Origin of the sequence: Actinoplanes philippinensis (assembly GCF_900113015.1) — a bacterium.
Lineage (GTDB): Bacteria > Actinomycetota > Actinomycetes > Mycobacteriales > Micromonosporaceae > Actinoplanes > Actinoplanes philippinensis.
In genome coordinates this window covers 115,343-497,204 of record NZ_FONV01000010.1, presented here as the reverse complement: position 1 = coordinate 497,204, position 381,862 = coordinate 115,343, and the positions used below count along the sequence as shown (strand labels likewise).

General features: G+C 70.2%; 369 protein-coding genes, 6 tRNA genes, 3 pseudogenes and 5 riboswitches (1 of these 383 only partly in view). Of the genes and pseudogenes, 261 read left to right on the top strand and 117 right to left on the bottom strand.

Translation table 11 applies throughout. The features are described 5' to 3' along the window. The first annotated feature begins 117 nt into the window (after nt 1-117). Both BM290_RS28265 and BM290_RS28260 read left to right on the top strand, forming a co-directional pair. A complete protein-coding gene (locus BM290_RS28265) occupies nt 118-642 on the top strand; it encodes an STM3941 family protein (RefSeq protein ID WP_143133991.1) in 525 nt (174 codons plus the stop codon). Nucleotides 643-690: 48 nt separating this feature from the next. Further along, nucleotides 691-780: riboswitch (ZMP/ZTP riboswitch) on the top strand. A gap of 20 nt (nt 781-800) precedes the next feature. After that, the gene (locus tag BM290_RS28260; RefSeq protein WP_093618889.1) at nt 801-2,225 is read left to right on the top strand and encodes a glycine hydroxymethyltransferase; all 1,425 of its coding nucleotides are present in this window, start codon (nt 801-803) and stop codon (nt 2,223-2,225) included. A gap of 38 nt (nt 2,226-2,263) precedes the next feature. Here BM290_RS28260 and BM290_RS28255 read toward each other — a convergent pair whose 3' ends face one another. Further along, entirely contained in the window at nt 2,264-3,139 is an 876-nt protein-coding gene (locus BM290_RS28255; RefSeq protein ID WP_093618888.1) for a hypothetical protein, read from the bottom strand. Between the two features lie 183 nt (nt 3,140-3,322). On the opposite strand from BM290_RS28255, the gene BM290_RS28250 reads away from it, so the two are divergent. From BM290_RS28250 to BM290_RS28215, 8 genes are all read left to right on the top strand, one after another. Next, nucleotides 3,323-4,345: a substrate-binding domain-containing protein gene (locus tag BM290_RS28250; protein ID WP_093618887.1), complete on the top strand. Its 1,023-nt coding sequence runs from the start codon at nt 3,323-3,325 to the stop codon at nt 4,343-4,345. A gap of 1 nt (nt 4,346) precedes the next feature. Further along, a complete protein-coding gene (locus BM290_RS28245) occupies nt 4,347-5,357 on the top strand; it encodes an ABC transporter permease (protein WP_093618886.1) in 1,011 nt (336 codons plus the stop codon). Next, on the top strand, nt 5,354-6,121 hold the full coding sequence (locus BM290_RS28240) for an ATP-binding cassette domain-containing protein (protein ID WP_093618952.1): 768 nt from the start codon (nt 5,354-5,356) through the stop codon (nt 6,119-6,121). Before BM290_RS28245 ends, BM290_RS28240 begins: the two co-directional genes overlap by 4 nt. Before the next feature lie 68 nt (nt 6,122-6,189). Continuing rightward, entirely contained in the window at nt 6,190-8,169 is a 1,980-nt protein-coding gene (locus BM290_RS28235) for a putative bifunctional diguanylate cyclase/phosphodiesterase (RefSeq protein ID WP_239143685.1), read from the top strand. Further along, on the top strand, nt 8,166-9,068 hold the full coding sequence (locus BM290_RS28230) for an ABC transporter substrate-binding protein (protein ID WP_093618884.1): 903 nt from the start codon (nt 8,166-8,168) through the stop codon (nt 9,066-9,068). Before BM290_RS28235 ends, BM290_RS28230 begins: the two co-directional genes overlap by 4 nt. 42 nt (nt 9,069-9,110) lie before the next feature. Beyond that, nucleotides 9,111-9,761, top strand: a complete 651-nt coding sequence (locus BM290_RS28225) for a TetR/AcrR family transcriptional regulator (RefSeq protein ID WP_093618883.1) — start codon at nt 9,111-9,113, stop codon at nt 9,759-9,761. After that, complete coding sequence (locus BM290_RS28220) at nt 9,731-10,633, top strand: ABC transporter ATP-binding protein (RefSeq protein WP_093618882.1); 903 nt, start codon at nt 9,731-9,733, stop codon at nt 10,631-10,633. The genes BM290_RS28225 and BM290_RS28220 overlap by 31 nt, the downstream gene beginning before the upstream one ends. Further along, nucleotides 10,630-12,201, top strand: a complete 1,572-nt coding sequence (locus BM290_RS28215) for an ABC transporter permease (RefSeq protein ID WP_093618881.1) — start codon at nt 10,630-10,632, stop codon at nt 12,199-12,201. Before BM290_RS28220 ends, BM290_RS28215 begins: the two co-directional genes overlap by 4 nt. A 62-nt stretch (nt 12,202-12,263) precedes the next feature. On the opposite strand, the gene BM290_RS28210 is transcribed toward BM290_RS28215, so the two are convergent. From BM290_RS28210 to BM290_RS28190, 5 genes are all read right to left on the bottom strand, one after another. Next, nucleotides 12,264-13,238 carry an ABC transporter substrate-binding protein gene (locus BM290_RS28210; protein ID WP_093618880.1) on the bottom strand — a complete coding sequence of 325 codons (975 nt, stop codon included), beginning with the start codon at nt 13,236-13,238 and terminating at the stop codon, nt 12,264-12,266. A gap of 23 nt (nt 13,239-13,261) precedes the next feature. Then, nucleotides 13,262-14,908 carry a cation:proton antiporter gene (locus BM290_RS28205; protein WP_093618879.1) on the bottom strand — a complete coding sequence of 549 codons (1,647 nt, stop codon included), beginning with the start codon at nt 14,906-14,908 and terminating at the stop codon, nt 13,262-13,264. 16 nt (nt 14,909-14,924) lie between these two features. Beyond that, nucleotides 14,925-15,461 (bottom strand): DUF4142 domain-containing protein, encoded by a 537-nt coding sequence (locus tag BM290_RS28200; protein WP_177319932.1) that lies wholly within the window; start codon nt 15,459-15,461, stop codon nt 14,925-14,927. A gap of 103 nt (nt 15,462-15,564) precedes the next feature. Next, nucleotides 15,565-17,025, bottom strand: coding sequence for an adenosylhomocysteinase (ahcY, locus tag BM290_RS28195; RefSeq protein WP_093618877.1), 1,461 nt, complete (start codon nt 17,023-17,025; stop codon nt 15,565-15,567). Nucleotides 17,026-17,043: 18 nt separating this feature from the next. After that, a riboswitch (S-adenosyl-L-homocysteine riboswitch) is annotated at nt 17,044-17,125 on the bottom strand. Nucleotides 17,126-17,158: 33 nt separating this feature from the next. Then, on the bottom strand, nt 17,159-18,067 hold the full coding sequence (locus BM290_RS28190; protein ID WP_093618876.1) for a hypothetical protein: 909 nt from the start codon (nt 18,065-18,067) through the stop codon (nt 17,159-17,161). Nucleotides 18,068-18,213: 146 nt separating this feature from the next. On the opposite strand from BM290_RS28190, the gene BM290_RS28185 reads away from it, so the two are divergent. From BM290_RS28185 to BM290_RS28175, 3 genes are all read left to right on the top strand, one after another. Next, nucleotides 18,214-20,169: a glycosyl hydrolase family 28-related protein gene (locus BM290_RS28185; protein ID WP_239143686.1), complete on the top strand. Its 1,956-nt coding sequence runs from the start codon at nt 18,214-18,216 to the stop codon at nt 20,167-20,169. Between the two features lie 134 nt (nt 20,170-20,303). Beyond that, complete coding sequence (locus tag BM290_RS28180; RefSeq protein ID WP_239143687.1) at nt 20,304-21,191, top strand: NAD-dependent epimerase/dehydratase family protein; 888 nt, start codon at nt 20,304-20,306, stop codon at nt 21,189-21,191. An 83-nt stretch (nt 21,192-21,274) separates the two neighbouring features. Next, nucleotides 21,275-21,874: a LuxR C-terminal-related transcriptional regulator gene (locus BM290_RS28175; RefSeq protein WP_239143688.1), complete on the top strand. Its 600-nt coding sequence runs from the start codon at nt 21,275-21,277 to the stop codon at nt 21,872-21,874. An 8-nt stretch (nt 21,875-21,882) separates the two neighbouring features. On the opposite strand, the gene BM290_RS28170 is transcribed toward BM290_RS28175, so the two are convergent. Next, nucleotides 21,883-23,367: an MFS transporter gene (locus BM290_RS28170; protein WP_093618872.1), complete on the bottom strand. Its 1,485-nt coding sequence runs from the start codon at nt 23,365-23,367 to the stop codon at nt 21,883-21,885. Between the two features lie 258 nt (nt 23,368-23,625). On the opposite strand from BM290_RS28170, the gene BM290_RS28165 reads away from it, so the two are divergent. Further along, the gene (locus tag BM290_RS28165) at nt 23,626-23,841 is read left to right on the top strand and encodes a DUF397 domain-containing protein (RefSeq protein WP_239143689.1); all 216 of its coding nucleotides are present in this window, start codon (nt 23,626-23,628) and stop codon (nt 23,839-23,841) included. Nucleotides 23,842-23,856: 15 nt separating this feature from the next. On the opposite strand, the gene BM290_RS28160 is transcribed toward BM290_RS28165, so the two are convergent. The 4 genes from BM290_RS28160 to BM290_RS28145 form a co-directional block, all read right to left on the bottom strand. Next, on the bottom strand, nt 23,857-25,335 hold the full coding sequence (locus BM290_RS28160) for a glycosyltransferase family 39 protein (RefSeq protein ID WP_143133990.1): 1,479 nt from the start codon (nt 25,333-25,335) through the stop codon (nt 23,857-23,859). A gap of 90 nt (nt 25,336-25,425) precedes the next feature. Then, nucleotides 25,426-26,922, bottom strand: coding sequence for a calcium-binding protein (locus BM290_RS50795; RefSeq protein WP_143133989.1), 1,497 nt, complete (start codon nt 26,920-26,922; stop codon nt 25,426-25,428). After that, nucleotides 26,919-28,514, bottom strand: coding sequence for an FG-GAP repeat protein (locus BM290_RS28150; protein ID WP_093618868.1), 1,596 nt, complete (start codon nt 28,512-28,514; stop codon nt 26,919-26,921). Before BM290_RS28150 ends, BM290_RS50795 begins: the two co-directional genes overlap by 4 nt. Before the next feature lie 294 nt (nt 28,515-28,808). Further along, on the bottom strand, nt 28,809-30,449 hold the full coding sequence (locus BM290_RS28145) for a rhamnogalacturonan lyase B N-terminal domain-containing protein (RefSeq protein ID WP_093618867.1): 1,641 nt from the start codon (nt 30,447-30,449) through the stop codon (nt 28,809-28,811). A gap of 323 nt (nt 30,450-30,772) precedes the next feature. Between BM290_RS28145 and BM290_RS28140 the strand changes: the two genes are divergently transcribed. Next, a complete protein-coding gene (locus BM290_RS28140; RefSeq protein ID WP_203779496.1) occupies nt 30,773-32,290 on the top strand; it encodes a DUF3500 domain-containing protein in 1,518 nt (505 codons plus the stop codon). Between the two features lie 55 nt (nt 32,291-32,345). Here BM290_RS28140 and BM290_RS28135 read toward each other — a convergent pair whose 3' ends face one another. The 3 genes from BM290_RS28135 to BM290_RS28125 are packed head-to-tail and all read right to left on the bottom strand — an operon-like array spanning nt 32,346 to nt 34,929. Continuing rightward, nucleotides 32,346-33,212: an aspartate/glutamate racemase family protein gene (locus tag BM290_RS28135; protein ID WP_093618865.1), complete on the bottom strand. Its 867-nt coding sequence runs from the start codon at nt 33,210-33,212 to the stop codon at nt 32,346-32,348. Next, a complete protein-coding gene (locus BM290_RS28130; RefSeq protein ID WP_093618864.1) occupies nt 33,209-34,306 on the bottom strand; it encodes a DNA glycosylase AlkZ-like family protein in 1,098 nt (365 codons plus the stop codon). The genes BM290_RS28135 and BM290_RS28130 overlap by 4 nt, the downstream gene beginning before the upstream one ends. A gap of 17 nt (nt 34,307-34,323) precedes the next feature. Beyond that, on the bottom strand, nt 34,324-34,929 hold the full coding sequence (locus BM290_RS28125; RefSeq protein ID WP_093618863.1) for a GNAT family N-acetyltransferase: 606 nt from the start codon (nt 34,927-34,929) through the stop codon (nt 34,324-34,326). 123 nt (nt 34,930-35,052) lie between these two features. Here BM290_RS28125 and BM290_RS50790 point away from each other — a divergent pair, with 123 nt between their 5' ends. Further along, nucleotides 35,053-35,178, top strand: coding sequence for a hypothetical protein (locus BM290_RS50790; protein ID WP_275413297.1), 126 nt, complete (start codon nt 35,053-35,055; stop codon nt 35,176-35,178). A gap of 78 nt (nt 35,179-35,256) precedes the next feature. Here the strand turns inward: BM290_RS50790 and BM290_RS28120 are convergent, their stop codons facing one another. Further along, nucleotides 35,257-36,471, bottom strand: a complete 1,215-nt coding sequence (locus BM290_RS28120; protein WP_093618862.1) for a saccharopine dehydrogenase family protein — start codon at nt 36,469-36,471, stop codon at nt 35,257-35,259. A 209-nt stretch (nt 36,472-36,680) separates the two neighbouring features. Next, a riboswitch (cyclic di-AMP (ydaO/yuaA leader) is annotated at nt 36,681-36,827 on the top strand. Between BM290_RS28120 and BM290_RS28115 the strand changes: the two genes are divergently transcribed. After that, nucleotides 36,827-37,363, top strand: a complete 537-nt coding sequence (locus tag BM290_RS28115) for a LysM peptidoglycan-binding domain-containing protein (RefSeq protein ID WP_093618951.1) — start codon at nt 36,827-36,829, stop codon at nt 37,361-37,363. It overlaps the preceding riboswitch by 1 nt. Before the next feature lie 3 nt (nt 37,364-37,366). Here the strand turns inward: BM290_RS28115 and BM290_RS28110 are convergent. Then, a tRNA-Arg gene (locus BM290_RS28110) sits at nt 37,367-37,439 on the bottom strand. Nucleotides 37,440-37,515: 76 nt separating this feature from the next. After that, nucleotides 37,516-39,735: a catalase/peroxidase HPI gene (gene katG, locus BM290_RS28105; protein ID WP_093618950.1), complete on the bottom strand. Its 2,220-nt coding sequence runs from the start codon at nt 39,733-39,735 to the stop codon at nt 37,516-37,518. A gap of 141 nt (nt 39,736-39,876) precedes the next feature. Between katG and BM290_RS28100 the strand changes: the two genes are divergently transcribed. Both BM290_RS28100 and BM290_RS28095 read left to right on the top strand, forming a co-directional pair. Next, nucleotides 39,877-40,536 (top strand): response regulator transcription factor, encoded by a 660-nt coding sequence (locus BM290_RS28100; RefSeq protein WP_093618861.1) that lies wholly within the window; start codon nt 39,877-39,879, stop codon nt 40,534-40,536. Nucleotides 40,537-40,539: 3 nt separating this feature from the next. Next, complete coding sequence (locus tag BM290_RS28095) at nt 40,540-41,604, top strand: sensor histidine kinase (protein WP_093618860.1); 1,065 nt, start codon at nt 40,540-40,542, stop codon at nt 41,602-41,604. Here the strand turns inward: BM290_RS28095 and alr (BM290_RS28090) are convergent. Further along, on the bottom strand, nt 41,523-42,698 hold the full coding sequence (gene alr, locus BM290_RS28090) for an alanine racemase (RefSeq protein WP_093618949.1): 1,176 nt from the start codon (nt 42,696-42,698) through the stop codon (nt 41,523-41,525). The genes BM290_RS28095 and alr (BM290_RS28090) overlap by 82 nt on opposite strands. An 11-nt stretch (nt 42,699-42,709) precedes the next feature. Continuing rightward, nucleotides 42,710-43,780 carry a D-alanine--D-alanine ligase family protein gene (locus tag BM290_RS28085; RefSeq protein ID WP_093618859.1) on the bottom strand — a complete coding sequence of 357 codons (1,071 nt, stop codon included), beginning with the start codon at nt 43,778-43,780 and terminating at the stop codon, nt 42,710-42,712. A gap of 577 nt (nt 43,781-44,357) precedes the next feature. Between BM290_RS28085 and BM290_RS28080 the strand changes: the two genes are divergently transcribed. From BM290_RS28080 to BM290_RS28070, 3 genes are all read left to right on the top strand, one after another. Next, nucleotides 44,358-49,121: an ExeM/NucH family extracellular endonuclease gene (locus tag BM290_RS28080; RefSeq protein ID WP_239143691.1), complete on the top strand. Its 4,764-nt coding sequence runs from the start codon at nt 44,358-44,360 to the stop codon at nt 49,119-49,121. Between the two features lie 147 nt (nt 49,122-49,268). After that, nucleotides 49,269-50,483 carry a vanadium-dependent haloperoxidase gene (locus tag BM290_RS28075; protein WP_093618857.1) on the top strand — a complete coding sequence of 405 codons (1,215 nt, stop codon included), beginning with the start codon at nt 49,269-49,271 and terminating at the stop codon, nt 50,481-50,483. A gap of 92 nt (nt 50,484-50,575) precedes the next feature. Then, nucleotides 50,576-51,295: a hypothetical protein gene (locus BM290_RS28070; RefSeq protein ID WP_143133988.1), complete on the top strand. Its 720-nt coding sequence runs from the start codon at nt 50,576-50,578 to the stop codon at nt 51,293-51,295. A 7-nt stretch (nt 51,296-51,302) separates the two neighbouring features. Here BM290_RS28070 and BM290_RS28065 read toward each other — a convergent pair whose 3' ends face one another. The 5 genes from BM290_RS28065 to BM290_RS28045 form a co-directional block, all read right to left on the bottom strand. Then, the gene (locus tag BM290_RS28065) at nt 51,303-51,599 is read right to left on the bottom strand and encodes a DUF3040 domain-containing protein (protein WP_093618855.1); all 297 of its coding nucleotides are present in this window, start codon (nt 51,597-51,599) and stop codon (nt 51,303-51,305) included. Between the two features lie 358 nt (nt 51,600-51,957). Beyond that, a complete protein-coding gene (locus BM290_RS28060) occupies nt 51,958-54,045 on the bottom strand; it encodes an ArnT family glycosyltransferase (RefSeq protein WP_093618854.1) in 2,088 nt (695 codons plus the stop codon). A 152-nt stretch (nt 54,046-54,197) separates the two neighbouring features. Beyond that, complete coding sequence (locus BM290_RS28055) at nt 54,198-55,262, bottom strand: 3-deoxy-7-phosphoheptulonate synthase (RefSeq protein ID WP_093618853.1); 1,065 nt, start codon at nt 55,260-55,262, stop codon at nt 54,198-54,200. A 200-nt stretch (nt 55,263-55,462) separates the two neighbouring features. Next, nucleotides 55,463-57,103 carry a sensor histidine kinase gene (locus BM290_RS28050; protein ID WP_093618852.1) on the bottom strand — a complete coding sequence of 547 codons (1,641 nt, stop codon included), beginning with the start codon at nt 57,101-57,103 and terminating at the stop codon, nt 55,463-55,465. Nucleotides 57,104-57,105: 2 nt separating this feature from the next. Then, on the bottom strand, nt 57,106-57,843 hold the full coding sequence (locus BM290_RS28045) for a response regulator transcription factor (protein WP_093618851.1): 738 nt from the start codon (nt 57,841-57,843) through the stop codon (nt 57,106-57,108). 247 nt (nt 57,844-58,090) lie between these two features. Here BM290_RS28045 and BM290_RS28040 point away from each other — a divergent pair, with 247 nt between their 5' ends. After that, nucleotides 58,091-58,462, top strand: coding sequence for a tetratricopeptide repeat protein (locus BM290_RS28040; protein WP_093618850.1), 372 nt, complete (start codon nt 58,091-58,093; stop codon nt 58,460-58,462). Between the two features lie 11 nt (nt 58,463-58,473). Next, on the top strand, nt 58,474-58,761 hold the full coding sequence (locus BM290_RS28035; protein ID WP_093618849.1) for a Smr/MutS family protein: 288 nt from the start codon (nt 58,474-58,476) through the stop codon (nt 58,759-58,761). A 57-nt stretch (nt 58,762-58,818) separates the two neighbouring features. On the opposite strand, the gene BM290_RS28030 is transcribed toward BM290_RS28035, so the two are convergent. Further along, nucleotides 58,819-61,131 (bottom strand): M28 family peptidase, encoded by a 2,313-nt coding sequence (locus BM290_RS28030; RefSeq protein WP_093618848.1) that lies wholly within the window; start codon nt 61,129-61,131, stop codon nt 58,819-58,821. Between the two features lie 75 nt (nt 61,132-61,206). Here BM290_RS28030 and BM290_RS28025 point away from each other — a divergent pair, with 75 nt between their 5' ends. The 10 genes from BM290_RS28025 to BM290_RS27980 all read left to right on the top strand — a co-directional run bounded on the left by BM290_RS28025 (nt 61,207) and on the right by BM290_RS27980 (nt 72,063). Continuing rightward, the gene (locus BM290_RS28025) at nt 61,207-61,548 is read left to right on the top strand and encodes a hypothetical protein (RefSeq protein WP_093618847.1); all 342 of its coding nucleotides are present in this window, start codon (nt 61,207-61,209) and stop codon (nt 61,546-61,548) included. Nucleotides 61,549-61,621: 73 nt separating this feature from the next. After that, nucleotides 61,622-62,821, top strand: coding sequence for a PP2C family protein-serine/threonine phosphatase (locus BM290_RS28020; RefSeq protein WP_093618846.1), 1,200 nt, complete (start codon nt 61,622-61,624; stop codon nt 62,819-62,821). Beyond that, nucleotides 62,818-64,614: a sensor histidine kinase gene (locus BM290_RS28015; protein ID WP_373871075.1), complete on the top strand. Its 1,797-nt coding sequence runs from the start codon at nt 62,818-62,820 to the stop codon at nt 64,612-64,614. The genes BM290_RS28020 and BM290_RS28015 overlap by 4 nt, the downstream gene beginning before the upstream one ends. After that, nucleotides 64,611-65,063 (top strand): response regulator, encoded by a 453-nt coding sequence (locus tag BM290_RS28010; protein WP_093618844.1) that lies wholly within the window; start codon nt 64,611-64,613, stop codon nt 65,061-65,063. Before BM290_RS28015 ends, BM290_RS28010 begins: the two co-directional genes overlap by 4 nt. Beyond that, nucleotides 65,056-65,871 (top strand): inositol monophosphatase family protein, encoded by an 816-nt coding sequence (locus BM290_RS28005; protein WP_093618843.1) that lies wholly within the window; start codon nt 65,056-65,058, stop codon nt 65,869-65,871. The genes BM290_RS28010 and BM290_RS28005 overlap by 8 nt, the downstream gene beginning before the upstream one ends. A gap of 84 nt (nt 65,872-65,955) precedes the next feature. Further along, on the top strand, nt 65,956-66,729 hold the full coding sequence (locus BM290_RS28000) for an SDR family NAD(P)-dependent oxidoreductase (protein ID WP_093618842.1): 774 nt from the start codon (nt 65,956-65,958) through the stop codon (nt 66,727-66,729). 63 nt (nt 66,730-66,792) lie between these two features. Continuing rightward, nucleotides 66,793-67,803, top strand: a complete 1,011-nt coding sequence (locus BM290_RS27995; protein ID WP_093618841.1) for a coiled-coil domain-containing protein — start codon at nt 66,793-66,795, stop codon at nt 67,801-67,803. Between the two features lie 105 nt (nt 67,804-67,908). Further along, nucleotides 67,909-69,402, top strand: a complete 1,494-nt coding sequence (locus BM290_RS27990) for a fused MFS/spermidine synthase (RefSeq protein WP_093618948.1) — start codon at nt 67,909-67,911, stop codon at nt 69,400-69,402. Between the two features lie 75 nt (nt 69,403-69,477). Further along, entirely contained in the window at nt 69,478-71,280 is a 1,803-nt protein-coding gene (locus tag BM290_RS27985; RefSeq protein WP_093618840.1) for a protein kinase domain-containing protein, read from the top strand. A gap of 57 nt (nt 71,281-71,337) precedes the next feature. Beyond that, nucleotides 71,338-72,063 (top strand): SDR family NAD(P)-dependent oxidoreductase, encoded by a 726-nt coding sequence (locus BM290_RS27980; RefSeq protein WP_093618839.1) that lies wholly within the window; start codon nt 71,338-71,340, stop codon nt 72,061-72,063. A 4-nt stretch (nt 72,064-72,067) separates the two neighbouring features. Here the strand turns inward: BM290_RS27980 and BM290_RS27975 are convergent, their stop codons facing one another. Next, the gene (locus tag BM290_RS27975) at nt 72,068-72,466 is read right to left on the bottom strand and encodes a hypothetical protein (RefSeq protein WP_093618838.1); all 399 of its coding nucleotides are present in this window, start codon (nt 72,464-72,466) and stop codon (nt 72,068-72,070) included. Between the two features lie 883 nt (nt 72,467-73,349). Here BM290_RS27975 and BM290_RS27970 point away from each other — a divergent pair. After that, nucleotides 73,350-75,521, top strand: a complete 2,172-nt coding sequence (locus tag BM290_RS27970) for a DEAD/DEAH box helicase (RefSeq protein ID WP_093618837.1) — start codon at nt 73,350-73,352, stop codon at nt 75,519-75,521. A 96-nt stretch (nt 75,522-75,617) separates the two neighbouring features. Here BM290_RS27970 and BM290_RS27965 read toward each other — a convergent pair whose 3' ends face one another. From BM290_RS27965 to BM290_RS27955, 3 genes are all read right to left on the bottom strand, one after another. Beyond that, a complete protein-coding gene (locus BM290_RS27965; RefSeq protein WP_093618947.1) occupies nt 75,618-76,079 on the bottom strand; it encodes a GNAT family N-acetyltransferase in 462 nt (153 codons plus the stop codon). A 111-nt stretch (nt 76,080-76,190) separates the two neighbouring features. Continuing rightward, nucleotides 76,191-77,357, bottom strand: coding sequence for a nucleotidyl transferase AbiEii/AbiGii toxin family protein (locus tag BM290_RS27960; RefSeq protein WP_093618836.1), 1,167 nt, complete (start codon nt 77,355-77,357; stop codon nt 76,191-76,193). Beyond that, a complete protein-coding gene (locus BM290_RS27955) occupies nt 77,354-77,800 on the bottom strand; it encodes a hypothetical protein (RefSeq protein WP_093618835.1) in 447 nt (148 codons plus the stop codon). Before BM290_RS27955 ends, BM290_RS27960 begins: the two co-directional genes overlap by 4 nt. A 423-nt stretch (nt 77,801-78,223) precedes the next feature. Between BM290_RS27955 and BM290_RS27950 the strand changes: the two genes are divergently transcribed. Both BM290_RS27950 and BM290_RS27945 read left to right on the top strand, forming a co-directional pair. After that, the gene (locus BM290_RS27950; protein ID WP_239143710.1) at nt 78,224-78,403 is read left to right on the top strand and encodes a heavy-metal-associated domain-containing protein; all 180 of its coding nucleotides are present in this window, start codon (nt 78,224-78,226) and stop codon (nt 78,401-78,403) included. After that, nucleotides 78,396-79,373: a FixH family protein gene (locus BM290_RS27945; RefSeq protein ID WP_239143692.1), complete on the top strand. Its 978-nt coding sequence runs from the start codon at nt 78,396-78,398 to the stop codon at nt 79,371-79,373. Before BM290_RS27950 ends, BM290_RS27945 begins: the two co-directional genes overlap by 8 nt. Here the strand turns inward: BM290_RS27945 and BM290_RS27940 are convergent. The 4 genes from BM290_RS27940 to BM290_RS27925 form a co-directional block, all read right to left on the bottom strand. Next, complete coding sequence (locus BM290_RS27940; protein ID WP_093618833.1) at nt 79,366-80,502, bottom strand: class I SAM-dependent methyltransferase; 1,137 nt, start codon at nt 80,500-80,502, stop codon at nt 79,366-79,368. The genes BM290_RS27945 and BM290_RS27940 overlap by 8 nt on opposite strands. A gap of 76 nt (nt 80,503-80,578) precedes the next feature. Continuing rightward, on the bottom strand, nt 80,579-82,390 hold the full coding sequence (locus tag BM290_RS27935; protein WP_093618832.1) for a DEAD/DEAH box helicase: 1,812 nt from the start codon (nt 82,388-82,390) through the stop codon (nt 80,579-80,581). Between the two features lie 224 nt (nt 82,391-82,614). Beyond that, nucleotides 82,615-82,839, bottom strand: coding sequence for a DUF3107 domain-containing protein (locus BM290_RS27930; RefSeq protein ID WP_093618831.1), 225 nt, complete (start codon nt 82,837-82,839; stop codon nt 82,615-82,617). A 40-nt stretch (nt 82,840-82,879) separates the two neighbouring features. Then, on the bottom strand, nt 82,880-83,539 hold the full coding sequence (locus tag BM290_RS27925; protein ID WP_043531207.1) for a TetR/AcrR family transcriptional regulator: 660 nt from the start codon (nt 83,537-83,539) through the stop codon (nt 82,880-82,882). Between the two features lie 300 nt (nt 83,540-83,839). On the opposite strand from BM290_RS27925, the gene BM290_RS27920 reads away from it, so the two are divergent. The 9 genes from BM290_RS27920 (at nt 83,840) to BM290_RS27880 (ending at nt 93,822) form a co-directional block, all read left to right on the top strand. Continuing rightward, complete coding sequence (locus BM290_RS27920; RefSeq protein WP_239143693.1) at nt 83,840-85,438, top strand: Daple; 1,599 nt, start codon at nt 83,840-83,842, stop codon at nt 85,436-85,438. Further along, entirely contained in the window at nt 85,438-86,403 is a 966-nt protein-coding gene (locus BM290_RS27915; RefSeq protein ID WP_093618829.1) for an alpha/beta hydrolase, read from the top strand. Before BM290_RS27920 ends, BM290_RS27915 begins: the two co-directional genes overlap by 1 nt. Before the next feature lie 99 nt (nt 86,404-86,502). Further along, nucleotides 86,503-87,393 (top strand): DUF3152 domain-containing protein, encoded by an 891-nt coding sequence (locus BM290_RS27910; RefSeq protein ID WP_093618945.1) that lies wholly within the window; start codon nt 86,503-86,505, stop codon nt 87,391-87,393. Between the two features lie 316 nt (nt 87,394-87,709). After that, nucleotides 87,710-89,713 (top strand): DUF3152 domain-containing protein, encoded by a 2,004-nt coding sequence (locus tag BM290_RS50785; RefSeq protein WP_280522849.1) that lies wholly within the window; start codon nt 87,710-87,712, stop codon nt 89,711-89,713. Nucleotides 89,714-89,823: 110 nt separating this feature from the next. Then, nucleotides 89,824-91,005, top strand: a complete 1,182-nt coding sequence (gene moeZ / locus BM290_RS27900) for an adenylyltransferase/sulfurtransferase MoeZ (protein ID WP_093618828.1) — start codon at nt 89,824-89,826, stop codon at nt 91,003-91,005. A gap of 88 nt (nt 91,006-91,093) precedes the next feature. Next, nucleotides 91,094-91,900 (top strand): prenyltransferase/squalene oxidase repeat-containing protein, encoded by an 807-nt coding sequence (locus tag BM290_RS27895; RefSeq protein ID WP_093618827.1) that lies wholly within the window; start codon nt 91,094-91,096, stop codon nt 91,898-91,900. A gap of 171 nt (nt 91,901-92,071) precedes the next feature. Beyond that, on the top strand, nt 92,072-92,536 hold the full coding sequence (locus BM290_RS27890; RefSeq protein ID WP_093618826.1) for a hypothetical protein: 465 nt from the start codon (nt 92,072-92,074) through the stop codon (nt 92,534-92,536). Between the two features lie 66 nt (nt 92,537-92,602). Continuing rightward, a complete protein-coding gene (locus tag BM290_RS27885; protein ID WP_093618825.1) occupies nt 92,603-93,064 on the top strand; it encodes a hypothetical protein in 462 nt (153 codons plus the stop codon). Further along, nucleotides 93,064-93,822: a hypothetical protein gene (locus tag BM290_RS27880; protein WP_093618824.1), complete on the top strand. Its 759-nt coding sequence runs from the start codon at nt 93,064-93,066 to the stop codon at nt 93,820-93,822. The genes BM290_RS27885 and BM290_RS27880 overlap by 1 nt, the downstream gene beginning before the upstream one ends. Nucleotides 93,823-93,828: 6 nt before the next feature. On the opposite strand, the gene BM290_RS27875 is transcribed toward BM290_RS27880, so the two are convergent. Then, nucleotides 93,829-95,070: a glutamate-5-semialdehyde dehydrogenase gene (locus BM290_RS27875; protein ID WP_093618823.1), complete on the bottom strand. Its 1,242-nt coding sequence runs from the start codon at nt 95,068-95,070 to the stop codon at nt 93,829-93,831. A 36-nt stretch (nt 95,071-95,106) separates the two neighbouring features. After that, complete coding sequence (gene proB / locus BM290_RS27870; RefSeq protein WP_177319931.1) at nt 95,107-96,219, bottom strand: glutamate 5-kinase; 1,113 nt, start codon at nt 96,217-96,219, stop codon at nt 95,107-95,109. A gap of 62 nt (nt 96,220-96,281) precedes the next feature. Here proB and BM290_RS27865 point away from each other — a divergent pair, with 62 nt between their 5' ends. Beyond that, entirely contained in the window at nt 96,282-96,593 is a 312-nt protein-coding gene (locus BM290_RS27865; RefSeq protein ID WP_093618821.1) for an MGMT family protein, read from the top strand. Here the strand turns inward: BM290_RS27865 and BM290_RS27860 are convergent. Next, nucleotides 96,583-97,266 (bottom strand): TetR/AcrR family transcriptional regulator, encoded by a 684-nt coding sequence (locus BM290_RS27860; RefSeq protein ID WP_093618943.1) that lies wholly within the window; start codon nt 97,264-97,266, stop codon nt 96,583-96,585. The genes BM290_RS27865 and BM290_RS27860 overlap by 11 nt on opposite strands. A gap of 122 nt (nt 97,267-97,388) precedes the next feature. Between BM290_RS27860 and BM290_RS27855 the strand changes: the two genes are divergently transcribed. Then, nucleotides 97,389-98,312 carry an NAD-dependent epimerase/dehydratase family protein gene (locus tag BM290_RS27855; protein WP_373871076.1) on the top strand — a complete coding sequence of 308 codons (924 nt, stop codon included), beginning with the start codon at nt 97,389-97,391 and terminating at the stop codon, nt 98,310-98,312. A 12-nt stretch (nt 98,313-98,324) separates the two neighbouring features. Here the strand turns inward: BM290_RS27855 and BM290_RS27850 are convergent, their stop codons facing one another. Further along, nucleotides 98,325-99,716, bottom strand: coding sequence for a gamma-glutamyltransferase (locus tag BM290_RS27850; RefSeq protein ID WP_093618820.1), 1,392 nt, complete (start codon nt 99,714-99,716; stop codon nt 98,325-98,327). Here BM290_RS27850 and BM290_RS27845 point away from each other — a divergent pair. Genes BM290_RS27845 through BM290_RS27830 form a run of 4 tightly spaced genes read left to right on the top strand, consistent with a single transcriptional unit; the run spans nt 99,715 to nt 104,302 of the window. Continuing rightward, nucleotides 99,715-101,160, top strand: coding sequence for an MFS transporter (locus BM290_RS27845; protein WP_373871077.1), 1,446 nt, complete (start codon nt 99,715-99,717; stop codon nt 101,158-101,160). The two genes, BM290_RS27850 and BM290_RS27845, sit on opposite strands and share 2 nt — an antisense overlap. Nucleotides 101,161-101,169: 9 nt before the next feature. Then, nucleotides 101,170-102,600, top strand: coding sequence for a pyridoxal phosphate-dependent decarboxylase family protein (locus BM290_RS27840; protein ID WP_093618818.1), 1,431 nt, complete (start codon nt 101,170-101,172; stop codon nt 102,598-102,600). Between the two features lie 24 nt (nt 102,601-102,624). Continuing rightward, on the top strand, nt 102,625-103,770 hold the full coding sequence (locus BM290_RS27835) for a Fic family protein (protein WP_093618817.1): 1,146 nt from the start codon (nt 102,625-102,627) through the stop codon (nt 103,768-103,770). A 4-nt stretch (nt 103,771-103,774) separates the two neighbouring features. Next, on the top strand, nt 103,775-104,302 hold the full coding sequence (locus BM290_RS27830; RefSeq protein ID WP_093618816.1) for an NADH-quinone oxidoreductase subunit B: 528 nt from the start codon (nt 103,775-103,777) through the stop codon (nt 104,300-104,302). 161 nt (nt 104,303-104,463) lie between these two features. Here BM290_RS27830 and hemC read toward each other — a convergent pair whose 3' ends face one another. Further along, entirely contained in the window at nt 104,464-105,381 is a 918-nt protein-coding gene (gene hemC / locus BM290_RS27825; RefSeq protein WP_093618815.1) for a hydroxymethylbilane synthase, read from the bottom strand. Between the two features lie 49 nt (nt 105,382-105,430). Between hemC and BM290_RS27820 the strand changes: the two genes are divergently transcribed. Then, on the top strand, nt 105,431-106,720 hold the full coding sequence (locus BM290_RS27820; RefSeq protein WP_093618941.1) for a DUF2252 domain-containing protein: 1,290 nt from the start codon (nt 105,431-105,433) through the stop codon (nt 106,718-106,720). A gap of 1 nt (nt 106,721) precedes the next feature. Here BM290_RS27820 and BM290_RS27815 read toward each other — a convergent pair whose 3' ends face one another. Together BM290_RS27815 and BM290_RS27810 are read right to left on the bottom strand one after the other, a co-directional pair. Continuing rightward, the gene (locus BM290_RS27815) at nt 106,722-107,645 is read right to left on the bottom strand and encodes a hypothetical protein (protein ID WP_093618814.1); all 924 of its coding nucleotides are present in this window, start codon (nt 107,643-107,645) and stop codon (nt 106,722-106,724) included. Further along, a complete protein-coding gene (locus BM290_RS27810) occupies nt 107,645-108,133 on the bottom strand; it encodes an RNA polymerase sigma factor (RefSeq protein ID WP_307837946.1) in 489 nt (162 codons plus the stop codon). Before BM290_RS27810 ends, BM290_RS27815 begins: the two co-directional genes overlap by 1 nt. Nucleotides 108,134-108,239: 106 nt before the next feature. Here BM290_RS27810 and BM290_RS27805 point away from each other — a divergent pair, with 106 nt between their 5' ends. Continuing rightward, complete coding sequence (locus BM290_RS27805) at nt 108,240-108,851, top strand: NADH-quinone oxidoreductase subunit C (protein ID WP_093618812.1); 612 nt, start codon at nt 108,240-108,242, stop codon at nt 108,849-108,851. Continuing rightward, nucleotides 108,848-109,795, top strand: coding sequence for an NADH-quinone oxidoreductase subunit NuoH (gene nuoH / locus BM290_RS27800; RefSeq protein ID WP_093618811.1), 948 nt, complete (start codon nt 108,848-108,850; stop codon nt 109,793-109,795). The genes BM290_RS27805 and nuoH overlap by 4 nt, the downstream gene beginning before the upstream one ends. Here the strand turns inward: nuoH and BM290_RS27795 are convergent. Then, nucleotides 109,792-110,358, bottom strand: coding sequence for a Uma2 family endonuclease (locus BM290_RS27795; RefSeq protein ID WP_244903950.1), 567 nt, complete (start codon nt 110,356-110,358; stop codon nt 109,792-109,794). The two genes, nuoH and BM290_RS27795, sit on opposite strands and share 4 nt — an antisense overlap. Before the next feature lie 113 nt (nt 110,359-110,471). Here BM290_RS27795 and BM290_RS27790 point away from each other — a divergent pair, with 113 nt between their 5' ends. The 6 genes from BM290_RS27790 (at nt 110,472) to BM290_RS27765 (ending at nt 117,146) form a co-directional block, all read left to right on the top strand. After that, nucleotides 110,472-111,212 (top strand): NuoI/complex I 23 kDa subunit family protein, encoded by a 741-nt coding sequence (locus tag BM290_RS27790; RefSeq protein ID WP_093618809.1) that lies wholly within the window; start codon nt 110,472-110,474, stop codon nt 111,210-111,212. Then, nucleotides 111,209-111,745: an NADH-quinone oxidoreductase subunit J family protein gene (locus BM290_RS27785; protein ID WP_093618808.1), complete on the top strand. Its 537-nt coding sequence runs from the start codon at nt 111,209-111,211 to the stop codon at nt 111,743-111,745. The genes BM290_RS27790 and BM290_RS27785 overlap by 4 nt, the downstream gene beginning before the upstream one ends. Then, complete coding sequence (locus tag BM290_RS27780; RefSeq protein WP_093618807.1) at nt 111,745-112,128, top strand: NADH-quinone oxidoreductase subunit NuoK; 384 nt, start codon at nt 111,745-111,747, stop codon at nt 112,126-112,128. The genes BM290_RS27785 and BM290_RS27780 overlap by 1 nt, the downstream gene beginning before the upstream one ends. Beyond that, nucleotides 112,125-114,038, top strand: a complete 1,914-nt coding sequence (locus tag BM290_RS27775; RefSeq protein WP_093618806.1) for an NADH-quinone oxidoreductase subunit 5 family protein — start codon at nt 112,125-112,127, stop codon at nt 114,036-114,038. The genes BM290_RS27780 and BM290_RS27775 overlap by 4 nt, the downstream gene beginning before the upstream one ends. After that, nucleotides 114,038-115,555: a complex I subunit 4 family protein gene (locus BM290_RS27770; protein WP_093618940.1), complete on the top strand. Its 1,518-nt coding sequence runs from the start codon at nt 114,038-114,040 to the stop codon at nt 115,553-115,555. The genes BM290_RS27775 and BM290_RS27770 overlap by 1 nt, the downstream gene beginning before the upstream one ends. Nucleotides 115,556-115,658: 103 nt before the next feature. Then, nucleotides 115,659-117,146 carry an NADH-quinone oxidoreductase subunit N gene (locus BM290_RS27765; RefSeq protein ID WP_093618805.1) on the top strand — a complete coding sequence of 496 codons (1,488 nt, stop codon included), beginning with the start codon at nt 115,659-115,661 and terminating at the stop codon, nt 117,144-117,146. A 162-nt stretch (nt 117,147-117,308) separates the two neighbouring features. Here BM290_RS27765 and BM290_RS27760 read toward each other — a convergent pair whose 3' ends face one another. The 7 genes from BM290_RS27760 to BM290_RS27730 form a co-directional block, all read right to left on the bottom strand. After that, nucleotides 117,309-117,974 (bottom strand): MOSC domain-containing protein, encoded by a 666-nt coding sequence (locus BM290_RS27760; RefSeq protein WP_093618939.1) that lies wholly within the window; start codon nt 117,972-117,974, stop codon nt 117,309-117,311. Between the two features lie 14 nt (nt 117,975-117,988). After that, on the bottom strand, nt 117,989-118,831 hold the full coding sequence (locus BM290_RS27755; protein WP_093618938.1) for a GNAT family N-acetyltransferase: 843 nt from the start codon (nt 118,829-118,831) through the stop codon (nt 117,989-117,991). Further along, a complete protein-coding gene (locus BM290_RS27750; RefSeq protein WP_093618804.1) occupies nt 118,828-119,838 on the bottom strand; it encodes an LLM class flavin-dependent oxidoreductase in 1,011 nt (336 codons plus the stop codon). The genes BM290_RS27755 and BM290_RS27750 overlap by 4 nt, the downstream gene beginning before the upstream one ends. A gap of 7 nt (nt 119,839-119,845) precedes the next feature. After that, on the bottom strand, nt 119,846-120,238 hold the full coding sequence (locus tag BM290_RS27745) for a DUF1707 SHOCT-like domain-containing protein (protein WP_093618803.1): 393 nt from the start codon (nt 120,236-120,238) through the stop codon (nt 119,846-119,848). A 70-nt stretch (nt 120,239-120,308) separates the two neighbouring features. Beyond that, nucleotides 120,309-121,565, bottom strand: coding sequence for an MFS transporter (locus BM290_RS27740; RefSeq protein ID WP_093618802.1), 1,257 nt, complete (start codon nt 121,563-121,565; stop codon nt 120,309-120,311). 93 nt (nt 121,566-121,658) lie between these two features. Continuing rightward, entirely contained in the window at nt 121,659-122,525 is an 867-nt protein-coding gene (gene htpX / locus BM290_RS27735) for a zinc metalloprotease HtpX (protein WP_093618801.1), read from the bottom strand. 303 nt (nt 122,526-122,828) lie between these two features. Further along, the gene (locus BM290_RS27730; RefSeq protein ID WP_239143694.1) at nt 122,829-123,212 is read right to left on the bottom strand and encodes a barstar family protein; all 384 of its coding nucleotides are present in this window, start codon (nt 123,210-123,212) and stop codon (nt 122,829-122,831) included. A 105-nt stretch (nt 123,213-123,317) separates the two neighbouring features. Between BM290_RS27730 and BM290_RS27725 the strand changes: the two genes are divergently transcribed. The 4 genes from BM290_RS27725 (at nt 123,318) to BM290_RS27710 (ending at nt 127,352) form a co-directional block, all read left to right on the top strand. Next, nucleotides 123,318-123,752 (top strand): DUF6228 family protein, encoded by a 435-nt coding sequence (locus tag BM290_RS27725; protein ID WP_093618799.1) that lies wholly within the window; start codon nt 123,318-123,320, stop codon nt 123,750-123,752. 674 nt (nt 123,753-124,426) lie between these two features. Next, nucleotides 124,427-125,509, top strand: a complete 1,083-nt coding sequence (locus BM290_RS27720) for a DUF262 domain-containing protein (protein ID WP_093618798.1) — start codon at nt 124,427-124,429, stop codon at nt 125,507-125,509. After that, nucleotides 125,506-126,258 carry an MAE_28990/MAE_18760 family HEPN-like nuclease gene (locus BM290_RS27715; RefSeq protein WP_093618797.1) on the top strand — a complete coding sequence of 251 codons (753 nt, stop codon included), beginning with the start codon at nt 125,506-125,508 and terminating at the stop codon, nt 126,256-126,258. Before BM290_RS27720 ends, BM290_RS27715 begins: the two co-directional genes overlap by 4 nt. After that, nucleotides 126,255-127,352 (top strand): DNA cytosine methyltransferase, encoded by a 1,098-nt coding sequence (locus BM290_RS27710; protein ID WP_093618796.1) that lies wholly within the window; start codon nt 126,255-126,257, stop codon nt 127,350-127,352. Before BM290_RS27715 ends, BM290_RS27710 begins: the two co-directional genes overlap by 4 nt. 160 nt (nt 127,353-127,512) lie before the next feature. On the opposite strand, the gene BM290_RS27705 is transcribed toward BM290_RS27710, so the two are convergent. Together BM290_RS27705 and BM290_RS27700 are read right to left on the bottom strand one after the other, a co-directional pair. Next, nucleotides 127,513-128,190 carry an HAD family hydrolase gene (locus BM290_RS27705; RefSeq protein ID WP_093618795.1) on the bottom strand — a complete coding sequence of 226 codons (678 nt, stop codon included), beginning with the start codon at nt 128,188-128,190 and terminating at the stop codon, nt 127,513-127,515. Beyond that, nucleotides 128,187-129,053, bottom strand: coding sequence for a GntR family transcriptional regulator (locus tag BM290_RS27700; RefSeq protein WP_093618794.1), 867 nt, complete (start codon nt 129,051-129,053; stop codon nt 128,187-128,189). The genes BM290_RS27705 and BM290_RS27700 overlap by 4 nt, the downstream gene beginning before the upstream one ends. A 492-nt stretch (nt 129,054-129,545) precedes the next feature. Here BM290_RS27700 and BM290_RS27695 point away from each other — a divergent pair, with 492 nt between their 5' ends. The 16 genes from BM290_RS27695 (at nt 129,546) to BM290_RS27630 (ending at nt 140,883) form a co-directional block, all read left to right on the top strand. Further along, the gene (locus tag BM290_RS27695) at nt 129,546-129,797 is read left to right on the top strand and encodes a DUF6284 family protein (RefSeq protein ID WP_093618793.1); all 252 of its coding nucleotides are present in this window, start codon (nt 129,546-129,548) and stop codon (nt 129,795-129,797) included. Further along, nucleotides 129,797-130,150: an RRQRL motif-containing zinc-binding protein gene (locus BM290_RS50095; RefSeq protein ID WP_093618792.1), complete on the top strand. Its 354-nt coding sequence runs from the start codon at nt 129,797-129,799 to the stop codon at nt 130,148-130,150. Before BM290_RS27695 ends, BM290_RS50095 begins: the two co-directional genes overlap by 1 nt. 34 nt (nt 130,151-130,184) lie before the next feature. Continuing rightward, entirely contained in the window at nt 130,185-131,138 is a 954-nt protein-coding gene (locus BM290_RS27685; protein ID WP_093618937.1) for a hypothetical protein, read from the top strand. 92 nt (nt 131,139-131,230) lie between these two features. After that, a complete protein-coding gene (locus BM290_RS48635; protein WP_177319929.1) occupies nt 131,231-131,398 on the top strand; it encodes a hypothetical protein in 168 nt (55 codons plus the stop codon). Further along, nucleotides 131,398-131,523: a hypothetical protein gene (locus BM290_RS50780; RefSeq protein WP_275413299.1), complete on the top strand. Its 126-nt coding sequence runs from the start codon at nt 131,398-131,400 to the stop codon at nt 131,521-131,523. Before BM290_RS48635 ends, BM290_RS50780 begins: the two co-directional genes overlap by 1 nt. A gap of 6 nt (nt 131,524-131,529) precedes the next feature. Continuing rightward, nucleotides 131,530-131,730: a hypothetical protein gene (locus BM290_RS27680; RefSeq protein WP_093618791.1), complete on the top strand. Its 201-nt coding sequence runs from the start codon at nt 131,530-131,532 to the stop codon at nt 131,728-131,730. After that, the gene (locus BM290_RS27675) at nt 131,727-132,167 is read left to right on the top strand and encodes a DUF3307 domain-containing protein (RefSeq protein WP_239143695.1); all 441 of its coding nucleotides are present in this window, start codon (nt 131,727-131,729) and stop codon (nt 132,165-132,167) included. The genes BM290_RS27680 and BM290_RS27675 overlap by 4 nt, the downstream gene beginning before the upstream one ends. Nucleotides 132,168-132,184: 17 nt before the next feature. Then, complete coding sequence (locus tag BM290_RS47580) at nt 132,185-132,463, top strand: hypothetical protein (protein ID WP_143133987.1); 279 nt, start codon at nt 132,185-132,187, stop codon at nt 132,461-132,463. Beyond that, a complete protein-coding gene (locus tag BM290_RS27665) occupies nt 132,463-133,221 on the top strand; it encodes a hypothetical protein (RefSeq protein WP_093618789.1) in 759 nt (252 codons plus the stop codon). Before BM290_RS47580 ends, BM290_RS27665 begins: the two co-directional genes overlap by 1 nt. A gap of 101 nt (nt 133,222-133,322) precedes the next feature. Continuing rightward, complete coding sequence (locus BM290_RS27660; protein ID WP_239143696.1) at nt 133,323-134,102, top strand: hypothetical protein; 780 nt, start codon at nt 133,323-133,325, stop codon at nt 134,100-134,102. Then, nucleotides 134,102-135,466: a DUF853 family protein gene (locus tag BM290_RS27655; RefSeq protein WP_093618788.1), complete on the top strand. Its 1,365-nt coding sequence runs from the start codon at nt 134,102-134,104 to the stop codon at nt 135,464-135,466. Before BM290_RS27660 ends, BM290_RS27655 begins: the two co-directional genes overlap by 1 nt. Before the next feature lie 362 nt (nt 135,467-135,828). After that, entirely contained in the window at nt 135,829-136,713 is an 885-nt protein-coding gene (locus BM290_RS27650; RefSeq protein WP_093618935.1) for a bifunctional DNA primase/polymerase, read from the top strand. After that, entirely contained in the window at nt 136,710-137,657 is a 948-nt protein-coding gene (locus BM290_RS50090) for a DNA cytosine methyltransferase (RefSeq protein ID WP_239143697.1), read from the top strand. The genes BM290_RS27650 and BM290_RS50090 overlap by 4 nt, the downstream gene beginning before the upstream one ends. 31 nt (nt 137,658-137,688) lie before the next feature. Further along, on the top strand, nt 137,689-138,954 hold the full coding sequence (locus tag BM290_RS27640) for a DUF3631 domain-containing protein (protein ID WP_143133986.1): 1,266 nt from the start codon (nt 137,689-137,691) through the stop codon (nt 138,952-138,954). A 328-nt stretch (nt 138,955-139,282) separates the two neighbouring features. Next, complete coding sequence (locus BM290_RS27635) at nt 139,283-139,471, top strand: helix-turn-helix transcriptional regulator (protein WP_093618787.1); 189 nt, start codon at nt 139,283-139,285, stop codon at nt 139,469-139,471. Further along, a complete protein-coding gene (locus tag BM290_RS27630; protein ID WP_177319928.1) occupies nt 139,468-140,883 on the top strand; it encodes a tyrosine-type recombinase/integrase in 1,416 nt (471 codons plus the stop codon). Before BM290_RS27635 ends, BM290_RS27630 begins: the two co-directional genes overlap by 4 nt. Nucleotides 140,884-141,005: 122 nt before the next feature. On the opposite strand, the gene BM290_RS27625 is transcribed toward BM290_RS27630, so the two are convergent. After that, nucleotides 141,006-141,086: transfer RNA gene (locus BM290_RS27625), tRNA-Tyr, on the bottom strand. Nucleotides 141,087-141,233: 147 nt separating this feature from the next. On the opposite strand from BM290_RS27625, the gene BM290_RS27620 reads away from it, so the two are divergent. Continuing rightward, a complete protein-coding gene (locus BM290_RS27620) occupies nt 141,234-141,725 on the top strand; it encodes a YajQ family cyclic di-GMP-binding protein (protein ID WP_093618786.1) in 492 nt (163 codons plus the stop codon). Nucleotides 141,726-141,806: 81 nt separating this feature from the next. Here BM290_RS27620 and BM290_RS27615 read toward each other — a convergent pair whose 3' ends face one another. Both BM290_RS27615 and BM290_RS27610 read right to left on the bottom strand, forming a co-directional pair. After that, complete coding sequence (locus BM290_RS27615; protein WP_093618785.1) at nt 141,807-143,024, bottom strand: tyrosine-type recombinase/integrase; 1,218 nt, start codon at nt 143,022-143,024, stop codon at nt 141,807-141,809. After that, on the bottom strand, nt 143,011-143,493 hold the full coding sequence (locus tag BM290_RS27610) for a helix-turn-helix domain-containing protein (RefSeq protein ID WP_177319927.1): 483 nt from the start codon (nt 143,491-143,493) through the stop codon (nt 143,011-143,013). The genes BM290_RS27615 and BM290_RS27610 overlap by 14 nt, the downstream gene beginning before the upstream one ends. A gap of 103 nt (nt 143,494-143,596) precedes the next feature. Between BM290_RS27610 and BM290_RS27605 the strand changes: the two genes are divergently transcribed. The 9 genes from BM290_RS27605 to BM290_RS27565 all read left to right on the top strand — a co-directional run bounded on the left by BM290_RS27605 (nt 143,597) and on the right by BM290_RS27565 (nt 148,413). Further along, on the top strand, nt 143,597-143,785 hold the full coding sequence (locus BM290_RS27605) for a helix-turn-helix transcriptional regulator (protein ID WP_093618784.1): 189 nt from the start codon (nt 143,597-143,599) through the stop codon (nt 143,783-143,785). Then, nucleotides 143,782-144,000 carry a hypothetical protein gene (locus tag BM290_RS27600; protein WP_093618783.1) on the top strand — a complete coding sequence of 73 codons (219 nt, stop codon included), beginning with the start codon at nt 143,782-143,784 and terminating at the stop codon, nt 143,998-144,000. The genes BM290_RS27605 and BM290_RS27600 overlap by 4 nt, the downstream gene beginning before the upstream one ends. Next, nucleotides 143,997-144,338, top strand: a complete 342-nt coding sequence (locus tag BM290_RS27595; RefSeq protein WP_093618782.1) for a hypothetical protein — start codon at nt 143,997-143,999, stop codon at nt 144,336-144,338. The genes BM290_RS27600 and BM290_RS27595 overlap by 4 nt, the downstream gene beginning before the upstream one ends. Beyond that, complete coding sequence (locus tag BM290_RS27590; RefSeq protein ID WP_093618781.1) at nt 144,335-145,552, top strand: AAA family ATPase; 1,218 nt, start codon at nt 144,335-144,337, stop codon at nt 145,550-145,552. Before BM290_RS27595 ends, BM290_RS27590 begins: the two co-directional genes overlap by 4 nt. Beyond that, complete coding sequence (locus BM290_RS27585) at nt 145,549-145,743, top strand: hypothetical protein (RefSeq protein ID WP_093618780.1); 195 nt, start codon at nt 145,549-145,551, stop codon at nt 145,741-145,743. Before BM290_RS27590 ends, BM290_RS27585 begins: the two co-directional genes overlap by 4 nt. Then, nucleotides 145,740-146,027 (top strand): hypothetical protein, encoded by a 288-nt coding sequence (locus BM290_RS27580; RefSeq protein ID WP_093618779.1) that lies wholly within the window; start codon nt 145,740-145,742, stop codon nt 146,025-146,027. Before BM290_RS27585 ends, BM290_RS27580 begins: the two co-directional genes overlap by 4 nt. A 118-nt stretch (nt 146,028-146,145) precedes the next feature. Then, nucleotides 146,146-146,475 carry an HNH endonuclease gene (locus BM290_RS27575; protein ID WP_143133985.1) on the top strand — a complete coding sequence of 110 codons (330 nt, stop codon included), beginning with the start codon at nt 146,146-146,148 and terminating at the stop codon, nt 146,473-146,475. 27 nt (nt 146,476-146,502) lie between these two features. Beyond that, nucleotides 146,503-146,769, top strand: coding sequence for a hypothetical protein (locus tag BM290_RS27570; RefSeq protein ID WP_143133984.1), 267 nt, complete (start codon nt 146,503-146,505; stop codon nt 146,767-146,769). Between the two features lie 180 nt (nt 146,770-146,949). Then, complete coding sequence (locus BM290_RS27565) at nt 146,950-148,413, top strand: phage major capsid protein (protein ID WP_093618776.1); 1,464 nt, start codon at nt 146,950-146,952, stop codon at nt 148,411-148,413. A 340-nt stretch (nt 148,414-148,753) separates the two neighbouring features. On the opposite strand, the gene BM290_RS48630 is transcribed toward BM290_RS27565, so the two are convergent. Further along, nucleotides 148,754-148,924 carry a hypothetical protein gene (locus BM290_RS48630; protein WP_177319926.1) on the bottom strand — a complete coding sequence of 57 codons (171 nt, stop codon included), beginning with the start codon at nt 148,922-148,924 and terminating at the stop codon, nt 148,754-148,756. A 361-nt stretch (nt 148,925-149,285) separates the two neighbouring features. On the opposite strand from BM290_RS48630, the gene BM290_RS27560 reads away from it, so the two are divergent. Next, nucleotides 149,286-149,471, top strand: coding sequence for a helix-turn-helix transcriptional regulator (locus BM290_RS27560; RefSeq protein ID WP_093618933.1), 186 nt, complete (start codon nt 149,286-149,288; stop codon nt 149,469-149,471). Nucleotides 149,472-149,908: 437 nt separating this feature from the next. Here the strand turns inward: BM290_RS27560 and BM290_RS27555 are convergent, their stop codons facing one another. Together BM290_RS27555 and BM290_RS27550 are read right to left on the bottom strand one after the other, a co-directional pair. After that, nucleotides 149,909-150,430 (bottom strand): DUF6907 domain-containing protein, encoded by a 522-nt coding sequence (locus BM290_RS27555; RefSeq protein WP_093618775.1) that lies wholly within the window; start codon nt 150,428-150,430, stop codon nt 149,909-149,911. Beyond that, nucleotides 150,427-150,666: a hypothetical protein gene (locus tag BM290_RS27550; protein WP_093618774.1), complete on the bottom strand. Its 240-nt coding sequence runs from the start codon at nt 150,664-150,666 to the stop codon at nt 150,427-150,429. Before BM290_RS27550 ends, BM290_RS27555 begins: the two co-directional genes overlap by 4 nt. 383 nt (nt 150,667-151,049) lie before the next feature. Between BM290_RS27550 and BM290_RS27545 the strand changes: the two genes are divergently transcribed. Then, a complete protein-coding gene (locus BM290_RS27545) occupies nt 151,050-151,334 on the top strand; it encodes a hypothetical protein (RefSeq protein ID WP_093618773.1) in 285 nt (94 codons plus the stop codon). A gap of 18 nt (nt 151,335-151,352) precedes the next feature. Further along, on the top strand, nt 151,353-152,171 hold the full coding sequence (locus BM290_RS27540) for a sulfurtransferase (protein WP_239143698.1): 819 nt from the start codon (nt 151,353-151,355) through the stop codon (nt 152,169-152,171). 1 nt (nt 152,172) lies between these two features. Here the strand turns inward: BM290_RS27540 and BM290_RS27535 are convergent, their stop codons facing one another. Beyond that, nucleotides 152,173-152,496, bottom strand: a complete 324-nt coding sequence (locus tag BM290_RS27535) for a hypothetical protein (RefSeq protein ID WP_093618931.1) — start codon at nt 152,494-152,496, stop codon at nt 152,173-152,175. Nucleotides 152,497-152,954: 458 nt separating this feature from the next. Here BM290_RS27535 and BM290_RS27530 point away from each other — a divergent pair. From BM290_RS27530 to truA, 55 genes and pseudogenes are all read left to right on the top strand, one after another. Then, nucleotides 152,955-155,484, top strand: a pseudogene (locus tag BM290_RS27530) (putative bifunctional diguanylate cyclase/phosphodiesterase). Nucleotides 155,485-155,597: 113 nt separating this feature from the next. Beyond that, nucleotides 155,598-155,670, top strand: a tRNA-Thr gene (locus tag BM290_RS27525). A 50-nt stretch (nt 155,671-155,720) separates the two neighbouring features. Continuing rightward, a tRNA-Met gene (locus tag BM290_RS27520) sits at nt 155,721-155,793 on the top strand. Between the two features lie 106 nt (nt 155,794-155,899). Further along, nucleotides 155,900-156,067 carry a 50S ribosomal protein L33 gene (gene rpmG / locus BM290_RS27515; RefSeq protein WP_014687739.1) on the top strand — a complete coding sequence of 56 codons (168 nt, stop codon included), beginning with the start codon at nt 155,900-155,902 and terminating at the stop codon, nt 156,065-156,067. 134 nt (nt 156,068-156,201) lie between these two features. Continuing rightward, complete coding sequence (locus BM290_RS27510) at nt 156,202-156,648, top strand: MaoC family dehydratase N-terminal domain-containing protein (protein ID WP_093618930.1); 447 nt, start codon at nt 156,202-156,204, stop codon at nt 156,646-156,648. After that, on the top strand, nt 156,648-157,043 hold the full coding sequence (locus tag BM290_RS27505) for a MaoC/PaaZ C-terminal domain-containing protein (RefSeq protein WP_093618772.1): 396 nt from the start codon (nt 156,648-156,650) through the stop codon (nt 157,041-157,043). Before BM290_RS27510 ends, BM290_RS27505 begins: the two co-directional genes overlap by 1 nt. Nucleotides 157,044-157,124: 81 nt before the next feature. Then, nucleotides 157,125-157,197 (top strand) — tRNA-Trp (locus tag BM290_RS27500). A 109-nt stretch (nt 157,198-157,306) separates the two neighbouring features. Then, entirely contained in the window at nt 157,307-157,669 is a 363-nt protein-coding gene (gene secE, locus BM290_RS27495) for a preprotein translocase subunit SecE (protein ID WP_093618771.1), read from the top strand. Between the two features lie 57 nt (nt 157,670-157,726). Beyond that, a complete protein-coding gene (gene nusG, locus BM290_RS27490) occupies nt 157,727-158,431 on the top strand; it encodes a transcription termination/antitermination protein NusG (protein WP_093618770.1) in 705 nt (234 codons plus the stop codon). A 77-nt stretch (nt 158,432-158,508) separates the two neighbouring features. Then, a complete protein-coding gene (gene rplA, locus BM290_RS27485; protein WP_093618769.1) occupies nt 158,509-159,225 on the top strand; it encodes a 50S ribosomal protein L1 in 717 nt (238 codons plus the stop codon). Between the two features lie 96 nt (nt 159,226-159,321). After that, nucleotides 159,322-160,104: an ABC transporter ATP-binding protein gene (locus tag BM290_RS27480; RefSeq protein WP_093618929.1), complete on the top strand. Its 783-nt coding sequence runs from the start codon at nt 159,322-159,324 to the stop codon at nt 160,102-160,104. Then, nucleotides 160,101-160,799: a hypothetical protein gene (locus tag BM290_RS27475; protein ID WP_093618768.1), complete on the top strand. Its 699-nt coding sequence runs from the start codon at nt 160,101-160,103 to the stop codon at nt 160,797-160,799. Before BM290_RS27480 ends, BM290_RS27475 begins: the two co-directional genes overlap by 4 nt. Before the next feature lie 513 nt (nt 160,800-161,312). Next, nucleotides 161,313-161,861, top strand: coding sequence for a 50S ribosomal protein L10 (gene rplJ / locus BM290_RS27470; RefSeq protein WP_093618767.1), 549 nt, complete (start codon nt 161,313-161,315; stop codon nt 161,859-161,861). 54 nt (nt 161,862-161,915) lie between these two features. After that, nucleotides 161,916-162,299 (top strand): 50S ribosomal protein L7/L12, encoded by a 384-nt coding sequence (gene rplL, locus BM290_RS27465; RefSeq protein ID WP_093618766.1) that lies wholly within the window; start codon nt 161,916-161,918, stop codon nt 162,297-162,299. A 601-nt stretch (nt 162,300-162,900) separates the two neighbouring features. Continuing rightward, on the top strand, nt 162,901-166,341 hold the full coding sequence (gene rpoB, locus BM290_RS27460; RefSeq protein WP_093618765.1) for a DNA-directed RNA polymerase subunit beta: 3,441 nt from the start codon (nt 162,901-162,903) through the stop codon (nt 166,339-166,341). An 89-nt stretch (nt 166,342-166,430) separates the two neighbouring features. Beyond that, a complete protein-coding gene (locus BM290_RS27455) occupies nt 166,431-170,321 on the top strand; it encodes a DNA-directed RNA polymerase subunit beta' (RefSeq protein ID WP_093618764.1) in 3,891 nt (1,296 codons plus the stop codon). A gap of 99 nt (nt 170,322-170,420) precedes the next feature. Then, nucleotides 170,421-170,735: a hypothetical protein gene (locus tag BM290_RS27450; protein ID WP_093618763.1), complete on the top strand. Its 315-nt coding sequence runs from the start codon at nt 170,421-170,423 to the stop codon at nt 170,733-170,735. A gap of 64 nt (nt 170,736-170,799) precedes the next feature. Next, complete coding sequence (locus BM290_RS27445; protein WP_177319924.1) at nt 170,800-171,324, top strand: hypothetical protein; 525 nt, start codon at nt 170,800-170,802, stop codon at nt 171,322-171,324. Nucleotides 171,325-171,765: 441 nt separating this feature from the next. Continuing rightward, nucleotides 171,766-172,140, top strand: a complete 375-nt coding sequence (rpsL, locus tag BM290_RS27440) for a 30S ribosomal protein S12 (protein WP_014440718.1) — start codon at nt 171,766-171,768, stop codon at nt 172,138-172,140. Nucleotide 172,141: 1 nt separating this feature from the next. Beyond that, on the top strand, nt 172,142-172,612 hold the full coding sequence (rpsG, locus tag BM290_RS27435; RefSeq protein ID WP_043531103.1) for a 30S ribosomal protein S7: 471 nt from the start codon (nt 172,142-172,144) through the stop codon (nt 172,610-172,612). An 84-nt stretch (nt 172,613-172,696) separates the two neighbouring features. Then, nucleotides 172,697-174,793 (top strand): elongation factor G, encoded by a 2,097-nt coding sequence (gene fusA / locus BM290_RS27430; RefSeq protein WP_093618927.1) that lies wholly within the window; start codon nt 172,697-172,699, stop codon nt 174,791-174,793. Between the two features lie 118 nt (nt 174,794-174,911). After that, a complete protein-coding gene (gene tuf, locus BM290_RS27425; protein WP_093618762.1) occupies nt 174,912-176,105 on the top strand; it encodes an elongation factor Tu in 1,194 nt (397 codons plus the stop codon). Between the two features lie 340 nt (nt 176,106-176,445). Beyond that, nucleotides 176,446-176,754, top strand: a complete 309-nt coding sequence (gene rpsJ, locus BM290_RS27420) for a 30S ribosomal protein S10 (protein ID WP_007073037.1) — start codon at nt 176,446-176,448, stop codon at nt 176,752-176,754. A gap of 10 nt (nt 176,755-176,764) precedes the next feature. Then, complete coding sequence (gene rplC, locus BM290_RS27415) at nt 176,765-177,424, top strand: 50S ribosomal protein L3 (protein WP_093618761.1); 660 nt, start codon at nt 176,765-176,767, stop codon at nt 177,422-177,424. Further along, nucleotides 177,421-178,068, top strand: a complete 648-nt coding sequence (gene rplD, locus BM290_RS27410; protein ID WP_093618760.1) for a 50S ribosomal protein L4 — start codon at nt 177,421-177,423, stop codon at nt 178,066-178,068. The genes rplC and rplD overlap by 4 nt, the downstream gene beginning before the upstream one ends. Continuing rightward, nucleotides 178,065-178,367, top strand: coding sequence for a 50S ribosomal protein L23 (gene rplW, locus BM290_RS27405; RefSeq protein ID WP_092548809.1), 303 nt, complete (start codon nt 178,065-178,067; stop codon nt 178,365-178,367). Before rplD ends, rplW begins: the two co-directional genes overlap by 4 nt. Nucleotides 178,368-178,381: 14 nt before the next feature. Then, nucleotides 178,382-179,221, top strand: a complete 840-nt coding sequence (gene rplB, locus BM290_RS27400) for a 50S ribosomal protein L2 (RefSeq protein WP_093618759.1) — start codon at nt 178,382-178,384, stop codon at nt 179,219-179,221. 13 nt (nt 179,222-179,234) lie between these two features. Beyond that, nucleotides 179,235-179,516: a 30S ribosomal protein S19 gene (gene rpsS, locus BM290_RS27395; RefSeq protein WP_014687760.1), complete on the top strand. Its 282-nt coding sequence runs from the start codon at nt 179,235-179,237 to the stop codon at nt 179,514-179,516. A 37-nt stretch (nt 179,517-179,553) separates the two neighbouring features. After that, complete coding sequence (gene rplV / locus BM290_RS27390) at nt 179,554-179,997, top strand: 50S ribosomal protein L22 (RefSeq protein ID WP_093618758.1); 444 nt, start codon at nt 179,554-179,556, stop codon at nt 179,995-179,997. Further along, nucleotides 179,997-180,848, top strand: a complete 852-nt coding sequence (rpsC, locus tag BM290_RS27385; RefSeq protein WP_014687762.1) for a 30S ribosomal protein S3 — start codon at nt 179,997-179,999, stop codon at nt 180,846-180,848. The genes rplV and rpsC overlap by 1 nt, the downstream gene beginning before the upstream one ends. A 3-nt stretch (nt 180,849-180,851) precedes the next feature. After that, complete coding sequence (gene rplP / locus BM290_RS27380) at nt 180,852-181,277, top strand: 50S ribosomal protein L16 (RefSeq protein ID WP_014440729.1); 426 nt, start codon at nt 180,852-180,854, stop codon at nt 181,275-181,277. Next, nucleotides 181,277-181,510: a 50S ribosomal protein L29 gene (gene rpmC, locus BM290_RS27375; RefSeq protein ID WP_093618757.1), complete on the top strand. Its 234-nt coding sequence runs from the start codon at nt 181,277-181,279 to the stop codon at nt 181,508-181,510. Before rplP ends, rpmC begins: the two co-directional genes overlap by 1 nt. Then, complete coding sequence (gene rpsQ / locus BM290_RS27370; protein ID WP_093618756.1) at nt 181,507-181,782, top strand: 30S ribosomal protein S17; 276 nt, start codon at nt 181,507-181,509, stop codon at nt 181,780-181,782. The genes rpmC and rpsQ overlap by 4 nt, the downstream gene beginning before the upstream one ends. Nucleotides 181,783-181,874: 92 nt before the next feature. Further along, nucleotides 181,875-182,243, top strand: a complete 369-nt coding sequence (rplN, locus tag BM290_RS27365; RefSeq protein ID WP_093618755.1) for a 50S ribosomal protein L14 — start codon at nt 181,875-181,877, stop codon at nt 182,241-182,243. Continuing rightward, the gene (gene rplX, locus BM290_RS27360; RefSeq protein ID WP_093618754.1) at nt 182,240-182,560 is read left to right on the top strand and encodes a 50S ribosomal protein L24; all 321 of its coding nucleotides are present in this window, start codon (nt 182,240-182,242) and stop codon (nt 182,558-182,560) included. The genes rplN and rplX overlap by 4 nt, the downstream gene beginning before the upstream one ends. Then, the gene (gene rplE / locus BM290_RS27355) at nt 182,560-183,129 is read left to right on the top strand and encodes a 50S ribosomal protein L5 (RefSeq protein WP_093618753.1); all 570 of its coding nucleotides are present in this window, start codon (nt 182,560-182,562) and stop codon (nt 183,127-183,129) included. The genes rplX and rplE overlap by 1 nt, the downstream gene beginning before the upstream one ends. A gap of 2 nt (nt 183,130-183,131) precedes the next feature. After that, complete coding sequence (locus BM290_RS27350) at nt 183,132-183,317, top strand: type Z 30S ribosomal protein S14 (protein ID WP_020513598.1); 186 nt, start codon at nt 183,132-183,134, stop codon at nt 183,315-183,317. A 117-nt stretch (nt 183,318-183,434) separates the two neighbouring features. After that, nucleotides 183,435-183,842, top strand: a complete 408-nt coding sequence (rpsH, locus tag BM290_RS27345; protein WP_093618752.1) for a 30S ribosomal protein S8 — start codon at nt 183,435-183,437, stop codon at nt 183,840-183,842. 14 nt (nt 183,843-183,856) lie between these two features. After that, complete coding sequence (gene rplF / locus BM290_RS27340; protein WP_093618751.1) at nt 183,857-184,396, top strand: 50S ribosomal protein L6; 540 nt, start codon at nt 183,857-183,859, stop codon at nt 184,394-184,396. Further along, entirely contained in the window at nt 184,393-184,788 is a 396-nt protein-coding gene (gene rplR / locus BM290_RS27335; RefSeq protein WP_093618750.1) for a 50S ribosomal protein L18, read from the top strand. The genes rplF and rplR overlap by 4 nt, the downstream gene beginning before the upstream one ends. Nucleotides 184,789-184,801: 13 nt before the next feature. Next, nucleotides 184,802-185,425: a 30S ribosomal protein S5 gene (gene rpsE, locus BM290_RS27330; RefSeq protein ID WP_093618749.1), complete on the top strand. Its 624-nt coding sequence runs from the start codon at nt 184,802-184,804 to the stop codon at nt 185,423-185,425. After that, nucleotides 185,425-185,607, top strand: a complete 183-nt coding sequence (gene rpmD, locus BM290_RS27325; protein ID WP_043531070.1) for a 50S ribosomal protein L30 — start codon at nt 185,425-185,427, stop codon at nt 185,605-185,607. The genes rpsE and rpmD overlap by 1 nt, the downstream gene beginning before the upstream one ends. Then, nucleotides 185,607-186,056: a 50S ribosomal protein L15 gene (gene rplO / locus BM290_RS27320; RefSeq protein ID WP_093618748.1), complete on the top strand. Its 450-nt coding sequence runs from the start codon at nt 185,607-185,609 to the stop codon at nt 186,054-186,056. The genes rpmD and rplO overlap by 1 nt, the downstream gene beginning before the upstream one ends. Before the next feature lie 464 nt (nt 186,057-186,520). Beyond that, nucleotides 186,521-187,861: a preprotein translocase subunit SecY gene (gene secY, locus BM290_RS27315; protein ID WP_093618926.1), complete on the top strand. Its 1,341-nt coding sequence runs from the start codon at nt 186,521-186,523 to the stop codon at nt 187,859-187,861. A gap of 74 nt (nt 187,862-187,935) precedes the next feature. Further along, entirely contained in the window at nt 187,936-188,589 is a 654-nt protein-coding gene (locus BM290_RS27310; RefSeq protein WP_093618747.1) for an adenylate kinase, read from the top strand. 87 nt (nt 188,590-188,676) lie between these two features. After that, entirely contained in the window at nt 188,677-189,510 is an 834-nt protein-coding gene (gene map / locus BM290_RS27305) for a type I methionyl aminopeptidase (RefSeq protein WP_093618746.1), read from the top strand. 34 nt (nt 189,511-189,544) lie between these two features. Continuing rightward, nucleotides 189,545-189,979: a DUF1707 SHOCT-like domain-containing protein gene (locus BM290_RS27300; RefSeq protein ID WP_239143699.1), complete on the top strand. Its 435-nt coding sequence runs from the start codon at nt 189,545-189,547 to the stop codon at nt 189,977-189,979. A 240-nt stretch (nt 189,980-190,219) separates the two neighbouring features. Next, nucleotides 190,220-190,441 (top strand): translation initiation factor IF-1, encoded by a 222-nt coding sequence (infA, locus tag BM290_RS27295; RefSeq protein WP_018347787.1) that lies wholly within the window; start codon nt 190,220-190,222, stop codon nt 190,439-190,441. Between the two features lie 109 nt (nt 190,442-190,550). Further along, entirely contained in the window at nt 190,551-190,667 is a 117-nt protein-coding gene (rpmJ, locus tag BM290_RS27290) for a 50S ribosomal protein L36 (RefSeq protein WP_014440745.1), read from the top strand. 150 nt (nt 190,668-190,817) lie between these two features. Then, nucleotides 190,818-191,198 (top strand): 30S ribosomal protein S13, encoded by a 381-nt coding sequence (rpsM, locus tag BM290_RS27285; RefSeq protein WP_093618745.1) that lies wholly within the window; start codon nt 190,818-190,820, stop codon nt 191,196-191,198. 17 nt (nt 191,199-191,215) lie between these two features. Next, entirely contained in the window at nt 191,216-191,623 is a 408-nt protein-coding gene (gene rpsK, locus BM290_RS27280) for a 30S ribosomal protein S11 (protein ID WP_014440747.1), read from the top strand. 13 nt (nt 191,624-191,636) lie between these two features. After that, nucleotides 191,637-192,263: a 30S ribosomal protein S4 gene (gene rpsD, locus BM290_RS27275; protein WP_093618744.1), complete on the top strand. Its 627-nt coding sequence runs from the start codon at nt 191,637-191,639 to the stop codon at nt 192,261-192,263. Nucleotides 192,264-192,356: 93 nt separating this feature from the next. Continuing rightward, complete coding sequence (locus tag BM290_RS27270; protein WP_093618743.1) at nt 192,357-193,379, top strand: DNA-directed RNA polymerase subunit alpha; 1,023 nt, start codon at nt 192,357-192,359, stop codon at nt 193,377-193,379. A 36-nt stretch (nt 193,380-193,415) separates the two neighbouring features. Beyond that, nucleotides 193,416-193,985: a 50S ribosomal protein L17 gene (gene rplQ, locus BM290_RS27265; protein WP_093618742.1), complete on the top strand. Its 570-nt coding sequence runs from the start codon at nt 193,416-193,418 to the stop codon at nt 193,983-193,985. Nucleotides 193,986-194,063: 78 nt separating this feature from the next. Beyond that, nucleotides 194,064-194,876: a tRNA pseudouridine(38-40) synthase TruA gene (gene truA / locus BM290_RS27260; RefSeq protein WP_093618741.1), complete on the top strand. Its 813-nt coding sequence runs from the start codon at nt 194,064-194,066 to the stop codon at nt 194,874-194,876. 17 nt (nt 194,877-194,893) lie between these two features. Here the strand turns inward: truA and BM290_RS27255 are convergent, their stop codons facing one another. Then, entirely contained in the window at nt 194,894-195,655 is a 762-nt protein-coding gene (locus tag BM290_RS27255; protein ID WP_093618740.1) for a hypothetical protein, read from the bottom strand. A gap of 95 nt (nt 195,656-195,750) precedes the next feature. On the opposite strand from BM290_RS27255, the gene BM290_RS27250 reads away from it, so the two are divergent. The 9 genes from BM290_RS27250 to thiC all read left to right on the top strand — a co-directional run bounded on the left by BM290_RS27250 (nt 195,751) and on the right by thiC (nt 203,725). After that, nucleotides 195,751-196,368: a class I SAM-dependent methyltransferase gene (locus BM290_RS27250; RefSeq protein WP_093618739.1), complete on the top strand. Its 618-nt coding sequence runs from the start codon at nt 195,751-195,753 to the stop codon at nt 196,366-196,368. 27 nt (nt 196,369-196,395) lie between these two features. After that, nucleotides 196,396-198,042 (top strand): ABC-F family ATP-binding cassette domain-containing protein, encoded by a 1,647-nt coding sequence (locus tag BM290_RS27245; protein ID WP_093618738.1) that lies wholly within the window; start codon nt 196,396-196,398, stop codon nt 198,040-198,042. Between the two features lie 32 nt (nt 198,043-198,074). Further along, nucleotides 198,075-198,185: riboswitch (TPP riboswitch) on the top strand. Further along, nucleotides 198,179-198,763, top strand: coding sequence for a thiamine phosphate synthase (locus BM290_RS27240; RefSeq protein ID WP_093618737.1), 585 nt, complete (start codon nt 198,179-198,181; stop codon nt 198,761-198,763). (Overlaps the previous riboswitch by 7 nt.) Next, nucleotides 198,760-199,782: a glycine oxidase ThiO gene (gene thiO, locus BM290_RS27235; RefSeq protein WP_093618736.1), complete on the top strand. Its 1,023-nt coding sequence runs from the start codon at nt 198,760-198,762 to the stop codon at nt 199,780-199,782. Before BM290_RS27240 ends, thiO begins: the two co-directional genes overlap by 4 nt. Beyond that, nucleotides 199,779-199,979, top strand: coding sequence for a sulfur carrier protein ThiS (thiS, locus tag BM290_RS27230; RefSeq protein WP_093618735.1), 201 nt, complete (start codon nt 199,779-199,781; stop codon nt 199,977-199,979). Before thiO ends, thiS begins: the two co-directional genes overlap by 4 nt. A gap of 1 nt (nt 199,980) precedes the next feature. Continuing rightward, on the top strand, nt 199,981-200,727 hold the full coding sequence (locus BM290_RS27225; RefSeq protein ID WP_093618734.1) for a thiazole synthase: 747 nt from the start codon (nt 199,981-199,983) through the stop codon (nt 200,725-200,727). Continuing rightward, nucleotides 200,721-201,362: a thiamine phosphate synthase gene (locus BM290_RS27220; RefSeq protein ID WP_093618733.1), complete on the top strand. Its 642-nt coding sequence runs from the start codon at nt 200,721-200,723 to the stop codon at nt 201,360-201,362. The genes BM290_RS27225 and BM290_RS27220 overlap by 7 nt, the downstream gene beginning before the upstream one ends. Continuing rightward, complete coding sequence (gene thiD / locus BM290_RS27215; protein WP_093618924.1) at nt 201,359-202,126, top strand: bifunctional hydroxymethylpyrimidine kinase/phosphomethylpyrimidine kinase; 768 nt, start codon at nt 201,359-201,361, stop codon at nt 202,124-202,126. Before BM290_RS27220 ends, thiD begins: the two co-directional genes overlap by 4 nt. A gap of 75 nt (nt 202,127-202,201) precedes the next feature. After that, complete coding sequence (thiC, locus tag BM290_RS27210; protein ID WP_093618732.1) at nt 202,202-203,725, top strand: phosphomethylpyrimidine synthase ThiC; 1,524 nt, start codon at nt 202,202-202,204, stop codon at nt 203,723-203,725. Here thiC and BM290_RS27205 read toward each other — a convergent pair. From BM290_RS27205 to BM290_RS27190, 4 genes are all read right to left on the bottom strand, one after another. Beyond that, on the bottom strand, nt 203,722-206,319 hold the full coding sequence (locus BM290_RS27205) for a DUF5305 family protein (protein ID WP_177319923.1): 2,598 nt from the start codon (nt 206,317-206,319) through the stop codon (nt 203,722-203,724). The genes thiC and BM290_RS27205 overlap by 4 nt on opposite strands. A 103-nt stretch (nt 206,320-206,422) precedes the next feature. Next, nucleotides 206,423-206,848, bottom strand: a complete 426-nt coding sequence (locus BM290_RS27200) for a hypothetical protein (RefSeq protein ID WP_093618730.1) — start codon at nt 206,846-206,848, stop codon at nt 206,423-206,425. A 16-nt stretch (nt 206,849-206,864) separates the two neighbouring features. Continuing rightward, nucleotides 206,865-206,939: riboswitch (cyclic di-GMP riboswitch) on the bottom strand. Between the two features lie 228 nt (nt 206,940-207,167). Continuing rightward, the gene (locus tag BM290_RS27195; RefSeq protein WP_093618729.1) at nt 207,168-207,587 is read right to left on the bottom strand and encodes a ribonuclease domain-containing protein; all 420 of its coding nucleotides are present in this window, start codon (nt 207,585-207,587) and stop codon (nt 207,168-207,170) included. A 315-nt stretch (nt 207,588-207,902) separates the two neighbouring features. After that, complete coding sequence (locus BM290_RS27190) at nt 207,903-209,657, bottom strand: hypothetical protein (RefSeq protein WP_093618728.1); 1,755 nt, start codon at nt 209,655-209,657, stop codon at nt 207,903-207,905. 645 nt (nt 209,658-210,302) lie between these two features. Here BM290_RS27190 and BM290_RS27185 point away from each other — a divergent pair. Genes BM290_RS27185 through BM290_RS27170 form a run of 4 tightly spaced genes read left to right on the top strand, consistent with a single transcriptional unit; the run spans nt 210,303 to nt 214,266 of the window. Then, nucleotides 210,303-212,858: a sensor histidine kinase gene (locus BM290_RS27185; RefSeq protein ID WP_239143701.1), complete on the top strand. Its 2,556-nt coding sequence runs from the start codon at nt 210,303-210,305 to the stop codon at nt 212,856-212,858. Beyond that, nucleotides 212,855-213,262 (top strand): roadblock/LC7 domain-containing protein, encoded by a 408-nt coding sequence (locus BM290_RS27180; RefSeq protein WP_093618726.1) that lies wholly within the window; start codon nt 212,855-212,857, stop codon nt 213,260-213,262. Before BM290_RS27185 ends, BM290_RS27180 begins: the two co-directional genes overlap by 4 nt. A 43-nt stretch (nt 213,263-213,305) precedes the next feature. Next, complete coding sequence (locus tag BM290_RS27175) at nt 213,306-213,668, top strand: DUF742 domain-containing protein (RefSeq protein WP_093618725.1); 363 nt, start codon at nt 213,306-213,308, stop codon at nt 213,666-213,668. Next, nucleotides 213,649-214,266 (top strand): GTP-binding protein, encoded by a 618-nt coding sequence (locus BM290_RS27170; protein ID WP_093618724.1) that lies wholly within the window; start codon nt 213,649-213,651, stop codon nt 214,264-214,266. The genes BM290_RS27175 and BM290_RS27170 overlap by 20 nt, the downstream gene beginning before the upstream one ends. Nucleotides 214,267-214,289: 23 nt before the next feature. On the opposite strand, the gene BM290_RS27165 is transcribed toward BM290_RS27170, so the two are convergent. Next, nucleotides 214,290-215,435 (bottom strand): uroporphyrinogen-III synthase, encoded by a 1,146-nt coding sequence (locus BM290_RS27165; RefSeq protein ID WP_093618723.1) that lies wholly within the window; start codon nt 215,433-215,435, stop codon nt 214,290-214,292. Between the two features lie 631 nt (nt 215,436-216,066). On the opposite strand from BM290_RS27165, the gene rplM reads away from it, so the two are divergent. The 3 genes from rplM to glmM all read left to right on the top strand — a co-directional run bounded on the left by rplM (nt 216,067) and on the right by glmM (nt 218,552). Beyond that, the gene (gene rplM / locus BM290_RS27155; RefSeq protein ID WP_014440773.1) at nt 216,067-216,510 is read left to right on the top strand and encodes a 50S ribosomal protein L13; all 444 of its coding nucleotides are present in this window, start codon (nt 216,067-216,069) and stop codon (nt 216,508-216,510) included. Nucleotides 216,511-216,530: 20 nt separating this feature from the next. Then, a complete protein-coding gene (gene rpsI / locus BM290_RS27150) occupies nt 216,531-217,028 on the top strand; it encodes a 30S ribosomal protein S9 (protein WP_093618721.1) in 498 nt (165 codons plus the stop codon). 171 nt (nt 217,029-217,199) lie between these two features. After that, entirely contained in the window at nt 217,200-218,552 is a 1,353-nt protein-coding gene (gene glmM / locus BM290_RS27145) for a phosphoglucosamine mutase (RefSeq protein WP_093618720.1), read from the top strand. A 4-nt stretch (nt 218,553-218,556) separates the two neighbouring features. On the opposite strand, the gene BM290_RS27140 is transcribed toward glmM, so the two are convergent. Next, complete coding sequence (locus tag BM290_RS27140; RefSeq protein WP_093618719.1) at nt 218,557-219,738, bottom strand: pyridoxal phosphate-dependent aminotransferase; 1,182 nt, start codon at nt 219,736-219,738, stop codon at nt 218,557-218,559. Between the two features lie 21 nt (nt 219,739-219,759). After that, entirely contained in the window at nt 219,760-220,548 is a 789-nt protein-coding gene (locus tag BM290_RS50775) for an MmpS family transport accessory protein (RefSeq protein WP_093618718.1), read from the bottom strand. Between the two features lie 181 nt (nt 220,549-220,729). On the opposite strand from BM290_RS50775, the gene glmS reads away from it, so the two are divergent. After that, nucleotides 220,730-222,613 carry a glutamine--fructose-6-phosphate transaminase (isomerizing) gene (gene glmS, locus BM290_RS27130; protein ID WP_093618717.1) on the top strand — a complete coding sequence of 628 codons (1,884 nt, stop codon included), beginning with the start codon at nt 220,730-220,732 and terminating at the stop codon, nt 222,611-222,613. 17 nt (nt 222,614-222,630) lie between these two features. Here glmS and BM290_RS27125 read toward each other — a convergent pair whose 3' ends face one another. Both BM290_RS27125 and BM290_RS27120 read right to left on the bottom strand, forming a co-directional pair. Next, entirely contained in the window at nt 222,631-224,133 is a 1,503-nt protein-coding gene (locus tag BM290_RS27125) for an alpha/beta hydrolase (RefSeq protein WP_093618716.1), read from the bottom strand. Next, complete coding sequence (locus BM290_RS27120) at nt 224,130-224,459, bottom strand: type VII secretion target (protein WP_093618715.1); 330 nt, start codon at nt 224,457-224,459, stop codon at nt 224,130-224,132. The genes BM290_RS27125 and BM290_RS27120 overlap by 4 nt, the downstream gene beginning before the upstream one ends. Nucleotides 224,460-224,625: 166 nt before the next feature. Here BM290_RS27120 and BM290_RS27115 point away from each other — a divergent pair, with 166 nt between their 5' ends. Genes BM290_RS27115 through BM290_RS27060 form a run of 12 tightly spaced genes read left to right on the top strand, consistent with a single transcriptional unit; the run spans nt 224,626 to nt 235,988 of the window. Further along, the gene (locus BM290_RS27115) at nt 224,626-225,003 is read left to right on the top strand and encodes a holo-ACP synthase (RefSeq protein ID WP_093618714.1); all 378 of its coding nucleotides are present in this window, start codon (nt 224,626-224,628) and stop codon (nt 225,001-225,003) included. 41 nt (nt 225,004-225,044) lie between these two features. Then, a complete protein-coding gene (locus tag BM290_RS27110) occupies nt 225,045-226,496 on the top strand; it encodes an NAD(P)H-hydrate dehydratase (protein ID WP_093618713.1) in 1,452 nt (483 codons plus the stop codon). A gap of 52 nt (nt 226,497-226,548) precedes the next feature. Next, on the top strand, nt 226,549-227,673 hold the full coding sequence (gene alr, locus BM290_RS27105) for an alanine racemase (protein ID WP_093618712.1): 1,125 nt from the start codon (nt 226,549-226,551) through the stop codon (nt 227,671-227,673). After that, the gene (locus tag BM290_RS27100) at nt 227,670-228,737 is read left to right on the top strand and encodes an alpha/beta fold hydrolase (RefSeq protein WP_093618923.1); all 1,068 of its coding nucleotides are present in this window, start codon (nt 227,670-227,672) and stop codon (nt 228,735-228,737) included. Before alr (BM290_RS27105) ends, BM290_RS27100 begins: the two co-directional genes overlap by 4 nt. Next, complete coding sequence (gene tsaE, locus BM290_RS27095; protein WP_093618711.1) at nt 228,734-229,183, top strand: tRNA (adenosine(37)-N6)-threonylcarbamoyltransferase complex ATPase subunit type 1 TsaE; 450 nt, start codon at nt 228,734-228,736, stop codon at nt 229,181-229,183. Before BM290_RS27100 ends, tsaE begins: the two co-directional genes overlap by 4 nt. Beyond that, nucleotides 229,180-229,863: a uracil-DNA glycosylase gene (ung, locus tag BM290_RS27090; RefSeq protein WP_093618710.1), complete on the top strand. Its 684-nt coding sequence runs from the start codon at nt 229,180-229,182 to the stop codon at nt 229,861-229,863. The genes tsaE and ung overlap by 4 nt, the downstream gene beginning before the upstream one ends. 9 nt (nt 229,864-229,872) lie before the next feature. After that, complete coding sequence (tsaB, locus tag BM290_RS27085) at nt 229,873-230,697, top strand: tRNA (adenosine(37)-N6)-threonylcarbamoyltransferase complex dimerization subunit type 1 TsaB (protein WP_093618709.1); 825 nt, start codon at nt 229,873-229,875, stop codon at nt 230,695-230,697. Next, a complete protein-coding gene (gene rimI / locus BM290_RS27080) occupies nt 230,697-231,134 on the top strand; it encodes a ribosomal protein S18-alanine N-acetyltransferase (protein ID WP_093618708.1) in 438 nt (145 codons plus the stop codon). The genes tsaB and rimI overlap by 1 nt, the downstream gene beginning before the upstream one ends. Then, nucleotides 231,127-232,179: a tRNA (adenosine(37)-N6)-threonylcarbamoyltransferase complex transferase subunit TsaD gene (gene tsaD / locus BM290_RS27075; protein WP_093618707.1), complete on the top strand. Its 1,053-nt coding sequence runs from the start codon at nt 231,127-231,129 to the stop codon at nt 232,177-232,179. Before rimI ends, tsaD begins: the two co-directional genes overlap by 8 nt. Before the next feature lie 9 nt (nt 232,180-232,188). Next, nucleotides 232,189-232,443, top strand: a complete 255-nt coding sequence (locus tag BM290_RS27070) for a hypothetical protein (RefSeq protein WP_093618706.1) — start codon at nt 232,189-232,191, stop codon at nt 232,441-232,443. Between the two features lie 42 nt (nt 232,444-232,485). Beyond that, complete coding sequence (locus BM290_RS27065; protein ID WP_093618705.1) at nt 232,486-234,213, top strand: ABC transporter transmembrane domain-containing protein; 1,728 nt, start codon at nt 232,486-232,488, stop codon at nt 234,211-234,213. Further along, on the top strand, nt 234,210-235,988 hold the full coding sequence (locus BM290_RS27060) for an ABC transporter ATP-binding protein (protein ID WP_093618704.1): 1,779 nt from the start codon (nt 234,210-234,212) through the stop codon (nt 235,986-235,988). Before BM290_RS27065 ends, BM290_RS27060 begins: the two co-directional genes overlap by 4 nt. A gap of 8 nt (nt 235,989-235,996) precedes the next feature. Here the strand turns inward: BM290_RS27060 and groL are convergent, their stop codons facing one another. After that, complete coding sequence (gene groL, locus BM290_RS27055) at nt 235,997-237,649, bottom strand: chaperonin GroEL (protein WP_093618703.1); 1,653 nt, start codon at nt 237,647-237,649, stop codon at nt 235,997-235,999. Between the two features lie 72 nt (nt 237,650-237,721). Then, nucleotides 237,722-238,036 carry a co-chaperone GroES gene (gene groES / locus BM290_RS27050; RefSeq protein WP_014440794.1) on the bottom strand — a complete coding sequence of 105 codons (315 nt, stop codon included), beginning with the start codon at nt 238,034-238,036 and terminating at the stop codon, nt 237,722-237,724. Between the two features lie 216 nt (nt 238,037-238,252). On the opposite strand from groES, the gene BM290_RS27045 reads away from it, so the two are divergent. The 12 genes from BM290_RS27045 (at nt 238,253) to BM290_RS26990 (ending at nt 251,814) form a co-directional block, all read left to right on the top strand. Beyond that, nucleotides 238,253-239,437 carry a class I SAM-dependent methyltransferase gene (locus BM290_RS27045; protein WP_093618702.1) on the top strand — a complete coding sequence of 395 codons (1,185 nt, stop codon included), beginning with the start codon at nt 238,253-238,255 and terminating at the stop codon, nt 239,435-239,437. A 9-nt stretch (nt 239,438-239,446) separates the two neighbouring features. After that, nucleotides 239,447-239,938 (top strand): Cys-tRNA(Pro) deacylase, encoded by a 492-nt coding sequence (gene ybaK / locus BM290_RS27040; RefSeq protein ID WP_093618701.1) that lies wholly within the window; start codon nt 239,447-239,449, stop codon nt 239,936-239,938. 140 nt (nt 239,939-240,078) lie between these two features. Beyond that, entirely contained in the window at nt 240,079-241,167 is a 1,089-nt protein-coding gene (locus BM290_RS27035; RefSeq protein ID WP_093618700.1) for a sugar ABC transporter substrate-binding protein, read from the top strand. A gap of 64 nt (nt 241,168-241,231) precedes the next feature. Beyond that, complete coding sequence (locus tag BM290_RS27030) at nt 241,232-242,035, top strand: ATP-binding cassette domain-containing protein (protein ID WP_093618699.1); 804 nt, start codon at nt 241,232-241,234, stop codon at nt 242,033-242,035. Between the two features lie 2 nt (nt 242,036-242,037). Further along, a complete protein-coding gene (locus BM290_RS27025; protein WP_093618698.1) occupies nt 242,038-243,288 on the top strand; it encodes a sugar ABC transporter permease in 1,251 nt (416 codons plus the stop codon). 46 nt (nt 243,289-243,334) lie between these two features. Next, nucleotides 243,335-244,513, top strand: coding sequence for an ROK family transcriptional regulator (locus BM290_RS27020; RefSeq protein ID WP_093618922.1), 1,179 nt, complete (start codon nt 243,335-243,337; stop codon nt 244,511-244,513). Nucleotides 244,514-244,575: 62 nt separating this feature from the next. Next, nucleotides 244,576-245,454 carry a tetratricopeptide repeat protein gene (locus BM290_RS27015; RefSeq protein WP_239143702.1) on the top strand — a complete coding sequence of 293 codons (879 nt, stop codon included), beginning with the start codon at nt 244,576-244,578 and terminating at the stop codon, nt 245,452-245,454. Further along, nucleotides 245,451-247,097, top strand: coding sequence for a peptidase M16 family protein (locus BM290_RS27010; protein WP_177319921.1), 1,647 nt, complete (start codon nt 245,451-245,453; stop codon nt 247,095-247,097). The genes BM290_RS27015 and BM290_RS27010 overlap by 4 nt, the downstream gene beginning before the upstream one ends. Nucleotides 247,098-247,118: 21 nt before the next feature. Continuing rightward, nucleotides 247,119-248,060: a hypothetical protein gene (locus tag BM290_RS27005; protein ID WP_239143703.1), complete on the top strand. Its 942-nt coding sequence runs from the start codon at nt 247,119-247,121 to the stop codon at nt 248,058-248,060. Further along, complete coding sequence (locus tag BM290_RS27000) at nt 248,057-249,574, top strand: M16 family metallopeptidase (RefSeq protein WP_093618695.1); 1,518 nt, start codon at nt 248,057-248,059, stop codon at nt 249,572-249,574. Before BM290_RS27005 ends, BM290_RS27000 begins: the two co-directional genes overlap by 4 nt. Nucleotides 249,575-249,650: 76 nt before the next feature. Then, entirely contained in the window at nt 249,651-250,061 is a 411-nt protein-coding gene (locus tag BM290_RS26995) for a hypothetical protein (protein WP_093618694.1), read from the top strand. Between the two features lie 136 nt (nt 250,062-250,197). Further along, entirely contained in the window at nt 250,198-251,814 is a 1,617-nt protein-coding gene (locus BM290_RS26990; RefSeq protein WP_373871079.1) for a molybdopterin-dependent oxidoreductase, read from the top strand. Between the two features lie 159 nt (nt 251,815-251,973). Here BM290_RS26990 and BM290_RS26985 read toward each other — a convergent pair whose 3' ends face one another. After that, entirely contained in the window at nt 251,974-252,360 is a 387-nt protein-coding gene (locus BM290_RS26985; protein WP_093618920.1) for a WhiB family transcriptional regulator, read from the bottom strand. 231 nt (nt 252,361-252,591) lie between these two features. Between BM290_RS26985 and BM290_RS26980 the strand changes: the two genes are divergently transcribed. Further along, complete coding sequence (locus BM290_RS26980; protein ID WP_093618693.1) at nt 252,592-253,440, top strand: response regulator transcription factor; 849 nt, start codon at nt 252,592-252,594, stop codon at nt 253,438-253,440. A 119-nt stretch (nt 253,441-253,559) separates the two neighbouring features. Here the strand turns inward: BM290_RS26980 and BM290_RS26975 are convergent, their stop codons facing one another. Then, nucleotides 253,560-253,961 carry a DUF5319 domain-containing protein gene (locus tag BM290_RS26975; RefSeq protein WP_093618919.1) on the bottom strand — a complete coding sequence of 134 codons (402 nt, stop codon included), beginning with the start codon at nt 253,959-253,961 and terminating at the stop codon, nt 253,560-253,562. Nucleotides 253,962-254,081: 120 nt separating this feature from the next. On the opposite strand from BM290_RS26975, the gene guaB reads away from it, so the two are divergent. Both guaB and BM290_RS26965 read left to right on the top strand, forming a co-directional pair. Beyond that, nucleotides 254,082-255,569 carry an IMP dehydrogenase gene (gene guaB, locus BM290_RS26970; protein WP_093618692.1) on the top strand — a complete coding sequence of 496 codons (1,488 nt, stop codon included), beginning with the start codon at nt 254,082-254,084 and terminating at the stop codon, nt 255,567-255,569. Between the two features lie 20 nt (nt 255,570-255,589). After that, a complete protein-coding gene (locus BM290_RS26965; protein WP_093618691.1) occupies nt 255,590-256,708 on the top strand; it encodes a GuaB3 family IMP dehydrogenase-related protein in 1,119 nt (372 codons plus the stop codon). Here the strand turns inward: BM290_RS26965 and BM290_RS26960 are convergent. The 3 genes from BM290_RS26960 to BM290_RS26950 all read right to left on the bottom strand — a co-directional run bounded on the left by BM290_RS26960 (nt 256,668) and on the right by BM290_RS26950 (nt 259,960). Continuing rightward, nucleotides 256,668-257,339, bottom strand: coding sequence for a suppressor of fused domain protein (locus BM290_RS26960; protein ID WP_093618690.1), 672 nt, complete (start codon nt 257,337-257,339; stop codon nt 256,668-256,670). The two genes, BM290_RS26965 and BM290_RS26960, sit on opposite strands and share 41 nt — an antisense overlap. Before the next feature lie 115 nt (nt 257,340-257,454). Continuing rightward, nucleotides 257,455-258,846, bottom strand: a complete 1,392-nt coding sequence (locus BM290_RS26955; protein ID WP_093618689.1) for a M1 family metallopeptidase — start codon at nt 258,844-258,846, stop codon at nt 257,455-257,457. A gap of 19 nt (nt 258,847-258,865) precedes the next feature. Continuing rightward, a complete protein-coding gene (locus BM290_RS26950) occupies nt 258,866-259,960 on the bottom strand; it encodes an LCP family protein (protein ID WP_093618918.1) in 1,095 nt (364 codons plus the stop codon). A gap of 130 nt (nt 259,961-260,090) precedes the next feature. Here BM290_RS26950 and BM290_RS26945 point away from each other — a divergent pair, with 130 nt between their 5' ends. The 5 genes from BM290_RS26945 to BM290_RS26925 all read left to right on the top strand — a co-directional run bounded on the left by BM290_RS26945 (nt 260,091) and on the right by BM290_RS26925 (nt 266,639). Then, on the top strand, nt 260,091-261,920 hold the full coding sequence (locus BM290_RS26945) for a S8 family serine peptidase (RefSeq protein ID WP_177319920.1): 1,830 nt from the start codon (nt 260,091-260,093) through the stop codon (nt 261,918-261,920). Nucleotides 261,921-261,957: 37 nt separating this feature from the next. Then, complete coding sequence (gene guaA, locus BM290_RS26940) at nt 261,958-263,505, top strand: glutamine-hydrolyzing GMP synthase (protein ID WP_093618687.1); 1,548 nt, start codon at nt 261,958-261,960, stop codon at nt 263,503-263,505. Between the two features lie 131 nt (nt 263,506-263,636). Continuing rightward, the gene (locus tag BM290_RS26935; protein WP_093618686.1) at nt 263,637-264,584 is read left to right on the top strand and encodes an NUDIX hydrolase; all 948 of its coding nucleotides are present in this window, start codon (nt 263,637-263,639) and stop codon (nt 264,582-264,584) included. A 5-nt stretch (nt 264,585-264,589) separates the two neighbouring features. Continuing rightward, nucleotides 264,590-265,483, top strand: coding sequence for an NUDIX domain-containing protein (locus tag BM290_RS26930; protein ID WP_093618685.1), 894 nt, complete (start codon nt 264,590-264,592; stop codon nt 265,481-265,483). Nucleotides 265,484-265,673: 190 nt separating this feature from the next. Then, nucleotides 265,674-266,639 carry a CDP-alcohol phosphatidyltransferase family protein gene (locus BM290_RS26925; RefSeq protein WP_373871078.1) on the top strand — a complete coding sequence of 322 codons (966 nt, stop codon included), beginning with the start codon at nt 265,674-265,676 and terminating at the stop codon, nt 266,637-266,639. A 549-nt stretch (nt 266,640-267,188) separates the two neighbouring features. On the opposite strand, the gene BM290_RS26920 is transcribed toward BM290_RS26925, so the two are convergent. From BM290_RS26920 to BM290_RS26910, 3 genes are all read right to left on the bottom strand, one after another. Then, nucleotides 267,189-268,436, bottom strand: coding sequence for a phosphatidylserine decarboxylase (locus BM290_RS26920; protein ID WP_093618684.1), 1,248 nt, complete (start codon nt 268,434-268,436; stop codon nt 267,189-267,191). Nucleotides 268,437-268,564: 128 nt separating this feature from the next. Beyond that, nucleotides 268,565-268,909 carry a hypothetical protein gene (locus BM290_RS26915; RefSeq protein WP_093618683.1) on the bottom strand — a complete coding sequence of 115 codons (345 nt, stop codon included), beginning with the start codon at nt 268,907-268,909 and terminating at the stop codon, nt 268,565-268,567. Continuing rightward, nucleotides 268,906-270,261 carry a PspC domain-containing protein gene (locus tag BM290_RS26910; RefSeq protein WP_093618682.1) on the bottom strand — a complete coding sequence of 452 codons (1,356 nt, stop codon included), beginning with the start codon at nt 270,259-270,261 and terminating at the stop codon, nt 268,906-268,908. The genes BM290_RS26915 and BM290_RS26910 overlap by 4 nt, the downstream gene beginning before the upstream one ends. Nucleotides 270,262-270,426: 165 nt before the next feature. Between BM290_RS26910 and BM290_RS26905 the strand changes: the two genes are divergently transcribed. The 8 genes from BM290_RS26905 (at nt 270,427) to BM290_RS48625 (ending at nt 279,065) form a co-directional block, all read left to right on the top strand. Continuing rightward, nucleotides 270,427-271,653 (top strand): ATP-binding protein, encoded by a 1,227-nt coding sequence (locus BM290_RS26905; RefSeq protein ID WP_373871080.1) that lies wholly within the window; start codon nt 270,427-270,429, stop codon nt 271,651-271,653. After that, complete coding sequence (locus BM290_RS26900; protein WP_093618680.1) at nt 271,650-272,318, top strand: response regulator; 669 nt, start codon at nt 271,650-271,652, stop codon at nt 272,316-272,318. Before BM290_RS26905 ends, BM290_RS26900 begins: the two co-directional genes overlap by 4 nt. A gap of 243 nt (nt 272,319-272,561) precedes the next feature. Continuing rightward, the gene (locus BM290_RS26895; protein WP_093618679.1) at nt 272,562-274,196 is read left to right on the top strand and encodes a peptide ABC transporter substrate-binding protein; all 1,635 of its coding nucleotides are present in this window, start codon (nt 272,562-272,564) and stop codon (nt 274,194-274,196) included. A gap of 129 nt (nt 274,197-274,325) precedes the next feature. After that, a complete protein-coding gene (locus BM290_RS26890; RefSeq protein ID WP_093618678.1) occupies nt 274,326-275,252 on the top strand; it encodes an ABC transporter permease in 927 nt (308 codons plus the stop codon). Beyond that, nucleotides 275,245-276,135, top strand: a complete 891-nt coding sequence (locus BM290_RS26885) for an ABC transporter permease (protein WP_093618677.1) — start codon at nt 275,245-275,247, stop codon at nt 276,133-276,135. The genes BM290_RS26890 and BM290_RS26885 overlap by 8 nt, the downstream gene beginning before the upstream one ends. Before the next feature lie 13 nt (nt 276,136-276,148). Continuing rightward, nucleotides 276,149-277,180 (top strand): ABC transporter ATP-binding protein, encoded by a 1,032-nt coding sequence (locus BM290_RS26880; protein ID WP_239143706.1) that lies wholly within the window; start codon nt 276,149-276,151, stop codon nt 277,178-277,180. Beyond that, nucleotides 277,173-278,147: an ABC transporter ATP-binding protein gene (locus BM290_RS26875; RefSeq protein WP_093618676.1), complete on the top strand. Its 975-nt coding sequence runs from the start codon at nt 277,173-277,175 to the stop codon at nt 278,145-278,147. Before BM290_RS26880 ends, BM290_RS26875 begins: the two co-directional genes overlap by 8 nt. Before the next feature lie 213 nt (nt 278,148-278,360). Then, complete coding sequence (locus BM290_RS48625) at nt 278,361-279,065, top strand: hypothetical protein (protein WP_177319918.1); 705 nt, start codon at nt 278,361-278,363, stop codon at nt 279,063-279,065. 134 nt (nt 279,066-279,199) lie between these two features. Here BM290_RS48625 and BM290_RS26865 read toward each other — a convergent pair whose 3' ends face one another. Further along, nucleotides 279,200-279,490 (bottom strand): chorismate mutase, encoded by a 291-nt coding sequence (locus BM290_RS26865; RefSeq protein ID WP_093618915.1) that lies wholly within the window; start codon nt 279,488-279,490, stop codon nt 279,200-279,202. Between the two features lie 235 nt (nt 279,491-279,725). Then, nucleotides 279,726-281,567 carry a bifunctional metallophosphatase/5'-nucleotidase gene (locus BM290_RS26860; RefSeq protein ID WP_093618675.1) on the bottom strand — a complete coding sequence of 614 codons (1,842 nt, stop codon included), beginning with the start codon at nt 281,565-281,567 and terminating at the stop codon, nt 279,726-279,728. Between the two features lie 136 nt (nt 281,568-281,703). On the opposite strand from BM290_RS26860, the gene pcrA reads away from it, so the two are divergent. Next, nucleotides 281,704-284,130 (top strand): DNA helicase PcrA, encoded by a 2,427-nt coding sequence (gene pcrA, locus BM290_RS26855; RefSeq protein ID WP_239143707.1) that lies wholly within the window; start codon nt 281,704-281,706, stop codon nt 284,128-284,130. On the opposite strand, the gene BM290_RS50770 is transcribed toward pcrA, so the two are convergent. Beyond that, a complete protein-coding gene (locus BM290_RS50770) occupies nt 284,127-284,789 on the bottom strand; it encodes a M23 family metallopeptidase (RefSeq protein ID WP_275413301.1) in 663 nt (220 codons plus the stop codon). The genes pcrA and BM290_RS50770 overlap by 4 nt on opposite strands. Before the next feature lie 241 nt (nt 284,790-285,030). Next, nucleotides 285,031-285,768, bottom strand: coding sequence for a M23 family metallopeptidase (locus BM290_RS26845; protein WP_093618672.1), 738 nt, complete (start codon nt 285,766-285,768; stop codon nt 285,031-285,033). Between the two features lie 433 nt (nt 285,769-286,201). Here BM290_RS26845 and icmB point away from each other — a divergent pair, with 433 nt between their 5' ends. From icmB to purH, 6 genes are all read left to right on the top strand, one after another. After that, nucleotides 286,202-286,606 carry a coenzyme B12-dependent isobutyryl CoA mutase small subunit gene (icmB, locus tag BM290_RS26840; RefSeq protein ID WP_093618914.1) on the top strand — a complete coding sequence of 135 codons (405 nt, stop codon included), beginning with the start codon at nt 286,202-286,204 and terminating at the stop codon, nt 286,604-286,606. A gap of 565 nt (nt 286,607-287,171) precedes the next feature. Beyond that, nucleotides 287,172-288,350 carry an ADP-forming succinate--CoA ligase subunit beta gene (gene sucC, locus BM290_RS26835; protein ID WP_093618671.1) on the top strand — a complete coding sequence of 393 codons (1,179 nt, stop codon included), beginning with the start codon at nt 287,172-287,174 and terminating at the stop codon, nt 288,348-288,350. 4 nt (nt 288,351-288,354) lie between these two features. Then, nucleotides 288,355-289,236, top strand: coding sequence for a succinate--CoA ligase subunit alpha (sucD, locus tag BM290_RS26830; protein WP_093618670.1), 882 nt, complete (start codon nt 288,355-288,357; stop codon nt 289,234-289,236). Between the two features lie 107 nt (nt 289,237-289,343). Beyond that, nucleotides 289,344-290,807 carry a cell division protein PerM gene (locus BM290_RS26825; protein ID WP_093618669.1) on the top strand — a complete coding sequence of 488 codons (1,464 nt, stop codon included), beginning with the start codon at nt 289,344-289,346 and terminating at the stop codon, nt 290,805-290,807. Nucleotides 290,808-290,905: 98 nt separating this feature from the next. Then, a complete protein-coding gene (gene purN, locus BM290_RS26820; RefSeq protein ID WP_093618668.1) occupies nt 290,906-291,523 on the top strand; it encodes a phosphoribosylglycinamide formyltransferase in 618 nt (205 codons plus the stop codon). After that, nucleotides 291,520-293,091, top strand: a complete 1,572-nt coding sequence (gene purH, locus BM290_RS26815) for a bifunctional phosphoribosylaminoimidazolecarboxamide formyltransferase/IMP cyclohydrolase (protein WP_093618667.1) — start codon at nt 291,520-291,522, stop codon at nt 293,089-293,091. Before purN ends, purH begins: the two co-directional genes overlap by 4 nt. A gap of 12 nt (nt 293,092-293,103) precedes the next feature. Here the strand turns inward: purH and BM290_RS26810 are convergent, their stop codons facing one another. After that, nucleotides 293,104-294,042: a DUF559 domain-containing protein gene (locus BM290_RS26810; protein WP_093618666.1), complete on the bottom strand. Its 939-nt coding sequence runs from the start codon at nt 294,040-294,042 to the stop codon at nt 293,104-293,106. A 530-nt stretch (nt 294,043-294,572) separates the two neighbouring features. Between BM290_RS26810 and mdh the strand changes: the two genes are divergently transcribed. Beyond that, on the top strand, nt 294,573-295,523 hold the full coding sequence (gene mdh / locus BM290_RS26805; RefSeq protein ID WP_093618665.1) for a malate dehydrogenase: 951 nt from the start codon (nt 294,573-294,575) through the stop codon (nt 295,521-295,523). A 143-nt stretch (nt 295,524-295,666) separates the two neighbouring features. Here mdh and BM290_RS26800 read toward each other — a convergent pair whose 3' ends face one another. Next, complete coding sequence (locus BM290_RS26800) at nt 295,667-296,257, bottom strand: hypothetical protein (RefSeq protein ID WP_093618664.1); 591 nt, start codon at nt 296,255-296,257, stop codon at nt 295,667-295,669. After that, nucleotides 296,254-296,781 (bottom strand): hypothetical protein, encoded by a 528-nt coding sequence (locus BM290_RS26795; RefSeq protein ID WP_093618663.1) that lies wholly within the window; start codon nt 296,779-296,781, stop codon nt 296,254-296,256. The genes BM290_RS26800 and BM290_RS26795 overlap by 4 nt, the downstream gene beginning before the upstream one ends. Before the next feature lie 209 nt (nt 296,782-296,990). On the opposite strand from BM290_RS26795, the gene BM290_RS26790 reads away from it, so the two are divergent. Next, nucleotides 296,991-298,208 (top strand): NADP-dependent isocitrate dehydrogenase, encoded by a 1,218-nt coding sequence (locus tag BM290_RS26790; protein ID WP_093618662.1) that lies wholly within the window; start codon nt 296,991-296,993, stop codon nt 298,206-298,208. Nucleotides 298,209-298,358: 150 nt separating this feature from the next. Continuing rightward, nucleotides 298,359-300,956, top strand: coding sequence for a bifunctional acetaldehyde-CoA/alcohol dehydrogenase (gene adhE, locus BM290_RS26785; RefSeq protein WP_275413303.1), 2,598 nt, complete (start codon nt 298,359-298,361; stop codon nt 300,954-300,956). A gap of 66 nt (nt 300,957-301,022) precedes the next feature. On the opposite strand, the gene galT is transcribed toward adhE, so the two are convergent. The 4 genes from galT to BM290_RS26765 form a co-directional block, all read right to left on the bottom strand. Continuing rightward, nucleotides 301,023-302,108, bottom strand: coding sequence for a galactose-1-phosphate uridylyltransferase (galT, locus tag BM290_RS26780; protein ID WP_093618660.1), 1,086 nt, complete (start codon nt 302,106-302,108; stop codon nt 301,023-301,025). Further along, on the bottom strand, nt 302,105-302,881 hold the full coding sequence (locus BM290_RS26775; protein ID WP_093618659.1) for a DeoR/GlpR family DNA-binding transcription regulator: 777 nt from the start codon (nt 302,879-302,881) through the stop codon (nt 302,105-302,107). Before BM290_RS26775 ends, galT begins: the two co-directional genes overlap by 4 nt. A gap of 70 nt (nt 302,882-302,951) precedes the next feature. Then, on the bottom strand, nt 302,952-303,866 hold the full coding sequence (locus BM290_RS26770; RefSeq protein ID WP_093618658.1) for a glycosyltransferase family 2 protein: 915 nt from the start codon (nt 303,864-303,866) through the stop codon (nt 302,952-302,954). After that, nucleotides 303,866-304,798, bottom strand: a complete 933-nt coding sequence (locus tag BM290_RS26765; protein ID WP_093618657.1) for a sulfotransferase — start codon at nt 304,796-304,798, stop codon at nt 303,866-303,868. The genes BM290_RS26770 and BM290_RS26765 overlap by 1 nt, the downstream gene beginning before the upstream one ends. A 62-nt stretch (nt 304,799-304,860) precedes the next feature. On the opposite strand from BM290_RS26765, the gene BM290_RS26760 reads away from it, so the two are divergent. After that, nucleotides 304,861-305,805: a WecB/TagA/CpsF family glycosyltransferase gene (locus BM290_RS26760; protein WP_093618656.1), complete on the top strand. Its 945-nt coding sequence runs from the start codon at nt 304,861-304,863 to the stop codon at nt 305,803-305,805. A 276-nt stretch (nt 305,806-306,081) separates the two neighbouring features. Here BM290_RS26760 and BM290_RS26755 read toward each other — a convergent pair whose 3' ends face one another. Both BM290_RS26755 and BM290_RS26750 read right to left on the bottom strand, forming a co-directional pair. Continuing rightward, nucleotides 306,082-306,354, bottom strand: coding sequence for a hypothetical protein (locus BM290_RS26755; RefSeq protein ID WP_143133981.1), 273 nt, complete (start codon nt 306,352-306,354; stop codon nt 306,082-306,084). Next, on the bottom strand, nt 306,344-306,958 hold the full coding sequence (locus BM290_RS26750; protein WP_093618913.1) for a DUF4262 domain-containing protein: 615 nt from the start codon (nt 306,956-306,958) through the stop codon (nt 306,344-306,346). The genes BM290_RS26755 and BM290_RS26750 overlap by 11 nt, the downstream gene beginning before the upstream one ends. A gap of 111 nt (nt 306,959-307,069) precedes the next feature. Between BM290_RS26750 and BM290_RS26745 the strand changes: the two genes are divergently transcribed. Then, on the top strand, nt 307,070-307,444 hold the full coding sequence (locus BM290_RS26745; RefSeq protein WP_093618654.1) for a VOC family protein: 375 nt from the start codon (nt 307,070-307,072) through the stop codon (nt 307,442-307,444). Here BM290_RS26745 and BM290_RS26740 read toward each other — a convergent pair. The 8 genes from BM290_RS26740 to cysC all read right to left on the bottom strand — a co-directional run bounded on the left by BM290_RS26740 (nt 307,434) and on the right by cysC (nt 317,436). Beyond that, nucleotides 307,434-308,420, bottom strand: a complete 987-nt coding sequence (locus tag BM290_RS26740; RefSeq protein WP_093618653.1) for a glycoside hydrolase family 26 protein — start codon at nt 308,418-308,420, stop codon at nt 307,434-307,436. The two genes, BM290_RS26745 and BM290_RS26740, sit on opposite strands and share 11 nt — an antisense overlap. Further along, on the bottom strand, nt 308,413-309,147 hold the full coding sequence (locus tag BM290_RS26735) for a class I SAM-dependent methyltransferase (protein WP_093618652.1): 735 nt from the start codon (nt 309,145-309,147) through the stop codon (nt 308,413-308,415). Before BM290_RS26735 ends, BM290_RS26740 begins: the two co-directional genes overlap by 8 nt. Further along, the gene (locus tag BM290_RS26730) at nt 309,144-310,646 is read right to left on the bottom strand and encodes a lipopolysaccharide biosynthesis protein (protein WP_239143714.1); all 1,503 of its coding nucleotides are present in this window, start codon (nt 310,644-310,646) and stop codon (nt 309,144-309,146) included. The genes BM290_RS26735 and BM290_RS26730 overlap by 4 nt, the downstream gene beginning before the upstream one ends. After that, nucleotides 310,643-311,521 carry a sulfotransferase domain-containing protein gene (locus tag BM290_RS26725; RefSeq protein ID WP_093618651.1) on the bottom strand — a complete coding sequence of 293 codons (879 nt, stop codon included), beginning with the start codon at nt 311,519-311,521 and terminating at the stop codon, nt 310,643-310,645. Before BM290_RS26725 ends, BM290_RS26730 begins: the two co-directional genes overlap by 4 nt. A 2-nt stretch (nt 311,522-311,523) precedes the next feature. After that, nucleotides 311,524-312,753, bottom strand: coding sequence for a phosphotransferase (locus BM290_RS26720; protein WP_093618650.1), 1,230 nt, complete (start codon nt 312,751-312,753; stop codon nt 311,524-311,526). After that, nucleotides 312,754-314,115, bottom strand: coding sequence for a hypothetical protein (locus BM290_RS26715; RefSeq protein ID WP_093618649.1), 1,362 nt, complete (start codon nt 314,113-314,115; stop codon nt 312,754-312,756). After that, entirely contained in the window at nt 314,112-315,824 is a 1,713-nt protein-coding gene (locus tag BM290_RS26710) for a Wzz/FepE/Etk N-terminal domain-containing protein (RefSeq protein ID WP_093618648.1), read from the bottom strand. Before BM290_RS26710 ends, BM290_RS26715 begins: the two co-directional genes overlap by 4 nt. Nucleotides 315,825-315,915: 91 nt before the next feature. Further along, a complete protein-coding gene (cysC, locus tag BM290_RS26705) occupies nt 315,916-317,436 on the bottom strand; it encodes an adenylyl-sulfate kinase (RefSeq protein ID WP_093618647.1) in 1,521 nt (506 codons plus the stop codon). A gap of 232 nt (nt 317,437-317,668) precedes the next feature. Between cysC and BM290_RS26700 the strand changes: the two genes are divergently transcribed. The 5 genes from BM290_RS26700 to BM290_RS26680 all read left to right on the top strand — a co-directional run bounded on the left by BM290_RS26700 (nt 317,669) and on the right by BM290_RS26680 (nt 322,204). Beyond that, nucleotides 317,669-318,703 carry a glycosyl hydrolase gene (locus BM290_RS26700; RefSeq protein ID WP_143133980.1) on the top strand — a complete coding sequence of 345 codons (1,035 nt, stop codon included), beginning with the start codon at nt 317,669-317,671 and terminating at the stop codon, nt 318,701-318,703. Nucleotides 318,704-318,782: 79 nt separating this feature from the next. Further along, the gene (locus BM290_RS26695) at nt 318,783-319,697 is read left to right on the top strand and encodes an ABC transporter ATP-binding protein (protein ID WP_093618645.1); all 915 of its coding nucleotides are present in this window, start codon (nt 318,783-318,785) and stop codon (nt 319,695-319,697) included. Next, the gene (locus BM290_RS26690; protein WP_093618644.1) at nt 319,690-320,547 is read left to right on the top strand and encodes an ABC transporter permease; all 858 of its coding nucleotides are present in this window, start codon (nt 319,690-319,692) and stop codon (nt 320,545-320,547) included. Before BM290_RS26695 ends, BM290_RS26690 begins: the two co-directional genes overlap by 8 nt. Next, nucleotides 320,544-321,494 (top strand): ABC transporter ATP-binding protein, encoded by a 951-nt coding sequence (locus tag BM290_RS26685; protein ID WP_093618643.1) that lies wholly within the window; start codon nt 320,544-320,546, stop codon nt 321,492-321,494. Before BM290_RS26690 ends, BM290_RS26685 begins: the two co-directional genes overlap by 4 nt. Then, entirely contained in the window at nt 321,494-322,204 is a 711-nt protein-coding gene (locus tag BM290_RS26680; protein WP_093618642.1) for an ABC transporter permease, read from the top strand. The genes BM290_RS26685 and BM290_RS26680 overlap by 1 nt, the downstream gene beginning before the upstream one ends. Nucleotides 322,205-322,269: 65 nt before the next feature. Here BM290_RS26680 and BM290_RS26675 read toward each other — a convergent pair whose 3' ends face one another. Continuing rightward, on the bottom strand, nt 322,270-323,787 hold the full coding sequence (locus BM290_RS26675; protein WP_143133979.1) for a S1 family peptidase: 1,518 nt from the start codon (nt 323,785-323,787) through the stop codon (nt 322,270-322,272). A gap of 314 nt (nt 323,788-324,101) precedes the next feature. On the opposite strand from BM290_RS26675, the gene BM290_RS26670 reads away from it, so the two are divergent. The 5 genes from BM290_RS26670 (at nt 324,102) to BM290_RS26650 (ending at nt 332,770) form a co-directional block, all read left to right on the top strand. Continuing rightward, nucleotides 324,102-324,539, top strand: coding sequence for a hypothetical protein (locus tag BM290_RS26670; protein WP_143133978.1), 438 nt, complete (start codon nt 324,102-324,104; stop codon nt 324,537-324,539). A 279-nt stretch (nt 324,540-324,818) separates the two neighbouring features. After that, the gene (locus tag BM290_RS26665) at nt 324,819-326,348 is read left to right on the top strand and encodes an FG-GAP-like repeat-containing protein (protein ID WP_093618639.1); all 1,530 of its coding nucleotides are present in this window, start codon (nt 324,819-324,821) and stop codon (nt 326,346-326,348) included. Nucleotides 326,349-326,468: 120 nt separating this feature from the next. Beyond that, on the top strand, nt 326,469-328,241 hold the full coding sequence (locus BM290_RS26660; protein ID WP_143133977.1) for a trypsin-like serine protease: 1,773 nt from the start codon (nt 326,469-326,471) through the stop codon (nt 328,239-328,241). Between the two features lie 208 nt (nt 328,242-328,449). Further along, the gene (locus BM290_RS26655; RefSeq protein ID WP_093618637.1) at nt 328,450-330,759 is read left to right on the top strand and encodes a S1 family peptidase; all 2,310 of its coding nucleotides are present in this window, start codon (nt 328,450-328,452) and stop codon (nt 330,757-330,759) included. A 202-nt stretch (nt 330,760-330,961) separates the two neighbouring features. Next, nucleotides 330,962-332,770: an FG-GAP-like repeat-containing protein gene (locus BM290_RS26650; protein WP_239143715.1), complete on the top strand. Its 1,809-nt coding sequence runs from the start codon at nt 330,962-330,964 to the stop codon at nt 332,768-332,770. A 67-nt stretch (nt 332,771-332,837) separates the two neighbouring features. Here BM290_RS26650 and ppc read toward each other — a convergent pair whose 3' ends face one another. Beyond that, nucleotides 332,838-335,633 carry a phosphoenolpyruvate carboxylase gene (gene ppc, locus BM290_RS26645; protein WP_093618636.1) on the bottom strand — a complete coding sequence of 932 codons (2,796 nt, stop codon included), beginning with the start codon at nt 335,631-335,633 and terminating at the stop codon, nt 332,838-332,840. 347 nt (nt 335,634-335,980) lie between these two features. Here ppc and mfd point away from each other — a divergent pair, with 347 nt between their 5' ends. Genes mfd through BM290_RS26625 form a run of 4 tightly spaced genes read left to right on the top strand, consistent with a single transcriptional unit; the run spans nt 335,981 to nt 343,049 of the window. Continuing rightward, nucleotides 335,981-339,595 (top strand): transcription-repair coupling factor, encoded by a 3,615-nt coding sequence (gene mfd / locus BM290_RS26640; RefSeq protein ID WP_093618635.1) that lies wholly within the window; start codon nt 335,981-335,983, stop codon nt 339,593-339,595. A 29-nt stretch (nt 339,596-339,624) separates the two neighbouring features. After that, nucleotides 339,625-340,437, top strand: a complete 813-nt coding sequence (locus BM290_RS26635; RefSeq protein WP_143133976.1) for a hypothetical protein — start codon at nt 339,625-339,627, stop codon at nt 340,435-340,437. Continuing rightward, on the top strand, nt 340,434-341,378 hold the full coding sequence (locus tag BM290_RS26630) for a nucleoside triphosphate pyrophosphohydrolase (RefSeq protein WP_093618633.1): 945 nt from the start codon (nt 340,434-340,436) through the stop codon (nt 341,376-341,378). The genes BM290_RS26635 and BM290_RS26630 overlap by 4 nt, the downstream gene beginning before the upstream one ends. 54 nt (nt 341,379-341,432) lie before the next feature. Beyond that, entirely contained in the window at nt 341,433-343,049 is a 1,617-nt protein-coding gene (locus BM290_RS26625) for a DUF885 domain-containing protein (RefSeq protein ID WP_093618632.1), read from the top strand. Between the two features lie 413 nt (nt 343,050-343,462). Here the strand turns inward: BM290_RS26625 and BM290_RS26620 are convergent, their stop codons facing one another. Beyond that, the gene (locus BM290_RS26620) at nt 343,463-344,176 is read right to left on the bottom strand and encodes a hypothetical protein (protein ID WP_143133975.1); all 714 of its coding nucleotides are present in this window, start codon (nt 344,174-344,176) and stop codon (nt 343,463-343,465) included. 152 nt (nt 344,177-344,328) lie between these two features. Then, nucleotides 344,329-345,000 (bottom strand): hypothetical protein, encoded by a 672-nt coding sequence (locus BM290_RS26615; protein ID WP_093618630.1) that lies wholly within the window; start codon nt 344,998-345,000, stop codon nt 344,329-344,331. A 171-nt stretch (nt 345,001-345,171) separates the two neighbouring features. Between BM290_RS26615 and eno the strand changes: the two genes are divergently transcribed. The 18 genes from eno (at nt 345,172) to BM290_RS26525 (ending at nt 359,764) form a co-directional block, all read left to right on the top strand. Further along, nucleotides 345,172-346,455, top strand: a complete 1,284-nt coding sequence (eno, locus tag BM290_RS26610; protein ID WP_093618629.1) for a phosphopyruvate hydratase — start codon at nt 345,172-345,174, stop codon at nt 346,453-346,455. 163 nt (nt 346,456-346,618) lie between these two features. Further along, the gene (locus tag BM290_RS26605) at nt 346,619-347,170 is read left to right on the top strand and encodes an FtsB family cell division protein (RefSeq protein ID WP_093618628.1); all 552 of its coding nucleotides are present in this window, start codon (nt 346,619-346,621) and stop codon (nt 347,168-347,170) included. Between the two features lie 24 nt (nt 347,171-347,194). Then, nucleotides 347,195-347,698, top strand: a complete 504-nt coding sequence (locus BM290_RS26600; RefSeq protein ID WP_239143716.1) for a DUF501 domain-containing protein — start codon at nt 347,195-347,197, stop codon at nt 347,696-347,698. Then, nucleotides 347,671-348,189, top strand: a complete 519-nt coding sequence (locus BM290_RS26595) for an amino-acid N-acetyltransferase (RefSeq protein ID WP_239143717.1) — start codon at nt 347,671-347,673, stop codon at nt 348,187-348,189. The genes BM290_RS26600 and BM290_RS26595 overlap by 28 nt, the downstream gene beginning before the upstream one ends. Before the next feature lie 8 nt (nt 348,190-348,197). Continuing rightward, complete coding sequence (locus tag BM290_RS26590; protein ID WP_093618910.1) at nt 348,198-349,097, top strand: Ppx/GppA phosphatase family protein; 900 nt, start codon at nt 348,198-348,200, stop codon at nt 349,095-349,097. A gap of 70 nt (nt 349,098-349,167) precedes the next feature. After that, complete coding sequence (locus BM290_RS26585; protein WP_093618626.1) at nt 349,168-349,497, top strand: PadR family transcriptional regulator; 330 nt, start codon at nt 349,168-349,170, stop codon at nt 349,495-349,497. Then, nucleotides 349,494-350,471 (top strand): HAAS signaling domain-containing protein, encoded by a 978-nt coding sequence (locus BM290_RS26580; protein WP_093618625.1) that lies wholly within the window; start codon nt 349,494-349,496, stop codon nt 350,469-350,471. The genes BM290_RS26585 and BM290_RS26580 overlap by 4 nt, the downstream gene beginning before the upstream one ends. Nucleotides 350,472-350,602: 131 nt before the next feature. Continuing rightward, complete coding sequence (locus BM290_RS47570; protein ID WP_143133974.1) at nt 350,603-351,163, top strand: LppU/SCO3897 family protein; 561 nt, start codon at nt 350,603-350,605, stop codon at nt 351,161-351,163. A 140-nt stretch (nt 351,164-351,303) separates the two neighbouring features. After that, nucleotides 351,304-352,020 (top strand): uracil-DNA glycosylase, encoded by a 717-nt coding sequence (locus BM290_RS26570; RefSeq protein ID WP_093618623.1) that lies wholly within the window; start codon nt 351,304-351,306, stop codon nt 352,018-352,020. A gap of 41 nt (nt 352,021-352,061) precedes the next feature. Continuing rightward, nucleotides 352,062-352,772: a DUF4129 domain-containing protein gene (locus tag BM290_RS26565; protein WP_093618622.1), complete on the top strand. Its 711-nt coding sequence runs from the start codon at nt 352,062-352,064 to the stop codon at nt 352,770-352,772. 49 nt (nt 352,773-352,821) lie between these two features. Then, nucleotides 352,822-353,400, top strand: a complete 579-nt coding sequence (locus tag BM290_RS26560) for a hypothetical protein (RefSeq protein WP_093618621.1) — start codon at nt 352,822-352,824, stop codon at nt 353,398-353,400. A 13-nt stretch (nt 353,401-353,413) separates the two neighbouring features. After that, entirely contained in the window at nt 353,414-354,403 is a 990-nt protein-coding gene (locus BM290_RS26555; RefSeq protein WP_093618620.1) for an AAA family ATPase, read from the top strand. Continuing rightward, a complete protein-coding gene (locus BM290_RS26550) occupies nt 354,396-355,751 on the top strand; it encodes a DUF58 domain-containing protein (protein ID WP_093618619.1) in 1,356 nt (451 codons plus the stop codon). The genes BM290_RS26555 and BM290_RS26550 overlap by 8 nt, the downstream gene beginning before the upstream one ends. A gap of 1 nt (nt 355,752) precedes the next feature. Then, nucleotides 355,753-356,319: a hypothetical protein gene (locus tag BM290_RS26545; RefSeq protein ID WP_093618618.1), complete on the top strand. Its 567-nt coding sequence runs from the start codon at nt 355,753-355,755 to the stop codon at nt 356,317-356,319. An 86-nt stretch (nt 356,320-356,405) separates the two neighbouring features. Next, a complete protein-coding gene (locus BM290_RS26540; protein ID WP_093618617.1) occupies nt 356,406-357,764 on the top strand; it encodes an NAD(P)/FAD-dependent oxidoreductase in 1,359 nt (452 codons plus the stop codon). A 56-nt stretch (nt 357,765-357,820) separates the two neighbouring features. Then, nucleotides 357,821-357,905, top strand: a tRNA-Leu gene (locus tag BM290_RS26535). A 175-nt stretch (nt 357,906-358,080) separates the two neighbouring features. Beyond that, nucleotides 358,081-358,917 (top strand): Bax inhibitor-1/YccA family protein, encoded by an 837-nt coding sequence (locus BM290_RS26530; protein WP_093618616.1) that lies wholly within the window; start codon nt 358,081-358,083, stop codon nt 358,915-358,917. Nucleotides 358,918-359,443: 526 nt separating this feature from the next. Further along, entirely contained in the window at nt 359,444-359,764 is a 321-nt protein-coding gene (locus BM290_RS26525) for a hypothetical protein (RefSeq protein ID WP_093618615.1), read from the top strand. Between the two features lie 980 nt (nt 359,765-360,744). Here BM290_RS26525 and BM290_RS26520 read toward each other — a convergent pair. The 3 genes from BM290_RS26520 to BM290_RS26510 all read right to left on the bottom strand — a co-directional run bounded on the left by BM290_RS26520 (nt 360,745) and on the right by BM290_RS26510 (nt 363,925). After that, on the bottom strand, nt 360,745-361,989 hold the full coding sequence (locus BM290_RS26520) for an acetyl-CoA C-acetyltransferase (protein ID WP_093618614.1): 1,245 nt from the start codon (nt 361,987-361,989) through the stop codon (nt 360,745-360,747). A 108-nt stretch (nt 361,990-362,097) separates the two neighbouring features. Beyond that, nucleotides 362,098-362,886, bottom strand: coding sequence for an SGNH/GDSL hydrolase family protein (locus BM290_RS26515; RefSeq protein ID WP_093618613.1), 789 nt, complete (start codon nt 362,884-362,886; stop codon nt 362,098-362,100). Between the two features lie 16 nt (nt 362,887-362,902). Then, nucleotides 362,903-363,925, bottom strand: a complete 1,023-nt coding sequence (locus BM290_RS26510; protein ID WP_093618612.1) for an SGNH/GDSL hydrolase family protein — start codon at nt 363,923-363,925, stop codon at nt 362,903-362,905. A 175-nt stretch (nt 363,926-364,100) separates the two neighbouring features. On the opposite strand from BM290_RS26510, the gene BM290_RS26505 reads away from it, so the two are divergent. Together BM290_RS26505 and BM290_RS26500 are read left to right on the top strand one after the other, a co-directional pair. Further along, nucleotides 364,101-364,445 (top strand): YkvA family protein, encoded by a 345-nt coding sequence (locus tag BM290_RS26505; RefSeq protein ID WP_093618611.1) that lies wholly within the window; start codon nt 364,101-364,103, stop codon nt 364,443-364,445. Between the two features lie 3 nt (nt 364,446-364,448). Beyond that, nucleotides 364,449-365,807, top strand: a complete 1,359-nt coding sequence (locus tag BM290_RS26500) for a cystathionine beta-synthase (protein WP_093618610.1) — start codon at nt 364,449-364,451, stop codon at nt 365,805-365,807. 139 nt (nt 365,808-365,946) lie between these two features. On the opposite strand, the gene BM290_RS26495 is transcribed toward BM290_RS26500, so the two are convergent. Continuing rightward, nucleotides 365,947-366,966, bottom strand: coding sequence for a DUF695 domain-containing protein (locus tag BM290_RS26495; RefSeq protein WP_093618609.1), 1,020 nt, complete (start codon nt 366,964-366,966; stop codon nt 365,947-365,949). A gap of 179 nt (nt 366,967-367,145) precedes the next feature. On the opposite strand from BM290_RS26495, the gene BM290_RS26490 reads away from it, so the two are divergent. Next, on the top strand, nt 367,146-367,475 hold the full coding sequence (locus tag BM290_RS26490; protein WP_239143718.1) for a hypothetical protein: 330 nt from the start codon (nt 367,146-367,148) through the stop codon (nt 367,473-367,475). Between the two features lie 288 nt (nt 367,476-367,763). Here the strand turns inward: BM290_RS26490 and BM290_RS26485 are convergent, their stop codons facing one another. The 4 genes from BM290_RS26485 to BM290_RS26470 form a co-directional block, all read right to left on the bottom strand. Further along, nucleotides 367,764-368,267 (bottom strand): GNAT family N-acetyltransferase, encoded by a 504-nt coding sequence (locus BM290_RS26485; RefSeq protein WP_093618909.1) that lies wholly within the window; start codon nt 368,265-368,267, stop codon nt 367,764-367,766. Nucleotides 368,268-368,316: 49 nt separating this feature from the next. Further along, complete coding sequence (locus BM290_RS26480) at nt 368,317-369,213, bottom strand: ribonuclease Z (protein WP_239143719.1); 897 nt, start codon at nt 369,211-369,213, stop codon at nt 368,317-368,319. 286 nt (nt 369,214-369,499) lie between these two features. Continuing rightward, nucleotides 369,500-370,441 (bottom strand): polyphosphate kinase 2, encoded by a 942-nt coding sequence (ppk2, locus tag BM290_RS26475; RefSeq protein ID WP_093618608.1) that lies wholly within the window; start codon nt 370,439-370,441, stop codon nt 369,500-369,502. Nucleotides 370,442-370,486: 45 nt separating this feature from the next. Continuing rightward, nucleotides 370,487-371,905, bottom strand: coding sequence for a CYTH and CHAD domain-containing protein (locus BM290_RS26470; protein ID WP_093618607.1), 1,419 nt, complete (start codon nt 371,903-371,905; stop codon nt 370,487-370,489). Nucleotides 371,906-371,995: 90 nt separating this feature from the next. Between BM290_RS26470 and BM290_RS26465 the strand changes: the two genes are divergently transcribed. After that, nucleotides 371,996-372,175: a hypothetical protein gene (locus tag BM290_RS26465; RefSeq protein WP_093618606.1), complete on the top strand. Its 180-nt coding sequence runs from the start codon at nt 371,996-371,998 to the stop codon at nt 372,173-372,175. A 144-nt stretch (nt 372,176-372,319) separates the two neighbouring features. Here BM290_RS26465 and BM290_RS26460 read toward each other — a convergent pair whose 3' ends face one another. Continuing rightward, nucleotides 372,320-372,649 (bottom strand): hypothetical protein, encoded by a 330-nt coding sequence (locus BM290_RS26460; protein WP_093618605.1) that lies wholly within the window; start codon nt 372,647-372,649, stop codon nt 372,320-372,322. Nucleotides 372,650-373,224: 575 nt separating this feature from the next. Between BM290_RS26460 and BM290_RS26455 the strand changes: the two genes are divergently transcribed. The 4 genes from BM290_RS26455 (at nt 373,225) to BM290_RS26440 (ending at nt 375,449) form a co-directional block, all read left to right on the top strand. After that, the gene (locus tag BM290_RS26455) at nt 373,225-373,815 is read left to right on the top strand and encodes a hypothetical protein (protein WP_143133973.1); all 591 of its coding nucleotides are present in this window, start codon (nt 373,225-373,227) and stop codon (nt 373,813-373,815) included. Nucleotides 373,816-373,918: 103 nt separating this feature from the next. Next, nucleotides 373,919-374,383 (top strand): hypothetical protein, encoded by a 465-nt coding sequence (locus BM290_RS26450; protein ID WP_093618603.1) that lies wholly within the window; start codon nt 373,919-373,921, stop codon nt 374,381-374,383. A 246-nt stretch (nt 374,384-374,629) separates the two neighbouring features. Next, nucleotides 374,630-375,106: a hypothetical protein gene (locus BM290_RS26445; protein ID WP_093618602.1), complete on the top strand. Its 477-nt coding sequence runs from the start codon at nt 374,630-374,632 to the stop codon at nt 375,104-375,106. Beyond that, nucleotides 375,084-375,449, top strand: a complete 366-nt coding sequence (locus BM290_RS26440; protein WP_239143720.1) for a hypothetical protein — start codon at nt 375,084-375,086, stop codon at nt 375,447-375,449. The genes BM290_RS26445 and BM290_RS26440 overlap by 23 nt, the downstream gene beginning before the upstream one ends. Here BM290_RS26440 and BM290_RS50075 read toward each other — a convergent pair. From BM290_RS50075 to BM290_RS26420, 5 genes and pseudogenes are all read right to left on the bottom strand, one after another. Next, a pseudogene (locus BM290_RS50075) lies at nt 375,450-375,530 on the bottom strand (peptide-methionine (S)-S-oxide reductase MsrA); the annotation flags it as partial. It abuts the gene before it with no gap. Between the two features lie 50 nt (nt 375,531-375,580). Continuing rightward, a pseudogene (locus tag BM290_RS26435) lies at nt 375,581-376,211 on the bottom strand (nucleotidyl transferase AbiEii/AbiGii toxin family protein). 10 nt (nt 376,212-376,221) lie between these two features. Next, the gene (locus tag BM290_RS26430) at nt 376,222-376,545 is read right to left on the bottom strand and encodes a hypothetical protein (protein WP_239143722.1); all 324 of its coding nucleotides are present in this window, start codon (nt 376,543-376,545) and stop codon (nt 376,222-376,224) included. 49 nt (nt 376,546-376,594) lie between these two features. Beyond that, nucleotides 376,595-377,254: a peptide-methionine (S)-S-oxide reductase MsrA gene (gene msrA / locus BM290_RS26425; RefSeq protein WP_093618905.1), complete on the bottom strand. Its 660-nt coding sequence runs from the start codon at nt 377,252-377,254 to the stop codon at nt 376,595-376,597. Nucleotides 377,255-377,256: 2 nt separating this feature from the next. Further along, on the bottom strand, nt 377,257-377,703 hold the full coding sequence (locus BM290_RS26420; protein WP_093618601.1) for an HIT family protein: 447 nt from the start codon (nt 377,701-377,703) through the stop codon (nt 377,257-377,259). A 24-nt stretch (nt 377,704-377,727) separates the two neighbouring features. Between BM290_RS26420 and BM290_RS26415 the strand changes: the two genes are divergently transcribed. From BM290_RS26415 to ilvA, 3 genes are all read left to right on the top strand, one after another. Then, on the top strand, nt 377,728-378,879 hold the full coding sequence (locus BM290_RS26415; RefSeq protein ID WP_093618600.1) for a cystathionine gamma-synthase: 1,152 nt from the start codon (nt 377,728-377,730) through the stop codon (nt 378,877-378,879). Between the two features lie 26 nt (nt 378,880-378,905). Next, nucleotides 378,906-380,264 carry an amidase gene (locus tag BM290_RS26410; RefSeq protein WP_093618599.1) on the top strand — a complete coding sequence of 453 codons (1,359 nt, stop codon included), beginning with the start codon at nt 378,906-378,908 and terminating at the stop codon, nt 380,262-380,264. Between the two features lie 113 nt (nt 380,265-380,377). Further along, complete coding sequence (ilvA, locus tag BM290_RS26405; protein ID WP_093618598.1) at nt 380,378-381,625, top strand: threonine ammonia-lyase; 1,248 nt, start codon at nt 380,378-380,380, stop codon at nt 381,623-381,625. 56 nt (nt 381,626-381,681) lie between these two features. Here the strand turns inward: ilvA and greA are convergent, their stop codons facing one another. Continuing rightward, a protein-coding gene (greA, locus tag BM290_RS26400) for a transcription elongation factor GreA (protein ID WP_177319915.1) crosses the window boundary here: on the bottom strand, nt 381,682-381,862 show its 3' portion. 341 nt of this gene lie beyond the right edge of the window; the window shows 181 of its 522 coding nt (coding positions 342-522); the start codon falls outside the window, past its right edge; its stop codon occupies nt 381,682-381,684.

Below are 381,862 nucleotides of genomic sequence, written 5' to 3'. Positions count from 1 at the left end.
ACTGCACTCGGGAGGGTGTGGGAGAGTAGGACGCCGCCGGACTCAACGTATGGAAAGGCCCACCCGGGTGACTGGGTGGGCCTTTTCTTTTTGCCTTTGTCCACTACGGTGAAGGCCGTGCTCGTATACCGGTCGTTGCCGAAGTCGCTCGGCCTTCTGGTGGCCGCGTTCGCCCTGATCGCCGCAAGTGCCTTCATGGCCTGGGTGAGCCGGCCCGGTCCGTCCTTCGACGTCGTGCGCTTCGTGATCGGCGTCTTCGGGGTGCTGTTCTTCGGCTTCGGGGCGGTCCGGGTCGGGCAGCAGGTGTTCCGCCGCGGGCCGGTGGTCGAGGTATTCACCGGCGGGGTGCGTGACATCCGGCTGTCGTCGCAGGTCATCCCGTGGCATGTGGTTCGTGGGGTGGAGCAGCTCGTCGTACAGCGGCAGGTTTTTGTCGTGGTCGTTGTCGAGGAGGGCTTCGAGAAGCGCTACCTGTCCGGCACGAAGGGCATGCTCCAGCAGGTCAACCGGAAGATCGGGTTCCTCGGGGTGAACATCGCCGTGACCGGGCTGCAGGTGTCGGCCGACGAGCTGCAGGAGGCGATCGTCCGGTACTGGCGGGAGGCGCTGCCCGGCCCGGTGCGGCACGACGACCGGCGGTGAGCAGCATCGCAATGGGGTGCGGGCATCCGGCGATCCGCCGGTATGCTGGGCGTGGGCCGTGACTGGCGCGTTCGGATGGTTGACCATCGTGGAGCGGCTCCGTCGAGATGACGTATGCCGTGCGCCTGGGCCTCTTCGCTACGTGATAGGGAGGTCCCATGCCTGAGTTGAACGCCGAGTCCATCGCTTTCCGCTCCGCCCTCGATGTGGTCCGTTCCGTCGAGCCGCGTATCGCCGACGCGATCGCGCAGGAGCTGACCGACCAGCGTGAGTCGCTGAAGCTGATCGCGAGTGAGAATTACGCTTCCCCGGCGGTCCTGCTCGCCATGGGTAACTGGCTCTCCGACAAGTATGCGGAGGGCACCGTCGGCCGCCGGTTCTACGCCGGCTGCCAGAACGTCGACATCGTCGAGTCCGTGGCGGCCGAGCACGCCAAGGCTCTGTTCGGCGCGCCGTACGCGTATGTCCAGCCGCACTCCGGCATCGACGCCAACCTCGTCGCCTACTGGGCCATCCTGGCCGACCGGGTCGAGGTGCCGTATCTGAAGAAGTTCGAGAAGCGGCAGATCAACGACCTGACCGACGCCGAGTGGGCCGAGCTGCGGCAGGCGTTCGGCAACCAGCGGCTGCTCGGCATGTCGCTGGACGCCGGTGGCCACCTGACCCACGGCTTCCGTCCGAACATCTCCGGCAAGATGTTCGACCAGCGCAGCTACGGGGTGGACCCGGCGACCGGTCAGATCGACTACGCGGCCCTGCTGGAGAGTGCCAAGGAGTTCAAGCCCGCGGTGATCGTGGGCGGCTATTCGGCGTACCCTCGCAAGGTCAATTTCGCGAAGATGCGGGAGATCGCCGACGAGGTGGGCGCGACCTTCATGGTCGACATGGCGCACTTCGCCGGTCTGGTCGCGGGTGGCGTGTTCACCGGCGACTTCAACCCGATCGAGCACGCGCACATCGTCACCACCACCACCCACAAGAGCCTGCGTGGCCCGCGGGGTGGCGCTGTCTTCTGCCAGCCGGAGCTCGCGCCGCAGGTGGACCGCGGCTGCCCGATGGTGCTCGGCGGCCCGCTGCCGCACGTGATGGCGGCGAAGGCGATCGCTTTCGCCGAGGCGCGCCGGCCTGAGTTCGCGACCTACGCCCAGCAGATCGTCACCAACAGCCAGGCGCTGGCCGAGGGCCTGCTGAAGCGGGGTGTGCAGCTGGTGTCCGGCGGCACCGACAACCACCTGGTGCTGCTCGACGTGCACCCGTTCGGCATCACCGGCCGGCAGGCCGAGCAGGCCCTGCTGGACAGCGGCATCGTGACGAACCGTAACGCGATCCCGAACGACCCGAACGGTGCGTGGTACACGTCCGGCATCCGGGTCGGGACGCCGGCGCTGACCAGCCGTGGCCTGGGTGTCGCCGAGATGGACCAGATCGCCGACCTGATCCACACGGTGCTCGCGGCCACCACCCCGGCCGAGGGTTCGAAGGCGAAGTTCACCCTGGACCCGGCTCTCGCCGACCGGATCAGCAAGCAGGCCACCGAGCTGCTCGCCCCGTTCCCGCTCTACCCGTCCGTGGACCTGGGCTGACGAATCAGCCGGGTTTGACCTGGACCCGCCGTCGGCCGTCAGTCGGTCGCGGCGGGTTCGTGTTTTCCGGTCAGCGCGAGCACGATGAAATGCAGCAGGCCGCAGCCGTATCCGCGGCGCAGGCCGGGGCGGGACAGCTCCAGGTGCCAGCTGTTCACCTCCTCGACCGGGTCGCTCTCCCACGGCCGGGTCGAGTCCATGATCCACGAGAGTGTGCCGTCGTCGCCGCAGGTGGCCATGGCCAGGCGCTCGGGAAACAGGTCGGGGCCGGACCGGGGTGCGGGGAGCCGGCCGGGGGCGGTCAGGTCGAGGACGCCGCCCAGCGGGCCCGGCCCGTAGGTGTCGATGAGCCAGCGGTAGTCGGCGGGCAACGGCCGGGCGATCGTGGCCCAGTCGACCACGGGCGGCCGGGCGGGTGGCGGGACCAGGGCGGTGAGCCGGTCCTGGAGGTTCGCGCCCCAGGCGAAGTGCGCTTCGACGATCAGGGGCAGGTCGGCGTCATATTGGACATCGGCGACGCCGGCTGCCCAGTGCCCGGCCCGGAACCGGTGCGGGGCGAGATGCACGCCTTCAAGCGGGTCGATGTCGAACGGGCCGGCCGGGTCGAGGCGGAGTTCCGCGGCGATGTCGGCGGCGAGTGTTTCGGCCTCCTGATAGAGCTGGGCGCTCTCCTCCCCGTCCAGTTCCTGCGGGTCGCCGAAGTCGTGGATGCCGATGACGAGATGCGCGCTGCAGGGCTCCGGGAGGGTGTAGGCCAGCATCTCGCCGAGCTGGAGGACGGCAGCGGTGTGGTGCCGCGACGGTTGCCAGCCCGCGGCGAACAGCACGTCGCGGAGCTCCTTCTCGCTCGGGACGTCGAGGATGCCGGACAGGCGGTGGGCGAGGTCGGTGAGACGGTCGCTGATCGAGGTCACCGAGGGATCATGGCGTACGCGGCGGCAACCGGTGGAGGACGACGTCGTGCAGGGCGCCGGTGATGTACGAGCCGCATGTGATCCATCCTAATTGTCCGTTACCGATCTGGTCTCCGGTTGACAGCCCGATGGCCTGGGCGTCTACTCCAAGGCAATGGTCTTCCTCGATGTCTTGGAGGGGGCATGCGCAGGTTCGTCGTGGCCGCGAGCGGTCTGTTACTGGTTCTCACCGGCGCCGCGTGCAATCGGGGCACCGGGGAGCCCGTCGTCGGGCTGATCACCAAGACCGACACCAATCCCTTCTTCGTGACCATGAAGAAGGGCGCGCAGGGCTCGGCCGCCACCGCCGGGGTCGACCTGCAGACCTTCTCCGGAAAGGTGGACGGCGACAACGAGGCCCAGGTGCTGGCGATCGAGAATCTGATCTCCTTCGGCGCCAAGGGCTTCCTGATCACCCCGAACGACTCGAAGGCGATCGTGCCCGCCATCGACCGGGCCCACGACGCCGGAATGCTGGTCATCGCCCTGGACACCCCGGTCGAGCCGGCCGATGCCGCGGACGCCACCTTCGCCACCGACAACTACCAGGCCGGGCTTCTGATCGGGCAGTGGGCGAAGGCCAAGTTCGCCACCGAGGGTAAGGACGCTCGGATCGCGATGCTCGACCTCAACGCCAATCAGGTGTCCGTGGACGTACAACGTGATCAGGGTTTTCTTGAAGGATTTGGCATCGACGTCGCCGACAAGGGACGCATCGGTGACGAGAGCGACCCGCGCATCGCCGGGCACGACGTCACCGACGGCAATGAAGAGGGCGGCCGGACCGCCATGGAGAACCTGCTCCAGAAGGATCCCTCGATCAATCTGGTCTACACCATCAACGAGCCCGCGGCGGCCGGCGCCTATGAGGCGCTGAAGGCGGCCGGCCGGGAGCGCGAGGTCACCATCGTCTCGGTCGACGGCGGCTGCCCGGGCGTCGACAACGTCACCGCCGGGGTGATCGGCGCGACCTCGATGCAGTTCCCGATCAAGATGGCCGAGCTGGGCGTCGCCGCGATCGCGGAGTACGCGAAGACCGGCGCGAAACCGCAGAACACCGCCGGCAAGAGCTTCGTCGACACCGGCGTGCAACTGATCACCGACCAACCGCAGGCCGGCGTGGAGGCGAAGGACTCCGCGTGGGGCAAGCAGAACTGCTGGGGGTGAGATGACCGCCACCGCTGATTTCGAGGTACGGCGGCACGACTCGTTCGGGCTGCGACTGCAACACCTGCTGCACGGCAATCCGGTGCTCGGCCCGCTCGCCGTGCTGATCGTGGCGATCGTTGCGTTCTCGATCGTCAACGCCCGGTTCTTCTCGGCGGCCAACCTGTCCCTGGTGCTGCTGCAGGTCACCGTGATCGCGACGCTGGCGCTCGGGCAGACCCTGATCATCCTGACCGCCGGCATCGACCTGTCGGCCGGGGCGATCGCGGTGTTCTCGTCGATCCTGATGGCGATCTTCGCGACCGACGCGGGAGTGCCGGCGCCGCTCGCGCTGCTGCTCGGCTTCGCGTGCGGCACGGCGATGGGCGCGGTGAACGGGCTGTTGGTGACCCGGATCAAGCTGCCGCCGTTCATCGTCACACTGGGCACGCTGACGATCTTCTTCTCGCTGAACGCTGTGGTCAGCAACAGTGAGACGATCCGTGGCGCGGACATGCCGGCCCTGATGACGTGGACCGGGCAGGCGATCCCGATCGGGAGCTTCCGGCTCAGCTACGGGTCGATCATCATGCTGCTGCTGTTCGGGTTCTTCGCCTACGCGCTGAGCTCGACGGCGTGGGGCAAGCACGTCTACGCGACCGGGGACGACGTCGAGGCGGCCCGGCTGGCGGGCATCCGGACCGGCCGGGTGCTGTTCTCGGTCTACACCACGGCCGGGCTGCTCTACGCGGTCGCCGGGTGGATCCTGATCGGGCGGCTCGCGTCGGCCAGCCCGAACGTCGGCACCGAGTACAACCTGGACTCGATCACCGCGGTCGTGCTCGGCGGGACCAGTCTCTTCGGCGGTCGCGGCGGGGTGATCGGCACGCTGATCGGGGCGCTGATCGTCGGGGTCTTCCGCAACGGCCTGCAACTGGCCGGCGTCGAGGTGGTCTGGCAGGGCTTCGCGATCGGCCTGCTGGTGCTGATCGCGGTCTCGCTGGACCAGTGGATCAGGAAGGTGCGCTCGTGACGACTCCGGTTCTTCAAGCCAAAGGCCTGACCAAGAGGTACGGGCGAGTGGTCGCGATCGACGGCAGTGACCTCGAGTTGCTCCCGGGCGAGATCCTCGCGGTGATCGGTGACAACGGGGCCGGCAAGTCGAGCCTGATCAAGGCGCTGTCCGGGGCGCTGGTCCCGGACAGTGGCGAGATCCTGCTGGACGGGCAGCCGGTGCACTTCCGCAACCCGATGGAGGCCCGCGCCGCCGGGATCGAGACCGTCTACCAGACCCTTGCGGTGGCGCCGGGGCTGGACATCGCGGACAACCTGTTCCTCGGCCGGGAGCAGCGCCGGCCCGGCCCGCTGGGGTCGATCTTCCGGATGCTGGACCGCAAACGGATGCGGGAGGAGGCGGCCCGGCACATGAGCGAGCTCGGTGTCGCCACCCTGCAGAACATCGGCCAGCCGGTGGAGTCGCTCTCCGGCGGCCAGCGGCAGGCGGTGGCGGTGGCCCGGTCGGCGGCCTTCGGCAGCAAGGTGGTGATCCTCGACGAGCCGACCGCGGCGCTCGGCGTGAAGGAGGGCAACCGGGTCCTGCAGCTGATCCGCGACGTCCGGGACCGGGGTCTGCCGGTGATCCTGATCAGCCACAACATGCCGCACGTCTTCGAGATCGCGGACCGTATCCACATCCAGCGCCTGGGCCGCCGGATCGCGGTGATCACGCCGGGATCCCACTCGATGTCCGACGCGGTCGCGATCATGACGGGAGCCGCCGCTCCGCCGGACGCCTGACTTTCCTCAACCGTTCCGGGACGGCGTCGATCAGGTTTGACATGTGGTTACGCCCGGCCCGTCCGCGAGTGCGGAGCACCTCACGGCTGTTCGCGACCTTCGCTGCGGCCAGTCTCGTCCCGGTGGTCGCCCTGGGTGCGCTCGTGGTGCAGGACTACCGCCGGGACGCGGCCGAGCAGGGACGTGCCCAGGGGCTGGCACAGGCCGACGTCATCGCGCAGATGGTGGTCGCGCCCGCACTGAACAGTGGCGAGGCGCACATTCTGGGCGGAGACCTGAGCCGCCGTGGACTCACCGCCGAGCAGTACGAGCGGATGCGCGAGTCCACCGGGCTCGCCGTCTACCGCGGCTCGGTGCAGCACCTGCGGCTGCGGGGCTTCACCGGCCGGGTGATCTTCTCCGACGACGGCTCGTCCAGCAACGGGGTGCCGGTGTCCGATCCGGACTTCCAGGCCGCCGCGGCGGGTGCGGCCCGAGCCAAGGTCATCATCGGGCGGACCCAGACGATCCGGGTGATGCAGCCGCTGTTCGCCGGGGCGACCGGGCAGTCCGTCGGTGTGCTCGAGGTCTATCTGCCGTACCAGTCGATCGCCGACCGCCTGGACCATCAGGTGACCCAGACCGTCCGGCGCATCGGTGGCGGTCTCGCCGCCCTCTATCTGGTCCTGGCGCTGCTGGCCTGGTGGATCACCCGGTCGCTGCGCCGCTACGCCGCCGACCAGCGGCACAACGCCCTGCACGACGCGCTGACCGGACTGCCGAACCGGGTCGCCTTCCGCGCCGAGGCGGACGCCGTCCTGAACCAGGCCCGCCGGGACGGGGAGACGGGCGCCGTGGTGCTCGTCGACCTCAACCGGTTCAAGGAGGTCAACGACACCCTCGGTCATCACGCCGGTGACGAGCTGCTGCGGGTGGTCTCCGAGCGGTTCCGGGCCGGTCTGGACTCGCGGGACCTGCTGGCGCGGCTGGGCGGGGACGAGTTCGCCCTCCTGCTGCCGGGCCGGACCGGGCCGGAGGCGGTCGCGCTGCTGGAGGGTGTGCGGGATCGGCTGGCCGAGGAGATGGTGCTCGACGGCGTGCCGCTGAGCATCGAGGCGAGCTTCGGCATCGCCCTCTACCCGGAGCACGGCGACCACCTCCAGGAGCTGACACAGCACGCGGACGTGGCGATGTACCAGGGCAAACGCGGTACGGCGGACATCGTCATCTACTCCGGCACCGGGGTCGCCCACTCGCATCAGTGGCTCGTGGTGCAGGCCGAGCTGCGGCACGCGCTGGAGCGCGACGAACTGGTCCTGCACTACCAGCCCAAGGTCAACCTGCCGGACGGCGCGGTGATCGCTCTGGAGGCGCTGGTCCGCTGGGAGCATCCGGAGCGCGGGTTGCTGCCGCCGGGTGTCTTCCTGCCGGCCGCCGAGCACTCCGGGTTGATCGTGCCGCTCACCGAGTGGGTGCTGCGCCGGGCCCTGACCGACCAGCTGGGCTGGACCGCGGCCGGCCAGTCGTGGGCGGTGTCGGTGAACGTGTCGGTGCGCAACCTCGAGGTGGCCGGATTCCCGGACCTGGTGGCCGCGCTGCTCGCCGAGACCGGCACCCCGCCGGAGCGGCTGGTGCTCGAGGTGACCGAGACCGCGCTGGCCGGCGACGTGGAGAGGGTGGAACGGGTGCTCGCCCAGGTGGCCGCGCTCGGTGTCGGCCTCTCCGTCGACGACTTCGGCGCCGGCTTCACCAGCCTGTCGCATCTGCGCGGGCAGCCGGTCGCGGAGATCAAGATCGACCGGAAGTTCGTGGCCGACGTGACGCACGACCCGCAGAGCCGGGCCATCGTCCGGTCGGTGATCGAGCTGGCGCACGGCCTGGGCAGCCGGGTCACCGCCGAGGGTGTCGAGACGGCCGAGGTCTACCGATGGCTGATCGACGCGGGCTGTGACGAGGCGCAGGGTTACCTGATCGGCCGTCCGGTTCCGTGGCCGCAGGTGGACGCCGGGATTTTCGGGCTGCCGGGTGAGATGTCAGAAGCGACGATGATCGAAGGAATGTCCCGATGAGTCTCCTCAGTCGTGCCGCGGCCGCCGCCGGGATCGCGCTCGTTCTCGCGTCGGGTGGCTGCACCGGGGCCCCGGGCGTCGCCGTCCAGGCCGGGGCGGTGGACGAGGTCGGCACCGTGGCCATGGACGAGGCGCTGCACGCCAAGCTGCCGGAGACGATCCGGATGCGCGGGTTCGTGCGCCTGGTGACCGATGCCAGCTACGCGCCGATGGAGTACTTCGCCGCCGACGGGCGCACCATCATCGGCTTCGAACCGGATCTGGCCGCCGCGCTGGGTGAGGTGCTCGGCGTACGGGTCGAGATGGTGGTCGGCGTCTTCAACACGGCGCTCGACGAGGTGTCGGCCGGCACGTACGACGGGGTGCTGTCCTCGATGACCGACACCGAGGACCGGCGTGACCGGGCGGACTTCGTCAACTACTTCTCCACCGGCACGTCGATCCTGGTGCAGCGGGGCAACCCGAAGGGCGTCCGGAGCCTCGACGACCTGTGCGGTCATTCGGCGGCGGCCGAGACGGGCACCTTCCAGGAGGAGATGCTCCGGCAGACGGCGAAGAAGTGCGGATCCCGCCCGGTACGGATCGTCAGCCTGCCGACGAACGCGGACGCCCTGGTGGAGCTGCGCCTGGGCCGGGTGGTGGCGGCGCTGCAGGACTACCCGCCGGCCTCCTACCTGACCACCGATGAGCGGACCAGCGCCTTCTTCGAGCTGGCCTCGGACGAGCAGTACGAGCCGGGCCTCTTCGGTATCGCGGTGGACAAGCACAACGTGGCGCTGCGGGACTGCCTGCGCGACGCCCTGCAGCGGCTCATCGACTCCGGCACCTACGGCGACCTGCTGGCCCGCTGGGAGCTGAGCGCGAGCGGAGTCAGCAAGGCGACAGTCAACGGCGCATAGACACTCATGGAGAACTACACGCTCGTGTAGTACGCTACACGCGTGAGTAGTGACAGCGACCTGACCGCCCGAGCCCGGATCCGGGACGCCGCGATCGCCCTCTTCACCGAGCGGGGCATCGCCGGCGCCACGATCCGCGACATCGCCCAGGCCGCCGGCGTCTCCTCGGGCCTGCTACGGCACCACTTCGGGTCCAAGGAGGGGCTCCGCGACGCCTGCGACGAGTGGGCCATGGCGCGGATAGCGCAGCTGCAGATGGCGTTCACCGAGTCCGGCACGATCGGCGGCGCCATCGCCCCCGACGCCATGGCCCTCCAGCAATATCTGGTGCGGTCCCTGATGGACGGATCGCCCCGGGGCGCGGCCATGTTCGAGCAGACCGTGCAGCGCGGCGAGCAGTGGCTGGCCACCACCGGGCTGGAGACGTCCGACCCGCGCGCCTACGTGGCGGTCCTCGGCGCCATGAAGATGGGCATGTTCCTGATGCGTGACCAGTTGACGGCCGCGCTCGGCGAGGACGTCGGCGCCATGCCCGGCTACCTGCGCCTCATCCGGGCCTCCCTGGAGATCTTCTCGCAGCCACTCCTCACCCCTGAGCAGGCCGACGACGCGCTGAAGGCGCTGGATCGGCTCGGAGATTCTCTGATCGGAGAGAAGGGGTCATGGCGGATGCCATCGATGTCGAAGGACTGATCAAACGGTTCGGGGCGGTCACCGCTCTGGACGGGCTCGACCTGCGCGTCGCGACCGGCGAGGTGCACGGCTTCCTCGGGCCGAACGGTGCGGGCAAGACCACCACCATCCGCGTGCTGCTCGGGCTGATGCGGGCCGACGGCGGCTCGGCGCGGCTGCTCGGCGGCGACCCGTGGGCCGAGGCCACGGCGCTGCACCGCCGGCTCGCCTACGTCCCCGGTGACGTGACGTTCTGGCCCAACCTGACCGGTGGCGAGGTGATCGACCTGCTCGGCCGGCTGCGGGGCGGCCTCGACCGGCAGCGCCGCGACCACCTGATCGAGCGGTTCGAGCTCGACCCGCGCAAGAAGGGCCGGACCTACTCCAAGGGCAACCGGCAGAAGGTGGCGCTGGTCGCGGCGCTCGCCTCCGACGTGGAGCTGCTTCTGCTCGACGAGCCGACCTCCGGGCTGGACCCGCTGATGGAGGAGGCCTTCCGGGAGGTGATCCTCGAGGAGAAAAGACGCGGTGACCGTACGGTCCTGCTGTCCAGCCACATCCTCTCCGAGGTCGAGGCGCTCTGTGACCGGGTGACCATCATCCGGGCCGGCCGAGCCGTGGAGACCGGCACCCTGGCCGACCTGCGCCACCTGACCCGCACCACCATCCGCGCCGAGCTGACCGGCCCGGTCAACGGGCTCGCCACCATCGCCGGGGTGCACGACCTCACCACCGAGAACGGTCGGGTGGCCTTCGACGTGGACGCCGACGCCCTCGAGCCGGCGCTGAAGTCGCTGGTCGAGGCCGGGGTGCGCAGTCTGGTCAGCCAGCCGCCGTCGCTGGAGGAGCTTTTCCTGCGGCACTACACGCGGGACGCGGAGAGCGTCCGATGACCGGGACGCTCGGCCTGATCCGGCTGGCGCTGCGCCTCGACCGGGTCGTCATGCCGCTCTGGGTGTTCGTGCTCGGCCTGCTGCCCGTCGTGTATGTCTCCGGCTTCGACACGCTGTTCGCCACGGCGCAGGAGCGGATCCACTACGCGCAGATCAGCGCGGCCAACGCCGGGTTCGTCGGCCTCTACGGCCCGCTGCACGGCGACAGCCTCGGCGAGCTGACCGTCTGGCGGGGCGGCTTCCTGCCGGTGATGATCGGTCTCGCCGCCCTGCTCACCGTCATCCGCCACACGCGGGCCGACGAGGAGGCCGGCCGCACTGAGCTGCTCCGTGCCGGGGTGACCGGCCGGTTCGCGCCGCTGGCCGCCGCCGTGCTGGTCACGGCCGGGGCGTGCCTGGTGATGGGCGTGCTCGTCGCGGTCACCCTGATCGGCCACGGGCTGCCCGCCGCCGGCTCGGTGGCGCTCGCCGTGTCGTACACGGTCAGTGGCTGGCTCTTCGCCGGTGTCGGCGCGGTCGCGGCGCAGATCGCCGACACCGGGCGCGCGGCGCGGGCGATCGCCGTGCTGGTCCTCGGCGTGTCCTATGTGCTGCGGATGGGCGGGGACATCTCGGCACTCGGCGGCGGCCGGCTCGACTGGATGTCGTGGCTGTCGCCGATCGGCTGGGCGCACCGGGTCTTCCCGTTCGGGGCGGACGACTGGTGGCCGGTGGTTCCGGCGGTCGTCACCACACTGGCCACGGTGGCCGCCTCGGCGTACCTTCTGACTCGCCGTGACCTCGGCGGTGGCCTGCTCGCCGGACGGCTCGGACCGGCCTCGGCGGCCGCGTCCCTCGGCTCGCCGATCGCGCTGGCCTGGCGGCTGCACCGCGGGCTGCTGGCCGGCTGGACCGCCGGGTTCGCGGCGCTGGGCCTGGTCTTCGGCGGGGTGAGCACCAGCGTGGCGCAGCTCGCCGAGGACTCCGCCTCGATGGGCCGGATCTTCAGCCAGCTCGGCGGCAGCGACTCCATCATGGACGCCTACTTCGCCTCCATCGCGCAGACCTGTGCGCTGATCATCGCCTGCTACGCGGTTCAGGCCGCGCTGCGGATCCGTGACGAGGAGCAGACCGGTCACGCCGAGGCGATGCTGAGCACCGACGTGAGCCGGTGGGCGTGGGGCGCCAGTCACCTGATCTTCGCCCTGCTCGGCCCGGCCGCGGCCCTGCTCGCCGAAGGGCTGGTCGCCGGTCTGGTGCACGGCGATCCCGGTCGGGTCGTGGCGTCCGCGCTGGCCCAGCTCCCGGCCGTCTGGGTGCTGGCCGGGGTGGCCACGCTGCTGATCGGGGTGGCGCCGAAACTGGCCGCGGCCGCCTGGGCGGTGCTCGCCGGGGCGCTGCTGATCCTGATCGTGGGGCCGCTGGTGCAGATCGACCAGTGGGTGCTCGACCTGTCCCCGTTCACCCATGTCCCGCACCTTCCCGGTGCGAGCTTCACGGCCGTACCCCTGCTGATCCTGACCTTGATCGCAGCCGCACTCGGTGGCGCCGGCCTGCTGGCCCTGCGCCGCCGCGATCTCCCCGCGTAGCAGACCTCCCCGCGAGCAAAACGGTGCGGCCCGGCCGAAAGGCCGGGTCGTTGCCGGCCGGGTCAGTATTGACGGTTGGGCAGCACGGCCTTCGCGGCCTCGCGGTCGAACGTGGTCTCGTCCACGACCACCCGGCGCGGGATGCTCTGTCCGGTCTTCACCTTGCCGACCAGCTCCATCAGCTGCGGCCCGAGCAGGGGATTGCACTCGATGACGTAGTTGAGCCGGCCCTCGGCCAGGGCGCTCAACCCGTCCCGGCTGGCGTCCACGGTGATGATCTTGATGTCTTCGCCGGGGCGTTTGCCGACCGCCTCGATCGCCTTGACCGCGCCCAGGCCCGCGTCGTCGTTGTGCGCGAAGAGCACGTCGATGTCGCTGTGCTCCTGCAGGAAGCCGCTCATCACCTGCTCGCCGCCGGCCCGGGTGAAGTTGCCGTCCCGCGAGTCGATCACCTTCAGGTCGGTGTCGGCCTTGATCGCGTCGGCGAAGCCGGTCCGGCGCTGGTTGGCCGGCGCCGACCCGGTGGTGCCCTCGATCTCGACGATCTGGACCGGGCCCTTGTGGTCACGGAAGTGCTCGACCAGCCACTCGCCGGCCTTGCGGCCCTCGGCGGTGAAGTCGGAGCCCAGCACCGTGGCGAACAGCGACGTGTCGGTGGTGTCCACCGTCCGGTCGGTCACGATCACCGGGATGCCGGCGTCCTTGGCCTCCTGCAGCACCTTGTCCCAGCCCGACTCGACGACCGGGGAGAAGGCGATGACGTCGACCTTCGCGGCGATGAACTCCCGGATGGCGGCGATCTGGTTGTCCTGTTTCCCGTCGGCGACCCGCAGGTCCAGCTGCACCGAGGCGTTCGTGGCGGCGTGCTCGATCGACGCCGTGTTCGCGAGCCGCCACGCGCTCTCCGCGCCGACCTGGGAGAACCCGAGACGGATGCCGCCCTGGGCCGCCGAGCGGGGGGCGGTGTCCTCACCGCCCCCGCACGCCGTCAGCAGACCGGCGAGAACCAAGACCAGGAACGTCGACGGTCTGCGCATGTTTTCACCGTATTACGGATGTATCAGTCCTTTGGCCGTTTCGGCAGGACCAGCTCCTCATGATCGAGTTCCCGGTTGAGCACCCGCAGACTCTCGTCGGCCAGGCGGCCCGCGTCACGCCAGCGCAGCAGTTCCTCGCGCTCGGCGTCGATGACCGCCTGCCGGACCATCAGCGCCGCCTCGTACTGCGGAGACTTCGGCACCTCGTGAGACTCCACCTGCTCCAGCAGGTCCAGCCGGCGACGGTAGCGGTCCAGGCGGAACTGGAGCTGCCGGCGCATCGTCTCGATCGCCTCGTCCTCCACGTGATCGTGCTGCTCCTCCTGGATGTCGTCGAGCCGGTTCAGGGCGGCCTGGACGGCGGCCGAGCGGGCCTCGTTGCGCAGGCGGGCCTTGTCCTTCTGGTTGGCGCGCAGACCCAGCAGGCGGACCAGCGGCGCGAAGGTGAGGCCCTGTCCGACCAGGGTGACGAGCACGACCACCAGGGCGCAGAAGACCATCAGGTCATGGTTGGGGAAGTCGTCGGGAATGGTGAAGACCGCCGCCAGGGTGATGACGCCACGGGTGCCGGCCCAGGTCAGAGCGGTGACCTCCCGGCCGGACAGCGGCTGCTCCTTGGCCCGGCCCTCTGGGACGTCCATGTCGTCGTCCTGCTGGCCACCCAGGCGCAGGTGCAACTCGCGGGGGAGCAGCTGGGTGATCGCCAGCCAGAGCGGGCGCACCAGGAGCACCACACCCAGCGTGATGGCCAGCGCGATGCTGATCGCCTGCCACGTGTAGGACCGGAGCCCTTCGAGGATGTCCTTGACCTGCATGCCGATCAGCAGGAAGACCGCACCCTCCAGCAGGAAGTCGATCAGCCGCCAGACGGCGGCGCTCTGCAGGCGGCTGGCGCCGGTGGTGTAGCGCGGGGTGTCGTGTCCGACGATCAACCCGGCCACCACGACGGCGAGCACACCGGAGAGGTGGTAATGCTCGGCCAGGGTGAAAGCGCCGAGCGGAGTGATGATCGACAGGGCGTTCGCGCTGAGCGGGTCCTGCCGGAACGGCCTGAGGAACCGCACGACGTACGCGATGACGATGCCGATGACCACGCCGCCGGTGGCCGAGGTGAAGAAGTGCTGGACCGTGCCGCCGAACGAGATCTCCTCGCCGTCCTGTTGCGCGGCGATCGCCACGGTGAGAAGGGTCAGTGCGGTGGCGTCGTTCAGCAGACCCTCACCCTGGATCAGGGTGATCAGCTTGCCCGGCAGCCCCGCCTTGCGGCCTACGGCGAGCGCCGCGACCGGATCGGGCGGGGCGACCGCCGCCCCCAGGGCGACACCGGCGGCGAGAGTGGCCCCGGCGACCCACAGCGAGAAACCGAGGCCGACCAGCAGAGCGGTGATCAGCACCAGGACCACCGACAGACTGATCACCGTCCGGATGTTGCGCCGGATGTCCAGCAGGGAGGAGTCCAGGGCCGCGTTGTAGAGCAGGGGCGGGAGAACGAACATCAGAATCACATGTTCGTTCACCCCCAGGTTCTTCCCGGGAAGGTAGGAGTAGGCGACGCCGACCAATGTCAGCAGAACCGCGGCGGGGAGGCCGGTCTTCTCCGTGACCCAATGGACCACGATGATCACCGCGATCGCTCCCAGCGCGTACAGCAGGATCTGCTCGTAGATCATTTGATCATTGTCGCGGTTACCTCCTGGCCAGCGCTTCGCGGGCCGCGGCCAGAGCGGCCCGGTTCTTCTCGATCACCGGGCGGGCGGCAGCGACGATCTTCGCGATCGACGGGTCCTTGCTGACGGCCAGAACGAGCCGCGCCAGCTTCTCCGCCCGCTCGTAATTGGACAGCTGGGTGTCGATGAACAGCGTGTCGAAACCGGCCGCGGTGGCGGTCCGATACTGCTCGGCGAGGGTCAGCTGCTCCGAGTTCGGCTCCGCCGGCAGGCGCACATCCAGAGCCTCGGCAACCTGCCTGACCTGGGCGTCCAGCTTCAGGTGGTACGCCGCGAACCGCTTGCCGAGCTTGCGTACGGTCCGGTTCTCGCTCTTCTTGGCGGCCAGCCGGCCGACCTCGATCTGGGACAGGTTGCCCTGGTGCACGGCGATCAGGAACTCGGCCTCCGGGCTGACCGGGCGGCCCGCCGTGACGCTGGAGCCGGCGGTCTCCGGCCGGGCCGGGGCGGCCGCCGCGGACACCGGGGAAAGGCCGATCAGGGCTGTGGCACCCAACGTAAAAATCATGTGACGGAAAGACATAATCGCAGCATAAACGGCTTAAAAGGGACGCGCCCGGACATCATCGATGGCCGGGCGCGTCGTGCTGCGAGGTGAATCAGTACCGGTAGTGCTCCGGCTTGTACGGCCCCTCGACGTCCACGCCCAGGTACTCCGCCTGCTTCTTGGTGAGGGTGGTCAGCCGGACGCCGAGCGCGTCCAGGTGCAGCCGGGCCACCTTCTCGTCCAGGTGCTTCGGCAGCACGTAGACCTGCTTCTCGTACGCCTCCGGCTTGGTCCAGAGCTCGATCTGGGCCATCACCTGGTTGGTGAACGAGTTGGACATCACGAAGCTCGGGTGACCGGTCGCGTTGCCCAGGTTCATCAGGCGGCCCTCGGAGAGGACGATCACCGAGTGGCCGTCCGGGAAGCGCCACTCGTGCACCTGCGGCTTGATCTCGACCTTCTCGATGCCCTCGACCTTGGCCAGGCCGGCCATGTCGATCTCGTCGTCGAAGTGGCCGACGTTGCCGACGATCGCGTTGTGCTTCATCGCCGACAGGTGCTCGACGGTGATGATGTCGGTGCCGCCGGTGGTGGTGATGAAGATGTCGGCCTCACCGACCACGTCCTCGATCCGGACGACCTGCATGCCGTCCATCGCGGCCTGCAGCGCGCAGATCGGGTCGACCTCGGTGACCACGACGCGGGCGCCCTGGCCACGCAGCGTCTCCGCGGAGCCCTTGCCGACGTCGCCGTAACCGCAGACCACGGCCAGCTTGCCGCCGAGCATCACGTCGGTCGCCCGGTTGAGGCCGTCGACGAGCGAGTGGCGGATGCCGTACTTGTTGTCGAACTTGCTCTTGGTGACCGCGTCGTTGACGTTGATCGCCGGGAAGAGCAGGGTGCCCTCCTTGGCCAGCTTGTAGAGCCGGGCCACACCGGTGGTGGTCTCCTCGGTCACGCCCTTGATCTCGGCCGCGATCTTCGTGAACCGCTGGTTGTCGGCGGCGAGGCTGCCGCGCAGCGTCTCCAGGATGATCGAGTACTCGTGGTTGTCCTCGGCCGTGGTGGCCGGAACAGCGCCCGCGCCCTCGAACTCGACACCCTTGTGCACGAGCAGGGTGGCGTCACCGCCGTCGTCGAGGATCATGTTCGGCCCGCGGCCGTCGCCGAAGTCGAACAGGCGCATGGTCGCCCACCAGTACTCCTCCAGCGTCTCGCCCTTCCAGGCGAAGACCGGCACACCGGCCGGGGCGTCGACGGTCCCGGTCGGGCCGACGACGACCGCGGCGGCCGCCTCGTCCTGGGTGGAGAAGATGTTGCAGGACACCCAGCGGACCTCGGCGCCGAGCGCGACCAGGGTCTCGATCAGGACGGCGGTCTGCACGGTCATGTGCAGCGAGCCGGCGATCCGGGCGCCGCTCAGCGGCTTGCTGTCACCGAACTCGGTGCGCAGCGACATCAGGCCGGGCATCTCGTGCTCGGCGAGACGGAGCTGGTGGCGGCCGGCCTCGGCCAGCGACAGGTCGGCGACCGCGAAGTCGAGACCGTTGACGGATCGAAGTTTGTCGCTCATGAAAAGAGGGCTCCTCCCTCTCAGGAGGCGCCCTTGCGTCAAGAAACCCGGCCGAGCGTGGCGGGTCTCGACAGAGCCCGTTGCAGCGCCTCTCGGCAGAGCCGGGAACTACTCTAACGCCCGCCCGGCAAGATCACATCCGCCGGAGTGTTCCGTCAGTGTCCGTAATCACGTACGTTCCGTCACCGAGGACATCCAGATCGTATTGGTCGATGGTGGTGATCTCGAGTTCGCCGAGGACCTCGCCGGTGTGCGCATCGACCCGGAAGTGCCGCCACCAGTCGGTGTCCTCCTCCTCGTCGACCCCGAAGACGACAGCGATCACGGTGTCGTCGTCCAGGAAGCCGGGGCTCCACTCCAGGAAGATGTCGTCCTCGTCGTCGGGGAAGCCGAAATCCGGCAGGGTCACCGTGAACAGCGGTTCCCCGCCGGGGAAGGCGTGCACGATCAGGTCGTCGCTGTCGTGGCCGACGGTCACGAAGCGGGTCTCGTCCGGCGAGACGCCGTGCAGTGAGCGATCACCCCAGCCGTAGTCGTGCGGCGCCGTGTCCGGCCCGGCCAGGTAGATCTGGATGCCGTCCTGGCCCTCGCCGACCTCCAGCAGCATCCGGCCGTCACGCAGCGCGACGTGATCGCCGCCGTGCCCGGCCGTCGGCAGCTCGTAGCGGGCCCGCAGCTCCCCGGTGGCGGCGTCCAGAGCGATCCACTCGTCGTCGCGGCCGCGGTCGGCCATCGCGTTCGGCGCATAGACCCAGAGCACGGCGTCGTCGGCGGAGAGCGCCACGTCGGTGTAGGAGACGCCGCACTTCGGGCCGCGGGCGCCGAGCTCGAAACGCCACTCCTCGCGCCCCTCGGGATCGACCTTCAGCACCGCCGTGTCGGTGGCGTAGAACAGCCGGTCACGCGAGGCCGGGACGGCGTGGCCCTCGCTGCCCGGCTCCCGGAAGGTGCTGCGCGGCGGGACGGCGAAGGTCCGGACCAGCTCCAGGTCGGTGTCGTAGACCTCGACACCGCGATCGTTCTTACGGGAGATCACGCGCACGTCGGCAGCCTAGCGCGAGTCATCTTCTTGCAATCACTTGCAATAACGAGGCGAAAAATCGAAATACTGCGACAGGTCATTGTGAGGTAGATCTCCATGGCTCTATGGTCGGCTCACCGTCCTCAAGGCAAAGGAAAGAGCCTTCGATGTCCTGGCCCGTCCTTCTGATCGGGGCGCTGCTCGGCGCCACCGGCATTCCGCATCCCGCCGACGCCGCTCCCCGGTCCGCCACGGTCACCCGGGCCGCCCTCGACCCCGCCCTGGCCGCCGGGCGCGGCGCCGCGGTGGCCTTCCTGGAGCAGGAGGCCGAGCGCGCCGCCACCAACGGGACCGTGATCGGGCCGGACCGCACCGCCTACACGCTGCCCGCCGAGGCGTCCGGCCGCTCCGCTGTCACCCTCGACCCCGGCGAGTGGGTGGAGTTCACACTGCCCCGGCCGGCGAACGCGATCACCGTGCGCTACAGCATCCCGGACGCGCCCGGCGGTGGCGGGATCACCGCGCCGCTGTCGGTCACCACCCGGCACGAGTCCCGCACCATGACGCTGACCTCGCAGTACTCGTGGCTCTACAACCAGTACCCGTTCAGCGACGACCCGCGGGCGGACCTCCTGCACCCGGACTGGTGGATCACCGAGTGCCAGTGTGTGCCGGCCGCCACCACCCCGGCCCCGGTGATCACCAAGCCGTTCCGGCCGGCCCACTTCTACGACGAGCAGCGGCTGCTCCTCGGGCGTACGTACCGGGCCGGTGACCGGGTCCGGCTCACCGCCCGCTCGGTGCCGACCACGATCGACCTGCTCGACTCGGAGCTGGCCGGGCCGCCCGAGGTGGTGAGCGGCGTCAACCCGGTGCTGTTCGGCGCCGACCCGAGCGGGCGGCGGGACTCCGCCGCGGCCATCGAGCGCGCGGTGGCGTACGCCCGGAAGGTCCATCGAAAGGTCTATCTGCCACCGGGCGTCTTCCAGGTGAACCGGCACATCGTCGTCGACGACGTGACCATCACCGGGGCCGGCAACTGGCACACCGTCGTCAAGGGCCGCGAGGTCGCGCTGACCGAACCCGCCCCGGACGGCTCGGTGCACACCGGCGTCGGCTTCTACGGCCGCGCCGCCGCCGAGGGTGGCAGCCGCAACGTGCACCTGTCCGATTTCGCGATCCAGGGCGACGTGCGCGAGCGGATCGACACCGACCAGGTCAACGGGGTCGGCGGGGCGATGAGCGACTCGACCGTCGACGGCCTCTACATCCAGCACACCAAGGTGGGGCTCTGGTTCGACGGCCCGATGTCGAACATGCGGGTCACCGACAACATCATCGTCGACCAGATCGCCGACGGCCTCAACTTCCACACCGGGGTCACCGGCTCGCTGGCCCGTGGCAACTTCGTCCGCAACACCGGTGACGACGCGCTGGCCATGTGGGCGGAGAAGACCACCAACGCCGGCAACACCTTCGACCGCAACACCGTCCAGTCGCCGACGCTGGCCAACGGCATCGCCGTCTACGGCGGCCGGGACACCACGGTCTCGAACAACCTGGTCGCCGACCCGGTCCGGGAGGGCAGCGCGCTGCACGCCGGCACCCGGTTCGGCGCCGAGCCGTTCACCGGCGCCCTGCGGTTCACCAACAACACCACGGTCCGGGCCGGCACCTTCGAGCTGAACTGGCGGATCGGGCTCGGCGCGATCTGGCTCTACAGCCTGGAGGGCGGTTTCGGCGCGGACGTGCGGGTGACCGGCGACCACTACCTGGACAGCACCTACAACGCGATCATGCTGGTCGCCGAGTGGGGCGTGAAGAACCTCTATTCGATCGACAATCTTAAATTCAAAGACATTCGGGTCGACGGTACGGGCACCAGCGTTCTGAGCGCACGCGCGGCCGGTTCCGCGTCCTTCGAGAACGTCGACGCCCGCAACGTCGGCGCGGTCGGCGTGAACAACTGCGGCCGGTTCGGGTTCCCCGCGACCGGATCCGAGTTCGGGCTCACCGATCTCGGCGGCAACGACGGTGCCTGGCTCACGCCGTACCTGCCGAACACCATCACGTGTGACGACCGTCCCCCGGTCGTGGCGCCACCCGGTCCCTCGAAGTGGTGAACTGAGCCCGGCCATGGCGACCACAGAGTGTCGTCATGGCCGCTCCGGGTAATACCGGCGCGAGCGGTTGGTTTCCGGGCACCTACCACAGGTAGCCTGGTCGGCGCTGCACGGACCGGAAGATGGGAAGTACGTTGAGCCGAACCCTGTTGGTCACCGGTGGTGCCGGATTCGTCGGTGGCGCCTTGATCAGGTCGCTGCTGAACGACTTCCCGGACGCGACGATCGTCTCGCTGGACAACTACTTCACCGGCACCCCGGAGAACCACGTCCACGACCCGCGCGTCACCTACATCGACGGGTCGACCACCGACATCGCCAAGATCTGGGCCGACCGCGGCCTGCCCGGCCCGGAGCTCGTCTTCCACCTCGGTGAGTATTCGCGCATTCCGCAGTCGTTCGAGGACCACGACCTCACCTGGGATTTCAACCTCCTCGGCACCAAAGAGGTGGTCAAGTTCACGGCCGGGCACGGGGCGAAACTGATCTACGCCGGGTCCAGCTCGAAATTCGGCAACGACGGCGAGGACGAGAACCTCAACCCGTATGCGTGGACCAAGGCCAAGAACATCGAGTACATCAAGAACTACTCGAACTGGTATGGGCTGGACTACGCGATCGCGTACTTCTACAACGTCTACGGCCCCGGCCAGATCAGCGACGGCAAGTACGCGACGGTGATCGGCATCTTCGAGCGCCAGTTCCTGGCCGGCGAGCCGCTGACCGTGGTGTCCCCGGGCACCCAGACCCGCGACTTCACCCACATCGACGACATCGTCCGCGGCCTGGTCCTCGTCGCCCGCGGCGGCTCCGGAGACGGCTACCTGCTCGGCACCGGCTGTGAGTGGCCGCTGGCCAAGGTCGCCGAGCTGTTCGGCGGCGAGTTCACGCTCATCCCCGAGCGGCGCGGCGAGCGGGTCCGTGGCCAGGCCGACACCACCAAGGCCAACAGCCTCGGCTGGCGCCCGGAGAAGCGGCTCGACGAGTACATCGCCGACTTCGTGGCGGCCCACCCGCGCTGACCCGGGACTTCCGGACGGGGAGGAATGAATCTCCGGAGGTTGGGCATCCGGGGGCCATGCGTAACGGGATCAGGATCGTAGTCGTGTCCGGTCACGCGCCACTGGTGCGTGACCTCGAGCAGTCAATCCCCGCGGCCACCGGGGGCCGGGCCGCCGTCGCCGGTGCGGGCGACGGCTCGGACGTGGCAGGGCTGGTGCGGGAGCCCGTACCGGATCTGATCCTCGTCGACCTGCTGCCACCCGGCGGTGTCGCGGCGATCGCGGCGGCCCGGGCCGCCGCGCCGAAGACCCGGGTCCTGGCCCTGGCCGGCGACGGTGATCCGGCGGCCGAGCTGGAAGCCCTGCGTGCCGGGGCGTCCGGCATCCTCCCGCGCGGCGACGAGGCGCTGCCGCCGCTGCTCGCCGCGCTGGAAGGGTGGGCGGTGGTGCCGGCCGCACTGCTCGCGTCGCTCGTGGAACGGCCCGTCCGCCCGGCCGCCCAGTCCGCGACCGCCCAGCTCGACGAGAGCGACCAGCGGCTGCTGCGCCTCATCGCGGGCGGCTCGTCGACCAGCGAGATCGCCGGGGTGCTGCACGTCTCGGACCGTACGGTCAAACGCCTGACCGCCGCCCTGCTGCGGAAGATGCACGTCTCCAGCCGCACCGAGGCCGCCGCTGTCGCGGGCAGCGCCGGCCTCGTGTGAGCGGCTGATCAGCCGGTGGCGCGTGGCCGCGTCGTGACCGCCGACAGCGGCGTGGCCACCTCCTCCAGCGACTTGCCCTCGGCGTCGATGCCGATGATCGCCTCGACGATCCCGCCGACCGCCATCACCGCGGCGCCGATCAGGAAGCCGATGAACAGCTTGTTCGGGTCCTCGCCCTCGCCGATCAGCCAGCCGTAGAAGACCGGCCCGATGGCTCCGAAGCACTGCGCGATGGCGAAGAACACCGCGATCGCCTGCGCGCGGATCTCCAGCGGGAAGATCTCGCTGACCGTGAGGTACGCCGAACTGGCCCCCGCCGAGGCGAAGAAGAAGATCACGCTCCACGCGATGGTCTGGGTGATCGCGTTCAGGGCCCCCTGCTGGAACAGCACCGCGGTGATCGCCAGCAGCGCCCCGGACAGCAGGTAGGTGCCGGAGATCATCTTTCGCCGCCCGATCGTGTCGAACAGCCGCCCGATGGTGAGCGGGCCGATCAGGTTGCCGATCGCGAACGCCACCAGATAGAGCGGCGCGGCCGTCTCGCTCACCCCGAAGAACTTGGTGAGCACCAGCGTGTAGGTGAAGAAGATCGCGTTGTAGAGGAACGACTGCGTGATCATCAGGGTCGCACCCAGCGTCGACCGGGCCGGGTAGATCTGGAACAGCACCTTCAGCAGCGACAGGTATCCGTGCGGTTTGGTGGGCCGGATGTCGATCGCCCGCGACTCGTCCAGCGGCTCCAGCGTCTGACCGGACGCCTCGGCGGCCCGCTCGATCTGGGCGATGTTCTCCTCGGCCTCGGCCTCCCGCCCGTGCATGATCAGCCAGCGCGGGCTCTCCGGCAGGTGCCGGCGCAGACCCCAGATGGCCAGGCCGATGACCGGGCCGATCAGGAAGCCGATCCGCCACGCCCAGTTCAGGTCCATGTTGTTCAGCAGGATGTAGGTGCCGAGCGTGCCGATGATCGCGCCGCCCCAGTACGTGCCGTTCACGCCGATGTCGACCCGGCCGCGGTACTTGGCCGGCATCATCTCGTCGATGGCCGAGTTGATCGCGGCGTACTCACCGCCGATGCCTGCGCCGGCGATGAACCGGGTGAGATACAGGAAGACCAGTGCGACAGGGCCGTTACCCCAGGTCAGCGCAGTGAGGGCGTTGCCGGCCAGATAGACGCCTAGGGTGACGATGAACAGGTTCTTCCGGCCGAGCGCGTCGGAGAGCCGTCCGAAGAACAGCGCGCCGAACACCTCGCCCAGCAGATAGACGGTGGCGATCAGGCCCACCTGCGCCGAACTCAGGGCCAGGGTCTCCTGCTCGGCCAGGACCGGGCCGACCGCGCTGGCCACCGTGATCTCGAGCCCGTCGAGAACCCAGGCGGTGCCGAGCGCCAGGATGACGCGGGTGTGGAACGGCGACCAGCTGAGCCGGTCGATCCGTGCCGGGATCAGGCTGCGGATGGTCTCCGATCCGGAGGCCGGGACGGTTTGCGCCATGGACGCACCTCCACTTGCGTGATGTGTTCCACCGCATACCCAGCAATCTCCCAGCTACAACTCCATATTCAAGATCTTCGGGGTACGGGCCGCCGGGATCGGGTCTCCTCCGGGGGAACCGAGTATCCGGAACACGTCAGCGCGCTCGCCCGCCACGAACCGCCTCGATAGCGTTGGCGGCACACCATCGGCCCGCGGCCCCCCTCGGCGAGGGAGGGCCGCGGTCTGCTGATGGCGCCCATTACCGAAGGGGGCACAGTGAGCGAGAAGACCTATGCCGCGTCGTTCGATGCCGGTGCTGCCGAGTGGCTCCGGTCGGGAGAGCCCGGCGGGGAGTACGTGGAGATCGCCCGCCTGCCCGACGGCGGCGCGGCGATGCGCAACTCGACCGACCCCACCACCATCCTGTTCTTCACCAAGGCGGAGTGGGACGCGTTCACCGGCGGCGTGCACGACGGGGAGTTCGACCTCTGATCGGATCGGGCGCGGCTATCGGCGTACGAAAAGGTGAATCTGGAAACCGGAGACCCGCCACGTGCGGGAGAGCGTGAAGTCGCGCTGCAGCGCGGTCAGCGCCGGCTGCGGCAGGGTGTTGGGCGCGCCGGTCGTCACGTTGTCGGGGACGACCGCCCACACCCGGGTGTCACCGGCCAGGGCGGCCGCCGCGTCGGTGCGCTCCGGGGTCCAGTAGCCTCCCGCCGTGTTCCGGCTCTGCGCGGCCAGCGCGTCGCGGGGCACGGCCGGGCCCAGGTAGTACTCGATGGCGATGTCGGCGAACTGCCAGCCGTCCCGCTTGTAGACGATCGCGTCACCGGCCTGCCGCTCGTGGGCGATGATCCGGGCCGCGCCGCGGTAGTCGACGAGCTCGGCGGTCCGCTTCTCGTGCGAACCGCGGAAGAACCGCTGGTCGGGCAGGCCGAGCAGGCCGACGACCAGGACCAGGGCGAGCCCGATCGGCCACGGCGTCCGGGCCGCCGCCACGCCGGCCAGCAGGCAGATCAGCGGCAGGAGGAAGAACAGGTAACGCGGGTGCCAGATGGGGCTCACGGTGGAGATCGTGACCATGGCGGCGAGCGGGAGCACGATCGTCAGGGCGCCCGTCCGGGCCCGCCGGTCGGCCACGCCCAGCAGGCAGAGGCCGAGCAGCAGGCCGCCGATCGAGGTGGAGAGGCTGATCTGCTCGAGCAGGTGCAGGACACCCTCCGGGGTCGGCGGGTGCGGTTTCGCGCCGAGCTGGGTGGTCAGCTGGGCTCGGCCGTTCAGCGCCAGCGGGACCAGCGCCGCGCAAGCGACCGTGACGGCGAGCGCGGCGGGCGGGAAGGGCCGCCACGAGCGGGTGCGGACCGCCTGGTGGACGACGACCGCCGCATGTCCGGTCAGCAGCGTCAGGGCGACCAGGTGCAGACCGCCGAGGGCCAGAACGGCGAGGGCGTACAGCACCCAGCGCCACCGGCCACCGTGCCGCAGCGCCTCGACCAGCATCAGCGTCGCTGCGGTCGCGGCCAGAGCGGCGAGGGCGTACGGGCGGGCCTCCTGCCCGTACCGGGTGACGGCCGGCAGCACCGCGAAGAGCAGCCCGGCGAACACTCCGGCCCGGACCGTGAAGAGCCGCGACCCGAGCACCGTCAGCAGTGCTGCCGTCGCCACCACGGCCAGCACGGACGGCAACCGCAGAGCGCGCGGCGAGTCGCCCGCCACGGCCATCCAGAAGTGCAGCACCCAGTAGTAGGGGACCAGCACCGCGTCGATGCTCTCGGCCAGCCGGGACAGGTCGGCGGCGGACCGGCCGGCGGCGCTCAGGGTGGCCAGCTCGTCCCGCCACAACTGCGGTTTCTGCAGCTGGTAACCGGTGACCGCGGCGGCCAGCAGAGCGGGACCCAGCCAGTGGAGCCGGTCCGTCCGGAGGCGACGGTGCGGGCGCGCGGCGGGCGGCGCCACTGAGGACGGCAGATCGACGGTGGCGGTCACCGGCCGTTTATAGGTGACCACATTGAACCGTTGATGAACCCCGGTGGACAGGAGCCGGTCGGATGCCCGGATCCTGTCCACCGTCCCCGGTCACTCGGTGCCGGTGCTCTCGCAGTCGATGCGCTCGCCGGTGCCGTAGGAGTACTCGTGCAGGCAGGCGTCGGTGCCGTCACCGCCGTCGAGGGCGTAGCGGTTGAACTCCTCGAATCCGCCGCCGTAGAGCGTGTCGTCGCCGGCCTCACCGAAGAGCCGGTCGACACCCGCGCGGGAGCCGTCGTCGGCATACAGGGTGTCGTCACCGCCACCACCGCGGATCACGTCCGCGCCGGACGATCCGTGGATCAGGTTGGCGGACCCGTTGCCGGTGAGCACGTCGTCGGCCCAGCCGCCCCACAGGTTCTCCACGTCGGCGCCGATGGTGTCCTGCTCGCTGCCGGAACCGTCGTCACCGGTCTGGCCGTCCAGGTCGGCCTTCACCGGGACCACGCGGTACACGTAGCTGACGGTGTCGACGCCGGACCCGCCGTACAGCAGGTCATTGCCGTAGTCGGCGTTCAGCTCGTCGTTGCCGAGACCGCCGTACAGCTTGTCGTTGCCGTTGCCCTCGCCGCCGGACAGCTGGTCGTCACCGCCCAGCCCGTACAGTGTGTCGTTGCCCTCGCCGCCGTCGAGCGTGTTGTTCCCGGCGTTGCCGGCCAGCCAGTCGTTGCCCCGGCCGCCGCGCAGCATCTCCACGTCGGCGCCGATCGAGTCGCCCTCACCGGACTGGCCGTCGTCGCCGGTCCTGCCGTCCGGGTCGGCTGACACCGGCCGGCTGCGGGCCATGTACTCGACGGCGTCCCAACCGGCTCCACCGTGGATGGTGTCGCGGGCCACGCCGTTCCAGCCGCCCTGGTAGAAGCTGTCGCTGCCGTCGTCGCCGAACAGGGTGTCCCGCCCGGTCGCCTCGTCGAAGATGTCGTCGCCGGGACCGCCGCGCACCCAGTCGTTGCCGGCGCCCGGGTCGATCCGGTCGTTGCCGGCCTCGCCGTAGATGAGGTCGGCGTCGCCACCACCGCGGATGTCGTCGTCACCGGCGCCGCCGTACACCACGTTGCTGCCGTAACCGGGGTAGATGTAGTCGTTGCCGCCGTTGCCGTAGATGGTGTCCCGGTCGTCGCCGCCGTACAGATCCTCCCGCCGCGGCCCACCGACGATCTTGTTGGTCCCGCTGCCGGCCCGGATCGACAGTCCCAGGTCGGCTTTGTTGACGATCGTGTCGTTCAGGTCGTAGGTCTGGATGCTGCCCCACGTCGGCGCGCCGGAGGTGGTGCAGCGGACCCGGGTCTTGTCGCCGGAGACCTGCTTGCAGCCCTTGCCCGGCTTCAGCGTCACCCGGTCGTCGATGGTCACCGTGTTGCCGGAGCGGGTGATCGTCACGTAGTTGACCCGCTTGCCGGCGGCCTTGAACAGGATCTGGGTCCGGTTCACCACCTGCGCGGTCCCGACGGCGGCCGCTTGGGCCGGGCCGCTGATCACCAGTCCGGTCAGGACGGTGGCCGTGACCAGACCGGCACGCAGTGGGTTCGTGATCACGAGGCTCCTCATGACGCGATGGTCGTTCCGTAGGAGATGCCGTTGGTGCTGAGGAACCGTCCGTCGGTCAAGGTCGGGCTGCCGAGCCCGGCGGAACCGCCGAGGAAGCGGGTGATCGTGCCGGTGGCGTACCCCGCCTGGTCGCCGGGCACCTCCTCGTCCGGGCTGCTCACCAGCGCGTCGAGACCACCGGAACCGTTGAGGTTGAGTAGCGCCACCTCAGCGCCGAACCGGTCGCCACGCTCGGCGCCACCCGGTACCCCGGCCGTCGACTGGCTGATCGTGCGGGAACCGGCACCGGTCAGGCCCTTGGCCGAGCCGCGCAGCAGCACCACCGTGCCGGCCTCGGCGTTCTCCCCGGGGACACCGACCAGCACATCGGCGCGGCCGTCGAGGGTCACGTCCCCGACCGCGATGTTGTCACCGAACCGGTCGTAGGCCTCGGTGCCGCCGGCCACTCCGGCACTCTCCTGGGTGATCAGGACGGCACCGCTGGTGGAGAGCCCGGTGGCCCGGCCCGCGATGGTCACGACGGCGCCACCGTAGATGTTGCCGTTGTAACCCGACTGTGCTCCGCCCGCGCCACAGATGATCTCCCCGTACCCGTCGCCGTTGGTGTCGCCGACCGCCAGTTCGGCGCCCAGCTCCCAGAGGTACACGTTCGGCCGGTTGAGCTTGTAGGCGAGCTGGCCACCGGTGATCGCGGTGACCTTGGCGAGCGACACCCCGCCGGCGCCGCCCCAGAACTGTGTGACGGTGCCGCTGCCCGACGAATGGGTGTCCGGACGCTCACCGGGGGCGCCCACGATCAGCTCCTGGTAGCGGTTCTTGTCGACCCGGCCGATCGCCACGTCCAGGCCGAACTTGTCGTTGGTCGAGGCCGCGCCGGGCACCCCGGTGGTGGCCTGGCTGAGCCAGCGGGTGTTGGCGCTGGAGACACCGTTCGCCGTGCCCTTCAGCACGATCACGGCACCGGCGTCCTCCCTGCCGTTGATCTCCTTGAGCGGGAGGCCGACGGCCAGTTCGTCACGGCCGTCTCCGGTGATGTCACCGGCCGCCAGCGAGAACCCGAACCAGTCGCCCTGTGCCGAGGCGCCCGGCACCCCGGCGGTGCTCTGATTGAAGTGCTGAGCCCGCTCGACCTGAAGACCTCCGGGGCCACCTGGGATGATCCAGACCGCGCCGGCCTCGTATCCCATGGCCCGCAGGTCGGGTTCGCGGTAGTCGCCGAGGGCGAGGTCGTCATACCGGTCGCCGTTGAAGTTGCCGACCGTCATGGCCATGCCGAATCCGCCGGTGTCGCCGCCGGTGACGGCGGTCCGCAGCGCGTCCCGGTGGGCCGCGGAGGAGTAGGTGACGGAGACGCCGCCCCAGCTGAAGACGGCGACGTCGTCACGGTTGTCGCCGTCGAAGTCGGCCCGGGTCGCGCCCTTGCCGGTGGCCGGGCGTGCGGTGACCGGCGTGCGGTCCAGCCGCAGAGTGATCCCGTGCCGGACGACTTCGGTCGACGAGACGGCCTGGAGAGCGGCCTCGGCGGCGGGGGTGGACGCCAACACGGTGGTGGTGGCGATCGCCGCGACGAGCACGCTACGCGTGTACCTCATGGGTGCTCCTCATTCTCAGGAACAGGAGATTACGCATCCATGAATCGACAGGCGTACCCGTTTGACGCGCTGGTAGATCACGGTTGAGCGACGATCCGTCAGCGTTGCGACGTTACGGAACCGGATTGTCCGTTCGGCTGATCCGGACCAGCCTTCCGGCGGCTCCGGGACGTGGCTCCGGCCGTACCGGACCGGAGTGCGGAAAGGCGGACCGGTCACGGTGACCGGCCCGCCCTTCTCATGGACCGGATCGGCCGTGTCGCCTGGCGGGACGCCGCGGCCGATCCGGAGGCTTCACGCCGGGTCGAGGGCCAGCGCGTCGAAGATGACGTTCGGGCTGAGGAACGTCTCTCCGCTGCTGCCGCTCACCACCGAGATCGACAGAGTGTTGCTGCCGGTCTTCAGGGCGCTCGCCGGGATCGTGAAGGTGTAGGTGGTGTTGATGCCGCGCCACGTGCCACGGGTGACGTTGCGCGAGTTCAGGTTCGCCGGAGCCGGTGAGGCCGACGCCGGGGAGGTGTAACCGCCGATCGCGACGGCCGGGCGCCCGCCGGCGAAGCTCGACGTGGTGGCGATGCGCAGCTTGACGCCGTTCGCCGGCACCGACGCGAGGGTGAAGTTCAGCGCCGCCGGTGAGTTGACCGACTTGAACTCGGCCATCGGGAACTTCGCCGCGCCGCCGCCGGTCGTGTAGCCGCTCGACTTCCACGCCGACATCCGCGAGTCCGACGGGTGCATCGTCTCGATCCGGTCGGCGTTCAGGAAGCCGGCCGGGGTGCCGTCGAACGTGCCCAGCTGGAAGAGTGTGCCGGCCGCCGGAACACTGCCGGTCATCGCCAGGGTGGTCGTCGCGCCGGCCGTCACGGTGATCGACTTGGTGGCGCCGACGGCCAGCTCACCGGCGTACAGGGTGGCGGTGTAGGTGCCCGGCTTCACGTGGCCGATCACGAACTTGCCCGACTTGACCTGGCCCCAGTACTGGCCGTTCGGCCCGGCCAGCGCGACCGTGGCGGTCAGCCCGTTCCAGGTGCCCGACGCGGTGCCGCTGACCCCGCCCCGCTGCGCGTTGGAGAGCATGCCGGGGATGAAGGACGCCAGGAAGTCCATGCTGCGGGCGGCGGGCGCCTCGCCGCCGGTGAGAGCGAGGGCGTACGGGCCGTGCAGGCCCAGCCGCAGCGCCTCGGTCTGCTGGTGTCCGCTGAACATGTAATGCGTGATGTTGACCGCGCTGCCGGTGTCGTTGACCTCGATGTCGCGGAAGAACGGGCCGCCCGAGGACATGTCGGTGTATGCGGGAAGGATGAACGCGCCGTGCCCGGACCCGCTCGCGCCGAACGGCTTCTGCGCGACGAGCCGCTGCGAGCTGTAGAACTTCGACGCGGTCTGCCCGGAGCCGTTGGCGAAGACGTCCGAACCCTCGACGGTGGTGCCGAAGCCACCCGTCTTCGCCGCGACCGGTGACGTGGTCAGCAGCGACGGCTTGAGCCGGGCGATGAAACGGGCCTCACCCGGGTTCAGCGCCTTGCTGATGTTGGTCGCCATGTAGACGGTGTTGTCGTTCTTGCGGGCGAAGTAGTACTGGGTCACGCCGATCGACGTGTTCGCCACACTCACCAGGATCGAGCTGCCGCCGTTGAAGGTCTTGCCGGTCACGGTCGCGGAGGACCACCCGGACTCGAACTGGCCGGCGGCTTGGCCGGACGCGGCGAGCTCGGTGCCGTCGTGCTTGAGCGAGATCATGTTGCCGTTGGTGCCGTTGATCGTGAACGCCAGCCCGGTGCCGGTGTCGAAACTGACGTTCGCCGCCGCGTTCGCCCAGGGCTGGCCGACACCCAGCAGGCCGGCGCCGAGCAGGACCGCTACGGAGGCGAGGCCCGCCGCCAGAGCCTTACGGCGCTTCCGCGAAGCGGGGCGACGGTGTGCGGGGTTGGACATGCGACCACCTATGCGAGTCGGGGGGACATGGCATAGGTGATCTCCGGACGGCAGAAGGTTGCTCGTCGTCGCGAAAAAATTTCTCGGGCCTGTTTGACACCCGATGGGAGCGCTCCCTAAATTGACGGCGCTCGCTACAGACCTTATCCGGGGGGTTAAAGAAGAAGGGCCGCGGTGGCCATGCCGCGGCCCTTCTTTGTGCGCCAGGACTGAGGAACCTGTCGATCTCCTTTGACCTCGGCCGGATGCCTTGTGCACCGTCACTCCAGTTGTCAACAATTCTGTTGCGAATCGGCGGGGGCCTCATCGCAAGGGAGAAGTGCGTGAAACTCAAGACTCGGTGGCGCGGGGTCGCCACCGTCGCCACGGCCGTCGCGCTGGTCGGCGCCGGGATCGCCACGGCCGACGCCGGAACGACCGGCAAGGACACCGGACCGGCCCGGACCACCGCGATCAAGGACCCGACCGGGGGCCGGACCGGACTACCCGGTCTCGTCAACGCGGCAAACGCATTTCTGGCTACGCTCAGTGACGATCAGAAGACGGAGGTGCTGCTGGAGTTCACCGAGGAGAACGCCACCGCCTGGTCCAACCTGCCCTGCGCCGGAACCTGCCGGCCCGGCATCGAACTCGGCAGCCTCACCGAGACGCAGCTCGCCGCGGCCGACGCCGTGCTCAAGGCCGCGGCCGGCACCGGCCGGGGCACCGGGTTCGACCAGATCGAGGACATCGTCGCGGCGGACGACATCCTGGCCGCCGACGCCGGCGGCAGCGTTCCCGGCGGAACACCGCCCTCCTCCGGCGCCTCCGCGGCGCCCGCACCGTCCGGGTCGGCCGGTGGCCCACCGCCCGGTGGCGGCATGGGGCTCACCTACGGCAGCGGCTACTACTACCTGGCATTCCTCGGCACGCCGTCGGTCGACGGCACCTGGCAGCTCGACTTCGGCGGGCACCACCTGGCCACCCACCTCACCTACATGAAGGGAAAGGCGGTCAGCGCCAGCCCGTTCTTCATCGGCGTGGAGCCGATCTCCTACACCGACGACTCCGGCGCCACCGTCGAGTCGATGAAGGCGCAGAAGACCGCGATGGCCGCGCTGACCGCGAGCCTCACCACGAAACAGCTGGCCACGGCCACGCTGGACCAGTCATTCGGGGACGTTCTCGTCGGGCCCGGCGAGGACGGGCAGTTCCCGGAGACGAAGGTCGGCATCGCGGTGAAGAGCCTCACGCCGAAGCAGAAGAAGCTGGTGCTGGCCGCGATCAAGCCGTGGGTGGCGAACGCCGACGACGCCACCACCCAGCAGCTGCTGAAGATCTACGAGAGGGAGCTGGACCAGACCTTCGTGGCCCTCTCCGGTGGGACCGCCCTCGACACTCACGGTGACTACGTTCGCATCGACGGGCCGAGCGTCTGGGTCGAGTTCATTGCCAGACAGGGGTCGTCTACTCCGACCAGATCCACTACCACACCGTCTACCGCGACCACACCCGCGACTACGGTGGCGAGTTCGACTTCTGACAGAGACGCGACCCGTCCCCGGCAGCCGGGGACGCCGGAGACCTGGAACCGGCCGGTGACGCTCATGCCGGAGCGTCCCCGGCCTTCTCGTGCCGGATTGTCACCGATCTTCTCAGGTGGCCGGCGCGCCGACCGGTCGAGAGCAGGCCGCCGGGCCGAGGTGTCGAGTGCGGGCCAACCGGTCGAGTGCGGGCCGCCGGGCCGAGGTGTCGAGTGCGGGCGGGCGGGCCGAGGTGTCGAGTGCGGGCCGCCGGCCGAGGTGTCGAGTGTGGGAGGGCGGGCCGACGTGTCGAGTGCGGCCGGTGGGCAGACGTCTTGAGAGCGGGCTGGCGACCCGAGGTGTCGAGTGCAGGCCGACGGGCCGACCCGGGCCGTCAGACCGACGTCTTGAGAGCGGCGGCGTGGCGTACTGCCGCCTCCACGGCGGCGCGTGGGCTGGTGAGCACCGGAAGGTCCGGCAGAAGGGCCGCCGCGCCCGCCATGCTGGCCTGGGCCAGCACGAACACGTCGGCGTCGGCCGCGATCGCCCGGATGTGCGCGGCGATCTCCGCGTCGTAGGCGGCCAGGTCACCGGCCTCGAAATGGCGCCAGGCCGTCAGGCAGGGGGAAGGAATCAGCGTCAGCGCCCGCCCAGCCGTTGCCGGAATGAGCGTCACCGCCCGCCCAGCAGCTGCCGGTATTTGCGTCGCTGGCTGCTCGGCGGTCGCCGGGATCGGCGTCGCTGGCTGCTCGGTGGTTGCTGGGGTTGGCGTCACCGCTTGCTCGGCCGTTGCCGGGATCGGCGTCACCGCTTGCTCGGCCGTTGCCGGGATCGGCGTCACCGCTTGCTCGGCCGTTGCCGGGATCGGCGTCGCCAGCCGTTCGGCGGTCGCCCGGATCAGCGCCATCGTCGGCTCCACCGTGGACTCGACGGTGGCGACGACCGCGATCCGGTCGCCCATGGCCACCGCGGCCTCGGCCATCGGCCGGTCCAGGCGCACCACCGGCACACCCGCGGGGGTCGCCTCCGCGTCGGCGCCGATCGTCGAGCACGTGCAGACGATCAGGTCTGCCCCGGCGGCGGCCAGCTCCCGGAGCCGCCCGGCCAGCCCGGGCGCCGAACCGGTGCGGCGGGCGTCGGCGAGCAGCGCCTCGTCGACCAGGTGCAGATCGGCGAGCCCCGGCGGGGCCAGCTCGGCGAAGAGCCCCCGGAACGTCGCGACGTGCACCTCGGCCGTGTGCAGGAAGCCGACCGTGGTCACTCGTGGATCACCCGTGCCTCTGCCACGCCGCGTGCCCGTGCCACCTGCGCCGCCTCCTCCTCGACCCGCGCGACCTGATCGCCGGTCAGCCCTTCGAACGTGGTGACGGTGAGGTCGACCCGCTTGCGCCCGGCCATCCGGGCTCGCCACACCCCGGTGATCTCGCCGTCGACGAGCAGCGCCCCCGGGTTGCCGAGGATGCGCCACACCTCCTTCTGCCGCTCCCGGCCGGGAACCAGCAGGTCACGGTCACGGGCCTGGAGCAGCGGGTCCATCGGGGGCAGCCAGCGCACCCCGCGTCGAGCCTCCGCCGACTCCAGCAGCGCGGTCGCCGACGACGGCAGCCAGGCCCGTCGACCCTCCACCCGGACCTCGGTGAGGCCCGCGGACGGCCACACCGCCTTGATCGCCGTGGGGCTGCTGCCCAGATATCGCGCCACCTCGGACGGCCCCGCCGGGCCGAGGAACCGCAGGTAGGTCTCGATCAGCCGGTCGACACCACGGTTGGCGCCGGGGATCGGTGGCGCGTCGGCGAGAGGGCCCAGCATCGCGTCACGGCCGCGGGAGAGCACCTCGACACCCCCGGCCAGGCCGGCGTGCTGCCAGACGTTGCCGGCGATGTGGCGGGCGGCGCAGCTCTTGCAGTCGTAGGTCAGCTCGGCCGGGACGCGGCGGCTGACCTCCGTGCTGGCCTCGCCGCGCGGCATGGGCGCGGCGAGCACCGCCTTGAACGCCTCCGCCGTCACGGTGAACGCCCGCACCCCGAGACCGCCGGCACCGGGGATCTGGCCGCTCTTGATCCGGGCCGCGGCGTCGTCGTCACCGACCGGCCACAGCTGTCCGGCGAGGTCGGGCAGGTCGGCGCGGCGATGCAGGTGCGGGGCGCCGCGGGCGGCCCACACGGTGGTCAGCCGGTCGTCGTCGAGGCCGGCGCCGGTCCGTGCGGCGAGGGCGACCCGGGTCGAGTCAGGTGTGTACTCCTGGACGCCGAGGTCGAGCACCGGCAGGTCGGCGGGCCGGTCACCGGAGCGGTCGGCCAGACCCTGGGCCACGATCCGGTACGCCATGACGCGCTCACGATCCACGTCGATCATCAGCCCCTCCTCAGCCCTCAGCGCCGACCGTACCGCCGGGCTGCGACATTTTTCCGGCGATCGTCCTGTGGACCGGAGCGGTTCTCCACGTACTCCCAGGTGTCCAGGGTGGCCGGCCCGTACGGCCCGCTCTGGTGCATGGGCGGCTCGGCCGCCGGACGGTATCCGCAGCGGCGTGCCACCGACGTGCTCGCGGTGTTGCCGCGGTCGATGCGCAGCAGCAGCCGCCGGAGCCCGATGGTGTCGAAGGCATAGGTGGTGAGCAGTGACAACGCCGCCGAGGCGAGACCCCGCCGCCGGTACGGCAACCCGATCAGATAGCCCAGCTCGGCCTCGTGCGCCTCCGGTGCGACGTTGAAGAGCAGCACCTCGCCGAGTGGCCGGCCGCCGTCGGTGGTGATCGCGAGCTGGATCCGGCTGCCCCCGATGCGGCCCTGCTGGGCCCGGCGCAGATAGGCGAGCCCGGCCTCGACGTCGAACGGTGACGGCATCAGCGTCCAGCGGGCGATGCCCGGCTCGTCGAGGAGGGCGACCAGGTCGTCGAGGTCCTCCCACCGCCATTCCCGCAGGACCACGCCGGTCCCCGTCAACCTCAGCGGGTAGGGCAGCGGGCTGACGGTCACCTGTCCAATCGTGCCGGTAAGACCAGCTTTGGTGCTAGTGGCGATCGACATGAAAGGCGTGCACGATTCCTTACCGTCCACCGGTCGGATCACGGACACCCTTTCGGGGTGCAAAATCGCATCATGTCCGCACCCATGCGTCCCGCCGTCGATCCGGGCCGCGACGCCGGCCGCGAGACCAGGGAGTTCCTCGGTTCCGGCCGGCAGCGGACGGCGAGCCGGAGGATGTCGATCTTCTGTGGACACTGATCCGGGCGTCGTCGCGTGCCTGTGGCCGGGCTCGGCCGTCAGCGGGCCGAAGCACCGGCACGTCCTCCACGCGATCGCTCAGAGGCGCTGAACGGTGATCTCCATCCCGGCCGCGCGCAGCCGCGTGACCAGGGCGTCCCCGATGGCTGTCGCCGGTGTGAGCACCCCACCCTCGACCTGCGGCAGCGCGTCGCCGTCGAAGGCGAGCGCGAGAGCGGACTCGCCGAGCATGACGGCCGTCGCGGCGTACCCCGGATCGCCCTTGGCCTTGACCCTCGCGCGATAGCGCGCCCCGGACGTGGTGGTGGTGAAGAGATCCATGGTGAAGTGCCCGTTGCGCTGGCGGTCCTCACTCGGGCCGGCGCCGGGCGCGGGCAGGAACCGGTCGAGCACGAACCGCAGCGGCGGCACGGCGAAGCCGATGACCAGGGCGTTCATCCCGGACTTGACGATCGTGGCGGCGAGTTTGCTCTTCACCCGCAGCACCTCGCGATAGCGGAAGCCGCGACCGTACGCCCAGCCGCGCAGCGCGTTGCTCCGGCGCACCACGCGGGTGTTGTAGGACGCCATCACGAACGGCGCGAGGTGCCCGCGGACGCTGGGGTCCACCTCGGACGCGGGGAGGGTGAGCATGTCGGGCTGGCGGCCGAGGTCCGGCTCGGCGCCGCGGTCCGGGCTCAGCGAGTACGGGCTGGCGCCGATCTTGCGCAGCCGGGTGTCCTTCCGCATCAGGTCGACCTGATGACGCATCGAGTCGATGGTGCCGCCGCTGATCCCGCCTCGCATGCTGCTCACCACCAGCGTGGTGTCGGTGAGCTCGCCGGCGCCGTCCCGGCTCACCTCTTCATGCAGGACGTGCACGCCGATATCGGACGGAATCGAATCGAAGCCGCAGGAGTGCACGATCCGTGCGCCGGTACGCCGGGCGGTCTCGTGGTTCTCGTCGATGCTGTCACGGGCGAAGAGCACCTCACCGGTGAGGTCCACGTAGTCGGTGCCGGTTTCGGCGCAGGCGTGGGCAAGTGCCTTGCCGTACTTCGCATACGGGCCGACGGTGGTCACCACGACACGCGTGCGAGCGGCCATCGTGGTCAGCGCCGCCGCGTCGTTGGCGTCGGCGATCACGACGGGCAGGCCCAGACCGAGACCCTCCAGTCTCGCCGCGGAGCGGCCGCCCAGCGCAAGGCGTGCGCCCTCCGGGGCGTGCTCGGCCAGATACCGCGCCACCAGCACGCCGACGAATCCGGAAGCGCCGTAGACGATCACGTCGAAGTCGCGCGGTGACTCGGTCATGGCTGCCGATTGTGCACCCTCGGTGGAGTGTCCGCACCTGTTGCGCCACGCCGAGATGCGCACGTTAGCCACACAAAGGAAGATCAAAGCGGCTAATTTGTGACGTACAACTCCATTGCCGCGTCTCGCATAACCAATCAGCAACGCGGCGAATCGACAGCCCGCAAGAGGCCGGGCACCGTTGGTCGGAAACGCCGAGTCCAGCCGCCGACCACGGTTCGACGAAACCCAAGGCATGGAGCGGGGGACCCAAGAGTTCCTCGGCGCTACGGCGCCTCGGGGTGAAGCCGCCACCGCGGCCGGGCACCTCTGCCCGAACCCGACAGCTGACCTCGTAGGCGTGGAGGACAAGCTCATGGCTCAGATCGGAAAACAACTCCATCGCGCGGTCGGCCTGATGGCCGCCGGTCTCGCCGGAACCGTGGCCCTGGCCGGGCCCGCGAAGGCGGACATCAACTGGGATGCGATCGCGCACTGCGAATCCGGGGGCAACTGGAGCATCAACACCGGAAACGGCTACTACGGGGGACTCCAGTTCAGCCGGAGCACCTGGCGGGCCTACGGCGGCACGAAGTACGCGTCGACCGCCAACCGGGCCACCAGGTCGGAGCAGATCCGCATCGCCGAGCGGGTGGTGCGCGGACAGGGGATCGGCGCGTGGCCCACGTGCGGGCGGCGGCACGCCTACTCGGCGGCGTCCCGCGGCGGTGTCCGCAAGGCGCACCGGGCGCACCGGTCCGGCAAGAGCTACGTGGTACGGCGAGGCGACACCCTGGCGCGGATCGCGGCGCGCCACGACGTACGGGGTGGGTGGCGAGCGCTTTACCGCATGAACTCGGATGTCCTGCGCAGCCCGCACCACCTGCGGGTGGGGCAGCGATTGAAGCTGTGAGAGTGGGCCCGGCGCGATTTGAACGCGCGACCTACCGCTTAGGAGGCGGTTGCTCTATCCACTGAGCTACGAGCCCGACGATGCTGAGGGTACCAGCCGGTGTTGCCCGGGTCGGTGCGGCCGACCCGGGCTCCGGTCAAAACTGTGGCTGATCAGGCCAGGTCGAACCGGTCCAGGTTCGCGACCTTGACCCACGCCGCGACGAAGTCGGTGACCAGCTTCTCCTTGGCGTCGTCGCTGGCGTAGACCTCGGCCTGCGCGCGCAGGATCGAGTTCGACCCGAAGATCAGGTCGGCGCGGGTGGCGGTCCACCTGACCGCGCCGGTCCGGCGGTCGCGGCCCTCGAAGGTCTCGCCGTCGGAGTCGGTGGCCGACCAGGTGGTGCCGAAGTCGAGCAGGTTGACGAAGAAGTCGTTCGTCAGCACGCCCGGGGTCTCGGTGAAGACGCCGTGCTGCGAGCCGGCGGTGTTCGCGCCCAGCACGCGCAGGCCGCCGACCAGCACGGTCAGCTCCGGCGCGGTCAGGGTGAGCAGCTGCGCCCGGTCCACCAGCAGCGCCTCGGTGGGGCGGTTGTGCCCCTTCGCGAGGTAGTTGCGGAAGCCGTCGTGGGTGGGCTCCAGCACCGCGAACGACTCGGCGTCGGTCTGCTCCTCGGTCGCGTCGGTACGACCCGGGGTGAACGGCACCTCGACGTCGAAACCGGCGTCCTTCGCGGCCTTCTCCACGGCGGCCGAGCCGGCCAGCACGATCAGGTCGGCGAGGGAGATCTTCGCGCCGCCGGCCGCGTCGAACTCGGCCTTGACGCCCTCCAGCACCCCGAGCACCCTGGCGAGCTGGGCCGGGTCGTTGGCCTCCCACTGGTTCTGCGGGGCCAGCCGGATCCGGGCGCCGTTCGCGCCACCGCGCTTGTCGGTGCCACGGAACGTCGAGGCCGACGCCCATGCGGTCGCGACCAGCTCGGCGACGGTCAGGCCGGAGGCCAGCACGGCGGCCTTGAGAGCGGCGACGTCCGCCGGGCCGACCAGCTCGTGGTCGACGGCGGGCAGCGGGTCCTGCCAGATCAGCGGCTCGGACGGCACCTCGGGGCCGAGGTAGCGGGCGATCGGGCCCATGTCACGGTGGGTCAGCTTGAACCAGGCCTTGGCGAAGGCCTTGCCGAACTCCTCCGGGTTGTCGTGGAACCGCTTCGAGATCGGGCCGTAGATCGGGTCGAACCGCAGCGCCAGGTCGGAGGTGAGCATCCGTGGCTCCTGCCGCTTCCCGGCGTCGAACGCGTGCGGCACCAGGTCGGAGCCGGCGCCGTTCTTCGGACGCCACTGGTGCGCGCCGGCCGGCGACCGGGTGAGCTCCCAGTCGTACGCGAAGAGGATGTGGAAGAACTCGTTGTCCCAGCGGGTCGGGTGGTAGGTCCAGGTGACCTCCAGGCCGCTGGTGATCGCGTCCGCGCCCACGCCGGTGCCGAAGCTGCTCTTCCAGCCGAGGCCCTGCTGCTCGATCGGGGCGGCCTCGGGCTCGGCGCCCACGTGCTCGGCCGGGCCGGCGCCGTGGGTCTTGCCGAAGGTGTGGCCGCCGGCGATCAGCGCCACGGTCTCCTCGTCGTTCATGCCCATCCGGCCGAACGTGTCCCGGATGTCCCGGGCCGAGGCCAGCGGGTCCGGGTTCCCGTTCGGGCCCTCCGGGTTGACGTAGATGAGGCCCATCTGCACGGCGCCGAGCGGCTTGGCCAGGTCACGGTCGCCGCTGTAGCGGTTGTCGCCCAGCCAGGTGTCCTCGGTGCCCCAGTTGACGTCCTCCGGCTCCCAGACGTCGGCGCGGCCGCCCCCGAAGCCGTACGTCTCGAAGCCCATGCTCTCCAGGGCCACGTTGCCGGCCAGGATCATCAGGTCGGCCCACGAGATGTTCTTGCCGTACTTCTTCTTGACCGGCCAGAGCAGCAGGCGGGCCTTGTCCAGGTTGCCGTTGTCCGGCCAGCTGTTCAGCGGCGCGAACCGCTGCTCGCCGCCGCCCGCGCCACCGCGGCCGTCGAAGGTCCGGTAGGTGCCGGCACTGTGCCACGCCATCCGGATCATGAGCGGGCCGTAGTGGCCGAAGTCGGCGGGCCACCAGTCCTGCGAGTCGGTCAGCAGCGCGGCGATGTCCGCCTTCACGGCCGCCAGGTCGAGGCTCCGGAAGGCCGCGGCGTAGTCGAAGTCGCCACCCAGCGGGTTGTGCGCCGGCGGGTTGTGGTGCAGCACACTCAGATCGAGCTGGTTGGGCCACCAGTCCCGGTTCGTCCGGCCCCCGTGGGATCCGGAGCCGCCGTGCGCGACGGGGCACTTTCCTTGTGCGGCCTGGTGCTCCAGTCGTTCCTGAGCGGCGAGTTCGTCTGCCACGAAGTCCTCCGGGTAGCGAGCGATCAGTTCGGGCAGCAGTCTCACCGCTTTTCTGGAATGAGTCAAGAAAAGGCCATCTTTCCCACGGGTGGCTATCGTGACTGCCGGGTCGGCGACGATGGGCGAAGGAGGTAACAGAGCGTGCGCGTACTGGTGGCTGACGACGAACGGATACTCGCGGACACGGTGGCGGACGGCTTGCGCCAGTTCGCCATGGCCGTCGACGTGGTCTACGACGGTGACAGCGCGTTGGAGAAGATCAGCGTGCATCGGTACGACGTGGCGATCCTCGATCGCGACATGCCGGGCATCACCGGCGACGAGGTGTGCACCCGGGTCGTGGACTCGGGGCTGGACACGCGACTGCTCCTGCTCACCGCGGCGGCCGGGATCCGGGACCGGGTCGAGGGCCTCGGCCTGGGCGCCGACGACTACATGACCAAGCCGTTCGCCTTCGCCGAGCTGGTGGCACGGGTGCAGGCGCTGGCCCGGCGCTCCACGACCCGGCTGAAACCGGTGCTGGAGCAGGACGGTGTGGTGCTCGACACGGTCCGGCACTTCGCGTCGCGTGACGGCCTGACGCTCAACCTCACGCCGAAGGAGTTCGCCGTCCTGCGTGTGCTGCTCCGTGCCGGCGGGCAGGTGGTCAGCGCCGAGGAGCTGCTCGAACAGGCCTGGGACGAAAACGCCGATCCGTTCACCAACTCGGTACGGGTGACGATCATGACGCTGCGCAAGAAGCTCGGCGAGCCGCCCGTCATCCACACCGTGCCGCGGGTGGGCTACCGGCTGGGGCGGTGACGGGTGCTCGCGCCGAGCCGGCGTGTGCTGCTGATCGGCGGGCTGGCCTTCCTGGCCGGGGTCGCCGCGCCCACTCTGCTGCGGCTGCTCTACTCCTGGCTGCGTCTGCTCGGCCTGGTGATCTGCGGCCCGGCCGAGGAGCGCGGCGACATCTGCCGGGCCATCGCCGGCAACCAGAGCTGGCAGGTGCTGCTGGCGCTCCTGGTCACCCTGGCCGGGCTGCTGCTGATCGCGCGGGTCGGCGTCCGCTGGGCCCTCGACCCGTTCCGCCGCCTGGTTCCGGCCATCGCCAGCGTCGGCCCGCAGAACCTCGGCTACCGCATCAACGCCGGTGCGGGCCGGGAGGAGATCACCGAGCTGTCCCGGGCGATCGACGCGATGATGGACCGCATCGTCACCGGCTACGAGGCGCAGCGGCACTTCGCGGCCAACGCGGCGCACGAGTTGCGTACCCCGCTCGCCGTGCAGCGCACCCTGATCGAGGTCGGGCTCGGCCGGGCCACCACACCGGACAAACTGGAGCTGCTGACGGCGCAGCTACTGGCCACCAACGAGCGCAACGAGCGCCTCATCGAGGGGCTGCTGGTGCTCAGCGAGTGCGACCGGGGCCTGGCCGCGCGCGTGCCGGTGCGTCTCGACACGGTGGTCGGCACGGTCCTCGACGACTACGAGGCGCGGGCCGCCGAGGCCGGGGTGACGATCACCCGCCGGCTCGCCGAGCGGACCGTCCGGGGTGAGCGCGTGCTGCTCGAACGCCTGGTCAACAACCTCGTGCAGAACGCCATCAAGTACAACCGGGCGGGCGGCACGATCACCGTCGAGGTCGGCGCGCGACCGGCCCTGGCCATAGCCAACACCGGTGACGACGTGCCACCGGACGCGGTGGTCGGCCTCTTCGAGCCGTTCCGCCGGTTGTCCGGCACCCGGATCGACCACAGCGGCGGCGCGGGTCTCGGCCTGGCCATCGTGCGGGCGATCACCCGGGCTCACGACGGGGTGATCTCGGCACACTCCACCGGCAAGGACGGGCTGCGGGTGGAGGTCTCGTTCGGCGACTCGACCGAGTAGTGGACCCGGGGCACCCGCGTGCCGATGCCGGTCAGGATCTCGTGCGCGTTGGTGTCCACCCACTCGGCCCACTCGCCGACCGTCGGCTCGCCGCCCGCGCCGCTACCGAAGATCACCACCCGATCGCCGGGCACCACCGGGCTGTCGCCGACGTCGACCACCACCTGGTCCATCGCCACCCGGCCGACGATCGGGCAGCGGACCCCGCCGATCGACACCGAGGCCCGGCCGCCGATGCCGCGCGGCACCCCGTCGGCGTAGCCGGCCGGCACCAGAGCCAGGGTCGTCTCGCGGTCGGTGTAGAAGTCGGGGCCGTAGGAAACCCCGGTGCCCGGGCCGACCCGTTTGGTCAGGATGACCGTGGACTCCAGCGTCATGGCGGGACGCAGGCCGAACACCCGGCCCGGCACCGGCTCGGCGCCGTAGAGGGCGATTCCGGGGCGTACCAGATCGAAATGGGTCTCCGGAAGCTGCAGCACCGCCGCCGAGTTGGCCAGATGGATCAACGGTGACTCGACGCCCGCCTCGCGGGCCGCGGCCCGCGCCAGGCCGAAGGCCTCCAGCTGCCGCCCCAGCCCCGGGTCGGAGGGGTCCTCGGCATGGGCCAGATGCGACCAGACCGCGCGGATCTCCAGCAGCCCGGCGTCGCGCAGCTTGACCGCGGCGGCCAGCAGATCCGGCCACTCCGCGGCGGTCGCGCCGCCGCGGGACAGACCGGTGTCGGCCTTCAGGTGCACCGCCGCGGTCCGGCCGGTGCGCTGCGCCGCCCCGGCCAGGGTCTCCAGCGCGGTGGTGGACGACGCCGACACGTCGATGCCGCCCAGCACCGCGTCGTCCAGCTCCTCGAACGGGGCGTACAGCCACATCAGGATCGGCGCGGTGATGCCCGCCGACCGCAGCTCCAGCGCCTCCCGCAGGGACGTGACGCCCAGCCAGGAGGCGCCGGAGGCCAGCGCCGTCCGGGCCACCGGGACGGCGCCGTGGCCGAATCCGTCGGCCTTGACCACGGCCATCACGCCCGATCCGTTCGCGGCACGGGCCAGAAGCCGGGTGTTGTGCGCGATCGCGTCCAGGTCGATCAGCGCCCGGGTCATGGCCGCCGCGGTCACGATCGGCGCGCGCCGGCTGCGAGCGCGGTGGTGAACAGGCGGTCGAGCAACTCCGGGTACTCGATGCCGGCGGCCCGCCACATCTGCGGGAACTGCGACAGCTCGGTGAACCCGGGCAGCGTGTTGACCTCGTTGAGCACCGGCACGGCCCGGCCGTCGATCTCGGCCAGGAAGAAGTCGGCGCGCAGCAGGCCGGCACAGCCCAGCGCCCGGAAGGCCCGGCGGGCGGCGTCGGAGAGCAGCTCCAGGTGGGCGGGGTCGAGCTCGGCCGGGATGCGGAACTCCACCATGCCGGACGTGTACTTGGCGTCGAAGTCGAAGAAGCCCTCCTCGGACTTCAGGTTGATCTCCAGCGCCGGGCCGACCTCGATCGAGCCGTCCGGGTTCTGCAGCACCGAGAGGTCCACCTCGCGGCCCACCACCGCCACCTCGATCAGCACCTTCGTGTCGTGCTCGCGGGCGTGCCGGACGGCGCGCGGCAGATCCGCCCAGTCGTCGACGCGGGAGACACCGACGCTGGAGCCGCTGCACGACGGCTTCACGAAGACCGGCAGGCCGAGGCGCGCCTTGTCCTCGGGGCTGATGTCCTCGTCGTCACCCTCGCGGAGCACCACACCGTCGGCCACCGCGATGCCCTCGGCCGCGACGATCTTCTTGGTGAACTCCTTGTCCATCGACGCGGCGCTGGCCAGGACGCCGCTGCCGACGTACGGCACCCCGGCCAGGTCGAGCAGTGCCTGGATGGTGCCGTCCTCGCCGTACGGGCCGTGCATGACCGGGAACGCGGCGTCGACGGACTTCAGGGCTTCCAGGGCTTCGGTGAGACTGCCGATCGGTGACCTGTCGTCGGCCGGACGGCCCGCGCCGGAGACGATGGCGTCGGCGGTGTCCGGGCCGGTGTCGACGCCGACCTGCCAGCGGCCGTCCCGGGCGATCCGGATCGGGGTGACCACGTAGCGTGACCGGTCCAGGAAGCGGAACACCGATGCGGCCGAGCGGCAGGAGACCTCGTGCTCCGCGCTCTGACCTCCGAAGATCACCGCGACCCGTACCTTGGAACTCTGCATCCGGACATCTTCTGATCTAGGGCGTCCGGTGATCGTCAGCGATGTCCTTATGGTTTCTTTATATCGGGCATATTTCCCTCACTCTCCGTAAGGTGTCGACCTCGCCGTGATGCCGGCGAACCGCCCGCCTGCCGTTATCCGCGTAATCTCCCCGTAACACGGCGACGACGGCGGAATGAGGGCGGCAATTCCGGCCATCCGCCGTTTCCGTAGTTCGCGGAACAAGGCGGACCTATCCCGGCGGCGGCGGGCTGGTTGCGCTGGTGGCTGTGGTTCGCCGGGTTCTCCGAGGCCACTCAGGACGAGCTTTCCGTACCGTGAAGTAGGGTCTACGATTCGGCGACTGTACAAACGCGAACAATGAACGCCCGGAAAAACCTTGATCAACAGGGTTGTCCATTGCCCTTCCGTTACCTGATCGAGCTTTTTTCGTCACCATCGATACCTACGCTCCGGCGGATCTACTTCGTTCGGAGGGTCAACCTCGATGCGTTCCTATATACGCAGCGTGGGTGCCGCCGGACGGTCTCTCCCGGTACCGAGTCCTGCGGGGCTTCGTGCGCTGGGTGCTGCCGTCATGGCGACCGCGCTTGGTCTCAGCCTCACCGGTCCGGTGGCCGCAGCCACCGACGCGCCGTTCATCAGCGAGATCCACTACGACAACACGGGCACCGACAGCGGTGAGGCCGTCGAGATCGAAGCCCCGGTCGGCTACGACCTGAGCGACTGGCAGCTGTACCTCTACAACGGCAGCAACAACAAGGTCTACACCCCGACCTACACGCTCAGCGGGGTCGTTCCGGCGTCCGGTGTGGTCGTGCAGAACTACGCCGCGAACGGCGTCCAGAACGGCGCGCCGGACGCGATCGCGCTGGTGAAGCCGGACGGCACGGTCGCCGAATTCCTCAGCTACGAGGGTGTGATCACCGCCGCCGACGGCCCGGCTCTCGGCCGGACCAGCGTCGACATCGAAGTGTCCGAGCCGGACACCACCCCGGTCGGCCAGTCGCTGCAGAAGATCGACGGCGTCTGGAAGGCCCCGGCCGCCAATACCTTCGGGACGCTCAACACCGCGGTGACGCCGGAGGACCCGGACCCCGAGGACCCGGGCGCCGGCTGCGACACCACTGTCACCCACACCATCGCGCAGGTTCAGGGCACCGGCGCCGCGACCGGCCTGGCCGGCTCCGTGGTGACCGTCGAGGGCGTGGTGACCGCCGACCACCGCACCGGTGGCTACAACGGCATCTACATCCAGACCGCGGGCACCGGTGGCGACCGTCCGGTCGTCGCGGGCGCCGCCTCGGACGGCATCTTCGTCTACCTGACCGCCACCGCCGCCAACCACCCGACGGTGGCGATCGGCGACGTGGTCCGGGTGACCGGCACGGTCAGCGAGTACAACGCGCTGACCCAGATCACCATCGGCGCCAAGTCCGACGTGCAGGTCTGCTCGACCGGCGCCGCCCTGCCCGCGCCGGTTCCGCTGGCCCTGCCGCTGAGCGACGAGGCCCGGGAGTCCGCCGAGGGCATGCTGGTCGCCCCGGTCGGCGCGTACACCGTCTCGGACGTCTACAACACCAACCGGTACGGCGAGGTCATCCTGGCCGCCGGCAGTGTCCCGGCCCGGATCCCGACCGACATCGCCCGCCCCGGCAGCGACGCCGCGAACGCGCAGAAGGCCGCCAACAAGGCCGGCCGCATCCTGCTCGACGACGCCAGGACGACGAACCTGGCATCGGCCGGCCTGCCCCCGACCTACATCACCAAGGACGAGCCGCTGCGTGTCGGCGACACCGTCGAGAAGTTCGGCGCCGGCGTCCTGAGCTACGGCTTCAGCGAGTGGCGGCTCCAGCCGGCCACCCCGGTCGACGCGAACACCCCGGCGGTCTCCCGGACCACCTTCAAGGCGTCCAACCCGCGGACCGCCGCTCCGGCCGAGGTCGGCGGCGACATCCGGGTCGCCAGCTTCAACGTGCTGAACTACTTCGTCCACTTCGGTGGCGACGCGCGCGGCGCTGCCGACGAGGCGGCCAAGGAGAAGCAGGAAGCGAAGATCGTCTCGGCGATCAGCGCCCTGGACGCCGACGTGGTCGCGCTCATGGAGATCGAGAACTCGGTCCGCTTCGAGAACGTCGAGACGCAGCTGGCGCTCAAGACGCTGGTCGGCGAACTCAACGCGGTCGACGGCGCGGGCACCTGGGACTACGTCCGGTCGCCGGCCGAGCTGCCGACGCCGGCCGAGCAGGACGTCATCACCAGCGCGATCATCTACAAGCCGGCGAAGGCCACGCCGAAGGGCGCGTCGAAGTCGATCAACGACGAGACGGTCTGGGGCAACGCCCGCGAGCCGATCGCGCAGACCTTCCACTCCGGCGCCATCGACTTCACCGTGGTGGCCAACCACTTCAAGTCGAAGAGCACCTCGGTCACGCCGACCGGCGACAACGTCGACACCGGTGACGGGCAGGGCGCGTACAACGGCGACCGGAAGCGCCAGGCGGCGTCGCTGGCCACCTTCGTCGAGGGTCTCGGCACCGACAAGGTGATCCTGCTCGGCGACTTCAACTCGTACGGCCAGGAGGACCCGCTCCAGGTCCTGTACGACAAGGGCTACACCGACGCGCACGCCACGCACGCGCCGGACAAGTCCTCGTACGTCTTCGGCGGCGAGTCCGGCTCGCTGGACCACGCGCTGGTCACCGGCGAGTTCGCGAAGCGGATCACCGGCGTCGACATCTGGAACATCAACTCGGTCGAGTCGTTCGCCTTCGAGTACGACGGCTACGCGCCGTTCTACGAGAGTGGGCCGTTCCGGTCCAGCGATCACGACCCGGTGGTCGTCGGACTGGAGACCGGCCTGACCGCGCCGGTCAACCTGCAGTTGCTGAACATCAACGACTTCCACGGCCGGCTCGAGCCGCCCAACAGCAACGCACCGTTGGTGGGTGGCGCCGCACAGCTCGTCGGCCTGGTCGACCAGCTGCGGGCGGAGAACCCGAACACCGCGTGGATCTCGGCCGGTGACAACATCGGCGCGTCCACGTTCATCTCCGCGATCGACAAGGACAACCCGACGATCGATGCGCTGAACGCCGGTGGCCTGGCCGTCTCGGCGGTCGGCAACCACGAGTTCGACCAGGGCTTCGCCGATCTGGCCGGACGGGTGAGCGACCGGGCGGACTTCCCGCTGCTGGGCGCGAACGTCTACACCAAGGCGGACGGCAAGCGTGCGCTGCCCGCCTACCACGTGCAGAACCTCGGTGGGGTCCGGGTCGGTTACATCGGCGTCGTCACCGCGCAGACCACGACCCTGGTCAACCCGGACGGCATCCGCGACCTCGAGTTCCGCGACCCGGCCGCCGAGGCGAACCTCCTGGCCGCGCAGCTCTCCGACGGCAACGAGGCCAACGGCGAGGCCGACGTCCTGGTGCTCCTCGCCCACGAGGGTGCCGACAGCAACAGCATCACCTCGGCCGAGGCACTGCAGGCCGACCCGGCTTTCGGGCCGTTGACCAAGGTGAGCGCCGAGATCGACGCCATCGTCAGTGGCCACACCCACCAGCCGTACGCCTTCCAGGTGCCGGTTCCGGGCGTGCCCGGCAAGACCCGTCCGGTCGTCCAGGCCGAGGATTACGGCGAAAAGCTGGGCAAGATCGGCCTGACCTACGACCCCGCGTCCGGTGAGGTCACCTCGTCCACCGTCGAACTGCTCACGGTGACCGGCTACCCGTCGAACACCACGGTCGCCGGCATCGTCGCGGCGGCCAAGACGAACGCTGCCGAACTCGGCAAGGCGGAGCTGGGCAAGATCACCGGGGACATCCTCCGGGCGTACGACGGCACCGTGGAGAACCGGGGCGCCGAGTCGGTCCTCGGCAACTTCATCGCCGACGTGCAGCTGGACCAGACCAAGGACGCCGGTCGTGGCGGCGCACAGATCGCCTTCATGAACGCGGGTGGTCTGCGGGCCGACCTGAAGTACGGCACCGACGGCACGGTCACCTACTCGCAGGCGTTCGCGGTGCAGCCGTTCTCCAACGACGTGGTGACCCGTACCCTCAAGGGCTCGGCGATCAAGGCGGCGCTGGAGGAGCAGTGGCAGCCGGATGGTGCGAACCGTAAATACCTGCACCTGGGCGTCTCGAAGGGCTTCACCTACTCCTTCGACGCGAGCCAGCCCCGGGGTAAGCGGATCATCGCCTCGTCGATCAAGCTGAACGGGGTCACCATCGACCCGGACGGCGACTACCGGGTGACGACCAACTCGTTCCTCGCGGCCGGCGGCGACAACTTCCCGTCCCTGGTCAGCAAGGTCGGCGTGGTCACCACCGGGGACAACGACCTGACCATGCTGGTGAACTACTTTGCCAAGAACACCCCGATCACCGCGGACACCAAGTTCCGGACCAGCCCGGGTGTGCTGGACGGCACCGCCCCGACCGGCGCCTACGCCCTGAACGCCACGGCGATCTGGGCCGGCCAGGCGGTGACGCTGACCGAGACCGCGCTCGACGACGACGTCAGCGACAACGCGAAGATCACCCGGGTGGTCGACTGGGGCGACGGCAGCACGGCCGAGACCCTGGCCGCGGGCAGCACCACCGCGGCGCACACCTACGCGGCCGCGGGCAGTTACCAGGTCACCGTCAAGCTGACCGACGAGGCCGGCAACAGCGGCCCGGCCACCCTGTCGGCGTCCACCGTCGTGGTGACGGCGCAGACCGGCTCGTTCAGCCTCGACAAGAAGTCGATCTGGGTCTCGCAGTCGGCCATCCTGAGGGGCAGCGGGGTTCCCGGCGCCACCCAGCTCACGATCAGCTGGGGCGACGGGGCCACGACCCGGACCTCCGCGAACAACGTCCAGGTGCAGCACGCCTACACCAAGGCGGGCCGGTTCACCGTGACGGTCACCCCGGCGAACGCCGCCGGTGCGGGCAAGCCGATCCAGGTCGGTGTCGTCGACGTCGCCAAGGACGTCTACAAGCCGACCGTCCGGGTGAACACGCCGTGGTTCAAGGAGTTCCGCTGGGCTTGGAAGCACATCGGCGGCACGGCGTCCGACAAGGGTGTCGGCGTCGCGTCGGTGAAGGTCAAGCTGGTCCAGGAGCGTTCCGGCAAGTGGTACTACTACTCCGCCGGGAAGTGGACCAAGGCCACGTCGAAGCAGGCCGCGTCGGCCAAGGCCGCGACGCTGGTCGTCACGCCGGATGCCGCGGGCAACTGGCGGACGGCGATCAGCGGCATCGACCGGGGTGCGCTGCAGATCAGCTACTGGGCCGTTGACAAGGCGGGCAACAGCTCCACCGCCGCCTACTACAACGTCCGGATCACCAGGTAACACCTGATCGAGAGGGCCCCCACCGGACGGTGGGGGCCCTTTTCGTGCTTATTCAAATCAATACAGTCCATTGACGTACGTTGACTCGCGACCTCCCGGCCAGCCAGGCTATGACCCACATCTCCCATAGACTGGAGGGGTTACCTCATGCTCGCCAAGAGAGCCGGCGCGGTGCTGCTCAGCACGCTCGCCGTGACCGCCGTCGGCGCTGCCGCACCCGCGGCAGCCAGTGCCGCCACGACCGACTCCGTGCTCGCCTGGTATGACACGACGGCCGCCGCCGTGGCCGCGGGCGGCGCCACCACTCAGGTCACCAACAGCCGGACGTGGGCGATCGGCTGGCTGGCCGCCGCCCGGGCGCAGAACGGTCCGCACTCCACCGCCTACCGTCGCGCCGCTCTCGCCGGCGCCGTGCACCAGACCCTGATCACGCTCATCCCGGCCCAGGCCGCGGCGGCCGACGCCGCGCTCGCCGCCGACCTCGCCACCATCCCGGACGGGCGGGCCGAGACCGAGGGCCTGGCCGCCGGCCGGAAGGAGGCGACCGACCTGCTCGCCGAGCGGGCCGACGACGGGCTCGACCCGGCGTCGGTCAACGCGCCGTACACGGTGCCGGCCGCGGCGCCCGGGATCTGGCAGCCCACCCCGCCCGCCTACGCCCCGGCCACCCAGTACGGCAACCGGGTGGCCCGCCCGTTCGCGCTGCGCAGCGCCGGCCAGTACCGTCCGGCCCCGCCACCGGCCCTCGACTCGGCCCGCTACCGGCGTGACATCGCCGAGGTGAAGGCGTACGGCGCGGTGGACAGCACGGTCCGCACCCAGGCGCAGACCGACACCGCGACGTTCTGGCTCGGCTCGTCGTTCGTCCTCTACACGCCGATCCTGCGAGCCGCCGTCGAGCAGTCGCGAGGCTCCCTGGCCGACCGGATCCGGCTGGTCGCACTCTTCCACGTGGCCTCGGTCGACACCCAGATCGCCACCTCCGACGCCAAGTACGCCTACCAGCTCTGGCGCCCGGTCACCGCGATCCGGGCCGGTGGTGACGCGGACTGGCTGCCGTTGCACGCCACGCCGGCGCACCCGGACTACCCGAGCGGGCACAACACCTACTCCGGCTCGGCCGAGCAGATCCTGACCGCGCTGTTCGGGCCGCGGGCGCGGAGCCCGTACACGATCCCGAGCCCGTCGGCGCCCGGCGTGACCCGCACCTACACCGACTGGCACGTGCCGAGCCTGGAGAACGTGGACGCCCGGGTCTGGTCCGGCATCCACAGCCGCTCGGCCGACGAGGCGGGCATCGCTCTCGGTAAGGCCGTGGCTGCGCACACCCTCCGGAACGCCGGAAGACTATTGGCCGGATAACGCTTTCGCCACGCAGACGGCCGGCACCCTCGCGCCGGCCGTACCACCTGCCGTAACCGGTACGTCGACCACCGGCTGGAGGTGGATGGGGGATGGGCGCTCGGGCGGTTCGATCCGCTTGGATCGTTCTTCTCGTCGGGCTGGCGGTTCTCGTCGTCGGTATCGGACTCTCGCTCAGCGGGAGCGTGAGCTGTGGCGCCGCGGAGACGCCCGCGGGCAACAGATGCATCACCCAGGGTGACGGGATCGCCCGGGCCGTCGAGCAGGCCGGTAGCGCGGGGCATCCGGCAGCGCCGCTCGCTCTCGGCGTCGGTGGTGTGCTGGCCGCCGCTGGAGTCTGGCTGGTCTTCTTCGCCGACCGCTCGGTGCGCCCGGCGACCGGTGTGGGCGACCGGATCGAGCTGGCCCGCCGGAACGGCTGGCGGTTCCTCGACGTGGACCGGGAACTGCTCGCCGACTGGGCGGACAATCCGGACTTCGGCGCGGACCAGCCGGCGTACGCGGTGTTGCGCGGCTCCTACGAGGAGCTCGAGTTCGTGGTCTTCGACTTCCGCCGGCCGGGATCCGGACAGGCCGGTACGGCGTGGATCGTCTACCTGCCGTACCCGTCGCGCACGTTCGTCGAGTGGGCGACGACCCAGCAGCCGCTCTATCGTCGCCCGCTGCACATGGTCGGTGTGCGTGCCGACGCGATCGTCGACATCGGCCGTGAGCAGCACCGATCGACCGAGCCGGGCGCCGTCCTCCGGCAGGTGCGGGCTCTGGCCGAGATCGTGCGCCGTTTCGAGACGCAGGCCGCGGCCAGCTCGTGACGGTGGGTCAGGACTGGCGGTAGGCGGTGTCGGCGCGCTGACGGCGCAGCCGGTAGACCGCCGCGGAGAGGGTGATGACCGCCCAGGTGGCGACGATCGAGGTGGCGATCCACCAGCCGACCACGCCGAGCACGACGGCGGCCACGGTGATCACGGCGGCGAGGATGAACAGCGGCAGCGGAGGGCGACCGGTCGACGACACGCTGAAGTTGCCGCCGCCCATCCGGGTGCAGAAATCGGGATCGTCGCGCTGAAGTTGACGTTCGAGCTGAGCCAGTCGCCGGGTGTCCTCTTTGCTGAGCATGTTCGCTACCTTCCGGTCGCCCGCCGGTGAAGCATGGATCGAGATGGGGGAATCTCGATCAGAGCCCATTGTTACCTGTGAGTTGCCGCTGTGATACGTCTTCGTGTGCCGAATTTTCGGTCCGTTCCGTTCCGGACAACAGGACCTATGGAAATCCCCTGACTTCGGGTACAACGGACCGGTTGATCAGTGGTCGCGGCCGAAAACCTCCACTGCCCGCTCCCGCTGCCGATAGGGCCACCCGTGACGAGCCCGTGATTCCACACCAGAAAACCCATCAGGGGGTACGGCCACGCCTGCCACCAGCGCAGACGAGACCGTCCCCCGCCTTCGGCGGCTGCCGCGACCCGTTCCGCGCTCAGCCCTTCGGCACGGTCAGGTCGTACACCGTGGTGGCGCCGATCGTCCTGGCCGTGTAGGTGGCGGCCACCCACGCCGAGATCTGACCGCTCTCGCCGCTGCCCCCGTTGCGGGCGAACCCGCCGCCACCGATGAAGTAGTGGATCCGCCCGTCGGCGACGTACTGCTGGAACTGTGTCAGCGTCGGTGACGGATCGGTGCCGTTGAACCCGCCGACCGCCATCACCGGCTCCTCGGTGGCCAGTTGGTAACCGGACGCGTTCTGCGACCCGATCGCCGCAGCGACCCACGTGTACCGGTCGGCGTCCTCCTCCAGCATGGCCTTCACTTCGGCGCTGACCGAGCTGGCGTTGAGCAGCCCGCCCATGCCGCCACCACCGCGAGCGCCGTCACCCGGAACGCCGCCGCCCGGCCGCCCCCTGCCGCCACCGTTCTGGCCGCCACCGTTCTGGCCGGTCCCGTTCTGAGCGGCGCCGTTCTGACCGCCTGGAAAACCGCCGCCGGGGGCACCGCCGCCTGGGAAACCGCTGCCGGGGAACCGCTGGCCGCCGCCGTTGCCGCGCCCGCCGCCGCCCGGCATGCCGCCGCGACCGCCGGACGTCGCGGGCCCCGCCGTCGGGATCGAGCCGGTGTGCGGTTGGGAAGCGGTCTCCACCGCGTACGCCGCCGGGCCCGCCAGACCCGCGACCGCCGCGACTGCCGCGACCGTCGCGGCGACCAGGGCCGGCCGCGCCGTGAGCCGGACCGAGGCGACCACCGCGACGGCCGCCAGCACCCCCGCGACCAGCACCGGGATCCGCAGCCACGGCACGAAGCCGGTGCTGCGTCCGAGCAGGACATACGACCACAGGGCGGTCACGGCGATCGCCACCGCGAGCGTGACCGCGGCGACGAGGGAACGCCGCCGCTCCCACAGCAGGGCCACCCCCATGCCGGTGACCGCGCCGATCGCCGGGGCCAGCGCCACCGTGTAGTACGCGTGGAAGATGCCCTGCATGAAGCTGAAGATCAGCCCGGTGACCAGCAGCCACGTGCCCCAGACGACGAGCCCGGCACGCTGCGGATCGGTGCGCGGCCGGCGCGCCGTGATCACCAGGCCGGCGGCCAGCAGGACCAGCGCGGCCGGCAGCAGCCACGAGACCTGGCCGCCCTGCGCGCTGTTGAAGAGCCGGCTCCACCCGATCTCACCCCAGCGCCCGGCCGCGTTGCCGACACTGCCGGTCTCCTCGCCGTTGAGCCGGCCCAGCCCGTTGTAGCCGAGTGTGAGTTCGAGCAGGCTGTTGTTCTGCGAGCCGCCGATGTACGGCCGTGCCGACGCCGGGATCAGGTCGACGAGCGCGATGTACCACCCGGCCGACACGACCATCGCGACCAGCGCCAGCAGCAGTTGGACGAACCGGGTGAGGATCTTCGGCGGGCCGGCGATCAGGTAGGCCAGGCCGAACGCCGGAACCACCAGCAGTGCCTGCAACTGCTTGGCCAGGAAGGCGAACCCGACGAGCGAGCCGGTCAGCACCACCCACTTCGTGGCGCCGGACTCGACCGCCCGCAGAATCGTGTACGCCCCGGCCACCATCAGCAGGACCAGCAGCGCGTCCGGATTGTTGAACCGGAACATCAGCACGGCCACCGGGGTCAGCGCCGACGTCAGGCCGGCCAGCAGACCGGCGGCCGGGCCGAACCCGCGGCGCACCGTCGCGTGGACCAGGCCGGTCGTGGCCACGCCGAGCAGCGCCTGCGGCACGAGGATGCTCCACGAGCTGAGCCCGAAGAGCCGTACCGAGATCGCCATGATCCAGAGGGCGGCGGGAGTCTTGTCGACGGTGATCGCGTTCGCCGCGTCGGACGAGCCGAAGAAGAACGCCTTCCAGCTCTCCGACCCCGCCTGCACCGCCGCCGAGTAGAACGCGTTGGCCCACCCCGACGCGCCGAGACCCCAGATGTAGAGGACACCGGTCAACAGCAGCAGGGCGTAGAGGGCGGGACGGACCCACGGAGCGTCATCCCGGCCCAGCAGCAGACGGGCGGTCCGGGAACGCCGATGTGGCGGATCCCCGGCGGGCGCCTCCGGCATCAGCAAGGTCATCGAGGTACTCCCGGAAAGTGGCGGATTCGTACCTCGTGAACGGTTGTCGGCCCTGCTGTCGCCACCTTGTGGCCCGGCTGTGGGATCCCTGAAAGCCCCGGCTGGTCCTCGGTGCTGTCCCAGCTCTACCGGGACAGCACCGAGAGCCGGCCTCAGAGCGCCCGGCGCTTCGCGGCGGCCGCGGCCAGCCGCTCCAGGACGCCGACCGTCGCGTCCCAGCCCATGCACGCGTCGGTGACCGACTGGCCGTAGGTGAGCTCGCCACCCAGGTCCTGCCGGCCCGCCTCCAGGAAACTCTCCAACATGACGCCGCTGATCGCGCGGTTGCCGGCCTCCATCTGCTGGGCGATGTCCTCGGCCACGATCGGCTGCCGCTTGTGGTCCTTGTTGCTGTTGCCGTGCGAGCAGTCGATCACCAGCCGCTCCGGCAGACCCGCCTTGCGCAGCAGCGCCAGCGACGACTCCACGTCCTCGGCGCTGTAGTTCGGCTTGCCACCGCCGCCGCGCAGCACCAGGTGACAGTCCGGGTTGCCGGTGGTGTGCAGGATCGCCGGGGTGCCCGAGTAGTCGATGCCGGGGAAGACATGCGTCGCCTCGGCCGCCTGGATCGCGTCGACAGCCGTCGAGACACTGCCGTCGGGACGGTTCTTCATGCCGATCGGCATCGACAGGCCCGACGACAGCTGACGGTGCACCTGCGACTCGACGGTCCGGGCGCCGATCGCGCCCCAGGCCACGGTGTCCGCGATGTACTGCGGGGTGATCGGGTCGAGGAACTCCACCGCCACCGGCAGACCCCGCGCGACCACCTCGAGCAGCAGCTTGCGGGCGATCCGCAGACCCGCGCCGACGTCACCCGAGCCGTCCAGCGCCGGGTCCATGATCAGGCCCTTCCAGCCGACCGTGGAACGCGGCTTCTCGAAGTACACCCGCATCACGATCAGCAGGTCCTCGCTGAGCCGCTCGGCCTCCAGCTTGAGCCGGTCCGCGTACTCGCCGGCGGCCTCCGGATCGTGCACCGAACACGGGCCGACGACCACGATCAGGCGCTGATCTCGGCCATTGAGCACGTCCTCGACCTGCTTACGGCCGGCCAGCACGGTGTCGTGCAACTCACTCGTCAGCGGCAGCTCGTGATGCAGCAGCGCAGGGCTCATCAGCGGGACGACCTTCTCGATCCGCTGGTCACGGACGCGCTGCACCTCAGGGGCGGTCATGGTGATCTCTCTCCTTCGACCGGCCCTGCGTCAGAGCCGGTTTGCTCGGGGCAAACAAAAAGGCAGCGACATCGTCGCTGCCTCAGCCGGCTCTGGCGGGTGTCTCAGGTCATGCGGTCATGGCCGAGGCACCGGCTTGAGCCGGCCTCGTAAACCAATAGAACGACCACGTGCGAGACATGCCCGCCAGCATAGCCACTTCAGCCCACCGGGTGCAGCATCTGGGGCCGCTGTTCAGCTGTTGGGACGACAGGTGGCGGCCCGAGCGGGAGCATCACCGTGAAAACGGTCTGACCGGGACGACTCTGCACACCGACCTTGCCGCGGTGCGAAGTGACCACGGCATGCACGATCGACAGGCCCAGACCGGTGCTGCCGGCCGCCCGCGACCGCGAGCTGTCACCCCGCGCGAACCGCTCGAAGATCCGCGGCACCACATCCGGCTGGATGCCCGGTCCGTTGTCGATGACCTGGATCACGGCGGCGTTCGGCACGGCGCCGACCTTCACCGTCACGGTCGAGCCCTCCGGCGTGTGGGTACGCGCGTTGGCCAGCAGGTTCGCCACCACCTGATGCAGGCGGGCGCCGTCGCCGATCACGGTGACCGGCTCGTCCGGCAGATCCAGCTGCCAGTAGTGCGACGGGCCGGCGGCGTGCGCGTCACTCGTCGCGTCGACAGCCAGCATGGTCAGGTCGACCGGATCCTGGGCCAGCGGGCGGCCGGCGTCCAGGCGGGCCAGCAGCAGCAGATCCTCCACCAGGGCGGTCATCCGCTTCGCCTCGGACTCGACCCGGTTCAGCACGTGCGAGATCTCGTCCGGGACGACCTGGCGGCTGCGGCGGCTCAACTCGGCGTACCCACGGATCGCGGCCAGCGGGGTGCGCAACTCGTGGCTGGCGTCCGCGACGAACTGGCGGACCTGCATCTCCGACGCGTGCCGCGCCTCCAGGGCGTTGCCGACGTGATCGAGCATCCGGTTCAGCGCGGCGCCGACCTGGCCGACCTCGGTGCGCGGGTCGGTGTCGGCCTCGGGCACCCGCTGCGCGAGCCGCACCTCGCCACGGTCCAGCCGCAATTCCGACACGCGCGTCGCGGTGGCCGCGACACGGTCGAGAGGCTTGAGGGTACGGCGGACGATGAGCGCCCCACCCCAGCCCGCGATGAGCAGCGACCCCACGACGACGCAGCCGGTGAATAGCGCGACCGTGCGGAGCGTGTGATTGGTGTCCTCCAGTGACAGCGCGGTGATGACGAGGTATTCGTTGTTGCCGATCCTCTTTCTTTCGGCGACCGTGTAGTACTCGTTGGTCGTGTCGCGGACGGTGACGTCGACGTCGATGGCGTGGTCCTCGCCCGCCGCGATCATGGTCGCGTACAGGCTGCTCAGAGCTTCGTCGCCGGGTCGGTCGTAATAGTTGCCGAAGAAGCCGGTGGCGCTCTCTGCTTCATCGGCAACGATCTTGCCGCCGCCTTTGAAGCTGCCGTCTGTCGCATCGAGGAAGATCAGCAGCGAGCCGCGGTCGACGTTCGGCGGTGGGGAGTCGAGTGGGCTTCCCTCCGACTTCGTGCTCGGGCCATCGCCGGGTGGTTTGCCCCAGCTGCCACCCCCGCCGCGGACCCCGAACTTCTGTGTTTCGGCCAGCTTCTCGTCGAGCTGGTGATAGAGCGATTTGTGCAGGTAGAGCTCGGCGGTGCCGCCGACGACCAGGCCCAGCACCGCGAGCAGCGCGATCATGGTGGCGACGATGCGGGTGCGCAGAGGCCAGCCCGCCGGGTCGCGCCAGGCGGGGCGGGACGGCCGGGAGGGCCGGGTCCTGCGGGTCGGGGCGGCTGCGGGCATGGTCAGTCGGCCGGCTTCAGGACGTAGCCCGCGCCGCGCATGGTGTGGATCATCGGCGTGCGGCCGGCGTCGATCTTCTTGCGTAGGTAGGAGATGTAGAGCTCGACCACGTTCGCCTGTCCTCCGAAGTCGTAGTTCCAGACCCGGTCGAGGATCTGCGGCTTGCTCAGCACCCGCCGCGGGTTACGCATGAGGTAGCGCAGCAGTTCGAACTCGGTCGCGGTCAGCGTGATCAGGTCGCCGCCGCGGCGCACCTCGTGCGAGTCCTCGTCCAGTGTGAGGTCGCCGACGACGAGCTGCGACTCGGTACGCATCGGGGCGTGCCCCATCCGCCGCATCAGGCCGCGCAGCCGGGCCACCACCTCTTCCAGGCTGAACGGCTTGGTCACGTAGTCGTCGCCCCCCGCGGTGAGGCCGGTGATCCGGTCCTCCACGGAGTCCTTGGCGGTGAGGAAGAGCACCGGCACCTCGGGGGACTCGCCCCGCAGCCGGCGCAGCACCTCCAGGCCGTCGATGTCGGGCAGCATCATGTCGAGGACGACGGCGTCGGGGCGGAAGTCGCGGGCGGTCCGGACGGCGGTCATGCCGTCGCCGGCGCTCTTCACATCCCATCCCTCGTAGCGGAGCGCCATCGAGAGCAGCTCGGCCAGGGTCGGTTCGTCGTCGACCACGAGCACCCGGACCGGGGTCCCGTCGGGCCGGCGGAGCTCGGTGCTGGGTTCTGCGTTCGCCATCGTCATGCCCCTACTGTGGTGCCTGACGCTCAGCGTCGGCTTTCTGTTTCCTGTGTGCCGGCTGTGTCTCTGACAGCCGTCTCATGCGAGCGGCACAGTGCGTACACATCCGGGTCCGTCATGGTTTTCGGCACGGCGAATCAGGTGCCTGAGGATCGGTTGTTGACAACCTCGTATCGGGGGAACACTCGATGTCGGGGCGATGTTGTGCGAGCGTTGGTCAAAGCGCGGCGCGAGCGTGAGGAGTTGCACGATGGATCTTCTCGAGGACTACCGCAGGGCCACCTTCTTCTTCGAGTCCGGCGACCCGCTCGGCGCCGCCAGGCTGCTCGAGCCGATAGTCGAGGCGGAGCCGCACAACACCGCGGTCCGGCAGCTGCTGGCGAGGGCCTACTTCAACTCGGCTCAGCTGAACGGGGCGGAGGCCCAGCTCAGGGTGTTGATCGAGCATGATCCTTCGGATCACTACGCGCACCACGTGCTCGGCCGGACCCTGGAGCGGGCCGGCCGTTTCCGTGAGGCCTTACCGCACCTGCGCCTGGCCGCCGCGATGAAGACGCAGACCGATTACCAGGAGGCGCTGCGCCGGGTCGAGACGTGGCTCGGCAAGTCGTCGGCGGCGTAGGGTCTCTTTTCGTGAAGCTGAAGCTGGACCTGCACGACATCTTCAACAAGGGTCACGAGATCGACCGCGCCCTCCGCGGGATCATCGACGAGGCGATCCAGAAGAAGGCCACCCTCGTCGAGATCATCCCCGGCAAGGGCAGCGGCGCCCTGAAGAAGAAGGTCATCCGCTTCCTCGACCAGAAAGAGATCAAGCAGCTCTATCACCGGGTCGAGAAGGACGGGGACAACTGGGGGCGGCTCTTCGTGCACTTCCGGTTCGACGCGCCCACCGGCCGTCGCGGTCGCGGTCGCCAGTGAAGGACGGTTCGGGCCACGCGCCTCTTGCGTGAGGCCGGGGCGCGTAGCCCGTACCGCCTAGAGGGTGTAGGTCTTTGCGACCGCGACCAGCTCGCTGCTGTGCGAACCGAGAACGCCGACCCCCGGAGGCCTGGGCTGGAAGCCCGGCAGGGCGGACAGACCGTCGCTGCCGTCCATCGCCCGGAAGGTGACCGGGCCGGCGGACCGGACCGTGAGGGTGATCTCGACGCCGGTCCCGGCCGGCGCATGGAAGACGAAACCCCAGCCCGAGGGGCCACCCGCGAGGGTACGGCCACCGATCGTCGCCGAGACGACCTCCGCGGACACGTGCAGCGTGGTGAAGCGGACCGCGCGCTGCGGGGCGAGCAGCAGTTTCATGATCCGCTGATCGCCGGACCTCTGCTCGGAGAGCAGGGTGAGCGCCGGGGCCGGGAGGGTCGCCGCCTGCGCCGGGCCGGTCCGCAGCTTCTCCGCGCCGAAGGCCGGAAGGGTGCCGGTGACCGTGGCCGGTTCGCCGGTGACGTACCGCGAGGTCCATTCCTGCGGTGTGGTCTCCTCGCTCAGCCAGCGGGCCGTGCCGTTGTCGGCGTCCAGCGCGTACATGAGGTGGGTGAGCGACGGGTGCTCCTCGTCGAACCCGTCGACGGCCAGGCCGGTCGTCGTGCACACGACCACCGCCACCGCCGCGGCCAGCGTCGGGACGGCGCCGAGGCGGCGGGCCTTCAGCGCGTTCATGCCGCGGGCGCCGCTCGGGGCCGGGTGGAGCAGGTCGAGCACCGGCAGCAGCGCGAGGCCGAGCAACACGGTGAGGAACGCGCCGACGCCGGCCATCGGCATGCCGAGCGCGGGGAAGAGCATCACCACGGCCGGCAGCAGGACGACGATCGGGATCAGCGCGCCGACGAGGAGGACCGCGACGGCTGTCTTCTCGCCCACCCGGGTCGCGATCAGGGCGGACACCGCGACCGCGAGGGCCGGCAGCGCGGCCAGGTAGGAACCGCCCGGGGCCGGCGCGGCCAGCACGACACCGAACACGGCCAGCCAGGTCAGGCCGCCGACGGCCAGGGCCGCCGGGCCGATCCGGCGGCGGAGCAGGGCATACCAGACCAGGATGACCGTCGCGGACAGGGCGATCACCGCGAGTCGATACCACATCGGACGGTACGGGTCGATCGGCAGCCCGCCGTACTCGGGACGGACCAGTTTCAGCAGCGCCCACAGGCCCTGCGCCAGGACCGGCGCGACGATGATCGGCAGCAGGGACAGCGCGATCCCGGCGAACAGCCGGCGCCGGACCACCCAGCCCAGCGCGATCACCGCCACCAGGGCCAGCACCGCCAGCGGCCACACCAGCCCACCCGGATAGCGCACCAGCAGGCCGGGCACCGGGAAGTAGGTGGCGTCCCCGCCGCCCGTCAGCTCCCGCAGGTCGAGGGCGCCGAACTCGCGGGCCAGGGCGAGCGCGTTGTCGCCGTGGTGCTGGAGGCTGTCCCGGTCCATCGCCTCCGGCACGTCGGTCGGCGCGTGATAAACGGCGGCCCCGTCGATGTAGGCGGTGTTCAGGCCCTGGAACAGCGGCGACTCGCGGAACGGGGTGAAGTCGGTGTCATTGGGCAGCAACCGGTAGATCTCCACCGCGAACGACGTGCCGACCGGGTACGGCGTCTTCGCGTACGTCTCCACCAGCCGCCGGTTGCCCTCGGACGTCTCGAACATGATCGCCGGGCCACTGCTGCCGCGCGCCTCCAGGTTCAGCGCCACGCCGCCGTCCCGGGCCAGCGGATGCTGCTCCACGAACGCCTTCGCCCCGCAGAGACACGCCTCCTCGGCGTCGGTCAGCACCAGCACCACGTCGTTGCGCGGCCGCTCCCCGGCGACCAGCGCCCGCGCCGTCTCCAGGATCGTCGACGTGCCCGCGCCGTCGTCGTTGGCGCCCGGCGCGACCTGCGCCGAGTCGTAGTGCGCGATGAGGAACACCCGTCCGGTGGACGACGTGCCGGGAATCACGGCGACCACGTTGCGGACCCGTGCCAGGCCGGTCCCGCCCGCCGACGAGGACAGACCGGCGCCCTGCTCCGACACCGTGTCCTGCACCTCCGGCGACAGGCCCAGGCCGGACAGCGCCGCCACCAGGTGCTCGCGGACCCGGTCGTTGGCGGGACTCCCGGCCGGGTGCGGGGTGGTGGCGATCGTGCGTACCGTCTCGAACGCCCGCTCCGCGCTGAAATCGCTCGCCGGGGCCGTCGCCGCTCGCGCCGCGGGCGGTTGAACCGATCGGATCGCGGCGAGGCCGGCCAGGACGAGAACGGCCAGGGCCGCGGCTGCGGCGAGACCGCGGCGAGCCGGGCGGACGAGGGCGGAGTCGTGCATGGGGACATCTAACAGTCCGGGTACGCCCGGCGGGTACCCCGAAGATCCATCAGCGCGTGCAATAGCGTTGTCCGGGTGACTACGCCGCTCGACCCAGCCGCCGTCATCGCCGCCTTCATCGACCGGGTGTCGCCCTACAACCCACACCCGGACGTGGCTCCCGTGGCCGTCATCGGCGTGCGCACCGCGCTCGGCGAGGACGTCTTCACCCTCAGTGACCATGTGATCCGGGCCATGTGCCGGGCACTGGAGTCCTATCGGGATCCGGAGGACCGGGGCAACTGCAGCAACTGCGGTGGCCGGCACCTCGACGAGAACCTGCACTGCCGGGACTGCGGGCAGTTGCACGGCATCCTCGGCCAGGTGATGGCCGAGCACGCGCGACGTGTCGCCACCACCGGTGAAGACTCCCCGTGATGACCGAAGTTGTGCAGCGCGGCCCAGTGGTACACGATTTGCGGGTCACCTATGCGTCGAGTGGGGAATCGGAATGACGGAGCGGTCGCTCGCGCCCCGCACATACGCGACAGAGCAGCTGGAACGGTTACGAATCCTGCTCGTCGAGGACGACGAGGGTGACGCCTTTCTCGTCCGGGAACTGCTCACCGAAGCCGGCGCCCCGTTCGAGCTGACCGTCGCCACCAGCCTGCGCGAGGCCCGCGGGCTGCTCGTCGGCGTCGAGTGCGTGCTCCTCGACCTCGGGCTGCCCGACGCCGAGGGAATCGACGGGCTGCGCCGGCTGCTCGCGCTGGCCGGCAGCGCCGCGGTCTGCGTGCTCACCGGCCGCTCCGACGAGCACCTCGGCGTGCAGGCGGTCGCCGAGGGCGCCCAGGACTACCTGGTCAAGGGCCAGGTCGACGGGGTTCTGCTGATCCGGTCGCTGCGCTATGCGGTCGAGCGGAAACGCGCCGACGAGAACGCCCGCCGGCTGCGCGAGGCCGAGCTGCGGGAGGCCGAGTCCGCCCGACTGGAACGCGGTCTGCTGCCCAAACCGCTCAAACGGGATGACTTCGGCATCGCGGTCGAACCGTTCTATCGTTCCGGGCGGGCCATGGGGCTGCTCGGCGGCGACTTCTACGACGTGGTGCAGGTCGGCGACGACCGGCTGCACGTGATCGTCGGCGACGTGTGCGGGCACGGCGTCGACGAGGCCGCCCTCGGTGTCGAGCTGCGGGTCGCCTGGCGGGCGCTGGTGCTGGCCGGAGTGCCGGAGGAGCAGGTGCTGCCGTCGCTGGAGCAGGTCCTGATGTCCGAGCGGCGGGCCCGTGAGGTGTTCGCCACCGTCGCGTCCGCGGTCATCGACGTGCCGCGCAACCGAGCGACCGTCCGGGTCGCCGGCCACCCGCCACCCGTCGTCCTCACCGGTGGCCGCGCCGCGCCGGTCGCCGTGCGTACCGGAATCGTCCTCGGGGTACGTCCCACACCCACCCCGGCGACCGAGTTGGAGTTCGACGGACATGACTGGTCCATGCTGATGTACACCGACGGGCTGATCGAGGGCCGGACCGGCGGGGGCGACGAACGGCTCGACGTCGGCGGGCTGTGCCAGCTGCTCGACGAGCCGGACGCCCGTGACCTGCCGTTGCAGGCGCTGCCGAAATGGCTCGTGGCCCGCGCCGACCAGGACAACGGCGGCCCCCTCACCGACGACGTGGCGATGCTGCTGATCTCCCGCGGCGGTGGCCGGTGAGCGTGATCGACATCCGCGGCTGGACACTGCGCGGGCGGATCTTCGCGCTCTGCCTCGCGGCCGGGCTCCTGCTCGGCGGCCTCGGGGTGGCCGCCGCCATCACCGCCGCCACCGCCAACAACGCCGTCGACAACGTTCTCGACCGGGCCGGGCCCCTGCGGGTCGCCGGGCAGAACCTGGGCACGGCGCTCGTCGACCAGGAGACCGGCGTCCGTGGCTACGCGATCACCGGTGTGCCGAAGAACCTCGAGCCGTACGACAACGGTGTCGCCGCCGAACGGCAGCGGGTCGCCGAGATCCGGAGACTGCTGGGGCCGGACGACGCGGCGATCGGCGCCGCCCTCGACCAGGTGGAGCAGCTCGCCGCCAAGTGGCGTGCCGATGTGGCCGGGCCGCTGGTCGAGACCGTCCGGACCCAGGGCGCCGAGGCTGCCCAGCAGCGCATCGAGGCGACCGACACCAGAGACTTCGACCGGCTCCGGGCCGCCGTCGACACGCTCCAGGCGGAGATCCTGACGATGCGGGACAAGACCGCCGCGGCGGCCCGCAACTCCAGCGGCAACCTGGTCGCCGTCGAGATCGCCGCGGCGATCGTCATCGTGGTCACCGGCGTGCTGCTGCTCATCCTGCTGGACCGGCTGGTCAGCCGGCCGATCCTGCACCTCGCCGGGCAGATCCGCCAGGTCGCGGCCGGCGACTACGAGCGGCACATCGAGAGCGACTACGGCTCACCGGACCTGGTCGCCCTCGCCGAGGACGTCGACCGGATGCGCCAGCAGATCGCCACCGAACTCTCCGAGGTACGCCTCGCGCGCCAGCAGGTCGAGTGGATCAATCAGCAGCTTCAGTCCCAGGCCGAGGAGCTCACCCGGTCCAATCGCGATCTGGAGCAGTTCGCCTACGTCGCGTCGCACGACCTGCAGGAGCCGCTGCGCAAGGTGGCCAGCTTCTGCCAGCTCCTGCAGCGCCGCTACGCCGGGCAGCTCGACGACCGCGCCGACCAGTACATCGGCTTCGCCGTCGACGGCGCCCAGCGCATGCAGCGCCTGATCAACGATCTGCTCGCCTTCTCCCGGATCGGCCGGCTCACCAGCGGATTCACCGACGTCGACCTGAACCGGGTGCTCGGCGACGTGAAATCCCAGCTCGAAGCCCGGGCCGGTGAGGACGCCGAGATCGTCTGGGGCGGACTGCCCACGGTGGAGGGCGAGGAGCCGCTGCTCACCACGCTCTTCGTCAACCTGGTCGGCAACTCCCTCAAGTTCCGCCGCCCCGACGTGCCGCCGGTCGTGACGATCACCGCCACCTTCGACGAGAAGGAGTGGCGGATCAACGTCCGGGACAACGGCATCGGCATCGAGGCCGAGTTCGCCGACAAGGTCTTCGTGATCTTCCAGCGGCTGCACGCGCGGGACGCCTACGAGGGCACCGGCATCGGACTGGCGATCGTCAAGAAGATCGTCGAATACCATGGCGGACGGATCTGGCTGGACGTCGACGTCTCTCCGGGAGCATCGATCTGGTTCACGCTCCCGGTGATGCCGGGTTCGGCGCCTCCGCCTACGACTTCTCCGGACGCGGTGCAGGACACGGCGGCTTCACCGACGCCGGATTCGCTTCCGGCGGCGTCGCCGGATCCGGGTCCGACGGATTCGCCGGATCCGGGTCCGACGGATTCGCCGGATTCGCGGTCGCCGGATTCGCGGTCGCCGGATTCGCGGTCGCCGGATTCGCGGTCGGCGGCTTCGCTTCCGCTGTCGGAGCAGGTATCACCCCAGGAGGGCACGGCATGAGCGTTGAGCGTGAGAACGGCACACCGATCGAGGTGTTGCTCGTCGAGGACGACCCCGGCGACGTGCTGATGACCCAGGAGGCGTTCGAGGAGCACAAGGTCCGCAACCGGCTCAACGTCGTCTCCGACGGGGCCGAGGCGCTCGCCTACCTGCGGCGCGAGGGCCAGTATGCCGACGCGGTCCGTCCCGACCTCATCCTGCTCGACCTGAACCTGCCCCGGCGCGACGGCCGCGAGGTGCTCGCCGAGATCAAGAAGGACGCGAGCCTCGGCCGTATCCCGGTCGTCGTGCTCACCACCTCCTCCGCGGACGAGGACATCCTGCGCAGCTACCAGCTGCACGCGAACGCCTACGTCACCAAGCCGGTCGACTTCGAGCGGTTCATCGCGGTGATACGCCAGATCGACGAGTTCTTCGTCAGCGTCGTGAAGTTGCCGCCGCGTGCTTGATCAGGTCGCTGAACTCATCCGTGAGGTGGCGCACACCGTCGTCCTGCCACGCTTCCAGCATCTGGCGGCCGACGAGGTGCACCAGAAGGCGCCCGGTGACCTGGTCACCATCGCCGACCAGGAGTCCGAGCGGGCGTTGACCCGCGGCCTCACCGCGCTGCTGCCCGGCTCGGTCGTCGTCGGCGAGGAGGCCGTCGCCGCCGACCCGGCCGTCCGGGACCGGCTCGGTGGGAGCGGTTCCGTCTGGGTGGTCGACCCGGTCGACGGCACCAACAACTTCGCCGCCGGGCGGACCCCGTTCTGCGTGATGGTGGCCCTGGTCCGGGACGGTGAGACGACGGCCGCCTGGATCCTCGACGTGGTCGCCGACCACCTGACCGTCGCCGAGCTGGGCGCCGGCGTCTACCGCGACGGCGAACGCGTGAAAGCCCGCGCCGACGACCCCGGCGCGGCGGCGCTGCACGGCGTGATCGCCGGCAAGTACTTCCCCGACGAACTGCGGACCGAGGTCCTCGCCAACGCCAGCCGCCTGGGCGGATACACCGGGGGCCGGCACTGCGCCGGATACGAGTACCCGGCCGTCGCCGTCGACGAGCAGCAGTTCGCGATGTTCTGGCGGATCCTGCCGTGGGACCACGTGCCGGGGACGCTGATCGTCCGCGAGGCCGGCGGGGTGGTCCGCCATCTCGACGGCGCCGAACATCGGCCGACCGGCCATCAGCGGGGCCTGCTCGTCGCCGCGAACGAGGACATCTGGCACACCGTGCACCGCACCCTGCTGCCATCCGGTCCGCCGCTCGTCGCGTAGGGCGGGCCGGGCTCGGCCGGGTGAGAGTGCTGTCACATTCGGATGGGGCCGCGCCGGGCGCTCCGGTGGATCTAGGGTGCGGGCATGGCGTCGTACCTCGATGAGCTTTTCGGGTTGAGCGGTCGTCTCGCGGTGGTGACCGGCGGCAGCTCCGGCATCGGCCGCGCGATGGCCCTCGCTCTCGGCCGCGCCGGAGCCCGGGTCGTGGTGGTCGCGCGGCGCGAGGCGCCGATGGCCGAGGTGATCGCCGAGCTGCGCACCCACGGCGCCGAGGCGGGCGCGATCTCCGCGGACCTCGCCGACCGTGCCGCCGTCAAAGCCCTCACCACCAAGATCATCGAGGGGTACGGCGACCCCGACATCCTGGTCAACTCCGCAGCCGTCAACCTGCGCCCACCGCTCGCCGAACTCTCCGAGGACGTGTGGGATCTGACCGTCACCGCCAACCTGACCGCCCCGTTCCTGCTGGGGCAGGCCTTCGCTCCCGCGATGGCGCGCCGCGGCTGGGGCCGGATCATCAACGTCGTCTCCCAGCAGGCGTTCCGTGCCTACGGCAACAGTGGCGCCTACGGAGCCGCCAAGGCCGGCCTGGTCGGTCTGACCCGCTCGCAGGCCGAGGCCTGGTCCCGTGACGGCGTCTGCTGCAACGCGATCGCCCCCGGAGTCGTGCACACGCCACTCACCGAGGCGGTTTTCGCCGATCCCACGAAAGTGGCAGCGCACGCGAGCCGTACGATGATCGGTCGCAACGGTATCCCCGACGATTTCGCCGGTTCTGTCGTTTTCCTGGCGAGCAACGCGAGCCAGGCGATCACAGGACAGACGATCTTCGTCGACGGTGGATACTCGGCGACCTGATCGATGACCCTTCAGCCTGCTCCGACACGGTAAAGTACCGGCGCTCACGACTTGGAGGTATCTGTGGCGGCCAGTCTCCCGCGCCGGTGTACTGCCCTGTTCGCGCTCCTTGCCGCAGCCGTCGCGCTGGTGCTCGTCGCGTCCGCGTCCCCGGCCTCCGCGGCGGACCCGGAGGGCGGCACCAAGAAGCTGCGCACCGCCCTGGAGAACGCCGCGAAGGGCTACGACGCGGCGAAGACCAAACTGGCCAACTCGAAGAAGCGGCAGAAGCAGCTGACCGAGGCGCTCAAGCGCTCCGAGACCAACGCGGCCGCCCTCACCTCGCAGGTCAACGCCGTCGCCACCCGCGTCTACCAGATGGGCCGGGTCAACACGGTCAACCTGCTGCTCGGCAGCGGATCGCCGAACAACTTCATGGAGCGGCTGCAGAGCCTCGACGAGCTGGCCAAAATGGACAGCGGCACGCTCACCGGTTACCGCAACGAGATCGACACCGCCAAGCGGGCCAAGACCGCGCTGGACGCCGAGGTCATCGAGCAGCAGAGCCAGGTCAACGTGATGGCGAAGAAGAAGCGGGAGGCCGAAGTGGCCCTCGCCGAGGTCGGTGGCGGCGCGGCCGGCGGCTTCGTCGACCCGAACTCGGCAGCGGCCAAACCGGCGCCCCGCAACTCGGACGGCTCGTGGCCGAAGGAGTCCTGCACTGTCAAGGACCCCACCTCCGACGGCTGCATCACGCCGCGCACCCTGCACGCGTACCAGGAGGCGCGGGCCGCCGGGTTCACCCGATACACGGTGTGCTTCAGCGAGCGCTCGTCCGGCGAGCACCCGAAGGGCCGGGCCTGCGATCACTCGGCCGCGGCGGGCGGTTTCGAGAACGCCGCCGCCACCGGGGGCGACAAGACGTACGGTGACCGCCTCGCCGCCTTCTATGTGAAGAACGCGGACGAACTCGGCGTGATGTATGTGATCTGGTATCGCCAGATCTGGATGCCGAGCACCGGCTGGCGGGCGTACAGCGCCACCGGGGATCCGGCCGCGGTGCACACCAATCACGTACACCTCTCCATGCTCTGACCGGCTGCTCCCGCGATCGGCCGGCCTGCTCGGACGGCTGAGGGTTGACTGAGAGCGGCCTGTCGATGTGCGGGCGGGCGGCCACCCGCCGGTAGCATGCCGCCGATGGAGACGAAGCCCCGCGCCCTGCCCTCGGCACTGGCCACCGCCCTGGCCTTCGGCGCGAGCGGGGCCGTCCTGGTCCTCGAGATCGTCGCGTTGCGCCTGGTCGGGCCATACGTCGGCGTCACCCTCCAGGTCAGCAGCTCGGTCATCGGCGTCTCCCTGGCCGCCATCGCCTACGGCGCCTGGATCGGCGGGCGCCTCGCCGACCGGTTCGACCCCCGGGCCCTGCTCGCCCCGGCCCTGATCCTCGGCGCGATCGGCACGGCGATAACGTTGCCCCTGGTCCGGTGGGGTGGCGAGGTCCTGCGCGGCGGGGCCGCCCCGGCCGTGCTCCTGCTCGCCGCCCTCGCCGTCTTCCTGCCCGCCCTGGTGCTGTCCACGATCCCGCCGATGGTCGTGAAACTGCAGCTCGCCGACCTGAGCCAGGCCGGCACGGTGGTCGGCCGGCTGTCCAGCATCGGCACCCTCGGCGCGATCACCGCCACCCTCGTGACCGGGTTCGTCTTCGTCGCGGCGATGCCGAGCAGCGTGATCATCCTGAGCCTGGCCGTGCTGCTGGCCGTCGCCGGTTTCGCGCTGGGCTGGTGGCTGCGCCACGACCTGCCGGGCACACCCCGGGTCCGGGCGTCGCTGGCCGCGGTGGGTCTCGTCGGCGCCGGTCTGGGCGCCGCCGCGCCGACACCCTGTGACGTGGAGACCGCCTACCACTGCGCGAGCGTCGTGACCGACCCCGCGCGCGACGGTGGCCGCACCCTGATGCTCAACTCGGCGCGTCACTCGTACGTCGATCTGAACGATCCCACCCACCTCGAATTCGAGTACGTCAAGTGGATCGGCGCGGTCACCGACGTGCTCGCCCCCGCCGGCGCCTCGATCGACGCCCTGCACCTCGGTGGCGGCGGCTTCACCGTCCCGGCGTATGTGCGCGCCACCCGGCCCGGCAGCGACCAGCTCGTCCTCGAACTCGACGGCGGCCTGGTCGATCTCGACGAGCGTGACCTCGGCCTGAAGCCCGGTCCTGACCTGCGCATCCAGGTCGGCGACGCCCGGGTCGGGCTGACCGGGCAGCCGTCCGCCGCCTACGACCTGGTGGTCGGTGACGCCTTCGGCCATCTGGTGGTTCCCTGGCACCTGGCCACCCGGGAGATGGCCGCCGAGGTGGCCCGGGCGCTGCGCCCCGGCGGTGTCTACGCCCAGAACGTGATCGACTACCCGCCGAACCGCTTCATCCGCGCCGAACTGGCCACGGTCGCGGCCGCTTTCCCGAACGTCGCGCTGATCGCCCCGCCCGCGGCGATCGCCGGTGACCGCGGCTCCAACTTCGTCATCCTGGCCTCGCACGGGCCGCTGCCGATCGAGGCGATGTGGCCCCGGCTGGCCGCGCTGGGGGAGGCGGTGACCGTGCTTTCCGGCGCGGAGCTGGACGCCTTCGTCGCCGACGCCCGCGTGCTCACCGACGACTACGCCCCGGTGGATCAGCTGCTGGCCGGCTGACCCGGCGGCCGCGGTTTCCGGATGGGTTTCCGAGTGCGGCACCGGACGGCGAGCTGATCAGGCGAGAATCGGCGCATGGGGCGTACGGAGCGAAACGGTCAGACTGCCTCCCTCCGTCTCGCCGGCCGGTACCGCCTCCTCGAAAAGCTCGGCACCGGCGGGATGTCGGTAGTCTGGCGGGGCTACGACGAGATCCTCGGCCGTGACGTCGCCGTCAAGGTGCTCTCCCCGCGCCTCGCCGAGGACCGCGCCTTCCGGGACCGGCTGCGCCAGGAAGCGCTGGCCGCGGCCCGTCTCTGCCATCCACACATCACCGGCATCCACGACTTCGGTGAAGCGCCGATCTCCGAACGCCTGACCGTCCCCTACGTGGTGATGGAACTCAACGACGGCGAGTCCGTCGGCGCCCGGATCGGCCGGCAGGGCGCCCTCGACTGGCGGGAAGCCGTCATGATCACCGCCGAGGTCGCGTCCGCGCTCGCCACCGCACACGCCCGCGGTCTGGTGCACCGCGACATCACACCGGCGAACGTGATGCTCACCGGCGCCGGCGCCAAGCTCGTCGACTTCGGGATCTCGGCAGTGGTCGGCCAGCGCGACGCCGCCGCCGACGGCAGCCTCCTCGGCACCCCCGCCTACCTCGCCCCGGAACGCCTCGGCGGCGCCACCGTCTCCCCGGCCACCGACGTCTACGCGCTCGGGCTCCTGCTCTACCGCGCCCTCACCGGCCGGATGCCGTGGCCCGCCGGGAACACCGCCGAAGCCCTTCGCGCCCACCTCTACGCCGACCCCGACCCGATCCCGGAACTCGCCGGAATGCCCTCCGGGGTGGCCGACCTGTGCCTGCGGTGCCTCGCGAAGAGCCCGGTCGACCGTCCCGCCGCCGCGGAAGTGGCCCGCGCGCTCGCCGCCACCGTCGGGGTGCGGGCGATCATCCCGCCGCTGCGACCGGGCGAACGGCATGCGGCGCCGGCGGCCAGGGCGGTCGTGCCCGTCCAGACGGCCCGGAGCATGGGATCGGGGGTACGCCGTACGCTGCGCGCCTGCCTCGGCCGGCCGGCGAGCGCCGCCACGACCGTACGTCTGCGTGCCGGGCTGCGGATCGGATCGGCCCTGCGCCTCGGCCCGGTGCGCGCCCTCGGTGGCGGCCTGTTCGTCGGCCGGCGCCGCCGTCGCGGTCTGGTTCCGGTGCACCGCCTCCAGGGTCGTCGCCACCGGACACCGGCGATCGTCGTCCTCGCCACGGCGACACTGCTCGCCGCCACCGCGGTGAACTGGTCCGCCCGCCGTGGCGCCGACGACACCGAGCGCACCCACACCACCGCTGCCGGCGCCGGTGCACCGGCCGCCGCCGGACCGGACCGGGTCCACTGCAAGGTCCGCTACCAGGTGCGCCGGGACTCCGGGTCGTACTTCGTGGCCCGCCTCAGCGTGATCACCTCGGAGAAGTCGGGCTGGCGCGTCGAGTTCGCCTATCCCGGCACCCAGCGCCTGGCCGCGAACCCCAAGACCGTCACTCAGCACGGCCGTCGCGTGGTGATGAGCGGTCACGGCCGCTCGCGCGCGGTCACCTTGCAGGGCGGTTATCGAAGCCACAACCCGCTGCCTCTCTCCTTCGCACTGAACGGCCGGCCCTGCCGCGCCGAGATCCTCGGCAGCACCACGAGTGACTCGCCGGACAACCCGGCCGGCAGGTCACTCGACGCTGCCGGACGCCGATCCGGTGACGGTGGGAACCGGAGCGGCGAGAAGTCGGTGAACACCGTCACCGCCGAGGACGACCCGCCGGCCGGGAGACGATCGCCGAGCCGCCGCAGCGGGGCTTCCCGGCAGGCACCGGTGGCCAGACACCGGAGCGGCATGTCACTGGCCCTGTAGGCGGCCGGACCGGCGCTTGACGAGTCCGGTGATCGATCCGTCGATAGGGTCGGTGACATGACAAGACTCGCAGTGGTGACCGGCGGTGGAACCGGGATCGGCAGGGCGACGGCCGGGATGCTCGCCGGTGAGGGGTTCGACGTGATCATCGTCGGCCGCCGTGCCGAGGTGCTCGCCGACGCGGTGAAGTGGATCGGTCCGCAGGCCACCGCCGTCACCGCGGACGCCGCCGACCCCGCGCAGATCCCCGCCGTCGTCGAAGCGGTGGCCGGGCGCCCACTCGACGTGCTGGTCAACAACGCCGGGGCGTACATCGGCGGCGACGACACCACCCTGGACGCGGTGGCCGCCCGCTGGCGGGCGAATCTCGACTCGAACGTGCTCTCCGCCGTCCTCATGACCACCGCGCTCCTCCCGCAGCTCCGCCGCCCCGGCGGCAAGATCATCCTGACCAGTTCGATCGCCGCCCAGCGTGGCGGCGGCGGCCCCTACTCCGCGGCCAAGGCAGCCCTTCACGGGTACGGCCTCGACCTCGCCACCTCCCTCGGCGCCGAAGGGATCACGGCCAACGTCATCGCTCCCGGATACGTCACCGACAGTGAGTTCTTCGACGGCCGGATGACCCCGGAAGGCCACCGGAAGCGGGTCGACGCCAGCGTGCTCAAACGGGCCGGCACCCCCGACGACATCGCCGAGGCGGTCCGCTGGCTGATCGGACCCGGTGGTGGCTTCGTCACCGGTCAGATCATCAACGTCAACGGCGGCTCCGTCCTGGGGCGCTGAGCGCTCACTCCGAGCCGCCGGTGAACCGGCCCTCACTCGGCCGGTTCGTGCGGAAACGCAGGCCCGACCACCGATCGTCGATGGCGACCTGGCCGCATGGGCGCATGTCGAAATCGGCGACGATCGGCCAGAGCGAGTCCCGGTTGATGTCGGCCTTGTTGCCCTTCGGATAGGCGATCCAGAAGGCGGCCGGCTTGTCCAGGTCGGCGCGATGCTGTTCCAGTTGGTCCCGCGCGGCCGCAGCGTCCTCGACGAACAGCACCGCGGTGCTCGCGGTGGCCAGGGCGCTGCTCTCGCGGACCCCCTCGGGCATCGGGGTCAGCAGCGGGAGCCGGGCCGGCTCGTTCAGCCACACGGTGGAGTTCGGCTTGATCAGCAGCTTCTCGGCGATCGTCTTGGTCATGTCCTGAGGTTTCCATTCACGCGGGGATAGTTCGCCGGGTTCGGTCAAGGCTTCCCACCTCGGTGCCGGGCACCCTCGGTGGGAGGCGCGGCCCCGAGTGCCACCCCGGAGTCCGGGTTGCCGCCCGGCCGGGGTGGCACCCGCCCGGCTGCCACCCGTCCGGATGGCGACAGCCACCGGACCGGGGTGCCACCGATCCGGGGTGCGGCCGGCACCGTCAGCACAGGGCCTGCCGGGGTGCGGTCGGCACCTGTTGGCGTGGGGCCTGCCGGGGTGTGGCCTGCACCAGTTAGCGGGGCCTGCCGGGGTGCGGTCGGCACCTGTTAGCGGGGCCTGCCGGGGTGCGGTCGGCACCTGTTGGCGTAGGCCTGCCGGGGTGCGGTCGGCACCTGTCGGTGCTGAGCCTGTCGGGGTGTGGCTCGGCACCCGTCAGCGCGGGGCCTGCCGGGGTCGGCCGGCGCCTGTTGGCACGCGCCCGCCTGTTCGGCTGACACGCGTTACTGAGGGGCCAGCCGGTTCGGCCGGCATCCGTTGCCGCGGATGCCGGCCGGGGTGACCGGCGCCTGCTCACCTGAGCGCCGGCGGCCGGGGAAGCGGGCCGGTCCGTGACCGGCCCGCCCTGGTGGTGGCCGCGGCCCGGCTTCCGCCGGCCGGACGCCATTGCGTGCCGGAACGACGCGTGCCGCGGGCCGCCTACTGATCCGTGGTCCGCGCTGCCGGGCTCTCCACCCGTATGAAGCCTGCATTTCGCCCCTCCCGAGCGCCGATCCCGTCGAACGGAGCGAGCATCGCCGATCCGCAAAGGAGGCGTCGGCCAGGTTGTGGACAACTCCCGACTGTGGATAACTCCGGGCCGATCTTCGCGGGCTGATAGACATGCCGGGTGACTGATACGACGCGGACGGCAGCCGAGCGAGCGGCGGTGCGGGAGCGGGCCGAGGAGGTGCTCCGGCGCCTGGCCGGTGAGCACGCCGTCCTTCGGGAGGACCAGTGGAGGGCGATCGAGGCCCTCACCGTGGACCGGCGGCGCGTGCTCTGTGTGCAACGCACCGGGTGGGGCAAATCAGCGGTCTACTTCGTGGCCACGGCACTGCTGCGGTCCGGGGTCACCGCCGAGGCGGGTGACCACCCAGCGGGTCCGACGGTCATCGTGTCGCCGCTGCTGGCCCTGATGCGTAACCAGGTCGAGTCGGCCGCCCGCGCCGGGATCACCGCCCGCACCATCAACTCGGCGAATCTCGACGAGTGGTCCCTGATCGAGCAGGAGATCCGGGCCGGCGAGGTGGACGTGCTGTTGATCAGCCCGGAGCGGCTGAACAATCCCGACTTCCGCGACAACGTGCTGCCCGGCCTCGCCGGGAGCACCGGCCTGCTCGTGGTCGACGAGGCACACTGCGTCTCCGACTGGGGCCACGACTTCCGGCCCGACTACCGGCGGTTGCGGACGTTCCTGGCGGGGCTCCCGGGGCGTACTCCGGTGCTCGCCACCACCGCCACCGCCAACGCCCGGGTGACCGCCGACGTCGCCGACCAGCTCGGTGACGCGCTGGTGCTCCGCGGTCCGCTCGACCGTGACTCGCTGCGCCTGGCCGCGCTGCGCCTGGAGAATCCGGCACACCGCCTGGCCTGGCTGGCCGATCACCTGGAGCGGCTGCCGGGTTCCGGCATCGTCTACACGCTGACCGTCGCCGCCGCCGCGGAGACCGCTGACTTCCTGCGTTCCCGTGGTTTCGAGGTGGCGTCCTACACCGGGCAGGTCGAGGACGCCGAGCGCCGGGCCGCTGAGCAGGACCTGCTGACCAACAAGATCAAAGCGCTGGTGGCGACTTCGGCGCTCGGGATGGGCTTCGACAAGCCCGACCTCGGGTTCGTCGTCCACCTCGGAGCGCCGCCGTCCCCGATCGCCTACTACCAGCAGGTCGGCCGGGCCGGCCGTGCCGTCGAGCACGCCGAGGTGGTGCTGCTGCCGGGGCCCGAGGATGTCGCGATCTGGCGATACTTCGCCTCGCTGGCCTTCCCGCCGGAGGACCAGGTTCGGGCGGTGCTGTCCCAGCTCTCCCCGGACCAGCCGATGTCCACGCAGGCGCTGGAGCCGCTCGTCGATCTCCGGCGGACCAGGCTGGAGTTGATGCTCAAGGTCCTCGACGTGGACGGCGCGGTCCGTCGCACCCGCGGCGGCTGGCTCTCCACCGGCGAGCCGTGGACCTACGACGAGGCACGGTTGCGGCGGGTCGCCGAGGCGCGCGAGAGCGAGCAGAAAACCATGATCGAGTATGCGGTGACGACCACCTGCCGCATGGAGTTCCTCCGTCGGTGTCTCGACGATCCGGAGGCGGTTCCGTGCGGTCGGTGTGACAACTGTGCCGGCCCGCTGTTCGACGCCGAGGTGTCGTCGGCTTCGCTGGCCGCCGCCGATGCGTTCCTCGGTCGTCCCGGCACCGAGATCGCCCCGAAGAAGATGTGGCCCACCGGTCTGGCCGCCGTCGGGATCTCGCTCAAGGGCCGGATCGCGCCGGCCGAGCAGAGCGAGCCGGGCCGTGCCGTCGGCCGCCTCTCGGACCTCGGATGGGGCAACCGTCTCCGCGCCTCGGTCTCCCCGGAGTCTCCGGACGCCCCGATACCCGCCGACCTGGCCGCCGCGGTGATCGAGGTGCTCAAGGCCTGGGCCAGGGGAGAGGACGCTTGGAAACAGCGCCCAGCGGCCGTCGTGGCGGTTTATTCACAGCGCCATCCACAACTTATCCACAGCCTCGCCGAGCGTATCGCCACCGTCGGGCGGCTCCCGATGCTCGGCTCCCTGGAGCCCGCTCATCCCGGTGGTCGCGACGCCGAGGTGGGTGCCTATCGGGGTAACAGCGCCCAGCGGGTCCGGGCCCTTCACGACGCCTTCGAGGTCCCCGCCCATATCGCTGCTGAGCTGCCAGAACTCTCCGGTCCGGTGCTCCTGGTCGACGACCTGACCGACTCCGGGTGGACCCTGGCGCTGGCCGGCCGGGCCCTGCGCCGGGCCGGTGCGCCGGGTGTCCTGCCATTCACTCTTGCCGTAGCGGGCTGAGTCCCGACCCGGCCCGCTGCCCTGACCGAGCGTGCATCGCCCTGTGGATAACTTCGGCCGCTGAGTTGTCCACAGGGCGGAGCCGGGCCGGAGACGTCAGGGCTTGCCGAGGATGGCATTCCTGGTGGGGCGGCGGTCAATCTCCATGAAGCGGTGAGCGCCAGCCAGTTCCTCGAACCCGGAACGGCGGTAGACATCGTGGGCGTCCCTGGTGGCCAGGAGGAAGCGGAGGATCCCACGCTCGGAGAGGTCGGCGACGATCGTGTCGATCATCCACTTGCCCAGACCACGGCCGCGGTGGGCCTCCTCGACGAAGACGTCGCAGATCCAGGCGAAGGTGGCGCCGTCGGTCACCGCGCGGGCGAAGGCCACCTGGTCGGCGCCGTCTGTGGTGAAGACCGAATAGGGGAGGGAGCCGTCGATGGACCGGGCCACCAGATCGTAGGAGCGCCCGGCCGCCCAGTAGGACTCCTCGGCGAGCCACCGGTGGACTCGGGCGAAGTCGACGCGTTTCGGGTCGGCGGTCAGGACATACCCGTCGCGTGCCAGATCCTCCATCAGCTCCTCCTTCGTCACCTTTCCGCTAGCGGCCGGTCGCATGGTGTCACAGCAACCGGATCGATCAGACAGGAGGTGCGCCAGGCGTGACGAGAACGTCTCGCGGAGACGTCACAACAGGTGGGACACGGCTTCCGCCAGACGGGACAGCCAGGCGGCTGGGTCGCCCATCGCCGGGCCCTCGACGGAGATCCGCGACGGGTTCTTTTCGACAGCGGTCCGTGACTCGTCCCTTTCGGCGGTGGTCCGTGACGGGTCTCTTTCGGCGGTGGTCCGTGACGGGTCCCCTTCGATGGCGGTCCCTGACGGGTCCCTGGAGAGGGGTGGGCCGTCGGAGCCGGACAGACCGTCGCGGAGGGGGATTGGGGAGATCGTCCAGCGGCGGATCTCGTCCGGGGTGAGCAGGTGCTCCAGCGACGCCGGCACCAGGGCCTCCGGAGATGGCGACAACTGGGGGCCGGCCGGGTCGAGGCCCAGCGCGACACGGCGGAGACGAGGGGAGAGGTGGATGTCGTGGAGTTCGGTCAGGAGCACGGCGTCGTAGAGGTCCTTCCACGCGGAGACACCGTTGGTCTGCTGGTCGGCCGCGAGCCAGTGCAGTTTCCACGCCAGAGAGAGCTCGCGACCGGCCGTCCACAGACCCAGCGGGGGCCGGCCGCCGGAGCGGGGCACCGCCGTGCAGACCGGGGCCTCCGGCAGGGCCTCGCCGAAAGCCAGGTCGACCTGCACCTCACCGCCCGTCCCGTCCGGGGCTCGCCAGGGCAGCCGGAGCCGGACGCGGCCGTTCTCGCCGCCCGGCTCGTACTCGGCGTAGTCCCAGTCGCGGGTGAAATCGATCTCGTCGCCGAACTCGATCCCCTCCGGGGTGTGCGCGTTCTTCCGGATCAACCCGGTGAACTCCTGGTCCCACAGCTCCTCGTCGAAGCTGTCGAAGCCGGAGCCCGGAATCCAGTGCAGGCCCTCCGGCGGCAGGCTGGCGCGCCGGCCGCCGGTGTCGAACTCCTCGAACTCCCAGATCTCGTTGCGGATGGCGCCGTGCGCGGCCTCCGGCCATTGCTGGACCGAGGCGAGACGGTCCACGAACGGGTACGGATCGAGGTCGTCGAGCAGGGTCACCTCCGGCTTGCGGACCAGCCAGTCGAGGTCGCCGGGTGGTCGCGCCGCGTCACCGACCCAGGCCGGCATGGTCATGCTGCCGCGCAGCACCAGTTGCTCCGCCCACGGCGACTCGGCGATCAGCGTGAGCACGTGGTCGAGAGCGGCCCGGTGCGCGGTCATGCGAGCCAGCCGGCGTCCAGTCCGGGGTTGTCGTCGACGAGCACCCACTCCTTTTCGACCTCGGCGATCTCCCAGCCGGCGCCGGTGAGCGCGTCGACCAGTGCGGCGAGGCTCGACTGGGCGGCGGACAGGCCGACCCGGTGACAGCGCTGGGTCACGAACCGTTCCCGCACCCCGTCGGCCCGCACCCGCCGGGCGTTGCGGGACAGGCGGGCGTTGTGGTGGGCGGCCACGTCGCGTACCCCTTGGAGGTCTGTCCCGGCGGGCAGCAGCAGCTTGACGTGATGCTCGAAGTAGAGCCCGGGCAGAGTGGCGGCCTCGGCCGCGGCGGCCTCCACCTTGAGCCGGGTGACCGGGAAGCCGTCCGCGAGCAGCGTGGCGGCGGCCCGCCGCGCGTCCGCCTCGGCGGAGGCGGGCGTCCCCTCGGAAAGCCAGCTGAGCATCGGCTGATTGACACCGGGCACCGGACCGCCGTCCCCCGACAAGGAGGCGGCGAAAGGCGGACCAGCGGGAGGCAAGGAGGAACTGGGCGCGGAAGAACCGAGCGTGGACGAGGCGAGCGCGGAAGAACCGGGGGAGGAAGAGGCGGGCGCGGAAGAGGGTGGCCGGGCGGTGCCGGACGGAAGGGGACCGGGTGGCTGATCGTCGAGGTCCAGCACGATGCGGGTGTATTTGACACCGTGTGACTCCGCCCACGATCGCAATCGGTCGTCGGTGGCATCGGCGGAGACCGTCAGATGGATCTCATATCGGCTCACGACCGCACGGTAACCGCGGGGTATGACATCCCGGTAGGCTCGTGCACAAGTCAGACCGGCTGAAGGGGAACTGTCGTGGCCGTGACCAGCACATTTACCGTGAAGGGCATGACCTGCTCGCACTGCGTCCAGTCGGTCACCCAGGAGCTGTCGGCGCTGCCCGGCGTCACCGCCGTCGAGGTCGATCTCGCCTCCGGCGGTGTGACGGTGGCCAGCGACCAGGCCCTCGATGACGAGGCGGTGCGCGCGGCGGTCGACGAGGCCGGCTACGAGCTCGCGGATGCCTGACGAGCAGGAGAGTGAGCCGGCGTTCGGCCTGTCGAAGCGGGAGGCGCCGGAGGAGGGCTCGGGTTTCCGGTTCGCCGCGATCGGGGCGCTGCTGATCGTCGTGCTGTTCGCCGGTTACGGCCTCGGCCGGCTCAACGGCGGCGCCGGCGGGACCGGCACTCCGGCGGCCGCGACCACCCCGGCGAGCCCGTCGGCGAGCCCGTTCGACGAGAGCCTGCCGCACGTGCACGGCAACACCGGGCCGATCACGGCGAGTGGTGGTGGCGCCCCGGTCAGCGGCCTGTCGCTCAGTGGCAGCGGTCTCACCCTGACGCCGTTCGTCACCGGGTTCAAACCGGGCCAGGCGCAGAGACTCGAGTTCACGATCAACGGGCCGGGTGGCGTGCCGGTGACCACGTTCGCGGTCGTCCACGACAAGCCGCTCCACCTGATCGTCGCTCGCCGTGACCTCACCGGTTTCCAGCATCTGCATCCGGTGATGGCGCCGGACGGCACGTGGAGTGTCGACCTGACCCTCGCCGAGCCGGGCGTGTATCGGATGTTCGCCGATTTCACCGCGCAGGTCGGCGGTACGCAGGTGGCCACGACGCTGGGCAGCGACCTGACGGTCGCGGGCGACTACTCGCCGATCAGCGTGCCCGATCCGGTCCGGGTCGCCTTCGCCGACGGACTGCAGGTGGGGTATGAGGGAACCCCGGTGACCGAGTCCACCCAGCCGCTGCTGATGTCCGTCACCGACGCGTCCGGCAAGCCGGTGACCGTGGAGCCGTATCTGGGCGCCTACGGCCACCTGGTCATGCTCCGGCAGGGTGATCTCGCCTACGTTCACGTGCACCCGGAGACGCAGCTGATCGACGGGCGGATCAAGTTCTGGCTGGCCGCCCCGAGCCCGGGCACCTACCGGATGTTCCTCGACTTCCAGGTCGCCGGGAAGGTGTCCACAGCGACCTGGACCGTCGTCGTCAGCTGAGCATCCCGGCGAGTGCCGGGGTGACCCCCCATTGTCCGGTCAGCGAGTCGTATTCGGCCTGCTGGTCCGCGGTGGGGGCGGCCCCGGTCCGGCGGGCCCGCAGCATCAGGTTGCGCGGGGTGTGGGCCGAGTCGATGAACTCGACGACCTCCACCCGGTACCCGTGCAGCCGCAGCAGCGCGGCCCGCAGCGAGTCGGTCAGCACGTCGGCGAAACGCTCCCGCAGGATGGCGTGCCGGGTCATCTCCCCGTACGGCGCCGGCGTCGACTGGCTCTTGAGCTGCGCCGCGATGTCGTGGTGGCAGCACGGGGCGGCCAGCACCCAGCGCGCCTCCCAGCCGACCGCCCGGGCCAGCGCCTGATCGGTCGCGGTGTCACAGGCGTGCAGGGCGAGCACCAGGTCCGGAGGGGACTCCAGTTCGGCCCGCTCGATCGTGCCGGCCACGAACGTCACGTCGCCGGAGCAGCCCAGTTCGGCGGCGACGGCGTTGTTGCGTACCCGCTGATCCTCGCGGACATCGACCCCGACGACCTGGACCGGCACGCCCCGTCCGGCCAGATATCGATAGGCGGCGAAGGTGAGGTAGGCATTGCCGCAGCCCAGGTCGACGACGCGCAGCGGCGTCGGAAGCTCGTCGGGAAGGGTCGCGGCGAGCGCCCGGAGGAAGGCGTCGATCTGGCGGCGTTTCGCCGCCGTGCCGCCGACCACGGAGAACAGCGGGTCGCCCGGGTCGAGCAGCCACTGCTTGGCCCGGTCGTGCGCCGCCGGCGTGCTCGGCGCGGCGACCGCGGCCGCCCGGTGCACCTGCGCGTCGCCCTTCTTCGTCACCCGGACCTGCACGGTCGCCGCGTCGGTCTCCACGTGCCAGTTGCCGAACGGCTCGGCCAGCAGAGCGTCGACCGCCGCGGCCGCCTCGGCGCCGTCGACGTTCCGCGTGTACGGCCGGGAACCGTCGTCGGTGACGATCTGCAGTTTCCGCCCCTGCTTCAACGTCACCGGCCGTAGCTGGGCCCGTGTAACCGTGGGCGTGTGCCCGCGACGCCGGCCGGCCGCCACGGCCCGGGTGAGGCCCGGCGCGAGCAGAAGCTCCCGCACCTCGGCGAGGACTGATTCGAGCGGTTCTGGCATGGCTCCCAAACTCGGGCAGAACTGGACCTGACAACGAACGTGGGACCGGCGAACCGGTCCCACGGGGTGTAGCGGATCAGACGTCGGCGGTGGTGCCCACGCCGGCCTCGGAGCCACCCGACAGGTCGGCCTCGGCCGAGCGGGTGGTGCGGCGACGGCGGCGGCGCGGAGCCGCCGAGTCGTCAGCGGCCGCGACGGGCTCGACGGCCTGGACGGGCGCCGTGGGAGCCTCCGGGGCCTCCGCGGCGCCGTCGGAGAAGGTCACCGAGGTCGCGGGAGTCCGGCGGCGCCGGGTCCGGGTGCGAGGCGCGGCTTCCGCAGGGGCATCCGTGGAGGACACGTCCGAGGACGGCGCGTCGGTGGACGGCGACGTCACAGGAGCCTCGACCGCGCCGGCGGCGTCGTCCCCGACGACCCGGCGACGGCGACGCTGCCTGGCGGGCCGCTCGGTGGCCTCGCCGGACGAGCCCGAGTCGGACGACGCGGAGTCGGACGACGGCCCGGAACTCCCGCCGCGGGACCGGCCCCGGCCGCCACGGTCGCGGTCACGGTCGCCGCGGCCCCGGCCACGGCGGCCACCGCCACCCAGGTCCTCCTCGACCTCGGCGGAGAGCCCGGCCCGGCTGCGCGAGGCGGTCGGCAGGGTGCCCGAGACGTCGGTCGGAATCTCCAGGTCGTCGTAGAGCGCGGGGGAGGTGTGGTACGTCTCCGGCGGCTCCGGCATGGTGAGGCCGAGCGACTTGTCGATCAGCACCCAGCGCGGCATGTCCTCCCAGTCGACGAAGGTGACCGCGACACCGGTGGCGCCCGCCCGGCCGGTGCGGCCGATGCGGTGGGTGTAGGTCTCCGGGTCTTCCGGGCAGTCGTAGTTGATCACGTGGGTGACGCCCGAGACGTCCAGGCCGCGGGCGGCCACGTCGGTCGCCACCAGCACGTCGATCTTGCCGCTGCGGAACGCCCGCAGCGCGCGCTCCCGGGCACCCTGGCCCAGGTCGCCGTGCACGGCCGCGACCGCGAAGCCACGGAAGTCGAGGTCCTCGGCGACCCGGTCGGCGGCCCGCTTGGTACGGGTGAAGATCATCGTGAGCCCGCGGTCCTTGGCCTGCAGGATCCGGGCCACCATCTCCACCTTGTTCATCGGGTGGGTGCGGTAGACGACCTGCTTGGTCAGCGGGGACGGGCCGCTCTCGGTGGTGTGCCCGGCGTGGATGGTCACCGGGTTGCGCAGGAACCGGCGGGACAGGGCCACGATCGGGTCCGGCATGGTGGCCGAGAACAGCATCGTCTGACGCTGCTCCGGGATCATCGCCAGGATCTTCTCGACGTCCTCCAGGAAGCCCAGGTCGAGCATCCGGTCGGCCTCGTCGAGCACCAGAGCCCGGATCGAGCTCAGCTTGAGCTGTTTCTGCTTGCAGAGGTCGAGCAGCCGGCCGGGGGTGCCGACCAGGATCTCGACGCCCTTCTTGAGGGCCTCGACCTGCGGCTCGTATGCCACACCGCCGTAGATCGGCAGGACCCGGACACCCCGGGTGCTGCCCGCGGCGGCAAGGTCACGGGCCACCTGCGAGCCCAGCTCGCGGGTGGGGACGACGATCAGCGCCTGGGGCTGGCCGTCGGCGCCCTCGGACGGGGCGAGGACACGTTCCAGCATCGGAAGGCCGAAGCCGAGGGTCTTGCCGGTGCCGGTGGGGGCCTGGCCGATCAGGTCGGTGCCGCGCAGCGCGATGGGCAGCGCGTACTCCTGGATCGCGAAGGCGTGAGTGATGCCGGCCTTGGCCAGGGCCTCGACGGTCTCGGCGCGAACGCCCAGCTCAGCGAAGGTGGGGCTGTCCGGGCGGACCGGTGCGCGGGTGGTGACGGGGACTAGAGCTTGCTCGTTGTCGGTCATGAAGTTTTACGGGTGCCCTCTCGTGGTGCGCCCGTGGATGAGTCTTTGGGCGCGGTCTCGTATAGGCGCGGGCCGCACGCTCGGAAGCGGGCCACACGCGGGCCGCCGACTCGACAGATCGACGGCTACGCAGGCCACTCTACCCGACCTGGTAGCAGACGCACCGGGAGAGAGTTACGGGAGGGAGCCCTGAGACCAGGGCGCCCTCCCGTGCACGCCGGAATTCAGCGGGTCGTGAAGCCGAAGGGGCGGTGCGACGCCTCGGCGATCTCCACATACGCCACCTTGGCGACCGGGATGATCACCTTGCGGCCCTTCTCGTCAGTAAGCGTCAGGACGCCGTCCTTGGCCAGAGCATCCGTCACGGCCTGCTCGACCTCCGCCGGGGTCTGAGCGCTCTCCAGCACAAGCTCGCGCGGCGACTGCTGCACGCCGATCTTGACCTCCACGGAGTCCCTCCTAAAAAGATCCGTCTACCCGATCGAAAGGCTATCCGATTTCGGGGGCCATACCGGCCGTTGAACCGCCCTGCAGCGGGAAGCTGGCGATCCCACGCCAGATCAGCGCAGCTACGAGCGCTTCGGCTTCAGCTTTGGGCGTACGCCGTCCGTTCGCGAGCCAGAACTGTGCGGCCTGTCCGGCCGCCCCGGCGAGACCCGAGGCGAGCAGCTCGGCCTGATCCGGCCGCAGGCCGGTGTCCGAGATGATGGTGTCCGTCACAGCGGCGATGCAGCCCTGCTCGACCCGCTCCACCCGCTGGCGGACCTGGGGGTCGTTGCGCAGATCCGACTCGAAGACGAGCCGGAACGCCTCGCTCTCGTGATCCATGAAGTCGAAGTACGCCCGGACGGCGCCTTTCACACGCTCCTTGTTGTCCGGGGATGCCTGCATGGCCCCGCGCACCTTGGCGATTATCGCGTCGCAGTGCGTGTCCAGCAGGGCCAGGTAGAGCTCCAGCTTGCCGGGGAAGTGCTGGTAGAGAACGGGCTTCGAGACGCCCGCCCGCTCCGCGATGTCGTCCATCGCGGCGGCGTGATAGCCGTGCGCGACGAAGATCTGCTGCGCGGCGGCCAGCAACTGCTTGCGTCGCGCCGAACGGGGCAGGCGGGTGGGTCGTGCGGTCTGTGGCCCGCCGGACGCAGCGGTCATTTCTGTGAACCTCCAGGGGGGTCGGGTCCCCGCGGTTTGTCGTCTCGGATTGCCCGGATCGGCGCATGTCGCGGTCGTGCGGGCAATTGTCGCGACGCTGCAACTTATCGCCACTGCAACGACACGGTAGCCTCAGCGGGGGCGAGCGAGGAGCGCGCGGTGGATGAATCAGGGCATTCCGGAGACACGGGAGCCTCAGCGGGGGGCAATGGGGCCGACTCGCGTGACCGCCAACGGATGAACGGCTGGGCCGACGACGAGAGTTCGTGGCCACACACGGGAGCGGCTTTGGAGCAGGGAGTGGACACGCCACCATGGCGTCGCCCGTCTGACGGGCGCACCTTCGGACGGCAGCAGATCCCGGCGGAACGTCCCTTCGGGGCCGCGCCCGCATCCGGGGTTCCGGCGCCGGCGGCGAGTCCCGAGATTCCCCCGTCCGGGTCCACCGAGGCCTGGACGCCCGAGCGGAGCCGGCTCGCCGACATCCTGGGCCACCACCGCCGGCCGCCGACGGCTCCCGCGCCGAGCAGCGCGCCGCCTTTTCCGTACGAGGGTGACCTCGACGACTCCTACCAGCACCGGGCCGCGGTGCCGCAGCAGCCCCGGCCGGACTGGGTGCCCGAGCCGGTCCAGGGGCCGCCGCCGGTCGCGCCGGTCTCCGGCGAGCCCGGCCGTTCCCGGCACGCGCTGGTCACCGACACGCTGGCCCAGGGGCTGCCGCAGCGCGACGGCCCGGCCGACTCGTTCGACCCGCCGGGGTTCGCCCGCCGGGCGTACGATGCGGCCCCCGAAACACCGCCCTACGCCCCGCCCGGTGACGCCGCGAACGACGGCGACCAGCGCGGGACCCTCCCGCAGCGCGTCCCGGCCCAGCCGGACGTCCCGAGAGTTCCGGAGCCGCCCTCCGTGGAACCGTCGGCCGAAGCGCCAGCATTGGCCCGCATCGCGACGCACCTGCGCCGCGGCGACGTCGTACCCGCCCAGGAGCGCCAGGAGGGCTTCGACGTCCAGGACATCCTGGCCGCGGTCCGCGAGGTGCCGGGTGTTCGCGACGCCTCCCTGCGGGCCACTCCGGCCGGCGCGCACAGCCTCCGCCTCGACCTGTCCGACGGCGCCGACGCCGCCGAGGTGAGCCGTCAGGTGGCCCGTCTGCTCCAGGAGCGGATGGGCCTGGACGCGGCGATGCCCGGCGACTCGCCGTTCCGGCCGTCCAGCGCCCCCGTCTCCGCGCCGCGCAGCACGCCGCTGCTGCCCAGCCAGCCCACCCGGCCGGCCCGGGCCGCGGTGCCGGTCGCGCCCGTCTCCAGCCCGGCCGCCCCGGTGTCCAGCCCGGTCAGCCCGGTCTCCTCAGCGCCCGCCCCGGTGTCCAGCCCGGTCTCCGCACTGCCGCAGCCGCCGCTGGAGAAGCGGACACCCGGGGTCAACGCCGGCGCCTCCCTCGTCCCGGCGGACGCCTCCAAGCCACGGCCGCTGGACCCGGGCGACAACCCCGGCCCGCGCGTGATCATCGAGAACGTTCACGTCAACACGTTCGGCGCGGACGCCACCGTCGAGGTGCGCCTGCGTGCCGGCGGGCGCAGCGCCGCGGGCGTGGCCACCGGCCCGGCCGTCGATGGCTACCTGCTGCGCCTGTGCGCGACGGCCACCGCGGGCGCGGTCGACGAGCTGCTCTCCACCTCGCAGCACGAGGACGGCCCGGCTCGGTGCTTCGTCGAGCACGCGGCCTCGGTCTCGTTCGGGCAGATGCAGGTCGCCGTGGTGGTGCTGCTGCTGTCCTGCGGCGGCGGCTGGGTCGAGCAGCTGGCCGGCTCGGCGGTGGTCACCGGTGACGATCGGCACGCCATGGTGCGCGCCACACTCTCCGCGGTGAACCGGCGGCTCGAGGCACTCTTGGCTTGATGAAGGGCGCGATTCTGGCCGACGACAGCGCGCTGTTGCCGGAAGGGGAGGTTCCGCCGCCATGGCCCGCGCGCCGGGTCACTGTCGGCGGGTCGATGATGCATGTCCGGGACACCCCGGCCATGGGCCCCGGCGCCGAGCCCGCCGTCTACGTGCACGGCCTCGGAGGCTCCTCACAGAATTTCACCGATCTCGCCGGCCTGCTCGCCGACCGGCTCGACGGCCAGGCCGTGGATCTGCCCGGCTTCGGCTACAGCGACCCGAGCCCGCGTTACTCGATCGCGGCGTTCGCGGCCACACTCGTCGACTACCTGGAGCACTCCGGGCGCGGCCCGGTTCACCTGATCGGCAACTCGCTGGGCGGCTCGATCTCGGTGCGGGTGGCCGCGCTGCGCCCCGACCTGGTGCGGACGCTCACGCTGATCTCGCCGGCCATGCCGTTCCTCGACCCGCGGCGCACCGCGCAGGGCCCGGTCCTGCCGCTGCTCGCGTTGCCCGGCGCCGAGCGGCTGATGGCCTGGGCGCTGACCCGGGTCACCGCGGAGGAGATGGCCGAGCAGGTGCTGGCAGCGTGTTTCGGGGACACGACGAAGGTGCATCCGCAGCGCCGGGCCGAAGCGATGGAGGAGATCCAGCTCCGCTACACGGTCGCCCACTATCCGAGGGCCTACCTCGGCACGCTGCGTGGCCTGGTCAGCAGCTTCCTGCGGGCCTACCTGCCGGGGGTCAACTCGCAGTGGCGCCTGGCCGCCCGGATCCAGGCGCCGACGCTCGTCATCGGCGGCCTCAACGACCGGCTGATCGATCCGCGGGTGCCGGCGCAGGTGGCCCGTGTCATCCCGGACGGGCGGCTGCTCATCCTTCCCGGTGTCGGCCACGTCGCTCAGATGGAGGTCCCACGTCTGGTGGCCCGGGCCGTCGTCGGGCTCCTCGACGACGTCCGGACCTCCTCGCCGGAGCGCTAGAGACGCTCCGGCCCATCGATCGGTTGCGCGATGTCGCGAAGCGCACAAGATCGTTCCAGGGTGGGTGCGGTGACCGGTTTCGTGCGAGTCTGGACCCCCATGACCAAGCCCCCCAGCCCCACCCCTGAACCGTTTTCCCCGTCCCGGGGCGACCGGTGGCGCCAGGCTTGGCTGCTCCTCCTGGCCGCCGCGTTGGTGCTGCTCACGGTGGTCGCGGTCAGCCGGCCGTCCGACACACCGGCCGGGCCGCCCGGTCATCCCGCCGCCGCGGCGTCACCCGTCTCGCCGAGCGCCGGGCCGTCCTCCCTGCCGGCGCCGTCGCCATCGCCGTCCGCGGTCCCCACCGACACGGTGAAGGCCTCGGTGTTCCCGCCCGCCGGCCTGCTGAAGCTGGACGGCGCCGTGCCGGTGAAAGGCACGGGCCGATTCGAGTATGCGAACGAGCGCGGTCCGGTCGCCGGGACCGGTGGCCGGATCCGCCGGTTCAAGGTCGCCGTGGAGAAGGGCAGCGGGGAGGACGTCGCCGGGTTCGCCGCCCAGGTGCGGGCGGTCCTGGAGGACGAGCGGAGCTGGATCGGTACGGGGACGGTCCGGATGCAGATGGTGGGCGGGGCGGACCAGGCGGACTTCACCGTGTACCTGGCGACACGTGACACCGCCGGGCGGATGTGCGAGGTGGGCGGCACGAGCATCCGGATCGGCGGAGTGCCGTACACGTCCTGTCGTGCCGTCGGCAAGGCGATCATCAACCTGGACCGCTGGCGGACGTCCGCGCCGCCCTACCTGGAGGCGAAGGCCGATCTCGCGGCCTACCGGCAGTACGTGATCAACCACGAGGTGGGTCATGAGCTCGGCCACCGGCACGAGGGGTGCCCCAAGGCCGGCGGCCCGGCGCCGGTGATGGTCCAGCAGACGCTCACGTTGCGCGGCTGTGTGCCCTGGTCCTGGCCACGGGACAAGGGACGGGACCTGGCCGGGCCGCGACTGTGAACGCCCAGCCCCCGGCAGCGAGACGAGGACGGGACGGCGAGGGCCGGGCGGCGAGGGCCGTGGGCCGTGGGACGTGGGACGTGGCAAGGCGCCCATCCGGTACGGAAATCCGAAAGTCCTGTGACAGGCGGGGAGTCGTGGCAGGCTGACGCTTGCTATGGCAAACGCGACAAATGGCCCCGTTGATCCGGACGCCGGCACCGACCGGCGTGGCCGAGCCGCGCGCTCCCGCACCGAGGCGGCACCACCGCCCGCGGAGGAGCGACCGACCCGGCGGCGCACCGTGGCCGCGGCCACTACAACGAGCCGTTCGCCGGTGACCGCGCCGGCCGAGCCCGCGCGCAAGAGCGTCCGCCGGAACGCCACCGGGGAGACCGCCGCGAAGACCGGTGAGTCGCCGGTCAAGCCCGCCGCCGTCAAGTCCACCTCGGCCCGAACCACCACCGGCCGGGCACCTGCCCGCAAGACCGCCACAGCCCCGGTGGAGCCCGCAGCCCCGGCCCGGAGGCGAGAAGCCGCGAAGCCAGACGCGCTGGTGGAGCCCGCAGCCCCGGCCCGGAGGCGAGAAGCCGCGAAGCCAGACGCGCTGGTGGAGCCCGCAGCCCCGGCTCGGAGGCGAGAAGCCGCGAAGCGAGACACCGCGGAGCGAGTCATCGCGGGCCGAGACGCCGCGAGCCGGGACACCGCTTCGCCTCCCGCGGAGGAGAAGCCGACTCGCCGCCGGAGCGCGGCGAAGGCCCAGCAACCCCCGCCGGAGCCGCCCGCGCCCGCCCTGACCGCCCCGCAGAACCAGGAACCCCTGCCCCCACTGACCCGCGGCATCCTGGAGCTGGCGGCGGAGCGGGTGGCCGCCTCCCGCCCTCGCCCGGCCGACCCCGAGCCGCCGGTTCCGGCCGACGACGACCCGATGGCCGCTCCCGGCGCCTACGTGAACCCGCGCGCCACCGGCGTACGCCGCCCGGTCCGTTCCCGTGCCACCACCCGCCCGGCCGAGCCGCCCCACCCGGCTTCCTGGGACGGTCTGTCACCGGAGAACGGCTGGCTGGGCGCTCCGGGGGCGCCGATGGAGGTACGCCCGGAGACCCTGCCCGAGATCCCGCTCATCGATTACACGGAGCGACGGCCGGACGAGGAGTATCCACGGACGGTGAACCGGGGCCTGCCACCGAGCGTGCGCCTGCCGGCCGAGCTGCCGGACAATCTGTGGCCGCCGAAGTCCCTGCTGGACCGGAACCGCGCCGACAACATCCATGTCCCGGCGCCCGCACACGCCGCCGATCCGTGGGAGGACGACGAGCCGGAGCCGCCGGAGCAGGTGGCCGACGAGCACCTCTACGTGGCCGCGCTGGACCGTGGGCCGTCCACCGTGGAGATCCACCGGCACGAGGAGCCGGAGCCCGAGTTCCTGCCGTCGGTGCTGGCGCATCCGGAGGCGGAGAGCGTGTACGTGCCCGCACACTCGCGGACCACCGGCCCGGCCCGGCACGCGGTGGCCGAGACGGCCGCCGACCGTCGCGTCCGGCGTCGTCGCAGGACGGTGCTGGTGGCGTACCTCCTGCTGGTGATCTTGGTGGTTGTCGCCGCCAATGAGCTGCGCGACGACGAGCGGCCGCTCGCTCCGGGGCCGGACGCCGCGCAACGTGCCGAGGAGCCGGGCGGCATCGGTCCCGCGGCCGGTCCGGAGCCGAAGACGACCGGGGACGTGCCGGCCAAGGCCAGGACCGATGCGGACGACGGCAAGAAGCCCGCGGGCAAGGGCAAGACCGGAGAGTTCGGGTACGCCCCGGAGCGCGGCCCGATCCTCGGGGACGGAGGCCGGCTGTACCGCTTCCGGGTTGCCGTCGAGAAGACTGTCGACGACACGTCGCCCACCGAGTTCGCCGAGGCGATCGACGAGACTCTGGGTGACGAGCGGAGCTGGATCAACGACGGGCGGTTACGGCTGCGCCGGGTGCCGAAGTCGGGCGACTCGGACTTCACCATCTACCTGGCCTCGGCGAAGACGTCGGAGAAGATGTGCGCGGCCGGCGGCCTGGACACCGAGGGGTACACCTCGTGCCGGCTCCCCGGTCAGGTGATCATCAACGCCGAGCGGTGGGCCGAGGCCGTGCCGGAATACGACGGCAAGCTGGAGACCTACCGCCGTTACACGATCAACCACGAGGTCGGGCACGAGCTGGGGCACGGGCACGAGGCCTGCCCCGGCGAGGGTGCGAAGGCCCCGGTGATGCAGCAGCAGACCTTCGGCTTGAAGGGCTGCACCCCGAACCCGTGGCCCTATCTGGACGGCGAGCGTTACGAGGGTAAGCCGATAGCCTGAATTATTCCGCGATCCCGCATGTCGGGCCCGTGGCCAACGTCATGGATCCGCGCCTGGGAATCGAGCAACAATGGGCGGCGATCCTTACCACCGAACCCGGGGAGTGAACTGTGGCTCTGCCCCCGCTCGTCGAGCCGGCCGCTGAGCTGAGCGTCGACGAGATCCGCCGCTATTCGCGTCACCTGATCATCCCCGACGTCGGGATGGACGGGCAGAAGCGGCTGAAGAACGCCAAGGTCCTCGCGGTCGGCGCGGGCGGTCTCGGCTCGCCGACGTTGCTCTACCTGGCCGCGGCCGGTGTGGGCACGCTCGGCATCATCGACTTCGACACGGTCGACGAGTCCAATCTCCAGCGCCAGATCATCCACGGCGTCTCCGATGTCGGCACGCCCAAGGCGGAGTCCGCGGCCCGGAGCATCGCCGAGGTGAACCCGCTGGTCAATGTGGTCATTCACAACACCGCGCTGGACCGTGACAACGTCAAGGAGATCTTCAGTCAGTATGACCTGATCGTCGACGGCACCGACAACTTCGCCACCCGCTACATGGTGAACGACGCCGCGGTGCTGCTCGGCAAGCCGTACGTCTGGGGATCGATCTACCGCTTCGACGGCCAGGCATCGGTCTTCTGGGAGGAGCACGGTCCCTGCTACCGCTGCCTCTACCCGGAGCCCCCGCCGCCCGGCATGGTCCCGAGCTGCGCCGAGGGCGGCGTGCTCGGCGTGCTCTGCGCGTCGATCGGGTCGATCCAGGTCAACGAGGCGATCAAGCTGATCACCGGCATCGGTGAGCCGCTGGTCGGGCGCCTGATGGTCTACGACGCCCTGGAGATGTCCTACCGCAAGATCAAGGTGCGGAAGGACCCGAACTGCGCGCTCTGCGGGGAGAACCCGACCGTCACCGACCTGCTCGAGGACTACGAGGACTTCTGCGGCGCGGTCTCCGAGGAGGCGCAGGAGGCGATCAGCGGCTCCACCATCTCGGTCCGTGAGCTCAAGGACTGGCAGGACAGCGGCAAGGACATCTTCCTGGTCGACGTCCGTGAGCCGGCCGAGTGGGAGATCAACCGGATCCCCGGCGCGACGCTGATCCCCAAGGGCGAGATCCTCTCCGGCGAGGCGCTCGCGAGGTTCCCGCAGGACAAGCAGATCGTCCTGCATTGCAAGTCGGGTGTGCGCTCGGCCGAGGCTCTCGCCGCGCTCAAGTCGGCCGGGTTCAAGGACGCCGTGCACGTCCAGGGCGGCATCGTCGCGTGGGTCAACCTGATCGACCCGTCGCTGCCGTCGTACTGACGGATCTCTGTCCGAGGAGTCACCAACGGGTGACTCCTCGGACAGAACGGACCTGCGATTCACAGTTCCGGCCGGTACCGTCTTTACCGTGATCGATATAGACGGCGCGATCGGCTACGTGGTCGCCCATGGTGATCCGGTGGAGCGGGCCCGGTTGTCCCACCTGAGGACCGGCCATCCCGCCCCGCCGGAGGCAGTGGAGCGGATCGCCGCCGGCCAGATGTCGGAGGGTGGGTGGCCCGCGTCGGCGGACGGCGGAGTCCCCTCGATCGACGCCACCTGTTACCGCCTCGCCGAGCTGGACGGCATCGGCGCGCTGAACAGTCCGGTCGGGGTGCAGGCCCTGCAGTGGCTGGCCGCCGCGCAGCGCGGTGACGGCACCTGGCAGGAGCACGAGTCGCTGGCCGGCGAGGCGCCGGCATGGGCGTTGCCCGGTGATCCCGAGGCCACTCTCTACCAGACGTCGGTGGCCGGTTTCTGGCTCACCGCGGCGGCCGTCGAGATCGACCCCTACCAGACCCGGACGCCGTGGAGCGAGGTGCTGCGCGGCGCCGCGAGCTGGGTCGTCACCCAGCTCCGCCCGGACGGCACGTGGCCGTCCTTCCTGGCCGCCGGCTGGCACGCCGCCGTGCTTCTGCACCAGCAGCAGTTCTTCTACGAGTCGGCGCGGGTGCAGCAGGTGCTCGGTGATCGCCTGCCGGACATGTCGCCGGCCGACGTCGCGTCGATGGCGGCGGCCTTGCGCCGGGTCAACCTCGGTGACGACTGGCTGCTGCAGAGCGCGCGGAAGCGGCTGGCGCAGACCCAGCGGCCGGACGGTGGGTGGGACAGCAACGAGGGTCCGCTCTTCGACGTCAACACCACACTGACTGCCCTGCGGGCCTGCCGGTCGTGACCTTTCGGCTGATCCGGATAAGTCCGGATTTGGTTGCATACTGGTTGCGGCCCGAGGGGCCAGGGCGAGACACGGATCCGCTGGGCGATAACGATGGTCGCTCCAGTCCGGCGGGGAGTCAGTAGCGAAACCGGCGCCTACGAAGACCACCTTCTTCGAGGAGCCGCAATCATGCGTAAGTCCATCAAGCGTGCCGTCGTCGTCGGAACCGCGCTCGCCGTCACCACCGGCGCGGGCGCCGCGTACGCCGCCTGGGTCGCCAAGGGCGCCGGTGAGGCGAAGGCGCAGGCGGTCTCCGCGGCGCCGCTGACCACCGGCAGCGTGAGCCTGACCGCCGACCTCTACCCGGGCGCGGCCGGCGACGCCAAGATCACGATCAACAACCCGAACTCGTACAAGGTGAAGGTCACCGACATCACCGCCACCGGCATCACCGCGAGCGGCGGCCTCGGCGAGTGCCTCGGCTCCAACGTGGTCTTCGCCAACCAGACCGGCAAGAACATCGAGGTCCCGGCCAAGGGCAACGTGCAGGTCACGCTGACCAACGCGGTCTCGATGATCGCCGACGCGCAGGACGGCTGCCAGGGCGCCACCTTCACGGTCGCCGTGTCGCTGGTCGGCGCCAGCGCCGCCTGATCAAAAATCGGAGCCGGTGGGGGTACGCCCCACCGGCCCACTGGTGACCGCGGGAGAGGAGAGGCCGTGCTCAAACCACTGTCGATGGTGCTGTCCGTGGCCCTGCTGGTCACCGGCGCCGTGATCGCCTACCCGGCCGACGACGCGCTGGCCGTCGACGTCACGCTGGCGGCCCAGGGCGCTCCGGGCGGCCTCGGCGTCTCCGGCAGCGCGGTGACCGGTCTCTACCCCGGCAACAAGGGGCAGTTGACGGTCGTGGTGAAGAACCCGTACCGGTTCCCGGTCTCGATCACCGCCGTCTCCGGTCATCTCGTCGCCACCTCGCGTCCCGGCTGCAAGGCCACCTACGCGAACCTGACGATCGGCCGCTACGCCGGCGCCCCCGCGCTGCCCGCCCGGATCGCCGCCGGCAAGCAGGCACGGCTCGGCTACCTGCCGGTCTGGATGCCGGCGAAAAGCGTCGCCGACGCCTGCCAGGGCGCCACGTTCACGCTCCGGCTCAACGCCACCGCCCGGAAGGCCGGCTGATGACGATCCGAACCGTGCAGGCGGTCGCCGCCGCCGGACTGGCCGTCGGTGTCCTCGTGTGCTCGCCCGGCATCGCCCGGGCCGGTTGGACCGCCGCCGGCCGCGGAACCGTCCCGGTCGCCGCCGGCCGGATGCCGGTCGTCGGCGAGGTCGGCATCCAGGTGGCCGCAGCGAAGGTCACGATCGCCTGGCCGGCCGCCGCGCACGCCACCGGTTACCGGGTGGTCCGCTATGCCGCCGGGACCAGCACCACAGCTGTCGTCGGGGCCGGATGCTCCGGCGTGCTCACCGCCACGACCTGCACCGAGACCGGCGTGCCCGACGGGACCTGGGAGTACGCCGTCCGAGCCGTCCGCAACAGCTGGTCCGGCGCCCTCAGCGCACGGGTGCCCGCCGCCGTCGCGACCACCGCCGCCGTCACCACGACCTTCCCGGTCGACAAGGCCACCTACACCACCAGCGCCTGGGCCGGCGGCTGCCCGAGTCCCGGGTTCTGCGGCACCAGCACCCCGGCGAGCGGACAGAGCATCACCAAGGTCGAGTACTCCCTGCAGTCCGGCACGAAGTTCTGGAACGGCAACAACTTCAACGCCGGCTCCGAGCGATACTTCACCGCCTCCGGAACCACGAACTGGTCCGTCCCGTTCGCCGTGACCAACTTCCCGACGGGGAAGGGCACCTACACCCTGTCGGTGCGGGTAACCGCGAGTTCCGGGCAGACGACGACCCGCACCACGGACTTCACCGTCGAGCGGTGAAACGGCTCAGCGGACGTGACCGTTGCCGGTGACGATGTACTTCGTCGAGGTCAGCTCGGGCAGGCCCATCGGACCGCGGGCGTGCAGTTTCTGCGTGCTGATGCCGATCTCCGCCCCGAAACCGAACTCGCCGCCGTCGGTGAACCGGGTCGACGCGTTGACCATCACCGCTGCCGCGTCCACTCCTGCCACGAACCGGCGGATCGCGCCGGCCGACTCGCTCACGATCGCCTCGGTGTGGCCCGTGCCGTACCGCCGGATGTGGTCGAGCGCGTCGTCGAGACCGTCGACGACGGCGACCGTGATGTCCAGCGACAGGAACTCGGTGCCCCAGTCCTCCTCGGTGGCCAGGACCACGTCGTCGCTGTAGCCGGCCACCCGGGCGTCGCCGTGCACGGTGACCCCGGCGTCGGCCAGGGCCGGCAGCACCAGCGGCAGGAACGTGTCGGCGATCTCGGCGTGCACCAGCAGCGACTCGGCCGCGTTGCACACCGACGGCCGCTGCGCCTTCGAGTTGATCGTGATGGCCAGCGCCTTCTCCAGGTCGGCGGCCGCGTCCACGTAGACGTGACAGTTGCCGACACCGGTCTCGATCACCGGAACCGTCGACTGCTCGACCACCGTCTTGATCAGCGAGGCGCCACCGCGCGGGATCAGCACGTCGACCAGGCCGCGGGCGCGCATCAGCTCCTTTACCGAGTCACGGGTGGTCGCGTCGAGCAGCTGGATCGTATTGGCCGGCAGACCCGCGTCGATGACCGCCTTGCGCAGCACCGAGACGATCGCCGCGTTCGACGAGAAGGCCGAGCCGGAGCCGCGCAGCAGCGCCGCGTTGCCCGACTTGAGACAGATGCCCGCCGCGTCGGCCGTCACGTTCGGCCGGCCCTCGTAGATCATGCCGACCACGCCGAACGGCACCCGGACCTGCCGCAACTCCAGCCCGTTGGCCAGGGTCGAGCCACGCACCACGTCACCGATCGGGTCCGGCAGGGCGGCCAGCTGCCGCAGACCGTCGGCCATCGCGGCGACCCGCTCCGGGGTCAGCAGCAGCCGGTCGATCATCGCCTCGGACGTGCCGTTCGCCCGGGCGTTCGCGACATCGACCCCGTTGGCGTGCACGATGTCGTCGGTCCGCTCGACCAGACGGTCGGCCATCAGCAGCAGCGCCGCGTCCTTCTCGGCACGGGTGGCCGCGGCCAGGTCGAAAGACGCGATCCGCGCGGCCGCGGCCTGCTCCAGCACACTCATGCCAAAAACCTTCCCAAGACCTTTTCGGGGGTACGACTAAAGCAGCACCAGGTCGTCGCGGTGGACGACCTCTCGTTCATATCCCGGCCCGAGTGCCGCGGCCAACTCTCCGGTGGACCGTCCGAGAAGCGCCGGCAGCTCGACCGCGTCATAGTTGACCAGGCCGCGCGCTACGGGCGTACCGGATCCGGCAGCGACCAGATCCACCGGATCGCCGGCGGCGAACGAACCGTCGACAGCGGTGATGCCGGCCGGCAGCAGTGATTTGCGCCGGGCGACGACCGCCGCGACCGCGCCCTCGTCCAGATGCAGCCGCCCGCGTGGCGCGGTGGCGTGGGCCAGCCAGAACAGCCGCGCGGCCGGCCGATGGTCGGCCGCCTCGAAGAGGGTGCCCACCTCCTCGCCGGAGAGCGCCGGCCCGGCCAGCGGAGCCGCCGTGAGCACCACCGGGATGCCGAAGCCGGTCGCGATCCGGGCCGCCTCGACCTTGGTCACCATGCCGCCGGTGCCGACACCGGACTTGCCGGCCGTGCCGATCGCGATCCCCGCGAGATCGGTGTCGTCGCGGACCAGCGGGATCCGCCGGGACCCCGGGTCGGCCGGATTGCCGGTGTAGAGCGCGTCCACATCGGAGAGCAGCACCAGCAGATCGGCGTCGGCCAGCGCGGCGACGAGCGCGGCGAGCCGATCGTTGTCGCCGAACCGGATCTCCTCGGTGGCGACCGTGTCGTTCTCGTTGACGATCGGCAGCGCGCCCAGGTCGAGCAGTTTGCGCAGCGTGCGATACGCGTTCCGGTAGTGCGCCCGGCGGGTCACGTCGTCCACGGTGAGCAGCACCTGCCCGACCGTGAGGCCGTGGCGCGCGAAGCCGGCCGTGTAGCGCGCGATCAGCAGGCCCTGGCCGACCGACGCGGCGGCCTGCTGGGTGGCCAGGTCGCGTGGCCGGCGACGCAACTGCAGCGGGGCCAGCCCGGCGGCGATCGCGCCGCTGGACACCAGCACCACCTCACGCCCGCCGGTCGCCAGCGAACCCAGCACGTCGACCAGGGCGTCGACCCGTTGCTCGTCGATGCCGCCCGTCGCCGTGGTCAGCGAGGACGAGCCCACCTTGACCACGATCCGGCGCGCACCGGTCACCACTTCCCGCACCAGGCCCATTGTGCTCGGCCGGGCGGCGCCGACCGTTGCCAGATCCCATATCGTGGCGGGTTGTGACACCGCAGGAGTACGTCGAAGAGGTCCTGGCGCTGGTGGAGAGCATCCCGGCGGGGCGGGTGATGTCGTACGGCGCCGTCGCCGACGCGCTGGCCGACCGGTCCGGCCGTAACTCGCCCCGGCAGGTGGGCCGGATCATGGCGTTGCACGGCGGCGGCGTCCCCTGGCACCGGGTGTGCAGCGGCGGCGGCCGGCTCCCACCCGGCCACGAGGCGCGGGCGAAGGCGCTGCTCCTGGCCGAGGGTGTGCCGATGCGCGGGGACCGGGTGCTGATGGCGACGGCGGGGTGGATGCCCCCTACGCGATGAGCCCGGCCAGGCTCGCCGCCGCCCGCAACTGATAGTCGAAGAAGCCCCTCCGGTCCTCCTCGATCGTGTTGTTGAGCTGGCCGAACAGCTCGAAACTGATGGCGCCGCAGATCTGGAAGAACGCAGCGATCGTGTCGGCGATGACCCGGGCGCCGAGATCCGGGAGATACGCGCTCGCGACAGTGGCCAGCTCCTCGGCGAAGCGGCCGGTCAGCGGCTCGCGCGCGGCGACCTCGTCGGCCCGGTGCGCCTCGGCCAGCGTCGCGCCGAGCAGGAGCATGACCCGGGTCGCCGGCTCCACGGTGTCCCGCGGCGCGGAGTACCCGGGGACCGGGCTGCCGTAGATCAGCGCCCACTCGTGCGGGTTCGCCAGCGCCCAGTCCCGTGCCGCGTGACCGATCGCCAGCCACTTCTCCAGCGGTTTCGCCTTCTCCGCGGCGGCCTGCTCGGCGGCGTCGCCGACCGCGCCGTACGCGTCGATGATCAGTGCCGTGAGCAGCTCGTCGCGGCTCGCGAAGTACCGGTAGACCGCGGACGACGCCATGCCGAGGTCGCGGGCGACCGCCCGTAACGACAGGTTCGCCCCGTCGGTGGCCAGGTGCCGCCGCGCCACCGCCTTGATCTCGTCGGTCATCTCGGCTCGTACGCGGGCCCGCAGGTTTGTGGCCGTCACCTTCTCGCTCATCGGTTCAGTGTGCCACAACGAGAGCACTGCTCTTGCATCTTTGCCGGATCGTGTGCGATCGTTGTTCTCGTAAGAGAGCGGTGCTCACAAAAGCGAGCAAGGAGATCATCATGCACCTCGTCATCGGTTCCGGCCCCATCGGCTCCACCGTCGCCAGCCTGCTCGCCGAGCGGGGCGAGCGGGTCCGCATCGTCACGCGCAGCGGCGGCGGCCCCCGCCATCAGCTGATCGAGCGGACCGCCGCCGACGCGTCGGACGCCCGCCGCCTCACCGAACTGGCCCAGGGCGCCGAGGTCGTCTACAACTGCGCCAACCCGAAATACACCGAGTGGGCCGAGAAGTGGTTCCCGATGAACAACGCGATGATCGCCGCCGCCAAGTCGGCCGGGGCGGTCTACGCCATCACCGGCAACCTGTACGGCTACGGCCCCCAGCCCGGCGGCCTGATGACCGAGAGCACCCCGCTCGCCGCGACCGGACGCAAGGGCCGCATCCGCAACCGGATGTGGCAGGACGCCCTGGACAGCGGCGTCCGCACGATCGAGGCCCGCGCCTCCGACTACCTGGGCGCCGGCGCCGTCGGCGTCTTCTCCAGCGTGCTGCTGCCGGCCATGGCCAAGGGCCGCACCGCCTGGGGCCCCGCCGACGTCGACGCCCCGCACACCTTCACCTACACCGGCGACATGGCCCGCACGCTGGTCGAGCTGGCCCGCGACGAGCGCGCGTGGGGCCGCGCCTGGCACGTCCCGTCACCGGCCGCGATCTCCATCCGCGAGCTGGCCGCCCGATACTGTGCGCTGACCGGCCAGCCGGAGCTGAAGGTCCGCAGCATGCCCCGCTTCGTGATGCGCACGGCCGGCCTCGTCGTCCCCATGGCCCGCGAGATGGCCGAAATGGATTACCAGTTCTACGCGCCCTTCATCCTCGACTCGTCCCTCACCGAACGCACCTTCGGCCTGACCGCCACCCCGCTCGAGGTCCCGTTGCGCGAAACCGCCGCCTCCGCCGCAGCCACCGCCGCCCGAACCATGTGACGCGGTCCCTCGTCAGAGCAGTAGTCCCACGCCGCCGCGCCGTGGGTCGCCGGCCGCGCCGGTCCGGCCCACGGCGGTGACGCCACCGAAGTAATGGTTGATCTCCGGCCACTCCACGATCTGCCAGCCCGCGCCGGACAACGCGGCCAGCTCGGCGGCCGGATAGCCGGCCTCCACATGCACGGTGTCCTCCACCGCGTGAAACCGGGGCCGGGCGATCGCCTCCGGCACGCTCAGCCCGTCGACCAGCACCCCGAGCAGCGTGTCGACGAGAGCCGTGCGAATCCGGGAGGCCCCCGCCGAGCCCGCCGCCACCGCCAGCTCTCCGGCCGGCCCGGTCACCACGAGCGGGCACATGTAGGACGACATCCGCTCCCCGGGCACCAGATCGTCGGTGAGCAGCTCGCCCTCGCCGAGCATCGAGTTCAGGTTGATGCCCAGCCCCGGCAGCCACACCCCGGCGCCCAGCCCGAGCGTCGTGGTGATCACGCAGGCATTGCCGGCCTCGTCCACCACCGAGACGTTCGTGGTGTCCCCGAGCCGCTGCAGCCCCCGGTTCACCAGAGCTGACGCCACCCCCGGCGCACGAGCGGGCCGGGACAGATCGGCGGGAAGCGCCCCGATCGTGTCGACTGTCCGGTTCAGATCATGGCGCGCGTGTACCCGATACCCGGCGAGCGGCGCCTGATCCACCGGCACCGACTCGACCCGATACGCCGCCAGGTCCGCCGGACCGATCGCCCCGCCGGCCGCTCGTACCGTGTCGACGAGCAACTTCCCGTACGCCCCGGTGTAGAAGACCTCCGGCCCCTCGCCGGCCAGCACCTCCATCGTCGTCGCCAGCCCCGGGTGATACAGCAGCTCGTCGCCCTGCAACAGCCGCCCGCCCGGCTGGTAGAGGGCGGCCCCCTCGCCGTAGGCGAGCGCCGGCGCACACGACTCCAGCGTCCGCGCGTGCGCGTCGGGCAGCAGCACCCCGGTCCGCGCCAGCCCGGCCGCCGGCGCCACCACCTCCGGCCATGGCAGCCGTCCCCATCGCCGGTGCACCTCCCCGAGCCCGGCCGGAACCCCCGGCACCGCCACGCTGGCCCCGCCGATCGAGTAGGTCTGCGCCAGCCCGCCGAAGAACACGTCCACCGCCACCATGGCCGACGCATCCCGATCACGGTCCAGCCCCGGCACCGCGACGAAGAAGTCGAGACAGGTCACCTCACGGGTACGCGCGTCGTAGAAGGTGGCGAACCCGCCCCCGCCCAGCCCCGTGTAGACCGTCTCGGCGACACAACAGGCCAGCACGGCGGCCACCGCCGCGTCGGCTGCCGTACCGCCGGACTCGAGGATGCGCAGCCCGGCGCGGGCGGTCGCCGGATGACTCGCGGCGACGCCGGCCGCAACGCTTTTCATGCGGCCGAGCGTAGGCGGAGCAGGCCGATCATGGTTACGATGCGCTTCGATGACGACCGCCGGTCCCCCTCCCGTGGTAACCCCGACGGGTGTCCTGCCCCGTGGTGTTTTGGCTGGATATGCGCTTGGCTCGTTGGTCACGGGCGCCTTCGGCACGGTGCCCGGTTTGCTTCTTCTGCCTTATCTGACCGACACCCTGGGTGTTGCCGCCGGCGTGTCCGGATTACTGGTTCTCCTACCGAAGGCGTGGGATGTGGTCGTCAACCCGGTCGCCGGCCGGATCTCCGACCGCAGCGGCTCCCGGCGACCGTTCCTGCTGATCGCCGGACTGCTGCTCGGCCTGCTCTTCGCCGCGATCTTCATCGCCCCCTTCCCGAGCGGCGCCGCCTCCGGCGCGTACGTCGCGGTGGCCTTCCTCGCCGCCGCCACCGCGTTCGCCTTCTTCCAGGTCCCCTACGTCGCGATGCCCGCCGAACTCACCGACGGCTACACCGAGCGCACCCGGCTGATGACCTGGCGCGTCGCGGTCCTGGCTCTCGCGATCCTCGTCTCCGGCGCTCTGGCCCCGCTCGTCGTCGAACTCACCGGCGGCGGCCGCGAGGGACACCGGTGGTCCGGCGCCTTCGTCGGCGCACTGATCGTCGTGGGCACGCTCGCCACCTTCCTCGGTACGCGTAAAGCACCCTCCCGCCAAGCCGGCGAATCCGAGCCGAACCTCCGGGCCCAACTGCGCGTGGCCACCGGCAACGCCCCCTTCCGCGCCCTGCTGATCTGCTGGGTCGTCCAGGCCGCCGGCATCGGCACCATGCTGGCCGGCGTCAAGTACTTCGCCGATCACGTCCTCGTCCAGGAGTCCGGAGCGACGGTCCTGTTCGCCGCGTTCGTCGGCCCGGCCCTGCTGGTGATGCCGCTGTGGACCGCGATCGGCCGCCGGCACGGCAAACGCCGCTCCCTGGTCGCCGCCTCCCTGCTCTTCGCCGTCGCCGCGCTCGCGCTGGTCGCCGCGCCCGGCCTGCCCGTGGTGGCCGTCTACCTCATCGTCGCCGTGGTCGGCGCCGGATACGCCGGCCAGCAGGTCTTCGCCATGTCGATGCTGCCGGACTGCATCGCCCACGACACCGCCCGCACCGGCCGCCGACAGGCCGGCGTCTTCACCGGCCTCTGGACCGCGGGGGAGACCCTCGGCCTGGCGCTCGGGCCCGGCATCTACGCATCAGTCCTCCAGATCTTCGGCTACGTCTCCTCGGCAACCGGCGAATCGGCTGCTCAGAGCGAGTCGGCACGTCTCGGTGTGCTGCTCGGTTTCACGGTCCTGCCGGCTCTGCTGGTGGGTGCCGCCGTGTTGCTGCTGCGACGTTACGACGATGGCGTCGAAGCCGGGGCGGGGCCTGTGGACAAGTCGGCGCTGTGGACAAGCGAGGGTGGGTCGCCGGAGAGGGGATAGCGTCTTCGCATGACTGATGCGCTGCCGGAGAAGGGCGTCCCGGGTGAGCAGATCCTCGCCGAGCTGCGGGAGTTGCGAGCCGGTGACCTGCCGACCCACGGCGGGCGCCTGTTCGCCTACGTCTACGATCCCGCTCTCGACGGCCTGGACGATCTGGCCCGCGCCGCCCACGCCACGTCCGCGCATGTCAACGGGCTCGACCCGACCGCCTTTCCGTCGCTTCTGGCGATGGAGAATGCTCTGGTCGCCGCGGCCGCACGGCTTCTCGGCGGTGGCCCGGCGACGGTCGGCAGCGTCACCAGCGGCGGCACCGAGTCCCTGATCCTGGCGGTGAAAGCGGCTCGCGACGCCCATCCCCGCATCCGCTCGCCCCGGCTGGTCATTCCGTCCAGCGCCCACGCGGCGTTCGCCAAGGCGGCCCACTACCTCCGGGTCGGGCTCGACGTGGTGCCGGTGCAGGATCTGCGGGCCGACCCCCGGGCGATGGCCGCGGCGATCACTCCCGACACGGTCCTCATCGCGGCGTCCGCCCCGAGCTATGCCCACGGGGTCGTCGACCCGATCCCGGAGATCGCCGCGACAGCCGCCGAGCACGGCATCCGCTTCCACGTCGACGCCTGCTTCGGCGGCTGGATCCTGCCTTACCTGCGCCGCCTCGGGGCCGACCTGCCACACTTCGACCTCGCCGTGCCCGGCGTCACCAGCATCTCGGTTGACCTGCACAAATACGCGTATGCGCCGAAGGGTGTCTCGATCCTCCTGCACGCCTCCGAGGAGCTGCGCCGCCCGCAGTATTTCGCGCACGCCGACTGGCCCGGCTACACGATGATCAACCCGGTCATCTCGTCCACCCGCTCGGGCGGCCCGATCGCGGCCGCCTACGCCACGTTGCGCTCGATCGGCGACGCCGGCTATCTGGCCCTGGCCGGGAAAACCCGCGAGTCGGTGAGAGTCCTGGCCGCCGCAGTCGAGGCCACCGACGGGGTGCGGCTGTATGCCCCGGCTGAGACCAGCGTCGTCTGCCTGGCATCCGACGGCGTCGACCTCTTCGTCCTGGCCGACGAGCTGGCAGCCCGGGGCTGGCACACGCAGCCCCAGATGGCGCACGCCGGCCACCCGCCGAGCATCCATCTGACGGTGACCGCCGCCGTCCATGCGACCGTCGAGTCGTTCGCCCCCGGCTTGGCCGCGGCGGTTGATGCCGCTCGTGCCCGCGGCCCGGTCCAGCTCCCACCGCTGCCACCGCTGACCGCGGAGGCGGTGACCCCGGAGCTGATCGCTTCCCTGGCCGAGGGGCTCGGCCTGGGCGCTGGCGACTTCACGCAGATGGCCACGGTCAACACGATCCTGAACGCTGCGCCGCCGGCTCTGCGAGAGGCCCTGTTGACCGGCTTCCTGAGCCTCCTCCAACGTCCCACTCACGGCGACGTGATGACGTAATCGTTGCGTAGGAGGGTTGATCGCATGCTCTTTCTGACGCCCGAGCTGACCACCACCGACCTCGATGTTCTCGGCCAGGTCGAAGAGATGCGGCAGAAGCTGCGGCGCCAGGTGCAGGGCAACCCCTCCACGTGGGTGCGGGGGATGCGGAAATTCCTGACGGCCGACGCCGTGGCCGCTTCGAACACCATCGAGGGGTTCCGGGTCTCCACGATCGATGTTCAGGACCTGATGGAGGGCGAGAAAGACGTCGACGTCTCCGACGAGAACAGGGAGGAGACGCTCGCCTATCAACGGATGATGACCTACATACAGACGCTGCACGACGCCGACGACTTCGAGTACAGCAAAGGCCTGCTGAACGCTTTGCACTGGATGCTGCAGGGCCACCGGCACACTCTTGGCAAGGTGGCCGGTCAATGGCGGCGAGGCTCGGTCTACGTCACCGACCCGGCAGACCCGGCGGTCGCCGTCTATACGGCCCCTGACGCTGCCGCAGTCCCGGAGTTGATGGCCGATCTGATCGATTGGCTCAATGCCGACTACACCGATCATCCATTGGTCCGGGCAGCGATGGCCCACCTGCATCTTGTCTCGATCCATCCATGGCCCGACGGCAACGGCCGGATGTCGCGATCGCTCCAAACGTTGATGATCGCTCGTGAGGGGGTTCTGGCTCCGGAGTTCTCATCGATCGAGGCCTGGCTGGGACGTTCCCGGAATACCTGGACCTACTACCAGGAGCTGCAGAGGAGGGGCACCGGATACCACCCCGACCAGGACGTCTCGAGCTGGATCCGATTCAATCTCACCGCCTACCACCAGCAGGCGCAGACGGTGCAGAACCGTATCAGTCGCTCGACAGCGGTGTGGGAGTCGCTTCTGCCGTTCGCCGCCCGCGAAGGCCTGGAGGAGCGGATGGTCTCCGCGCTGCACGATGTCGCGGTGCATCGGCGGCTCCGACGGGCCCACTACGAGCAGGCCGAGAGCCTGACCCTCCAACAGGCGCAACGCGACCTGAAAACTCTTGCTGCCGCCGGGCTGCTGGAACCGGTCGGCCGCACCCGTGCCCGCTACTACGTCGAGGGGGCGAGTTTCCCAGCGCGAGTGCTCGAGACGGCTCGCACGCCGATGACGCTGAGCCGGCCGTACCCGGATGCGTTAGGTTGACCGGATGGCCGGTCTGCCAGGAGTGCTCGGGGAACCCATCCGCTTCGTGCTGAACTGGGGACGCCGCTACTCCCTCTGGGTGTTCAATTTCGGGCTGGCGTGCTGTGCCATCGAGTTCATCGCGTCCAGCATGGCCCGGCATGACTTCATGCGGCTCGGGGTCATCCCGTTCGCGCACGGGCCACGGCAGGCCGATCTCATGGTCGTGTCCGGGACGGTCACCGACAAGATGGCGCCGGCGATCAAGCGGCTCTACGACCAGATGCCCGAGCCGAAGTATGTGATCTCGTTCGGGTCCTGCTCGAACTGTGGTGGGCCCTACTGGGATTCGTATTCGGTCACGAAGGGCGTCGACCAGATCATCCCGGTGGACGTCTACGTGCCGGGTTGCCCGCCGCGGCCGGAGGCGCTGTTGCACGGCATCCTGCGCCTGCAGGAGAAGATCGCCGCCGAGCAGTCCGGCCCGGGTGGCGTGCACCGCCCCGACCCACTGGCCCTGACCGCCCCGCTGGTGAAGCCGCCGGCGAAGTAACGAGCCGCCCGCGATCAGCTGGTCAACGATGCCGCCGGCGAAGTAACGAGCCGCCCGCGATCAGCTGGTCAACGATGCCGCCGAAAATGACGCAACGATGGCGTGTGCCGAGGCGTCGCCCGGCGCACACATTGCGCTGACCGTGACCGGGCGGCAGGGTGTCAGCCGAGGATCTCCCGGGCGCCCTGGCGGAGCAGTGAAGCGGCGACCGACGTGCCCAGCACGACCGGATCCGTGGCCCACTCGTGGGCGTCCAGCACGGTCTTGCCGTCCAAACTGATCACCCGGGCCCGCAGGCTGATCCGGCCGTCCGGTTCGGTGCGGGCGTGACCGCCGATCGGTGAGCTGCAACTGCCCTGCAGGATGTGCAGCATGGTGCGCTCCGCCTCGGTCTCCAGGCCGGTCCGACGGTCGGCGAGGGCCGCCGCGACCTCCAGCGCCGCATCATCGTCCTGACGGCACTGCAGCACCAGGGTCCCGCTGCCGACGGCCGGCACGAAGGTGTCGACGTCGATGGCCTGTGTGATGCGTTCCGGCATCCCGATCCGGTGGAGGCCGGAGACGGCGAGGAGCAGCACGTCATACTCCCCGGCGTCGAGCCGGGCGAGCCGGGAGTTGGCGTTGCCGCGGATCGGCACGGGTGTGAGGTGTGGCCAGTGCAGGGCGAGCTGGGCGATGCGCCGCACCGCGGAGGTGCCGACCCGGGTGCCGGCGGGCAGGTCGTCGACGCGGCGCCCGGCCGGGTCGACGAGGCAGTCGCGCACGTCGTCGCGGGCCAGGTAGGCGGCGAACACGGTGCCGGCGGGGGCGGGCCGGTCGCCGGGCACGTCCTTGACGCAGTGCACGGCCAGGTCGGCCCGTCCGTCGAGGAGGGCCTGGTCGACCTCTTTGGTGAACGCGCCTTTGCCGCCCAGCTCGGACAGCGAACCCTGCCACCGGTCGCCGCTGGTGGTGAGGGGCACGACCTCGACGGTGATCTCGGGCCGCCGGTCGGCGAGCATCCGCCGGACACGCTCGACCTGGGCGAGTGCCATGGGGGAGGAGCGGGTGCCGATACGCAGCAGGCGTGAAGCGGACATAGCGGAAAGGGTAACCGTTGGCCCCTTCGGGCTGAGTAACGTGGCCGACATGAGGGCCGACTTCATCATCGACGTACTGTCCCGCGAGTTCGGCGAGCTGATGGCGCTCGACCCGGCCGCGTTCCGTCGCAAGTTCCGGAAGATGGCGGCCTCGCCGTTCGCTTTCTACCGGGGCAGCGCTTCGCTTTTCTACGCCGACCTGACCGGCGACTTCCGGGACGACAGTTTCCTCGACGAGCGGACGAGCCGGGTGTGGATCCACGGTGACCTGCACGCGGAGAACTTCGGGACGTACATGAACTCGTCGGGTCGCCTGGTCTTCAACGTCAATGACTTCGACGAGGCGTATGTCGGCCCGTACAGCTGGGATCTGAAGCGGTTCTCGGCGAGTGTCGCGCTGATCGGGTATTCGAAGGCGCTCTCCGACGACAACATCACGGCGCTGGTGACCGAGTTCGCCACGTCCTATCTGACCGAGTTGCGAGCGATCGCACATGGTGGTGACGACGCGATCGGCTCGATCACCCTGGAGAACGCGACGGGTGTGCTGCGCCGGGTGTTGCAGGAGGCCCGGCTGAACACCCGGGTCGACCTGCTCAGCGAGCAGACCACGATCGACGACTACGAGCGCCGGTTCTCGGTCGGCGACGGCGTCTACGACGTGGACGCGGAGACCCATGCGGCGGTACGGGAGGCGTTCGACAGTTACCTCGACACGCTGCCGGCGAACTCCCGTCCGGTGTCGCTGCACATCAAGGACATCAAGCTGCGTAAGGGCGTCGGCATCGGGTCGGCCGGCCTGCCGTCGTACAACCTGCTGCTGGAGGGGCACACCGAGGCCCTGGAGAACGACGTCGTCATCTACATGAAGCAGGCGCAGGTCCCGGCCGTGGCCCGCTGGATCGACGACGAGCGGGTCAGGGGCTACTTCAAACACCAGGGCCACCGTACGGCCGAATCGCAGCGTGCCCTGCAGGCGCACGCCGACCCGTGGCTGGGCTTCACCGAGCTGAACGGGGTGGGGCAGTTGGTGGCGGAGGTCTCCCCGTACGCCGCAGATCTTGACTGGTCCGACGTGAACGAGCCGGAGGAGCTGTCCGGTGTGATCGCCGACCTCGGTCGTGCCGTGGCCCGGATGCACTCGGTCGCCGACGACGAGTCCAGCCACGACCTGGTCGACTTCTCCACCGAGGAGGCGATCGTCGCGGTCGTCGACAAGGACGAGTCCGGTTTCGTGCGGCACCTCGTCGATTTCGCGCACAAGTACGGCGACCAGGCCCGCGAGGACCACCAGGACTTCGTCGACGTCTTCCGCAACGGCCGCCTCCCGGGCTTGTGACTCAGAGCCGTTCGAGGACGGTGGCCACGGCGGCCCGGTGGTCGGCGTCGGAGCTCGGCTCGACGTAGTAGCCCACGCCCTCGGTCGACGCCGAGATGATCAGTGACGCCGTCCGGGGCGTGTCGGGGGAGCACTGCACGGTGGTCTGCTTCTCCGGGGACTGCTCGCCGTTGCCGAGCCCGGCGAAGATCCGTGCCGTGCCGAACCCGAGACAGATCGCCCGGACCCGGTACCGGCCCGCACCGACGGTTCTGTGGTCGTACCCCTCGCCCCCGTCCGAGGCGAAGAACGAGCCACTGGCCACGGCCTCGTCCCGCGTCGGTCCGAGGGCTTCCGTCGCCGCCTCCTGCCATCGGGTCTTGTCCGCCTGGGTCAGGTCGGCGACATACCCGAAGCCGGCCGGTCCGGGACCGCCGTCCCGTGGTATGGGCCGCACCGTCAGCGGCCCACCGGGTTCCGGCACCACCGTCGCCGCGGTCCAGGACGCGCCGTCGGCGGGGCACAGGATCGGCCGCACCGCTGTTCCGAGCATGACCTCCAGGGTGCCCGAGCCGAAGCAGACCATCCGGATCTCGTACGTACCGCCGAGCACCGGGCGCCGTGACTCCGGCATGCCGGAACCGGTGTCCAGGAGGATCTGGCTGAGCCCGGCACGCTGTGGATCGTCGAGCTTGAGCAGGCTGGTGATCCGTTCGGTGAGCACCGCGCCCGAGTAGGTGGGCGGCGTCGCGACCGGCCGGCCGCTGTCTGGGCGGATCACGGCGATCAGGGCGGCCAGCGTCAGCACGGTGACGGCGGCGGCCGCCGAGGTGACGGCCCGTCGGCGGCGGACGGCCCGCCGCAGCGGCTCGGTCCCCGGCGGGCGGACCGTGGGCAGCGTCTCGGCGCGCAGGCCGGCGAAGAGCTGTTCGATCGGGTCGGGCATCACTCGCCTCCGGAGTGGTCGGTCACGTCGAGCCGGGCGGCGAGCGCGGCCCGTCCCCGGTGCAGCCAGGACTTCACGGTGCCGACGGCGACGCCTTCCCGATCGGCGATCTCGGCCACCGGCATGTCGGCCATGTAGTGCAGCACCATCGCCCGGCGCTGGGTGTCCGGCAGGGTTCCGAGCGCGGCGACCAGGGCGACCCGCTCCGGGCCGGGCCCGGCCGACTGCGGTTCGACCCGGGGCTGCCGGCCCAGGAAGCTCAGCGCGGTACGGGCCCGCCGCCACCTGCTGACCGCGAGGTTCCAGGCCACCCGGCGGATCCACGCGACCGGATCGTCGTACCGGGACACGGAGCTCCACCGGACGAGCGCGCGGTAGAACGCCTCCTGCACCACGTCGTGGGCGTCCTGCCGATCCCCGAAGTACGCGTAGAGCTGCACGGTCAGGTCGGCGTAGTGCGCGGCGTACACGTCGTCGAAGGAAGGCACTGCGGTCCGCGGCTCCGTTCCTCGACCGGCGATGGCTGTCACGGTGACTACACGCCCGTACCCGGGGGAGGGTTGCACGGCGGTCCCGGATCATAGGATGGCCTGCATGACGCCCGAAGAGGTCGGTGAACGCCTGGTCCATCTGCTGGCGACCGACGATCCGGAGAAGGGCACGGTCACCTCCGAGGTGTCCGGCGGTGGTCCCGGCCACGCCCGCGCGGTGGTCGACGTGCCGGCCGCCCGCTGGTGGTTCGCGGCCGAGGCGGCCCGTGACGCCGGGGCGCTGGGCTGCGACTTCTTCGACTGGCTCTCCGCGGTGGACGAGCTGGACGGCGGCTTCTCGGTGGTGGCGCACCTCTGGTCGACCCGCCGCAAGCACGCGCTGCTGCTGCGCACCCGGGTGTCGCGCGAGGACCCCGAGGTGGAGTCGCTGGTGGACCTCTACCCGGGCGCCGCCTGGCACGAGCGGGAGACGTTCGAGATGTTCGGGATCACCTTCGCCCGCCATCCCGACCTGCGGCCGCTGCTGCTGCCGCCGGAGTTCGAGGGGCATCCGCTGCGCAAGGAGTTCGTGCTGGCGGCCCGGGTGGCGAAACCCTGGCCGGGCGCCAAGGAGCCGGGAGAGTCCGAAGGCGGTACGGCCAAACGAGCCCCGATGCGCCCGCCCGGTGTCCCCGCCCCCGGCGAGTGGGGCCCGGCCAAGGAGGAGAAGCCATGATCGAGCTCCTCGTCCGGGTCGTCGCCGTGATGGCCGGTTTCCTTGTGCTGCCGCTGCTCGTGGGGCAGGCCGAGCACAAGGTGATGGCGCACATGCAGGGCCGGGTCGGGCCGATGTATGCGGGCGCCTTCCACGGCTGGGCACAGCTGATCGCCGACGGGGTGAAGTTCGTCCAGAAGGAGGACATCACCCCACGGGACGCCGACCGGACGGTGTTCCGGCTGGCGCCGATCGTGGCCCTCTTCCCGTACCTCATCGTGGTCCTGACCATCCCGATCGGTCCCGGCCTGGTGGCGCAGAGCCTGGACATCGGTCTGTTCCTGGTGCTGGCCGTGCTCGGCATCGGCGTGGTCGCGGTGCTGATGTCGGCCTGGGCGTCGGCCAACAAGTACAGCCTGCTCGGCGGCGTCCGTGGCGCCGCCCAGCTGCTCGGTTACGAGCTGCCGCTGGTCCTGGCCGCGGCGAGCGTCGCGATGGCGGCTGGCACGCTGAGCCTGCCCGGCATCGTCGAGGCGTGGCAGCCGTGGTGGCTGATCTGGCAGGCCCCCGCGGCGCTGGTCTTCTTCATCGCGGGCCTGGCCGAGATCCGCCGCCCGCCGTTCGACATGCCGATCGCCGACTCCGAGCTGGTCTTCGGCTACATGACCGAGTACACGGGCTTGCGTTTCGCGTTCTTCCTGCTGGCGGAGTACGTCGGGATCGTGGTGATCGCGGCGCTGACCACGGTGCTGTTCCTCGGCGGCTGGCACGGCCCGTGGGAGGACCAGCTCGGCTGGCTGTGGACGTTCCTGAAGATCGGCGCGCTGTCCTTCGTGATCATCTGGCTGCGCGTCACCTACCCCCGGATGCGCGAGGACCAGCTGCAACGTCTCTGCTGGCTGATCCTGGTCCCGGTCTCGCTGGCCCAGCTGGTCTTGACGGTGGCCGTGAAGTCGCTGCTCTAGGACATGTGGCGGGGTGTCAGCTTCTTGATCGGGATGTCGATGGCCCACGGCTCGGTGACGTTGATCCGCGCGTCGAACACACCGACCGGCCGATAGAGCCCGGCCTCCTGATCGAGGACGCCGGCGTGGACCTCGATCCCGTTCTTGATCTCGACCCGCCAGTAGTGCCGGATCCCCGCTTGCGCGTAGAGGGCGGGTTTGGTGATCCGGTCCATGCTCACCGACGAGGGCGAGACGATCTCGACGGCCAGCACGACCTCGCCCGGCGTGTAGTAACGCCCACCGCGCCGGGCGGCTTCGTCGGTCGCGACCAGCACGTCCGGGATGAACGACCGGGTCGAGCTCATCCGGATCTCCACAGCCTGCGTCACCTGCAGATGGTCCGGACAGGTCTCCTCCAGCGCGACGCCGAGGCGCATGGCGATGATCTGGTGGATGTCCGTGGGGGAAGGGGACACGAGGAGCACTCCATCGAGCAACTCGCGGCGTACGCCGTCTTCGGGAATCTGGTCAAGATCATCAGTGGTCCAGCCGGACGCGTGAGAGAGATCGCTGATCGCCATGGTCATCCGGGCCTCCGAGTGAGGGGGGCATGTCTCACGACTAGCCACTCTACCGGAAGATCCGCCCCACCCGAGGTCGCGCGGGATCACCCAACGGGGCAGGATGGTCCCTTGTGAGTGAGAACGGTGAGCGCAACGTGCCCGGCAAGGGCCTGCTCGACGGGCTCGCCGTAACGCTGAAGACCCTGACGCGGCGATCCACCACCCAGCAGTATCCGGATGTGCAGCCCGACCTGCCGCCACGCTCGCGCGGCGTGATCGCGCTGTCCGAGGAGAACTGCACGGTCTGCATGCTCTGCGCCCGTGAGTGCCCCGACTGGTGCATCTACATCGACTCGCACAAGGAGGAGGTCGTCGTCCCGGGTGCGGCGCGGGCGCGGCAGCGCAACGTGCTGGACCGGTTCGACATCGACTTCTCCCTCTGCATGTATTGCGGGATCTGCATCGAGGTCTGCCCGTTCGACGCGCTGCACTGGACGCCCGAGTTCGAGTATGCGGAGACCGACGTGCTCTCCCTGCTGCACGACAAGACCCGCCTGGGCGAGTGGATGCGTACCGTGCCTCCGCCGCCCGCGCACGACGTGCTCGGCGAGCCTTCCAAGGAGGAGGCCACCGCGGCGCGCAAGGCAGCCGGTCCGGGCGCGGCCACCGCCGCAAAGACCGCAAGACCCGCAGCGGTACGCGCCACACCTCGCACCACCGCACCCCCGGCCGCCCCGCCCGCGCCGGTCCGCCCGGCCGAACCACGACCCTCGGCCGGCGAACCCGGGCCACAGGTCCCGCGGCCCGAAGCGCCGCAGCCGGAGGTCCCCGGAGCCCAGACGCCGAAGCCCGGACCGGAGGCGGACCAGTGACCGTCGCCGACGTGCTGCTGCTCGCGCTCGGCGCCGTCGCCGTCGGCGCGGGCGTCCTGGTCGTCACCAGCGCCCACCTGGTCCGCTCCGGCCTCTACCTGGTCGTCAGCCTGGGCGCGATGGCCGGCCTCTACCTGGTTCTCGGCGCCGAGCTGGTCGCCTGGGTGCAGATCCTGGTCTACGTCGGCGCGGTGGTGGTGCTGCTGCTGTTCGCCGTGATGCTGACCCGCGCCCCGATCGGCCCGTCCACCGACCTGGACCGCCCGGCGCTGCCCGCGGTCCTGATCGGCGGCGGCGCCGGGCTGGGCCTGGCCGCCCTGTTCGCCGACGCCTTCCGCTGGACGTTCTACGCCATGCCGGAGCCGGGCACCGCCGAGCGGGTCGGTGAGCAGATCTTCGGCGGCTGGGTGCTGCCGTTCGAGGTGCTCTCGATCCTGCTGCTGTCCGCCCTGGTCGGCGCGATCGTGCTGTCCCGCCCCGACATCGGTGCCCGGGCCGCGGCGACCGCCACCGAGCACGAGCGGGGTGCCTGATGCACGTCGTGATCCCGTATGTGGTCGGCGCGCTGCTGTTCGGCCTGGGCGTCTACGGCGTCCTGCGGCGGCGCAACGCGATCCTGGTCCTGATGGCCGTCGAGTTGATGCTCAACGCGGTCAACCTGATCCTGATCACCGCGGACGTGTCGCTGCGCCCGGGGCTGACCGGCGTGGTGATCGAGTCGTGGGCCCGGCCCGGGTCGGGGGTCCCGGCCGCCGACACCGGCACGGGCGGTGTGCTGGCGCTGTTCGTGATCGTGCTGGCCGCGGCCGAGGTGGGCGTCGGCCTGGCGATCATCCTGCAGTACTACCGGATGCGGAAGGCGGTCGTGGTCGACGACGTGCGGCTGGACGCCGGTGAGGAGCGGGTGGCCGGGTGAGCGTCGACATCGCCGGGCCGCTGCTTCCGCTCGTACCCCTGCTGGTGGGTCTGATCGGTCTGACCCTGCCCCCGGGCGACGGTGACCGGACCCGCCGCCGTCTCGCCGCCGGAATCGGCACGGCCGGCGCCGCGGTCGCCCTGGTGCTCGCGTTCCGCCTGGTCCTGGAGCCGGCGCAGCCCTCCGACGGGTGGGACACCGGCCTCTCGCTGGCCGTGATCGGCGACCTGGAGGTGCGGTTCAGCACCTACGTCGACGCGGCGGCCGCCTACGTGGCGCTGGCCGTCACGGCGGTCGCCCTGTGCGTGCAGGTCTACTCGATCACCTACCTGCACGACGATCCCCGCTACGCGCCGTACGCCGCCCAGGTCAGCCTCTTCACCGGCGCGATGCTCCTGGTCGTCACCAGCAGCGACCTGATCCTGATGCTGATCGGCTGGGAGGTGATGGGCGCCTGCTCCTACCTGCTGATCGGCCACGACCGCCGGCTGCCGGAAGCGCCCGCCGCCGCCGTGAAGGCGTTCCTGGTCACCCGGACCGGTGACATCGGCTTCCTGCTCGGCATCGCCGTCCTGGTCGCCGACGCGCGCAGCACCCACCTGCCCGAGGTGCTCACCCACGACTACTCGGCCGGCACACTGACCGCGGCGCTGCTGCTGATCCTGGCCGGGGTGGCCGGCAAGAGCGCCCAGTTCCCGCTGCACACCTGGCTGCCGGACGCGATGGCCGGCCCCACCCCGATCTCCGCGCTGATCCACGCCGCCACCATGGTCGCGGCCGGCGTCTACGTGGTGTTCCGGCTCTACCCGCTCTACACGCGGTCCCCGGCCGCGCTGGCGACCCTCGCCGTGATGGCCGCGATCACCATCCTGATCGGCGCGCTCTCGGCCACCGCCCAGGACGACCTGAAACGTGTCCTGGCCTGGTCGACGGTCTCGCAGATCGGCTACATGACCGGCGCCCTGGCCGTCGGTTCACCCGCCGCCGCCCTGTTCCACCTGCTCACCCACGCCGCGTTCAAGGCGCTGCTGTTCCTCGCGGCGGGCGCGGTGATCCACGCGGTCGGCACGAACCTGCTGTCCCGGATGGGCGGGCTGCGGCCGTACATGCCAGTGACGTTCTGGTCGTTCGCGATCGGGCTCGGCGCGCTCGCCGGCCTGCCGCCGCTCTCCGGTTTCTGGTCGAAGGAGAACGTGCTCACCGCGGCCGCCCACGCCACCGAGGGCGGGGAGACCGCCCCGGCCTGGTCCGCCTGGCTGGTCTGGCTGGCCGCGCTGCTGTCGGTCGGTGTCACCGCCTGGTATGCGACGCGGCTGTTGCTGCGCGCGTTCTTCGGCCCGTCCCGCGCCCACGGTCCGGCCGGCCCCGCGTGGGAGGTCGGCTTCGACGACGCCCGCTACCAGGCCCCGGACACCCCGCACGACCCGCCGGCCCCGATGCGCTGGCCGCTGATCCTGCTCGCGATCCCGGCCGCCCTGCTCGGCCTGGCCGCCTTCGCCCCCGGCTTCCGGACCGCCCTCGAACTCGACGACCCGCACCTGGGCGTGGCCGTCGCCCTGCCGATGCTGCTGCTCGCCACCGGCGCCGGCACCGCGTGGTGGCTGTGGCGGGCGGTTCCCGGCACCGACCCGGCGGACGCGCTCGGCCGGGCCCGGCCGTTCCTGGCCGCCGGTTTCCGCCTCGACGACGTCCAGCACCGGCTCGTGGTCCGCCCGGCCGAGGCGCTCGCCCGCTGGGCCACCACCGGCGACACCCGGATCGTCGACGCGGCCGTCATGGGCGCCGGAACCGGCACGTCCCGCGCCGGAGACGCGCTCAAGGAGGCACACCGGCTGCCACTGCCGGCCGCCGCGGTCGCCGTCTGCGCCGCGGCCCTGTTGCTCGGCGCGATCGCCTGGTGGGGAGCCTGATGTACCACGACTACACAGAGCCCACCTGGTCCGCCCAGCAGCTGCTGCTCATCGCCCTCCTCCTGGTGCCCGCCGTGGGCGCCCTCCTGGTCGCGCTGCTCCCGGCCACCCGATCCCGGCTCGTCGCCGTCTCCTTCGCCGCGGTCACCTTCGTGCTGTCGGTGCTGCCGGCCCTGATCCGGCCGGCCGACTTCGGGTGGTTCGCCTACACACCGCTGGACAGCGCGCCGGTGCCGCCCTGGATCGATCTGGACCTGCCGTGGGTGCCGGCGCTCGGGCTGGAGTTCCACCTCGGCGTCGACGGGGTGTCCTACCCGCTGATCGTGCTCACCGGGCTGCTCACGCTGCTCTGCTGCGCGTACACGCCGGCGAAGGGCCTCGCCGCGCTGCTGCTGGTCCTGGAGGTCGGCGTCCTCGGCACCTTCCTCGCCCTGGACCTGATCCTGTTCTTCCTGTTCTTCGAGGTCGTGCTCCTCCCGATGTACGCGGTGATCGCCGGCTGGGGCGGCCCGAACCGCCGTGCCGCGGCCCGCAAGTTCGTGCTCTACACCCTGGCCGGCTCGGTTCTGCTGCTGCTCGGTGTCCTCCTCGTCGTCACGAAGGCGGGCACCGGCGACCTGGTCCTGCTCGCCGCCTCCCCGCCCCTCGACCGCACCACCCAGTACACGGCGTTCGCCCTGCTGGCCGTCGCGTTCGCGGTGAAGGCGCCGCTCTGGCCCCTGCACACCTGGCTGCCCGACGCGCACACCGAGGCCCCGACGGTCGGCTCGGTGATCCTGGCCGGGGTGCTGCTGAAGATGGGCACGTACGGCCTGATCCGCGTCGGCCTGAGCGTCGCCCCCGACGGCGCCGCGTGGGCGTCCCCGGTGCTCGGCGTCCTGGCCGTGGTCGCGATCATCGCGGGCGCCCTGATCTGCCTGCGCCAGACCGAGCTGAAACGCCTGATCGCCTACTCCAGCGTCGGCCACATGGGTTTCGTGCTCCTCGGCATCGCCACCCTGTCGGTCGCCGGCATCCAGGCCGCCCTGCTCGGCAACGTCGCCCACGGCCTGATCACCGGTCTGCTGTTCTTCCTCGCCGGAACGATCAAGGACCGGGCCGGCACCGGCTCGCTCAACCAGCTCAGCGGCCTCCGCGAGACCGCCCCGCGACTGGCGGCGCTCCTCGGTTTCGCCGCCATCGCCTCCCTCGGCCTCCCCGGCCTGGCCGGCTTCTGGGGTGAGGCGTTCGCGGTGATCGCCGCCGTCGACCGGGGCGGCCCGTTCTGGACGACGCTGGCCGCGGTCGCCGCCGTCGGGGGCGCGCTGACCGCCGCCTACTTCCTGCGCCTGTTGCGCCGGGTGACGCACGGCCCGGCCACCCCCGAGGTACGGTCCGTCCGCCCCGCCATCACCGCCACCGAATGGCTGGCCTGGTCCCCGCTGATCCTGCTGACCCTGGCCGTCGGCATCGCACCCGCCCTGGTCCTCTCCGACACCGCCCTGCCCCTGGCCACCCTGCTGGGAATTCAGCCATGACCGCCCGGGCCGTTGCCGCCGGCGCTGTTCTCGAACCGCGCGCCGCCCGCGCTGTTCTTGGAGCCCGTGCCGCCTCCACCGTCGATCTGCCCGGAGTCCGCCGATGAGAAGCCAGGCCGTCGACCACATCGCCCTGCTGCCGCTCTACATCGCCGCCGCCACCGCCGTCCTGGCTCTCCTCGCCGACCTGTTCACCGGGAAACGGCAGGTGATCCTCGGCGTGACGGTCCTCGGCGCGATCGCCACCGCCGTCACCGCGCTGGCCGTCGGCCGGTGGGACCCGACGTTCTGTGTCCCCGGCGGCTGCTCCTGGGTGCCGACCGGACCGGCCGCCGTGACCGCTGCGCTCTTCGCCGCCCTGACCGCCGGAGTCCTGGCCTTCTCCGCGCCCACGCTGCGCATCGGCGCCGCTCCGGCCGGCGAGTACTGCTTCCTGCTGGCCTGTTCGATGACCGGCGGCGTCACCGTCGCCTACGCCGGTGACCTGCTCACCCTGATCGTCGGCCTGGAGACCCTGACCCTCCCGCTGTACGTCCTGGTAGGCCTCCGCCGCTACGCCCGCATCGAACGCCCGACGACGCGCCCGGCCGAGGCCTCCGTGACGTTCTTCCTGATCAGCGTCATCTCGACAGCGATCGCCCTGCTCGGCATCGCCCTCAACTACGCCGCCACCGGAACCGTCCATCTGGCCCTCCTGGGCACCGCCGCCACCCCGTACGCCGCCCTCGCCGGAGTCGGCGCGGCCCTGCTGGTGATCGGCCTGGCCTTCAAGGTCGCCGCCGTGCCACTGCACGCCTGGGCGCCCACCACCTACGACGGCGCTCCGGTGCCGATCGCCGCGTACCTCTCCACCGCCTCCAAGCTGGGCGGCGTGGTGGCCCTGGCCGCCGTCGTGGCCCGCCTGGACGCGGGCGCCGTGATGTCCGCGCTGGCCGTGCTGACCATGACCGTCGGCAACCTGGTGGCCCTCCGCCAGACCCGCATGGTCCGCCTGCTCGCCTGGTCCTCGGTCGCTCAGGCCGGTTACATCCTGGCCGCCCTGGCCATGGGCGCCGCCGGTGTCCCGGCCGCTCTCGCCTACGCCGCGTTCTTCGTCGTCCTCGAACTGATCGCCTTCGGCGTGGTGGTGGCCCTCCGCCCACCGGTGACCCTGATCCCGACAGCCGAACAGGCCGAAGCCGACGGCGGAACCCTGGAGGACTTCCGCGGCGCCGCCCGCCGCCACCCGTGGCTGGGGGCTGCTTTCGTGCTGGCGCTGGCCGGTCTGGCCGGTCTCCCCCCGGGCCTGGCCGGCCTGTTCGCCAAGGTGACGGTCGTCGAGTCGCTGGTGGCCGAGGGCTGGATCTGGCTGGCCGCCGTAGTGGTGATCAACGCGGTGATCGCCCTGGCCTACTACGTCCGGGTGTCCGCTCTCCTCTACACGCTCCCCGAACACCCCGGCATCCACGTGGCCGACCCCGCCCTGATGTACGACGCCACCCACCCCCGCCACCGGGTCGCCACCCCGATCGCCGCCGCCCTCACCGCTGCCGCCGTGACGGCCCTGGCCCTGGGCTTCGCCCCCCAGCTACTCCTGAACGCCCTGACGTAGCCGATCAGGTAGCGGGTGGCCTGACCTCTCCCGTGCCCCGGAGGCGGCCAACGCACGGCGCAAGCCCGCAAGGTCTCCTGGTCGGCTCGGGGGTCGTCGACCAGGCGCAGGTAGTCGGCGGGCGTGCGTTCGCGGGGCAGCAGATCGTCGATGCCGGGCATCTCAGCCGGGCGTGGCGGCCAGGCGCTTCTCGATGTCGGCGCGTAGCTGGGGCGGGAGGGCGTCGGCCACCAGCAGGCGGGACAGGTGCTGCGGATGGTGCATGTAGATGTCGAACGCCTCGGCGATCGTCAGACCGTGCGCGGGACGCTCCAGCAGCTCGATGCGCGCGCCGGGCTCGATCTCGCCTTCCTGGAGGATGCGCAGGTAGGCGCCGGTGCGGCCGGCGGCGGTGAAACGCTTGATCCAGCGCGGCTCGGCCATCCGGTGCTGGAACGTGGAGCACGGGATGCGGCCGAACGTGGTTTCCAGGACGACCTGGTCGCCGATCTGCCAGCGGTCGCCGATGAGGGCGTTGTAGAGGTCCAGGCCCTCGGTGGTCAGGTTTTCACCGAACAGGCCGGGCGCCAGGTCGCGGCCCAGCTCGGCGGACCACCAGGCGTAGTCCTCCACGGAGTACGCGTACACCGCCTGGTCGTCGCCGCCGTGGTGTTTCACGTCGCCGATGAAGTCGCCGACCACGCCACTGTGCAGGCCGGTCGTCTTGGGGCCGGGGCGGCGGACCGTGACCGGGTGGTCGACGGGACGCTTGCCGATGCCGGTGCCCGTGGTCTGTTTCGCGGGGTTCGGCTCGGAGCGGCCCACGTTGAGGGAGACGAGACGGCCCACGCCGGAGGAAAGGGTCATCGGGAGAACTCCACCACCGCTCGGTCTTCGATCGGCCGGTAGCCCAGCCGGGGGTACAGGGCGTTGCTTGTCGGGTTCGCCAAGTCGGTGAAGAGGACCACGTCCGTCGCTCCGGCGTCCAGCGCATTTCGGGTCGCCGCCGTGGTCGCGGCCGCGGCGAAACCCTGCCTGCGGTGCTCGGGCGGCGTCCAGACGTACTGCACACGGGCCATTCCGGCCTCCGGCCGGGTATGAACGGCCATCGACAGGGGTACGCCGTCCGCCTCCCACAGAACGATCCCGCCGTGCCCCAGACGGTCGTCGACGAGGGCGCCGAGATCCTCCGGCTGCTCGCCGATGTAGTCGTGGAAGTCGCGGAACCAGCCGATCAACAGTGGACGGTCGCCGGGCGTGGCGAGGCGGGCCGCGCCGGGCGGGCACGGGTCGGGCGGGATGAGCACGTCGAGCTGGAAGAGCCGGGTCTCCCGGCCGGTCCGGGCGGTGCCGCCGGCGCGGGCCAGCCACGCGTCGATGAAGGCGGCCGCGTCACCGGCGAGCAGATTGACGGCACCCAGGGGGTACGGGGAGAGCGCGGCCGCGGCGGCGGAGACGGCTTCGGGTGGCAGCTCGGTCAGTGTCACCGGGTAGGGCGGCGTCTGCAGCAGGGCGCCTCGCACCTCCCCGGATTCCGACGTCCACCAGCCGAGGATCGGATCGCTCCGGCCGTACACATGCGGGCCCTGGGACAGCAGGGCCGCGGTGACCGTGAGCAGAACGGTGTGCCGGACGGGCGACGAACGCAGGAAAGAACCGGCGTTCTCGGCGAAAGCCGAGACGTCGGAGGTGACGTGCCAGGTCATCGGCGCCACGCTTTCGCGATGCGGGCCAGGCTGTCGATCCTGGTCGCCGGGTCGTGGACAGCGCCCGCGAGCATGAGTTCGTCCGCATCGGTACGGTCGGCCAGCTCCTCCAGGGCAGCGACGACATCCTCGGCGGTGCCGGTGAACTGGGTGCCGGGCAGCGACTCCAGCGCCAGCCGGTCGGTGTCGGACAGCTGCTGCTGGGCGGCGGTCTCCGGCGACACGATCGGGCCGAGCCGACCGGTCCGCAAACTGAGCGCCATCACCCGGCTCGGGCCGGCCAGGCGATACGCCTCCTCGGCGGTCTCGGCGGCCAGGACCGAGGCACTGACCATCACCCAGGGCAACGGGTAGCGCGGTGACGGCTGGTAGTCGTCGCGGTAATGCCGTAACGCGCCGTCCACATCGGAGTTACGGGCGAAGTGGTAGGCGAAACAGAACGGCAGGCCCAGGGCGGCCGCGAGCTGCGCGCCGTAGGTGGACGAGCCGAGGATCCACACCTCGGGAAACGACTCGGCGACCGGGGTAGCGGTGAGCCGGCCGGTCGGCACCCGTTCGTCGCCGAGCAGGCCGAGCAACGTCTTCATGTGCTCGGGGAAATGCTCGACCGTCAGGTAGGGCGAGACGCCCCGCAACGCCGCCGCGGTCGCCTGGTCGGTGCCGGGCGCGCGGCCGATGCCGAGGTCGACCCGGCCCGGATAGAGCGCCTCCAGCAGGGCGAACTGCTCGGCCACCACGAACGGCATGTGGTTCGGCAGCATCACCCCGCCGGAGCCGACCCGGATGTCACGGGTGTGCGCCGCGATCGCGCCGATCAGCACCGGCGGTGACGTCGACGCGACGGCCGGCATGTTGTGGTGCTCGGCCACCCAGAAGCGGGAGAAGCCCAGCTGATCGGCGGCCACGGCGATCTCGACCGTGCCGCGCAGCGCATCGGCGCTGGTCTGGCCCTCGCTGACGGTGGCCAGGTCGAGCACGGAGAGCGGAACGCGTTTCGGTGCGGTCATGCGGAGCTCAATCTTTCCGGTTCTGTTTACGGATCGTCTGCACACCCACGGTCACCGCGCCGAGCGCGGCGCCGGGCACCAGCAGCCAGATCGGCCACGGGTAGACCCCACCGTCGACCGACACGGTGACTAGGGCGTAGACGACGGCATTCACCGCGGCGAGAGCGCCGAAGATCGTCCAGAGCACGATCAGGGCGGTCGGCAGGCGGCGAATCCCGTCGGCGGCGCCCCGCCCGGGACGGGGCAGGTCACGCACGAGGGCGAGCAACTCGGAATGGGTACGGGCGGCGTACGCCAGACCGATGCGCTCGTCATACTCATGCAACGACAGACGGCCCTCATCGAGCGCGAACTTCAGCCGGTCGGCGATCTGCTGGCGATCCGCATCAGCGGCACGCATGCCTTCGACCTCTTTGGACATCGCCGCCCCCTCGTCACCCGACTCCCCGTCAGGCTATCGCGGCCGATGCTCAGACGAGGTCCGTGGCGAGGCGCTCACCGGCGTGCCGGTCGGCCCGGGCCATCGAGCCCTCCGGGATCGCGGCGACCGCGGCGGCCAGCAGCAGCACCGCCGACGCGAACACGAACGCCCACGGCAGGCCGCCCGGCTGGTCGACGATCACCCCGGCCAGGGCGCCGCCGGCTGCGCTGCCGCTCACTGAGACGGTCACCATCCAGGTGTACGCCTCGTTCAGCATGCCGGCCGGGGCGAGCCGGCCGACCAGGCTGTTCTCCACGGTGAGCGCGGGCGCGATGGTGGCGCCACCGAGGACCAGGGCCGCGCCCAGCCAGATCGGCGCCGGCATGAACGCCAGCACCAGGAAACTCGCCGACACCGCGGCCAGCAGCCAGGCGAACTGCCGGGACAACGCCATCGCCGGGCGGCGGGTGCCGAACCAGATGCCACCGATCGTGCTGCCGATCCCCCACACGCCGAGCAGCACGCCACCCAGGGCCTCGCCGCCACCGTGCTGAGCCGCATAGGCCGGGACGATCACGCCGGCCGCGCCGAACGAGGTGCCGAGCGCGGTTACGCACAGCAGCAACGCCGGGAACCCGCCCACCCGCAGCGGGCCCAGGCCCTTGGCCGCGGTCGCCGGGTCATGCCCGCCACGACGCCGCATCACCGGCAGCCGGGCCACCCACGCGGTGCCCACCAGCGTGACGACACCGGCGCAGATCAGCGCGGCCGCCGGCTGGGCGGTGGCCACCAGGAACGCCGCGACCAGCATCGGGCCGAGCACGAACACCAGCTCGAACAGCGAGGTCTCGGCGGCGATCGCGGCCGACCGCAGATCGGAGCGGCCGGTGCCCGGAGCGGTCATGTCCGTCCACGCGCGCCGGATCGCCGCGGTCGACGGAGGGTACGTGGCGCCGGCCGCCGCCGACGCCGCGAAGATCCACGGCAGGTCGTCGACCCCGCCCCGGCTCGCCAGCAGCAGGGCGGCCAGCGCCAGCGGATGCAGGATCGCCGTGGCCAGCAGGATCGGGCCGGCGCCGATGCGATCGGCGAGCCGGCCGGCGACCGGGCTCAGCGCCGCGCCGGCCAGCGCGTAGACGCCACCGGCCAGACCGGCGGCCGCGTATCGCCCAGTCGTCTGCTCCACCAGCAGGAGCAGCGCCAGCGGGGTCATGCCGATGCCCAGGCGGGCCAGGATGCCGATGACCAGCAGAACCTTCGCCCCGGGCAGATGCCACACGCCGAGATACTGCCGTAATGCGGTCACAGGAGGGCCTCCGGCTGCCGGGTCGGTAACGAGCGAAACGCTCTTCGAGGCTAACCTCGGCAGCCGGGGGGCTCATCTGAATTATGGGCGGCGTCACCGGTGCCTGGTGAGGGCGGCCTGCTCGTGCAGCCGGCGGACCCGCTCCTCCATCGGCGGGTGCGTGGAGAAGAGAGCGGCCAGACCGCCACCGGCGAACGGGTTCGCGATCATCAGGTGGGCGGAACTCGCCAGGCGGCCGTCGGCCGGCAGGGGCGCGCGGGCCGTACCGTAATGGATCTTCTCGAGGGCACTGGCCAGGGCGAGCGGGTCGCCGGTCAGCGTGGCCCCGGAGGCGTCCGCCTGGAACTCCCGGTTACGGCTGATCGCCAGCTGGATGATGGTCGCGGCCAGCGGGCCGAGGATCATCATGAGCAGCAGGCCGGCCGGGTTCGGCCCGTCCTCGTCGTCGCCGCCGAACGGCAGGAAGATCGCGAAGTTGGCGAGCATCGTGACGATGCCGGCCAGGCCCGCGGCGACACTGGAGATCAGGATGTCGCGGTTGTAGACGTGCGACAGCTCGTGACCGATCACCGCCCGCATCTCCCGCGGCTCCAGCATGTTGAGGATGCCGGTGGTCACCGCCACCGCGGCGTGCTGCGGATCACGGCCGGTCGCGAACGCGTTCGGCTGCATCGCCGGCGAGACGTAGAGCCGCGGCATCGGCTGGCCGGCGGTCTGCGCCAGCTCACGCACGATCCGGTACAGCCCGGGCAGCTCCGCCTCGGTCACCGGCCGGGCGCCCATCGCGCGCAACGCGATCTTGTCGGAATAGAAGTAGCTGACAGCGTTGGCCACCAGCGAGACGAACACGGCGAGCACCAGGCCGGTGCTGCCTCCGAGCCAGTAACCCACGGCCAGGATGAGGCCGGTGAGCAGACCCAGCAGGGCGGCCGTCTTGAGGCCATTGTGATGGCTGGACAACTTTCACTCCTTCGGCTTGCGGGCTCGTGACCCGCACTCCACGGAACATCGGTTGCCTGCGTGTTCATCCGTGTGCTCGCTGTGACTTCGCTGAAGATCAATTCGGCGGTACGCCGTGAGCCGCCCCCAACCTCACCCACCACGCCCGCGGCCACCACGACCGCATCCCCGCTCAACTCCGAAGAGCCCTATCCGCCTGTTCTGGATCAAGGCGCCGCGCAAGCGCGGCGCGGGCCGGACGCGCTCGGCCTGCCGGCGGGCTCCTCCCGGCATCGGCCGGCGCACCGGCCGGTGCCCTGACCCCTACTCCAGACTGAGTCGGCCGGGGATCTCCTCATCGAAGATGTCAATGAGCCAGGCGAACGCGGTCTCACCGTGACCGGCCCGAGCCAAATCGATCCGTGTCCGCATCGACTCGCGATGACTCGGATGACAGGTGAGAAGCCATCGCTCCAAATTTCGTGCTGCCTCAGCGTGCCCGAGCGCATCTCGACTGTGCTGATGATGGCGCCAGACAACCCGGAAGTCGCCGTCTTCAGGAGTACCGAAACCACCGCGCAAGCAGTCCGCGAAGGCGGCGAGGTTACGGCCGAAGTACCCACCGCAACCCATCGTCTCGCCGACGACGGCGTAGAAGTCCTCCAGGCTGTTGATCCGCCGGCCATCGAGGACATAGATCTCAGTCACGGGCGACATGGTAGGCACACAAGAGACTCGCGGCCGGGGAGTTTCCTGCTGGAGCGCTCGCATCGGTCGACGCACCGGCCAGATACCCGGGCATACTTTCGCCCCATGAAGGAGCCGTTCGTCTTGGGCAAGGCCGGCACTGCACGCTGGGTGCTCTACCCACCGGAAGACCTCCACGGGGACGGCTATATCTATATGACCAGGACCGAGCTACACGAGGACGGCCTGACTGCGACGACTATGGCGAAGGTCGGCAGCGGGTTCGACGGCCGCGAAGCGACGCTCGCCAGGTTTATGGGTGACCTTGTGGCCGACTGGCGAGGCTGGAATGGCTCGCGCGTGTGGCAGTCGTTAGAACATGAGCTGACTGTTGAGGCCCGGCATGATCGGCGGCGCTGCGTATCCCTTCACGTGATGTTGAGGCACTCCGGCCCCAGTTGGGATGACACCGCTTGGTCAGCTACCGCCGTCTTCACGCTGGAGGCGGGAGAAGAACTCAGCCGACTCGCCGAAGATCTCGCCCACTGGTCGCGCCTGTAGCCCTTGGGCACTGCCCGCCCCGAGTCCCGAGGGAAGCTCCGTGTTCGAGGTTGGTCCATGTCGAGCTACTGCCGCGCCGCTTCGCGGCTTGCCACCGAATAGGTGGTCCAGGTGGCCAGTGGCCGGCGCCGCCGGAGGCCGTACTGATCCCTACGGGGTGACACCCGGCGACCCGGCCCAGCAACCCCGGCGACGCGGCATCAGCGAGGCCGATAGCCGGGGAACGGGTGGGGGAGTGAGTGATCCTGTCTGCCCATGATCCGCCCACAACTGCTCGTGGAGAGCCGGACTCGGCTGGACTTCGCTAGATCACAACGAGAACGGCCCCGGTCAGCGTTTCCGCTGGTACCGGGGCCGTTCTGTCTGCCTGTGGCGGGTAGAGGATTCGAACCTCTGTAGCTTTCGCGACGGATTTACAGTGTGCCGATCATCAGGCTGTCACCAGGTAGAACGGCGCTGTTGACCGCTGGGCCGACACGGATGCGACAACCGGGCATGAACGGACCCGTCCCGGTGAGCTGCCGTCCCGGCGGGGCGGCCTGCTGTGAGGTAACCGGACAGACTACCCTAACCTGGATCGTTGCCATGTGTGGCATGATCGTGTTGTACCAGCGTCGCACCTTGCTACGGCGCGGCGCCGGTCTCTGGGTAGGGGCGCAGCGAGCAGGGAGACGATGGTGGCGGCGAAGGCTGAAGTAAGCATCTCGGCAGACCAGGTGATCGCCGCCGAACAACAGATCATCGACCAGTCCAAGCGCATCGACTTTTACATCACCGAGTACAACGTCGAGATCCTGGCTAACAAGATGCAGGCTGGCGAGTATGTTGTTCCTTCGTACCAGCGTGAGTTCACCTGGGAGGAGGAACGCAAGTCTAAGTTCATCGAATCCTTGATAATGGGCTTGCCGATTCCTTTCATCTTTTTCTGGGAGATGCCCGACGGCCGCCTAGAAGTAGTTGATGGGTCGCAGCGTTTGCGGACTATTCAGGAATTTATTCTGGGTGACTTCCAGCTCGGGAAGCTCGAACAACTCGAATATCTGTCGGGGTTCAGATTCTCCGATCTCCCTGAATCTCGCCAACGCAAGATTCGGAACAGGTCCATCCGCGGCATCGTGCTCAATGAGCACGCTGACGACGCTGCCCGACTCGACATGTTCGAGCGCATCAACACGGGCAGCAAGATCGCAAACAAGGCTGAAATTCGACGCGGGGCACTTGCGGGTCCATTCCTATCTCTTGTCATCGATCTTGCCAAGGATGAGCGATTGATCCGGTTGGCGCCGATGAGCGACAAGCGGAAGAACGAGCGAGGCTATGAAGAGCTTGTGACTCGGTTCTTCGCGTATGGCGATGGGTTGGATGGGTATCGGGACAAGCCTGCCGATTTTATCTTCAATTACTCGCGAAAGATGAACGAGAAGTTGACGGGAAATCCCAGGCTGGAGCCGGCCTATCGTCAGCGCTTCCATGATGTTATGGAGTTCATTGAGCGGGTGTTCCCGAATGGATTTAGGAAGGGGCCGGCCGGAAGGGCTACCCCACACGCTCGCTTCGAGGCGATCGCTATCGGATCCTATCTAGCGTTGATGGATCGCCCAGAACTCGCGCGAGCCGACCAAGAGGCCCTGAATGTGGCTTCGTGGGTCGACGGCTCAGAGTTCACGGACGTGACCGGCTCGGATGGCGCAAATGCGCGTGCGCGGCTTGAGGGGCGGCTCGGCTTCGTCCGCGATCGTCTGGTGAGTGCGCTGTGAGCGTAAACGACCTTCTGCCCTTCTTTGAGGAGCGCTTCGAGGAGGTTTCGGAGTATCTAGATCTGCTTACCGAAATCGAGACTGCCGCTCAGAGTGGACCGCCGAGGATCGCTGTATCAGAATACAGAATTACGGCGCCTCAACAGAGAATTCTTTACTCTAGTGTCTATCTACAACTCTACAATCTCGTTGAAGCCACCGTTGCGCGTTGCTTGGAGGCTATTACCGAAGCCACTCAGACGACAGGAGAGTGGCGCCCTCACCAGCTTAACGACGAGTTGCAACGCGAGTGGGTGCGTGCAAAGGCTCGAACCCATGTAGAGCTAGCACCTGAAAACCGGTTGAGGTACGCCCTGGAGTTGAGCAGCCACATCACTGATCAACTACCCATTGGCAATTTCGCTATTGAGGCTGGCGGCGGTGGCAACTGGGATGATGAAGAGATTTTCCGAATCGGAAAGCGCGTAGGCTGCGAGATTTCTGTCAGCAGGGAAGTTAATGCGGCCGTCAAGCGCAGGGGGCGTGACAATGTTGGCGCGCTGAAACTCGTCAGGAACCGCCGGAACAGCTTGGCGCATGGTTCCGTCTCCTTCGTCGAGTGTGCCGCTGATCTTGTTGTCTCGGAATTGCGCGAGACCGCCAACAACGTGGGCGACTACCTACGCGAAGTGATCGGCTGCTTCATTCAATACATCGATTCCTTTGTATTCCTTCGAGTAGACCATCGGCCAGGGCAAGGTGCGGCATGACTTCGACCGGAACTCCTAGAATCTCAGCGGTCGATCTTTTCTGTGGCGCTGGAGGCTTGACGCACGGTCTGGTGCGCGGTGGCATTGACGTCAAAGCTGGCTTTGACCTAGACCCGTCATGCAGGTATCCGTTTGAGGCGAATAACGATGCTGTCTTCATCGAAAAAGACGTGAATGAGGTCAAGAGCGATGATCTTGTTCCGTTCCTGAGCGACGGTGATATTTCGCTGTTGGCTGGCTGCGCTCCGTGTCAGCCGTTCTCTACCTACAGCCAGAGCGGCAGAAGTAAGAAGCGAGCCCTCGACTGGCAGTTGGTGAAAACCTTCGGGCAGTTGGTGGCAGATACGCAACCAGATCTTGTCACCATGGAGAATGTTTCTCAGCTTGCCGACCATGACGTTTTCAAGAAGTTCACGAAATTCTTGCGCGGGTACTCGGTAAGCTGGTCTGTGGTGGACTGTACAACGATTGGAATCCCACAGGCTCGCCGGCGACTCGTCTTGCTGGCGTCAAAGTTGGGATCAGCTGGGCTGGAAATCCGTCCACCAGCCGATGCGGCTAGGAGGACAGTTCGGCAAGAAATCGGAACGCTGCCTCCGATCAGCGCTGGCGAGCAGCATCCAGATGATCCCCTTCATGTGTCGTCTTCGCTAAGCGAGACGAACATGAGGCGAATGAAGGCGTCCAAGCCCGGCGGTACATGGCGTGACTGGGACCCTGAACTCATAGCTGCCTGTCATCGGAAGACGACTGGTGCTACCTACCCCAGCGTGTATGGGCGCATGGAGTGGGATGCGCCAGCGCCGACGATCACGACCCAGTGCTTCGGATTTGGGAACGGCAGATTTGGCCACCCTGTTCAAGACCGTGCAATTTCGTTACGCGAAGCGGCTATGTTGCAGAGCTTCCCGCAGACCTACAAGTTCGTTAGGGATGGCGACCCAATTCGCTTCAATCGGCTAGGCAGGCTCATCGGTAACGCGGTTCCTGTAAAGCTCGGCGAAGTAATAGGTCAGACGTTGATGAGGCACGTGCAGATTGTCTCCGGACAGGTTGCGGAGCCATCGGCTAACGAGGCTGGGCTTCTGTTTTAGCCCGATCATTCTGATCTTCTAGATAATGCCCGTCAATGCGAATAAGGCGAACTCGAATCGGAATCCTGATCAACGCCATCAAGTAACTCGCATGTGCGACCTTGCGTACTAAGGGGATCCTGGGCAGTCGGTTTCCCCCACATACGCAAGGTCGCGCTTATCAGGAGGATAGTTGCTCTGCGATGGCCTCCATTGACGTCACCACGGTTTCGGCCGCCGCGAAGGCGGCGACTTTCCACGGTCTATTGGCGTAGCCGATCGCGGCGACGCCGGCGGCATGCGCTGCCTCAATGTCTGAGAGCGAATCTCCGACCAGCACGCAGGCTCTCGGATCGGCACCGAGGACACGGACCGCATCCAGGACCGGGCGGGGGTCCGGTTTCATGCTCTGCGGGTCCGCGTATGGCCGTCCAATGATCGGCGTGACGTACGAGGCGAGATTGTGGGCTGTCAGGTATGCCTCAATTGCCACCGCCGAGTTATTGCTGACCACAGCGACTGGTATGCCACGGGCGTGCGCGCCAAGAATCACCTCATGTCCGAATGGCGTCGGTGTGGCGATGCGTGCAGCGTGCAGTTCGGCAGTACAAAGGGCATCCTCGACCTCAGCGGTCAATCTGTGCGAGCACGTCTCGCCAACCCACCGTAGGACAGCGAGCGGGTCGGTCTCGCTGCGCACTTGCGGTGTCATGGCGATGCCCTTGATGTCGAGCAGCGCGACCAGTTTGGCCGCAACACGCGGCGCGGGGTACCCCGCGAAGATCGAGCAGACCGGTCCGTCAAAGTCCAGAAGCAGTGGACCAGCTCCCACCAGGTCGGAAAGCGTCGGCCCCGTCACGGGCGGTACTCGCGCGCAACGCTGTCCCAGACGGAGTTGAACCAAAGGCGGGCGGATTCCACAAACTGCGTGCCGTGTGATGCCTCATCATCGTCAACGGCGTAGTGGAACAAGGTTGCGTCCCTGCCCATCAAGTCGAAGATTTCGACCGGCTCTCGGCCGATGGTCACTTCGCGCTTGACCGCCGGGTAGAAGCCGAAGAACGCCTCTCGTCCGTTGAGCATGTAGAGCTTGAAGGTTGGAGCGATGCTGTGGGTCCGGACCTCGACCGTCGCGGACTTCACGAGGCCGAGTTCAGCGAGTTCGTGCACCTGGTCAATGATCCCGTCGGCGGCTCGCCGGGTGATGCGTTCTGCCCGCTTCCGGACAGCCGGATCATCGGCCCCGGTTGCGGCGAGCGCCGGAAGCGCCATCGGCACCGACATGTCCGAGATCATGAGGCGGACGTTGATGGTCTCGGGGGCGGACCGGCCGGCGCGCACCATGTCGAGCGCTTCGGCAATCGCGTCCCGCAAGGTCTCACCTGAGAACCCGGCGAAGTCGATCGCCACGTGTGTGTGCTCGAAAGCGGCCTCGATCAAGGGGCGTAGCTCGACCGGGCGCTGAGTCTGCGCGCGGACGAAGGCTCCGCTGCCCTGGCGGGTGACGATCAGGCGCTCATTGCGCAACACCTCAAGCGCTCGCTTGATCGTCTCGCGCGCAACGCCGTAGCGATTCGCAAGTTCGGGCTGTGAGGGCAGCTTGTCGCCCGGCGCGAGCTTTCGGGTCAAGATCGCGGCGCGCAGCATGTTCGCGATCTGCTGCGACGCCTGTCGCGGGTCGTCGGGATCAAGGTCACCAAGGAATTCCAGGTTCGCAGGCACGGGCTGACCCTACCTCTGACTAGCCAAGTTAGGGAAGTTCTGCACTAGGGGTTGACCTGACTAGCCAGGCCGGTCTAGCTTCATCTCGTGCCTCCTGGCTAGCCAGGCAAGGCAAGCCGGTCGGGCTCCGACACGGCGGAGGTGGCTTCGGCTACGCCGTTCGTGATCGCCCCGGGCGCGCGCTCTTCCTTGAGAACTCCATAGCGTCTTTGAGCAGCTAGAACGTTCATCTGGCGCAACACGGACGGCGTCGCTCTCCGGCAGATCCCGCTTGCGGGGTGTTGCCGGTAACGCCGGTCGAGATCACGCATTGAGCCGCATGGCGGCCGACCTCTGGTGAGCCCAGGGCGAGCGTGAGCCGGCGAAGAGCGAATGTGCGTGTGTTTCCCCGGCCGCTTCCGAGCGGCCCTCTACCTGACTTTCACCTGATCAGCGCGGTATCGGCCGCTCGTGTCGGTGCCGCGCTGATCCTTGCTATGGAGGAACGTCCCCGTGAGCGATCACGACTTCTACCCCGCGCCGACCGCCGCCGACCTTGCGGCCATCGAGCTTGAGGCGCCGCTGATCAACGCCGAGTTGGTCTGGCTGGACGCCGAGATCACGCTGTTGGGCGCGGCCGAGCGTGGCCGGGTCAGTGAGCTGGACGTGCGCCGGGTGCGCCGCGCTGAGCGTGCGGTGATCCGCGAGACGTTCGCCCACGTGGCCCGGCTGACCCGCTCGCCGAGCCCGCGCCGCGCGGCCTGATGGCCCGGATCCGGGCCGCGTTCCACGACCCGGACGGCGCCCGGTACGGCATCCCCACCTTCTGGTGGCGGGGTGCCCCGTCCGGTTACGCGACCCGTCGTCAACTGCGTGAACGCGGTCTGTGTCCCGGTGGTCAGCCGGTCGCCGCTCAGATCTTGTGGCGCGGCGTCGGTGGCGTTCGTGCCGCGTACCTGTACCGGCTCGACCTGGCCCGGCCGAAGCGCACGCCGAGCGCCGCGCAGCTGCGAGCGCTCGACAAGGCGATGACGGCCCGACGTACCTGCTCGACCTGCCGGACAGTCCGGCCCTACTGCATTCCGCGCTCGCTCGGTGAATGCCTTGAGTGTGCGTGACCTGCCCTTGTCCCTGCTCCGAGAGGAACAGCCGATGACCGCCACGACCGCCCCGAGCGCCTACCCGCGCACCGTCGACGAACTGATCCCGCACGCCCGCGACCTGGCCGACCGGCTCGGCACGCTGCCGAGCCGCAACCAACTGATGAAGACGTTCAAGGTCGGCGGACCGAAGGCAAACGCCCTGCTCGCCGCCCTCACCCCGGCCCCCGCCGCGCCGGCCGCTCCTGAGCCGGTCGAGCCGCCGCCGGCGGACGACACCCCGGAGGGTGACCCCGAGCCGATCGACGAGTCCGCCGGTCGCGGGTGGGACTCGGCTGAGGCGCGCGAGGCCGCACGTGAGGATCTACTCCGCCGCGCGGCCCGGGTGAACGACCCGGACGAAGCGGCCGACCTGCGCGGGCAGGCTGCCGAACTGGCGCCGCCCGCGTCGCCGGCCCTGCCGACGATCGACCCGGCCGACGAGATGGCATGGGTCGGCATCACCCGGCCGCCCGCCGTACCGGTCGAGGCGCCGGCGCCCGAGCCGACCTCGGTCGAGCCGGTCGCCGAGCCCGCGCCGAAGCGCCGCCGGCCGGTCGTGTGGCCGGTGCTGATCCTGTGTCTGCCCGCGTTCGTCGCGATCTGGGGCGGCTGGGTCGAGATGGGACGGCTGACCGGCTTCGGCATGGTCACGCTGCTCCCGGGGATCTCCGACTTCCAGATCAACACGGCGATCACGCTGCCGATCGGCATGGAAACCCTCGCCGCGTACGCGCTGTACGTGTGGCTGTCCGGGATGGTCACCGGCTCGGCGCTGCGGTTCGCGAAGTGGTGCGCGCTGACGTCGCTGACGCTCGGTGCGCTCGGGCAGATCGCCTATCACCTGATGGCCGCGTGGGGCTGGACGTCGGCCCCGTGGCCGATCACCGCCGCCGTGGCGTGCATCCCGGTCGCAGTGCTCGGCATGGGCGCCGCGCTGGCGCACCTGATGCACAAGTCCCGCTGATTTCGCCCGACGGCACGGCCCTATGGCCTGGAAACCCGTGCCGTGCCGTCGGTCTCCCCACCAGTCACCAGGACCTTTGGGAGGTCACCAGTATGGCAAGCAACGTCATGGGCGCCGGGAACCGGCCGTACATGGGCCGCACCGCCGCCGAGATCAAGGCCGATCAGGACCGGGCTCGCGCCGAGGACGCGGCCACCGCCCGCACCGGCTCGGCCGCTGGCCGCGACCGCCGCTCGATCGGTAAGGGCGGTGGCCGCTGATGTCGGACAAGTGGCTCAACGCCCAGCACGCCGAGGTTCAGGAGCGCAACCGCCGCCAGCGCGAGGAGCAGATGCGCGAGGCTCAGCGCCTGGCGGACCAGCGCCGCGCCAAGCAGGGCCGGTGATCGCCGATGCCGCGCAACGGTGAGACCGCGATCGAGTACGCCCGCCGGATGGCCGCCCGGCATGCCGGTGACCTGTTCATCGTGCGCCGGATGACGCTGACCACGGCGATCATCGCTCGGGCGCACGAGATCGGGATGCCCCGGGATCGATGGATGCCGGTCCTCGACGCCGCTCAGCGCCGCGCCCACCTGGAGTGGTCGCGGTGAGCGCCGCGACGTTCGCCGCCGTGTTCATCGCCCTGTGGGTCGCTCACCAGGTCGCCGATCACTGGGTCCAGACCCAGCATCAGGCCGACTGCAAGGGCGCCCCCGGGTGGAACGGCCGCATCGCGTGCGCCGCTCACGTGATCACGTACACCGCGACGGCGCTGGTGGCGGTGCTCGGTATGGCCGTCTCGCTCGGGCTCGCGCTGAGCCCGAGTCGGGTCGCCGCCGGGCTCGCCGTCTCGGCGATCACGCACTACATCGCCGACCGGCGCACGCCGCTCAAGCGGCTCGCCGTGCTGTGCGGCGCCAGCCGGTTCTACGCGCTCGGTGCGCCCCGGCCCGGCCGCGACGACAACCCGACGTTGGGCGGCGCCTACGCCCTCGATCAGTCCTTCCACTACGCGTGGCTGTTCGTGGCCGCGCTGATCATCGCCTGACCGGAAGGGGTCCGCTGATGGCCTCCCACGATCTGTCCACCGGCACGGCGGCCGAGCCTGCCGTCTACCCGATGCCCGCGCCGGGCGACGACGCCCGGTTCACGGTGGGCCTGACGATCGACGTCGGAAAGGTGCTCACCGAGCACGGCTACCCGCCGATCCGGTCCGGCGCCGACTACGTGCGTCTCCAGTCCGCACTGTTCGACTTCCTCTACACCCTGACCCCTGCCGGATCGACGCAGCTCATACCCGTCGCAGACCCGGGCACGCCCGACCGGCTTCCGGCGGTGGCGTGATGGCGTCGGTCCTCGATCAGGCGACCGCGAACGTGCGGCGCCGCCGGCGCCGGGCGCTGCGGCGGTGGCTGGAGCGGCACCCGACGGCCCGGGTCGCGGCCCGGGGCGGCCGGTGGGCATGGCGGCGCCGTGACCGGGTCGCCGCCGCCGCGCGCTGGACCGGCCGGGGCTTCAAGGCGACCGAGGCGAACGCGATCGACTGCGGCTACTGCGGCCGGTCGGTGCCGGTCGCCGACGCCGAGCAGCACATCGAGCGGCACAACCGCGCCGCCGAGCGCGACGCGAACCGGTCGGACTCCCGGCAGTCCGCCACCCGGCGCAAGCCGTCACCCCGGCCGCGCCCGACCACCGACCCGGCGCCGGCCCGACCGGCGCCGCGCCCTACCGCTTCGACCGGAAGGAACGCCACTGTGGCAACCCAGGAAACGATCGCGCTCGCCCGCGCCGCTCGCACGATCGGCGAGATGGACCCGCGTACGGCGTGGGACCTCGACGCCGAGTTGGCCGGGATGGCGACCGCCATGCTGACGCTGGCCGAGAACGTCGGTCAGTGGGTCGAGCGCCTCGACGTGATGCGCGTCGACCCCCGGGTGACCGGGCCGACCGCCGACGCCATCGCCCAGCTCGCCGAGGCGTCCGGCACGTTCTCCCGCTCCCGGCTGATCTTCCGGCGCCTGTACGCCGCTCAGTTCGAGGCGGCCGAGACCAACGTCCGGCAGATCCGCCGTGACGACTTCTGGAACCAGCAAGCCGCCTGATCACCCCCTGCCCACCCCCGTCCCGGGGCCGGTCACCGCCGCTGGTGACCGGCCCCGGTCCTCTTCCCGCACCGCTCGTCTGTCTGGAAAGGACACCCGCTGTGAAGCGCCGCAAGTCGCAAGACCTGTACGTCGGTCTCGGGCCGACCACGCACCGGCACCCGGTGCTGCACGCGCTCGGCGCGGCGGCCTACCGGTGGCGGTGGCAGCTCACCCCGCTCTACGTCGCCTTCCCGTTGCCGTTCGCCGGGTGGGGCCTGGCCCTGATGTGGGCTCACCTGGCCGTCGGCTGGTTCATCGGCGTGTACGCCGTCGCGGTGGCCTGCCTGGTGGCGTGGCTGCTGATCGGCATGAGCCGTCTCTACGACAGGATCTACACCAGCGCCGTCGCCCTCGTGGCGCTGGCCTGGCTGTTCGCCCTGGCCGTGCACCCCGGCACCGGCTACCTGTACGGACTGTGGGCGCTCGGGTGGCCGCTGGTCGGGCTCGGCTGGTGGTGCGGCCCGACGCTGCGGTCCGCCGCCGCGCTCGACCGGATGCGCAAGCGCTGGGACTCGGTCGCCGACCTGGCCGGGATCGCCGGCGCGAAGCTCACCGGCGTCAAGACCACCGCCGTCGGCCGGGTGCTGTCGGTCGTGCTTCCCGGCAACAACACCGCCAAGGACGTCAACCGCGAGCGCATCGAGTCCGGCTACCAGTACCGACGCGGCTCCGTGACGGTCGTGCCGGACAAGACCAACGCCCGCCGCGTGAGCCTTCACGTCGTCGACCGCGACCCGTGGGAGTCCGGCCGCACCATCGCCCACCCCGCCATCGCCAACCTGCCCCCGATCGAGACCACCGAGACGACCCGCGACGAGAACGGCCCGGAGGCTGCCTGATGAAGACCACCACGACCGCCCGCGCGCTCGACCGGCTGACCCTGTGGACGCCGGGCGAGCGGCGGATCACCGACGGCATCCCGTTCGGCGAGCGTGCCGACCGGTCACCGATGATGCTCGACCTGTGGACCCGCGAGCACGGCGCCCGCCACGCCCTGATGGGCGGCGCGTCCGGCTCGGGCAAGACCAACACCCTCAACGTCATCACCTGCGGCCTGTCCGCGTGCGGCGACACGGTGATCTGGGCCATCGAGGTCGCCAAGGCCGGGCAGGGACAGGCCGCGTGGCTGCCCTGCTTCGACTGGCTCGCCACCCGCCTCGACGAGGCCGTGGCCATGCTCGACGCGGCGGTGGCCATCATCGAGGCACGCTCCCGCGTGCTCGCCGCCGCGGCAGCGCGCGGCAAGGGCGACGACAAGGTGGTCCCGACGCCCGATCTGCCGCTGCTGACGATCATCATCGATGAGGGATCGGCGCTGTTCGGGATCAAGACCGGCGACCCGGACCGGGTCGAGCTGTCCGCTCAGGCCACCGAACGGGCGCGGCAGATCTCGCAGACCGGCCGGTCGGCCGGGGTCCACCTGGTGGTCGTCACCCAGCGGCCGACCGTGGCGTCACTCGGCGACGACGGCGACTTCCGCTCCCAGTTGCACCCGAATCTGTGCCTGCGGATGAACCGCCGCGCCGACGTCGGCTTCGTCCTCCAGGGCGTCGACCTCGACACCGTCGACACGACGCTGTTCAACGTGCCCGGCCTGCTCTACGTCCAGGACGGCCCGGACGTCGACCCGCTCCCGGTCCGCTCCTACGCGCTGTTCCAACCGCCGATCGTCAACCGCCTCGCCCACGCATTCGCGACGGCCCGGCCGACCCTGGAAGCAGTGGCCATCGACGCAGCCGGAGAGGCATACGCCGAACGCCCGGCCGACCCGTTCCAGGCGCCCACCACACGCCCCGTGCCACGCCAGGCCGACCGGGACAGGGACGACACCACCACCAAGCCGCGCCGTGGCCGGGCGGCGGCCGGGCAAGCCCTCGACGCGGCACGGGCGGCGGCCGGCGCCGACCTGGCCGACCTTCCGGCCGTGCCGCTGGCCGACCTGGCGGCCGACAGCACCCAGATCGGGGCCGACGACGCGCCGGTGATCGACGCCATCACGGCCGTGCTGGCCGACGCCGGACCCAACGGCTTGACCGCCACCGAGATCACCGCCGGAGTGAAGAAGCGGCGCGGTAGCGCTCACCGGGGCAGCGTCCACCGCGTTCTGCGGACGCTGGTCGACGGCGGACAGGCCCGCCGGGTCGCGGTCGGCAAGGGCTACCGCTACCACCCCCACACCACCCCGGAGAGTAACGCGGCGTGACTGTCGCGTCGTGTCGCGTGGGCGTCGCGGACCGTCGCACGGGAGGCGTTTTTAGCTCTCCTACGCGCGCCCGCGCGCCTGCACGCGCACGCCCGCGCGCATTGGGCGCCCTCCCGCGCGCCAGCACGCGACCGCGCGACACAACATGCGTACGCGTCACGCTACGTGACCATGCGAGGGAGCGGATCATGCCCGTCCGAGCCGTCCCATGCGGCCACTGGATCGGTGGCGAGCGCCGCTACTGCCTCGCCACCGACCACGTGCGCCCCTACCTGCCCGGACCGCGTTGTCCCACGCACACCCCGGCCGCGCTGATCGGCCGCGCGGACGCGCCGTCCGTGATCAACCGTTGGGAGCAGACCATGCCCGACCACGTCCCGACGCTGCCCGCCGCGCTCGCGCTGGCCGCCGAGGGCTACCCCGTCTTCCTGCTCGGCCGCTCCAAGCGGCCGGTCGCCAACTGCGCGCTCTGCCCGAAAGCCGAGACCGACCCCGGCCGGGCGCACGATCCGGAAGCGTGCGAGCACCTGACCTGTCACGGCTTCTACGCCGCCACCCGCGACCCGGACCGGATCACCGCCATGCACCAGCGCGTACCGGGCGGCCTGCTCGCGATCCGCACTGGCCGGATCTGCGACCTGTGCGTGATCGACATCGACCCGCGCAACGGCGGCACCATCGACCGCGACCTGATGCCGCCCACCCGCGCCGTACGGACCGGCTCGGGCGGATGGCACCTGTACTACCGCCACCCCGGCGGCACCCTGGCCGCGAAGCTGCGTGATCACCCCGGGGTCGACATCAAGGCCGACGGCGGCTACGTCGTCGCCCCGCCCTCGATCCACCCCGACACCGGTGAGCCATACCGGCGCGTCGGGGACCGGGCCGTGATCGAGATGCCCCGCGCGCTGGTCGAACTGGCCCGGCCGACAGAGGCGCCCACCGCGACCCCCGCCAGCACCGTCACCCCGCTTCACCGGGGGGAGGGCATCTCAGACCCGGCCGCCCTGCTCGCCGCGAACCTCGCCGCGGTGGCCGCCGCCCCGGAGGGCACCCGCCGCAACACCCTGTACGGCGCCGCCCGGGGCGTGGCCCGCATGGTCGCGGCCGGAGCGATCACCGGCGACGACGCACATGCCGCTCTCTACCAGGCCGGACGGGGCGCCGGGCAGAGCGACCGCGACACCCGCGCCGCGATCACGGGCGGCTTCCGCGCCGAAGGCGTCGGCCTGGCGGTGGCCGCGTGACCGGCGACCCGCTGAACGTGCTGGAGCTGTTCGCCGGGATCGGCGGTATGGCGCTCGGTCTGCACCGTGCCGGGATGCGCGCGGTCGGCTTCGTCGAGATCAACCCGTGGTGCCGGCAAGTGCTGGCCCGACACTGGCCGGAGGTGCCGCAACATGACGACGTCAAGACCGCCGTCGACTGGTGGCTCAGCGAACCCCGTCCCCGGGTCGACGTCGTCGCCGGTGGCTACCCCTGCCAACCCGAGTCCCTGGCCGGACACGGCCGAAGCACCGGTGACGCCCGGTGGCTGTGGCCGGACATGGCCCGCGTCATCCACGCCGTCCGGCCTCGATACGTCATCGGCGAGAACGTCCTCGGGCACCGCACCAGGGGACTTCGTTTCGTGCTCCGAGACCTCGACCGACTCGGATACACCGCCCGCCCCGGCGTTATCGCAGCTAGCGAGGTGGGCGCGCCGCACATCCGCAAGCGGATCGTCACCATCGCCGAACGCCGCGACCTGGCCGACACCGACCAAGAGCGACGGGGACGGCGGTCCGGGCCGGTCGGGGCGCAAGGGCGGAGCGAACCTCCGCACGGCGGTGGCCGAGGCCGAACAGGGCCGGTGGCCGACCCCGTCAGCGTCGCTGGGTCAACACGGCGGCCTGGTGACCCCGGCCAAGGCCAGAGCGGGCGGAACGCTGATCGAGGCGGTCTCCCTGGCGACCTGGCCGACACCGGCCGCCCGGGACTACAAGGACCGCGGCAACTTCACGATCCGGGACCGCACCGAGGGCAAGAGCCTGCCGATGGCGGCTGGTGGGCCACTGAACCCGAGGTGGGTCGAGTGGCTCATGGGGTTCCCCGACGGGTGGACCGACTTAGAGGACTCGGCAACGCCGTCGTCCCCCACGTCGCCGAACACATCGGCCGACTCATCCTCTCCGGCGACCTCACCGGCTGAGCCAGCAACACCCACACCGGAGGAACCCACCATGACCAAACCCCACCGGGTGATCGAGGGACCGGCGATCCTCGACCGCCTACACGCCGCACTCACCAAGTACGTGGTCCTCCCGTCGCCGGAAGCGATCGACGCCGTCGTGTTGTGGATCGCCGCCAGCCACGCACAGCAGGCATGGGCGCACGCGCCCCGGCTGGTGATCCGCGCCCCGGAGAAGCGGTGCGGCAAGTCGCGGCTGCTCGACATCGTGGAAGGCACCTGCTGCAACCCGCTGATCACCGTCAACGCCAGTACGGCGGCGGTGTACCGGTCGATCGGCTCGGACGACCCACCGACGCTGCTGGTCGACGAGGCCGACACGATCTTCGGAGGGAAGCAGGCCGAAGCCAACGAGGAGTTGCGCGGCCTGCTCAACGCCGGGCATCAGCGCAACCGGCCCACGATCCGATGGGACAACGCCAACCGCAAGGTCGAGAAGATCGCCACGTTCGCCATGGCCGCGCTCGCCGGCATCGGCCAGATGCCCGACACCATCGAGGACCGGGCCGTCGTGATCCGGATGCGCCGACGGGCGCCGGGCGAGACGGTCTCGCCGTACCGGCACCGCCGCGACGGCGTGGCGCTCCGCCAGGTCGCCAACGACCTCAACGAGTGGCTCCGCGGCAACCTCGCGAGGCTGACCGACGCCGAGCCGGAGATGCCGCTGGAGGACCGGGCGGCCGACACGTGGGAACCGCTGATCGCCGTCGCCGACCTGGCCGGCGGTGACTGGCCCGACCGAGGCCGCGAAGCCGCCCTCACCCTCACCGCCGAGCGCGACAGCAACACAGTAGCGTCCGAGCGCATCCGCCTGCTCATGGACTGCCGACGGGCGTTCGGCCACGCCGACGAGATCCCGTCCGTCGTCCTGCTCGACCGGCTCAAGGCCGACCCGGAAGCGCCGTGGGCCGAGTACAACAACGGCGCCGGCCTCACCCCGATGAAGCTCGGGATGCTGCTCAAGGAGTACGAGATCACCTCCGGCAACATCCGCTTCACCCCGGAGCAGGCCAGGGCCTACAACCTCACCTCCGACCAGGCCAAGGGCTACAAGCGCGAGGACTTCCATGACGCGTGGCAGCGCTACTGCCCGCCGCCTGGCCCGGAGACAGAGACAAGCCGTCCCGAGCCGTCCCAGCCGTCCCATCCCAGCTCAGGCCCGGGACGGCTTGTCCTCGTGGGACGGCTTGAGCCGTCCCAACTCGCCCTCGACACCGAGATGCCCCCGCCGCTAGTTGATGTCCGTGGGACGGCTTAAGCCGTCCCAGCCTTGCAAGCCGTCCCAGGGCTGACCTGCACTGGGACGGCTGGGACGGCTTGGGACGGCTTCACGCCCACAACGGGACATCACCCGCCGACCCACGCCGAAATCCCGACCGCCTGAAAGCCACACAGCCGATCCGAGCCATGGGCTACCCCTCGGGTAGCCCTGATCTTGGCTCTACGGCGCTCTCAACGGGCCGATGTACGGCCCTCTCTCCCTAACCAGCTAGACACCCATGGAAGGGAGGTCCGCCGCTCCCGTTCGGCGGTCAGCGCCGCCATGGGTTGCCCCAATATGCCCTCTCCCAGGGAGGCCGGACCCCATGGCACGCACCTTTCTGACCTTGACCGACTTCCTCGCCGAGCTGGACGTTCCGAAGTCGACCTTCTTCCGCTGGAAGGCGCTCGGCCAGGCACCCCGTACCTACAAGCTGCCGAATGGGCAGCTCCGCATCCGCCGTACCGACTTCGACGCGTGGCTGTCGAGCCGTGAGGAGCAGCAGGCCGCATGAGCACTTTCGATGTCCGCGTTCACAGCGTGCTGGTCAACAAGCTCGCGAAGGGCACCTCATACACGGTCCGATGGGTCGTCGCCGGCAAGCCGTTCCGGGACACGTTCGCGACTCGGGCACTCGCCGACAGCTTCCGATCGAAGTTGGTCGTCGCTCAACGAGAGGGCGTCGCGTTCGACGAGACGCGCGGTCTGCCCGAGCCGATGGCCCGCGCGCTCAACGCCCGGTCGTGGTACGACCACGCAATTGCCTACGTCGATGTCAAGTGGCCGCGCGCCTCAGCCAAGCACCGCAAGGGCATCGCCGAGGCGCTGGCCACCGTCACGCCCGTGCTGCTGTCGACCACCCGGGGAGCGCCGAGCGACAAGGCAATCCGAGCCGCCCTCTACGGCTGGTCGTTCAACAAGGCACGTCGCGACGCCGGCGACCCTCCCGCCGAGTTGGCCACGGCCGTACGGTGGCTGGAATCCAACACCGTCGACCTGTCCGCCCTGACCGACGCCGCCCTGATCAGGAAGTGCCTCGACACGATCGCGCTCCGTATGAAGGACGGCGGAGCGGCCTCCCCGAGCACCATCGCCCGGAAGCGCGCGATTTTCTCGGGCGCGCTCAAGTACGCGGTCGAGCTGCGGCTACTGGAGGTCCACCCGCTGTCGCTCGTGAGCTGGATCGCCCCGAAGCATGACGATGAGGTCGATCGAAAGGCGGTGGTCAACCCGGCGCAAGCTCGCGCGCTACTTGCCGCCGTTCGCGACCGCACGCCCGAACTGGTGGCGTTCTTCGGCTGCATGTACTACGCGGCGCTGCGGCCCGAGGAGGTGCTGAACCTCAGGGAGGACGAGTACGAGCGACCCAAGGTAGAGGGCGGGTGGGGCGTCTTGAACCTCACCGGTTCGACGGTCGCCGTTGGGCGCGGGTGGGGCGACGAGGCCGGCACCATCGAGCGTCGCGGGCTCAAGCACCGGGCCAAGAGCGCGACGCGTCCGGTCCCCGCACCGCCGCCTCTCTGCGCCCTGCTCGACCACCACATCGGCAAGTACAAGCCGGCACCCGACGGCAGGCTGTTCGTCACCCGACGCGGCCCGGGTGGGCGCTACGTGCCGACGCTCGGCCAGCCCATCCCCAGTAACTCCTACGGCAAGGCGTGGCGCGACGCGCGCGAGGCCACCCTCACGCCCGTGCAACTTCGGTCGCCGCTCGCGAAGCGTCCCTACGACCTGCGGCACGCTGCCGTGTCGCTCTGGCTGAATGCGGGCGTCCCCGCGACCCAGGTCGCCGAGTGGGCCGGACACAGCGTCCACGTCCTCATGCGGGTGTATGCGAAGTGCATCTACGGGCAGGACGAGGCGTCCCGTCGGCGGGTCGAAGCGGCTCTCGGCCTGACACAGTCGGCCGCTCAGAACGCCGCCTGATCGCCGACACGTATACGACACGACCAGTGAGATTGAGCGGTTCCGGGTGAGACCCAGTGGGACCAACGAAAGAAGCCCTTCACCGACGTTTCCGCTGGTGAAGGGCTTCTTTTACCTGCCTGTGGCGGGTAGAGGATTCGAACCTCTGTAGCTTTCGCGACGGATTTACAGTCCGCTCCCATTGGCCGCTCGGGCAACCCGCCTGGGCAACCACCACGGTCTCCCGCGGCGGCGGACATAAGAATAGCCGTAGCGCGAACCGCATCAACAACCGGGTACGGTCGGCATGTCGCGGGGCCCCGTGAGCCCGCTGTAAGCATCGACAAGCATCCAGCCGCAGGAGTCTGATCATGGCAGCCAACCCGTCGTTCGACATCGTCAGCAAGGTCGACCGGCAGGAGGTCGACAACGCTTTCAACCAGGCGGAGAAGGAGCTCGGGACCCGGTTCGACTTCCGGGGCACCGGGACGAGTCTCGCCAAGTCGGGGGAGGCGTTCACGATCACCTCGGAGACCGAGGAGCGGGCCACGGCCGCGCTCGACGTCTTCAAGGAGAAGCTGGTGAAGCGCAACATCTCGCTGAAGTCGCTGGACGCGGGGGAGCCCCGGCAGTCCGGCAAGACGTGGAAGATCGACCTGAAGGTGGTCGAGGGGATCGAGGCCGACAAGGCCAAGGCGATCAGCAAGAAGATCCGCGACGAGGGGCCCAAGGGTGTGCAGGCGCAGATCCAGGGCGACCAGCTGCGGGTCACCGGCAAGAAGCGGGACGACCTGCAGGCCGTGATCGCCCTGCTCAAGCAGGAGGACTTCGGCGTCGCCCTCCAGTTCAACAACTACCGCTGATAACCAGCAGGATCATGCCCGTGACCAGCAGCGGGGCGACCCGCCACGGTCGCGGGCACAGATCCGGCACAGCCCGGCCCATCACTGCACCGCCGCCAGGGTGGCCGCGGTGGGCCGGCGCAACGCCGAGTCGATCAGGGTCCGGGTCGTCTCGACGGCGTCCGGCCAGTGCCCGACGTAGGTGTTGAGCGTGATCGTCGGCGTGGTGTGGCCGAGGGCGAGCTGGACCGTCTTCACGCTGGCGCCGCCGTGGATCAGGACCGTCGCGAAGTAGTGCCGCAGAGCGTGGAAGCCGAAGCCCTTCGGCAGCCCGGCCCGGGCGACCGCCGGCGTCCACACGTGCGACCACCCGGACCGGTTCATCGGGTCGCCGTTGTTGTTCAGGAAGATCAGCTTCGCCTTGCGCCGGATCGGCTTCCGCGGGTTGGTCTCGTCGTCGATCTCGACCTCGGTGATCGGGAACGCCTCGATGTGCTGAGCAAACGCCTCGGCGCCGACCTGGCTCAGGTCGACCGTGCGACAGCTCTCCGGCGTCTTCGTCGGCGCCAGGAACGGCTTGCGACCCGCGATCACCTTGAGCTGCTGCGCGACCGTGACCCTCCGGCGAAGGAAGTCGACGTGCTCGAGCTCCAGGCCCCAGAGTTCGCCCTGCCGTAGCCCGGTGGCAGCTGCGGCCACCGGTTGGGCCTGGTATCGCCCCTGCTTCCCGTTCGGCCCGGCGAAGACGTCCGAGAGCGCGTAAACCTGGTCGGCGGTCGGCACGAACAGGTCCGTCCTGGCCACGTCGGGTAGCTGGATCCCCTGGCACGGGTTCACGCCGATCACGCGGTCAATCGCGGCCGCGAGGAACATCGAGGCCAGGTAGGAGTACACGACCCGAAGCGTGCTCGGCTCCAAGACCTGTGTCCGGTCCTTCACCCAGGTCTGAATGCTGGTCCGGCGGACCCGGGCCATGGGAAGCGCCCCTATGACCGGGTAGACGTGCACCCGTAACGCCCGCTCGACTCGTTCGGCCGTGGAGTCGCGGTGAAGCTGGTTCGCGCGCCACTGCTCGCCGTACGCCTTCACGGTGACCTTTCCGGCGTCCGGGTCGACGTACACCCCGCGGGCGACATCCGCCCGGGTGGTCGCATCCCAGCGGTCGGCATCGGCCTTGCGGTCGAACAGACGTTCCCGGGCCACCCCGGTGTCGTCGGTGTACCGGACGCGCCAGCGCTTCCCGCGGCCGTGCCGCTTCGACGGCAGCCGCTCGCCGTCAGGTCCCTTGCCCTTCAGGTACCAGAGATCATCGACTGCCATCACGCTTCTCCAGGTCCCACACGCTGCCGTCATCGGCGACGAAGGACACGAGCGCGATGTTGCCGCTCGACAGTACCGCCGCGATCTCGTTGAGCTGGTTGCTGGCCGCCTTGATCGGGTTCGGGTCCTCGTACGGCCGGTTGGTCCGGTGGAATTCCTCGGGGTCGGTCTCTGCGTCAGGTAGCGGCGCTGTGCCGTGCATCCATCGCCACCGTGCCCGCCACGATTTGTCGCCGTCCGGGGCGCCCGGCATCAGCAGGGTCGCCGGCGAGACGCCGAGGACCTCGGCGAGCGCGACCAGGTCGCCGACGTCAACACGGCGCGTCCCGTCCTCGATCTTCGTGATGCCGGACGGCAGGATCGGCCGGCCGATCTCACCCAGGCGGGTCGACAGCGAGCGCACGGTATGCCGTCGCGCCTCGCGCAGTCGCCGCACGTTCCGTGCCACGACGGCCTCAACTGTTTCCATAACGCGAACAGTAGAGACCGTTTGACAAACACGCAACCTCTCGCCCAGACTCGCATTCACCCGTTCCTAGATCGCGAACGGATGATTCCAGAACGGAAACAGCATGAAGCGAGCGTTGGCAACACCGGACGAGATCAGCACCTACCTCGGGGTCTCCCTGAGGACCCTGGAGACCTGGCGCTACCGCAAGACCGGCCCGGGCTGGCACACCGTCGGTCGGCACGTGCGATACCGCTGGGAAGAAGTCGACCGGTGGCTCGCCGAGCACGCCGAGCAGTCGGCGGCGGCGTGACCATGGCGACCGAAGAAGAACGCCGCCCCGCGGATGGCAGAGCGGCGATCGAGCAGGCTGGCGACCTGGCTCTCAGCGTAGACCGTGCGCGCGGCCACCGGCGACCATCCGACCGGCTCACGACGATCGACTACGAGGCCATGGGCTTCACGCTTGGGTACACCGAGCGGGCCGTCATCGGGAGTGCCCTGCTCGCGCTGGAGCGTGCCGAATGAGGCGGGACGCGGGCACGGTGCTGCGGGCGGGCGAGGCGCTGCTCGGTGAACAGGAGACCTTCACCCGCGAGCAGGTCGCCTACCTGATCGACCTGGCGTTCGAGTCCGGTCTCCGCTTCCGGGCGGCGTACGCCGAAGGCGAGATGCTGGCGAGCTGGGCGCGACACCACGGCGCCCCGCCGACCCGGGCGGAGCGGATCGCCGCCGAGCTGGCCGCGGTCGACCGGGCCGCACGGCTGCGCGCTGAGCGCGAGGGGCGCCCGTACCGGGTGTACCGCGGTGGGCCGGTGGACTGGGAGACCGGGGCGCCCGTTCGCCAGCTGGGGGCGGTCGCGTGACGAGCAAGGCCATGCAGGCGGCTATTGCCGCCAGCGAACGTCAGCGGAAGGCCGGACCGGTTTCTGACACGCCGCCAACAGTGTCAGAACCGAAACCGCCTCTGAGCAGGCAATCTGACACTTCTGACACTTCTGACACAGCTTTGGATGACGAGCTGTTGGCGGGCATCCGCGACGGTTCGTGGCTCGATCAGCAGGACTTCCCGCCGCTGCGGTACGCCGTACCCGGCCTGCTCCCGGAGGGTCTGACCCTGCTGGTCGGGCCGCCCAAGGCCGGTAAGTCGTGGCTGATCCTGAGCACCCTGCTCGACGTCGCCGCCGGCGGCCGGATCCTCGGCAGCATCCCCGCCGGGCCGCCGCGCCGCGTGCTGTACCTCGCCCTCGAGGACGGCGACCGCCGCATGCAGGACCGTTCCCGGCGCCTGCTCGACGACGAGCCGATCCCCGGCACGTTTTCCTACCTGACCACCGTGGCGCCCGGGCGGTTGTTCAGCACCATCCGGGCGTTCCTTCGGCGCTACCCGGATACCGCCATGGTCGTGCTCGACACGCTCGGCAAGGTGATGCCACAGGCCGCACCCGGCGAGTCCGCCTACCAGCGCGACTACCGCGTCGGTGGCGACCTGAAGCGGATCGCCGACGAGCGGCCCGGGCTCGCCCTGGTCGTGCTGCACCACGATCGCAAGGCCGTCAGCGAAGACTTCGTCGACGCCGTCAGCGGCACCAACGGCCTGGCTGGCGCCGCAGACACCATCGTCGTGCTCGCCCGGAAGCGGCAGTCCACCGACGGCCTGCTCATGGTGACCGGCCGCGAGGTGCCGGAAGCCGAGTACGCGCTCCGGCTCGTCGACGGCGTCTCGTGGCAGCTCGACGGCGCGAACCTCGCCGCAGCGGCCGCGGCTGCCCGCCAGCGGCAGGAGAGTGCGGGTGTCTCCGAGACCACGATGGGCGTCGTCGAGTTCGTCCACGCAGCCGGCCCGGGCGGCATCACTGCGGGCGCGGTCGCCGAGAAGTTCGGCAAGGACAGCCACCAGTACCTGCGACGCCAGGTGGAGGCGGGGCGGCTGATCAAGCTCGGCCGCGGTCGCTACGCCGCTCCGCTCAGCACCGTGTCAGAAGTGTCAGAAGTGTCAGAACAGCAGGTCATCGGTGGTTTCGGTTCTGACACCGCCGAACCGAGTGTCAGAAACCGCGCAACGGGAGGAAACCCATGATCATGCAGCCGTACCCGATCCTGATCCGCCTCGACTGGACGCCGGAGCCCGCGCTCATCATCGGCTGGGAGACGCACGAGGGCGGCATGCGCCCCGCGGTCGCCGTGGCCATGGGAGACGCCGGCACGGTCGTCTACCACGTCGGCGCCGACGAGCGGTGGTCCATCGTCCAGGCCGACGAGACGCCGTGAGCGACGACGAGTGGCAGGAGCGCCTACGGGCCGCCGTCGAGCAGACGCTCGCGAAGCGCGCGGCCCGGCAGGCGGAGCGAGAGGCGTTCAAGGCACGGCGCGCGGCCGGCCTCAAGGCGCGACACCTTGCCAAGCTGGCCCGGGATGGCGCCCTGCCGCTCTGCTGCCGGGAGAGCGACGACCCGCCGTGCCCGCAGCACCGCCAAGCGCGCGCGGTCACCGGCGAGCAGGGGCCGCGGGCGAAGCTCCCGCCGTCCCGGCCGGCGCCAGAGCAGCGCCGATAACCCTGTGTGACGGAATGGCTTGGGTTATTCACCGTGCGCACACAAGTGAAAAAGACGGCAGCGGGTCTCTTCTGGCGGCGCTCCCTAAGAAACGGACATCCCGGACGGAGGTGGACAGGTGAATCGGCGGCCTGTGTCACCGGAGAACGCTGGTCGTAACGGCACGCGCTGGCGTGACACCCGGGAGAGGGTGTTCGCGATCCACGGTGACGTGTGCTGGGTGTGCGGTCACGTCGGGGCGTGGGAGGTCGACCACGTGGTGCGCCGTGCTGACGGTGGTGACCCCTACTCCCTCGACAACCTGAGGCCGGCGCACGGCAGCAACTACCCGTGCCCGGTGTGCGTGAGCGGCACCACCCGCCGCCCACGCTGCTGCAACCAGGAGCGCAACGCCCGCGTGCGCCCGGTAGGCAGGGTCCCTCTGACTGTGGACCCGCACTCGATCTGAACACGAACATCTACTGAAAGGTTGATCATGTCCGATTCGCTGAGCGCTTCCGAGCGGGATGACGTCGTGGGGCTGGCCGTGGCGCTGATGTGCGCCGGCTGGTCGCAGGATGAGAAGGCGTTCGAGTCACTGCTCGACGGTGCCGACCTGGTGGGTGTGATCGCATTCCTCACCGGTCTTGCGACTCAGCTCGGGGCGGCAGCAGCAGGGGGCAGGGAGCAGTGGGCCGCGATGCTCGCAGCCTGGCAGCCGGGCCAGCGTCTCGGCGATGGGCTGGGGGGAGAGGTAGCATGATCTCGGCAGACGTCACCTGTTGGCGCCCGACCTCTCCGAGGCGGGACGGACCACGGTCGACCGGCCACCGGCACAGGCCGGGCGTGAAGCTCTCCGAGCGGCGCCCTGAAGCTCCGGTACGGCGCGCCGATCCCGTTGACGCTGCCCCTCTTCCGGGGCCTCTCCTTCCGGAGTTCTCTCATGCCTGAGCGCATCCCTACCCTCGACCAGCTTCGCGAGCAGTTCCCCGACGACCCGGCCCGTCTCGAAGAGGCCGCGGTCGCGGCCCGTGATCTGCACGCGGCCGAGATGACCCGCATCAACCAGGAGGCCCGCAACGACGACCTGACGGCGTCGCAGCAGCGGCGCTGGGACGCCCACGACGTCGCCGAGGCGGAGCTGCGGCAGTACGTCGCCGAGCAGCGCCTCGCCCGCGTGGCCGCGTCCCGCGCCGACACCCAGTCGACCCGGATGTCCGTGGGCGCCGCGGCGATGACCCCGGACTCGCTGGACGGCCGGCGGTCGGTGGCGCTGCGGTTCGCCGACGAGCAGCACAAGCAGGGCATGTTCACCGACAGCCAGCGGCAGCTCGTTCAGGACCTGGTCGACGACGGGTCGATCGGCAAGCGGCAGTCCGCGGCCGAGTTCCTGTCGGTGGCCGGCGACCCGGCCTACCTGCGGGCGTTCTCGAAGCTGCTGGCGGACCCGGCCCGCGGCCACATGGAGTGGACGCCGCAGGAGGCGGACGCGTACCGCGCGGTGGCCACCTGGAAGGCCGCGCAGTCCGAGGCGCGTACGGCGATGGCCACCTCGGGCTACGTCCTGCCGTCGGTGCTGGACCCGGCGATCATGCTCACCAACGACGGGTCGAACAACCCCCTGCGCCGGCTGGCGCGCGTGGTGACGACCTCGACGAACACGTGGCGCGGCATCACCAGCGCGGGAGCGACGGCGGAGTGGAAGACCGAGGGCGCCCAGGCGGCCGACGGCACTCCGACGGCGGCCGAGGTCGAGATCCCGGTGTTCCTGGCCGACGTGGACGCGATCTTCTCCTACGAGGTGCAGCAGGATGCGATCGACCTGGTGAGTCAGCTGCAGTTCGTGGTGCGGGACGCGATCGACAACCTGCAGGCGGTGGCGTTCACCACCGGCAACGGCACGACCGCGCCGCAGGGCTTCGTCACCGGCCTGGACGGCACGTCGTCTGAGGTGGCCGGCAACGGCTCGGAGACGCTGGCCAGCTCGGACCCGGTGAAGCTGCAGAACGCGCTGGGCGCCCGGTTCTCACCGAACGCGGCGTGGATGAGCAACATCGCGATCGCGAACACGATCCGCTTCTACGAGACGACCAACGGCGCGCTCATGTACCCGGAGCTCCGGCAGTCGCCGCCACAACTGCTCGGCAAGCCCTGGTACGAGTGCAGCAACATGGACGGCACGATCAACGCGGCTGCGACCTCGGACAACTTCGTGCTCGCGTACGGGGACTGGCAGGCCGGCTACGTGATCGTGGACCACATCGGCGCGACGGTGGAGATCCTGCCCGGATACGGGGCGAACAACCGCCCGACCGGCCAGCGGCACCTGTTCGTGACCTCGCGGCACGGCGCCGAGGTGGTCCGCCCGCAGGCGCTGCGCCTGCTCAACGTCGCCACCACGGCCTGATCACGGCCCTTCCAATCTCTCGCCCCGTCTCCGTTCCAGGGTCAGGAGGCGGGGCGAGACCGTACCCTCACCGGGCGGTGGGGGTGCGCGGAGATCACGCAGAAATCTGCGCGGTTCAGGGTCTCCCCAACCCGTTCCGTTGGCGCATCCTCAGTGGCTGTCGCAGCAGCACAGAGGCCCTGTCGTGGGTCTTCCCTGGCGCACTCCGTTGACGCCTCCGGGTGCGCGGAGATCACGTCCGCAGGTGCGCAACGGGGAGAGGGCGACGGGTCCGCGACATCCCACTGTAGAAACACGGCCCGTCGCCCCTCCCTGCCCCCGTTCACGGGTGGGGGCAGGCCTATGGGGGAGTACCCGGGAGATACCACTGGCCCGGTGCGATCTCCAGGCGCTCGACCTCATCGGGCGGCAACAGCAGGCGCATGATCGAGGGCTGCGGGTCGCCGATCTCGTCGTCGACGGGGATCTCGTCGCGGTCATTGCCGGGCAGGCCGGCCTCCCACCACCTCATGACCGTGGCCGCCGGCTCGCCTCGTAGCGGGCCCTCTCGGCATCACGCCACGCGTGTACAGCCTTGACTCTCCGGCGCCACAGCACGCGCCGCATGACCTCGACGAGCATCTCGTCGGCCTCCCCTTATGCAGTGTCGGGGGACGGCGGCCAGCGCGATCAAGCGGGCCCGCGCGCTCGCCGCCGCCAGGACGCGACGCCACGTGTGCACGAGTCGCCTCATGCCCTGCCCGGTCGCGAACCTGCCAGCAAGCTACCTCGGAGTTCTACACGTGTGCACCACAACAGGTGTTCACAGTTAGCGAATACACCCTGTACATAACGTCAGGTGCATGCCCTCAGGTCGGCCGAAAGTGCAGCTCATGGGCGCGTGGGAGATCCGGCAGCGGCTCGGCTACTCGCGCGAGTGGACGCAGCGCCTCATCACCCGGAGGGATTTCCCGGAGCCGTACGCCACGCTGCGAATGGGGTCGGTGTGGGCCGCCGAGGATGTCGAGCAGTGGATCGCGGAGAACCGGCCCAACCTGGACGAGCCCGAAGGCGAGTAGTCACCAGCACCACGCAGGTCGGCATGCGTGTGCCGAATCCGCCGGTGTCACCGCCTGGTGTCATGGCTCGTGACACCGCCCCCGACCTGCGGATCACCCCTGGATCCGCCGGCCCCTCGACGGGGGAGGGGAGTGGTTTTCGATCATGTCCCCGGGGACATCGCTGGTCGGCGCGTATGTCCCCGTGTCACCGATCGCCGGCCGGGCCGTCTATCAAGGTCCGCGCCGACTTTCCGGGAGCGCCGTTACCGTCAGCGGCTGTTACTGGTAACGCACCAGCTCAGGACGACGCGTAACACGTCGGGCGGGTCGCTTCGCACGGTGCACACGGTGTGCACCAGCGCTTCGCATGGCGCTTCACACCGCCCCTATACAGGACCGGGCCGGACCCGATCGCACGGTGCACACCATGCGTACAGGTCCGGCCCGGCATCGTCCTACGGGGTCTCTTCCACCAGGTCGGCCAACTCGCGGAGCTTGCGAGCCAGGTTGCGGAGCCCGCCGGCGGACAGCTCGACGTCCTCCAGGGTCGAGCGCATCTCGATGATGCCGAGCCGCTCCACCGCGCCGGTCTCCCGGTTGACGCGCTGCTCACCCCAGAAGCCCAGCTCCCGCTCGATCCCGGTGCACGCCTCGACCACGGTCACCGACTCGGGGAAGGACGAGCAGTTCTTCTCCTGCAGCCGGTCGCCGCCCCGGTAGTGCTCGACACACCAGCTCGGGCAGTCGTCCTCGCCCGGCACCTCGCCGCGGGTGAGCACCAGGTCGTTGAACCGGAACGTCCAGCCGCTCGAGTCGTCGAGCGTGCGCTGAGGCGTGTAGACGGTGACCTGGTCGAGGGACTTCTGGTCCTCGGCGCAGATCAGGACCCCGTGGATGCGCTGCCACCCGTCGCCGGTGAGCAGCTGCGTGCCGACCTGGAGGAACTGCGCGCGAATCTGGCGCTCCTGCCCGCTCATCGGCCACTCTCCAGGTGACCGTTGAGGACTTCCAGCACGCCGAGGATGGCCTTGCGCTCAACGGGGGTCAGGGCGCGGCGCCGGAGGGCGATGCTGCCCAGCGCCTCCACGGTCTCCTGCTTGACGACACGGGCAACGGTGAGGGCGTCGAGGTAGCCCTCGACGTAGCCGTCCCGGAAGTCCGGGTTGTCGTTGATCCGCTCGTCACGGTCGGTGGGGGTGGGTACGGTACTCATTGGGTCGACTCCTTGTCAGTCGATTCATGAGCCCGGCCAGCGTTGCAGTCGCTGCGTCCGGGCTCGCTTCATTCGAGGGGTGATCGAAGGGCGAGGGGCGCGGGGACCTGGTGGCCCGCGAGCCATGATCAACAGGCACAGATTCGGCACAGAAGAGGGCGCGTCCGGGTGCGTAGCGATGCGAGCGTGTGAGGGCTGTTCTGCCTGCTCAGCAGCCACGTGCGCCATGAGGGCGCAGGTCAAGGGCATGCCCCGATCGATACAACAACTACCGCTGAGACGAGAGCGGCCGGCTCTCCCCGGAGCCGGCCGGCGGAAAACCGGGCGGGTGGCCGTACCGGATAAAGGTCCGCCGAAGGCGTCGGGAAGTGCAGACTGGGGTGATGAGCACGGCGGCGGCCCTGGTCGGGTTGGTGCTGGCGGTGTTCGGGGCCCGGATGCTGGTGACCGGCAACGCTCCCGGCGTGATCGCCCGTTCGTTCCGCACGCCACGGCAGGCGGGCGGCTATCACCTGCTGTTCGGTATGGCCGTCCTGATCTTCGTGGTGGGGGCGACGCAGCTGACCGAGGTGGCCGCGATGATCGCGACCCTGCTGGCGGTCGCGCTGGTGGCGATCGCGGTGGTCTATTTTCGGCCGGGGAGCCGCACGCGCGACCACTCCGAGTGAGGGGCGTACCGTGGGGCTGTGGTGATCGACCCGGTGGTGGACGCTTCGTGGCTGGCTGAGGGGACCGCGGATCGTCCGGTGGTGCTCGCCGACGTCCGGTGGTATCTAGATGGCCGTTCCGGCCGGGAGGCCTACGAGCGTGGGCATCTGCCGGGCGCGGTCTTCATCGATCTGGACACCGCGCTCGCTGGTCCGGCGTCGCCGGCCGAGGGCCGGCATCCGCTGCCGGATCCGGAGGTGTTCGCGGCGGCGATGGCGTCGGCCGGGATCAACGATCAAGATCAAATCATTGCGTACGATGACGCGGGCGGCGTGGTGGCCGCAAGGTTGGTCTGGTTGCTCCGGGTGACGGGGCATGATGCGGCACTGTTGGACGGGGGCTTGACCGCCTGGCCGGGCGAGCTGACCACGGAGGTCCCGGTCCGCCCCGTGACGACGTTCACCGCCCGTCCGTGGCCCGCCGACCGGCTGGCCTCGCTGGAGGAGACGGTGTCCTCGGCGGGCCCGGTGCTGGATGCCCGTGACGCTCCCCGCTTCCGTGGTGACGTGGAGCCGGTCGACCCGCGGCCGGGTCACATCCCGGGCGCCCGAAACCTTCCGGTGCGGCAAAATGTGGATGCCGACGGCCGTTTCCTGCCCGTCGCGGAGTTGCGCCGGCGGTTCGCCGAGGCCGGTGTCGAGGACGGCGCGGCCGTCATCTCGTATTGCGGGTCCAGCGTGACCGCCTGCCACAACCTGCTCGCCCTGGAGCATGCCGGCCTGGGTGTGGGTCGGCTGTTCCCGGGTTCCTGGTCGCAGTACAGCCACACCGGCCGTCCCGCCGCGACCGGCGACTGACTCAGTCGGGCCGGCCGGCCGTGTCGGCGACCCAGCGCTGGTGCGACTCCCAGGCGGCCTGCTTGGTGGTGCCGAGGGCGGCCCCGATCCGGGTCCAGGAGGCGCCGGCCGCCCGGGCGGAGCGGATCATCGTCTGTCGTCCGTATCCGGCCTTTCGGATGATCACCTCGCTGAGCGCGAGCATCTCGAGCATCTCGTCGGCGGAGAGCGGGGGCTCCTCGTCCGGGTCCATGGCGGCGAGGGCGTCACGCATCCGGAGATCGTCGTAACGGTTCGTCGCCGTGGTGAGAGTATGCCGCTGCTCCAGTTCGTCCGGCGTGCTCATGATTCGCAGCATTCCGTCAGGCTTTCCTGACGTCAACTAATCTTGACGAGGTCTCAGCATTTTGTCCGCTTTGGTGGCCTAAATCATCAGCAAACCCGCTAATCCTTCGGTGACGTGCCCGGGGCCATGCTCAACCGTTCGGCCAGGATTTGCCTGAGCGTCGGCACGACCCGCCGATGAACGCTCCCTGTCGCACAACTGGTGTGGCACCATCATGTGACCCCCATCTGATGCAGTCTTCGATTACGAGGAGCGAGCTATGTCCGCAAGGAAGCTGGGTCGCCTAGCCGGCTTGGTTTTCGTGCTAGTGGTGGCCTTCGGCGGGGCGAGTGCTGGGGCCTTCACCGCAGATGAGGCCGCCGCTGTCGCAGTGCTGAACACGACGAACTTCGAGTGGAATTGATTTTCACTTCGTCCTGAAGCGCTGGGCGGATAGCGCCGACCGGAGAGGGGGCTTGATGGCCACGCGCCCTCCGGCCAGGCGGGCCAGTTCGCAACGAGCGTGGTTGATCACCTACCCGCTCGCCCTGTTCGCCATGATCTGCCTTGCCATCTTCTGGCTCCGCGAGCCGGAGTGGTATAGGGAATGGCCCAAAGGGCTGCTCTTCTTCGTCGCCTATCTCGTCGCCTACCGCGACGTCTTCAACATCGTCATCTGGCGTAGCGCGTTCACCGTCGCGGTGACCGATGTCCCGCTGGTGCTCGCTCTGTTCTACCTGCCGCCGGTGATGGTGATCCTGGTGGTCGGCGGCGCCATCCTGGTCCAGCAGCTCTGGTCCCACGCGCAGCCGGCAAAGATGGCGTTCAACACCGCCAAGTCGGCGGCGGGAAACTCGGCTGCGCTGCTGCTGATCTTGGCTCTGCCGGAGATCCGGGGGCGCCGGGCCGGGCACGTGGGCGATCCTGGCAGCCGCCGCGGTCACCGTCGGGCTCGTCGAGCTGCTCAGCCTGGCCGGTGTGCTGAGCCTGGTCCAAGGCTTGCGGACCGGCCGTGATGCGCTGCGCGCCGGCCTGTCGGCGCTGGTCGTGACCGGTATCAACGTCGTGGTCGGCCTGGTCTTCCTGGTGACCCTGGTGGCCGAGCCGTGGACCGCGGTCCTGCTGGCCATCCTGGTCGCCGCGCTGGTCGTGGTCCTCCGTTCGTACGCGGAGTTCTTCCGCCGCCACAAGACGCTCGCCGACGTCTACGAGCTCACCCAAGCGGTGCGCGACGAGAGCGGCCGCAGCGGTCTGCCGGACGTTCTGCTCGGCCGGGTGCGCTCGCTCATGCAGTCGGAGTACGCGACGCTCTGGCTGGCCCCGCTCGACAGGCATCCCGAGGTGCTGCTCACCGCCCGGGTCGAGCACAAGGGGCTGCTCGACATCTCGCCGATCCCGGAGAAGGTCCGCGACCACGCTGTGCAGACGCAGTCCGCCACCGCAGTGGGCAGCCGCTTCGCCCAGGCCGAGGACCTGCGTTCCGGCCTGCGGGCGGTCAACCTCAAGGACGTGATCGTCGTGCCGTTGCGTTCCGGCCAGGCGACGATCGGGACCCTGGAGGTCGCCAACCGCCTCGGGGACAACCGCACCTTCCGTGAGGCGGATGTGCAGGTGCTGGAGACGATCGCCGCGCACGCCGCGGTCGCTGTGGAGAATTCGCGTCTGGTCGACCGGCTGCGCTATGACGCGTACCACGATCGCCTGACCGGCCTGCCGAACCGGCGCCGGGTGATCGACGCGCTCGCCGAGGCGGTCACGGTCCGCGCCGAGGACGAGGTCGTCGCGATCATGCTGTTCGACGTGGACGGCCAGCGGAACGTGAACGAGTCGATGGGCCACGCGGCCGGCGACAAGCTGCTGGTGGAGACCGCCGACCGGATCCGGGGCATCGCCGACCCGGGTGCGCTGGTGGCCCGGATCGGCGGCGACGAGTTCGTGGTCACCCTGCGGGCGCCGAGCATCGACGCGACGATCGAGATCGCCACCCGGATGCGGGAGCGGCTGCGCGGCCCGATGGCGGTGGGCTCGCTGACTCTCGACGTGAACACGGCGGTCGGCGTCTCGGTCTACCCCGATCACGGCAGCGATCCGGAGACCCTGCTGCAGCGGGCCGAGCTGGCCGCCAACGCGGCGAAGGTCCTGCCGTACGGTGTGCAGCCCTTCCACCCGGCGCTGGAGTCCCGGGCGGTGCGCCGGCTGGGCATCGCCGCCGACCTGCGCCGCGCCCTGGACAACGATCAGCTCGAGGTCTACTTCCAGCCGAAGGTGACCCTCGCCGACCGGCACGTGGTCGGTGTCGAGTGCCTGGCCCGCTGGGTGCATCCGGCGCACGGCGAGGTCGCCCCGGAGGATTTCGTGGCGGTTGCCGAGCACACCGGCCAGCTTGCCCGGCTCACCGAGTCGGTGCTGGTGGCCGGGTTACGCCGGTGCCGGGCGTGGGCCGACGCGGAGCGCCCGTTCGCGATCGCGGTGAACCTGTCGGCCCGGATCCTGCTGGACTCGCGTTTCCCCGAGCTGGTCCGGGAGCTGCTGGACGAGCACGGGGTGGATCCCGGGCTGGTCACCTTCGAGATCTCCGAGCCGGGCATGCTCAGCGACATCGAGCGGGTCCTGCCGTCCCTCTACCGGCTGCGTGACCTGGGCGTACGGCTGAGTGTCGACGACTTCGGCACGGGCGCCTCCTCGCTCGCCTACCTGCGCCAGTGGCCGGTGCACGAGGTGAAGATCGACGACAGCTTCGTGCAGGGCATGGCGACCGACTCCGGCGACCTCGCGATCGTCCGGGCGGTGATCGGGCTCTCCCGCGAGTTCGGCCTCACCGTGGTGGCCGAGGGCGTGGAGAGCGAGCTCACTCTGGAGCTGCTGGAGGAGATGGGCTGCGAGATCGGCCAGGGCTACCTGTTCAGCCGGCCGTTGCCGTTCGAGCGGCTGGAGGCCTGGCTGAACGCGCAGACCGAGCCCGAGTCCACTCCCACCGGAGAGGTCAGAAGGCTCCGAGCCGTGATCTGACCAGGTATTTCAGGGGAAGGGGGGTACTGATTTCACCCCCGCTCCGGGGCCGTGTAGTCTTACTCCTGCAGCGAGCGAGAGATCGCGACCAAGCGGTTGATCGTAAGTGGCAAGCCCCCTTAGCTCAGTCGGCAGAGCGTCTCCATGGTAAGGAGAAGGTCTACGGTTCGATTCCGTAAGGGGGCTCTACCGGGTTCGTTCCGCCTTGCCTGGCGCTGGACATGTGAGCCTGGCTCGGCGGTGTAGCTCAGATGGCAGAGCAAGCGGCTCATAATCGCTGTGTCGCCGGTTCAAGTCCGGCCACCGCTACTTTCCTGTGGACCCCACCCGGGGCACCACTTTGCGAAGCGGCGGACCGAGCGTCTACGCTGGTTCGTCGTCAGTAAGTAAACCGTTAGCAGGAAGGCACCCCGCCGTGGCCAAGGCGACCGACGTCCGTCCGAAGATCACCCTGGCGTGCACGGAGTGCAAGGACCGGAACTACATCACCAAGAAGAACCGGCGTAACGACCCGGACCGCGTGGAGCTGAAGAAGTTCTGCCCCCGCGACGGGAAGCACACCCTGCACCGCGAGACGCGCTGAGCGTACCGCCAAGATCCTCAACAATGCGCCGTCCGGATACGTCCGGACGGCGCATTGTCGTTTCCGCAGCCTGTGAGATATTTTTGCACTCGTAGTGCTATATCTCTGCGGGCGTCGGCGGGTAGTTTGTGGACATGCCTCTGGACCAATCCTTCGTGGGCCGCAGCTGGCCGCCCACCGAGCCCTACCTGGTCGGCCGCGAGAAGATCCGGGAGTTCGCGCGCGCCATCGGCGCCACCGACGCGGAGTACCACGATCCCGAGGCGGCCCGGGCGCTCGGCTACGCCGACGTGGTGGCCCCGCCCACCTTCCCGGTCGCGATCACCATGCCGGCCAGCCGTGAGGTCGTCGCCGACCCCGCGCTCGGCGTCGACTACAGCCGGGTCGTCCACGGTGACCAGCGTTTCGTGTACACCCGTCCGGTCGTCGCCGGTGACGCCCTGGTCTGCGTCAACACGGTCGAGGAGATCCTCACCCGGGGTGGGCACGAGTTCCTCACCACCCGGACCGATGTGACAACCGAGGCCGGCGAGCCGGTCGTGACCGTCTGGTCGAAACTCGTGGTGCGGGGAGAGGACTGATGAGCGCAGAGCTGGAGCCGCAGACCTTCCGGATCACCCGGGCCGATCTGATCCGCTACGCGGGCGCCTCGGGCGACTTCAACACCATCCACTGGAGTGACCGGATCGCCACCGGAGTGGGACTGCCGGGGGTCATCGCGCACGGCATGTTCACGATGGCTCTGGTCGGCCGCGCGGTCACCACATGGGCCGGCGCCGCGGACGCGGTTGTCGAGTTCAGCGTGCGGTTCAGCCGTCCGGTTCCGGTGCCCGACACCGACGAGGGGACCGAGGTCGTGGTGTCCGCTTCGGTCAAGGAGGTCACCGACGAGGGACACACTCGGCTGAGCCTGACTGCGACGTGCAACGGAGACAAGGTACTGTCCATGGCACAGGCGCTCATCAGGAAGCGGTAGCCCGGGTTGGGATAACAGCGGGCGTACCCGTACACTGGTGCGCCGTGGGGCTCTGAAGTCGCAAGGCGACAGGTCCCGCAAAGGGGTGTAGCTCAATTGGCAGAGCAGCGGTCTCCAAAACCGCAGGCTGCAGGTTCAAGTCCTGTCACCCCTGCGCAATCCTCCTCGACGTGCCCGCCCGGTGCGCGGTCCGCACTGCTTCCGCGTCCGGTCGGGTTCTGACAGGACCATCGGAGAACCACCGACGACGGAAGTAGGGCGAAGTGGCCGAGAAGGACCGCCCCGGTGACGACGTCCCCGGCGACGACGAGGTTTTCGCCGACGCCGCCGCCGGTGATGAGCCGGATGACGACGCGCTGGTGACCAGTGGCGCCGGTGGCACCGCGGTCGCCGAGCGTACGAAGGACGAGAGCCCGAAGACCAAGAAGTCCGGTCGTGGCCCGTTCGGTCGGATCGGTGGTTTCTTCCGCGAGGTCACGAGCGAGCTCCGCAAGGTCATCTGGCCGACCCGCAAGGAGCTTCTGACCTACACCGGTGTGGTGATCGTCTTCGTGGTGATCATGACCGCCCTGGTGGCCGGTCTGGACTACGGGTTCGGTAAGGCGATCCTCTGGGCGCTGGGCTGATCCGCGACTCCGGAGCCCGGCCCCGTACCGCAGAGACTTATCTGGAAGTGAGCGAGCGTGCCTGAGTACGACGACGAGACCACCGACGAGCAGTCGTCGCTGGCGATCGACGAGTCGGTGGAGATCGCCGACGAGTCGGCTGAGGCCCAGGCGCCCGAGGTCGACGAGGACTACGACCCGGTCAAGGAGCTGCGGCAGAAGCTGCGGTATGCGCCCGGCGACTGGTACGTGGTGCACTCCTACGCCGGTTACGAGAACAAGGTCAAGACCAACCTCGAGACCCGGATCACGAGCCTCGACATGGAGGACTTCATCTTCCAGGTCGAGGTGCCGACCCGCGAAGAGGTCGAGGTCAAGAACGGCAAGCGCAACCAGGTGCAGGCCAAGGTCTTCCCCGGCTACATCCTCGTCCGGATGGACCTGACGCCCGAGTCGTACTCCTGCGTGCGCAACACCCCCGGCGTGACCGGCTTCGTGGGCGCCACCGACCGGGTCGACCGGCCGGCGCCGCTCTCCCTCGACGAGGTGCTGAAGTGGCTGGCCCCGGCCGTCCAGGCCGAGGAGAAGAAGGCGAAGCCCGAGGTCAAGGTGCTCGACTTCGAGGTCGGCGACTCGGTCACCGTCACCGACGGCGCGTTCGCTTCGCTGCCGGCCTCGATCAGTGAGATCAACGCCGACCAGCAGAAGCTCAAGGTCCTGGTGTCGATCTTCGGCCGGGAGACCCCGGTCGAGCTCAACTTCAACCAGGTCACCAAGATCTGATCGCCGGATCCCCGGCGGTATCAGTGGGAGGGGTCACCGATGCGTGGTCCCGCCAACAACCACAGGAGTACTGAGTAATGGCACAGCGCAGCAAGTCCTACCGGGCCGCCGCGGAGAAGATCGACTCCAACAAGCTCTACGAGCCGAAGGACGCGATCGCCCTCGCCAAGGAGACCAGCCCGGTCAAGTTCGACGCCACCGTCGAGGTCGCGATGCGCCTCGGTGTCGACCCGCGTAAGGCCGACCAGATGGTCCGCGGCACCGTCAACCTGCCGCACGGCACCGGTAAGACCGCCCGCGTCATCGTGTTCGCCCAGGGCGCGAAGGCCGAGGAGGCTGTCGCGGCCGGCGCCGACGAGGTCGGCACCGACGAGCTCGTCGCCCGGATCCAGGGTGGCTGGCTGGACTTCGACGCCGCGATCGCGACGCCGGACCAGATGGCCAAGATCGGCCGGATCGCCCGGATCCTCGGCCCGCGTGGCCTCATGCCGAACCCGAAGACCGGCACCGTCACCGTCGACGTGACCAAGGCCGTCAACGAGATCAAGGGCGGCAAGATCACCTTCCGGGTGGACAAGCACTCGAACCTGCACCTGATCATCGGCAAGGCCTCCTTCTCGCCGGAGCAGCTGATCGACAACTACGCCGCGGTCCTCGACGAGGTCCTCCGGTCGAAGCCGTCGGCGGCCAAGGGCAAGTACCTGAAGAAGGTCACCATCGCCACCACGATGGGCCCCGGCGTCCCGGTCGACCCGAACGTGCAGAAGAACCTGCACGGCGACACCAACGCCTGACACACCGCTTCACGCCGAGCCCCCGGGGACTTCCCCGGGGGCTCGGCGCTTTTCCGGGCCTGCGTGCGGGGCACGGTCTGTGGCAGGCTGGCGGCCGTGCGTTTCGACGATGTCTGGTTCCGGTACGCCCGCCGCGCCCCGTGGACACTGCACGGCGTCGGCGCCACCTTCGAGCCGGGCCGCACGATCGTGGTCCTCGGCCGGAACGGCGCCGGCAAGTCCACGCTGCTCCAGCTGGCCGCCGGTGTGCTCCGCCCGTCGCGGGGCACGGTCCACGACCGGCCGGCCGTGGTCGGGTGGGTGCCCGAGCGTTTCCCGGCCGCCCAGCCGTTCACCACGTTCGGCTATCTGAGCGCGATGGCCGAGGTCCGCGGCCTGCCGGCGACGACCGCCGACCCGTGGATCGACCGTCTGGGGCTCACCGCGCACGCCGACACCCCGCTCGCCGAGCTGTCCAAGGGCACCGCGCAGAAGGTCGGCCTGGCCCAGGCGCTGCTCACCCCGCCGGGCCTGCTGGTCCTCGACGAGCCCTGGGAGGGCCTGGACGCGCCGTCCCGCGAGCTGATCCCGCAGATCGTCGCGGAGGTCACCACCGCCGGCGGGACGGTCCTGGTCAGCGACCACCGCGGCGAGATCGCCAATCTGCCGGGCGCGCTGCACTGGACGGTCGCCGACGGCACCCTGCACGCCGAGCCCGCGCCGCCGCTGCCCGACGAGGTGGTGGTCGAGGTCGCGGTGCCGCGACAGGACGCGACCGCCGCGGTGGACCGGCTGCGTGCGGCCGGTCACCGTGTCCTCGGGGTCCGGGAGATCTCCGAGGCGGCGGTACGCCGGGAGCACTCCACAGCGGTGCCGGAGAAGACGGGGGAGGAGCGATGATCGCGCTGACCCGGATGCGGCTGGCCGGTTTCGTGCACGGTGGCCGCGTCACAGCGCCCCTGATCACGGTGCTGGCGGTCCTGTTCGTCCTCTACAGCGGTGGCCCGTCGTCGGCGGCGGCCGCCTACAGCTACTCCGCTGCCTGTCTCTTCCCGATCCTGGCCTGGCTGACCAAACTCGTTCTGGACACCGAGCCCGACGCTCAGCGGCGGCTGGCCCGCCTGGCCGTCGGCCCGGTCCGGGAAGCCGCCGCCGGTCTGCTCGCCGCCACGCTCCTCGCCGTCGGCGTCTGCGCGCTGGGGATGCTGGCGCCGTGGCCGTTCCGCGCCATCCGTGGCCCGGAGCCGGGCTCGCTGGAGCCGAGCCTGCCCGCCGGCGTGCTCCTGGGTGTTCTCGCTCACCTCCTGGCCGTGATCGCCGCCGTGGCGCTGGGAGCGCTGGCCAGCCGGGCCGTCACCCGCCGGATCATGCCGGGCGTGGCGATCCTGGTGAGCGGCTCGATCCTGACCGTCGTGCTGGGCCTGAGCGACTCGATCGCCCCGTGGCTGGCGCCGCCCGTGATGGCCACCTCCCGGGCCCTGAGCGGTCGCACCGCCCCGTCCGCGGCCGACCTGACCATCCTGATCGTCTGGGCGACCCTGTGGTGCGCGGTGGTCCTGACCGGCTACGGCCGCCTGCGCCGGGACCGTTCCTGACCGGCTCTTCCTGCCTCGTTCCGGCCGCCTGCGCCGCGGCTTCTCCTTCCTCGATCCGGTCGCCTGCGCCACCACCGTTCCTGGCGGGCTCTTTCTGCCTCGTTTCAGCTGGTGCGCCGCGGCTGCTCCTGACCGGCTCCTCCTTCCTCGCTCCGGCTGCCCGCGTCGCGACCGCTCCTGAACTGCTCGTTCTCGCTCGTTCCGGGGCGGGGCCGGCCCGCCGGTGAGGGCGGGACGGGCCCGATTTGGTTTTCGGCGGCGGGTCCGCGTACCCTTGCGTCTTGAAGTTCCACCCATAGACCGCTGGTCGCCGCAACGATCGTCATCACGACGGACGTCGCGGCCGAAGGTCCCGCTGAAAGCGGGCGACCCGTGCAGGGGAGAACGGTTCGTGATCGTCGGCCGCGCCCGTGCGCGTGTGTTCGAGTCCGCCCCGTGCCCTGCGCCCGGGGCGTTTTGCTTTTTCTTGCGGACCCTCTCGACCAGTGGCTGAAGCACTGAGAGAGGAGGGACATGGCGGACAAGCCGGTCCGGGCCGACAAGGCGTCGGCCGTTGCGGAGCTCACGGATCACTTCCGTGGCTCGGCGGCCACCGTGTTGACCGAATACCGCGGCCTCACCGTGAAGGAGCTCACCGAGCTCCGTCGCTCGCTGGGCAGCGAGGCCAAGTACGCGGTCGCGAAGAACACGCTCGCGAAGCGTGCGGCGGCTGACGCGGGCATCGAGGGCCTCGACGACGCTCTGTTCACCGGTCCTACCGCGCTCGCCTTCGTGAAGGGCGATGTGGTCGAGGCGGCCAAGGGCCTTCGCGCCTTCGCCAAGGCCCACCCCGTTCTGGTCATCAAGGGCGGTGTCTTCGAGGGCAAGGCTCTCACGGCGGAGGAGGTCAACAAGCTTGCTGACCTCGAGTCCCGTGAGGTTCTGCTGGCCAAGCTGGCCGGCGCTCTGAAGGCCGGCCTCAGCAAGGCCGCTGCCACCTTCCAGGCGCCCCTCACCAAGACGGTGCGCACGGTCGATGCTCTGCGGGCTGAGCGCGAGAAGGCCGGTTCCGCGGAGGCCTGAGGCCTCGCGAGAACCGTTAAACATCAAGAAAGCACTTAGGAAAGGTTGCCTCACATGGCGAAGCTCAGCACCGAAGACCTGCTCGACGCGTTCAAGGAGATGACGCTGATCGAGCTGTCCGAGTTCGTGAAGCAGTTCGAAGAGGTCTTCGACGTCAAGGCTGCCGCCCCGGTCGCCGTCGCGGGCCCGGCGCAGGCCGGCCCGGCCGCCGAGGCCGAGGCTGAGAAGGACTCCTTCGACGTTGTTCTCGAGGGCGACGGTGGCAAGAAGATCCAGGTCATCAAGGTCGTGCGTGAGCTGACCGGCCTGGGCCTGAAGGAGGCCAAGGACGCCGTCGAGTCCGCCCCCAAGGCGATCCTCGAGGGTGTCAACAAGGAGAAGGCCGAGGCCGCCAAGGCCAAGCTCGAGGGCGAGGGCGCGAAGGTCACCCTCAAGTGATCTAACGCTCCACAGCGTTCTGCTTCGATGGCGGGGGTCCGTAACGGATCCCCGCCATTGTCGTTCCCACTGATGTTCGGGCAGCTCAGAGGCGCCCCGATGACGGGCGGTCAACCGGTACCGCAAAGACCGCCAAACCTCGCAAATCTTGCGTTTATGTCCGTTTGGTGTGTCGGGCGGATGACCGTGGCCGTCCGACCCGCGGCACAGCCCTTGACTGTGTGTCGGCGGGCAGGCACGCTGACATCAGCAAGTTTCCGCGCTTGCGACAGCCGCCCTATGGGTAACGGGGGTTTACTACCGATACCCGTCGGACCGGCACCAGAGGAGACAGCCGCGTTTCTTGAGCGGCCCCGTCACGGCACTGACCGCGGATGCGCAGGTCAGCAGCGATGGGGACACGTTCCGCAGGCAACCTCGGGTGTGGGGCTGGACAGCGGTTAGCCGAGCGGCTACACTGCTAGTTTGCGCTGCCTTCTGCCTTGCCTTCGACTGAGATATCCATGTGGATAACTCTCTTGGGGGCTCATTGGAGTGCACGCAGACCAGTTGCACCAGCAACTCAGCCGCATAGCAGCACCGGTCCTCGGAAGGACGCATCTTGGCAGCTTCCCGCCCTGCGAAGACCAGCCGTACGTCGAGCGCTTACGCACCCCGCCGGGTCTCTTTCGGCCGGATCACCGAGCAGCTAGAGGTCCCCAACCTCCTCGCCCTCCAGACGGAGTCGTTCGACTGGCTGGTCGGCAACGAGGCTTGGCAGGCCCGGACGACGGACGACCCGCACGCCCACTCGGGCCTCGCAGAGATCCTCGAAGAGATCAGTCCCATTGAGGACTTCTCCGGCACCATGTCGCTGTCCTTCTCATCTCCGCGCTTCGACGAGGTCAAGGCCTCGATCGAGGAGTGCAAGGAGAAGGACCTGACCTACTGTGCCCCGCTGTTCGTGACCGCGGAGTTCACCAACAACACCACTGGCGAGATCAAGAGCCAGACCGTGTTCATGGGTGACTTCCCGATGATGACCCCCAAGGGGACGTTCGTCATCAACGGCACCGAGCGGGTCGTGGTGAGTCAGCTCGTCCGTTCGCCGGGCGTGTACTTCACCAAGGAGCCGGACAAGACCTCCGACCGCGACCTCACCAGCGTCAAGGTCATCCCGAGCCGGGGTGCCTGGCTGGAGTTCGACATCGACAAGCGCGACACGGTCGGCGTCCGCATCGACCGCAAGCGCCGGCAGGCCGTCACCGTCCTGCTGAAGGCGATCGGTTGGTCCGCCGACCAGATCCGTGAGCGGTTCGGCTGGTCCGAGCTGCTCATGACGACGCTGGAGAAGGACCACATCGCCGGGCAGGACGAGGCCCTGCTCGACATCTACCGCAAGCTCCGTCCTGGCGAGCCGCCGACGCGTGAGAACGCGCAGACCCTGCTCGACAACCTCTTCTTCAACCCGAAGAGGTACGACGTCGCCAAGGTCGGCCGCTACAAGTTCAACAAGAAGCTCGAGATCGACGTCCCGATCGTCCGGGGCACGCTCTCCGAGGAAGACATCGTCAAGACCGTCGAGTACCTCTGCCGGCTGCACGCCGGTGAGGACGGTTACGAAGCGGACGACATCGACCACTTCGGCAACCGGCGTCTGCGTACGGTCGGCGAGCTCATCCAGAACCAGGTCCGCGTCGGCCTGTCCCGGATGGAGCGCGTCGTCCGCGAGCGGATGACGACCCAGGACGTCGAGGCGATCACCCCGCAGACCCTGATCAACATCCGGCCCGTCGTGGCCGCGATCAAGGAGTTCTTCGGCACCTCGCAGCTGTCGCAGTTCATGGACCAGACCAACCCGCTCGCGGGTCTGACCCACCGTCGCCGTCTGTCGGCGCTGGGTCCCGGTGGTCTGAGCCGCGAGCGGGCCGGCTTCGAGGTTCGCGACGTGCACCCGTCCCACTACGGCCGGATGTGCCCGATCGAGACGCCTGAGGGCCCGAACATCGGTCTGATCGGCGCGCTCTCGACGTTCGCGCGGGTCAACCCGTTCGGCTTCATCGAGACGCCGTACCGGAAGGTCGACAACGGCGTCGTCAGCGACGAGGTGCACTACCTCACCGCTGACGAGGAGGACCGTTTCATCAAGGCCCAGGCGAACGCCGTGCTCTCCAGCGACGGCACCTTCGCCGAGGACCGCGTCCTGGTCCGCCGTAAGGGCGGTGAGGTCGACTACGTGCCCGGCACCGAGGTCGACTACATGGACGTCTCGCCGCGACAGATGACCTCGGTCGCGACCGCGATGATCCCCTTCCTCGAGCACGACGACGCCAACCGTGCCCTCATGGGCGCGAACATGCAGCGTCAGGCCGTGCCGCTGGTGAAGGCCGAGTCGCCGCTCGTCGGCACCGGTATGGAGTACCGCGCCGCGGTCGACGCCGGTGACGTGGTCGTCGCCGAGGTCGGCGGCGTGGTCGAGGACCTGTGCGCCGACTACGTGACGGTGCACCAGGACGACGGCCACCGGCGTACCTACCTGCTGCACAAGTTCCGTCGGTCGAACGCCGGCTCCTGCGTCAACCAGAAGCCGATCGTGTTCGAGGGCGACCGCGTCGAGGCCGGTCAGGTCATCGCCGACGGTCCCTGCACCGACGAGGGCGAGATGGCGCTCGGGCGCAACCTGCTCGTCGCCTTCATGTGCTGGGAGGGCCACAACTACGAGGACGCGATCATCCTGTCGCAGCGCCTCGTCCAGCAGGACGTCCTCACCTCGATCCACATCGAGGAGCACGAGGTCGACGCCCGCGACACCAAGCTCGGCCCGGAAGAGATCACCCGCGACATCCCGAACGTCAGCGAAGAGATGCTGGCCGACCTGGACGAGCGCGGCATCATCCGGATCGGCGCCGAGGTCGTCCCCGGCGACATCCTGGTCGGCAAGGTCACGCCCAAGGGCGAGACCGAGCTGACCCCGGAGGAGCGCCTGCTCCGCGCCATCTTCGGTGAGAAGGCCCGGGAGGTCCGGGACACCTCGCTGAAGGTTCCGCACGGCGAGACCGGCACCGTCATCGGTGTCCGGACGTTCTCCCGCGAGGACGGCGACGAGCTGCCCCCCGGCGTGAACGAGCTGGTCCGGGTCTACGTCGCCCAGAAGCGGAAGATCCAGGACGGTGACAAGCTCGCCGGCCGCCACGGCAACAAGGGCGTCATCTCCAAGATCCTGCCGGTCGAGGACATGCCGTTCCTCGAGGACGGCACCCCGGTCGACATCGTGCTCAACCCGCTGGGTGTGCCCTCGCGTATGAACATCGGCCAGGTTCTGGAGACCCACCTCGGGTGGATCGCCAAGACCGGCTGGTCGGTCGAGGGTGAGGACGAGGACTGGAAGCGCCAGCTCCGCTCGATCGAGGCGCACGAGTCCCCCGCTGACAGCAACGTCGCGACCCCGGTCTTCGACGGTGCCCAGGAGGAGGAGATCAAGGGTCTGCTCGAGTCGACCCTGGTCAACCGTGACGGCAAGCGGCTGGTCAACGGCGACGGCAAGGCGCAGCTGTTCGATGGCCGCTCCGGTGAGCCGCTGCCGGACCCGATCTCGGTCGGTTACGTCTACATCCTCAAGCTGAACCACCTGGTCGACGACAAGATCCACGCTCGGTCGACCGGCCCGTACTCGATGATCACGCAGCAGCCGCTGGGTGGTAAGGCGCAGTTCGGTGGCCAGCGGTTCGGCGAGATGGAGTGCTGGGCCATGCAGGCCTACGGGGCGGCGTACGCCCTGCAGGAGCTGCTCACCATCAAGTCCGACGACGTCCTCGGCCGAGTGAAGGTCTACGAGGCCATCGTCAAGGGCGAGAACATCCCGGAGCCGGGAATCCCGGAGTCGTTCAAGGTGCTTCTCAAGGAGCTCCAGTCGCTGTGCCTGAACGTCGAGGTGCTGTCCAGCGACGGTGTGGCGCTCGAGATGCGTGAGACCGACGACGAGGTCTTCCGGGCCGCGGAGGAACTCGGTATCGACCTGTCGCGTCGCCCGAACGAGGGCGTCAGCAGCGTCGAGGAGATCTGACGGAAGGCGGCCCCGGCTCCTATGAGCCCGGGGCCGCCACCCGCCGGCCTTGAATTCACCCGAGCAACGAAACACGAGGGATAGTCCAAGTGCTCGACGTCAACTTCTTCGACGAGTTGCGCATCGGCCTTGCTACCGCTGACGACATCCGGCAGTGGTCGCACGGCGAGGTCAAGAAGCCCGAGACGATCAACTACCGCACCCTCAAGCCCGAGAAGGACGGACTCTTCTGCGAGAAGATCTTCGGTCCGCAGCGGGACTGGGAGTGCTACTGCGGCAAGTACAAGCGGGTCCGGTTCAAGGGCATCATCTGTGAGCGCTGCGGCGTCGAGGTGACCCGTTCCAAGGTCCGTCGTGAGCGCATGGGTCACATCGAGCTGGCCGCGTCGGTGACCCACATCTGGTACTTCAAGGGTGTCCCGAGCCGGCTCGGCTACCTGCTGGACCTGGCTCCCAAGGACCTCGAGAAGATCATCTACTTCGCCTCGTACGTGGTCACGAGCGTGGACGCCGAGGCGCGTCACCGCGACATGTCCACCATCGAGAACGAGATCTTCGCCGAGAAGCGCCAGTCCGAGAACGGCCGTGACTCGGAGATCGAGAAGCGGGCCGCGAAGCTGGAGCAGGACCTCGCCGAGCTCGAGGCCGAGGGTGCCAAGGCCGACGTGCGCCGCAAGGTCAAGGAAGCCGGCGAGCGCGAGATGCGCCAGATCCGGGACAAGGCCCAGCGCGAGATCGACCGCCTCGACGAGGTGCTCGACACCTTCCGCAAGCTCGACTCCAAGCAGCTGGTCACCGACGAGCTGCTCTACCGCGAGCTGCGCGACCGCTTCGGTGAGTACTTCACCGGTGGCATGGGCGCCGAGGCCATCAAGGCCCTGCTCGAGAACATGGACCTGGACGCCGAGGCGGAGAACCTCCGGGAGATCATCCGCACCGGCAAGGGCCAGCGGAAGATCCGGGCGCTCAAGCGGCTCAAGGTCGTCGCGGCGTTCCTGAACACCCGCAACTCGCCGCTCGGCATGGTCCTGGACTGCGTCCCGGTCATCCCGCCGGACCTGCGCCCGATGGTGCAGCTCGACGGTGGCCGTTTCGCGACCTCCGACCTGAACGACCTGTACCGCCGGGTCATCAACCGGAACAACCGCCTCAAGCGACTGATCGACCTCGGCGCGCCCGAGATCATCGTCAACAACGAGAAGCGGATGCTCCAGGAGGCCGTCGACGCGCTGTTCGACAACGGCCGTCGTGGCCGGCCGGTCACCGGTCCGGGCAACCGTCCGCTGAAGTCGCTCTCCGACATGCTCAAGGGCAAGCAGGGCCGGTTCCGTCAGAACCTGCTCGGCAAGCGGGTCGACTACTCCGGTCGTTCCGTCATCGTCGTCGGCCCCCGGCTCAAGCTGCACCAGTGCGGCCTGCCGAAGCAGATGGCGCTGGAGCTGTTCAAGCCGTTCGTGATGAAGCGCCTGGTCGACCTGAACCACGCGCAGAACATCAAGTCGGCCAAGCGGATGGTCGAGCGTCAGCGCCCGGTCGTGTGGGACGTCCTCGAAGAGGTCATCTCCGAGCACCCGGTTCTGCTGAACCGTGCTCCGACCCTGCACCGCCTCGGCATCCAGGCCTTCGAGCCGCAGCTGGTCGAGGGCAAGGCCATCCAGATCCACCCGCTCGTCTGCACCGCGTTCAACGCGGACTTCGACGGTGACCAGATGGCGGTCCACGTGCCGCTGTCGGCCGAGGCGCAGGCCGAGGCCCGGATCCTGATGCTGTCGTCGAACAACATCCTCAAGCCGGCCGACGGCAAGCCGGTCACCATGCCCACCCAGGACATGGTCATCGGTCTGTACCACCTGACCCACCTGACGCCCGGTGCGAAGGGTGAGGGCCGGGTGTTCAGCTCGGACGCCGAGGCGCGGATGGCGTACGACGCCGGCGAACTGCACCTGCAGGCGCCGGTGAAGATCCGGCTCCGTGAGGTCGTCGGTGTCGACAACGGCGCCAAGGGCTGCACGTGGGAGGCTCCGGAGGACTGGGTCGAGGGTGACCCGATCCTGGTGGAGACCACCCTGGGCCGCGTGATCTTCAACGAGACGCTCCCGCCGGGGTACCGGTACGTCAACTACGAGATCCGCAAGGGTCAGCTGTCGGCGATCGTCAACGACCTCGCCGAGCGCTTCCCCAAGGTCGCCCTGGCCGCGACCCTGGACGCGCTCAAGGAGGCCGGCTTCCACTGGGCCACCTGGTCCGGTGTGACGATCGGCATGGGCGACGTCATCGGCCCTCCGCGCAAGCCGGAGATCCTGCAGCGCTACCAGGGCGAGGCCGACCAGATCGACAAGCAGTACCAGCGCGGTCTGATCACCTCCGAGGAGCGCCGTAGCGAGCTCATCGACATCTGGACCAAGGCGACCAACGAGATCTCCAAGGAGATGGAGACCGCGCTGCCGCAGGAGAACCCGCTCTGGGTCATGATCAACTCCGGCGCCCGCGGTAACCTCCTCCAGCTCCGGCAGATCGCCGCGATCCGTGGTCTGGTGGCCAACCCCAAGGGCGAGATCATCCCGCGCCCGATCACCTCGTCGTACCGCGAGGGCCTGACCGTTCTGGAGTACTTCATCTCCACGCACGGTGCCCGTAAGGGTCTGGCCGACACCGCGCTGCGTACCGCCGACTCGGGTTACCTGACCCGTCGTCTGGTGGACGTCTCGCAGGACGTGATCATCCGCGAGGAGGACTGCGGCACCGAGCGCGCGATCCCGATGCAGGTGGGCGAGCGCGAGGCGGACGGCAAGCTGGTCGTCCACGTGCACGCCGAGACCGGTGTGCACGCCCGGACGCTGGCCGACGACATCAGCGACCAGAACGGCAACCTCGTGGTGCCGCGCGGCGCCGACCTCAACTCGATCCTGGTCGACCAGCTGGTCGCCGCCGGTGTCGAGACGGTCCGGGTCCGCAGCGTGCTCACCTGTGAGTCGAAGCTGGGTGTCTGTGCCGCCTGCTACGGCCGCTCGCTGCCGACCGGCAAGTCGGTCGACATCGGCGAGGCCGTCGGCATCATCGCGGCCCAGTCCATCGGTGAGCCGGGCACGCAGCTGACGATGCGTACCTTCCACACCGGTGGTGTCGCGGGTGAGGACATCACCCAGGGTCTGCCGCGTGTGCAGGAGATCTTCGAGGCCCGTGTGCCGAAGGGCAAGGCGCCCATCGCCGACACCCCCGGCCGCATCCGCATCGAGGACGGCGAGCGCTCGCGGAAGATCATCGTGGTGCCGGACGACGGCAGCGACGAGATCGTCTACGACAAGATCTCGAAGCGCGTGAAGCTGCGCGCCCACGACGGCTCGCACGTCAACGTCGGCGAGAAGCTCACCGAGGGCACCATCGACCCGCACGAGCTGCTGCGCATCATGGGCCCGCGCGCGGTCCAGGTCCACCTGACCAGTGAGGTCCAGGAGGTCTACCGCTCGCAGGGTGTGCTCATCCACGACAAGCACATCGAGATCATCATCCGCCAGATGCTCAAGCGGGTGACGGTCATCGACTCCGGCGCGACCGAGTTCCTGCCGGGCGTGCTGGTCGACCGGGCGCTCTTCGAGTCGGAGAACCGCCGGCTCGTGGGCGAGGGCGGCGAGCCCGCCGCCGGTCGTCCGGTGCTGATGGGTATCACCAAGGCGTCGCTGGCGACCGACTCCTGGCTCTCGGCGGCCTCCTTCCAGGAGACCACCCGGGTGCTCACCGACGCTGCGATCAACTCGCGCAGCGACTCGCTGGTGGGCCTCAAGGAGAACGTCATCATCGGTAAGCTCATCCCGGCCGGTACCGGTATCTCCAAGTACCGCAACATCCGGGTCGAGCCGACCGAGGAGGCCAAGGCCAAGGTGTACTCGATGACCGGGTACCCGGAGACCGACTACGGCTTCGGGCCGGCCAGCGGGCAGGCTGTGCCGCTGGACGACTTCGACTTCGGGTCGTACCGCTAAGGGTTTCTCCACATGGGGCGGTCGCGCACGGCGCGGCCGCCCCATGGGCGTTCCTAAGATGGTCTGGTGACTCTTCCCGTCGTCCCCACCCGCCACCCGATGGACCCGGAGCCGGTGCCGGCGACGAAGGCGCGGGCCGTCTTCGCCCTCGGTCTGGTGGGTCTGCTCACCGGCCCGCTCGTGGGTGGGGTGATCCCGGCCACCCTGGCGCTCCTGCTGGCCCGCCAGACAGCCCGTCAGGCCTTTGCGGCGGGCGGTTATCTGACCGGCTCGGCGTGGATCCGCCGGGGGCGGCGCCTGGCCTGGGGCGGGCTGGTGCTGGCGCTCACCGCGCTGGTGGTGCTGCTGATCGCCGGTCTGCTGCACCTGGCCGCGGCGCCCGGCGCGCAGGACTTCGCGCCCGGCACCAACTGACACAGCCGCCATGGCCACACAGGGTGGGCTGCAGCGCGGCCCGTACGGGTGACATGCTTTCGATATGACGCAACCGCCCGGCCCGCCGTACCAGCCGTCGTTCGGCCCGCCGCCGACGCCGTACAGTGCGCCGCCCTCGCCGTATGCGTCGCCCTACGCCTATGTGCCGCCTCCGCCGCCCACGGCGTCCTGGCAGCCCGAGCGGGTCGATCAGGTGACCGGCACCGGGTTCGGCCTGGTGCACCTCCAGGTGGCCCCGCTGACCTCGGGTGCGGCGATCGGGTCGCTGGTGGCCGGCATCGGTGCGATCCTGGTCTCGCTCGCGGTGTTCTGCTTCGGGCTGTCCGGGGCCGAGGAGGGCTGGGGTGGCTGGGCGGCCGGCGCCTTCGTGCTGCTGAGCGTGATGGCGTGTGCGGGCGCGGTGTCTCTCGGGGTGTTCGGCCGCCGGCAGATCCGCCGGTCGCCGGAGCCGGGCCGGATCCGGTTCACCGGGCGGGGGCTGAGCACGGCCGGGATCGTGTGCGGCATCACCGGCGCCGCGCTGTCGTTGGTGGCGCTCGGTCTGGGGCTGGCGTTGCAGTTGTCATGAGCGCTCCACGCCCCTGTGACAGTGCGCCTTGCAGCGCACGGAGCGCAGATCCGGCACCGCGGAGATGGTACGTAGGAGTACCCGGTACACTGGTATACGGAGATGTCCATCGTGGGAGCCTGGGCTCATTTTGACCTGGGTGCGCAGGGTGGGTAGTCTTTCCCCTCGTGCCCGGGCTCGCCCGGGCAACTCGTGCGTGCACCCGTTTCGGAACGTGCGACGGGTTACAGCACCACGACGGGCAGGGTCGGCGAAGGCCCTGTTCACACAGACAACATCCGGAGCGCGTGAACCTTTCACGCGCGACGGGACCGTGAGCCGGACGACACGCCCGACCGCGGGTGCGGGACACTCCCCACCGGGGAGGGTTCGGCACACAGAGGCAGAAATACACGGTGCGGCCGTATTACAGGAAGCGGCCGAAGGGAGCGGAGAAACCCGGTGCCCACGATCCAGCAGCTGGTCCGCAAGGGCCGCCAGGCGAAGACGAGCAAGACGAAGACGCCGGCGCTGAAGGGAAGTCCTCAGCGGCGCGGCGTGTGCACGCGCGTGTACACCACTACCCCCAAGAAGCCGAACTCTGCGCTGCGCAAGGTCGCTCGTGTGAAGCTCAGCAGCCAGATCGAGGTGACGGCGTACATCCCGGGCGTCGGCCACAACCTGCAGGAGCACTCGATCGTGCTCGTGCGTGGTGGTCGTGTGAAGGACCTTCCGGGCGTCCGCTACAAGATCGTTCGTGGTTCGCTGGACACCCAGGGCGTCCGCAACCGCAAGCAGGCCCGCAGCCGTTACGGCGCGAAGAAGGAGAAGAGCTGACATGCCGCGTAAGGGACCCGCTCCGCGCCACCCTGTGGTCGCTGACCCGGTGTACAACTCCCCGCTGGTAACGCAGCTGGTCAACAAGATCCTGATCGGCGGCAAGCGTCAGCTCGCCGAGCGCATCGTGTACGGAGCCCTCGAGGGCGCCCGCGAGAAGAGCGGCACCGACCCCGTGGTGATCCTCAAGCGCGCCATGGACAACGTCAAGCCGACCCTCGAGGTCCGCAGCCGCCGTGTCGGTGGCGCGACCTACCAGGTTCCGGTCGAGGTCCGTACCCCGCGTCAGACCACTCTCGGCCTGCGCTGGCTGGTCCAGTACTCCAAGGCCCGCCGCGAGAAGACCATGATCGAGCGCCTCCAGAACGAGCTGCTCGACGCCAGCAACGGCCTCGGCGCCGCTGTCAAGCGTCGCGAGGACACCCACAAGATGGCGGAGTCCAACAAGGCCTTCGCGCACTACCGCTGGTAAGACCCTGCTGAGGCCCGGCACACCGCCGGGCCATGGCAGTCGTACCGGTCCACGAGACGACGACGAAGAAAAGTAGGGATGGAAGTGGCCGCCGCAGACGCGCTCGCCAAGGTACGCAACATCGGCATCATGGCGCACATCGACGCTGGTAAGACCACGACGACCGAGCGAATCCTGTTCTACACCGGCATCACGTACAAGATCGGTGAGGTCCACGAGGGCGCCGCCGTCATGGACTGGATGGAGCAGGAGCAGGAGCGCGGTATCACCATCACTTCCGCCGCCACCAAGTGCGAGTGGAAGGGTCACACGATCCAGATCATCGACACGCCCGGCCACGTCGACTTCACGGTCGAGGTCGAGCGGTCGCTGCGCGTGCTCGACGGCGCGGTGGCGGTCTACGACGGCGTCGCCGGCGTGGAGCCCCAGACCGAGAACGTCTGGCGTCAGGCGGACAAGTACAACGTCCCCCGGATGTGCTTCGTCAACAAGCTGGACCGGACCGGCGCGGACTTCTTCCGCTGCGTGCAGATGATGATCGACCGGCTCAACGCGACGCCGCTCGTCCTGCAGATCCCGATCGGGCTCGAGGGCGACCACATCGGTGTCGTCGACCTGATCGAGAACCGTGCGCTCACCTGGCGTGGGGAAACCCAGAAGGGTGAGGACTACGCCATCGAGGAGATCCCGGCCGACCTCGTCGACCAGGCCGCCGAGTGGCGCGAGAAGCTGATCGAGACCCTCGCGGACGTCGACGACGCCGTGATGGAGAAGTACCTCGAGGGCGAGGAGGTCTCCGTCGAGGAGATCAAGGCCGCCATCCGGCGCGCCACGATCGCCAGCAAGGCCAACCCGGTGCTCTGCGGCTCGGCGTTCAAGAACAAGGGTGTGCAGCCGATGCTGGACGCCGTTGTCGACTACCTGCCGTCGCCGCTGGACATCCCGGCCATCGAGGGCACCGCGACCGACGGCGAGACGCCGATGCAGCGGAAGCCGTCGAACGACGAGCCCTTCTCGGCGCTGGCCTTCAAGATCCAGACCGACAAGCACCTCGGCAAGCTGACCTACGTCCGGGTCTACTCCGGCACGCTCGAGACCGGCACCCAGGTGGTCAACTCCACCAAGGACCGCAAGGAGCGGATCGGCAAGATCTACCAGATGCACGCCAACAAGCGTGAGGAGCGCAACACCGCGCAGGCCGGCGACATCATCGCCGTCCAGGGTCTGAAGCAGACCACCACCGGTGACACGCTCTGCGACCCGGCCAAGCCGGTCATCCTGGAGTCGATGACCTTCCCGGAGCCGGTCATCCAGGTCGCCATCGAGCCGAAGACCAAGTCGGACCAGGAGAAGCTGGGCACCGCGATCCAGCGCCTCGCCGAGGAGGACCCGACCTTCCGGGTCTTCAACGACGAGGAGACCGGTCAGACCATCATCGCCGGCATGGGCGAGCTGCACCTCGACATCCTCGTCGACCGCATGCGGCGCGAGTTCAACGTCGAGGCGAACATCGGTAAGCCGCAGGTGGCGTACCGCGAGACGATCCGCGGCACCGTGGAGAAGCTCGACTACGTCCACAAGAAGCAGACCGGTGGCTCGGGTCAGTACGCGAAGGTCATCGTCAAGGTCGAGCCCCTGGGCCTCGAGGCCGACGGCCCGACCTACGAGTTCGTCAACGCCGTCACCGGTGGCCGTATCCCCAAGGAGTTCATCCCCTCGGTGGACGCGGGCGCGCAGGACTCCCTGCAGTACGGCGTGCTCGCCGGCTACCCGCTGGTGGGTGTCAAATTCACGCTGCTGGACGGTCAGTACCACGAGGTCGACTCGTCCGAGATGGCGTTCAAGATCGCCGGCTCGATGGCGATGAAGGAAGCGGCTCGCAAGGCTGACCCCGCTCTCCTCGAGCCGATGATGGCCGTCGAGGTCACCACCCCTGAGGACAACATGGGTGACGTCATCGGCGACCTCAACTCCCGGCGTGGCATGATCCAGTCGATGGAGGAGCGCCACGGCGCTCGCGTCGTCAAGGCTCTGGTCCCGCTCTCGGAGATGTTCGGCTACGTCGGCGACCTCCGGTCGAAGACTGCGGGCCGGGCGAGCTACAGCATGCTGTTCGACTCCTACGCCGAGGTTCCCGCGAACGTGGCTAAGGAGATCATCGCTAAGGCCACCGGCGCCTGACGCGTTGAGGCACGTGCGGTCCGTCGAGGACCGCACGTGCACTGGCAGTCGACAGAGTCCTGAGCGCCTTACTGGGCGTGCCGGGCAAAAGTAATGATCAGTCCACAGGAGGACACCAGTGGCGAAGGCGAAGTTCGAGCGGACTAAGCCGCACGTCAACATCGGCACCATTGGTCACATCGACCACGGTAAGACGACGCTGACTGCGGCCATCACCAAGGTCCTGCACGACGAGTTCCCGGACCTGAACCCGTACACCCCGTTCGACGAGATCGACAAGGCGCCGGAGGAGAAGGCCCGCGGCATCACGATCTCGATCGCGCACGTCGAGTACCAGACCGCGGCGCGCCACTACGCGCACGTGGACTGCCCCGGCCACGCCGACTACATCAAGAACATGATCACCGGTGCCGCGCAGATGGACGGCGCGATCCTGGTGGTCGCCGCGACCGACGGCCCGATGCCGCAGACCAAGGAGCACGTCCTCCTGGCCCGCCAGGTCGGCGTTCCGTACATCGTCGTCGCCCTGAACAAGAGCGACATGGTCGAGGACGAGGAGCTCCTGGAGCTCGTCGAGCTCGAGGTTCGCGAGCTGCTCAGCACCTACGAGTTCCCGGGCGACGACCTGCCGGTCGTTCGCGTCTCGGCGCTCAAGGCCCTCGAGGGTGACCCCGAGTGGACCGGCAAGCTCCTCGAGCTGATGAACGCGGTCGACACCGCGATCCCGCAGCCCGAGCGTGAGACCGAGAAGCCGTTCCTCATGCCGATCGAGGACGTGTTCACGATCACCGGTCGTGGCACCGTCGTCACCGGCCGGGCCGAGCGTGGCATCCTCAAGCCGAACGAGGAGGTCGAGATCGTCGGTATCCGCGAGAAGTCGACCAAGACCGTTTGCACCGGCATCGAGATGTTCCGCAAGCTGCTCGACGAGGCCCGCGCGGGTGAGAACGTCGGTCTGCTGCTCCGCGGCATCAAGCGCGAGGACGTCGAGCGCGGCATGGTCGTCGTGAAGCCGGGCACCACGACTCCCCACACGGAGTTCGAGGGCCAGGTCTACATCCTCTCCAAGGAGGAGGGTGGCCGGCACACCCCGTTCTTCCAGAACTACCGGCCGCAGTTCTACTTCCGTACCACGGACGTCACCGGCGTCGTCACGCTGCCCGAGGGCACCGAGATGGTCATGCCCGGCGACTCCACCTCCATGTCCGTGAAGCTGATCCAGCCGATCGCCATGGAGCAGGGCCTGAAGTTCGCGATCCGTGAGGGTGGCCGCACCGTCGGCGCCGGAACGGTCACGAAGATCAACAAGTGATTGAGGGTTCTGCCCTCAGGTGACCCCGATTAGCATTGCCGGATTCAATCCGGCATACTAGTCAGGTTGCGTCCGCGCGGGGTGGGTAACTGTTGAGGTATCACTGCTCTTCAGTTACCCACCCTCGCCGGGTGTCCGGGTGTGTTCTGTTTGCCGCCCGACACCACAGATCCCCGTGATCGACTGGAGTGCCTAGCACTCTGCCTGGGCCCCATCGGCCCGGAGGCGCGACACGCCCGACCGCGGGGGTCGGACAACGCAGGATCAACCGTCCTGCGGGCATGCGGAGGTTACCCGCTTCCGCAGGTAGCGGCATCGAGAGAAGGAAACAGAAGCCACCATGGCGGGACAGAAGATCCGCATCCGGCTCAAGGCCTATGACCACGAGGTCGTCGACTCCTCGGCGCGGAAGATCGTCGAGACGGTGACGCGTACCGGGGCGCAGGTCGCGGGCCCGGTGCCGCTGCCCACGGAGATCAACCGTTTCTGCGTGATCCGTTCGCCGCACAAGTACAAGGACTCGCGCGAGCACTTCGAGATGCGCACGCACAAGCGTCTGATCGACATCATCGACCCGACTCCGAAGACGGTCGACTCGCTCATGCGCCTCGACCTGCCGGCTGGCGTCGACATCGAGATCAAGCTGTAGGGACCGGACAATGGACAGGCAAGTTAAGGGGATCCTGGGCGCCAAGCTCGGCATGACCCAGGTCTGGGACAACAACAAGGTCGTCCCGGTAACCGTGGTGCAGGCCGGCCCGTGCGTCGTCACCCAGGTCCGCACCGATGAGAAGGACGGCTACGCCGCTGTCCAGCTGGCGTACGGCGCGATCGACCCGCGGAAGGTGAACAAGCCGGAGAGCGGCCAGTTCGCCAAGGCCGGCGTTTCGCCGCGCCGCCACGTGGTGGAGCTGCGCACCGTCGACGCGAGCGAGTACGAGCTCGGCCAGGAAGTCACCGTCGAGGCGTTCGCGGCCGGACAGCCGATCGACGTCACCGGTAAGACCAAGGGCAAGGGCTACGCCGGCGTCATGAAGCGGCACGGCTTCCACGGCCTCCGCGCCAGCCACGGTGTCGAGCGCAAGCACCGCTCGCCCGGCTCGATCGGCGCCTGCGCGACCCCGGGTCGCGTCTTCAAGGGCGTCAAGATGGCCGGCCGCATGGGTGGCAAGCGCTTCACCGTGCAGAACCTGGTGATCCAGGCGGTCGACACCGAGCGCAACCTGATCCTGGTCCGCGGCGCTGTGCCCGGTCCCAAGGGCGCGCTGATCCTTGTCCGCACCGCCGCGAAGAAGACCGCGAAGGGTGGTGCCAAGTGAGCTCGGTTGACGTGATCAACGCGGAGGGCACCAAGGCCGGCTCTGTCGACCTGCCCGCCAGCGTCTTCGACGTTCAGGCGAACATCCCGCTGATGCACCAGGTCGTCGTGGCGCAGCTGGCCGCGGCCCGGCAGGGCACGCACAAGGCCAAGACGCGCGGCGAGGTCGCCGGCGGCGGCAAGAAGCCGTACAAGCAGAAGGGCACCGGTCGCGCCCGTCAGGGCTCGATCCGCGCGCCGCAGTTCACCGGCGGTGGCGTCGTGCACGGTCCCGTGCCGCGCGACTACAGCCAGCGGACCCCCAAGAAGATGAAGGCCGCCGCTCTGCGTGGCGCCCTCTCCGACCGGGCTCGTGACGGCCGCGTCTACGTGGTCGAGTCCTTCGTCACCGGCGAGAAGCCGTCGACCAAGGCCGCTGTCGCGACGCTGCGGAAGGTCGCCCAGACCACCAAGGTCCTGGTCGTTCTGGACAGCCAGGACGAGCTGAACTGGGTGTCGCTGCGCAACGAGCCGTCCGTCCACCTCATCGAGGCCGGCCAGCTCAACACCTACGACGTGCTGGTCGCCGACGAGGTGGTCTTCACGAAGGTCGCGCTCGACGAGTTCCTGGGCGGGTCCGAGAAGTCCGAGGAGGGCGACAAGTGAGCACGATCGCCGACCCGCGCGACATCATCGTCGCCCCGGTGGTCTCCGAGAAGAGCTACAGCGTTCTCGACCAGAACTGGTACACGTTCGAGGTCCGTCCGGACGCGAACAAGACCCAGATCAAGATCGCGATCCAGCAGATCTTCAACGTCCGCGTGCTGACCGTGAACACGGCGAACCGCGAGGGCAAGCGCAAGCGCACCAAGACCGGTTGGGGTCAGCGCAAGGCGACCAAGCGCGCGATGGTGAAGCTGGCTGACGGTGACCGTATCGAGGCCTTCGGCGGCCCGGTCAGCTAAGGGGTTTGTGAATCATGGCAATCCGTAAGTACAAGCCGACCACTCCGGGCCGTCGTGGCTCGAGCGTCGCCGACTTCGCCGAGATCACTCGGTCGACGCCGGAGAAGTCGCTGCTGGTCCCGCTGCCCAAGAAGGGCGGCCGCAACGTCCACGGCCGGATCACCACCCGGCACCAGGGCGGTGGCCACAAGCGGCAGTACCGGCTCATCGACTTCAAGCGGAACGACAAGGACGGCGTGCCGGCCAAGGTCGCTCACATCGAGTACGACCCCAACCGCACCTCCCGCATCGCGCTGCTGCACTACGCCGACGGTGAGAAGCGCTACATCCTGGCGCCGAAGGACCTGAAGCAGGGCGACCGCGTCGAGTCGGGCGTGGGCGCGGACATCAAGCCGGGCAACAACCTGCCCCTTCGTAACATCCCGGTCGGTACGACGGTCCACGGTGTGGAGCTTCGTCCCGGCGGTGGCGCCAAGCTGGCCCGTTCGGCCGGCGTCGGTATCCAGTTGCTCGGCCGTGAGGGCGCCTACGCCACGCTGCGTATGCCCTCCGGTGAGATCCGTCGCGTCGACATCCGTTGCCGCGCCACGGTCGGCGAGATCGGCAACGCCGAGCAGTCGAACATCAACTGGGGTAAGGCCGGCCGTATGCGGTGGAAGGGCAAGCGCCCGACCGTCCGTGGTGTCGCCATGAACCCTGTCGACCACCCGCACGGTGGTGGTGAGGGTAAGACCTCCGGTGGTCGTCACCCGGTCAACCCGGCTGGTAAGCCGGAGGGCCGTACCCGCCGCAAGGGCCAGGAGAGCGACAAGCTGATCGTTCGCCGCCGCTACGCCACCCGCAAGCGCGGGTAACGGGAGTTAAAAGATGCCTCGCAGCCTGAAGAAGGGCCCGTTCGTCGACGACCACCTGCTCAAGAAGGTGGAAGTCCAGAACGAGAAGAACTCGAAGAACGTCATCAAGACCTGGTCGCGGCGCTCGACGATCATCCCCGACATGCTCGGGCACACGATCGCCGTGCACGACGGGCGCAAGCACGTCCCGGTCTTCGTCACCGAGGCGATGGTCGGGCACAAGCTCGGCGAGTTCGCTCTGACCCGTACGTTCAAGGGTCACGAGAAGGACGACCGCAAGAGCCGTCGTCGCTAAGCAGATACACGGATTAGAGGATTTAGGAGCTACAGCGATGCCAGTTAAGGGCGACGCTCCGGTGCTTCCGGGCGCGCGGGCGGTTGCGCGGCACGTGCGCATCTCGCCGAACAAGGCGCGCCGGGTGGTCAACCTCGTCCGCGGTCTGCCCGCGAAGGAGGCGCTCACCGTCCTGCAGTTCGCGCCGCAGGCCGCCAGCGAGCAGGTCTACAAGGTGCTGGCCAGCGCGATCGCGAACGCGGAGAACAACGAGCGGCTCGACCCCGACGCTCTCCTCGTGAGCGAGGCGTTCGTCGACGAGGGCCCGACGCTCAAGCGGTTCCGTCCGCGGGCGCAGGGTCGTGCGTACCGGATCCGCAAGCGCACCAGCCACATCACCATCGCGGTCGAGGCGGTCCAGACGGCCCGCCCGGCGAAGAAGGCCGCGGCCAAGAAGGCCGCGCCGAAGGCCGAGTCCCAGAGCACGGAGGGTGCCGAGTAATGGGTCAGAAGGTTCACCCCACCGGGTTCCGCCTCGGCATCTCCACCGACTGGAAGAGCCGCTGGTTCGCGGACAAGCTCTACAAGGACTACATCGGCGAGGACGTCAAGATCCGCCGCATGATGTCCAAGGGCCTCGAGCGCGCCGGCATCTCCAAGGTGGACATCGAGCGGACCCGTGACCGGGTACGTGTCGACATCCACACCGCCCGGCCGGGCATCGTCATCGGCCGTAAGGGTGCGGAGGCCGACCGGATCCGCGGCGAGCTCGAGAAGCTCACCGGCAAGCAGGTCCAGCTGAACATCCTCGAGGTCAAGAGCCCCGAGTCGGACGCTCAGCTGGTCGCGCAGGGTGTCGCGGAGCAGCTGTCCTCCCGGGTCAGCTTCCGCCGCGCGATGCGCAAGGCCATGCAGTCGGCCATGAAGAACCCGATCTGCAAGGGCATCCGGGTGCAGGTCTCCGGCCGTCTCGGCGGCGCGGAGATGAGCCGCACGGAGTTCTACCGTGAGGGTCGCGTTCCGCTGCACACGCTCCGCGCCAACATCGAGTACGGCTTCTTCGAGGCCCGTACCACGTTCGGCCGGATCGGCGTGAAGGTCTGGATCTACAAGGGCGACGCCGTCCCCGGCCGCGAGGCCGTGGCCGAGGCGCCGGCGCGTCCGCGCCGGGACCGCGCCGAGCGTCCCGAGCGTCCGCGCCGTGGCCGTTCCGGTTCGTCCGGCACGACCGCGGGCGGCACCGAGGCGGGTCGCGCTGCGGCCCAGTCCCGGTCGACCGCGGACGGCGACAACGCGAACGACGCCGCGGTCGCCGCGGCTCCGGCTCCGGCCGAGACGCAGCAGGAGGGCTGACACATGCTGATGCCGCGTAAGCCCCCCAAGGGCTTCCGTAAGCCGCATCACCCGGACCGCAGTGGCGCGTCCAAGGGTGGCAACCGGGTCGTCTTCGGTGAGTTCGGTATCCAGGCTCTCGAGCCGGCGTACGTGACCAACCGTCAGATCGAGTCGGCACGTATCGCCATGACCCGTCACATCAAGCGTGGCGGCAAGGTCTGGATCTCGATCTTCCCGGACCAGGCTCTGACGAAGAAGCCGGCCGAGACCCGGATGGGTTCCGGTAAGGGTTCTCCCGAGTGGTGGGTGGCGAACGTCAAGCCGGGACGCATCCTCTTCGAGATGTCGTTCCCGAACGAGACGGTCGCGCGTGAGGCGATGCGCCGCGCGATCCACAAGCTCCCGATGAAGTGCCGCATCGTGACGCGCGAAGTGGGTGAAAGCTGATGGCAGCGGGCGTTAAGGCATCCGAGCTGCGCGAGTCCTCCGAGGAGGAACTGGTCGCGAAGCTGCGGGAAGCCAAGGCGGAGCTGTTCAACCTTCGTGTGCAGCGCGCGACCGGGCAGCTCGACAATCACCGTCGGCTCCAGGTCGTCCGCAAGGACATCGCGAAGATCTACACGATCATGCGTGAGCGGGAGCTGGGCCTCTCGGTTGCGCCGGATGAGGTGACGGCATGAGTGAGAACACCACCACCGCTCCGCGCGCTCAGCGCAAGGTGCGTGAGGGTCTCGTGGTCAGCGACAAGATGGACAAGACCGTCGTTGTCGAGGTCGAGGACCGGGTCAAGCACGCCCTGTACGGCAAGGTCATCCGTCGTACGCGGAAGCTGAAGGTGCACGACGAGCAGAACTCGGCCGGCGTTGGCGACCGGGTTTCGATCATGGAGACTCGTCCGCTCTCCGCCACCAAGCGGTGGCGGCTCGTGGAGATCCTCGAAAAGGCCAAGTGAGTGCGCTGGGCCGGTTTCGGCCGGCCCAGCGGACCATCGTTCCGCCAAGCTTCGGGCACTGCCTGAAGAACTGGCAGACATAGGAGACAGACGTGATCCAGCAGGAGTCGCGACTCCGCGTCGCCGACAACACGGGTGCCCGGGAGATCCTGTGCATCCGCGTGCTCGGCGGTTCCGGTCGCCGTTACGCGAGCATCGGCGACGTCATCGTGGCCACGGTCAAGGACGCCATCCCCGGTGCCGGTGTGAAGAAGGGTGACGTCGTCAAGGCGGTCGTCGTCCGCACCAGCAAGGAGCGGCGCCGTCCGGACGGCTCGTACATCCGTTTCGACGAGAACGCCGCCGTCATCATCAAGGACGGCGGGGACCCCCGCGGCACCCGCATCTTCGGCCCGGTCGGGCGCGAGCTGCGCGACAAGCGGTTCATGAAGATCATCAGCCTGGCGCCGGAGGTGCTCTGACCGTGAAGATCAAGAAGGGCGACACGGTCGTCGTCATCGCCGGCAAGGACAAGGGTGCCAAGGGTAAGGTCATCGCGGCCTTCCCGCGGCAGGACAAGGTCCTGGTCGAGGGCGTCAACCGGATCAAGAAGCACGAGCGCATCCGTACGAACCAGCGCGGTTCGAAGACCGGTGGCATCGTTACGCAGGAAGCGCCGATCCACATCTCGAACGTGCAGGTGCTGGACGGCGACGGCAAGCCGACCCGTATCGGCTACAAGGTCGACGACAACGGCAACAAGGTCCGGATCGCGCGTACGACCGGTAAGGAACTCTGATGACTGCCGCCACCGAGAGCAAGACGCTGCCGCGTCTCAAGCAGAAGTACCGCGCAGAGGTCGTTCCGGCCATCCAGGAGCAGTTCAAGTACGGCAACCCCATGCAGGTCCCCGGTCTGGTCAAGATCGTGGTCAACATGGGTGTCGGCGAGGCTGCCCGGGACGCCAAGCTGATCGACGGCGCGGTCCGCGACCTGACCACGATCACCGGTCAGAAGCCGCTGGTTCGCCGGGCGACCAAGTCGATCGCGCAGTTCAAGCTGCGTGAGGGCATGCCGATCGGCGCGAAGGTCACCCTCCGCGGCGACCGGATGTGGGAGTTCCTGGACCGGCTGCTGTCCATCTCGCTGCCGCGTATCCGCGACTTCCGCGGCCTCGACGGCCGGAAGCTGGACGGCCACGGCAACTACACCTTCGGTCTGACCGAGCAGTCGGTGTTCCACGAGATCGACCAGGACAAGATCGATCGGCCGCGGGGCATGGACATCACCGTGGTCACCACCGCGTCGACCGACGACGAGGGCCGGGCGCTGCTCAAGCTCCTGGGCTTCCCGTTCAAGGAGAACTGAGCATGGCCAAGAAGGCGCTGATCCTGAAGGCTGCCGCGAAGCCGAAGTTCGCCGTGCGTGCCTACACCCGCTGCCAGAAGTGCGGGCGTCCGCACTCGGTCTACCGCAAGTTCGGCCTGTGCCGCGTTTGCGTGCGGGACATGGCCCACCGCGGTGAGCTCCCCGGCGTGTCCAAGGCCTCCTGGTAACTTTCCGCCTCGGCCCGCCCTCGCGGCGGGCCACCCGGCGGACCCGAATGTAATGCCGCTTCGCCGTAGGCCTGAGCTCTGCTCGGGAACCCCGGCGAGAAAGGTTGACGAATACCCATGACGATGACGGACCCGATCGCAGACATGCTCACGCGTCTGCGTAACGCCAACCAGGCGTACCACGACAAGGTGACGATGCCCTACTCGAAGATCAAGGCGAACATCGCCGAGGTCCTCAAGGCCGAGGGTTACATCGCCGCGTGGACGTCTGAGGAGCCCGAGGAGGGCGCGGTCGGCAAGCGTCTGGTCGTTGAGCTCAAGTACGGCCAGAACCGCGAGCGCAGCCTCGCCGGCATCAAGCGCGTCTCGAAGCCCGGCCTGCGGGTTTACGCCAAGTCCGACGAGCTGCCGCGCGTGCTCGGTGGTCTCGGTGTCGCGATCATTTCGACGTCCCAGGGACTGCTGACCGACAAGCAGGCCCGCAAGCGGAGCGTTGGCGGGGAAGTCCTCGCCTTCGTCTGGTAACTGGAGACTTAGACATGTCGCGAATCGGACGTAAGTCGATCCCGGTCCCGGCCGGCGTCGATGTCAAAATCTCGGGCCAGACCGTCACGGTCAAGGGCCCGAAGGGCGAGCTCTCGCACACCGTCGCCGAGCCGATCACGGTCTCGCAGGACGGCGGCGAGCTGGTCGTCAACCGGCCCAACGACGAGCGCAAGGCCAAGGAACTGCACGGCCTCTCGCGTACCCTGGTCGCCAACATGATCGTCGGTGTCACCGAGGGCTACAAGAAGGTGCTGGAGATCAACGGCACCGGTTACCGCGTGACCGCGAAGGGCAAGGACCTGGAGTTCGCTCTGGGCTTCTCGCACCCGGTCCTCGTGGTTCCCCCGGCCGGCATCACCTTCTCGGTCGAGAAGCCGACCCAGTTCACTGTCACCGGTATCGACAAGCAGCTGGTGGGTGAGGTCTCCGCGAACATTCGCAAGATCCGTCCGCCGGAGCCCTACAAGGGCAAGGGTGTCAAGTACCAGGGTGAGGTCATCCGCCGCAAGGCTGGAAAGGCAGGTAAGAAGTGACCGCCACGCTGCTCAAGCGCCGCAACGGCGGCGGGGTTGCCGCCAAGCGTGCCGTCGGCAAGGCGCGTCGGCACTTCCGGGTCCGCAAGAACGTCCGTGGTACGGCCGAGCGTCCCCGCCTGGTCGTCACCCGGTCCTCGCGGCACATCACCGCGCAGATCATCGACGACCTCAAGGGCCACACGCTGGCTTCGGCCTCGACGCTGGACACCTCGATCCGGGGTGCCGAGGGCGACAAGACCTCGCTGTCCGGCAAGGTCGGCGCCCTGGTCGCCGAGCGTGCCAAGGCCGCGGGGATTTCCAAGGTCGTCTTCGACCGGGGTGGCAACAAGTACGCGGGGCGGATCGCCGCGCTGGCGGACGCCGCTCGCGAAGCCGGACTCGAGTTCTAGGAGGAATTGACCAATGCCTGGTCAGCAGCGCCGAGGCGGCGGGTCCGGCGGTAACACCGAGGGTGGCAACCGCCGGGACAACCGCCGTGAGGGCGGCCGCGGCAACGCGCCCGTCGAGAAGACCCCGCACCTGGAGCGGGTCGTCGCGATCAACCGTGTCGCGAAGGTCGTCAAGGGTGGTCGTCGCTTCAGCTTCACCGCCCTGGTGATCGTCGGCGACGGCGACGGCACCGTCGGTATCGGCTACGGAAAGGCCAAGGAGGTGCCCGCGGCGATCGCCAAGGGCGTCGAGGAGGCCAAGAAGCACTTCTTCAAGGTTCCGCGGATCGGCGCGACCATCCCGCACCCCATCACGGGTGAGGCGGCGGCCGGTGTCGTTCTGCTGAAGCCGGCGTCCGCCGGTACCGGCGTCATCGCCGGTGGCCCGGTGCGTGCCGTGCTCGAGTGCGCGGGCATCCACGACATCCTGTCGAAGAGCCTGGGCTCGTCGAACCCGATCAACATCGTGCACGCGACGGTGGCCGCGCTGAAGGGCCTCGAGTCGCCGGAGAAGGTCGCGGCTCGCCGTGGCCTGCCGGTCGAGGACGTGGCGCCGGCGGCCATGCTGGCGGCGCGTGCGGAAGCGGCGGTGCACTGATGGCGCGCTTGAAGGTCACCCAGATCCGGTCCGGGATCGGCCGTAAGCAGAACCAGCGGGACTCCCTGCGGTCGCTCGGCCTGAAGCGGATCAACGATGTGGTGGTCAAGGAGGACCGTCCCGAGATTCGGGGCATGATCTTCGCGGTGAACCACCTCGTCACTGTCGAGGAGGTCGAGTAATGGCGATCAAGGTTCACCACCTGCGCCCGGCGCCCGGTGCGAAGACCGCCAAGACCCGCGTGGGTCGTGGTGAGGGTTCCAAGGGCAAGACCGCCGGTCGCGGTACCAAGGGCACCGGTGCCCGTAAGAACACCCCGGCGTCGTTCGAGGGTGGGCAGATGCCCATCCACATGCGCCTGCCGAAGGTGAAGGGTCTGGGCAACCGGCCCCGTAACAAGGTCGTCTTCCAGGTCGTGAACCTGGACCGGCTCGCCGAGCTGTTCCCCAACGGCGGCTCGATCGGTCCGGCTGAGCTGGTCGAGGCCGGCGCCGTCCGTAAAGGCCAGCCGGTCAAGGTGCTGGGCTCGGGCGAGCTGGGCGGCGTCGCGCTGACCATCTCGGCGCACGCGTTCAGCGAGTCGGCCAAGGAGAAGATCGCTGCTGCCGGTGGCTCCGTCACCGAGCTGTAAGGCGTGATGCGGCGGAGGCCGCGGTCCCGGGGCACCCCGGGGCCGCGGCCTCTCTGCATTGTGGAGGTGCCGTAAACGGCCCTGTGCGGCGCGTGAGGCCACGATTGCGCTGTGGACGCACGCGAGTGCCGAAACGAGCCGATATCGCCGTGACGGCCGTCTCAGGGCCTCCGGTACGCCCGATTCGGCTCAACACAGTGGTTGTCCTCGATGGAAGCGGGCTGTGTTCCGGCCCGTGACGTAGGGTGGGACAGGTATTTCGATGGACGCGCAAGTAACCGGTTCAGCCACGAAGCCGGACACTTGTGTTGTACTGGGACATCGGCCCAAGCGATGCCGCTGGTTGCGCTCTCGGCCTTGCTGATACAGTGCTCCGCTGGCGGCCTCTATGGCTGTCCAATGATGTGTGCCCGAAGTTCCGGGATACCGCAACCCAGAGTGTGGCGACCACGCAGGAGGATCAGTTGTTGTCCGCCTTCACGAGTGCGCTTCGGACGCCTGACCTGCGGAAGAAGCTGCTCTTCACGGTAGCGATCGTAGGGATCTACCGTCTCGGTGCCACATTGCCCAGTCCGGGTGTCTCGTACGCCAACGTGCGGGCGTGCCTCAAAATCACCGAGGCTGCCAACAACGATCTGCTCAACCTGCTGAACCTGTTCTCCGGCGGCGCGCTGCTGCAGCTCTCCGTCTTCGCGCTGGGCATCATGCCGTACATCACGGCGTCGATCATCCTTCAGCTGCTCACCGTGGTCATCCCGCGCCTCGAGCAGCTGCGCAAGGAGGGCCAGTCCGGCCAGGCGAAGATCACGCAGTACACCCGGTACCTGACGCTCGGCCTGGCGGTTCTGCAGGCGTCGGCGTTCGTGGCCCTCGCGCGGACCGGTCAGCTGTTCAACGGCCTGTGCGACCAGAACGACCCGACCTACCAGATCATCCCCGAGGCCACCGGCATCCCGATGTGGCTCACGCTGAGCGTTCTCGTGATGACGATGACCGCCGGCACCGGTGTGGTCATGTGGCTCGGCGAGCTGATCACCGACCGCGGCGTCGGCAACGGCATGTCCGTCCTGATCTTCACCTCGATCGCGGCCCGCCTCCCCGGTGAGGGCTGGAGCATCAAGGAGTCCAGCGGCACCGGCAAGTTCTTCCTGGTGCTCGGCCTGGTGCTGGTCATCATCGCGCTGGTGGTCTTCATCGAGCAGGCGCAGCGCCGGATCCCGGTGCAGTATGCGAAGCGCATGATCGGCCGGCGGATGTACGGCGGCACCTCCACCTACATCCCGCTGAAGGTGAACCAGGCGGGTGTCGTCCCGGTCATCTTCGCCTCCTCGCTGCTCTACCTGCCGCAGCTCTACCTGCAGTTCTTCGACAAGAACACGCTCAAGCCGTACCAGGTGTGGATCCAGAACCACCTGGCCGACCCGGTCAGCCCGCTGTACATCGGCGTGATGTTCCTGCTGATCATCTTCTTCACGTACTTCTACGTCTCGATCACGTTCAACCCGACCGAGGTCGCGGAGAACATGAAGAAGTACGGTGGTTTCGTGCCGGGTATCCGCCCGGGCAAGCCGACCGCCGACTACCTGGACTTCATCCTCAGCCGGATCACCCTGCCGGGCGCCCTGTACCTTGGCTTGATCTCGGTTCTGCCGAACTTCTTCTTCATCTGGCTGAATCAGTCGCAGTACCAGAACTTCCCGTTCGGTGGTACGGCAGTGCTGATCATGGTGGGTGTGGGTCTGGAGACGGTCAAGCAGATCGAGAGCCAACTCATGCAGCGGAACTACGAAGGGTTCCTCCGGTAGTGGGGACGCGGGGCCGGGGGGCTCTGGCGTCGACGGTAGGCGTGGTTCTTCCTGACCGAAGCGAGGCGATGTAGGTGCGGCTGGTACTGGTGGGCCCTCCGGGGGCCGGCAAGGGGACCCAGGCTGAGTTCATCGCCGCCCATCTCGCTGTACCGAAGATCTCGACCGGGGACATCTTCCGGGCGAACGTGTCGCAGGGGACGCCGCTGGGCGTCGAGGCCAAGCGCTACATGGACGCCGGGCAGCTGGTCCCGGACGAGGTCACCATCAACATGGTCCGGGACCGGCTCGCCGAGCCCGACGCGGGGGACGGCTTCCTGCTGGACGGCTTCCCGCGTACCGTGCCGCAGGCCTCCGCCCTGGACAAGCTCCTGGCCGACCTGGGCACCGCCCTGGACCTGGTGATGGAACTCGTGGTCGACGACGACGAGGTCATCCGGCGGCTGTCCGGCCGCCGGACCTGTCGTGGTTGCGGAAAGATCTGGCACGTCGAGTTCGACCCGACGAGCAAGGAGAACATCTGCGACCGCTGCGGCAGCGAGCTGTTCCAGCGTGACGACGACAAGGCCGAGACCATCGCGAACCGGCTCGTCGAGTATGCGGACAAGACCGCGCCCCTGGTCGACTTCTACGGCGCTCAGGGCAAGCTGGTGGGCATCGACGCCACCGGGCCGGTCGAGGACGTCACCGTCCGCGCGATCGACGCCCTGCGGTCGTACGGCGGCTGACCCCGCCTCACAGCTGTACCGACGCCGCCCCGGGTAGATCCCGGGGCGGCGGCATTGTTGAGACGCCAGAGAGTTAGGCTCACCGCCATGCGCCGCCAAGAGCTGAACATTCAGCTGAAGACTCCCGAGCAGATCGAGCTGATGCGGGCGGCCGGACTGGTCGTCGCGGCCGCTCTGGACGCGATGCGCGCCGCTGTCGCCCCGGGGGTCTCCACCGCCGATCTGGACGCGATCGCCGAGAAGGTCATCCGCGACGCCGGCGCGATTCCCTCCTTCAAGGGCTACCACGGCTTCCCAGCGTCGATCTGCGCGTCGGTCAACGAGCAGGTCGTGCACGGCATCCCGAGCGCCGGCCAGGTGCTGCGCGAGGGCGACCTGATCTCGCTGGACTGCGGCGCCGTCCTGAACGACTGGCACGGGGACTCGGCGATCACCGTCGGCGTGGGCGAGACCGACCCGGCTCTGCTCCGGATGGCCGAGGTGGCCGAGGACGCGATGTGGGCCGGGATCGCGGCGGCCGCGCGGGGCGTCCTCAACGGGCGGGGCAAGCAGACCGACATCTCGTTCAACATCGAGCGGTCGATCCGCAAGGCCGGGCGGTACGGGATCGTCGACGGGTACGGCGGCCACGGCATCGGCACCGAGATGCACCAGGATCCGCACATCCTCAACCACGGTAAGCCGGGCCGCGGGATCAAGCTCCAGCCGGGTCTGGCCCTGGCCATCGAGCCCATGATCACGATGGGCTCCCCGCGGACCGTGGAGCTGGAGGACGGCTGGACCGTGGTGACCCGGGACAACTCGATCGCGGCGCACGTGGAGCACACCATGGCGCTGCTGGAGGACGGGGTGTGGGTGACCACCGCGCCGGACGGCGGCCGGGCCCGCCTGGGCGACCTGGTCACGGCTCGTCAGCCATAGGCGTCGATGGCGTGACCGTGCCATGCTTTCGCGCATGGCGCACGAGGGCATGCGGGCCGGCGACGGTGACCGCCAGAGGGTTGCGGATCGACTGCGGGAGGCCTTGGACGAGGGCCGTCTGGATCTGAGCGAGTACGACGAGCGGGTCCAGCAGGCGTACGCGGCGAAGACCTACGGCGAGCTGGAGGGCCTGCTCGCCGACCTGCCCGGCACCGTCCCGGTGGAGAAGGCCCAGGTCGAGCCGCACCGGGTCACGGAGCCGCCGGCGTCGGCGCCGGCCATGAAGGGGCACCGATCGGGGCCGCCTCTGCCGGGCATTCTCGGGGTCTTCCTGGTCTGTGTCGTGGTGTGGGCGATGAGCAGCCTCGGCTCGGGGGAGTGGCACTACTTCTGGCCGGGCTGGGTGTTGATCCCGGTCGTGTTCGCTCTTCTGGCGCACTTCAGGGACCGGGGCAAACGAGGCCACTGAGGCGGATATGGTCGAGTTGTCCGTAGGTGAACACGCCCGACAGCGGGTTACGCAACCCTCGGTTTGGCGTCGCTGTTACGGGCGCGTAGACTGGCTCGCTGGCGCGTAGCGTCCACTCCTTCATGTCCTCAAGCGCTTCGAGGACCGGTGGGAGCCGCGGCTGGTTCGGGCCCCATCGTGGGCCTGGATGTGACGTTGCGCAAGCCTGCCCCAAGAACCCGATGTCAGGTAGCGGAGGACATGCCAAAGAAAGACGGAGCCATCGAGATCGAAGGCCGTGTGATCGAGCCACTGCCGAACGCTATGTTCCGCGTTGAGCTCGCCAATGGTCACAGGGTCCTGGCACACATCTCCGGGAAGATGCGCCAGCACTACATCCGCATCCTTCCCGAGGACAGGGTCGTCGTCGAGCTGTCGCCGTACGACCTGACCCGTGGGCGCATCGTCTACCGCTACAAGTGAGCTTTTTTCGGGCTGACGAGGGCCTTCGGGCCCGCGTCCGGCCCGGGGGCGGTTCATTCGGGTCCGCGGGGAATCACCAATCCCGTCTGACTGAGAGTTAAGGCAAACCGTGAAGGTCAAGCCGAGCGTCAAGCGGATCTGCAACAACTGCCGGGTCATCCGGCGGCACGGCCGGGTCATGGTCATCTGCTCGACCGACCCGCGCCACAAGCAGCGCCAGGGCTGAGTCCAGCGCAAGATCCGCACCACTGAACAAGCTCGTCCCGGCCGTGGGTAACCGCGGCTGTACCCCCGGTCGGAGGCCGGGGCCCGTCGCCAAAGACGGGATGGGGCGGGCACAGACCTCCGGGATCACGAACGAGGAGTACCGCCAGTAATGGCTCGTCTCGTCGGCGTCGATCTCCCCCGCGAGAAGCGGTTGGAGATCGCGCTCACCTACATCTACGGCATCGGGCGTACCCGTGCCGTGGAGACACTGACTGCTACCGCGATTGACCTGAACAAGCGCGCCAAGGACCTCTCGGAAGAGGAGCTGGTTCAGCTCCGCGACTACATCGAGGCCAACTTCAAGGTTGAGGGCGACCTTCGCCGCGAGGTCGCCGCGGACATCCGCCGCAAGGTTGAGATCGGTTGCTACGCCGGTATCCGCCACCGCAAGGGCCTGCCCGTGCGTGGACAGCGGACCCGGACCAACGCTCGTACCCGTAAGGGTCCGAAGCGGACGGTCGCCGGTAAGAAGAAGCCCGGTCGGAAGTAATAGGAGCGCACTGACTTATGCCACCGAAGGCACGCGCTGGGGCCGCCGTCAAGAAGGTCCGGCGCAAGGAACGCAAGAACGTCGCCCACGGGCAGGCGCACATCAAGAGCACCTTCAACAACACCATCGTGTCGATCACCGACCCGACCGGTGCGGTCATCTCCTGGGCCTCCTCCGGCCAGGTGGGCTTCAAGGGCTCCCGCAAGTCGACCCCGTTCGCCGCGCAGCTCGCTGCCGAGGCGGCCGCCCGTCGTGCCATGGAGCACGGCATGCGCAAGGTCGACGTTTTCGTCAAGGGTCCGGGCTCCGGCCGGGAGACCGCCATCCGTTCGCTGCAGGCCGCCGGCCTCGAGGTCGGGCAGATCTCCGACGTCACGCCGCAGCCGCACAACGGCTGCCGTCCGCCGAAGCGCCGCCGGGTCTGAGGGAGATACAGAGATGGCTCGTTACACAGGTGCGGACTGCAAGCGTTGCCGCCGCGAGAAGATGAAGCTGTTCCTCAAGGGCAGCAAGTGCGACGGGCCGAAGTGCCCGTTCGAGTCGCGTCCCTTCCCGCCCGGCCAGCACGGCCGTGGCCGGACCAAGGAGACCGAGTACCTGCTCCAGCACCGCGAGAAGCAGAAGGCCCGCCGCGTGTACGGCGTGCTGGAGAAGCAGTTCCGCGGTTACTACGAGGAGGCTGTCACCAAGCCCGGCAAGACCGGTGAGGTGCTGCTGCAGATCCTCGAGTCGCGTCTCGACAACGTCGTCTACCGGGCCGGCTACGCCGCGTCCCGTGACGCCGCCCGCCAGCTGGTCAAGCACGGCCACTTCCTGGTGAACGGCGTCAAGGTCGACATCCCGTCGTACCGCGTCCGGGACAAGGACATCGTCACGCTCCGGGAGAAGTCGAAGGAGCTCACGCCCTTCGTCGTCGCCCAGGCCCAGGCCGGCTCCAAGCCGGTTCCGGCGTGGCTGGAGCCGATCCCCAGCGAGATGAAGATCCTGATCCACTCGCTCCCGGCCCGCGCTGTCATCGACACGCAGGTCCAGGAGCAGCTGATCGTCGAGCTTTACTCGAAGTAACGCTTCCGAGAGTGCCGGCCGTCCGGCCGGCACTCTCGAGTGGCAAACAGACGGCCATCAAATAGCGGGTGGCCCGACAGAAAGAAGAACAGCGTGCTCATCAGCCAGCGGCCGACCCTCTCGGAGGAGTCGCTCAGCGAGACCCGTTCCCGGTTCACCATCGAACCGCTGGAGCCGGGCTTCGGCTACACCCTCGGTAACTCTCTGCGGCGGACCCTGCTGTCGTCCATCCCGGGCGCGGCGGTCACCAGCATCAAGATCGACGGCGTGCTGCACGAGTTCACCACGATCCCCGGTGTCAAGGAGGACGTGGTCGAGCTGGTCATGAACGTCAAGGAACTGACCGTCAGCTCGGAGCACGACGAGCCGGTCAGCATGTACCTGCGCAAGCAGGGCCCGGGCGACGTGACCGCCGGGGACATCCAGCCGCCGGCCGGTGTCTCGGTGCACAACCCCGATCTGAAGCTGGCGACCCTGAACAGCAAGGGCCGTCTGGACATGGAGCTGACCGTCGAGCGCGGTCGTGGCTACGTCACCGCGGCGCAGAACAAGAACGCCGGCGCCGAGATCGGCCGCATCCCGGTCGACTCGATCTACTCGCCGGTGCTCAAGGTCACCTACCGCGTCGAGGCGACCCGTGTCGAGCAGCGCACCGACTTCGACCGCCTGATCATCGACGTCGAGTCGAAGGCGTCGATCTCCCCCCGGACCGCGCTGGCCTCGGCCGGCTCGACCCTCGTGGAACTCTTCGGCCTGTGCCGTGAGCTCGACGAGACCGCCGAGGGCATCGACATCGGCCCGTCGCCGCAGGACGCGCAGCTCGCTGCCGACCTGGCCCTGCCGATCGAGGAGCTGGACCTCACCGTCCGGTCGTACAACTGCCTCAAGCGCGAGGGCATCAACAGCGTGGGCGAGTTGATAGGGCGTACGGAGGCCGACCTTCTGGACATCCGGAACTTCGGCCAGAAGTCGATCGACGAGGTCAAGATGAAGCTCGCCGGAATGGGCCTGGGCCTGAAGGACAGCGCGCCGTCCTTCGACCCTGCGCACGTGGTCGACTCGTTCGGCGACGTGGACTACGACACCGACGACTACCGCGAGACCGAGCAGCTCTAAGAGCTCGGCTGCGCCACATTTCAAGGAGCATCGGAAATGCCCACGCCCACCAAGGGTGCCCGCCTCGGCGGCAGCCCGGCTCACGAGAAGCTCATCCTGGCCAACCTGGCCACCGAGCTCTTCCGGCACGGGAAGATCAAGACCACCGAGTCGAAGGCCAAGCGGCTGCGCCCGCTGGCTGAGCAGCTCGTCACGAAGGCCAAGCGCGGCGACCTGCACGCCCGTCGCCGGGTTCTGGCCACCGTGAAGGACAAGGACGTCGTGTACGCCCTGTTCGAGCAGATCGCTCCGCGGTACGCCAACCGCCCCGGTGGGTACACCCGGATCACCAAGATCGGCCCGCGCAAGGGTGACGCCGCTCCGATGGCCGTCATCGAGCTGGTCGAGGAGCTGCAGGTCGCGGCCAGCACCGGCCCGTCCAAGGAGGCCCGCAAGGCCGCCGCGCAGCAGGCCAAGGTCGAGGCCCTCGCCCCCGAGGACGAGGCTCCCGCCGCCGCGGCCAAGGGTGACGACGTCCAGGACGACCAGGACGCCGAGGCGCCGGTGAGCGCTTCCGGTGACAAGCCCGGCGACAAGGCCGAGGGCGAAGACACCGACAAGGCCTGATCCACACGGATCGGATCCACAACGGGCGAGGCCCGGCATCCTTCGGGGTGCCGGGCCTCGGCCATCTCTGGAGAGAGCATGGACACCATTCGGCTTCGCCTGGACGTGTCGTACGACGGCGCCGACTTCTCCGGCTGGGCGGCTCAGCCGGGACGGCGTACCGTCGCGGGGGTCTTGATCGAGGGTTTCGCCCGCCTGATCGGGGCCGAGACGCCGCTCGGGCTGACCGTCGCCGGCCGCACCGACGCCGGGGTGCACGCGACCGGCCAGGTCTGTCACGTCGACCTGCCCGCCGAGCGGTGGACCGAACTGGCGGGCTCGCTGCTGCGGAGGCTCGCCGCGGTGCTGCCGCCGGACGCGCGGGTCCGGTCGGTGACGCCGGTGCCGGACACGTTCGACGCCCGGTTCTCGGCCACGTTCCGCCGCTACGAATACCGGGTCTCGGACGCGCCGTGGGGGCCGGAGCCGCTGCGCCGTCACGACACCCTCGGCTGGATGCGCCCGCTCGACCTGGACCGGCTCAACGCGGCCGCGGCCGGGCTGCTGGGCGAGCACGACTTCGCCGCGTTCTGCAAACGCAAGGAGCACGCCACCACGATCCGGGCGATCAACCGGCTGGACTGGCGGCGCGACCCCGACGGGGTGTGTGTGGCGACCGTGCAGGCCGACGCGTTCTGCCAGGCCATGGTGCGCAGCCTGGTCGGGGCGATGCTGACGGTCGGCGACGGGCGGCGGGCGCCGGAGTGGCCGGCCGAGCTGCTCACCCTGCGCGAACGGTCCAGCGAGGTGATGGTCGCCGCGGCACACGGGCTCACCCTGGTCGCGGTCGGCTATCCGGACGAGACGGAGTACGCGGCCCGCGCCGAGGCCACCCGCCGCCTGCGCGCCTGAAAGGCCGGCCGAGGGGCTTACGACGCCCGGCGGATCAGGATGCTGTCGTGGAGGTGGGTGTCCAGGACGTCGCGGGTCAGCTGTGTCACCTGGGGGGCGTCGGGGGCGACCAGCTCGCCCGACGGTCCGGTGATCACGCAGTACATGACGTAGTGGCCGCGGGTGCGCCACGCGACCGGGGCGCCCAGGCCGGTCGTGGCGCCGGACATCTCGGTGAAGCCGCCGTCGCCGGTCTCGACCAGGTAGCGGATCTGGTCACCGACGGCCATCGCGCTCGTCGTGTCGGGCAGGTTCAGCATGCCGGCGGTGATCCGGTAGTCGGCGTAGGGGACGGTGAGGGCGGCCCGGACCGCCTGGGAGCATCCGTACCGCTGAAGGGTGGTGCGGAGGGCGCCGCCGGCCGCGAGGGAACAGTCGGCGGTGAGGTCGGTCCGTGTGACGCCGAAGGCGGTGATGTCGCCCGGGAAGACCTCGGCCTCGCTGAGCGGCGCCGGATCCACCTCGCGCGTCGCGATCCGCGCGTCGACCTCGGCGGAGGCCAGCTGAGCCGGTGGGCGGCGATCGTCGGCGACGAAGAGGACACCCAGCATCACCACGATGCCCAGCACGATCAGGCCGGCCAGGCCACGGGTGAACAGATGGGTGGTCAGCGGCTCACGCCGCAGGTGGCGCCGGGACCGGCGACGGTGCTGGCCCCGGGCGGGGAATCGGATCGGCAGGTTCAGACCGCCCGCCGGTGCGGCGCGATGGGCGGAGCGCGACGGGGTGGCGTACCGCATGGGCTCAAGCTAGGCGCGCACGCTGATCGATTGACGCACACCGTGTCCGCCACCCCGGCGAGTCGCTCGTCACCCCGCGGCGCGACACTTGACGGGTGACCGCCGACCACTACTTCACCGCCGATCCTGACGCGCCGCTGCGGCGTGGCGAGATCGAGTTCACCGTCGCCGGCCGGGACTACCGGCTGGCCGTCGCCTCCGGGGTCTTCTCGGCCGGCCGTCTCGACCCGGGCACCGCCGTGCTGCTGCGCAAGGCCGGTCTGCCCGACGGCCGGGCCGAGGGCGCGTTCCTCGACCTCGGTTGTGGGTATGGTCCGATCGCCTGCGTGCTGGCCAGTGAGGCCCCGCAGGTCACGGTCTACGCGGTCGACGTCAACTCCCGAGCCCGTGACCTGGCCGCGGAGAACGCCGAGCGCCTGGGCCTCGGTGAGCGCGTGCTGGTCCGGGCGCCGGACGAGGTGCCCGCCGACGTGACGTTCGCCGAGATCTGGAGCAACCCGCCCACCCACGTCGGCAAGGCGGAGCTGCACGCCCTGCTGGAGCGCTGGCTGCCACGGCTCGCGCCGGGCGGCACGGCCTGGCTGGTGATCAACCGCAACCTCGGCGGTGACTCGCTGCACACCTGGCTGGTCGGGCTCGGCTGGACCGTTGAGAGAATGGCCAGCCAGAAGGGGTTCCGGGTGCTGCGGGTCAGCGGAAAATCGGCTGACTGAACCAGCGCTGACAGGGAGGATGCCGCCATGGGTTACGTGGATGTCGCCGGCGCCGGTTTTGTGCTCCCCGATGGGCGGGAGCTCTTCTCCGACGTGTCGTTCCGGGTCGGTGAGGGCGCCAAGGTCGCGCTCGTCGGCCCCAACGGGGCGGGCAAGACCACGCTCATGCGCATGGTGGCCGGTGACATACCGACCCAGAGCGGGACCATCGCCAGGTCCGGTGGGCTCGGCGTGATGCGCCAGTTCATCGGCATGATCGGCGACGACCGTACCCTTGAGGATCTTGCTCTGTCGCTCGTCTCACCCGCCCTTCGCGAGGCCGGCGAGCGACTGCGGACCGCCGCCGCGGCGCTCGGCGAGACCGAGAAGACCCAGATCGCGTATGCCAACGCGCTCGCCCACTGGGGTGAGGTCGGTGGGTACGACGCCGAGGTGCTCTTCGACACGGTGACCGTCTCCATCCTCGGCAAACCGTGGGAGGAGGCCCGGAGCCGCATCGTGCGGACCCTGTCCGGTGGTGAGCAGAAGCGGTTCGCCCTCGACCTGCTGCTGCGCGGCAACGACGAGGTGCTGCTGCTCGACGAGCCGGACAACTTCCTCGACGTCCCGGCCAAACGCTGGCTGGAGCAGCGGATGCGCGAGTCGAACAAGTCGATCCTCTACGTCTCGCACGACCGGGAGCTGCTGGCCGAGACCGCCAGCCGGGTCGTCGCCGTCGAGGGCGGCAGCGCGTGGACCCATCCGGGCGGGTTCGCCTCCTGGCACGAGGCCCGGATGAACCGGCACGAGCGGATGGAGGAGCTGCGCCGCCGCTGGGACGAGGAGCACGAGAAGATCAAGGAACTGGTCTTCATGCTCAAGAACAAGGCCGCCTACAACGACGGCCTGGCCTCCCGGTATCAGGCCGCGCAGACCCGGCTCCGCAAGTTCGAGGAGGCCGGCCCGCCGCCGCTGCCGCCGAAGGACCAGGCCGTCCGGATGAACCTGCGCGGTGGCCGCACCGGCAAGCGCGCGGTCATCTGCGAGCAGCTCGAGCTGGAAAATCTGACGTTCCCGTTCGACCTGGAGATCTGGTATGGCGACCGGGTCGCCGTCCTCGGCGCGAACGGCACCGGCAAGTCGCACTTCCTGCGCCTGCTCGCGGCCGGCGGCACCGACCCCGACCTGGAGCACAAGCCAGTCGACGGGGCGCCGCTCGCGCACGTCTCGCACGACGGCAAGGCCCGGCTCGGCGCACGGGTCCGGCCCGGCCACTTCTCGCAGACCCACGATCGGCCCGAGCTGGTCGAGAAGACGCTGGTCGAGATCCTCTGGCGCGGCGACGAGCACCGGTCCGGGCTGGACCGGGCCGGCGCCATGAAGGCCCTCAACCGGTACGAGCTGGCCGCCCAGGGCGATCAGCGGTTCGGGACGCTCTCCGGCGGGCAGCAGGCGCGGTTCCTGGTGCTCCTGCTCGAACTCTCCGGGGCGACGGTGCTGCTGCTCGACGAGCCGACCGACAACCTCGACCTCGCCTCCGCCGAAGCGCTGGAGGAGGGTTTGAAGGCGTTCGAGGGCACGGTGATCGCTGTCACGCACGACAGGTGGTTCACCAGGTCGTTCGACCGCTTCGTGCTGTTCAGAGGGGACGGTGAGGTGGTGGAGGTTCCGGAGCCGGTCTGGGACGTCCGCTAGTTTTCTCGTCACGGACCGGTTATGGTCCGGTTACAACAACCCACGGGAGTCCGGGCACCGGGCTGAGAGGGGGGCTGATGCGGCCCCCGACCGTCGAACCTGATCCGGGTCATGCCGGCGCAGGGAGGAGTCCCTCATGGGCACAGCATTTCCCCGTATCCACGTCATAACCGACGATATCGACGTCGTTCGCGGTGTCGCCGGGCTGCCTGACGTGGCTGTCCAGATCAGAGTCAAGAGCAACGACGCTGCGGCGTACGCGCTAGCCGTCGCCGCCGTGGCGGTCTGCCGTCCGGCCGGGACGATCGTGCTGGTCAACGACCGGGTCGGGGTCGCTCTCGCGGCCGGGGCGGACGGCGTGCACCTCGGTGCCGACGATCTTCCGGTCGCCGCCGGACGGCGGGTCCTCGGTTCGTCGGCGATCATCGGCGCGACCTGCCGGGACGCCGGGACCGCCCGGGCCGCGGCCGATGCCGGCGCCAGCTATCTCGGCGTCGGGCCGGCCTTTCCCACGTCCACCAAGGACGGGCTGCCACCACCACTCGGACCGGCCGCGATAGCGGCCGTCGCCGACGCGGTGCCGGGCATCCCGGTACTGGCGATCGGTGGCATCACCGCGGAACGGGTGCCGCAACTCGCGGTGCACGGGATCGCGGCGGTCTCCGCCTTCGCGGCGGATCCGAAGGGAGCGGTCGCGGAGTTCCTGGCGGTCCTGCCATGACCCGGGTCGCTGTCGTCGGTGGCGGCATCATCGGGCTCTCCATCGCCGCTGAGCTGCTCGATCGTGGGGCCGACGTCACCGTCTACGACCCGTCGCCGGACGGGGCGGACGGGGCCTGGCATGTCGCTGCCGGGATGCTCGCGCCGGGTGGGGAGTCGGCCTTCGAGTATCCGCATCTCACCCGGCTGCTCGAGGCGGGGCACGAGCTGTGGCCGTCGTTCGTGGCCGGGCTCGGGGACGTGGGCTACGACCGGGCCGGGACCCTTTCGCTGGCTTTGACCGCGGATGACGTGGCCGAGGCGGCGCGGGAGTGGAAGCACCAGAAGCTGACGCCGCTGACCGGGTCGCAGGTGCGTGACCTCGAACCGGCGATCTCGCCCCGGGTACGGGCCGGGGCGTTCGCCGCGGCTGAGCATCAGGTCGATCCTCGCAAGATCGTGGCGGTCCTCCGGGAGCGGTTGACGGGCCGGATCATCCCGCGGCTCATAACAGATATATCCGAACGGGACGCGGATGATGTGGTCGTCATCGCGGCCGGGTATCGGACCGGGGCGCTCACCGGCCTGCCGATCCGGCCCGTCAAAGGCCAGGTCCTCCGGCTGCGCGGCGAACCCGGCCTGCTCAAGCACGTGATCGACGGCGCAGCCGACGGCCGGCACGTCTATCTCGTGCCGCGGGCCGACGGCGAGGTCGTCGTCGGCGCCACCCAGGAGGAACGGGCCGACCGGATGCCGACCGCCGGGGGTGTGCACGACCTGCTGCGCGCCGCCCTCGACCTGGTCCCCGGCCTGGCCGAGCACGAACTCACCGAGGTCACCGCCGGGCATCGGCCGGGCACCCCGGACAACGCGCCGATCCTCGGGTTCCTCGACGACGACCGGCGGGTCGCGGTGGCGGCCGGCCACTTCCGCAACGGCATCCTGCTCGCCCCGATCACTGCACGACTCATCGCCGACCTGGTGCTCACCGGTACGGCGGATCCGATTCTCGACGCGTTCGCTCCCGGGAGGTTCCGATGAAGCTGACGATCAACGGGCAGGCCCAGAGCCGGCCCGGCACCTGCTCGGTCGCGACCCTGGTCGCCGAGATCATCGCCGCCCAGCGTGGGGTGGCGGTAGCGGTCAACGGGACCGTGGTGCCGCGTTCCACCTGGTCCGAAGTGGATCTCGAGGACGGCGACCGGATCGAGGTCCTCACCGCCGCGCAGGGGGGCTGACGTGACGTTCCTTCCGGAGAACGGGCTGATCCTCGGCACCGGCGGGGCGAACAGTCTCGCCGCCCTGGAGGAGGCCATCGAGGCGTCCGAGACGACGCTGGTCACGGTGGCGCTGCGCCGGGTCGACGCGGCCGGGCCGGGACTGCTGCCGATGCTGGACCGGCTCGGCGTGCGGGTGCTGCCGAACACGGCCGGCTGCTACACCGCCGGCGATGCGGTCAAGACGGCGCAGATGGCGCGGGAGGCCTTCGAGACGGATCTGATCAAACTCGAGGTGATCGGCGACGAACGGACCCTGCTGCCGGACGGGGTCGAACTCCTGCGAGCGGCCGAGACGCTCGTCGCCGACGGGTTCACCGTTCTGCCGTACACCAGTGATGATCCGATTCTGGCCCGCCGCCTCGCCGACGCCGGATGTGCCGCGGTGATGCCGGCGGGGTCGCCGATCGGATCCGGACTCGGCATCTCCAACCCGCACCACATCGAGTTGATCGTGCAGAACGTCGACGTGCCGGTGGTGCTCGACGCCGGCATCGGCACCGCCTCGGACGCGGCGCTCGCCATGGAGCTCGGCTGTGACGCGGTTCTCATCGCGAGCGCGATCACCCGGGCCGACGATCCGGTGGCGATGGCGTCGGCGATGCGGCACGCGGTCACGGCCGGCCGTCTCGCCCGTTCCGCGGGGCGCATCCCGCGGCGGTTCCACGCGGTGGCGTCCACCGCTGACGACGGCATCGCGCAATGGTGACCCCGGGCGGGCTCGTCGTGCTCACCGATCGGCGGTCCGCTTCCGGTCCGCTGATCGAGGTGGTCCGGAAGGCGGTCCGCGGCGGCGCCGATTGGGTCATTCTCCGCGAGAGGGATCTTTCGTACGGTGAACGCGCGGCCCTGGCCACCGGGCTCCGTTCGGTCGTCCCCGACCATCGGTTGATCATCGCCGGCCCGGACCCGCTCGGCGGAACAGCCGTGCATCTGTCCGGTAGTGATCAGCTCCCCGAGGGGACGACGCTGACCGGCCGTTCGTGGCACGGCACCGAGGATCTGTCGGGTGTGGACTACGTGACCGTGTCGCCGGTCTACCCGACCCTGTCGAAGCCGGGGTACGGGCCGGCGCTCGGGGCGACGGGGGCCGCCGAGATGCGCGCGCCCGTGCCCTGGCTCGCCCTCGGCGGCATCGAGACGGCCGCGCAGGCGGCGGAGTGCGCGCTGGCCGGCGCGGCCGGCATCGCGGTGATGGGTGCCCTGATGCGCTCCCCGGACCCCGAGCGGACAGCCCGCGAGCTGTCGTCGGCGTTCCGTTCGGCGGCCGGCCGTGGGAGCTGTTCCGAGGCCGTCGCGCCGGCTCTGGCGGCCGGCCGGGGGTTCGGTGAGGAGGCGTGGTGACTCCGCCCGTGGTGTTGACGATCGCTGGTTCGGACTCCGGCGGCGGCGCGGGGATCCAGGCGGATCTGAAGACATTCGCGGCGCTCGGGGCGTTCGGGACCTCGGTGATCACGGCGATCACCGCACAGAACACGCTCGGGGTCACCGCGATCCACCCGGTTCCGGTGGACGTCGTCGCGGCTCAGCTCGACGCGGTGCTCTCGGATCTTCCGGTCGCGGCGGTCAAGGTCGGGATGATCTCGGATCCGGCCGTGGCGAAGCTGATCGCGTCGCGTGTGGACGATCTGCCCAACCTCGTCGTCGACCCGGTGCTCGTGGCCACCGCGGGGAGCCGGCTGGGGGAGGCTGCGGTGGTCGGGGTGCTTACGGCGTACCCCTGCGTCCTGACCCCGAACCGGCACGAAGCCGGCGCCCTCCTCGGACGGCGAGTGGAGACCACCGAGGAGATGATCTCGGCCGCGGCCGAGCTGGCGGCCCTCGGGCCGCGCGCCGTCGTGGTGACCGGCAGTGAGCTGGCGCTCGACGTCCTGCATGTGGCGGGAGAGACCACGCTGCTTCACGGAGAGCGGGTCATGACCGAGAACAACCATGGCTCGGGGTGCACGTTCTCGTCGGCGATCGCGGTGCGGCTGGCCGCCGGCGACACGGTGCCCGACGCGGTGGCGGCGGCCAAGGACTACGTGAACCGAGGGCTGCGCGGCGGCAGCTCGTGGCGGCTCGGCGCGGGGCCGGGCCCACTGGACCACTTCGGCTGGTCCGTCTAGATCTCCGGCGGCGCCGGTGGTGGTTCCGTGCTGCCCCGAGCTGCCGGTTTCATCCAACTTTGGGGAGGTTCGATCATGCGTCGCAAGGTCTACGTGGAAGGTTCCCGCCCGGACATCCGGGTGCCGTTCACCGAGGTGGTGCTGACCGGTGACAACCCGCCGGTACGCCTCTACGACACGTCCGGCCCCGGCAGCGAACCCGCCACCGGGCTGCCGCCGCTGCGGAAACCGTGGCAGACCGGGCGAACCCAGCTCGCCTCCGCGCGCGCCGGGATCATCACGCCCGAGATGGAATACGTCGCCGTCCGCGAAGGCGTCCCCGCCACCCTGGTGCGCGACGAGATCGCCGCCGGACGGGCCGTGCTGCCGGCCAACGTCAACCACCCCGAATCCGAACCGATGATCATCGGCTCTCGATTCCTCGTGAAGGTCAACGCCAACATCGGCACCTCGGCCGTCACCTCGTCGATCGACGAAGAGGTCGAAAAACTGACCTGGGCCACCCGCTGGGGCGCGGACACCGTGATGGACCTGTCGACCGGGCCGCACATTCATGAGACCCGGGAGGCGATCGTACGGAACTCGCCCGTCCCGATCGGAACCGTGCCGCTCTACCAGGCCCTCGAGAAGGTCAAGGGCGACCCGCTCCGCCTCACGTGGGAGATCTTCCGGGACACCGTCATCGAGCAGGCCGAACAGGGCGTCGACTACATGACGATCCATGCGGGGGTGCTTCTGGAGTACGTGCCGATGGCCGCCGAACGGGTCACCGGCATCGTCTCCCGCGGCGGGTCGATCATGGCAGCGTGGTGCCTGGCCGAGCACCGGGAGAACTTCCTCTACACCCACTTCCGGGAGCTGTGCGAGATCTTCCGGGAGTACGACATCACGTTCTCCCTCGGCGACGGACTCCGGCCCGGATCGATCGCCGACGCCAACGACGAAGCCCAGTTCGCGGAACTGCGCACCCTCGGAGAACTCACCCACATCGCGTGGGAGTACGACGTCCAGGTCATGGTCGAAGGGCCCGGTCACGTACCGATGCACAAGATCAAGGAAAACGTCGACCTGCAGGTCGAACTCTGCGGCGGCGCGCCGTTCTACACACTCGGGCCGCTCGCCACCGACATCGCGCCCGCCTACGACCACATCACCTCGGCCATCGGCGCCGCGATGATCGGCTGGTTCGGGACGGCGATGCTCTGCTACGTCACCCCCAAGGAACACCTCGGGCTGCCCAACAAGGAAGACGTCAAAGCCGGGATGATCGCGTACAAGATCGCGGCGCACGCTGCTGACATCGCCAAGGGGCATCCGGGAGCCCAGGAGTGGGACGACGCGCTGTCGCGGGCCCGGTTCGACTTCCGGTGGGAGGACCAGTTCGAGCTAGCCCTCGACCCGGAGACCGCCCGGTCCTACCACGACGAGACGCTGCCGGCGGCGCCCGCCAAGACGGCGCACTTCTGCTCGATGTGCGGGCCCAAGTTCTGCTCCATGAAGATCAGCCACGAGATCCGGGCTGCGGGGATGAAAGCCAAGTCGACCGAGTTCGTGGACGCCGGGGGGCGGGTCTATCTGCCGGTCACGCCTACCGCTTAGGCGTCCTCGTCGGCGTCCGGTGGGGCCGGGGAACGCTTCGCCGCCGGTAGGAAGTCGTAGATCGGCTCGCGGTTCGGGTCGGGCTCCGGGTCCTTTGCGGCCGACTCCGTTCTCCTGCGGGACGGTTCCGGCACTTCGATGGGGCGGTTGCGTTCGGCCAGATCCTCCATGGCTTGGCGCGCCTCGCCGGCCGGGCTCGCCGTCGTCAGTGTGTCGAGGGCGGGCTCGTCCGTTGCGGCGGGCGGCTCGTCCATCGTCGGCTGCGTGGCTCGGCGGGGGCGAGCTTTGCGGCGGCTGGAGCGCTTCTGATTCCGCGGCGGTGCGGCCTTCGCGGAATCGACGGCGGGCGGGCCTTCTGGGTCGGAGGGAGCCTCCGGGGCGCTTCTGGTTGCGTGCGTCTCGGCCGCTGCGGGGGCGTCCACCCGGTGAGGCTTTTCGGCCTCGGAAAGAGACTCCAGCCCGAGGGCCGCATCCGGCGCCATCTCGACCCGTCCCGATTCGGAGCCGGGTTCGACCTGCTCCGAGTCGGGCTGTCGCTCCGGCTCCTGTTCCGTCCCGGCCGCGGGGTGCTGGTCCCTTTCCGGCTCGTCGGTGGCTACCGGGGCTTGGTCCTTGGCTGCCGTGGCTTCGTGCCCCGTTGCCGGGGTTGGCAGGTCATCCGCCGGGGTGGGTGTCGGATCCGGCTGCGGTCCATCGGAATGCTCCGCCTTGTCCGCAGCCGAACCAGCGATCTCGGGAACAGCTTCAGTGGCGAGCGGGGTCGGTTCGTCCAACGTCGTGCCGGGGGAGATCTTGACCCCGGAAGCCGGATCGGAAGTGGCCCTAGCCGGAGCGCGCTTCGCCGGTGCGCGTTTGGTAGCGGTTGTCTTCGTCGCGGTGGCCTTGGCGGCAGCTGCCCTGCTGGCGCGCTTGCGTGGGGCCGCCTTCTTCGCGGGGACCCTCCCTGCGGTTACGGGCTCTTCGCCAACTATGAGTACCTCGGGCGGTGGTTCAGGGGTGGGCGGCAACTGCAGGACGGGGGTGGGGGCGGTCTCTGTCGCGACTTGAACCGGCGGTGTCGCGCCGACCGGTCGGGGCTCCGGTTTCCCCGGTGCGGCGGCGCTCGGTTCGATCCGGTAGCGGTAGAGGATGCCCTCGTCCCGAACCACGAAGTCATCCGCCCCATCCGGGCGCGTCCAGGTGAGGATCATCTGCCCGTACTTCTCGGCCAGCTTCACCAGCGCCGGGAAGGTGTCGACTGTGACGATGGGCTTGCCGGGCGGGCTGGCCATCGGCTCCACCGGCACGATCAGATGCGGGTACCGACGTACGATCTGAGCGCGCGTGCGCAACGGGACATGGCCCAGTGCCATCCATGCGATGATGCCGGCGCCGATCAAGGCGACGATGACAAGATAAACGGCGTACTTTCGTGCCTCGGCAGCAGTGAGTGGGTAGAAGCCCAAAGCTCCGACGCGGCGGTCTTGGACGGAAGTTCCCGCCGCTGTGCTCGAGCGGTTCACGATCAATGTTTCTGGGGCCCCCGCGAGAGTCAATTGCAACGGAGCCAGGTTGAACGTAACCTTCGGCTCGAAATCGGTGCCGTCACCGTGTTGTACCCGAGCAGTTATGGCGAGGGTTATCGCGCCCATGTCGGCACCGATTGCTTTGGCGGCATCGGCGACCCGTACGTCCAGGGAGGGGAGGTGGATCTCGATCTCGTCGGTGAAAAGGTCGGTGGAGAACTGTTTCGGCTGAGTCAGTTCGATCGTCGTGTGCCAGCCGTTCTGCGAGGAGAGGCGCGCTGATGCCCCGATGCGGCCCGGCGAGCCCTTGTAGTTCAAGTGCAGGGTCACGGCATCCGTCAACGAACGAAAAATGGGATCCGGAGAGTAGACCGTGGTGCCGTCGTAGGCGGCGGAGCGCGGCACCTCGGCAGAGTACGAGAAAGCCATCGACTCACCCATCCCGTCGGTGCCGTTGACAGTCTCGGACGTTGGCTTCACCCAGCCAAGAACACCCAAGGCCAGCCCCAGCACTCCACACAACGCGGTAGCGACCGCGAGGACTCGGAGTGCTGGATGTAATCGGCTGACGGCTTTGAAAACGGCCACCGCAGTAGCCCACGATCCGCCTCCGCCGCCAGACATGCGCCGCACTTTCTTTTTCCGGTGACCACGTGGAAGATCTCGCCGACTCTTGACTCGTGTCGTTCCGCCACCGGCAAAGAGAAAGCCAATAACGCCAAGGGTCGTTGGATTCAGCACCGGTTTCAGCCACAGTCCCCCGTCGGGGACGTGCAGCACAGCGCGACCGATCAGTTCCTCGGTAGTCGGATTGATGGCATCGACCGAGTCGTTGTTGTCTCCTTTGAGGATGAATCCCCGCGAACCGTCGCCTCCGATGATGCGGTGTAGGACCTGGACCCCCCCGACACCATGGTAGGCAGCGACCTGTCCAACTTCGTAAGAACTCGCCTTCTTGACGAAGACCAGGTCGCCCTCGTAGTACAGCGGGTTCATGCTGATGCCGTAGGTGCGGATGTAAGTGATCTGCTTGGTGGTGGCAGCCCACATGGCAATGGCCGCCATCGCAAGGATGACGGCCATGGCCACGCGTCGAGCCATCTTCAAGACGACAACTCCGGCGGAGTGCTGGTTCGGGTACGCAAAGCATCGCCTCTGTCACGGCAGCGACGCGAGGACCTGCTCAGTATTACTACTTGAGCCAGACGGAAACCGCGACATCGGAAATCGGACCGGTCCAGTAGCTGTTGCCCGACGGGGCGCACTGCCACTCACCATCGTTGTTTGCATCGGTGCAAGCAGCACTCGTCGTAGCAGCTGTGCCGGTTTCGCCGTTCATATCGATCTTGACGTCGGCAGCAGCCGGAAGCAAGGCAGCGCCCGCGCTGTTCTTGAGCACCAGGGTGACTAGAGTGATCTGGTCGGCGTAGGTGCTGTCGGTAGTGAGGACGATGCTCTGGACCTTCGCCCCGGCGTCGACCGTAACAGCCACCTTGCCACCCTGCTTGAGTGTCGCGCCGGTCAGGTCGGTGACGCCGGCGGCCGTGAAAGCGGTGGAACCGGCGGCGACGACGCCGGCGACCGCGACGCCGCCCAGCAGCTGGACCATGTTGCGCATATGTGTTTCTCCCCTGGTCGGTAGCCCAGCCGGCCTCGTGGGCCCTGTGGCTTTGCGTCCCCGGCTTGCGCCGGGTTTGCGTTTGTCGGCCGAGCGGGTGCTCGTTGCTTGCGCCAGATTGTTCGGTCGGGGAGTGGACCGTCTAAGGGCTCAGGACTGTGTTTTTGAGGCTTGTTTCAGCGTTTCCCTGCCTTAGCTCGATCGCGGTGTTAAGCGGTTGCCGGATGGTTGCCAAGAACGGGTGTACGGGCCTTCGGAGGGGGAAACATGGCGCGGCGGCCGTTGGGGGACGGTCGCCGCGCGTACCTCTGCTAAGGGATTAAAGGCGGTAGAAGGTGACGTAGTGGTCCGGGGTGAAGTAGGCGACGCGGCTGCTGCGGTTGACCACGATGCGGTAGGCGTCTCGGGAAGCGCCGCGGGCGCGGGAGTAGACGTCGTATTCGCTGTAGGTGGCGGTGGGCAGCTGGCCCTCGCGGTTGTAGAACTGGCCGCCGGTGTAGTTGTAGTTGCCGTAGGGCCAGGAGTACCAGCCGGCGGAGGTGGGCCAGCCCAGGGACTGCCAACCGGTGTAGGCGGTGCGTGCGGCTGAGCAGCGGCTGATCGTGCAGCTGTTGTAGACGGCTGCCTGCGCGGCGCCGGTCGATGACGGCGACACGATCGCGGGGGCTACCAGGGCGGTTCCGGAGAGGGCCAGGACCAGGGTCAGGCCGGAGAGGAACCGGCCGATGCGGGTGATCATGTTCGGACTCCCGATGTCGGTGGGGGGTGAACCCGGACATCGAGAATCGTCACTGGTTTGGGTGGGCTGCGGTACCTCCCGATCCCCTCATTCCATCGGCGTTTGCCGATGTTTTACGTCGGCGAAACTCCGGCGGCCGGGGGCCTTTCGCATGTTCACGGCGGCGCAACCGCAGGTGGGCGAAACCGCAATGACCTGGTGGGCGACGCCGATGAGGCTCTGGCGGCCGAGGCCGCGAAGCGATTTGAGGGCGCTGGCGGCGGCGGGTATGGAGAAGGCCCGGACGTGGGAAGCGTCCGGGCCTTGAAGTGCGGGTCAGGCGCCGCCGAGGCCGTTGACCCAGTTGACGTAATCGTCCTCCTTGCGGCCCTGTGCGCTGGGGGCGGTGGGCGGCGGCGCGATCGGCGTCGGCTGCGGGAGCGGGGCGCTGATCGGGGTCGGCTCGGGTGTCAGCGGGGCCCGGGAGGCAATGCGCGGGTGTTCGGCGGTGTCGATGCCGGTGCGCGGGCCGGGCTGGTTGGCGGTGAAGCCGTTGAATGAGCCGGAGTCGCCGGTCAGGGCGGGGGACGGCGTGGCGGGCTGGGGTTCGGGGGCGGGCTTACGCGTACGCCATCCGCGTCGCAGACCACCCGCGGCCTTGGCGGGCGGCTGCTGCTGTTGCCCGGAGAAACGTGGCTCGGGGTTTGCCTGGCCGAAGGCCGCGGGGGCACCGGCGGGAGCCTGACCGAAAGCCGCGGCAGCCGGACCGGAGGGCTGGCTGAACGTCCCGGACGCCGGAGGCTGGGCCTGGTTGAAAGCTGCGGACGCCGGACCGGAGGCCTGGTTGAAGGCCGGCGAAGGGGCCTGGCCGTAGGAGGCCGGCGGATAGACGGTGGCCGGGCCGACGCCGGCCGGCAGGGGCGTCGGCTGCCCGCCGAATCCGGAGGCGGCCTTGTTGCCCAGGTCCTGCAGCGGATGCGGCCGGTTGCCGGGCGCCAGCGGGAGGACGCCGGTGTCGGACGGGCGCAGCTCGTCCTCGGGGCGCCGGGCCGCCGCGGCCGCGGCCTGCGCGATCGCGGATTGCACGGGCACGTCGCGGCGAGGGAGCGCAGCCCGGCCGGAGGCGGTGGCGGGCTCGGGCCGGGTGTCGGCCGGCGCCGGGTCAGGCTCGGATTCGTTGGGAGAGCCGGCGTCGGGGGAGCCGGCGGCGGGGGTCTCCGGCTCGGGGATGGTGCGGGTGGCGCCGGGGGCGCTGCGCACGATGGCGGCGAGCACCGAGCCGAGCACTCCGGCTCCGGCGGCGGTCATCGCGCCCCAGTACGGGTCGAGGCGGAAGCCGCCGGCCGAGCCGGGGCCGGCGATCAGGTAGGCGACGGTCAGCAGCGCGGGGCCGGCGAGGCCGCTGAGGGCCACCGCGAGGGCCGGCATCTTCCGGCCCCGGGCGACCAGGCCGATGACCAGGCCGGCGATCAGGGCGATGGCGGGCATCGTGGCGAACCGCGTGTACTCGGTGAGGCCGGCGGGGATGAGGCTGCCCTCGAGGACGCCGAGGCGGACGGGCGGCTGGGTCTTGCCGGGCGCCAGCGACGGCGCGACCGAGATCAGGGCCACGAACCAGACGGCGACGGTCAGGGTGGAGAGGCTCCAGCGTGCGGCGGCCCGGGCGGCGGCCGCGTAGCCGGCGAAGATGCCGACGGCCGCGCCGAGGGCCGCGCAGATGCCGATCACCAGGACCGGCTGCACCCCGGCGACCTGGGCGGTACGGGCCGGCTGCATGGTCAGTGGCAGCACCGCGAGAGCGCCGAGCCCGGCGGCCAGGCCCATGCCGAGAGCGCCGCCGGAGCTGACCGGGCGGGGGGACCAGCGGGGGCGCAGGCCGGTCGCGACCACGGCGCCGATCGCGGCGGCGGTCATGGTGATCCAGGCGACCCAGGCGAGTTGTGCTGTCCATTGGTCACGCTGAGTGAAATCGAGGGCCTGGTCGAGCCGCACCATGCCCAACCCGTAGGCGATGCCGAGTTGACCTGCCCCGACGACCGCGGCTGCCGTGGTGGTGGCGGCCAGCAGCTTCAGCCAGCTCCGTAATGCCATGGTGCGCACGGTACGGAATGTTCCCGGTGGTGCGCCAGTCCGGGGTCGTCTTCTTAAGGCAGCCTAAAGTCGCGTTCATCTATGATCGATGTACGTCGATCAAAAATCGGTCACTTACGGTGACTTTCGGGCGACCCCTGCGCTACTTGCCAGATGGCGAGTCCAGAGTGGACACTGTCGCCCGCGGACAACGTGTCCGTCGTGTCACGCCAAACCTTGTCACCGTGTTCATCGAGGTCGCGGGACAGAACTCCCACATAGTGGTTGGAATCCTGATGGTGCCCGGTGATCATGGCCTCACGGACGGTTGTGCGTGACGTATTCGTGCACGTCAACACCGGGAGAGCGGACACCGGCCGAACTCGCGCGCGCTTATCACCCGGACAGTGGACCCTTATGCGGGAGTATCCAGACTTCCCAAAGGGCCCGGCGTTCTGATGAAATCGCCGCCGTGCCGGAAACGGCGCGGGCCTCGCCGCGGGCACCGAAGGCCGGACCGCGGGCCGGAATGGGCCGGCTCCCGCCGTGGTGCGGAGCGGGGACGACCGCGAAGGAGATGTCGTGAGCACGGGATCCGCGCCCCTGGCTGTACGACGTGGCCTCCGGAGCCAGCGCCGGCCACGGCTTCGGTCACGACTCGCCGGCATGCTGGTGCTCCCGCTGATCGCGGTGGCCGGTGTCTCCTCGGTGCGGTTGCTCCAGGTCGGCCGGGAGACGAGCAACGCCGAACAGGTCGCGCAACTCGCCGACCTGGGCGCCGGCCTCTCCGACCTGAGCCGCCTGCTGCACGACGAGCGGATGGCCGCCATCGAGTTCCTGGCCACGCCCGGCGCACCGGACACCCCGCTCCGCGAGGCGATCACGGCGGTGGACGCGCAGGCGCGGACCTTCCAGACCGAGCGGGCCGCGATCACCGTGATCCCGGACCGCGTCGAGACCCGGCTGACCGCGATCGAGGGCCAGCTCCGCGGCCTGACCGACCTGCGGACCACGGTCGGCGCGCGTACCGAGATCGGGCCGGCCGACGCCGGCCAGCGCTACGGCGCCGTCCTCAACTCCCTGGTCGGGTACGAGAGCCTGCTCAGCCAGGTCACCGAGAACGGTGAGGTCGCCGACAGCCTGCGTACAGTCGCCGCGTTCACCGAGCTGGAGAGCGCCGCCGCCGACCAGGCCGCACTGGCGTACGTCGCCCGGGCCACGAACAGCCTCGACGCCGACCGGCAGCGGGCGCTGATCGCCACCCAGACCACCCGGGCCACGGCCCTCGCTCACTTCCGCGAGGTGGCCACCGGCGCCCAGGTCGCCCTGGTGGAGTCGGTGCTCGCCGACCCGGCGGTGGCCCGCGCCGACGCGGTGAGCGGCCGCCTGACCGGTGACGGGGCGGCCGGCCAGGCCGAGGTGTCCGATGCCTTCGGCGACATGATCGGCCTGTTCCGCGGCGCCGAACGGCAGCTGGAGGACCGGGCGGTCGCTCTCGCCGACGACGAGCGCATCGCCACCACCCGCCTGGCCATCGTCGAGTTCATCGCGGTGCTGGTGGTCCTGATCGCGACCGTCACGATCGCCGTCTATCTCGGCCGGTCGATGCTGCTCTCGGTGCGACGTCTGCGTGAGGGCGCCCTCGCGGTGGCCAGCCGGGACCTGCCCGAGGCGGTCAGCCTCCTGCAGGATGTCGAGAGCCTCGGCGAGGGCGGTGTCGACCGGATCGTCGCGCAGAGCCGTGACCCGATCGATGTCGCCGACCGTGACGAGTTCGGCGAGGTGGCCGAAGCCTTCAACATGGTGCACCGGGAGGCCATCCGGGTCGCCGCCGAGCAGGCCGCGCTGCGGATCAGTCTCTCCACCATGTTCCTCAGCCTGGCCCGGCGCAGTCAGTCGCTGGTCGACCGGATGATCGGCGAGCTCGACCAGATCGAGCGGATGGAGGAGGACCCGAAGCGGCTGGCCCGCCTCTTCGAACTCGACCACCTCGCCACCCGGATGCGGCGCAACGACGAGAACCTGCTGGTGCTGGCGGGCGCCGAGGTCGGCACCCCGCGTCGCGAGGACGCCCTGCTGATCGACGCGCTCCGGGCCGCCCAGTCGGAGATCGAGCTCTACCACCGGATCGAGTTCGGCACCGTCGACACCGACGTGCTGATCGCCGCGGCCGCCGTCAACGACGTGGTCCGCCTGATCGCCGAGCTGCTCGACAACGCGACCCGCTTCTCCGCCCCGGACACCGTGGTGATGGCGCAGGCCGGGCGTAACGGAGATCACGCGATCGTCCGGGTCGAGGACCGGGGCCTGGGCATCTCCCCCGAGCAGATCGAGCAGCTCAACCGCAAGCTCAGCGAGCCCGCCGACGTCGACGCCTCGGCGTTCCGGCTGATGGGCATCGCGGTCATCGGGCGGCTGGCCTCCCGGCACGGCATCCGTGTCGAGCTGCGGCCCGGCCAGGACGGCGGGACGGTCGCCGAGGTGGTGCTGCCGGCCGACATCGTCGTCATGCCCGGTGCGCCGAGCGCCCCGCCGTCGCGGGCGGCCAGCTGGACCCGGCCGGGCCCGCCGCCCCAGCTGCCGATCGGGATCCCGCGGAGCCCGGAGTCACGGCCGGTGGTGCGTACCGCGCCGCCACCGCCTCCGGCGCCGGTGCGGGCGCCTGCTTCGGGCGTACCCATGTCTGAATTGGATCTGCAGCCGACGCCGAATCGCCCACCTCTGCCGACGCGGGTGCCGAAGCCGGTCGACCCGGTGGACCCGGCGCCCGTCGCGGAGAAACCCCCGGCACAGCCGGCGGCGATCCAGATGGAGATGCAGCACAGCTGGTTCGAGGGCGAGGAGGAAAAGGCCGACACCAACGGCATGCCAACCGCGGGGTACGCCCCACCGCCGTCCGTTTCTGCCCAGCCTGCCCCGAAGCCGCGTGTGAACGGGGACGACCGCTGGCGGACCGCGGCGGACGAGGGCTGGCATCGTGCCATGGCGGCGGCCGACCCGAAGGACGCCGGAACCACCCGGTCCGGGCTCCCCAAGCGGATCCCGCAGGCACAACTCGTTCCCGGCGGGGTGGAGTCGGCCCCGCGGGCGCAACATCGTCGCAGTCCGGATGAGGTTCGCGGGCTACTTTCCGCGTATCACACGGGAGTGCAACGAGGGCGGACGGACGGCGTTGCCGAGACCGCCGCCGCAACACAGGCTCCTAAGGAGAAGGAACAGTGACCAGGCCCCCCACCATGCACGACATGGGCTGGCTGCTCAGCAACTTCGCCGACAGCGTCGCGGGCATCGCGCACGTGATCGCGGTCTCCGCCGATGGGCTGCTGCTGGCCACGTCCCGGGATCTGCCGGCCGATCGCGCCGATCAACTCGCCGCCATCACCTCCGGCGTGGTCAGTCTCACGGACGGCGCGTCCCGGATGTTCAACGCCGGCGCGGTGCAACAGACCATCATCGAAATGGACAGCGGCTATCTTTTCCTGATGTCCATCAGCGACGGTTCGTCGATGGCGGTCCTGGCGGCGCGCAACTGCGACGTCGGTCAGGTCGGCTATGAGATGGCCCTGCTGGTGGAGCGCGTCGGCGCGGCGCTGTCGCCGGCGGCGCGTGAGGCCGTCAGCCACTAGGCGCCGGGGTTGATCGCCCTGGCGGAGACGAGGTGACCGCGACATGACACAGCCGCACGATCCCCGGGGCAACCTGGTGCGGCCGTACGCGGTCACGCGCGGCCGGACCGAGCCGAGCCGGGACATCCCGATCGAGGCGGTCCTGCTCGCGAGCCCGGCGGCCGTGCAGGAGTCACGTTTCGCCGGGCACGACAAGTACCGCATCGCCGCGCTGTGTGAGCCGAAAGCACTATCGCTGGCCGAGCTCGCGGCGCACACCCGGTTACCACTGGGGGTAACCCGGGTGCTCGTCGCCGACATGGTCGCCGACGGATTGCTTCAGCTGCACAGTGCCGCTCCCAAGACCGGCTTCACGGAGCGGATGGACCTGCTGGGAAGGGTGTTGGGTGGACTTCGCAAGCTCTGAGGAGCGGACGCGGCCGCATCCCGCTGAGATCACCTCGGCGAAGATCGTCGTCGCCGGTGGTTTCGGTGTGGGCAAGACGACCCTCGTCGGGGCGGTGTCCGAGATCGAGCCACTCACCACCGAGGCGGTGATGACGGTGGCCGGCCAGGGGATCGACGACGCGTCCAAGGTGCCGGGCAAGGAGAGCACCACGGTCGCCATGGACTTCGGCCGGATCACCATGGCCGACGACCTGATCCTCTACCTCTTCGGCACTCCGGGGCAGACCCGGTTCTGGTTCATGTGGGACGAGCTGATCCGCGGTGCGGTCGGCGCGGCCGTGCTCGTGGACACCCGCCGGCTCACCGACGCGTTCGCGCCTCTGGACTACTTCGAGAACCGGCATCTGCCGTACCTCGTGGCGGTCAACTGCTTCGACGGCGCGCCGCGTTACGAGCCGGAGGAGGTGCGGGAGGCGCTGGCCATCCCGGCCCGGGTGCCGCTGGTGATGTGTGACGCTCGCCACCGAGACTCGGTCAAGACCGTGCTGATCAGTGTGGTCGAGCACGCGATGGCGACGCTGGTGGCCGAGCACGAGCGGGCCACCCCGGTCGGCTAGGTCCCGTCTCCGCGAGACGGAACCTAGGCCGGGATGCGGTAACCCCGTTTGACGACGGTCTGCACGACTCCGGGCACGGCCAGGCCGGCCCGGAGCCGGGCGACCGCCATCTCGACGGCGTGCTCGTCGGCGCCGCGCGGCAGCGCCTGCAGCAGGGCGGCCCGGGACAGGACCCGGCCCGGCGACCTGGCGAGGGCCCGGAGGACCGCCATCGGGGCGGGCGCCAGCGGCCGCAGCTCACCGTCGACCACCGCGGCATGGCCGCGAAGGGTGATCTCGTGCCCGGAGACCTGGAACGTCACGGCCCGCTTCGGCAATTCATCGACGATGGTACGAACCAGCGCGCTCAGCCTGGCGCGGCCGGGAGTGACCACCGGAACCCCCTGACGGCGCAGCGGCGCCGAAGTGACGGGGCCCACACACGCGGCCAGGACGTCGTCGCGGAGCGCCTCCAGCAGGGTGTCGGCCCCCGGCCCGGCCGCGCGCAGCACCGCCTGCACGGCGGCGGCCGAGGTGAACGTCACGGCGTCGACCAGACGCCCCATGATCAGGTCGGCCAGCCGGTGCAGCGGGGCCGGGTCGGTCGGCGGCGCCCAGCGATAGACCGGCAGCTCGATGACGCGGGCGCCGGCCGACTCCAGCGCCTCGGTGTACTCCGGCTGGCTCTCCCCGTGCAGCTGCATGGCGACGGTCAGGCCGGCGACGCCGCGGGTGGTGAGATGCTCGACGACCTCCTCGTAGCCCTCGCCCTCCGGTGACCACTGGTCGCGCAGCCCGGCGGCGCGGACCGCGGCCCGGGCCTTGGGGCCGCGGGCGACCAGATAGGCCCGGGAGAGAACGGCGCGCAGCGGGTCGCCGAGCCCCCAGTTGTCCGCCGCCTCCAGCCAGCCGCGCATCCCGATACCGGTGTTGACCAGCACGATGTCGGGCGGGGTGTCGAGACAGGCGCGGGTCGCGGCCCGCAGCTCGGCGTCGTCGGAGATCGGGACGATCCGCAGGGCGGGGGCCAGCACCACCCGGGCGCCGCGCGCCTCCAGGAGGGTGGCCAGCTCGTCCTTGCGACGGTCGGCGGTCACACCGACGGTGTAGCCGGACAGCGTGGCCGCCGGCTCGGCCAGAGCGGCCGCCGTCAGCACCGCCCGCCGGGCGCCCGAGCTCCGGTCGGTCATCCGACCCTCGGGTCGAGAAGTCGCGGCGTGACCGAACGGTCCACCGAAGGGCACGCCCGAAGCCCGCCGTCCTCAGCGTAGACCCGCTCCCACGTCACGCTTGCGTTCCTCGCCATGCCTCCGTCCGGGGCACGCCGCGACTCCTCCTCACCGAACCGGGTAGCCGGCTCGGTGAACACCGTCAGGTCCGTCCTCAAGCCTGACGGTGGTCTCTCCATGGTGCGCCGTCGGTCAATACCGGGCCGAGTCGTCCGGAACTGCGCACCGTTGGCCATGGCCTGAAGCGTGCCGGGGCGGAATTTCCGACGAGCGTCCCGTTTGTTTCGAGCCTGCTAAGTCAGGCAGGATGGAGCGGGCTCCCGTACGGCACGACCCGCCGGGGCATGCTCCGCCGCTCGGAGTATGCTGGGCTCGTTTGGAGTTCCACCAGGGCTGAGGGTTTGCAACCAGAACCTTCGCCGGATGCTCGGTGCCCCGAACACCGCCTGTTTTGACCACGCGCCGCGCAGCCGGGTATTGTTGCCTGCTGTTGTGCGACTGATGCGAGTGGTCCCTCTGCGGGGTTGCTTGACGCGTCTACCCGATGCGACCAGCGCGCACCCCCAGACCGACGACGAGACAAGGTAATTCTGTGCGTACGTACAGCCCGAAGCCGGGTGAGATCGAGCGTCAGTGGCACATTATCGACGCTTCTGACGTCGTTCTGGGCCGCCTGGCTACCCACACCGCGAACCTGCTGCGTGGCAAGCACAAGCCCACGTTCGCCCCGCACGTCGACACCGGCGACTTCGTTGTGATCATCAACGCCGGCAAGGTCGCCCTGACCGGCAACAAGCGGCAGACCAAGGTCGCCTACCGCCACTCCGGCTACCCGGGTGGTCTGAAGCAGGTCGGCTACGAGGAGCTGCTCACCAAGCGCCCCGAGAAGGCGATCGAGCTGGCCGTCAAGGGCATGCTCCCGCACAACAAGCTCGCGCGGCAGATCATCAAGAAGCTGAAGGTCTACCCGGGCGCTGAGCACCCGCACGCCGCTCAGCAGCCCCAGCCGTTCGAAATCAAGCAGATCGCGCAGTGAGCGCGGGAGAAGGCAGCAGCATGTCCGACATCATCGAGCCCGAGGTCGTCGAGACCGTCGAGGAGCCCGCTGAGACGGTCGTCGTCGTCGAGACGGCCGCGCCGGCCCCGGTCCGCGCCCCGCGCCCCGGTGGACGTCCCATTCAGACCGTCGGCCGCCGCAAGGAGGCCATCGTCCGGGTGCGCCTCGTGCCCGGCAACGGCAAGATCACCTGCAACGGCCGTGACCTCGAGAACTACTTCCCGAGCAAGGTCAACCAGCAGCTCATCCGCGAGCCGCTCGTCACCGCTGAGCGGACCGAGCAGTTCGACGTGATCGCGAACCTGCGCGGTGGCGGCATCACCGGCCAGGCCGGCGCCCTGCGTCTCGCCATCGCCCGTGCCCTCATCGAGAGCGACCCGGACGACCGTCCCGCCCTCAAGAAGGCCGGCTTCCTGACCCGTGACGCCCGGGTCAAGGAGAGCAAGAAGTACGGTCTCAAGAAGGCCCGTAAGGCTCCGCAGTACTCGAAGCGCTGATTTTTGCGCCTCGGTCCGTATCGACGGCCGAGCACGCCCCTTTTCTCAAGGGATGTGCTCGGCCGTCGATGTTTGCTACGACACCCTCCCCAACTAGCCGTTCCGGTACTCGTGACCAGCCGAACACTGATGCAGGCTTGAGGTCGCAATCACCGGTGAAAGGAAGCCGCCATGGGGCGACTCTTCGGCACGGACGGCGTTCGCGGCCTCGCGAACGGCGATCTGCTCACTCCGGAACTGGCCCTCTCGGTCGCTGTGGCGGCCGCACGGGTGCTGGTGGAGACGGACGGCAGCCACCCACCGCTGGCCATCGTGGGGCGTGACCCCCGAGCCAGCGGCGAGATGCTGGAAGCCGCCGTCGTCGCGGGGCTGGCCAGCGCCGGAGCCAACGTGGTCCGGGTCGGAGTGCTCCCCACACCGGCCGTCGCCTATCTGGTCGGGCAGACCAACGCCGACCTCGGTGTGATGATCTCCGCCTCGCACAACCCGATGCCGGACAACGGGATCAAACTCTTCGCGGCCGGTGGCACCAAGCTGCCGGACGAGCTGGAGGAGCGCATCGAGAAGGCGGTCGAGGACGGCCACGGGCTGGTCGGCCGCCCCACCGGCGCCGGGATCGGCCGGGTCAACGACCTGCTCGACGGCGCCGAGTACTACATCAAGCACCTGGTCGAGTCGATCCCGCACCGGCTCGACGGGCTCAAGGTCGTGGTCGACTGCGCCAACGGGGCGGCCAGCGAGGTCGGGCCGGTGGCGTACCGGGAGGCCGGCGCCGAGGTCATCGCCATCCACGCCGAGCCCGACGGTCTCAACATCAACCTGGACTGCGGCTCCACCCACCTGGAGTCGGTCCGTGAGGCGGTCCTCCGGGAGGGCGCCGACCTCGGCATCGCCCACGACGGCGACGCCGACCGCTGCCTGGTCGTCACCGCGTCGGGGGAGGTCGTCGACGGCGACCAGATCATGGCGATCCTGGCCCTGGCCATGCGCGACGCCGGCACCCTCACCGACGACACCCTCGTCGCCACCGTGATGAGCAACCTCGGCCTGCGGATCGCCATGAAGCAGTCCGGCATCCGGCTCCTGGAGACCAAGGTCGGCGACCGGTATGTGCTGGAGGAGCTGCAGAACGGCGGTTACGCCCTCGGCGGCGAGCAGAGCGGCCACATCGTGATGCCGGCCTTCGCCACCACCGGCGACGGCGTGCTCACCGGCCTGCACCTGATGGCCCAGCTCGCCGCGTCCGGCAAGTCGCTGGCCGACCTGGCCGCCGTCGTGCACAAGCTGCCACAGGTGCTGATCAACGTGCGGGTCGGCAACCGGGACGCGGGCGCCTCCGCCCCGACCGTGCAGGCCGCCGTCGCGCTCGCCGAGAACGAGCTGGGCGAGACCGGCCGGGTGCTGCTGCGGCCCTCGGGCACCGAGCCGCTGGTCCGGGTGATGGTCGAGGCCGCCACCGAGGAGCAGGCCCGGGCCGTCGCCGAGCGGATCGCCGACGAGGTCCGGTCCGCCAGCCCCGCCTAGCAGGTCAACCCTTCAGTCTGCGGACCGCCTCGTCGATCACCTCGGGGCGTTTGCAGAAGGCGAAGCGGATGAGGTGCCGGCCCGCGTCCTGATGGTCGTAGAAGACCTGGGTCGGCACCGCCACCACGCCGGAGCGGGCGGGCAGCTCACGGCAGAACTCGACGCCGTCCGTCCCGCCCAGCGGCCGGATGTCGGCGGTCACGAAATAGGTGCCCTCCGACGGCAGGACGGCCAGGCCCGCGTCGGTCAGCCCGGCGACCAGACGATCCCGGCGGTCACGCAGTCCCGCGGTGAAACCGGTGAAGTAGGAGTCGGGCAGGCCCAGCGCCACCGCCACGGCGGGCTGCAGCGGCGACGCGTTGACGAACGTCAGGAACTGCTTGACGCGCAGCATCGCCGAGACCAGCCGGGCCGGGCCGGTGGCCCAGCCGACCTTCCAGCCGGTGCAGGAGAAGGTCTTCCCCGCCGAGGAGATCCGCAGCGTACGGTCCCGCATGCCGGGCAGCGAGGCCAGCGGCACGTGCGGCGACGTGGCGTCCGGGAAGACCAGATGCTCATACACCTCGTCGGTGACGGCGAACACGTCGAACTCCCGGCACAAACCGGCGATCAGCTCCAGCTCGGCCGGCGTGAAGACCTTGCCGGTCGGGTTGTGCGGCGAGTTCAGCAGCACCAGACGGGTCCGCCCGCCGAACGCCGCCCGCAGCTCGTCCGGGTCGAACTCATACCGCCCGGACGCCCCGGGCCGCAGCGTGACCGGTCGGCGGACCGCTCCGGCCAGCGTGATGGAGGCCGCGTACGAGTCGTAGTACGGCTCGAAGCACACCACCTCGTCACCCGGCTCGCAGAGCGCCAGGATCGCCGCCGCGATCGCCTCGGTGGCCCCGGCGGTGACCGCGACCTCGCCCTCCGGATCCCGCTCCAGGCCCCAGAACCGCTGCTCGTGCGCGGCGATCGCCTGCCGCAGAGCGGGGATGCCGGCCAGCGGAGGATACTGATTGGCGCCGGTGGCCAGCGCCTCGGCGGCCGCGGCGAGCATCTCCGGCGGGCCGTCGGTGTCCGGGAAGCCCTGACCGAGGTTGACCGCCCCGGTCCGGGCCGCGAGCGCCGACATCTCGGTGAAGATGGTCGTGCCGAACGGGCGCATCCGTGCGACGAGCGGATCCGCCGGGGTCGAGGTGGTCACCGTGCTCCCTGTCTGCCCTGATCAGTAAACGAGCTCGTAGCAGTTGGCCGTCGCCAGGGCGCCGTCGGCGGTGTGCGTGGCGACCTGCTTGCCGTCGACGGTGGCCGTGCAGCTGATCGAGCCCGAGTCGACACCGGTGCGCACGGCGATGACCGAGAGCACCGACGGGCCCTTCATCGTGGTCGTCACCTTCCACGGCAGCTTGGCGTTGCCGACCCGCTTGGGAACGCCGTCCAGCTTCTCCACGTAGAGGATCTCGGCCGGGCCGTCGCCGGTGACCTCGTAGGTCACGCTGATCTCCTTGCCCTCGCCGATGCCGGGGATGCCGGTCGGCAGCGCGGGCAGGTCGGGGAACTCGGTCGGCAGGCCCGGGAAGTCCGGCCGCCCGGAGGGCAGCAGGTCGGGGAAGGTGGGATCGGTGATCGGCTCGGCCGCCTTCTTGGCGTCGTCGGTGACCTCGTTGACCTTGTCGACCGTACGGTTGACCAGGATCACCGAGGCGGTCACCACACCACCGCAGAGCAGCAGCGTGATGGCGAGGACCAGGGCGATCAGCGGTGTCTTGCTGCGCTTGGGTGGCAGCGGCGCCGGACCGTAGCCGGGCTGCGGCGGGTAACCGGCGCCCGCGTCGTAGGGCGGTGGTGGCGGGGGCGGCGCGTAGCCGGTGGTCGGGTCATACGGCGGCGGCTGCCCATAGCCCGGACCCGGGTCGTGGCCGACCGGCGGGAACTGGGCGGTCGGGGGGTAGTCAGGCGGTGGGGTGAACTGGGGCGGCCGGGGCGGTTGTCGCGGCTCGCTCGGATCGCTCATCTTTCCTCCCGGTGGGGCACCGTCTTTCGACGGTACGCCAGCGCCGCACGGCGAGGATCAACCACCCGTACGGGCAGGGGCGTCGGCGACGTGGTTGGACTACGGTTCCGATCACATGCGATGCTCATAACCGCGCCTCTCGAGCAAGACGGATGAGCGAAAGTCGGTTAGGCTGCCCGTCATGTGTGGGATCGTGGGTTACGTAGGCAATCGTCCAGCGCTGAGCATCGTCATCGACGGGCTCCGCCGCCTGGAGTACCGCGGTTATGACTCCGCGGGCGTCGCCATCATCGACAACGGCCTGGTGAAGACCGAGAAGAAGGCGGGCAAGCTCGCCAACCTGGAGAAGGCGCTCGCCGAGCGGTCCGGCGACGGCATCGAGGCCGGCGTCACCGGCATCGGGCACACCCGCTGGGCGACCCACGGCGGACCCACCGACCGCAACGCCCACCCGCACGTCTCCGTCGACGGCCGCGTCGCCGTCATCCACAACGGCATCATCGAGAACTTCGCCCGCCTGCGCGTCGAGCTCGAAGCGACCGGTGTCGAGTTCCGCAGCGACACCGACACCGAGTGCGCGGCCCACCTGCTCGCCGCCGAGATGCGCAAGCTGCGCGAGTCCGGCGCCGAGGACGGCCCGGCCCTGCTCGCCGAGGGGATGCGCCGCGTGGCCAACCGGCTCGAAGGCGCCTTCACCCTGCTCGCCGTCGACGTCGAGGTGCCCGACGCGGTGGTCGCCGCCCGCCGCAACTCGCCGCTCGTGGTCGGCCGCGGCAACGGGGAGAACTTCCTGGCCAGTGACGTCTCCGCGTTCATCGAGCACACCCGTGAGGCGATCGAGCTGGGCCAGGACCAGGTCGTCCTGATCACCCCGGCGGGCATCGAGATCACCGGTTTCGACGGGACCCCGGCCACCGGCACCGAGTTCCACATCGACTGGGACGCCTCGGCCGCCGAGAAGGGCGGCTACGAATACTTCATGCTCAAGGAGATCGCCGAGCAGCCCCAGGCGATCGCGGAGACCCTGCTGGGCCGGCTCTCCGAGCGTGGCGAGATCATCCTGGACGAGGTGCGCCTCACCGACCAGGACCTGCGTGACGTCGACAAGGTCTTCATCGTGGCCTGCGGCACCGCCTACCACGCGGGGATGGTCGCCAAATACGCCATCGAGCACTGGGTGCGCATCCCGTGCGAGGTCGAGCTGGCCAGCGAGTTCCGCTACCGCGACCCGATCCTCGACCGGTCCACTCTGGTGATCGCGATCAGCCAGTCCGGCGAGACCATGGACACCCTGATGGCGATCCGGCACGCCAAGGAGCAGAAGGCCCGCGTCCTCGCGATCTGCAACACCAACGGCTCCACCATCCCGCGCGAGTCCGACGCCGTCCTCTACACCCACGGCGGGCCGGAGATCGCCGTCGCCTCCACCAAGGCGTTCCTCACCATGCTCGTCGCCTGTTACCTGATCGGCCTGCACCTGGCCCAGATCCGCGGCGTCATGTATGCCGACGAGGTCGCCGCCGTGGTGTCCCGCCTGCGTCGCACCCCGGACAACCTGCGCGACCTGCTCGGCCGGATGGAGGAGGTGCGGGCCCTCGGCCGTGACCTCAAGACGGCGTCGACGATGCTCTTCATCGGCCGGCACGTCGGCTTCCCGGTGGCGCTGGAGGGCGCGCTCAAGCTCAAGGAGCTCGCCTACATCCACGCCGAGGGCTTCGCCGCCGGCGAGCTCAAGCACGGCCCGATCGCCCTGATCGACAAGGGCACCCCGGTGGTCTGCGTGGTGCCGTCCCCGCAGGGGCGCGGCGTGATGCGCGACAAGGTGGTCTCCAACATCCAGGAGGTACGCGCCCGCGGCGCCCGCACCATCGTGATCGCCGAGGAGGGCGACGAGGACGTCCGGCAGTTCGCCGACCATCTGATCTACGTGCCGCACACGCCGACGCTGCTCGCCCCGCTGATGACCACGGTGCCGCTGCAGATCCTCGCCTGCGAGATCGCGTCGGCCCGCGGGTACGACGTGGACCAGCCGCGCAACCTGGCCAAGTCGGTCACCGTCGAGTGACGCGCCGCTGAGCCGGCTCACGGCGTCTCGCCCAGGGTGATCCGGGCGAGGGCGTCGAGGGCCGGCCCGCCGCGGTCCCAGTAGCCGAGGTGGCCCGCGTCGAACTGGCTGGGGAAGACACGGGCGCCGAAACCCGGCTCACTCGGGTCACGGCCGAACCACAGGTGGCGCTGCCCGTCCGGGAGGACATCCTTCGGCGACACCGCGGCGTACTGGATCGGGTCGGTCAGCGAGGTCGTCGACCACACCCGGTCGGCGGGGAACCGCAGCTCGGCGGCGGAATCCACGCCCACTCCGGGTGAGCCGACGAAGACCACGCTGTCGGCCGGCAGGTCACCGGCGGCCGCCGCGCGGCCCACCACCAGCGAGCCGTAACTGTGCCCCAGCACCGTCTGATGCGCCGGGCCGCCCTCGTGGGTGACCCGCAACGCCTCCTGGAAGCGGGTCAGCTCCGGCGCGCCGGCCCGGGCCTGCCGGTCCGAGGCCGCCGCGTGCACGAAATCCGGGGCGTCGTAGTCGAGCCACAGCACCGCGCTCGCCGACTGCGCCGGGCCCAGCTCGCCGGCGCGCACCGCCACCCGCTCCGCACGGCTCAGCTCACCGCCCAGCGACTTCAGATCCGAGGTCATGCCGGGCACGTGCGTGAGGACGTGGGCGGAGCGGTCCGGGTCGCCGAGAGCGACCACGGCACGGCCCTCACCGTCCAGACCGAGCCCGATCAGGTACGCCCGGGGCCCGCCCTCCTCCTCCAGCCGCGCGGTCAGCCGGTCCAGCCCCGCACGCAGGTCACGGAGACGGCCGCGATCCACCCCCGCGGCCCGCATCCGGTCCAGCTCGAGACGGGCGTCGTCGAGCAGCAGCCGGTTCGCGACGTCACGGTCGGCGATCGGGATGCCGTCGGCGCCGGCGAACGCGGCCGGGGACGTGACGAGCAGCCAGGTGCGCTCGGCCGGCGACCACTGCTCCCACCAGCGGCGGACCTCGGCGGGCTCGGCGGTGCACGGCGGGAACGACGCCGGGACCGGGGCGGGCGGGATCTCGGCCAGGGCGCTGAGCCGGGTCGACGCGGCGCTGTCGGCCTCGGCGGCCAGGGCCAGGGCGGTGGTCAGATCGCCGGTGACGGACCTGATCGCCTCCGGTGTGCCGGGGTGGCCGTGGACCGTACCGGAATCGTCGATGACCAGACCGGAACGCCGCGCCGCCGCGCATGCCCGGTCGAGGAGCGCGCGGGCCCGGCCGAGGGCCGCGGCGAACTCGCTGAGCGCCTGATCCACGCGCCAGCAGACCACCCGGAAGAACGCCGCGCGGCGGCGCAGCGCGCCGAGCCCGGCCAGGGCGGCCTCGGCCGCCGGACCCGACCAGGAGTCGCGCAGACGGGCCGGCAGCGGGCCGAACTCGGCGCAGAGGGCGCCGGCCAGAGCTGCCCAGCGGCGCCACGCCAGTGCGGTGGACAGCCAGCGGTCCGGATCGGTGCCCCGGAGCTTCGCATAGGTGACGGCGGACGCGTCGGCGGCGTTCATCGACCCGCCCGCGACGTGAGCGCGCCGATGGCCGGGGCGGCGGTGAGATCGGTCAGCCGTCGCGCGGCCCGGGCGTCGGCCGCCTCGTAGGCGGTGGCGGCCGCTCTGATGTGGGTCGCCGTCGCGGCGGTGTCATCGCTGATCGAGGTCACCCACCGGCGGACCGAGTCGGCCGCCAGCGTGGCCGCGGCGGTCGCCGCCCAGTGCGGTGACGGATCGGCGACCGGGGCGGACGCGGCGGCGCCGGCGATCCGGCCGGCAAAGGCGGTGACGGCAGCGGCGTCCTGGCGCAGGCCCTCGGTGTCGACCTGGAAGTCGGGATTCATCGGGCAAACCTCCATGGGGGCGAGGGGACGCGCCGACGTTAGAGGCCCGGCGGGCGCCGCCGGGACGGCCTGTGGACGACCGTCCACAGGCCTTGCGCCCGCAGACCGCGTCCTGATAGGCGGGCGGCCCCGGAAAAGTGACCGGATGCGCCGATAGGGTGACGTTGTGATCGTGTCTGTCGGCATCGACGTCGTCCTGGTGGAACGCTTCGCCCGCGCGCTGGACCGGACCCCGCTGCTCGCGGATCGCCTCTTCACCGAGGCCGAGCGGCTGACCAGGTCCGGGAGCCCGCGATCCGCCGAGTCCCTGGCCGCCCGGTTCGCTGCGAAGGAGGCCGTCGCCAAGGCGCTGGGCGCGCCGATGGGCATGCGGTGGCACGACTGCGAGATCGTCACCGACCCCGACGGACGCCCGTGGTTGACCGTCTCCGGTACGGTCGCCGCCGCGGCGACCGAGCGTGGCATCGGTCGATGGCACCTGTCCCTGTCGCACGACGGCGGGATCGCCTCGGCGATGGTGGTCGCCGAGGCTGGGAGCAAGTAGGTCGATCGCCGCCCCGGCGGGCAACGGACAACGGAGGAAGCATGCGGCAGGCGTGGCGGGTCGGCGATGTGCGGGCGGCCGAGAAGAACCTGATGGCGACCCTGCCGGAGGGCGCCCTGATGCAGCGGGCGGCCGCCGGTCTGGCCCGGCGCTGCGCCCTGCTGCTGGAGGAGACCGGAGGGGTGTACGGCGCCCGTGTCCTGCTGCTGGTGGGCAGCGGCGACAACGGCGGCGACACGCTCTACGCCGGCGCCGCGCTGGCCCGCCGTGGCGCCCAGGTCCGGGCGCTGCTGCTGTCTCCGGAGCGGGTGCATCTGGCCGGTCTCGCCGCGCTGCGCCAGGCGGGCGGGTTCACCACCCGTGACCTGCCGGCCCGGGCCGATCTGGTGCTGGACGGCATCGTCGGGATCGGGGCGAGCGGCGGCCTGCGGCCGGAGGCGGCGGCGATCGTCCGGGAGCTGCCGGCCCTGCGCCGCCGCGACGGCGAGCGGGCCGTGATCGTGGCCGTCGACGTGCCGAGCGGTGTGACCGTGGACACCGGTGACGTGCCGGGCGAGGCGGTGACCGCCGACGTGACGGTCACCTTCGGGTGCCTCAAGGCGGCTCACGTGCTCGGCCCGGCGGCCGTGCGCTGCGGTCACGTCGATCTGGTCGACATCGGTCTCGGCCCGGCGCTGACCGGCACGCCCGCGGTCCGGGTGCCGGACGCGGCCGACATCGCCGCCTGGTGGCCACGCCCCGGCGCGACCTCGGACAAGTACTCCCGTGGCGTGGTCGGCCTGGCGACCGGGTCGGCGTTCTATCCGGGCGCCGCCCTGCTCTCCACCGCGGGCGCGCTGGCCGGCCCGTCCGGCATGGTGCGGTATGCGGGCAGCGCGCACCGTGAGGTGGTCCGCGCGCACCCGTCGGTGGTGGTCGCCGACCGGGTGGCCGACTCGGGGCGGGTGCAGGCCTGGGTCTGCGGCTCGGGGCTGGGCTCCGGCGACGAGGCGCGGACCGAGCTGCGCAGTGTGCTGGCCACCGCGCTGCCGGTGCTGCTCGACGCGGACGCGATCAATCTGCTGGTCGGCGGCGAGCACGCCGAGGACCTGCGGCGGGACGCCCCGCTGGTGCTCACCCCGCACGACGGCGAGTTCAAGCGGCTGGCCGGGGAGGCGCCGGGCGCGGACCGGGCCGGTGCGGCCGCCCGGCTGGCCGCGTGGACCAACGCGGTGGTGCTGCTGAAGGGTGACCGGACCATCGTGGCCACCCCGTCGGGGGAGATCTGGGCCAATCCCACCGGCAGCGCGGCGCTGGCCACGGCCGGGTCCGGGGATGTGCTGGCCGGGCTGCTCGGGTCGCTGCTGGCGGCGGGTCTGCCGCCGGTGCGTGCCGCGGTCGCCGCCGCCTACGTGCACGGGCTGGCGGGGCGCCGGGCCGCCGAGAACGGGCCGGTCACGGCGCCGGATGTGGCGGCCGCTCTGCGCCCGGCGCTGGCCGGCCTGCTGACCTGAGCGAAGAGGCCTGTCCGGCGGAAAATGTCATACGCCTCAGTAGGGTGGAGGCATGTGGCAGGCCGAAGTCCGCGTCGATCTGGACGCGATCAGGGACAACGTCGCGTTGCTGCGCGCCCGCACCTCCGCCGAGGTGCTGGTGGCGGTCAAGGCCGACGGCTACGGCCACGGCCTGGTGCCGGCCGGCCGCGCCGCGCTGTCCGGCGGCGCGACCTGGCTCGGCGTCGCCACCCTCGACGAGGCGCTCACGCTGCGCCGGGCCGGTGTCGAGGCGCCGGTTCTGGCCTGGCTGCTCAGCCCCGGCCTGCCACTGCACGAGGGGGTCGCGTCCGGCGTCGACCTGAGCGCCGCGACGACCGCCCTGCTCGACGAGCTGGTGGCCGCTGGCCGCCGGGCCGGGCGCCCGGCCCGCGTGCATCTCAAGCTCGACACCGGGCTGGCCCGCGGCGGCGCCGCCGTCGCCGACTGGCCGGTCCTGCTGGAGGCGGCGGCCAAGGCGCAGGCCGGCGGCGACATCGAGACGGTCGGCGTGTGGAGCCACTTCGCGTGCGCCGACGAGCCGGGTCACGAGTCGATCGACCGCCAGCTCGCCGCCTTCCACAAGGGCCTGGCGCTGGCCGAGTCCTTCGGCATCACACCGCGCTACCGCCACATCGCCAACTCGGCGGCCACGCTGACCCGGCCGGACACCCATTTCGACCTGGTCCGGGCCGGCATCGCGGCCTACGGTCTGTCGCCGATCGCGGGGGAGACCTACGGTTTGCGGCCGGCCATGACGGCCCGCGCCCGGGTGTCCCTGGCCAAGCGGGTCCCGGCCGGTCAGGGCGTGTCCTACGGGCTGACCTACACGACCCCGCGGGAGACCACGCTCGCCGTGGTGCCGCTGGGCTACGGCGACGGGGTGCCGCGGCATGCGTCGAGCGCCGGCCCGGTGCGGGTGGGCGGCACGACGGCGCGGATCGCGGGGCGGGTGTGCATGGATCAGCTGGTCGTCGACGTGGGTGACGAACCGGTGGTGGCGGGCGACGTGGCGACCCTGTTCGGGCCGGGTGACGACGGCGAGCCGACCGCCGACGACTGGGCGGCCGCCACCGGCACGATCAACTACGAGATCGTCACCCGGTTCGGCAGCAGCCGGGTGCCACGTCACTACGTGGGGGAGGCGTCCCGGTGGTGAGGCGTTCGAGGGTCGTCAAGGGCGCCGGCATATTCGGGGCCGTGGTGGGTGTCGCCGCGGCCGGTCTGGCGACAGCCTTCGCGGTGGAGCGTGCGCTGGTGCGGCGCTCGGTCAACGCGCCCGGCGATCCCTATGTCGACGAGCCGTTCGGCGACCAGCCGTTCGATCGGGAGCTGACGGTCACCGCCGCCGACGGCACCGATCTGCACGTGGAGATCATCGAGCCGGCCGGGGCGCCCGGCGAGCCGACGATCGTCTTCGTGCACGGGTTCGCCCTGGACATGGGCACCTTCTACTTCCAGCGCAAGGTGCTGGCCGAGCGGGGCACCCACCGGATGGTCTTCTACGACCAGCCGGGTCATGGCCGGTCGAGCAAGCTAAAGTCCGGCACCTATGATCTGGCCGCTCTGGGCCGGTCGCTGGCCGCGGTGCTGACCGAGACCGTGCCCGAGGGCCGGATCATCCTGGTCGGGCACTCGATGGGCGGCATGACGATCATGGCGTTCGCCGAGCAGTTCCCGGCCTGGTTCGGCAACCGGGTGACCGGCGTGGTCCTGATCTCCACCTCTGCCGATCTCTTCGAGAAGGCCAAGCTCGGCATCACGAACGTGGTGGCCCGGGTGAGCGCCCCGTTCTTCCCGCTCTGGGACAAGGCTGCCCAGCTCGGCGGCGGCACCATCGACCGGGCTCGAGTCGCCTCCTCCGACCTGGCCTGGCTGTTGACCCGGCGGTACGGGTTCGGGGAGGCCAAGCCCAGCCCGTCGCTGGTGACCTTCGTGGAGAGCATGAATTCGAAGACCTCCGCGGAGACGTTGACCAAATATCTCCAGACCCTCTACACGCACCATCGTTCTCCGGCGCTGTCCGCGCTGCGCGGCGTTCCGGTGCTGGTCGTCGTCGGTGATCGCGACTACCTGACCCCGGTGACCCACTCCGAGCAGATCATCGAGAATCTGCCCGAGGCCGAGCTGCTGACCATCGAGAACAGCGGTCACGTGGTGATGCTGGAGAAAGCCGATCAGGTCAACGCCGCGCTGATCCCCTTCCTGGAGAAACTGACGTGAAGTTGAAGACCGTCGAGGACACCCGCGAGTTCGGGCGGCGGCTGGCCGGCGTGCTGCGCGCCGGTGACCTGGTGCTGCTCACCGGCCCTCTGGGCGCCGGCAAGACGGCCCTGGCCCAGGGCATCGGCGCCGGCCTCGGCGTGCAGGGCCCGATCACCTCCCCGACCTTCGTGATCGCCCGGGTGCACCGGGGCCCGTTGCCGCTGGTGCACGCGGACGCGTATCGGCTGGGCGACCGGCCCGACCCGCGCGCCGAGATCGACGACCTCGACCTGGATGCCTCGGCCGACGACGCGGTCACCGTCGTCGAGTGGGGCGTCGGCCTGGTCGAGCAGCTCAACGACGAATACCTGCAGGTCCGGCTGGACCGGCTGGACGACGACACCCGCACTGTGGAGTTGCTGCCGCACGGCGGCGACTGGGCACACCGACTGGAGACCATGTGAACCTGATCGAGCAGCTGCCGGCCGAGTGGCGCGCCGAGCTGTCCCCCCACCTCGACGCCGCCGCGACCACCGCTCTGGGGGAGTGGGTGGCCGAGGAGTACGCCACGCAGACGATCTACCCGCCGGTGGAGGACCTGTTCTCGGCGTACCGGTTGTGTTCGCCGTCGCAGACTCGGGTGCTGATCCTCGGCCAGGACCCGTATCACGGTCCCGGCCAGGCGCACGGTCTCAGTTTCAGCGTGCGTGAGGGGGTCCGCCGCCCGCCGTCGCTGAGCAACATCTTCAAGGAGCTCAACGAGGATCTGAATGTGCCGAAGCCGCCGGGTGGCGACCTGACCGGCTGGGCCAGGCAGGGTGTGCTGCTGCTCAACGCGGTGCTGACGGTCCGGGCGGGCAAGGCCGGGTCGCACGCCAACAAGGGGTGGGAGGCGTTCACCGACGCCACGATCAAGGCCCTCAACGAGCGTGACGAGCGGATCGTGTTCCTGCTCTGGGGCAGCTACGCGAGGAAGAAGGCGGTGCTGGTCACCAACCCGGCGCACGCGGTCCTGGAGGCCGGTCACCCGAGTCCGCTGAACCGGGTCGGGTTCCTCGGCAGCCGTCCGTTCAGCGCTGCCAACAAGGCACTGGCCGACGGCGGACGGCCGGTCATCGACTGGGACCCGCGGGCCACCGTCTAGGGTTTCGCTGTGCTGGTACTGGCTCTGGACACCGCAACCCCCGCGTCGACGGCGGCGCTCGTCGAGGTGACCCCGGACGGGCTGTCCGGGATCGCCGAGCGCCGCACCGTCGACCCACGCGCTCACGGGGAGAGACTGGCCCCGGAGATCGCCGCCGTGCTGGCCGACGCCGGGCTGCGGCCGCGTGACCTGACCGCGATCGTGGCCGGGCTCGGTCCGGGTCCCTTCACCGGCCTGCGGGTCGGGCTGGCGACCGCGGCGAGCATGGGGCAGGCGCTGGGCATCCCGACCTACGGGGTGTGCTCGCTGGACGGGCTGGGCCGGGCTGCGGGCCCGGGGCGGGTGCTGATCGCGACCGATGCGCGGCGGCGCGAGGTGTATTTCGCCACGTATGTCGACGGGGTTCGGGTGACCGGCCCTGAGGTGGCCAGACCGGCGGATGTGGCCGGTCTGCTGTATGGCGCGGTGGGCGGCGCGCTCCCGGCCGGCCTGCTGATCCGGCCGGAGGACAGATCGACCGCCACGGCGGCCGGGAAAGCGGCTGGCACGGCGGACGGCCCAGCGGCCGGGAAAGCGGACGGCACAGCGGCCGGGCAACCGGAGACCGCGGTGGCCGGGCTGGTCGATCGGGCCGCGGGTGAGGGTGCCCTGAAATACGGGGACGTGTTCGGCGTACCCGTCGAGGAGCATCTCCTTTATCCGCCGGGCGCCGCGCTGGTCGCTCTCGCCGCCGACCGCATTCGCGGGGTCGCGCCGAGCGAGATCCTCACCCCGCTGTATCTGCGGCGGCCGGACGCGGTCGAGCCGTCGGCGCGCAAGCCGGTGCTGACCTGATGGAGATCGAGCGGTTCCGCTGGTGGCACATCGACGAGGTGCTGCCGATCGAGGAGGACCTCTTCGGACCGGAGAAATGGTCCGCCGCGATGTTCTGGAACGAGTTGGCGACCGGCCAGTTCTACCTGGCGGCGCTCGACGGCGAGCAGGTCGTCGGATATGCCGGACTGTCCGTCGTGGACGAGCACGAGTCCTGGGTGCAGAACATCGCGGTCCGGCGGGACGCCCAGCGGCACGGTCTCGGGCGGCGTCTGCTGGAGGCGCTGCTCGCCGAGGCGGCCCGCCGCGGCGCGCGCAAGGCGCTGCTCGAGGTGGCCGTCGACAACGCCCCGGCGCAACGGCTCTACGCGAGTTATGACTTCGAGCCGGTCGGGATCCGGCGCGGCTACTACCAACCCAGCAACACGGACGCCCTGGTGATGATGCGCGATGCGTGACGAACCCCTGGTCCTCGGGATCGAGACCTCCTGCGACGAGACCGGTGTCGGCATCGTGCGCGGGCACACTCTGCTCGCCGACGCGCTGGCGTCCAGTGTGGACCAGCATGCCCGGTTCGGCGGCGTGGTGCCCGAGGTGGCCAGCCGCGCCCACCTGGAGGCGCTGGTCCCGACGATGCAGCGGGCGCTGGACGAGGCGGGGGTGACCCTGGCCGACGTCGACGCGATCGCGGTGACCAGTGGTCCCGGCCTGGCCGGCGCCCTGCTGGTCGGGGTGGCGGCGGCCAAGGGGTATGCGCTGGCCGCGGAGAAGCCGATCTACGGCGTCAACCACCTGGCGGCGCACGTGGCGGTGGACACGCTGGAACACGGGCCGCTGCCCGAGCCGGCGGTGGCGATGCTGGTCTCCGGCGGCCACTCGTCGCTGCTGCTGGTCGATGATCTGACCGCGGGCGTGACGCCGCTCGGGGCGACCATCGACGACGCCGCGGGTGAGGCGTTCGACAAGGTGGCCCGGCTGCTCGGCCTCGGCTTCCCGGGTGGGCCGATCATCGACCGGTCGGCCCGCGACGGCGACCGGGCGTCGATCGCCTTCCCCCGGGGCCTCACGGCGCAGAAAGACCTGGTGGCGCACCGGTTCGACTTCTCCTTCTCGGGGCTGAAGACGGCGGTGGCCCGCTGGGTGGAGAGCCGGGAGCGCGCCGGTGAGCCGGTGCCGGTGGCCGACGTGTCGGCGAGCTTCCAGGAGGCGGTCTGTGACGTGCTGACCGCGAAGGCGATCGACGCGTGCCGGTCCAACGGGGTGCGGACCCTGGTCATCGGGGGCGGTGTGGCGGCCAACTCGCGACTGCGGGTGCTCGCCGAGGAGCGGGCGGCCAGGCATGGGATCGCGGTACGCGTACCCCGGCCGGGTCTCTGCACCGACAACGGCGCGATGGTCGCCGCGCTGGGATCGCATCTGGTGGCGGCCGGGGTGGCGCCGAGCCGTCTCGATCTGCCGGCGGATTCGGCCATGGGTTTGACCGAGGTCAGTGTGCCGGGGTAGGAAGCGTTCATGATCGCGCGGATGTGGGAGGTGCGGGCCTCGCGCAGTGGCTTCGACGAGCTGCTGGCCTGGGTCTGCGACACGGCGGTGCCTGCCCTGGAGGTACTGCCACAACATGTGTCGAGTGACGTCTATTCGTCCACCGATCAACGCATCGTCGTCATCACCAAATGGCGCAACTCCCCGGAGAACCTGCGTACCCCGCCGGAGAACCTGGTGGCACGCGCTCCGCACGTCTGGGATTTCAACCCGGTAGATCGTTGACCGGTCGCAGTCGGCGCACCTCGGCCTTACCGTCGGGGCCTGATGCGAAGACTGCCTGTGAACGATCCCGGTGTCCCCGACTCCCGATCCGCCGGCCGATATCTGCTGTGGCTGATCCGGCGTTCCCGCCTGACGGTCGCCGCCGCCGCGCTGCTGGCCGTCGCCTGGATGGGATGCCAGGCCCTGGTGCCCGCGGTCGTCGGCCGGGCCGTGGACGCCGTCGTGAACCGGGACGCGACCGCACTGGCCACCTGGGCGGCGCTGCTCCTCGGCGTGGGCCTGGTGCAGGCGTTCACCGGCATCGCGCGGCATCGGTTCGCCGTGACCAACTGGCTGTCCGCGGCGTTCCGGACCGTGCAGGTGGTGGTCCGGCAGGCGAACCGGCTCGGCTCCACACTGCCGCGCCGCCTCGACGCCGGTGAGGTCGTGGCGATCGGCACCTCGGACATCACCCATATCGGCAGCGCCGTCGACATCACGTCGCGGGGGGTCGGCGCGCTGCTCGCCGTGATCACGGTCACCGTCGTGCTGCTGCACACGTCGGTGCCGCTGGGACTCGTGGTGCTGCTCGGCGTACCCCTGCTGATGTCGGTGGTCGCGGTGTTGATTCCGCCGCTGCACCGGCGGCAGCACGCCTACCGCGACCGGCAGGGCTACCTGACCGGGCGGGCGGCGGACCTGGTCGGCGGGCTGCGGGTGCTGCGCGGCGTGGGCGGCGAGGCGACCATGGCGGCCCGCTACCGCGCCGAGTCGCGGGCGCTCGGCGCGGCCGGTGTGCACACGGCGCGGATCGAGTCGCTGCTGGAGGCCGCGCAGGTGCTGCTGCCGGGCCTGTTCCTGGTGCTCGTCACCTGGCTGGGCGCGCGGTTCGCGGCGGACGGGCGGATCACCGTGGGGCAGCTCGTGGCGTTCTATGCGTACGCCGCCTTCCTGGTCGCGCCGCTGCGGCAGCTCACCGAGGCGATCGACAAGATGACCCGCGGGCACGTCTCCAGCCGCCGGGTCGTGACGATGCTGCGCGAGCGCAGCGACCTTCCGGACCCACCGGATCCGGCGCCACTTCCGGCAGGCGACCTGGTGGACCCCATTTCGGGGGTACGGGTGACCCCCGGCCGTCTCACCGCGATAGCCGCCACGGCGCCCGTGGACGCCGCCGGCATCGCCGATCGGCTGGGCCGGTACGCCGACGGCGCCACGCTGGGCGGTGTCCCGCTCGCGGCGGCCGCCCTGTCCGAGGTGCGGGCCCGGATCCTGGTCGCGGACAACGAGGCCCGGCTGTTCTCCGGCCGGCTGCGGGCGGACCTCGACCCGTACGACATCGGCTCTCTGGAATCGGCTCTGGAGGCCGCCGCGGCGACCGAGACGGTGGAGGCGCTGCCGGACGGCCCGGACACCGTGGTGACCGATCGTGGCCGCTGTTTCTCCGGTGGCCAGCAGCAGCGGCTGCGCCTGGCGCGGGCCCTGATCGCCGACCCCGAGGTGCTGGTCCTGGTGGAGCCGACGAACGCGGTGGACGCGTGGACCGAGGCCCGGATCGCCGAGCGGCTGCGGGTGGCACGCGCCGGCCGTACCACTGTGGTCTGCACCAACAGCCCGCTGATGCTGAGCCAGGCCGACCGCGTCTGTTTCGTCGAGGACGGCCGGGTGGTGGCCGTCGGCCCGCACGCCGGCCTGCTCGGCGCCGAACCCGGGTACGCCCGGCTGGTGCGGCGCGGCAACGGATCCGGGCCGGAGGAGAAACGTGAGGAAGCCGGCGAGGAGCGGCCGTGAGCCGGCTGCTGCCGGTGGCGAGCGCCGTGCAGGCCCGCCGGTACGCCCGTGACCTGATCCGGCGCCATCCCGGCCTGTTCCGCGCCACTGTCGCTCTGCACGTGGCCGCCGCCCTGGCCGGTCTGGCCGGCCCGCGACTGCTCGGCGAGCTGGTCCAGGGCGTCCACGAGCGCGTGCCGATGTCCGAACTGGATCACCTCGCGCTGGCCATCGGCGGTTTCGTCGTGGCGCAGACCGTGCTGATCCGGTTCGCCCACCTGTCCTCGGCGCGGCTGGGGGAGCGGGTGCTGACCCGGCTGCGGGAGGAGTTCGTCGACCGCATGCTGGCCATGCCGCTGTCCACCGTGGAGTCGGCGGGCTCGGGTGACCTGCTCACCCGGACCACCCGGGATGTCGACGCGCTGTCCAAATGCGTCCGGTTCGCCGTGCCGGAGACCCTGATCGCCCTGATCACACTCGGGCTCGTGATCGGCGCACTGCTGCTGGTCAGCCCCATCTTCGCGGTGCCGCTGCTGATCGGGGTGCCGATCATCGTGGTCGGGTCACGGTGGTATCTGCGGCACGCGCCACGCGGATACCTGCGGCAGAACGCCGCCTACTCGGACGTGACCGAGGGGCTGACCGAGACCGTGGAGAGCGCCCGTACGGTCGAGGCGCTCGGCCGCCAGCGGCAGCGGGTCGCGCGTACCGATGTCGACCTGCGGCGGTCCTGGCGAGCCGAGCGGTACACGCTGCGCCTGCGGACCGTGTGGTGGCCGGTGATCGAGATCAGCTACGTGGTCCCGATGGTGCTCACCCTGCTCGCCGGTGGCTGGCTCCACCTGCACGGCCACGTGTCGCTCGGCGCGCTGACGGCCGCGGTGATCTACGTCCAGCAGCTGGTGGATCCCCTGGACCGGCTGGTCGGCTGGCTCGACGAGCTGGAGGTCGGCGCGGCCGCGCTGGCCCGGCTGCTCGGTGTCACGGCCGGTCCGCTGCCGGCGGTCACCGACGCCCCGGAGCCGGCCGGCACCCGGATCGAGGTCCGCGACGTGCGGTTCGCCTACGAGCCGGGACGCGAGGTGCTGCACGGCGTCGACCTGGTCCTCGAACCCGGCGAACGGCTCGCCGTCGTCGGCGTCTCCGGGGCCGGCAAGTCCACGCTCGGCCGGCTTCTCGCCGGGGTGCACCGGCCCACCTCGGGCAGCATCACGGTCGGCGGCGTGCCGCTGGACGCGCTGCCACCCGATCGGCTACGGGCCGAGGTCGCCCTCGTCACCCAGGAGCACCACGTCTTCATCGGCACCCTGCGGGACAACGTGGCGATGGTCCGGCCCCACGCGCAGGAGGGGGAGATCCGGGCGGCGCTCACCGCCGTACAGGCCCTCGGCTGGGCCGACGAACTGCCGGACGGGCTCGACACGATGGTCGGCGCGGGCGGCTTCCTGCTCACCCCGGCGCAGGCGCAGCAGGTGGCGCTGGCCCGGCTGGTGATCGCCGACCCGCACACTCTGGTGCTCGACGAGGCGACCGCGATGCTCGACCCGCGGGCCGCCCGGGACCTGGAACGCTCCCTGGCGGCGGTGGTGAGCGGGCGAACGGTCGTGGCGATAGCGCACCGGCTGTTCGCGGCGCACGACGCCGACCGGGTGGCGGTGATGGACGGCGGGCGGATCGTGGAGCTGGGGTCGCACGACGAGCTGGTGGCGGCGGGTGGGGCGTACGCCGCGCTGTGGAGCTCGTGGCAGGGCGAGGGTATGAAAAAGGCGCGCCCGGAAGGCGCGCCCTTTCCCTGAGCTGACGATCAGAAACCCGGACCGTGCTGGTGGCCGTGCCCGTGACCGTGGCTGTGACCGTGCCCGCCGGCGGCCGCCGGAGCGGGCTCGGCCGGCTTCTCCACCACGAGGCTCTCGGTGGTGAGCAGCAGACCGGCGATCGAGACGGCGTTGGAGACCGCGTTACGGGTCACCTTCACCGGGTCGATGATGCCGGCCGAGGCCAGATCGACATACTGGTCGGTGGCGGCGTTGAGGCCGTGGCCCCAGCCCAGCTCGCCGACCTTGCCCACCACGACGTAGCCGTCGTGACCGGCGTTCTGCGCGATCCAGCGCAGCGGCTCGAGCAGCGCCTTGCGGACGATGCCGACGCCGAGCGCCTCCTCGCCGGTGAGGCCGAGGTTGCCCTCGAGCTCCTTGGCGACCTGGGCCAGAGCGGCGCCGCCACCCGGGACGGTGCCCTCCTCGACAGCCGCCTTGGTCGCCGCGATGGCGTCCTCGATGCGGTGCTTGCGCTCCTTCATCTCGACCTCGGTCGCGGCGCCGACCTTGATCACCGCAACGCCGCCGGAGAGCTTGGCCAGCCGCTCCGAGAGCTTCTCACGGTCCCAGTCGGAGTCGGACGCCTCGATCTCCTTGCGGATCTGCGAGACCCGGTCGGAGACGTCGGAGGAGTTGCCGCCACCGTCGACGATGGTGGTGTTCTCCTTGTCGACGACGATCCGGCGGGCGCTGCCCAGCGACTCGATGCCGACCTGGTCGAGCTTGTAGCCGAGCTCGGGGGCGATCAGCTCGCCGCCGGTCGCGATCGCGAGGTCCTGCAGGATCGCCTTGCGGCGGTCACCGAAGCCCGGCGCCTTCACCGCTACGACCTTGATGGTCTTGCGCAGCGAGTTGACCACCAGGGTGGACAGGGCCTGGCCCTCGACGTCCTCCGCGACGATCAGCAGCGGCTTGCCGGTCTGCAGCACCTTCTCCAGGAGCGGGAGCAGCTCCTCGATGCTGGAGATCTTCTGCGTGGTGAGGAGGATGTGCGCGTCCTCCAGCACCGCCTCCTGCGCCTCGGCGTCGGTCACGAAGTTCGGCGAGATGAAGCCCTTGTCGAACTGCAGACCCTCGGTCACGTCGAGCTCGGTGTGCAGCGCCGAGCCCTCCTCGACGGTGATGACGCCGTCGCGGCCGACCCGGTCCATCGCGTCGGCGATCAGCTCACCGATGTTCGCGTCCTGCGCCGAGATGGTGGCCACGTTCGCGATCGCCTTGTGGTCGGCGACCTCGACGGCCTTGGCCAGCAGCGCCTTGGAGACGGCCTCGGCCGCCTTGTCCATGCCGCGCTTGAGGCCGATCGGGTTGGCGCCCGCGGTCACGTTGCGCAGACCCTCGCGGACCAGCGCCTGCGCGAGCACGGTCGCCGTGGTGGTCCCGTCGCCGGCGACGTCGTTGGTCTTGGTCGCCACCTCTTTGACCAGCTGGGCGCCGAGGTTCTCATACGGGTCGGTGAGCTCGATCTCCTTGGCGATGGTGACGCCGTCGTTGGTGATCGTGGGCGCGCCGAACTTCTTGTCCAGGACGACGTTGCGACCCCGCGGACCGAGGGTGACCTTGACCGTGTCGGCGAGGGTGTTGACGCCGTGCTCCAGGAGGTGCCGGGCGTTGTCTGAGAAGCTGAGAATCTTCGCCATGAATGGTCCCTTCACGCACCAGCGCCCTGCCCCGAGCTATCGGAACAGGGCGCAAGCGCAATCAGTTAGGTCTTACTTCTCGATGACCGCGAGGACGTCACGGGCGGAGAGCACCAGGTACTCCTCGCCGGCGTACTTGACCTCGGTGCCGCCGTACTTCGAGTAGAGGACGACGTCGCCGACCTTCACGTCGAGCGGAACGCGGTTGCCCTTGTCGTCGATCCGGCCGGGACCGACGGCGAGGACGGTGCCCTCCTGGGGCTTCTCCTTGGCGGTGTCGGGGATCACGATGCCGGACGCGGTGGTGGTCTCGGCCTCGTTCGCCTGGACCACGATGCGGTCCTCGAGCGGCTTGATCGCAACCTTGGTCGCGGTAGTCACGGGCATACCCTCCTGGGTACAGGTTTCGCCGGCCATGAACCAGGCCGGTCAATGCCTCATGCCACCGGGCGGGGCCGTCGTCGCGGGTGCCGGTCCGCCTGGTGCCTAACCGCCACGGAGGACCCGGGCGGCTGGCACCCTCATGTCGAGAGTGCTAACGCCGAGACTATGCCGGAACTAGCACTCCGTCAACCAGAGTGCCAACCAGTCACGCCAGGGAGAATGCCTCTCGTGACCCCTGAGTTGTTGCGACTGTTGCGTACCCCCGAGGGGTTGAAAGCCCTGGCCGCGGCGGCTGAGGTGACCGGCGGTGAGCCGCTCGCCGCCGCCTCGGCGCTGCGGGCCCGGGGCTTCGGCGCGGAGCTCTCCGCGGCCGCCTTGACCCAGGCTAGTTTGCGCGCGCGCGCCGCGATGAAATTCGGCCCGGACGCTGCCGGGATGTTCTTCACCCGGGCCGGCCTGGAGCAGGCCACCCGGGCGGTGGTCGCCGACCGGCGGGCCGCGCGGCTCGCCGCGGCGGGCGTCGAGACCCTGGCCGACCTGGGCTGCGGGCTCGGATCGGACGCGCTCGCCGCGGCCCGGCACGGCATCACGGTGCACGCCGTGGACGCCGACCCGGTGACCGCGGCGCTGGCGGCCGCGAACGCCGAGGCCGCCGGGCTGGCCGGCCGGATCACCGTGGAGTGCGCCGACGCCACCTCGGTGCCGGTGGAGCGGTATGACGCGGTGTTCGCCGACCCGGCTCGTCGGCAGGCCGGTCGTGGCCGGGTGTTCGACCCGAAGGCCTACTCCCCGTCGTGGGACTTCATCGCCGGCCTGCCCGGCCGCACCCCGCGCACGGTGCTGAAACTCGCGCCCGGCATCGACCACGCGCTGCTGCCGCCGGGCGCCGAGGGGGAGTGGGTGAGCGTCGGCGGCGACCTGGTCGAGGCCGCGTTCTGGTGCGGCCCGCTCGCCGAGGTCCCGCGCCGGGCCACGCTGCTCGGCCCGGACGCCGGCCTGACCGGCGCCGGTGACACCGTGGCCGGGGTGGGTCCGGTCGGCGCCTGGATCTACGACCCCGACCCGGCGGTGGTCCGCTCGCACCTGGTCGCCGAGTTCGCCACGTCGATCGGCGGGCGGCTGGCCGACCCGGAGATCGCCTACGTCTACACCGACGACCCGGTGGACACGCCGTTCGCCCGCCGGCTCGGCGTCACCGAGATGCTGCCGTTCTCGCTGAAACGGCTCCGCGCGCTGTTGCGGGAGCGGGGCGTCGGCGTCCTGGAGATCCGCAAACGGGGCTCGGCGCTGGTGCCCGACCAGCTGCGCAAGGACCTGCGGCTGTCCGGGCCGAACACGGCCGGGCTGGTGCTGACGCGCGTCGAGGGGGCACCGGTGGCGCTGCTCACCACGTCGGCGATGTAGTTTGCGCGGATGGCCAAGAAAGCGGCCGGCACGCCGGCCACCGTCGTGCTGAACACGGAGCGGGTGGCGCACACGCTGCATCCGTACGAGGTGTCCCCCGACGCGCCCAACTACGGGGCGTTGGTGGCCGAGGCCCTGGGTGTCGCGCCGGAGCGGCTCTTCAAGACCCTGGTGGCGGAGGTGGACGGCGCTCTCGTGGTCGGTGTCGTGCCGGTCACCGGCGATCTCGACCTCAAGGCGCTGGCGTCGGCCGCCGGCGGCAAGCGGGCGGCGCTGGCCGACCGGGCCGCCGCCGAGCGCAGCAGCGGTTACGTCCGAGGCGGGATCAGCCCGCTCGGACAGCGCAAGCGGCTGCCCACGGTCATCGACGACACGGCGGCCGGGCTCGACCTGATGTACGTGTCGGCGGGCCGCCGCGGTCTGCAGGTGTCGCTGGCGCCGGCCGATCTGATCAGGTTGACCGGAGCGATCGTCGCGCCCATCCGGACCGGAGGGTCCTGAGCGGCTCCTCCGGCGTTGTCACGTGACGCCGCTTGTGTTCCCTGTCACCGGAGGAATACGTTGCCGGACACAACAAACCGGTTGTCCTGACAAATCCGAACGACAGTTCCGGATTTACCCCCCGGAAGGACATAGAGGGAATGAGTAGTCGAATGCTGACCCTTGCCGCGGCCGGCCTGCTGGCCGCGGGAGGACTGTCCGCCTGTACCTCCGAGGACGATCCGGCCGGGCGCGGCGCGGACGCGGTGATCGGCGTGATCCTGCCCGACACCAAGAGCTCGGCCCGCTGGGAGACCGCGGACCTGAAGTATCTGGCCGAAGCGTTCGCGGCCGCGGGCGTACCGGCCGACATCAAGAACGCCCAGGGCGACAAGGCCTCGTTCCAGACGATCGCCGAGGGCATGATCCAGACCGGCGTGAAGGTCCTGATGACCGTCAACCTGGACTCCGGCACCGGCAAGAACGTGCTGGAAAGCGCCCGGAAGGCGGGCATTCGCACGATCGACTACGACCGTCTCACGCTCAGCGGCGGCGCCGACTACTACGTCTCCTTCGACAACGTCGAGGTCGGCAAGCTGCAGGGTCAGGGCCTGGTGGACTGCCTCAGCGAGAAGCGGGTGCCCACCCCGGTGGTCGCCTTCCTCAACGGTTCGCCCACCGACAACAACGCCACCCTGTTCAAGGAGGGCTACGACTCGGTCCTGCAGCCGAAGTTCGCCTCCGGCGAGTACCTCAAGGGCCCGGAGGACGCGGTTCCGGACTGGGACGGCGCCAAGGGCGGCACGATCTTCGAGCAGCAGCTCACCAAGGATCACAAGATCGCCGGGGTGCTCGCCGCGAACGACAGCCTCGGCAACGCCGCCATCGAGGTTCTCAAGAAGAACAAGCTGAACGGCACCGTCCCGGTCACCGGACAGGACGCCACCGTCCAGGGACTGCAGAACATCCTCGTCGGCGACCAGTGCATGACCGTTTACAAGGCGATCAAGAAGGAGGCCGCCGCGGCCGCCGGGCTGGCCATCGCCCTCGCCCGCGGCGAGACCCCGACCACGGCGACCGACACCGTGACCGACCCGGAGTCCCATGCCCCGGTCAAGGCGCTGCTGCTCAAGCCGGAAGCGATCACCAGGGAGAACATCGAGGTGGTCCTCGAGGACGGGTACGTCACCCGGGAATCGCTCTGCACCGCCGCATTCGTGACAGCCTGCACCGAGGCGGGAATCAGCTGAACCCGGCGACGGCGCCGCCCCGGCATCCCGCGGGCGGCGCCCAGCCGACGAAGGAGAGACATCCGTGGCCGCGACACCTCTACTGGAGCTGCGCGGGATCGACAAGAGCTTCGGTCCCGTCCAGGTGCTGCACGACGTCGGCATGAGCGTCTACCCCGGCGAGGTCACGGCGCTGGTCGGTGACAACGGCGCGGGCAAGTCGACGCTCGTCAAGTGCATCAGCGGCATCTACACGATCGACGCGGGCACGGTGCTCTTCGACGGCCGGACGGTCACCGTGAACAGCCCACGGGACGCCGCCGATCTCGGTATCGAGGTCGTTTATCAGGACCTCGCCCTCTGCGACAACCTGGACATCGTCCAGAACATGTTCCTCGGCCGGGAACAGAAACGCGGCATCGTCCTGGACGAGCCGACCATGGAACAGATGGCGGCCGAGACGCTGGCGAGCCTTTCGGTACGCACCGTCAAGTCGCTCCGCCAACTGGTCGCCAGCCTCTCCGGCGGCCAGCGGCAGACCGTGGCGATCGCCAAGGCGGTGCTCTGGAACAGCAAGGTCGTCATCCTGGACGAGCCGACCGCGGCCCTCGGTGTGGCGCAGACCGCGCAGGTGCTCGAACTGGTCCGCAGGCTCGCCGACAACGGTCTCGGCGTGGCGCTCATCTCCCACAACATGAACGAGGTCTTCGCGGTCTCCGACCGGATCGCCGCGCTCTATCTGGGCCGGATGGCCGCCGAGGTGAAGACCAGCGACGTCACCCACGCCCAGGTCGTCGAGTTGATCACCGGCGGGCGCAGCGGCAATCTGGGCCTCCCGCCGGAGGGCCCCACCGACTTCGCCGATTTCATGCCGGGGGGCCAGCTGTGAGCATGTCGACGTACGAGATAGCCGGCGGCGTGAAGGTCGCCCGGCCGACCATGGCCGGTCACCTCCGCGACTACCTGGCCCGGATCCGCGGCGGAGACCTCGGCGCCCTGCCCGCCGTACTGGGCCTGGTCGTCCTGACGCTGATCTTCGGCGCCGCCCGCCCGAATTCCTTCTTCAGCGCCGGCAACCTCGCGAACCTGTTCAACCAGGCCGCCGGACTGACCATGATCGCGATGGGACTGATCTTCGTCCTGCTGCTGGGCGAGATCGACCTCTCCGCCGGGTACGCGGCCGGCGTCTGCGGCGCGGCGATGGCGATCCTCCTCACCGATCGGGGTTACGCCGAGCCGGTGGCGCTGCTCGGGGCGCTGCTCACCGGGGTGGTGATCGGCCTGGCCCTCGGCTTCCTGGTGGCGAAGGTCGGCATCCCGTCCTTCGTCGTCACGCTGGCGGCCTTCCTGGCCTTCCAGGGCGTCCTGCTGAACCTGCTCGGCGAGGGCAAGAACCTCTCGATCCCGGACGGCTTCATCAAGTCGCTCAACAAGGACAGCCTTCCGGTCTCGTGGAGCTGGGGGCTGGCCATCGCGTCGGTGGCCGTATTCGCGCTCTTCCAGTTCCTGCGCTACCGCGGCCGGGCCGACCGGGGCCTGCTCACCGAGCCGATCGGGGTCACCCTGCTCCGGGTCGCCGGCATCGCGGCGCTGATCCTGACCGCGACCGCGATCCTCACCCGGGAACGGGCGATCAACCCGGCCGTCGCCTCGCTCAAGGGCGTGCCCATCGCGGCGCTGGTGATCGGCGGCTTCCTGGTGCTGTGGACCCTGGTGCTCGGCCGGACCTCGTACGGCCGGCACGTCTACGCCGTCGGCGGCAACCCGGAGGCCGCCCGCCGGGCCGGCATCCCGGTCGACCGGATCCGCATCTCGGTCTTCGTGATCGGCTCGTTCATGGCCGCGATCGGCGGCATCATGCTGGTCAGCCGGGCCGGATCGGTCGACCCGAACACCGGCGGCAGCAGCACCCTGCTCTACTCGGTCGGCGCCGCGGTGATCGGCGGCACCAGCCTCTTCGGCGGCAAGGGCAAGGTCATCCACGCGGTGATCGGCGGCGCGGTGATCGCGGTCATCGACAACGGCATGTTCCTGATGGATTTCTCCTCCGGGACGCGCTACATCTTCACGGGTGTGATCCTGCTCATCGCCGCCGGTGTCGACGCGCTGGCCCGGCGTCGCGCGGCGGCCGGCAACCGGTGATCAGGCCCCGATGAACGAGACGACGGGGCCGGGCCCGGGTTCGCTGATGCGGGCCGGCCCGAGTCAGGAAGAGGTCCGCAAGCACAACCTCGGGACGCTGCTGCGCTACGTCCACATGCACGGGGCGACGTCCCGGGCCGAGCTGACCACCCGGCTCGGCCTCAACCGCAGCACGATCGGCGCCCTCACCGCCGACCTGATCGGCGCGGGCCTGGTCAGTGAGGCCGCGCCACGCGAGACCCGGCGGGCCGGACGGCCCTCGCTGGTGGTGCGGCCGGAATCCGGGCGGGTGTACGCCTACGCGCTCAGCATCGAGGTGGACCGCCTGCGCGCGGCCCGGGTCGGGCTGGGCGGCCGGATCCTGGAGCAGTACGAGACCGAGCGCCCCCGCGGCATGAGCGCCGGCGAGGCGGTCCGCCCGCTGGCCCGTTACGTGCGCACCATGCGCTCCGGCGCTCCCGCCGACGGCCGCTGTGTGGGCAGCGCCGTGGCCGTGGCCGGCATGGTGCGCCTGGAGGACGGCATGATCCGGCTGGCGCCGACGATCGGCTGGGTGGACGAGCCGATCGGTGAGGCGCTGCGCACCGAGCTGGAGGAGTTCGGCCCGCTGAGTGTGGGCAACCACGCCGACGTGTGTGTGCTGGCCGAGCACTCGCGGGGCGCCGCGGTCGGCTCGGACAACGTCATCTACCTGTACGGCGACGTCGGTGTCGGCGCCGGGATCGTGGCCGGGGGACGGCGGGTGCACGGGCACGGCGGGTACGGCGGTGAGGTCGGCCACATGGTCGTCAACCCGTACGGCCGGACCTGCAGCTGTGGCTCCCGGGGCTGCTGGGAGACCGAGATCGGCGAGCACGCCCTGCTACGCCTGGCCGGGCGGGAGGACCGCAGCGGCCGGGAGGCGGTGCTGGCCGTGGTGGATGCCGCGATGCGCGGGGACAGCTCGGCGCAGCACGCGTTACGGCAGGTGGGCGACTGGGTCGGGTTCGGTGTCGGCAACCTGGTGAACATCTTCAACCCGGAGGTGGTGATCTTCGGTGGCACGCTGCGGGACGTCTACCTCGGCGCCGCGGCGCAGATCCGCAGCCGGCTCAACGCGGTCGGGCTGCCCGCCTGTCGCGAGCACGTCCGGTTGCGTACCCCCGAGCTCGGCCCGGACGCGGCCCTGATCGGGGCGGCCGAGCTGGCCTTCGAGCACCTCCTCGACGACCCGCTGGTGTCCTGATCGGACGGTGATGGTCCACCGTCGTGAATGGGCACTGCCACCGAAGATCTATGCTGCCCGCCATGCTCCCGCGTCAACCGGTTCTGGACCCGGCAGCCGCCTACCCGCTGATCACCGGTCTGCGGGACGCCCTGGACTCCGGGGACTGGCCGGCCTGCCGTGCGCTCCTGGACGCCGCCGGGCCGGTGGAGCGCACCGAGCTCACCACCGTGGGCCTCGCCGAGCCGGGCCTGGCGACGTTCCTGCGGGGCGTGCTGGACGGTGATCCGGGCGACGGCGCGGCCGCCGTGCTGCTCGGCCGGCACCTGCTCGGCGCGGACGGCCCGGTCGCGGCCGAGCGGCTGCTCGTCGACGCGGCCGCCCGCAGCCCGCGGGACCCGGCCATCTGGACAACCCGCCTGAGCACCGCGCGTGAGCTGCGGCTGGGCCGGTCCGAGGCGGATCGGCGGTACGGCCGGCTCGCCGAGATCGACCCGCACCACCTGCCCGGCCAGCGGGAATACCTGCGGCAGCTGTGCCCGGAGCCGGGCGGCGACTGGGAGCCGGCGCACACGTTCGCCCGGACGGCGGCCGAGTCCGCGCCACCGGGGTCGTTCGGGCCGGTGCTGATCGCCGAGGCCCATCTGGAGCACCGGCGGGCGGAGCACGGCCGGCGCGCGTCGGCGGGGCGGCGCTATCTCGCCGCCGACGAGGTCCGTGCCGAGCTGTACGAGGCGGCCCGGCGCTCGGTGTGGCACGCCGACTTCCGGCACGGCCACGGCTGGGTCCGGGTGACGAGCACGTTCGCGATGGTGTTCGCTCTGCTCGACGACCGGCCCGCGGCGGACTCACTCCTCACCGCGCTGGGCGATCTCGGTTCCGCGTACCCGTGGGATCATCTCGGCGATCCGGGTTCGGTGATCGTGAAGTATCGGAGACGGGCGGCGGGAGGCGGCACATGAGGCGACTGGAGGTCGACGGGATCCCGGCGGTGCTCGCGCCGGTGACCGGCCCCGCCCACGCCGGCCTGGTGTTCCGGGTCGGCACGGCGGACGAGCCACTGGCCCGGCGCGGCATCACCCGCCTGGTCGAGCACCTGGTGACCGACGGTCTCGGCGCGACCGGCCGGACCAGTTGGACGACCGGGCCGGAGCACACCTGGTTCCACGTGCAGGGCTCGCCGGCCGAGACCACCGAGTTCCTCACCGGCGTGTGCGCAGCGCTGCGCAACCCGCCCCTGGACCGCCTGGCGACCGTGCGTGACCTGGTCCGCGGCGCCCAGCCGGAGCGCGATCCGCTGCCGATGTGGCGGCACGGCGCCCGCGGCTTCGGGGTCGTCAGCTATCCGGAGTGGGCGCTGCCCGGCCTCACCGAGGAGCATCTGCGGGAGTGGATCGCCCGCTGGTTCACCCGGGACAACGCGGCCCTCTGGCTGGCCGGTGACGAGGTGCCGGAGGGGCTGCGTCTGGACCTCCCGGCCGGCGCCCGGCAGTCACCGCCGCCGGCCGCCACGACGCTTGCGGCCACCCCGGCCTGGTTCGCCGGTGGCGTGGGCTGGGACACGGTGATCACCCGCGGGCCCGGAGCGGCGGTCTTCGCCAACGTGCTGGAGCGCCGCGTGCACCGGGAGCTGCGCGACCTCACCGAGCACAGCCGTACCGAGTACGTTCCCCGATCCGACGGCACCGCGCGGATCCTGACCGTCGCCGACCCGCTGCCGGGCCGGGCCGAGGCCGCCCTCGGCGGGCTGGTCGACGTGCTCGCCGCGGTCCGGGCCGGGCAGATCGACCCGGACGAGGTCGCGGCCGTGGTGAAACTCACCTGCGAGGGCCTGCGCGACTCCGAGTCGCGGGGCGCCCGCCTGCCCGGCCAGGCCTTCAATCTGCTCGCCGGGCGCGAGGTGCAGACCCTGGAGGAGGCACTCGCCGAGGTCCGGGCGGTCACCGCGGCCGAGGTGGCCCGGGTGGCTTCCGAGGCGTACGCCGCCGGGCTGCTGATGGTCCCGTCCGGAAGCACCGCCGAGTGGGCCGGATACACCGCGGCCCCGGCGATGTCGGAGGCTGTGCCGCCCGGCCGTGTCCATCGTGGCCGCCGCGACCGCGCGCTGAGGCTGATCAGCGGCGACGAGGGTGTCGGCGTGACCGGCCACGGCGTGGTCGCCGCGGTCCGCTGGGACTCGTGCGCCGCCCTGCTGGCCTGGCCGGACGGCGGCCGCCGGCTGATCGGCGAGGACGCGGTGACGGTCCGGGTCGAGCCGACCCTCTACCGGGGCGCCGACCGGGTGGTACGCGAGATCGACGCCCGAATCCCGCAGCGGCTGCGCATCGAGATGCCACCCCGCGACCGCGACCACATCCCCCAGCCCGAGCCCGCGCCCCGGGACAGCGGCCCGCGACGCTACGTCACGGCGGCGGTCTGCGGTGTGCTCGCGCTCTTCTTCCTCAGCGGTGGCCTGTGGATCCTCGTCCAGTCGCTGGCCGGTGCGGAGACCGACAACCCGCGCGGCGAGGAGCTGCTGGCGCTCGCCGGGTCCCTCGTCTTCGGGGCGCTCTTCGCCCGGTACTGCTGGGCCACGGTGCGGGAATCGGACAGCCGCCGGGGGTGAGGTGCCTCTATAGTGCCCGCCATGATCGGTTCCAGCGACGTGGTGCTCGACGTGGCCGTCGCGTACCCGGAGATCGCCGGGCTGCGGGCGGCCCTCCGGCGCCGGGACTGGCCGGCCTGCCGGGCTCTGCTCGACCAGCTGGAGCCGTCCGCCCGCAGCGCCGCGCTGTCCTCCTGCGCCGCTGAGCTGGGCCTGGAGGAGTTCCTGCGCGGGGTGCTGACCGCCGACGCGACCGACGCGTCCGCGGCCGCACTGCTCGGCCACCATCTGATCCACGTCGGCTGGGAGATCCGCTCCGGGCGGTACGCCCAGCACGTCAGCGCCCGGCAGTTCCACCGGTTCCACGACTGGCTGCGACGGGCCGAGCAGGTGCTGATCGACGCGGCGGCCCGCCATCCGCGGGATCCGGCGATCTGGACGGCGCGGCTGCTCACCGCCCGCGGCCTGCAACTGGGCCTGGCCGAGACCCGCCGCCGCCTCGACCGGGCACTCACCGCCCAGCCCCACCACCTGCCCGCCCAACTGCAGTTCCTGCAGAGCGCCTGCCCCAAATGGAACGGCACCTGGGAGCTGGTGCACGGGTTCGCCCGCGACGCGATGCAGGCCGCCCCGCCCGGATCGCCGCACGCGGTGCTGGTCGTCCACGCGCACGTCGAGCACATCTTCGGCGACGACGACACCGACGTCTTCCGGTACCTGGCGGACGACGCGGTGCGTACCGAGATCTACGAGGCGGCGCACCGGTCGATCTGGCATCCGGAGTTCCGGCACGGTCCCGGCTGGCTGCAGGCGCTCAACGCGTTCGCGCTGATCTTCACGATGCTCGACGACCGGCGGTCCGCCGCCACCGCGTTCGCCGGCCTCGGCAACCTGGCCGCGGAGTACCCGTGGAACCAGGTCGGCGACGACGTCAACGCGCAGGTCCGGGAGGCGCGGGCCTGGGCGTACGAGGGAGCCTCGTGACCATCAGGCAGGAGGTCGACGGGGTGCCGGTGCTGATCGCGCCGACCACCGGGCCGATGAGCGCGGGACTCGCCTTCCGGGTCGGTTTCGTCGACGAGACGCTGCCCCGCCGTGGCATCACGCACCTGATCGAGCACCTCGCGCTGCACTCGCTCGGGATGGCCGACTACCACTACAACGGCGCGACCGGCGTCGAGCACACCGTCTTCCACATGCAGGGCGCCGAGCCGGACATCGTCGCCTTCCTGAACGGGGTCTGCGCCGGCCTCGGCGACCTGCCGCTGGACCGCCTGGCCGTCGAGAAGGAGATCCTGCGCACCGAGCAGAACTCCCGCGGCGAGGGACCGGCCGGGCGGCTGGCCCTGTGGCGGCACGGAGCCCGCGACTACGGCCTGGCCAACTACCCGGAGTGGGGACTCGGCGCCATCGGCCCCGCCGACCTGCGCGCCTGGGTGGCCCGCTACTTCCACCGCGACAACGCGGTGCTCTGGATCGCCGGGCCCGGCGTGCCCGCGGGGCTGCGGCTCGACCTTCCCGGCGGCACGCGGCAGGCGGCGCCGGCGCCCTCGTCGATCCTTCCGGTACGCCCGGCGTACTTCCCCGGCTCGGAGGACGCGGTCGCCTGGGACGCCGTGGTCGACCGGGGCGAGGGCGCGGCCGTCTTCGCCGAGGTGCTGCGACGGTCGATGTTCCGTTCGCTGCGGCAGGAGAGCGGGCTCTCCTACAACGTGGTGGCCGACTACATGCCCCGCGCCGACGGCCGTGCCGTGATCACCGCGGCCGCCGACTCGCTGCCCGAGAAGCAGGGCGCGGTGCTCGGCGGCCTCGTCGACGTGCTGGCCGCGGCCCGCCTCGGGATGATCGACGAGGCGGAGGTGACAGCCGTCGTCAACAAGCGCCGCGAGGAGCTGCGGCAGGCCGAAGCCACCGGGGGGCGGCTGCCCGCCCAGGCGTTCGACGTGCTCGACGGCCGCACGGTGCGGAGCCTCGACGAGGTGCTGACCGAACTCGGCGCGGTCACCCGGGACGACGTCGTCGCGATCGCCGCCGCGGCCTGCGCCGACGGCCTGCTGATGACGCCGGGCGAGACCGAGGCCGACTGGGCGGGATACGCCGCCGCGCCGCCGTCCTCGGTGCCACCGGTGGACGGCGTGACACACCGGTCGGCCGACGACGCGGTGCCGCAGCTGGTCATCGGCGAGCGAGGGATCAGCCTGGTCCGCGCCGAGTCGACGACCACCGTGCTCTTCGACGAGTGCTCGGCCGTGCTGACCTGGCCGGACGGCGGTCGCGTCTACATCGGGCACGACGCCGTCCAGCTGCGTGTCGAGCCCGTCCTCTACCCGGACGGCGCCGCGATGGCGGCTGCCCTGGACGCGCGGACCCGGCCGGAGCTGCGGGTCACGATGCCACCCCGCGACCCGGAGCGGATCCCCCGCCCGGCGGCGCCGGAGCCACCGGCCCGGTCCGGATCGGTCCTCTCCCGGGCGCTGCGCCGGATCCGCCGGGCCTGACGCAGTCCTCCCGCTCGCGTGCGCCCCGCCGGGCAGCGCACATACTCGGCGTGGCGACTTCTCGAGGAGTGATCTCATGGCAGCGAAACGTGACGCCCTGGTCCAGGGCCTGGCCGGCGTGCTGGTGGCCCTGCTGTCCGCGCTGACCTGGTTCGCCTGGCTGGGCTGGGACGACGAATACCAGACGGATCCGGTGACCGGCGTGGAGTCCGGCCCGTACGAGGCGTGGCAGGTCGCCGGCTGCGCTGTCTCGCTGCTGATCCTGCTGGTCGTCGTGGAGCTGGCCGGCGCCCGGCCGTTGCCCGCGTCGATCGGGCTGACGCTCGGATTCGTCGCGGCATGGACCGCCGACGCGGCGCGCTCGGACACCACCGGCCTCTTCGGGGTCGGGGCGCTCATGCTCTTCCTCGGGCTGACGATCGGGAGCGCCATGGTCTCCGGCCTGGTCGTCGGGCTCCGGGATCGCCGCGGGCCCCGTCCGTCCTGACGACGGCCGAGGCCGACAGGATTCCGTAAGGTCTCCGGGCATACCCGCCGCGGCGGAGAACGGGGACGATGGTCGGGTGAAGGTGTCGATCAGATCCGGGCTCGCCGGGGTGGCGGCGGCTGCGGCCGCTCTCGGAGTGGCCGAGTTGGCCGCACTGTTGACCGGGGCGCGCTCGGCCCCCGTCGTGGCGGTCGGCGGGGTGGTTGTCGACCATGTGCCCGCTCCCGTCAAGGACTTCGGCATCGCCGTCTTCGGGGTGCACGACAAGACCGCGCTGATCACCGGGACGGTTCTGCTGCTGGCCGCCTACGCCTTCGGGGTGGGTGTGCTGGCCCGCCGGCGATGGGCTCCGGCGGTCGCCGGAGTGGGGCTGTTCGGGCTGGCCGGGGCGGTGGCGGCGGCGACCCGGCCGGGCGCCGGCGTGACCTCGGTGCTCCCGTCGCTGGTCGGCGCCGGGGTGGCAGTGCTGGTGCTGGCCCACCTCCGCCGGCGGGCCGCAGCGGCCGAAACCGGCGACGGCGCGGGCACGGCCGAAACCGCCCATGCAACCGGCACCGCGGGAACCGCGCATGCAACCGGCACGGCGGGGACCGGCACGGCGGGGACCGGTGCGGCCGGAGGCGGCGACACGACCGGTGCGGCGCGGACCGGCCTCAGGACCGATCGTGAGGTCGTCTGGCCGTACCAGATCGAGGAAAGCCGTCGCCGATTCCTCCGCGACCTGGGCATCATCGCCGCCGCCGCAGCCCTGGCGGGGGTCGCCGGCCGGATGCTGACCTCCCGCCGCGTGGTGACCGCGGCCCGGCAGGCGGTCGCGTTGCCCCCGGCCTCGGCGCCGGGACCGGTGCTGCCGGCCGGGGTGGACGTGCCCGGCACGAACCCCTACGTGACGCCCAACCGGTCCTTCTACCGGATCGACACCGCCCTGGTCACGCCGCAGATCGACCCGGAGGCCTGGCAGTTGCGGATCCACGGGATGGTCCGCAACCCGATCACGATCAGCTGGGCCGACCTGCTGAAGCGGCCGATGGTCGAGCGCTACGTGACGATCGCCTGCGTCTCGAACGAGGTGGGCGGCGACCTGATCGGCAACGCCCTCTGGCTCGGCACCCCGATCAAGGACCTGCTCGACGAGGCCGATCCGCTGCCCGAAGCCGATCAGGTGGTGCAGCGGTCGGTGGACGGCTGGACCTGTGGCGCGCCGACCGCGGTGCTGCGCGACGGCCGGGACGCGCTGCTCGCCGTCGGGATGAACGGTGAGCCGCTGCCGGTCGAGCACGGCTTCCCGGCCCGGATGATCGTTCCCGGACTGTACGGCTACGTCTCCGCCTGCAAGTGGATCACCGAGATCGAGCTGACCCGGTTCGCCGACTTCGACGCCTACTGGGTGCCGCGCGGATGGTCGGCGCTGGCCCCGGTGAAGACCCAGTCACGAATCGACAGCCCCCGCGACGGGAGCCGCAAGCCGGTGGGCGCCGTGACGGTCGCCGGAGTCGCATGGGCGACACATCGCGGCATCGCCACGGTCGAGGTGCAGGTGGACGACGGTCCGTGGCGGCCCGCCACGCTCGCCGCCACGGTCTCCGCGGACACCTGGCGGCAGTGGAGCCTGACCTGGGACGCCTCCGCCGGGCGGCACACCCTTCGGGTACGTGCGACCGATCTCGATGGGGTGACACAGACGCCGCTGGAGGCGCCACCGGCACCGGACGGCGCCACCGGACTACACCAGGTGACCGTCGAGATCGGGTAGTTGAAAGCCGCACTTTCGGTCCGACTCGGGAAAGCAAGTCGCTCATACGGTGGCTTGCATGTCCACCAATGCGGTTGAAGAACCGCTGAACCACGCGGCACGGTCCTCGATCGAGGACCGTGCCGGAAGCCGTGTGGTGATGCCGCGTGCCGGGCGGCGTCAGGCCGCCGGTGCCTGCCGTTGCGCGGGCACCGCCGTCTTGTGGGGCCGGCCGAGGCGAGCCTCGAGCCGGAGCAGGTCGACCCGTCCGTGACGGTCCGCCAGATCCTCCCAGCCGACCGCGAGCAGCCGCAGCCGCTCCGATTCGCTGAAACCTCCCCACACCCCGTACGGCTCGCGTACGGCGAGGGCGTGCGCAGCGCACTCCGCCCGGACCGGGCAGGCGCCGCACATGGTCTTCGCCTTGGCCTCCCGGCGACTGCGGGAAGATCCGCGCTCGCCATCGGGGTGAAAGAACTGTGCGCTGTCCCGGCCTCGGCAGAGCCCCAGTCTCTGCCAATCCCAGACATCAGCGATGGGACCGGGCAGTCTGCGAACGTTCGACATCAACACCCTCCTCCCGCGCGGCACCGCGGAGCGTTCGTCGTGAGGGGCCAGGAACCGGCCTTTTGCCGGTGTACCCAGGTCACGCCAACCTCACACGCACCAGGTCGATGTCTTCGCGAGCGGTATGGCAAAGGGGTGGCAAGTCATACCTATCTTTCCCGTTTTTTCCATCTAAAGCGCGTAATGCTGCGGCCCTCGCGTGATCTCCTCTGAGAGAGAAGGAGGATCACTGTGCGTACCGTCCTCGTGTGCGTCCGAACCCCGCTGGCGGCCCAGACCGTCGCGTCCACCGCGGCCCGGCTCGGCATGACCGGCGTCGTCCGGACAGCGGTCAGCGAGACCGAGGCCATGATCCGACTGGCGGAACGCCCCGCCGAAGTGGTCCTGGCCGACACCGCCGTGACCCGGCCCGACAGCGTCGGCTTCACCCGGCGCGTACTCGCACGCGCCCCACAGGCGCAGGTGGTGCTCTTCGGAGCGGAAGACCCGCGGGTCGCCGCCGCGGCAGTCGCCGCCGGCGCCCGGGGCGTCATCCGCGGCGTCGAACACGACCTGGTCAGCGTCGTCGCCAAGGCGCTGCTCCTACTGCTGTTGCCGGTGCGCCCGCAAGGCATGCCGATCAACGGCGCCAACGCTCAGCCGGCCACCGTGGCCGGCGGTGTCCGCAACAACAACTCCCCGGCGGCCCGAGGCCAGTACCAGCAGGGTGGCATCGGGGTGCACAACGCCGCCGCGGTGCCGGCCATGCTCGGGCCCAACGCGCCGATGGTCCCCGCCCAGCGTGGCGACGCGCCCATCGACCCGGCCACCGGACGGCCGATGGTGGCCTGGCCCGGCAACGAAGCCGGGGTGGGCATGACCGACGCACAACCCGCGGGGCGGCGGCTGACGCTCACCGAACGTGAGCTGCAGGTGCTGCGGGGGATGGCGGACGGTAAGAGCAACGCCGAGATCGGGCGGGAACTCTTCGTCTCGGAGGACACCGTCAAGACCCACGCGCGGCGGTTGTTCCGCAAGCTCGGCGCGCGGGACCGGGCCCATGCGGTCGCGGCAGGTTTCCGGGCAGGGCTTGTCGCATAAACCATGTGATCGTACGAACTACGCAGAGCGCCGTGGCTGTCGCCGCGGCGTTTCTGCATGCTCACGGCCGCAGCGCGACCGCCGGGCCGAATGCGGTGGCCGCTGTCACGCCGGAAAAACTACGGCGCCTCGTCGTCGCTGCCCTCGGTCAGGGTGTCGTGGACGCCGTCGGCGTAGCCGCGGGCATACTCCCACGTGACGTAGTGGTCGGGGTCGGGGTCGTAGGCGGGCTCGTGCACCCGTGGGCGGCCGCTGCTCAGCAGGTGGCGCAGGTTGCCCCGGAGCAGGTCCCAGTCGAAGTAGTGCGGCTCGTGGCAGTCCTCGCACTCGATCACCAGCCCGCGGATGCCCGTCGGACTGAGCAGCGCCTGATAGATCTCCAGGTCGGAGAGGTCCTCCAGGACGTCCTGCCGCTCGTCCTCGGTCAGCGGTTCGGACTCGGCGTCCTCGTTGAGGTCGTCGAGACCGGCGGCCGGGTCGGTAGGGTCGCCGTTGAACGGGTCGATCGGCTCATCTTGCACCCCCATACCGTACTCACCTCCCGAGTGTGTGTGCTGGCCCGCACGTTCTGTCCGCCGCCCGGGTGCCCCGGCCGGGATGGGTAGGATGATGAACTCCGCCTCTTCTCTAGGGAATGATCTGTGGAAACTGACAGCGCTCGCACCGTTCCTCTCGGCCTCACGTTCGACGATGTGCTGTTGCAGCCAGGCGAGTCGGATGTGGTGCCCAGCCGGGTCAACACGGTCACGCGCCTGACCCGTAACGTCGAGCTCACGATCCCGCTGCTGTCCGCGGCGATGGACACGGTGACCGAGGCGCGCATGGCGATCGCCATGGCGCGTGAGGGCGGCATCGGCGTGCTGCACCGCAATCTCTCCGCGGAGGACCAGGCGGCTCAGGTCGACCTGGTGAAGCGGTCCGAGTCCGGCATGATCACCAACCCGATCACCTGCAGCCCGGACGACACTCTCGGCCAGGTCGACGCCCTCTGCGCCAAGTACCGCATCTCCGGCGTCCCGGTCGTCGAGGGCGAGGGCAAGCTGGTCGGCATAGTGACCAACCGTGACATGCGGTTCGTCACCGACGCGAGCGCCAAGGTCCGCGACGTGATGACCAAGTCGCCGCTGTTCACCGCGCCGGTCGGGGTGACCAAGGCGGAGGCGCTCGACCTGCTGCGCCGCCACAAGGTGGAGAAGCTGCCGCTCGTCGACGAGCAGGGCCGGCTGCGCGGGCTGATCACGGTGAAGGACTTCACGAAATCCGAGCAGTACCCGGACGCGACGAAGGACGAGCAGGGCCGGCTGCGGGTGGCCGCGGCGGTCGGGGTCGGCGACGACTCGTACAAGCGGGCCCGCGGCCTGATCGACGCCGGAGTCGATGTGATCATCGTGGACACCTCGCACGGTCACCAGCGCCAGGTGCTCGACATGATCGCCCGGTTGAAGAAGGACACCGTCACCGACATCGTCGGCGGCAACGTGGCGACCTACGCGGGCGCCAAGGCGATGGTCGAGGCCGGCGCCGACGCGGTGAAGGTCGGGGTCGGGCCGGGCGCGATCTGCACCACCCGGATCGTCGCGGGCGTCGGTGTGCCGCAGATCACCGCGATCATGGAGGCGGCCCGCGCCTGCAAGCCGGCCGGTGTCCCGGTGATCGGCGACGGGGGTATTCAGTACAGCGGCGACATCGCCAAGGCTCTGGTCGCCGGCGCCAACGCGGTGATGCTCGGTGGTCTGCTGGCCGGCTCGGAGGAGAGCCCCGGTGAGCTGATCTTCGTGAACGGCAAGCAGTTCAAGTCGTACCGGGGGATGGGCTCGCTCGGCGCCATGCAGTCCCGGGGCCAGGCCAAGTCGTACTCGAAGGACCGCTACTTCCAGCACGACGTGCCGGAGGAGAAGCTGGTGCCGGAGGGTGTCGAGGGGCAGGTGCCCTACCGTGGCCCGCTCTCCCGGGTGGTCGGCCAGCTGGTCGGCGGGGTGCGGCTGGCGATGGGTTACGCCGGCGCGGAGACCATCACCGACCTGCAGGAGCGCGGTCAGCTCATCCGGATCACGGCGGCCGGCCTCAAGGAGAGCCACCCGCACGACATCCAGATGACAGTCGAGGCTCCGAACTACCACTCGCGCTAACAACCAAAGGATTGCCAGTCATGCGTGACGTCGTGGAGATCGGCCTCGGTAAGACCGCCCAGCGCGGCTACCACCTGGACGACATCGCCATCGTTCCGAGCCGTCGTACCCGTGACGTCGACGACGTGTCGACCGAGTGGAAGCTCGACGCGTACCCCTTCAAGATCCCCTGCGTCGCGCACCCGTCGGACGCCACCCAGAGCCCCGAGTCGGTGATCGCCCTGGGCCGGCTCGGCGGCTTGGGCGTGCTCAACGCCGAGGGCCTCTGGACGCGGTATGAGGACCCCCGCAAGATTCTCGAGGAGCTGGCCTCGCTCGACGAGGACGCCGACGCCACCCGGCGTCTGCAGGAGGTCTACGCCGAGCCGATCAAGCCGGAGCTGATCGCCGAGCGGGTCCGGGAGATCCGGGCGTCCGGCGTGACCACTGCCGTCCGGGTGTCGCCGCAGCACACCCTGGCGCTCGCGCCGGTGGTGCTGGACGCGGGCGTCGACCTGCTCGTCATCCAGGGCACCCTGGTGTCGGCCGAGCACGTGTCCACGACGGACGAGCCGCTCAACCTCAAGGAGTTCATCGCCGACCTGGACCTGCCGGTCATCGTCGGTGGCTGCACCGACTACAAGACGGCCCTGCACCTGATGCGGACCGGCGCGGCCGGCGTCATCGTCGGTGTCGGCGCCGACGAGTGGTCCACCACCGACACGGTCCTCGGCATCCGGGTGCCGATGGCCACCGCGATCGCCGACGCCGCCGCCGCGCGCCGCGACTACCTGGACGAGACCGGTGGCCGCTACGTGCACCTGATCGCCGACGGCGGCATCGCCACCAGCGGTGACATCGCCAAGGCGATCGGCTGCGGCGCCGACGCGGTGATGCTCGGTGAGCCGCTGTCGCTGGCCGAGGGCGCTCCGGCCGGTGGCGCGTGGTGGCATTCGGCGGCATCGCACCCGGCTCTGCCGCGCGGCGGTTTCTGCATCGCCGGCGAGCCCGACGGCACCCTGGAGGAGGTCCTCTACGGGCCGGCCAACAGCGCCAACGGCCAGCTCAACCTCTTCGGCGGCTTGAAGCGGGCGATGGCCAAGTGCGGTTACCGGGACGTCAAGGAGTTCCAGAAGGTCTCGCTGGTCCTCGACCACTGATTCGTCTCAGAAATCGGCGGACTCCCTTCCTCGGGAGTCCGCCGATCTCGTCTTCGGCGACCACCGAGGTCCGGTGCGGGTCGAAGGGGATGATCCCGGCGTCCTCCAGCCGCTGCTCCAGGGCTTCGAGATCGTTCTGATGGCGGTAGATCTTCTCGGCCTCGGTGATCGGCAACAGCCAGAGCACGCGGGCGTGCCCGCCCGGGAGTTCGCACTGCTCCAGCTCGGGCCCCCACGGATAGGGCAGGCTGACCAGCAGGTGGTCGCAGGACGAACCGGGTAGCCAGGGACGCCCGATCGGGACGGTGTGGCCGAGGTCGAGTTCGTGGTCGCCGCCGAGGGCGTGATACCAGGCGGTCATCGTCAACGTCTCGACGTGCAGGTCGTCCTCGGGAATCGAGGCGTAGAGCACGAACTCCAGGGCATGCCCGTGCTTCTGAGTGGCGTCCCACAACCCGGTGGTGGCGTAGACCCACCCGAACCGCGGCAGTTTCAGCCGGGCCACATGCAGCGACATCCGGCTGCTGATCCGGCCCGGGGCCGGCGGCAGGATCGTCAGCTCGGCATCGGGGAACCGCGCGGCCAGGTGGTCACTCATCGCCTGTGCGGCCGGGGACAGTTCGTGATCCACAGCGGGCAGTCTGTCACGGTGAGAGCCGCATCAGCCCGGCGGCCGCGTCTCGGTCGCGAGTGGCAGCCCCGTCGCGGGGACAGGCTCGGGGCCCTGCGTGGGTCGTACCGAAAGATCAGGGTTTCGGGGGTTGGGTCTTCGCGGTGAGCCACGCCTCGAAGAACGTGCTCAGGTCGCGGCCCGCCGCGGTGGAGGCCGCCTTGATGAACTGATCGGTGGTGACGTTGCCGTCGCGGTGCTCGGCGGTCCACGACTTGACCAGTGTGAAGAAGGCGTCGTCGCCGAGGGTCTTGCGCAGCGCGTGGACGGTCATGCCACCGCGCTGGTAGACGGCGTTGCTGAAGAGGCCGCGCACGGTCGGGTCGCCGGGGGTCTCGGCCCAGCTGAAGCCCGCGTAACGCCGGTCGAAGATCTGCTGCGCGGTCTGCTGGCCGAGATGCTCCGACCAGAGCCACTCGGCGTAGGTCGCGAAGCCCTCGTTGAGCCAGATGTCCTGCCAGCGGGCGAGGGCGACGCTGTCGCCGAACCACTGGTGGGCCAGCTCGTGCGCGACGACGCCGGTGTTCTCGCCGGTCAGGAAGAACGTGTTGCCGTAGACCGGGCGCGACTGCGTCTCCAGCGCGTAGCGGATCCGGTCCTCGTCGACGACGACCCCGCCGTTGGCGTCGAACGGGTACGGCCCGAACTGCGTCTCCAGGAAGTCGGTGATCTCGCCGGTACGGGCCAGCGACTTCGCGGCCGCGCCGTCGGCCGGCAACGACTCGGGCACCGCGATGACCATCGGGCGCCCGGCGTGGGTGCTCTCGGTGATCCGGTACTGCCCGATCACGACGGTGGCGAGGTAACTGGCCATCGGCGACGACTCGGCCCAGCGCCAGGTGGTCCAGCCGCCCACGGTGTCCTTCGGCCCGGGAACGCCGTTGGCGATCACCTCGACCCCGTCCGGCACGGTCATCGCCAGCCGGAACGTCGCCTTGTCCGACGGGTGGTCGTTGACCGGGAACCAGGTGCTCGCCGACTCCGGCTGGCCCAGCGCGACAGCGCCCTCGCGGCCGTTGCGGAGCCAGCCGCCGGTGCCGAGCGTGTCGGTCCCGGTGGGGGCGGGGACGCCGGCGTAGGCGACGACTGCGGTGAACCCGCGGCCGCTCGGAATCCCGGTGGCCGGGGTCACCACCAGCTCGGCGCCCTCGGCGGAGAACCGGGCGGTGACGCCCTCCACGGTGACCGCGGTGGCGCTGAGCCCGGCCAGGTCGAGGTTGAAACGGGACAGGTCCTGGGTGGCGGTGGCCGTGATGGCGGCCGTGCCCTCCAGCCGCCCGGACGACGGGTCGTAGCGCAGCGACAGGTCGTAGCCGCCGACGTCGTAGCCGCCGTTGCCGTATTTCGGGAAGTACGGATCGCCGGCCCCATCGGCCCCGGCGCTGAAGACCGGGCTCGGAGTGGGGCCGGGTGTCGCCGCCGAGCACCCCGCCACCAGCAGAACCAGTCCGACCGCCCAAACCCTCATGTCATCGAGGGTACGGCCACTACTTGTCGACCATTTTGGGGTGTGCTGCGAGGTATTGGCGGTGATCACCCTTGGCGAGCGCCTTGATGAACCCGCGTCCCTCGTCCTTGAGCTGCTCACCGAGGTAGCCGCCGCCGCTGCCGACCCCCTCGCCGGGCAGGGTGACCGTGGTGATCTTGTCGGGCGTGAGATCGCGGAGCGCGTAGGCGTACTCGAACGGGGTACGCCCGCCCACGTAGACGAGCGACTTCCCGAGCGCGTCGATCACCGGGCGCAGCTTCGCCGGGTCGCTGAGACCCTGGGTCAGCGCCTTGGCCAGGATCGCCTCGACCATCTGCCGCTGGTGCCGCTGCCGGTCGTAGTCACCGTTCGGCAGGCCGTACCGCTGCCGGGCGTAGTCGATCGCCTGCCAGCCGACCAGGTGCCGGGTGCCGGGCTGGTAGGTGGCCTGCGGTCCGATGTAGTCGCCGCCGGAGAGCGTCCGCATCGAACCGTCCGGCTTACGGTGCCGCGACTTCACCTTCTGGTCGATCTTCAGGTCGATGCCGCCGAGCTTGTCGACCAGCTTGTCCAGCCCACCGAAATTCAGGATCGCGCCACCCTGGAAGTTCTTGATCCCGGTGTACGCGCTGAGAGTTTTCGTGAGCAGCTCGTAACCCTGCTCGACGCTTTTCTTGTCCGACCCCGGAATGCGCGAGCCACGACTCATCGCCTCGGTGATCTTGTGTTTTCCACCGCCGAACCCGGACTTCCGGTACGCCGGAATGTCCACTCGCAGGTCTCGGGGCAGCGAATACAGATATGCGGACTTCAGATCCGCCTCCACATGCAACAGCATGATCGTGTCGGCGTGCGGCTCCCAGTCGGGGATGCTCACCCGGGTGTCGACGCCGATCAGCACCAGATCGAGCGGGCCCTTGATGTCCGCGCCGGGCGACGGTGCGGGTGACGCGCTCGGCGTGACGCTCACGAGCGGGGCGGCACTGCCCGACACGACCGGCGCGGCGGCCGGCCCGGACGAGCGCCGGCTCACCGCGATGGCCACGCCGACTCCGGCGATCAGGGCCAATGCGACGCCGGCCACGATCGACCAGGTGATCTTGCTGTTCCGCATAGCCGGAACAGTAAATGACAGCGCGGTAACGCTCAATGCCGTGGGCTATTGCGAAATTCAAGATCACCGGTACGCTGGCTCGGCGATTCGCCGGTCCGCGGCGGATCGCCCACGGGGAGGCTGTCCGAGAATGAATTCCACTCGACGGCGGATCGTCACAGGTCTCGCCGCCGTTACCGCCATGGCCGCCGGAGTGATCCTCGCCCCGGTCGCCGGCGCCGCGGTGACCGGTTCCATCCAAGCCCTTCCGAGTCGTCTGCTGGTCGGCCTGCGGGCCGGCGTCGCGGCCGACGTCACCCTGCCCAGCCTGCAGCGGCTCGGTCTGCCGACGGCCGACGGCGACACCACGGCCCGCCGCCTGCTCGGTGAGATCCGGGCGAAGGCGATCGAGGTGCCGAGCGGCCGACTCTCGGCCGTGACCGCGGCCCTCAAGGCCGACCCGAACGTCGAGTACGTGCAGGTCGACCCGCGCGTCAAGAAGTCCGATGTGACCCCGAACGACCCCTGGATCGCGCAGAACCGCCAGCCCGAGCTCGCGCAGATGAACGTGCCGGCCGCGTGGGACACCACCACCGGGTCGGCGATCACGGTCGCGGTCGTGGACACCGGCGTCAACACCTACGGCGACCTGGCCGGCAAGGTGCTGCCCGGGTACGACTTCGCCAACGGCGACAGCAACACGTGGGACGACGAGGGCCACGGCACGATGGTGTCCTCGCTGATCGCCGCGACACCGAACAACGGCAAGGGCATGGCCGGGGTCTGCGCCCAGTGCAAGATCCTGCCGGTGAAGGCGCTCGACCGGAACGGCGACGGCTTCCACTCGGACATCGCCAAGGGCATCATCTACGCCGCCCAGAAGGGGGCGAAGATCATCAACCTGTCGCTCGGCGGCACGGCCACCTCGGCGGTGCTCAAGGACGCGGTGGCCTACGCCAACGGCAAGGGCGTGCTGGTGGTGGCCGCGGCCGGCAACGAGAGCACCACCAGGTGGAGCTACCCGGCGGCGTACGCCGACGTGCTCGCCGTGGGCGCGACCGACACCCGGACCGGCGGCACGGCCCGCACCTGGTTCTCCAACTACGGCAACTGGGTGGACGTCGCGGCGCCCGGCATCACCGCGGCCATGAAGAACAACGGCGTCTATTGCTGGGACAGCCGGCAGTCGTGCTGGGTCAAGGAGTACGACCCGAGGACCGGCGCGCTGGTCTACGACGACTACGCGGTCCAGGGCACGTCGTTCTCGGCGCCGCTGGTCGCCGGCGTGGCCGCGCTGGTCGCCTCGCAGCACCCCACCTACTCGGGCGGGTCGCTGCGCTACGCGATCATCAGCTCGGCGCGCAAGGACAACAACTGGACGCAGTACGGCACGGTCGACGCCGCGGCCGCGCTGACCCGGGGGACCGACACGAAGTCGCCGACCGCCACCGGCTTCACCCCGGCGGCGAACGCCAAGGTGCGCGGGAACGTGGCGATCACCCCGACCGGCCTGACCGACGACTGGTTCGGCATCCGGAACGTGAACCTCTACGTCGACGGCAAGTGGCACAGCTGGGACTACGTCGCCCCGTTCGCCCCGGTCCTCAAGACCGGCTCCCGCAACGGCGTGGTCAAGGTCCAGCTGCTGGTCTACGACAAGGCCGGCAACCACGTCTGGCTCCCGGCCCGGTGGTACACCGCCGACAACCTCGCGCCCACCGTCTCGATCACCAAGGCCCCGGCGAACAAGGCCCGGGTCAAGGGCACGGTCAAGGTGTACGCGAAAGCGGCCGACAAATCCGGGATCAGCAAGGTCGAGCTGATCGTGAACGGGAAGGTCGTGGCGAAGGACACCACGGCGGGCTACGTGCTCAGCTTCAAGGTGGCGAGCCAGAAGAAGACCATGAAGGTCCGGATCCGGGCGTACGACAAAGCGGGCAACGTGAAGTACACGACGATCCGCACGTACTACCGATCCTGATGCGTCAGGGGTGCTCACCCGCCGATAAACTCGCCGGGTGAGTACCCCGCGTCCCGTCCTCGTCGTCGACTTCGGCGCCCAGTACGCTCAGTTGATCGCCCGCCGGGTCCGCGAGGCCCGTGTCTACTCCGAGATCGTCCCGCACTCGATGCCGGTGGCAGAGATGCTGGCGAAAGATCCCGCCGCGATCATCCTCTCCGGCGGCCCCTCCAGCGTCTATGAGCCGGGCGCGCCCACGCTCGACGCCGGCCTGTTCGCTCATGATGTGCCGGTCTTCGGCATCTGCTACGGCTTCCAGGCGATGGCCCAGGCGCTCGGCGGCACGGTGGCCCACACCGGCTCCCGGGAGTATGGGCGGACGCTGCTCTCCGTCGAGGGTGGCGCCCTGCTCCGCGAGCTGCCGGCCGACCTGCCCGTCTGGATGAGCCACGGCGACAGTGTCGCGGTCGCTCCCGACGGTTTCACGGTCACCGCCTCCACGCCCGGCGCGCCCGTCGCCGCCTTCGAGGACCTCGCGTCCAAGCGGGCCGGTGTGCAGTTCCACCCCGAGGTGGCGCACACCGAGCAGGGCCAGGAGATGCTCAAGCGCTTCCTGTATGAGATCGCCGGCATCGAGCCCACCTGGACGCCCGGCAACATCATCGAGGACCAGGTCGCCCACATCCGCTCTGTCGTCGGCGACAAGCAGGTGCTGTGTGCGCTCTCCGGCGGCGTCGACTCGGCGGTGGCCGCGGCTCTCGTCCAGCGCGCGATCGGTGACCAGCTCACCTGTGTCTTCGTCGACCACGGCCTGCTGCGGTCGGGCGAGGCGGAGCAGGTCGAGAAGGACTACGTGGCCGCGACCGGTGTCCGGCTCGTCGTGAAAAATGTCGAGGATCAGTTCCTGGGTCATCTGGCCGGCGTCACCGACCCGGAGCAGAAGCGCAAGATCATCGGCCGGGAGTTCATCCGCACCTTCGAGGCGGCCGCTCGTGAGCTCGACGCCGAGCGGCACATCGAGTTCCTCGTGCAGGGCACGCTCTACCCCGACGTGGTGGAGTCCGGCGGTGGCACCGGCACGGCCAACATCAAGTCGCACCACAACGTCGGTGGCCTCCCCGACGATCTCCAGTTCTCGCTGATCGAGCCGCTGCGCACCCTGTTCAAGGACGAGGTGCGGTCGATCGGCACGGCTCTCGGCCTGCCTGATGAGATCGTGCAGCGGCAGCCGTTCCCCGGTCCGGGCCTCGGGATCCGGATCATCGGCGCGGTGGACCGGGAGCGGCTGGACATTCTTCGTCAGGCCGACCTGATCGCCCGTGAGGAGCTCACCGCGGCCGGGCTCGACCGCAGCGTCTGGCAGTTCCCGGTGGTGCTGCTCGCCGACGTGCGCAGCGTGGGTGTCCAGGGTGACGGCCGGACCTACGGGCACCCGGTGGTGCTGCGGCCGGTCTCCTCCGAGGACGCCATGACCGCGGACTGGTCGCGTCTGCCGTATGACCTGATCGCCAAGATCTCGAACCGGATCACCAACGAGGTCCGTGAGATCAACAGGGTCGTGCTGGACGTCACGAGCAAGCCTCCGGGCACCATCGAGTGGGAGTGACGGTCAGTAGTGGATCAATCGCCCAGGGCGGCGTAACCCGCCCTGAGCTGCGATTACTCACCGCTATCCCACTGTCAGGAATTTGACAGTAGTTCTTGAGAGGTAACAAATCGCGGGCAGAATTGCGGCCCGTGACCCCCGCACTCGAACCGCTCCGCCGGATCGCCGCCTACGCCGTCGCCCGCGACGGCGAAGGCCGCGTGCTCCTGGTCCGGGCATCGTCCAAATCCGGCACCCCCGGAGTCTGGTCGCTGCCCGGTGGCGCCGTCGACCACGGCGAAGATCCCAACCACACCGTCGTCCGCGAGACCGCGGCGGAGACCGGGCTCTCCGTCGCCGTCACGGGGCTGCACGACGTGCTCGCCGACATGCGCTCGATGCCGCACCGCGGCGTCACCATCCACACCGACCGGCTCATCTACTCGGTGTCGGTGCGCGGCGGCAACCTGATCGACCGGGTCGGTCATCCCACCGACCTGGCCCGCTGGCACACCCTCGAAGAGGCCGAGAGGCTCAAGCTGCGGCCGTTCACCGCGGCCGCGCTGGGGCTCTCCGCCGACGCCGGTGACCTGCGGCCCGAGGAGGCGCCGGTCTTCCCGTCCTTCTACGCCTACGAGGGACCGGACGGCCTGCACCGCGCACAGCGCTTCGCCGCCTACGCGATCGCCACCGACCCGTATGAGAACCTGCTGCTCACCCGGATCTCCGACGGCTATCCGGGGGCCGGCTGCTGGCACCTGCCCGGCGGCGGCACCGACTACGGCGAGCAGCCCGGCACCGCGCTCATCCGCGAGCTCGTCGAGGAGACCGGCCAGGAGGGCCGCCTGGTCGAGCTGCTCGGCGTGGCCAGCCACCGCGACGCCGCCTCGCTCGGCCCCGAGGGCTACCCGATCGACTGGCACGGCGTCCGCGCCTTCTACCGGGTCGTCGTGGACAAGCCGACCGAGGTCACCATCCACGACGTCGGCGGGTCCACCTCCGAGGCACGATGGATGCCGCTCGGCGAGGTCGCGACGCTCGGCCCCGACCAGATCACCGAGGTGACGGCGGATGCTCTGCGGGCGGCGAAGCTAATCTAGAGCGGGTGAAGATCAATAGACGGGCTGCGGCGTACGGGGTGTGCCGCTCCGCCGACGGCGCTGTCCTGCTCACCCGCGGATCCGGCCTGAGTGCGTTCCCCGGAGTATGGTCGCTGCCCGGTGGCGGCATCGACCACGGCGAGCACCCGGATGACACCGTCGTCCGGGAGTTCGCCGAGGAGACCGGGCTCACCGTCCGGATCGCCGGGGTGCGGACGGTCCTCGCCGACCTGGCCCGCCTGCCCGACGGCACGATCGAGCACTCCGACCGCATCATCTACGACGTGGTGGTGACCGGCGGCGAGCTGACCCCCGAGACAGCCGGCACCAGCGACCTCGCCGAGTGGGTGGCCGCCGCCGATCCGGCGCAGCGCCCCCTGCTGCCTTTCACGGCCGGGGTCCTCGGCGTCGGCTCCGAGCCCATCGAGCCCGTCGAGGGTTCCTTCGGCACCCCGGAGCCGACCGGCCGAGTGCAGCGGTTCGGCGCCTATGCCCTGGCCACCGACGCGGCCGGGCGAGTCCTGCTGACCCGGATCGCCGACGGCTACCCCGGCGGCGGGCACTGGCACCTGCCCGGCGGCGGCACCGACTTCGGCGAGACTCCGGAGCGCGCCCTGGCCCGTGAGCTCTACGAGGAGACCTCTCAGCGGGGCCGGATCACCGGGTTGGCCGGTGTCTCCCACCGGTATGACCCGGCCGCCCTCGGCCCCGAGGGGGTACCCCTCGACTGGCACGTGATCCGCGTTCTCTACCAGGTCACGGTGCCCGAGCCGACCGTCGCGGCGGTCACCGAGGCGGCCGGCGGATCGACCGCGGAAGCCGCCTGGTTCACCCGTGAAGAGGCCGGCAACCTGCCCCTCACCGAGTTGACCCGGGATGCGCTCGGCCGGACGGGCTAAAATCGGAATCCGGAAGGTTGAGGACGTGTCCCTCGGTCCGCTCGGGGAATGAACTCCTCAGGGCTCGCGGTTGAACCTCTGGATCGTTCGCCCTCTCGCCAAGGCCGTCCGGCTGTGCGATGGTGTAACCCGCAATTTCGCCGGGCTCGCGAGTCCCCGGCGGAACAACCGAACTCCATGGAGGAAGCACGTGCCGAGTTCCCCTTGGCGCCGGCGTCGATCGACGGATAGTCCTCGTCCCGCCGGGCGTCGTTGGGCAGGCCGGCTGCGCCGGGGCGGAAGTCTCGCCCGGCAGGCCCTGATGGTTCGGGTGGGCCGCCGCTCCGCCGAAACCGGGCGGGCCGCGACCGCGACCCGGGCCGAGGTGCTGCACATCGGTTCCGAGCCGGCGCGGACTCTCACGATTCCCGCGCCGGGGGTCCCTGTGGATCTGTCCGTCGCCGAGCCCGACCCGGCGCCGGCTTCCATTCCCCTGCTTCCCGGTGAGCGCACCATGTCCCGCCGTGCGAGCTTCGCGCTCGTCAACGCCTGCACCCTGTCCAGCCTCGGCCTGGGCCTGCTGGCGATCTTCCTGGCCATGGACGGTCAGGTCCAGATCGCCGCGGCCTGCCTGGTCGCCTGCGTCGTCTTCGACGGCCTGGACGGCGCGCTCGCCCGCAAGCTCGGCGTGGCCAGCCCGTTCGGCGCGCAGATGGACTCGCTTGCCGACATGTGCTCGTTCGGTCTCGCCGCGCCCGTCGTGGTCTACGCCTCCCTCGCCGACCAGGTCCCGCAGGCCGCCGCCGCGATCGCGACCGCCCTGGTCGCCGGTTGCGCCGCGATCCGACTGGCCCGCTTCAACGTCTCCCCGAAAGACGGCCGCTTCTTCTGCGGCGTCCCCACCACGATGGCCGCCGCGGTCCTCGCCCTCACCGTGCTGATCGGCCTGCCGCTCCCCGGCATGGTCCAGCTCGCCGGCGTGACGCTGCTCGCCTTCGCGATGGTCTCGAGCTTCCCGTATGCAAAGCTCGCCCGCCTGCTGAAGCTCCCCCCGTGGCTGTGGCTCCTCCCGATCGTCGGCGCGCTGCTCGAGCCCCGCATGACGTTCGTGCTGATCGTCTCCGCGTACCTGGTGAGCGGCCCGATCCTGTGGATGCGCACCCGCCGCACCGCCTGACCGGTTACCACAAAGGCCGCCTCCGATGGGGGCGGCCTTTCCCATGCGCCCTTCCTCTTCACCCCGGCGGTGCTGAACCCGGGTGGACAGGCCGGACTCGGGTGGACAAGCCGGCCACTGCGCGACCGGATCCCTACCTTCCCGAGCCCTTCTCAGCAGTCCCGCTGGCATCGCCGCTTTCTTCGGGCGTTGCCCTCTTCGCGCGGTGCCTTCTTCGGACGTTGCGCTCTTGGGGCGTTGCCTTCTCCTGGCGTTCCTTCGGCCTGTGTTGATCTCTCCTGGCCATGGGCACTTCGGGTGTTGCCTTCCCCGGCACAGGCCGCGGTATTGCCTTCGCTCGGTGCGGGGGCAACGGGCTCGGAGCCGCGTGGTTCCTGGCGACGCCCTCTTCTGGCGGTGGCCTCTCGGCGGCGCTGGAGTCCGGCTTGGGTGGGGTGGGCGACGCCCTCTTCTGGCGGTGGCCTCTCAGCGGCGCTGGAGTCCGGCTTGGGGGTGGGCGACGCCGGCGGGCGGCCGTGGCCGGAGGCCACGACCGCCCGGACCGAGATGTCAGCTGGTGAAGCGGGCGATCACCGTCGAGCCGCCGACGACGCGCTCGCCGACCGACACCAGCGACTCCGCGCGGTCGGCGGGCAGGTAGACGTCGGTGCGGGAGCCGAAGCGGATCAAACCGTACCGCTCGCCCTTGGCCAGCAGCGTGCCGACCGGGGCCCGCTGCACGATGCGCCGGGCGATCAGGCCGGTGCGCTGGGCGATCGCGACGGTGCCGTGCTCGGTGTCCAGGACGGTGTAGGCGGCGACGTTGTGCTCGGCGGCCGCGGTCGCCGCGTTGGCGTAGCCGCCCTCCTCGACGAAGTAGTCGGCGACCCGGCCGGCGACCGGCGCGCGGTTGACGTGCACGTCGAAGACGGAGAGGAACACCGCGATCCGCAGGAACTCGTCGGGGCCGAAGCGCTCGTCACGCATCCGCTCGACGGAGAGCACCTTGCCGTCGGCGGCGGAGATCACCGCTGCCGGGTCGGTGGGGACATCGCGCTCGGGGTCGCGGAAGAACGCCGCGACGGGGGCCGCGAGGAGCGCCGGCACCAGCCAGAGCTTCGACTGCGGCCGGGCGCGGCGGGCCAGCGCGGCGAGGCCGAGCGTGATGCCGGCGGCGGCGACGCCGTTGGAGTCGATGTGCATGGTGCGGGTCAGCGGGACACTCGACGTCCGGAAAGCGGGGGCCAGGGTCGCCGCGGTGGACACCTCGGCCGGGCTGAAGCGCAGCTTGTGCACCCGCAGCGGCGGCTGGTTGCGGACCACCAGGTCGGAGCCGACGCCGAAGAGCGCCCCCTGCCGGAACAGCTCGGCGGCGGCGCCCTGAGTGCGGCCGGGACCGGCCGGCGCGGCGAGGGACAGCACGGCGCCGTCGGCCAGATACTTCCCGAGCTGGTCGATCAGGGTGCGGGCCTCCTCGGCGGTGCCGGTCAGCGGCTCCCCGACGATCACCACGTCGGCGGGCTGGGCCTCGTCGAGGGACTCCACGACTTTCACCCGGTCGGCGACCCAGCTGCCGAGGCCGGTGATGTGGCCACGGAGCAGGTCGGTGCTGCTGTTGACGCCGGGCACCAGGGTGAGCGTGTCGCCCGGGAGCAGCGCCTCGACGGCGGCGGCCACCACGGCCGAGGAGTGGTCGGCGCCGACCAGCAGTGCGGACGTGGCCGCGTTCTGCCGGGCGAACTCGGCGGTCAGGGCTCGGGCGGCCCGGTCACCCACGCCGGGGACGGGCGCCACGGAAACGGTCGGAAACGCGGTCATTACGCGAGCATATTGCCCCGCCCACGGCTGGTCGTCCCGTGGGCGGGGTCGCGGTCGTCTCATCTCGGACACCGGCACGGCTCGCACCGGTGTCTCGCGGCGGCTGAGACACCGGTGAGAGCCATACGTCAGTCCTGGCGCGGACGCTCGGCGGAGGGGTGCTCCCGGGCGAACGTGTCGGCCGGGTCGTCGAGCAGCTCCCGCACGATCGAGGCGTGCATCTCGGGCGGCAGGTCGCCGGGCGTCTCGACCGTCGCGGCGGCCGGGACGGGGGCGGGCGGCACCTCCCGGCGGCCGGAGCGGATCGCCCCGAGCAGGCCGACCACCCCGAAGAAGATGAGCCCGCCGGCCACGATCCAGCCGACCGCCGGCAGCTCCAGGGCGACCACCTGGGAGACCGCCCACCAGAGCGGAATCAGCAGGAAGATCAGGCCGAAGCTCAGCGACACCCCGTCCATCCGGTGCGGCTTCATCGGATCACCTCCACGTTTCCGGCCTCGAGACGGATGTCGAGGTTGAGCGTGCCACCGCCGGCGCCGTCCGGCCCGAGGTCGGTGGCCTGCCGGTACGAGCTGTCGGCGAACTCCTGGTCGAAGAGCACCAGCCGCCCGCCTTCGACGCCGGCCTCGACGGTGGCGTCGACCTTCGGCGGCAGGAGCACCTTGAGCTGGCCGAGTTTCATGTCGATGGAGGTGCTCTGGGTCTGGCCGGTGAAGTCGATCTCGCGCAGGTCGAGGGTGACGTTGCCGACGTTGAACTCATACGTGTCGGCGACCGCGGCCAAGGTGGTGGGCCGGTAGACGCTGGGGGTCCACTCGCGGCCGAAGCGCTCCAGGCCGGACGAGACGCCCAGGGCGAAGCTCAGCACCAGGGCGAGCGCGATGAGCCCGCGGGCCCGGCCGAACCAGGCGCCGACGATCAGGCCGAGCGCGGTCGTGGCCAGGGCCGCCGCGAAGTAGGCGGAGATGTCCACGTCCACGCCGCTCATGTCGATCGCGCCGATCAGGCCGGTCACCATGACGACGGCGAAGAAGGTCAGCCGGCCGAGGATGGACCGCTCCTTCGGCGGTTTCGGCGGCTTGGGCGGGGCGGGCGGCGCAGGCGGCGGCGGGGTCGGTCCGGCGAACGGGCCGTGCGGCGCGAACGGCGGCCGGAAGCCTCCGGTCGTGGGCGGCGGCGGGGCAGGCGGGGTGTACGCCGAGGGCGGGCTCACCGGTTCGCCGGCCGGTGTGGCCGCGGGCGCCGCCACGAACGCCACCGTCGGCTCCTCGGCGCCCGGCGGCGGCGCGGCAGGTGGTGCACCGGGCGGGGCGGCGGCCGGAAACGAGGGCGTGCCGCTCCTCTTGATGAGCAGGAACGCGCCCAGGATCACGGCGGCGGCGAGCATGCCGGCCCGGACGCCGTCGTTGACGATGAAGGCGAAGGTGATCAGGGCGGCCCCGCCGAGCAGCACGACCGAGAGCGGCTGCATGCCGGACTGGCCCTTGCCGAGCAGCGACTCGACCGGCGAGGCGGTGTCGCCCTCGGACGGCATGATCAGCCAGCCGATCAGGTAGAGCAGGACCCCGCTGCCACCGAGGACGGCGAGGACGGCGAGCAGGACCCGCCAGAGCACCGGGTCGGTGTTGGTGGCCCGGGCCACGGCGCCGCAGACGCCGGCCACGTAGCGGCCCTGCCGGGGGCGGACCAGCTGCTGACGCGACCAGGCGGCCGAGGCCGCGGAGACCCAGGGCGGGACGGTGGAGCCGGGCGGGAAGCCGCCGGGCTGGTCGGAAGGCGCCTGGTGGTCCTTCTTGGGACCGGCACCGGACGGTTCGTCGTTCATGTTCTCGATCCTGCTCGTCGCCTCACCCCAGCCGCTTCCGGCGCCGACCCTGAGGCCACCCTGAGATATCAGCGTCCGGTACCGGGGATGTTCCCCGTGGCCCAGTCTCGCGCCACGTGTGACGATCGGAGGGTGAGTACCGCAGCCGCACCACCGCCGCGCCGGTTGTACCGGCCCCGCGACCAGCGCATCGTCGCCGGGGTCGCCGCCGGCCTGGCGCGCCACCTCGGCCTGCCGGTGCTGGCCGTCCGGATCACGCTCGTCGTCCTGCTCGGATTCAACGCCCTCGGCCTGCTGCTCTACGCCGCCTACTGGGCGGTGCTGCCGCAGGAGGCGCGCGGCGAGGAGCAGCCGGCCCGGCGTGACCTCGGCGCGCTGATGCCGTTCGCGGCGATCGGCCTGGGCGTGATCCTGTTGCAGGCGCAGCTCTTCGAGGACCAGGTGGCCACCACGGCGGGCTGGATGATCGCGGTGGTCGCGGTCGGCGCCGGCGTGATCTGGCACCAGTCGGACCCGAGCCGTCGCGACGCGCACTCGGAGAGCCTGACGTCGACCCCGTGGTTCACCGCGATGGTCTCGGAGAACGACCGGCGCTCGTTCGTGGTCCGGTTCATCGGCGGCGGCATCCTGGTCGCGGTCGGGATCATCGGCGTGGTGGCGGTCTATTCGCCGACCGACTCGTTCTCGGCCGTCTTCAATGGTGTGATCTTCGCCTTCGTCGGCCTGCTCGGTGTCGGCGTGGTGGTCGCCCCGCTCGTCTGGCGCACCTTCGGCCAGCTGCGGGCCGAGCGCGAGGGCCGCATCCGGGAGCAGGAGCGGGCCGAGCTGGCCGCGATGATCCACGACCAGGTGCTGCACACGCTGGCCCTGATCCAGCGCAACTCCACCGACATCAAGGAGGTGCAGCGCCTGGCCCGGGGGCAGGAGCGCAGCCTCCGCAACTGGCTCTACCGCCCGACCGGCTCGCCGACCGAGCGTTTCGCCGCCGCGCTGGAGCAGGCCGCGGCCGAGGTGGAGGACACCTACGCGATCACCGTGGAGACCGTCGTGGTCGGTGACACGCAGTGCGACGAGCGGGTGGCGGCTCTGGTCGCGGCGGGGCGGGAGGCGCTCGTCAACGCGGCCCGGCACGCGGGGGTGCAGACGGTTTCGCTCTACGCGGAGGTGGAGGAGGATGAGCTGAGCGTCTTCGTCCGGGATCGAGGCGCCGGCTTCGATCCCGGCGGCGTGGCGGACACCCGGCACGGGGTGCGGGGGTCGATCATCGGGCGCATGCAGCGTCACGGTGGGCGGGCCGAGATCCGCAGCGCCCCCGGAGACGGTACGGAGGTGCGGCTCATGCTTCCCGTGTCGCGGGAGAGTGTGACCGCTGGTAAGGAGTCTGTGCGATGACCGATCCCGTGATCGAGCCGGAGGCCCGTCGGCTCAACGTCTTCCTGGTCGACGACCACGCGATGTTCCGCGCCGGGGTGCGCGCCGAGCTGGGCGTCCACGTCGACGTGGTGGGTGAGGCGAGCACGGTGAGCGAGGCGATCAGCCGGATCGCCGCGGTGCAGCCGGATGTGGTGCTTCTCGACGTGCACATGCCGGACGGCGGGGGCCGGGCCGTGCTGGAGTCGGTGCGTCGTTCCCATCCGCAGGTCCGGTTCCTGGCCCTGTCGGTGTCCGACGCCGCGGAGGATGTGATCGGTCTCATCCGGGCCGGCGCGCGGGGCTATGTGACGAAGACGATCTCGCCGGACGAGCTGGCCGCGGCGGTGCGCCGGGTGGCCGACGGCGACGCGGTGTTCAGCCCCCGGCTGGCCGGTTTCGTGCTGGACGCGTTCGCCTCCCGCGCCGACGTTCCGGTGGCCGATCCGGAGCTCGACCAGCTCACCAACCGCGAGCGCGAGGTGTTGCGGCTGCTCGCGCGAGGGTATGCGTACAAGGAGATCGCCAAGGAGTTGTTCATCTCCATCAAGACCGTCGAGACACACGTTTCGAACGTTCTGCGTAAATTGCAGATGAGCAATCGTTACGAACTGTCACGATGGGCAGCCGATCGGCGTCTGGTCTGACCCTTCCGGGCAGGTTTCTTGCGAGTTTTTCAGATAGGCTGCGCTGAGTGCTGCGCTAGAAGCCGCATGGAGTTGTCGCAGTTCGGAGCGGGTAAACTCGCCTAAACGGTCGCTCATGAGGTTTTCTGCGGACGTAGCCGCCTAATATCGGCTTGGTAACGGCGCTCCGGGTTTTGATGCCTCTGTGTCACAGTGGCTGCTACTCACACACCCCTCGTGAGCGCCCCTGAAGGAGGCTCTCCCATGCTTGGGAAACGCCCGTGGAGGATGGCGGCCATAGCGGCCGCCATCTCCTTGTTGGTTGCCGGTTGTGGCAGTGGCGACTCGGAGGATCCGACAGCCGCCGGCAACACGGTCGTGATCGGCATCTCCGAGCCGCAACACCTTCTCCCCACGAACGCCACCGACAGCAGCAGCGCCCAGGTCCTCAACTCCCTCTTCTACCCGCTGGTCACGTTCGACGCGGAGAAGAACCCGGTCGAGGTCGCCGCCGAGAAGATCTCGGTGGCGAAGGGCAACCGGGTGTGGACCATCAAGCTCAAGCCGGGCTTCACCTTCCACAACGGCGAGCCGGTCACCGCGCAGAACTACATCGACGCGTGGAACTACGGCGCCTACAAGCCGAACGCTCAGGGCGGTGGCTACTTCTTCGACCGGATCGCCGGCTACGCCGACCTGAACCCGCTCGACCCCGACGGTGACGGCCCGGAGAAAGCGGCGGAGCCGACGACGAACAAGATGTCCGGGCTGAAGAAGATCGACGACCTGACCTTCCAGGTCACGCTCTCCGCCCCGTTCGCCAGCTTCAAGTCGGTGATCGCCTACTCGGTGTTCTTCCCGCTGCCCAAGGCGGCGTTCTCCTCCGACGGCGTGATCGCCAAGGGGTTCGAGGAGAACCTGATCGGTAACGGCCCCTTCAAGATGAAGGGCAGCTGGGTCCACGACGACAAGATCGTCGTGGAGAAGTACGCCGACTTCAAGGGCGTGGTGCCGAAGGTCGACGGCGTGACCTGGAAGATCTACGGCGACCAGATGGCCGCGTACGCCGATCTCGTCGACAACAACCTGGACGTGCAGACCACCATCCCGACGGACGCTCTGGCCAACGCCCCGGCCGACCTCGGTGAGCGGTTCCAGAAGAGCGAGAACTCGGTCTTCGAGTTCATCGGCTTCCCCACGTTCCTCCCGCAGTACAAGAACCCGAACGTCCGCAAGGCGATCTCGATGGCGATCAACCGGGAGGAGATCGCGTCGCAGATCTTCCTCGGCTCCCGGACGGCGGCGAAGTCGTTCGTGTCGCCGGTGGTGAGCGGCTACCGCGAGAACAGCTGCGGCGAGCCGTGCGAGTACAACCCGACGAAGGCGCGCGAGCTGTACCAGCAGAACGGCGGCCCGAAGGAAATCAAGATCACCTACAACGTCGACGGCGGCCACAAGTCGTGGGTCGACGCTACGTGCAACCAGATCCGCGCGTCGCTGCAGGTCAACTGCATCGGCGAGCAGGAGCCGAAGTTCGCGGTGATGCAGGACAAGCTGCAGAAGCACCAGGACATCGGCCTGATCCGGCTCGGCTGGATCATGGACTACCCGCTGATGGAGAACTACCTCAACCCGCTGTACGGCACCAACGGCGGCTCGAACTACTACGGCTGGTCCAGCGCGGCGTTCGACACCCTGGTCAAGGAGGGCTCGAAGGCGGCGACGCCGGAGGCCTCGATCAAGAAGTGGCAGGAGGCCGAGGACATCCTCGCCGAGGAGATGCCGGTCATTCCGCTGCGGTACGGCCAGAATGTGTACGGCTACTCGGAGCGCGTCACGAACGTCGAGGTCGACCTGTTCAGCAGGGTCAACCTGTACGAGCTCGAAACGCTCGCCTGATCTGATCGACTGCACACTGGTGGCGTCACGGAGCGTATGCGACCGTGACGCCACCACTGTGTGACCCGACCTTTCCCGTCGCCGGCTCACGAGGCCGGCGCCCCCTCCGCGGAAGAAGTTCGAATCCGTATGTTCCGCTACATCGTGCGGCGCCTACTGCAGATGATCCTGACGTTCTTCGGGGCCACCTTCGTGGTATTCGCGCTGATGTTCGCCAACCAGGACGACCCCGTCCAAGCCTTGGCAGGCGAGAAACCGGTGAGTGCCTCCCTCCGAGAAGCGCTCACTGAGCGTTATCACCTCGATGAGGGCCTTCTCAGCCAGTACTGGTACTACATGAGCAACCTGCTCACCGGCGATCTCGGCGAGTCGATCTCCGGCCGGGAGATCGGCACGCTGCTCGAGGACTCCTGGCCGGTGACCGTGCGGTTGTCGCTGATGGCGCTCGTGATCGCGGCCGCCCTGGCGCTCGGCGCCGGCGTCTGGTCGGCCATCCGCCGGGGCAGCGTCTTCGACAACGGCATCCTGGCCTTCACCCTTCTGCTCCTGGCCCTGCCGATCGTCGTCCTCGCGCCGGTCGCCCAGTGGATCTTCGGGATGGAGCTGGGCTGGTTCCCGGCGACCGCGTCCCGCAACGCCTCCTTCTACGCGCTGCTGCTGCCGGCCCTCGTCCTGGCCACCACGGTGGTCGCCACTCAGCTCCGGGTCACCCGTACTTCGGTGGCGGAGAACCTGCGCGCCGACTACGTGCGGACCGCCCGCGCCAAGGGCCTGGCGCCGCGCCGGGTCATCTGGGTGCACGTGCTGCGCAACTCGCTGATCCCGTTGGTCACCCTGATCGGTGTCGACCTGGGCGTGCTGATGTCCGGCGCGCTCGTCACCGAGGGCGTCTTCAACATCCCGGGTGTCGGCTCCAAACTCGCCCAGGGCATTCGCACCGAGGACGGGCCGATGGTGGTCGGTTTCGTCAGCGTTCTGGTGATCGTCTTCCTGGTCATGAACCTCGTCGTCGATCTGCTCTACGCCGCCCTCGACCCCAGGATCCGCTATGAGTGACCCCACCCTGCCGGCCACGATCGACACCCGGCCGCGCAGCCTCTCCGGCGACGCGTGGGACGATCTGCGCCACAGCAAGATCTTCTGGGTCTCGTCCGGCCTGGCCCTGCTGATCCTGCTGATGGCGTTCTTCCCGACGCTGTTCACCTCGGCCAACCCGGCCGACTGCACGCTCTCGAGGCAGTATGCGGGCCCGTCCGGTGGCGCGCTGTTCGGGTTCGACTACCAGGGCTGTGACGTGTTCGCCCGTACGATCCACGGCGCCGGGAACTCCCTCTGGGTCGGACTGCTCGCCACCCTGCTGGCCGGCGTGATCGGCCTGTTCTTCGGCATGGCCGCCGGTTACTTCGGCGGCGCCGTCGACGCGATCCTGTCCCGTGGCATCGACATCGTGCTCGGCATCCCGTTCCTGCTCGGCGCGGTGGTCTTCTCCGGCCGTCTCTCCGGCGCCGGCGACGACGGCGTCACCGCCGTGACGCTCACGCTCGGCCTGCTGACCTGGACCTCGGCCGCCCGGGTGATGCGTTCTTCGGTGGTCGCGGCGAAGGGCCAGGACTATGTGGCGGCGGCCCGGATGCTCGGCGCGAGCCCGGCCCGTCTGATGTTCCGGCACATCCTGCCGAACGCGTTCGCCCCGTTCATCGTCGTGATGGCCCTGCTGCTGGGGGCCAACATCGCGGCCGAGGCGACCCTGTCGTTCCTCGGGGTCGGGCTGAAGGGCGACGCGATCAGCTGGGGGGTGCAGATCGCCGAGGCGCAGAAGCACGCCCGGGTGGCGCCCGCCCCGCTGATCTGGCCGTCCACGTTCCTCGCCGCCACCGTGCTGGCCTTCATCATGCTGGGCGACGCCGTCCGCGACGCCTTCGACCCGAAGCTGCGGTGAAAAGGGTGATCCTGTGACCGACATCAAGGCGCAGCTGGACGTCCTGCCCGGACTGGACCCGCGCGCACCCCTGCTCCAGGTCAACGACCTGCACGTCGAGTTCCGCACCCGGGACGGCGTCGCGAAGGCCGTCAACGGCGCGAGCTTCTGGCTCAACCCCGGTGAGACCCTGGCGATCCTCGGCGAGTCCGGCTGCGGCAAGTCGGTGACCGCCCAGGCGATCATGGGCATCCTGGAGACCCCGCCCGGGCACATCACCCGCGGCGAGATCCGCTATCGCGGCGTCGACCTGCTGAAGGTACGGGAGGCGGAGCGCCGCCGGGTCCGGGCCAACCGGGTCGCGATGATCTTCCAGGACGCGCTGTCCGCCCTGAACCCGGTCTATACGGTCGGTTTCCAGCTGGCCGAGCTGTTCCGGGTGCACCGCGGCGCCTCGCGCGCCGACGCCAAGAGCCGGGCGATCGAGCTGCTCGACCAGGTTCGGATCCCGGCCGCGAAGTCGCGGATCAACGACTACCCGCACCAGTTCTCCGGCGGTATGCGGCAGCGCGTCATGATCGCGATGGCGCTGGCGCTCGACCCCGAGGTGCTGATCGCCGACGAGCCGACCACCGCGCTCGACGTCACCGTGCAGGCGCAGATCATGGGCCTGCTCGCCGAGCTCCAGCGGCAGCGCAACATGGGCCTCATCCTGATCACCCATGACATGGGCGTGGTCGCGGACGTGGCCGACCGCATCTCGGTGATGTATGCCGGCCGGATCGTCGAGGAGGCGCCGGTCTACGACATCTACGCGCGACCGGCTCACCCGTACACCCGGGCGTTGCTCGAATCGATTCCCCGGCTGGACCTCAAGGGTCAGCAGCTCACCGCGATCCGGGGGCTGCCTCCGGCGCTCACCGCCATCCCGGCCGGGTGTGCGTTCCATCCGCGATGCGGGTACGCCAAGGAGCCGTGCCGTCAGGACCCGGCACCACCGGCGTACGCGGTCGCGCCGCGCCGTACCGCCCGCTGCCACTTCTTCCGGGAGGTCCTCGGTGAGTGACGTCGTCCTCGAGACCAAGGACCTGGTCAAGCACTTCAAGGGCGAGATCCGGGCGGTCGACGGGGTGGACCTGCAACTGCGCCGGGGCGAGACGCTGGGCGTGGTCGGCGAGTCCGGCTGTGGCAAGTCGACCCTGGCCAAGCTGCTGGTCGGGCTGGAGAAGCCGACCTCCGGAGCGGTCGCGGTGCGCGGCCAGGACATGACCCGGCTCAAGGGGGGCGAGCTGCGCCGGGCTCGCCGCAACATCCAGATGGTGTTGCAGGACCCGTACACCTCGTTGAATCCCCGGATGACCGTCGGCGACATCGTCGGCGAGCCGTTCGAGATCCACTCCGAGGTGGTGCCGAAGGGCAAGCGGCAGCAGGCCGTCCAGGACCTGCTGGACACGGTCGGCCTGAACCCGGACCACATCAACCGCTACCCGCACCAGTTCTCCGGTGGCCAGCGACAGCGCATCGGCATCGCCCGGGCGCTGGCCCTCAAACCCGAGATCATCGTCTGCGACGAGCCGGTGTCGGCGCTCGACGTGTCCATCCAGGCTCAGGTGATCAACCTGCTGGAGCGGCTGCAGGACGACTTCGGGCTGTCCTACATCTTCATCGCCCACGACCTGTCCGTGGTCCGGCACATCTCCGACCGGGTCGCCGTCATGTACCTCGGCAAGATCGTCGAGCAGGGACACGACGTGGCCATCTACGACCAGCCGACTCACCCGTACACCCAGGCCCTGCTCTCGGCCGTGCCCGTGCCGGACCCGCGCCTGCGTGGCCACCGTAAGCAGATCGTTCTGGAGGGCGACGTCCCGTCGCCGGCGAATCCGCCGTCCGGCTGCCGGTTCCGGACCCGGTGCTGGAAGGCGCAGCACGTCTGTTCCGAGCAGGAGCCGCTGCTGCAGATCCGGGAGCGGTCGCCGCATCCGAGCGCCTGTCACTTCGCCGAGATCAACAACCCGCTCCGCGGGCGCTGACCAGGCTTTCATCGGGCCGGGAGATCGTCGATCTCCCGGCCCGATGCGTTTCCACAACGATAACGAGGCGGTGATCGACTCTACGTCCGGGGTCAATTGAAAGAGCATAGTTTGCTAGACGAAAACGCTACTTCAGAGCCTTTGCCTCGTTAGTCCGATATGGCACCGTCTGGTTTACCGAGTTACCTACCTGAGAGGAAAACGGTAAACAGCATGAACAGGACTATGCGTTCGGTGACGATGGCCGGGCTCGGCCTCCTCGCCGGTGCCACTGTCGCGACGGCGCCGGCGCTGGCCTCCGGCACCACCACCTCCGTGGCGAAGCCGGAAAAGACCGCGGTCCAGACCTACGGCGGGTACGGCGACACCGTCGTCGGGTACTACGGTTCGCGTGGTGGCTGCCAGCAGGCCGCCGCGTTCGGTGGACGCCGTGGCTTCTGGGCTACCTCGGCCTACAGCTGCAACACCGTCTCGGTCGTCCCGGCCGGGGTCTACGGCGTGCGCCCGGGTGCCTACGCGCTCCTGGTCGACCCGGACGACTGCAACTGGGGCGCGGTGGGCTTCCAGAGCTTCTACACCACCCAGGCGTTCCGCTTCAGCGGTGACACCTTCCTGGCGTACGGGCCGCAGTGGCGGGCGTGGGTCGCCAGCCCCGTCGGGGTCAGCCCGTTCGGGTACCGGGCCGGCGGCTTCAGCCACTGGTGGCGTTTCGGTAACCGCGGCCACGGCTGGGGCAACCGCTGGGGTCACTGGGGCGGCTGGGGCGGCGGCTTCGGCGGCGGTCACGGTGGCGGCTACGGCGGCGGTCACGGTGGTGGCTTCGGTGGTGGCTTCGGTGGCGGCTTCGGTGGTGGCTTCGGCGGCGGTCACGGTGGTGGCCACGGCGGCGGTCACGGTGGCGGCGGCTACGGCCGTTAGTCAGGAGGCTTTACCAGCACCGAAGTCACGGAACACGGCGGTTCGCCGCTGGTTCCGGTGAGATGACACCGTTCAACGGTGGTTGCTCAACTGCAGCCGGGTCCTCAGGGCCCGGCTGCAGTGCGTTGCACGGGTCAGAGCGGCCCGCGGCCCGAGCGCAGCAGGAGCAGCGCCACCTGCGTCCCGTCCGGGCCGAGCGCCTCCCGGAAGTGCTCGATGATCTCCCGCTCCCGGGCCAGCACGAGGCGGGTGCCACCGCTGGCCATCCGGGTCTTGCCGACCTCCTGCGAGAGCGCGGCGCGCTCCTGCCACAGCTCGATGATCGTCTTGTCGATCTCGTTGATGCGCTCACGAATGGCAAGGATCTTGGCGGCGGCCGCGTCCTCGCCCGCGCCGGTGGTCTGGTCCATCACGTCGGCGGTCATGTCCTGCTCCTCGGGTGCTGGGATCCCGGCCACCCCGGCCCGGACAGCATCAAGCCCCGGGCTGGGCGGCCCGGGGCTTGATGTAGGTCTGGGGTTCAGGAGCGACCTACGGCTGCCGGGCGTCCGGTGCCATAGGTAAAAAATCGCGCCTGCTGGATCACGAGCCGAGTATGCCCCCGGCTCGGACGGTCCCGCAAGGAAACCGCCCGAGTGTTGGGACGAAAGTCCGCGCTGATCAGGAGGTCGTCGAGATGCGGTCGGCCGGTCCCGGCGCGATCGGGCCGGTGGCCAGGTGCGCCACGAGCGCGTCCACGTCGAAGCCCGGCGCGGTGACCCGCCCGTCCGGGCCCTGGTTCAGATTGGTGAACCCGTCACCGCCGTTGGCCAGGAAGTCGTTGGTGGTGACCAGGTAGTTCGCGGCCGGGTCGATCGGCGTGCCGTTCAGCGCCAGGTTGCTGATCTTCGAGCCGGGCGCGGCCGAGGCGCTCCACGTGTACGTCAGACCGGCTGACACCTGGAGGATCCGCTGGGTGGTCTGCCCGGCGAAGCCGACGAACTGCTGCTCCAGCACGTCCTTGATCTCGGCGCCGGTGAAGGTCTGGGTGACGACCAGGTTGTTGAACGGCTGGACGGTGAACGCCTCGCCGTAGGTCACCTGGCCGTACGCCTCGCCGCCGCTGGACTGGTCGGCGTCCAGGTCGGCGCGGATGCCACCCGGATTCATGAACGCGATCTGGGCGCCGGCAGATCGGGTGTAGGCGAGCTGGGCGTCGGCGATCACGTCACCGAGCGGGCTCTCACCGGCCGCCGTCGTGGTACGCACGATGTCCCCGCTGATGCTGCCGACCAGCTTGTTCGCGATCGGGGCGACAGCGGTGCGGTACTTGTCGGCCACCTTCTTGGCGGCGGCGTCGACGGTGTCCGGGTTCTTCAGGTACGCCCCGGAGGCGTCCTTCTTCCAGCCGCCGTTGCCGTCCGGCACCCCGTTCTCGACGATCACGTTCTTCGCGGTGATCTCGGTGAACCTCCCGGTCCGCCGGTCCAGCGTGTAGTCGATGTCGGTGATCAGCTGCCCGTTGCTGCCGGCGCTGGTGACGACGGTGTCGACGCCCTTGCTGTTCGGCAGCTTGCACGAGTAGAAGCGGTGCGTGTGACCGGAGATGACCACGCCGATCTCCGGGTTCAGCCCGGCCACGATCGGCTTGACCGGCCCGCTGAAGCCGTTGCAGTCGGAGACTCCCGGCGTGGGCGTGGCCGACGCCTGCGAGCCGCCCTCGTGCAGGAGCAGCACCTGGGCCTTCACCCCGAAGAGCTTGAGCACCGAGCTCCACTTGTTGGCGGTCTCCACCTCGTCGGTGAAGGTGACGTCCTTGATGCCGGCCGGGTTGACGATGCCCGGCGTGCCCTCCAGCGTCATGCCGATGAACCCGACCGGCACGCCGTTCACGTACCGGATGTCGATCGGCGGCAGGATCGGCAGCTTCGTCTTCTTGCTGATGGTGTTGGCGGCCAGGTAGGTGAACTTCGCGCCCCGGTACGGATCGCCGTCCTGACATCCGTCGACCGGGTGACAGCCGCCGCGCTGGATCCGGATCAGCTCGCTGACGCCCTCGTCGAACTCGTGGTTGCCGACCGAGCTGACCTGCAGCCCGACCTGGTTCATCAGCTCGATCGTCGGCTCGTCGTGGAAGGCGGCGCTGACCAGCGGCGTCGCGCCGATCAGGTCACCGGCGCCCGCGGTGATCGTGGTCCGGCCCTCGGCCCGTGCCTCGGCCCGCAGCCTCGTCAGGTACGTGGCCAGATACTCCACTCCACCGGCCGGGGTGCTGGTGCCGCCGGCGTTGACCACCGCGCCGGTGCCGGTCGGCGGGTCGATGGCGCCGTGGAAGTCGTTGTAGCTGAGGAACCGGCCCTTCACGGCGCCGCCCTTGGGCACGCCGTACGACACGGAGACCGGCGCGAACTCGGGCGGCGGGGCGGCGGCCGCGGTCTGCGGCGCCGGGAGCGCGGTGAGCACGCCGGCGGCGGCCAGCGCGACTATGGGAGCGGCAAGGTGACGCCGCTGCGGACGTGGCATGGGATCGATCCCCCGATCGGAGAGACTTTTTCACCAACCCGGTCAGCCTAAGGCTGGATTTCATAGTTCACCGCTGATGTACGGGCCGGTCGCCGACTAATTCCTGTCGGGGGTGCGGCATACACTGTTCCCCGCGATGCGACCTTCCTCAGAACCTTCCGACGCCCTGTTCCCCCTGCCCGCGGTGCGGACTCCGGAGGCGCCCCGGCCGGCGCCACGGCCGGTGTCGCCCCGGCTCGATCCGGAAGCGCTGCTGACCGGGCTGAACGGTCCTCAGCGGGACGCGGTGACCCACTCCGGGGCGCCGCTGCTCATCGTGGCCGGCGCCGGATCGGGCAAGACCCGGGTGCTGACCCACCGGATCGCCTACCTGCTGGCCGAGCGCAACGTGCATCCCGGCGAGATCATGGCGATCACGTTCACCAACAAGGCCGCCGGCGAGATGAAGGAGCGGGTCGCCCAGCTGGTCGGGCCGCGCGCCCGGATGATGTGGGTGTCGACCTTCCACTCGGCGTGTGTGCGCATCCTGCGCGCCGAGCACGAGCACGCCGGGCTGAAGAGCACGTTCTCCATCTACGACGCCGACGACTCCCGCCGTCTCATGACGCTGGTGTCCCGCGAGCTCGACCTGGACCCGAAGCGGTACACCGCACGTGGCCTGGCCGCCCAGGTGTCGAACCTGAAGAACGAGCTGGTCGAGCCGGACGAGTTCAAGGCCGGCGCCAAGGGGCCGAACGAGCGGGCGGTCGCCGAGGCGTACGAGTTGTATCAGCGGCGGCTGCGTGAGGCGCACGCGCTGGACTTCGACGACATCATCATGACCGTGGTGCACCTGTTCCAGTCGCATCCGCACCTGGCCGAGGCGTATCGTCGCCGGTTCCGCCACGTCATGGTCGACGAGTATCAGGACACCAACCACGCGCAGTACACGCTGATCCGCGAGCTGGTCGGCACCGGGGACGAGGCGTCCGAGCTGTGCGTGGTCGGTGACGCCGACCAGTCGATCTACGCGTTCCGTGGCGCCACGATCCGCAACATCCTGGAGTTCGAGCGCGACTACCCGCAGGCGCGCACGATCCTGCTGGAGCAGAATTACCGGTCCACCCAGACCATCCTGACCGCCGCCAACGCGGTGATCGACCGGAACACCTCACGCAAGCCCAAGCGGCTCTGGAGCGACCAGGGCCAGGGCGAGCAGATCGTCGGCTATGTGGCCGACACCGAGCACTCCGAGGCCGACTGGGTGGCCCGCGAGATCGACCGGCTCACCGACAACCACGACGTGCGCCCCGGCGACGTCGCCGTCTTCTACCGGACCAACGCGCAGTCCCGGGTGTTCGAGGAGGTGTTCATCCGGGTCGGCCTGCCCTACAAGGTGGTCGGCGGGGTGCGCTTCTACGAGCGCAAGGAGGTCCGCGACGCGCTCGGCTACCTGCGCGCGATCGTCAACGACGACGACACCGTCAGCATCCGCCGGGTGCTCAACACGCCGAAACGGGGCATCGGCGACCGGGCCGAGGCCTGCATCGAGGCGCTGTCGTCGCGCGACCGGGTCTCGTTCGGCCAGGCGCTGCGCCGGGCCAAGGACGCGCCGGGCATCTCCACCCGCGCGGTCAACAGCATCAACGACTTCGTGCAGCTGCTCGACGACCTGCGCGCCCTCGCGCTGTCCGCCCCGCCGGAGGAGGTGCTGGAGGCCGTTCTGCAGCGCTCCGGCCTGCTCAGCGAGCTGGAGGAGAGCCTCGACCCGCAGGACCAGGGCCGGGTGGAGAACCTCCAGGAGCTGGTCAGCGTCGCCCGGGAGTACACCGAGCGCGTCGAGTCTCTGGCGGACGAGGGGGAGGAGCAGGTCGCGACGCTGGCCGGGTTCCTCGAGCAGGTGGCGCTGGTCGCCGACGCCGACCAGATCCCCGACGACGACCCCGACCACCAGGGCGTGGTCACCCTGATGACCCTGCACACCGCGAAGGGCCTGGAGTTCCCGGTGGTGTTCCTGACCGGCCTGGAGGACGGCGTGTTCCCGCACATGCGGGCGCTCGGCGACAACTCCGAGCTGGAGGAGGAGCGCCGGCTCGCCTACGTCGGCATCACCCGGGCCCGGCAGCGGCTCTACCTGTCCCGGGCGGTGACCCGGTCGGCGTGGGGCCAGCCGCAGTACAACCCGCCGTCCCGGTTCACCGACGAGCTGCCGGCCGAGCTGGTGCGGTGGGAGCGGACCGGTGGGTCGTACACCTCGTGGTCGGGGACCGGCGGCGGGGTGGGCGGCCGGGCCGGTGGCTTCGGCGCCGGCGACCGCCAGCGCGGCGGCGGTTTCTCCGGCGGCACCCCGAAGGCGCAGCGCATCGCCGAGCGGCTCGGCATCGACGCCAGCAAGCTGGCCACCGCCAGCGATCTGAAGCAGGCGCCCAAGGTCGATCCCGGAGACAGAGTCAACCATCAGAGGTACGGTCTGGGCCGTGTCCTCGCGGTCGAGGGGCAGGGCCCGGGCACCCGGGTCCAGATCGACTTCGGTGACCAGGTGATGTGGCTGATCCTGCGGCACGCCCCGATCGAGAAGCTCTAACCCTCCGGCGTGGAGCAACCGGGGATGTCCACCCCGTGCTCGCGCATCCACGCGGTCGGCTCGACCGGGTTGGGGAAGTGTCCCTGATGCACCTCGAAATGCAGGTGCGGCCCGGTCGAGTGTCCGGTCGAGCCTTCGTCTCCGATGTGCTCGCCGGCCCTGACCCGCTGTCCGACCTGGACACTGATGGCCGACAGGTGCCCGTAGTGGGTGAGCCAGCCGTTGCCGTGGTCGATCAGGATCGCATTGCCGTACCCTCCGTGCGCGCCGGTCGCGACGACCACGCCGGCCCCGGCCGCGACGATCGCCGTGCCGTGCGGCGCGGCAAGGTCGACACCGGCGTGCAGGCGGCCCCAGCGCTGGCCGAAGCAGGACGTGACCACGGCGGACGGGTTCGGGTGCGTCCACTCGGCGCGGGGCCGTGGCCGGGTCTTGCGCGCGGCGGGGGCGGCCTCCGGGCCGGCGTTCCACGGGGCCGGGACCACCCGATCGTGGATCTTGCCGGGCGCCTCGTCACCGGGTGGCGGCACGATCGGCGGGGTGCCCGGGGCATGCGCGGCGGTCGGCAGGCCGTCACCACCGCCACCGATCGGCGAGGCGGAGGCGGCCACACCGGCGGCGCCGATGCCGGCGGCCAGGGTGGCGCTCAACGCGGTCACCGAGAGGACGGTACGGCTGCTGGTGGCGAAAAGCGCGGGGAAGGCGGGGGCGCGGTGCCGGCGCAGGTTCTCCCACCGGTGGCGTCCGCCTCGGCCGGATGACGAATGCTGCCCCACGCGGATGGCCCTCCCGACTGCCGTGACGTGCTGTCACGTACCTGTCGGCGCGGAGACCGGGGGCGCTGATGCCGGAAACGGGAGTTCAACCCGGATGCAACCGGGTAAGAGAGGAATCAGGGAGTCAGGAGGCCGCGGCGTCGAGTGCCGCGTACACCGATTCCATCTTCAGCTTGATGCTGACGCCCCGTTCCTCGAGGAAGGTGATCGGGTCGACCGGCGTGCCCTTGATGTGCACTTCGAGGTGCAGGTGCGTGCCGTACGAGTACCCGGTGTTGCCCACCTCGCCGATCACCTGACCGGCCTTGACCACATCACCCTTGTTCACCAGCGTGCGCCGGGAGTGGGCGTAGATCATCTCGGTGCCGTCGTCCTGCCGGATCGTGATCGAGTACCCATATCCACCGGAGTAACCGGCGGCGGTCACCGTACCCCCGTGCACGGCCTTGTATGGCGTGCCGTCCGGGGCGGCCAGGTCGATGCCGGCGTGCAGCTTGCCGAACCGGACACCGTAGGCCGAGGTGAACTCGTAGTCGTCGAGCGGCAGAAGGTAGACGTCCTTCGTGGCCTCGTCGGCACTGAGCGGGGTGTTGGCCTCGCGGTTCTCACCGCGGGAGGCGGCGTTATCGCCGTCACGATTTTCCAGGGCGTCGGTGGTGATCGACGAGCCCTTGGAGAGACTCTGCAGAACGTCCGGGTCGACTGCCTTGTTGTCCGGGAGGTTGGAGGCCGCGCCCAGCGCGACGACACCGGCTCCGACAAAGGCTGATGTGACGACGACTGCGTAGCGGCTGCGCGGAGGTGTCGGCACTCGGCGCCGACCGCGATAGCGATCGGGCTCAGACGACAAGCGCTGGCGCACGAAGAATCCTCCGTCAGTGGCATTGCGGCGACGGATCCGCGGTTCGGAGCCCGGGAAATTGGGTTGACCCGGTTCGAAACAGTGGTCCGCCGGACTGTCGTTGTGGGGGGAACCTGTGCGACAGCCGTGGCCACGGTAACGAAACGGCAGCCGGGTCACAAGTCGCAGCGCCAATTTCGTGACAGTTCCTGGTCAGCATTGATCAGCTATTGTCCGAATTGGTGGGCTTTCCGGATCCCCCATCTGGCGACCCTAAGTAATGGTCTCCAAAGCGCTCAGTAATGTGACCCAAAGAACAATTACCGCCGGCGGGTGGCCGTCACCTCCCGCTACCGGGGCCCGGCGCGGCGGGTTACCGTTCGTTAAGGTGACCGCGGAGGGCGGCCCGCAGCGGCGGCCGGACACCGGGGTCGGAGAGCCCGAAGGGGTCAGCATGCAAGCACGGATCAGGGTCGTCGTCGCCAAGCCCGGGCTGGATGGGCATGACCGCGGGGCCAAGGTGATCGCCCGGGCGCTGCGCGACGCGGGCATGGAGGTGATCTACACCGGCCTGCACCAGACGCCCGAGCAGATCGTGGAGACCGCGATTCAGGAGGACGCCGACGGCATCGGGCTGTCGGTTCTCTCCGGAGCGCACATGACGCTCTTTCGGAGAGTGCTCGAACTGTTGGCGGAGCGTGACGCCGCCGACATCGTGGTATTCGGTGGCGGCATCATTCCGGACGACGACATCGCCGAATTGCAATCACTCGGGGTAGCCGGTCTATTCACACCCGGTGCGTCACTGGAATCCATCGTCGAATGGGTCCGCGCCAATGTGGCAGCGCCCGTCGCCTGATTCGCGAGAGCCTTTCAGCTGGTCGTCAGTGCTGTCCGAGCGCCGCTGAGACAGCACCGGGAAGCGGCCGGGGTTGATCTTCACGGCGCAAGGGGAGAGGCCGGACGCACCCCTCACACGTCCGGCCCCTCTATGCGCGATGCCCCGCCGCCACCCCTCGACCGACAGGGCATCGGCCGTCTTCCTTGCGAGCGCCGCAGCGCTCCGACACCACACTCAACGACCCCCCTGCGGGCGGGTTACGCGCGCCCGCGTGATTTTTCGAACGGGTGCGCCGGCCGGCGCGGGGCGCGCCACCGAGTTCTCTTTGTGCACACAGTGCGCGGTCGCCCCGACCGTCCCGGAGCTGCGCTTTCGTCACTCCGGTGTGTGGTCTTGCACACCGCGCACCCGCGCGCTCACCGAGCCGGTTCAGGTCGCTAGTCTGCGGATGAAGGCCATTTCGCACCTGTGAAAAGGCCTGACGATCCTCACGCTGGCGGCGCGCCGCGCTGCCCCGCGCACACAGGTCGGGACGCAATGGTGCGGCTTGCCGGCGCTTGGCGTCGCGAGCGAAAGGAGACACGTGGACCTGTTCGAGTATCAGGGGCGCGACCTGTTCGAACGGCACGGGCTGCCCGTGCTGGGCGGCGGTGTCGCCGAGACCCCGCAGGAGGCCCGGGCGATCGCCGAGCGCCTCGGTGGCAAGGTCGTCGTCAAGGCGCAGGTCAAGGTTGGTGGCCGCGGTAAGGCCGGCGGCGTCAAGCTGGCCGACGGCGCCGACGAGGCCGAGGCCCGCGCCACCGACATCCTGGGCATGGACATCAAGGGCCACACGGTCCACAAGGTGATGCTGGCCGAGACGGCCGACATCGTGGAGGAGTACTACTTCTCCTACCTGCTGGACCGGGCCAACCGTACTTTCCTGTGCATCGCCAGCGTCGCCGGCGGCATGGAGATCGAGACGGTCGCCGAGGAGGACCCGGACCGGGTCGCCAAGATCGCGATCGACGCGAGCAAGGGCGTGGACGAGGCCAAGGCGCGCGAGATCGTCACCGCCGCCAAGTTCCCCGCCGAGGTCGCCGACCAGGTCGTCGACATCGCCGTGAAGCTGTGGCAGGCGTTCGTCGCCGAGGACGCCACGCTCGTCGAGGTCAACCCGCTGGCCAAGGTGGGCGACGGCCGGGTGCTGGCGCTCGACGCCAAGGTCACCCTGGACGAGAATGCCGGCTTCCGGCACCCCGACCACGAGGCGCTCGAGGACAAGTCCGCGGTCGACCCGCTGGAGCAGGCGGCCAAGGCCAAGAACCTCAACTACGTCAAGCTCGACGGCGAGGTCGGCATCATCGGCAACGGCGCCGGCCTGGTCATGTCGACCCTGGACGTGGTGGCGTATGCGGGCGAGAGCCACGGTGGCGTCAAGCCGGCCAACTTCCTCGACATCGGCGGCGGCGCCAGCGCCCAGGTGATGGCGAACGGCCTGGAGATCGTCCTCGGCGACCCGGCCGTCAAGTCCGTCTTCGTCAACGTCTTCGGCGGCATCACCGCCTGCGACGCGGTCGCCAACGGCATCATCCAGGCCCTGGAGCTGCTCGCGCAGCGCGGCGAGACCGTCACCAAGCCGCTCGTGGTCCGCCTCGACGGCAACAACGCCGAGGCCGGCCGTGCCATCCTCGACGGAGCGAACAACCCGCTGGTCGAGCGGGTGGACACGATGGACGGAGCGGCCCAGCGTGCCGCCGAGCTCGCGGCTGCGGGGAAGTGAACTAATGGCGATCTGGCTCACCAAGGACTCCAAGGTCATCGTCCAGGGCATCACCGGTGGTGAGGGCTCCAAGCACACCAAGCGGATGCTCGCCGCGGGCACCCAGGTAGTGGGCGGTGTCAACCCGCGCAAGGCCGGCACCAAGGTGGACTTCGACGGCACCGAGCTGCCCGTCTTCGCCACCGTCGCCGAGGCCATCGCCGAGACCGGCGCCGACGTGTCGGTCATCTTCGTCCCGCCGGCGTTCACCAAGGCCGCGGTCGTCGAGGCGATTGACGCCGAGATCCCGCTCGCCGTGGTGATCACCGAGGGCGTGCCGGTGCAGGACTCGGCGGCGTTCTGGGCGTACAACGTGGCCAAGGGCGAGAAGACCCGGATCATCGGGCCGAACTGCCCCGGCATCGCGTCGCCCGGCGCCTCCAACGCCGGCATCATCCCGGCCGACATCACCCCGCAGGGCCGCATCGGCCTGGTCAGCAAGAGCGGCACGCTGACCTACCAGCTCATGTACGAGTTGCGCGAGTTCGGCTTCTCCACCGCGGTCGGCATCGGCGGTGACCCGATCATCGGCACCACCCACATCGACGCGCTCAAGGCCTTCCAGGAGGACCCGGAGACCGACGCGATCGTGATGATCGGCGAGATCGGCGGCGACGCCGAGGAGCGGGCTGCCGAGTTCATCAAGGCCAACGTCACCAAGCCGGTCGTCGGCTACATCGCCGGCTTCACCGCGCCGCCCGGAAAGACGATGGGCCACGCCGGCGCCATCATCTCCGGCTCGGCCGGCACCGCCGACGCCAAGAAGGCCGCCCTCGAGGCGGCCGGGGTCAAGGTCGGCAAGACGCCGTCCGAGACTGCCCAGCTCATGCGCGACATCTTGAGCTGATCACGGCTGTGGAAACGGCGCGCTGTCGATCGGGAACCGACCTGATCGGCGGCGCGCCGTCGTTTCTGCATCGCCGCACCGGCCACGGCATGGAAAAGTAGGCGCCGATGTCCAGCACAACCGACCGGCCTGGCGGCTCGGAGGACCCGTTCGCGGTCGCCGAGGCGCTGCAGTCCGTGGTGCGGGACACGGCAGCCCTCGATCGCGAGCGCCCCGCACCGCCACCGGAGGACCGGCCCACCGAGGCCATCCCCGCCGGTGAGCGCCCCGGCAGCGAGGACGACCGGCGCGACACCGTGATCGTCGACGACGCGATGCTCGGCCGGCGCGAGACCGTCCGCGTGCCCACCCAGCGCCGGCCGGCGCCCGGCCGCGGCGCACCACTGCCGGTCGCGGCGCTCTTCGCGACCGTGTGGGCGGCCCTGCTCACCTACCTTCCGGTGGCCGCCGTGATCGGGCTCGCCCGCACGCTCGAGGGCGCCGGCGGGCTGGTCGCCGCCGCGCACGCCGGACTCGCCGGCTGGCTGCTCGGCCACGGCGTGCCCATCGGCACCTCGATCGGGCCGCTCGCCCTCGCGCCGCTGCTGCTCACGGTGCTGATCGTCTGGCGGCTCAACCGGGCCGGCCTGCACGTCACCCGCGCCATCGGGGCCCGGCGCTCCGGGTCGTTCGCCAAGGCGCTCCTGGTCGCGGTCGCGGTCGGTACGGCGTACACCCTGATCGGTGTCCTCGCCGCCCAGCTCACCGACGGCCGCGGCACCCAGATCTCCACCGCCCGCGCCGCGTCGCACTTCCTCGCCCTCGGCCTGGCCGGGGCGCTGCTCGGCGCGCTGCGCGGCACCGGCGCCGTGAGCACCCTCGCCCGGCGACTGCCCCCGGCCCTGCGGCACGGCATCCGGACCGGGCTGGTCGCCGCGTTCCTGGTCGTCGGCGCCGGCGCAGTCGTCGGTGGTCTCGCCGTCGCGCTCGGTGGCGCCCAGGCCGCCGAGATCATCGCCAACTACCGGACCGGCGTCGCCGGGCAGGCCGGGATCACCCTGATCAGCGTCGGGTACGCCGTGAACGCCACCATCTGGGTGGCCGCCTACCTGCTCGGGCCGGGATTCGCGATCGGCACCGACTCGGCCGTCCGGCTGACCGAGGTCACGCTCGGGCCGCCCCCGATGGTGCCGCTGATCGCCGGCCTGCCCGAAGGACCGCTGGGCGCCGCCGGCACGGTGCTGCTCGCACTGCCGGTGATCGCCGGAGCGGTGGCCGGCTGGACCCTCACCCAGCGGCTGCGGTTCGGCCGCGACAACGCGTGGCGGGCCACCCGCCGCACGGGCGCCGGCAAGGTCACCGCCGCCGCCGAGCCGCCGTGGCCCCTCGTGATCATGTCGGGCCTGCTCGCCGGGCCCGTCGCCGGGCTGGTGCTGGCCGGGCTCGCCTGGGCGTCCGGGGGCGCGCTCGGCTCGGGGCGGCTGTCCCGGATCGGGCCCGACCCGATACAGACCGGCATCGTCGCCGCCATCGTGGTGGCCGTCGCGGTCACCCTCGGCGCGGCGGCGACGCGCGCCTTCCGACGCCGCTGACGTTCCCCCTCGAGTGCCGTCGTGTGCCCTCCGCCACGGAAAACCGCTGAAACGCCCCGGTTAACGGGTGCTCCCCGGGGCGAGGATAGGGTGCACAGGTGACTGACCCCGCGCCCGCCCGCCTGGTCGTTCTCATCTCCGGATCGGGCAGCAACCTGCAGGCTCTTCTCGAAGCGACAGCCGATCCGGCGTACGGTGCGACAGTCGTCGCCGTCGGCGCCGACCGGGACGGGATCGCCGGACTGGGCCACGCCACGGCCGCCGGGATCCCCACGTTCGTCGACTCGGTGAAGTCCTACCCGACCCGTGACGACTGGGACGCCGCACTGACCGAGCACGTCGCCGCCCACCGGCCCGACCTGGTGATCTCGGCCGGCTTCCTCAAGCTCGTCGGCAAGCAGTTCCTCGACGCGTTCGGCGATCGGTACATCAACACGCACAACGCGCTGCTCCCCGCGTTCCCGGGCATCCACGGGCCGCGGGACGCGCTGGCGTACGGCGTGAAGGTCGCCGGAGCGACGCTCTTCTTCGTGGACGCCGGTGTCGACACCGGGCCGATCATCGCGCAGACCGTGGTCCCCGTGCTCGACGACGACACGGAGGAGACGCTCACCGAGCGCATCAAGGTGGCCGAGCGGGCCCAGCTGGTCGAGTTCGTCGGCAAGCTGGTCCGGGACGGCTGGACCATTCAGGACAGAAAGGTACGGATTCCGTGACCACCTCTTCTGGTGAGGGGCGCCGTCCGATCAAGCGGGCGCTGCTGAGCGTCTGGTACAAGGACGGCATCGTCGAGCTGGCCCAGGCCCTGCACGCCGCCGGGGTGCAGATCGTCTCCACCGGCTCGACCGCGTCGACCGTGGAGAAGGCCGGCGTGCCGGTCACCCGGGTCGAGGAGCTGACCGGCTTCCCCGAGATCCTCAGCGACCGGGTCAAGACGCTGCACCCCAAGGTGCACGCCGGGCTGCTGGCCGACCTGCGGCTCGAAGGCCACGTCCAAGAGCTCGCCGAGCTGGGCATCGAGCCGTTCGACCTGCTGGTCAGCAACCTGTACCCGTTCACCGAGACGGTGGCGTCCGGCGCGGGCGTCGAGGACTGCATCGCGAAGATCGACATCGGTGGGCCGGCGATGGTCCGCTCCGCCGCCAAGAACCACGCGTCCGTTGCGGTTGTCACGGCTGTCACGGCGTACCCCCTGATCGTCTCCGCCCTCGCCGAAGGCGGCTTCACCCTCGCCCAGCGGCGCGCGCTGGCAGCCCGGGCCTTCGCCGACATCGCGGAATACGACGTGGCCGTCGCCGAATGGACCGCGCAGGAGCTGGTGGCCGACGAGCAGTGGTGGCCGGAGTTCGCGGGTCTCGCGCTGCGCCGGTCCGCGGTGCTCCGCTATGGCGAGAATCCGCACCAGAAGGCGGCGCTCTACACCGACGCGGCGGCTGCGCCCGGGCTGGCTCAGGCGCGGCAGCTGCACGGCAAGGAGATGTCGTACAACAACTATGTCGACGCGGACGCGGCCTGGCGCAGCGCGAACGACTTCACCGACCCCTGTGTCGCGATCATCAAGCACGCCAACCCCTGCGGCATCGCGGTTGGCGCGGACGTGGCCGACGCCCATCGCAAGGCGCACGAGTGTGACCCGGTGTCGGCCTTCGGAGGCGTGATCGCGGTCAACCGCACGGTCACCCTCGAACTCGCACAGCAGGTCGCGGAGATCTTCACCGAGGTCATCGTGGCGCCGTCGTTCGACGAGGCGGCTCTCGACGTGCTCCGGGAGAAGAAGAACCTCCGCCTGCTCGTGGCGCCCGAGTGGAAGCCCGCGCCGGTCGAGTTCAAGCAGGTCACCGGTGGTGTGCTGGTGCAGGCTGCGGACCGTGTCGACGCCGACGGCGACGACCCGGCGAACTGGACCCTCGCGACCGGCGCCCCGGCGTCCGAGGAGATGCTGCGCGACCTCGTCTTCGCGTGGCGGGCCATCCGCAGCGTCAAGAGCAACGCGATCCTGCTGGCCAAGGACGGCGCGACCGTCGGCGTCGGCATGGGGCAGGTCAACCGGGTCGACTCGGCGCACCTCGCCGTCAACCGGGCCGGTGCCGAGAGGGCCGCTGGCAGCGTGGCCGCCTCGGACGCGTTCTTCCCCTTCCCGGACGGGCTGGAGGTGCTGATCGCGGCCGGTGTGAAGGCGGTCGTGCAGCCGGGTGGGTCGATCCGTGACGAGCAGGTCATCGAGGCTGCGGCCAAGGCCGGCCTGACGGTTTACCTGACCGGTACCCGCCACTTCTACCACTGACGAACCCCCGTCTCAGCGGTCGGCGTCGGTGGGCGTCGACCGCTTCGACGTTCGACCGCTTCGACGTTCGGCCGCCTCGGCCAGGGCCGCCGACACCGTCGCGACCAGGCGGCGCGGATGGCGCAGTACGTCGTCCGCGGTGAACCGGAGCACTGTCCAACCGGCCATCCGTAAAGCGTTCAGCCTGGTCACGTCGTGCCGGAACTGTGCTCTCTCCCGGTGATGGTCACCGTCGTACTCGGCGATCAGGTCGGCTTCCGGCCAGGCCAGATCGGCGCGGGCCAGAAAACAGCCGGCATTGTCATGGATCTCCAACTGGGGTATCGCGGGTGGCAGCCGAGCGTCGATCAGGAGAAGCCGCAGGCGTGACTCCATCGGGGACTCGGCGCGCGGATCGGCGAACCTGATCAGATCGGCCAGCACGCTGCTTCCCGGCCAGGTGAAGCGTCGCCTGGTCATCTCCTGGACAACTTCGAGCCTGAGTACGTGAAGGTGGAGCATCGCGTCGAGAAGGGCGAGCGCGTCCGCCCTGTTCAACCGGCGGCCCAGGTCGAACGCGGTTCGCTCCGGCGTGGTCACGGGCATGCCCTCGTGGCGGGTCAGGTCGGCCGGGGTGAGCGTCGTGCGGTGCGTGACCAGGTGCGGGTGGGGGCGGAACGATCTGGCTCGGGGCAGCGCCAATGAGACTCTGCTCCCCTTGATCTCCAGGCCCCACAGGTGGGCGGCGCTCAAACCACCTATCGCTGATCCCGGCGGCAGGATCAGCGCGGCTGCCCGACACCAGGTGCGGTGGTCCAGAGGGACGTCGCGGTGGATGTAGACGTCGTGCAGGAGGCGCTGCCAAGCGGGGCTACGGAGCATCGGCCTGCTGAGGATGCCCTCCTTCACGGCGATGGAACCCCGGAACGGGCTGCTCCGGAGTTGGTCGGGGATCGTCGGCTGTCGGGGCATCGGCTCAGCGTGGCCGGTATTGCGGTGTCGTGCTGAGCGGCCTGTGGACGGGTCGGCAGTGTGGACGAGGTTGTGTTCGGGGCGTCTTTGTGCTGGATGCCGTGGCTTCCGGCGGGCTGGGGCGGCGGGTATGCCCGGCGGCCGTTGATCATCTGAACGTCAGTGGTACGTGATGCACCCTTCCCGCCGTGGGAAAGGTGCGTGGCGTGTCGCTCGGCGATCATCAGAGGCCGTGAAGGGTGCATGGCGTGCCGCTGGGCGGGTGGGGTGGGTGCGTGGCGTGCCGCTGGGCGCGGTGAAGGGTGCGTGGCGTGTCGCTGGGCGGGGTGGGGAGGGTGCGTGGCGTGCCGCTAGGCGCGTGGGTAGGGTGCGTGGCGCGCCGCTCGGCGCGGTGAAGGGTGCGTGGCGTGCCGCTCGGTGATACGGCTGAGGCAGTGGCTTAAGTCCCGTTCAGCGGACCGGCTGGTAATCGGACGTTAACCGGCTGATACGGTCGCGAAAAGTCGCCCGGACACTGGGAGTGCAGAGCTATGGGCAAGAAGGTAACCGTCGTAGGCGCCGGTTTCTACGGGTCCACGACCGCGCAGCGTCTCGCCGAGTACGACATCTTCGAGACGGTGGTTCTCACCGACATCATCGACGGCAAGCCGGCCGGTCTCGCGCTCGACATCAACCAGTCCCGGTCGATCGAGGGCTTCGAGACCAAGGTCGTCGGTGTCTCGACCGGGCCGAACGGTGAGGGCTACGAGGCCATCGAGGGCTCCGACGTCGTCGTGGTCACCGCCGGCCTTCCGCGTAAGCCGGGCATGAGCCGGATGGACCTGCTCGAGGTCAACGCCAAGATCGTGCGTCAGGTCGCGGAGAACATCGCGAAGTACGCGCCGAACGCGGTCGTCATCGTGGTCTCCAACCCGGTCGACGAGATGACCGCGCTCGCTCAGATCGCCACCCAGTTCCCGAAGAACCGGGTGTTCGGCCAGGCCGGTGTGCTCGACACCGCCCGGTTCACCAACTTCATCGCCGAGGAGCTCAACGTCCCGGTGAAGAGTGTCAAGGCGCTGACCCTCGGCTCGCACGGCGACACCATGGTTCCGGTTCCGTCGCGGTGCACCGTCGACGGCAAGCCGCTGTCCGAGCTGCTGCCGGCTGACAAGATCGAGGAGCTGGTCGTCCGGACCCGTAACGGTGGCGCCGAGGTGGTCGCGCTGCTGAAGACCGGTTCGGCCTACTATGCGCCGTCGGCCGCCGCGGCCCGCATGGCCAAGGCTGTCGCGGAGGACTCCGGCGAGGTCGTCCCGGTCTGCGCGTGGGTCGACGGGGAGTACGGGATCTCCGGCGTCTACCTGGGTGTCGAGGCCGAGCTGGGCGCCACCGGCATCCGCAAGGTCGTCGAGGACAAGCTCACCGACAGCGAGCTGGCCGGCCTGAAGGAGGCCGCCGAGGCGGTCCGCGCCAAGCAGGCGGACGTCGCTGACCTCTGAGTCTCACGCTGATTGAAGGCCGGCGCCCGAGGGGCCCCGGCCTTCAATGCTGTCAGCGACCGGCGCGGGGCAGCACCGGGCGGCGTGGGGCAGCACCGGGCGGCGCGGGGCCGCATCGAGCGGCCGGCTGGCGGAGAAGGCCGTCAGGCGGTCAGCGGCGCGCCGATCAGAGTGGCCACCACGAAGAGCACCACACCCGCGGTGGTCGGGCCCCGTGGCGCCTCCTTGACCAGCGCGAACGGCACCACCAGGAACGGAATGACCGCCGCCGCGGCGCCCCAGCGCATGCCGGTGACGAAGCCGCTGCCGCCGGCCCCGCTGATCAGGTGGACGATCGGGAAGCCCTGCATCGGGAAGAGCGCCACCATCGTCGGGGACAGAGCGACGATCACCGCGCCGAGCGCGAAGAGCCACCCTCGGGGTACGCGCCGGCGGATCAGCAGGAGCACCCAGATCAGCCCGAAGACGGCGAAGACTGCCAGCCACCCGGCGATCGCCATGGCCCGCGGGTGTCCGCCGGTGAGCCATCGCGCCCCGTCGACGAAGCCCCGTGCGGTGGTCTCCCGGACGGCGAAGAGCAGGAAGTACGTGACGCTGCCGGCCAGCCAGACGAGGGCGCCGAGCGCGATCCGCCCGAGCGACGGCCCGGGTGGCGGCGGGGCGGGTGGTGGTGGCGGGGCGAGGGCGACGCGACGGCGACGGCGCCGCTGTTGACGGCGGGCGGGCCGGCTCACGACGCTGCCAGGGTGATCGCGGCGGCCAGGGTCGCGATGAGGAACGTGCCGATCGGCGCGGCCAGCATCCAGCCCAGGGTCCGTACGCCGAAGTGGTCGCGGAGCCGCTCGCTGGCGAGCACGAACGGCACCGTGAACGAGGTGACGACCCCGCCCAGCAGTCCGTTGCGCATGCCGACCACGAACGCGTTGCCGCCCGGGCCGCTGACCGCTTCGCCGAGCCAGTAGTTGGTGCCGCCGGGGTACACGCTGAGCGTGATGGGGACGAGGAGCAGCAGGAACGCGAGGCAGTTCTTCGCCCGCCCGGATGTCAGGATGACCGTCCACAGCAGGGTGAACGGAACGATGTACAGCATCCACCCGGCGATCGCCATGACGGTCGTGGCGCCGCCGCTGAGCAGGCGGAACAGTTCGACGTACGCCATGACCGCCCACCGGCCGGTGAAGAACAACCCGATCATCAGCGCGGTCAGCGGGTACGGCGCCCAGGTGCGGTTCCGCTCCCACCAGGCATCGGAGATCATCGCACGATGCTAATGGGGCGTGACGAGCGACACGGCGACGGCGGTTCCGGGCTGTCGTTTCGCGTAGATCGTCCAGTCGCGTACCGCCGTGACGAATCTCCTGGGAAGGTAGAGGGGGTCGGACAGGACGAGGCCGCCCGGCGATCTTCGAGGGGCGGGCAGTACGCTCGTACTGCTAAGCATGTGTTTCGGGAGAGGAGCGCCGGCCGATGGCGAAAATCAAGGTCAAGAACCCGGTCGTGGAGATCGACGGCGACGAGATGACCCGGATCATCTGGAAGCAGATCCGTGAGCAGCTGATCCTGCCGTATCTCGACGTGAACCTCGAGTACTACGACCTGTCGATCCAGTACCGGGACGAGACCGACGACCAGGTGACGATCGACTCGGCCAACGCCATCAAGCGGCACGGTGTGGGCGTCAAGTGCGCCACCATCACGCCCGACGAGGCGCGGGTCGAGGAGTTCGGCCTGAAGAAGATGTGGCGTTCGCCGAACGGCACGATCCGTAACATCCTCGGCGGCGTGGTCTTCCGTGAGCCGATCATCATGAAGAACGTGCCCCGGCTGGTTCCGGGCTGGACCAAGCCGATCATCATCGGCCGTCACGCCCACGGCGACCAGTACAAGGCGACCGACTTCGTCGCGCCGAAGGCGGGCAAGTTCACCGTCAGCTTCACGCCGGAGGACGGCTCCGAGCCGATCGAGCTGGTCGTGGCCGACTTCCCGGCCGGTGGCGTCGGCCTGGCGATGTACAACTACGACGAGTCGATCCGTGACTTCGCGCGCGCCTCGTTCCGCTACGGCCTGGCCCGCAACTACCCGGTCTACCTCTCCACGAAGAACACGATCCTGAAGGCCTACGACGGGCGTTTCAAGGACCTGTTCGCGGAGATCTTCGAGACCGAGTTCGCGGACCAGTTCAAGGCGGCCGGCATCACCTACGAGCACCGGCTGATCGACGACATGGTCGCCGCCGCGCTCAAGTGGGAGGGCGGCTACGTCTGGGCCTGCAAGAACTACGACGGTGACGTGCAGTCCGACACCGTGGCCCAGGGCTTCGGCTCGCTCGGCCTGATGACCTCGGTGCTGATGACCCCGGACGGCCAGACCGTCGAGGCCGAGGCCGCCCACGGCACCGTCACCCGGCACTACCGGCAGTGGCAGAAGGGCGAGAAGACCAGCACCAACCCGATCGCCTCGATCTTCGCCTGGACCGGTGGCCTCAAGCACCGTGGCAAGCTGGACGGCACCCCCGAGGTGACCACCTTCGCCGAGACGCTGGAGAAGGTCTGCATCGAGACCGTCGAGGGCGGCCAGATGACCAAGGACCTCGCGCTGCTCATCGGCCGGGACGCCCCGTGGCTGTCGACCGACGAGTTCATGAACGCTCTCGACGAGAACCTGGCTCGCAAGCTCGGCGCCTGATCTCGTATCTCTTCTGAAGCCCGCCGGCCCGTGCCGGCGGGCTTCGTGCTTTCCGCCCGCTTCGGGACCTTGGTCCCTCCGGATCATGCCTTTACGCAGCGTGCCGATGACGGCGCGTTGCCGAAGATGGAGGTGACGAAGGGGAGTGAGATGAACGAGCTTGCGGTCGTGATCGACGACCTGGTCGGGAACGCGCAGAAGGCGCTTACCGCCTACGCGGACTTCACCCAGGAGCAGGTCGACTACATCGTCGGCAAGGCCTCGGTGGCGGCCCTGGACAAACACGGTGAGCTGGCCCGGCTGGCGGTCGACGAGACCGGCCGGGGTGTCTTCGAGGACAAGGCCGTCAAGAACATCTTCGCCTGCGAGCACGTCACGAACAGCATGGCCGGGATGAAGACGGTCGGCATCATCCACCGTGACGACATCAACGGCATCACCGAGATCGCCGACCCGGTCGGTGTGGTCTGCGCGGTCACCCCGGTCACCAACCCGACCTCGACCACGATCTTCAAGGCGTTGCTGGCGCTGAAGACCCGTAACCCGATCGTCTTCGCCTTCCACCCGAACGCCCAGACGTGCAGCGCCGAGGCCGCCCGGGTGGTCCGCGACGCGGCGATCGCGGCGGGCGCCCCGGAGAACTGCATCCAGTGGGTCGAACAGCCGTCGATCCAGGCCACCTCCGCCCTGATGAACCACCCGGGCGTCGCGACGATCCTGGCCACCGGCGGCAACGCGATGGTCCGGGCCGCCTACTCGACCGGCAAGCCGGCCCTCGGGGTCGGCGCCGGCAACGTGCCGGCCTACGTGCACCCGTCCGCCGACGTGGTCCGCGCCGCCCACGACATCGTGCTGTCGAAGACCTTCGACAACGGCATGATCTGCGCCTCCGAGCAGGCCGTCATCCTGGACAAGAAGATCGCCGGACAGGCGATCAAGGAGTTCAAGCGGCTGCACGCCTACGTCGTCACCGCGAAGGAGAAGAAGCTCCTCCAGGACTTCATCTTCCCGCCGGACGGCGAAGGCAAGGACTGCGTGGGGGAGAAGCTGAACGCCGCCGTCGTCGGCCAGTCGCCGGTGTGGATCGCCGAGCAAGCCGGCTTCAGCGTCCCCGAGGACACCTCGATCCTGCTCGCCGAGATCAGCGAGGTCGGCCCGGCCGAGCCGCTGAGCCGGGAGAAGCTGTGCCCCGTGCTGGCGCTGCTCAAGGCCGAGGACGAGGAGCAGGGCATCCGGTACGCCGAGCAGATGGTCGAGTTCCACGGGCTCGGTCACAGCGCTGTGGTGCACGCCAAGGAGGCCGGTCTGGCCGAGCGGTTCGGGCAGCGGATGAAGGCGGTCCGGATCATCTGGAACGCGCCCGCCTCACAGGGTGGCATCGGTGACATCTACAACGGTTTCCGCCCGTCGCTGACCCTCGGTTGCGGCAGTTACGGCCACACCTCGGTCTCCGACAACGTCTCCGCCCTCAACCTGCTCAACATCAAGCGCATCGGCCGTAGGACGAACAACATGCAGTGGTTCAAGGTGCCGGCGAAGATGTACTTCGAGCCGCACGCCATCCGTTACTTCCGGGACATGCCCGAGGTCAGCCGGGTCACCATCGTCACCGACCACACCATGACCAAGCTCGGGTACGTGGACCGGATCAGCAACGTGCTGCGGGAGCGCCCGGAGCCGGTGACCATCCAGATCATCGACGGGGTCGAGCCGGAGCCCAGCATCGAGACCGTCCGTACCGGCGCCGCCTTGATGCGGTCCTTCCGCCCGGACACCATCATCGCGCTCGGCGGCGGCTCGCCGATGGACGCGGCGAAGGTGATGTGGCTGCTCTACGAGCACCCGGACGTCGACTTCGCGGACATGAAGGAGAAGTTCTTCGACGTCCGCAAGCGGGCCTTCAAGTTCCCGACCCTGGGCAACCTGGCCAAGCTGGTCTGCGTGCCGACCACCTCCGGCACCGGCGCCGAGGTCACCCCGTTCGCGGTGATCACCGACACCGCCACCGGGCAGAAGTACCCGCTGGCCGACTACGCGCTCACCCCGAGCGTGGCGATCATCGACCCGCACCTCACCAAGGACCTGCCGCCGGTCGTCACCGCGGACAGCGGCTTCGACGCGCTGACCCACGCCACCGAGGCGTACGTGTCGGTCTACGCCAGCGACTTCACCGACGGCCTGGCGCTGCACGCGATCAAGCTGATCTTCCAGAACCTGGAGCGTGCCGTGAAGCAGGGCGGGGACGACCCGCTGGCCCGGGAGAAGATGCACAACGCCGGGACCATCGCCGGCATGTCGTTCGGCAACGCCTTCCTCGGCATCGTGCACGCCATGGCCCACACGCTGGGCGCCAGTTTCCACGTGGCGCACGGCCGGACCAACGCGATCCTGCTGCCGCACGTGATCCGGCACAACGGCAGCGTGCCGGCGAAGCTCAACAGCTGGCCGAAGTACGAGCGCTACATCGCCCCGGAGCGCTTCCAGGAGATCGCCCGGCACCTCGGCCTCCCCGCCGAGACTCCCGAGCAGGGCGTGGAGTCGTACGCCCGGGCCGTCGAGAAGTTGCGGGACGCCGTCGGGATCCCGCCGTCGTTCAAGGGCGCCGGGGTGGACGAGCAGGAGTTCCTGGCCGCGCTGCCGCAGCAGGCGATGAACGCCTACCTCGACCAGTGCGCGCCGGCCAACCCGCGGATGCCGATGCTGGAGGACATGAAGCGGATCATGCGGAACGCCTACTACGGGGAGTGACCCCGAGGTGACATGAGTCGTTGACATGGATGGGGAGGCCTTGTCCCGGGCCTCCCCATCGTCGTGTCAGATGTCGCGCAGCCGCTGAGCCGCGGCCTCCGGGACGATGTCGTTGACGAAGGCGCCCATCGCCGACTCCGACCCGGCCAGGAACTTCAGCTTGTCCGCGGCGCGCCGGATGCTGAACAGCTGCAGGTGAAGATAGCCCAGGTCACGGCCCTCGCCGGTGACCGCCTGGTGCCACGCCGAGATGTACGGCATCGGCTTGCCGAACAGGCCGTCGAACCGGCGCAGCACGTCGAGGTAGAGCGGGCCGAACGCGTCGCGCTCGGCGTCGCTGAGCGCGGGCAGGTCCGGCAGCTGCCGGTGCGGGGCCAGGTGCACCTCGAACGGCCAGCGCGCGGCGGCCGGCACGTAGGCCGTCCAGTGCTCGTTGGACGCGATCACCCGTACCTTCGCGTCCTGCTCGGCGGCGAGAACGTCGGCGTACAGATTGCGCCCGGTCTTCTCGAAATGCCGCGCAGCGGCCCGGAGGTAGGCGGCGGTCTTCGGCGTCACCGTCGGGTAGGCGTAGATCTGCCCGTGCGGGTGGTGCAGTGTCACACCGATCTCGACGCCCCGGTTCTCGAACGGGAACACCTGCGCCACTTCCGGCAGGGCGGACAGCTCGGCGGTCCGGTCGGCGAGAGCGTCCACGACGGTACGCACCCGCGACGCCGGCAGCGAGCCGAAGGCGCTGTTGTGATCGCTGGTGAAGCAGACGACCTCGCACCGGCCGTGCCCGGGACGCACCGGCACCAGATCGGTGACCTGGGTGATCTCGTCCGGGACGATCCGGTCGGAGAACGACGGGAACTGGTTCTCAAAAACCACCACGTCGTAGTCGGGCGCCGGGATCTCGCTGGCGAACCGCTCGTTCGTCGGGCACAGCGGGCACGCGTCCGACGGCGGCAGGAAGGTCCGCGTGTTGCGGTGCGCGGCGACCGCGATCCACTCGTCGGTCAGCGGGTCGTAGCGCAACTGCGACGCCGGCGGAGGCGGCGGCAACTGGCGGGTGTCGGCAAACGACGAACGGCTGCTGCCGGGGGATTCGTCGAAGTAGATCAGCTCACGGCCGTCGGAGAGACGGACGCTCGAGCGGGTCGGGGTCACTGGGGGTTCACCACCACGAGTTCAGGGACGGTTTCCGACAGCAGGGCGCGGGCGTCGTCGTCCAGCCCGTCGTCGGTGATCAGGACGTGCGCGCGGGACAGCGGCACGATCGAGGAGATGCCCACGGTGCCCCACTTGGTGTGGTCGGCGAGCACGACCAGGCGCTCGGCCGCCTCCACCAGCGCCCGGTTGACATCCGCCTCCATCAGGTTGGGTGTCGTGTAGCCGGCGCGCTCGCTCATCCCGTGCACCCCGAGGAAGAGCATGTCCAGGTGCAGCGTGCCGACGGCGGCGACCGCCACCGGACCGACGAGGGCATCCGAGGGGGTACGGGTACCGCCGGTCAGCACCACGGTCTGGTCCGGCCGGCCGGCCCGGTAGAACACGTCGGCGACCGGGATCGAATTCGTCACCACGGTCAGCGCAGGGACGTCGACCAGGCGCTGGGCCAGCTCCGCGGTCGTGGTGCCGGCCGACAGCGCGATCGCGTCACCGGGCGAGACGAGGGCCGCGGCCCGCTGGGCGATCGCCGCCTTCTCCCCGCGCTCACGCACCGATTTCGCGGTGAAGCCGGGCTCGTGCGCGGAACCGGGACTGACGGTGGTCGCGCCGCCATGTACCTTCGCCAGCAGCCCACGCTCGGCGAGCGCCTCGAGGTCGCGCCGGATCGTCATGTCGGACACGCTGAACTCGGTGGCCAGCTCGGTGACCCGGACGCCCCCGGCAGCGCGCACCCGATCGAGGATCGCCGCCTGTCTCTGCTGCGCCAACATCAGTTGGACCGCACTATTTCGAACACACTCGAACAGTACCGCGTGATCGGGTGCGTGCGAAAGGGTGAGTTCAGATACCCCGGCCACGCTTGTGCAGCGCTGAAACGACGTTCTCCACCTTGACCGCTCCGGTCATCGCCGCCAAGGCGATCGCCGCACGAGGTTCCCGCCAATTCGCTCGCACCGCCTCCCGGGTGTACCGCCAGGCGGCGCTCCGGTTGCCGGACGCCGCCGACCAGCACGCCAGCTGACCGTAGACCCGGGCCGCTCCGGTACGACAGCCGCTGATCTCCGGATGCCGCTGCATCATCCAGCGCAGCGACGAGATCTTAGTGGCGTACTCGTACGCGTAGTGCGAGGTCCGGCCCCACAGCACCCGGACCAGCGGCTCGTCCAGATGAACGATCGGCGCGCGGCGGGCCGCCCTGAGCAGAAGATCCCAATCCTCGTTCTGGCTGCCCGGCGCGTCCTCGGCGACCAGCCCGATCCGCTCCGGATCCAGCGCCTCCCGCCGGATCAGGAACGACGACGAGTGCAGCATCGCCATCCGCGACCGGGCCAGGTCGCCGACCGTCACCCGGGCCTGCTCGGCCAGCCGCGCCGTGCACCGGCCCTCGTACTCCACCTCGATCGCACACGTGGCGAACTCGGCCTCCGCCTCGGCCAGCAGCGCCGCCACCTGACGGCGCAACTTGTCGGGCAGCCACTGGTCGTCGTCGTCGCAGAACGCCATCAGCTCGGTGTCCAGCGCCAGCAGGCCGGTGTTGCGCGCGCCGGCCAGGCCCGGGGTGCGCCAGTTCGTCAGCACCAGCACCGGTACGCCGTCCGTCGACGCCAGCAGGTAGTCCGGCTCGGTCTGGTCGTACACCACCACGATCTTCAGCTCGCCCGGATAGCGCTGGGCGCGGACCGCGGCGATCGAGCGGCGCACCAGCTCGGGACGGTTCCGGGTGGGGATCACGACCCCTACCGACGGCCAGTTCATCACGCCTCCGAAGCGATGGAGATCGGGTAGCCGTACGCCCGCAGCAGTGGCCCGCAGACCGCCCCCACCAGCCGTCGCTGCGCGCGGGGCAGCGCCGACACCCAGGCGTCGTCCCGGCGCAACGGCAACCGGCCCACGGTGAACCGCATCGGATTGCCCGCCGCGCTGTGCCCGGCCCGCAGATCCGCGTGCCCCTTGCGCAGGAAGTCCAGGTCCTCCGGACGCACCGGGGCGCCGGCGAAGTCGGCCAGCCGGATCAGGCCGGCCCGCGGGTCGGCGAGGAACTCCTCGTAGCGGATCCGGCGCACCGGCACGCCACGCCGGGCCAGCAGGCCGAACGCGGCATTGTGCGCGTTCCACAGCAGCGCCGAGCGTCCCGGGGAGTAGCGGGTCATCTGGTCCACGCCGTCGGTCTCCGGCCGGGCCACCGTCTTGGTCCACGAGTAGGCCACCCCGCGGGCGTCCCGGACCACGTGCACCACCTTCAGGTCGACGTCGGCCGCCCAGCGCAGCACGTGAGCCAGCGCCGAGTGCTTGGACGAGTCGATCACCACGCTCGCGCCGGCGGCCTCGGCGGCCGCGTGGTAGACCCGGGCGTAGTAGGAGGCGTACTCGCGCACCTCGTCGGAGGCGGTGGTGGCCGAGGCCAGGCGCGGGATGTGCCGGGTCCGCTCGACCGCGTCGCGGAGGGCGTGCACCCGGTCGACGTCCACATTCGACCAGCCGTTGAAGGCCAGCTCGCCGACGCGTCTCCAGAAGTCGCAGCCGGAGAACCGGTGGCCGCAGCCGCAGCGCTCGTCGTCCCGGACGTCACGTTGCCAGAGGTGCACGACCTCACCGAGGGCGCATATCCCGGGCAGCTCACCGAGCAGGCGTTCAACGAGTGTTGTCCCGCTTCGTCCGAATCCGCCCAGAAACAGCACTTGTGCCACTTTGGCCCGCCTTTGCTCGTTTCGCTCTGGTAACGAGTGAAGCAGCAAAAAGGAGGCGTCAGGTGACTATCGAGGCTTTCGAGCGTGTGCAGCTCGACGGCACGGGCATCGACCGCATCACCGAGGACGAGGTCGTCGCCGTGGTCCGGGAGGCGCTCGCACACGGGCGAGGCGGCCGGATCATCACCCCGAACGTCGACATCCTGCGCCGCGCCGCCGCCGACCCGGCCGTCCGCCGCCACCTCGACGACGCCGACCTGATCGTCGCCGACGGCATGCCGCTCGTCTGGGCGAGCCGCCTCGGCGGCGTGCCGCTGCCGGAACGCGTCGCCGGCAGCAGCCTGATCTGGTCCCTCTCCGAGGGCCTCGGCCGCGATGCCCGCTCCGTCTTCGTCGTCGGCGGCACCCCGGCGAGCCTCGTCGCTTCGAAGGCCGCCCGCGGCGCCGGACCGGATGGCGCGGGGGGCACTCTGGCGAGCGTCGTCGCGACGAGGACCGCCCGCAACGCCGGACCGGATGGCGCGGCCCGCGCCGGTGCCCGGCTCGCGGAGACGTTCCCCGGCCTGCGGATCGCCGGCACCCTCAGCCCGGATTACGGGTTCGAGGAGGACGAGGCCGCCTACGCCGGTTTCTGCGCCACGATCGTCGCCGCCCGGCCCGACCTGGTCTTCGTCGGCCTCGGCTTCCCCAAGCAGGAGGTCGTCATCGAACGGCTCCGGCCCGAGCTGCCGGGAACCTGGTTCGTCGGCTGCGGCGCCGCTGTCAACTTCGTCGCGGGCGACGTCGGGCGCGCTCCCCGCTGGATGCAGCGCACCGGCCTGGAGTGGGCACACCGCCTCGGCGTCGAGCCTCGTCGCCTGGCCGGCCGATACCTCCGCCACGACGCCCCCTACGCTCTCCGGCTCCTGGCCCGGGGCCTCTCACACTCGGGTCTGCGGTCGTCGCCCGCCGCAGCGCCGGCGGAGGACCGCGAGCCCTCGCTCAGACGCCTCTCGGCACCCTCATGACCGCGCTGCGGCAAAGGGCGCGTCATGGCCGCGCTGTGGCAAAGGGCGCGTCATGGCCGCGCTGTGGCAAAGGGCGCGTCATGGCCGCGCTGTGGCAAAGGGCGCGTCATGGCCGCGCTGTGGCAAGGGCGCGTGATGACCGCGCTGCGGCAAGGACCCTTCATGATCGCGCTGCCGGGAAGGGCGCGCGTCATGGCCGTGCTGCCGGGAGGGCGCCTCATGATCGCGCTGCCGGGACGGGCGCGCGTCATGGCCGCGCTGCCGGGAGGGCGCGCCTCATGGCAGCGCTGCCGGGGAGGGCGCGTCGCGGTCGGTGGGATGCGGGTGGGCGAGGAACCGCAGCACCGGCAGCGGCGCACGCACCAGGCTCGGTGGTGGCGCCGCGGCCTCGGCGACGGGGGAGTGGAAGCGGGCCGCGGGAAGCGGCGATCGGGCCGGGCCGGGGCCGGTGGCGCGGCCGTCCGCGACGGGGGCGGGGGCGGTGGCGCGGCCGTCGGCGACGGGGGCGGTGGTGAACAGAAGGGCCGGGATGGTCATGTCAGTCCTCACGGTTGCTTCCTTCGCCGCCGGGTGACGGCGGCGGGGTGAATCGCGAACGGGAGCGGCCGGACCGGGCCGCCCGATGGCGCTGGGCCCGCCGCTCGTGAGCGCCGGGAATGCCGCGGAACGTGCCGCAGCGACCCACCCGGGCGGGTGGGACGCCGATCGTCGGCTGCGGGTAGTCGAGAGCGTCGTAGCCGCTCTGCCAGGGGAAGCTGCCGGCCGGATCGGGCCACGCGAGCTGCAGCAGCCGCACCCGGTCGTCGCCGTAACGCATCAGCGCCGCGCCCGGGAACAGAGTCTCCGTGATCCGCCCGGCCACGACCCGGACCGCCTGCCCGTCGAGGAGGCCGCGCAGGCGGTGCCCGTGGCGCAGCAGCAGCCCCTCGTCGCAGACCCGCCCGGCCACCTCGTTGAGCAGCACGTGACCGGTCTCGGGTGGCAGGCCGGCGATGGTGAGCTCGGGAAACCCGTAACCGGTGAGGCCCACGGTATACGCGAACGGCACCGTGTCGGGAGGGTCGTCCTCGGTGGGCACGACATGCACGACGGCCCAGCCGAACTTTTCGATGATCTCGCTCTGCTCGTCGAAGAAGTCGTCGAGGTAGGACACCGCGGACACCCCCGTTGGGCTCGGCCTGGCTGACTGAGCCCCACTATGGAACACACGTACGACATTTTTCGGAGCTGGTTAACCGTACGCTCGTACTGTTAAGGTCTGTTCATGGGCTTTCGCATCGACGACCTGCATCATGTGCAACTGCTGATCCCGCCCGACGGTGAGGGCGCAGCCCGAGGCTTCTACAGCGGTGTCCTCGGCATGGCCGAGATCGTCAAGCCGCCGGTGCTGGCCGCGCGGGGTGGCTGCTGGTTCCGCGGGGGTGGCTGGGAGGTGCACCTGTCACCGGTGCCGGATTTCGCGCCGGCCCGCAAGGCGCATCCGGGCGTGCTGATCAGCGGGCTGGACGCGCTGGCCGCGACGCTGGAGGCCGCCGGTCACCCGGTCGAGTGGGACCCCCACTTCCCGGGCCACCGGCGACTCTACTCGGCCGACGCCCACGGCAACCGGCTCGAGTTCCTGGAGAAAATCAGGGATTGAAGTACGGGTCCTGCACCAGCCGCTGAAAGGCCCGGAAGGCCCGCTCGTCCCCGGTGAGCTGGAACTGCTGGTTGGGCCCGTTGCCCTCGGGATCCGACTCGAAGTAGGCGACGGCCTTGATCTGCCGGTTCGCCTTGAAGGTCCGCTCGGCGTCCTTGAGCCAGGCGGCCCGCGACTCCGAGCCCCACGCCTTCGCCACGCCGAACTCGCCGATCACGATCGGTTTCGGCCGCTGGGCGGCCCAGTCGAGGAAGGGCCCCATCAGCGTCCCGATCGGCTGGAAGTCGAAGCCGGCGTAGACGTCGACGCAGGTCCAGTCGACCTGGTCGTCGCCGGGGTAGAAGGCCGGCGCGTCGCCGCGGATGAAACCCTCCGCGGTCGGGCACCACACCCAGGACACGTTGTCGGCCCGCTCCTCGCGGAACATCTTGCGGACGTACCGCCAGGCCGCGATGAAGTCCTCACCGGACCACATGGTGGCCTGGAGATTGGGCCGGTCCATCTCCCAGCGCATCCGCAGCAGCACCGGCTTGCGGATCTTCCGGATCGCGGTGGCCTGCTTGCGGATCAGGTCGTCGTGCTCACCGGCCAGGATGGACCGGTTGTCCCCGGTCGCCCAGCTGATCATGAGCGAGTCGCCGTCGGCCAGGAACGCCTGGTCCGAGGGGGTGCCCATCATCTGGTCGAACCGCCGGTACGTGTTGATGAAGTCGAGCCGCCGGCCCATCGACCGTTCCAGCTCGCCGACCGCTGTGAGCCGCCCCACATGGGTCAGCTCGTCCGGCTTGATCCACGCCCCGAAGTAGGCGCCCTTCGACGGCGGCTCGAACGGCCCGGCCTCGAACGGTCCGGGATTGACGGCCACGGCGCGCGGCGGGGCGGACAGATCGGGGGAGGGCGGCGGGGGCGGCGGCTCCTCGCTGCCGCACCCGCTCAGCAACAGGACGACGAGGACGGACAGCAGCCGCTTACCCATGGATCCGCCGGGCCGTGTAGAGGACGTTCACCGCATACCCGTCGCTGCCCGGCAGCCACCGTGCCGCCGAGTCCGCGAGCCGTGCCATCCGGTTGTCGTGCAGCGACGGGGTGAGCATGGAGAATCCGCGCCGCTCCACGATCTCGAACCCGTGCCGCTCCAGCAACTGCTCCACCTGGGCGTGTGACAGCTCGGCGAACCAGCGTTCCCCGTCGTGCCGGCGGGCCCGCAGGTGCCGTACCGATCCGGCGTTGCCGTGGTTCTCCACCACGAGCAGCCCGGATCCACGATGCGGCAGCACCTTGGCGGCGAAGGCGAGGGCGCGGTCCCGGACGCCCTCGTGCACGTTGAGCAGCAGCCGGAAGATCGTGACGATCGCCGGGAAGCCGGCCGCCACCGGCTGCGGCACGGGACCGTCGCCGGCCACCCGGTGCCAGTAGGCGCGTGACCCCACCTCGGCCGCCTTCGTCATCATCTCGGCCGACGTGTCGTACCCGTGCGCCTCCCGGACCAGGCCGTGCAGCGCGCGGATCGCCCGCCCGGTGCCGCAGGCGAAGTCGTGCTGCACCGGCGGGTGCTCGACGAACTCGCGGCGCACCAGCGCCCGCAGGTACTCACGCTGCCGTTCGTTGATCCGCGACGCGTAGCTGTCCGGGGCATACGTCACGGTCTCGTACTTCTCGACCGCCTCGGTGTCCTGGAACACCTCGGTGTAGTCGCTGGTCAACTCTTCCTCCTGAATGCGCCGAGCATCAACGGGCCGCGGAGCAGCCACGCTCCCGCGGCATAGGCCGGGACGGCGGCCACCACAGCCGCCGGGACGAGAACGACGAAGCCGAAGCACCCGATCGCCAGCGCGGCCGCGCCGAGGGTGCCGGCCCCGAAGGGGTGCAGCCGGGTGCCGCGGTAGACCTGCGCGAGCGGCAGCAGGTTGTTGACCAGCATGGCCCCGGCCAGGCCGGCCGCCGCGCCGATCGCGCCCCAGCAGGGGATCAGCAGCACGTCGAGACCGACCGTGACGGCCAGCGCGATCAGCACGTTGGCGAGGTTCGCCGAGGTGCGGCCGGCCATCGCGAGCACCATGTCGACCATGCCGCAGCCGGTCGCCACCAGCATCGTGGCGGCCAGCACCAGCACCACCGGCACGCCGGCCGCGTACCCCTCGCCGAACAGCCGCAGATAGCGGGGCGCGAACGCGATCACCAGCAGGCAGATCGGCCAGGTCACGAGCACCAGCCAGCCGGTCGCGATCTGGTAGAGCCGCTTGGCGGCCGCGCGGTCACCGGTGCTCAGCGCCTCGGCGAGCCGCGGCTGCACCGACTGCGACAGCCCCTGATTGGCGAACTGGATCAGCACCACGAAACGTCCGGCCACCGCGTAGACAGCGGCCGGCGCCAGCCCGCCCAGGGCCGCTACGAGCAGCACGTCCACCCGTTGCAGGGCCAGCTGCGCGACCGCGGCCACCGCCCGCGGAGCGGTGAAGATCCAGAAATCCCGGCGCAGCCGCCGTCGTTCGGTCCGGGTGATCTCGGCGCGGACCAACCCTTTGCGGTACGCCGTACGCGCCGCGAATCCAGCGAGGATCACGACCGGCAGATAGGGCACGGCCCAGGCGAACGCGAAGACCGGCAGCGACGCGGCCGCCCCCATCGCCGCCACACCGGCCGCCCCTACGGCGAGCAGTTGCAGCGCGCTGCGCAGGATCCGGTCCAGCAGCACGGTCGGCCGCATGCTGCGGTAGCCACGTGTCACGGTGAGCAGCACGTCGGTGAGCGCCTGGAGCGGGACGAAGACGGCCAGGACCCGCAGGCCGGCGGTGTGCTCGGCGATCACGTGCGGGGTCTGGCCGGCGGTGAGGCGGGCGATCCACGGCGCGGCCACCCACATCGCCGCCGCCAGGAGCACCGAGAACACCACGACCGGCGGCAGACCGGCCCGCAGGCACGCGCCGAGCAGATGATCCCGTCCGGTGGCGCGCAGCCGGGCCGGCCAGTAGACCAGCCCGGTGTGTGTGCCGAGCTTCGCCAGCCCGCCGGCCAGCACGAACGCAGCGGTGGCGGCGAAGAGGGCGCCGGCCTCCTCGGGGCCGAGGACCCGCGCCACGATCCAGGTGACCGCCACCCCGGCGCCGCCGGCCAGCGCGGAGCCGGCCATGTTGGCCAGTCCGCCCCGGGCCGCGCCCCGGGCCGTCCCGGCCGGCTCCGGATGGGTGGCGGTGGTCGTCACGCGCGGCGCCAGACCGGGGTGTGCCCCAGCCAGCCGGCCAGCGCCTCGTCGTGCGGCCGGTAGTAGTCGCGCAGGTCACGGCGCAGCCCCGGATCCATGTCGGACTGGCGCGGGCGGGCGTTGTGCTGTTCGAACCGCGGGTGCTCCAGACCGGACGGCAGCCCGAGGAAACGGCACACCTCGTCGTAGACCTCGGCCGGCTCGCTGAAGAACCGCTCGCTCTCCACCACGTGCAGCCGCTCCCGCCCGACGTGTTGTGCCATCACGCTCAGGTAGCGGGCGTACTCGCCGCGGGCCCGGTAGGCGTGATGCTGGTGGGCGAAGCTGTAGTAGGCCGGGTCGAGGGCGAGGCGGCTCTCCTCCCGGTGCACGCGGGCCGGCTCCAGGGTGAGCGCCGCCCCGAAGTCCGTCTCGGACTCGTAACCGCGGGCCACCTCGTGATGGTGCTGGGAGTAGGCACGCTCCACCGGGTCGCGGACCAGGACCACCAGCTTGGCGTACGGCAGGTCGCTCGCGATCCGGGCGGCCGCCTGCGGGTGGTACATGTAGTACGGGCTGGACTCGAAGGTCTGCGCGCGCACCCCGTACTTCTCGGCCACCCGTTCCGCGCTGCGCAGGGTCGGGAAGTGCCCGCGGTACCACTCCGGCCCCCGCCGGTAGGACGTGTCGAAGTAGTGCACGCCCTTGTGCAGCACCGCCTTGAGCACCACCGGGTGCGCGGCCAGCGCCCGGTAGAGCGACGTGGTCCCGCAGCGCTGCCCGCCGCAGATCAGGAAGGAGGGCAGCATCCGCCGCTCGGCGGTGAGCCGCCCGTAGGACCGGGAGCCGAGGTGCACGACCCGTTTCACCGGCGCCGGAAGGTTGCGAACATGCATGGTTACAGCTCCTCCACGCGCCGGATCAGCACCGGCAACAGCCAGGTCCCGAGCACGCCGAGCCGGGCGCCCGCCTCGGCCTGCTTGTCGGTCAGGTAACGGACGGCCAGGTCGATCAGGTAGAGCAGGGCGGTGATCTCCCGGGCCACCGGCGCCACCCCGAACGGGGCGAGCAGCTCGTCGGCCCGTCGTACGCAGCCCTCGACGGCGGCCCGGGCGTCGCCGGTGGACTGGATGCGCCGCTGCAGCTCGTGGTGGACGGCGTCGAAGCCGAGCGGCACCCCGGTGGCGAACCGTTCCCAGTCCCAGACGAGCAGCGTGTCGGCGAGGTTCGCCATGTTCCACGGGGCCCAGTCACCGTGCCACGCGCCGTACCGCAGCGTGGTCTCGCCGCTGTGCGCGGCCAGCACGTCGACGGCGGCGGCCAGCCCGGCGCCCTCCGGCCGGTCCGCGACCGCGGCCAGCCGTCCGCGCAGCTCGTGCCAGTACCCGCTGCCGGTCAGCGGCCCGGTGGTGATCCCGCAGCAGCCGGCGATGTCGACCATCGCGGCGGTCAGGCGCCGGGCGGTCAGCGGAGCCCGCGGCTGCCAGACCGGCAGCGCCGACTGGACCAGCACCTGCATGCCCCGCCACGTCCCGGCGTGCAGCACCCGTGGCACGGTCAGTTTGCTCAGCCCGCTGCCGGCGAGCGCGGTGAGCGCCGCCGTCTCCGCCTTGACCAGGGCGCGGGTCAGCGGCCCGGTGCCCAGCTTGCCGAAGGCGAAGGTGACGCCGTCCGGGCTGAGCAGTTGCAGCACGGGCTTGCGGTTGGCCCGCGCCGGGCCGATGTGCAGGCTCACCGCCAGATCGCGGCGCAGCGCGTCACTCAGGTACCCGTCGATGCCGGCCGACACCGGTCCGGTGACCCGGATCCGGTCGCGGAAGAACAGGCCGCTGGCCCGGGTGTGCACGGCCGCGACCACGGCGTCACGTTTGAGCCGGGCCATCCGCGACTGCGGCTCCGCGTAGCGGCGGACGGCGGCCGCGGCGACCGTGGGGGAGAGCGTCGGGACCAGCAGGCGTGGCCGGTTCCGGTTCGGGACCACCAGATACTCGGCGACGAGCGGGCCGGGCGTCCCGTCCGTCCGGCACGGCTCCGGATAGAGCAGGCCGAGCACCTCGGCGAGGTACTGCGTCCGGAGAGCCGCGTCCCCGGCGGTCAGCTCCGCGGGCGCCGTTTTGACCGGGCTCAATTATCGTTCCCCTCCGTCGGAATTGCGCCAGAGCAGCGCATATGCCAGAACCATGAAGGCCAGAGGGGTGACCAGCGAGTTGTACCAGAGCATCGCGGAGAACGAGGTGACCAGCGCGGCGCTCCCGGCGATCCCGATCGGGCTCCGGTCGCGGCGGAAGCGCCACAGGCCGTACGCGAAGAAGCCGAGATAGCCGATCGTGCCGACCGCGCCGTGTGCGTAGATCAGCTGCCAGAGCTGCCCGTTGCCGCCGACGGTGAAGTTGCCGCAGTGCTCGCAGCCGGCGCTCTCGCCCACCGTGATCGAGTTGCGCCCGCCGAGGGTGTTGCGGGTGCCGCCGTATCCGATCACCGGCGATCCGGTGAACCCGTCGAGCGCCTTGTCGATGAGGAACGAGCGGACCCCGTTGGACTTCCCGTTGTCCAGCCGGGCCTCCACGGTGGCGCCGAGCGGGGTGGCGACCATCGCCAGGGTCAGCGCGGCCGCCGCCAGCGGCAGGGCCGCCAGGATCCACAGCCGGCCGGCCAGCAGGTGCCGGAACGCCACGTAGACGACGAGCAGGCCGACGCCGATCCACAGTCCACGGTTCAGCGACGCGACCGCCGGGATCACCGAGACGGCCAGGCAGAGCACGGCCAGCAGCTTCCGCCCGGCGCCGCGCGTCCACCAGGCGGCCACCACGAGCCACGGCGCGAGCAGGCAGAAGTTGTTGCCCCAGGTGTTCGTGTAGCCCCACGGCGCGGCGGGACGCGGCTTCTCCCCACCGACCAGGTCCATGATCTGTGCGGCGTACGGGTGCACCAGCGACCGGACGAACCCCTTGCTGCGCACCCCAGCCGGCAGCAGCCACTCCACCGGCGACGTGAACTCGAAGGTCCCGGCCACCATGCCGAGCAGCCCACCCGCCACGGTCAGCACGAACATCCCGGCGAGCAGGCGCACCAGCCGGCGACGGGACAGCTCGGCCTCGGTCAGGTTGCCGGCGTAGACCAGCAGAACGGTCAGGGACACGTACATCGCCAGCTTGTAGACGACCGCGAGGAGCCGCTCCGTCGCGCGTTCCGGAACCGTGCCGGCCGGATCCGCGCCCAGCGCGGCGATGCTCGCCACCACCGCGATCAGGAAGACCGCCCACCAGGCGAAGCCGGGCGGCAGCCGCAGCGTGCGGCCCGCCGCACGCCGGCGCACCAGCAGGAACAGCATCACCGCCGCGGTCATCGGGAAGATCAGCACACCCAGGCCGAGCGCCCACCACAGCGGGTAGAGCAGCAGGGTGCCGGCCACCGGCCAGGACGGCAGCGAGCGGTTCTTGGTGGTACGCGGAGCGGGCCCGGCGTGCGCTGCCGCCGCGACCGCCGTCACGTGTCGTCGCCCTCCGCGGCGCCCGTGCCGGCCAGCTCACCGGCCGTGACGGACTCGTCGTCCTCCTCGCCGCCCGGCCTTTGCCGACCGGCGTAGGACAGTTGCTGGGTCGGACCGTCCGGCACGTCCTCGTCGATCGTCTCGTCCGGCATCTCGTCCGGCACCGGCAGCGTCACCGCGGGCGCCGTCAGGTCGCCCGGCTGCATGGCGGGCAGCCGCGGCATGACCACCGTGCCGAGCAGCTTCGTGCCGACCCGGCGCAGCTGCTCGGTGGCGTCCACCAGGGCCGGCCGCTTCGAGCGGCGCAGCTCGACCGCGAGGATCGCCGCGTCGGCCAGGCTGGCCAGGCTCTGCGCGTCGGCGCTGCTGCTCGTCGACGGCGCCTCGATCACCACGTACCCGCTCTGCCCGCGCAGCGTCTGCAGGGTGTCCTTGAGCCGCTGGGACTGCATCAGCCCGGCCGCGGTGGCCGCGCCCCCGGTGGTGATCAGCCGCAGCGAGGGGATCCGCGGCGTGCGCTGCAGGGCGCCGGCCAGGCCGACCCGGCCGGCCAGCAGGTCGGAGAGGCCGGGCGTGGCCGAGACCCCGAACATGCGGGCCAGCGGCGCGGCGTCGACCACGCTGTCCGGCAGGTGCGCGCCGATCAGGACCACGTCGCTTCCGGTCCGGGCCAGCGCCGCCGCCAGGTTCGCCGCGACGAGCGTGCTGGCCGAGCCCCGGTTGGTCCCGGTGACCACGATGACCTGATCGCCGTCGGACAGCGACGCGAGCACCTCGTTGCGCAGGCGGTTGAAGACCCGGCCGCCCGGCCCGTACGGCTGGACCACGTCGTCGAAGTGCGGTGTGCTGCGCTCGTCCAGGGCCGCCAGCACCGGAACCCGCCCCCGGTCGCGGACGTCGTTCGGCGTGACCAGCCGCCGGTCGAACCGTTCCCGCAGGTAGGCCAGACCCAGCCCGAGCAGGAGCCCGAGCATGCCGCCGGTGCCGATGTTGAGCCACGCGTTGGGGCTCGTCGGCTCCTCCGGCAGGCGCGAGTCGCTGATGATGCTGCCGCCGCCGACCATCGTGGTGGTCAGCTCGTTGAGCCGCCCGGTCAGCGAGTTCAGCTGGTTCTGCGAGTTGTTGCGCAGGCTCTGCAGGTTGCCCTCGGACGAGCTGCCCTTGGCGGCCGTCGCGAGTTTGGCGTTGATCCCGGCGAGCATCGTGGTCAGCTGCCGGACCTTGAGGTTCAGCGAGCGGATGCGCTTGTCCAGCTGGGCGCGGGCGGTCTCCTCACGGTTGCGCAGGTACGCCTCGGCGAACGCGTGGGATCCGGCCTGCGCCGCCCGCGGATCGTCCGCCTTGAAGGTGATCACCAGAACCGTGGTGTTCGCCGGCACCTGCACCGACACCGACTTGGCCAGCTCGATCGGCGACACGGAGCTGCGCAGCAGCGTGGCCGCCTTGACCGCGACCGCCCCGGAGCCGACCAGCTGGGCCTCGGTGTCCAGGTTGACGGTGCCCTTGGTCCGGCCGCCCTCCGCGTTGGTGTCCTGGCTGACCGACTCGACGAGCACCGAGGCGGACGACTCGTACACCTTCGGCACGGCCTGTGTCAGAACCGCGCCGCCACCGAGGCCGGCACCCGTGGCCACCAGGGCGATCCACCAGTGGCGGCGGAACGCACCGAGGTAGTGCGAGAGATCGGACGAGGGGCGAGACGATTCCATCAGTCTTCGGCGGCCCTTCCGGGAAGAGAGTGTCGATTTGGGCGTTTCGCCCCGAAGGGCTAACGTCGCACTCCCGCCGCAAGTGATGGGCTCAGCCCAGTTTGGGCTCCACCCAACCGTTCTCCACCAGGTATCCGAGGACCATCTCGACCGCTTCCGGAACGGTCATCGTGGTGGTGTCGATGGTCAGCTCGGCGTCGACCGGCTCCTCGTAGGGGTCGTCGATGCCGGTCATCCCGCGCAGCTGCCCGGCCCGCGCCCGCGCGTAGAGCCCCTTGCGGTCGCGGCTCTCGCACACCTCCAGCGGCGTGGCCACGTGCACCAGCACGAACCCGGCGCCGGCCTCGACCGCCATCCGCCGGGCCGCCGCGCGGGCCGCCTCGTAAGGCGCGATCGGGCAGGCCACCGCCATGCCCCGGTGCCGGCCCACCTCGGCCGCGACCCAGCCGATCCGCCGCACGTTACGGTCCCGGTCGGCCTTGCTGAAGCCCAGGCCGGCGGTCAGCTCGCGGCGCACCACGTCACCGTCGAGCAGGGTGATGGTGCGATCCCCGTTCTCCCGCATGGCGTCGGCCAGGTTGCGGGCGATCGTCGACTTGCCCGAGCCGGACAGGCCGGTGAAGAAGACCACCAGGCCGCGGTGCCGGCGCGGCGGGCGCACCCGGGACAGCTCCCGGGCCACCGCCGGTGGGGTGTGCCACTCCGGCAGCGGGAAACCCCGGTCCAGCAGGTCGTCGATCTCGGCGGGGGTCATCGCGAGGCGGCGGTTGCGCGGCGGGATGTCGTCGCGCCAGCGCCACTGCCCGTCCCGGTTGTCGTAGGCCAGCTCACGCGGCACCAGCACGCGCAGGCCCGCGCCGGACAGGGTGTCGCCGGTGGACAGCACGTGGCTCACCCCGTAGGCGGCCGCCACCCGGGCCCGCAGCAGCGCGTCGCGCATCTCGTCGCCGCGGGTCAGCACCGGCACCGCGACCACCGTCGCCGGAGGCATCCGGTCGCGGGCCGCGAAGATCGAGCGGACCAGCGCTTCCGGCGGCAGTCCGTCCGGGCCCGGCCCGCTCACCGGGATCAAGATCAAGAGATGAGCCGCAAGGGTACGGGCGGCGTGCGCGATCTGCGCCAGTTGCGGCCGGTGCAGTGGCCGGTCGGCGATCACGCCCAGCACCCGGCCCGGCGGGATCAGGGCCCGGACCTCCTCCGGGGTGCGCCGCAGCCGCTGGAACGGGCCGTGCCCGCCGTCGCCCATCCGCCGCACCGGCCCGCCGATGCCGAACCTGTTCTCCCCGGTCTGCCAGACGTCGGTGACCTCGATCGCGGCGACCGGCGCGCCCTCCATGTCGGTCAGCACCAGCGTGCGGCGGCCCGGGTCGGCCGGGTCCAGCGCGGACGCCACCTCCCCGGGGATCTCGCAGGTCACCGGGACCGGCCATGGGGTGCCGTCGGCGAGCCGGCCGGTGCGCCCGAGCGCGTCCAGGTCGGAGCGCCCCAGGAACCCGCTCAGCGGAGCGTAGGCCCCGGAGAGCAGAAGCTCGAGGTCGGCCAGCTCATAGGGGCGCGGGGTGAAGGAGGGCGCGTCCCGGAGAACGTCCTCGGGTAGTACCGAACCATTCACTTCGTATCCCCCTGAAGCTGTTTGGGGGACAGTTTCCCAGGCGGCGTCGACCCGGTCGAGTCGGGATCTCAGTCCAATCCCGATCTTTCCCCGGTACGGATGAAAGCTGCTAAAACACCTTTTAGGTTTAAATCCTGATGTTACTGGACATTGCGTCGTGATCCTTTGATACTCGGCCCTTGTGAGAAAGACCCTGCACCTCGTTGCGCTGACCACAGCCTTATCCCTGTCGATGACCGCAACGCTGTACGCCGTCCCCACGCCCGTCCCCGCCGCGGCCGGGCGGGTGCTCGCGAGCTACCCGGGGGAGCCGGCGCCGCCCACCTGCCGTACCGGCGCGATGCTGGTTCCCACCTGCGGCATCCTGTGGGGCGTGGCGCCCGGAGCGCGTACCGAGAACCGTGGTGTGCAGGCGCTCGCCGAGTTCGAGCGCAAGACCGGCCGCCACCAGGCAATCTTCCACGCGTACCACCGCGGCATCCGGCAGGTGTTCCCCACCGAGCAGGAGATCGCCATCTCCCGCGAGCCCGGCCGCAAGCGCATCCTGCTGCTCAACTGGAAGCCGGAGAGCGCCACCTGGGCCCAGATCGCCCAGGGTGACCGGGCCACCGACGAGTTCCTGGACCGGCTCGCCACCCACATCCGGGAGAACTATCAGGAACGGTTCTTCTTCGCGATCCATCACGAGGCCGAGGACCAGGTACGCGAGGAGCCCGGCTCCGGCTACACGGCACGCGACTACGCGGCGATGTTCCGGCACGTGGTGAAGCGGCTGCGGGCCAATCGCGCGTACAACGTGGTGACCGTTCTGGTCCACATGGCGTACGTGCCGCACACCACCAAGAGCTGGTTCCAGAACATGTATCCGGGCAACGACGTGGTCGACTGGATCGGCTTCGACACCTATTCCTACAGCGATCCCGGCTACGGCCACGGCGACTTCGACGAGCTGCTCAACCGCCGGTCGGCGAGCAAACCCAACTGGCCCGGCTTCTACAACTGGGTGACCCGCCGGCACCCCGGCAAGCCGCTCATGGTCGCCGAGTGGGGCGTGTGGTTCTCCGAGCGCAACCCGGACCACATGGCCGAGTTCTATCGTGAGGTCGGCGAGCAGATCAGCCGCTTCCCGAAGATCAAGGCGATGGTGCACTTCGAGACGCCGGCCAACCACAAGGGCCAGGACTCGTCGGTGGACAGCACTCCCGACGCGCTGCGCGAGTACCGTCGTCTCGGCCGGCTCCCGGTCTTCCAGGTGTCTCTAAGCTGAGAGCAAGCTGAGAAACCCTGAGTCCCCCTCAGGGGATTTCCCGATCGGAATCCGTGCGCCCACTTTCTAGGCTGAGCCCGTGACCATCATCGTTACGGACGGGCTGACCAAGACGTACGGCGGCGGGGTGACCGCCCTCGCGGACCTGACCGTCGCCGTCGATGCCGGCGTCATCGGACTGGTCGGCGCCAACGGCGCCGGCAAGAGCACCTTCATCAAGATCATGCTCGGGTTGCTGCCGCCGTCCAGCGGCAGCCTCCGGGTCTTCGATCTCGACCCGGTCACCCAGACCGACCGGGTCCGCGCGCGGGTCGGCTACATGCCGGAGAACGACTGCCTGCCGCCGGACGTCTCGGCCGCCGAGTTCGTCACCCACCTGGCCCGGATGAGCGGGCTGCCGAAGACCGCGGCCCGGGAGCGCGCCTCCGAGGCGCTGCGCCACGTCGGCCTCTACGAGGAACGCTACCGGCAGATCGGCGGCTACTCGACCGGCATGAAGCAGCGGGTCAAGCTGGCCCAGGCGCTCGTGCACGACCCCGACCTGCTGCTGCTCGACGAGCCGACGAACGGCCTCGACCCGGCCGGCCGCGACGCCATGCTCAATCTGGTCCACCGGATCGGCAACGAGTTCGGCATCTCCGTGGTGGTCTGCTCGCACCTGCTCGGCGAGGTCGAGCGGATCTGTGACTCGCTCATCGCGATCGAGGGGGGCCGCCTGCTGCGCGCTGACCGGATCTCCTCGATGACCGAGGCCTCCGACATCCTGGCCGTCGAGGTCGCGGACGGCACGGACGAGCTGGCCGCCGCCCTCACCGAGCGCGGGCTGGCGGTCACCCGCGAGGGCCGGCTGCTGCTCGTGCCGCTGGAGTCCGACGAGGCGTACGACCGGATCCTGCACGCCGTCACCGATCTCGACCTCAACCTGCACCGCCTGGACCAGCGTCGGCACCGCGTCGCCGAGCTCTTCACCAAGAAGGAGACGGCCGATGTCTGAGGCCGGCGTCATCCATGACATCGGATACCAGCGTTACGACGGCCCGCGACTGGGCCGGTTCGCGATGCAGCAGGCGCTCTATGTGCACGGGCTGCGCGCGGCGTACGGTCTGGGCCGTTCCGCCAAGGCGAAGATCTTCCCCTGGCTGGTCTTCGGCATCATGCTGCTGGTCGCGGTGATCGTGGCCGCGATCCGCTCCCTCACCGGCGAGTCGGTGCTGAGCTATCTCGAGTTCGCCGGCCAGATGAGCTTCCTGATCATCTTCTTCACCGCGATCGTGGCGCCCCAGCTGGTCAGCCGTGATCTGCGGGCCGGCACCCTGCCGCTGTACTTCAGCCGGCCGCTGCGGGCCGCCGACTACGTCTCGGCGAAGTTCGCCGCCATGGTCAGCGCGATCTGGCTGCTGCTCGGCGTGCCGCAGTTCATCATGTTCCTCGGCGCCGCGTTCACTACCAAGGACGGCGTCAAGGGCGTGTTCAACGAGCTCGGCGACCTGCTGCCCGGCTGGGGTTACAGCCTGCTCTGGGCGCTCATGTTCGCCGCCATCGGCCTGCTGGTCGCCTCCTTCACCGGCAAGCAGGCGTTCGCGGCCGGCGGCATCGTGGCGGTCTTCCTGGTGACCACCCCGATCGTCGGGGTGCTCAGCTCGCTGCCCTCCACCACCGCCAACCAGCTGGCCTTCCTGTCCAGCCCGATGACCCTGCTGGCCGGGGTCGGGCAGTGGATGGGCGGCCGGTTCGACCTCGAGCTCGGCCGGTTCGGCCCGATCTACGGCATCGAGGCGGTCTGCCTGATCGCCGTCTGCCTCCTCATCCTGCTGGCCCGCTACCGGAAGGTGGCCTCGCTGTGACCACCCAGACCCTCCCGGCGCAGACGCCCACCACCACCGGCGTGGTCGAGCTGTCCACCGTCTCCCGGTGGTACGGCAACGTGGTCGCCGTCAACGACATCACCATGTCGCTGCACCCCGGCGTGACCGGCCTGCTCGGGCCGAACGGCGCCGGCAAGACCACCGTCCTGCACATGATGGCCGGCTTCCTGTCGCCCTCCCGGGGCACCGTCACCATCGACGGCAAGCCCACCTGGCGCAACCCGGCGGTCTACCGTGACCTCGGCCTGGTCACCGAGCGCGAGTCGGTGCACGGCTTCCTCACCGCCCGCCAGTTCGTGACCGCCTGCGCCAAGATGCAGAAACTGCCCGACCCGGCCGGCGCCGCCCAGCGCGCGCTGGAGCTCGTCGAGATGACCGCCGCCGCCGAGCGCCGCATCGAGACCTTCTCCAAGGGCATGCGCCAGCGCACCCGGGTCGCCGCCGCCCTGGTCCACGAGCCGCGGGTGCTGCTGCTCGACGAGCCGTTCAACGGCATGGACCCGCGCCAGCGGATGCACATGATGGAGCTGCTGCACCGCCTCGGCGACAACGGGCACACCATCCTGTTCAGCTCGCACATCCTGGAGGAGGTCGAGCAGGTCGCCGGCCTGGTCCAGGTGATCGTGGCCGGGCGTCTGGCCGCCTCCGGCGACTACCGCAAGATCCGCCGCCTGATGACCAACCGGCCGCACGTCTTCGCCGTGCGCAGCTCCGACGACCGCCGGCTGGCCGTCGCGCTGATCGCCGAGAAGTCGGTCGCCGGCATCGAGATCGAGCCCAACGGCCTCGCCGTGCGGGCCTCCGACTACGGCAGCTTCACCCGCGCGCTGCCCCGTATCGCACTCGACCAGGGCATCCGGCTGCGCCAGGTGGTGCCGTCCGACGAGTCCCTGGAGAGCGTCTTCTCCTACCTGCTGGAGGGCTGATGTCCACGGTCGCTTTCATCACCGCCCGCGGCCTCTTCGGCCGTCGCCGAGCCCTGCTGCTCCTGCCCCTGCCGGTGCTGCTGATCGGGTTGGCCCTGATCTGCCGGGCGTACGGCGTGTCGCCCGACATGTGGGGCCAGGCGGTCATCGTCGGCCTGGGCCTGGTCGTGGTGCTGCCGGTGGTGGCCCTGATCGTCGGCACCGGCGTCCTCGGCTCCGAGGTCGACGACGGCACTATCGTGCACATCCTCACCAAGCCGCTGCCCCGCTACGAGATCATCCTGGCGAAGTACGCGGTGGCCGCCTCGGTGACCGCCGTGGTGTCGGCCGTGCCGCTGTTCGTCACCGGCGCGCTGGCCGGATCGATCAAGCTGGGCGGCGCCCTGGCCGTCGCCGCGGTCGTCGGAGCGTTCGCCTACTCCGCGCTGTTCCTGCTGTTCAGCCTGCTCAGCCGCCGCCCGGTGCTGGTCGGCCTGGTCTACATCCTGGTCTGGGAGGGCCTGCTCGGAAACTTCGTGAGCGGCACGAAGAACCTGGCCATCGGCCAGTACGTGATCACCATCGCCGACAAGATCGCCCCGACCGAGATCCTGCAGTCCACGATCGGCCTGACCACGGCCGTCGTGATGAGCGCGATCTTCATCGTCGCCGGCACCCTGGCCGCCATCAACCGCCTGTCCTCGTTCAGCGTGGCCGGCGAGACCAGCTGACCCGAGAACGACAGAGGCCCGCGACGCCGTACCGCGTCGCGGGCCTCTGTCGTCGCCACGGCCCGCTACCAGACCGTCGTCCAGAGAGTGCTCAGACCACCGCTCTTGACCAGGGCCTCACCGTCGTAACGGACGACACCGACCCGGTCACCGCTGACGTCGAGGTGGCGTACGTCCGTGTGCTCGGTCACGAACGTCGCGGTGAGGGCGCCCTCCTTGACCAGCGCCACCCGCTCGGAGGTGAGCACGCCGACCCGGTCGTCGCGCAGGACGACGGCCTCCGCACCCGTCGCCAGCTGCGGAACCCACGCGGCGCCCAGACCGCCGGCTTTGACCATGGCGGCGCCGCTCTCGGTGACCACACCGATCCGGTCGCCGAAGAGGGCGAACTGCTTGACGCCGGTGTACTGCTGGATCCAGTTCGTCCGGAGGGTGCCCTCCTTGACCAGCAGAACGCCGCTCCGGGTGAGCACGCCCACCCGGGTGTCGGTGACCTCGATCTGCTTGACGTCGCTGTACTGCGGGACCCAGGCGGTGCTCAGGCCGCCCTCCTTGGCGAGCGCCTCGCCGGCGTCGGTGAGCACGCCCACCCGGTTGCCGGAGACCGCCATCTGCTGGACGCCGCTGTACTCGTTGACGAAGGCCGCGGTGGTCGCGCCCTCCTTGGCGTACGCGACGCCGCCCCGGGTGAGCACGCCGATCCGGTCGTCGGCGACCTCGATCTGCCGGGCGTCGGTCAGGAGCTGGGTCCAGAGGGTGCTGAGGCCGCCCTCCTTGACCTGGGTGCCGTAGTCGCCGCGCAGCACGCCGACCCGGGTGTCGGTGACCGAGACCTGCAGCGCGTTCGGAACCAGGGTGTTGGCGGTCAGCCACGCGGTGATGTCGTCGAGACGGGTCTCCACCGCCCGGTTCTCGGTCGCGGTCTCGGCGAGGCAGCCCGCCCCGGTCGCGGAATGGTGCAGCCCGACCAGCTCGTAACCGCCGCCGACGCTCCGCAGGATCGGCCCGCCGGCGTCACCGCGGCAGACGGCGGCGCCACCGGTGCCGCTGACCTGGAAGGTCGCGCCGGTGACCTCGTCCACCGTGAACTGTCCGGTGTGCAGCTGCCGGGGCACCCAGGTGTCCGCGGTCCGCCCGAATCCGGCGGCGACCAGTTGCTCGCCGGCCGCCGGCGCGGTCTGGCCGACCGGCGCGACAGCGATCCCGGGGGCCTCCTGCGACAGCCTGGCCAGCACCACGTTGCGGTCCGGATGCGGCACGACCTTGTCGATCGTACGGACCGCGCCGGCGCTCGTGGTCAGGTCGAGGCGGCCGATCGTCGCGGTGGTCCGCTGTACGGGCCGGCCGGCGACGACGCCGGCGCCGTCATCGAAGCAGGCCTTGGCGGTCACCACCCACCACCTGTTGAGCAGCGCGCCGGAACACGCGCGCAGGGTGTCGCCCACCTCGATCTTCACCGCGAAGGAGAGGGCGGTGTCGGTGGCGCCGGGACCGGCGACGGCCGCGGCCGGACTGCCGGCGGCGAGAGGAAGCAGGACGGCGCCGATGAGAGCCGAGCCGGCCAGGGTTCGAAGAGAGGACACGGATCTCCGTTCGCATGAAAGCGTGGGAATATCGATGATCTTGCTGATCAATCGGGCTGAGGCTACATCGACGCCGTGGGCTCGTGGGGGCGCATGGATCCGTGATCCCGGGTCTCCGGAGCGCCGTCGCCGGGGCGAGGGAAGGGCGTCTGATCAGCGATCGAGTGGCTCGGCGGAAGCTGTCCCGGCGCGCGGTCGCCGAGTGGTGGTAACTGGCGTCACAGGGAATTTCGAATCCTTTATCCACGCATTCACGTAAACCGTTTCCTCGCTACGGTCGGGACTCCGAGGTCATTCGTGGTGAGGAGCGCGTGGTGAGTCGACTGTGGAATTCTCGTCGTATCGGTGCCGGGCTGGCTGTGCTGATGTCCGCCGCGGCGGTCTCCGCGCCGAGCCCCGCGATGGCGGCGCCGGCGGGCTGGAGTGTGGTCAACGGGGCGGCCGCGGCGAGCGGGACGACCACGTATCGCTCGGTGGCCGGTGGGCGCTACGCGGACGTCGCCGGGGAGATCTCGGTCGGCGCGAGTGATGGACAGTGCTACTACCTGCGCTACTACGTCGCGGCAGACCTGCTCGGCCAGGGCGCCAACTCCGCGCGACTCTGTGACCAGGGCGTTCTTCCGGTGGAGTCGCACGCGTTCCTGCCGCTCCTCGGGACCCGCGGCTTCCGGATCGGGCTCTGCCGGGTCGCGCCGGGCACCCCGGAGGAGGCGAGCATCGCCGATCTGGGCGCGCATTGTGTCCGCGTCTGATCGGGGGGCGTCCGCGCGTACCCCCTGATTGTGATCTTGATCCTCGCGGTGGCGCCGCGCCGGCGGCCGAGACGCTGCTCCCGGCCGCCGGCCCGCCGCGGTGGTAACTGAGATCACAGCTCGTCGATTTACTTCGCCGTGACATCGATCTATGGTTTGGGCTCTGCTCGGTCTACGGGGGATCGACGGTGCCGGACGGCGCGATCAGGCGCACGTTCCACTTCGCCGTTTCCGCGTGCCCGGTGGTAAGTCAGCCGACGTTACGGGGGAAGGCAAGGAATGGCGCTGAGTTCATTGCGGCGGTCGTCCGGATTCGGCGGGGCGGTGCTGAGCCTGTTCGCGGTTCTCGCCTCGGTGCTGGCCGCTCCGGGCGCGGCCGCCGCCGCTGACGTTCCGCACCTGCGCGTCCTGCCGCTCGGCGACTCGATCACGTATGGCGCCGGCAGCAACGTCGGCGGTGGCTACCGCCCGCCCCTGTGGCAGAAGGTGCGGAACCAGTCGGCGTTCACCATCGACTTCGTCGGGTCGCAGCGCTCCGGCTCGGTCGCGGACCCGCAGCACGAGGGCCACAGCGGCTGGTTCATCGAGCAGATCAACGCTAACGCGGTGTCCTGGCTGAACAGCTCCGCCCCCGACGTCGTGCTGCTGCACATCGGCATCAACGACCTGGACCGGCAGCCCACCGAGGACGCCATCCCGGACCTCAGGACCCTGCTCACCACGATCTTCACCACCCGGCCGGCGGTGACCGTCGTCCTCGCCGGGCTCCTGCCGCGCGACCCGGCGATGGCCGCGCGGGTGAACGACTTCAACACCCGGGCTCAGCAACTCGTCGCGGACCGCGCGGCCGCGGGCAACCGGATCCGGTATGTGGAGTGGCCCGTCACCGCCGAGCAGATGGCCGACCGGCTGCACCCCGCCGACTCCGGCTACGAGGTGATCGCCCAGACCTATTTCACGGCGCTGCGCCAGGTGGTCGCCGAGGGCGCGATGACCACGTCGCCGGCCCCGGCCGGCAGCGCGCCGGAGACCGCGAGCAAGGTCCGGTGGGCCGACTTCGACGGTGACGGCCGGGACGACTACTGGGTGATCGCCGACGGCGGCGCCGTGCACGTCTGGACCAACCGGGGCGACTCCACCTGGTCGTACCAGGGCCAGGTCGCCACCGGGCTGACCAGCGACCGCCGGCAGGTCCGGATCGCGGACTTCGACGGCGACGGCAAGGCCGACTACCTGTGGATCCAGCCGAGCGGCGCGGTGCGCGCCTACCTGAACCGCGGCGGCGACGGGGGCGGCGGCTGGCCGCTGCTGGGCCAGGTCGCGACCGGCGTGACCACCAACGCCGACCAGGTGCGGTTCGCCGACTTCGACGGCGACCGGAAAGCCGACTACTTCCTGTTCAACGCCAACGGCACGGTGAACCTCTACCTGAACCGTGGCGGCGACGGCAACGGCGGCTGGATCAACGACGGCAGGGTCGCCGGCGGCCTGACCACGGACGCGAGCCGGGTCCGCCTGGCCGACTACGACGGCGACGCCAAGGCGGACTACCTGTGGCTCGACGAGACCGGCGCGGTCGACGTCTGGCTGAACCGCGGCGGTGACGGTCGAGGCGGCTGGCAGGGCCTGGGCCGGGTGGCGCCGGGCGCGACAGCCGACCACCAGCAGGTGCGCTTCGCCCGCTACACCGCCGACGCCCGCGCCGACTATCTGCGGATCAACCTGAACGGCTCGGTGGACGCCTGGACCAACGGCGCCGAGGGCTGGACCGGCCCGCAACGGATCGCCGGCGGCGCCGTCATCGAGTGACCCGCATCGCATTTACACGTACCCATTCTGGAGGAATCGCAATTGCGTTACGAGATATTCGGTCACGGGGCATCGGGGAAGGCCGCGACACGATTGTCACGGCGTGCCGGATGGGCCGGAGTGACCGCGACGGCAATTGTCCTCGGCGTCACCGCGAGCACACCCGCGTTCGGTGTGACCGGCGGCGCCCTGGTCGAGCAGGGCACCTACGGTTTCGTGGCGCACCTCGCGGTCGGTGAGCGTGGCATCGGTCACGCCTGCACCGGCGCGCTGATCGACCCGCAGTGGGTGGTCACCGCCAAGGCGTGCTTCGGCGAGGCCCCGGCCGCCGGCAAGCCCGCCGTGCCCACGACCGTGACGATCGGCCGGGCCGACCTCACCGGCACGGCCGGCCAGGTCCGTGCCGCGGCGCGCATCGTGCCGCACCCCGACCGCAACGTCGTCCTGGTCAAGCTGGACCAGCCGACCACCGTCGCGCCCGTCGCCCTGGGCGCCACCGCCCCGGCCGCCGGAGACGTGCTCAGCCTGGCCGGCTACGGCCGCACCGCGACCCAGTGGGTGCCGGACGCTCTGCACGCGGCCCAGTTCCAGGTCACCGGCGTCGGCACGGGAGTGCTCGACGTCGCCGGAGTCGCGGCGAACCAGGCCGGCATCTGCAAGGGCGACGCCGGCGGCCCGGCCCTGCGGGAGACCGCGGGCGCCGTCGAACTGGTGGCGATCCACCACACGTCCGCCCAGGGCGGCTGCCTCGGCTCGACCGCCACCGAGCGGAACGCGACCGAGACCCGCCTCGACGACATCGCTGCCTGGATCCGCGCCTACGCTCCCGGCGGCCTCGCCGAGGACCACCGCGACGACGTGACCCTGACCTACAACTACGCCTCCGGCGCGGTCGGCCCGTTCACCTTCGTCACCAGCGCGGCCGGCACGATGTCGGCGCGTGGCGGCTGCAACACCGCCGCGAGCCTCTACACCGCCGCCAAGAACAAGACCTTCCGCGGCGACTTCAACGGTGACGACATCATCGACCAGGTCGTGCTCAACGGCGGCAGCAACGGGCTCACGCTGACCCTCGACACCTTCCTGACCAAGGCGGACGGCACCTGCTCGCCCGCGGTCCGCTCGTGGACCAGCACCACCTTCGGCTCGTACGACCGGATGCTGATGACCAGCGGCGACTACAACGGCGACGGCCGCACCGACCTGGCCGGGTTCTACAACTACGCCAACGCCAGCATCGGCCTGTTCGTGTGGACGGCGCGCGCCGACGGCACCTTCGGCAGCCCCACCCGCAAGTGGTTCAACGACGCCACCCCGTACTGGGGCGAGATCGGCCGCATGAAGGTCTTCAGCGGCGACTTCAACGGCGACGGCCGCGACGACGTCGGCTCCTTCTACGGCTTCGCCGACGCCAGTGTCGGCATCTACGGCTGGACCGCGACCGCCGCCGGCGGCTTCGAGGAGGACAGGCGGATCTGGTACACGCCGGCCGAGCCGTACTGGGGCGACCCCAACCGTCTGCGGATCGCCGCGGGCGACTTCAACGGCGACGGCCGCGGTGACGTGGCCGGCCTCTACAACTACTCCAACGGCAACCTGGCCGTCCTGACCTGGACCGCCAAGGCCGACGGCACGCTCAACAACGCGTTCAGCTCATGGAAGAGCACGAACACCGCGTGGGGCTCGTGGGACACCACCCGTCTCACCGCCGGCGACTACAACGGTGACGGCCGCGACGACCTGGCCGCCCTCTTCGGCGGCACGGACGGCAGCGTCTCCCTGCACACCCTGACCGCGGCCGCGAACGGCGGGTTCGCCGCTCCGGTCCAGGCCTACCGCTCCACCACCTTCGGTTCCTACAGCAGCATCGACCTGCCCGAGGACCGTTCCTGAGATCTGTGTCACCAAGTGAACAGCGCGCGGCGGCCGCCGACCGGAGGATCCCTGTCGGCGGCCGCCACGTTTGCTGCTCACGTGATGTGCGGGGACTGTCCGGCGTGGAGCGGTTCGTCTCGCGGACGGATGCCGTTCACCCCCACTCAATAGAGGATCTTCACTATCATTTCGCTGCTGCAACGGCAGTGAAGACACGGGGAGTGAGATGCAACGACGTATACGTTCATGGGGGGCCGGCCTGCTGACGGCAGGGCTGGCGGCCGGGCTGCTCGGTGGCGGGACGGCGCTGGCGGTGGCCGGCGCGCCCGAGGTGGCGGACGGCGGGCTGCCCTTCGTCGCCAAGGTGAGTGTCGGTGACGACGCCGGTTGCACCGGCGCGCTGGTGCACGCGCGGTGGATCGTCACCGCCAAGTCGTGTTTCGCCGACAGCACCGGTCAGGTCACGGCCGGCGCGCCGGCCCGGCCGACGACCGTCGTGCTCGGTCGCGCAGACCTGGCGGCGGTGACCGGGCACCGGCTGTCCGTGGTGTCGGTGACGCCGCACGCCAGCCGCAACATCGCGCTCGCGGAGCTGTCCGCGCCGGTCAAGAACATCACGCCGGTGGCGCTCGACGGTGGCGCGCCGGTCGCGGGTGAGACGCTGCGCATCGCGGGGTACGGCCGGACGAGCACCGTCTGGGTGCCGACCCGGATGCACGCCGGCGAGTTCACGGTCGGCGACGTGACCGCTGACGCGTTCGCGGTGAGCGGCGCGGCCAGTGGCGCGACCCTGTGCAAGGGCGACGCGGGTGGACCGGCGTTCCGGGAGACCGCGGCCGGCCCGCAGCTGGTGGGCATCAGCGACACGTCGTGGCAGAACGGGTGCCTGGGCGAGTCGGAGACCCGGGAGGGCGCTTTCGAGGCCCGTACCGATGATCTGTCTGATTGGATCCGGGCCGGCGTGGCGACCGTGCCCGACGGACTGCGTGAGCCGGTGACCGGCGAGTTCAACCGGGACGGCATCGAGGACCTGGTCGCCGCCGACGCCTCCGGCCAGCTGTGGCTGTACCCGGGCACGAAGACCCGGGCCGTGTACGGCGATCGCGTCCGCATCGGCAACGGTGGCTGGTCGGCCATGCGGGAGTTCGCGGTCGGCAGGGTCAACCGGGATGCGTACGACGATCTGGTGGTCATCGAGACGGCGACCAACATTCAGTGGCTGTACCCGGGCACCGCTGCCGGTGGTGCTTTCGGGACGCGGGTGCAGATCGGTTCCGGCTGGTCGACGGATCTGCGGGACGTGGCGATCGGCAAGGTCGACCGTGACCAGTACGACGACCTGCTCGTGGTGAAGTCGTCGACGCAGCAGCTGTTCCTGTACAAGGGCAACGCCACGGGTGGCAGTTTCAGCGCGGGTGTCGTCTACGGCACCGGCTGGGGTTGCTGCAAGCAGCTGCAGGTGGGCAAGTTCAACACCGACGACTACGACGACCTGGTGACCGTCGAGTCGTCCACCGGTGCGATGCGCATCTACCCGGGCACCGCGGCCGGCACCCAGTTCGGGCCCGGTGTCGACGCCGGCGCGGGGACCGGCTGGAACTACGCGTCCTACCTCGCCAAGGGCACCGTCGACAGCAGCGGCATCCAGGGCCTGATCGGTGTCGACTCGACGTCCGGGCGCACCTACCTGCACCCGCGCACCGCGACCGCCGGATGGGGCGCCCGCGTCCAGCCCGGCGGCAGGATCTACGTCCCGCAGCCGTCCGACCTGTCCAACCTGGTCACCGGCAAGTTCAACCGGGACGCGTACACCGACGTCATCGGTGTCGACTCCGCCGGCGCGCTGTGGCTGCACCCCGGAACCGCCGCGAACACCTTCGGACCGAGGGTGCAGATCGGCACCAGCGGCTGGTCGGCCATGCGGGAGTTCGCGGTCGGCAGGGTCAACCGGGATGCGTACGACGATCTGGTGGTCATCGAGACGGCGACCAACATCCAGTGGCTGTACCCGGGCACCGCTGCCGGTGGGGCTTTCGGGACGCGGGTGCAGATCGGTTCCGGCTGGTCGACGGATCTGCGGGACGTGGCGATCGGCAAGGTCGACCGTGACCAGTACGACGACCTGCTCGTGGTGAAGTCGTCGACGCAGCAGCTGTTCCTGTACCGGGGCAACGCCACCGGTGGCAGTTTCAGCGCTGGTGTCGTCTACGGCACCGGGTGGGGCTGCTGCAAGGAGGTCACCCTCGGCAGCGTCAACGACGACGACTACGACGACCTGCTGACTGTCGTCACCGCCACCGGCGCACTGCGGATCTACCCGGGCACCGAGGCCGGTACCCAGTTCGGACCCGGCGTCGACACCGGCGCCGGGACCGGCTGGAACAACCGCAGCGGCCTGACCCCGATCGTGCTGGGCCAGGAGAAGCGTGCCGGGATCCTCGCCAAGGACACCACGGGTGCGCTGCTGTACTTCACCGTCCGCGACGACCGGGCCATCGACTGGGCGGACCCCATCCGCTTCGGTCCCCGCGACTGAGGACGGGCACACCGCAGGGGCACATCGGTAAATCCAATTCTGTATATGATCGGCGCGATCAACGGCGGTTTCCTCGTCGATGTCCGGCCGATCGGCGCCGGTCTGCCGACCGCCCCTGTCTTCTGTCTGTGCAGGAGCGCCGCACCTCCCGTGTCACGGGGAGGTGCGGCGCTTCCGTACGGGCTCGAAAGGATGAAACTCGATGTCCTCTCCTGGTCGACGCCGCGTCGTCGTGGCGGGTGTCTCCGCCGCGGTGATGGTGGCGAGTCTGCTCGGCGGTGCGGCCGCCCGAGCGGTCACCGGTGACACCGTCGCCGACACCATCTACCCCTTCACCGCACGTGTCAACGTCGGTGCGCCCGGCATCGGCAAGGCCTGCACCGGTGTCCTCGTGGCGCCCTCGTGGGTGCTGACCGCCGGCGCCTGTTTCGGCCAGACCGCGGCGGGGGCGCCGGCTCAGCCGACCACCGTCACGCTGGGCCGGTCGATCGACGTCACCCGGGTCGTGCCGCATCCGGACCGGAACCTCGCGCTGGTGCGCCTGCTCACCCCGGTCGGCGACATCGCGCCGGTGCCCCTCGCGACCACGGCGCCGGCCGCCGGTGAAGTGCTGCAACTGGTCGGCTTCGGGCGTACCGCCACCGATTGGGTCTCGGCTCAGAAGCATGCCGGAACCGTCAGCGTGGAGACGGTCGGCGCGGCCACCCTGAGGGTCGCCGGGACCGATCCGGCGGCCGTGACGACCTGCAAGGGCGACTCCGGTGGGCCGGCCCTGCGCGGCAGCGGATCCACCGTGGAGCTCGTCGCGGTGCACCACACGTCCACCCAGCGCGGCTGTCTGGACGCGGGGGAGGCGACCGAGTCTGTAGCGGAGGAGACTCGGGTCGACGACCTCGCCGGCTGGATCCGCGAGATCGCGGTGAACACCTGCAACGCCGCGGGCACAGCGGTCCCGACCGCCCAGGACGGCGCCGTGGTCTACACCGCGGACGTCACGGGCGACTGCAAGTCCGACATCATCCACCAGAACACCGATGGCGACCTGCAGGGCTGGGCGTCCAAGGGCAACATGGCTGCCGACTCCGGACTCTTCAACGGCGCGTCGCGGCTGGTCGGCGGCGGCTGGACCACCACCAACATCCAGCGGATCCTGACCGGCGACTTCAACGGCGACGGCAAGGCCGACATCATCGGCCAGGACTCGACCGGACAGCTGCGTGCCTGGCCGTCGACCGGCGACATGTCGGCGGACAACAAGCTGTTCACCGGGGCGGCCCGCATCGTCGGCACCGGCTTCTCGACCGCGAGCTTCCCGCGGTTGCTGACCGGAGATTTCAACGGCGACGGGCGTACGGACCTCCTCGCCCAGAACGCGAGCGGCCAGCTGAAGGTGTGGGGCTCGACCGGCAACCTGAACGGGGGAGTGCTGTTCCCCGGCTCGGGTGTGGTCGTCGGCAGCGGCTACACGGCCACCGCCTTCCCGCGGATCCTGACCGGCGACTTCACCGGCGACGGCCGGACCGACATCATCGGCCAGGACTCGACCGGCCTGCTGAAGGCGCTCGGCTCGTCCGGCGACCTGTCGGCCGACAACAAGCTCTTCCCCGGCCCGGCGCGGACCGTCGGCGGCGGCTGGACCACCGCGAACATCCCGCGGATCCTGACCGGTGACTTCAACGGCGACGGCAGGCAGGACATCATCCGGCAGGACACGACCGGTCTGCTGCGCGTCTGGGCGTCCACCGGCAACCTGTCCGGAGACAACCTGATGTTCGCCGGCCAGTCCCGGATCGCCGGCGGCGGCTGGACCCAGGCCGCGTACCCGCGGATCGTCCTCGGCGACTTCAACGGCGACGGCAAGCAGGACATCCTCAACCAGAACACCACCGGTGAGCTGTGGGGCTGGGCGTCCACCGGCGACCTGTCGGCGGACAACACCCTGCTCGCCAGCGGCACCCGGCACCGGTTCGGAGTCGGCTGGACCCTCACCTCGTACCCCCGGATTCTCTGACCGCACCAAAGGCCGAGGCCCCGCACCGGAATCCGGTACGGGGCCTCGGCCTTTCTGCCGAAGTGGATCAGCCGGTGTTGCGCATGCCGGCGGCGATGCCGTTGACAGTGGTCAGCAGGGCGCGCTCCAGGGCCGTCGAGTCCGACGGGCCTCGGCGGGCGCCCGGCGCCGTCGGGAGCTGGCGACCGGCCTCGCCCAGGTCGCGGTACTGGCGGAGCAGCGCCACCTGCAGGTGGTGCAGCGGCTCCAGGTACGTGTCGCGGACGCCGAGAGTACGCGACAGCTCCGGCTGGTTCGACAGGATCTCGGTGCCGCCGGTGATGGCCAGCACCTCCTGGACGGTCAGCGCGTACTCCTGCTCGATCTTGGTGAAGATCGGCCGCAGCTCCTCGGGGACCAGCGTCTCCACGTAGCGGCGGGCGATCGACAGATCGGTCTTGGCCAGCATCATCTCCACGTTCGACAGGAACGTGCGGAAGAACTGCCAGTTCTGGTGCATGGCGTCCAGCTCGTCGCCCAGGCCGGCGGCGCGGACGGCGGCCAGGCCGGTGCCGACACCGAACCAGCCGGGGACGATCTGGCGGGTCTGGGTCCAGCCGAACACCCACGGGATGGCGCGCAGGCCGCTCAGACCGGCGTCGGCGTTGGGACGTTTGGCCGGGCGGGAGCCGATGTTGAGGGCGCCGAGCAGCTCGGTGGGGGTGGCGGCCCAGAAGTAGGCGGCCAGATCCGGGTCCTCGACGAGCGAGCGGTACCGGGTGAACGCCGCGTCGGACGCCGTGTCCATGACCGAGTCCCACACCTCGAGGCGGACCGGGTCGACCGAGATGCTGGTGTGCAGCAGCGTCGCCTGGAGCACGGCGGCGACCGTCAGCTCCAGATTCTCCCGGGCCAGGGCGGGCACCGTGTATTTGTCGGAGATGACCTCACCCTGCTCGGTCACCTTGATCGCGCCGTCCAGCGTGCCGTACGGCTGAGCCAGCACCGCCTCGTGCGTGGGGCCGCCACCGCGCCCGACCGTGCCGCCGCGGCCGTGGAACAGCCGCAGCCGCACGCCGTGCCGGGCGGCGACGTCACGCAGTGACCGCTGTGCCTTGTGGATGCGCCACTGGCTGGTGGTGATCCCGGCCTCCTTGTTGGAGTCCGAGTAGCCGAGCATGATCTCCTGCACGTCGCCGCGGGCGCGGACGATCTCCCGGTAGGCCGGGATGGACAGCATCTCGTCGAGCAGGTCGCCGCCGGCGTCGAGCTCGGCCGGGGTCTCCAGCAGCGGGATGATGTCGACCTGGGCGCGGCCGGTGTGGATGTCGACCAGGCCGGCCTCGCGCGCCAGCACGGCCGCGGCGAGCACGTCGTCGACACCGAGGGTCATCGAGATGATGTACGACTCGATGACGTCGTCACCGAACCGGGCCTGCGACTCGCGGATCGTGTGGAACACGTCGAACGTCTTGCGGGCCGCGTCGGTGAGCGGGGTGTCCTTGTTGGACAGCGGCCGCCGGCCGGTCAGCTCGGCGGCGAGCAGCTTCGTCCGCGACGGGCGGTCCAGATCGGCGTAGTCGTCCACCTCGCCGACCTGCGCGTACATCTGCTGGAGCACCTCGTGGTGCTTCTCGGCGTGCTCCCGCACGTCGAGGGTGGCCAGCTGCAGGCCGAACGCGGACGCCTGGCGGATCGCGGTGGCGACGACACCGACCGCGGGCAGCTGGCCGGAGTTGCGGGCCAGCGACGCGCGCATCAGCTCCAGGTCGGAGATCAGCTCGTCGGAGCCGAGGTAGTCACGGCCGGGCACGTGCGGAGTGTTGTTGATCAGCCGGGCCCGGGTGTTCGCCAGCTTGGCCTTGATCGCCCGGACCTTCAACCGGTACGGCTCCTCGGCGTTGACCCGGCGGAACCGGGGCGCGACCTCGGGCAGATTGTCCAGGTCCTGGGCGAGGCTGGCGGACAGGTCGAGCGAGACCCCGCGCAGCCGCCGGGAGACGGACAGCTCGTCGATCAGCGTGTCCATCGCCTTCTCGGTGGCCTGGATGCCGTGCTCGTGCTGGATGAGCAGCACCTCGCGGGTGACCTTCGGGGTGACGAACGGGTTGCCGTCGCGGTCGCCGCCGATCCACGAGCCGAAGGTCAGCGGTTTCGAGGTGGGCGCCGTCTCCACGCCGAGGCGGCGCAGGGTGTCGGCCAGGTCGTCGAGCACCTGCGGGGCGGCGTCGGCGTACAGATCCTTCAGGTAGTAGACCGCGTTGCGGGCCTCGTCGGTCGGGTCCGGCCGGTCGAGACGCAGCTCGTCGGTCTGCCAGAGCAGGTCGATCAGCTCGGCGAACCGCTTGGTCGAGGCGCTGGTGTCGGTGGCGCCGTAGAGGGCGGCGGCCGCGGACTCGGCGTCCAGCGAGTCGGCGACCTGACGCAGCTTCGACAGGATCGAGCGGCGGGCCGCCTCGGTGGGGTGCGCGGTGAAGACCGGGCGGATCGCGAGGCGGCGGGCGGCGGCGGCCACCTCGTCGGCCGGCACACCCTTCTCGGCGATCCGCTTGGCGGCCTGGTCCAGCCAGCCGCCGTTCTTCGCCCGGCGACGCCGCAGGTCACGGGCGCGGTGCACCTGCTCGGTGATGTTCGCCAGATGGAAGTAGGTGGAGAAGGCGCGGGCCAGCTTGGTGCCGGTGGTGATGTCCATGGCGGCGAGCCGGTCGGCCGCGGCCGGGGCGTCCTGACGGACCAGGGCGCGGATCTCCTCGACCAGGTCGAGGAGGGGCCGGCCCTCCTGCCGGGCCAGCGTCTGACCGAGCAACGTGCCGATCCGGCGGATGTCGGCACGTAGTGCGGCGTCGGATCCCTCTCGCTCGTCGAGGGCAGGCTGCTCTGTCATCGGGGCGCTCCTTCGCTCGGATGGCTCCAGGACGGCGCTGTCCCGACTTCGCCGATGTTATCGGCGTACCCCGGTCCGGGGGTGAATTGAGTCAAGAGTCTCATGACCCGGTCCGTGAATGCGCCCGGGCGGGGTGCCACTGACCTGCGACGCCACCCGTTCGATCCGGTGGTGGACCTGGTGGTGGACCCGGTGGTAGATATCGACGAGCCCCGTCCCGGGGGACATGCCGCTCGATAAGGCGCGCGATACGGGTTCTGTCGGAGTGTCCGACTAAGCTGAGAGGCACACCCCCGTCCCCCATCCGGATCGGGGCTGTTCGTCGTGCCCTCGGGGGGTCGCTCGCCATGCAACTGTCCGGTCTGATTCCCGCCGCCCTGCGTGACCGCGGCCTCGCCCGCGCGCGTGACCTCGCGGCCAAAGGCTTCGTCGACTCGGACTCGCTCGACCTGACCGCGCCGGTCTCGTTGCGCCCGTTCGTGGTGGCCACGGTCGCCGGCCCGGCCGATCTCGGCGGGGCGCAGCGGCCGGTGCTGGCCGTCACTGCCACCTCGCGCGAGGCCGACGACCTGGCCGACGCGCTGGGCTGCCTGATCGACAGCGATCTGGTGGCCGTCTACCCGTCGTGGGAGACGCTGCCGCACGAGCGCCTGTCGCCACGCTCCGACACGGTCGGCCGGCGCCTGGCCGTGCTGCGCCGGCTGGCCCACCCCGGCGAGACGCCGCTGCGGGTGGTCGTCGCGCCGGTCCGGTCGCTGCTGCAGCCGCAGCTCAAGGGGCTCGGCGACCTGGAGCCGGTGGAGCTGGTCACCGGCGGCGAGGTCGAGCTGGAGGAGGTCGCGCGGCGGCTCTCCGACATGGCGTATGCGCGGGTCGACCTGGTCACCAAGCGGGGCGAGTTCGCGGTCCGCGGCGGCATCCTGGACGTCTTCCCGCCCACCGACGAGCATCCGTCGCGGGTCGAGTTCTGGGGCGACGAGGTCGAGGAGATCCGCACCTTCGCGGTCGCCGACCAGCGCACCATCGACCAGGTGCCGCGGCTGTGGGCGCCGCCCTGCCGGGAGCTGCTGCTCACCCCTTCCGTCCGGGCCAGGGCTGCTGAGCTCGCCGCTGACCACCCGGAGCTGGCCGAGATCCTCGACAAACTCGCCGAGGGCATCCCGGTCGAGGGCATGGAGTCACTGGCACCGGCCCTGCTCAGCGGCACCGACAGCATGGAGCTGCTGATCGACTGCATGCCGGCGGGCACCCACGTCGTGCTCTGCGACCCGGAGCGGATCCGGACCCGGGCGCACGACCTCACCCGTACGTCCGATGAATTCCTCGAGGCCTCCTGGGCGGCGGCCGCCGTCGGCGGTCAGGCGCCGATCGACGTCGGCGCTGTGGCTTTCCGCAGCCTGGCCGATGTCCGGGCGCACGCGGCGGTCCTGCACCAGCCCTGGTGGTCGATCTCGCCGTTCGGGCTCGCCGACACGCCCGCCGAGGCGCTCCCCTGGGAGGACGCTGGCGCCGTCGAGGTCTCCCCGGACCTGGGTGACGCCGTCGCGCTGGCCGCCCAGCCGGTCCCGCTCTACCACGGCGACACCGCCCGTCTCGCCGGTGACCTGGCCGGATGGGCCGGCCAGGGCTGGGCGGTCGTGCTGGTCTTCGAGGGCAAGGGGACCGCGCAGCGGGCCGCCGAGCTGCTCCGCGACGCCGGCCTGGGCGTCACCGTGGTCGACTCGATCCCGTCCGCGGTCGAGGACGGGAAACTGCTCGTCACCTGCGGCGGGCTGAACCACGGTTTCGTCGACGAGGCGTCCCGGCTCGCGGTGATCACCGGCAACGACATCTCCGGCGGCCGCGGCGCGTCCACCAAGGACATGCGCAAACTCCCGGCCCGCCGCCGCAACACGATCGACCCGCTGGAGCTGAAGACCGGCGACTTCGTGGTGCACGAGCAGCACGGCATCGGCCGCTACATCGAGCTGGTGCAGCGGATCGTCAACGGCGCCGAGCGAGAGTACCTGGTGATCGAGTACGCCGCCTCCAAGCGCGGCCAGCCCGGCGACCGGCTCTTCGTCCCCACCGACCAGCTCGACCAGCTCTCCCGCTACGTCGGCGGCGAGTCGCCCGCCCTGCACAAGATGGGCGGCGCCGACTGGCAGAAGAGCAAGGCCCGCGCCAAGAAGGCGGTCAAGGAGATCGCCGCCCAGCTCATCCAGCTGTACGCGGCGCGCCAGGCCTCCTCGGGCCACGCCTTCGGGCCGGACACACCATGGCAGCGTGAGCTGGAGGACGCGTTCCCGTACACCGAGACGCCCGACCAGATGGCCGCGATCATCGAGGTCAAGCACGACATGGAGCTGCAGGTCCCGATGGACAGGCTGATCTGCGGCGACGTCGGATACGGCAAGACCGAGATCGCGGTACGGGCGGCGTTCAAAGCCGTGCAGGACGGCAAGCAGGTGGCCGTGCTCGTGCCCACCACGCTGCTCGCCCAGCAGCACTTCAACACGTTCACCGAGCGGATGAGCCAGTTCCCGGTGCAGATCCGGCAGCTGTCCCGGTTCCAGACGCCGAAGGAGACCACCCTCACCCTCGAGGGCGCCGCCAACGGGACCGTCGACATCGTGATCGGCACCCACCGGCTGCTCGCCAAGTCGACCCGCTTCAAGAATCTCGGCCTGATCATCGTCGACGAGGAGCAGCGCTTCGGCGTCGAGCACAAGGAGCAGCTCAAGGCCCTGCGCGCCTCGGTCGACGTGCTGACCATGTCGGCCACCCCGATCCCGCGGACCCTGGAGATGGCGATCACCGGCATCCGCGAGATGTCGACCATCGCCACCCCACCCGAGGAGCGGCACCCCGTCCTCACCTACGTCGGGGCGTACGACGAGAAGCAGGTCGCCGCGGCCATCCACCGCGAGCTGCTCCGCGACGGCCAGGTCTTCTACCTGCACAACCGGGTCGAGTCGATCGACCGGGCGGCCCGCAAACTCCGCGAGCTGGTGCCCGAGGCCCGGGTCGCGGTGGCGCACGGCCAGATGAGCGAGGAGCAGCTGGAGAAGGTGATGGTCGGCTTCTGGGAGAAGGAGTTCGACGTCCTGGTCTGCACCACCATCGTCGAGTCCGGCATCGACATCCCGAACGCCAACACCCTCATCCTGGAGCGCGCCGACCTGCTCGGGCTCGCCCAGCTGCACCAGATCCGTGGCCGCGTCGGCCGGGGGCGCGAGCGGGCGTACGCGTACTTCCTCTACCCCCGCGACAAGCCGCTCACCGAGCACGCCCACGAGCGGCTCGCCACCATCGCCCAGCACACCGAGCTCGGCGCCGGCATGTATGTGGCGATGAAGGACCTGGAGATCCGTGGCGCCGGCAACCTGCTCGGCGGCGAACAGTCCGGCCACATCGAGGGCGTCGGCTTCGACCTCTACGTGCGGATGGTCGGCGAGGCGGTGGCCCAGTTCAAGGGCGAGCGCCAGGAGGAGGAGCCGGAGGTCAAGATCGACCTGCCGATCGACGCGCACCTGCCCACCGAGTACATCTCGGTCGAGCGCCTGCGCCTGGAGATGTACCGCAAGCTCGCCGAGGCCCGCGACGACGCCCGCCTCGACGAGGTGGTCGGCGAGATGAAGGACCGCTACGGTGAGCCGCCGGCCCCGGTCGTCAACCTGATCGCGGTCGCCCGGTTCCGGCAGCTGGCCCGCACCTACGGGCTCACCGACGTCTCCGTCCAGGGCAAGCACCTGCGGTTCTCCCCGCTGGCGCTGCCCGACTCCAAGCAGATGCGGCTCAAGCGGTACCACCCGGACTCGGTCTACAAGACCGGCACCGACCAGGTCAGCGTGCCGCGGCCGAGCACCCGGCGGATCGGTGGCGAGCTGCTGCGCGACCAGGATCTGCTCCAGTGGTGCGCCCAGTTGCTCAAGGACGTGCTCGGCGAGCCGGTGAAAACCGGTGCGGGCCGGGCGACGTAAATCACACTGCGCGTGAGAGAGTGTTGACCATGCTTCGTGCCCGCCGACTCGCCTCCGCTGTTGTCGTCGCGTCCCTCGCCGTGGGTGGCCTGTCCGCCTGCCGCTCGGAGTCATCCGTGGCCGCCTATATGGGCAGCGCCGGTGACATCACCGAGAAGCAGGTCGACAAGGTCTGGACCGAGGCCTACGACGCCCTGAGCAAGCAGTCGGAGGCCGCGGCCGCGGAGGCCGAGACGGCACAGCGCGAGACCGAGAAGAAGCGTGCGGACGCCGGCGAGAAGGTCACCCCGTCGCCCACCATCACCGCCGAGCGGGCCCAGGTGCCGTTCACCCGGACCGAGGTGCTCCAGGCGCTGGTCGGCCACGAGATCTACGGCCGGCTCGCCGCCAAGCACTCGGTGAGCCTGCCCGCCGACGTGCCGTACGCGGAGTTCGCCGCCCAGAAGAAGCTGCCCGCCGACTCCACCTACGCCAAGCTCTACATCGAGAACTACTACCTCCGCGGCCTGCTCACCCAGTCGCTGGTCTCGGCCACCGCGCCGACCGAGGAGGACATGCGCCTCGTCTACGACCAGCTCGGCGCCAACGGAGGCGTCGAGCCCGGTCAGGACTTCGCGACCTGGCGAGCCGCCCAGGGCCAGCAGAACCTGCAGGCGGTCGCCGCCGCGGCCAAGCTGCGCGAGGAGGTCCGGGCCACCGCTGACGAGCTTCAGGTCAAACTCAATCCGCGGTACGCGTTCGACCTGACCGTGCTCGGTGTCGAAGCCGAGGCCGGCGCCGTGGACCTGCTCACCGCCGACTTCGACGACCGCTGGGCGGTCCCGGTGGACGACCTGTCTTGAGCACCCGGATCGTCCTGCTCGTCACGTCACCACGGCTACCGGCCGGGCTGCTGACCGCCGAGGCGTGGGACGCCGTCCGGGCGTACCCCGTCTTCGCCGCGGCGGACAGCGCCCAGGCCGAGGCGCTCCGGGTCACCGGCGTGCCGGTCACCGTCCTCGACACCGACGCCCAGGGCCTGCTCGACGCCGTCGCCGGGCAGCCGGCCGCCGTCTGGCTCGCCGGACCCGACGGCGACCAGGCCTTCGCGCGGCAGCTCGGGCTGCGACTGGCCCGCGAGCCAGGCCTGGCCGAGCTGGAGCTGATGTACGGCTCCTGGGACCCGCCCGGCGCCCGGCTCCTCGACGCCGTCACCGTGATGGACCGGCTCGTCTCACCCGGCGGCGACCCGTGGAAACGCGAACAGAACCACCTCACGCTCGCGCCGTACCTGCTGGAGGAGAGCTACGAGGCGTACGACGCGATCACCGGCGGCGACCTCGGCGCGCTCCGCGAGGAGCTCGGCGACGTGCTCCTGCAAGTGGTGCTGCACGCCCGCCTCGCCGAGGACCACGCCGAGGGCGAGCGGTGGACCATCGACGACGTGGCCGGTGGCCTGGTCGAGAAGATGATCCGCCGCAACCCGCACGTGTTCGCCGGTGAGCAGGTCGCCGACATCGAGGAGATCACCGCCAACTGGGAGCGGATCAAGCGCGAGGAGAAGTCCCGGGACTCGGTGCTCGACGGGATCGCGCTCAGCCAGCCGGCGCTCGCCTTGGCTGCGAAGATCCTGCACCGGGTCGAGCGGGGCGGGGTGTCCGTGCCGCTGCCCGCCGGTGACGACCTGGGCAGCCTGCTGCTGCGGGCGGTCGCCGAGGCGCACGCCGCCGGCCTCGACGCCGAAGCCGCGCTCCGTGCCGCCGCTCTCACCTACGCCGAAGCGGTCCGAGCCGCCGAGCGTTAGACCCGGCTGCCCGGCGCCGGGAAAATGTCAGTCCTTCCGAGTAGGTTTCACGGCATGCCGGAGTTCGTACCGCTTGCCGAGCGCATCGTCGACGCCCTCCTGGAGAGCGACCCCGCCACCGCCTCCTACGCGGGCGACCACCGTTTCGACGACCGCCTGCCCGACCACTCCGCCGTCGGCGTGTCCGACCGCGTCGCCATGCTGCGTGACGCCGGTGACGCGCTCAGCGGCGTCGACCCCGACGGCCTCGACCCGGAGGACCAGGTCGACCACGCGATCCTGACCGCCCGGGTGGAGCGTGCGCTGTTCGAGCTGACCGAGGTCCGCGAGCACGAGTGGAATCCGCTGGAGCACAACCCCGGCCCGCTGCTGCACGGGTTGATCGCCCGCCCGTTCGCGCCGCTCGACGAGCGGCTGACCAGCCTTGCCGGTCGTCTGGGGGCCATCCCCGACGCGCTGGCCACCGCCCGTGCCGTGTTGCGCGACGTGCCCCGCATCCACGCCGAGACCGCTGTCGGCCAGTTCGCCGGCACCGCCGGGCTGATCCGTGACGAGCTGCCCCGCCTGCTGGCCCAGGCCCCCGCCCTGCGCGGCGATGTGGAGCCGGTCGCGGCCCAGGCGCTCTCCGCGCTGGGCGAGTTCGACGGCTGGCTGCGCGCCCGGCTCGAGGGCGACGACCCCGGCCGCGATCCACGGCTCGGCCGCCGGCTGTGGGAGGCGCGTCTCTGGCACACCCTCGACACCGAGCTGCCCGCCGCCGAGATCCTGTCCCGCGCCCGGGCCAACCTCGACCGGGTCAGTGACGAGCTGCGTGCCGCCGCGGCCGAGCTGACCGGCGGCCCGGCCACCGACGAGACGGTCCGCCGCGCCCTCGACAGCATCGCCGAGCGGCATCCCGACGACACCACCATCGTCGGGCTGGCCAAGGTGACGATGGCCGAGGCGACCGAGTTCGTCCGGCGGCACGACGTCCTGTCGCTGGTGGACGATCCGTGTGTGATCGAGGAGATGCCGGAGTTCGCCCGCGGTGTCGCGGTGGCCTACTGTGACCCGCCCGGCCCGCTCGAGACAGCCGACGTGCCCACGTTCTACTGCATCGCGCCGGCCCCCGCCGACTGGCCGGCCGAGCGGATCGCCAGCTTCTACCGTGAGTACAACGACGAGATGCTGCGCAACCTCACCGTCCACGAGGCGATGCCCGGCCACTTCCTGCAGATCGCCCACTCCCGGCGCTTCCGGGCCGCCACCCGGGTCCGTTCGCTCGGCTGGTCCGGCCCGTTCGTCGAGGGCTGGGCGGTGTATGCCGAGGAGCTGATGGCCGGTCTCGGCTTCGGCGGCCTGCCGGTGCGGGTGCAGCAGCTCAAGATGCAGCTGCGGATGAGCCTCAACGCGATCATCGACCAGCTCACCCACTGCGAGGACCTGCCCGAGGCCGAGGCGATGGCGCTGATGACCGGTCGCGGCTTCCAGGAGGAGGGCGAGGCGGCCGGCAAGTGGCGGCGGGCGCTGCTCACCTCGACCCAGCTCTCCACGTATTTCGTCGGCTACACCGAGGTGGCGGCGATCGCGGCGGCGCGGCCGTTCGGCGCCACACCGAAGGCCTGGCACGACGCGATGCTGGCCCACGGGTCCCCGCCGCCCCGGCATCTGCGCGCCCTCCTGGGCGTCTGACCCGCCGCCGATCGTGGTTGATCGACCACAATCGCGGACACCGGGAGGCCGCTGGGAGCGCAGCGCTCACCTTTCAGCGAAAGCGTTCAGCGAGTCCGGAGGAGCCGACGAGTCTCGAGTGAATCGGATGGGCCTCGTGGCCGCCGAGTTCGGAGCGGTGCGGGACCGCAAGCGGGTCCGCTGGGGCTGCCCTGTGCGGGCGATCTGCGCGGCGGGCTTGTGCGGGTGGTCCGTGCGGCGGGCGGTTCGTGCGGCGGGCGGTTCGTGCGGCGGGCGGTTCGCGCGGCGAGCGGTTCGCGGCGGGCGGGCCGGGCGGCGGGCGGTTCGCGGCGGGCGGTTCGCGCGGCGAGCGGTCTGCGCGGCGGGCGGTTCGGGAGTCGTGCGGGGCGCTGGGATGCGGGCGGTCGCGGTCGTCAGGCGGGTCGGCGGTCGTCCAGGTGGGCGTCCGGGGGGACGGTGAAGTCGGCCTCGTCGGTGCCGGAGCTGTAGTCGGTGAGCAGCATCTCGACGGGGGTGCCCTGGACCGTTCCGGTGAAGGCGGCGACGGTGCCCTCGCCCGTCACGCAGACCTCGAACCCGGCGCCGAACTTCAGACACGATGCGTATCGCCCGGCGATCGTGGTCTCCCGGGGTACCACCTCCACGCCCGGATCTATCGCGGCGACCTCCAGCATGTCGAGGATCGCGGACGGGGTGATCAACCCGGTGGAAGCCGGGATCGTCTGGTCGGCGTCCGGTGACGTGGCGGTGCAGACCGCCTTCCCGCCGGAGCCGTCGCAGCGGGTGACGGCGTCCGGTGTGCTGATCAGACTGCCGGACGGCCAGCTGTAGGCGACCCGGGACGGCGACTGCGCGCGCACCACCCGGGCTGTCGCGCCGCCGGCCAGGCGGTAGGTGGTCGTCCAGGTCAGCGCGTCGGCGGCGGCGACCCGGTCGGCGGCCTCGGAGACCAGCGCCTCGTCGGCGATGCCGGCCGCGCCGGCCTGGTCGAGGCCGGTGCAGGCGGTCACACCGCCCAGAGCCAGAACGAGCACTGCCGCGAGCCGGGCCGCGCCGGTCGGGTGTCGGCTGCCTCCGTCGGTCGGGAGCCGGACGGGACGGGCCGGCTGGCGCGGGGTGGCGGGCACGGAGACCACCCTGACGTACCCGCGCCACCCCACGCAATCGAGTATCCGGCGACGTATGTCGATGATTCGAGGGCTTATGGCACGACAATTAACCGGCCGGAGGCCCTCCATTCACGGGACTTCCCGGCCGTATTCGAATTCGCATTCCGGATTCACCGGGCGGCGGCCGCGGCCAGTGCCTCCTCGGCCAGGGCGGTGGCGGCTGCCGCTTCGCGCCGGGCCTGTGACTGGAGGCGCATCACGTACCTCCGGATGATCTTCGCCTGTCGCTCGTCCTGCTCGAAGATCGCGACCATCTCGGTGACCAGGGGCCCGCGGACCGGAACCTGCTGGCGGATCTGCGCGACCCGGTACGCGGTGGCCGGGAACTGCACGACGTCGTCGCCGAGCTGCAGGCGGAGCAGCATCTCCTCGCCGGGCCGCAGGTCGACGTCGCTGAAGTAGGCCCGCACCGAGCGCTCGCTGAGGTCGTGCACCCGCCCGACGCGTTGCGGGTCGTCGGCCCGGACCAGCAGGATGCTCTCGCCGCCTCCGCCGCGCACGAAGTTCCGCAGCTGCTCGATCTTCGGATCACCGAGCGGCGTGACGTCGATCCGGTTCTCTTCGGTCCCCCGCACCGTCGCCTGCTGGGTGTACCGGCCACGAGGGCCGGCCGGCCAGCGCAGGACGACCACGGCACCGACCGCGAGCTGGGCGTCGGCGAGCGGGAGGGACAGCGTCACGGTGGTCTCGGCGACCCGGACCACGCGGACTTCCGTGAGGGTCTCGGCCCCGATGTCCAACTCGACACGCGACCCGTCTGCGGGAAACAGGCTACTGGTCATAGTGTTCATCGCTTCGGCAGGTACGCCGCAGGTTTGAGGCGATCCGGCAGGGGAGTTCACCGGCCGAGCGAACACGCCATTGCCGGACTCGATACGCTCTGCGGTGTGGTCGGCCCGCAGGGTCGCGGACCGAAACTGTATTCGTACAACTATTAGGGAGCGACACGACCAATGGCCACCATTGAAGCAATCGTCGCCCGCGAGATCCTCGATTCCCGGGGCAACCCGACCGTCGAGGTCGAGGTCGGCCTGGACGACGGCTCGGTCGGCCGCGCCGCGGTGCCGTCCGGCGCCTCCACCGGCGCGTTCGAGGCGCTCGAGCTCCGTGACGGTGACAAGGGCCGCTACCTCGGCAAGGGTGTCGAGAAGGCGGTCGCCAACATCGAGGAGCAGATCGTCGAGGAGCTCGTCGGTTACGAGGCCTCCGACCAGCGCCTGATCGACCAGAAGATGATCGACATCGACGGCACCGACACCAAGTCGTCGCTCGGCGCGAACGCGATCCTCGGCGTCTCGCTCGCCGTGGCCAAGGCCGCCGCCGCCTCCGCCGAGCTGCCGCTCTTCCGTTACCTCGGTGGCCCGAACGCGGCGCTGCTGCCGGTCCCGATGATGAACATCCTCAACGGTGGCGCGCACGCCGACTCGAACGTCGACGTGCAGGAGTTCATGATCGCTCCGATCGGCGCGCCGACCTTCCGGGAGGCCGTGCGCAGCGGCGCCGAGGTCTACCACGCGCTCAAGTCGGTGCTGAAGAAGAAGGGCCTGTCCACCGGCCTCGGCGACGAGGGCGGCTTCGCGCCGAGCCTGTCGGCGAACGTCGCGGCCCTGGAGCTGATCGCCGAGGCCGTCCAGGCCGCCGGTTACACCCTGGGCAGCGACATCGTCCTGGCCATGGACGTCGCGGCCACCGAGTTCCACAAGGACGGGGCGTACGTTTTCGAGGGCGCGCCGAAGTCGACCGAGGAGATGATCGCGTACTACGCGAAGCTCGTCGCCGACTTCCCGATCGTCTCCATCGAGGACCCGCTGGGTGAGGACGACTGGGCCGGCTGGAGCGCGATGACCGCCGAGCTCGGCAGCAAGATCCAGATCGTCGGCGACGACCTGTTCGTCACCAACCCGCAGCGCCTGGCCCGCGGCATCGCCGAGAACGCCGCGAACGCCCTGCTGGTCAAGGTGAACCAGATCGGCTCGCTGACCGAGACGCTGGACGCCGTGGACCTGGCCCACCGGGCCGGCTTCAAGACGATGATGAGCCACCGGTCCGGCGAGACCGAGGACGTCACCATCGCCGACCTGGCCGTCGCGGTCGGCTCCGGCCAGATCAAGACCGGCGCCCCGGCCCGGTCCGACCGGGTCGCGAAGTACAACCAGCTCCTGCGCATCGAGGAGCAGCTGGAGAGCGCCGCCCGGTACGCCGGTGCGGGCGCGTTCCCGCGTTACCGCGTCGGCTGACGGCCGGACGTCGGATCATCGAAGAACCGCCCGGGCACGGCGGTGGACGCCGGGGTGATCCGGCTCTCGCCGGCCCGGAGCGGGCTCGGTTTGTGGCGCCCGCCCATGGAGGCATAGGTTTCCAGGACGGGCGCCACGATCCACGGCTGACGGGAGGGCGGAGATGACGGAACGCCGCACGCCGAGCGGCCAGGGCCCGACCCGTCGCCGCCCCGGAGCGGCCGGCCGGCCCTCCGCGTCCCGCACGAGAAACACGGGTCCGATCCGGGTGCCGTCCGCTCGGCGTACTCCTGCGGGATCCTCCGGCGGCGCAGCCGCGCAGCGCACCGACGCTCCCCGCCCGCGCGCGCTGACCAGCCGGGCCACCATCCTCATCGCGCTCGTCGTCGTTCTCGCTCTCGCCTACACGTATCCCCTTCGGGTGTATCTGGAGCAGGAGTCGCAGATCGCTGAGATGGAGGCGGCGGTGGCCGCGCAGCGGGCCGATATCGCCGCGGCGGAGAAGCAGCTGGCGAAGTGGAAGGACCCGGAGTATCTGCGCATCCAGGCGCTGGAGCGTTTCTCCTATGTGCGTCCCGGTGAGACACCGCTGCTCGTCGTGCCGAACGAGGAGGACGAGGCGGCCGCCGCGCAGACCCCGGCCGCGGCCCCCGACAGGTGGTACGACACGCTGTGGAGCAGTGTCCAGGCGGCCAACGCCGAGACCTCCAAGTAGAAATCCCAGGACTGATCCGGACTGATGGACGAACCCACTCCCGCCGACCTCGACATCGTGGCGGCCCAGCTCGGCCGTCGCCCGCGCGGCACCCGGGCGATCGCGCACCGCTGCCCGTGCGGCAACCCCGACGTGGTGGAGACCTCGCCGCGTCTGGATGACGGCACGCCGTTCCCCACCATGTATTACCTGACCTGCCCGCATGCGACCGCGGCGTGCAGCCGGCTGGAGTCGGCCGGCGTCATGCGCGACATGCAGGAGCGTCTCAGCACCGATCCGGAGCTGGCCAAGAGGTATGCGGCCGCCCACCAGGACTATCTGGACCGGCGGACCGCCGTCGAGGACGTGCCGGAGATCCGGAACGTGTCGGCCGGTGGCATGCCCGACCGGGTGAAATGCCTGCATGTCCATCTCGGGCACGCGCTGGCCGCCGGGCGGGGCGTCAACCCGTTCGGCGACGAGGTGCGCGACGCGGTCGAGCCGTATTGGGCGGGTGGCCCCTGCGTGCGGCTGGCGGACGACGAGTGAGGATCCGGCGGGCCCGGACCGGGGACGTGCGGGCGATCCGGTCCCTGGTGGATACGTATACGACTGATCGCCGGCTGCTCAGCAAGGCCACCGTGACGCTCTACGAGCAGGTCCAGGAGTTCTGGGTGGCGGAGGCGGAGGACGGCCGGGTGGTCGGCTGCGGCGCTCTGCACGTCATGTGGGAGGACCTGGCCGAGATCCGGACGGTGGCGGTCGACCCGACGTTGCGCGGGCAGAAGATCGGTCACCGGATCGTGGCGGCGCTCCTCGACCAGGCTCGTGAGCTGGGCGTGGCCCGGGTGTTCTGTCTCACGTTCGAGACCCGGTTCTTCGGGTCGTTCGGGTTCACCGAGATCGACGGGGCGGCCGTGCCACACGGCGTCTACGAGCAGTTGCTCCGGTCGTACGACGAGGGTGTCGCCGAATTCCTCGACCTGGAACGGGTCAAGCCGAACACGCTGGGGAACACGAGAATGCTGCTGCACCTATGAGCCGGCGCGTGGCCGCGATCGACTGCGGGACCAATGCGATCCGCCTGCTTATCGCCGACGTGGCCGGGGACAGGCTGACCGACGTCGCCCGGCGGATGGAGATCGTCCGGCTGGGGGAGGGCGTGGACCGGACCGGGATGCTCGCTCCGGCCGCGATCGAGCGTACCCGGCAGGCTCTTCTCGGTTATGCCGCGGAGATCGCCGAGCTGGGCGTGACCCGGGTGCGGATGTGTGCCACGTCGGCCAGCCGGGACGCGTCGAACGCGCAGGACTTCCGGGACATGGTGCGCGGCGTGCTGGGCATCGATCCGGAGGTGATCACCGGCGAGCAGGAGGCCGAGCTGTCCTTTCTGGGCGCCGTGAACGGCCTGGACGCCGAGGGCCCCTACCTGGTCTACGACCTGGGCGGCGGCTCCACCGAGTTCGTCACGGGCACGACCGGCGTCGAGAAGTCGATCTCGATGGACATCGGCTGTGTCCGGATGACCGAGCGGCACCTGCACGGCGATCCGCCGACGGCGGCGGAGCTGGCGGCGGCCGAGGCGGACGTCATCGAGGCCGTCGACACGGCCTTGGCGGCCGTGTCCGGCAAATCGGCGCGGACGTTGGTCGGCCTTGCCGGGACGGTCACCACGGTTGCCGCTCTGGCTCACGACCTCGAGGAGTACGACTCCGAGCGCATCCACCACAGCCGGATCGACACCGCGACCGTCGCCCGGGTGACCGACGAGCTGCTGGCGATGACCGTCGCCGAGCGGCTGGCCCTGCCGGTGATGCACCCCGGCCGTGCCGACGTGATCGGCGCCGGCGCCCTGATCATGAAACTGATCAGTGAGCGCTCCGGCCACGACTTCGTGATCGCCTCGGAGCACGACATCCTCGACGGCATCGCCTTCGGCCTGGCCTGATCTGCCTGCAAGAGAGGACCCGGTAGCGCGTTGTTGACGGTACTTCGGATTGCGCAGTAGTGTGCTTCGCGTGGATGCGACGCAACTGCTCAAAGGGGTGCTCGACCTGGCCGTCCTGGCGGTGCTGCGCGACGAGGACGGTTACGGCTACGACATCCTGCGGCGTCTGCGCGCGGCCGGCCTGGAGGAGGTCGGCGACGCCTCGGTCTACGGCACGTTGCGCCGGCTCTTCAACAACGGCCTGCTGAACAGCTATGTGGTGCCCAGTGACGAGGGGCCGCACCGGAAGTACTACGCACTCAACGAGGCCGGTCGCGCCGAGCTGCAGAGCTCCGGCAAGGTGTGGCAGGGCTTCGCGTCGATCATGGAAGATCTGCTTCGCGAGCGGGGGAAGGCGTGAACCTCACGGCACAGGACGAGATCGCCGTCTACGTCGAGGGCGTCCGGGAGGCGCTCGCCGGTCTGCCGGCCGCGACCCGTGACGAGCTGCTCGAAGATCTGCCGGAACACCTGGCCGAGGTGCTGGCCGAGGGCGGTGGCTCGCTCCATGAGCGGCTCGGCCCGCCCGCCGCCTACGCCGCCGAGCTGAGCGCGAGCGCCGGCTTCACCGCCACCACGCCACCCGCCGGGGAGCGGTCGCGGGTCGCGGCGACGGCCGCTCGCCATCGCGCGCGGATCGACCGGGCGCTGCGTAGCTTCGACGAGCAGGCCGGGCCGATTCTCGGCTATGCGCGGGCGAGTGAGTTCCTGGCGCTGCTCCGCCCCGCCTGGTGGGTCCTGCGGGGCTATCTGGCGGCGATGTCCGTGGCGTTCCTGCTGCACGACCACGGCACCCCGCTGGGGCTGCTGCCCCGGGCCGGTGGTGACGACCTGGCCGCGATCCTGCTGCTCGGCCTCGGCATCCTCGGCTCGATCTGGCTGGGCCGCCGGGGCCGTCCGGTCGCACCGTGGCCGCGGCGCCTGCAGCGACTGGGCACCGGCTTCCTGGTGCTCTTCGCGGTGATCGGCTTCTTCGAGGTCGATTCGGCTGCGCAGCGCGATTATCAGTACTACGACAGTGTCGGCTACACCGATGAGCGCCCCGGTCCGTTGAGTGATGTTCGCGACGTCTTCGTCTACGACGGTGACGGCAAGCTCCTGGTGGGTGTCCAGCTCTACGACCAAGATGGGCAGCCGATCCGGGTCGGCGAGCCGGGCTGTTACGACGCCCAGGGCAATCCGGTGCCGATCACGAATCCGGGATATCCGTATTGCCCGTCGCAAGCGCCGTTCCAAAGCGGCGAACCGGCGTTGTCCACAGCTCCGTCCACAGGGCCCTCGGGGGCCTCCGCAGATCCGTCACCAGCCACACCGTCCTCAACTCCCACCAGGTGACACCGATGTTGGTTGCGGCTCGGCCACGGTGAGGAATCAGGCTGCAAAGGGGATCGCGCGCAAGCGACGTCGGTCGCTATCCTCGCGTGCCGGCCAGCGATGCCGGCCGTACCCCTTGAAAGGAAAGCCCGATGACAGACCCGGTTGTGCCGCCCTCATCCGGTGGCCAGTTCCCGCCGCCGAACGCGGGGCCCCAGGGTTACCCGCCTCCCAACGCCGGTGGCCAGTTCCCGCCGCCGAACGCGGGGGCTCCGGGCTTCCCGCCGCCCAACGCGGGCGTTCCCGGCGCTCCGGCTCCTTTCCCTGGCACTGAGGGCAAGAAGAAGAGCGGGTTCGCCAAGAAGGCGCTCAGCATCCTCGGCACCATCGTTGTGATCGTCGTCATCGCGGCGATCAAGTTCGGGATCGGCTCGGCCCTCTCCGAGGACCCGACCAAGGACGCGAAGGCCGGCGACTGCATCGGCGTCTCGCAGGAGGTCAAGGAGACCACCACCGAGGTCGAGGCCAAGATCGTCGAGTGCTCCTCGTCCGACGCGAAATACACCGTGCTCGGTCGCGTCGAGGGCATCAAGGACGAGAAAAGCACCGCCTGTGACGACATCATCAACAAGGGCCTCAAGGAGGGCGAGGAGGGTGCCGTCATCGCCTCCCAGGAGGACAAGGGCTACCTGCTCTGCCTGAAGGTCAACTGACCTTCGTAACGCTCACGGGGCCGGGTCGGTCACGGGCATCCGAGCGGATGTCCGCGGCCGACCCGGTTGCGTTCCGTCCCGCGCGGGGATGCTGTGCTGGACGGGTGCTTCCGTCCGGCGCCTCCGCGCGTACCCCCGACATGGTCGTCGCCCAGGCGGCCGGGGCCGCCTCGCTGGCCGAGGTCGACGCCGGTGTCGCGGATTGTTTCGCCTGCCCCCGCCTGGTCGCCTGGCGCACCGACGTGGCGGTCACCAAGCGGGCCTCCTTCCGCGATCAGGAGTATTGGGGCCGTCCGGTCCCCGGGATGGGCCCGGCCGACGCCGAGATCGCCATCCTCGGGCTGGCGCCGGCCGCGCACGGCGGCAACCGCACCGGGCGGATCTTCACCGGCGACCGCTCCGGGGATGTGCTCTTCGCCGCACTGCACCGCGCCGGTCTCGCCAGCCAGCCGACGAGTGTCGCCGCCGACGACGGCCTGGAGCTGCGGCACACCCGGATCTTCGCGGCGGTCCGCTGCGCCCCGCCGGACAACAAGCCGACACCGGAGGAGCGTGACACGTGCGCGCCGTGGAGCCGGCGCGAGCTGGAGCTGATCCGGCCGACCCTGCGGGTGGTGGTCGCGCTCGGCGCGTTCGCCTGGGCCGCGTGGTGGCCGGCGATGACCGCGGCCTACGGTGTGCGCCCTCCCGTGCCACGTCCGAAATTCGGGCACGGCGCCCAGGTCAGCGTGCCGGGCGCGCCCGTTCTGCTGGGCTGTTTCCACGTCAGCCAGCAGAACACGTTCACCGGCCGGCTCACCCCCGGCATGCTCGACGACGTGTTCGGCCGTGCGAAGGGTCTGGCGGGCCTGGCATGATGCGAGCGCCGACAATCCCCGAGCCACGGATCTGAGCCGTTATGGACTTCGCCGCACTGCGCCGATGGTGGCCACTCGCCGCTGTCCTCGGACTGCTCTTCGTGACCTCGCTCGCCGCGACCCGGTCCGCCCCGCAGCTCGACCAGCTCGAGCCGGACGCCGAGCCCACCCGCCCGCCGCTGCTGCCACCCCGCCCGTCCGTGCAGCCGAGCTTCCAGGAGACCGTCCCGGAGCCGGCCCGGGTCCTGCCCGACTGGGTGGGCACCGCCACCCTGGTGGTGCTGATCACCGGGGCGGTCCTGATGGTGATCGGTCTCACTTGGGCGCTGGTCCGCGACCACCTGCGCCGCCGCCCGGCCCGCGCCGGGCGCCACCAGCCGCGCCGGGCCCAGCAGACGGCCGACGACCTGGTCGCCGCCCTCGACGCCGGCCTGGAGGAGCTGTCCGACACCGACCGTGACCCGCGCCGGGCGGTGATCGCCTGCTGGGTGCGGCTGGAGGACGCCGCGGCCGCCGCAGGCACGCCACGTCACCCCGGCGACAGCCCCACCGACTACGTCGGACGGTTGCTCGCCGAGCAGCGGGTCGACGCCGGCGTGCTGGCCGCGCTGCTGGAGGTCTACCGCGAGGCGCGATATGCGACGCACACCGTCGACGACCAGATGCGCCAGCAGGCACGATCGGCCCTGGAGCGGCTCCGCGCCGACCTGGGTGCGACGCGGAGCGCGGGCGTGAGCGGGGCCCCGGCATGAGGCGGCCTCGTCCTTTCCGGCGCCCCCGCATCGAGGCGGAGGTGACGGCATGAGCGACGGTGGTCTGGACGATCTCTTCAGCATCGCCGACCGCCCGCGTGCGGTCGAGGAGCCGGAGGCTGTCGACAAGCGACGCTCGATCGCCGTGGCGCTGGCCGGCAACGCCGCAGTCATCGGCCTGGTCGCCGTGGTCATCGTCGCCGGGCTGCGCGCCCTGGGCACCAGTATCTCGCTGTTGCTGCTGATCAGCCTGCTGATCGGGCTGCGCGTGGTGATCTACGCGGCCCGCCTGGTGGCCCCACCGCCGGCGCCCCGGCTGCGGTCCAAAATCGGCGCCGGCGCGTCACCGTCCGGTGACGCGCTGCGAGCCGCCGTCCGCCGCTGGGAGCAGAACCTGGACCGGGCCCACTCCGACCCGGATCTGTATGCGCGTAACGTTCTGCCGGTGCTCGCGGAAATGGCCGACGAACGGTTGCGCCTGCGGCACGGCTTCACCCGGGCCAGTGACCCGCGCCGAGCCCGGGAGCTCCTCGGTGACGACCTCTGGTCGGCGCTGTCCGGTCCGGGCCGGCGCGCGCTCAAGGCCCGGGATGTCGAGACTTACCTAGACGCCATGGAACGACTGTGAGAAAGGTGCGCCGGTGACGCAGGCTCTTCCCCCGTACGAGGTCGGGCGGCTGGCCGGGGCGGTTCTCGACTCGGTCGGTTCGGTCGTGGTGGGCAAGCGGGACTCGCTGGAGCTGGTGCTCGCCGGGATCCTGGCCGGCGGCCACGTGCTGCTGGAGGACATGCCGGGTCTCGGCAAGACGCTGACCGCCCGCTCGTTCGCGCAGGCTCTGGGGCTCGACTTCCGCCGGCTCCAGTTCACTCCGGACCTGCTGCCCGCCGACGTCACCGGCTCGTTCCTCTACGACCAGCGCAAGGGCGACTTCGCGTTCCGCGCGGGGCCGGTCTTCACCAACATGCTGCTGGCCGACGAGATCAACCGGACGCCGCCGAAGACCCAGTCCGCCCTGCTCGAGGCGATGCAGGAGAAGCAGGTGTCGGTCGAGGGCGTGACCTACCGGCTGGACCCGCCGTTCCACGTGATCGCGACCGCCAACCCGATCGAGTACGAGGGGACCTACCCGCTCCCCGAGGCCCAGCTGGACCGGTTCCTGCTGCGGGTCTCGTTCGGGTATCCGACCGCCGAGGAGGAGTGGTCGGTGCTCCAGCGGCGGATGGCCCGGCGGCAGGAGGAGGCCACGCTCACGCCGGTGGTCGATGCCCGTACGTTGCAGATGATGCAGGCCGCCCTGGAGTCGGTGGCGGTCGAGGACTCGATCGGCCGCTACATCGTGGCGCTCGCGTCGGCGACCCGGGAGCACGGCGCGGTCCTGGTCGGCTCCTCACCGCGTGGCTCGCTGGCCCTGCTGCTGCTGGCCCGGGCCCGCGCCGCGATGGCCGGCCGTGACTACGTGGTGCCGGAGGACGTGAAGGACGTCGCGATCCCCGCCCTCGCCCACCGGATAACGCTGCGGCCGGAGATGTGGCTGCGCCAGGTCAATCCGTCCTTCGTGGTCCAGGAGGTGCTCACCGCGGTGCCCGCCCCGGCCAGTGGGGCGCTCCCGACGTACGCCCGGCATGACTGATCTGCTGCGCCTCCGGCCGGCCGTGCCCGCATCGGGCACGACCGAGCCGTCGTCCGGCCCGGTCTGGGCGCCCACCCGGGCGCTCGGCCGGACGGTCCTGCTCACCGGCCTGCTCCTGCTGCTCGGCGTGGCGCTGGGCCGGGTCGACCTGGTGCTGCTCGCGGCCCCGTTCGCGATCGGCGCGGCGATCAACCTGCGCCGCACCCCGGTCGCCGCGCCGGAGATCACCATCAGCGCCGACGAGTCCCACCTGGTCGAGGGCGGCGAGGTGGAGGCGGGCCTGACCGTCGCCAACCCCGACTCGATCGACTACGACCTGGTCGTCGTCCGCGCCCGGACCTCGCCCTGGCTGAAACTGGAGCACGCCGACCGGCCGTTCGCGATCACGGTGAGCGCTGACGCCTGGGCCGCCATCGACCTGCCCGGCGAGGCTCTGCGCTGGGGCCGGCAGGACGTCGGCCCGGCCGCCGCCCGCGCCGCGGCCTGCGGCGGCCTGCTGGCCTGCCGGCCGGTGGTCACCCCGGCGCGAGGGGTGCGGGTCTATCCGGTCACCGAGCCGTTCAACGCGACGGAGGCGATGCCGGCCGCGGCCGGCCTGGTGGGGGCGCATCGCTCCCGGCGGCCGGGTGAGGGCGGAGAGCTTGCGGGGGTACGCCAGTTCGCGCCCGGCGATCGACTCCGGCGCATCGACTGGCGTGTGTCATTGCGGACCCGCGACCTGCACGTCGCCTCGACCCTGTCGGACCGGGACGCCGAGGTGCTGCTCCTGCTCGACGTGCTCGGCGAGATCGGCCTCTCCGGCGGGGTCCGCGGCAGCTCGTCGGTGCTGGACACCACGGTCCGGGCGGCGGCCGCGATCGCCGAGCACTACCTGCATCGGGGCGACCGGGTCTCGCTGCTGGAGTACGGCTCGACCGCCCGCCGGCTGCGCCCCGCCTCCGGCCGCCGGCAGTACCTGACCGTGCTGGAGTGGCTGCTCGACGTACGGCCCGACCCGGCCGGGACCGAGCAGTACGAGAACGTCGTCAGCGCCCACCACGTCTCCTCGTCGGCGCTGGTGGTGGTGCTCACCCCACTCGTCGACCCGCGCGCCGCCGACATGCTCGCCCAGCTCACCCAGTCCGGGCGGTATGTGGTGGCGGTCGACACGCTGCCCGCGGATGCCAAGCCCCCGGTGCGCAACCAGTGGACGCCGGCCGCCACCCGGTTGTGGCGGATGGAACGGGAGAACGTGCTCGGCCGGCTGCGGGAGCACGGCGTGCCGGTGGTGGCGTGGGCCGGCGCGGGCAGCCTCGACCTGGTGCTGCGCGACGTCGCCCGGCTGGCCTCGGCACCGAGGGGACGCTGACATGCTCGACGGGGTGAACCGCCGGATCGACCGCTGGCGCACGGCTGCCGGCCGCGCCACCGCCGTGCCGTTCACGGTCCGCTGCGGCATCGCGCTCACCGGACTGCTCAGCATCGGCGTGGCCTGGCCGGCCGAGCTGCTGTCTGATCCGAAGCTCATGCTGCCGGTGCTGGCCGCCGTCTTCTGGCCGGCGATGGCCCCCCGAGGCCGGGGCGGCACCGCTGTCGCGCTCGCCGCGATCGCCGGCTGGCTGATCGACACCGCGGGCTACGGCTCACCGGTCGAGCTGTGGCGTGTGCTGGCACTCGCCACCCTGCTCTACCTGGGGCACACGCTGACTGCCCTGGCGGCGGTCCTGCCGTACGACGCGATGGTCAACTTCGACGTCCCGGCGCTCTGGCTGGGCCGGGCCCTGCTGGTCGTGCTGCTCTCCGCGGTGGTCATCGTGCTGGCCCTGGGACTGACCGCCGACCTGGGCGGAGAGGCGTTCCAGCTGGCCACCATCGTCGGACTGATCGCCGCTACCACTGTGACAATGGTCCTAACGCGCATGGCCCGCCGCGAGTGAAATCTGAGTGTTTCGTCACTTGACTTCAGCCGTTGTGATCGTCACAGAACGGCGCATGAAAGGGCCCCGCGCGCGACAATAGGGGGGTGAATCCGCCGCGCATCGTCGTCGTTGGAGCAGGTCACGTCGGGCTTTACGCCGCCCTCCGCCTGTCCAAGAAGCTGAACCGGAACCGGGCCGAGATCGTCGTCATTGACCCCGTTCCGCACATGACTTACCAGCCGTTCCTGCCTGAGGCGGCGGCCGGTAACATTTCGCCGCGACACGCTGTGGTGCCGCTGCGCCGGGAGCTCAAGAAGTGCCGCATCGTCTCCGGTGAGGTCACCAAGGTCGAGCACGCCCGCAAGACCGTCACGATCCAGCCGATCGACGGCCCGGCCTACGAGATGGAGTATGACCACATCATCGTGGCGCCCGGCTCCGTCTCGCGCACTCTGCCCATTCCGGGCCTGAGCGACCGCGGCATCGGTCTCAAGACCATCGGCGAGGCCATCTACCTGCGCAACCACATCCTCGACCGGCTGGACGTCGCCGCCGCGACCCCCGACGAGGACGTGCGCAAGGCCTCTCTGAATTTCGTGTTCGTCGGCGGTGGCTTCGCCGGCATCGAGGCGCTCGCCGAGATGCAGGACGTGGTGGCCGACGCCCTGAAGTACTACCCGGAGCTGGACCCCAAGGAGGTCCACTTCATCCTGGTCGAGGCCAGCAACCGGATCCTCCCCGAGGTCGGACCGGAGATGGGTGCCTACACCGCCCGTCAGCTCGCCGCCCGCGGTGTCGACCTGCGCCTGAGCACCTTCCTGCAGTCCTGCGTCGACGGCCGCATCGTGCTGTCCGACGGTGACACCTTCCGCGCCGAGACCCTGGTCTGGACCGCCGGTGTGAAGCCGTCGCCGATGCTGGCCAACACCGACCTGCCGCTCGGGCCGAAGGGCCACGTCAACTGCCTGCCCACCCTCCAGGTCGCCGACCTCGAGACCAGTGAGGTGTGGGAGGGCGCCTGGTCCGCCGGTGACTGCGCCCAGGTCCCCGACCTGACCAACCCGGGTGGCTACTGCTCGCCGAGCGCGCAGCACGCCGTCCGCCAGGCCAAGGTGCTCGCCGACAACATCGCCCAGGTGGTCCTCGGCGGCGCGCCCAAGGAATATCGGCACAAGCACGTCGGCGGTGTCGCGGGCCTCGGCATCAACAAGGGTGTCGCGCACGTCTACGGCGTCAAGGTCAAGGGTTACCCGGCCTGGCTGATGCACCGCTTCTACCACGTCAGCCGGATCCCGTCGTTCAACCGCAAGGTGCGCGTGGTCGCCGACTGGGTGCTCGCCTTCGTGCTCAAGCGCGAGACCGTGGCCCTCGGCCAGCTGCACCACCCGCGTGAGGAGTTCACCGAGGTGACCCCGCCGGTCGAGCTGCCCGCCGAGAAGAAGGTCGCCGCCGGCGCCCGTTGATCGGGCCAATGCCGTTTCCACTGCCTGGGCGGCACCAGCTACGGTGTTCGCAGGCCGCCCGGGTGGTGGAATGGCAGACACGGCCGCCTTAAAAGCGGCTGCCCAAAAGGCGTGCGGGTTCGAGACCCGCCCCGGGCACCATCGCAGCGGTCGCGACGTGACGGTCGCGACCGTGATCGTTTCGGCATGCGTGCTGACCTGCACCGAAGGTCGGTTTTTCAGCCTGCTCACAGCTTCCGGGTGCGGCGCGAACGGCGCTCACCGCTTACCCTTGAACACAGGCATAGCGCCGCAACCTCAAGGGAGGCTGGAAACAGTGAAGACATCTAACCCGGTGCTCTCGCGCCTCGGCCAGGCGGCCGAGCGGGAGCGAGCGGCCGGGTACGGGCCATACGGGCCGGCCGCGCAGCCGGGTTACGGTCAGCCGGCATACGGCGATCCCTACCCCACGGCTACCGGCTACCCCTCCGCTCCTCCGGCCGTCCAGCCCATGACCATCGACGACGTCGTCGTCAAGACGGTCACGCTTCTCGGCATCACCGGCGCCTCCGCGGCCGCCGCGTGGACGCTCATCCCCGACAGCGCGATCTTCGCGGCCTGGATCGGGGCGGCGATGACCGGCCTGGTGCTCGGCCTCGTCCTCTCGTTCTCGCGGATGGCCAACCCGGCCCTCGTCATCGTCTACGCCCTCGTCGAGGGCGTCTTCGTCGGCATGGTCAGCAAGTACTTCCAGGAGATCGCCGGTTTCCAGGGCATCGTCCTACAGGCGGTGATCGCCACCTTCGGCGTGTTCTTCGTGATGGCCGCGCTCTACAAGGCGCGTGTCATCCGGGCCACACCGAAATTCGCCCGCGGCCTCATCGCCGTCATGGCGGGTCTCTTCGCGGTCATGCTGATCAACTTCGTGCTGGCGCTGTTCGGTGTCGAGACCGGCCTGCGCAGCAACGGCGCGCTGGGCATCGGCTTCAGCCTGATCTGCATCGTGGTCGCCTCGTTGAGCTTCATCCTGAACTTCAACGAGATCGAAGAGGGTGTGCGGATGGGCCTGCCGCAGCGCTACTCGTGGACCGCGGCGTTCGGCATCCTGGTCGGCCTCGTCTGGCTCTACATCGAGATCCTGCGCCTGCTGAGCTACTTCCAAGGCGACGACTGACGGTTCGTCCGTCGTCACGAGCAGCGCCCGGCCCGTCTCCCCGCGGACCGGGCGTTGTCCCCGATCTTCACCGAATGCCCGTCCCGCGCTCCGGCGCGGGGCGGGCATTCGCCGTTTTTCGCCCGCCCACCCTGCCTTCCGGGGGCGACGGTCGGACTTGCGCCGGCTCGTTGTTTTGGGGCCGATGCCCAACTTTGCGGCAGCTGGTCGCACTTGCGCCGGCCCGTTGTTCTGGGTGCGATTCCCAGTCTGCGGTATTTGGTCGCACTTGCGCCGACCCGTTGTTCTGGGGACGATGTCCAGCTTGCGGTAGGTGGCTGGGGCTGTGCCGGCTCGTTGTTCTCGGGGCGATGCCCAACTTTGCGGCAGGTAGTCGCACTTGCGCCGGCTCGTTGTTCTGGGGCGATGGCCGGGCCGGCGCCGGATTCGTTGGTTCAAGGGCGATGGCCGGCTTTACGGCAGGTTCATGTTTCGGGGTTGACGGTGGGCTCGCGGTGGGGCCGGCTACGCCGGGTATCGTCGCCGGGTGCCCGACTTCGCCGCCGCCATCGAGCGCCTGCTGACCCGGATCCACCACTGGGACGAGCCACGTTGGCGGTCGGCGTCGGCTACCGCGGGGCTGTCCCGGTCCGCGCTGGTCCAGGGGCTTGTCCAGCAGCTAGCCGACCTGGGCGCCGAGGCCGAGAAACGTCCGTCCCGTCCGGTGCCACACCTCCACGACCTGGTCCTCCGCGACCAGCTGCGGGTCCTGGCCGACGACATCCTCGCCGCCAACCCCACCGACGACCTGCTCGAACGCGCGACGCAGGCGACAAATGACGTTCGCGATTCGCTGGTGGGCCGGTAACCGCCGCCCACCGACCCGCGCGTCCTGCCCCGCTGACCCGCCAAGCCTCGCTGACCCGCGCGGCCCCGCCCCGCTGACCCGCCAAGCCTCGCTGACTCGCGCGTCCCGCCATCCGCGCGGCCCGCCCCCGCCGACCCGCCCGCCACGCCCGACCCGCGCGGCCCCGCCACGCTGACCCGGCAAGCCTCGCTGGCCCGCGCGTGCCGCCATCCGCGCGTCCCGCCATCCGCCGCCCGCCGACCCGCGCGTCCTGCCCCCGCTGACCCGCCAGCCTCGCTGACCCGCGCGGCCCCGCCACGCTGACCCGCCAGCCTCGCTGACCCGCGCGGCCCCGCCACGCTGACCCGCCAGCCTCGCTGACCCGCGCGGCCCCGCCACGCTGACCCGCCAAGCCTCGCTGGCCCGCGCGCCCCGCCATCCGCGCGCCCGGCCATCCGCCGGCCCGCCCGCCACGCCCGACCCGCGCGGCCCCCACGCCGGCCCGCCCGCCACGCCCGACCCGCGCGGCCCCCACGCCGGCCCGCCCGCCACGCCCGCCCGCCCGCCACGCCGGCCCGCGCGGCCCTGCCAGGTCGGCCCGCGCGGCCCCGCCACGCTGACGCGACGCAGTCCCGGCACCGGACTGAAACTCCTGCGCTGAGCCGAATGCGGCTGATTGGCCACGGCGGTCGCGAACCGGCCCCACCAGGGCGGCCTGCGGTGACTCCACCTCGCCGACCGATGGCGGCTCGAACTGGCCCCACCTAGAAATCTTCGCGAGGACTTCCCGCTGGTGAAAGGTAGGGCCAGCTTCAAACCGTCACGGTGGGGATCCTGGATCGGGTGAGGCCGCATGAAGTCGCCCCGGTGGGGCCGTATACAACCGTCGTAGCCAGCTGATCAGGTCCGCCCCACAGCCCATGGAGACAGCCCCGAGGGCCAGCCGGATAGGGGCGGGCCCGGCACGTGGTGCGACGTGCCGGGCCCGGGGTGTGGGGAGATCAGCTGAGGCGTTCGAGGATCAGCGCCATGCCCTGGCCGCCGCCGACGCACATGGTCTCCAGGCCGATGCTCTTGTCGTGCCAGTCGAGCGAGTTCAGCAGGGTGCCGGTGATGCGGGCGCCGGTCATGCCGAACGGGTGGCCGACCGCGATGGCGCCGCCGTTGACGTTGAGTTTCTCGATCGGGATGCCGAGATCCTGGTAGGAGGGGATCACCTGGGCGGCGAACGCCTCGTTGATCTCGACCAGGTCCACGTCGCCGATGGTCATGCCGGCTCGCTTGAGGGCCTGCTTCGACGCCTCGACCGGGCCGAGGCCCATGATCTCCGGGGACAGGGCCGTGACGCCGGTGGAGACGATCCGGGCGAGTGGGGTGATGCCGAGTTCGCGGGCCTTGGTGTCACTCATGATCACGACCGCGGCGGCGCCGTCGTTGAGCGGGCAGCAGTTGCCGGCGGTGACCCGGCCGTCCTCCCGGAAGACCGGCTTCAGCTGGGAGACCGCGTCGATGGTGACGCCGGAGCGGGGGCCGTCGTCCTTCGACACCACGGTGCCGTCGGGCAGTGTCACGGGAGTGATCTCCCGCTCCCAGAAGCCGTTGGCAATGGCTTTCTCGGCGAGTTTCTGGCTGCGTACCCCGAATTCGTCCATCTCCTCGCGGGAGATGTTCTTGATCTGCGCCAGGTTCTCCGCGGTGTAGCCCATCCCGATGTAGATGTCCGGGGTCAGGCCGTCCTCGCGCGGGTCGTGCCAGGTGGTCCGGTTCTTCGCGGAGGCGACGGTACGCGCCTGGGCGTCCGCGAAATACGGGTTGTTCCACGGGCCGCCGACGAGTTCCTGTGCGGCCGACGGCAGGCCGTCCGAGCTGCCGCGGGCGAAACGGGACACGGTCTCGACCCCGGCGGAGACGAAGATGTCGCCCTCGCCGGCCTTGATGGCGTGGAAGGCCATCCGGGTGGTCTGCAGCGAGGACGAGCAGTAGCGCGTGACGGTGGCGCCGGGCAGGCCGTCGAGGCCCAGCTTGGTGGCGACGACGCGGGCCATGTTGAAGCCCTGCTCGCCGCCGGGCAGGCCGCAACCGAGGTAGAGGTCCTCGATGAGTGTGCGGTCCAGCTGCGGCACCTTGGAGAGGGCGGCGTCGACGATCGTGGTGGCGAGATCGTCGGGGCGCAGATCCTTCAGCGAGCCCTTGTGGGCGCGGCCGATGGGGGAGCGGGCAGTGGCGACGATGACAGCTTCCGGCATACGGCCAGTTTACTCATCGGTAACATGGTGGGAAGCGCGAATTTGTCACACGCCGTGAAAATACCCTCCGGCTGGTCGTCGGACAGCGCCGAGAGCCGGCCGGACGCCTCAGACCTCCGTCATCGCGGCTTTGGCCACGGCCGGGTAGAGAGCGTGCGCCCACACCCGATAGCCGTCGGCGGACGGGTGGAAGCCGTCGTAACACAGGGTCCCGGCGTCGGCGCGGAACACCGCGCCCGTCTCGGCGGCCAGGTCGACCACCACACCACCGGCGTCGGTCACCGCCTTGGCCTGCGCCTTCGCCAGCCGCCGGCCGACGAACCCGGCGATCTGCCGCAGCGGCGGCGCCATCGACCGGGAGGCGCCCAGGTCGGGGCAGGTGCCGACGACCACCTGGACGCCGGCCGAGCGCAGCCGGCGAACGGCCTGCGCGAGCTGACCGGCCGCGTCCTCGGCGGCCCGCCCGGAGGCCGCGTCATACGACCCGATGAGGATGACGGCCACGTCGGGACGGTCACCGAGCAGCGCCCGGGCCACCTGGGTGGCGAGGTCGCTGGACCGCGACCCGGCCACGCCGACGCTGGAGAGCAGCACGTGCCGCTGGCCGGTGCCGGGGGAGCCGTCGGCGAGCAGCCGCGCGAGTTGGCCGCCGACCGTGTCGGACAGCCACTCCACACCCACGCCGACCGCCGCCGAGTCACCGAGCAGCACGAGTCGCAACGGCGGCGCGCTCTGCGGGCCCATCGAGGTACGCAGAGCCAGCCCCATGGTGGGCTTGGCATACCTCCGGGCCTTGGCCGCCAGCATCTCGCCGGCCAGCAGGGCGACCCCGCCCACTGCCCCGGCCAGCAGGCTCGTGGCCGCGGCCCTGGTCAGACGTTCCGGCAGCCCAGCCATGTCCCGCCTCCCTGCATCAGCCGACCTGATGATCCTCTGGGGTATACCCTACGGCCCCGCCGGCAGGGTCACCGCTGGGAACGGGGGCCGCGGTCGTCGGCCGCGAACTGAACCAGCGGTAGCGCCGCATCCGGGCCCAGCGGCCCGCCGGGGCGACCTCGGTGCCCGGGGCACGGACCGCCTCGTCGGCCGCCTCGGACAGGGTGCGCACGTCCTCGGCGACCGGGAGCGCCGCACGATCGCCCGTGCCCAGCACGGCCATCACCGTCGGCATCATCACGGATACGGCTCTCGCGTACCCCTCGACGGACGGGTGAAAACGATCCTCGCTGTACATCCGCACCGGGTCGGCCTCGAACATCGGGCCGAGCAGGTTGCCGATCGACACCGTCCGCCCGCCCGCCTCGACCACCGCGACGGTCTGCGCGGCGGCCAGCTGACGGCTCCAGCGCCGGGCCAGCCAGCGCAGCGGCGGCTTGATCGGCTGGATCGCGCCGAGATCGGGGCAGGTGCCGACCACCACGCGGCAGCCGCCGGCACGGAGCCGGCGCACCGCGTCACCCAGGTGGCGCACGGCGGCGGGCCGGGCCGAGACGTGCGTGACGTCGTTGCCGCCGATCAGGATGATCGCCAGGTCCGGCTGATACTCCAGGGCGGCGTCCACCTGGTACGGCAAGCCGGCCGACACCGAGCCGACCACGGCGAGCCGGTGCAGGCGGACCGGGCGGCGCAGGCGTCGGGAGATCCCGGTGGCGAAGAGCGCGCCGGGCGTCTCACGGGGACGGTGCACGCCGTACCCCGCGGCTGATGAATCTCCCAGGATCACCAGCTCGAGAGCCTTGCCGCCGAACTTCGCGCCGTAGACGCCGTCGCCCCGCGGCGGTGGCGCCTCGGCCATCGGGATCACCCGGCGGGCCTCGGCGGCCTGGCGCATCAGCAGTATCGCGGAGAAGGCGGTCAAACCGGCGGCTGCTCCGGCGACCCGGCCGGCGGCCTTGATCCACCGTCGGTGGACGGCGGCTGCATCGGTGCTGCTCATAGTCTCCCTCGCTGTCACTCGAAGGGAACCATCCGGCTCGCCCATGATCGGCGTGTGGGGTCGGGATTCGAGGCTAGCTCGTGCCGGCGAGAGGTTAGCGTGTGCCGGCGCGAGCCCGCGAGAGGCAATCATGGCGCGTTCCCGTCATGCTGGAGTTGCGGAAAGGGGAACAGAGATGGCCAAGACGTTGAAACGTGCGGCGGCGTTCACTGCGCTGGCCCGGGCGCTCACCGCGGGTAGCCGTGGTGGGCCGTCGGTGGCCCAGCGGCTCGGCGCGCTCCCGCGGATGATCAGGGCGAGTACCCGGGGTGAGTACGACGGCGGCATGCGCCTGGCGCTGATGGCGGCGGCCACGGCGTACGTGGTGTCGCCGATCGACGCCGTCCCGGAGGCGTTCCTCTGGGTCTTCGGGCTGGTCGACGACGCGGTGGCGGTGACCTGGCTGGCCGGCGCCGTGCTCGCCGAGACGGAGCGGTTCCTGGAGTGGGAGAAGACCGCACGGCCCGCGGTCGTAAAGTAAGACGTGCGCTATTACGACAACGTAGTCGAGATCATCGGCAATACCCCCTTGGTCCGATTGAACAGCGTGACCGAGGGCATCAGTGCCACAGTGCTGGCCAAGGTCGAGTACTTGAACCCCGGCGGCTCGGTCAAGGACCGGATCGCGCTGCGGATGGTGGAGGACGCCGAGAAGGCGGGCCTCCTCAAGCCGGGCGGCACGATCGTCGAGCCGACCAGTGGCAACACCGGCGTCGGGCTGGCCCTGGTGGCCCAGCGACGTGGGTACAAGTGCGTCTTCGTGTGCCCCGACAAGGTCAGCGAGGACAAGCAGAACGTGCTCCGGGCGTACGGCGCCGAGGTGGTGGTCTGCCCGACCGCCGTCGCCCCGGAGGACCCCCGTTCCTACTACAACGTGTCCGACCAGCTCACCCGGGACATTCCGGGCGCCTGGAAACCGGACCAGTACAGCAACCCCGCGAACCCGCGCTCGCACTACGAGGAGACCGGTCCCGAGCTGTGGGAGCAGACCGGCGGCAAGATCACCCACTTCGTGGCCGGGGTCGGCACCGGCGGCACGATCAGCGGCGTCGGGCGTTACCTCAAGGAGCAGGGGCCGGTGCGGATCATCGGCGCCGACCCGGAGGGGTCCGTCTACTCCGGCGGCACCGGGCGTCCCTACCTGGTCGAGGGCGTCGGTGAGGACTTCTGGCCGACGGCGTACGACCGGGACGTCACCGACGAGGTGATCGAGGTCAGCGACTCCGACTCGTTCGAGATGACCCGCCGCCTCGCCCGCGAGGAGGGCCTGCTGGTCGGCGGCTCCTGCGGGATGGCCGTGGTGGCCGCGCTCGAGGTGGCCCGCAAGGCCGGCCCCGACGACGTCATCGTGGTCCTGCTGCCGGACGGCGGCCGTGGCTACCTCTCCAAGATCTTCAACGACAAATGGATGGCGCGGTACGGGTTCCTGCGTACCCAGGAGGGCACGCCGACCGTGGCCGACGCCCTGGCCGGCAAGGGCGCCGAGATCCCGCCGCTGATCCACGTGCACCCGACCGAGACGGTCCGCGACGCCATCGACTACATGCGGGAGTACGGCGTGAGCCAGCTCCCGGTGCTCAAGGCCGAGCCGCCGGTGGTGACCGGTGAGGTGGCCGGCTCCATCTCGGAGAAGGCGCTGCTCGACGCGCTCTTCAGCGGCCAGGCCCACCTGCACGACACGATCGAGCGGCACATGACCGACTCACTGCCGATGATCGGTGGCGGCGAGCCGGTCGCCGAGGCAGTCGTGCTGCTGGAGAAGGCGGACGCCGCGATGGTCCTGGTCGACGGCAAGCCCGCCGGCGTCCTCACCCGTCAGGACCTCTTGGCGCATCTGAGCTAGCCGGCTCTGCTCCGCTCCGCGGCGAAATGCCTGGTAACCGGTGATGAGGCAGGTGATTTTCCGTCACCCGCAAACCCCGCGGGCGTCGAAGTCACCGGCCTCATCACCGGCGGCATTTCGCTGGTCGTACCGTCTCCACTCAAGCCGCCAGGTGTTCGACCTGCTCCCAGCGGGGGTCGGGCGTGACGGTCAGCTGGACACGCCCGTCCTGCCAGCCTGCGATCAGCGGCTTCAGGACCTCGGCCGCGACCGGGCTGTCGGCGTAGAGGTGCGTGGTCCGTACCCCGTCGGTGGTCTCGTGGGCGACCACCACCATGCCGTCGGCGTGCTCGGCCACATGGTTCTCGAAGGCGTGCAGCGCCGCCAGCGCCTCGCGCTGCGGAAAGCCGTTCTCGTCCCGGGCCGTGTACGGCACGTCCATCCGGATGTGCAGGTCGTGCCCGGGCCACCGGGCCGGCCGGAGCCGGGTCTGGGCCATCGCGATGATCGGTTTCCCGGCGCGCCGGCCGGACATGTTCCGCCAGCGTGGCTGACCGTCGGCCGGCAGCATGTCGGCGACCAGCGCGGCCAGCTCCGGGCCGGTGAGGCCGGGACCGGCGGTGGTGACCGCCTCGATCCCGCCGACCCAGATCTCCACGGTGTCCTCGCCGAGCAGCCAGTCGAGGGACAGGTAGGCGATCTGCCCGCGTGGCTCCTCCGGCAGCCGCGCGAAGTCCGGATGCCACACCTCGACATCCAGGCAGTCGCGCTCCTCGTCGTGTTCCGCCCGGAACCGGAGATCGTCCAGATCGAGTTGATGCCCGTCGAGCGCCAGCCGGGCGCCCTCCAGAGCGTCCGGCCGGCCCTGGCGTGCCGCCGCGTAGCCGAACGTCTCGTCCGGCGGCGGCCCGGCCCGGCGCCACCGCTCGGCGAGGGAACGCAGCTCCGGCGATCCGCCGCTGCTGACCACGAGCAGGTGCCGCGACGTCCGCCCGGCGGCGAACTCCCAGTGCAGATCCGGATGGATCGCCGCGATGAGACCGGCTGTCTCCTCGATGAACGTGTCGTCGGACCCGCCGCCGATCATCCTCTCGGCGCGTGGTCGCGCGCCCGCCCACCATGTCCAGAACGCTGTGATCGCGTCCTCCGGACCCGCCTTGCGGCGCTTCTTGAAGAGCACGGAAGAACGCTACCAACCCCGGATCGGCGGCATCCGGCCAGCGCCGGGAGACAACCTGACTCATGGACCGTCACGGATAGTCGCGGCAATCGCACAGACAGTCCGACCGCCTGGTGGGCCGCTGCTGTTGTATGTGTCGTGACGGAGCTATGAGCCACTCCCGGACGAAGGGGTAGGGGATGGTCGACGTCGACGAGGCGGCGCCCGCCGACATCGTGGACCGCCTGCTGTGGCGGGACGCGCAGAACATGCTCGGGCGGCACGTGGCAGCCCGGAACGGCAACTGCGTCTGGTGTGGATGGCGCTGGCCGTGCTCGGCCCGGACGCTCGCCGAGCGCGCCGACGCCGTGGCCCGGCGTCCGTGGCGTGACGCGTGGACGCTGCGGCACGACCTGAACAGCATGCGTGCCCTGCCCGGCAGACGGGCCGGGCTGGACGAGATCGGCAGCCGGTACTCCGCTGCCGGCTCGCACCACCGCAACCACGACCACCGGAGGTATCAGGCCTGACCCCAGGACCACGACGTCGCCGACACGCTTGACCGTCCCCCGGCAAGTACGGCTTCCCGGCCCGGCCGACGTCTACCAGCGGTGACACCGGAGCGCCCCGCCAGCGCGCCGGTATCCCGCGCCCAGACCCGCTCTTGAACTGGATCCCAGATCGGCACGCCTCCGCTGATCGAGCGCCTCCGGCCAGGCGCATCCGGTTCGGGCGGGGCGGTGGGCGGGAGCACGCGACTACAGGTTCCCCCGCATTCACTCGGTCGCGTGTTCCCGCCCAACCAGCAACCCCGTGCGCTACAGCGGGTGTGAGTACCGCAGCTGCCGCATCGGATGATCGTTGACCGGCGCGACCCTGGTCGCGCCGTCCGGCGTCCAGCCGCCCCGCTCGTAGAACCGCCGTGCCACCGGGTTGTCCGCCAGCACCCACAGCACCGCCCGCTCCGCGCCGAACCCGGCCAGCTGACCCAGCGCGTTGATCATCAGCTGCCGGCCGATGCCCGAGCCCACCCGGTGCGGCTCCAGATGGATCGCGTACAGCTCGGCGGCGCCCTCCGTCTCGCTCGGACCCACATAGGTGAAACCGGCCAGCTCACCGCCGACCTCCGCGACCGTCATCCGGTGCGTCTCCCGCTCCCACTTCCAACGCTCCACCCACCAGGCGCTCAACGCCTCCGGCCCGCGGGCGGCGAACGTCTCCGGCGGCAGCAGATCGGCGTAGGCGGCGGCACGCGAACGGTGATGCAGCGCGCCGACCGCGATCAGATCGGCATCCTCGACAGGGCGCAACAGAACGGTCATGCCCCCAGCGAACCAGCCCGCCACCACGGGGCGGCGCCCGGTGTGGCGCTCACGATCGGGAGGGCACCTTCACCCGGGCCAGGTCCTCGGCGATCACCACCGGGCCGTCGAACTCCCGGCGGGCCTCCTCCAGGAAACGGTCCGGTTCCGGATAGCGCTGCGAGAAGTGCGTCAGGACCAGGGTGCGTACGCCACACCGGCGCGCCACCGCAGCGGCCTGACCGGCCGTGAGATGTCCGACCTGGGCCGCCAGCTCCGCATCCTCGGAGAGGAACGTCGACTCGATCACCAGCATGTCCACCCCCTGCGCCAGCTCGAACACGCTGTCGCACAGGCCGGTGTCCATCACGAAGGCGAAACTCTGGCCGGGACGGGGCACGCTCACCTGATCGAGGGTGACGTCGCCGAGCCGGCCGGTGCGCTGCAACTGACCGACGGCCGGGCCGCTGATGCCGTGCTCGGCCAGCAGGGCGGGCACGATCCGTCTCGAGTCGGGTTCGGTCAGGCGGTACCCGTACGTCTCGATGGGGTGCCGCAGCGGCAGAGCCGTGAGGCGCCCCGCGGACGTCTCCACCGCGAATCCGGCGCCGACCGGGCCGGGCACGATCTCCGCGTTGTCCCAGTAGCTGGTGGCGTGCCGCAGGCGGTCGTAGAACTCCTGCCCGCCGGCCGGGTAGTGGACCGCGACCGGATGCGGGACCTTGTCGAGCGAGATGCGCTGAAGGATGCCGGGCAGGCCGAGGCTGTGGTCGCCGTGGAAATGGGTGATGCAGATCCGCGTGATCGGGGTCACCGGGAGGCCGGCCATCAGCAGCTGGCGCTGGGTGCCCTCGCCCGGGTCGAAGAGGATCACCTCGTCGTCCCAGCGCAACAGGTAGCCGTTGTGGTTGCGGTGCCGGGTCGGCACCTGGCTCGCGGTGCCGAGCACCACCAGCTCGCGCGTCACGGAATCCCCCCGGATATGAAGCGACCCCTGGGGACTTCCTCACTCGCGGACGAGCGAGGTCCGGTCGGACAAGGCCGGATCCCCAGGGGTCGGGTGGCTGTCTGATATTCGCCGCACCGCTGCCACACGGTCTCGACGTACTTCTCGAACTACGAAGCTGTCAAGGACAGCGGCTAGCGGACAGCCACCTCACGAGTCCCGTTGCTATACAACTTCGGACCACCTCCCTTCACGTGTACGGCCACGTTATCCAGCCCGCGGAGGGAGTGCCAACGAATTTGAATCACTACAGACGCGGGAATACCAGCGGGGAGTCGTTGGTGCTCTCGACGAACAGCGAGGCCGGGCCGACGATCTCCGGGTCCGGGACGCCGACGATCTCCAGGTCCTTGCCGGTGTAGTTGAACTTGTTCAGCACGTGCCGCATCGCGTTCAGCCGGGCCCGCTTCTTGTCGTTGCTCTTCACCACCGTCCACGGGGCGTCCGCGGTGTCGGTGTAGAAGAACATCGCCTCCTTGGCCTCGGTGTAGTCGTCCCACTTGTCCAGCGACTTCAGGTCCATCGGCGAGAGCTTCCACTGCCGGACCGGGTCGACCTGGCGGATCGCGAACCGGGTCCGCTGCTCGCCCTGCGTCACCGAGAACCAGAACTTGACCAGCCTGATGCCCGAGCGGACCAGCATCCGCTCCAGCTCCGGGGTCTGGCGGAGGAACTCCAGATACTCCTTGCGGTCGCAGAAGCCCATCACCCGCTCCACGCCGGCCCTGTTGTACCAGGACCGGTCGAAGAGCACGATCTCCCCGGCGGCCGGCAGGTGCTTGATGTACCGCTGGTAATACCACTGGGTGCTCTCGCGCTGGTTCGGCTTCTCCAGCGCGACGACCCGGGCGCCCCGCGGGTTCAGATGCTCCATGAACCGCTTGATCGTGCCGCCCTTGCCGGCCGCGTCCCGCCCCTCGAAGAGGATCAGGAGCCGCTCGCCGGTGTCCTTGCACCAGTTCTGCAGCTTCAGCAGCTCGATCTGCAGCAGGCGCTTGTCGTGGTCGTACTCCGGGCGGGGCAGCCGCTCGTCGTACGGGTAGTCCTCCCGCCACGTGTCCACCGGCCGGCCGTCGGCATCGATCAGACGGGGGTCGTCGTCCTCGTCGTCGACGACCCGATAGCCGGACAGCTCGGCGATCGGCCCGTCATAGGGGTTGGTGGTCGCCTGGTCGAACTCGGATTGCATGACAACGATTCATACCCGCGAAGACCAAGACCACAACCGGCTTGATCAGAACACTCGCCTAACTTTTCGCCGGCGCGCCGCCCTGGCCAGAGCCGGAACCCCGGCCAGCGCCTCCCGGCCGACCTGCTCCTGCCGGCCGTAGAGCACCCCGAAGTGGAAACTGTCCGGGCCCAGCTCGCGCAGCACACCCCGGGCGATGTTCGAATCCTGGTAGTCGCCCAGCCCGTCCTGCAGGTCCGTCAGCGCCTTGACCAGCCGTTTCGCCGGTTTGTCGCTGCTCGGCGCGATCAGCTCGACGGCGTACCTCGCCTGCTTGAAGCCCTTCCGCGACTCGTGGATCTCCTCCTCCACACCGGACGCCAGCGCCGCGTCCAGCTTCGCGTCCGCCTTCGCCAGCACCTTGCCGGCCCGCCGCACCGGGTCCGGAGTCTTCAGCGAACCGCGGTCCACCAGCTCGTCGATGCGGTCCAGCAGGTCCAGGTAGCGATCCGACTCCAGCGCCTCGGCCAGTTCGGCCCGGCCGGTCCCGATCCGGTGCTCCAGATGGTCGCGCACCCGCTGCGCCGTGTGCGCGAACTCCGGGCCGGCCTCCTCGACCAGGCCCAGCAGTTTCTCCTCCAGCACCTGCGGGTCACGCACCGCGCCCAGCACACCGGCCAGCCAGCGCAGCTCGTCCCGCAGCTCCTGCTCGTCGAACGCCTTCTTGTACGTCTTCAGGGTGCTGCGCAGACGACGGGTCGCGACACGCATCTGGTGCACCGCGCGGGGCTCGCCACGACGGGCCGCCGGGTCGTGGCCCAGGATGGCGTCGCGCTGCTCACGGGCGTACAGAATGACCGGGTTCGTGGTTTCTTTGATCTTCTTGCTCTTGGTGGCGGCCAGCCGCGCGGCCAGCGCCCGCGCCACCTTCGACGGGCCCTCCGCCGGGCGCGCCCCGGCGTCGAAGAGCCGCCGCTCGACCTCGTCGAGGACCGCGGCGTCGCCGTCGACCAGCTCCACCTCGACCTCCTGCCAGACCGTCTCCGCGCCGTCCGACTCGGCGGTCACCCGGTCCTGCGCGACCAGCGCGAGAGTCCGGCCGCCGGCATCCCGCAGCGGCGTCTCCACCCGGTGCGTGCGCAGCCGGGCCACCGGCCCCAGCGGGCTGCGCCGCACGATCGACCGGACCAGCGCGGTCAGCTCACCCGGCACCTCGGTGCCGGATCCCTGCAACCGATGCTCGGTACGGCCGGAGCCGTCCCCCGGCGTCTTCAGATGCCAGCCCGCGTCGTTGCCGCCGCTGCGCCGGCGAAGTGTCCGGCGATTTCTCATCAACCGGAGGTCCTCGGTGTCGAAGTACGTGGCGTCGAGATCATGGGTCTCGGCGCCGTCGACGCCGGCGATCCCGCCGACACCGACCAGGTCAGGAAGTTCGAACGTCTCGGGGACGTCGTATTTGCGCTCGGTCTCGGTGGCGATCTCCACCCGTCCATGGTGCCTGGCCCGAAGGCCCGTGCACAGCCATGTCTCAGGTTCGCCTGGCATCGTGGTGGCCCGGCCAGTAAGGAGTGCTGCATGGAGAAGTCCGAACGCCGCCCGATCCCTCTCGCCGTCTCGCTCGCCGGTCTGCGCCTGATCGGCGCCGGCGCCGTCCTCGGGCTGGCCCTCGCCGTTCCCGCGGCGCCCGCCCAGGCCGACCCGCCCCGGCCTCCGGCCACCACCCAGGACCAGCCCGACGAGGCGCCCGAGGGCTAGGCCGCGCTACCGCTCCGTCCGGCGCGCGACCGCTTCGTCCGTGGGCTACCGCTCCGTCCGTCGCGCCACCGCTTCGTCCGTGGGCTATCGCTCCGCCCGGCGCGCCACCGCCTCGTCCGTTGCGCTATCGCTCCGCTCGTTGCGCTATCGCTCCGTCTCGTCGGTGGCGAAGAGGTAGAGGGCTCGCGCGTAGTTCGCGGTCGCCGCGTTGTAGTACATCGTCGCCAGGCCGGTGCTGAAGTTGTTCGTGGTCAGCGCGTTCTTCGCATTGGACGAGGCGGACCAGCGGATTTCGGCATCGGTGGTGCTGATGCCGCGGCGTGCGCAGCGCAGCCGGTTCATCTCCTTGCCGGTCCGCCAGGTGTCGAGGGCCTCCTCGGCCTCGCGCATCATCGCGCGGGCCTGCTGCATCAGGGACTCGGCGAGGTCCCAGGAGTCCTGTTCGCTTTCGTTGTGCTGGTAGATCGGATTCACATCCACCTCCCGCTGGCTCGGTTCCGAGTGTGAGCGCGATTTCCGGACATGTCGACTTTTTTCGATCGCCAGCGTGAAATCCTCGTCGCCGACTTGCGCCGTGGAGGCGTCGGCGCGGGCGGCGCGGGTTACCCGTGAGTAGGTGTCGTCCGGGCTCCCGGTGGAGCACTCCGCGTTTCTGAGCCCTCACGCCCGGTCATCTTCCGGGGCGCACGATAGGCCTTATCCGTCGAATCGGGACGAAGGCTGATGAGAGTCGACCCGCAGGATGAAGCTACCCATCTATGACGATGAATATTTGGTTCAATCGGGCAATCCTGGAAGAATTTCGGCCGGCCGACCGGGTTAAGTGAAATACAGGATCTTGCAAATGGCTGGAGTGCGCTCCCTGTCGAGTGGGTCGCCGTGTGATTACTTCGGAGTAAGGCATAGACACTCGTCGCTCCCCTTGATTACGTTCGAGGCAATCGACGGCAGTCACTTGATAAATCCCACTCAGCCGAACGGCATGATTGTCGTCCATCAGACTCGAAGGGGTCCAAATGCGCTCTCGTGTAGGAAAGATCCGGAACGCAATGGCGGTCACCGCCGGTGTGCTGGCATTGGCGGGTGGGACGCTGACTGCCGCTTCCCCGGCCAGTGCGGCGAGCGCATCTGGATCGAGTATCATCAATGTTACTAACGATGGTTTCACCATCCTGTTGCCCGACAGCCGGGGTGGCAGGTTCGCGGCCGCCGAGAACGTGACCGCGTTCCACGGCTTCAGCGGCTTCAAGAACATCGTGATCCAGTCGCAGGGCTTCGACCTCGAGGGAACCATCCGGGGCACGATCACGACCCACGACTACAAGGCCCTCTACAACGTCTACAACCTGCCGTACTCGGCGGGTTTCAGCATCTGGGGGGCCCGGTTCAAGGCGGACGCCAGCAGGAGCGTGCTGAAGAAGACCTTCGAGGAGTCGAACACCATCAGCGTCGCCATCGACATCAAGTTCAAGGTGTCGGCGGCCAATTTGAGGGGTGTGTCCACTCTTCGGATCGGGTTCGAGACGCTGCGACTGCAGGTCGACGGGACCACCAAGGACTTCACGGTTGTCAATGGTGACTCCGGTGGGGCCAAGGACCAGAACAACAACGATATTCCGGTGGACTTCGAGGAGTTCTGATCCTCCGGCTGACCTGTCGGTAATTGTTTGACGAGGGCGGCGATCGGTGCGGTGCGGTTGGCGCACGCCGGTCGCCGCCTTCGTTCTTGTTAAAAGGGGCAACATGCTGTTCATAAAGAAGGCTTCGGCCCTGTTCGGCTCGTCCGTAGCGGCGGCCGCGGCATTGCTGATCGGTGACCCCAGCGCCGCTTCGGCGGCGGAGAACACGCACTTCGTGCCCGAGGCGACCACTATCAAATGGAACGGCACCACCGCCACCGTCACCTTCCTGGAGGTGGCCGTGGAACTGGACGCGAACGTCACCACGATCTCGACACGAGTGACCGCCGAGGTGGACGCCGTGTGCACGAACGACGAATCCACCCTCACCATCCACCGGACCGCGTCGTCCCTCCGGGCGAACGACTACCTGATCAGCTTCGACGGCACCGTCCCGGGAACGGCCAAGGTGCCCCTCCGGGTGCAGGGCCTGAACGTCAGCGGCTACACCTGCGTGGTCGAGCACATCGCCATGACCGCCGAACTGGAGGACTTCTGGACCGGCGCGACACTGACCCACAAAGCCTGATCCGCCGCTCGGAGAGCGTCGTCACACGGGACGGACCGCGCCAGGCGTCCGTCCCGTGTCGCCGGGGTCAGCTGGTGCGAGCCACGCCGATCGGGCAGGTCATCCCGTTCGGGCCGAGGTTGCAGTAGCCGTTCGGGTTCTTGGACTCCAGCGGGCGGTGTAGTGCTGCTGTACTGGGCGGCGATCGGTCCGAGGCCCTGACCATCCGCCTTGCCGGGAGTTCTGAAAAAGTTCAGAATTGGCGTTGTGGATGTCAAGGAAGTGCAGTGGAGCGAGTTGCAGCGTGACCCGAAGAGCGTCGCAGCGCTGGCCGATGCCGGTGACGTGCGTGTGCGCCGCAGGGATGGCGCCGACCTGCTGTTGACCCGGGAAGATCGGATAGCAACATCCGGCGAAGGAGCCATCGCCACCGTGCGGGCGCTTCGCAACCTTCTGGCGCACGTTCCTGTCGAGACGGCCGCAGCAGCGCTGAGCGAAGAGTTTCCCTGGCTCGGGCTGATGCCGTCCGACGCGGTCGCCCAGTTCGTCGCCGAATTCATCAAGGCGGCCAGGATATCGGCTGAATTGGGGCAATGGTCGGTGCTGGCCGAGATGCTGCGTGGGTGGAAGTCGACCGCAATGGTCTATGCCGATCCGGATCTTCTACGCCAGCTGAGCGGCCCGTTGAACGAGGACCTGGGACCGGTGCCCGCTCCCGTGGATGGTGATGCTGATGCCTGCTAAGCGAGGCGATCGGGTCGCACCGCCGGGGAAACCGGGCGGGTGGGAAGCGCGGTTCGCCACGTCCGAGGCCGCCAAGGGTTGGGAGCATCTGTGCCAGACGGCCCGGTCGAACACCTGGGAGGCGTGGATCGTTCTCACCGAACGACCTACCGCGCCGACAAATCCAGCGCGGCAGCATCGACTCTATGGTCCCTTGGCGCATCGCGAGATCGGCGGCAAACCTCTCGATCAATGGCAATACGAGGTGACGGCCGGCGGCCGGATCTGGTATTGCCCAGACGCGGACCGCCGGATCGTCTGGATTGTCGCCGCCGGTCCGTCGCACCCGAAGGTGACCGAGTAGTTAGTCGGCGACCCTCGCGACGCCGATCGGGCAGGTCATGCCGTTCGGGCCGTGGTTGCAGTAGCCGTTCGGGTTCTTGTCGCTTGAAGGGTGCCGCTGGGTGCCAGCTACCCCTTCCGTAGCTCCCGCCGCTACTCGGCGAATCGGTGGCGCAGGCCTCGGATGAATTCGGTGTCGACGCCATAGGGAGCGAATGCGGCGTCACTGATCTGGTCTGCCGCTCCCCAGCACATCGGCGAAGGTTGCGAGATCGAAACCGGGATCGGCGTGCTCGATCAGGCGGAGGAGCTGATCGCTGGTGTAGCGGCCACTGGCGAGGACCGCATCGATGTCCAGGAAGTCGCGGGCGAGCGCGCGGCCATAGAGTGCCGCCATTTTGTTGCCGACTGCGTCATCTGGGTGCAGGACGGGGCCGACGTTCAGGGTCACCGGTGGATGGGCCCGCCAGTCGGCGGCCAGCTCCATCTTCTGCGGTTCCGTGTCTGGTTCGTCGGACCGGGAGACCAGCAACCGGGCGAAGGTGTCCGCCCGCGCGTCGACGTGAACCGCGTATCCGTTGTCGGTCAGAGCCTTGATGACGAGGTCGGCAACGGCGGGGAAATCTGCCCGGCGCTGCCAGTCGGTGAACAGATCGACGTCACCGCTCGGCCGATCACCCATGCCGTGCTCCCGAACGGCGTAGCCGCCGGCGAGCGCGAGCCCGTAATCGCCTCCGGCCGCGCGGAGGGCGATCTCGGCCAGCTCGCGGTGACGGGGATCCATGCCGGCGACCCTACGCGGCAGAGACCTCCGACGCGGCCCGCCGGAGTTCTGGGAAGCGCTGTTCCCACGCACGGCGTAGCTCCGGCGGGAGCCAGATCGATGGCCACAGCCTCGTCAAAACCATCTGATCGAGAAACGCATGCAGATCGTCTGCGTTGGTCGCCTCGATGAGGACTGTGCGGTAGAGGTCGACGATCCGGCCCGAGCTGTCGAGGTTGTAGTCGGCGGCACCAGACCAGTCGAGATGACGTGGCAGGGTGACGACACCCGTCGTCTGCCCGCGCAGCAGTCCGAGATCGTCCGCGACGACGATGGGTTTGGCGTACCGGCGCATCTCAGGCCACCTCCTCCTCACCATCGTCACACGGACGAACTCCAGAGCGTCAGTTGGTTCGGGCGACGCCGATCGGGCAGGTCATCCCGTTCGGGCCGTGGTTGCAGTAGCCGTTCGGGTTCTTCGCGTCGGACAGGTACTGCTGGTGGTAGTCCTCGGCGTAGTAGTAGGTCGTCAGCGGCTTGATCTCGGTGGTGATCGTGCCGTGGCCGGCCGCGGTCACCACCGGCTGGAAGGCGTCGCGGGAAGCGGCGGCCGTTTCGGCCTGGGCCTCCGTGGTGGTGTAGATCGCCGAACGGTACTGGGTGCCCACGTCGTTGCCCTGGCGCATGCCCTGGGTCGGGTCGTGGTTCTCCCAGAACACCTTGAGCAGGTCCGCGTAGCTGATCTTCGCGGGGTCGTACACGACCTGGACCACCTCGGCGTGTCCGGTCGTGCCGAAGCAGGTCTCCTCGTAGGTGGGGTTGGCGGTGAAGCCGCCCGCGTAGCCGGCCGACGTGGAGTGCACGCCGGGCAGCCGCCAGAAGATCCGCTCCGCGCCCCAGAAACAGCCCATCCCGAAGACGGCGACCTCGAAACCGGCCGGCCATGGGCCCTTCATCGGGGTGCCGAGCACGGTGTGGGTGTCGGCGACCCACAGCTCGGCGTCGCGGCCGGGCAGGGCTGTGTCGGCGGTGGGCAGGTCGAGCTTCTTGTACCGCAGGAACACGGTCACTCCCTTCGTCCGCCCTCTGCAACGCTGAGCCGGAGGTATTCCTTACCAATGGTCTCGGCGACCGCCGTGGCCTCGTCGTCGCTGTCGTACTTACGGCGGGGCCAGAAGAATCCGCGCAGGCCGTCGCCCTTGGTGCGGGGCACGACGTGGGTGTGCAGATGCGGCACCGACTGGGAGACGATGTTGTTCATCGCGACGAAGGTCCCTTTCGCGTCCATCGCGAGGGGGACGGCCGCGGCGATCCGCTGCACGAAGCCGAAATACGCCGGCAGGTCGGGCGCCGGGAGGTCGGTGAGCTGGACGACGTGCGGGCGGGGGATCACCAGGACGTGACCCTTGAAGACCGGGCGGATGTCGAGGAAGGCGAGTCCGGCCGGGTCGGACGCCACCAGGAAGGCCGGAACGGAACCCGAAACGATGCCGCAGAACACGCAGTCCGCCATCAGGTGAGACTAGCCTTGCGCAACATGACGGCTAACAGCTACGGGTTCGACACCCTCGCCATCCACGCCGGCCAGGAGCCGGACCCGCGGACCGGTGCGGTGGTGCCACCCATCTACCAGACGAGCACCTATGCCCAGGACGCCGTCGGCGCCCCCCGCCTGGGCTACGAGTACAGCCGGTCCGGCAACCCGACCCGGGACGCGCTCCAGGAGTGCCTGGCGGCGATCGAGGGCGGCCGGCGAGGGCTGGCCTTCGCCAGCGGCCTGGCGGCCGAGGACACCCTTCTGCGTACGGTGTGCCGCCCCGGTGACCACGTGGTCATCCCGAACGACGCATACGGTGGCACGTTCCGCCTGTTCAGCAAGGTCGCCGAGCGGTGGGGCCTGGACTGGACGGCCGCCCCGCTGGACGACATCGACGCGGTGCGGGCCGCCTTCCGCCCCGGGCACACCCGGCTGATCTGGTCCGAGACGCCGACCAATCCGCTGCTCAACGTGAACGACATCGCCCAACTGGCCGGTCTCGCCCACGAGTACGACGCGATGCTGGCCGTGGACAACACGTTCGCCTCGCCGTACCTGCAGCAGCCGATCACGCTCGGCGCCGACGTGGTCATCCACTCGACCACCAAGTACCTGGGCGGCCACTCCGACGTGGTCGGTGGCGCGCTGATCACCGCGGACGCCGGGCTCGGCGATGAGCTCGCCTTCCATCAGAATGCGATGGGCGGCGTCAACGGTCCCTTCGACGCCTGGCTGACCTTGCGGGGGATCAAGACCCTGGGGGTACGGATGGACCGCCACTGTGACAACGCGGAGCGGATCGTCGGCTACCTGAGCGAGCACCCGGCCGTGGCGGGCGTGCTCTACCCGGGTCTGGAGACGCACCCCGGTCACGAGGTCGCGGCCAAGCAGATGAGCCGGTTCGGCGGCATGGTGTCGTTCCGTGCGGCGGGCGGCCCGGAGGCGGCGATCGCGATCTGCAACCGGGCGAAGCTCTTCGTGCTCGCCGAGTCGCTCGGTGGTGTCGAGTCGCTGATCGAGCACCCGGGTCAGATGACACATCTGTCGGCTGCGGGCTCAGCGCTTGAAGTTCCCGCCGATCTCGTGCGACTGTCTGTCGGCATCGAAACCGTTGACGATCTGCTCGCCGATCTCGAGCAGGCCCTCGGATAAGACCGACGCTGGAGAAACTGAGAGCGATGGACTCGACGACCTGGGTGGGCGCCACCGCCAGACAGATCTCCCGAGCGGTGCGCCGCGGAGACGCGAGCGCCACCCAGGTCGTGGCGGACCACCTGGAGCAGATCGCCATCTCCGACCCGGCCCTCGGCGCGTTCCGGGTGGTCCGGGGCGGTGAGGCGATCACCGAGGCGGAGAAGGTCGACGACCAGGAGGACCTGGCGAACCTTCCGCTGGCCGGGGTGCCGGTGGCGGTCAAGGAGAACACCGCGGTGGCCGGGCTGCCCACGTGGCACGGCTCGGCCGCCGCGCGTACCCCCGAGGTCGCCGAAGTGGACCACGAAGTGGTCCGTAGGTTGCGCGGCGCCGGCGCCGTCGTGGTCGGGGTGACCAGGATGCCGGAGATGGGCCTGTGGGCCGTCACCGACGACGAGAACGGCCCGACCCGCAACCCCTGGGACCTGGATCGCACCCCGGGCGGCTCGTCCGGTGGCTCGGCCGCCGCGGTGGCGGCCGGGCTGGTGCCGATCGCGCAGGGCAACGACGGGCTCGGTTCGATCCGGATCCCGGCCGCCTGCTGCGGTGTGGTCGGGCTCAAGCCGGGCCGCGGCGTCGTCCCGGTCGACTTCGGCGACAAGGACTGGTTCGGCCTGGTGGAGAACGGCGTGCTCACCACCACCGTGGCGGACGCCGCGCTGGGCTTCTCGGTGCTCGCCGGCCAGGCCCCGGCCAAGCTGGTGGAGCCGTCGAAACTGCGGATCGGCGTCTCGCTGCGGTCGCCGGCCGCCGGGGTGAAACCGGACGAGGCGAACGTCTCGGCCGTGGCCAAGGCGTCGAAGCTGCTCGTCGACGTCGGGCACGACACCGTCACCGCGGACCCGGTCTACCCGACCGGCGTGGCGCTCGGTGTGCTGGCCACCTGGTTCGCCGGGGCGTATGTCAACTCGGAGGGACTGCCGATCGAGCGCCTCCAGCCGCGGACCCGCCGGCACATCGCCCTCGGCAAGACGATGATGCGGGCCGGTCTGGTCCGGCAGAAGCAGCGCGACGCGTGGCGGGAGCGGTCCACCCAGTTCTTCGCCGACAAGTCGATCGACCTGCTGCTCACCCCGGCGCTCGCCACCGCGCCGCCGCCCGCCGTGCAGTATTCGGCGTCGCCCTGGCGCAAGAACATGTGGGCCAACGCGTCCTACGCGCCGTACGCGGCGCCCTGGAACTACGCCGGGCTGCCCGCGATCGTGGTGCCGGTCGGGTTCCGGCCGGACGGGCTGCCGCTCGCGATCCAGCTCGTCGGGCCGCCCGGATCAGAGTTGCTGCTGCTCTCGGTGGCCGGCCAATTCGAGGTCGCCAATCCGTGGCAGCGGCACGCCCTGGTCTGACCGACTGCACCGAGTGGCAGCCCCTGGAACAGGAACGGCCACCTCGCGGACGAGGGCCAGGAGGGCATACCGGTTGACCACGGTCTGACGCGCCGATGGCACGATTGGTGTCCATGACCGGTGCCGATTCCCCCCTCGACCTGCTCACCCTCGCCGACGTCGAAGCCGCCCGCGACCTGCTCTCCGGTGTCGTCAAGGAGACGCCGCTGATCCCGTCCCGGCCGCTCACCGAGATCACCGGGGTTCCGGTCTGGCTCAAGTGCGAGAACCAGCAGCGCGCCGGGTCGTACAAGGTGCGGGGGGCGTACACCCGGATCTCCCGCCTGTCGGCCGCCGAGCGGGCCCGTGGCGTGGTCGCGGCGAGCGCCGGCAACCACGCGCAGGGGGTGGCGCTCGCGGCCGGTCTGCTCGGCGCGCGGTCCACCGTCTTCATGCCGGAGGGCGCTCCGCTGCCCAAGGTCTCCGCCACCAAGGGGTACGGCGCGGCCGTCGAGTACGCCGGGACCAGCGTCGACGACGCGCTGGAGGCGGCACACGACTTCGCGCGTACCACCGGAGCGGTTTTGATCCACCCCTTCGACCACCCGGACGTGATCGCCGGGCAGGGCACCGTCGCGCTGGAGATCCTGGACCAGTGCCCGGAGGCGACGACGATCGTGACCGCGGTCGGCGGTGGCGGGCTGATCTCCGGGCTGGCGGTCGCGGCCAAGGCGTTGCGGCCGGACATCCGGATCATCGGGGTGCAGGCGAGCGGCGCGGCGGCGTACCCTCCGTCGCTCGCGGCCGGCGCCCCCCGCAAGCTGGAGTCGTGCGCGACGATCGCCGACGGCATCGCCGTCCTGCGCCCCGGTGACCTGACGTTCGCGCACGTCGCGAAGCTCGTCGACGAGGTCGTCACGGTCAACGACGAGGACCTGTCGGCGGCGTTGCTGGTGCTGCTGGAACGGCACAAGACGGTGGTGGAGCCGGCCGGGGCGGCGGCCGCGGCGGCCCTGCTGACCGGCGCCTACGTGCCGACCGGCGGCCCGGTGGTGGCGATCCTGTCCGGCGGCAACATCGACCCGATGCTGCTGCTGCGGGTGATCGAGCACGGGCTGGCGTCGGCCGGCCGGTTCCTGCGACTCGCGGTGCGCTGCTCGGACCGGCCGGGGGAGCTGGCCCGGCTGCTGCGGGAGATCGCCGCGCAGCGGGCGAACATCGTCGACGTGAACCACTCGCGGCAGAGCCCGCGGCTCAGCTTCGGTGAGGTGGAGGTGGCACTGTCGGTGGAGACGCGCGGACCGGCCCACTCGTCGGCGCTGATCAAGGCGCTGCGTGACGCCGGTTACCGGGTCGCGCTGCTGGCCGACACGACGCCCTGAGATGGTGAACGAGCCCGCGGCAGGCTTGCCGCGGGCTCGTCACAGGCTCGCGGGGATCAGCCCTCGAAGGGGCCGAACTCGACCACGGTGACCTTGATGTCCGCGCCGCTCGGGGCGGCGTAGGTGACCGTCTGGCCGGGGCGGGAGCCGAGGATCGCCTGGCCCAGCGCCGACTCCGGGCTGTAGACCTTGAGTTTCGTGGTGGAGGAGATCTCCCGGGAACCGAGCAGGAAGGTC

Coding starts and splice junctions, on each gene's coding strand:
- BM290_RS28260 (WP_093618889.1), top strand. CDS start 801: ATGCCTGAGTTGAACGCCGAGTCCATCGCTTTCCGCTCCGCCCTCGAT.
- BM290_RS28250 (WP_093618887.1), top strand. CDS start 3,323: ATGCGCAGGTTCGTCGTGGCCGCGAGCGGTCTGTTACTGGTTCTCACC.
- BM290_RS28245 (WP_093618886.1), top strand. CDS start 4,347: ATGACCGCCACCGCTGATTTCGAGGTACGGCGGCACGACTCGTTCGGG.
- BM290_RS28230 (WP_093618884.1), top strand. CDS start 8,166: ATGAGTCTCCTCAGTCGTGCCGCGGCCGCCGCCGGGATCGCGCTCGTT.
- BM290_RS28220 (WP_093618882.1), top strand. CDS start 9,731: ATGGCGGATGCCATCGATGTCGAAGGACTGATCAAACGGTTCGGGGCG.
- BM290_RS28215 (WP_093618881.1), top strand. CDS start 10,630: ATGACCGGGACGCTCGGCCTGATCCGGCTGGCGCTGCGCCTCGACCGG.
- BM290_RS28210 (WP_093618880.1), bottom strand. CDS start 13,238: ATGCGCAGACCGTCGACGTTCCTGGTCTTGGTTCTCGCCGGTCTGCTG.
- BM290_RS28205 (WP_093618879.1), bottom strand. CDS start 14,908: ATGATCTACGAGCAGATCCTGCTGTACGCGCTGGGAGCGATCGCGGTG.
- ahcY (WP_093618877.1), bottom strand. CDS start 17,025: ATGAGCGACAAACTTCGATCCGTCAACGGTCTCGACTTCGCGGTCGCC.
- BM290_RS28185 (WP_239143686.1), top strand. CDS start 18,214: ATGTCCTGGCCCGTCCTTCTGATCGGGGCGCTGCTCGGCGCCACCGGC.
- BM290_RS28170 (WP_093618872.1), bottom strand. CDS start 23,367: ATGGCGCAAACCGTCCCGGCCTCCGGATCGGAGACCATCCGCAGCCTG.
- BM290_RS50795 (WP_143133989.1), bottom strand. CDS start 26,922: ATGAGGAGCCTCGTGATCACGAACCCACTGCGTGCCGGTCTGGTCACG.
- BM290_RS28150 (WP_093618868.1), bottom strand. CDS start 28,514: ATGAGGTACACGCGTAGCGTGCTCGTCGCGGCGATCGCCACCACCACC.
- BM290_RS28145 (WP_093618867.1), bottom strand. CDS start 30,449: ATGTCCAACCCCGCACACCGTCGCCCCGCTTCGCGGAAGCGCCGTAAG.
- BM290_RS28130 (WP_093618864.1), bottom strand. CDS start 34,306: ATGATCGACGTGGATCGTGAGCGCGTCATGGCGTACCGGATCGTGGCC.
- BM290_RS50790 (WP_275413297.1), top strand. CDS start 35,053: ATGTCCGCACCCATGCGTCCCGCCGTCGATCCGGGCCGCGACGCCGGC.
- BM290_RS28120 (WP_093618862.1), bottom strand. CDS start 36,471: ATGACCGAGTCACCGCGCGACTTCGACGTGATCGTCTACGGCGCTTCC.
- BM290_RS28115 (WP_093618951.1), top strand. CDS start 36,827: ATGGCTCAGATCGGAAAACAACTCCATCGCGCGGTCGGCCTGATGGCC.
- alr (WP_093618949.1), bottom strand. CDS start 42,698: ATGACCCGGGCGCTGATCGACCTGGACGCGATCGCGCACAACACCCGG.
- BM290_RS28085 (WP_093618859.1), bottom strand. CDS start 43,780: ATGCAGAGTTCCAAGGTACGGGTCGCGGTGATCTTCGGAGGTCAGAGC.
- BM290_RS28080 (WP_239143691.1), top strand. CDS start 44,358: ATGGCGACCGCGCTTGGTCTCAGCCTCACCGGTCCGGTGGCCGCAGCC.
- BM290_RS28075 (WP_093618857.1), top strand. CDS start 49,269: ATGCTCGCCAAGAGAGCCGGCGCGGTGCTGCTCAGCACGCTCGCCGTG.
- BM290_RS28070 (WP_143133988.1), top strand. CDS start 50,576: ATGGGCGCTCGGGCGGTTCGATCCGCTTGGATCGTTCTTCTCGTCGGG.
- BM290_RS28065 (WP_093618855.1), bottom strand. CDS start 51,599: ATGCTCAGCAAAGAGGACACCCGGCGACTGGCTCAGCTCGAACGTCAA.
- BM290_RS28060 (WP_093618854.1), bottom strand. CDS start 54,045: ATGACCTTGCTGATGCCGGAGGCGCCCGCCGGGGATCCGCCACATCGG.
- BM290_RS28055 (WP_093618853.1), bottom strand. CDS start 55,262: ATGACCGCCCCTGAGGTGCAGCGCGTCCGTGACCAGCGGATCGAGAAG.
- BM290_RS28050 (WP_093618852.1), bottom strand. CDS start 57,103: ATGCCCGCAGCCGCCCCGACCCGCAGGACCCGGCCCTCCCGGCCGTCC.
- BM290_RS28045 (WP_093618851.1), bottom strand. CDS start 57,843: ATGACGATGGCGAACGCAGAACCCAGCACCGAGCTCCGCCGGCCCGAC.
- BM290_RS28040 (WP_093618850.1), top strand. CDS start 58,091: ATGGATCTTCTCGAGGACTACCGCAGGGCCACCTTCTTCTTCGAGTCC.
- BM290_RS28030 (WP_093618848.1), bottom strand. CDS start 61,131: ATGCACGACTCCGCCCTCGTCCGCCCGGCTCGCCGCGGTCTCGCCGCA.
- BM290_RS28020 (WP_093618846.1), top strand. CDS start 61,622: ATGACGGAGCGGTCGCTCGCGCCCCGCACATACGCGACAGAGCAGCTG.
- BM290_RS28010 (WP_093618844.1), top strand. CDS start 64,611: ATGAGCGTTGAGCGTGAGAACGGCACACCGATCGAGGTGTTGCTCGTC.
- BM290_RS28000 (WP_093618842.1), top strand. CDS start 65,956: ATGGCGTCGTACCTCGATGAGCTTTTCGGGTTGAGCGGTCGTCTCGCG.
- BM290_RS27990 (WP_093618948.1), top strand. CDS start 67,909: ATGGAGACGAAGCCCCGCGCCCTGCCCTCGGCACTGGCCACCGCCCTG.
- BM290_RS27985 (WP_093618840.1), top strand. CDS start 69,478: ATGGGGCGTACGGAGCGAAACGGTCAGACTGCCTCCCTCCGTCTCGCC.
- BM290_RS27980 (WP_093618839.1), top strand. CDS start 71,338: ATGACAAGACTCGCAGTGGTGACCGGCGGTGGAACCGGGATCGGCAGG.
- BM290_RS27975 (WP_093618838.1), bottom strand. CDS start 72,466: ATGACCAAGACGATCGCCGAGAAGCTGCTGATCAAGCCGAACTCCACC.
- BM290_RS27965 (WP_093618947.1), bottom strand. CDS start 76,079: ATGGAGGATCTGGCACGCGACGGGTATGTCCTGACCGCCGACCCGAAA.
- BM290_RS27960 (WP_093618836.1), bottom strand. CDS start 77,357: ATGACCGCGCACCGGGCCGCTCTCGACCACGTGCTCACGCTGATCGCC.
- BM290_RS27955 (WP_093618835.1), bottom strand. CDS start 77,800: ATGCTCAGCTGGCTTTCCGAGGGGACGCCCGCCTCCGCCGAGGCGGAC.
- BM290_RS27950 (WP_239143710.1), top strand. CDS start 78,224: ATGACCTGCTCGCACTGCGTCCAGTCGGTCACCCAGGAGCTGTCGGCG.
- BM290_RS27945 (WP_239143692.1), top strand. CDS start 78,396: ATGCCTGACGAGCAGGAGAGTGAGCCGGCGTTCGGCCTGTCGAAGCGG.
- BM290_RS27940 (WP_093618833.1), bottom strand. CDS start 80,502: ATGCCAGAACCGCTCGAATCAGTCCTCGCCGAGGTGCGGGAGCTTCTG.
- BM290_RS27935 (WP_093618832.1), bottom strand. CDS start 82,390: ATGACCGACAACGAGCAAGCTCTAGTCCCCGTCACCACCCGCGCACCG.
- BM290_RS27925 (WP_043531207.1), bottom strand. CDS start 83,539: ATGACCGCTGCGTCCGGCGGGCCACAGACCGCACGACCCACCCGCCTG.
- BM290_RS27915 (WP_093618829.1), top strand. CDS start 85,438: ATGAAGGGCGCGATTCTGGCCGACGACAGCGCGCTGTTGCCGGAAGGG.
- BM290_RS27910 (WP_093618945.1), top strand. CDS start 86,503: ATGACCAAGCCCCCCAGCCCCACCCCTGAACCGTTTTCCCCGTCCCGG.
- BM290_RS27890 (WP_093618826.1), top strand. CDS start 92,072: ATGCGTAAGTCCATCAAGCGTGCCGTCGTCGTCGGAACCGCGCTCGCC.
- BM290_RS27880 (WP_093618824.1), top strand. CDS start 93,064: ATGACGATCCGAACCGTGCAGGCGGTCGCCGCCGCCGGACTGGCCGTC.
- BM290_RS27875 (WP_093618823.1), bottom strand. CDS start 95,070: ATGAGTGTGCTGGAGCAGGCCGCGGCCGCGCGGATCGCGTCTTTCGAC.
- BM290_RS27855 (WP_373871076.1), top strand. CDS start 97,389: ATGCACCTCGTCATCGGTTCCGGCCCCATCGGCTCCACCGTCGCCAGC.
- BM290_RS27845 (WP_373871077.1), top strand. CDS start 99,715: ATGCGGCCGAGCGTAGGCGGAGCAGGCCGATCATGGTTACGATGCGCT.
- BM290_RS27850 (WP_093618820.1), bottom strand. CDS start 99,716: ATGAAAAGCGTTGCGGCCGGCGTCGCCGCGAGTCATCCGGCGACCGCC.
- BM290_RS27840 (WP_093618818.1), top strand. CDS start 101,170: ATGACTGATGCGCTGCCGGAGAAGGGCGTCCCGGGTGAGCAGATCCTC.
- BM290_RS27835 (WP_093618817.1), top strand. CDS start 102,625: ATGCTCTTTCTGACGCCCGAGCTGACCACCACCGACCTCGATGTTCTC.
- BM290_RS27830 (WP_093618816.1), top strand. CDS start 103,775: ATGGCCGGTCTGCCAGGAGTGCTCGGGGAACCCATCCGCTTCGTGCTG.
- hemC (WP_093618815.1), bottom strand. CDS start 105,381: ATGTCCGCTTCACGCCTGCTGCGTATCGGCACCCGCTCCTCCCCCATG.
- BM290_RS27820 (WP_093618941.1), top strand. CDS start 105,431: ATGAGGGCCGACTTCATCATCGACGTACTGTCCCGCGAGTTCGGCGAG.
- BM290_RS27815 (WP_093618814.1), bottom strand. CDS start 107,645: ATGCCCGACCCGATCGAACAGCTCTTCGCCGGCCTGCGCGCCGAGACG.
- BM290_RS27805 (WP_093618812.1), top strand. CDS start 108,240: ATGACGCCCGAAGAGGTCGGTGAACGCCTGGTCCATCTGCTGGCGACC.
- nuoH (WP_093618811.1), top strand. CDS start 108,848: ATGATCGAGCTCCTCGTCCGGGTCGTCGCCGTGATGGCCGGTTTCCTT.
- BM290_RS27795 (WP_244903950.1), bottom strand. CDS start 110,358: ATGGCGATCAGCGATCTCTCTCACGCGTCCGGCTGGACCACTGATGAT.
- BM290_RS27780 (WP_093618807.1), top strand. CDS start 111,745: ATGCACGTCGTGATCCCGTATGTGGTCGGCGCGCTGCTGTTCGGCCTG.
- BM290_RS27770 (WP_093618940.1), top strand. CDS start 114,038: ATGTACCACGACTACACAGAGCCCACCTGGTCCGCCCAGCAGCTGCTG.
- BM290_RS27765 (WP_093618805.1), top strand. CDS start 115,659: ATGAGAAGCCAGGCCGTCGACCACATCGCCCTGCTGCCGCTCTACATC.
- BM290_RS27755 (WP_093618938.1), bottom strand. CDS start 118,831: ATGACCTGGCACGTCACCTCCGACGTCTCGGCTTTCGCCGAGAACGCC.
- BM290_RS27750 (WP_093618804.1), bottom strand. CDS start 119,838: ATGACCGCACCGAAACGCGTTCCGCTCTCCGTGCTCGACCTGGCCACC.
- BM290_RS27745 (WP_093618803.1), bottom strand. CDS start 120,238: ATGCGTGCCGCTGATGCGGATCGCCAGCAGATCGCCGACCGGCTGAAG.
- BM290_RS27725 (WP_093618799.1), top strand. CDS start 123,318: ATGAAGGAGCCGTTCGTCTTGGGCAAGGCCGGCACTGCACGCTGGGTG.
- BM290_RS27720 (WP_093618798.1), top strand. CDS start 124,427: ATGGTGGCGGCGAAGGCTGAAGTAAGCATCTCGGCAGACCAGGTGATC.
- BM290_RS27710 (WP_093618796.1), top strand. CDS start 126,255: ATGACTTCGACCGGAACTCCTAGAATCTCAGCGGTCGATCTTTTCTGT.
- BM290_RS50095 (WP_093618792.1), top strand. CDS start 129,797: ATGGCCCGGATCCGGGCCGCGTTCCACGACCCGGACGGCGCCCGGTAC.
- BM290_RS27685 (WP_093618937.1), top strand. CDS start 130,185: ATGACCGCCACGACCGCCCCGAGCGCCTACCCGCGCACCGTCGACGAA.
- BM290_RS48635 (WP_177319929.1), top strand. CDS start 131,231: ATGGCAAGCAACGTCATGGGCGCCGGGAACCGGCCGTACATGGGCCGC.
- BM290_RS50780 (WP_275413299.1), top strand. CDS start 131,398: ATGTCGGACAAGTGGCTCAACGCCCAGCACGCCGAGGTTCAGGAGCGC.
- BM290_RS27680 (WP_093618791.1), top strand. CDS start 131,530: ATGCCGCGCAACGGTGAGACCGCGATCGAGTACGCCCGCCGGATGGCC.
- BM290_RS47580 (WP_143133987.1), top strand. CDS start 132,185: ATGGCCTCCCACGATCTGTCCACCGGCACGGCGGCCGAGCCTGCCGTC.
- BM290_RS27665 (WP_093618789.1), top strand. CDS start 132,463: ATGGCGTCGGTCCTCGATCAGGCGACCGCGAACGTGCGGCGCCGCCGG.
- BM290_RS27655 (WP_093618788.1), top strand. CDS start 134,102: ATGAAGACCACCACGACCGCCCGCGCGCTCGACCGGCTGACCCTGTGG.
- BM290_RS27650 (WP_093618935.1), top strand. CDS start 135,829: ATGCCCGACCACGTCCCGACGCTGCCCGCCGCGCTCGCGCTGGCCGCC.
- BM290_RS27640 (WP_143133986.1), top strand. CDS start 137,689: ATGACCAAACCCCACCGGGTGATCGAGGGACCGGCGATCCTCGACCGC.
- BM290_RS27635 (WP_093618787.1), top strand. CDS start 139,283: ATGGCACGCACCTTTCTGACCTTGACCGACTTCCTCGCCGAGCTGGAC.
- BM290_RS27630 (WP_177319928.1), top strand. CDS start 139,468: ATGAGCACTTTCGATGTCCGCGTTCACAGCGTGCTGGTCAACAAGCTC.
- BM290_RS27620 (WP_093618786.1), top strand. CDS start 141,234: ATGGCAGCCAACCCGTCGTTCGACATCGTCAGCAAGGTCGACCGGCAG.
- BM290_RS27615 (WP_093618785.1), bottom strand. CDS start 143,024: ATGGCAGTCGATGATCTCTGGTACCTGAAGGGCAAGGGACCTGACGGC.
- BM290_RS27610 (WP_177319927.1), bottom strand. CDS start 143,493: ATGGAAACAGTTGAGGCCGTCGTGGCACGGAACGTGCGGCGACTGCGC.
- BM290_RS27605 (WP_093618784.1), top strand. CDS start 143,597: ATGAAGCGAGCGTTGGCAACACCGGACGAGATCAGCACCTACCTCGGG.
- BM290_RS27595 (WP_093618782.1), top strand. CDS start 143,997: ATGAGGCGGGACGCGGGCACGGTGCTGCGGGCGGGCGAGGCGCTGCTC.
- BM290_RS27585 (WP_093618780.1), top strand. CDS start 145,549: ATGATCATGCAGCCGTACCCGATCCTGATCCGCCTCGACTGGACGCCG.
- BM290_RS27570 (WP_143133984.1), top strand. CDS start 146,503: ATGTCCGATTCGCTGAGCGCTTCCGAGCGGGATGACGTCGTGGGGCTG.
- BM290_RS27565 (WP_093618776.1), top strand. CDS start 146,950: ATGCCTGAGCGCATCCCTACCCTCGACCAGCTTCGCGAGCAGTTCCCC.
- BM290_RS48630 (WP_177319926.1), bottom strand. CDS start 148,924: ATGAGGTGGTGGGAGGCCGGCCTGCCCGGCAATGACCGCGACGAGATC.
- BM290_RS27560 (WP_093618933.1), top strand. CDS start 149,286: ATGGGCGCGTGGGAGATCCGGCAGCGGCTCGGCTACTCGCGCGAGTGG.
- BM290_RS27555 (WP_093618775.1), bottom strand. CDS start 150,430: ATGAGCGGGCAGGAGCGCCAGATTCGCGCGCAGTTCCTCCAGGTCGGC.
- BM290_RS27550 (WP_093618774.1), bottom strand. CDS start 150,666: ATGAGTACCGTACCCACCCCCACCGACCGTGACGAGCGGATCAACGAC.
- BM290_RS27545 (WP_093618773.1), top strand. CDS start 151,050: ATGAGCACGGCGGCGGCCCTGGTCGGGTTGGTGCTGGCGGTGTTCGGG.
- BM290_RS27535 (WP_093618931.1), bottom strand. CDS start 152,496: ATGAGCACGCCGGACGAACTGGAGCAGCGGCATACTCTCACCACGGCG.
- BM290_RS27510 (WP_093618930.1), top strand. CDS start 156,202: ATGCCTCTGGACCAATCCTTCGTGGGCCGCAGCTGGCCGCCCACCGAG.
- BM290_RS27505 (WP_093618772.1), top strand. CDS start 156,648: ATGAGCGCAGAGCTGGAGCCGCAGACCTTCCGGATCACCCGGGCCGAT.
- rplA (WP_093618769.1), top strand. CDS start 158,509: ATGGCACAGCGCAGCAAGTCCTACCGGGCCGCCGCGGAGAAGATCGAC.
- BM290_RS27475 (WP_093618768.1), top strand. CDS start 160,101: ATGATCGCGCTGACCCGGATGCGGCTGGCCGGTTTCGTGCACGGTGGC.
- rplJ (WP_093618767.1), top strand. CDS start 161,313: ATGGCGGACAAGCCGGTCCGGGCCGACAAGGCGTCGGCCGTTGCGGAG.
- rplL (WP_093618766.1), top strand. CDS start 161,916: ATGGCGAAGCTCAGCACCGAAGACCTGCTCGACGCGTTCAAGGAGATG.
- BM290_RS27450 (WP_093618763.1), top strand. CDS start 170,421: ATGGACCCGGAGCCGGTGCCGGCGACGAAGGCGCGGGCCGTCTTCGCC.
- BM290_RS27445 (WP_177319924.1), top strand. CDS start 170,800: ATGACGCAACCGCCCGGCCCGCCGTACCAGCCGTCGTTCGGCCCGCCG.
- rpsG (WP_043531103.1), top strand. CDS start 172,142: ATGCCGCGTAAGGGACCCGCTCCGCGCCACCCTGTGGTCGCTGACCCG.
- rpsJ (WP_007073037.1), top strand. CDS start 176,446: ATGGCGGGACAGAAGATCCGCATCCGGCTCAAGGCCTATGACCACGAG.
- rplC (WP_093618761.1), top strand. CDS start 176,765: ATGGACAGGCAAGTTAAGGGGATCCTGGGCGCCAAGCTCGGCATGACC.
- rplB (WP_093618759.1), top strand. CDS start 178,382: ATGGCAATCCGTAAGTACAAGCCGACCACTCCGGGCCGTCGTGGCTCG.
- rpsS (WP_014687760.1), top strand. CDS start 179,235: ATGCCTCGCAGCCTGAAGAAGGGCCCGTTCGTCGACGACCACCTGCTC.
- rplV (WP_093618758.1), top strand. CDS start 179,554: ATGCCAGTTAAGGGCGACGCTCCGGTGCTTCCGGGCGCGCGGGCGGTT.
- rpsC (WP_014687762.1), top strand. CDS start 179,997: ATGGGTCAGAAGGTTCACCCCACCGGGTTCCGCCTCGGCATCTCCACC.
- rplP (WP_014440729.1), top strand. CDS start 180,852: ATGCTGATGCCGCGTAAGCCCCCCAAGGGCTTCCGTAAGCCGCATCAC.
- rpmC (WP_093618757.1), top strand. CDS start 181,277: ATGGCAGCGGGCGTTAAGGCATCCGAGCTGCGCGAGTCCTCCGAGGAG.
- rpsQ (WP_093618756.1), top strand. CDS start 181,507: ATGAGTGAGAACACCACCACCGCTCCGCGCGCTCAGCGCAAGGTGCGT.
- rplE (WP_093618753.1), top strand. CDS start 182,560: ATGACTGCCGCCACCGAGAGCAAGACGCTGCCGCGTCTCAAGCAGAAG.
- BM290_RS27350 (WP_020513598.1), top strand. CDS start 183,132: ATGGCCAAGAAGGCGCTGATCCTGAAGGCTGCCGCGAAGCCGAAGTTC.
- rpsH (WP_093618752.1), top strand. CDS start 183,435: ATGACGATGACGGACCCGATCGCAGACATGCTCACGCGTCTGCGTAAC.
- rplF (WP_093618751.1), top strand. CDS start 183,857: ATGTCGCGAATCGGACGTAAGTCGATCCCGGTCCCGGCCGGCGTCGAT.
- rpsE (WP_093618749.1), top strand. CDS start 184,802: ATGCCTGGTCAGCAGCGCCGAGGCGGCGGGTCCGGCGGTAACACCGAG.
- rpmD (WP_043531070.1), top strand. CDS start 185,425: ATGGCGCGCTTGAAGGTCACCCAGATCCGGTCCGGGATCGGCCGTAAG.
- rplO (WP_093618748.1), top strand. CDS start 185,607: ATGGCGATCAAGGTTCACCACCTGCGCCCGGCGCCCGGTGCGAAGACC.
- map (WP_093618746.1), top strand. CDS start 188,677: ATGCGCCGCCAAGAGCTGAACATTCAGCTGAAGACTCCCGAGCAGATC.
- BM290_RS27300 (WP_239143699.1), top strand. CDS start 189,545: ATGGCGCACGAGGGCATGCGGGCCGGCGACGGTGACCGCCAGAGGGTT.
- infA (WP_018347787.1), top strand. CDS start 190,220: ATGCCAAAGAAAGACGGAGCCATCGAGATCGAAGGCCGTGTGATCGAG.
- rpsM (WP_093618745.1), top strand. CDS start 190,818: ATGGCTCGTCTCGTCGGCGTCGATCTCCCCCGCGAGAAGCGGTTGGAG.
- rpsK (WP_014440747.1), top strand. CDS start 191,216: ATGCCACCGAAGGCACGCGCTGGGGCCGCCGTCAAGAAGGTCCGGCGC.
- rpsD (WP_093618744.1), top strand. CDS start 191,637: ATGGCTCGTTACACAGGTGCGGACTGCAAGCGTTGCCGCCGCGAGAAG.
- rplQ (WP_093618742.1), top strand. CDS start 193,416: ATGCCCACGCCCACCAAGGGTGCCCGCCTCGGCGGCAGCCCGGCTCAC.
- truA (WP_093618741.1), top strand. CDS start 194,064: ATGGACACCATTCGGCTTCGCCTGGACGTGTCGTACGACGGCGCCGAC.
- BM290_RS27255 (WP_093618740.1), bottom strand. CDS start 195,655: ATGCGGTACGCCACCCCGTCGCGCTCCGCCCATCGCGCCGCACCGGCG.
- BM290_RS27245 (WP_093618738.1), top strand. CDS start 196,396: ATGGGTTACGTGGATGTCGCCGGCGCCGGTTTTGTGCTCCCCGATGGG.
- BM290_RS27240 (WP_093618737.1), top strand. CDS start 198,179: ATGGGCACAGCATTTCCCCGTATCCACGTCATAACCGACGATATCGAC.
- thiO (WP_093618736.1), top strand. CDS start 198,760: ATGACCCGGGTCGCTGTCGTCGGTGGCGGCATCATCGGGCTCTCCATC.
- thiS (WP_093618735.1), top strand. CDS start 199,779: ATGAAGCTGACGATCAACGGGCAGGCCCAGAGCCGGCCCGGCACCTGC.
- BM290_RS27220 (WP_093618733.1), top strand. CDS start 200,721: ATGGTGACCCCGGGCGGGCTCGTCGTGCTCACCGATCGGCGGTCCGCT.
- thiC (WP_093618732.1), top strand. CDS start 202,202: ATGCGTCGCAAGGTCTACGTGGAAGGTTCCCGCCCGGACATCCGGGTG.
- BM290_RS27200 (WP_093618730.1), bottom strand. CDS start 206,848: ATGCGCAACATGGTCCAGCTGCTGGGCGGCGTCGCGGTCGCCGGCGTC.
- BM290_RS27195 (WP_093618729.1), bottom strand. CDS start 207,587: ATGATCACCCGCATCGGCCGGTTCCTCTCCGGCCTGACCCTGGTCCTG.
- BM290_RS27190 (WP_093618728.1), bottom strand. CDS start 209,657: ATGGCATTACGGAGCTGGCTGAAGCTGCTGGCCGCCACCACCACGGCA.
- BM290_RS27185 (WP_239143701.1), top strand. CDS start 210,303: ATGCTGGTGCTCCCGCTGATCGCGGTGGCCGGTGTCTCCTCGGTGCGG.
- BM290_RS27175 (WP_093618725.1), top strand. CDS start 213,306: ATGACACAGCCGCACGATCCCCGGGGCAACCTGGTGCGGCCGTACGCG.
- BM290_RS27165 (WP_093618723.1), bottom strand. CDS start 215,435: ATGACCGACCGGAGCTCGGGCGCCCGGCGGGCGGTGCTGACGGCGGCC.
- rpsI (WP_093618721.1), top strand. CDS start 216,531: ATGTCCGACATCATCGAGCCCGAGGTCGTCGAGACCGTCGAGGAGCCC.
- glmM (WP_093618720.1), top strand. CDS start 217,200: ATGGGGCGACTCTTCGGCACGGACGGCGTTCGCGGCCTCGCGAACGGC.
- BM290_RS50775 (WP_093618718.1), bottom strand. CDS start 220,548: ATGAGCGATCCGAGCGAGCCGCGACAACCGCCCCGGCCGCCCCAGTTC.
- glmS (WP_093618717.1), top strand. CDS start 220,730: ATGTGTGGGATCGTGGGTTACGTAGGCAATCGTCCAGCGCTGAGCATC.
- BM290_RS27125 (WP_093618716.1), bottom strand. CDS start 224,133: ATGAACGCCGCCGACGCGTCCGCCGTCACCTATGCGAAGCTCCGGGGC.
- BM290_RS27120 (WP_093618715.1), bottom strand. CDS start 224,459: ATGAATCCCGACTTCCAGGTCGACACCGAGGGCCTGCGCCAGGACGCC.
- BM290_RS27110 (WP_093618713.1), top strand. CDS start 225,045: ATGCGGCAGGCGTGGCGGGTCGGCGATGTGCGGGCGGCCGAGAAGAAC.
- alr (WP_093618712.1), top strand. CDS start 226,549: ATGTGGCAGGCCGAAGTCCGCGTCGATCTGGACGCGATCAGGGACAAC.
- rimI (WP_093618708.1), top strand. CDS start 230,697: ATGGAGATCGAGCGGTTCCGCTGGTGGCACATCGACGAGGTGCTGCCG.
- tsaD (WP_093618707.1), top strand. CDS start 231,127: ATGCGTGACGAACCCCTGGTCCTCGGGATCGAGACCTCCTGCGACGAG.
- BM290_RS27070 (WP_093618706.1), top strand. CDS start 232,189: ATGATCGCGCGGATGTGGGAGGTGCGGGCCTCGCGCAGTGGCTTCGAC.
- BM290_RS27065 (WP_093618705.1), top strand. CDS start 232,486: ATGCGAAGACTGCCTGTGAACGATCCCGGTGTCCCCGACTCCCGATCC.
- groL (WP_093618703.1), bottom strand. CDS start 237,649: ATGGCGAAGATTCTCAGCTTCTCAGACAACGCCCGGCACCTCCTGGAG.
- groES (WP_014440794.1), bottom strand. CDS start 238,036: ATGCCCGTGACTACCGCGACCAAGGTTGCGATCAAGCCGCTCGAGGAC.
- BM290_RS27045 (WP_093618702.1), top strand. CDS start 238,253: ATGCCTCTCGTGACCCCTGAGTTGTTGCGACTGTTGCGTACCCCCGAG.
- ybaK (WP_093618701.1), top strand. CDS start 239,447: ATGGCCAAGAAAGCGGCCGGCACGCCGGCCACCGTCGTGCTGAACACG.
- BM290_RS27035 (WP_093618700.1), top strand. CDS start 240,079: ATGAGTAGTCGAATGCTGACCCTTGCCGCGGCCGGCCTGCTGGCCGCG.
- BM290_RS27025 (WP_093618698.1), top strand. CDS start 242,038: ATGTCGACGTACGAGATAGCCGGCGGCGTGAAGGTCGCCCGGCCGACC.
- BM290_RS27020 (WP_093618922.1), top strand. CDS start 243,335: ATGCGGGCCGGCCCGAGTCAGGAAGAGGTCCGCAAGCACAACCTCGGG.
- BM290_RS27015 (WP_239143702.1), top strand. CDS start 244,576: ATGCTCCCGCGTCAACCGGTTCTGGACCCGGCAGCCGCCTACCCGCTG.
- BM290_RS27010 (WP_177319921.1), top strand. CDS start 245,451: ATGAGGCGACTGGAGGTCGACGGGATCCCGGCGGTGCTCGCGCCGGTG.
- BM290_RS27005 (WP_239143703.1), top strand. CDS start 247,119: ATGATCGGTTCCAGCGACGTGGTGCTCGACGTGGCCGTCGCGTACCCG.
- BM290_RS26995 (WP_093618694.1), top strand. CDS start 249,651: ATGGCAGCGAAACGTGACGCCCTGGTCCAGGGCCTGGCCGGCGTGCTG.
- BM290_RS26985 (WP_093618920.1), bottom strand. CDS start 252,360: ATGTCGAACGTTCGCAGACTGCCCGGTCCCATCGCTGATGTCTGGGAT.
- BM290_RS26965 (WP_093618691.1), top strand. CDS start 255,590: ATGCGTGACGTCGTGGAGATCGGCCTCGGTAAGACCGCCCAGCGCGGC.
- BM290_RS26955 (WP_093618689.1), bottom strand. CDS start 258,846: ATGAGGGTTTGGGCGGTCGGACTGGTTCTGCTGGTGGCGGGGTGCTCG.
- BM290_RS26950 (WP_093618918.1), bottom strand. CDS start 259,960: ATGCGGAACAGCAAGATCACCTGGTCGATCGTGGCCGGCGTCGCATTG.
- BM290_RS26945 (WP_177319920.1), top strand. CDS start 260,091: ATGAATTCCACTCGACGGCGGATCGTCACAGGTCTCGCCGCCGTTACC.
- BM290_RS26920 (WP_093618684.1), bottom strand. CDS start 268,436: ATGACCGCGTTTCCGACCGTTTCCGTGGCGCCCGTCCCCGGCGTGGGT.
- BM290_RS26915 (WP_093618683.1), bottom strand. CDS start 268,909: ATGAAGCCGCACCGGATGGACGGGGTGTCGCTGAGCTTCGGCCTGATC.
- BM290_RS26910 (WP_093618682.1), bottom strand. CDS start 270,261: ATGAACGACGAACCGTCCGGTGCCGGTCCCAAGAAGGACCACCAGGCG.
- BM290_RS26900 (WP_093618680.1), top strand. CDS start 271,650: ATGACCGATCCCGTGATCGAGCCGGAGGCCCGTCGGCTCAACGTCTTC.
- BM290_RS26895 (WP_093618679.1), top strand. CDS start 272,562: ATGCTTGGGAAACGCCCGTGGAGGATGGCGGCCATAGCGGCCGCCATC.
- BM290_RS26890 (WP_093618678.1), top strand. CDS start 274,326: ATGTTCCGCTACATCGTGCGGCGCCTACTGCAGATGATCCTGACGTTC.
- BM290_RS26885 (WP_093618677.1), top strand. CDS start 275,245: ATGAGTGACCCCACCCTGCCGGCCACGATCGACACCCGGCCGCGCAGC.
- BM290_RS48625 (WP_177319918.1), top strand. CDS start 278,361: ATGAACAGGACTATGCGTTCGGTGACGATGGCCGGGCTCGGCCTCCTC.
- BM290_RS26865 (WP_093618915.1), bottom strand. CDS start 279,490: ATGACCGCCGACGTGATGGACCAGACCACCGGCGCGGGCGAGGACGCG.
- BM290_RS26860 (WP_093618675.1), bottom strand. CDS start 281,567: ATGCCACGTCCGCAGCGGCGTCACCTTGCCGCTCCCATAGTCGCGCTG.
- pcrA (WP_239143707.1), top strand. CDS start 281,704: ATGCGACCTTCCTCAGAACCTTCCGACGCCCTGTTCCCCCTGCCCGCG.
- icmB (WP_093618914.1), top strand. CDS start 286,202: ATGCAAGCACGGATCAGGGTCGTCGTCGCCAAGCCCGGGCTGGATGGG.
- sucD (WP_093618670.1), top strand. CDS start 288,355: ATGGCGATCTGGCTCACCAAGGACTCCAAGGTCATCGTCCAGGGCATC.
- BM290_RS26825 (WP_093618669.1), top strand. CDS start 289,344: ATGTCCAGCACAACCGACCGGCCTGGCGGCTCGGAGGACCCGTTCGCG.
- BM290_RS26810 (WP_093618666.1), bottom strand. CDS start 294,042: ATGCCCCGACAGCCGACGATCCCCGACCAACTCCGGAGCAGCCCGTTC.
- mdh (WP_093618665.1), top strand. CDS start 294,573: ATGGGCAAGAAGGTAACCGTCGTAGGCGCCGGTTTCTACGGGTCCACG.
- BM290_RS26795 (WP_093618663.1), bottom strand. CDS start 296,781: ATGATCTCCGATGCCTGGTGGGAGCGGAACCGCACCTGGGCGCCGTAC.
- BM290_RS26790 (WP_093618662.1), top strand. CDS start 296,991: ATGGCGAAAATCAAGGTCAAGAACCCGGTCGTGGAGATCGACGGCGAC.
- adhE (WP_275413303.1), top strand. CDS start 298,359: ATGAACGAGCTTGCGGTCGTGATCGACGACCTGGTCGGGAACGCGCAG.
- BM290_RS26775 (WP_093618659.1), bottom strand. CDS start 302,881: ATGTTGGCGCAGCAGAGACAGGCGGCGATCCTCGATCGGGTGCGCGCT.
- BM290_RS26770 (WP_093618658.1), bottom strand. CDS start 303,866: ATGAACTGGCCGTCGGTAGGGGTCGTGATCCCCACCCGGAACCGTCCC.
- BM290_RS26745 (WP_093618654.1), top strand. CDS start 307,070: ATGGGCTTTCGCATCGACGACCTGCATCATGTGCAACTGCTGATCCCG.
- BM290_RS26740 (WP_093618653.1), bottom strand. CDS start 308,420: ATGGGTAAGCGGCTGCTGTCCGTCCTCGTCGTCCTGTTGCTGAGCGGG.
- BM290_RS26725 (WP_093618651.1), bottom strand. CDS start 311,521: ATGCATGTTCGCAACCTTCCGGCGCCGGTGAAACGGGTCGTGCACCTC.
- BM290_RS26710 (WP_093618648.1), bottom strand. CDS start 315,824: ATGGAATCGTCTCGCCCCTCGTCCGATCTCTCGCACTACCTCGGTGCG.
- BM290_RS26700 (WP_143133980.1), top strand. CDS start 317,669: ATGACCGCAACGCTGTACGCCGTCCCCACGCCCGTCCCCGCCGCGGCC.
- BM290_RS26690 (WP_093618644.1), top strand. CDS start 319,690: ATGTCTGAGGCCGGCGTCATCCATGACATCGGATACCAGCGTTACGAC.
- BM290_RS26680 (WP_093618642.1), top strand. CDS start 321,494: ATGTCCACGGTCGCTTTCATCACCGCCCGCGGCCTCTTCGGCCGTCGC.
- BM290_RS26665 (WP_093618639.1), top strand. CDS start 324,819: ATGGCGCTGAGTTCATTGCGGCGGTCGTCCGGATTCGGCGGGGCGGTG.
- BM290_RS26655 (WP_093618637.1), top strand. CDS start 328,450: ATGCAACGACGTATACGTTCATGGGGGGCCGGCCTGCTGACGGCAGGG.
- BM290_RS26650 (WP_239143715.1), top strand. CDS start 330,962: ATGTCCTCTCCTGGTCGACGCCGCGTCGTCGTGGCGGGTGTCTCCGCC.
- ppc (WP_093618636.1), bottom strand. CDS start 335,633: ATGACAGAGCAGCCTGCCCTCGACGAGCGAGAGGGATCCGACGCCGCA.
- mfd (WP_093618635.1), top strand. CDS start 335,981: ATGCAACTGTCCGGTCTGATTCCCGCCGCCCTGCGTGACCGCGGCCTC.
- BM290_RS26635 (WP_143133976.1), top strand. CDS start 339,625: ATGCTTCGTGCCCGCCGACTCGCCTCCGCTGTTGTCGTCGCGTCCCTC.
- BM290_RS26625 (WP_093618632.1), top strand. CDS start 341,433: ATGCCGGAGTTCGTACCGCTTGCCGAGCGCATCGTCGACGCCCTCCTG.
- BM290_RS26615 (WP_093618630.1), bottom strand. CDS start 345,000: ATGACCAGTAGCCTGTTTCCCGCAGACGGGTCGCGTGTCGAGTTGGAC.
- eno (WP_093618629.1), top strand. CDS start 345,172: ATGGCCACCATTGAAGCAATCGTCGCCCGCGAGATCCTCGATTCCCGG.
- BM290_RS26605 (WP_093618628.1), top strand. CDS start 346,619: ATGACGGAACGCCGCACGCCGAGCGGCCAGGGCCCGACCCGTCGCCGC.
- BM290_RS26600 (WP_239143716.1), top strand. CDS start 347,195: ATGGACGAACCCACTCCCGCCGACCTCGACATCGTGGCGGCCCAGCTC.
- BM290_RS47570 (WP_143133974.1), top strand. CDS start 350,603: ATGACAGACCCGGTTGTGCCGCCCTCATCCGGTGGCCAGTTCCCGCCG.
- BM290_RS26570 (WP_093618623.1), top strand. CDS start 351,304: ATGGTCGTCGCCCAGGCGGCCGGGGCCGCCTCGCTGGCCGAGGTCGAC.
- BM290_RS26565 (WP_093618622.1), top strand. CDS start 352,062: ATGGACTTCGCCGCACTGCGCCGATGGTGGCCACTCGCCGCTGTCCTC.
- BM290_RS26560 (WP_093618621.1), top strand. CDS start 352,822: ATGAGCGACGGTGGTCTGGACGATCTCTTCAGCATCGCCGACCGCCCG.
- BM290_RS26550 (WP_093618619.1), top strand. CDS start 354,396: ATGACTGATCTGCTGCGCCTCCGGCCGGCCGTGCCCGCATCGGGCACG.
- BM290_RS26545 (WP_093618618.1), top strand. CDS start 355,753: ATGCTCGACGGGGTGAACCGCCGGATCGACCGCTGGCGCACGGCTGCC.
- BM290_RS26520 (WP_093618614.1), bottom strand. CDS start 361,989: ATGCCGGAAGCTGTCATCGTCGCCACTGCCCGCTCCCCCATCGGCCGC.
- BM290_RS26515 (WP_093618613.1), bottom strand. CDS start 362,886: ATGGCTGGGCTGCCGGAACGTCTGACCAGGGCCGCGGCCACGAGCCTG.
- BM290_RS26510 (WP_093618612.1), bottom strand. CDS start 363,925: ATGAGCAGCACCGATGCAGCCGCCGTCCACCGACGGTGGATCAAGGCC.
- BM290_RS26505 (WP_093618611.1), top strand. CDS start 364,101: ATGGCCAAGACGTTGAAACGTGCGGCGGCGTTCACTGCGCTGGCCCGG.
- BM290_RS26490 (WP_239143718.1), top strand. CDS start 367,146: ATGGTCGACGTCGACGAGGCGGCGCCCGCCGACATCGTGGACCGCCTG.
- BM290_RS26485 (WP_093618909.1), bottom strand. CDS start 368,267: ATGACCGTTCTGTTGCGCCCTGTCGAGGATGCCGATCTGATCGCGGTC.
- ppk2 (WP_093618608.1), bottom strand. CDS start 370,441: ATGCAATCCGAGTTCGACCAGGCGACCACCAACCCCTATGACGGGCCG.
- BM290_RS26465 (WP_093618606.1), top strand. CDS start 371,996: ATGGAGAAGTCCGAACGCCGCCCGATCCCTCTCGCCGTCTCGCTCGCC.
- BM290_RS26455 (WP_143133973.1), top strand. CDS start 373,225: ATGGCGGTCACCGCCGGTGTGCTGGCATTGGCGGGTGGGACGCTGACT.
- BM290_RS26450 (WP_093618603.1), top strand. CDS start 373,919: ATGCTGTTCATAAAGAAGGCTTCGGCCCTGTTCGGCTCGTCCGTAGCG.
- BM290_RS26440 (WP_239143720.1), top strand. CDS start 375,084: ATGGTGATGCTGATGCCTGCTAAGCGAGGCGATCGGGTCGCACCGCCG.
- BM290_RS26430 (WP_239143722.1), bottom strand. CDS start 376,545: ATGCGCCGGTACGCCAAACCCATCGTCGTCGCGGACGATCTCGGACTG.
- BM290_RS26420 (WP_093618601.1), bottom strand. CDS start 377,703: ATGGCGGACTGCGTGTTCTGCGGCATCGTTTCGGGTTCCGTTCCGGCC.
- BM290_RS26415 (WP_093618600.1), top strand. CDS start 377,728: ATGACGGCTAACAGCTACGGGTTCGACACCCTCGCCATCCACGCCGGC.
- BM290_RS26410 (WP_093618599.1), top strand. CDS start 378,906: ATGGACTCGACGACCTGGGTGGGCGCCACCGCCAGACAGATCTCCCGA.
- ilvA (WP_093618598.1), top strand. CDS start 380,378: ATGACCGGTGCCGATTCCCCCCTCGACCTGCTCACCCTCGCCGACGTC.